Origin of the sequence: Chryseobacterium sp. 3008163, from assembly GCF_003669035.1 — a bacterium.
Lineage (GTDB): Bacteria > Bacteroidota > Bacteroidia > Flavobacteriales > Weeksellaceae > Chryseobacterium.
The window spans coordinates 3,229,605-3,690,977 of sequence record NZ_CP033070.1 but is presented as its reverse complement, the minus strand read 5'-3'; the positions used below and the strand labels follow the sequence as shown (position 1 = coordinate 3,690,977).

General features: G+C 34.4%; 410 protein-coding genes, 17 tRNA genes, 6 rRNA genes, 1 other RNA gene and 31 pseudogenes (2 of these 465 running past the window's edge). 216 read left to right on the top strand and 249 right to left on the bottom strand.

The annotated features are described in order from the left end of the window. The 3 genes and pseudogenes from EAG08_RS17060 to EAG08_RS17050 all read right to left on the bottom strand — a co-directional run. Positions 1-577 carry the start of a hypothetical protein gene (locus EAG08_RS17060; protein WP_129536479.1) on the bottom strand. It extends 989 nt beyond the left edge of the window, so only the first 577 of its 1,566 coding nucleotides appear in the window; its start codon is at positions 575-577; its stop codon lies off the left edge, out of view. Between the two features lie 137 nt (positions 578-714). Continuing rightward, positions 715-2,768 (bottom strand): annotated as a pseudogene (locus EAG08_RS17055) (M13 family metallopeptidase). Positions 2,769-2,856: 88 nt separating this feature from the next. Continuing rightward, entirely contained in the window at positions 2,857-4,107 is a 1,251-nt protein-coding gene (locus EAG08_RS17050) for a CinA family nicotinamide mononucleotide deamidase-related protein (protein ID WP_129536478.1), read from the bottom strand. Between the two features lie 113 nt (positions 4,108-4,220). Between EAG08_RS17050 and EAG08_RS17045 the strand changes: the two genes are divergently transcribed. Next, the gene (locus EAG08_RS17045) at positions 4,221-4,697 is read left to right on the top strand and encodes a hypothetical protein (protein ID WP_129536477.1); all 477 of its coding nucleotides are present in this window, start codon (positions 4,221-4,223) and stop codon (positions 4,695-4,697) included. Positions 4,698-4,937: 240 nt separating this feature from the next. On the opposite strand, the gene EAG08_RS17040 is transcribed toward EAG08_RS17045, so the two are convergent. The 4 genes from EAG08_RS17040 to EAG08_RS17025 form a co-directional block, all read right to left on the bottom strand. Next, a complete protein-coding gene (locus EAG08_RS17040; RefSeq protein ID WP_129536476.1) occupies positions 4,938-5,477 on the bottom strand; it encodes a lipocalin family protein in 540 nt (179 codons plus the stop codon). A gap of 145 nt (positions 5,478-5,622) precedes the next feature. Beyond that, complete coding sequence (locus EAG08_RS17035) at positions 5,623-6,357, bottom strand: LytR/AlgR family response regulator transcription factor (RefSeq protein ID WP_129536475.1); 735 nt, start codon at positions 6,355-6,357, stop codon at positions 5,623-5,625. A 15-nt stretch (positions 6,358-6,372) separates the two neighbouring features. After that, complete coding sequence (locus tag EAG08_RS17030; protein ID WP_129536474.1) at positions 6,373-7,098, bottom strand: hypothetical protein; 726 nt, start codon at positions 7,096-7,098, stop codon at positions 6,373-6,375. A gap of 10 nt (positions 7,099-7,108) precedes the next feature. Then, a complete protein-coding gene (locus EAG08_RS17025; RefSeq protein WP_129536473.1) occupies positions 7,109-8,881 on the bottom strand; it encodes a histidine kinase in 1,773 nt (590 codons plus the stop codon). Between the two features lie 232 nt (positions 8,882-9,113). Between EAG08_RS17025 and EAG08_RS21435 the strand changes: the two genes are divergently transcribed. The 5 genes from EAG08_RS21435 (at position 9,114) to EAG08_RS17005 (ending at position 14,569) form a co-directional block, all read left to right on the top strand. Further along, positions 9,114-9,254 carry a hypothetical protein gene (locus tag EAG08_RS21435; RefSeq protein WP_164998585.1) on the top strand — a complete coding sequence of 47 codons (141 nt, stop codon included), beginning with the start codon at positions 9,114-9,116 and terminating at the stop codon, positions 9,252-9,254. Positions 9,255-9,697: 443 nt separating this feature from the next. Next, positions 9,698-10,750, top strand: a complete 1,053-nt coding sequence (locus EAG08_RS17020; protein ID WP_129536472.1) for a hypothetical protein — start codon at positions 9,698-9,700, stop codon at positions 10,748-10,750. Positions 10,751-10,919: 169 nt separating this feature from the next. Continuing rightward, complete coding sequence (locus EAG08_RS17015; protein ID WP_129536471.1) at positions 10,920-11,594, top strand: SIMPL domain-containing protein; 675 nt, start codon at positions 10,920-10,922, stop codon at positions 11,592-11,594. Positions 11,595-11,734: 140 nt separating this feature from the next. After that, complete coding sequence (locus EAG08_RS17010; protein WP_129536470.1) at positions 11,735-13,330, top strand: DUF4139 domain-containing protein; 1,596 nt, start codon at positions 11,735-11,737, stop codon at positions 13,328-13,330. Between the two features lie 45 nt (positions 13,331-13,375). Further along, on the top strand, positions 13,376-14,569 hold the full coding sequence (locus tag EAG08_RS17005; protein WP_129536469.1) for a VWA domain-containing protein: 1,194 nt from the start codon (positions 13,376-13,378) through the stop codon (positions 14,567-14,569). A gap of 160 nt (positions 14,570-14,729) precedes the next feature. On the opposite strand, the gene EAG08_RS22315 is transcribed toward EAG08_RS17005, so the two are convergent. Continuing rightward, positions 14,730-14,891, bottom strand: a complete 162-nt coding sequence (locus EAG08_RS22315) for a hypothetical protein (protein ID WP_228446616.1) — start codon at positions 14,889-14,891, stop codon at positions 14,730-14,732. 74 nt (positions 14,892-14,965) lie between these two features. After that, entirely contained in the window at positions 14,966-15,934 is a 969-nt protein-coding gene (locus EAG08_RS17000; protein ID WP_228446615.1) for an NAD(P)/FAD-dependent oxidoreductase, read from the bottom strand. A gap of 113 nt (positions 15,935-16,047) precedes the next feature. Between EAG08_RS17000 and EAG08_RS16995 the strand changes: the two genes are divergently transcribed. Beyond that, on the top strand, positions 16,048-16,428 hold the full coding sequence (locus tag EAG08_RS16995; RefSeq protein WP_129536468.1) for an STAS/SEC14 domain-containing protein: 381 nt from the start codon (positions 16,048-16,050) through the stop codon (positions 16,426-16,428). A 33-nt stretch (positions 16,429-16,461) separates the two neighbouring features. Here EAG08_RS16995 and EAG08_RS16990 read toward each other — a convergent pair whose 3' ends face one another. Next, the gene (locus EAG08_RS16990; RefSeq protein ID WP_129536467.1) at positions 16,462-17,661 is read right to left on the bottom strand and encodes an MFS transporter; all 1,200 of its coding nucleotides are present in this window, start codon (positions 17,659-17,661) and stop codon (positions 16,462-16,464) included. A 130-nt stretch (positions 17,662-17,791) separates the two neighbouring features. Between EAG08_RS16990 and EAG08_RS22310 the strand changes: the two genes are divergently transcribed. Together EAG08_RS22310 and EAG08_RS22305 are read left to right on the top strand one after the other, a co-directional pair. After that, positions 17,792-18,229, top strand: coding sequence for a hypothetical protein (locus tag EAG08_RS22310; RefSeq protein WP_228446614.1), 438 nt, complete (start codon positions 17,792-17,794; stop codon positions 18,227-18,229). Beyond that, the gene (locus EAG08_RS22305; RefSeq protein ID WP_228446613.1) at positions 18,229-18,645 is read left to right on the top strand and encodes a helix-turn-helix domain-containing protein; all 417 of its coding nucleotides are present in this window, start codon (positions 18,229-18,231) and stop codon (positions 18,643-18,645) included. The genes EAG08_RS22310 and EAG08_RS22305 overlap by 1 nt, the downstream gene beginning before the upstream one ends. A gap of 171 nt (positions 18,646-18,816) precedes the next feature. Here EAG08_RS22305 and lipA read toward each other — a convergent pair whose 3' ends face one another. Continuing rightward, positions 18,817-19,683: a lipoyl synthase gene (gene lipA, locus EAG08_RS16980; protein ID WP_129536466.1), complete on the bottom strand. Its 867-nt coding sequence runs from the start codon at positions 19,681-19,683 to the stop codon at positions 18,817-18,819. A gap of 108 nt (positions 19,684-19,791) precedes the next feature. Between lipA and EAG08_RS16975 the strand changes: the two genes are divergently transcribed. Beyond that, entirely contained in the window at positions 19,792-20,343 is a 552-nt protein-coding gene (locus EAG08_RS16975; RefSeq protein ID WP_228446612.1) for a hypothetical protein, read from the top strand. A gap of 195 nt (positions 20,344-20,538) precedes the next feature. Here EAG08_RS16975 and EAG08_RS16970 read toward each other — a convergent pair whose 3' ends face one another. Continuing rightward, positions 20,539-21,099: an RNA polymerase sigma factor gene (locus EAG08_RS16970; protein WP_129536465.1), complete on the bottom strand. Its 561-nt coding sequence runs from the start codon at positions 21,097-21,099 to the stop codon at positions 20,539-20,541. A 153-nt stretch (positions 21,100-21,252) separates the two neighbouring features. On the opposite strand from EAG08_RS16970, the gene tyrS reads away from it, so the two are divergent. After that, the gene (tyrS, locus tag EAG08_RS16965) at positions 21,253-22,548 is read left to right on the top strand and encodes a tyrosine--tRNA ligase (RefSeq protein ID WP_129536464.1); all 1,296 of its coding nucleotides are present in this window, start codon (positions 21,253-21,255) and stop codon (positions 22,546-22,548) included. Between the two features lie 63 nt (positions 22,549-22,611). Here the strand turns inward: tyrS and EAG08_RS16960 are convergent, their stop codons facing one another. Next, complete coding sequence (locus tag EAG08_RS16960) at positions 22,612-23,046, bottom strand: hypothetical protein (RefSeq protein ID WP_129536463.1); 435 nt, start codon at positions 23,044-23,046, stop codon at positions 22,612-22,614. Positions 23,047-23,314: 268 nt separating this feature from the next. Here EAG08_RS16960 and EAG08_RS16955 point away from each other — a divergent pair, with 268 nt between their 5' ends. From EAG08_RS16955 to EAG08_RS16945, 3 genes are all read left to right on the top strand, one after another. Then, positions 23,315-23,953, top strand: a complete 639-nt coding sequence (locus EAG08_RS16955) for an alpha/beta hydrolase (protein ID WP_129536462.1) — start codon at positions 23,315-23,317, stop codon at positions 23,951-23,953. 88 nt (positions 23,954-24,041) lie between these two features. Beyond that, positions 24,042-25,367, top strand: coding sequence for a PDZ domain-containing protein (locus EAG08_RS16950; RefSeq protein ID WP_129536461.1), 1,326 nt, complete (start codon positions 24,042-24,044; stop codon positions 25,365-25,367). Position 25,368: 1 nt separating this feature from the next. Beyond that, a complete protein-coding gene (locus tag EAG08_RS16945) occupies positions 25,369-25,893 on the top strand; it encodes a hypothetical protein (RefSeq protein WP_129536460.1) in 525 nt (174 codons plus the stop codon). On the opposite strand, the gene EAG08_RS16940 is transcribed toward EAG08_RS16945, so the two are convergent. Beyond that, a complete protein-coding gene (locus tag EAG08_RS16940; RefSeq protein WP_228446611.1) occupies positions 25,890-26,903 on the bottom strand; it encodes a L,D-transpeptidase in 1,014 nt (337 codons plus the stop codon). The genes EAG08_RS16945 and EAG08_RS16940 overlap by 4 nt on opposite strands. Before the next feature lie 154 nt (positions 26,904-27,057). Continuing rightward, positions 27,058-27,815: pseudogene (locus tag EAG08_RS16935) on the bottom strand (response regulator transcription factor). Between the two features lie 151 nt (positions 27,816-27,966). Between EAG08_RS16935 and EAG08_RS16930 the strand changes: the two are divergent. After that, on the top strand, positions 27,967-28,344 hold the full coding sequence (locus EAG08_RS16930) for a hypothetical protein (RefSeq protein ID WP_129536458.1): 378 nt from the start codon (positions 27,967-27,969) through the stop codon (positions 28,342-28,344). 935 nt (positions 28,345-29,279) lie between these two features. Here EAG08_RS16930 and rrf (EAG08_RS16925) read toward each other — a convergent pair. From rrf (EAG08_RS16925) to EAG08_RS16900, 6 genes are all read right to left on the bottom strand, one after another. Continuing rightward, positions 29,280-29,387: ribosomal RNA gene (gene rrf, locus EAG08_RS16925) — 5S ribosomal RNA — on the bottom strand. A 143-nt stretch (positions 29,388-29,530) separates the two neighbouring features. Further along, positions 29,531-32,289, bottom strand: a 23S ribosomal RNA gene (locus tag EAG08_RS16920). A gap of 205 nt (positions 32,290-32,494) precedes the next feature. Continuing rightward, a tRNA-Ala gene (locus tag EAG08_RS16915) sits at positions 32,495-32,568 on the bottom strand. 85 nt (positions 32,569-32,653) lie between these two features. Then, a tRNA-Ile gene (locus tag EAG08_RS16910) sits at positions 32,654-32,727 on the bottom strand. A gap of 233 nt (positions 32,728-32,960) precedes the next feature. Beyond that, positions 32,961-34,477: ribosomal RNA gene (locus EAG08_RS16905) — 16S ribosomal RNA — on the bottom strand. Together the 16S, 23S and 5S rRNA genes with 2 tRNA genes alongside form the textbook arrangement of a ribosomal RNA operon. A gap of 1,182 nt (positions 34,478-35,659) precedes the next feature. Beyond that, entirely contained in the window at positions 35,660-36,238 is a 579-nt protein-coding gene (locus EAG08_RS16900) for a Pvc16 family protein (protein ID WP_129536457.1), read from the bottom strand. Between the two features lie 184 nt (positions 36,239-36,422). Here EAG08_RS16900 and EAG08_RS16890 point away from each other — a divergent pair. Then, positions 36,423-37,139: pseudogene (locus EAG08_RS16890) on the top strand (SDR family oxidoreductase). 1,184 nt (positions 37,140-38,323) lie between these two features. On the opposite strand, the gene EAG08_RS16880 reads toward EAG08_RS16890, so the two are convergent. From EAG08_RS16880 to EAG08_RS16875, 3 genes are all read right to left on the bottom strand, one after another. Next, complete coding sequence (locus EAG08_RS16880) at positions 38,324-38,956, bottom strand: hypothetical protein (protein WP_129536454.1); 633 nt, start codon at positions 38,954-38,956, stop codon at positions 38,324-38,326. Positions 38,957-39,241: 285 nt separating this feature from the next. Continuing rightward, positions 39,242-39,397, bottom strand: a complete 156-nt coding sequence (locus tag EAG08_RS23160; RefSeq protein WP_410493341.1) for a phage integrase SAM-like domain-containing protein — start codon at positions 39,395-39,397, stop codon at positions 39,242-39,244. A gap of 11 nt (positions 39,398-39,408) precedes the next feature. After that, positions 39,409-39,801: a hypothetical protein gene (locus EAG08_RS16875; RefSeq protein WP_317126332.1), complete on the bottom strand. Its 393-nt coding sequence runs from the start codon at positions 39,799-39,801 to the stop codon at positions 39,409-39,411. Positions 39,802-40,524: 723 nt separating this feature from the next. Here EAG08_RS16875 and EAG08_RS23155 point away from each other — a divergent pair. From EAG08_RS23155 to EAG08_RS16845, 7 genes and pseudogenes are all read left to right on the top strand, one after another. Next, positions 40,525-40,694 (top strand): annotated as a pseudogene (locus tag EAG08_RS23155) (recombinase family protein). A 65-nt stretch (positions 40,695-40,759) separates the two neighbouring features. After that, entirely contained in the window at positions 40,760-41,113 is a 354-nt protein-coding gene (locus EAG08_RS22295) for a hypothetical protein (RefSeq protein WP_228446610.1), read from the top strand. Between the two features lie 189 nt (positions 41,114-41,302). Further along, positions 41,303-42,007, top strand: coding sequence for a hypothetical protein (locus EAG08_RS16865; RefSeq protein ID WP_129536452.1), 705 nt, complete (start codon positions 41,303-41,305; stop codon positions 42,005-42,007). Between the two features lie 147 nt (positions 42,008-42,154). Then, the gene (locus tag EAG08_RS16860) at positions 42,155-42,514 is read left to right on the top strand and encodes a 4-fold beta flower protein (protein ID WP_129536451.1); all 360 of its coding nucleotides are present in this window, start codon (positions 42,155-42,157) and stop codon (positions 42,512-42,514) included. A 298-nt stretch (positions 42,515-42,812) separates the two neighbouring features. Beyond that, positions 42,813-43,357 (top strand): annotated as a pseudogene (locus EAG08_RS16855) (peptidoglycan-binding protein LysM). A 379-nt stretch (positions 43,358-43,736) separates the two neighbouring features. Continuing rightward, positions 43,737-45,722 carry an Ig-like domain-containing protein gene (locus tag EAG08_RS16850; protein ID WP_129536450.1) on the top strand — a complete coding sequence of 662 codons (1,986 nt, stop codon included), beginning with the start codon at positions 43,737-43,739 and terminating at the stop codon, positions 45,720-45,722. Between the two features lie 310 nt (positions 45,723-46,032). Further along, positions 46,033-46,338 (top strand): hypothetical protein, encoded by a 306-nt coding sequence (locus tag EAG08_RS16845; RefSeq protein WP_129536449.1) that lies wholly within the window; start codon positions 46,033-46,035, stop codon positions 46,336-46,338. A 433-nt stretch (positions 46,339-46,771) separates the two neighbouring features. On the opposite strand, the gene EAG08_RS16840 is transcribed toward EAG08_RS16845, so the two are convergent. The 23 genes and pseudogenes from EAG08_RS16840 to EAG08_RS16730 all read right to left on the bottom strand — a co-directional run bounded on the left by EAG08_RS16840 (position 46,772) and on the right by EAG08_RS16730 (position 67,170). Beyond that, a complete protein-coding gene (locus EAG08_RS16840) occupies positions 46,772-47,221 on the bottom strand; it encodes a hypothetical protein (RefSeq protein ID WP_129536448.1) in 450 nt (149 codons plus the stop codon). 5 nt (positions 47,222-47,226) lie between these two features. Then, a pseudogene (locus EAG08_RS16835) lies at positions 47,227-48,645 on the bottom strand (amidohydrolase). An 860-nt stretch (positions 48,646-49,505) separates the two neighbouring features. Next, positions 49,506-49,579, bottom strand: a tRNA-Asp gene (locus EAG08_RS16830). 33 nt (positions 49,580-49,612) lie between these two features. After that, positions 49,613-49,686, bottom strand: a tRNA-Asp gene (locus tag EAG08_RS16825). Between the two features lie 33 nt (positions 49,687-49,719). Continuing rightward, positions 49,720-49,793 (bottom strand) — tRNA-Asp (locus EAG08_RS16820). A 132-nt stretch (positions 49,794-49,925) separates the two neighbouring features. Next, on the bottom strand, positions 49,926-50,243 hold the full coding sequence (gene trxA / locus EAG08_RS16815) for a thioredoxin (RefSeq protein WP_050378296.1): 318 nt from the start codon (positions 50,241-50,243) through the stop codon (positions 49,926-49,928). Between the two features lie 70 nt (positions 50,244-50,313). Beyond that, entirely contained in the window at positions 50,314-51,489 is a 1,176-nt protein-coding gene (locus tag EAG08_RS16810; RefSeq protein WP_129536447.1) for a cysteine desulfurase family protein, read from the bottom strand. A 3-nt stretch (positions 51,490-51,492) separates the two neighbouring features. Beyond that, the gene (locus EAG08_RS16805; RefSeq protein WP_129536446.1) at positions 51,493-51,951 is read right to left on the bottom strand and encodes a hypothetical protein; all 459 of its coding nucleotides are present in this window, start codon (positions 51,949-51,951) and stop codon (positions 51,493-51,495) included. A 24-nt stretch (positions 51,952-51,975) separates the two neighbouring features. Then, on the bottom strand, positions 51,976-52,563 hold the full coding sequence (locus EAG08_RS16800) for an HAD family hydrolase (RefSeq protein WP_129536445.1): 588 nt from the start codon (positions 52,561-52,563) through the stop codon (positions 51,976-51,978). 6 nt (positions 52,564-52,569) lie between these two features. After that, a pseudogene (locus tag EAG08_RS16795) lies at positions 52,570-53,294 on the bottom strand (SDR family NAD(P)-dependent oxidoreductase). 1 nt (position 53,295) lies between these two features. Then, positions 53,296-54,612, bottom strand: a complete 1,317-nt coding sequence (locus tag EAG08_RS16790) for an FAD-binding oxidoreductase (RefSeq protein ID WP_129536444.1) — start codon at positions 54,610-54,612, stop codon at positions 53,296-53,298. A gap of 85 nt (positions 54,613-54,697) precedes the next feature. After that, entirely contained in the window at positions 54,698-55,582 is an 885-nt protein-coding gene (locus EAG08_RS16785; protein WP_129536443.1) for a decaprenyl-phosphate phosphoribosyltransferase, read from the bottom strand. Between the two features lie 113 nt (positions 55,583-55,695). After that, positions 55,696-56,385 (bottom strand): OmpA family protein, encoded by a 690-nt coding sequence (locus tag EAG08_RS16780; protein WP_129536442.1) that lies wholly within the window; start codon positions 56,383-56,385, stop codon positions 55,696-55,698. 23 nt (positions 56,386-56,408) lie between these two features. Beyond that, entirely contained in the window at positions 56,409-56,900 is a 492-nt protein-coding gene (locus EAG08_RS16775) for a lipocalin family protein (protein WP_129536441.1), read from the bottom strand. A gap of 161 nt (positions 56,901-57,061) precedes the next feature. Further along, positions 57,062-58,735 (bottom strand): S8 family serine peptidase, encoded by a 1,674-nt coding sequence (locus EAG08_RS16770; RefSeq protein ID WP_129536440.1) that lies wholly within the window; start codon positions 58,733-58,735, stop codon positions 57,062-57,064. 10 nt (positions 58,736-58,745) lie between these two features. Next, positions 58,746-59,354, bottom strand: a complete 609-nt coding sequence (locus tag EAG08_RS16765) for a WbqC family protein (RefSeq protein WP_129536439.1) — start codon at positions 59,352-59,354, stop codon at positions 58,746-58,748. A gap of 66 nt (positions 59,355-59,420) precedes the next feature. Next, positions 59,421-61,067 carry a signal peptidase I gene (gene lepB, locus EAG08_RS16760; protein ID WP_129536438.1) on the bottom strand — a complete coding sequence of 549 codons (1,647 nt, stop codon included), beginning with the start codon at positions 61,065-61,067 and terminating at the stop codon, positions 59,421-59,423. Between the two features lie 98 nt (positions 61,068-61,165). After that, positions 61,166-61,867: a 4-hydroxy-tetrahydrodipicolinate reductase gene (dapB, locus tag EAG08_RS16755; RefSeq protein ID WP_129536437.1), complete on the bottom strand. Its 702-nt coding sequence runs from the start codon at positions 61,865-61,867 to the stop codon at positions 61,166-61,168. 12 nt (positions 61,868-61,879) lie between these two features. After that, on the bottom strand, positions 61,880-62,515 hold the full coding sequence (locus EAG08_RS16750; RefSeq protein ID WP_129536436.1) for a DUF5683 domain-containing protein: 636 nt from the start codon (positions 62,513-62,515) through the stop codon (positions 61,880-61,882). Further along, the gene (locus tag EAG08_RS16745; RefSeq protein WP_129536435.1) at positions 62,516-63,406 is read right to left on the bottom strand and encodes a ParB/RepB/Spo0J family partition protein; all 891 of its coding nucleotides are present in this window, start codon (positions 63,404-63,406) and stop codon (positions 62,516-62,518) included. Between the two features lie 65 nt (positions 63,407-63,471). Then, positions 63,472-64,245 (bottom strand): ParA family protein, encoded by a 774-nt coding sequence (locus tag EAG08_RS16740; RefSeq protein WP_129536434.1) that lies wholly within the window; start codon positions 64,243-64,245, stop codon positions 63,472-63,474. 166 nt (positions 64,246-64,411) lie between these two features. Continuing rightward, positions 64,412-65,245: an energy transducer TonB gene (locus EAG08_RS16735; RefSeq protein ID WP_129536433.1), complete on the bottom strand. Its 834-nt coding sequence runs from the start codon at positions 65,243-65,245 to the stop codon at positions 64,412-64,414. 638 nt (positions 65,246-65,883) lie between these two features. Continuing rightward, positions 65,884-67,170, bottom strand: coding sequence for an adenylosuccinate synthase (locus EAG08_RS16730; protein WP_129536432.1), 1,287 nt, complete (start codon positions 67,168-67,170; stop codon positions 65,884-65,886). 144 nt (positions 67,171-67,314) lie between these two features. On the opposite strand from EAG08_RS16730, the gene EAG08_RS16725 reads away from it, so the two are divergent. Genes EAG08_RS16725 through EAG08_RS16715 form a run of 3 tightly spaced genes read left to right on the top strand, consistent with a single transcriptional unit; the run spans position 67,315 to position 68,326 of the window. Next, the gene (locus EAG08_RS16725; protein WP_129536431.1) at positions 67,315-67,614 is read left to right on the top strand and encodes a HEPN domain-containing protein; all 300 of its coding nucleotides are present in this window, start codon (positions 67,315-67,317) and stop codon (positions 67,612-67,614) included. Beyond that, complete coding sequence (locus tag EAG08_RS16720; protein ID WP_129536430.1) at positions 67,605-67,985, top strand: hypothetical protein; 381 nt, start codon at positions 67,605-67,607, stop codon at positions 67,983-67,985. The genes EAG08_RS16725 and EAG08_RS16720 overlap by 10 nt, the downstream gene beginning before the upstream one ends. Positions 67,986-67,993: 8 nt before the next feature. Further along, a complete protein-coding gene (locus EAG08_RS16715; protein ID WP_129536429.1) occupies positions 67,994-68,326 on the top strand; it encodes a DUF1508 domain-containing protein in 333 nt (110 codons plus the stop codon). A gap of 60 nt (positions 68,327-68,386) precedes the next feature. Here the strand turns inward: EAG08_RS16715 and EAG08_RS16710 are convergent, their stop codons facing one another. Beyond that, the gene (locus EAG08_RS16710; RefSeq protein WP_129536428.1) at positions 68,387-69,982 is read right to left on the bottom strand and encodes an ABC-F family ATP-binding cassette domain-containing protein; all 1,596 of its coding nucleotides are present in this window, start codon (positions 69,980-69,982) and stop codon (positions 68,387-68,389) included. Positions 69,983-70,463: 481 nt separating this feature from the next. Between EAG08_RS16710 and hpt the strand changes: the two genes are divergently transcribed. The 5 genes from hpt to EAG08_RS16685 all read left to right on the top strand — a co-directional run bounded on the left by hpt (position 70,464) and on the right by EAG08_RS16685 (position 74,818). Continuing rightward, positions 70,464-71,018, top strand: coding sequence for a hypoxanthine phosphoribosyltransferase (gene hpt, locus EAG08_RS16705; RefSeq protein ID WP_129536427.1), 555 nt, complete (start codon positions 70,464-70,466; stop codon positions 71,016-71,018). Between the two features lie 123 nt (positions 71,019-71,141). Further along, complete coding sequence (locus tag EAG08_RS16700; protein ID WP_129536426.1) at positions 71,142-71,720, top strand: adenylate kinase; 579 nt, start codon at positions 71,142-71,144, stop codon at positions 71,718-71,720. A 79-nt stretch (positions 71,721-71,799) separates the two neighbouring features. Continuing rightward, positions 71,800-72,783: a GTPase ObgE gene (gene obgE / locus EAG08_RS16695; RefSeq protein ID WP_129536425.1), complete on the top strand. Its 984-nt coding sequence runs from the start codon at positions 71,800-71,802 to the stop codon at positions 72,781-72,783. A 115-nt stretch (positions 72,784-72,898) separates the two neighbouring features. After that, positions 72,899-73,387, top strand: coding sequence for a DUF6438 domain-containing protein (locus EAG08_RS16690; protein WP_129536424.1), 489 nt, complete (start codon positions 72,899-72,901; stop codon positions 73,385-73,387). A gap of 162 nt (positions 73,388-73,549) precedes the next feature. Then, on the top strand, positions 73,550-74,818 hold the full coding sequence (locus EAG08_RS16685) for a DEAD/DEAH box helicase (RefSeq protein ID WP_129536423.1): 1,269 nt from the start codon (positions 73,550-73,552) through the stop codon (positions 74,816-74,818). Position 74,819: 1 nt separating this feature from the next. On the opposite strand, the gene EAG08_RS16680 is transcribed toward EAG08_RS16685, so the two are convergent. From EAG08_RS16680 to EAG08_RS16645, 8 genes and pseudogenes are all read right to left on the bottom strand, one after another. Next, positions 74,820-75,884, bottom strand: coding sequence for an acyltransferase family protein (locus EAG08_RS16680; protein WP_129536422.1), 1,065 nt, complete (start codon positions 75,882-75,884; stop codon positions 74,820-74,822). 9 nt (positions 75,885-75,893) lie between these two features. Continuing rightward, positions 75,894-76,658: a TatD family hydrolase gene (locus tag EAG08_RS16675; RefSeq protein ID WP_129536421.1), complete on the bottom strand. Its 765-nt coding sequence runs from the start codon at positions 76,656-76,658 to the stop codon at positions 75,894-75,896. A 5-nt stretch (positions 76,659-76,663) separates the two neighbouring features. After that, positions 76,664-77,191, bottom strand: a complete 528-nt coding sequence (locus tag EAG08_RS16670; RefSeq protein WP_129536420.1) for a DUF4269 domain-containing protein — start codon at positions 77,189-77,191, stop codon at positions 76,664-76,666. Positions 77,192-77,197: 6 nt separating this feature from the next. Continuing rightward, positions 77,198-78,147 (bottom strand): annotated as a pseudogene (locus tag EAG08_RS16665) (GSCFA domain-containing protein). 77 nt (positions 78,148-78,224) lie between these two features. After that, complete coding sequence (locus tag EAG08_RS16660; RefSeq protein WP_129536419.1) at positions 78,225-79,196, bottom strand: polyprenyl synthetase family protein; 972 nt, start codon at positions 79,194-79,196, stop codon at positions 78,225-78,227. A gap of 102 nt (positions 79,197-79,298) precedes the next feature. Further along, a complete protein-coding gene (locus EAG08_RS16655) occupies positions 79,299-80,441 on the bottom strand; it encodes an inorganic phosphate transporter (RefSeq protein WP_129536418.1) in 1,143 nt (380 codons plus the stop codon). A gap of 22 nt (positions 80,442-80,463) precedes the next feature. Next, complete coding sequence (locus tag EAG08_RS16650; RefSeq protein ID WP_129536417.1) at positions 80,464-81,102, bottom strand: DUF47 domain-containing protein; 639 nt, start codon at positions 81,100-81,102, stop codon at positions 80,464-80,466. 245 nt (positions 81,103-81,347) lie between these two features. Next, positions 81,348-83,072 (bottom strand): DEAD/DEAH box helicase, encoded by a 1,725-nt coding sequence (locus EAG08_RS16645; protein WP_129536416.1) that lies wholly within the window; start codon positions 83,070-83,072, stop codon positions 81,348-81,350. A 279-nt stretch (positions 83,073-83,351) separates the two neighbouring features. On the opposite strand from EAG08_RS16645, the gene EAG08_RS16640 reads away from it, so the two are divergent. The 3 genes from EAG08_RS16640 to EAG08_RS16630 all read left to right on the top strand — a co-directional run bounded on the left by EAG08_RS16640 (position 83,352) and on the right by EAG08_RS16630 (position 86,426). Further along, positions 83,352-84,029, top strand: coding sequence for a DUF2461 domain-containing protein (locus EAG08_RS16640; RefSeq protein WP_129536415.1), 678 nt, complete (start codon positions 83,352-83,354; stop codon positions 84,027-84,029). A 117-nt stretch (positions 84,030-84,146) separates the two neighbouring features. Continuing rightward, on the top strand, positions 84,147-84,941 hold the full coding sequence (locus tag EAG08_RS16635) for an FkbM family methyltransferase (RefSeq protein WP_129536414.1): 795 nt from the start codon (positions 84,147-84,149) through the stop codon (positions 84,939-84,941). Between the two features lie 9 nt (positions 84,942-84,950). After that, entirely contained in the window at positions 84,951-86,426 is a 1,476-nt protein-coding gene (locus tag EAG08_RS16630; RefSeq protein ID WP_129536413.1) for a lipopolysaccharide biosynthesis protein, read from the top strand. Here EAG08_RS16630 and EAG08_RS16625 read toward each other — a convergent pair. The 4 genes from EAG08_RS16625 to EAG08_RS16610 all read right to left on the bottom strand — a co-directional run bounded on the left by EAG08_RS16625 (position 86,419) and on the right by EAG08_RS16610 (position 90,977). Next, a complete protein-coding gene (locus EAG08_RS16625; RefSeq protein ID WP_129536412.1) occupies positions 86,419-87,465 on the bottom strand; it encodes a hypothetical protein in 1,047 nt (348 codons plus the stop codon). The two genes, EAG08_RS16630 and EAG08_RS16625, sit on opposite strands and share 8 nt — an antisense overlap. Positions 87,466-87,545: 80 nt before the next feature. Next, the gene (locus EAG08_RS16620; RefSeq protein WP_228446881.1) at positions 87,546-88,382 is read right to left on the bottom strand and encodes a glycosyltransferase; all 837 of its coding nucleotides are present in this window, start codon (positions 88,380-88,382) and stop codon (positions 87,546-87,548) included. Positions 88,383-88,478: 96 nt separating this feature from the next. Further along, a complete protein-coding gene (gene aspA, locus EAG08_RS16615; protein ID WP_129536410.1) occupies positions 88,479-89,879 on the bottom strand; it encodes an aspartate ammonia-lyase in 1,401 nt (466 codons plus the stop codon). Positions 89,880-89,951: 72 nt separating this feature from the next. Next, the gene (locus tag EAG08_RS16610) at positions 89,952-90,977 is read right to left on the bottom strand and encodes an N-acetylmuramoyl-L-alanine amidase (RefSeq protein ID WP_129536409.1); all 1,026 of its coding nucleotides are present in this window, start codon (positions 90,975-90,977) and stop codon (positions 89,952-89,954) included. 137 nt (positions 90,978-91,114) lie between these two features. Here EAG08_RS16610 and EAG08_RS16605 point away from each other — a divergent pair. From EAG08_RS16605 to EAG08_RS16585, 5 genes are all read left to right on the top strand, one after another. Then, a tRNA-Ser gene (locus EAG08_RS16605) sits at positions 91,115-91,201 on the top strand. A gap of 15 nt (positions 91,202-91,216) precedes the next feature. Next, positions 91,217-91,291: transfer RNA gene (locus EAG08_RS16600), tRNA-Pro, on the top strand. Positions 91,292-91,322: 31 nt separating this feature from the next. After that, positions 91,323-91,396 (top strand) — tRNA-Arg (locus tag EAG08_RS16595). Positions 91,397-91,696: 300 nt separating this feature from the next. Then, positions 91,697-91,900 carry a hypothetical protein gene (locus EAG08_RS16590; protein WP_129536408.1) on the top strand — a complete coding sequence of 68 codons (204 nt, stop codon included), beginning with the start codon at positions 91,697-91,699 and terminating at the stop codon, positions 91,898-91,900. Positions 91,901-92,038: 138 nt separating this feature from the next. Further along, a complete protein-coding gene (locus EAG08_RS16585) occupies positions 92,039-92,341 on the top strand; it encodes a hypothetical protein (protein WP_129536407.1) in 303 nt (100 codons plus the stop codon). Between the two features lie 19 nt (positions 92,342-92,360). Here the strand turns inward: EAG08_RS16585 and EAG08_RS16580 are convergent, their stop codons facing one another. Beyond that, the gene (locus EAG08_RS16580) at positions 92,361-93,644 is read right to left on the bottom strand and encodes a cryptochrome/photolyase family protein (protein WP_129536406.1); all 1,284 of its coding nucleotides are present in this window, start codon (positions 93,642-93,644) and stop codon (positions 92,361-92,363) included. A 336-nt stretch (positions 93,645-93,980) separates the two neighbouring features. Between EAG08_RS16580 and EAG08_RS16575 the strand changes: the two genes are divergently transcribed. After that, the gene (locus tag EAG08_RS16575; RefSeq protein ID WP_129537284.1) at positions 93,981-95,036 is read left to right on the top strand and encodes a 3-oxoacyl-ACP synthase III family protein; all 1,056 of its coding nucleotides are present in this window, start codon (positions 93,981-93,983) and stop codon (positions 95,034-95,036) included. A 61-nt stretch (positions 95,037-95,097) separates the two neighbouring features. Here the strand turns inward: EAG08_RS16575 and EAG08_RS16570 are convergent, their stop codons facing one another. Further along, entirely contained in the window at positions 95,098-95,790 is a 693-nt protein-coding gene (locus EAG08_RS16570) for a phosphatase PAP2 family protein (protein WP_129536405.1), read from the bottom strand. A 164-nt stretch (positions 95,791-95,954) separates the two neighbouring features. Between EAG08_RS16570 and EAG08_RS16565 the strand changes: the two genes are divergently transcribed. Together EAG08_RS16565 and EAG08_RS16560 are read left to right on the top strand one after the other, a co-directional pair. Next, positions 95,955-96,377, top strand: a complete 423-nt coding sequence (locus tag EAG08_RS16565; RefSeq protein WP_129536404.1) for a hypothetical protein — start codon at positions 95,955-95,957, stop codon at positions 96,375-96,377. 35 nt (positions 96,378-96,412) lie between these two features. Beyond that, a complete protein-coding gene (locus EAG08_RS16560; RefSeq protein WP_129536403.1) occupies positions 96,413-97,111 on the top strand; it encodes a DUF1826 domain-containing protein in 699 nt (232 codons plus the stop codon). Positions 97,112-97,296: 185 nt separating this feature from the next. Here EAG08_RS16560 and EAG08_RS16555 read toward each other — a convergent pair whose 3' ends face one another. Continuing rightward, entirely contained in the window at positions 97,297-98,646 is a 1,350-nt protein-coding gene (locus EAG08_RS16555) for a serine hydrolase domain-containing protein (RefSeq protein ID WP_129536402.1), read from the bottom strand. Positions 98,647-98,815: 169 nt separating this feature from the next. Continuing rightward, the gene (mnmE, locus tag EAG08_RS16550) at positions 98,816-100,201 is read right to left on the bottom strand and encodes a tRNA uridine-5-carboxymethylaminomethyl(34) synthesis GTPase MnmE (RefSeq protein WP_129536401.1); all 1,386 of its coding nucleotides are present in this window, start codon (positions 100,199-100,201) and stop codon (positions 98,816-98,818) included. A gap of 494 nt (positions 100,202-100,695) precedes the next feature. On the opposite strand from mnmE, the gene EAG08_RS16545 reads away from it, so the two are divergent. From EAG08_RS16545 to EAG08_RS16535, 5 genes are all read left to right on the top strand, one after another. Then, positions 100,696-101,184 carry a hypothetical protein gene (locus tag EAG08_RS16545; RefSeq protein WP_129536400.1) on the top strand — a complete coding sequence of 163 codons (489 nt, stop codon included), beginning with the start codon at positions 100,696-100,698 and terminating at the stop codon, positions 101,182-101,184. Between the two features lie 125 nt (positions 101,185-101,309). After that, positions 101,310-101,444, top strand: a complete 135-nt coding sequence (locus EAG08_RS22720; RefSeq protein ID WP_262696750.1) for a hypothetical protein — start codon at positions 101,310-101,312, stop codon at positions 101,442-101,444. Between the two features lie 40 nt (positions 101,445-101,484). Further along, positions 101,485-101,622, top strand: coding sequence for a hypothetical protein (locus EAG08_RS21425; RefSeq protein ID WP_164998583.1), 138 nt, complete (start codon positions 101,485-101,487; stop codon positions 101,620-101,622). Further along, positions 101,598-102,224 (top strand): hypothetical protein, encoded by a 627-nt coding sequence (locus EAG08_RS16540; protein ID WP_129536399.1) that lies wholly within the window; start codon positions 101,598-101,600, stop codon positions 102,222-102,224. Before EAG08_RS21425 ends, EAG08_RS16540 begins: the two co-directional genes overlap by 25 nt. Before the next feature lie 8 nt (positions 102,225-102,232). Next, entirely contained in the window at positions 102,233-102,646 is a 414-nt protein-coding gene (locus EAG08_RS16535; protein WP_129536398.1) for a hypothetical protein, read from the top strand. 76 nt (positions 102,647-102,722) lie between these two features. Here EAG08_RS16535 and EAG08_RS16530 read toward each other — a convergent pair whose 3' ends face one another. Next, positions 102,723-103,253: an NAD(P)H-dependent oxidoreductase gene (locus tag EAG08_RS16530; RefSeq protein WP_129536397.1), complete on the bottom strand. Its 531-nt coding sequence runs from the start codon at positions 103,251-103,253 to the stop codon at positions 102,723-102,725. Positions 103,254-103,343: 90 nt separating this feature from the next. Here EAG08_RS16530 and EAG08_RS16525 point away from each other — a divergent pair, with 90 nt between their 5' ends. Beyond that, positions 103,344-103,727 carry a winged helix-turn-helix transcriptional regulator gene (locus EAG08_RS16525; RefSeq protein ID WP_129536396.1) on the top strand — a complete coding sequence of 128 codons (384 nt, stop codon included), beginning with the start codon at positions 103,344-103,346 and terminating at the stop codon, positions 103,725-103,727. Positions 103,728-103,747: 20 nt separating this feature from the next. Here the strand turns inward: EAG08_RS16525 and EAG08_RS16520 are convergent, their stop codons facing one another. The 5 genes from EAG08_RS16520 to EAG08_RS16500 form a co-directional block, all read right to left on the bottom strand. Further along, entirely contained in the window at positions 103,748-105,325 is a 1,578-nt protein-coding gene (locus EAG08_RS16520) for a DHA2 family efflux MFS transporter permease subunit (RefSeq protein WP_129536395.1), read from the bottom strand. Positions 105,326-105,594: 269 nt separating this feature from the next. Further along, positions 105,595-106,698 carry an HlyD family secretion protein gene (locus tag EAG08_RS16515; protein WP_129536394.1) on the bottom strand — a complete coding sequence of 368 codons (1,104 nt, stop codon included), beginning with the start codon at positions 106,696-106,698 and terminating at the stop codon, positions 105,595-105,597. A 19-nt stretch (positions 106,699-106,717) separates the two neighbouring features. Beyond that, positions 106,718-108,031 carry a TolC family protein gene (locus tag EAG08_RS16510; protein WP_129536393.1) on the bottom strand — a complete coding sequence of 438 codons (1,314 nt, stop codon included), beginning with the start codon at positions 108,029-108,031 and terminating at the stop codon, positions 106,718-106,720. Continuing rightward, on the bottom strand, positions 108,015-108,641 hold the full coding sequence (locus EAG08_RS16505; RefSeq protein ID WP_129536392.1) for a TetR/AcrR family transcriptional regulator: 627 nt from the start codon (positions 108,639-108,641) through the stop codon (positions 108,015-108,017). The genes EAG08_RS16510 and EAG08_RS16505 overlap by 17 nt, the downstream gene beginning before the upstream one ends. A 229-nt stretch (positions 108,642-108,870) precedes the next feature. Then, positions 108,871-109,989 carry an ATP-binding protein gene (locus tag EAG08_RS16500; RefSeq protein ID WP_129536391.1) on the bottom strand — a complete coding sequence of 373 codons (1,119 nt, stop codon included), beginning with the start codon at positions 109,987-109,989 and terminating at the stop codon, positions 108,871-108,873. Positions 109,990-110,210: 221 nt separating this feature from the next. On the opposite strand from EAG08_RS16500, the gene EAG08_RS16495 reads away from it, so the two are divergent. Genes EAG08_RS16495 through EAG08_RS16485 form a run of 3 tightly spaced genes read left to right on the top strand, consistent with a single transcriptional unit; the run spans position 110,211 to position 113,142 of the window. Then, the gene (locus tag EAG08_RS16495) at positions 110,211-111,488 is read left to right on the top strand and encodes a hypothetical protein (protein WP_129536390.1); all 1,278 of its coding nucleotides are present in this window, start codon (positions 110,211-110,213) and stop codon (positions 111,486-111,488) included. 1 nt (position 111,489) lies between these two features. Next, positions 111,490-112,083 (top strand): LPS export ABC transporter periplasmic protein LptC, encoded by a 594-nt coding sequence (gene lptC, locus EAG08_RS16490; RefSeq protein ID WP_129536389.1) that lies wholly within the window; start codon positions 111,490-111,492, stop codon positions 112,081-112,083. A 12-nt stretch (positions 112,084-112,095) separates the two neighbouring features. Continuing rightward, positions 112,096-113,142 carry an anhydro-N-acetylmuramic acid kinase gene (locus EAG08_RS16485; protein WP_129536388.1) on the top strand — a complete coding sequence of 349 codons (1,047 nt, stop codon included), beginning with the start codon at positions 112,096-112,098 and terminating at the stop codon, positions 113,140-113,142. Between the two features lie 29 nt (positions 113,143-113,171). Here the strand turns inward: EAG08_RS16485 and EAG08_RS16480 are convergent, their stop codons facing one another. Further along, positions 113,172-113,561 carry an SRPBCC family protein gene (locus EAG08_RS16480; protein WP_129536387.1) on the bottom strand — a complete coding sequence of 130 codons (390 nt, stop codon included), beginning with the start codon at positions 113,559-113,561 and terminating at the stop codon, positions 113,172-113,174. A gap of 31 nt (positions 113,562-113,592) precedes the next feature. Between EAG08_RS16480 and EAG08_RS16475 the strand changes: the two genes are divergently transcribed. Further along, positions 113,593-114,204 carry an NUDIX hydrolase gene (locus EAG08_RS16475; protein WP_129536386.1) on the top strand — a complete coding sequence of 204 codons (612 nt, stop codon included), beginning with the start codon at positions 113,593-113,595 and terminating at the stop codon, positions 114,202-114,204. On the opposite strand, the gene EAG08_RS16470 is transcribed toward EAG08_RS16475, so the two are convergent. Together EAG08_RS16470 and gldJ are read right to left on the bottom strand one after the other, a co-directional pair. Next, positions 114,197-115,468: a UDP-N-acetylmuramoyl-tripeptide--D-alanyl-D-alanine ligase gene (locus EAG08_RS16470; protein ID WP_129536385.1), complete on the bottom strand. Its 1,272-nt coding sequence runs from the start codon at positions 115,466-115,468 to the stop codon at positions 114,197-114,199. The two genes, EAG08_RS16475 and EAG08_RS16470, sit on opposite strands and share 8 nt — an antisense overlap. A 137-nt stretch (positions 115,469-115,605) precedes the next feature. Continuing rightward, positions 115,606-117,207: a gliding motility lipoprotein GldJ gene (gene gldJ / locus EAG08_RS16465; protein WP_129536384.1), complete on the bottom strand. Its 1,602-nt coding sequence runs from the start codon at positions 117,205-117,207 to the stop codon at positions 115,606-115,608. A gap of 164 nt (positions 117,208-117,371) precedes the next feature. Here gldJ and porU point away from each other — a divergent pair, with 164 nt between their 5' ends. The 4 genes and pseudogenes from porU (at position 117,372) to EAG08_RS22980 (ending at position 124,943) form a co-directional block, all read left to right on the top strand. Beyond that, the gene (gene porU / locus EAG08_RS16460; RefSeq protein WP_129536383.1) at positions 117,372-121,268 is read left to right on the top strand and encodes a type IX secretion system sortase PorU; all 3,897 of its coding nucleotides are present in this window, start codon (positions 117,372-117,374) and stop codon (positions 121,266-121,268) included. A 56-nt stretch (positions 121,269-121,324) separates the two neighbouring features. Beyond that, on the top strand, positions 121,325-122,485 hold the full coding sequence (porV, locus tag EAG08_RS16455) for a type IX secretion system outer membrane channel protein PorV (RefSeq protein WP_129536382.1): 1,161 nt from the start codon (positions 121,325-121,327) through the stop codon (positions 122,483-122,485). A 422-nt stretch (positions 122,486-122,907) separates the two neighbouring features. Next, positions 122,908-123,653: pseudogene (locus tag EAG08_RS22985) on the top strand (FUSC family membrane protein); the annotation flags it as partial. Then, positions 123,648-124,943, top strand: coding sequence for an FUSC family protein (locus EAG08_RS22980; RefSeq protein WP_317126331.1), 1,296 nt, complete (start codon positions 123,648-123,650; stop codon positions 124,941-124,943). The pseudogene EAG08_RS22985 and the gene EAG08_RS22980, both read left to right, overlap by 6 nt. Here EAG08_RS22980 and EAG08_RS16445 read toward each other — a convergent pair. Both EAG08_RS16445 and EAG08_RS16440 read right to left on the bottom strand, forming a co-directional pair. Beyond that, the gene (locus tag EAG08_RS16445; RefSeq protein WP_129536381.1) at positions 124,924-125,538 is read right to left on the bottom strand and encodes a 4'-phosphopantetheinyl transferase family protein; all 615 of its coding nucleotides are present in this window, start codon (positions 125,536-125,538) and stop codon (positions 124,924-124,926) included. The genes EAG08_RS22980 and EAG08_RS16445 overlap by 20 nt on opposite strands. 235 nt (positions 125,539-125,773) lie before the next feature. Then, entirely contained in the window at positions 125,774-126,298 is a 525-nt protein-coding gene (locus EAG08_RS16440) for a HugZ family protein (protein ID WP_129536380.1), read from the bottom strand. A 164-nt stretch (positions 126,299-126,462) separates the two neighbouring features. On the opposite strand from EAG08_RS16440, the gene ahcY reads away from it, so the two are divergent. The 5 genes from ahcY to EAG08_RS16415 all read left to right on the top strand — a co-directional run bounded on the left by ahcY (position 126,463) and on the right by EAG08_RS16415 (position 132,711). Beyond that, entirely contained in the window at positions 126,463-127,779 is a 1,317-nt protein-coding gene (gene ahcY / locus EAG08_RS16435; RefSeq protein WP_129536379.1) for an adenosylhomocysteinase, read from the top strand. Between the two features lie 286 nt (positions 127,780-128,065). Next, positions 128,066-128,698 (top strand): hypothetical protein, encoded by a 633-nt coding sequence (locus EAG08_RS16430; protein WP_129536378.1) that lies wholly within the window; start codon positions 128,066-128,068, stop codon positions 128,696-128,698. Between the two features lie 211 nt (positions 128,699-128,909). Beyond that, positions 128,910-129,302 (top strand): inner membrane protein YiaA, encoded by a 393-nt coding sequence (yiaA, locus tag EAG08_RS16425; RefSeq protein ID WP_129536377.1) that lies wholly within the window; start codon positions 128,910-128,912, stop codon positions 129,300-129,302. 242 nt (positions 129,303-129,544) lie between these two features. Continuing rightward, positions 129,545-131,107, top strand: a complete 1,563-nt coding sequence (locus EAG08_RS16420; protein WP_129536376.1) for a BspA family leucine-rich repeat surface protein — start codon at positions 129,545-129,547, stop codon at positions 131,105-131,107. A gap of 47 nt (positions 131,108-131,154) precedes the next feature. Further along, positions 131,155-132,711, top strand: coding sequence for a BspA family leucine-rich repeat surface protein (locus EAG08_RS16415; protein ID WP_228446609.1), 1,557 nt, complete (start codon positions 131,155-131,157; stop codon positions 132,709-132,711). Positions 132,712-132,766: 55 nt separating this feature from the next. Here the strand turns inward: EAG08_RS16415 and purE are convergent, their stop codons facing one another. Beyond that, positions 132,767-133,270, bottom strand: coding sequence for a 5-(carboxyamino)imidazole ribonucleotide mutase (purE, locus tag EAG08_RS16410; RefSeq protein ID WP_129536374.1), 504 nt, complete (start codon positions 133,268-133,270; stop codon positions 132,767-132,769). A 142-nt stretch (positions 133,271-133,412) separates the two neighbouring features. On the opposite strand from purE, the gene EAG08_RS16405 reads away from it, so the two are divergent. From EAG08_RS16405 to EAG08_RS16390, 5 genes are all read left to right on the top strand, one after another. Continuing rightward, the gene (locus EAG08_RS16405; RefSeq protein WP_129536373.1) at positions 133,413-134,321 is read left to right on the top strand and encodes a DMT family transporter; all 909 of its coding nucleotides are present in this window, start codon (positions 133,413-133,415) and stop codon (positions 134,319-134,321) included. 109 nt (positions 134,322-134,430) lie between these two features. Then, positions 134,431-134,628 (top strand): hypothetical protein, encoded by a 198-nt coding sequence (locus EAG08_RS22290; protein ID WP_228446608.1) that lies wholly within the window; start codon positions 134,431-134,433, stop codon positions 134,626-134,628. A 152-nt stretch (positions 134,629-134,780) separates the two neighbouring features. Then, complete coding sequence (locus tag EAG08_RS22285) at positions 134,781-134,999, top strand: hypothetical protein (RefSeq protein WP_228446607.1); 219 nt, start codon at positions 134,781-134,783, stop codon at positions 134,997-134,999. A 6-nt stretch (positions 135,000-135,005) separates the two neighbouring features. Further along, entirely contained in the window at positions 135,006-137,126 is a 2,121-nt protein-coding gene (locus tag EAG08_RS16395) for a cation:proton antiporter (RefSeq protein ID WP_129536372.1), read from the top strand. 51 nt (positions 137,127-137,177) lie between these two features. Further along, positions 137,178-137,537: a hypothetical protein gene (locus EAG08_RS16390; protein ID WP_129536371.1), complete on the top strand. Its 360-nt coding sequence runs from the start codon at positions 137,178-137,180 to the stop codon at positions 137,535-137,537. Between the two features lie 46 nt (positions 137,538-137,583). Here the strand turns inward: EAG08_RS16390 and EAG08_RS16385 are convergent, their stop codons facing one another. Next, a complete protein-coding gene (locus EAG08_RS16385; protein WP_129536370.1) occupies positions 137,584-138,693 on the bottom strand; it encodes a 5-(carboxyamino)imidazole ribonucleotide synthase in 1,110 nt (369 codons plus the stop codon). A gap of 39 nt (positions 138,694-138,732) precedes the next feature. Next, positions 138,733-139,283 (bottom strand): annotated as a pseudogene (locus EAG08_RS16380) (DUF1543 domain-containing protein). A gap of 87 nt (positions 139,284-139,370) precedes the next feature. On the opposite strand from EAG08_RS16380, the gene EAG08_RS16375 reads away from it, so the two are divergent. Both EAG08_RS16375 and EAG08_RS16370 read left to right on the top strand, forming a co-directional pair. Continuing rightward, positions 139,371-140,201 carry a sulfite exporter TauE/SafE family protein gene (locus EAG08_RS16375; RefSeq protein WP_076450442.1) on the top strand — a complete coding sequence of 277 codons (831 nt, stop codon included), beginning with the start codon at positions 139,371-139,373 and terminating at the stop codon, positions 140,199-140,201. Further along, a complete protein-coding gene (locus tag EAG08_RS16370) occupies positions 140,198-140,581 on the top strand; it encodes a DUF1634 domain-containing protein (RefSeq protein WP_129536369.1) in 384 nt (127 codons plus the stop codon). Before EAG08_RS16375 ends, EAG08_RS16370 begins: the two co-directional genes overlap by 4 nt. A gap of 36 nt (positions 140,582-140,617) precedes the next feature. On the opposite strand, the gene EAG08_RS16365 is transcribed toward EAG08_RS16370, so the two are convergent. From EAG08_RS16365 to EAG08_RS16345, 5 genes are all read right to left on the bottom strand, one after another. Continuing rightward, on the bottom strand, positions 140,618-140,995 hold the full coding sequence (locus EAG08_RS16365) for a VOC family protein (RefSeq protein WP_129536368.1): 378 nt from the start codon (positions 140,993-140,995) through the stop codon (positions 140,618-140,620). An 8-nt stretch (positions 140,996-141,003) separates the two neighbouring features. Beyond that, positions 141,004-141,441, bottom strand: a complete 438-nt coding sequence (locus tag EAG08_RS16360; RefSeq protein ID WP_129536367.1) for a nuclear transport factor 2 family protein — start codon at positions 141,439-141,441, stop codon at positions 141,004-141,006. A 271-nt stretch (positions 141,442-141,712) separates the two neighbouring features. Further along, positions 141,713-142,291 carry an NAD(P)H-dependent oxidoreductase gene (locus EAG08_RS16355; protein WP_129536366.1) on the bottom strand — a complete coding sequence of 193 codons (579 nt, stop codon included), beginning with the start codon at positions 142,289-142,291 and terminating at the stop codon, positions 141,713-141,715. Beyond that, positions 142,288-143,316, bottom strand: coding sequence for a saccharopine dehydrogenase (locus tag EAG08_RS16350; protein WP_129536365.1), 1,029 nt, complete (start codon positions 143,314-143,316; stop codon positions 142,288-142,290). Before EAG08_RS16350 ends, EAG08_RS16355 begins: the two co-directional genes overlap by 4 nt. Before the next feature lie 58 nt (positions 143,317-143,374). Continuing rightward, on the bottom strand, positions 143,375-143,941 hold the full coding sequence (locus EAG08_RS16345; RefSeq protein ID WP_129536364.1) for a Crp/Fnr family transcriptional regulator: 567 nt from the start codon (positions 143,939-143,941) through the stop codon (positions 143,375-143,377). Positions 143,942-144,363: 422 nt separating this feature from the next. Here EAG08_RS16345 and EAG08_RS16340 point away from each other — a divergent pair, with 422 nt between their 5' ends. Then, complete coding sequence (locus EAG08_RS16340) at positions 144,364-145,446, top strand: endonuclease/exonuclease/phosphatase family protein (protein ID WP_129536363.1); 1,083 nt, start codon at positions 144,364-144,366, stop codon at positions 145,444-145,446. A gap of 151 nt (positions 145,447-145,597) precedes the next feature. Here the strand turns inward: EAG08_RS16340 and EAG08_RS16335 are convergent, their stop codons facing one another. The 8 genes and pseudogenes from EAG08_RS16335 to EAG08_RS16300 form a co-directional block, all read right to left on the bottom strand. After that, on the bottom strand, positions 145,598-146,653 hold the full coding sequence (locus EAG08_RS16335) for a diphosphomevalonate/mevalonate 3,5-bisphosphate decarboxylase family protein (RefSeq protein WP_129536362.1): 1,056 nt from the start codon (positions 146,651-146,653) through the stop codon (positions 145,598-145,600). Then, positions 146,653-147,363: a hypothetical protein gene (locus EAG08_RS16330; protein ID WP_129536361.1), complete on the bottom strand. Its 711-nt coding sequence runs from the start codon at positions 147,361-147,363 to the stop codon at positions 146,653-146,655. The genes EAG08_RS16335 and EAG08_RS16330 overlap by 1 nt, the downstream gene beginning before the upstream one ends. Before the next feature lie 35 nt (positions 147,364-147,398). Continuing rightward, positions 147,399-149,159: an AMP-dependent synthetase/ligase gene (locus EAG08_RS16325; protein ID WP_129536360.1), complete on the bottom strand. Its 1,761-nt coding sequence runs from the start codon at positions 149,157-149,159 to the stop codon at positions 147,399-147,401. Continuing rightward, positions 149,159-150,174 (bottom strand): annotated as a pseudogene (locus EAG08_RS16320) (NAD-dependent epimerase/dehydratase family protein). Before EAG08_RS16320 ends, EAG08_RS16325 begins: the two are co-directional and overlap by 1 nt. A gap of 237 nt (positions 150,175-150,411) precedes the next feature. After that, positions 150,412-151,200 carry an alpha/beta fold hydrolase gene (locus tag EAG08_RS16315; protein ID WP_129536359.1) on the bottom strand — a complete coding sequence of 263 codons (789 nt, stop codon included), beginning with the start codon at positions 151,198-151,200 and terminating at the stop codon, positions 150,412-150,414. Positions 151,201-151,291: 91 nt separating this feature from the next. After that, positions 151,292-152,011 (bottom strand): pyridoxine 5'-phosphate synthase, encoded by a 720-nt coding sequence (locus EAG08_RS16310; protein WP_129536358.1) that lies wholly within the window; start codon positions 152,009-152,011, stop codon positions 151,292-151,294. Next, positions 152,008-152,457, bottom strand: a complete 450-nt coding sequence (locus EAG08_RS16305; protein WP_129536357.1) for a hypothetical protein — start codon at positions 152,455-152,457, stop codon at positions 152,008-152,010. Before EAG08_RS16305 ends, EAG08_RS16310 begins: the two co-directional genes overlap by 4 nt. A gap of 545 nt (positions 152,458-153,002) precedes the next feature. Further along, the gene (locus EAG08_RS16300; protein ID WP_129536356.1) at positions 153,003-154,268 is read right to left on the bottom strand and encodes a mechanosensitive ion channel family protein; all 1,266 of its coding nucleotides are present in this window, start codon (positions 154,266-154,268) and stop codon (positions 153,003-153,005) included. A gap of 164 nt (positions 154,269-154,432) precedes the next feature. On the opposite strand from EAG08_RS16300, the gene EAG08_RS16295 reads away from it, so the two are divergent. From EAG08_RS16295 to EAG08_RS16285, 3 genes are all read left to right on the top strand, one after another. After that, complete coding sequence (locus EAG08_RS16295; protein ID WP_129536355.1) at positions 154,433-155,605, top strand: carboxypeptidase regulatory-like domain-containing protein; 1,173 nt, start codon at positions 154,433-154,435, stop codon at positions 155,603-155,605. 73 nt (positions 155,606-155,678) lie between these two features. Beyond that, positions 155,679-156,173, top strand: coding sequence for a DUF456 domain-containing protein (locus tag EAG08_RS16290; RefSeq protein ID WP_129536354.1), 495 nt, complete (start codon positions 155,679-155,681; stop codon positions 156,171-156,173). 6 nt (positions 156,174-156,179) lie between these two features. Beyond that, positions 156,180-156,671 (top strand): hypothetical protein, encoded by a 492-nt coding sequence (locus EAG08_RS16285; RefSeq protein WP_129536353.1) that lies wholly within the window; start codon positions 156,180-156,182, stop codon positions 156,669-156,671. Here EAG08_RS16285 and EAG08_RS16280 read toward each other — a convergent pair. Beyond that, on the bottom strand, positions 156,658-157,299 hold the full coding sequence (locus EAG08_RS16280) for a uracil-DNA glycosylase (protein WP_129536352.1): 642 nt from the start codon (positions 157,297-157,299) through the stop codon (positions 156,658-156,660). The two genes, EAG08_RS16285 and EAG08_RS16280, sit on opposite strands and share 14 nt — an antisense overlap. 54 nt (positions 157,300-157,353) lie before the next feature. Further along, entirely contained in the window at positions 157,354-157,866 is a 513-nt protein-coding gene (locus tag EAG08_RS16275; protein WP_129536351.1) for a GNAT family N-acetyltransferase, read from the bottom strand. A 229-nt stretch (positions 157,867-158,095) separates the two neighbouring features. Here EAG08_RS16275 and EAG08_RS16270 point away from each other — a divergent pair, with 229 nt between their 5' ends. From EAG08_RS16270 to EAG08_RS21420, 6 genes are all read left to right on the top strand, one after another. Beyond that, entirely contained in the window at positions 158,096-160,243 is a 2,148-nt protein-coding gene (locus tag EAG08_RS16270; RefSeq protein WP_129536350.1) for an endonuclease MutS2, read from the top strand. A 68-nt stretch (positions 160,244-160,311) separates the two neighbouring features. Continuing rightward, positions 160,312-160,737, top strand: coding sequence for a YcxB family protein (locus EAG08_RS16265; RefSeq protein ID WP_164998582.1), 426 nt, complete (start codon positions 160,312-160,314; stop codon positions 160,735-160,737). A 184-nt stretch (positions 160,738-160,921) separates the two neighbouring features. Further along, positions 160,922-160,996: transfer RNA gene (locus tag EAG08_RS16260), tRNA-Pro, on the top strand. 31 nt (positions 160,997-161,027) lie between these two features. Then, positions 161,028-161,101 (top strand) — tRNA-Arg (locus EAG08_RS16255). Positions 161,102-161,122: 21 nt separating this feature from the next. After that, a complete protein-coding gene (locus EAG08_RS16250) occupies positions 161,123-161,407 on the top strand; it encodes a GIY-YIG nuclease family protein (protein WP_228446606.1) in 285 nt (94 codons plus the stop codon). Continuing rightward, positions 161,390-161,461, top strand: a tRNA-Lys gene (locus EAG08_RS21420). Before EAG08_RS16250 ends, EAG08_RS21420 begins: the two co-directional genes overlap by 18 nt. A gap of 49 nt (positions 161,462-161,510) precedes the next feature. Here the strand turns inward: EAG08_RS21420 and EAG08_RS16245 are convergent. After that, positions 161,511-161,693: an RteC domain-containing protein gene (locus EAG08_RS16245; RefSeq protein WP_129536347.1), complete on the bottom strand. Its 183-nt coding sequence runs from the start codon at positions 161,691-161,693 to the stop codon at positions 161,511-161,513. A 270-nt stretch (positions 161,694-161,963) separates the two neighbouring features. Here EAG08_RS16245 and EAG08_RS16240 point away from each other — a divergent pair, with 270 nt between their 5' ends. Next, on the top strand, positions 161,964-162,980 hold the full coding sequence (locus EAG08_RS16240; protein WP_129536346.1) for a terpene synthase family protein: 1,017 nt from the start codon (positions 161,964-161,966) through the stop codon (positions 162,978-162,980). Positions 162,981-163,068: 88 nt separating this feature from the next. Beyond that, a complete protein-coding gene (locus tag EAG08_RS16235) occupies positions 163,069-164,067 on the top strand; it encodes a terpene synthase family protein (protein ID WP_129536345.1) in 999 nt (332 codons plus the stop codon). 220 nt (positions 164,068-164,287) lie between these two features. Here the strand turns inward: EAG08_RS16235 and EAG08_RS22280 are convergent, their stop codons facing one another. From EAG08_RS22280 to EAG08_RS16195, 10 genes are all read right to left on the bottom strand, one after another. Continuing rightward, positions 164,288-164,716, bottom strand: a complete 429-nt coding sequence (locus EAG08_RS22280) for a hypothetical protein (RefSeq protein ID WP_228446605.1) — start codon at positions 164,714-164,716, stop codon at positions 164,288-164,290. A gap of 178 nt (positions 164,717-164,894) precedes the next feature. Continuing rightward, positions 164,895-165,131, bottom strand: coding sequence for a hypothetical protein (locus EAG08_RS22275; protein WP_228446604.1), 237 nt, complete (start codon positions 165,129-165,131; stop codon positions 164,895-164,897). 16 nt (positions 165,132-165,147) lie between these two features. Beyond that, positions 165,148-165,975, bottom strand: a complete 828-nt coding sequence (prmA, locus tag EAG08_RS16225; protein WP_129536344.1) for a 50S ribosomal protein L11 methyltransferase — start codon at positions 165,973-165,975, stop codon at positions 165,148-165,150. Between the two features lie 251 nt (positions 165,976-166,226). After that, positions 166,227-166,940, bottom strand: coding sequence for a 3-ketoacyl-ACP reductase (locus EAG08_RS16220; RefSeq protein ID WP_129536343.1), 714 nt, complete (start codon positions 166,938-166,940; stop codon positions 166,227-166,229). 163 nt (positions 166,941-167,103) lie between these two features. After that, complete coding sequence (locus tag EAG08_RS16215; RefSeq protein ID WP_129536342.1) at positions 167,104-168,687, bottom strand: calcineurin-like phosphoesterase C-terminal domain-containing protein; 1,584 nt, start codon at positions 168,685-168,687, stop codon at positions 167,104-167,106. A 29-nt stretch (positions 168,688-168,716) separates the two neighbouring features. Continuing rightward, positions 168,717-170,168: a SusD/RagB family nutrient-binding outer membrane lipoprotein gene (locus EAG08_RS16210; protein ID WP_129536341.1), complete on the bottom strand. Its 1,452-nt coding sequence runs from the start codon at positions 170,166-170,168 to the stop codon at positions 168,717-168,719. Positions 170,169-170,178: 10 nt separating this feature from the next. Further along, positions 170,179-171,663 (bottom strand): TonB-dependent receptor, encoded by a 1,485-nt coding sequence (locus EAG08_RS22270; RefSeq protein ID WP_228446603.1) that lies wholly within the window; start codon positions 171,661-171,663, stop codon positions 170,179-170,181. Then, entirely contained in the window at positions 171,660-173,156 is a 1,497-nt protein-coding gene (locus EAG08_RS22265) for a TonB-dependent receptor plug domain-containing protein (RefSeq protein ID WP_228446602.1), read from the bottom strand. Before EAG08_RS22265 ends, EAG08_RS22270 begins: the two co-directional genes overlap by 4 nt. Positions 173,157-173,474: 318 nt before the next feature. After that, positions 173,475-174,221 carry a glycerophosphodiester phosphodiesterase family protein gene (locus EAG08_RS16200; protein WP_129536340.1) on the bottom strand — a complete coding sequence of 249 codons (747 nt, stop codon included), beginning with the start codon at positions 174,219-174,221 and terminating at the stop codon, positions 173,475-173,477. 120 nt (positions 174,222-174,341) lie between these two features. Continuing rightward, positions 174,342-177,422 (bottom strand): TonB-dependent receptor, encoded by a 3,081-nt coding sequence (locus tag EAG08_RS16195; RefSeq protein WP_129536339.1) that lies wholly within the window; start codon positions 177,420-177,422, stop codon positions 174,342-174,344. Positions 177,423-177,667: 245 nt separating this feature from the next. Between EAG08_RS16195 and ligA the strand changes: the two genes are divergently transcribed. Further along, positions 177,668-179,668 (top strand): NAD-dependent DNA ligase LigA, encoded by a 2,001-nt coding sequence (ligA, locus tag EAG08_RS16190; RefSeq protein ID WP_129536338.1) that lies wholly within the window; start codon positions 177,668-177,670, stop codon positions 179,666-179,668. Between the two features lie 189 nt (positions 179,669-179,857). Here ligA and EAG08_RS16185 read toward each other — a convergent pair whose 3' ends face one another. Beyond that, positions 179,858-180,508 carry a DUF1349 domain-containing protein gene (locus EAG08_RS16185; protein WP_129536337.1) on the bottom strand — a complete coding sequence of 217 codons (651 nt, stop codon included), beginning with the start codon at positions 180,506-180,508 and terminating at the stop codon, positions 179,858-179,860. A 98-nt stretch (positions 180,509-180,606) separates the two neighbouring features. Further along, the gene (locus tag EAG08_RS16180; protein ID WP_129536336.1) at positions 180,607-181,167 is read right to left on the bottom strand and encodes a sugar O-acetyltransferase; all 561 of its coding nucleotides are present in this window, start codon (positions 181,165-181,167) and stop codon (positions 180,607-180,609) included. A 178-nt stretch (positions 181,168-181,345) separates the two neighbouring features. On the opposite strand from EAG08_RS16180, the gene EAG08_RS16175 reads away from it, so the two are divergent. The 6 genes from EAG08_RS16175 (at position 181,346) to EAG08_RS16150 (ending at position 186,547) form a co-directional block, all read left to right on the top strand. Continuing rightward, positions 181,346-181,753 (top strand): hypothetical protein, encoded by a 408-nt coding sequence (locus tag EAG08_RS16175; protein WP_129536335.1) that lies wholly within the window; start codon positions 181,346-181,348, stop codon positions 181,751-181,753. Further along, entirely contained in the window at positions 181,714-181,917 is a 204-nt protein-coding gene (locus EAG08_RS16170) for a hypothetical protein (protein ID WP_129536334.1), read from the top strand. The genes EAG08_RS16175 and EAG08_RS16170 overlap by 40 nt, the downstream gene beginning before the upstream one ends. A gap of 69 nt (positions 181,918-181,986) precedes the next feature. Beyond that, complete coding sequence (locus EAG08_RS16165; RefSeq protein ID WP_129536333.1) at positions 181,987-182,748, top strand: response regulator transcription factor; 762 nt, start codon at positions 181,987-181,989, stop codon at positions 182,746-182,748. 103 nt (positions 182,749-182,851) lie between these two features. Next, positions 182,852-183,496: an MgtC/SapB family protein gene (locus tag EAG08_RS16160; RefSeq protein WP_129536332.1), complete on the top strand. Its 645-nt coding sequence runs from the start codon at positions 182,852-182,854 to the stop codon at positions 183,494-183,496. A 124-nt stretch (positions 183,497-183,620) separates the two neighbouring features. Then, positions 183,621-184,202, top strand: coding sequence for a Crp/Fnr family transcriptional regulator (locus EAG08_RS16155; RefSeq protein WP_129536331.1), 582 nt, complete (start codon positions 183,621-183,623; stop codon positions 184,200-184,202). 203 nt (positions 184,203-184,405) lie between these two features. Next, positions 184,406-186,547, top strand: coding sequence for a S46 family peptidase (locus tag EAG08_RS16150; protein WP_129536330.1), 2,142 nt, complete (start codon positions 184,406-184,408; stop codon positions 186,545-186,547). Positions 186,548-186,700: 153 nt separating this feature from the next. On the opposite strand, the gene EAG08_RS16145 is transcribed toward EAG08_RS16150, so the two are convergent. Further along, complete coding sequence (locus EAG08_RS16145; protein ID WP_410493268.1) at positions 186,701-189,580, bottom strand: M16 family metallopeptidase; 2,880 nt, start codon at positions 189,578-189,580, stop codon at positions 186,701-186,703. Between the two features lie 201 nt (positions 189,581-189,781). Here EAG08_RS16145 and EAG08_RS16140 point away from each other — a divergent pair, with 201 nt between their 5' ends. From EAG08_RS16140 to EAG08_RS16115, 6 genes are all read left to right on the top strand, one after another. Continuing rightward, on the top strand, positions 189,782-190,612 hold the full coding sequence (locus EAG08_RS16140; protein WP_129536329.1) for a GLPGLI family protein: 831 nt from the start codon (positions 189,782-189,784) through the stop codon (positions 190,610-190,612). Then, complete coding sequence (locus tag EAG08_RS16135) at positions 190,609-191,166, top strand: YdeI/OmpD-associated family protein (protein WP_129536328.1); 558 nt, start codon at positions 190,609-190,611, stop codon at positions 191,164-191,166. The genes EAG08_RS16140 and EAG08_RS16135 overlap by 4 nt, the downstream gene beginning before the upstream one ends. Before the next feature lie 35 nt (positions 191,167-191,201). Then, positions 191,202-192,131 carry a hypothetical protein gene (locus EAG08_RS16130; protein ID WP_129536327.1) on the top strand — a complete coding sequence of 310 codons (930 nt, stop codon included), beginning with the start codon at positions 191,202-191,204 and terminating at the stop codon, positions 192,129-192,131. Between the two features lie 95 nt (positions 192,132-192,226). Next, complete coding sequence (locus EAG08_RS16125) at positions 192,227-192,937, top strand: hypothetical protein (RefSeq protein ID WP_228446601.1); 711 nt, start codon at positions 192,227-192,229, stop codon at positions 192,935-192,937. Between the two features lie 25 nt (positions 192,938-192,962). Further along, positions 192,963-193,526, top strand: a complete 564-nt coding sequence (locus tag EAG08_RS16120) for a DUF4256 domain-containing protein (protein ID WP_129536325.1) — start codon at positions 192,963-192,965, stop codon at positions 193,524-193,526. 243 nt (positions 193,527-193,769) lie between these two features. Next, complete coding sequence (locus EAG08_RS16115) at positions 193,770-194,168, top strand: immunity 22 family protein (protein WP_129536324.1); 399 nt, start codon at positions 193,770-193,772, stop codon at positions 194,166-194,168. Positions 194,169-194,241: 73 nt separating this feature from the next. On the opposite strand, the gene EAG08_RS16110 is transcribed toward EAG08_RS16115, so the two are convergent. From EAG08_RS16110 to tssO (EAG08_RS15985), 24 genes and pseudogenes are all read right to left on the bottom strand, one after another. After that, on the bottom strand, positions 194,242-195,549 hold the full coding sequence (locus EAG08_RS16110) for an AbiH family protein (RefSeq protein WP_129536323.1): 1,308 nt from the start codon (positions 195,547-195,549) through the stop codon (positions 194,242-194,244). 1 nt (position 195,550) lies between these two features. Then, positions 195,551-198,400, bottom strand: coding sequence for a DNA polymerase I (polA, locus tag EAG08_RS16105; RefSeq protein WP_129536322.1), 2,850 nt, complete (start codon positions 198,398-198,400; stop codon positions 195,551-195,553). A 428-nt stretch (positions 198,401-198,828) separates the two neighbouring features. Next, the gene (locus EAG08_RS16100; RefSeq protein WP_129536321.1) at positions 198,829-199,377 is read right to left on the bottom strand and encodes an SMI1/KNR4 family protein; all 549 of its coding nucleotides are present in this window, start codon (positions 199,375-199,377) and stop codon (positions 198,829-198,831) included. Positions 199,378-199,387: 10 nt separating this feature from the next. Beyond that, on the bottom strand, positions 199,388-201,034 hold the full coding sequence (locus EAG08_RS16095) for a polymorphic toxin-type HINT domain-containing protein (RefSeq protein ID WP_129536320.1): 1,647 nt from the start codon (positions 201,032-201,034) through the stop codon (positions 199,388-199,390). A gap of 7 nt (positions 201,035-201,041) precedes the next feature. Then, positions 201,042-201,848, bottom strand: coding sequence for a hypothetical protein (locus tag EAG08_RS16090; RefSeq protein ID WP_129536319.1), 807 nt, complete (start codon positions 201,846-201,848; stop codon positions 201,042-201,044). Positions 201,849-201,858: 10 nt separating this feature from the next. Then, positions 201,859-204,033: a type VI secretion system Vgr family protein gene (locus EAG08_RS16085; RefSeq protein WP_129536318.1), complete on the bottom strand. Its 2,175-nt coding sequence runs from the start codon at positions 204,031-204,033 to the stop codon at positions 201,859-201,861. Positions 204,034-204,271: 238 nt separating this feature from the next. Continuing rightward, positions 204,272-204,676 carry a type VI secretion system tube protein TssD gene (gene tssD, locus EAG08_RS16080; RefSeq protein WP_129536317.1) on the bottom strand — a complete coding sequence of 135 codons (405 nt, stop codon included), beginning with the start codon at positions 204,674-204,676 and terminating at the stop codon, positions 204,272-204,274. A 338-nt stretch (positions 204,677-205,014) separates the two neighbouring features. Beyond that, the gene (locus EAG08_RS16075; protein ID WP_129536316.1) at positions 205,015-205,674 is read right to left on the bottom strand and encodes a hypothetical protein; all 660 of its coding nucleotides are present in this window, start codon (positions 205,672-205,674) and stop codon (positions 205,015-205,017) included. Between the two features lie 544 nt (positions 205,675-206,218). Further along, positions 206,219-206,650, bottom strand: coding sequence for a hypothetical protein (locus EAG08_RS16065; RefSeq protein WP_129536315.1), 432 nt, complete (start codon positions 206,648-206,650; stop codon positions 206,219-206,221). A 46-nt stretch (positions 206,651-206,696) separates the two neighbouring features. Further along, entirely contained in the window at positions 206,697-207,650 is a 954-nt protein-coding gene (locus EAG08_RS16060; protein WP_129536314.1) for a hypothetical protein, read from the bottom strand. 2 nt (positions 207,651-207,652) lie between these two features. Then, positions 207,653-209,608, bottom strand: coding sequence for a type VI secretion system Vgr family protein (locus tag EAG08_RS16055; RefSeq protein ID WP_129536313.1), 1,956 nt, complete (start codon positions 209,606-209,608; stop codon positions 207,653-207,655). Positions 209,609-209,968: 360 nt separating this feature from the next. Beyond that, positions 209,969-210,373, bottom strand: a complete 405-nt coding sequence (gene tssD, locus EAG08_RS16050) for a type VI secretion system tube protein TssD (protein WP_185145170.1) — start codon at positions 210,371-210,373, stop codon at positions 209,969-209,971. Positions 210,374-210,539: 166 nt separating this feature from the next. Then, a complete protein-coding gene (locus tag EAG08_RS16045) occupies positions 210,540-211,484 on the bottom strand; it encodes a hypothetical protein (protein ID WP_129536311.1) in 945 nt (314 codons plus the stop codon). Positions 211,485-211,544: 60 nt separating this feature from the next. Beyond that, entirely contained in the window at positions 211,545-212,330 is a 786-nt protein-coding gene (locus EAG08_RS16040; protein ID WP_129536310.1) for a hypothetical protein, read from the bottom strand. Between the two features lie 24 nt (positions 212,331-212,354). After that, entirely contained in the window at positions 212,355-213,023 is a 669-nt protein-coding gene (locus EAG08_RS16035; protein ID WP_129536309.1) for a hypothetical protein, read from the bottom strand. Positions 213,024-213,138: 115 nt separating this feature from the next. Then, complete coding sequence (locus EAG08_RS16030; protein WP_129536308.1) at positions 213,139-213,453, bottom strand: hypothetical protein; 315 nt, start codon at positions 213,451-213,453, stop codon at positions 213,139-213,141. 454 nt (positions 213,454-213,907) lie between these two features. Continuing rightward, on the bottom strand, positions 213,908-214,594 hold the full coding sequence (locus EAG08_RS16025; protein ID WP_129536307.1) for a hypothetical protein: 687 nt from the start codon (positions 214,592-214,594) through the stop codon (positions 213,908-213,910). 177 nt (positions 214,595-214,771) lie between these two features. Continuing rightward, positions 214,772-215,173: a hypothetical protein gene (locus EAG08_RS16020; RefSeq protein ID WP_129536306.1), complete on the bottom strand. Its 402-nt coding sequence runs from the start codon at positions 215,171-215,173 to the stop codon at positions 214,772-214,774. Beyond that, entirely contained in the window at positions 215,155-217,194 is a 2,040-nt protein-coding gene (locus tag EAG08_RS16015; protein ID WP_129536305.1) for a peptidoglycan-binding domain-containing protein, read from the bottom strand. Before EAG08_RS16015 ends, EAG08_RS16020 begins: the two co-directional genes overlap by 19 nt. Positions 217,195-217,210: 16 nt before the next feature. Next, a complete protein-coding gene (locus tag EAG08_RS16010) occupies positions 217,211-217,714 on the bottom strand; it encodes a DUF4280 domain-containing protein (RefSeq protein WP_129536304.1) in 504 nt (167 codons plus the stop codon). A gap of 95 nt (positions 217,715-217,809) precedes the next feature. Continuing rightward, complete coding sequence (tssR, locus tag EAG08_RS16005) at positions 217,810-220,209, bottom strand: type VI secretion system protein TssR domain-containing protein (protein ID WP_129536303.1); 2,400 nt, start codon at positions 220,207-220,209, stop codon at positions 217,810-217,812. Between the two features lie 54 nt (positions 220,210-220,263). Continuing rightward, positions 220,264-221,166: a PKD domain-containing protein gene (locus EAG08_RS16000; protein WP_129536302.1), complete on the bottom strand. Its 903-nt coding sequence runs from the start codon at positions 221,164-221,166 to the stop codon at positions 220,264-220,266. 36 nt (positions 221,167-221,202) lie between these two features. Further along, a pseudogene (tssO, locus tag EAG08_RS21415) lies at positions 221,203-221,642 on the bottom strand (type VI secretion system TssO). A 100-nt stretch (positions 221,643-221,742) separates the two neighbouring features. Further along, a complete protein-coding gene (gene tssO / locus EAG08_RS15985; protein WP_129536299.1) occupies positions 221,743-222,279 on the bottom strand; it encodes a type VI secretion system TssO in 537 nt (178 codons plus the stop codon). A 178-nt stretch (positions 222,280-222,457) separates the two neighbouring features. Between tssO (EAG08_RS15985) and EAG08_RS15980 the strand changes: the two genes are divergently transcribed. From EAG08_RS15980 to EAG08_RS15960, 5 genes and pseudogenes are all read left to right on the top strand, one after another. Next, complete coding sequence (locus EAG08_RS15980; RefSeq protein ID WP_129536298.1) at positions 222,458-223,129, top strand: response regulator transcription factor; 672 nt, start codon at positions 222,458-222,460, stop codon at positions 223,127-223,129. 138 nt (positions 223,130-223,267) lie between these two features. After that, entirely contained in the window at positions 223,268-223,558 is a 291-nt protein-coding gene (locus tag EAG08_RS15975) for an HU family DNA-binding protein (RefSeq protein ID WP_034674127.1), read from the top strand. A 352-nt stretch (positions 223,559-223,910) separates the two neighbouring features. Continuing rightward, positions 223,911-225,472, top strand: a pseudogene (locus EAG08_RS15970) (Rne/Rng family ribonuclease). Between the two features lie 73 nt (positions 225,473-225,545). Further along, positions 225,546-226,964, top strand: a complete 1,419-nt coding sequence (locus EAG08_RS15965) for a T9SS type A sorting domain-containing protein (RefSeq protein WP_129536297.1) — start codon at positions 225,546-225,548, stop codon at positions 226,962-226,964. Positions 226,965-227,406: 442 nt separating this feature from the next. Beyond that, complete coding sequence (locus tag EAG08_RS15960) at positions 227,407-228,054, top strand: response regulator transcription factor (protein WP_129536296.1); 648 nt, start codon at positions 227,407-227,409, stop codon at positions 228,052-228,054. 79 nt (positions 228,055-228,133) lie between these two features. Here EAG08_RS15960 and EAG08_RS15955 read toward each other — a convergent pair whose 3' ends face one another. The 6 genes from EAG08_RS15955 to EAG08_RS15930 all read right to left on the bottom strand — a co-directional run bounded on the left by EAG08_RS15955 (position 228,134) and on the right by EAG08_RS15930 (position 233,965). Continuing rightward, positions 228,134-229,639, bottom strand: a complete 1,506-nt coding sequence (locus EAG08_RS15955) for a carboxypeptidase-like regulatory domain-containing protein (protein ID WP_129536295.1) — start codon at positions 229,637-229,639, stop codon at positions 228,134-228,136. A gap of 11 nt (positions 229,640-229,650) precedes the next feature. After that, complete coding sequence (locus EAG08_RS15950) at positions 229,651-231,006, bottom strand: CsgG/HfaB family protein (protein ID WP_129536294.1); 1,356 nt, start codon at positions 231,004-231,006, stop codon at positions 229,651-229,653. A gap of 29 nt (positions 231,007-231,035) precedes the next feature. After that, positions 231,036-231,443, bottom strand: a complete 408-nt coding sequence (locus EAG08_RS15945) for a curli production assembly/transport component CsgF (RefSeq protein ID WP_129536293.1) — start codon at positions 231,441-231,443, stop codon at positions 231,036-231,038. A gap of 12 nt (positions 231,444-231,455) precedes the next feature. After that, a complete protein-coding gene (locus EAG08_RS15940) occupies positions 231,456-232,187 on the bottom strand; it encodes a CsgE family curli-type amyloid fiber assembly protein (RefSeq protein WP_129536292.1) in 732 nt (243 codons plus the stop codon). A gap of 9 nt (positions 232,188-232,196) precedes the next feature. Continuing rightward, a complete protein-coding gene (locus EAG08_RS15935) occupies positions 232,197-232,610 on the bottom strand; it encodes a hypothetical protein (RefSeq protein ID WP_228446600.1) in 414 nt (137 codons plus the stop codon). Positions 232,611-232,783: 173 nt separating this feature from the next. After that, on the bottom strand, positions 232,784-233,965 hold the full coding sequence (locus EAG08_RS15930; protein WP_129536291.1) for a hypothetical protein: 1,182 nt from the start codon (positions 233,963-233,965) through the stop codon (positions 232,784-232,786). Positions 233,966-234,216: 251 nt separating this feature from the next. Here EAG08_RS15930 and EAG08_RS15925 point away from each other — a divergent pair, with 251 nt between their 5' ends. The 4 genes and pseudogenes from EAG08_RS15925 to EAG08_RS15910 all read left to right on the top strand — a co-directional run bounded on the left by EAG08_RS15925 (position 234,217) and on the right by EAG08_RS15910 (position 237,470). Further along, on the top strand, positions 234,217-234,846 hold the full coding sequence (locus tag EAG08_RS15925) for an NUDIX hydrolase (protein WP_129536290.1): 630 nt from the start codon (positions 234,217-234,219) through the stop codon (positions 234,844-234,846). A 28-nt stretch (positions 234,847-234,874) separates the two neighbouring features. Continuing rightward, positions 234,875-235,674 (top strand): annotated as a pseudogene (locus EAG08_RS15920) (lysophospholipid acyltransferase family protein). 15 nt (positions 235,675-235,689) lie between these two features. Then, positions 235,690-236,130, top strand: a complete 441-nt coding sequence (locus EAG08_RS15915) for a hypothetical protein (protein WP_129536288.1) — start codon at positions 235,690-235,692, stop codon at positions 236,128-236,130. Positions 236,131-236,132: 2 nt separating this feature from the next. Continuing rightward, on the top strand, positions 236,133-237,470 hold the full coding sequence (locus EAG08_RS15910; RefSeq protein WP_129536287.1) for a UDP-N-acetylmuramate--L-alanine ligase: 1,338 nt from the start codon (positions 236,133-236,135) through the stop codon (positions 237,468-237,470). A gap of 73 nt (positions 237,471-237,543) precedes the next feature. On the opposite strand, the gene EAG08_RS15905 is transcribed toward EAG08_RS15910, so the two are convergent. Further along, the gene (locus EAG08_RS15905; RefSeq protein WP_129536286.1) at positions 237,544-238,419 is read right to left on the bottom strand and encodes an aldo/keto reductase; all 876 of its coding nucleotides are present in this window, start codon (positions 238,417-238,419) and stop codon (positions 237,544-237,546) included. Between the two features lie 241 nt (positions 238,420-238,660). On the opposite strand from EAG08_RS15905, the gene EAG08_RS15900 reads away from it, so the two are divergent. From EAG08_RS15900 to EAG08_RS15890, 3 genes are all read left to right on the top strand, one after another. Continuing rightward, positions 238,661-239,287 carry a hypothetical protein gene (locus tag EAG08_RS15900; RefSeq protein WP_129536285.1) on the top strand — a complete coding sequence of 209 codons (627 nt, stop codon included), beginning with the start codon at positions 238,661-238,663 and terminating at the stop codon, positions 239,285-239,287. Then, positions 239,272-240,258, top strand: coding sequence for a T9SS type A sorting domain-containing protein (locus tag EAG08_RS15895; protein WP_129536284.1), 987 nt, complete (start codon positions 239,272-239,274; stop codon positions 240,256-240,258). Before EAG08_RS15900 ends, EAG08_RS15895 begins: the two co-directional genes overlap by 16 nt. A 99-nt stretch (positions 240,259-240,357) precedes the next feature. Beyond that, the gene (locus EAG08_RS15890; protein WP_129536283.1) at positions 240,358-240,792 is read left to right on the top strand and encodes a GNAT family N-acetyltransferase; all 435 of its coding nucleotides are present in this window, start codon (positions 240,358-240,360) and stop codon (positions 240,790-240,792) included. A gap of 6 nt (positions 240,793-240,798) precedes the next feature. Here the strand turns inward: EAG08_RS15890 and EAG08_RS15885 are convergent. Beyond that, a pseudogene (locus EAG08_RS15885) lies at positions 240,799-241,706 on the bottom strand (LysR family transcriptional regulator). 332 nt (positions 241,707-242,038) lie between these two features. On the opposite strand from EAG08_RS15885, the gene EAG08_RS15880 reads away from it, so the two are divergent. The 5 genes from EAG08_RS15880 to EAG08_RS15860 all read left to right on the top strand — a co-directional run bounded on the left by EAG08_RS15880 (position 242,039) and on the right by EAG08_RS15860 (position 245,231). Continuing rightward, the gene (locus tag EAG08_RS15880) at positions 242,039-242,827 is read left to right on the top strand and encodes an alpha/beta hydrolase (RefSeq protein ID WP_129536282.1); all 789 of its coding nucleotides are present in this window, start codon (positions 242,039-242,041) and stop codon (positions 242,825-242,827) included. Between the two features lie 182 nt (positions 242,828-243,009). Then, a complete protein-coding gene (locus EAG08_RS15875) occupies positions 243,010-243,624 on the top strand; it encodes an NAD(P)H-dependent oxidoreductase (RefSeq protein WP_129536281.1) in 615 nt (204 codons plus the stop codon). After that, complete coding sequence (locus EAG08_RS15870) at positions 243,624-243,911, top strand: putative quinol monooxygenase (protein WP_129536280.1); 288 nt, start codon at positions 243,624-243,626, stop codon at positions 243,909-243,911. The genes EAG08_RS15875 and EAG08_RS15870 overlap by 1 nt, the downstream gene beginning before the upstream one ends. Positions 243,912-243,991: 80 nt before the next feature. Next, positions 243,992-244,666, top strand: coding sequence for a type 1 glutamine amidotransferase domain-containing protein (locus EAG08_RS15865; RefSeq protein ID WP_129536279.1), 675 nt, complete (start codon positions 243,992-243,994; stop codon positions 244,664-244,666). Positions 244,667-244,727: 61 nt separating this feature from the next. After that, positions 244,728-245,231 (top strand): PPC domain-containing DNA-binding protein, encoded by a 504-nt coding sequence (locus tag EAG08_RS15860; protein ID WP_228446599.1) that lies wholly within the window; start codon positions 244,728-244,730, stop codon positions 245,229-245,231. Between the two features lie 62 nt (positions 245,232-245,293). Here the strand turns inward: EAG08_RS15860 and EAG08_RS15855 are convergent, their stop codons facing one another. From EAG08_RS15855 to EAG08_RS15845, 4 genes and pseudogenes are all read right to left on the bottom strand, one after another. After that, complete coding sequence (locus tag EAG08_RS15855; protein ID WP_129536278.1) at positions 245,294-245,737, bottom strand: carboxymuconolactone decarboxylase family protein; 444 nt, start codon at positions 245,735-245,737, stop codon at positions 245,294-245,296. A 4-nt stretch (positions 245,738-245,741) separates the two neighbouring features. After that, positions 245,742-245,948, bottom strand: a complete 207-nt coding sequence (locus EAG08_RS22975) for a hypothetical protein (RefSeq protein WP_317126283.1) — start codon at positions 245,946-245,948, stop codon at positions 245,742-245,744. A gap of 14 nt (positions 245,949-245,962) precedes the next feature. Then, a complete protein-coding gene (locus EAG08_RS22970; protein WP_317126282.1) occupies positions 245,963-246,172 on the bottom strand; it encodes a hypothetical protein in 210 nt (69 codons plus the stop codon). 63 nt (positions 246,173-246,235) lie between these two features. After that, positions 246,236-246,807: pseudogene (locus tag EAG08_RS15845) on the bottom strand (Crp/Fnr family transcriptional regulator). 65 nt (positions 246,808-246,872) lie between these two features. Between EAG08_RS15845 and EAG08_RS15840 the strand changes: the two are divergent. Further along, entirely contained in the window at positions 246,873-247,247 is a 375-nt protein-coding gene (locus EAG08_RS15840; protein ID WP_129536277.1) for a DUF1304 domain-containing protein, read from the top strand. Between the two features lie 12 nt (positions 247,248-247,259). Beyond that, positions 247,260-248,183 (top strand): hypothetical protein, encoded by a 924-nt coding sequence (locus EAG08_RS15835; protein WP_129536276.1) that lies wholly within the window; start codon positions 247,260-247,262, stop codon positions 248,181-248,183. Here EAG08_RS15835 and EAG08_RS15830 read toward each other — a convergent pair. After that, positions 248,178-248,630 (bottom strand): thioredoxin fold domain-containing protein, encoded by a 453-nt coding sequence (locus EAG08_RS15830; protein ID WP_228446598.1) that lies wholly within the window; start codon positions 248,628-248,630, stop codon positions 248,178-248,180. The genes EAG08_RS15835 and EAG08_RS15830 overlap by 6 nt on opposite strands. Before the next feature lie 20 nt (positions 248,631-248,650). Then, a complete protein-coding gene (locus EAG08_RS15825; protein ID WP_129536274.1) occupies positions 248,651-250,723 on the bottom strand; it encodes a TonB-dependent receptor plug domain-containing protein in 2,073 nt (690 codons plus the stop codon). 303 nt (positions 250,724-251,026) lie between these two features. Here EAG08_RS15825 and EAG08_RS15820 point away from each other — a divergent pair, with 303 nt between their 5' ends. From EAG08_RS15820 to EAG08_RS15785, 8 genes and pseudogenes are all read left to right on the top strand, one after another. Beyond that, positions 251,027-252,214 carry a homogentisate 1,2-dioxygenase gene (locus EAG08_RS15820; protein WP_129536273.1) on the top strand — a complete coding sequence of 396 codons (1,188 nt, stop codon included), beginning with the start codon at positions 251,027-251,029 and terminating at the stop codon, positions 252,212-252,214. A 180-nt stretch (positions 252,215-252,394) separates the two neighbouring features. Continuing rightward, a pseudogene (locus EAG08_RS15815) lies at positions 252,395-253,668 on the top strand (acetyl-CoA hydrolase/transferase family protein). A gap of 114 nt (positions 253,669-253,782) precedes the next feature. Then, a complete protein-coding gene (locus EAG08_RS15810; RefSeq protein ID WP_129536272.1) occupies positions 253,783-254,565 on the top strand; it encodes a hypothetical protein in 783 nt (260 codons plus the stop codon). Positions 254,566-254,795: 230 nt separating this feature from the next. Further along, positions 254,796-255,926, top strand: coding sequence for a 4-hydroxyphenylpyruvate dioxygenase (gene hppD / locus EAG08_RS15805; protein WP_129536271.1), 1,131 nt, complete (start codon positions 254,796-254,798; stop codon positions 255,924-255,926). Positions 255,927-255,996: 70 nt separating this feature from the next. Continuing rightward, positions 255,997-256,461 (top strand): hypothetical protein, encoded by a 465-nt coding sequence (locus EAG08_RS15800; RefSeq protein ID WP_129536270.1) that lies wholly within the window; start codon positions 255,997-255,999, stop codon positions 256,459-256,461. 47 nt (positions 256,462-256,508) lie between these two features. Continuing rightward, a complete protein-coding gene (gene fahA / locus EAG08_RS15795; RefSeq protein ID WP_129536269.1) occupies positions 256,509-257,756 on the top strand; it encodes a fumarylacetoacetase in 1,248 nt (415 codons plus the stop codon). A 98-nt stretch (positions 257,757-257,854) separates the two neighbouring features. Beyond that, positions 257,855-258,141, top strand: a pseudogene (locus EAG08_RS15790) (GxxExxY protein); the annotation flags it as partial. A gap of 204 nt (positions 258,142-258,345) precedes the next feature. Next, a complete protein-coding gene (locus tag EAG08_RS15785) occupies positions 258,346-259,167 on the top strand; it encodes a flavin reductase family protein (protein ID WP_129536268.1) in 822 nt (273 codons plus the stop codon). Positions 259,168-259,279: 112 nt separating this feature from the next. Here EAG08_RS15785 and EAG08_RS15780 read toward each other — a convergent pair whose 3' ends face one another. Beyond that, positions 259,280-260,128 carry an alpha/beta hydrolase family protein gene (locus EAG08_RS15780; protein ID WP_129536267.1) on the bottom strand — a complete coding sequence of 283 codons (849 nt, stop codon included), beginning with the start codon at positions 260,126-260,128 and terminating at the stop codon, positions 259,280-259,282. A 200-nt stretch (positions 260,129-260,328) separates the two neighbouring features. Here EAG08_RS15780 and EAG08_RS15775 point away from each other — a divergent pair, with 200 nt between their 5' ends. From EAG08_RS15775 to EAG08_RS15760, 4 genes are all read left to right on the top strand, one after another. After that, a complete protein-coding gene (locus EAG08_RS15775) occupies positions 260,329-261,102 on the top strand; it encodes a HipA family kinase (RefSeq protein ID WP_129536266.1) in 774 nt (257 codons plus the stop codon). After that, entirely contained in the window at positions 261,089-261,472 is a 384-nt protein-coding gene (locus EAG08_RS15770) for a DUF3037 domain-containing protein (RefSeq protein ID WP_129536265.1), read from the top strand. Before EAG08_RS15775 ends, EAG08_RS15770 begins: the two co-directional genes overlap by 14 nt. A gap of 202 nt (positions 261,473-261,674) precedes the next feature. Then, a complete protein-coding gene (locus EAG08_RS15765) occupies positions 261,675-262,490 on the top strand; it encodes an alpha/beta hydrolase (RefSeq protein ID WP_129536264.1) in 816 nt (271 codons plus the stop codon). Positions 262,491-262,729: 239 nt separating this feature from the next. Continuing rightward, positions 262,730-264,571 (top strand): carbon starvation protein A, encoded by a 1,842-nt coding sequence (locus EAG08_RS15760; RefSeq protein WP_185145169.1) that lies wholly within the window; start codon positions 262,730-262,732, stop codon positions 264,569-264,571. Between the two features lie 88 nt (positions 264,572-264,659). On the opposite strand, the gene EAG08_RS15755 is transcribed toward EAG08_RS15760, so the two are convergent. From EAG08_RS15755 to EAG08_RS15740, 4 genes are all read right to left on the bottom strand, one after another. Then, positions 264,660-266,990 (bottom strand): ATP-dependent helicase, encoded by a 2,331-nt coding sequence (locus tag EAG08_RS15755; protein ID WP_129536263.1) that lies wholly within the window; start codon positions 266,988-266,990, stop codon positions 264,660-264,662. A gap of 166 nt (positions 266,991-267,156) precedes the next feature. Continuing rightward, positions 267,157-267,525 (bottom strand): PleD family two-component system response regulator, encoded by a 369-nt coding sequence (locus EAG08_RS15750; protein WP_129536262.1) that lies wholly within the window; start codon positions 267,523-267,525, stop codon positions 267,157-267,159. Then, positions 267,518-269,008, bottom strand: coding sequence for an ATP-binding protein (locus EAG08_RS15745; protein ID WP_129536261.1), 1,491 nt, complete (start codon positions 269,006-269,008; stop codon positions 267,518-267,520). The genes EAG08_RS15750 and EAG08_RS15745 overlap by 8 nt, the downstream gene beginning before the upstream one ends. A 101-nt stretch (positions 269,009-269,109) precedes the next feature. Continuing rightward, entirely contained in the window at positions 269,110-269,385 is a 276-nt protein-coding gene (locus EAG08_RS15740) for a PAS domain-containing protein (RefSeq protein ID WP_129536260.1), read from the bottom strand. 160 nt (positions 269,386-269,545) lie between these two features. On the opposite strand from EAG08_RS15740, the gene EAG08_RS15735 reads away from it, so the two are divergent. From EAG08_RS15735 to secG, 3 genes are all read left to right on the top strand, one after another. Next, complete coding sequence (locus EAG08_RS15735) at positions 269,546-270,859, top strand: M16 family metallopeptidase (protein WP_129536259.1); 1,314 nt, start codon at positions 269,546-269,548, stop codon at positions 270,857-270,859. Positions 270,860-270,911: 52 nt separating this feature from the next. Further along, positions 270,912-272,957 (top strand): M16 family metallopeptidase, encoded by a 2,046-nt coding sequence (locus tag EAG08_RS15730; protein WP_129536258.1) that lies wholly within the window; start codon positions 270,912-270,914, stop codon positions 272,955-272,957. A gap of 122 nt (positions 272,958-273,079) precedes the next feature. After that, the gene (gene secG / locus EAG08_RS15725) at positions 273,080-273,430 is read left to right on the top strand and encodes a preprotein translocase subunit SecG (protein ID WP_129536257.1); all 351 of its coding nucleotides are present in this window, start codon (positions 273,080-273,082) and stop codon (positions 273,428-273,430) included. A 51-nt stretch (positions 273,431-273,481) separates the two neighbouring features. Here the strand turns inward: secG and EAG08_RS15720 are convergent, their stop codons facing one another. The 4 genes from EAG08_RS15720 to EAG08_RS15705 all read right to left on the bottom strand — a co-directional run bounded on the left by EAG08_RS15720 (position 273,482) and on the right by EAG08_RS15705 (position 275,537). Next, entirely contained in the window at positions 273,482-274,321 is an 840-nt protein-coding gene (locus tag EAG08_RS15720; RefSeq protein ID WP_129536256.1) for a glycosyltransferase family 2 protein, read from the bottom strand. Between the two features lies 1 nt (position 274,322). Next, entirely contained in the window at positions 274,323-274,934 is a 612-nt protein-coding gene (recR, locus tag EAG08_RS15715) for a recombination mediator RecR (RefSeq protein ID WP_129536255.1), read from the bottom strand. Positions 274,935-275,025: 91 nt separating this feature from the next. Further along, positions 275,026-275,325 carry a type II toxin-antitoxin system RelE/ParE family toxin gene (locus EAG08_RS15710; RefSeq protein WP_129536254.1) on the bottom strand — a complete coding sequence of 100 codons (300 nt, stop codon included), beginning with the start codon at positions 275,323-275,325 and terminating at the stop codon, positions 275,026-275,028. Beyond that, on the bottom strand, positions 275,313-275,537 hold the full coding sequence (locus EAG08_RS15705; RefSeq protein WP_129536253.1) for a hypothetical protein: 225 nt from the start codon (positions 275,535-275,537) through the stop codon (positions 275,313-275,315). Before EAG08_RS15705 ends, EAG08_RS15710 begins: the two co-directional genes overlap by 13 nt. A 172-nt stretch (positions 275,538-275,709) precedes the next feature. On the opposite strand from EAG08_RS15705, the pseudogene EAG08_RS15700 reads away from it, so the two are divergent. The 8 genes and pseudogenes from EAG08_RS15700 (at position 275,710) to EAG08_RS22255 (ending at position 283,007) form a co-directional block, all read left to right on the top strand. Further along, a pseudogene (locus tag EAG08_RS15700) lies at positions 275,710-276,311 on the top strand (hypothetical protein). 38 nt (positions 276,312-276,349) lie between these two features. Continuing rightward, the gene (locus EAG08_RS15695) at positions 276,350-277,849 is read left to right on the top strand and encodes a S41 family peptidase (RefSeq protein WP_129536252.1); all 1,500 of its coding nucleotides are present in this window, start codon (positions 276,350-276,352) and stop codon (positions 277,847-277,849) included. Positions 277,850-277,914: 65 nt separating this feature from the next. Further along, the gene (locus EAG08_RS15690) at positions 277,915-278,406 is read left to right on the top strand and encodes a hypothetical protein (RefSeq protein WP_129536251.1); all 492 of its coding nucleotides are present in this window, start codon (positions 277,915-277,917) and stop codon (positions 278,404-278,406) included. Positions 278,407-278,597: 191 nt separating this feature from the next. Continuing rightward, positions 278,598-280,042 (top strand): annotated as a pseudogene (locus tag EAG08_RS15685) (aminoacyl-histidine dipeptidase). A 188-nt stretch (positions 280,043-280,230) separates the two neighbouring features. Then, positions 280,231-280,811: pseudogene (locus tag EAG08_RS15680) on the top strand (TIGR00730 family Rossman fold protein). Positions 280,812-280,856: 45 nt separating this feature from the next. Then, the gene (locus EAG08_RS22260) at positions 280,857-281,747 is read left to right on the top strand and encodes a hypothetical protein (protein ID WP_262696747.1); all 891 of its coding nucleotides are present in this window, start codon (positions 280,857-280,859) and stop codon (positions 281,745-281,747) included. Then, positions 281,645-282,031, top strand: coding sequence for a hypothetical protein (locus tag EAG08_RS22715; RefSeq protein WP_317126330.1), 387 nt, complete (start codon positions 281,645-281,647; stop codon positions 282,029-282,031). Before EAG08_RS22260 ends, EAG08_RS22715 begins: the two co-directional genes overlap by 103 nt. Before the next feature lie 160 nt (positions 282,032-282,191). After that, positions 282,192-283,007, top strand: coding sequence for a prolyl oligopeptidase family serine peptidase (locus tag EAG08_RS22255; protein WP_228446597.1), 816 nt, complete (start codon positions 282,192-282,194; stop codon positions 283,005-283,007). Positions 283,008-283,064: 57 nt separating this feature from the next. On the opposite strand, the gene EAG08_RS15670 is transcribed toward EAG08_RS22255, so the two are convergent. Both EAG08_RS15670 and EAG08_RS15665 read right to left on the bottom strand, forming a co-directional pair. Next, entirely contained in the window at positions 283,065-283,394 is a 330-nt protein-coding gene (locus EAG08_RS15670) for a 2Fe-2S iron-sulfur cluster-binding protein (RefSeq protein WP_129536250.1), read from the bottom strand. A gap of 89 nt (positions 283,395-283,483) precedes the next feature. After that, positions 283,484-284,538 (bottom strand): annotated as a pseudogene (locus tag EAG08_RS15665) (NAD(P)/FAD-dependent oxidoreductase). 153 nt (positions 284,539-284,691) lie between these two features. Between EAG08_RS15665 and EAG08_RS15660 the strand changes: the two are divergent. Further along, a pseudogene (locus tag EAG08_RS15660) lies at positions 284,692-285,461 on the top strand (DUF3108 domain-containing protein). 821 nt (positions 285,462-286,282) lie between these two features. Here EAG08_RS15660 and EAG08_RS15655 read toward each other — a convergent pair. From EAG08_RS15655 to EAG08_RS15640, 4 genes are all read right to left on the bottom strand, one after another. Continuing rightward, entirely contained in the window at positions 286,283-286,924 is a 642-nt protein-coding gene (locus EAG08_RS15655; RefSeq protein ID WP_129536249.1) for a response regulator transcription factor, read from the bottom strand. Further along, the gene (locus EAG08_RS15650) at positions 286,921-288,525 is read right to left on the bottom strand and encodes a sensor histidine kinase (protein ID WP_228446596.1); all 1,605 of its coding nucleotides are present in this window, start codon (positions 288,523-288,525) and stop codon (positions 286,921-286,923) included. Before EAG08_RS15650 ends, EAG08_RS15655 begins: the two co-directional genes overlap by 4 nt. A gap of 214 nt (positions 288,526-288,739) precedes the next feature. Next, the gene (pheS, locus tag EAG08_RS15645; RefSeq protein WP_410493267.1) at positions 288,740-289,567 is read right to left on the bottom strand and encodes a phenylalanine--tRNA ligase subunit alpha; all 828 of its coding nucleotides are present in this window, start codon (positions 289,565-289,567) and stop codon (positions 288,740-288,742) included. A gap of 309 nt (positions 289,568-289,876) precedes the next feature. Further along, positions 289,877-290,536, bottom strand: coding sequence for a YceI family protein (locus tag EAG08_RS15640; RefSeq protein WP_129536247.1), 660 nt, complete (start codon positions 290,534-290,536; stop codon positions 289,877-289,879). 73 nt (positions 290,537-290,609) lie between these two features. Between EAG08_RS15640 and EAG08_RS15635 the strand changes: the two are divergent. Continuing rightward, a pseudogene (locus tag EAG08_RS15635) lies at positions 290,610-291,544 on the top strand (sulfate/molybdate ABC transporter ATP-binding protein). Positions 291,545-291,806: 262 nt separating this feature from the next. Here EAG08_RS15635 and EAG08_RS15630 read toward each other — a convergent pair. Then, complete coding sequence (locus EAG08_RS15630; protein WP_129536246.1) at positions 291,807-292,151, bottom strand: zinc ribbon domain-containing protein YjdM; 345 nt, start codon at positions 292,149-292,151, stop codon at positions 291,807-291,809. Positions 292,152-292,357: 206 nt separating this feature from the next. On the opposite strand from EAG08_RS15630, the pseudogene EAG08_RS15625 reads away from it, so the two are divergent. The 17 genes and pseudogenes from EAG08_RS15625 (at position 292,358) to EAG08_RS15545 (ending at position 309,154) form a co-directional block, all read left to right on the top strand. Further along, positions 292,358-293,562: pseudogene (locus EAG08_RS15625) on the top strand (RsmB/NOP family class I SAM-dependent RNA methyltransferase). Positions 293,563-293,660: 98 nt separating this feature from the next. Next, the gene (locus tag EAG08_RS15620) at positions 293,661-295,328 is read left to right on the top strand and encodes a GLPGLI family protein (protein WP_129536245.1); all 1,668 of its coding nucleotides are present in this window, start codon (positions 293,661-293,663) and stop codon (positions 295,326-295,328) included. A 315-nt stretch (positions 295,329-295,643) separates the two neighbouring features. Next, the gene (gene asnB, locus EAG08_RS15615) at positions 295,644-297,311 is read left to right on the top strand and encodes an asparagine synthase B (protein ID WP_129536244.1); all 1,668 of its coding nucleotides are present in this window, start codon (positions 295,644-295,646) and stop codon (positions 297,309-297,311) included. Positions 297,312-297,453: 142 nt separating this feature from the next. Beyond that, positions 297,454-298,269 (top strand): hypothetical protein, encoded by an 816-nt coding sequence (locus EAG08_RS15610; RefSeq protein WP_129536243.1) that lies wholly within the window; start codon positions 297,454-297,456, stop codon positions 298,267-298,269. Positions 298,270-298,353: 84 nt separating this feature from the next. Further along, positions 298,354-299,757 (top strand): MFS transporter, encoded by a 1,404-nt coding sequence (locus EAG08_RS15605; RefSeq protein WP_129536242.1) that lies wholly within the window; start codon positions 298,354-298,356, stop codon positions 299,755-299,757. A 123-nt stretch (positions 299,758-299,880) separates the two neighbouring features. Further along, a complete protein-coding gene (locus tag EAG08_RS15600; protein WP_129536241.1) occupies positions 299,881-300,756 on the top strand; it encodes a pirin family protein in 876 nt (291 codons plus the stop codon). A gap of 137 nt (positions 300,757-300,893) precedes the next feature. Further along, positions 300,894-301,211, top strand: coding sequence for a GNAT family N-acetyltransferase (locus tag EAG08_RS15595; RefSeq protein ID WP_129536240.1), 318 nt, complete (start codon positions 300,894-300,896; stop codon positions 301,209-301,211). Positions 301,212-301,288: 77 nt separating this feature from the next. Continuing rightward, entirely contained in the window at positions 301,289-302,188 is a 900-nt protein-coding gene (locus EAG08_RS15590; RefSeq protein ID WP_129536239.1) for a pirin family protein, read from the top strand. A gap of 34 nt (positions 302,189-302,222) precedes the next feature. Beyond that, a complete protein-coding gene (gene bla, locus EAG08_RS15585; RefSeq protein ID WP_129536238.1) occupies positions 302,223-303,098 on the top strand; it encodes a subclass B3 metallo-beta-lactamase in 876 nt (291 codons plus the stop codon). A gap of 44 nt (positions 303,099-303,142) precedes the next feature. Then, positions 303,143-303,676, top strand: a complete 534-nt coding sequence (locus tag EAG08_RS15580) for an NADPH-dependent FMN reductase (protein ID WP_129536237.1) — start codon at positions 303,143-303,145, stop codon at positions 303,674-303,676. A gap of 3 nt (positions 303,677-303,679) precedes the next feature. Then, on the top strand, positions 303,680-303,898 hold the full coding sequence (locus EAG08_RS15575; RefSeq protein ID WP_129536236.1) for a (4Fe-4S)-binding protein: 219 nt from the start codon (positions 303,680-303,682) through the stop codon (positions 303,896-303,898). Then, complete coding sequence (locus EAG08_RS15570; RefSeq protein WP_129536235.1) at positions 303,898-304,296, top strand: OsmC family protein; 399 nt, start codon at positions 303,898-303,900, stop codon at positions 304,294-304,296. Before EAG08_RS15575 ends, EAG08_RS15570 begins: the two co-directional genes overlap by 1 nt. Before the next feature lies 1 nt (position 304,297). Continuing rightward, positions 304,298-304,579: a GNAT family N-acetyltransferase gene (locus EAG08_RS15565; protein ID WP_185145168.1), complete on the top strand. Its 282-nt coding sequence runs from the start codon at positions 304,298-304,300 to the stop codon at positions 304,577-304,579. A 112-nt stretch (positions 304,580-304,691) separates the two neighbouring features. Beyond that, positions 304,692-306,266: a sodium:solute symporter gene (locus EAG08_RS15560; protein WP_129536234.1), complete on the top strand. Its 1,575-nt coding sequence runs from the start codon at positions 304,692-304,694 to the stop codon at positions 306,264-306,266. A 140-nt stretch (positions 306,267-306,406) separates the two neighbouring features. Continuing rightward, complete coding sequence (locus EAG08_RS15555; RefSeq protein ID WP_129536233.1) at positions 306,407-307,258, top strand: transketolase; 852 nt, start codon at positions 306,407-306,409, stop codon at positions 307,256-307,258. Positions 307,259-307,492: 234 nt separating this feature from the next. Further along, positions 307,493-308,440: a transketolase family protein gene (locus EAG08_RS15550; protein ID WP_129536232.1), complete on the top strand. Its 948-nt coding sequence runs from the start codon at positions 307,493-307,495 to the stop codon at positions 308,438-308,440. Between the two features lie 159 nt (positions 308,441-308,599). Beyond that, complete coding sequence (locus tag EAG08_RS15545) at positions 308,600-309,154, top strand: hypothetical protein (RefSeq protein WP_129536231.1); 555 nt, start codon at positions 308,600-308,602, stop codon at positions 309,152-309,154. Between the two features lie 72 nt (positions 309,155-309,226). Here the strand turns inward: EAG08_RS15545 and EAG08_RS15540 are convergent, their stop codons facing one another. From EAG08_RS15540 to EAG08_RS15530, 3 genes are all read right to left on the bottom strand, one after another. Further along, a complete protein-coding gene (locus tag EAG08_RS15540) occupies positions 309,227-309,616 on the bottom strand; it encodes a hypothetical protein (RefSeq protein ID WP_129536230.1) in 390 nt (129 codons plus the stop codon). Between the two features lie 68 nt (positions 309,617-309,684). Next, positions 309,685-310,155, bottom strand: a complete 471-nt coding sequence (locus EAG08_RS15535) for an Lrp/AsnC family transcriptional regulator (RefSeq protein WP_047446659.1) — start codon at positions 310,153-310,155, stop codon at positions 309,685-309,687. A 134-nt stretch (positions 310,156-310,289) separates the two neighbouring features. Continuing rightward, positions 310,290-315,077 (bottom strand): translocation/assembly module TamB, encoded by a 4,788-nt coding sequence (locus EAG08_RS15530; protein ID WP_129536229.1) that lies wholly within the window; start codon positions 315,075-315,077, stop codon positions 310,290-310,292. A 4-nt stretch (positions 315,078-315,081) separates the two neighbouring features. Here EAG08_RS15530 and tsaD point away from each other — a divergent pair, with 4 nt between their 5' ends. The 3 genes from tsaD (at position 315,082) to EAG08_RS15515 (ending at position 317,308) form a co-directional block, all read left to right on the top strand. Further along, positions 315,082-316,098 carry a tRNA (adenosine(37)-N6)-threonylcarbamoyltransferase complex transferase subunit TsaD gene (gene tsaD / locus EAG08_RS15525; protein WP_129536228.1) on the top strand — a complete coding sequence of 339 codons (1,017 nt, stop codon included), beginning with the start codon at positions 315,082-315,084 and terminating at the stop codon, positions 316,096-316,098. A 70-nt stretch (positions 316,099-316,168) separates the two neighbouring features. Continuing rightward, on the top strand, positions 316,169-316,579 hold the full coding sequence (locus EAG08_RS15520; protein ID WP_129536227.1) for a hypothetical protein: 411 nt from the start codon (positions 316,169-316,171) through the stop codon (positions 316,577-316,579). Positions 316,580-316,609: 30 nt separating this feature from the next. Continuing rightward, the gene (locus EAG08_RS15515) at positions 316,610-317,308 is read left to right on the top strand and encodes an RsmE family RNA methyltransferase (RefSeq protein ID WP_129536226.1); all 699 of its coding nucleotides are present in this window, start codon (positions 316,610-316,612) and stop codon (positions 317,306-317,308) included. Between the two features lie 7 nt (positions 317,309-317,315). Here the strand turns inward: EAG08_RS15515 and EAG08_RS15510 are convergent, their stop codons facing one another. Then, the gene (locus EAG08_RS15510) at positions 317,316-317,987 is read right to left on the bottom strand and encodes a TrmH family RNA methyltransferase (RefSeq protein WP_129536225.1); all 672 of its coding nucleotides are present in this window, start codon (positions 317,985-317,987) and stop codon (positions 317,316-317,318) included. An 83-nt stretch (positions 317,988-318,070) separates the two neighbouring features. Here EAG08_RS15510 and EAG08_RS15505 point away from each other — a divergent pair, with 83 nt between their 5' ends. Next, positions 318,071-319,096 (top strand): asparaginase, encoded by a 1,026-nt coding sequence (locus EAG08_RS15505; RefSeq protein WP_129536224.1) that lies wholly within the window; start codon positions 318,071-318,073, stop codon positions 319,094-319,096. Between the two features lie 49 nt (positions 319,097-319,145). After that, positions 319,146-319,232: transfer RNA gene (locus EAG08_RS15500), tRNA-Ser, on the top strand. A gap of 141 nt (positions 319,233-319,373) precedes the next feature. On the opposite strand, the gene EAG08_RS15495 is transcribed toward EAG08_RS15500, so the two are convergent. Next, positions 319,374-320,165 carry a tyrosine-type recombinase/integrase gene (locus tag EAG08_RS15495; RefSeq protein WP_262696746.1) on the bottom strand — a complete coding sequence of 264 codons (792 nt, stop codon included), beginning with the start codon at positions 320,163-320,165 and terminating at the stop codon, positions 319,374-319,376. 209 nt (positions 320,166-320,374) lie between these two features. Here EAG08_RS15495 and EAG08_RS15490 point away from each other — a divergent pair, with 209 nt between their 5' ends. From EAG08_RS15490 to EAG08_RS15465, 6 genes are all read left to right on the top strand, one after another. After that, positions 320,375-321,010: a LysE family translocator gene (locus tag EAG08_RS15490; RefSeq protein ID WP_129536222.1), complete on the top strand. Its 636-nt coding sequence runs from the start codon at positions 320,375-320,377 to the stop codon at positions 321,008-321,010. Between the two features lie 173 nt (positions 321,011-321,183). Continuing rightward, the gene (locus EAG08_RS15485; RefSeq protein WP_129536221.1) at positions 321,184-321,582 is read left to right on the top strand and encodes a nuclear transport factor 2 family protein; all 399 of its coding nucleotides are present in this window, start codon (positions 321,184-321,186) and stop codon (positions 321,580-321,582) included. A gap of 166 nt (positions 321,583-321,748) precedes the next feature. Continuing rightward, positions 321,749-322,264 (top strand): hypothetical protein, encoded by a 516-nt coding sequence (locus tag EAG08_RS15480; RefSeq protein ID WP_129536220.1) that lies wholly within the window; start codon positions 321,749-321,751, stop codon positions 322,262-322,264. 150 nt (positions 322,265-322,414) lie between these two features. Then, positions 322,415-323,296, top strand: a complete 882-nt coding sequence (locus tag EAG08_RS15475) for a carboxymethylenebutenolidase (protein WP_129536219.1) — start codon at positions 322,415-322,417, stop codon at positions 323,294-323,296. Between the two features lie 290 nt (positions 323,297-323,586). Then, positions 323,587-324,411, top strand: coding sequence for a hypothetical protein (locus EAG08_RS15470; RefSeq protein WP_129536218.1), 825 nt, complete (start codon positions 323,587-323,589; stop codon positions 324,409-324,411). A 168-nt stretch (positions 324,412-324,579) separates the two neighbouring features. After that, a complete protein-coding gene (locus EAG08_RS15465) occupies positions 324,580-325,374 on the top strand; it encodes a GLPGLI family protein (RefSeq protein WP_129536217.1) in 795 nt (264 codons plus the stop codon). 370 nt (positions 325,375-325,744) lie between these two features. Here the strand turns inward: EAG08_RS15465 and EAG08_RS15460 are convergent, their stop codons facing one another. From EAG08_RS15460 to EAG08_RS15445, 4 genes are all read right to left on the bottom strand, one after another. Then, positions 325,745-326,443, bottom strand: a complete 699-nt coding sequence (locus EAG08_RS15460) for a hypothetical protein (RefSeq protein WP_129536216.1) — start codon at positions 326,441-326,443, stop codon at positions 325,745-325,747. A 154-nt stretch (positions 326,444-326,597) separates the two neighbouring features. Further along, positions 326,598-328,040, bottom strand: a complete 1,443-nt coding sequence (locus EAG08_RS15455; protein WP_164998581.1) for a TolC family protein — start codon at positions 328,038-328,040, stop codon at positions 326,598-326,600. Next, positions 328,027-331,221, bottom strand: coding sequence for an efflux RND transporter permease subunit (locus tag EAG08_RS15450; RefSeq protein WP_129536214.1), 3,195 nt, complete (start codon positions 331,219-331,221; stop codon positions 328,027-328,029). Before EAG08_RS15450 ends, EAG08_RS15455 begins: the two co-directional genes overlap by 14 nt. Before the next feature lie 7 nt (positions 331,222-331,228). Continuing rightward, on the bottom strand, positions 331,229-332,314 hold the full coding sequence (locus EAG08_RS15445) for an efflux RND transporter periplasmic adaptor subunit (protein ID WP_228446595.1): 1,086 nt from the start codon (positions 332,312-332,314) through the stop codon (positions 331,229-331,231). 780 nt (positions 332,315-333,094) lie between these two features. Between EAG08_RS15445 and EAG08_RS15435 the strand changes: the two genes are divergently transcribed. Then, the gene (locus EAG08_RS15435) at positions 333,095-333,472 is read left to right on the top strand and encodes a hypothetical protein (RefSeq protein ID WP_129536213.1); all 378 of its coding nucleotides are present in this window, start codon (positions 333,095-333,097) and stop codon (positions 333,470-333,472) included. 37 nt (positions 333,473-333,509) lie between these two features. On the opposite strand, the gene EAG08_RS15430 is transcribed toward EAG08_RS15435, so the two are convergent. From EAG08_RS15430 to EAG08_RS15395, 8 genes are all read right to left on the bottom strand, one after another. Then, a complete protein-coding gene (locus EAG08_RS15430; RefSeq protein ID WP_129536212.1) occupies positions 333,510-334,541 on the bottom strand; it encodes an NAD(P)/FAD-dependent oxidoreductase in 1,032 nt (343 codons plus the stop codon). A 54-nt stretch (positions 334,542-334,595) separates the two neighbouring features. Next, positions 334,596-335,534, bottom strand: a complete 939-nt coding sequence (gldN, locus tag EAG08_RS15425) for a gliding motility protein GldN (RefSeq protein ID WP_129536211.1) — start codon at positions 335,532-335,534, stop codon at positions 334,596-334,598. Between the two features lie 22 nt (positions 335,535-335,556). Continuing rightward, a complete protein-coding gene (locus EAG08_RS15420) occupies positions 335,557-337,149 on the bottom strand; it encodes a GldM family protein (protein ID WP_129536210.1) in 1,593 nt (530 codons plus the stop codon). Positions 337,150-337,189: 40 nt separating this feature from the next. Then, positions 337,190-337,882, bottom strand: coding sequence for a gliding motility protein GldL (gene gldL, locus EAG08_RS15415; protein WP_129536209.1), 693 nt, complete (start codon positions 337,880-337,882; stop codon positions 337,190-337,192). A gap of 63 nt (positions 337,883-337,945) precedes the next feature. Next, on the bottom strand, positions 337,946-339,358 hold the full coding sequence (gldK, locus tag EAG08_RS15410) for a gliding motility lipoprotein GldK (RefSeq protein ID WP_129536208.1): 1,413 nt from the start codon (positions 339,356-339,358) through the stop codon (positions 337,946-337,948). A gap of 106 nt (positions 339,359-339,464) precedes the next feature. Further along, positions 339,465-341,318: a glutamine--fructose-6-phosphate transaminase (isomerizing) gene (gene glmS, locus EAG08_RS15405; protein ID WP_129536207.1), complete on the bottom strand. Its 1,854-nt coding sequence runs from the start codon at positions 341,316-341,318 to the stop codon at positions 339,465-339,467. A gap of 25 nt (positions 341,319-341,343) precedes the next feature. Then, a complete protein-coding gene (locus tag EAG08_RS15400) occupies positions 341,344-342,903 on the bottom strand; it encodes a DUF4270 family protein (RefSeq protein WP_164998580.1) in 1,560 nt (519 codons plus the stop codon). Positions 342,904-342,927: 24 nt separating this feature from the next. Beyond that, the gene (locus tag EAG08_RS15395) at positions 342,928-343,698 is read right to left on the bottom strand and encodes a glycogen/starch synthase (RefSeq protein ID WP_129536205.1); all 771 of its coding nucleotides are present in this window, start codon (positions 343,696-343,698) and stop codon (positions 342,928-342,930) included. 169 nt (positions 343,699-343,867) lie between these two features. Here EAG08_RS15395 and panC point away from each other — a divergent pair, with 169 nt between their 5' ends. Then, on the top strand, positions 343,868-344,716 hold the full coding sequence (gene panC / locus EAG08_RS15390) for a pantoate--beta-alanine ligase (protein WP_129536204.1): 849 nt from the start codon (positions 343,868-343,870) through the stop codon (positions 344,714-344,716). A 98-nt stretch (positions 344,717-344,814) separates the two neighbouring features. Here the strand turns inward: panC and EAG08_RS15385 are convergent. The 3 genes from EAG08_RS15385 to EAG08_RS15375 all read right to left on the bottom strand — a co-directional run bounded on the left by EAG08_RS15385 (position 344,815) and on the right by EAG08_RS15375 (position 345,142). Next, positions 344,815-344,887 (bottom strand) — tRNA-Lys (locus EAG08_RS15385). Between the two features lie 64 nt (positions 344,888-344,951). Then, positions 344,952-345,034, bottom strand: a tRNA-Leu gene (locus EAG08_RS15380). A gap of 35 nt (positions 345,035-345,069) precedes the next feature. Further along, positions 345,070-345,142: transfer RNA gene (locus tag EAG08_RS15375), tRNA-Lys, on the bottom strand. 116 nt (positions 345,143-345,258) lie between these two features. On the opposite strand from EAG08_RS15375, the pseudogene EAG08_RS15370 reads away from it, so the two are divergent. Next, a pseudogene (locus EAG08_RS15370) lies at positions 345,259-345,773 on the top strand (shikimate kinase). On the opposite strand, the gene EAG08_RS15365 reads toward EAG08_RS15370, so the two are convergent. After that, complete coding sequence (locus tag EAG08_RS15365) at positions 345,768-346,211, bottom strand: RNA-binding S4 domain-containing protein (protein ID WP_129536203.1); 444 nt, start codon at positions 346,209-346,211, stop codon at positions 345,768-345,770. The pseudogene EAG08_RS15370 and the gene EAG08_RS15365 sit on opposite strands and share 6 nt — an antisense overlap. A 54-nt stretch (positions 346,212-346,265) precedes the next feature. Here EAG08_RS15365 and EAG08_RS15360 point away from each other — a divergent pair, with 54 nt between their 5' ends. Next, on the top strand, positions 346,266-346,991 hold the full coding sequence (locus EAG08_RS15360; protein ID WP_129536202.1) for a hypothetical protein: 726 nt from the start codon (positions 346,266-346,268) through the stop codon (positions 346,989-346,991). 69 nt (positions 346,992-347,060) lie between these two features. On the opposite strand, the gene EAG08_RS15355 is transcribed toward EAG08_RS15360, so the two are convergent. From EAG08_RS15355 to EAG08_RS15340, 4 genes and pseudogenes are all read right to left on the bottom strand, one after another. Further along, positions 347,061-348,563: an FMN-binding glutamate synthase family protein gene (locus EAG08_RS15355; protein WP_129536201.1), complete on the bottom strand. Its 1,503-nt coding sequence runs from the start codon at positions 348,561-348,563 to the stop codon at positions 347,061-347,063. Positions 348,564-348,620: 57 nt separating this feature from the next. Next, positions 348,621-349,965 (bottom strand): annotated as a pseudogene (gene mtaB / locus EAG08_RS15350) (tRNA (N(6)-L-threonylcarbamoyladenosine(37)-C(2))-methylthiotransferase MtaB). 137 nt (positions 349,966-350,102) lie between these two features. Next, positions 350,103-350,675: a hypothetical protein gene (locus EAG08_RS15345; RefSeq protein WP_129536200.1), complete on the bottom strand. Its 573-nt coding sequence runs from the start codon at positions 350,673-350,675 to the stop codon at positions 350,103-350,105. Between the two features lie 6 nt (positions 350,676-350,681). Next, positions 350,682-351,197 (bottom strand): DUF1572 family protein, encoded by a 516-nt coding sequence (locus tag EAG08_RS15340; protein ID WP_129536199.1) that lies wholly within the window; start codon positions 351,195-351,197, stop codon positions 350,682-350,684. Between the two features lie 71 nt (positions 351,198-351,268). Between EAG08_RS15340 and EAG08_RS15335 the strand changes: the two genes are divergently transcribed. Then, positions 351,269-351,628, top strand: a complete 360-nt coding sequence (locus EAG08_RS15335) for a nuclear transport factor 2 family protein (RefSeq protein ID WP_129536198.1) — start codon at positions 351,269-351,271, stop codon at positions 351,626-351,628. 49 nt (positions 351,629-351,677) lie between these two features. Here the strand turns inward: EAG08_RS15335 and EAG08_RS15330 are convergent, their stop codons facing one another. Then, entirely contained in the window at positions 351,678-353,780 is a 2,103-nt protein-coding gene (locus EAG08_RS15330; protein WP_129536197.1) for a T9SS type B sorting domain-containing protein, read from the bottom strand. A 135-nt stretch (positions 353,781-353,915) separates the two neighbouring features. Continuing rightward, the gene (locus EAG08_RS15325) at positions 353,916-354,713 is read right to left on the bottom strand and encodes a hypothetical protein (protein ID WP_129536196.1); all 798 of its coding nucleotides are present in this window, start codon (positions 354,711-354,713) and stop codon (positions 353,916-353,918) included. Between the two features lie 155 nt (positions 354,714-354,868). Here EAG08_RS15325 and glgP point away from each other — a divergent pair, with 155 nt between their 5' ends. Further along, entirely contained in the window at positions 354,869-356,533 is a 1,665-nt protein-coding gene (gene glgP / locus EAG08_RS15320; RefSeq protein ID WP_129536195.1) for an alpha-glucan family phosphorylase, read from the top strand. 75 nt (positions 356,534-356,608) lie between these two features. On the opposite strand, the gene EAG08_RS15315 is transcribed toward glgP, so the two are convergent. Then, complete coding sequence (locus tag EAG08_RS15315) at positions 356,609-357,082, bottom strand: hypothetical protein (protein ID WP_129536194.1); 474 nt, start codon at positions 357,080-357,082, stop codon at positions 356,609-356,611. 117 nt (positions 357,083-357,199) lie between these two features. Here EAG08_RS15315 and EAG08_RS15310 point away from each other — a divergent pair, with 117 nt between their 5' ends. Continuing rightward, positions 357,200-359,329 carry a S9 family peptidase gene (locus EAG08_RS15310; RefSeq protein ID WP_129536193.1) on the top strand — a complete coding sequence of 710 codons (2,130 nt, stop codon included), beginning with the start codon at positions 357,200-357,202 and terminating at the stop codon, positions 359,327-359,329. A gap of 58 nt (positions 359,330-359,387) precedes the next feature. Here EAG08_RS15310 and EAG08_RS15305 read toward each other — a convergent pair whose 3' ends face one another. Together EAG08_RS15305 and EAG08_RS15300 are read right to left on the bottom strand one after the other, a co-directional pair. After that, entirely contained in the window at positions 359,388-359,690 is a 303-nt protein-coding gene (locus tag EAG08_RS15305) for a type II toxin-antitoxin system RelE/ParE family toxin (RefSeq protein ID WP_129536192.1), read from the bottom strand. Next, the gene (locus tag EAG08_RS15300; RefSeq protein ID WP_129536191.1) at positions 359,680-359,925 is read right to left on the bottom strand and encodes a hypothetical protein; all 246 of its coding nucleotides are present in this window, start codon (positions 359,923-359,925) and stop codon (positions 359,680-359,682) included. Before EAG08_RS15300 ends, EAG08_RS15305 begins: the two co-directional genes overlap by 11 nt. 87 nt (positions 359,926-360,012) lie before the next feature. Between EAG08_RS15300 and EAG08_RS15295 the strand changes: the two are divergent. The 10 genes and pseudogenes from EAG08_RS15295 to EAG08_RS15255 all read left to right on the top strand — a co-directional run bounded on the left by EAG08_RS15295 (position 360,013) and on the right by EAG08_RS15255 (position 370,513). Next, positions 360,013-361,664: pseudogene (locus EAG08_RS15295) on the top strand (peptide MFS transporter). Between the two features lie 134 nt (positions 361,665-361,798). After that, positions 361,799-362,245, top strand: a complete 447-nt coding sequence (locus tag EAG08_RS22250; RefSeq protein ID WP_228446594.1) for a hypothetical protein — start codon at positions 361,799-361,801, stop codon at positions 362,243-362,245. Beyond that, positions 362,203-363,729 carry a peptide MFS transporter gene (locus tag EAG08_RS22245; RefSeq protein ID WP_262696743.1) on the top strand — a complete coding sequence of 509 codons (1,527 nt, stop codon included), beginning with the start codon at positions 362,203-362,205 and terminating at the stop codon, positions 363,727-363,729. Before EAG08_RS22250 ends, EAG08_RS22245 begins: the two co-directional genes overlap by 43 nt. Positions 363,730-363,843: 114 nt before the next feature. Continuing rightward, a complete protein-coding gene (locus tag EAG08_RS15285; RefSeq protein ID WP_129536190.1) occupies positions 363,844-365,322 on the top strand; it encodes a peptide MFS transporter in 1,479 nt (492 codons plus the stop codon). 31 nt (positions 365,323-365,353) lie between these two features. Then, on the top strand, positions 365,354-365,887 hold the full coding sequence (locus tag EAG08_RS15280; protein WP_129536189.1) for a thioredoxin family protein: 534 nt from the start codon (positions 365,354-365,356) through the stop codon (positions 365,885-365,887). Positions 365,888-366,039: 152 nt separating this feature from the next. Then, complete coding sequence (gene recG, locus EAG08_RS15275; protein WP_129536188.1) at positions 366,040-368,124, top strand: ATP-dependent DNA helicase RecG; 2,085 nt, start codon at positions 366,040-366,042, stop codon at positions 368,122-368,124. A 285-nt stretch (positions 368,125-368,409) separates the two neighbouring features. Beyond that, positions 368,410-368,778: a hypothetical protein gene (locus EAG08_RS15270; RefSeq protein WP_129536187.1), complete on the top strand. Its 369-nt coding sequence runs from the start codon at positions 368,410-368,412 to the stop codon at positions 368,776-368,778. Further along, a complete protein-coding gene (locus EAG08_RS15265; RefSeq protein WP_129536186.1) occupies positions 368,775-368,975 on the top strand; it encodes a helix-turn-helix transcriptional regulator in 201 nt (66 codons plus the stop codon). The genes EAG08_RS15270 and EAG08_RS15265 overlap by 4 nt, the downstream gene beginning before the upstream one ends. 36 nt (positions 368,976-369,011) lie before the next feature. Next, positions 369,012-369,581, top strand: coding sequence for a hypothetical protein (locus tag EAG08_RS15260; protein ID WP_129536185.1), 570 nt, complete (start codon positions 369,012-369,014; stop codon positions 369,579-369,581). Between the two features lie 41 nt (positions 369,582-369,622). Continuing rightward, positions 369,623-370,513 carry a DUF72 domain-containing protein gene (locus EAG08_RS15255; protein ID WP_129536184.1) on the top strand — a complete coding sequence of 297 codons (891 nt, stop codon included), beginning with the start codon at positions 369,623-369,625 and terminating at the stop codon, positions 370,511-370,513. A 113-nt stretch (positions 370,514-370,626) separates the two neighbouring features. Here EAG08_RS15255 and EAG08_RS15250 read toward each other — a convergent pair whose 3' ends face one another. After that, positions 370,627-371,232, bottom strand: a complete 606-nt coding sequence (locus tag EAG08_RS15250; RefSeq protein ID WP_129536183.1) for a hypothetical protein — start codon at positions 371,230-371,232, stop codon at positions 370,627-370,629. A gap of 49 nt (positions 371,233-371,281) precedes the next feature. On the opposite strand from EAG08_RS15250, the gene EAG08_RS15245 reads away from it, so the two are divergent. Then, entirely contained in the window at positions 371,282-372,526 is a 1,245-nt protein-coding gene (locus EAG08_RS15245; protein WP_129536182.1) for a hypothetical protein, read from the top strand. Here EAG08_RS15245 and EAG08_RS15240 read toward each other — a convergent pair. From EAG08_RS15240 to EAG08_RS15215, 6 genes are all read right to left on the bottom strand, one after another. Continuing rightward, entirely contained in the window at positions 372,523-373,167 is a 645-nt protein-coding gene (locus EAG08_RS15240) for an HD domain-containing protein (RefSeq protein WP_129536181.1), read from the bottom strand. The two genes, EAG08_RS15245 and EAG08_RS15240, sit on opposite strands and share 4 nt — an antisense overlap. Before the next feature lie 94 nt (positions 373,168-373,261). Next, entirely contained in the window at positions 373,262-374,104 is an 843-nt protein-coding gene (locus EAG08_RS15235) for a serine aminopeptidase domain-containing protein (protein WP_129536180.1), read from the bottom strand. Positions 374,105-374,194: 90 nt separating this feature from the next. After that, a complete protein-coding gene (locus EAG08_RS15230; protein WP_129536179.1) occupies positions 374,195-375,085 on the bottom strand; it encodes a ribokinase in 891 nt (296 codons plus the stop codon). Between the two features lie 138 nt (positions 375,086-375,223). Next, positions 375,224-375,865, bottom strand: coding sequence for a DUF4241 domain-containing protein (locus EAG08_RS15225; RefSeq protein ID WP_129536178.1), 642 nt, complete (start codon positions 375,863-375,865; stop codon positions 375,224-375,226). Between the two features lie 78 nt (positions 375,866-375,943). Further along, complete coding sequence (locus EAG08_RS15220; protein ID WP_129536177.1) at positions 375,944-376,558, bottom strand: DUF3239 domain-containing protein; 615 nt, start codon at positions 376,556-376,558, stop codon at positions 375,944-375,946. A gap of 26 nt (positions 376,559-376,584) precedes the next feature. After that, on the bottom strand, positions 376,585-379,200 hold the full coding sequence (locus tag EAG08_RS15215) for a valine--tRNA ligase (RefSeq protein ID WP_129536176.1): 2,616 nt from the start codon (positions 379,198-379,200) through the stop codon (positions 376,585-376,587). A gap of 216 nt (positions 379,201-379,416) precedes the next feature. Between EAG08_RS15215 and EAG08_RS15210 the strand changes: the two genes are divergently transcribed. Together EAG08_RS15210 and EAG08_RS15205 are read left to right on the top strand one after the other, a co-directional pair. Further along, the gene (locus tag EAG08_RS15210) at positions 379,417-379,884 is read left to right on the top strand and encodes a DUF1573 domain-containing protein (protein WP_129536175.1); all 468 of its coding nucleotides are present in this window, start codon (positions 379,417-379,419) and stop codon (positions 379,882-379,884) included. Positions 379,885-379,981: 97 nt separating this feature from the next. Then, on the top strand, positions 379,982-380,881 hold the full coding sequence (locus EAG08_RS15205) for a PPK2 family polyphosphate kinase (RefSeq protein WP_410493340.1): 900 nt from the start codon (positions 379,982-379,984) through the stop codon (positions 380,879-380,881). A gap of 84 nt (positions 380,882-380,965) precedes the next feature. On the opposite strand, the gene rnpB is transcribed toward EAG08_RS15205, so the two are convergent. After that, positions 380,966-381,293: RNase P RNA component class A (rnpB, locus tag EAG08_RS15200), an RNA gene on the bottom strand. Positions 381,294-381,439: 146 nt separating this feature from the next. Between rnpB and EAG08_RS15195 the strand changes: the two genes are divergently transcribed. Next, entirely contained in the window at positions 381,440-381,931 is a 492-nt protein-coding gene (locus EAG08_RS15195; RefSeq protein WP_047442405.1) for an RNA polymerase sigma factor, read from the top strand. Then, positions 381,924-382,598 (top strand): beta-carotene 15,15'-monooxygenase, encoded by a 675-nt coding sequence (locus tag EAG08_RS15190; RefSeq protein ID WP_129536173.1) that lies wholly within the window; start codon positions 381,924-381,926, stop codon positions 382,596-382,598. Before EAG08_RS15195 ends, EAG08_RS15190 begins: the two co-directional genes overlap by 8 nt. 60 nt (positions 382,599-382,658) lie before the next feature. On the opposite strand, the gene rpoN is transcribed toward EAG08_RS15190, so the two are convergent. From rpoN to EAG08_RS15145, 9 genes and pseudogenes are all read right to left on the bottom strand, one after another. Further along, entirely contained in the window at positions 382,659-384,122 is a 1,464-nt protein-coding gene (gene rpoN, locus EAG08_RS15185; RefSeq protein ID WP_129536172.1) for an RNA polymerase factor sigma-54, read from the bottom strand. An 898-nt stretch (positions 384,123-385,020) separates the two neighbouring features. Next, a 5S ribosomal RNA gene (rrf, locus tag EAG08_RS15180) occupies positions 385,021-385,128 on the bottom strand. Positions 385,129-385,271: 143 nt separating this feature from the next. Next, positions 385,272-388,031, bottom strand: a 23S ribosomal RNA gene (locus EAG08_RS15175). A gap of 205 nt (positions 388,032-388,236) precedes the next feature. Beyond that, positions 388,237-388,310: transfer RNA gene (locus tag EAG08_RS15170), tRNA-Ala, on the bottom strand. 85 nt (positions 388,311-388,395) lie between these two features. Continuing rightward, positions 388,396-388,469 (bottom strand) — tRNA-Ile (locus tag EAG08_RS15165). 233 nt (positions 388,470-388,702) lie between these two features. After that, positions 388,703-390,220 (bottom strand): 16S ribosomal RNA (locus EAG08_RS15160). Positions 390,221-391,422: 1,202 nt separating this feature from the next. Further along, positions 391,423-392,871 (bottom strand): asparagine--tRNA ligase, encoded by a 1,449-nt coding sequence (asnS, locus tag EAG08_RS15155; RefSeq protein ID WP_129536171.1) that lies wholly within the window; start codon positions 392,869-392,871, stop codon positions 391,423-391,425. A 121-nt stretch (positions 392,872-392,992) separates the two neighbouring features. Continuing rightward, a pseudogene (locus EAG08_RS15150) lies at positions 392,993-393,591 on the bottom strand (CDP-alcohol phosphatidyltransferase family protein). After that, positions 393,588-394,235 carry an LA_2272 family surface repeat-containing protein gene (locus EAG08_RS15145; protein ID WP_129536170.1) on the bottom strand — a complete coding sequence of 216 codons (648 nt, stop codon included), beginning with the start codon at positions 394,233-394,235 and terminating at the stop codon, positions 393,588-393,590. The pseudogene EAG08_RS15150 and the gene EAG08_RS15145 overlap by 4 nt, the downstream one beginning before the upstream one ends. 108 nt (positions 394,236-394,343) lie before the next feature. Between EAG08_RS15145 and EAG08_RS22240 the strand changes: the two genes are divergently transcribed. The 4 genes from EAG08_RS22240 (at position 394,344) to EAG08_RS15130 (ending at position 397,784) form a co-directional block, all read left to right on the top strand. After that, positions 394,344-394,619, top strand: coding sequence for a helix-turn-helix domain-containing protein (locus EAG08_RS22240; protein WP_228446592.1), 276 nt, complete (start codon positions 394,344-394,346; stop codon positions 394,617-394,619). A gap of 5 nt (positions 394,620-394,624) precedes the next feature. Then, positions 394,625-395,272 (top strand): hypothetical protein, encoded by a 648-nt coding sequence (locus EAG08_RS15140; RefSeq protein ID WP_228446591.1) that lies wholly within the window; start codon positions 394,625-394,627, stop codon positions 395,270-395,272. Further along, positions 395,269-396,075, top strand: a complete 807-nt coding sequence (locus EAG08_RS15135; RefSeq protein ID WP_129536169.1) for an AraC family transcriptional regulator — start codon at positions 395,269-395,271, stop codon at positions 396,073-396,075. The genes EAG08_RS15140 and EAG08_RS15135 overlap by 4 nt, the downstream gene beginning before the upstream one ends. A 65-nt stretch (positions 396,076-396,140) precedes the next feature. Then, positions 396,141-397,784 (top strand): serine hydrolase domain-containing protein, encoded by a 1,644-nt coding sequence (locus tag EAG08_RS15130; protein WP_129536168.1) that lies wholly within the window; start codon positions 396,141-396,143, stop codon positions 397,782-397,784. A gap of 63 nt (positions 397,785-397,847) precedes the next feature. Here the strand turns inward: EAG08_RS15130 and rimM are convergent, their stop codons facing one another. The 4 genes from rimM to EAG08_RS15110 all read right to left on the bottom strand — a co-directional run bounded on the left by rimM (position 397,848) and on the right by EAG08_RS15110 (position 400,455). Continuing rightward, on the bottom strand, positions 397,848-398,390 hold the full coding sequence (rimM, locus tag EAG08_RS15125; RefSeq protein WP_129536167.1) for a ribosome maturation factor RimM: 543 nt from the start codon (positions 398,388-398,390) through the stop codon (positions 397,848-397,850). A gap of 135 nt (positions 398,391-398,525) precedes the next feature. After that, entirely contained in the window at positions 398,526-399,092 is a 567-nt protein-coding gene (locus EAG08_RS15120) for a 30S ribosomal protein S16 (RefSeq protein WP_129536166.1), read from the bottom strand. 264 nt (positions 399,093-399,356) lie between these two features. Next, positions 399,357-399,869 (bottom strand): nitroreductase family protein, encoded by a 513-nt coding sequence (locus tag EAG08_RS15115; RefSeq protein WP_129536165.1) that lies wholly within the window; start codon positions 399,867-399,869, stop codon positions 399,357-399,359. A 136-nt stretch (positions 399,870-400,005) separates the two neighbouring features. Continuing rightward, the gene (locus EAG08_RS15110; RefSeq protein ID WP_129536164.1) at positions 400,006-400,455 is read right to left on the bottom strand and encodes a hypothetical protein; all 450 of its coding nucleotides are present in this window, start codon (positions 400,453-400,455) and stop codon (positions 400,006-400,008) included. Positions 400,456-400,529: 74 nt separating this feature from the next. Here EAG08_RS15110 and EAG08_RS15105 point away from each other — a divergent pair, with 74 nt between their 5' ends. Continuing rightward, positions 400,530-400,892 (top strand): DUF805 domain-containing protein, encoded by a 363-nt coding sequence (locus EAG08_RS15105; protein ID WP_129536163.1) that lies wholly within the window; start codon positions 400,530-400,532, stop codon positions 400,890-400,892. Between the two features lie 35 nt (positions 400,893-400,927). On the opposite strand, the gene EAG08_RS15100 is transcribed toward EAG08_RS15105, so the two are convergent. Continuing rightward, the gene (locus tag EAG08_RS15100) at positions 400,928-401,461 is read right to left on the bottom strand and encodes an SRPBCC family protein (RefSeq protein ID WP_129536162.1); all 534 of its coding nucleotides are present in this window, start codon (positions 401,459-401,461) and stop codon (positions 400,928-400,930) included. Between the two features lie 16 nt (positions 401,462-401,477). After that, complete coding sequence (locus tag EAG08_RS15095; protein ID WP_129536161.1) at positions 401,478-401,831, bottom strand: nuclear transport factor 2 family protein; 354 nt, start codon at positions 401,829-401,831, stop codon at positions 401,478-401,480. A gap of 295 nt (positions 401,832-402,126) precedes the next feature. On the opposite strand from EAG08_RS15095, the gene EAG08_RS15090 reads away from it, so the two are divergent. The 4 genes from EAG08_RS15090 (at position 402,127) to EAG08_RS15075 (ending at position 405,641) form a co-directional block, all read left to right on the top strand. Continuing rightward, positions 402,127-404,145 carry a M3 family metallopeptidase gene (locus EAG08_RS15090; RefSeq protein ID WP_129536160.1) on the top strand — a complete coding sequence of 673 codons (2,019 nt, stop codon included), beginning with the start codon at positions 402,127-402,129 and terminating at the stop codon, positions 404,143-404,145. A 239-nt stretch (positions 404,146-404,384) separates the two neighbouring features. Beyond that, a complete protein-coding gene (locus EAG08_RS15085; protein WP_129536159.1) occupies positions 404,385-404,591 on the top strand; it encodes a hypothetical protein in 207 nt (68 codons plus the stop codon). A 91-nt stretch (positions 404,592-404,682) separates the two neighbouring features. Then, positions 404,683-405,204 (top strand): 3'-5' exoribonuclease domain-containing protein, encoded by a 522-nt coding sequence (locus EAG08_RS15080; protein WP_129536158.1) that lies wholly within the window; start codon positions 404,683-404,685, stop codon positions 405,202-405,204. Positions 405,205-405,209: 5 nt separating this feature from the next. Then, on the top strand, positions 405,210-405,641 hold the full coding sequence (locus EAG08_RS15075) for a GNAT family N-acetyltransferase (protein ID WP_129536157.1): 432 nt from the start codon (positions 405,210-405,212) through the stop codon (positions 405,639-405,641). Between the two features lie 29 nt (positions 405,642-405,670). Here the strand turns inward: EAG08_RS15075 and EAG08_RS15070 are convergent, their stop codons facing one another. The 3 genes from EAG08_RS15070 to panD all read right to left on the bottom strand — a co-directional run bounded on the left by EAG08_RS15070 (position 405,671) and on the right by panD (position 407,755). Next, positions 405,671-406,246, bottom strand: coding sequence for a TerD family protein (locus EAG08_RS15070; RefSeq protein ID WP_129536156.1), 576 nt, complete (start codon positions 406,244-406,246; stop codon positions 405,671-405,673). Positions 406,247-406,369: 123 nt separating this feature from the next. Then, positions 406,370-407,404, bottom strand: a complete 1,035-nt coding sequence (locus EAG08_RS15065; protein ID WP_129536155.1) for a lysylphosphatidylglycerol synthase transmembrane domain-containing protein — start codon at positions 407,402-407,404, stop codon at positions 406,370-406,372. After that, on the bottom strand, positions 407,405-407,755 hold the full coding sequence (gene panD / locus EAG08_RS15060) for an aspartate 1-decarboxylase (RefSeq protein WP_129536154.1): 351 nt from the start codon (positions 407,753-407,755) through the stop codon (positions 407,405-407,407). It abuts the gene before it with no gap. Between the two features lie 398 nt (positions 407,756-408,153). Here panD and EAG08_RS15055 point away from each other — a divergent pair, with 398 nt between their 5' ends. Beyond that, positions 408,154-408,444, top strand: coding sequence for an HU family DNA-binding protein (locus tag EAG08_RS15055; protein WP_129536153.1), 291 nt, complete (start codon positions 408,154-408,156; stop codon positions 408,442-408,444). A gap of 105 nt (positions 408,445-408,549) precedes the next feature. On the opposite strand, the gene pdxH is transcribed toward EAG08_RS15055, so the two are convergent. Continuing rightward, positions 408,550-409,191, bottom strand: coding sequence for a pyridoxamine 5'-phosphate oxidase (pdxH, locus tag EAG08_RS15050; RefSeq protein ID WP_129536152.1), 642 nt, complete (start codon positions 409,189-409,191; stop codon positions 408,550-408,552). A gap of 24 nt (positions 409,192-409,215) precedes the next feature. On the opposite strand from pdxH, the gene EAG08_RS15045 reads away from it, so the two are divergent. Together EAG08_RS15045 and EAG08_RS15040 are read left to right on the top strand one after the other, a co-directional pair. Then, the gene (locus EAG08_RS15045; RefSeq protein ID WP_129536151.1) at positions 409,216-409,764 is read left to right on the top strand and encodes a YqgE/AlgH family protein; all 549 of its coding nucleotides are present in this window, start codon (positions 409,216-409,218) and stop codon (positions 409,762-409,764) included. A gap of 104 nt (positions 409,765-409,868) precedes the next feature. Next, positions 409,869-410,447 carry an N-acetylmuramoyl-L-alanine amidase gene (locus tag EAG08_RS15040; protein ID WP_129536150.1) on the top strand — a complete coding sequence of 193 codons (579 nt, stop codon included), beginning with the start codon at positions 409,869-409,871 and terminating at the stop codon, positions 410,445-410,447. 79 nt (positions 410,448-410,526) lie between these two features. Here the strand turns inward: EAG08_RS15040 and EAG08_RS15035 are convergent, their stop codons facing one another. The 11 genes and pseudogenes from EAG08_RS15035 to EAG08_RS14985 form a co-directional block, all read right to left on the bottom strand. After that, positions 410,527-411,342 carry an aminotransferase class IV gene (locus tag EAG08_RS15035; RefSeq protein ID WP_129536149.1) on the bottom strand — a complete coding sequence of 272 codons (816 nt, stop codon included), beginning with the start codon at positions 411,340-411,342 and terminating at the stop codon, positions 410,527-410,529. 77 nt (positions 411,343-411,419) lie between these two features. Continuing rightward, on the bottom strand, positions 411,420-411,806 hold the full coding sequence (locus EAG08_RS15030) for an START-like domain-containing protein (RefSeq protein WP_047444457.1): 387 nt from the start codon (positions 411,804-411,806) through the stop codon (positions 411,420-411,422). Positions 411,807-412,006: 200 nt separating this feature from the next. Continuing rightward, complete coding sequence (locus tag EAG08_RS15025; protein WP_129536148.1) at positions 412,007-413,182, bottom strand: aspartate aminotransferase family protein; 1,176 nt, start codon at positions 413,180-413,182, stop codon at positions 412,007-412,009. A gap of 216 nt (positions 413,183-413,398) precedes the next feature. Continuing rightward, positions 413,399-415,138, bottom strand: a complete 1,740-nt coding sequence (locus EAG08_RS15020; RefSeq protein ID WP_129536147.1) for an OstA-like protein — start codon at positions 415,136-415,138, stop codon at positions 413,399-413,401. 3 nt (positions 415,139-415,141) lie between these two features. Then, positions 415,142-415,614 (bottom strand): annotated as a pseudogene (locus EAG08_RS15015) (Fur family transcriptional regulator). Positions 415,615-415,703: 89 nt separating this feature from the next. Beyond that, positions 415,704-417,686, bottom strand: coding sequence for a KUP/HAK/KT family potassium transporter (locus EAG08_RS15010; protein WP_129536146.1), 1,983 nt, complete (start codon positions 417,684-417,686; stop codon positions 415,704-415,706). Between the two features lie 108 nt (positions 417,687-417,794). Continuing rightward, positions 417,795-418,778 (bottom strand): pyruvate dehydrogenase complex E1 component subunit beta, encoded by a 984-nt coding sequence (locus tag EAG08_RS15005; RefSeq protein WP_129536145.1) that lies wholly within the window; start codon positions 418,776-418,778, stop codon positions 417,795-417,797. A gap of 91 nt (positions 418,779-418,869) precedes the next feature. Then, positions 418,870-419,490 (bottom strand): hypothetical protein, encoded by a 621-nt coding sequence (locus EAG08_RS15000; RefSeq protein WP_129536144.1) that lies wholly within the window; start codon positions 419,488-419,490, stop codon positions 418,870-418,872. Further along, positions 419,480-419,977 carry an RNA polymerase sigma factor gene (locus EAG08_RS14995; protein WP_129536143.1) on the bottom strand — a complete coding sequence of 166 codons (498 nt, stop codon included), beginning with the start codon at positions 419,975-419,977 and terminating at the stop codon, positions 419,480-419,482. The genes EAG08_RS15000 and EAG08_RS14995 overlap by 11 nt, the downstream gene beginning before the upstream one ends. A 104-nt stretch (positions 419,978-420,081) precedes the next feature. Next, complete coding sequence (locus EAG08_RS14990) at positions 420,082-420,498, bottom strand: DUF2147 domain-containing protein (protein WP_129536142.1); 417 nt, start codon at positions 420,496-420,498, stop codon at positions 420,082-420,084. 149 nt (positions 420,499-420,647) lie between these two features. Continuing rightward, positions 420,648-422,574: pseudogene (locus EAG08_RS14985) on the bottom strand (LTA synthase family protein). A gap of 163 nt (positions 422,575-422,737) precedes the next feature. Between EAG08_RS14985 and EAG08_RS14980 the strand changes: the two are divergent. The 6 genes from EAG08_RS14980 (at position 422,738) to EAG08_RS14955 (ending at position 426,439) form a co-directional block, all read left to right on the top strand. Then, entirely contained in the window at positions 422,738-423,481 is a 744-nt protein-coding gene (locus EAG08_RS14980; protein WP_129536141.1) for a CDP-alcohol phosphatidyltransferase family protein, read from the top strand. Positions 423,482-423,574: 93 nt separating this feature from the next. Further along, entirely contained in the window at positions 423,575-424,339 is a 765-nt protein-coding gene (locus tag EAG08_RS14975; RefSeq protein WP_129536140.1) for a 3'-5' exonuclease, read from the top strand. A gap of 3 nt (positions 424,340-424,342) precedes the next feature. After that, a complete protein-coding gene (locus tag EAG08_RS14970; RefSeq protein ID WP_129536139.1) occupies positions 424,343-424,744 on the top strand; it encodes a putative signal transducing protein in 402 nt (133 codons plus the stop codon). Between the two features lie 17 nt (positions 424,745-424,761). Then, complete coding sequence (locus tag EAG08_RS14965) at positions 424,762-425,319, top strand: hypothetical protein (protein ID WP_129536138.1); 558 nt, start codon at positions 424,762-424,764, stop codon at positions 425,317-425,319. 12 nt (positions 425,320-425,331) lie between these two features. Further along, positions 425,332-425,937 carry a fumarylacetoacetate hydrolase family protein gene (locus EAG08_RS14960; RefSeq protein WP_129536137.1) on the top strand — a complete coding sequence of 202 codons (606 nt, stop codon included), beginning with the start codon at positions 425,332-425,334 and terminating at the stop codon, positions 425,935-425,937. A gap of 64 nt (positions 425,938-426,001) precedes the next feature. Further along, entirely contained in the window at positions 426,002-426,439 is a 438-nt protein-coding gene (locus EAG08_RS14955; protein ID WP_129536136.1) for a universal stress protein, read from the top strand. Between the two features lie 70 nt (positions 426,440-426,509). Here the strand turns inward: EAG08_RS14955 and EAG08_RS14950 are convergent, their stop codons facing one another. Further along, positions 426,510-426,743 carry a DUF6341 family protein gene (locus EAG08_RS14950; protein WP_129536135.1) on the bottom strand — a complete coding sequence of 78 codons (234 nt, stop codon included), beginning with the start codon at positions 426,741-426,743 and terminating at the stop codon, positions 426,510-426,512. Between the two features lie 42 nt (positions 426,744-426,785). On the opposite strand from EAG08_RS14950, the gene EAG08_RS14945 reads away from it, so the two are divergent. Both EAG08_RS14945 and EAG08_RS14940 read left to right on the top strand, forming a co-directional pair. Then, a complete protein-coding gene (locus EAG08_RS14945; RefSeq protein ID WP_129536134.1) occupies positions 426,786-427,691 on the top strand; it encodes a DUF6427 family protein in 906 nt (301 codons plus the stop codon). A 10-nt stretch (positions 427,692-427,701) separates the two neighbouring features. Continuing rightward, positions 427,702-428,286 (top strand): DUF3109 family protein, encoded by a 585-nt coding sequence (locus EAG08_RS14940; RefSeq protein WP_129536133.1) that lies wholly within the window; start codon positions 427,702-427,704, stop codon positions 428,284-428,286. 85 nt (positions 428,287-428,371) lie between these two features. Here the strand turns inward: EAG08_RS14940 and EAG08_RS14935 are convergent, their stop codons facing one another. The 9 genes from EAG08_RS14935 to EAG08_RS14895 all read right to left on the bottom strand — a co-directional run bounded on the left by EAG08_RS14935 (position 428,372) and on the right by EAG08_RS14895 (position 442,058). Then, positions 428,372-431,224, bottom strand: coding sequence for a M16 family metallopeptidase (locus EAG08_RS14935; protein ID WP_129536132.1), 2,853 nt, complete (start codon positions 431,222-431,224; stop codon positions 428,372-428,374). Positions 431,225-431,536: 312 nt separating this feature from the next. Continuing rightward, positions 431,537-432,223 carry a hypothetical protein gene (locus EAG08_RS14930; RefSeq protein ID WP_129536131.1) on the bottom strand — a complete coding sequence of 229 codons (687 nt, stop codon included), beginning with the start codon at positions 432,221-432,223 and terminating at the stop codon, positions 431,537-431,539. A 436-nt stretch (positions 432,224-432,659) separates the two neighbouring features. Beyond that, the gene (locus tag EAG08_RS14925; protein WP_129536130.1) at positions 432,660-433,823 is read right to left on the bottom strand and encodes a serine hydrolase domain-containing protein; all 1,164 of its coding nucleotides are present in this window, start codon (positions 433,821-433,823) and stop codon (positions 432,660-432,662) included. A gap of 180 nt (positions 433,824-434,003) precedes the next feature. Then, on the bottom strand, positions 434,004-435,338 hold the full coding sequence (locus EAG08_RS14920) for a trigger factor (protein ID WP_129536129.1): 1,335 nt from the start codon (positions 435,336-435,338) through the stop codon (positions 434,004-434,006). Positions 435,339-435,479: 141 nt separating this feature from the next. After that, complete coding sequence (locus tag EAG08_RS14915) at positions 435,480-436,040, bottom strand: hypothetical protein (RefSeq protein WP_129536128.1); 561 nt, start codon at positions 436,038-436,040, stop codon at positions 435,480-435,482. Positions 436,041-436,067: 27 nt separating this feature from the next. Further along, the gene (locus EAG08_RS14910; RefSeq protein WP_129536127.1) at positions 436,068-438,452 is read right to left on the bottom strand and encodes a TonB-dependent receptor; all 2,385 of its coding nucleotides are present in this window, start codon (positions 438,450-438,452) and stop codon (positions 436,068-436,070) included. A gap of 432 nt (positions 438,453-438,884) precedes the next feature. Then, complete coding sequence (locus EAG08_RS14905) at positions 438,885-439,241, bottom strand: hypothetical protein (protein WP_129536126.1); 357 nt, start codon at positions 439,239-439,241, stop codon at positions 438,885-438,887. 196 nt (positions 439,242-439,437) lie between these two features. After that, positions 439,438-441,360 (bottom strand): ABC-F family ATP-binding cassette domain-containing protein, encoded by a 1,923-nt coding sequence (locus EAG08_RS14900; RefSeq protein WP_129536125.1) that lies wholly within the window; start codon positions 441,358-441,360, stop codon positions 439,438-439,440. Between the two features lie 80 nt (positions 441,361-441,440). Beyond that, positions 441,441-442,058: a DUF5715 family protein gene (locus EAG08_RS14895; protein WP_129536124.1), complete on the bottom strand. Its 618-nt coding sequence runs from the start codon at positions 442,056-442,058 to the stop codon at positions 441,441-441,443. A gap of 237 nt (positions 442,059-442,295) precedes the next feature. Here EAG08_RS14895 and aqpZ point away from each other — a divergent pair, with 237 nt between their 5' ends. Next, complete coding sequence (gene aqpZ / locus EAG08_RS14890) at positions 442,296-443,012, top strand: aquaporin Z (RefSeq protein WP_129536123.1); 717 nt, start codon at positions 442,296-442,298, stop codon at positions 443,010-443,012. A gap of 47 nt (positions 443,013-443,059) precedes the next feature. On the opposite strand, the gene EAG08_RS14885 is transcribed toward aqpZ, so the two are convergent. The 6 genes from EAG08_RS14885 to aceB form a co-directional block, all read right to left on the bottom strand. Continuing rightward, positions 443,060-443,605 carry a hypothetical protein gene (locus EAG08_RS14885; protein ID WP_129536122.1) on the bottom strand — a complete coding sequence of 182 codons (546 nt, stop codon included), beginning with the start codon at positions 443,603-443,605 and terminating at the stop codon, positions 443,060-443,062. A 138-nt stretch (positions 443,606-443,743) separates the two neighbouring features. Continuing rightward, a complete protein-coding gene (locus tag EAG08_RS14880) occupies positions 443,744-444,739 on the bottom strand; it encodes an acyl transferase (protein ID WP_129536121.1) in 996 nt (331 codons plus the stop codon). 195 nt (positions 444,740-444,934) lie between these two features. After that, entirely contained in the window at positions 444,935-445,708 is a 774-nt protein-coding gene (locus EAG08_RS14875) for a UDP-2,3-diacylglucosamine diphosphatase (protein ID WP_129536120.1), read from the bottom strand. Positions 445,709-445,733: 25 nt separating this feature from the next. Continuing rightward, positions 445,734-446,180 carry a 6-pyruvoyl trahydropterin synthase family protein gene (locus EAG08_RS14870; RefSeq protein WP_129536119.1) on the bottom strand — a complete coding sequence of 149 codons (447 nt, stop codon included), beginning with the start codon at positions 446,178-446,180 and terminating at the stop codon, positions 445,734-445,736. A 114-nt stretch (positions 446,181-446,294) separates the two neighbouring features. Continuing rightward, positions 446,295-447,578, bottom strand: a complete 1,284-nt coding sequence (gene aceA / locus EAG08_RS14865; protein ID WP_410493339.1) for an isocitrate lyase — start codon at positions 447,576-447,578, stop codon at positions 446,295-446,297. 153 nt (positions 447,579-447,731) lie between these two features. Beyond that, the gene (gene aceB / locus EAG08_RS14860) at positions 447,732-449,306 is read right to left on the bottom strand and encodes a malate synthase A (protein ID WP_129536117.1); all 1,575 of its coding nucleotides are present in this window, start codon (positions 449,304-449,306) and stop codon (positions 447,732-447,734) included. Between the two features lie 127 nt (positions 449,307-449,433). On the opposite strand from aceB, the gene EAG08_RS14855 reads away from it, so the two are divergent. The 4 genes from EAG08_RS14855 to EAG08_RS14845 all read left to right on the top strand — a co-directional run bounded on the left by EAG08_RS14855 (position 449,434) and on the right by EAG08_RS14845 (position 452,382). Then, the gene (locus EAG08_RS14855; RefSeq protein ID WP_317126281.1) at positions 449,434-450,747 is read left to right on the top strand and encodes a helix-turn-helix transcriptional regulator; all 1,314 of its coding nucleotides are present in this window, start codon (positions 449,434-449,436) and stop codon (positions 450,745-450,747) included. 11 nt (positions 450,748-450,758) lie between these two features. Further along, the gene (locus tag EAG08_RS22965) at positions 450,759-450,908 is read left to right on the top strand and encodes a hypothetical protein (RefSeq protein ID WP_317126280.1); all 150 of its coding nucleotides are present in this window, start codon (positions 450,759-450,761) and stop codon (positions 450,906-450,908) included. An 87-nt stretch (positions 450,909-450,995) separates the two neighbouring features. Further along, positions 450,996-451,649, top strand: a complete 654-nt coding sequence (locus EAG08_RS14850) for a ComF family protein (RefSeq protein WP_129536116.1) — start codon at positions 450,996-450,998, stop codon at positions 451,647-451,649. A 43-nt stretch (positions 451,650-451,692) separates the two neighbouring features. Then, positions 451,693-452,382: an alpha/beta fold hydrolase gene (locus EAG08_RS14845; RefSeq protein WP_129536115.1), complete on the top strand. Its 690-nt coding sequence runs from the start codon at positions 451,693-451,695 to the stop codon at positions 452,380-452,382. Here the strand turns inward: EAG08_RS14845 and upp are convergent, their stop codons facing one another. Beyond that, positions 452,383-453,033, bottom strand: a complete 651-nt coding sequence (upp, locus tag EAG08_RS14840; protein WP_129536114.1) for a uracil phosphoribosyltransferase — start codon at positions 453,031-453,033, stop codon at positions 452,383-452,385. Positions 453,034-453,141: 108 nt separating this feature from the next. Then, positions 453,142-454,452 (bottom strand): ribosome biogenesis GTPase Der, encoded by a 1,311-nt coding sequence (gene der / locus EAG08_RS14835; protein WP_129536113.1) that lies wholly within the window; start codon positions 454,450-454,452, stop codon positions 453,142-453,144. A 250-nt stretch (positions 454,453-454,702) separates the two neighbouring features. Between der and EAG08_RS14830 the strand changes: the two genes are divergently transcribed. The 4 genes from EAG08_RS14830 to murA all read left to right on the top strand — a co-directional run bounded on the left by EAG08_RS14830 (position 454,703) and on the right by murA (position 457,655). Then, on the top strand, positions 454,703-455,137 hold the full coding sequence (locus EAG08_RS14830; RefSeq protein WP_129536112.1) for a heme-binding domain-containing protein: 435 nt from the start codon (positions 454,703-454,705) through the stop codon (positions 455,135-455,137). Between the two features lie 11 nt (positions 455,138-455,148). Further along, entirely contained in the window at positions 455,149-455,562 is a 414-nt protein-coding gene (locus EAG08_RS14825; RefSeq protein WP_129536111.1) for a thiol-disulfide oxidoreductase DCC family protein, read from the top strand. Between the two features lie 117 nt (positions 455,563-455,679). Further along, positions 455,680-456,348 carry a DUF4290 domain-containing protein gene (locus tag EAG08_RS14820; protein WP_129536110.1) on the top strand — a complete coding sequence of 223 codons (669 nt, stop codon included), beginning with the start codon at positions 455,680-455,682 and terminating at the stop codon, positions 456,346-456,348. Beyond that, a complete protein-coding gene (murA, locus tag EAG08_RS14815; protein WP_129536109.1) occupies positions 456,348-457,655 on the top strand; it encodes a UDP-N-acetylglucosamine 1-carboxyvinyltransferase in 1,308 nt (435 codons plus the stop codon). The genes EAG08_RS14820 and murA overlap by 1 nt, the downstream gene beginning before the upstream one ends. 131 nt (positions 457,656-457,786) lie before the next feature. Here the strand turns inward: murA and EAG08_RS14810 are convergent, their stop codons facing one another. Next, entirely contained in the window at positions 457,787-459,781 is a 1,995-nt protein-coding gene (locus EAG08_RS14810; RefSeq protein ID WP_129536108.1) for a DUF2207 domain-containing protein, read from the bottom strand. Between the two features lie 10 nt (positions 459,782-459,791). Beyond that, positions 459,792-461,373 carry the 3' portion of a DUF2207 domain-containing protein gene (locus EAG08_RS14805; RefSeq protein WP_129536107.1) on the bottom strand. The gene runs 356 nt beyond the window's last position, so only the last 1,582 of its 1,938 coding nucleotides appear in the window; the start codon falls outside the window, past its right edge; its stop codon occupies positions 459,792-459,794.

Sequence of the window (461,373 nt, the reverse complement as noted above, 5' to 3'; positions counted from 1 at the left end):
TATTAGAGATTTCACATCCTTGATGCCAATCTTTAATAACCAATGCAGGAGAAGTCACATTACTTAAACTTGTCTTTAGAGAAAAATTGCCAAATTTAATACCTACCGAATATCTATAGTCCAAATCCGTTCCTACAGCACTTACCAGATCTCCAACACTATTATAATATCCTGACTCAAAAACAGTTATATCTGTATGCAACAAGAATATAGACTCGTTAAAGTCATAGGTTTTCGAGAACATACCAAAGTCATGGTTTTGAGGAATATACGTTTTTTTGGAAACAACATAAGTACCTTTCCCTGTTGTTACAGATAATTTATATTTATCAGCCGAAATGAAAGCCTGTTGAATTGCATCCGAGCAATCTGTAATTCCATCCGGTAAAGCACCAAACCATCTGATATCAACTCTACTATCCTCCAATATTCTTCGATAAAAAATTGACCCTACTTTCTTAAAGAGAATATCATCACAATCAGCATCCGTAATAATTTCACCATTATAGGTTTTGGACGCTTCTAAAAATGTTGTCCATTCTCCAATATAAGGATCGCTAAGTTCAATTGTATTCATTTTTTAAAATTTAATGTTAATAAAAAGAAATAATAGACTTGCAAGATTTATTTCTAACCAAAGATATTCGTAGACTGCGACAAAACATGTCGTAATAAATAAAAAAACCGCTCATTTCTGAACGGTTTTGATTATGATTACCAGATTTTAATTCTGTCTTCCGGTTTTTTGTATAATTTGTCACCAGGTTTTACATCAAACGCTTTGTAGAAAGCATCTACGTTGGTCAACGGACCGAAACTTCTGAAATATCCAGGAGAGTGTGGATCTGTTTTTACTTGGTTTACCATATATTTTTCACTTGATAAAGTTCTCCAAACGGTTGCCCAGCTTAAGAAGAATCTTTGATCCTGAGTATAACCACTAATTACTCCAGGGTTTCCTTTATCTTTCAAATACATTTGCAATGCATCATAAGCGATATTTACACCACCTAAATCGGCAATGTTTTCACCATTTGTGAAAGTTCCGTTTACGAAAGTTCCTTTTACCGGCTCATACTTGTCATATTGAGCCGCTAAAGCTTTTGTTGCTTTTTCAAAGTTGGCTTTATCTTCTGGAGTCCACCAGTCAACTAAGTTACCTTCTGCGTCAAATTGGGCACCAGAATCATCAAATCCGTGGCTGATTTCGTGACCGATAACGGCACCGATTCCACCGAAATTAACAGCTGCATCAGCTTTAGGATTAAAGAAAGGCGGCTGAAGAATCGCAGCAGGGAAAACGATCTCGTTATATACCGGGTTGTAATATGCATTTACAGTTTGCGGAGTCATTCCCCACTCTGTTTTATCTACAGGTTTTCCGATTTTTGCTAAATCTTTATTGTACTGCCATTCAGAAATATTCTGAAGGTTTGAATATAAATTCCCACCTTTAGATTCTGGAGTGATATTTAATTTAGAATAATCTTTCCAAGTATCAGGATAAGCAACTTTTACTGTAAATTTATTCAGCTTAGTCATTGCTTTTTCCTTAGTTGTAGAAGACATCCATGTCAAACCGTTGATGTGAACTGCGAAACTTTTCTTTAAGTAATCAATCAATTCTACCATCTGAGCTTTAGCTTCAGCCGGGAAATATTTTTCAACATATAATTTACCGAAGGCTTCTCCCAAAGAACCATTGATTAATTCATATCCTCTTTTGTTTAAAGCTCTCTGCTCTTGCTGACCTCTTAAATATTTACCGTAAAAAGCAAATTTAGTATCACCTAATTTTTCGCTCAAATAAGAAGCTCCACCGTTGATCATGTGAAACTTCAAATAATCCTTAATAACAGGAAGATTTTTAGCGTTCACCAATTGATCAAAGTTTTTGTAGTAGCCTAGTTCACCGATAATTACTCTATCGGTGTTTACTCCCACTTTTTTAAGATAAGAAGCAAGGTCAATATTTTTCACCAAAGTCGAAAGCTCAGCAATCGTTTTTGGGTTGTACTGAAGCGTATTGTCACGACTTTGCTCGTTGGTTAGCAAATTTTTCGCGATGCTTTTTTCGTAGTCTACAACACCTTTTGCAGCTGCATCAGCATTTTTGTAGCCTAATTCTTTTAACATAGAAGCTACATACTTTTGGTATTCTGCAAGAGCTTCTGTGTTTTTAACATCCACTTTCTGGTAGTAATCTCTACCCATTCCTAATGAAGCGTCACCCAGGTAAACTGCATTCATATTAGAATCTTTCAAGTCAGAATACACGCCCCAACCGTAGAATGTGTTATCGCCATCTTTAGTAACGGAAGTTAAATAATTCTGTAAATCTGTAAGATTTTTGATGGCATCAATTTTATTGATATTCTCCTGAATAGGCTTGATTCCGTCTGCATTTCTCTTCTCCATATTCATATACGTCGCATACAAATCCTGGATTTTTTACCTTCGCTTCCGTCTGCAAATTTATCTTTCAGAAGAGAATTTAAAATCGTCATCGAATTGTTGTCTGTATCATCAGCCAATTTGTTGAAACTTCCCCAAGTTGGTTTATCAGAAGGAATTTTAGCAGTTTTCATCCACGTTCCACTCACGTAGTTGTAGAAATCATCTTGTGGACGAACAGATTTATCCATCAAACTGATGTCTAAACCTTTATCTGCTGCAGTTGCTGTTTTGGTAGATTTAGCCTGAGCGTTCAGCGTATTTTGTGAACAAATTCCTGCCAATAAAAACAAAGAAAGCGTTAATTTTTTCATTGTAATAATAATTTATACTATAAGTATATTGAATTTAATTTTTGTTACGGTAAAGTTAATTTATTTTAAGTTGCAAATGTTTGATTCTCTATTTTGAAATTAAAATCCCTACCAAATCCTGAATAATTTTCTGCGAGACAAAATAAATAAAATCCTGCCTGTCTAAATGCGGAAGATGAAGTTTGAAAGTTTCAGATTCGTTGTTGACATTTATCGTGTAATACACCAAGCCTACATCTTTACCATCCTCTCCTTTTCCCGGACCGGCAACTCCTGTTGTAGAAAGAGAAATATCAGATTTAAATAAAACCTGACAGCCATCCGCCATTTCACGGGAAACCTCTCTGCTTACCACCGTAAATCTTTCGATAGTACCTTCAGAAACATGAAGAATATCTGTCTTTTTTTGTGTTGCATATGCAACTAATCCACCAATAAAGTATTTAGAACTTCCGGGATTTGAAGTAAGCATTTGTGCCAAATGTCCGCCTGTACAACTTTCTGCTGTTGAAATTGTTAATTCTTTCTCGCTTAAAATCTCCCCTAAAATCTTTTCAATTTTATCTTCCGAAGTTGCAATAATATTGTCTCCAATAATCGGAAATAGCTTTTGAATTTCGTCTTCCAACTGAATTTGTAATGCATCTTCATCAGTTCCGGTTGCCGTCAGCCTTAGTTTTACTCTGGTTCCGACAGGAAGATAAGACAAGGCAAGGTTTTCCGGCAACGCCAATTCCCATTCTTCAATTTGGTCTGCTAAAATACTTTCCGGAATTCCTACGACAGAAACAATTCTTGTGGAAATATAATTCAGATTAAATTTATCTTTTAAATATGGAACAATTTGGTCTTTAATCAAAGGCTTTACTTCGTAAGGAACGCCCGGCAGACTGAAAGATAGTTTTCCGTCCTGTTCCATCATCACACAAGGTGCTGTACCGTAATGATTTTGAAAAACGGTTGATTTTGTAGGAACAAAAGCCTGTTCACGGTTTCTTTCAAGAATTTCGATACGACCGCGCCTTTCCATGTATCCTTTCAAATGTTCAAAAGTAACCTCATCCAAAGCAATTTCATCATCAAAAAATTCAGCTAAAGCTTTTTTGGTTTTATCATCTCTCGTTGGCCCCAAACCTCCGGTTGTAATCACTAAATCTCCCAATTCAAAAGCAGATTTCAGGGTATTTTTAATAATTTCTATCTCATCTGAAATGGTAAAAATCTGTACCACTTTGATTCCGATATTTTTGAGCTCGGTGGCGATAAAATTCGAATTGGTATCTACCGTATTTCCTGAAAGAATTTCGTCACCAATGGTGATAAGAACTGCGTTTTGCATGCGTTTAATTTTGAATAAATTCCCTACAAATGAAGTGAAAATCTCTGTAGTGAACAAAAGAAAATGATTTTTTATATCTTTGATTTGAACTGTCTACAACTATAACAAAGAATATGACTAAATATGATGATGCTTCATGGCATTATGGCGGAGATTTTCCTGAAGGACTTCCCGAAAAAAACGGCGCAACCCACACAGGAATTTTCCTCAATTGGTGCGTTGCCAATGATTTGGTTTCGGAAGAATTGAAAGAAGACTCAGAAGATGAAATCGAAAAATTAAAACGAAGAGAAATCACCGGTGCAGACTTTGTCATCGATGCTTTAGACGGAAAATTTTCTGAATATGATCTCAATGACCTTGGAAATGCTTTTGCAAAAGACTATTATGTTGATGAGACAGATTTCGGTGATAAATTCAGTTCATTTGCGACAGATTACATCAATATTTTTGATTCGGTAGCGGAAGAAAATGATTTTGAATATGAAACTTTTTATCATATTGAAGATACTTATGAAAACTATGATTTGATGAAGCAAGTTATTGATCATCGTTTTTTGGAATGGAAAGAGTATCGAAGTTTAAACTAATTCTCTTTTGTCTTGAAACAAAAGAGACAAAAATTCAAGACTTGGAAAATTCCACTAAAAATTTAAAATTAATCCTAAAATCCCCAAACTTGTGCGAATTCAAAATAAAATCTTCAGTTCAATAGATTTGTCGCACTTCGAACAATGGGGATTTTTTAACGGATTAATTCAAAATTTTCTTAACGCTCCATTTTCCTATGTCGATTTGAGATTGCTTCGTCGCTTCGCTCCTCGCAATGACTAGTTATGTTTTACCCAGATTAAATCATTCGTATTATAACCCAATTTTTGGGCTTTTGCTAAAAATCGTTCTCTGATACTGTTTGGAATTTCTTTATTTCTCGATAAAATCCAGATGTATTTTGTGCTGTTTCCTACGACTAAGGCATTTTGATAATCATCATCAATGTCAATCACATTATAACCTGCCCAAATCGGTTTGAAAAACGAAACCTTTAATCTCGCTTCAGACTTGTCATTAACAAATCTTGCCTCACCGATTGATTCTTTCCATTCTTTTTTGACGTAATCATAGCCTCGGTTTTGAACCTGAATTGTTCCGTCGGAATTGAGTGAATAATTAGCGGTAACATTATCCATATTTTTCTCGAATTTATAATCGAAACGTGCAATTTCGAACCATTTTCCAAGATATTTTTCTGAATTAAAATTTTTGACTGCTGTTGCGCCTTTTGGAATTCCGACCGAACAGGAATTAAAAATAATTAATCCTAAAATTCCTAAAGAAACGGGAATGGCTATTTTGTGTAAGGTTTTCATGTTGAAATATTTTATTGGTATAAAAATTCAAAAATGATGCCTTTCAATATAATTTCAACATCGAATTGCAGCAGCCCGACTTGAACGGAGCTCTTTTTGTGAAACAAAAAAGCGGGAGTGGAAGGCGGAATAGCTGCCCAAAAAATCATGAAAAAACCTTCAGAAACTGATCTTTAAAACTTCCGGAAACTTCAATTTCAGTATTGTCAGAGAGTGTTGCTGTTCCGCTTTTGTGGTATGATTTTACAAACCCAGTGTTGATAATGTGCGAACGGTGAACTCTTACAAAAGGATTCTCCAGCAAGTCATCGAAATGCTTTAAAAACCTGCAAACCATTTTCTTTGAACCGTCTGTAAGATAGACCTGCGTAAAATTTCCATCTGCCTGAAGTCGTACAATATCTTCTGTTTTTACCACGTCAAAACCTTGCAAAGTCGGAAGAATCAACTGTTGTTTTTCGGGTTTTAACTTTAGGTTTTCCAGGAGAATTTTGTTTCGGTTTAATTCGTCTTTCTTTTCTAAACTTTCAGCCACTATATTAACCGCCAAAATCAATTCCTGAATGTCGATTGGTTTTAAAATATAATAACTTGCAGATTTGTTTAAAGCCTGAAGCGAATATTGTGAAAAAGCTGTGATGAAAATCGTTTCGTAAGAAAATTCTTTAGTCGCTTCCAAAACATCAAAAGCATTTCCGAAAGGCATTTCAACATCCAGAAAAACGAGTTGAGGTTGCATTTCTGCTATCAAAGGAACGGCTTCTTTGATGTTTTCTGCCTCACCCAGAATCTCAATTTGCGGACAGTATTTTGTGAGATAATTTCTAAGAACTTCTCTTGCAATTTTTTCGTCGTCTACAATTACTGATTTTATTTTCATCTTTTTAGGTTGAGGTTATTTATACATTCCTTTAGAAAACTTTAAGGTTTTGTAAGAAATCTTTGAAGTTTTATTTTCACTGCATTCGCCATTAATTTCTTTACTGATCGTCTTTATACTTTCAGTTTTAATTTTAAGATTGGCAAAACCATTTGTTTTCACCTGATCTAAAATAATGACTGAATGATCTTCTTCAAATTCCCCAGAGCAATTCATATCCCATTCTCCGCCGTATCTTCTCAGGTTATAACCCTCAAGAACTTTCTTTAAGGTTTTACCTTCCGGATAGTACATTGAAATATCTGAAGAAGAATACGGATTAGGACCGCTGCTTCCTCTGTAGTTTGCAGAAATACCAAACGCACGAGTCGTTGAATTTAGATTATAAAGTCCTGTATCAATCGTAAAACTTTGTAACATAATTGCATCTGAGCCAAACTCTATCGGATCTACATACTTGTTTGTAATCTTTCCATCAGTGTTTGTAATCAAAATCGTGTTTTTAACAGAAAAACCGTCAGCTTCAAGTTTTCCTTGTAAAATAGGTACAACAATGATATACGAATCTTCAGCGTTCGGCATTTTCTTTTCCGTGTATAATTCGCTGTGAATTTGAGAAGAATTAAGCTTTAACTGATTCAAAACTTTTGCATATCTCACATCATCATATTCCTGTGCAGAAAACAGTGTTTTAAATAAGAGACAGAAAACGAATACTAATTTATATTGCAATAATTTCATAATAACTCATTTAGAAATTCATTATAATTTTTACAAAAACACCATTTTCAGAATCTTTCACAGAGCACGAAATATCTTTTTTATACAAATCATTCAACAGCGCAATTCTTTCTAAAGTATTTTTCATTCCGCGGCCTTTTCGGGTTTTCTGATGTTCGGTTTTTTGTTTTTTACTTTCTTCAATTCCGATTCCGTTGTCTTCGATGAAAATGTTTAGAGAATCGTTATTTTTTTCAAATTTTAAGCTCAAAAATCCTTTTTCTGTTCTGTATCTTAAGCCATGCCAGATTGCATTTTCAAGAAACGGCTGTATCAACATTCCGGGAACTTTCAAACTTTGGGTATTTAAACTTTCGTCAACCTCAATTTCGTAATCAAACTTATCTGCAAAACGAGTTTTTTCTAAAGCCAAATAATTCTGAAGCAAATCTAATTCCTGCTGAAACGGAATAAAATCTTCTGTAGAATTTTCCATCACGCCACGCATGAGTTTTGAAAACTTGGTTAAATATTGATTGGCTTCCAGTTCGTTATTTGTTGCGATAAAATGATTGACAGAATTTAAACTGTTAAAAATAAAATGCGGGTTCATCTCCCGACGAAGCGACTGCAAAGCAATTTTTTTGTTTTTGATCTGAACTTTTTTCAGCGTTCTGAAAATGAAAATCATTAAGCCTATTAATAGTATTAAAGCTCCAATTAAGCTGTAATTGAAGATGTTTTTCTTGCGAATCAGCTCGTCTTTTAGCTTCTTTTCCTGCTCAAGCTGTGAAATTCGTTGCTCTGTGTCTTCAAGAATTTTGTTGTCTACCAAACTTCTGTCTTTAGAAACCAAATCAGGTAATTTCCCTAGAAAATCACGGTATAATTGCACAGAAGCATCGGTGTTTTGAGAAATAGCATACAAACTGTCGAGTCTTTTGACGCTTTTTTGCGCTTCAAGCGTATGACCTTTATTTAAAGCAATATCGTAAGCATTTTTTAATAAAACTATGGCTTCCTTAGGATCATTTTTTTTAATGTAAATATCTGCAAGTTCCTGAATTTGCTCAACTTTTTTCTGAGAATTATCTTTTACAAAATCTTCTTTTAAAACCTCTTTTTTTGCTTTAATGGCTTTGTCAAAGTCTTTATTTTCAACATAAAAATCTGTCAGTTTCTGATTAATTGCCAAAGCCTGCTGCGGTGCATTATCTTTAGAAATTTTGTACGCATTTGTAAAATTTTCTTCCGCTTTGGGAATATTTTTCTGTTCAATATTCACTTCTGCCATTTGGCTGTAACTTGCAGCGAGGTCTGCATTTTCATTTTCCTTCCGGCTAATATCAATATTGTTTTGAATGGCTTCTGCCTTGCTTTCTACAACCGGCGACGACAATCTGGAAGCGTCATTGGCATTTAATACTCTTTTCGATTTAGAATATCCAATATTTGAGGCTTTTTCATAATTACTTACCGCTGATTTCAGTTTGTTTTGATTTTCCTGCGATTGAGCTAATTTCCTGGTTACTTTTTCGAGATTTTTTTTGTCATTCAGTTTTTCATAAATACCTTTTGATTTTATGAAATACTCCTCACTTTTTGGGAAATTTCCATTGTTAAAGTAAGTTTCACCAATATTATAATATGAATCGGCTTCTGCAGATTCGTCTTTCGTATCCAATGCTTTTTTGAGCTTTGAAGTTTCGGCTACAATTTCTTTCGTATCTCTGCTGCTTTGCGAATACAAATTATTCACAGAAAGCAGCAAAAAAATAAATGTAAAAAGCCTGATTAAATTCATAAAACAAAGATATACATATAATTGATGTTCAGAAAATGATTCACCAAGTGAAAAATGGGTTTCACCAAGTTGGTTTCAAACAGCTTTTAAAAGGCGATTAAGTTTGCAGTATAATTTAAACTTAATTGTCATGAAAAATTTATCCTATTTAGTTCATTTTGCGCTTGTCCTTTCAAGTTGCCACTTTTTTTCTCAGACCAAATTAATATCCTATAAAAGCCACAGCGGTGATATGAAATATTTTGAAAAAAGTATTGTAGAAGACCGTTACAACATCAATTATTCTAATCTTGGAGTTTTGCCAGAAAGGTATGTAACCAATTCAAAATTGGATAGTGTTATTATCATTGACGATAAAAAAGCATCATTGTAACTTCAACATATTGCAAAACCCGAAGAAGCGAAACCCCAGAAAAATGGAAACCAGGAAGAGATACCGTTTATAATCATGCAATATTTTCTAACGAAAATATTGATAACGTAAAAAAAATACTTAAAGAAAATTACAACTTTCAAAACGATATAGATAGTACCGTTTTTCTGAAATATGACAAGAAAACAAAAACTTATAAGCCAATTTTCACGAAAAAAACAATCAAAAAAGCTGAGGTAAATAATTTCAAATCAAAAGAGGAAATGATGTATTTATTTGTAATAAGTATTGCTGTATTTGCTTCAATATTTATCTATAGAAAAAATCGTTAAAATCTTACAATTGTGTATAGTAAATCAATTAATGTAGGAAAACTTACTATTTTTTTTAGCTGTTTTTTTCTACAATTCATCTTTTTCTTCCCGTTGAATTTTTTAAATGATTTGCAGTTAAAAATTACTCATTTCATATTTGGAGATTTTATTCGATTGGTTTTAGAACACTTCTTCAATAAAAAGACCATCAGAATAGATTACAGCTCAGATAGTTATTCGATGTTGGTTTTAATCATTATTTTACTTTTTACATCGGTGATTCTGAGTTTTCTAATAAAGAAAAAATGTGCAAAACGTTTTTTATTGACAACAGAATATATTTGTGTGATATACATTTCTATTATTTTAATAAAATATGGTATTGACAAAATTTTCAAAACCCAATTTCCGGAGCCTGAATCTAATATTCTGTTCACAAGATTTGGAAACTTAGATAAAGATATTTTATTCTGGAGTACAATAGGAACATCTAAAATTTACAACATGATTATCGGATGTATTGAATTTTTGTCAGGAATTCTATTGTTGTTCAGACGTTTTCAGTTTTTGGGATTGTTATTTGCAATTATATGTTTTACTCAAATATTGATCATCAATATTGGGTTTGATATTTCCGTAAAATTCTTTTCCTTCATTTTACTTTTAACGAGCATCTTTCTTGTAAGAAAAACCGGGTGGGAACTTTTTCTGAAAATTATTAAACTTCCGAAAGAAACTTTTCTTAGCCGAACTTCATTTCTTCCGTATAAAACTTTTTTAAAAATTGGGATTTTAGGAATTATATTTATCAAAATTGGGATGCCGTATTTGGATGAAAATTTTCACACAGATGATAAAATTAATTTCATACAATTAAAAGGAGCTTATCAGATCACTTCTTCCGAAAGTCCATATCAATACGTATTCTTTCATAAAGACCAATACTTGATTTTTATGGAAAAGTCTTCGGAAAAGATGACCGCATTTCATTATGATATTTCTTTTGACAACCAATTGATTCTTGAAGATAACCAACACAACATTTCAAAACATTTATTATTGATGAGTAAGGAAGATAGCGCTATTATTTTTTCATTTAATAATCAATTGATCAATGCCAAATCGGTTAACCATAAAAAGATGAATGTGTTACAAGAAAAATTTCATCTATTGATAGATTAACCGTTAATCGCAGCAAATATTCTTTCACCAAGTGAAAACCTCAGTTTACCAAGTTTCCAAAATTTCAGTTTCTATTCGTGGTAATTTTACTTTAGAAATTTAAAACAAGAAATTATGAAATCGAAGAAGCGATTGCATAATACCGATAAAAACAATAAATATTTACATTATGAAACTGAAACACCTTTTATTAGTAGGAATCTTTGCAGCAGGAAGTTTGGTGAATGCGCAGGAAATCAAAAAAAACGCAATTGAAGTAACGGGAGTTGCCGAAATGGAAGTGGAACCGGATGAAATTATTTTTAACATCGGAATAAAAGCCGACAACAAAAATCAATTAGCAGACAACGAAAAACTTTTATTTGAAACTCTGAAAACCAACGGAGTAAAAAATGAAGACATCAAATTCAAATCAATGTATCAGAATTTATATTCGAAAACAACAAAATTCACAAAGAGTTTTCAGTTTAAAGTAAATGCTAAAACCAATGTGAGTAAGCTTTTTGAAGATTTGAATCAAAAATGGGTAAGCAATCTGAATATTGCCGAAATTAAAAACACAAAAATTGCAGATTTCAGAAAAACGGTTAAAATCAATGCATTAAAAGCAGCCAAAGAAAAAGCAGATTATCTCTTGGAAAGCATTGGTAAAAAGACCGGAACGCCACTGGAAATCACTGAAATTGAAGACTACATGAGCGACTCTGTAATGCCGGTAGCCTACAGAAGCAAAATGGCCAACGTACAGCTGGAAGCAGCCGACCAAAGTGTTGATGTTGCTTTTGATAACATCGAAAACATTAAGCTGAAATTCAGCATCAAAACAAGATACGAAATTCTTTAATGGGCGAAAAGACAGTCAGAAATGGCTGTCTTTTTTTTGCCTAAAAACTTCCACCAAGTGAAAACCCAAGTTCACCAAGTCTTCAAATTTTCGGTTTCTAATCGAAGTAATTTTACTGTAGAACTTTAAAATAATAAACAATGCGACACTCTATTTTTATATTCATTTTTATGGTTTCGTTTTTTAAATCTCAGGAAATTAAAAAAGAAATCGATGTAAAACAGGCAACCGTATTTTTGCAAGGTGCAAAAGTTTTCGGAAGTACAAACGTTACTCTTCAAAAAGGAAGAAATGTGGTTAAAATCATCAATCTCCCAAATGATTTGGATGAAAACACGTACAAAATTAATCTTGAGAAAAATACAACCCTTTTGTCTATCACTCCACAAAGCAATTATCTTAAAAATGATGAAATGACCGATGGCGAAAAAAAACTGGACGATGAAAGAAAAAAATTTCAGAGACAAGTCAATTTATTAAATATTCAAATTAAAAATCTGACAGGCGAACAAAATATCATTAATGATAATCTTAAAGTTTCAACGAACGACAAATCGACTCCGCAGGAACAACTGATTAAACTGACAGAATTTTACAGAAAGAGAATGCTGGAAATCGATAACCAGGCTTTTCTTCTGAATGAACAAAAAACTACCCTTGATGAAAGCATTGCAAAAATCAACAAACAATTTGCCGAAGAACAGACTCATAAAAATACCAACACAAAAGAATTAATTCTTGAAATTCTTGCTGAAAACGAGATGAATCTCAATCTCGGTATAAGTTATATCGTTTCTAATGCAGGCTGGGTTCCGTCTTACGATTTGCGAGCTTTATCTACTAAAAAACCTTTAGAAATTGTCTACAAAGGGAAAATTTATCAAAAAACCGGACAAGACTGGAATAATGTGAAACTTTTCGTTTCCACTTATCGACCTTCTTACAATCAAAACAGACCTATTTTATCACCTCTTTATGTTGCCGAATATACAGCTTACAATAATGAAGATATAAAAATTGGATATGCTAAAAAAGCAGTTTCAACTGAATCAAATTCTTATCAAATGCGAGCTGAGGTTGCTGCACCAAACCAGATTCCTGTTGCAACGGTTTCTGATAATCAGATGAATATTTTGTATGAATTAAAATACAATCAAACCATCGTAAGTCAGGAAAAAGAGCAATATGTAATTCTGGATAAAAAAGAGGTAGATGCAACGTATAAATATCACACCGTTCCGAAGCTGAACAATCAGGTTTTTTTAATGGCATTTGTGAAAAACTGGCAGAATTTAAATCTTATTTCGGGAGAAGCTAATATTTATTTTGAAGATAATTATATCGGAAAAACCAATATCACAAGCAATTATGTAAAAGAAGAATTCCCGATTTCTTTGGGTGTTGATGAAAGAATTGTTGTTAAAAGAATCAAGCTTGAAGATAAAACTTCACAGAAAACGCTGAACTCAAATAAATGGGAAACCGAATCTCATCAAATAACCATAAGAAATAATACGAAAGAAAATATCGAACTAGAAATTCTTGACCAGCTTCCTCTAAGTGAAAATTCAAAAATCACGGTAAAATCTTTAGAAATCGGCAACGGAATTTATGATGACAAAACCGGAAGCATCCTTTGGAACAGAAAAATCAATAGCGGAACTTCAGATAAAATCAATTTCTCTTATGAAGTAAAATATCCTAAAGACATGCAGATTCAGTATTACAGCAGATAATTTTAGAATAAATCAAATCTTAATTAATCATTAAAAACATACAATATGAACACTTTAAAATTTTTAGCATTAACTACAAGTGCAGTTGCTTTTTTAAGCGCAGGAAAAGTTTCTGATCTTCGTTGCAGTAACAAAGCCAACGACAGAGAAGTGATGGAAAGTAATATTTCGTCAGAGCCACAAATAACGGTCTCAAAAGATAATAAAATTCAGGTCGCATTGCTTTTGGATACATCAAATAGTATGGATGGCTTAATCGATCAGGCAAAATCAAGACTTTGGAATATCGTGAATACTTTGACCACTTTAAAGTATAACGGACAAGCTCCACAAGTAGAAATTGCTCTTTATGAATACGGAAATGACGGTTTGAAAGATGAAAATTACATCAGACAAGTTACTCCGCTTACTCAGGATTTGGATTTGGTTTCAGAAAAACTTTTTGCCCTCAGAACCAATGGCGGAAGTGAATATTGTGGTGCCGTAATTCGTGATGCATCAACCAATCTGAAATGGGACGGTAACGAGAAAAGTATGAAGCTGATTTACATTGCCGGAAATGAAGCGTTTGACCAAGGGAAAGTCAATTATAAAGAAACAATTTCAGGTGCAAAGAAAAAAAACATTTACACCAACACCATTTTCTGCGGAAGTCGTGATGAGGGAATTCAAACTTTCTGGCAAAACGGAGCGAGTCTTGGAGACGGAAAATTTTTCAATATCGACAGCGACCGAAAGGTAATCTATATTGAAACACCTTATGATGTGAAAATTTCTCAATACAATTCTAAATTGAATGACACCTACATTTCCTACGGAAGCCGTGGTTCAGAAATGAAAAGCAAACAGACTACGCAAGATTCAAATGCAGAAATGCAGTCAGCTTCGAATGCTGTTGAAAGAGCAGTAAGTAAGTCTAAGAAAAATGCTTACAAAAACGACCATTGGGATTTGGTAGATAAAGTTGAGAAAGATAAAAGCTATATTTCGTCCATCCGAGAAGAGGAATTGCCTTCTGAACTGAAAGGAAAAAGCAAAGACGAAATCAATAAAATTGTAGCGCAAAAATCAGCCGACCGCGACAAAATCCAAAGAGAAATTGAAGTTTTGGCAAAGCAAAGACAGACTTTTATCGACTCTGAAATGAAAAAGCGAGGCAATGCTGAAGGCGATGATTTAGGAAAAGCAATTGAAAAATCTATTGTGGAACTGGCGAAAAAAAATGGATATAGTTTTTAGGTTGAAATTAGGGATTGTTAGATTTGCTAGATTCAAACTCTAAACTCAATCCTGACGTTAGGTAAAACTAAAACAATATTTTAGAAATGATGTGAATGTTAGTATTGTTTATCAGTTTCGGGGTTCGGCTTTGCCGAACCCCGAAACATTTATTTTAAAACTATCTTCCAAATTTAAAATACTCAGAAAGTTTATGCTTTTTTCCTTTCATAAAAGCTGAAGCCATTTCCATTCCGGTAACAGAGAAAGTAATTCCGTTTCCGCCAAAACCTAACACAAAATAAGAGTTTTTAAAATTGTCGTGAACTCCAATGTACGGCAATCCGTCTTTTGTTTCTCCGAAAGTTCCCGCCCAGACAAAATCAGTGTAAAAATGATAATCGGGCTTTATTCTTTTCAGATTTTGAGAATCTCTTTTTCTTTTTTATGTAATAAAGAATCACGTTTATCGGGGTCAGAAAAGTCTTCGTCACCGCCACCGATCAAAAGTCGTTCATCATCGGTTGTTCTCATATAGATGTAGGGATCATCGGTATTCCAGACGAGCGTATGTTCTATATTTTTAAATTTATCGTTGTCGATTTCAGAAACAACAGCGTAAGTACTTTTCAGATCAACGAAATGTTCTTTAATCATTGTTGAACTTTCGTAGCCTACACAATAAATGATTTTTTTAGCTTTAATATTAAACCCATCAGTTGTCAATGCTAAATTATGATCACGCAAATATTTCACCGATTTCATTTCAGTTTTATCAAAAACTTTTAAACCTTTATTCACATTAAATCTTAGTAGCTCGTGAGCAAATTTGAAGGCATCAATACTTGCGCCTTGCTTCGACAAAATTCCGCCATAAGTATTTTGGAAACCAAATTTTTCTTCAATATCTTCAATTCCGAGCCAGGTTACTTCAAATCCAGATTGCTTTCTTGCGTCATATTCTTTTTCAAGCCAAATTGCATCTTTCTTTTTCGAGGCAAAATATAGTGACTGTTTTCTTTTAAAACCCGAGCGAGCTTTTATTTCTTTTGTTAATTTTTCAAGGTCATCTATTGATTTTGAACAGGCTTTATAACTTTCTACCGCCCCTTTTTTGCCAATCATTTCAATCAATTCGTACAATGGAGTATCAATTTCGTATTGCAACATCGATGTTGTAGCAGAAGTACTTCCGTTGCAGATTTCACGTTTATCAATCAAAATAGTTTGGTATCCGTCTTTTATCATTTGATGGGCGATGAGACTTCCTGTGATTCCGCCGCCGATGACAAGAACATCACATTCTTCATCAGATTTTAGAGATGGATAAGAAGAAACAAGGCCGTTTTTCAAAAGCCAGAAAGGTTCGTTAGATTTCAAGTCCATAGAAATTATTTTTCAATTGATAATCAATAATTGAGCCTTTAATAGAGTAATTACATATTTATGGTTTAATTATTGATAAATTAAAGCTACCAAAACCATTTAAAATATAAATTATGATCACGATTATTAATGATGCACCGGAAAATGTAGCCGCATTCAACGCAACAGGCGATGTTACGAAAGAAGATTTTGAAAATCTTGTTATTCCTTATGTGAAAAATAAAGTGGAACAGTTCGATGAATTAAATTATCTTCTTTATTTGGATACAGATTTGAGTAATTTTACAATGGGAGCCTGGCTTCAGGATGCGCTTTTAGGAATAAAAAATCTTTCAAAATGGAATCGTGCAGCAATTGTAACCGACAAAGAAGGAGTACAAAATTTCACGGATATCTTCAGTGTTCTGATGCCGGGAGAATTTAAATCTTTTCCTAAAGAAAATCTCTATAACGCCTTATATTGGTGCCAAAACGGAAACGAAGTTGAAGATTAGAAAACAAAAAGAGAAGCAATTGCTTCTCTTTTTTTATTGATCACAGGTAACACATTCCGTAATAATTTCCTTTTCGGCAACATTTGATGAGCGATACATATAAAAATAAATGATACTGATCACTAAACCAATAATCGTCATCCCCACTCCCACAAGCGAAGGATAATTGTAAGGCAAGCCATGTTCTAAAGGAATTCCTCCGAAGAAAGCGCCCATCGCATTGGCAATATTAAATGCAGCCTGCATAAAAGCAGCAGCCATCATTTCACTTTTGGGTGCAGCTTTCATCATCATGATATTAATGGGTGCCGCAACCGACATCGATAGAGCTCCACAAATGAAAGTTAAAACCAAAGAAACACTTTGATATTCTGAAAGGAAAAACACTCCTGACAAAGAACACATCATCAAAAACAGCAATAACACACAGGTTTTTTCCGGTCCTAATTTATCTGAAAGAAAACCTCCCGCTAAATTCCCGACAACCATTCCGCCACCGGCAAGAATCATGACGTAAGCCATATGACTGCTTTCAATTTTTGAAACAACCGTCATTAAAGGGGTGATATAGCTAAACCACGTAAACAATCCACCAAAACCGATGGCCGTAATCATTAAAACTAACCAAGATTGTTTGCCTTTGAGGAATTTTAATTCCTCCAGGAAATGACTGTCTTCCTTTTTCTCCATTGCCGGTAGCCAAAGTTTTAAAGCTAATAAAGTAGCCAGACCAATCACTCCAACGATCGCAAAATACCAACGCCAGTGGAATGCATGCCCGATGTACGTCACCAAAGGAACCATCGCAAGATTCGCGACCGTTAATCCGGTAAACATCAATGAAATATATAATGCCTCCTTCCCTTTTCCTGCCATTCTTGATGCAACGACAGTTCCGACACCAAAAAATGCTCCATGTGGTAAACCAGACATAAATCTGATAATTAACATCGAATTATAATCCGGAGCGATTGCCGAAAGTGCATTAAAAATGGTAAAAATAACCATCAAAACAAGCAATACTTTTTTGGGCGGAAATTTCACAGAATAACCAATTAAAATGGGTGCTCCAATCACTACTCCCAGCGCATACGCGGCAATCAAATGACCCGCCTGCGGAATGGTAATCTGCAGTGTTTTTGCAATATCGGGAAGCAATCCCATTATCGTAAATTCTGTAGTTCCGATTGCCAAACCACCAATTGCCAAAGGCAAAATTCTTCTATCAAACATCTCTTCTTAATTTCAAAGTGCAAAATTCGGAAGAAATAATGGTTGTTATTTGTTCTGAAATGATTAATTATTGCTCTGTATTGACAATTTTAAATAAATTTGCATTAATTATTAATCAAAATAGAACCTTATGAAAATCCAGAAAGAAATCATTGAATTTGAAGAGGGTAAATCTTTCAAAATTTTCGAACCATCCATGAAGCATTGTTTTTTCTGGCACTATCATCCTGAAATTGAACTGGTTTATGTAGAAGCTCTCAACGGAATTCGTCATGTAGGAAAAGATATTTCCGGTTTTATGGAAAGTGACCTTCTTTTAGTAGGTTCGAATGTCCCGCATTTAAATTTTGATTACGGAATTAAAACTGAATACAAGCAGGTTGTATTGCAGCTTAAAGAAAATTTTTTGGATGAAATGATTCTTCCCATTCCTGAATTTGATGATATTAAAAAACTTTTAGACCGCTCCTATCTCGGATTATCCTTTTTCGGAGAAACGAAAAAAATCGTTGCAAAAAAGCTTCATCTCATCAAACAAAAAATCCTTTTGAATCACTCATCGCTTTGATGGAAGTTTTGCAAATCCTTTCTCAATCAGATGAGGTTAAAGAGTTAAATAAAGAAGATACACGGGTAAAATGGTTTTTAAATGATAAAATCAGAATGGGAACTATCTACGATTACATTAACGAAAACTACGATAAAAATCCAAACGTAAATGTGATTGCTGAAATGGTAAGTCTCAGTACACCTGCATTTTGCAGATATTTTAAAAAACAGACCAACATGACCTTTACAGATTTTGTGAATAATTACAGAATCAATCAGGCAAAAATGTTGCTGTTACAGAATTTATGTATTTCGGAAGTTTCTTTTCAGGTGGGTTTTGAAAGTCTTTCCTATTTCAATAAATTATTTAAAAATTATATTGGAGAAACCCCCACAGCTTTCAAGAAAAAGCATTTGAACAAAGTTGAGGTTTAATTTTCTAATTATAAAAATTCCCCTCCAGAGGAGGGGTGGATAAATTTTCAAGGAAAATTTAGACGGGGTGGTTTTTAGATTCCAAAGTTTTGATATTTGTCAGTAATATATCTTTGTTAATTTTCTTTTAATAACAAAAAAATCGCTCCAAATTTGAAGCGATTTATATTTTTAATGAATATGTTTCTCAGCGTGGTAAGAACTTCTCACCAAAGGCGAACTTTCAACATGTCTGAAACCCAAACTTCTTGCAAAATTTCCAAATTCATCAAATTCTTCAGGGGTAATGAATTTCCTCACAGGCAAATGTTTTTTCGTTGGCTGCAAATATTGTCCCATCGTAATCACATCTACATTGGCATTTCTGATGTCTTCAATCGTCTGAAAAACTTCATCCTTATTTTCTCCCAAACCAAGCATCAATCCTGTTTTTGTTCTGTTTTGTCCTGCTTCTTTTAAGTATCTTAAAACTTCAAGGCTTCTTTCATATTTAGCCTGAATTCTCACTTCTCTTGTCAGACGTTTTACGGTTTCCATATTGTGAGAAATCACTTCAGGAGCGACATCAACCATTCTATCTAAATGTTTTGTCAGTCCTTGAAAATCCGGAATTAATGTTTCCATCGTAGTTCCCGGAGAAATTCTTCTTACAGCATTTACAGTTTCACCCCAAAGAATTGATCCCATATCTTTCAAATCATCACGATCAACAGATGTTAAAACTGCATGTTTGATCTTCATTAATTTGATTGAACGAGCCACTTTTTCAGGTTCGTCCCAGTTCACATCCATTGGTTTTCCGGTTTTTACACCACAAAATCCACAGCTTCGGGTACAAATATTCCCCAAAATCATGAAAGTTGCTGTTCCTTCTCCCCAACATTCTCCCATATTCGGGCAGCTTCCGCTTTGGCAAATTGTATTTAATTTATATTTATCAACCAAGGTGCGGAGTTCTCTGTAATTCTTTCCGGTAGGAAGTTTTACACGAATCCATTTTGGTTTTTGAACGGTAGTATCCTGAACTAAATTCTCCATTTATTTCTAAAATTGACTTCAAAGTTAAGGAATTTTTTATCGAAACAATCAAAGACAAAGATTGATGAAACGTATAATTTCGTAATTTTAAATCTTATTTTTAAATTTATGAAAAATATATTTTGTTTTTTATCTCTTATTTCGACAGTATTCTGTTTTGCGCAAAAAGAATTTCAGCCAAAAAGCTCAACAATTAATGAAACTGTTGACGGTGATGTTGATGGAGATAAAATTCCTGAGAAGATAATTATTTATAATATTCCTACAGATAACGATTCGGGAGACATTCGTGAAATTCAGATTTTAAAGAAAATCAATAATAAATGGATAATTTTGGAAAAATCCAGAAAAGCAATTTACGGAAGCAAAGATGGCGGAATAATGGGCGATCCTTATCAAAGTACAACCATTGAGAATGGTCTTTTGAATATTACTCATTATGGAGGAAGCAGCTGGAAATGGGGAGGTACAGACAAGTACAGATTTCAAAACGGGCATTTTGAATTAATCGGAATTTCTTCAGAAAATGGAAAACCTGAAGAATATTGGACTACAGTTGATTTTAATCTTTCAACAGGGAAATTAGTTTTTGATAAAGAAGTTGTAAATACGAAAGAATATGGAAAATCTAAAAATGAAATTTTTATTAAAAAGGATTAAAAATAAATCTTCAAAACAGACATCAAGTAAAGCAAAGACAAATTGTGCTTCCTAAGACTAAAGAAAAAGTATATTTATAATTAAAAATTCACATTGCTTTTGTCATTTCGGAGGAATCTCAGCACAGTATTATCAATTAGAATATAGATTCCTCCAGAATGACAAACATTATAATAAAACTATAATAACTTCACTTTAATTATCCTCAAACTCATTATTTTTCAGCAACTCAGCTAGAACTTTTTTTGCACGCATCACTCTTACTTTCGTGTTGGCAACAGAAATTCCCAACTCTTCTGCAATTTCTTTGATGCTTTTTTCTTCAAAGAATCTCAATTTGATAATATCCTGATAGTTACCATCTAAAGACTCGATGGTTTTGATGATTTTCTTTTGCTCTTCATCAGAAATCATCAGCTCTTCAGGAGATTTCGCATAATGATTCTTTACTTCATCTAAATTTTCTGTAGGGTCTTGATTTTCTCTGCTTTTTCTCCGCCAAAAATCGATAATTGTATTTTGAGCAATCGTTAAAATCCATGTTTTAAATTGAAAATGAGGGTCGTACATATCCAATTTAGATAAAACTTTTGAGAAAACATTGACAGTGATTTCATCGGTATCATTTTCGTCATGTACTTTTTTCATCACAAAAGAAAAAACATCCACCCAGAAAACATTGATGAGCTTGGTTTGAGCTTTTTGGTCTTTTTCTTTTGCTTTTTGGATGAGCGAAAATAATTGTTCGTCTTTCATTGCTAACAAATTTATTAAAATTAAAAGATTAAATAATTAAAAAATTAAATGAATTAGGGATTTTAGAAATTTAGATAAAGTCGTAGAACAGTCTATTTATTTCACATTCTATATTTTACTTATCTTTGCACCTTAAATTTTAAACAAAAAATAATGAACTCTTTTATTGAAGAACTGAAATGGCGAGGTCTTTTTTCTGACATGATGCCCGGAACCGACGAACAACTGAATAAGGAGATGACCACTGCCTATATCGGGTTCGATCCTACCGCAGATTCTTTACATATCGGAAGTCTTATTCAGATTAAGATTTTGGCTCACTTTCAGCAACACGGTCACAAGCCGATTGCTTTGGTTGGTGGTGCTACAGGAATGATTGGAGATCCTTCAGGAAAATCCGCCGAAAGAAATCTTTTGGATGAAGAAACGCTTTTACATTATGTTGACTGTCTGCAAAACCAACTTTCAAGATTTTTGAATTTTGAAGGAAATGAAACCAACAGAGCAGAATTGGTGAACAATTACGATTGGATGAAGAAAATCTCATTCCTTGATTTTGCTAAAAATGTTGGGAAAAATATTACGGTCAACTACATGATGGCGAAAGATTCTGTGAAGAAAAGACTTTCAGGAGAAGCTGGTGTTGACGGAATGAGTTTTACTGAATTTACTTACCAATTGATTCAGGGATATGATTTCCTTCATTTATACCAAAATAATGGTGTAAAACTTCAGATGGGAGGTTCTGATCAGTGGGGAAATATTACTACAGGAACAGAATTAATACGTAGAAAAGCACAGGGAGAAGCTTTTGCCTTAACGGTTCCTTTGATTACGAAAGCTGACGGTTCGAAATTCGGAAAGTCTGAAAGCGGAGAAAATTACTGGTTAGATAAAAAGAAAACTTCACCTTATAAATTCTACCAATTTTGGTTGAATGCAACCGATAGTGATGCAGAAAGATTCATAAAATTCTATACGTTCCTAGGACAAGAAGAAATTGAAAGTTTAATTGCAGAACATCAAACAGATCCTGGCGATAGAAAATTACAAAAGAAACTAGCTGAAGAAGTTACAGTTTGGGTTCACGGTAGAGAGGAATATGAAAGAGCTTTGAAAGCTACTAAAATTCTTTTCGGAAAATCTACTGCTGAAGATTTAGCAAGTCTTGACGAAGAAATTTTCTTAGAAATTTTTGAAGGTGTACCTCAGAAAGATGTTACAAAAGCTGACGTTTTAGGAATCAATATTGTTGATTTACTTTCTGAAAAATCAGGGTTTTTAAAATCTAAAAGTGAAGCTACAAGAGAGTTGAAAGGAAATGCAATCTCTGTAAATAAAGAAAAAGTAAATGAAGTGTATACTGCCAATGAAAGCGATTTAATTGACGGTAAATTCTTATTACTTCAAAAAGGAAAGAAGAATTATTTTATTGTAAAAGCAATATAATATTTCAATCCATATCAAAAAAAACCGCCGATTGGCGGTTTTTTTATTTTATTTTTAAATTAATTACAACTCTAAAAAGCTGTAATCAATAGAGGCGTCTTTTGTTCCTACTCCCGTTGCGGTGTCAGATTTTGCAACCACTCCATCAACGTATAATGTAACGATTAATTGAGAATCTGCATTTGTAAGAAGTGCATTTGCATCTAAATTAAGTTGAGACTGGCTTGAGTTTACGAAAAATTCGTCGCTTGCCCAAACAAGACCTGGTGTATCAAAATTAGTATTTTGGCTTACTCCAACCTGAGTAACGATAGTTTTAAATACTGGTATTGCTGTTCCTGTACCTTTTACCAATTTTGCTTCAAACTGTACAAGGTGATCTTGAAACTCGTCTTCGTCATCATCTTTACAAGAATTCATAACAGATACAACAGAAAATAATGCGACTACCATTAATGAAAGTCTATGTAAACTTTTTGATTTGTAAATTTGCTTCATTTCTCCGAATAGATTTTTAATGTTTCAAATATAGGATTTTTATCAATATAAAAATAACTTTTATGTAAAATTTCCAATAAAAAAATACAATCAATAGCAATTCAACAAAAGACCTATAGGCAATTTCATTGTGTTTGTTCTCATTCTGACACTTACTATTTTTAATTTAAATAAATCATTATTAATTATCTTTGCTCTATCAATCGCTTAGATTTAAATTAATTTTTACAGCGATTCCATTTAACAATAAAAAATAGATTCTTAGTATATGAATTTAGATTACATCGTCAGAGAGCCGGAAAACATTACCTCAAAAACTCCTATTCTCTTTATGCTTCATGGTTACGGCAGCAATGAGCAAGATCTTTTTAGTTTTAGAGAAAGTCTTCCCACTGACTGGATTCTGGTAAGTTTCAGAGCTCCGAGAGAAACTCAATTTGAAGGATATTCATGGTTTGATATTGATTTTAATAATCCTGAGCAGTTTATAGACATCGATCAGGCAAAAGAAGCATTAGAGAGTGTTTTACAAAACATTATGGCCATCTCCAACAAATATGGGCTTACGGATAACAAAACACATCTTTGTGGATTCAGTCAGGGTGGAATTTTATGCTACAGTTTAGCTTTAAAATATCCTGATCTTTTTAATTATGTTGCGTGTTTGAGCAGTTATCCTGAAGAAAAATTGCTGACAGACATTGTAAAAGACAAAAAAAAGCTTGAGAAACTTCGGTTTTTCGTTTCCCACGGTACTGACGATGCCATTATTCCTATGGAATGGGGAAGAAAAGCTGCAGATTTGCTGTATGATTTGAGCTGTTATTTTACTTTCAGAGAATACATGAGCGGCCACGGTGTCAACCAAAAAAATTATATCGATTTAATGGAATTCTTTTCAAAATAAAAGATATTTCCTTAATCATTTTTAAACATTCTCAACAATTTGAGAATGTTTTTTATTTTTAAATCAAATATTTTAGTAATTTAATAAGATGAAATTAGTGTATTTTTTATTCATTTGTATGTTCAGCGTTTTTGCGAGTGCTCAAAATAGCTTTGAGATTAAAGATGCAAAAAAAATAGTCATTCCTTTCAAGCTGATTAATAATTTGATATTCATTCCGATTACGGTAAATGGTGCTGAACTTACCTTTATGTTAGACACAGGAGTTGCAGAAACCACCATTTTCAGTTTAGAAAACAAAGAATTAAAACTATCACCTTTAGAAAAAATGAAATTCTCTGGACTTGGAGGAAGTGAAAGTATTGAAGGCTTTAAATCTGATTACAATATTGGAAAAATAGGAGAACATTTTATCAATACTTCTTTTACTCTGTTTATTATTTTGGATCAGGATTTTAACATCTCATCCCACGTCGGAATTCCTGTCAATGGCATTATTGGCTATCATTTTTTTAAAAACTATCCTGTTGCAATAGATTACAGTTCGAAAAAAATCACTGTTTACAACAATGATGATTTATTCAAAAAAAGAATTAAAAAATTTGATGAATTGCCTATTTCCATCGAAAGGAATAAACCTTATATTTTTGCTGATGTAGAAATGACTAACGAGAAAAAAAATTCAAAGCTTTTGATTGATATGGGAAACAGTGATGCCATTTGGCTCTTCCCTATTTTGATTAAAAATTTCGTTTATAATCGACCGAATATTGATGATTATTTAGGAAGAGGATTTAATGGCGATATTTTTGGCAAAAGAAGCCGTATCCACAATTTTTATTTGGGAGATTTTAAATTTGAAAAACCTTTGACCGCAATGCCTGATGAATTTTCTATTCAACATGTTAACTTAGTTGTTGAAAGAAAAGGTTCTATTGGTGGAGATATTTTAAGGAGATTCACGACAGTTTTTGATTACAAAAATCAAAAATTATATTTGAGAAAAAACAAAAATTACAATGACCCGTTTCACTTCAACATGAGTGGTTTAGATTTTCAACAAGATGGATTGCAGTGGGAAAAAGATTTGGTTAATCTTGAAAGTAAAAACAGACAAAGCAATTCTGCAGAATCAACAGTTATAAGTAATACATTACAATACAAATTCGTGCTAAAACCTTTCTTTTCGATTGCCGGAGTGAGAAAAGACTCTCCTTCTGACAAAGCGGGATTAAAGAAAGGCGATCAACTTATCTCTATCAATGGAAGAAAAACAGCTGATATGACGTTGCAAAAAATCATGGAAATGATGAAATCTGATGAAGGAAAAACAATTAATATGGTTATTATGAGAAAAAATCAGGAACTTCGCCTTAGTTTTACATTAGAAGACCCAATACCTTATCAAGATTAATATGCAAACAGAAGAAACCACCTTAGACAAAATAAGAAATCGGCCGAGATTCAAAATGTACACCCATTTGAGTAAAGAAGCTTATGCCGAAAATCTCAAAAAATATTTGGCTGAACATAAAGGTGAGTTTTCAGGAAATATTAACAAAGAAATGGCTACCATCTGTGTAGAAACCATATACGAACAATATTGGCAACCTCAATTGTCTCTTCGTACAGAAATTGAAGATGACCAAACCGTTATAAGAGGAGTTTTTGGACCAAGTTCTTCGGTCTGGACATTCTTTATGTTTCTCTACTTTCTGTTTTCCATTCTCTGGATGACATTTTTCACCATGTATTACGTTGAAAAGCAAATCAAAAGTTTTGAATATCCTTGGGCTTTAAATGCTTCATTTGCCATGCTGTTGTGTATTGCCGCAACGTATGCTGCAGCAAGAATCGGACAAATAAAAGCTAAAGATGAGATGAAAAAACTCAGAAAGTTTGCTGAAGAATCGACCTTACATCATGAAAAGAAAATTTAGTTGGTAGCTTCCGGTTCTACAGCTGGATCTGTAACTTCCATCACTTTTGCTGCTTTGATAGAATCAGAAACTTTTTCTCTATTGGTTTGTTCTTTTACCATTTTTTCAACATGAGGTTTGATCAAATTGGTCATCTCTTCAACAGAAATGTTGTTGGCATTTGGATCATTTAAAAGATTTCTCCAAGGTTTTCTTTTTCCCCATGGGTAGTCTCCAAAAACAATCACTGGTGTTCCGTTGGCTTTTGTAGTTGCTCCACCCGGATTTAATATCCAGGTATCAGCATAACTGTACAACCAAATTGCATCTTTCATCAACAATCTCAAACAAGAATGTGAAGCAGGATAGCCAGGAAGGTCATACTGATGCCATCCAATCCCGTGAGTATTATGAATATTAAAATTATAAGGCAATTTCCACTCGCTTTTAACGGTAGATATGGCCAATTTCTTTTTCCAATTTGCAAACATTAAACCTCTTGTCGTTTGTGCAGTTTTTTTACCCATACTTGTCGGTCCCCATTTCACCAACGTTCCATTGGAATAAACTCCATAAGCCTGAATCGGGTAAGAGAAAACGACAAACTTTTTCACCTCACTCAACACATCAAGCTGCATCGGAAAGGGAGAATACGCCATCAAAGTAGTATCAATCTTTGCCGGAACAACTAAAGTATCAGAATTCCATTTACTTTTAGAATCTAATCTGTTGAGTGCTAAAATTGCATAACGTTCCCTTTCGGTATATTTTTTACTAAAAATTGAATATAAAGAATCTCTTAGCTTCTTATCTTTCGGAATAGCAAAAGCATTGTAAAAACCGTTTTCCTGCATTGCAGGTGGTACAGATTCTTTTATTTCAGCTTTTGTAGCTACTGAATCTGATTTCTTTTCGTCTGATAAAGTTCCTGAAGATGTACTTTGTGACTGGTTGTCTATTTTTTCGTTATCTTTCTTACATCCAGTAAGTAATAATGCAAAAAATAAAGTGTAGAATAATGATTGTTTCAAAAATAATTTTTTCATAAATAAATAGAGGTCATTGAGTTTGTACTAAAGATACAAATATTAGACCTAAAAACATTTAAATCAGAAAAAATATTTCCCTAAGTAATGTACTTAATTGAGATTGAAAAATTTAGAATGAGGATAAAAAGATTTTAGATTACAATAATTTATTGATTTTAGCATAATTCAAGGCTTCAGCAATGTTATCTACCTCAATTTTTTCAAAGAGTTTTTTACGATGAAATTTAACAGTATCTGCAGTAATAAAAAGTTTCTGAGCAATTTCATTGATCTTGAGCCCACCAGCATAAAGACTCAGTATTTCATATTCTCTCGGCGAAAGTTTTTTCTTTTCTTTCTTGATCCATTTAAGTTCACTTAGATCATATTCAAAAGTCTCATCCGAATTTTCTTTGCTAATAAAAATATTACCTGAAGACTGATTATTTGAAAGCGAAACCATGCACATCGCTTTCCATATTTTACCATCGTTTGTAAGAAACAGCGGGGTCAATTTATGGTTAATCAGAACAGAATTGCTTTTCTCATTGATGATGTGGAAGTCATAAGAAATTGTGTAGAGTTTTCTTTCTTCTAAAAGTATATTTTCGTAAAAATTAAATCCAATTTCGTTAATTTTTAGAAGCAACTCTAAATCATCAGGGATGACGTTTTTAAAATAAAATTCATAGCCCAACTTCAGGACTTCATCCGCTGACTTTCCACATAAAAATAAAGGGTTATCTGAAACATATTCAAACGTTTTCTTTCATAATCAATAATATAGAAACTCTGATAGGTTATCCTAGAAAATGCTTTAGCAATTTCAAGATAGTTATTAATCTGAGTGTAATCAATCTGCGAACTCTTATTGATTATATTTTTATCATTAAAGAATTTATTGATCTCTTCCATATTTTACCAAAAATCATACTACCCGAAAGTGTAGTTTTTATGATTATCAGGCAAATCTACACAAAAGTGTAGGGCTTTACAACAGTCACAGTAATACCTTTACAAAAAAATCATCAGACATAGAATTAATATCAACTTAAAAACTTTTACAATGAAAAGCTCTTACTACTATTCACTATCCATCATTTTTGTTTTGGTCTTTCTTTTATCTTCGTTCGAAAGAGGTAGACATACCTACAGAAATCTATGGACAATACCTGCACAAAAGAATTTAAAGATTAAAAATTCTCGTAAAGAAAATCTTGAAGTCGTTCTATACAATACATCTAAAACTGAAAGTCTAAAGTACATCAATAACATAAATGAAGTAAAAGATCTACCAAAAAATGATTCTGTTATAACAAAAATCAATTTTACTAATGAATTATATATCGTTAACAATTCTAATGAAGAAGGCTTTTTTAAAATAAAAATCCTAAAAAACAGCGGAAAAATAAAGGCACAAATTATAGATGATATAAAAAAGTAATTTGGCTAAAAAAACTAATAACCACAATTACCATCAGCAATGATGGTAATTTTTTATGTTATCAGCAATTATGCAATATTTAGATAATAACTGTACTTAATTATTTTTTCTCTTTTATTGGGAGCTTCATCCAGCTCTACACTATATCTTTTTTGTGCCTGTGCTTTTACCGGATAACAAAAAAGGATGCCGTTTCGATCTGGGCTATGGGTGACTGCATTCTTTGATTATATGTCAAAAAAATGACTTTTTCCATTTTCAAAACTATTACTTGATGGTTGATGGTTGATGGTTGATGGTTACGCAAAATTACATTTGTGTGGGTATTTTAAGATGAATAAAAATCATCTTGTATTCATCATTAAAATGAAGCTTATGAATCATCTTAAAACAATTACAATATATAACTTTCCAAGATGTGTAGTTGTTTCCAAAAGCCGCAGAGCGGCGGACTGTTAGTAGAATATGAACAAAAGCTCATGGAAGGAGAAACTCCTCCAGAGCGACCTGTAAATTCTGTGCAGCATTTACAAATGAGGAATAGATAGCGTTCCTACGGAACGCGCTTGTGACCGCTTCAGCTTTTTTCTACACAGATATTGCTCCTACGGAGCAACAGTATGGATTATTGGATTAAATTATCTTGATTTTCATTAACTTCTTTACCCTAAACTAGATCTCGAATCATGTAAACACTTAAGTTCTTTTATTTTTAACTTAATTTCTAAAATTTAGAACAAGAAAAGTCTCCTACAAATCCATGCCTGAGGCTTCTAAGGGTTAGTTAGTTAGTTAGTTAGTTAGTTAGTTAGTTAGTTAGTTAGTTAGGTTTAAACTTAGATTCTAAGGGTTAGTGAGTTAGATTTTAAGGTTTACTTAAGGTTTAGGACAAAAAAAAGTCTCATACAACTGAATGTATGAGACTTTTAAATAAAAACTGGCGGCGACCTACTCTCCCGCTTTCGCAGTACCATCGGCGCTGGTGGGCTTAACTTCTGTGTTCGGAATGGGAACAGGTGAGCCCCACCGCTAAAACCACCCTAAAGGTTGTATATTGTTGTCAGTTTTTGGTTGATTGTTGATGGTATAATACTATCAACTGTCAACTCTTTACTGTCAACTGTTTTATCGATAAAAATGTTCACAAAGAGAGAACCTTGATTGCGCAATTAAGCGTTGCCAATTAGGCTATAAATCTACGGGTAATTAGTACTACTCGGCTATGCTGTTACCAACTTTACACCTGTAGCCTATCAACGTCGTCATCTCCAACGACCCTTAAAAGATGTCTCATCTTGAGGCGAGTTTCGCACTTATATGCTTTCAGTGCTTATCTCTTCCAAACGTAGCTACTCAGCGGTGCTCCTGGCGGAACAACTGATACACCAGAGGTTTGTTCAATTCGGTCCTCTCGTACTAGAATCAAGCCCTCTCAAACATCTAACGCCCGCAATAGATAGAGACCGAACTGTCTCACGACGTTCTGAACCCAGCTCGCGTGCCACTTTAATGGGCGAACAGCCCAACCCTTGGGACCTTCTCCAGCCCCAGGATGTGACGAGCCGACATCGAGGTGCCGAACCTCCCCGTCGATGTGAGCTCTTGGGGGAGACTAGCCTGTTATCCCCGGAGTACCTTTTATCCTATGAGCGATGGCCCTTCCATACGGAACCACCGGATCACTATGTCCTGCTTTCGCACCTGATCGACTTGTAGGTCTCACAGTCAAGCACCCTTATGCCATTACACTCTACGCACGGTTACCAAGCGTGCTGAGGGTACCTTTGAAAGCCTCCGTTACTCTTTTGGAGGCGACCACCCCAGTCAAACTACCCACCACGCAGTGTCCTTCTAAAAGAAGTTAGGCTCCAAGTAAGTAAAGGGTGGTATTTCAACGTTGACTCCACAAACACTAGCGTGCCTGCTTCAAAGTCTCCCACCTATCCTACACATTACTTACTCAAAGTCAATACGAAGTTATAGTAAAGGTTCACAGGGTCTTTTCGTCCCATTGCGGGTAAACGGCATCTTCACCGTTACTACAATTTCACAGAGCTCATGGTTGAGACAGTGCCCAGATCGTTACACCATTCGTGCAGGTCGGAACTTACCCGACAAGGAATTTCGCTACCTTAGGACCGTTATAGTTACGGCCGCCGTTTACTGGGGCTTCAGTCAAACGCTTCGCATTGCTGCTAACGCCCTTCCTTAACCTTCCAGCACCGGGCAGGTGTCAGACCCTATACAGCATCTTTCGATTTAGCAGAGTCCTGTGTTTTGATAAACAGTCGCCTGGGCCTCTTCACTGCGGCCAGCATTGCTGCTGGCGTCTCTTCTTCCGAAGTTACGAGACTATTTTGCCTAGTTCCTTAACCATGATTCACTCTAGCACCTTAGGATTCTCTCCTCGACTACCTGTGTCGGTTTTGGTACGGGTTGCTTCACTTCGGCTTTTCTTGGAAGCACTTTCCTTACAGCAACTTCGCCCGAAGGCTAGGTCTTGACTATTCCGTCAGTCTCCAGTAAGTACGGCACTCCGTCCCCTTTTTAGTGTGAGCAAGTATGGGAATATTAACCCATTGTCCATCCACTACCCCTTTCGGGTTCGCGTTAGGTCCCGACTAACCCTCAGCTGATTAGCATGGCTGAGGAAACCTTAGTCTTTCGGTGAGCGGGTTTCTCGCCCGCTTTATCGTTACTTATGCCTACATTTTCTTTTCTGTCCGCTCCACCAAGCCTCACGACTCAGCTTCTGTGCAAACAGAATGCTCCCCTACCAGATACAACCCTAAGTTGTAAATCCATAGCTTCGGTACTCTATTTATGCCCGATTATTATCCATGCCGGACCGCTCGACTAGTGAGCTGTTACGCACTCTTTAAATGAATGGCTGCTTCCAAGCCAACATCCTAGCTGTCAATGCAGTCCAACCGCGTTGCTTCAACTTAATAGAGATTTGGGGACCTTAGCTGTTGGTCTGGGTTCTTTCCCTCTCGGACACGGACCTTAGCACCCGCGCCCTCACTGCCGTGGAACATTTATTAGCATTCGGAGTTTGTCAGGAATTGGTAGGATTTGACTCCCCCGCATCCAATCAGTAGCTCTACCTCTAATAAACTTATACACGACGCTGCACCTAAATGCATTTCGGGGAGTACGAGCTATCTCCCAGTTTGATTGGCCTTTCACCCCTACCCACAGGTCATCCGAAGACTTTTCAACGTCAACCGGTTCGGTCCTCCACTTTGTGTTACCAAAGCTTCAACCTGCCCATGGGTAGATCACAAGGTTTCGCGTCTAATACTACTAACTAAGCGCCCTATTCAGACTCGCTTTCGCTCCGGCTCCGTACCTGAAGTACTTAACCTCGCTAGTAACATTAACTCGTAGGCTCATTATGCAAAAGGCACGCCGTCACCCAACTTGTGGGCTCCGACCGCTTGTAGGCGTACGGTTTCAGGTTCTATTTCACCCTTCTATTCGAAGTGCTTTTCACCTTTCCTTCACAGTACTTGTTCACTATCGGTCTTTCAGGAGTATTTAGCCTTGGAGGATGGTCCCCCCATATTCAGACAGGATTTCACGTGTCCCGCCCTACTCATTTATCATCTAAATATACCTTTCATGTACGGGGCTATCACCCTCTATGGCTGTTCTTTCCAGAACATTCTATTAAATATATAAAGACTTTTGGGCTAATCCGCGTTCGCTCGCCACTACTTACGGAATCTCTTCGATTTCTTTTCCTCAGGGTACTTAGATGTTTCAGTTCTCCTGGTTTGCTCTCCTTGCGGAGTGACATGTCTTCAACATGCCGGGTTGCCCCATTCGGACATCTGCGGATCAATTCGTGTGTGCCGATCCCCGCAGCTTTTCGCAGCTTACCGCGTCCTTCTTCGCCTCTGAAAGCCTAGGCATCCGCCATACGCCCTTAACGATTTCTTTCCTAATTATTAATTAGTTCAGTATTTTTTGCTTAGTATTGCTACCAAGCTATTTTTGTAAACTCAAACGCTTAATTGCGCTCGGTTTTCTCTTTGTGATATTTTTACCGTTAATGTCAATGATCTTAATTCTTTCTGCTTGTCTGATAAATGGATATTTGTTTTGGCTCTATCCATCGTACTTTTAAATCAAACGCACAAAACTGTGGAGAATAAGGGAGTCGAACCCTTGACCTCCTGCGTGCAAGGCAGGCGCTCTAGCCAGCTGAGCTAATTCCCCCTCTAGTAGTTGTCAGTTGTCGGTTTTTAGTGGTCAGTTGAAAACTAACTTCTAATTACTAACTTCTAACCTCTAATTCAATTAGTAGTCTCGGGCAGGCTCGAACTGCCGACCTCTACATTATCAGTGTAGCGCTCTAACCAGCTGAGCTACGAGACTTCATGTTTTTAGTTGTCGGTTGTCGGTTTTTAGTTGTTAGCTTTAAAACTAACTTCTAATTATCTAACCTCTAACTTCTGTAACTAAAATCTCTCTTTCCCTGATACTAATTTCTAGTGGGTTTTGTATTTTTATAATATAAGCAACCGAGTAAAAAACTAAAACGTTTTCTTTTAAGTAAGTACATGATACATTTAAGTATCTTTATTTGTTTAACGTCTAATGACGCTCTAAAATGAGATGTTCCAGCCGCACCTTCCGGTACGGCTACCTTGTTACGACTTAGCCCTAGTTACCTGTTTTACCCTAGGCAGCTCCTGTTACGGTCACCGACTTCAGGTACCCCAGACTTCCATGGCTTGACGGGCGGTGTGTACAAGGCCCGGGAACGTATTCACCGCGCCATGGCTGATGCGCGATTACTAGCGATTCCAGCTTCATAGAGTCGAGTTGCAGACTCCAATCCGAACTGAGACCGGCTTTCGAGATTTGCATCACATCGCTGTGTAGCTGCCCTCTGTACCGGCCATTGTATTACGTGTGTGGCCCAAGGCGTAAGGGCCGTGATGATTTGACGTCATCCCCACCTTCCTCTCTACTTGCGTAGGCAGTCTCACTAGAGTCCTCAACTGAATGTTAGCAACTAGTGACAGGGGTTGCGCTCGTTGCAGGACTTAACCTAACACCTCACGGCACGAGCTGACGACAACCATGCAGCACCTTGAAAATTGCCCGAAGGAAGGTCTATTTCTAAACCGATCAATTCCCATTTAAGCCTTGGTAAGGTTCCTCGCGTATCATCGAATTAAACCACATAATCCACCGCTTGTGCGGGCCCCCGTCAATTCCTTTGAGTTTCAAACTTGCGTTCGTACTCCCCAGGTGGCTAACTTATCACTTTCGCTTAGTCTCTGAAGCTTAAAGCCCCAAAAACGAGTTAGCATCGTTTACGGCGTGGACTACCAGGGTATCTAATCCTGTTCGCTCCCCACGCTTTCGTCCATCAGCGTCAGTTAAGACATGGTAACCTGCCTTCGCAATTGGTGTTCTAAGTAATATCTATGCATTTCACCGCTACACTACTTATTCCAGCTACCTCTACCTTACTCAAGACCCGCAGTATCAATGGCAGTTTCATAGTTAAGCTATGAGATTTCACCACTGACTTACGAGTCCGCCTACGGACCCTTTAAACCCAATAAATCCGGATAACGCTTGCACCCTCCGTATTACCGCGGCTGCTGGCACGGAGTTAGCCGGTGCTTATTCGTATAGTACCTTCAGCTTTCCACACGTGGAAAGGTTTATCCCTATACAAAAGAAGTTTACAACCCATAGGGCCGTCGTCCTTCACGCGGGATGGCTGGATCAGGCTCTCACCCATTGTCCAATATTCCTCACTGCTGCCTCCCGTAGGAGTCTGGTCCGTGTCTCAGTACCAGTGTGGGGGATCACCCTCTCAGGCCCCCTAAAGATCATTGACTTGGTGAGCCGTTACCTCACCAACTATCTAATCTTGCGCGTGCCCATCTCTATCCACCGGAGTTTTCAATATTAAATGATGCCATTCAATATATTATGGGGTATTAATCTTCCTTTCGAAAGGCTATCCCCTGATAAAGGTAGGTTGCACACGTGTTCCGCACCCGTGCGCCGCTCTCAAGATTCCGAAGAATCTCTACCGCTCGGCTTGCATGTGTTAGGCCTCCCGCTAGCGTTCATCCTGAGCCAGGATCAAACTCTCCATTGTATGTTTTTCTGACTCACTCAAAGTTTTGACGCTTTAGTTTTTCCTTACTTGGTTGTTATATCTATTTTTCAATGATCTCTTCTCTTCCGCTTCCTCAGCTACCCTTTTCTGTCGTTGGGCGTTGCCGTATTTGCGTGTGCAAAAGTAATAACTTATTTCTAATTGACCAAATGTTTTTTGAAGAAATTTTAAAGTTTTTTAAGTAACCCTAAACCCTTTTCCTAAACATTCAATCTGCTACTCCCGCGCTTCCCGTATTGGGATTGCAAAGATACAAATCTTTTTTATTCTCACAACTTTTATTGCTAAAAATTTTCAGTGAATCTTTTTTTGATTTACATCCTATAAAGTAACTTAAATTATATGCCCGAAGGCCCTCCTGCGCTACTGATATACTCTCGTTTTCAGTGGGGCAAAAGTACCAACTTTACCCCCACACTTCCAAATCTATTTAACATAAAATTCAAATTAAATTCATATTTGACGGTAAAACCTTGAAAGCGTGGGAGAAAAATTTTCATTAGGTTAGAGGTTGGAGGATGGGGGTTAACGGGAATGTCCCGGAAACACCAATGTCATGCGGAGCTCATTCTCTTTATTGTAGATTAAACTAAAAACATAACGCTCCTACGGAGCTTATGATTTAATGTTTGAACGTGATGTTATAAACATAGAGGCCCTAATAGAGCTTATGAGTGATTCGGGATATTTTTTAATTTGTTTCTTTAAGAGTATACAATTTTTTAAATTTTGGAAGAATAAATCTTACAGGATACAAAAACATCCTTCATTTAGAAATGTAAGTTTTACTTTGACAAATTTTGATATATGACCACTACCCTAGCCCCGATAAGAGCGGCATCCTTTTTCTGAAATGGCTTTAAAAAAAGCGCCGGAGAAAAAGATACAGCGGTGAGCGGGATTAAGCTACTAATGAGAAAAACTTTTCCTTATATAATATAGTAAGATAATTGTACTATATATAATACTAATCAGCTTTTATCAATTTAAAAATATCTGTCTACTGAAGAATACAATATTATATATGATTAAATGGTTTCTCTTCTTTCAAATATTCAGTTTCTATGCCTTTTAATAGGAAAGCATTTTTGAGGACCGAATCTTTTTCTTCAATTGCCTGTAGGCAAGCATAAGTAATAACGGAAACAATTTGAGCTCCGGTTAAATCATAATTTGTAGCAATTTTACGTAAATATCAGAATCTTCTAAAGTTATATTTGACGGAATCATCTTTTGCCATAACAGAAATCTGTCGTCAGCATCAGGTTTACTATAAATGATTAAACAATTGAATCGTCTGAGAAATGCATCATCAATATTGTTTTTAAAATTCGTAGTAAGAATAATTAATCCATTAAAATTTTCGGGAGGTTGCCAATAAAAAACGCGGTTGTTTTGAAGGTATCTAATTACCACTTCTAGTTTTTCGATTCCTGTAACGTAATCGGATTGTTTTATATTATAAGATGTGAACAGAAGTGATAAAATTAAATTCTGAGTAGGATTTTTGTATTTTGCTATGGTATCGCTTGATGGAATATAATTTTTATATAAGGTCTGATTTTTAAGTATTTTATCTTCTTCTATATTTACAATGGATAAAATTATGGTAGATTTGGAAGACAGAAATTCATCTCCATCGTTCAAAGTAGCTATATTGGCTAATTCAACAATTGGCGCTCCTGCTATTTCTGCATTTACTGCAGTAACAAGTTTTGAAAGGAACTCTGTGATTTTCATGGCTTCAGTTTATACTACCAAAGTTGTATAATAATATTACATACCACAGGAAAAACACCGTTTATCTCATAGGAAAAACACTGAAAATTAAAATTTTCTAAATAAACATTTGAGAAATCTATGCAGATAATGCTTTAAGTTTAATTTGGCTAAGGATTGAATTCTTTATCATTCGGGAAGTTCGGTGAGTTATGTACAGCCTTATTCATTCATTAAAAAATCGAATATTGATGGTTTGCATAATATCATTGATCTTGCGGTGGCAGGAAAAATAAAATTTCTAATGCTGCTGTCTTCTATGGGCGTATTTAGTTGGGGAAGGCCCTTCACAAAAAAAACATGGATGTACGAAGATGATTCTATCGATTAAAATATGGCGGCAGTTTCCAGAGATCTGGGATACATAAAAAGCAAATAGGTAATGGAAAGTATCGCTGAAAAAGTACGACAAAAAGGACTTTCTATTACAAATTTCAGGTTAGGTTTTGCGGTTTGTCATAGTACTTCCGGAGCTACTGTGATGAATCAATGGTGGGGATCGCTTATCAGAAGCTGTGTTGAACTTAATTCATTTCCGCTTGTTATGGGATTAAAAGATGAATTGACGACGGTAGATTATATGTGCAAGGCGATTATGCACATTAGTAAAAAGAAAGAAGCAGTCGGGCTCAATTCCTACCTTTATCCTTTTTCTGAAAATGACGTTTCACTTACTGACTTCTGCGCCAAAATAAATGAATATTATGATGTCAATTTAAAAGGAATGCAATACCATCAATGGCTCAATCAATGGAAGTTTGATAGTAAATTTACCAATTTATCCTTTATTGAGCCTGTTCACAGAAGATGTGCACGAAGGAAAATCATTAGTAGAAGCTTACGAAAACACCTATTATTATGACAGAAGTAATACACAGCAACTCTTAGCAGATACCAATTTACGGCCTCCTGTTTTCGATAAAAAGCTGATGACTCCTTATCTTGAATCTATGGGAGTTCTTTAAAGATTAATTCTTTTTTCTATTATGTAATTTGACAGGACAACTATGGATGTTTATGTTTAAATTATATTTGGAATAATTGGGACAAATTTCGGTATCAGTAACTCTGGACATCTATTATGGTTCTCAATCATTTGCAATGTTTTTTATCTATAAAAATAAATGAGAGTATGTTTATTTTACTCTCTTTTTTTAAAACTAAATTTTAATGAATAATGATAATCTATTGAAATTTTTAAATTACCTATCACGGATCAATCCTTTTTCTTGAGACTGAAAGATTAAATCTTTTCTTTGTTTTAGGAGGAATCGGGTTTTAAGTCTTTCTCTGTACTTAAGAAAACCACTACAAATCATTATAACGACATTCTCAATTATTTTTAGCAAAGAAGTACAAATGCCTCAGCAGAATCTTTCAATGCTAAAATAAAAAACTTCAGATCACAACTTCGAAGCGTAAGAGATAAAGCATTTTTCTTGTTCACATTATCTAAACTTTTTGCTTAGTCCCCAAGTTTTTGCATTAATCCATGGAAACTTGCTGTAAGGAAAAACAAACCGAATCCGGTCTTGTAATTTCTGAAAATATTAAAGTTGTGAAAAACTTTTAAAATTTACTTATATTCGTAACTGCGAGTTACAAATGGCTCATGAACTGTATGGGTTTTGAGTTTCATTTATTTATTATTAAGTGTTTAAATAAGCTATAAAACTGATTTAAATATTATTCGGGGTTATAAATAAACGTTTCTAAATGTTGAATTTATGCCTTTTTTATGTTGTTTGAATTTTTCTTCACAGAAATAAAGGCAAAATTGAAAAGCCTATCAAATTTACTACCTAGTATTTGGGTTAAATTTGTAATAAAAGCTATTTGATTTTTTCATTATATTAGCATCATACATGCGTTAAAAAAAAGCAGATTATGCCAAAACAAATAACAGATATGAGTAAATAATAAACTACCCCAAGGCAAGCCTCGAGGTATTCTCTTCAAATAAAATTCTACAACAATGGGAATAGCAAGTTATTTATCCCTTTCCAGAAATACGGTTAAAAAATAAATTTACTTTCTCCATTACAATTAATAATCATTATAAATTGCAAATGCTTGAAATGAAGTGCCTGAAAAACTACCTCCCTGAATGCATTGAGAAGCCGTAGTAAAATCAAAACATGTTCCTAAAACCTCAATACTGTGTGTGCCCGCACCCAATAAGGTTGTATAACTGCCGGTGTTATAAAAAATTCCGGTTAAATTAGTTCCTGTAGCGGTACTATTAGTGTATGTATTAGAAGAACGGATAACGTTAGTTCCATTGACATTTAAGTGAGTTCTTAGTATTTTCATTCTTCCATCTGTAGCAGCAATAGATAATGTTACGGGAACTGAGTAACTAATCATTACAAATGCTGGTTTTGTTAAAGTTATAGACTGGTTACTAATACTTACAGGTATAGCAGCAGCTCCATTTCCTCCTGCATTTACAGAAGGCAGAACATTAAGATTAAATAACGAGACCATTTGCTGATTTAGTAAACTCTTTTTAACATAATCAACATTTCCATTTGCATCAGAAATTAAAACGTTATTATAAGAACTATTTGCTGATTCATCGGTTTGTGTTCTGACTCTTAAACTACCGTTAACGTCTAAAGTCCTAGAGGGGGTTGTTGTATTGACTCCCACTTGAGCATTCATAAATGAACTAAGCATTAAAATAAAGCAAAAATTTTTCATATCAGTATATTTTGATTGGTTATACGTTATAAAAGGTACACTTTTTTAATTCATCACTCATTGAATTTGTAATAAAACACCGAATGTTATGTTGATTCCTTTCTCAATGGTTACTTATGTTGTTGATTTAATATTTTTATCAATTCGGAATGTATTTAAATTTCACTATTTTTAGGATAGTCAGAAAATGTAGGCCCCAACTTTAAACAATTAAATAATTTCTCTAATTCCTGTTCATTTAAAAATACTCTAGTCACTTCATTAAACTTCGAATGATAGTTCATAAAAGGGGTCTCTTTCCATCCATCCATTTGCAAGACAGATTTGAATGATTTTTCCAAAGTTCTTAATATACTTTACTGCGGAATTATTGTTACAGGATCTTTCGGTTCTTAAAAAGAATTCAAAATCGTTCAGAAAAGCATAATCTATTTTATATCAATATCTGAAAGATTAAATTTCCATTTTAGAAATTCATTGGTGTGACGGAGACACGTTTTATATCTTCCCAATGTTCCAATTGCGAACTCCTTTCCTATCAGTTTCTCCATTCGGTCATTATGATTTTGAAAAATAGGAATAGGTGTTCTAGAAAGTTCATTTCTACCCAATAGCTTATTTTTAAGAGTTTCACAAGTTACTCTTTCTTTATCTTTCACCAAGCTATGATACGCATCATAAACTTTTTGCTCAAATGTTTTTAGATAAAAATTAAGTGATCTGCACTCTTCTGAAGAGCCACCAACCTTCTGCATTGCGGAACTCCATTTTAAAGGCTTTACGGTACGTTTTGTACTGATTTCGGTTATTTTGCCGTCAATAGTAATTCGTAAATAAATAGGAGACTTTCCTACAAAGTTGATTTTAGCTTTTTTTTACATAGAAAAGCAAATTGAATGTCTTGTTCACTTCGTGTAGCTTTGAGATTTAAAATTAACCTTAGCAAAACATTAACACAAGACCTTCTGTTGCTGAACCAGCTCTCGAACAAGGTTTTCTGAATTTTCAGTGATCTTTTTTCACCTTTTTCAAGTGGTCACTGAATAGGTCATTTTCAGATTGTGCTTTTTTAATTCTCTTTGAACAGACATAAAACGCAAAAAGCTTTAAAACAGATGTTTTAAAGCTTTTTGTAATACATTGATATTGTATTTGCGATCCGGACGGGACTTTGAGCAATTCCACCAAACCCCTAAAATATCGGTTTTCAGCAACTTAAACTCTATTTGGTCTCGAATTTACCCCTTAAAATTTATGTAATTTTATTACCTTTTGTAGATAGAACAAATCTATGAAATTTATCAAAAATAAACTAAAAAAATTAAAAAGTTTTGGTGAAATTAATGTTCTGTAAATCCTACTCTATCACAACAGATAATTGAAAATTTATAAATCATCACTTGAGATTTTAAAAAACTGTAATATTTTGAGATTTTCAAAGATGGAACTTCTGAATCTTATATTTTTAGTACGCTTTCTCAAAATCTCGTATCACTAAACAAAGTTTCATAAATTTGTGAAGTATGAGTTTAATGTAACAAATTATGAAAATGGGATATGCCCGAGTTTCAACCAAAGGTCAAAATTTGGATTTGCAAATTGAAGCTTTAGAAAAAGCGGTTGTGAGAAAATTTATCAGGAGAAAATTTCAGGCGCAACAAAGAATCGTCCAGAACTTGATAAAATGATAGAACAGTTCAGAGAAGGTGATTAACTTTATGTTTGGAGATTAGACCGGTTAGGAAGAAGTTAAAAAATATTATTGATCTTGTCTTAAGTTTGAGTAATAAAGGAATTATAATAAAAGGTCTTGTAGATGGTGTTGACACTTCAACAATTAATGGCAGACTATTTTTAAATTTAATGGCTTCTCTTGCTGAAAGAACCAATGCAGGATTGCAATCTGCAAGAGCAAGAGCAAGAGGAAGAACAGGAGGAAGGCCAAAAGATTATACCACGGAAACAATTTCAAAGCTACTACTTCTACGTTCAATTTATAAAGATCCAACACTACGTCCGGAAGATATTTACAAACCCTTAGGATTGACCAGGGCAACATTTTACAGGTATGCTAAAATTCTTGATCATCATACTGATGAAGAAATAAGGAATATGGTAGTAAAAAAGAAGTGAATCTAATTTGTTTTCTAAATACAAATTAGAATTAAATCACAATAAGTTTTAATTTTTTTTGTGATTTACGGTATCCCGCAATTTGTTATTGATTAGAATAATTACCTTTGATTCCTCTATATTTAATCCAGATAGATTTTAATTCATTGCAAGAAATATCAAATACGACAAATATTTTAAATAACCATTATGAAAACAACAATTACTTTTTTTACTATTCTTTTATCAATAATCACTATTCAAGCTCAAGAAAGTATTGACTTATTGACCTACGAAAATACTCAGGATATCAATTTCTTCACCTCTGTTAAAAATGGTGCTTTGATTAAGGAATATATCACAACCACTAAAAATAGTGTGAAGGTTGGTGATACTTTAATTTTAGGATCTCCAACCTCTCAAGAAATGAATACAAAAACATATTCAGGCAGTTATGGTAATAGAGCAAGAGGGGGTGTTTCACAATCTAGGAGCACTTCAAAAAAAACCTATGAATTTATACAGCTGGGAAGACCTGCTGGATTTGGAAGTGTTATGTCAGCAATGGGTGGTAATGCACAGAACATGGCAGATAACAGTTTAAAGAACACTAAAGTTATTGTAAATGAAATAAAAACATATCATAGAGGCAGTAAAAATAAACCCTTATATGTAGTTATGGTTTTGGGAGAGATAAATGGTAGAGCTTTTGGAATAAATAAATATTTGAGCGTGATGGATACGGAGTTGGGGATTGAGTCTGGTGAGATTCTTTTGAAAAACAGAAAAATGACCAGAGATGAAGCGATTGCAAAATTAAAAGAGGCGAAAGAGCTGGTAGAAATTGATATGATGAGTAAAGAGGAGTTTGACGAATTGAAAAAGGAACTCGCTCCAATTATCACAAATAACTAAGAATAATTCTTTTGATAAGCAGCAATATGCGCTATACTATAACGGGTATAAACAAGTTATACTATATTTTTCAAGTATCACGTCACAACATCTAGAACATGAACGAAATAAGTAATACTTTTTTGAAATTTGCTAAACGATAAAATTATGGAAACGTTATATAATAAAAATGGTGAACCTATAGCTTATGTAAGTGATGATAATGAACATATTTATCAGTTTAATGGTCAACCGGTAGCATATCTGAAAGACGAAAATATTTATAATTATTATGGTAGATATTTAGGATGGAAGTATGATGGATGGTATTTCGATAGGAATTGTCACCGAGCATTTTTTACAGAGAATGCTGTTGGAGGTCCTATAAAGCCAATGAAAAAAATAAAACCAATTAAAGCAATAAAAAATATTAGACCAATAAAATCTATTAAGGAAATTAGACCGATCAAACCGATTCGTTCTTTATCTTGGTCATCTTTCCAGCTGTATGAATATTTTTTTCAATAAGATTGAATGGTAAATAATCTAAAAAAACTATGTATAAATATTTTTTGTAAAAACCTAAAGAAAAATTATACGCAAACGGTAATTTATATTATGACAGCTTTATAATAGAAATAACAGCAATTTATATACGCCCTCAACACTTAGAAAGTGTTGAGGGCTTTTCTATTAACTAATACGTGTAGTTATTTTACTACATGAACTTCCATTTTCAACTACAAAGAAACTTTTATCGCCGCCGTAGATTTATAGTGTTCAAAAGAGAACAACTAAATAAGAATAAAAAATAAATAATACCATCATGACAAAACAATTCGCAATCGCAGCCTTAACTATCGGAGTCATTATATTAGGAACTAACAATGTTAAAGCTCAAAACACTACCGCTACCACAACCGTAAATATTCCCCTGAACGATGTCATCTCTATCGATGCGGGAAGTACTGCAATTGGTAATACAGTTGACTTTAACTATGCTACTGCAGCGGACTATAACTCTGATCAAACGATTACTAAAGCCAACTCTTTGAAAGTTACTTCAACGAAGAACTTTAATGTAAAAGTAAAAGCAGGGGTGTTAATTTCATGAATGGAACCAACTTAATCCCTGTAAATGTTTTGACGATCAAAGCAGCTGCAGCTGCCGGAACAATGGGCGGAACAAAAACCGCTGTAGTTTTATCTGCAACGGATCAAACCTTAGTATCAAATGCTCCGCTTGGAAGTGCCTTAACACTGAATTTGGACTACACCATTCCAGCGGCGAAATCATCATCTTCTGATATTTTGGGTAAACCGGCCGGAACTTATACGCAAACAGTAACTTATACTGCAACAGCTTTATAAGTAATTTTTTTTCATATTAATATTTTGTGATTTGGTGTTTCGAAGGCTTCCTACAGGAGGCCTTTGATTTTGTATGTATTGATAGCGATATAGAGAAAATTCAAAATCCGCGAATAAGTATCTATCAACTGTAAGGTAGAATCTATGTTTTTGGACATTTAAATTTAATTCATACATCACACCAAACATTCAGTAAATTTATTAAGCCGTTTTATATCTTTTTTAAAGTTATCAAATCTCAAAAAATGATTGACTCGATTGGAGTTACCAAACGAATACTTAATATCAGGACAGAAAATTTCCTTATTTAGTTTTTACTTTGAGTGATGTAAAATTCATAACTAGTGATATATTTGCAAACTTATTAAAAATTTATTCTATGATAAAAAAAGCTATACTCCTTTTTAGCATCATTATATCAATAATGGCTTACTCTCAATTAACCTATCTTCCGTCTTACAGTTGGGGTGGAAATATTGGAGGGACTGGATACGACATTGCCGATCATATTACAACAGATATTTATGGTGATGTTGTAGTATCAGGAAAATTTTCAGGCAATTCAGACTTTGATATTTCATCCTCTGCCAATAGTTATGTAAGCACTGGATCATCAGATGCCTTTGTGGCAAAATATTCCGGAAATGGTTCACTTAAATGGATGAAAGCTTTTGCATCCAATGCTACGTCAGATGGTACTCCTTATGTTAATTCAATGGCAACTGATTCATCTGGTAATATTTACTTAACTGGGCATTTTAACGGGAGTGTCGATTTTGACCCCAGCCCAACAGGAATAAAAATGCTTACTTCAAATGGAGATGCTGATATTTTTATAGCAAAATTGGACAGAAACGGAGTACTTGTTTGGGCGGGCAGTATAGGAGGTATAGAGTATGACAGAGGGTTTGGAATTACTGTAGACAGTCTGGATAAAGTGTATGTAACTGGTAGCTTTAGAAAAACAGCTGATTTTGATATTACTCCCGGTGTATTTAGTATGACAAGCGAATATATTGACACTTCCTTCATTTTGAAAATTGACAAAGATGCACAATTCATCTGGGCGAAGATGACGCAGGGAATGGGAAGTGATGTAGGAACTTCCATTGCTGTTGACTCTAATTTCAATGTCTTTGTTACAGGAAATAATAATGGGGTAACTGATTTTGACCCAAGCCCTACCGGTGTTTTTAATCTTAGTTCATCTACCGGACAAGCGTACCTTCTAAAGCTTGACAGTAACGGAAATTTTGTTAATGCAGGGGTAACTATAGCCTCCAATCAAAGTAATTTAGCAAGGTCACAAAGAGTGAAAATTGATAGTAATAACAATGTTTTAATAACTGGCAGTTTTGGTGGTACTGTGGATTTTAACTTTGCCAACGCACAAAATTCCCTTATATCTTTTGGATTATATGGAATGACTGATGCTTACGTATTAAAGGTTGATAATAACTTAAATTATTTATGGGCGAGGAGCCTTGGAGTACAATTTGCTGATGGAGCGGATGGACTTGCAATTGATCAAAACAATAATGTGCTGGTAACAGGATATTTTGAAGGTATCATTGTAAATGATTATAGTGGCAGATATGGAGAAGAAGTTTTCACATGGGCTCTTGATCCATCAGGCAATCAGATTGACCTCGAAGATTATATAGGACCAGGTAGTGGTGACCGTGGATATGATATTTCAGTAGACAAATCTGGAAATATTTATACAGTAGGGCAATTCTACACACACCTTAAAGACATGACGATTTTTAATTATCCATCTGCAGGTAACAGTGACGGTTTCCTGATAAAGCTAGGAAATGCAGTCTTTCAACAACCTGTTAGTATACCACCCACAGCTGTATCAGATGCCTTTACTCAAAGCGGTAGCGGTGCATACACTTTTAATATTCTTGCAAATGACCAAACTTTAGTTGGAACAACTTTGATTAAAATTGTATCGTATCCTCTCTACGGAACTTTGACTGTTAACAATAATGGAACAATAACTTATACACCTACAGGATCAGATTGGATGAACGATAGCTTCAGCTATACCGTTGAGAATGGCAATGGTTTAGTTTCAAACGTTGCTACAGCAAATCTCATTAATGGAAATTTAAATGTGAACGAAGTAAATCTTGATCAAAAAATAAAGCTTTTTCCCAACCCCGCCGAAACGAGCATTTCACTGACGTCCGCTTCAAAAATTCTTACAGCAGAAGTTTATGACTTATCGGGAAAGAAGATGTTTAGTATAAAAGGCTTTAAAAATATTGATGTTTCAACCCTAACCCCAGGAGTCTATATTTTAACAGCTGAGACCATAGATGGACAATTTTTCAAAAAGACTTTTATTAAAAAATAATGAATTGATCTCTCTGGTATTAAAAAAAAGCTGTTTTTTCAAACAGCTTTTTTTAATACGTTTTCGTACAAATAAGATAATATATTAATTTACATCTAAATGTGTTTACCGCGAGAAAGGATGTACATCTATAAGACTATTTAGTTGAAGCTGAAAATGGTACTAAAACAAGAATTTTCATTTCCTATTTGGAACACCGTTACATTTTTTCTCATTATTACAAGCAAAATCAACTTATAAATGATAATAGATATATTCGGATTGAAATACAAATTATATAAAATCAAAATTAATCTCAAAAAACGATAATATGACAGAAAATTATATTCAATTTGCAGGCGGTTATCAAAAAGACAATATTGAAGAAGAGGATATAGTAAAAGCTATATCAGACATTCAATTAATGGATGACGAACATGGAGCATTTTGGGTTTCGGTTATAACCGATGATGATAATGTTATTGAAGTAAATAAAGATTTATCGCTTTTTGTAATTTTCGATGGACAACAAACCAACTATCAGGCTAAAGATTGGAAAGAAGTCACAGAACTTTACAAGCTATTATTAGCTGAAAAATTCGATGAAGTAGCCGAAAGAGTAAATAGAAATAAGTAAATCTCAAAAAACGACAGGAAAATTTAAAACACCGCAATTACGAGATCTTAAACTTATACAGCCGTGGATGCACAATGGTTTATTTATTGATCTTGAAGGCATTGTCAATATAGTTTTGAGTATTTAGTTCAATTTCGAATTTTCATGTTTTATAGAAATACATCAAATCTTGAAGATTTCATATCTATACATTCCTAATTAAGGAAAAATAATATTTTACTTGCACTTTCCTAGTACAGCAAAGCAAAAACTCTCTAAATTTTTCAGAGAGTTTAATTTATTCCTTTGAAGATTTGTTCAAAATAAGCTTTGGACCAAAGCTTATATTTTTTTTATACTAAAAAACTCTTGTAACTCCTAAACCTATAGCCCAAGAGTTGTACGCGTTGATTTTTAAGTCGTTCGTAACATTGGCGTTCAATTCATATCTTTTTTAGATGTGATAACTGTACTCCGCACCGATCCTTATCAAGAAAAGATTGCCCGTATGGGCAAACTCTCCGCCTGCACCTAAAATAAAGCTAAAATATTTGCCAGGTTTGTAGGATGCCATTACTGCTGATGCTACCGGATAACTTCTTTCCAAAGTCTCTCCGCCGCTGTTTTTCAGATGTTCCTGTACAACAAAGTCTTCTACAATAATATCATTATGTAATCCGATTGCCCATTTTGGACTGAATTTATAATTATAATTGAGAGCCCAAGATGGCAATGATAACCATTTTTTATTTCCATTGGTCTGCACACCCTGGCTAACTTGGGTATGGCTAATCATAAACCCAAGCGTGTGGTGTGGTGAAAACGAATCGTGAGAATCTTCCTTGGCCGAGACTAAGTAAGGAACTGAAACACCAGCGATCATTAATAAAATTAGAAATCTCATAGATTTTACTTTTTATAAATCGATTTTCCTTCTTTGATAGTTTCTAAAACTTTGATATCCTTTATTTTCATAGCATCTATTTTGACAGGATTTTTATCAAGAATAACCAAATCTGCCAACAAACCTTTTTGCAGTTTGCCTTTGCTTTTTTCTTCAAAATATTGATAGGCAGCATTTGTTGTAATAGCTTGCAATGCTTGATAAGGAGAAACTCTTTCTTCTGCACCAATCGTTACTCCGTTTCTTGATATACGATTGACTGCAGACCATACTACAAACATCTGATCAATGGGAACGACATTGAAATCAGTATGGTTGGTCGGTTTTAATCCTACTGCTATTGCAGATTTCATTGGACTGATAGATGATGCCTGCTTAATTCCACGAAGTTTGATGTGCGTATCCGCAAAGAAATAAGTATGTTCTGTGTAAAATGACGGAATCAATTTTTCGTCTAAGAATTTATTTAACTAGTCTTTTCTTGCAAATTGCGCATGGATCACTGTGGTTCTTCTATCTTTCGTAAAATCTCCTCCGGATGCATATTCATGTGCTTTTATACACATATCGATTGCTGCATCGCCATTGGCATGAAACATAGATTGTAAACCGGAATCGTAAATTCTTTTTAATAATTTATTAGCTGTTTCCTGGTTAAAAGAAGGTTCTCCTTTCCAGTTTTTTTGACCACTTGGACCATCTGTCAAATAGGGCGTCGTGAAAAAGGCTGTTCTGCCTTGTGGCGAACCATCAACTGTAATTTTTATACCACCCAATTTCAAATGGTTATTGTATTTTCCAAATTCCTTTGGTTGATAAACTTTGAATAGCGTATCCATTTCCGTAAATAATGGATATGAAACAACATCTATAAACAGTTTGTTTTCTTTTGCACCACGCTTTAAGACATTGACTTCCGGCATATGTGTAGCACCTTCCTGCGCTGTCGTGACACCTGCTGATGCATAAAACATTTGCCCTTCTTTCAGTTGAGTAAGTTGTTGTTCAACAGATGGTTTTGGCATTGCTGCAAAAATCGGCAAATAATTCATTTCCATAATTAGACCGTAAGGTTCATTGGTTCCAGGTTTTCTGACAATCATGCCACCTTCCACGGTTTTAGTATTGGCATTAATGTTGAATTTTTCCATTGCTTTAGAATTCAAAACCACGCCGTGCATTGAAACGTGTATCACGATTACAGGATTATTTGGTAAAGCCTTATCCAGATCATCACGATTTAAGAGAATACCATTTGGCATCGCATTGTCATCATAACCATAACCAATGATAGTTTCTCCGTCCGGGATTTTTTTATCTGATTTCAATTTTACTAAAGCATCTACAATCCCCGCAACACTGTTTCCATTACCTGCAGGCGAAGGTTGGCAATTGGCTTGAGAGTTCATCGCTAAAGAACTCATAAAATGGCTGTGAGGATCTATAAATCCTGGTAACAGGGTTTTTCCTTCCAGATTATTCATCACTGTTTTGTCTCCATGGAATTTTTCAGCATCTGACATAGAACCAACAAACAAAATTTTCCCATCTTTTATTGCGATAGCTTCTGCATATTGAGGATAATCGCCTTCCATTGTTAAGATTTCACCACCATAATAGATACTGTCAGCAGGATTTGTAACTTCCTTTCGACATCCAATAATGGAGAATAATAAGACTGTAAGTAGTAGTTTTTTCATAGTTTGATTTTTATTATCAATGATTAGTTATCGCTTAAAAATAATAATTTATTCTTAATTATTATTCAAGACATAAAAAATAAGTTAATTATAATATTAACAAGAGATAAGTTGGAGAGAATGTTTTGAATTTATGTGCATATTAAAAAAATATTATAATTGAGAAAAATATTTTAAAATAATATAATCTGTAAATTAATAATATACCTAGTCTTAAGTGCAGTTGGGGGATTAGGATTTTAAGTCAATATTAATGTGGTATAATTTTCAAGTAAAATACAATCTTAAATATAACACTTTAGTTTAGATTGGAACAACTTGGGAACAATTATTTAAAGACAAAACTCTAATTAATAATCATTTAGAGTTTAATATTTTAAATACCCAGTACCAAAAAAGGATAGGAATACAATAATGCTTTATAAAATAGTTGATGGTGATTCTTTGAGATAATTTAATGAATGTTTAAAAATTGATCTACTTTCAGATTGTGCTTTTTTAATTCTCTTTGAACAGACATAAAACGCAAAAAGCTTTAAAACGTATGTTTTAAAGCTTTTTGTAATACATTGATATTGTATTTGCGATCCGGACGGGACTCGAACCCGCGACCTCCGCCGTGACAGGGCGGCATTCTAACCAGCTGAACTACCGGATCAATTTTTTTAAAGTAAATTGAGAAAACTTTCTGCGATCCGGACGGGACTCGAACCCGCGACCTCCGCCGTGACAGGGCGGCATTCTAACCAGCTGAACTACCGGATCAATTTTTTTAAAGTAAATTGAGAAAACTTTCTGCGATCCGGACGGGACTCGAACCCGCGACCTCCGCCGTGACAGGGCGGCATTCTAACCAGCTGAACTACCGGATCTCTTACAATAACTAAGCTTGTACCCTCTGTTATTGTGGTTGCAAAAATACAACATTTCTGGAAACCTGCAAGTATTTAGACAAAAAAAATGCTCTCCAATTCGGAAAGCATTCATTATCAAAGCGATTTTTTTTATAAGTGCGCGCTCAATTTCTCAGCGATGATCTCTTTTGGAGTTACACCAACCAATTTATCAACTACTTCACCATTCTTAAAAATAAGAACTGTAGGGATATTTCTGATTCCGTACTGCATAGAAATTTCCTGATTGTTGTCTACATCTACTTTTCCTACGACAGCCTTTCCTTCAAAATCTGCTGCCACTTCTTCGATGATTGGTCCCAAAGTTCTGCACGGTCCGCACCATACTGCCCAAAAGTCTACCAATACTGGTTTATCAGATTTTAAAACTGTGTCTTGGAACGAGCTGTCCGTAATTTCTAAAGCCATTTTTTTATTTTTAATTATTAATATTCTATTTAAATTCTGAAATCAAAATTACCACTTTTAAGCGAATAGCTTATCTATGCTCAACATTTGTATTTTCTATGATTAAATCTTTCGAAATTTCTGCTAAAGCATCCACAAAAGTATCAATATCCTCTTTTGTCGTCATGTGACTGAATGATACACGCAAAGGTGTACATTCATCCATTTCATCCTCAGAAAGCATCATCATCATCACCATTGAAGGTTTTGAAGCCCCAGAAGAGCAAGCGCTACCCTGAGAAACAGCAATTCCCTTCATATCCAACTGCAACCCGATTAAAGGATTTTTATAAGGCAACAACAGGCTTACAACGGTATACAAACTGTTTTCAGCTTCCGAACTTCTTCCGTTAAATTTAATTCCCGGAATCGCTTCAGAAACTCTATCAATAGTGTATTTTTTAATATCCTGCATGTGTTGTGTATACGCATCCATATTTTTAAGTGAAAGCTCTAAAGCTTTTCCTAAACCTGCAATACCACTCACATTTTCTGTACCTGCTCTCAAACTTCTCTCTTGAGGACCGCCAGTAATGATTCCTTTTAATCCGCTTGATTTTCTGATGAAAGCAAAACCAGTTCCTTTAGGACCGTGAAATTTATGGGCGCTGCAAGAAGCAAAATCAACAGGAATATCAGACAAATCTAAATTCATGTGAGCCATTGTCTGCACCGTATCAGAATGAAATAAGGCATTATTTGCTTTACACAATTCTGCAATCTTTTTAATATCTACAATGTTTCCGATTTCGTTATTGGCATGCATCAAACTTACCAAAGTCTTCTTATCAGAAGCTTTTAGCAATTCTTCCAATTTATTTAAATCGATATCTCCCTTTTCATTAGGACGGATATAAGCAACCTCAACACCCTTCCTGTTTTTCATATCTAAAATACTCTCAGAAACACATTTATGCTCCAAAGGCGAACTGATGATCCTTTCAACGCCCAAATGTGAAACACTTGACTTGATGATCATGTTGTTAGATTCGGTTCCGCAAGACGTAAAAATAATCTCTGCCGGACTCACGTGAAGATATTCTGCAACCTGCCTTCTTACATTTTCAATTAAAATCTTAGCATCCTGTCCGAAACTGTGTGTTGAAGACGGATTCCCAAAATTCATTTTCATGGTTTCTACCATGGCATCGATAACTTCTTCTGAAAGCGGCGTAGTGGCAGCGTTATCTAAATATATTTTATTCATTTTTTATTTTGAATATTTTAATTCTACTGAATTGAACTGATAATTTGAAGGAACAGAAAATATAAACCAAGGATTTGACATTACCTGAATTGCCATACCTCCTGATTGATATTCTGGAACTTCTACATATAAAATATTATTCTTTACAGAAATACTTTTAATCACTGAAACCTTGTGATCTCCAGAATTGAAAGTTCCCAAATTATACAAAACAACTTTCTTATCCTTAGGAAATGTTGGAATTTGCATTACCGGTTCCATACCTGAAACTGCGAAATTTTCTGTTATCTCTTTTTCGAGTTGCTGTTGATCTTTGATGATTGTAAAACCAGCCTGCTCTGCTCCACCTTGAGTTTCAGAAGCGAGAATTTCTCCTTTATTTTGCATATTGTTAGATTTCTGTGCGGTCGTGCTTGTACAACTCATGATGAATGCAAAACATACAATTAGCAACTTATTCATTTTATTTTTATTAATCTTTCAAAATTAGTGAAAAAATTGGTAATGTCCTTCATTCGCCCATTTCAGCATTGGCTTATCACCCGAGGTATCTCCAAAAGCTATGATTTTATCGTATTTATCGTCTGAAATTTCTTTTTTAATTCTTTCTAACTTTTCTTTTCCGTTGCAGTTTTTACCGATAAAACTACCTGTGAAAACACCATTTTTAAATTCTGCTTTTGTGGAAACAAGATTCATCTGCAATTTTTCAGCAAATGGTTTAGCCCATATATCTAGGGAAGCCGTCACCATAAGACTTTCTGTATTTTCTCTATCTATATTTTCAATGAAATCTAAGGCGTTTTCTCTTACTATTTTTGGATAATTTTCTTCAAAAAACTGTTTAGACTTTTCTTCGATTTTAGTCTGAAGCTGGCCTTTTAAAATAGAACCGATAAAGCTTTTCTTTACTTTTTCAGTCTCCGCCAATTTTAATTTTAATAAAATAAAAAGCGGAATATGTTTTACAAACTGTACCCGAAATTTCGATGGATTATAAAATTTAAGATACATAAACATCGTGTCTTTGTAAGTCAAAGTGCCGTCAAAATCAAAGCAATACAATTTTTTCATACTCAATTAAAGTTTTAATTTCTTAAAAATAAATTCAGGAATATTTCTAATGATTAACATAATAACGCCCCAAATCGGTAAAACGTATGCCACATTTTTTTGTTTTTTGAATGCTTTATAAATACACTCTGCCGCCTGCTTCGGTGTTGCCGTTAATTTCGGATTCAAAGGTAAGCCTTCTGTCATTTTTGTTGCCATAAATCCTGGCTTTACGGTCATTACATGTACCTTTTTTTCAAAAAGATAATTCCTCAAACCGCTTAAATAAGCTGTGAATGCTGCTTTTGCGCTTCCATAGATAAAATTACTCTGTCTTCCTCTATCACCGGCAACCGATGAAAGTCCGATGATAGTTCCTGATCTTCTGCTTTCGAATTTCTGAGCAAAATAATTCATTACCGGAACTAATTTTGAGTAATTGATATCTATAATTCTCTCTGTATTTTTATTGTCGTACAAGCCTTCTTCTGTACCTTCTCCCAAATAACCCGTTGCACAAAAAGCAGACTGGAGTTGATTTGGTCAAACTCAGAATAATTGATTGTTTTCGTTAAATCTAATTCGATAATTTCCGATTGTTGCAAAAATTTAACATCAATATGTCTTGCAAATCTCTCTGTGGTTTCTTTATTTGAGGTAAAAAGATAAATTCTTTCAAACTTTTCGCCTTCCTGCAAAGCCTTTTCTACAAATGCCTGCGCTACTTCCGATGTACTTCCCAGAACTATCATTCTACTTATTATTTAAAATTCTTTTGTGCTGTAAAGACACAAATTTTGAACTGTTGACATTTTTCAGATAATCTGTAAGCGAAGATCTGCTCATACTGTCTTTTGTTAAATAAATTCTTCCGCCAAACTCCTGAACGATCTGATCTAACTGATCAACCAGCTTTTTCAGTTTTGAATTCACTTTAAAATCCAGGGCCAAAGTATAACCTTCGGTCGGGAATGAATTGTATGCTTCAGGATTATTTTCCCCAAAAAGTTTTAAGACTGCCAAGAAAGAACCATTTCCGCTATTGGCGATGGTTTCAAGGATTTTTTTCATCCCTTCTTTTCCGGTTTCTTTCGGGATTACCATTTGATATTGGATAAATCCTGACTTTCCGTAGATTTTATTCCAATCGGTTACGGCATCCAAAGGGTAGAAAAATGTTTCGTAATCGATAAAATTCTTCACCTCTTTTTTAGATTGCTTTTTATAATAAAGAAAATTAAAAATCTTCACCGTCAAAGCATTTAAGACAAAATTCGGAAAATAAAAAGGTACTGTCGGAGAGAATTTCTTCTTTAAAACTAAAGGATTTTTAGCATCATTTCCTGTCAGTTCATGTCTAAAGGCGTGTTCGCCGCGCATCAGAATACTTCTTCCTATATTTTTCCCTTTCTGAAGACAATCGATCCAGGCAACTGTATATGTCCAGCTTTCACTTTCTTCAAAAAGTCTGAATATTTCATCTAAATTTTCTGCTTTGATGCTTTCCTGACGAATGTAAGCGGTCTCAATATTTTTAAGCTTAAATTTTGCTGAAAGAATAATTCCGGTGAGCCCCATTCCGCCGATGGTTGCCCAAAATCTATCTGAATTTTCTTCTCGTGAACAGATGATAATATCACCATTTTCGGTCATTAATTTAAATTCGGTAACATATTCTGAAAAACATCCTTCGGCATGATGATTTTTACCATGAACGTCTGACGCAATTGCGCCACCTACAGAAATAAATTTTGTTCCCGGAGTTACGTATAAAAAATAACCCTGCGGCACAGAAATTTCTAAAACCTCGGAAAGTAAAACTCCGGATTCGCATTCGATAATTCCGTTGAGACGGTCGAAGCTGATGAATTTATTTAATTTTTTTGAAGAGAAAATATTTTCGCCCAATGAAGCATCACCATAGCATCTGCCATTTCCTCTTGCAATAACTTCATTGTGATTAAGTACAAATTCTTTTATTTTTTTGAAGCTGTCTTCAGACCTCATTTCTTTTTCCACGATTGGAAAGTTGCCCCAATTTGTAACTTTTTGTGTGAAATTTGGTTTCATCTGTGATTAATTATTTTTGTTGTTTCAGATGCAATCACCATAAATTTTTCATTATTGTTTATACTATTTAGTCTGCGCAATTTCATTATTTAAAATAAATTAGAATTAAAAATGCGGCAACCCATAATAATAATGTAACCTGAATATATCTGTCTCTGTAAACAATTTTTGTAGGAGATTCGGTTCTGTTGTAAACCAAAGTTTGCTGTAAATATCTTAGAAAAGCGAAAACAACAAAAATTACTGTGTAAAATACGGCTTTATGTAGTTTAAGCTGAATTTCTGGAGATAATGTAAACATCAGATAACAAACAATCGCCAATGTTACCGAAATGGAAAGTGCAATATCTGCAAACTGTACATTGTAACCATCAAGCGCTTTTCTTGTTTTGCCTGAAACCTGAGCATTAATCAACTCGCCACGTCTTTTTCCGATGGCTAAAACCAATGCTAAAACGAAAGTCAGTAGTGTTGCCCATTGAGAAATAAAGATTCCTGTGATGTATCCGCCCGCCTGAACTCTTAGTACAAATCCTGTGGCAATGATAAAAATATCAATAATCGGAACATGCTTCAGTTTAAATGTATAGGCAAGATTCATTACAAAATAAATCCCGATAATGGCCGCAAACTTCCACAAACTTTCATGGAAATTAAATTGTGCAAAGAATATCAAAGCGATATCCAAAACAATCAAACCTGTAAGGATAGTCAGTGCTTTTCTTTTAGAGATCGCACCGCTTGCGAGAGGTCGTCTTCTTTTTTCCGGATGTTGTCGATCTGCTTCAATATCGTTGTAGTCATTCAGGATGTAAACAACACTCGCCGCCAGAGAGAAAATGACAAATGCAAAGATACTTTTTGTAAGCAGGTCTACATTCTGAATACTTCCCGAAAAAAACAAGGGCACAAAAACAAATAGATTTTTCACCCATTGCTCTACACGAAGCAGTTTTAAATATTTTTTCATTTATGTAATTTCGTTTGCAAAAATAGTGATTTTAAACCAAAAAAAAATGCCGTTTAAAAATACAAAAAAAACCGCCAAGGCGGTCTTTTATGATAATATTTATATGTTAACGATTATTGCCCTTGCTTAGCGTCATTAATCATTTTTTCGTTTGCCGTAATCGCAAACTCTACTCTTCTGTTTTTAGCTCTACCAGCGTCTGTATCATTTGATGCTACCGGCATTGCTTCACCTTCACCTAAAGCGAAAAGTCTGTTTGAAGAAATTCCTTTTGACATCAAATAAGATCTCACAGAATTGGCTCTTCTTTCAGAAAGCTTTTGATTGTAATCATCAGCACCTTTGCTGTCTGTGTGACCGTAAATATTGATGTTGGTGTCAGGATTATTTACTAAAACCTGAGTCAACTTATCTAAGTTTGTTTTTGCTAGTGATGTAAGATCAGAAGAATCAAACGCAAAAGTAACAATGCTTTCATTCATCGTGATTTTAATACCATCACCTACTCTTTCTACTTCAGCACCCGGTAAAGTTTCTTTAATATCTTTAGCCTGCTTATCCATTTTATTACCGATAACATTACCCGCAACACCACCTATAATACCTCCAAGAACAGCTCCTAATGCTGCGTTTTTACCTTTACCAACATTGTTCCCAAGAACACCACCGAGTACAGCTCCGGAAGCAACACCTACTGCGGTACCTCTTTGCTGGTGATTAGAATTCTGTACAGCCTCACAACTTGTAAGCAGTAATGCTGATGATAAGAAAAATGCTCCTATATATGTTTTATTAAATTTCATTATGTTTATTTTAAATAGTTAAATTATTTCATTCCAGCTCTTTCGAAGTTGTAAACAACTCTTATTGTGCTACCATCAAATGGTACATTTTGCTCTAATGAAAACTGATCTGTTGTCATATTGATTACATCAAGTGTGTACCCTACAGTATTTTGTTTAGCTTTTGTTCCGGCCTGAATTTTTTTGAATAAAAACGTGTTTCCGTCTTTTACTTCAAATTTAATCGGCTGAGTCAAGGCAGGGCAATTTCCACCTCCGTTTAATGTATATGCTCCTGTATAGTTATTTGGAATGAATCTCCAGTGACTTCCAACGAAACATTGTGCATCTGCGCCTTCATCAAAAGGCTTGATTTTATATTGCTTGTCGTACTCAATGCTTACAATTTGGAAATCTCCTTTCATTTTAAGAAATTCTGATTTGTTGCTTTGTGCATCTGCTCCTTTTTTAACGGTGGAACAAGACACTGCAAAAAGTGATGTTCCCAAAATCCCCGCAAGTAATAACTTTTTCATATGTTTTTTTTTACGTCAGATAAAATCGAAAAGCGACTTTACCTTTTTGTTTATTATTTATAAAGTTACTACAAAAAACCGTGCCAAAACAAATTTGTTAAAAAAATAAAAGCCCGAAAAAATCGGGCTCTCATTATTATTATCAAATAAGTATTTGATTATTATTTCCTTACAGCTTTCTTAGCTTTTGCAGGTTTTTTCACTGAAGAAGCTTTTCCGTTGTAGAAATTATTGAAAGCATATTCTGCTGCTTTTTTCACATCGATTACCCCACCAGCCTGAGATTTTTCTCCAAACTCATTTTCTGTACTTGCATTGCTTGTTTTAACTAAAGCCTCGATGATCTGTGCAGGTGTTAGGTTTGGCATATAAGCCAATAACACTGCCGCAGCACCTGCCACTACCGGTGAAGCCATTGAAGTTCCTTGTTGGTAACTGTACTCATTATTCGGAACTGTAGAATAAATTTCTTCACCTGGAGCAAATACATTGACCATATTTTTATTATAATTTGAGAAACCTGCTCTCAACTCATTGTTTCTATTCGTACTTGCACCGACAACCAAAACATTATCTACGAACGGAGCCGCATCAGTCACATTTTTAAAGTTGGTAGGATATGCTAAGTGCTCGGCAACATCTTCGTTTTCGTTACCTGCAGCTTTTACTAAAAGAACTCCTTTATCATCAGCATATTTGAATGCATCCCAAACCACATTTTTACCCGGAGAAACCGGTTTACCAAAGCTCATATTCAAAACTTTAGCACCATTATCTACAGCATATCTGATGGCGTTTGCAACATCTTTATCTCTTTCGTCGCCATTAGGAACCGTTCTTACGACCATGATTTTAGCCACTTTTGAAGCTACACCATATTGCACTTCCTTACCTTGTGGTAAACCAGCAATGATACCAGAAACGTGAGTTCCATGCTCTGCGTCCGGACCTTGATAATGGTTATTTCCATATTTTTTTTCAGAATAGTCATCGTAGTTGTCCCCTACAATTTCTGCTCTAGGATCAAATGCAAGATCATACTGTTGAGCCATTGGACCAAAATGATCTAGCGCACTTTTAATTTCTTTGTTTAAAAACGCCTCGACATCAGAAGGAGATTTACCAGCTAATTCAGGATTTTGAACCAAATTATTCAAAATTTGTAACCCCATAGACTCTTTCTGGTCTGCTGGTTTTGCCAATGCAAGATTTTCTTTAGTAAAAGGCTTCCCTCCAAGCAACTTCACCATAGAAGGAATTGCTTCATTAATCATGGTAAACTGCTTGAAACTCTGACTTGCGTCTACACTCTTTTTAGTAAAAAGCTCTTTAGACTTCATGTACATTGCAAATTCTTCAGGCATTTTTGCTTGATTTGCTTTGTTTTTTACAGAGTCATCGCCTTCGAAAACTGGCTTGTATTTAGCAACAACTCTTGTTACTTCCATATTATCTACGCCAATGTCTCCGTTTTTACCACCGATGAAATTCCATCCGTGAACATCGTCAATGTATCCGTTTCCGTCATCATCTTTTCCGTTGTTGGGAACTTCATTTGGGTTTGACCAAATATTTTTCACCAATCCCGGATGATCAACCTGGACACCGCTGTCTAAAACACCTACAACAACTGTTTTAGGTTTAAGACCTTTTGATTCAAGATATTTGTATGCATTTTCGGTATTGACACCATATACTTTAGAAGTGGCAAAATCTTTATGATACCACGTCATTAAATCTTTATCTTCTTTTGGATCAACAGCCGCTTTTGCGCCTTGAGCATAAGAATAACTAAAACCTGCTAAAAAGACAGCAGCTAATACTATTTTCTTCATTTTACTAGAATTATTTAATATTTTTAAGATAAGTCACAGATTCTGGCCCTTTGTTACATATAAGATCTAAAATTGATAGATCTTTCAAAAAACCATATTTATCTGTGAATGTTTGATAATATTCTTCCATCTCAAATTGTGTTTCAACTTTCGTAGAAAATTTTTCACGAAAATTAATCTCAGACGGATTTTTGATATATTCTTGATTCAAAGATTGTGCCTTTTCTGTCTTCAGTATTTTCTGAATGATGTCTATACTTTTTAAATTAAAATCTAACAAGAATTTTTCTTTCTTCTCATAAAGAACTTCAAATTTGTCTTCATAATATTCAAAATAAGCTGAACCCTGGTAAACATTTTTGATAGATTTCCAGTGAATCTTTAACCAATCTTCTCTGTAAGAAATTTCAGTATCCTTCATTTCTCTTTTTCCTGTATGATTGATAGGAATAACAAGGGATAGTTTTCCGTTTGCGCCATAGATATTGGTTCTGTTTCTATAGGTCTGTTTTGGAAAGCTTTCATATTGCTCAAAAGTCACTTCATTTTCAGGATCTAAAAACACTGAAAACCATGAGATAGGTGGTAGATAAAATACCGGTAATAATACGTTCTTCATTATCATTATATATAAAAATGAAGTACTTTTTCAAATACTTCATTTTATTTTAGTTTACAAATTTAGTTATAATTCGTCTTCTGTTTTTTTCTTTCCAAAAAGTTTAACAATATACTCCCAGCCAAAGAAAAGCACAAGAATCAGAGCAGCAATCCACCAATAAGAAGTTTTATTGGCTTCTCCCGTGTTTGTTGCTTTGAACATTCTGTCCCAACGAACTCTCATTCCGTCGGCTTGGTAAGAAGACTGTGAATCTTTGAAAGCTCCTTCCACACTCATCCAAGTAAACATTGGTTTCCCAACGATATTCTCTTCCGGAACAAAACCAAAGAACCTTGCATCTAATGACGCATCTCTGTTATCTCCAACCATCATATAGTAGTCTTGTTGAATAGTATATTGATTGGCTTCTTTTCCGTTGATAAAAATTTTACCATTTTTATTTTCAAGAGTATTGTGCTCGTAATTTTTAATAATCCACTGATATTCCGGTAAAGTTTTATCATTGATGGCTACAATATCACCTTTTTTAGGAATTTTAAGAGGACCATATTGATCCTGATTCCATCCGCTGTTGATTGGGAAGATTGAATTGGTGGTATCAATTTTCATTTTGGCCTCATCACGATATGAAATTGCAGATTCTCCTTTCGGCTGAATGTGCTCCTGCATATCAATCACCTGTGGAAGCTTTTTAATTTCGCCTGCCATCTTTTTAGTCAGACCCTGGAAATAATACACAAATCCACCTTGTTGATTTTGGCCTTCCTGAACCGGTAAAAATCCGAAAATTTTATACAATCCCGGAATATCGAGCTGACTTCCTGTATTGACAATATATCTGTGCTGAACCTCCTGATCGCCAAGAAATATCTCAGGCTTACCATTTATAAACATTTTACCGTCACGCATTTCGAAAGTATCACCTGCAACAGCCACACATCTTTTCACATAAGGATCAGCACGGTCAAGCGAAACGTGTACAGAATCTCGAGGATAATTGAAAACTACAATATCCGTTTTCTGAGGCTTGCTGAACTGGAAAATTCTTTCGTAAGGCAATTTCACAGCTTCCACATAAGATTTTGGATCGTCTTTCGGGTTACCTTTTTCGCCTGTATCAAGAATAGTTCCTTGTAAGAATGGGATTGCTAAAGGACGCATCGGCAGTCTGTAACCGTAGCTCCATTTATTTACAAATAGAAAATCTCCTACCAAAAGTGTACGCTCCATTGAACCCGTAGGAATACCAAAAGGCTGGGTGAAAAACACGTGAATAATGGTAGCAAATACTACTGCAAAAGTGATAGATCCTATAAATGTATCTTTTTTCTTAGATGCTTTTTCCTCATCCGTAAGGTATAAATCATTTTCGTCTTCCAGCTCTACATCTTTAGAATAATTGACAGTCGCCATGTAGATGAAAGGCAAAATAACCGTCAGAACCTGATGCTGAACAAGACTTTTCCCAAATTTTTTCATTAAATAAATATGGAAAACAGACATCATGATTGGTCCTACGATTGGCAAATAGGATAAAATCGCCCACCATTTCGGATGTTTTGTTTCTTTTAGTATAATGAAATAATTGTAGAAAGGTACAAATGCCAATAAAGGACTATACCCCATTTTCTTGAACAGCTTCCAAGTGCAAATCCCCATCAATACTGATAAAATGAGAACATAAACTGTGTACGTTAAAAAATAATTCATAAATTTTCAATATGAGTAATGAGCAATTTGCAATCAGTAATTGATGATGAATACAAATCTCTATAATTAGTTTACGAAAGTCTGGTTTTGTTACAAAATTAAAGTCCCAAAACGTCTTTCATTGTAAAATTTCCTTTTTTATCTTTAATCCATTCTGCAGCAACGACAGCGCCTAGCGCAAAACCGTTTCTGTTGAATGCGGTATGTTTTATTTCAATTTCATCCACTTCACTTCTGTAGAAAACGCTGTGCGTTCCCGGTACTTCATCTTCACGGATAGCGAAAATTCCCAATTGCTTATCCTGAGTTTCTTCAAGTTTCCAGGCATCATATTTCGGATTGTTCTTGAAAATTCCTTCAGCCAAAGAAATTGCAGTTCCGCTTGGTGCATCTAATTTGTGAATGTGATGAATTTCTTCCAATTGGCAAGAATATTCGTCGACGCTTTTCATTAAATCTGCCAACTTCTCGTTTAAAGCAAAAAATAAATTCACCCCTAAACTAAAATTAGAACCGTACAAAAATGCAGTTCCGTTTTCTATGGCTAAATTTTCTATCTCAGATTTTCTTTCTAACCAACCAGTTGTTCCGCAGATTACAGGAACTTTATTTTCAAGACAAGCTTTAATGTTATCAAAAGCTACTTCGGGTAAAGAAAATTCAATAACAACATCAGGATTATTTAAATTTTCAGCAGTTGGAGTTTCTTTCAATCGGGCGACAACTTCATGGCCTCTTTTTGTGGCAATTTCGTCAATGATTTTGCCCATTTTCCCATATCCAACTAATGCTATTTTCATATCTAAAAAGTTTTAAAACTTGAAATTTAAACTCAATCCCGTTTTTGGCGGATTGTTTCCGAACTCATCATAAATAATTGCTGGTGTGAACGTCAAATCAGGATCTTTACGACCTTCATACAAATGCGCATCAACAACAGCATCAACGATGTTTAAAATATAAATAAGTCCGGTAATCGCAATGGCGTAATCTCTCTGCCTTTTTGATCTGTCCTGAGCATTAGCCAAAGCAATTTTATCTAACCTTGGATTGCTGTCAACAAATTCATTGGGAGTTCCGTTGAGTTTTGCGATGTAATATTCTCTGTATTTTAAATACTGATTTTGATTCCAGATGGCGATTCCTGCTCCTACACCCACCGCTCCCCAAACGACTGGGATTTTCCAGTATTTTTTATTATAAAACTGTCCCAATCCCGGCAAAACTGCAGAATACAAACCTGCTTTTGTAGGATTGAGTTTTTTAACAATTATTTTCGCCGGAGCATTTGCTTTTTCTATGCTTTCAACAACCGATGTTTTGGGAGTTTCTTCCACAGAAACACTGTCCATTGGAACAGTTTCCAGACGGATGGTATCGTTGCGGGTAACCTGTGAAAAAGTAATCACAGATAAACATAAAAAAAGTGTGAAAAAGATTTTTTTCATCTATTTAATATGAGATAAAATATATTCCAGCTCATCTTCATTTTTAAAATCTAAAACAATTTTTCCTTTCTTACCGGTTCCGACTGTTTTGATTTCCACTTTCACCTCAAGAATATCTGCAATTGTTTTTTGTGCTCTCTTATAATTATTAGAAAGTTCAACCTTTGCTTTTTTTGCGGCTGGAGATTTTGGATTTTTAAATGCGATTGCTGCCTGCTCCGTTTGACGAACATTCAGTTTTTCTTTGATGATTAATTCAAACAAAGCCTGCTGATGCTCTTCATTTTCAAGACTGATGATGGCTCTACCGTGTCCTGCAGAGATTTCACCGCTTCTGATGGCATTTTGAATATCCGGATTTAGTCTTAATAATCTTATTGAGTTGGTAATAGTACTTCTGTCCTTCCCTACTCTTTGGCTTAAATTTTCCTGAGTCATCCCGATTTCTTCCATCAACCTTTGGTAAGTCAATGCTATTTCGATAGAATCAAGATCTTCACGCTGAATATTTTCAACAAGAGCCATTTCCAATAGCTCCTGATCATTCACCAAACGAATATAGGCCGGAACAGATGTTAAACCAGCAATTTTACTTGCTCTGAAACGTCTTTCTCCGGATATGATTTCAAACTTCTCACCGTCTTTTCTTAAAGTAATCGGCTGAATTACTCCAAGATTTTTAATCGACTGCGCAAGTTCATTTAATGCTTTTTCGTCAAAATAAGTTCTTGGCTGAGTGGGATTAGGATAAATATCTTCAATAGAAACTTCCATGATATTTCCTACAAAGTTTTCTGCTCCTTCATCCGTTGCAGAATTTACCGTAGCCTTTGATTCAGCGCTCAAAATAGCACCCAAACCACGTCCCATCGCTCTTTTCTTGTCTTTCATATTTTGCATATGGCTATTTGCTTTTGCACTTCGACCAGCTCAGTGTTACAGCTTTTAACTTTTATTTAATTCTTTACTAAATTTTCGTTTTTCAACAGAACTTCTTCTGCTAACTGAAGATACTGAATCGCTCCTTTGCTTTCTGCATCGTAGTTTAAGATACTTTCACCAAAACTTGGCGCTTCGCTCAATCTTACATTTCTGCTGATGATGGTTTCAAAAACCATTTCCGGGAAGTGAGCGTGTACTTCTTCCACTACTTGGTTTGACAATCTTAAACGGCTGTCATACATTGTCAACAACAAACCTTCGATATCTAAATCTTTATTATGAATTTTCTGAACGTTTTTGATAGTGTTCAAAAGCTTCCCTAAGCCTTCCAAAGCAAAATATTCACACTGAATCGGGATAATTACAGAATCTGCCGCTGTCAATGCATTTACAGTAATCAAACCTAAACTTGGTGCACAATCGATGATAATATAATCGTAGTCATCTCTTACCGTTGCCAAAGCTTTTTTCAGCATATACTCACGGTTATCTTTGTCTACCAATTCAATTTCTGCGGCAACCAAATCAATATGAGAAGGCACAATATCTAAATTCGGAGTTGTCGTTCTCTGGATACAGTTTCTCGTCTCAACACTATGTTCCAAAAGGTTATATGTAGAATACTGAACCTCTTCTACCCCAAGACCAGACGTCGCATTAGCCTGCGGATCTGCATCGATGATTAATATTTTCTTTTCTAATACCCCTAATGCTGCGGCTAAATTAACAGCGGTTGTAGTTTTTCCTACACCCCCTTTTTGATTAGCGATACCTATGATTTTTGCCATTGCTTGAACTTTAAGTTTCAAAAATACACTTTTTTCTCTGCTTTCAAGGAACGACTAAAACGAAAGTTGAGTTAAAATATTGTTAATAAGGATTTTAGACATAAAAAAAATTATCCACAAAAAATAGTATTTTGTGGATAAGTGAAAAGATTTGTTTTGAATAATCTTAATTATCGAACTTCATGGAAATGGGAAACTTAAAGTAGCTTCTTACCGCTTCCCCTTTTTTATTTTTACCCGGAATCCATTTTCCTTTTACAGCTTTGATGCTTCTTATTGCCTCTGCATTGAAAGATGCATCTTTTCCGTTGGTTTTGATATCTGAAATAGTCCCGTTGGTTTCTACAATAAATGTAACCACAGTGGCTACGCTGTTTTGCTCTTCAAATGCTGAAGTATCAAATTTATTTATTACTTTATTTCTAAAAGAATCTATACCACCTTCAAAATCCGCTGGTATAGCAGCAATTTCAATAATATTTTTATCTTTAACAACTTCAATTGTTGGAGGTTGTACATTATTAATAACTGGTCCTGTTCCAATTGTTGGTGGCGCAACATGAATATTTGGAGGTGCAACTATTCCATCAGGGTTGTTTTTAACTCCGGCAACCGCTCCCTCAATCTTTTCTATAACTTGCTCGTTAGTAGGATTTGCTGTCGGCTCAGGAATTCTGTCATCGAAAGTTTTCACTTGAGCAGGAGCAGTTTGCGGAGGGACTACTGTAACAGGTGGCTTAACCGTTGGATCATTTGGAATCATTATGGGAGGTGGTAACTCATAAATATCCTCATTAGGAATTACTTCCGCAGTTCTAAACGCCGAAATAATCATGGGCGTAATAGACATTGCCGCCAGAAGACTCACCCCTATAAAAAGTGATTTCGTTAGAATTCTGTCTGATTCATTTCTTAAAACATAAGCACCGTATTGTTTGTTACGGTTTTCAAATAGGATTTCATTCAGTCGAAATTCCTGGTTTTCTAGTAGGTGTTTCATCACGATAAAAATTAAAATTGTTAATATATTGCGATTATTAGTTTTCTATATTCTTTGAATTAATTATTGAAACAATATCAAAATATTTGCCAAAAAATTATCAAAACAGAATGATTTTGTTAAAATGTGTGACGAATTATAAAATTAACTATTTATTGAATAGGATTTTGAGGCTGCAAATATTTGGAACTTATTGATGATGAACTGTATAAGTCATGATTCATTGAATTTCTTGACATTAGGGTTATTTTAAAAGAAATTTTCTTTTCCCCAGCCCTAAAGGGAGGAAAATTTCTTGGAATTCTATCAAAATATGACTTTAATGAATAGATTTTAATTCTTTCTATTTATCTATTAACTTTTAAAATTGTAGATAAAAAAATTATTGATGGCGAAACATTGAATCTATGTCAAAAACCCTAGCCCCGATGGGAACGGCATCCTTTTTTGTTTTTTGGTGAGGGAAATTAGCCAAGGGAAAAACAAAAAAGATATAGTGGACAGCGGGAAAAAGCTACCAAAAATATAAATAATAAGTAATGAGCAATAGGTAATTGTGAGAGTTCTGATATTTGTAACAACAAAAAAAGAGACTATCGGTTGACAGTCTCTTTTGATTTTATATGAAAATTATTTTCTTAGAATAATTCTTTTCTGATAATGTTTTGGCTTCTTTCAGGACCTACAGAAACCAAATAAACATTGATTCCTAAATACTTTTCGATAAACTCGATGTATTTCTGAGCAGTATCCGGAAGTTCGTCGTAGCTTCTTACTTTCGTCAAATCTTCTTTCCAACCCGGTAAATCTTGGTAGATTGGCTCGTAATTGTATAATTTTTCTGTTGAAGAAGTGAAATAATCGATGATTTTTCCGTCTTCAGTTTTGTAATGCGTAACGATTTTCAGGTTTTCAATTCCTGTAAGAACGTCTAATTTAGTGATGACCAAATTATTGATTCCGTTAATCATACAAGCGTGCTTCAAAGAAACTAGATCTAACCAACCTGTTCTTCTCGGTCTTCCTGTAGTCGCTCCGAATTCACCACCGATTTGTCTGATGCTTTCTCCGAGCTCATTATCCAATTCAGAAGGGAAAGGTCCGTTTCCTACTCTTGTGCAATATGCTTTGGCAACACCAATCAGGTTTTTAAGTGAAGTTGGCGGAACACCAGCTCCTGTACAAACTCCCCCAGTTGACGGAGAAGATGAAGTAACGTAAGGATATGTTCCGAAGTCGATATCCAACATCAAAGCCTGAGCACCTTCGAACAACACGTTTTTACCATCTCTGATTGCTTCGTTTAACTCTAATTCAGTATCAACGATTCTTTCCTGAAGCTGTTTTCCGATTGCTAAATATTCGTTGTAGATTTCTTCAACGTCTAAAGTAGGTTTGTCGTAATATTTTTCGAAAAGAGAGTTTTTAACCTTTAGGTTTTTCTCAATTTTATCTCTTAAAATCTCAGGATTCAAAAGATCTACCATTCTGATCCCGATTCTTGCAATTTTATCTTCATAGCAAGGTCCGATCCCTTTTTTGGTGGTTCCGATCTGAGTTCCTCCGTGCTCTTCCTCACGGTAAGTATCCAAAAGAATGTGGTAAGGCATGATGACATGCGCTCTTCTGCTGATAAAAATATGGTCTGTTCTTAAGCCTTTGCTTTCAATCTGACCAACTTCTTTAATGAAAGATTTAGGATTTACCACTACACCATTGGCAATGATACATTTCCCTTTACACTGCAAAACTCCTGAAGGAAGAAGGTGCAAAACAAATTTCTCTTCACCCACATACACCGTGTGACCAGCGTTGTCCCCTCCTTGGAAACGTACAACGTAATCAGATTTTGCCGATAAAACATCAGTGATTTTTCCTTTACCTTCATCTCCATACTGAAGACCTACAACTACGTAAGTTGACATATTTTACTTTTATTTTAGATTCGTACAAAATTACTTTTAAAAAATTGGGTGGGCAAATTTGAGAGGAATTTTATTTTTGGGTGGGATGGAAATTGTGTGACTATTATATATTTTTGTATCTTGTTTGCTTATTATTAAAACTATATGCCATCAGATTCATACATAACATTTTTACAGATGAGAGTCGATGTTTTAAAATTAATTGAAACGCATTCGGATTATTCTAAAGCAAAAAGAGGAAGAAAAAACCTCGGACATTTAACGCGAAGCGCAGTAGTAATGTTGTGTGCTGCATGGGAAAGATATAATGAGGATTTGCTTTTAGAATCAATAAAATATATTTCTGATAATATTTCTAATGCAAGTCATTTAAATAATAGAATAAAAAAACAATTAGTTCAAAAGTCAAGAATGATCTTATTGAAATTAAACCAATGTTTTTAGCAGATAGCGGCTGGAAAACAGTTTGGTTAGAATACGCAAAATTAGATGTTGAAAAATTAAATACACCAAAATCTAATATATTAAAAACACTTTTCAAAAATCATCTTGGAATTGAAGACTATTGTATATTTTGGAAATCTACAAATCCACAAGAAATAAATGATTTTGTTTCAGACAGAGGAGAGATAGCACATAATGGCAGTAAAGCTAAATACATTATAATGACTAAGTTGAGAAAATATCAAGATTTGATTATTGATAATGTCATTGAAATAGATTCAAATATGGCTGATAAACTAAAAGATATGGCAAGTTCCACTACCTTACCTTGGGAAAAAAACTATTTTAAAGATTTAGAAAATTATAAATAACTTAAAAAATGAATAACAACTATAATATCGTAATTACTGAAACACCTTCTGGATATTACAATTTTATATTAAAAAATGATAAAAGTTCATTACTTTTTAGTGAAAACTATACAAGTAGAAGTGGATGCAATAATGGAGCAGAATCTTTAAAGATAAATGCAAAAAAAATCTCAAATTACACTTCACTAAAAAATCAGACAAAATATTTTTTTATTGTCAAAGCTGCAAATGGACAAATATTAGCGCAAAGTAAAAAATATGAAAGTGAAAGTAAACTTAGGAATGAAATAGAAAAAATAATATTAATATTTGAAAACAATATTTCTATAATAAACGAATAAAAAATTATAAATAAATGTGCTCTAAAGTAGATTTTCTACTTTAGAGCACATTTATTTATACTACCCTTTTATAAACAGCACTTCACCACTCACTCCAATCTCCTCCAAAAACACCCCATCATGCGAAATCACTACCAAAGTCCCATGATAATCTTTAATAGAATTCGTCAGAATTCCCACATTTTGAAGGTCTAAATTATTCGTTGGTTCATCGAGAATGATCATATCCGGAGCTTTATTGCTAATGGAAAGTCCACACAGTAGAAGTCGTAATCGCTCTCCTCCACTTAGAACATAACATTTTTTGTCCCAGCTTTCTTTTCCGAATAAAAATCTTGACAGTAACATTTTCACTTCAGATTCCTGCATTGCGTTGTCATTGAACTGTTGGGCAAAATCATAAACTGTTGCATTTCTGTCAATCAAAGAATATTCCTGATCAATATAAATCGTCTGAAAATCTGATTTAGAAATGTTTCCAACAGAAGGTTTCAAATCTCCCAACAACAGCTTGATCAAAGTCGTTTTTCCAGAACCATTCGAGCCTTTGATGGAAATTCTGTCACCACTTCTGATTTCAAAATTGAGGTTTTCTTTCCAAAGAGTTTCATCACAATATTTAAAATTAATCTCCTCTGCCGAAATCAAAATTTTCCCCGAATGCAGATTTGAATCATTAAAATTAACTTTCATCTGATCCGCATTTCTCACAAACGAACGTAAATCCCGCAAATCTCCAGAAATATCATTAATTTTCTCGGCATGAATTGATTTTAATTTTGAAGAATTTTTCTCGGCATTATTCCGCAGCGCATTCATCATAATTCTCGCCACACCCGATTTCTCCTGTTTTCCTTTTCCTCGTGCATCGAGTTTCTGTTTTCGTTCCAAAGTTTCTCTTTCCTTTTCTCTGGCTTTTTTCAGCGCCCGTTCTTTCGAATGAATATCGTTTTGCAAAGCTTCATTTTCGATTTCTTTTTGTTCGGTATACAAATCATAATTCCCACCATACATCGAAATTCCCTGATTACTCAATTCGAAAATCGTATCCACTAAATTCAGCAAAGCTCTGTCATGACTGACGATAACAACTGTTGAATTCGTCTTTTCGATAAAATCGTACAGCAAATTCCGTCCTTCCAGATCGAGATGATTCGTCGGTTCGTCCAATAAAATAATTTCAGGTTGGTTAATCTGAATTCCGGCAAGAAAAACTTTTGTTTTTTGTCCGCCACTCAGACTTTCTAAGGTTTGATTTAAATCTAAATTCTCAAGTTTCCAGTGTTGTAAAGCACTTTGACAACGTTCTTCAATATCCCAATCGTCATTTAAGATTTCAAAATAGATTTCATCCACTTCCCCACTCGTGATTTTTTGAAGGGCTTCTAATTTTTTATCGATTTTTAAACATTGTGCAATCGTCACATCATTAAAATTCCCAAACATCTGCGGAACATAGAAAATGTCTCCCTGAACATTGACGTTGCCTTCCAAAGGTTCAATTTCATGAGCCATGATTTTCAGTAGGGTTGATTTTCCTGTACCGTTGCTTCCGACCAAAGCCGATTTTGAGTGAGTAGGTATCGTTAAGTTGATGGAATTAAAAAGCAGATTCGCCGCTGGAAACCCAAAGGATATATTCTGTAGAAAAAGCATAATTTCTTTATTTAATGAAGGTTGAACTTCAATAATTTTTTAGGTTATTGTTGATTAAATCTGAAAGAAATTAAATTCTACATGCGGGTTGTTTTGGGTTTTGTGAGTTGCAAAGATAAGGAATTTAACAATTTAAATTTTCAACTCATTGATAGTCATTTCGCCAAAGGATAATTTTTTAGTATTGTTTGATTAGTTTTTAGAAGCTATTTCCAGCTATCCACTCGTACTCCTCGTTCCCGCTGCATGACCCAACGCTTACTGTGGGGTAACCGTTACTATCTGGGCTAGGAAGATCTTACTGTTGAAAACCACCCCGTCTCAATTTTCTCTGAAAATTGATCCACCCCTCCAAAGGAGGGGAATTTAAATTCGTAAATATTTTACTAATTACTGTTATAAAACAAGTTTTGTAAACCTGACAGACCTCACAAAAAACTTTCATCAAAAATCCGTAACTTTGCCGCCTACTAAAAATTTTATGGAAAGTATACAAGTTCACGACAAAACTTTTGTTCCTTATTTAGAGGACGCCGAAATTCAGGAAATCGTAAAAGCAACCGCTTTAAAAATTTATGAAGATTACAAGGATGAAGTTCCTGTTTTCATTGGTGTTTTGAACGGAGTAATCATGTTCTTCTCAGACCTTTTGAAGCATTATCCGGGGGAATGTGAAATTGCATTTATCCAGATGAGTTCTTATGCAGGAACAGAATCTACAGGAATCGTTTACCAGAAAATGGAACTGACGAAAGACGTAAAAGACCGTCACATCATCTTAGTAGAAGATATTGTTGACACAGGAAACACCGTTGAAAGTTTATTTAAATATTTCAACGAAACACAACGTCCGAAGTCTGTAAAAATAGCTTCATTCTTATTAAAGCCTGAAGTGTATAAGAAAGATTTCAAGTTGGACTACATCGGGAAAGAAATTCCAAACAAATTTGTTTTGGGTTATGGTCTTGACTACGATGAATTGGGAAGAAACCTTCCGAATTTGTATCAGTTGGAAGAAGGAACGATCAACCATTAATCAGCTTTTAGCTATTTGATGATGGCTTTAGCTTTAAAAATTAAAAAGAAATAAATTTAATAATAACTAAATATAGCTAAAGGTAAGAGGCTAAACACTAATTACCAAAAGCTCCTCAACGCTATGATAAACATTGTTCTGTTCGGCCCTCCAGGAAGTGGAAAAGGGACTCAAGCTCAAAATCTGATTGAGAAATTTAATTTAAAACAAATCTCAACAGGTGATCTTTTCAGATTCAACATGAAAAATGATACTGAACTTGGAAAACTAGCAAAATCTTACATCGATAAAGGAGAATTGGTTCCGGATCAGGTAACGATTGATATGCTGATAGACGAACTAAGAAAGCCGACTGATGCTGCAGGATTTATTTTTGACGGATATCCAAGAACTGCTGTACAGACAGAAGCTTTGGAAAAAATTGTAAAAGATGAACTGAATGACAACATTGATATTTGTCTTTCATTGATCGTCGAAGATAAAATTTTGGTTGAAAGATTGTTGAAAAGAGGTGAAACCAGCGGTAGAACTGATGACAGCAATGTAGAAATCATTGAAAACAGAATAAAAGAATATTACACAAAAACTGCAGAAGTTGCAGAATTATATAAGCAGCAAGGTAAGTACGTTGAGATCAACGGTGTAGGAGAAATCAATGAGATTTCTGAAAAGCTTTTTGCTGAAGTAGAAAAAATAAAATAGTTTAAAGTTGTGAGTGATGAGTTATAAGTTAATACAATTCATTCTCATAATTCATAACTCATAACTCAAATTGTAAGAAATGTCAAATTTTGTAGATTACGTAAAGATTCATTGTAAAAGCGGTCATGGTGGCGCAGGTTCTGCCCATCTTCGCCGTGAAAAATATATTCCCAAAGGTGGTCCTGATGGTGGAGACGGTGGCCGTGGTGGTCATGTGATCATGAAAGGGAATTCACAGGAATGGACTTTACTTCCACTTCGTTACACCCGTCACGTAAAAGCGGAACGTGGACAAAACGGAGCAAAAAACCAGTTAACCGGAGCATACGGAGAAGATACTTACATCGAAGTTCCTGTAGGAACGATTGCTAAAAATGAAGAAGGTGAAATTGTAGGTGAAATCTTAGAGCATGGGCAGGAAATCATCCTGATGGAAGGCGGAAAAGGTGGAAAAGGAAATGAGCATTTCAAATCATCAACACACCAAACTCCTCGTTATGCACAACCTGGAATGGACGGACAGGAAGGTTACATCGTTTTCGAACTTAAAATCTTAGCTGATGTTGGTTTGGTAGGCTTCCCTAATGCAGGAAAATCTACGCTTTTAGCTTCTGTTTCGGCAGCAAGACCTAAAATCGCTAATTATGCTTTTACAACTTTAACTCCCAATTTAGGAATTGTAGATTACAGAAATTATAAATCTTTTGTAATGGCTGATATCCCCGGAATTATCGAAGGAGCGGCTGAAGGAAAAGGTCTGGGACATAGATTCTTAAGACATATTGAAAGAAATTCAATTTTATTGTTTTTAATTCCTGCAGATTCTGAACATCATTTTCAAGAGTTTAAAATTCTGGAGAACGAATTGAAAGAATATAATCCTGAATTATTGGATAAAGATTTCGTTATTTCCGTTTCAAAAGCAGACCTTTTGGATGACGAATTGAAAAAAGAAATCTCAGCAGAATTTCCGGAGCACAGAAAACCATTATTCTTCTCAGGAGTTACTGGCGAAGGCTTGATGGAACTGAAAGATGCTATCTGGAAACAGCTGCACGGATAGAATTTAATTGAAAAAATATATAAAAGGATAAGCATTATTGTTTATCCTTTTTTGTTAATATAAACATTCACTCTTTGGAACACTTATTGAGAGACTCCACACAAATTTAAAAACAATGAAATACTTATTAGGCCTTTTTGCAATCGTAGTTTTATTCTCTTGCCAATCTCAGAAAGTAGAATCGAAATATTCAACGATTGAATATGAAGCCGGAGCGTGTTTCGGATTTTGTCCGATTTACAAAATGACGATTCAGGCAGACCGAACTGCAATTCTTGAAGCCGAACATTTTAATTTTTCTAAAGGAACTTCAAAAGACGAATTTTCAAAACCAAGAGAAGGAACTTTCACTACAACGATCAAAGAAGCCGACTACAATAAACTTGTAGCTTCGCTAAATGATCTGGACGTGAAAAGTCTTCAGGATAAATATGGAAGCCGTAATGTGAGCGATATGCCAACTTGTTATTTAAGAATTAAGCTAGCCGACGGAACTTCAAAAAACACAGAAGATTATGGTAAAAGAGGTTCTGAAAAACTGATGAAAGTCTACCAGATTTTTGAGGATTTAAAGCAAAGTCAGCAGTGGACGAAAGTAAAATAATTACTTTTCATTAATTTAGTCTATCTTTGCAGTATATTTCGCGGCATTCTCAGCCAGTAAAGTAATTTTTTACTCAAAATTCTGTTAAAAGTTTTTAGCAGATCTGCTAAAAATGATGAAGTATACTGCTTCACCCGCACTATTTTAATACACAATACAATTTTGTTATTTACAGACTTAAACATTATCAAGCCCATCTTAGATGCGCTTCAAAAGCAAGGTTATGAAAAACCTACCCCTATTCAGGAACAAGCAATTCCTTCAATTTTAGAACACAGAGATGTACTGGGAACTGCACAGACAGGAACCGGAAAAACAGCAGCATTTGCTATCCCCATCTTACAAAACCTTACCGAAAGAAAAGTTCCTAAGAATAATCATATAAAAGCATTAATTCTTACTCCAACGAGAGAATTAGCGATACAGATCGAAGAAAGCTTCGATGCATACGGAAAAAATTTACCGCTTAGAAAATTAGTGGTTTTCGGCGGTGTAAAGCAAGGAAGCCAGGAAACAGCTTTGAGAAGAGGTGTTGACATTTTGGTGGCAACTCCTGGAAGACTATTAGATTTTATCGCTCAGGGAATTATCAGTTTAAAAAATCTTGAAATCTTTGTACTAGATGAAGCCGACAGAATGTTGGATATGGGGTTTGTACACGATGTAAAAAGAATCATTAAACTTTTACCTCAAAAAAGACAAACGCTTTTCTTCTCGGCAACAATGCCTACAGAAATTCAGAAATTGGCAGATTCTATTTTGAATACTCCGATTAAAGTTTCAGTAACTCCAATTTCTTCGACTGCGGAAACAATCAAACAAGCGGTTTATTTTGTTGATAAAGACAATAAACTAGAATTGTTGACGCACATTTTGCAGAATGACATTTCTGGTGCAGTATTAGTTTTCTCGAGAACAAAACACGGTGCAGATAAGATTGCAAGAAGATTGCAGTCTGCAAACATCTCCGCAGAAGCGATCCACGGGAATAAATCTCAAAATGCAAGACAGAATGCTTTAAGTAATTTTAAAGGAGGAAGAACACGTGTTTTGGTAGCAACAGATATCGCCGCAAGAGGAATTGATATTGACGAACTGAAATATGTTGTAAACTACGAACTTTCAGACGTTGCAGAAACTTACGTTCACAGAATTGGTAGAACGGGTCGTGCAGGTTCAGAAGGGTCTTCAATCTCATTCGTAGATGGTTTAGATTTATTAAACCTAAAGGATACAGAAAAATTGATTGGAATGAAAATTCCGGTTGAAAAAAATCATCCTTTCCACACGGATAATCTGGTGGTTGAAAAAAGAGATTCAAACAATAAACCTTTTACACCAAGACCAAGACCTGCAGGTGGTGGTCAGCAACAAAAATCGGATCACAGTAAGAAGCCAAAAAACAAGAGTAATTTTTCTAGAAAGAAATAATTTATTTTAAAACTCTATAATCCCTCTTCATATTTAAAAACTTCTTTTCGTAGAAACGGTAAGAAAAATGAGATATCAAAAGGGTAATAATAATAACCAGTAAAAAGCTGGTTATTATTGTTGTTATACTATTCAAATTATACTTTGAAAAGAAATTTAAAAATAAAAATCCTACCAACTGCATTACAATCGAGTGATACATATAGATTCCGTAAGATATTTTACCTAAATAAACTAAACTTTTATTCTGAAAAAAACTAAATGTATTTTGCGTAAAACAATGTAAGAAAAAACCAAACAAAATCATACTAATCAAATTGTATTGAAATTGTGATAAATTTTCTATAAAAATATTAGTTGTGAAATATAAAGCTACAGATAGATAGATAATAAAGCTGAAAGCCTCAGAAAATTTATTTTTTTTAATTTTCAAAAAGGAACAAAACCCTGCAAAGGAAAAATAAAAAAACATCACTTTGTACTTCATCAGAAAAGAAAACAATGATGAATGGTACAGAAAGATAAAAATAAAGCTAAAGGCAAGTAAAAAAAACACAGTTCTTTTGGAGGGAATTAAGACGATTATTGGTGCAATTAGAAGATAAAATTGTTCCTCAATACCAATTGACCAGAGTATTTCTAATATACCGCCAGGGTTTGAAAGATGAAGCACATTCGGGAGAAATACCAATAAAAGGATAATTCCGTCTATTAAATTATAAGTTCGAGGCATTTCTATACCAATGTTTGGAAGAAAAAAATTGTAGTACAGAATCCCTGTCAATGCAATCAAGTAATATAACGGTAAAATCCTTAATGCTCTTCTGATATAGAATTTCTTTAAATCAATTTTGCTGTTAATTTCTTTTTCTAAAAAAAGCTGTTTGATTATCAGAAAACCACTTAGTGAAAAAAACATATAAACTGCCTCTATACCTTTATTAAATATAGGTAAATCATTAAAAGACGGTAGGCCTCGGTTATGAAAAAATTGTGGAATATGATAAATCATAACCAATAAAGCCAAGAAAAATCTTAATGAAGTTATATTGGGAAGTTTTTGCATTTCCCTAAATTATTTTTTAAATATTCTTTTAGCATTCTCACTTGTAATTCTATCAATCTCAGCAAAATCTTTATTGTAGATATCGACCAACTTCCCTGCAACCAAATCAAGATAAGAGCTTTCATTTCTTTTTCCTCTGAATGGAACTGGTGCCAAATAAGGTGAGTCAGTTTCCAAAACGATTTTATCTAAAGGAATTTCGTTTAAAAACTGATCGATCTTTCCGTTTTTAAAAGTTACTACTCCACCGATTCCTAAAATAAAATTTAAATCTATGGCGTGTTTTGCCTGTTCGAGATTTCCCGAAAAACAATGGAAAATCCCTCTTAATTTTGGGTGTCTTTTTCTTTCTAAAACTTCAAAGGTTTCGTCAAAACTTTCTCTGGTATGAATTACGATTGGTAAGTCTTTTTCAATTGCCCAATCAATTTGTTGCTCAAAAGCTTTTATCTGAATGTCCAAAGTGGATTTATCCCAATACAAATCAATCCCGATTTCTCCTATCGCAGGAAAACTTCTTTCATCCAAATATTTCTTTACAATTTCCAATTCAGTTTCCCAAGATTCCGGTTTTACGTAACACGGATGCAATCCCATCATTGAAAAAATCTGATTCGGATAATCACTTTCCAGTAGAAGCATTTTTTCATGAGATTCTGAATCGATCGCTGGGAGATAAAACTCTGTTATTCCTTTGTCTAAAGCTCTTTGAATCGCTTCTTTTCTGTCTTCATCAAACTCTTCCGAATATAAATGGGTATGCGTATCAATCATTATTTTTAAAATTTTAATAGATCTTCATAAGAATTTTCTAAATTCAGCAACATTCCGAAAGCTGGTTCAGTTTTGATTCCTTTTTTCTTTAACTCTATTATTTTTTGTTTAAAATCTTCTCCTTTTTCCTGTAGTATTTTGTGTTCTGCAATCATGTGCAGATATGCATTTTGCTGAGTTGTTGGTTTATTTTGAGCAAAAATTTCAATTGGAAACTCTTCCAAAATAAAGTTTATCACAATAGATGTTTCGCCATCTATAATTGGATATTCTACTTTGACATCCGCCTTAAAAGGAATCATTTTACTAAACGCAATATCGTCCAAAAAATCTTCCTCAAATTTAAAATCTAGTTCGCAGATAATATCCAAATCACTTCCTTCAATATCAATTTCTATTGGAATCGTTCCTGCTAAAATAGGAGAATAAAATTCTAATACTTTGAAGATTCTATATTTAGTAAGAACTTCAAAAGCTCTTTTCTGTCTTTCATTTCCGTCTTTCAGATAATCAATTTTGGTAAAGTCAATCATTCGAAATCAGAATATTTTGTGTTTAGTTTTTTTTCTCTGGTTTTCAATCCTTTGATTCAGCTTTTCCCGAAATTCTATATACTTCGGATCTTTTTCATCGTCAGATCTGTGTTCTAAAGCTTTATTAATTTTAAAATTTTCTTTAATAAAATCTTTAGTTTCCTCAGAAAAATAAGCGTTTCCAAATTTCTCAAAAACATAATTGACTGCCTGAGAATTGGGGTGAATCATATCATCTTTGTAGAAACGGTAATCTCGAAGATCATCCATCAAAATCTCGTAAACTGGCAGATAATGACAGTTTTCGATTTCTGAAATCACTTCATGAATGGCCGTAATTAGTTTTGATTTGCTCAACTGATTTTCGATCATTCCATCTTTTGTATGACGAACAGGCGAAACAGTAAACAAAACCTGAAGATCGTCTTTGCAAATGTCTTTTAAATTCAGAATGGTGTCGTAAATAGAATCTGTGAGTTCCTGATGAGTCAGCAATCTTTTTTCAAAAAACTTCTGCGGAATTTTATGACAGTTCGCAACCAGTTTTTTTTAGGTTCAAATTCATAAATGAATGAAGTTCCATACGTGATGATCACCCAATTAGAATCCTGCAGGAACTGATTTCCAACAACAATTTTTGAATTAATTTTCTCTAAAGTCTGATGGATAAACCTCGTATCAAAACTTGAATGATGATCGAGCGAAATAAATTCATCATTAAAAACAATTAATTCTTCTTCATTATAAAACTCAGAATCATGAAGTCTTTTGATAGAATTATTTATTGAATAAGGATTAAACAAGGTTCCAAACGGATTGTTTACTGTTTGTAATTGCCCTTGCTTAAATAATTCAGACATCTCAGAAGCAAAGCATGATCCTATTGAAAATATTTTATCCTCAGCTTCAATCTTGTTTTCAAATTCCTGAATATTAACTTCTGTCCTGAATTTCATTTATATTAGGTAAGAGATTGGAGATATTAGGTTGCAGGTAAACTGCTATCTACAACCTATTATCTTCAACCTGAAATTTAGCTTTCTCTTCTCAAAAGGTAGTTTGCCAACTCAGCAAACGGTTTTTTCTTGTCTTCTGCAATGTCGATTTTCGCAAGATAACTTTGACCGATTTCATTATGTTTTTCGATCAGACGTAATGCTTTCTCGTCAACTTTTGTTCTTCTGAAAATCTTTTCAACACCGTACACTTTATCAATATTATCGGTTTTTTTAGAGTACCAATAATCCAATTCTTTTTTCTCTTCTTCCGTACCGTGTTCTTTTGCTAAAAGGTAAAGAACGGTCTTTTTATTTTCGTAAATATCACCTGCATGTTTCTTCCCAAACTGAGCCTGATCTCCGAAAACATCCAAATAATCATCCATAATCTGGAAGGCAATTCCGATGTGTTTTCCGAAGTTGAAGATAGCCTTGGCATCTTTAAACTGAGCCTTTGCAATCAATGCACCGATCTCAAATGAAGATGCGCTTAAAACTCCGGTTTTATAAGTAATCATTCTGATGTAGTCATCAAAAGTCACATTTTCCTGAGTTTCAAAATTGATATCATATTGCTGACCTTCGCATAAAAGCAAGCCTGTATGGGTGAAAATTCTGATACACGCTTTGAAAATTTCAGGTTCAAGATCTTCGAAGAATTTATACGCTTTCAGCATCAATCCGTCTCCTGAAAGAATTCCGACGTTGATCCCGTGTAAAGTATGGATTGTAGGCTTGTTTCTTCTTAAAGGCGCTTCATCCATAATATCATCATGAATCAAGGTAAAATTATGGAAAAACTCAATCGCCAAAGCGGGCTTTATTGCCTGTTTCATATCACCACCGAACAAATCGCACGCCATCAACACCATAATCGGACGAAGGCGCTTACCACCGTGCGAGATGATATAATTCATCGGCTCATACAATTCTGCGGGTTTATCTTTGAACGTGTATTTATTAATGGCGTCAGCAACAATCTGTTGGTAGGTGTCTAAGAATTCCATAAAAGATTTTAATTTGAACAAAAATACGATTTTCTGAGGGGTTTCAAAACAAAAAACTTTGCCTGTTAAGACAAAGTTTAGTGATATGATTTATTTCTTTAATTAAGTCAAATACGTTACCGCAAGATAAGTAAGCGCAGCAACAATTGCTGAGATTGGAATGGTTAAAACCCAAGCCCAAAGCAAGCTTACTGTAATTCCCCAACGTACTGCAGAAACCCTTTTGGTTAATCCAACCCCGATGATCGAACCGGTAATCGTATGCGTTGTAGAAACCGGAATTCCAAAGTGATCAGTAATGAAAAGCGTGATTGCACCAGCAGTTTCAGCACTTACACCTTCTAATGGCGTTACTTTCGTAATTTTAGTACCCATTGTTTTAATGATCTTCCAACCTCCACTCATTGTACCCAAAGCGATCGCAACAAACGAAACTAAAGGAACCCACATGTAATGTTCTGCAAAATAATTAAAACGTTCAGCAGATTCAATATTTAAATAAATAGGATCCTGAAGCATATTTACGTGGTAGTAGATCAATGCTGCCCCGATGATTCCCATTACTTTCTGAGCATCATTAAGACCATGTCCTAAACTAAACAAAGCCGAAGAAACCAACTGTAATCTCTTGAAAGATTTATCAGCTTTATGGGGATTTGATTTTTTATAAAGATGTACAATAATTAAGGTAATGATAATTGAAATAATCATCCCGATGACCGGAGCAAGGAAAATAAACAGGAAAATTGGAATTACTTTACTGAATTTCACAACATCCTGACTTGCTACTTTAGTAATTGTCTGTTTTAAAGTATCAAATATTCCCAAATCTGGAGTGGCAGCTACAACTTCACGGTAATCCATCAAGAAAGCGTGCATCAATGCTGCTCCCAAGAAACCACCAATCAAAGTGTGAGATGATGAAGAAGGAATCCCAAACCACCAGGTCAAAAGATTCCATGCGATAGCAGCAATCAATCCTGAAAAGATAACTTCTAAAGTAATAAAGTTCTCATTGACGGTTTTTGCAATCGTGTTACCGATTTTAAACTCACCAATGATGTAAGCTGCGATAAAGAAAGCTGCAAAATTCCAAACTGCTGCCCAAAGTACCGCCTGAAACGGAGTTAAAACTTTTGTTGAAACAATTGTCGCAATAGAGTTGGCAGCGTCATGAAAACCATTAATATAATCGAAGATTAAAGCCAAAGCAATAATAACCGTAAGTAAAATAGGAAAATCCATTTTTTGTTATGTATTGTTTTTTTTAAGCGTATTTAATCATGATGTTCTCAATCGTATTGGCAACATCTTCTGCTTTGTCGGTTACGATCTCAAGATAATTAAGAACTGATGATATTTTGATGATATTGATGGCATCATTCGTCTCGAAAAGCTCTACCATAGAGTTTGAAAGAAGATCATCAGCAATGTTCTCGATAGAATTTACTTTGATACAAGCTTCTTTTACTTGCTCCATGTTCTTAAAACCTTTCAGGTTTTTCATCGCATTCTGAATTTCAAGACAAGCCTTGTGAATCAATAGTGAGAAGTCTGCATAAGCCTTCATCATCGGAGACTTGTACAAGAAAATATATTTTGTAGAAGCGTAGATATAATCTGCAATATCATCTAAACCTGTTGCCAAAGTGTGAATATCTTCACGGTCGAAAGGTGTGATGAAGTTTTTTCCCAATTCAATAAAGATCTCGTGAGTAAGTTCGTCATTTTTGTGCTCGTAGTCGCTCATCAGTTTCAACATTGCATCGTCATTAAGATCGAAATCCTTTACTCCGTTGTTGAAATCATTAGACATTGCAACTAAATTTTCTGTTACTTTTTCGAAAAGCACAAAGAAGATTTTGTCTTTTGGCTGAAATGCGTGGAAAATATTACCAATTGCCATTTGTAAATTGTATTTAATTTATTCGTGTGCAAATTTCCTAAAAAAGCACCTTAACAAAAAGCATCCAGCATTAATTTTTGTTAATATTGGGTTAATATTTGTTCACATCAAAAACCAACAAGAAAAACACTTGCATATCTCTATTATAATCAGTGATTTAGGTTTAAATACTGCAATATTTTTAATTAAAAAAAACAAAAAAAGCCGACAAAATTGCCGGCTCAAAATATATTTTAGGTTTAAGATCAGTTCGCCTCTTCAGCTCTCATGTCTTTACCTTTAAACTTCATAGATTGAAGATTTCCTATAAGCTCATTGCTAAAAGATTTTTCAACTTCAAAGAAAGAGAATTTCTCAAGAATTTCGATATTTCCAATCTCAGCTCTTTTGCTTCCTTTGCTTGATGTAGCTTTGTTGATGATTTCCAATACATCTAGTTTTTTCAACTGGTCTTTTTTACCAAGGTTGAAGAAAAATCTAGTCATATTTTCGTCTCTCTGTCTTGGCTTACCACCACGATCTCCTCTTCTTTCACCTCTGTCGCTACGTTCGTTGCGATCTCCTCTATCACGATCTCTTCCTCTGTCACGGTCTCTTCCACCTCTGCTGTCTCTGTCTCTTCCACCTCGGTCATCATCTCTGTTGTTGAACTTCTGATCCACAAGATCCTGCTTGTCCTTATAGTACAAAGCAAAGTCTTTCAACTGGAACTGTAGCAACTGAACAACCAATTCTTCTTTAGTGAAATTACTTAAATCAGGAACAAGACTTTGATCAAATTCAAAGATAGTTTCGTGCTCTGTCATTAGTTTTTCAAAAACTCCTTTTACCTGAGCCGAAATTACTTCGTCACCAGTAGGAATTTTCTTCTCAACGATATCAATTTTCGTCGTAGATTTTATCTGCTTCAGCTTTCTGCTTTCTTCAGGCTTGATCAATGACATAGAAATACCGTCTTTTCCTGCTCTACCTGTTCTTCCGCTTCTGTGTACAAAAACTTCAGGATCATCCGGTAAAGAGAAGTGAATAACGTGCGTCAATGAATCAACATCCAAACCTCTTGCTGCAACGTCAGTCGCCACCAAGATATCGATGTTTTTCAATCTGAATTTCTTCATTACCGTATCTCTCTGCGCTTGAGAAAGATCACCATGAAGAGCATCAGCTGCATAACCGTTTTGCATTAAAAAGTCTGCAACCTCCTGAGTTTCCATTCTTGTTCTACAGAAAATAATAGAATACTGGTTCGGGTTTGCATCAATTAGTCTTTTTAGAGCTTCTTTTTTGTTACGGTAACCTACCACATAGAATTCATGCTTGATGTTCTTTTTAACTTCGTTAATAGAACCCACAGAAATACGGTGCGGAGTTGTAAGGTAACTTTTAGAAATTCTTTCAACCTCTTTGCTCATCGTTGCCGAGAACAAGAAAGTTTGTTTTGTTTCAGGAGTTTCTCTCAAAATTGTTTCCAATTCGTCTTTGAAACCCATAGATAACATCTCATCTGCTTCATCCAAAACCAACCAGTGGATTTCAGAGAAGTCAAGAGCTTTTCTGTTGATCAAGTCGATCACCCTTCCCGGAGTACCCACAATCACTTGTGGCTTATCTCTCAAAGAACGCATTTGATCCGTAATACTGCTTCCACCATAAACTGCTGTAGTTTTGATGTTTTTCATGTACTTCGAATAGTTGTTAATGTCTTTTGAAATCTGTAGACATAGTTCTCGTGTCGGGCAAAGCACCAAAAATTGGATTTTGCGACTCGTATCGTCAATCATGTCCAAAATCGGAAGCGAAAACGCTGCTGTTTTGCCTGTCCCTGTCTGCGCAAGTGCGATTAGATCGCGAATATCTGATTGAATAAAAGGGATAGTCTGTTTTTGGATTTCTGTCGGGCTTTCGTAACCCAGTTCGCCAATGGCCTTAAGGATATCAGGACTTAAATTGGTCTCCGTAAATAAATTCATTAATTAATATAAAATTTTTGCAAAGATACAACTAATTATTGGATTATGCTTTATATAATATTAACGAATTGATAATTTTAATTTAGAAAACTCTAAGTATTTTCGAATTTATGCAAAAAAAGGACAAAAATTTTATTTTAAATTTAAAAAACCCTCAAATTCCTTTTATTTTATCGATTTATTTGAATTTTTCATTAATACTTATGAATTATTTAAATGAAAGATAAAAACTGCAAGTCTGATTAGATTTCTTTAATTTTGATTAAAATAATAAAGAAAATGACGGCTACACTTTCAAAAAAAATATTTGATTATCTGAAACAGCTCGATGAAAACAACAATCGAGAGTGGTTTAACGACAATAAAAATCTTTTCACTGAGGCTCAGGAAGAATTTGAAAATTTTGTAGAACAACTTATTCAGGAAGTCGGAAAATCTGATGAAAAAGTAGCGAAACTCAATGCTAAAAAATCATTGCTCAGAATTTATAGAGACATTCGTTTTTCTAAAGATAAAACGCCTTACAAAAATTATTTCGGTGCATCACTCGGAATGGGAAAAAGCAACGAAAAATCGGGTCACTACCTTCACATTCAACCCGGAAAATCATTTATTGCCAGCGGAATTTACCTGCCTGAAGCACCTGTTTTAAAAGAAATCAGAAAAGAAATATCAGTCTTTAAAGATGAATTTTTAAAAGCAATTGATCACAAAGATTTCAAAAAATACTATGGTGAATTAGACCGTGAGCATGAGTTGAAAAAAATTCCTCAAGGTTTTGAAAAAGAAGATCCAATGGCGGAATATCTTAGACTTAAAAGTTTTATCGGAGTTTATAACCTGACAAATAAAGATGCCATGGATAAAAACGCTGTACAAAAACTAACTGATATTATGAATTCTGCAAAACCTTTTAATGATTTTTTAAATGCGCCTTTTTCAAATGCTTCTGAGTAATCCACAGCTTCCAAACAACATAAATAACTCATAAACAAGGCTTTACATTTGTGATATTTTAACATCGTTTTAACATTTTTCACTATCTTTGTCGGTCGTCATAAAAAAAAGAAAGCAATGTCTTTATATCAGCAACTCGCAGAAAAACTACAGTACATCACTCCAGGTTTTTACAAACAGAGATATTTTAAAAGTTTACATCAATTAACTAAAGAAAATTTTTCGAAGCGTAATGTAGAACCCGAATTGGTCTGGATTAAAGAATTTCTGCCTAAAAGTGCAGTCATTTTAGATATTGGCGCCAACGTGGGAACGTTTCTTTATCAGTTAGAAAATACACTTTCGCATTCCAATATTTACGCCTTTGAACCAAACAAAAAGCTGAATTCGAGACTGAAAAGGTTATTTCCGGCGATGCATATTCTGCCTTTGGCACTTTCTGACGAAAATACGACCGCTGAATTTAAAGTTCCCATCATCAATGGAAAGATGGTCGCTTCAAGAGGAACTCTTAATACTTCTTACAAAGAAAAAGGCGAAGAAAAAAGCTATACCGAACAGGTAAAAGTAATTAAACTAGACGATTGGGCAGCGATTGAGAATTTCAACAAAATCGATTTCATCAAAATTGATGTTGAAGGAAACGAAATGAAAACACTGCACGGCGGAAAAAACATCATCAAAAAATTCAAACCCACTTTAATGGTTGAGATGGAACAAAGACACCACGACCAACCCATCTGGAACGAAATTTCAGAAGTGGAAAGCTGGGGTTTTGATGCCAATTATTTAAACAGAAAAAATTTCCAAATCGAAAGACTGACCGAAGAAATCCTAATTAAAAATACCACTGACGAAAAAAATAAGACCGACTACATCAACAATATAATTTTTATTCCAAAAAACTATTAAAAAAAAATTATGAGTGTAGTTGCTAGACAGGGCTTTAAGTATTCTGTGATTGGTTACATTGCGACGCTGATCGGGATGTTTTCCATTTTTATTTTTACGAATAATCTCTTTTTCTACGGAACATTAAGATACATCATGTCTGCAGCAGAAATGCTGGTTCCTTTTGTTGTTTTAGGCATATCCTATTCTAATGTGAAATTTTTTGGCAAAGCTCAAGAAGATGGTAAAAATCAAAACATGCTTTCTCTCTCTTTAGCATTAGTCTGTATCAACTTTTTACTTTTTCTGATTATTTTTCTCCTCATCCCTTTTTTATTTCCTGAATTTACAAAAATGAAAATCTGGGAAAGTAAGAAATACATTCTTCCACTTGTCTTAACTCTCTCACTTTGCGCAGTTTTTAACCGATATATTTCCAATTATAAAAGAATAGTAGTTTCGAATATTTTTGATAATCTTTTACCAAAATTAGCGAATCTGGGATCTTTCTGTCTCTTCTTTTATTTTCAGTTTTCAGAACAAATTGCGCTAGCTTTTTTCTTCGGAATGTTTACATTGATGCTCACCGGATATATTTACTACACTAATAAGCTTGAAAAAGTAAAGCTTGATTTCAGCAGAGATTATTTTAAAAAAGATCATTTTTACAAAGAGTTTGCTGCCTACAGTTTTTTTGGATTTTTAGGAACTTTCGGAAATCATATGGCAATCAATAACTACATGATCGGGGAGTTTATCGGGGAAGAAGAGATTGCTGTTTACAGTATTTTACTGGCACTTATTTCTTTGATATCCATTCCGCAATTAGGATTGTTTAATATTTCTGCGCCAATTATCAGAAAAAATTTGGCCGATGGAGATATGGAAGAGCTCGACAGATTTCACAAAAAAACTTCATTAACCATCTACTTTTTGGGAGCTGTTTTGTTTGGCTGCATTATGGTTGGATTTCCTTATCTGACGCATTTTATGCCTAGAAAAGGAGACTTACTGAGAATGTACGAACCCGTTATCTGGATTTGGGGATCGGCAGTTTTAATGGATTTAGCAACCGGTTTCAACGGTAATATTATCTCGCTTTCAAAATATTACAAATTCAATATTATCGTGATGCTTTTATTGGCGGGTTTAACGATAAGTTTAAACTGGTATTTCATCAACCATACCGACCTTTCTCTGATTGGAATTGCTTTGTCTACTGCAATTTCTGTTACCATTTACAATGTGATAAAAGTCGTATTCAATTATTTTATGTTTAAAGTCTCACCTTTCTCGATTGAGATGATTTTCGTATCGATTATCTGTACTCTGGCGATTACGGTAGCGATTGTATTGCCTGTTTTTGACAATAATTTCATCAATCTTGTTTATAAACCTGCGGTCGTTTTAATTCTGATTTTTATTGGAAATCATTTCACCAAAATCTTCCCAATCGAGGATTATCTGAATATGAAATTCATTAAAAGTGTCTTGAAATTTAAATAGAAATCAATTGATTCAGAAGCTCTTCCACATCTTTTTGAATTTTTTCACGGCTAAAAGCTTTCTGAAAATCAAATGTTGAATTTTTTAGTTTTTGAAATTGCTCAATCACATTTTCTTCTTCAGGAATGATAAACTCAAGTTTTGAAGAATAGTTAGCAGGAAAAACAGCGAACTTCCCATATTTGATGGCATCGCCTAAATTCCCGGTCATCTTTGTCTTTCCGTAAATCTCTTTATTGCTGAAAAATTCCGTTTCCTCCTGAATCGGACACCAGAGAACATCTGCTTTTTTCATCCATTGATCGAAGATTTCAGAAGAAACCCTTTGTGGAAAATATTTTATTTTAATATTTTCAGGAATAATCTTTGACAAGTTTTCTAATTTTCTCAACTCTTCACCTTGAGCTTTTCCCAAAAAAACAAAAGTTATATTTTCTTTAATCTCAGAATTTTGAATTATTTCAAAAACACGCTGATAATCTCTTCTTTTCTGAGAAACTCCACCCGGAATAACGATTGTTAGAATTTCACTTTTTATTTTTTCAAATGATTTGGTATAAAAAAGAGGCAGGAAATTAAGCTTATCAGAAGACAATTCCTGATCGAGAACCAAATGATGATGAGCTTTTCCGTAAGTTTTATTTGCGTAAAAAAGACCTTCTTTCCACCATAATTTTAGACGATAAATCAAATCATTTTTGAAAACGTTTTTAAGTAAATTAGCCTTTGAAATTTTTGAAAAATTGAGATTATGAACAATAACCGAAGTGTTATATTTCTGACTAATCGCTAAAAAAGTATTGAAATAACGGTGAACCGTTCCGATAATAACCAAATCATATTTTTTCGTCGACAACTGATCCAAAATCATCGAAGAATCTGACACATGAACACATTCGTCACTTTCTTTGATTTGATTTTGAATCTTCTCTGAAAAATAATAATCCACAGAAAGTGCTTTTGAATCATGCAGTAAATCCATAAAATCCTGAGCAATTTCTGCGTGGGTATCGATTTCTATGTAGGCTATTTTTTTCAATGAATTATTTTGTAAGTTTTGGCTAAAGCCGATCGCATGATTATTTTTTGTAAACGGGTTAAAGCCCATTCCTATTGAATTTAAAATTTAAACCATTTCTTTTTAAATAGATCCCAACGGTGTTCATTAATTATTTTCTGTTCATCTTTCGAAATCTTCAACTCTAAATTTTGAGATTTGCATTTTTCGTAAGCATTGATAATTTGGAACAGAAATGACGGCGACTTTATTTTTACGGCTTCTTTTGCAGCCGCAACATACGTTAGAAATCGGTTTAAACCTAAAAAATAAAAGTATCTTCCGTAATAATCTGCAGGTTTTATCGTGTAATCTGCACCTTTTACTTTGATTAATTTCACATGTAATTCAGGCAAAACAATTTCTTCCCAGCCTAGATTTTTAAGCAAAATAGAATCAATATTGTCCCATCCTAAAGTTTCCCTTAAACCTCCGATTGCTTCGAAACATTCTTTTCGGTAAGCTTTCATTGGACCGCGAACATGGTGTTTATTCGAGTTGCCTTCATACACCCAATCTCCATTTTTTTCAACATACAATAAACCACCAACTAAACCGTATTTTGAATGATTGACAAATGCGTTCTCCACTTCAAAGAGATAGTTATCATTTAAAATAATGTCCGCATCAAACTTACAGATGATGTCAAAATCATCGATATTTTGAGTTTTCAAACCATTTTTAAAAGCATTCACCACTTTTGAACCCGGCTGATGAGCAGACTTCGCCAAATCAATGGTCGCAAAACGAGAATCTGCAGCTGTGTATTTTCTGATGACTTCAGAAGTTTTATCCGTAGAACCATCGTTCACGATAACCACTTTAAAATCTTTAAAACTTTGCTGCTGTAAAGAATCTAAGGTGAACGGAAGATTTTCCTGTTCGTTGTGTGCGGGAATGATGATTAAAATTTCAAATCTATTTTTGAATTATTGAGTTATTAAATTGATTAAGAAATAATTAAAAATCATTCATTACCAATTATTTATTACCCATTATTTATTGTGCGGTTTCAACATATTTCTTGGATCAAGAATTTCGTCTAACTGTTCTTGAGAAAGTAGCTGTTTTTCCAATACCAAATTGTATACACTTTGTCCTGTTGCAAGAGCTTCTTTTGCAATCTGTGTAGACTGTTTGTAGCCAATATATGGATTAAGCGCAGTCACAATTCCGATGCTGTGTTTGACCATATTGAGACAAACTTCCTTGTTTGCAGTAATTCCCACCACACATTTTTCACGAAGCGTATCAAGTGCGTTACATAGAAAATGAATGTTTTCCATGATGGCATGCGAAAGAACGGGCTCCATTACATTTAACTGCAATTGTCCGGCTTCTGCTGCAAAAGTTACCGTTAAATCATTTCCAATCACTTTAAAACAAACCTGATTCACTACTTCGGGGATTACAGGATTTACCTTTCCAGGCATAATGGATGATCCGGGCTGCATCGGAGGTAAATTTATTTCAGATAAACCAGCTCTTGGTCCTGAAGACAATAATCGTAAATCATTACAGATTTTTGAAAGTTTTAAAGCCAAACGTTTCATCGCTGAAGAGTAAATAACATACGAACCTGTGTCCGGAGTTGCTTCAACCAAATCTGGTGCTGAAACAACGGGATAGCCTGTAATCTCTGCTAAATTTTTAGCACAAAGCGTTGCATACCCTATCGGAGCATTAATTCCCGTCCCAATTGCGGTTGCGCCCATGTTGACCTCAACAAATAAATTGGCATTACTGTCTAATTTAGAAATATCTTCTTCAAGAGTTGCTGCAAAAGCTTCAAACTCCTGCCCCATCGTCATCGGAACGGCGTCTTGAAGTTGGGTTCGACCCATTTTGATTACATCCTGAAATTCAACACCTTTTGCACGGAAAGCTTCAACAATTTTTTTCAGTTTTTCAACTAAAGTTTCATTCATCTGCAACAATCCCATTTTGATGGCTGTAGGATAAGCATCGTTTGTAGATTGTGAAAGATTGATATGATCGTTTGGTGAACAAAATTCGTATTCACCTTTATTTTTTCCTAATTTTTCTAAAACTCTGTTGGCTATTACTTCGTTAGCATTCATATTAATGGAAGTTCCCGCTCCTCCCTGAATCATGTCAACAGGAAACTCAGTATGGAATAATCCACCAATCAATTCGTCACAGGTTTCAGCGATTTTAAAATATAAATCCTGATCAAGTAAACCTAACTCATAATTGGTTTTTGCTGCCGCTTTTTTTACGAAGGCCAAACCTTTTATAAATTCATGATAAGATGAAAGAAGCTGACCAGATATTTTGAAATTATCAATCGCTCTCTGCGTCTGAACCCCGTAATATGCATTAACCGGAACATTTAGTTCACCTAACAAATCACTTTCTTGTCTGAAATTTTCCATTAAAATATTTTTTAACAGTTTAAATTATTTTAAATGATAAAAAACACACCGTTGAAGATGCGCTTTTTTAATTTATTTTGTTGGATATTTTTGATTCAAAGACTGTAAAATAGCCCATGTTTCAGCGTCTAAAACACCGCTATAATTTTGTGGTCTGAAGTGATATTGTAAAGCTTCTATGGTTTTTTTTGTAGCATCGTCCCATTTTCCGTTTGGCAACAGATCATAACCAAATTTTTGTAAAGCAGTCTGAACTAAAAAAATAAATGATGGCTCATTATACTTTGTTTCAATATCTGTTTGGGCTAACAATAATAGGTTTTGTTTTGCCATTTCATCATACCACATCCCAATCTGATATTCGTCGTACAGTTTTTTCCAAGGAAAAAGTGGTCCCGGATCCTGCTTTCTTGTCGGAGCAATATCTGAATGCGCCAAAACATTGGTTGCCGGAATATTGTATCTCGTCACAATATCTTTTGCCAAAGCAGCAACTTTTTTAATCTGATCATCACTGAATGGTTCAAAAGTTTTTGCTCCGGTTACATCCGCTTTATAACCCAAGTTCACGATTTCAATCCCAATTGAAGTATCATTAAGGTTTTTATCGGTGCGCCAAGCGCTTACACCAGCGTGATATGAACGTTTGTTCTCATCAACTAATTGGTAAATTTCGTTATCACCCAAATTATTCACTAAATAATGTGCGCTTACAGATTGCTTTGTAAGAACCTCGATCGATTTATCATCAGGTAAAACCGTGTAATGTAAAATCAAATATTTTTGTCTGAAATTCTGAGCAATTGCTGGAAAATGTGTTTTCACAACTTTATATCCTGCAGGTTTTGCAGAGACGATAGACCCGTAACTTGTAGTGTTATCATTTTTAGTGATATCTGCAATATTTGTTCTGAAAAATTCAACGCCATGTTCAGTTGCAACTTCAGGTTTATTTTTTTCTAAATTTTGAGAGTTAACCGCCGTTTTTGGTTGTGTCACAGTAGTTCTCGGCTTGTAAGTACTTTTCTTTACATTTTTTTGCGAAGTACAAGAAAAAACAAGAGTACTTAAGCCGATGATATATAATGTTTTACGCATTAGTTTAGATTTTTAACCGATTATTCCCTCAAAAATACACAATTTTTTTCTGAAAATTATTTGGTAAATAAAGAAATCTATTCTATATTTGCACTCGCAATAACGGAACAGCGATCATTCAAAATAACGTTATAACAGGAGAGTTGCCTGAGAGGCCGAAAGGACATGTTTGCTAAACATGCGTACTGGTAACGGTACCAAGGGTTCGAATCCCTTACTCTCCGCAGCAAAAATTAATTCGGGGCGTAGCGTAGTCCGGTCATCGCGCCTGGTTTGGGACCAGGAGGTCGCAGGTTCGAATCCTGCCGCCCCGACTGTTTTAGTAATTTTCTCAAAATTACAAATGGGTGCGTAGCTCAGCTGGATAGAGCATCTGCCTTCTAAGCAGACGGTCTCAGGTTCGAATCCTGACGCGCTCACTAAAAAAGAGAAATCAATATTTGATTTCTCTTTTTAGTTTCTATACAAATCCTCTTATCTAAAAATCTACTGGATAGAGCATCCCCATTTCTATCTAATGCATCCAAAGCTTTCTTAGCTTAAAAAATCCCTATTCTAAAAACAATCTTTAATTTACCTATTATAATCAAAATTTGTTTTTAAAAAAAATAAGCACCGAAAGACACTATTTTTATCACATTTTTGAAAAAAAGTAAGTTTTAATTAAAAATTTAAACTTGATTTATCTAAATTGTAAATTAAATTTCTACTTTTACAACATGGAAAAACAGGATTTACTTATACTTAAACATTTATCTAAGGGTGTGAAAATTGCTGAGATGGCTGAGCTTATGAAATCAAAACCAGAAACGGTAATGAGTACAAGTTCTATTGAAAAAAGACTGAATACTATCAGAAAACAGTACAAAGCGAAAACATTATTTCATTTAGCTGTTATTCTGAAAAACGAAAATATTATTTAATCATACAAATAAGAGTGAATCAAGCCATTTGATGAAGAAGTTTACAATGTATAGATTCTGAAGAATTTTCTGGTATTGGGCGTCATTATATTTAATTTTTATAAATTCGTGCCTTATTTACAAAGTCTTAGATCAAGAATGAAAATCAAACCAAATTTCACCGCATTGCTCACGTATTTACCCGCAAAAGATGGCGTAAAAACAACGCCAGTTTCCTCAGGATACAGATCGTCTATCAAATTTCCGTTTGATTTGGAATTGTATATTGGAGTGCAGACATTTGCAGAAACTGATTTGGTGTTTCCGGGAGATACAGTTACTGCAGAAATAGCTCTATTGAAGAGCGACTACGTTACCGGAAAAATTTATGAGGGATTAGATTTTGATTTTTTTGAAGGAGAAAATTTAATTGGGCATGGCGTTGTAACCAAAGTTATCTAATAATTTTAGAAGTTATATTTTACTCTAACCCTTTTTTATAGGTGGCTAAAGCTCTTTCTCGGGCAGATTTATGTTCTACCATTGGCTTAATGTCATAATTTTTCGGAAGCCATTGATTGATATATTTTGAATCTTTATCAAACTTTTGCGTTTGTGCATCAGGGCTGAATACTCTAAAATAAGGAGCTGCATCGCATCCGCAACCTGCTGCCCACTGCCAGTTTCCGTTGTTGGAAGACAATTCATAATCTAAAAGTTTTTCTGCAAAATAGGCCTCACCCCACCGCCAGTCGACCAATAAATGTTTGGTAAGAAAACCTGCGGTAATCATCCTTACTCTGTTGTGCATAAAGCCTGTTTCGTTGAGCTGCCTCATTCCCGCATCGACGATTGGGTAGCCGGTTTTTCCTTCACACCAAAGCGTAAATTCTTTTTCGTCATTTCGCCATTCAATATTTTCATACTTTTTTTTGAAGCAACCTTTTACAACATACGGAAAGTGAAACAAAATCTGCATAAAAAATTCTCTCCAGATCAATTCATTAAGCCATGTTTCGTTGTGTTTCACCGCAAACTCTACACATTTTCTCGTGGAAATTGTACCGAAGCGAAGCGCAATTCCCAAACGAGTCGTATGATCTAAAGCAGGAAAATCTCTGTGTTTATCATAAGAATCAATGATTTTTTTCTCTAAAGCAGGTTTTTTAAATTTAAAATCAGTTTTTTCAAAACCTATTTTTTTTAAACTGATGACATTTTCATGCTTTGCAGGAAGAAAGTTTTTAAAATTACCATCAAATTTCTCAATTTTAATGGCGTTAAAATTTTCTTTCCATTTTTTTGAATAGGGGGTGAAAACCGTGTAAGGTGTATTATCACTTTTAAGAACATCATTTTTCTCAAAAATAACCTGATCTTTAAAATCAGAGAACTCAATATTATTTTCATTTAAAAACCGAGCAACTTCATGATCTCTTTTTATAGCCTGAGGCTCATAATCTCTGTTGCAGAAAACCGTATCAATCTCAAGATCTTCAGCGAGTTGTTTAAAAACTTCTAAAGGGTTCCCGTAAAAAGTTTTTAGAGTGGTTTTATAATCTTTAAATTCATTATTAATTTCCGTCAATGCCTGATGAATATAATCTACCCTTCTGTCTGATTTATCGCTCAATTGATCGAGAATTTCTTTATCAAAAATAAAGATTGGCAAAACTTTCAAATCAGATTGTAAGGCATGAAATAATGCGGCATTATCTTCAAGTCTTAAATCTCTTCGGAACCAAAAAACATTAATTTTACTCATTTTACTATACAATCATTTAATTACAATTATTAAAGAATTCGCCGTTTCCAATCTTCTGAACTTTCAATTCTAAGCGCAAAAGTACAAATCTTAAACCATGAATTTTAACTTAAGATAAATGATCAACAATCGAAGCGGTGTGCTTAGAGGACAGCATTTTCGAGTAAAATTAAATGACTGAAAATCAATACATTTAAATTTTACTATGTGAAGAATTTAAAATATTTTTATAATAATCCTCTTAAATTAGGAATAAGACATGGATTTATCCTAATTTTGATTAATAATCCGTAAAATAAATATGTACAGCGGTATATTACTACAAAGATATTTATGATGAATATAAGAATTAAAGGTTCCGGCAGCTATACTCCTGAAAACGTGATGAAAAATGCCGATTTTACCAATCACGTATTTTTGAATGAAGATGGTTTGGCAATCAAATTTCCTGAGTCTATTATTGGAAAATTTAAAGATATTACCGGGATTGAAGAGCGCAGATATGCCGATTCTCAGCATGTAACATCAGATCTGGCTTATTTCGCAGCCGAAAAAGCAATCGAAGATGCAGGTATTGACAGAGAAACGATTGATTATATCATTGTAGCACACAATTACGGAGACATTGAGAAAGGGAAAATTCAGTCTGATACAGTTCCGAGTATTGCAACCCGTGTGAAAAATAAATTACGCATAAAAAACCCAAGCTGTGTTGCTTATGACTTGTTGTTTGGCTGTCCGGGTTGGAACGAAGCGATGATTCACGCAAGCTCATTTGTAAAGGCAGGTATTGCCAAGCGTTGTCTGGTAATTGGTGCAGAAACTTTATCCAGAGTTACCGATCCTTACGATCGTGATTCTATGATCTATGCTGACGGTGCAGGTGCAGTTATTGTAGAAGCTACAGATGAAAATAACGGAATCCTTTCTCATGAAAGTGCTACTTATTCTTATGACGAAGCCAATTTTTTGTTTTTCGGAACTTCTTATAAGCAGGATGACGAGTCTGACATCCGATATATAAAAATGAAAGGCAGAAAGATCTATGAATTTGCTTTAACTAAAGTTCCTTTAGCGATGAAATCTTGTCTTGAAAAGGCAGGAATTGACATAAAAGATTTAAAAAAGATCCTAATTCATCAGGCAAACGAAAAAATGGATGAAGCAATTATTGAAAGGTTCTACAGTCTGTATGATTTGGCAGTGCCTTCAGATATTATGCCGATGTCTATTCACAAATTTGGAAACAGTAGTGTGGCAACAATCCCGACATTGTATGATCTGATTATGAAAGGTGAAATGGATGAGCATTCTTTCACTGAAGGAGATATTATCCTTTTCGCATCTGTTGGTGCAGGGATGAACATTAATGCATTTACTTACAGAGTTTAATTTCAACTCTTTTAATTAAAATAAATTATTCATTATCAAAACTTTTGGTAATGAATTTTTTTTATGCCAAAACACTCCACTTCTTACTTCTGAGATAAAGGCTTCCAGTAACCATCACGAATAAAACTCCAACAATAAATCCACCAATCACATCTGTAAACCAATGTGCTCCCAAATATATCCTAGAAACCGCTCCCAAAACAATCATTGCCAGACAAACCAAGCTGATAATAATTTTTAAAGATAATTTCAAAATATTAGAGTATAAAGCAATCACAATCAGAGTTCCAAAAAAGGCTGTATAAAACAAAACATGGCCACTCGGAAAGCTCTGATGATGCGTTTCTTCTACAATTCTCACAAAATCGGTAGTCGGTCTCGGACGATCTATCAATATTTTTAAAACATAACTTACACCACCAGACAATAAACAAGAAAATGTAAAAAGGGCTTCTTTTTTATAGCTAAATAATAAAAATATCAACGAAAACGCAGGAACTATTGCAGCCGCTACATAAACTGTTCCGAGCCAGCTAAAGCCTTTCATCATAACATCCAAAATCTCACTCTGATCTTCCTGAAGTTCCTGAGAAACCAAAAGATCCCAAGATTTTGGAGAAGAATCGACAACATAAAAGCTTAAAAGGAGAAATACAATGATAAAAAATAGAGTAAAACACAAAAAGAGTTTCGTCTTTTTATCATTGAAAAATTTTGAGAAACTACTTTGAGCGCTATCACTGTTACTTTCCATGTTTTTGCTGAATTTTAATTGAAATAATGAGAATTTTGAATTGCAAATTTGATGCAAATCTTTACAAACTAATACATTTTGAGACTCAATATCAATTTAATGATAAGATTAGTGTTTTTTAGATTATTAAAAAGAGAAAATTAAAGTATATTTAAAATCTTAAAATGAAAAAGTCAATTGCTAAAATTATAGGTTCAGGTATTCTTGCGAGTTTTTTAGCAGGAACAATTTTCATGATTGGATTTTTGATCTTCATCGATATGCAAACTCCAAATCATTATGAAGACGGCACACCTAAAATGAATTGTTTTGGAGGATTGCAATATGGCATTGCGATAGGAATTCAAATTCTCATAATTTTTGCTCATTTACCAGCTTTTTTAAATCTATTTAAACCAGTCAGAGAAAATAAATACTTATCATTTCTTGCATTCTTCGGCATTCATTTTTTGTATCTGATTTTTATCATCGGAAGTCTTTCCGAATTTTCAGGCGAAGAGTTTTTAATTATTATTCCTTGGGTTAATTGGCTGGTTTGGGGATATTATTATTTTAAATTCAGAAAAATGATATCTATCAAATTTTAAGATTCTAAAGTTTTTTTACAGCTCTACATTTCTACATGGATAATACATTTTCTGACAACAATCAAATCGGAGTAGTTTCTACTTTTTCTGAGCTTGTAAATACTAATTTTCAGGAGACTGTGAATGCGATTTGTTGGGAAAGAAATTTAGTCGGGGATTTTAAAGAAATTGTTTCTAAGCTTCAACTAAAAGACAATATTACAGAAGTTTACCCTGAAGATCTTTTAGCATTACAATTGACAGAAAATGGTTGTATGGCAAGAGAAATTATTCTAAATGATTTACAATTACTAACGGATTTTGGAGCATTGCCTTCACTCAATTTATTGAAAAATTATGAGCGAGATGATGAGTTTGATTTCATTTCGACAGACGTTTATTCTTTTCATGTAGATCGTTCTCCTATTGGTACCAGCACTTTTTTATGCACTTATTATGGAGCTTCAAGTGATATTTTACCCAATGATCATGCTACACAAAAAATCCTGATTCCTGAAATTCGGGGAAAACTTAAAGAATTACACGATGGTTCGGATGCAGAATTTGAAGGCTTTTTGAAAGAAAACTATTTTGATTTGCATTATCAACCCAAACCTGGTGCTCAGCCAACAAATTTAGGTTTGGGTCATCTGTGGAGATTATCAGTTGATCATCCTGAGCAGCAAGTTTTACCATGTATTCATCGTGCACCTATGGAAAATAATGGTGAATATCGGTTGCTTTTGATTTGTTAAATGATTTTTTTCTAGCTTAAATTCAACTCAAACTTTAATTGATTTAAGCTTAATTAATGTGAAGTATTTCTCTTTAGATAAATTAAAAAAATCCTCAAAGATTCGTTTAAAATAAAATCATTGAGGATTGATAATTGAAAAATGTATACTATTGTTCGTGCCTTAAAATTCAATATTTCTTTACATTATATATTTTGAGTGTATACTTCTATCTTATTATCCTGAAATATTTGAAATTGATGTTTTTGTGGATCAAACACTACCTTAATACCTTGGTATTCAAATGTGTTTTTCGTTGTAAATTTAAGTGAAATATAATCCTGTCCTGATTCCGAACCCTGAAAGATTAAACTGTTACCGTTTGAAGAAATCGTTACCGATTCTTTTTTATCTTTTGTAAAGTATGTTCCTCTAATCGCAGCAAATTCTTTATCAGAAAGCTCTTCTATTTTATTAAAATCAGGTAACTCCGGTTCGTTATTGTAGGCAAACTCCGTAAGGGTAATCAAGATCTGTTCAAGATCAATATTTACTGCATTAGTAAGCACCACAATTCCTAAATTTTCTTTAGGGAAATACCAGTAATCTGAATAGTAATTTTCTACTCTGCCTCCATGTTCATAAACTTCATTTTTACCTAATGCAAGTTTCATGATACCCATTCCATATTCTTCTGTAGTCTTAGGAAGCATCATTTTCAGGCTTTCAGCAGAAATCAATTTATGGTTACATAAGGCAAAAAGAAATTTATTAACGTCACTCGGTGTAGAAGAAATTCCGCCACTAGCCGGATGGTTGGAGAAATTTACAGCTGCATTTCTCAAAAACTTATCCTGAATATTGTAAGAGAGCGCTTCATTCTGTTTGCTGTCGGTTTCAAACGAATAGTAGGTATTTTTTAGATGAAGCGGTTTGCAAATTTTTTCATCAAGAATCTCTGCAAAAGGTTTTTGATATAGTTTTTCAAGGATGAAACCAAGCAACGCATAGTTGGTATTGCTATATTCAAACTTAGAACCTGGCTCAAAATTACTTTTCTCATTAACAAAGAAATCAATAAAGTCTTTTTGAGAATGCAATGTTTTTTCCCAAGTATTTTCGCCTTCAATCTCTGTAAAATTGATTATTCCTGAACGTTGGTTAAGCAAGTGCTTTATTGTTATCTTATCAGCATTTTTAACCTCAGGATAATATGCAGAAAGCTTGTCGCCAAGCGTTAGTTTCTTTTCCTCCACAGCTTTTAATATGAGTGCACCGGTAAAGGTTTTTGTTAAAGAAGCAATACGAAATTTTGTATTGTTATTATTTAGCAATTTTGAGTCTGCATCCGCATACCCTATGGCTTTTGCATAAATAATACTGTCCTTATATGAAACTGCAACACTGCCCATCATCTTTTTCTGTATGAACAGATGGTCGAAATAAGTATCTATTTTTTTCTGTGCTGAGAGATTGCTACTGAAAGCTGCTACAGTAAAAACAGCAACCGCAGATGACTTTTTTAAAACTGAAAAAGTATTAGTAATGATATTCATAAGACTATATTAAAGGAAATAAATAAAATTAAGTCCACAAATATAATATTAATTCTCAATAATGTGATATTAAAATTAAAAGCTATTTTCTCTTCTTCCAAGAATATCATGATCTTTTGAAAAAAGATTAGAAAAAATAGGATGCGTTGTTTGAGATGATTTGTTATGATTATTTCCCGATACAAAACTTAGAAAAAATATTCCCCAACACTTCATCATTGGTCACTTCACCGGAAATTTCGCCAAGATGTTCCAAAGCATTTCTCAGTTCATAAGCCAAAAGCTCAGTAGAAATTTGAGTTGTGATTGCATCCTTTACTTTATCAACTGCTTCCAAAGATTTTCCTAAAGCCTCGTAGTGACGCTGATTGGTAATCACGACATTACCTTCTTCAGATTGTAATTGTTCAACGTAGGAAGATAATTCGTCTTTCAAATCTTGGATATTTTGATTTTCTACTGCTGAGATCATAATAAAATCAAAATCTTGTGAAATTTCAGCTCTGAAAATATTTTCTACAAATTCATATTGATGAGGTAGAACTTCATCAATTTTTGTGGCGCAGATAATCAATTTCAAATCATCTCTTTGCAAAGATTTAATCATCTCAATGTCTTCCGCAAAGTCTTCTGTCGCTGCATCTGCGAGGTACACCAGAATATTGGCATTGGCTACTTTTTCCTTTGCCTTCTTTACACCAATCGCTTCAATTTCGTCTACGGTTTCACGTAAACCCGCAGTATCAATCAATCGAAAAGCATGACCTTTAATATGAAGAATTTCTTCAATCGTATCTCTCGTTGTGCCCGCAATATTGCTTACAATAGCTCTTTCCTCTTTCAGCAAAGCGTTTAATAAAGTAGATTTCCCGGCGTTGGGTTTACCGATAATAGCAACTGCAGTTCCATTTTTGATAGCATTTCCGTATTGGAAACTTTCAATAAGAGAACTTAATTTAGCTTCAATTTTATCGAGTAATTGATTCAAAGCAGTTCGGTCTGCAAATTCAACATCTTCTTCGGCAAAATCTAATTCCAACTCAATTAATGAAACAAAATTTAATAAATCTGTCCTTAAGAATGAAATTTCATTGGTAATCCCACCTTTCAGTTGATTTAAAGCTACTTTTCTCGAAGCTTCATTTTCAGAAGCAATCAAATCAGCAATAGATTCTGCCTGACTTAGGTCAATTCTGCCATTCATGAAGGCACGCATTGTAAATTCACCAGCTTTTGCCATTCTTGCTCCGTTTTTAATCAAAACTTCAAGAATTTTCTTAGCAATATGGGGTGATCCGTGAAAGGAAATTTCCACAGAATCTTCTGCTGTAAATGTTTTCGGAGCTTTAAAAACAGAAACCATTACCTCATCTATTACCTCATCATCATCTTTGATAAAACCGTAATGAACAGTGTGCGACTGAGCTTTTTCAAGATTTTTACCTTCAAAAATTTTTGCTGAAACCGAAATAGCATCATCCCCGGAAATTCTGATAATTCCGATAGCTCCGATTCCGTTGGCAGTGGCAAGTGCGCAGATAGTGTCGTGATTCATTTTGCAAAATTACGGAAATTTAGCAGGTTAAAAAATGCAAAAACATTCAAAGTTCAAAGTCTCGAATTCAATATTGAAAAATTCAAATTTTCAACAACCCAGACACTCTTTAGCTTTTTTAGGAGCCAGGAACCTGCTGTCCGCTATATCTTTTTTGTCATTGCGGGCAAAGTGAAGCAATTTGTTCAACTTTTAGTCAGTCGCAATGACAAAAAAGGATGCCGCTTCCATCAGGGCTAAACTTCAATGGGTTATTAAAACGTTGGTTTCAGTAAAAATATTCAACATTTTTTGTAGCTTAATTATACAAAAAGATTTCTGAACTTTTCAAGATTCGACGAAATCATCAATATTTAATAAAAGTTGATTTTATATCTTATTAATTACAATTTAGACATCTGTATTAGTTTTTCTAACTTCTATGAATAATAATTTGTACTTTTTCATTTGTTTAATTAATTATAATATCTTAAACAATTTATTTAAATCATAATATGGGGATTACCGCTATACTTATAGTTCTATTGATTATTACGATATTTCTTGTATCTAAGATTCCAAAACTTACCCTTTTCAAGAAAGTGCTTATTGTACTTGCTGTTCTGTTGCTTTTTATAGGTGGTGTAACAGGTTTTGAAAGTGGAAGGCGGCCAAATCTTCAGGAAGTTGAAATAGCTCAGGAAATTCAGAATGAAAACAAAGGCAATTCTAAAAAGGGAAACAGCAACCAAAAAATAGTAGTAAAAGACTCTTTAAATGAAGTGATGTCGGAAAAAGATATATTGTTCAATGGGAAACTCCCGAGGTATTTTATGGTTAAAGAATTTGAAAAGACTTTCGGAAAGGTCGACAGCACTAAGTTATTGGCTGAAGAAGAACCTTGCACGTTTATCTTTGATACAGAACCCCAAACCGGCAGTATGAATGACAATAAATATTTTACAAAGACGGTTCGCGATTTGAAAATTTTAAAGAAAAAGTAGCTGTAGATGAATTTCGATTTTTAAAAAACAATTTCATCCTGTTCAAAGGAAAAAAATTAAGTGCTTTAACGACCGTTATTGAACTTCAGAAAATATTTCCAAACGCAGTCAAAAATATTGGAACAATGGATGTTTACGGTGAAGGTAATTTACAGGTCATTCAGTTGAGAGAAGATGAAAACAATGTTTCTGATGGTCACCTCAATATATTTCTTAAAAACGGAAAATTATATTTTATGCACTGGTGGTTTCCTTGTTAAAGAGACTAAAAGAACCTATATAAATTTTGAAAAAATATCAATGAAAAATACCATAATAATCGCCTTCCTCACATTATGCACAAGCTGTGAAGGAAAAAAACAGACCAACGAATCCATCCAAAATTCTTCGCCTGAAATCGAAAAATCATCATTGTGGGTAACAAAACCGATTCCATAAAAGCAAAAGAAATTTTTCAAATTCCCACTATTCGATATTCTAATGTGGAGAATGGCTACACATTTAATCTACCTTTTAATAACAGAATTACATATATTCCATCTCAAAACAGCCAAAATAGCTATTACAAATTTCAATGGAAAGTGACCGACGATTTCGCAATTGACAGCAATGATAAGGGTTTTAAACGTTTTTCTGTTTCCAATTTCATTCCTTATCTTTCATCTTCTTCGTCTGAGGAAGGCGATTTTTTAATCGTAAAAAGTAACAATAAAATTAAACTAACTACTGCAGATTTTCTAAAGGCTGCAGACGAAGTTTTCTATCAGGATGAAAACAGTGCCATCTTCAGTGATTATGGTAAATTGAAAGCGTTCTATTTTGAATATCTTCCCAAAACATCTGAGTATTTGGTTTATTTAAGCGACACACCTTTTCAAAATAAACGTCCGGAAGCAAAACCTGATGAAATAACTAATCAGTTGCTTCATCAGATTCGAATGGCAAAAAACATTTTTAAACCTATTACAAACCAGGATAAAAGCTGGAATTCCTACGAAAAACAGCTTTCAATTTTAGAAAGAGATTTTTCAAAAAACTAAATTCTGAGGTGAAAAAAGCATTTACTTCAGAGCAAAATTTAAAATCATTTTCGCCCGCTGATCAAGGCAATATTCGCTATTACACTGTATTTAGTATGAATCCGGATGTCGATGCAATCTGGAAAAAGTTATCTTCAGTAAAAAACAATGGTACAATTGCTATCACAGAAGCAGATAAAATTTTCAACTACTTAAGGGATGAAAATTTCAGATTCTTCTATAATGCAGAGTATCAACAAATTTTAAAAACAAACAATAGTTTGGTTTTTCAAAGAAAATCCCAAAATTCATTTTGTTTGATTACAAAAACGAAAAATAAGTTTATTGCAATGAAAGAATTCCCTGCTTTGGAGCAAATGACTGCAGATTATTATAAGAATGAGATTGAATTTTACAGAGAATTGTTTGAAAATTACAATTAGTTTTTTTAATTAATTACAACTTTATAATCTCTTTAATCCAACAAAAAACCTCTGATAATTTTCAGAGGTTAATAATTTACAGTTTTTCAAGAAAATCAAGATACAGCGGAACACTTCTTTCAATCCATTCTGGAGAGGTATTATGCTCCATTCCGTAATAAACAAAAGGTTTTTGATAATCTGCTTTTACATACTCAAAACTGAGCTCAAAAGGTCTTGTAAATTCAATGATGGTGTGTCTATATCTTCCATAAGCACTAAAGTCTTCATCATCTACCCCTGCTGATATTGCCAAAGCTATTTTTTTCCCGCCAACTTTAAAACCGCTTCTGCTACCATACGCCCAACCGTGCAAAAGAACTTCATCAAACCATTTTTTTAACAGAGACGGACTGCTAAACCAATAAAAAGGAAACTGAAAAACAATTTTATCGTAAGCTTCTATTAATTCCTGTTCTTTTTTTATATCTATTATTCCATCCGGATAAGTTTTGTACAGATCATGAACAAGATACTTTTCGGGAAATTTATTCAATTCTTCCACCCATCTTTTGTTAATTAAAGATTCTTCCATATTCGGATGAGTTACTACTATTAATGTTTTCATATTTTAAAATTTCTTTTACAAAAATAATAGGTGTAACTTACATTTACGATATTAGCCACCAATTGTATGGTACTATAAAAAATGTAAGTAATGACTAAAATAAAAGAAACCTCAACCAACTTTGCTAATAAAAAAGCACTCACAGACGAATGTCCGGAACTGTATGCTTCTAAATTGATCGGCGGACAATGGTCTCTCGCAATCTGCAGCTATTTAATTAATGGAAAACTGAGATTCGGAGAATTAAGAAAAAGTTTGGGAAATATTACAGAAAGAATGCTCACTCTTCAACTTCGAAGACTGGAAGAAGACAAAATTATCACAAGAACCGTCTTTGCTGAAGTTCCGCCAAGAGTAGAATATGAGCTGACTGAAATTGGGCATCAACTAAAACCAGTGATTCAAGAATTGGATAAATGGGGAACGATGCATAAAGCAAGTCTGGGAGATGTAGAGAAAACAAAAAACCTCTGAAATTTTCAGAGGTTTATATTTTAGTGCATTGCTTCACTTAAATCAATCTTTTCTTTGCTTTTCCGCTCCCTGATAAACAAGATAAACGGAATACAAACCAGAAACGCTATTCCCAAATAGAGAAACACATCCATATAAGAAAGCACGGTGGCTTGTTTGGTGACAGTCATATCTAAGACTTTATATGCTGCACTCATTGCGTTATCAGGCGTCATCCCTTTCGCTATGAAGTTGGCTTTTAAACCTGCTAATCTTTGCTGGACATCCAAACTGTCACTGTCGAGATGGGATATTAAATTAACCCGGTACTTCTGACTAGCATTGGCAATAAATGTCGTAATCGCTGCGATTCCAAAAGAACCACCCAACTGTCGCATCATTCCTGTAAACGCTGCTCCCTGCCCGATCTCTTGTCCTTTTAAAGTACTTAATGACAATGACGTAATTGGAATAAATAATAAACCTAAGCCCATTCCTCTTACAATCAGCATCCAGAAAAATGCTTCTTTACTCGTGTCAGGTGTCAGAATTTTATAACCCCAGAAGCTGTAAACAAAGAATATAAACAATCCCAAGGAAACCAAAATCTGCTGTTTCGCTCCTTTTGAAAGCAATCTTCCGATAATCGGCATCATAAACGCTGTTGTCAAAGCTGCAGGAATCATTAATGCTCCTGACTGAAGCGCCGTCCAACCTAAAATACTCTGAGTATACAATGGAACGATAAACGTCGATCCATACAAACCAAATCCTAATACGAAAGACATGACGGTTCCGATTCTTAGATTACCGTTCTTTAAAACCCGAAGTTCCACGATTGGATATTTAAATGTCAGTTCACGCCAAAGAAAACAGATAAAACCTAAAACAGCAGTTGTAGTAAAGGTAACAATCATTCCGCTTTCAAACCAGTCTTCTTCGTGACCTCTTTCCAGGATAAACTGTAAAGAACCTACTGTTAATGCCAACAACATAATTCCTAACCAGTCAACATCTGAAGCTTTACGTTTTTCAGAGAATTTCGGACTTTTTACAAACTGTAAAGTCATTAAAGTCGCCGCAATCCCGATTGGAATATTAATATAAAAAATATACGGCCAGCTGTAATTATCAACAATATAACCTCCCAATGGCGGGCCTAATGTCGGACCAATAATTACCCCTAAACCATAAATCGCCTGAGCCATACTTCGTTTTTCAACAGGATATGATTCGGTAATAATTGTTTGTGAGGTTACAAGCAATGCTCCCCCCCCAATTCCCTGACAGAGTCTGAAAAATACCAATTCCCAGATATTATCGGCATTTCCGCATAAAAATGAGAAAACGGTAAATATAATAATAGAGGCTGCAAAGTAGTTTCTTCTCCCGAACTGCTGAGAAAGCCAACTTGTCATTGGTACTACAATTACGTTACCGATTGCATATGCTGTAATCACCCATCCCACTTCAGAAAGTGTGGCTCCCATGTTCCCCTTCATCTCATTGAGGGCAACGTTCACAATCGTGGAATCCACAATTTCAAGCAAAGCACAAAGAATCGCCGTGATCGTAATAATCACTCTTCGGGCTCCATATTCTACTAATGAATCTTGCATTAATTTATTTGTGTATTTAAAGAAGGTTGAGGTTGAGATTTAGGGTAAGAAAAAATTCCTCTGAAACCCAAAATCATTGTTCCTCATCTTTAAGAATTATAAAAAGTGAATTGCCAATCATCAATCAACATCGTTGTCAATTTTTACTCCATCATTTCCAATCTGTCATCAATCTTTTCCAAAAATCCTCATCAATCTTCCTGCATCTAATTCCTCAGCATTTACAATTGACTTGCTTCAGCAAAATTGACAATTCACTTATTTCAATATTATTTCAAAGAAACTTCTGCTTTCACATTCATTCCTGTTCTCAATCTTTTGGCAATATTTGGATCCAATTTTACGAAATCGATTTTTATTGGAAGTCTCTGCACAACTTTCACAAAGTTTCCACTTGCGTTATCCGGAGGTAAAATTGAGAATGTAGAACCTGTTGCAGGAGAGAATGAACTTACCACGCCTTCAAAATCGGTATCAGGAAAAGCATCAATCTCGATTTTCACTTTCTGTCCTTCCACCATTTTAGCCACCTGAGTTTCTTTAAAGTTGGCAATTACCCATTTCTGGTCATTTTTAACCAAGCTGAATAGCTGAGAACCTGCCTGCAAAAACTGTCCTGCCTGAATAGGAACTTTCCCTACAAAACCATCTTCCGGTGCTGTGATTATGGTGTAAGAAAGATTTAATCTTGCACTTTCTACATCCACTTCTCTCTGTTTCGCTACCGAACCGGCAACTGAAATCTGCTGCGAACTTGCTTCAGTTTGTGAAGATGCAATTCCGGTTTGTTGTGCAATTTGATTTCTAGTATCTACCAAAACCTGCAACTGCTTATCTGCAGACTGTTTTGCCGCCAAAGCCTGCTCATATTGCTGTTCTGTAATCGAATGATCTTTTATCAAAACTGAATATCTTTTTAAATCCTGAGAAGTTTTCCAAACGTTTACTTTTGCGGCTTCAATTTGAGCGTTAGCCGTTGCAACAGCGGCTTGTGAACTGTTGATGTTTTTTGAAGTAGCGTTCGTAGAAGACTGAGCAGATGAAATATTACTTTTCGCTGTCGATAAAGCTGCCTGAGCCTGCTCCAAAGCCATTTTCTGATCTTTGTTATCTAAAATCACCAAAGTATCACCTTTCTTCACAAACTGATTGTCTTTCACTTTTACTTCGGCTACATATCCTGATATTTTAGAAATTACAGGATTCATGTTAGAAGCAATTTGAGCGTCATCGGTCTCTTCGTGGATCTGTCCGTAAGAATACGTTCTGTAACCGTAAATTCCGCCTACGACGATGATGACCGCTAAAATAATGGGAAAAACTAAACTTTTTTTCTTTTTAGGTTCAGTTGCTTGAGTATTGTTATTTTCCATTTTGGATATCGTTCTGTTTTTATTTGATTATTAAAGTTCCTGTAGTTTGTAATAGTTTTCTGTACGCCAAGGCTGCATCCGCTTTTGCATTGATCACTCCGACGTTGGCTGCAATTTGAGCCGCATCAGCATCTAAAAGTTCTGTCATCGTTGCCAAACCGTTGTCGTATTTATTTTTCGTGATTCTGTAGTTTTCATTGGCATGAGCCGCAGCTTTTTCGAAAACAGCAATTCTCTTTTTAGAATAATCTGAATTCTGATATTCTCTGTTGACTTCCAATTTAATATTGTCACTCATCAATTCATTGGTTGCCGATAACTGCATTTCTCTTGCTTTAGATTGCTTTAAAGCTGAATTTTCTTTCCAAAGATTTGATAAATTGTAAGAAACTCCTACTCCAACATTTACTGCATTATAAATCGTTAAAAATTTAGGAATATCTGCTGCTACATAACCGCTGGTGAAAGCAATAGAAGGTAGATTTTCTGCCTTTGCAGATTTAGTTCCCAGTGCTGCCGCTTTTCTTTGTTGATCTAAAGCTTGCAAATCCTTACGGTTTTCTCTTGCTTCATTTAAATAAAAATCAACAGGTTTCACATCATCAGATTCATCAATATAATTTTGGTCTACTTCAATTTCCGTATTATCAGGAAGACCAAGCAGTAAATCCATGTTGATGTTGGCAATGTTGTAATTGTTTTTTGCTTCTAATAATTGCAATTCGATGTTTGAGGTCTGAAGGTTTGCCTTTAAACGATCGTTTCTTGCAATGACTCCATTATTTTCAAGCTTAAGAAAAGTTTCATCTCTTTTTTGAGAAGCAGAAAGGTTTTCTTCTAAAACTTTGATTGACTGATTGGCTTTAAATAAATTATTATAAGCCTGAGCCACGTTGTAAGCAATCGCAACCTTATCACTTTCACTGCTTAATTTTGATGCTTCCACCAAATATTTTGCAGACTGAATTCCGTATTTAATTCTTCCACCACTGTAAATCGGGACACTTAAATTTGCTGAACCGTATGCGACCTGATGAACTTCCGGACCTGCTGCAGAGGAAACCCCAGGAATTTTCAAGTCAATAGTAGGTTTGATCGGAAGGTAAAGATAACTTGCCGAAACACTCAGCTCCGGAAGCTGTCTGTTCTTTGCAGCCAAAAGGTCGGCAGTAGCTTCTTCTATTTTGGCGGCATCTATTTTTAAACTTTTACTGTTCTGGGTTCCCAGCTGTACGGCTTCATCGAGGCTGAGTTGTTTTTTATCCTGAGCGTGTGTGTACATCATTCCTGCGAAAAGGGACAGTACAAGAACTGAGTTATTTATTCTCTTCATAACCTAAAAGGTCTTTTAAAATGTATTTTATATGTTTATTAAGTTCCGTGTAATATTTTTCCTCAAAAATCTCTTCATCTTCTGTATTATTCAAAAATTCTTTATACATCTCTTTTCCATTAGACGCATAAAATAAGGTACCGCTCACGGTAGAATGCAAAAGGTAAATCGGTGGATTTTTAGTAAAAATCCCTTTCTGAAGACCACTTTCCAGAATTTTTGAATACATGGAGATAAAACTAAGTTTTGTCTGCTTCAGAAATTCTACAATCTGGGGATTTTCTGTGTGAAGCTGCTCTCTTTGCATGATTCTGTAGAAACATTTATGATGCCTTATTCTACCTGAAAACTGATCTATAATCTTCTCTATTTTTTCCCATTCGTTGATGTCTGTTCTTTCTAAAATATCTTTTGAGAAGAACTGACTTTGATTCATTCTATACTCAACTAATTTCTCATACAACTTTTCTTTTGAGCCGAAATAATAAGAAATCATAGAAATATTTACATTTGCCGCTTTCGAGATTTCTCTTGTAGAAGTTCCCTGAAACCCATGCTCAGCAAAAAGCTTCTCAGCAGCAAACAATATATTTTCTTCTTTTGAAATCATAATGTGATGTTTTTCGGGTGCAAATATACATCGAATTTCAACAAAAATCAAACGTTTGATTGAATTTTAATTTAGATTTTAAATATCAGTTAAATAGATTCTGATTATCAAACAAATAATTTGTGAATTTGCAGAATAGTGCAATAGGCTCTAGCAGATTGAGCTGAGTTATTAAATTATCTAAAATCTGCAAGATTAAAAGAAAAAATTCAGACCGAAGTCTGAATTTCTATGAGTTTTTATGAATGTATCTTGAGAGTTTTATTCCTAAATCTGTCCAGACGATTTTAGGATTCCCATTTCGGGTTAAATGTAAATCTGCGGTGTTGATTTCATCTAAAATGTTAATGATGTTCGCGCCACTGATAAATTTAGAAAAACCTGCCCAGTTAAATCCGTTGGCATCTATTTTTTTGTAAACTAATTCTTCAGACTGATAATTTTGCAACAAAGCCAATCTGAAAATTTCGGAAGCATAATTGAGAAAGTTCTTTTGCTTTTCCCTATTCCATCCGGCAATTTCTCTTGCCCAAATGATTATATTTTTTAGAAATTCTGGTTTCTTTTTAACCATAAATGCATCACGAACCCATTGCACGAAAAGTTTTTCGAACTCAGGATTTTTAATTTCTGAATTTAAAAGCTTTATGGCTTCATTTAAATTCCCTTGTGCTTCGTGAGTAATAGCTTTAGCCTGATCTTCTGAAGAGTTCAGTTTATTTTTTAGATAACTTTTTAAATCTTCATCTGCAATTCTGGGAACTTCGACAATCTGTGTACGGGAAAGTATTGTTGGCAAAATATCATCGGCATTTTCAGCTGTCAATAGAATAATCGTTTTTGCTGGCGGTTCTTCCAGAAATTTAAGAAATTTATTGGAAGCTGCAATATTCATTTTATCAGCACGCCAAACGATGAGGATTTTAGTTCCGCCTTCGAAACTTTTTAAAGCAAACTTCTGGTTTTGGTCATCAATTTCGTCTGCAGAAATAAAAAGTTGCTTGTTTTCAGAATCTAAAAAAGCCGTCCAATCATCATAACTTGCATAAGGCGACTCAAGAATCATCTCTCTGAACTGATCAAATTTATTTTTACTTAAAGAATTTTTGTTGTCGGTAAATACAGGAAAACAGAAATGAAGATCTAAGTGATTTAGATGTTCCACTTTTGAAGCAGCATGTTCATTTTCACCTTTCAGGATTTCTCTTGCATATGCCAAAACCAGCGGCATCGTGCCATAACCTTCTTTTCCGATGAAAAGCTGGGCGTGGCTCACTCTGTTTTCGATGATGCTGTCCTGAAGAAGTTTTTTAAGATTTTCCTGTCCGGCGATGTTTTCCCAATTCATGTTTCAAAGATAAAAGATTTTTATGGAAAAGGAAATTGGTGAAATGTGAATTTTGCTGCACAAATGAATTGTGAATTTATTACTAATGATAAAAAATTAATAGCAAAGCCAATTCACGATTGACAATTCACCATAAAAACCCCTTAACAAACTTTAACCTCAGTAAATTTTTACAATTCATTAATATTTAAGATATTTGCGCATTATTTTAAAAATCTAGAATGAAAAAAATTTTTGTACTATCATTCATTTCGGTTGGGTATTTCCTTAACGCGCAGAGTTTGAGCAATTCACCTTATGCAACTTATGGAATTGGTGATGTAAAATATGATAATACGATTGAAACTACCTCAATGGGAGGTATTTCGACTGCTTTTATAAGTGACTTCAGCAGTAACTTCAACTTCGGAAACCCTGCTAACAACAGTAATTTCGACTTAACAAGCATTAAGCTTGAAGCTACCAACGAAAATAATTACTTCAAAACTGATTATAATAATACAAAGTCTACAAAACATTCTACGTATTTATCTAATATCTCATTGGCTTTTCCTATTTCTTCGAAAGTAAAAATGGGACTTTTGTATCAGCCATACAGTTCAAAAAGTTATGACATCGTTCACACAGAAACAATGGCAGACGGAACGGTTTACGGAAATCGTTTCACAGGTAGCGGAACTTTGAACACTGCACAGCTGGCGCTTTCATATAAAATAAATTCAGAATTTGCAGTGGGTGCCCGTGCCAACTTGTATTTTGGAAGTTTATATGACACCAATGAGTTCACAACTTCTACCGCTGAATTAATCAACGGCTACGAAACTAAAAACAAAATCAAAAACCTAAATTTCACTTTAGGAACAAGCTATCAAAAGCTAAATACAAGTACAGACCGTAAGTTGACTTTAGGTGCTACAGCTACTTTTGGTAATACTAGCGATATGTCTTCAGAATATCTGAACAGCACATATTACTATACTGACGGAAATGTAAAAGCAGGGCAAACTACAATCGAATCTAAAAGTACAAGTTCTAAAAACCTTTTACCTTTACAAGCATCTTTGGGTGCAGGTTACGGAAGCGAGAATCAATGGTTTGTTTCTGCGCAGTTAGATTATAAAAAAGGAGAAACAGTTAGTTACTTCGGAAATACTTTTGATTTTAATGATTCTTACAGAGTTTCTGCGGGTGGTTGGTATCTTCCAAACTACAATAACTTCAGAAGTTATTTCTCAAGAATAGTTTACCGTTACGGTGCTTTCTATGAAAAAGGAAATTTGGAAATTGCCGGAAACAACATCAATAAATTTGGGGTTTCTGCCGGAGTAATGCTTCCGTTTAAAACCAGCAGCATCACCAGAATGAGTGGTCTTGAAATTGGGGTTGAACTTGGAAAAAGAGGAACTGTAAAAGACAATCTGATCAATCAGAATTTTATTAACCTAAGAGTAGGATTCAATTTTGCTGATAGATGGTTTAGAAAAAATCTTTATAACTAAAATGAAATTGAATTTCAATAAATATAAAAATATAGCATACCTTTTTAGTTGTGCTATATTTTTTGTATTCACATCTTGCGAAGAGGACATGACAAAGCAAAACGAAAATCTCAGCAAGAATTTCCCTTCTCAGATTATTAATAATGCCAAAATCGTTCAGAGAGATTCAGGGTTTGTGACATTGAAAGCGACAGCTCCAATCATCGAGCAATATCAATTAATCGACAGTCCTTACACCATTGCAAGACGAGGAATGAAAATAGAGTTCTTTGATAAGAAAAATCCTAAAAAACCAGGAAATATCACTGCAAAGTATGCCAAAATCTACGAATACAAGCAGTTTTATGAAGCAAGAGGTGATGTAAAAATCCTAACGAGTGACGGACAGAGATTTGCCACACAAAGCGTTTTTTGGGACAAAAAAAAGAATAGAATCTACACGAAAGACACTGTTTACACAACCACTGCAGACGGTTCCGTTTTGGTAGGTGCCAATGGGATGACCGCAAAAGATGATTTCTCAGAATACACATTCTACAACAATTCCGGTGATCTTGATATCAGCAAGAGTAAAATCGCCGAGTCTAAAAAATAAACTTTTAAAAACATGATTTTTCAAGCAATAGGATTGATGTCCGGAACAAGCTTAGACGGTTTGGATATCTGTCTGGCAAAGTTTGAAAAACAAAATTCTGTTTGGGAATTTGAAATCCTACAAGCCGAAACCCTTCTCTACTCTGAAAAATGGGAAAATCAACTCAGAAATTCTATTCACTTATCAGCAGAAGAGCTTCTTGAACTTCATTCTGAATACGGATTTTACTTAGGAAAAGCTGTAAAAAGTTTTATCGAAAAATATAATCTTGAAAACATTGATGTCATTGCATCACATGGCCATACCGTATTTCATCAACCTCAGAAGAAATTCACTTTACAGATTGGTGACGGACGGGCAATTAAAATTGAGACAGGTTTACCCGTAGTTTACGATTTTCGCTCTCAGGATGTTTTAATGGGTGGAAATGGAGCTCCATTAGTTCCGATTGGTGATGAACTCCTATTTTCAGAATACGATGCGTGTCTTAACCTTGGAGGCTTCTCTAATATTTCATTAAAATTAAACGACAAAAGAATCGCTTTTGATATCGCTCCCGTTAATATTGTTTTAAATAAATTAGCCCAAAACTTCAATCAGAATTTCGATGTAAACGGATATTTAGCGAAGCAAGGAAAAATAGATACTGAATTACTCAACAAACTTCATTCATTAGATTTCTACACTCAATCTCATCCGAAATCATTGGGCATTGAATGGTGTAACGGAAATATATTTCCATTATTTGAAAGTTTAGATTCAAAAGATATTTTAGCAACATTTACAGAACATGCTGCAGAACAGATTTCTAAAATTTTTAATCAATATCAATTAAACAAAGTTCTATTTACCGGTGGCGGAACGTACAATTCCTATTTAATTGAAAAAATTAAAGAAAAAACCAATTCAGAAATCATTATCCCCGAAAAGGAGATTATCGATTTTAAAGAAGCTTTAATTTTTGCTTTTATGGGAGTTTTAAGAATGAGTGGGGAGATTAATGTTCTCTCTTCTGCAACTGGGAGCAGTTCTGATCATAGCTCAGGTGTTGTTGCATAAAAAAACCTTCATTTCTGAAGGTTTTAATCTTATTTATAAGCCTCAATCTTATCCGTTAAGGTATTGATGAAATTCTGAAGCGGTTTCTCAACCATCATTTTGATGAAAGGATTGAATTTTCCTTCAAAAAGCATCTGAACTTCCGTCTGATTTTCATTCAGCGCTTTTAAAGTTGCCAGCAATGTAAAATCTAAACTTGAACTTGCAGATTTTAAAACTGCCTTTTCTTCGGTCACTTCGTCAATCTTTAAAGCGATTTCGGGCATACCCTGAAGTCCGAATTTGAACCCATCTTCTCTGCTTTCAAACTTCTGAAGACCGTCTGGCATAAAATCTTTGTAATTTTCTGGTGTTTTTAGCAACTCAGATAACTCTTTAGATGATTTATTGACAACAATTTTTCGTCCTTCTAAATTCATTTTTTTTATTTTTGTATTTAAATTCCTACAAATGTATAAAGTTTTTGTGAACGAAAAAAAATTATTACTCTCTAAGCAGTCTGAAGCCTTAGAAAAAACTCTGAAATATGAAAGTTTCACAACTTTAGAGATTGCGCTTGATCTTCTTCAAAATACTTCGGTGAAAGAACTGAATGTTTACGGAGAACAGATAGACGAAATTTGGAAAGAATTTAAAAAACTTTTCAGAATCATTGAAGCTGCGGGCGGCATTGTCAACAGACCCAATGGAGATATTCTTTTCATCAAAAGATTAGGAAAATGGGATCTGCCAAAAGGTAAAATGGAAAAAGGTGAATCTCGTGAAGAATCTGCCGTGCGTGAAATTGAAGAAGAAACCAATTTACAAAATGTTGAACTTCTGGATTTCATCAATACCACTTACCATATTTATATCGAAAGAAATGGTGACAGAGTTCTAAAGTACACGCATTGGTTCGAAATGAACTTCGATGGTGAAGATACCTCAAAACCACAATTGGAAGAAGGTATCACAGAAGTTGCCTGGAAAAACACTTCACAGATTGAAGCGGAAGTCTTTCCAAGCACATTTAAAAATATTAAATTGATTATTAAAGAATTCTGGGAAACGAAAACTAAATAAAGTCAATCGCTTTTTCTAAAGAAATTCCTCGTGAAGCCTTTAACAAAACATTTTCTGACTGAATTTTGTTTGAACTGAGGTATTCAATCAACTCAGCAGTATTTTCAAAAGATTTTGATGAGTCATTGACTGCTTTAAAATATTTTCCCACGGTAATAATTTCGTTAAATCCTAAATCGTGGGCCGTTTTGAGAATATTTATATGCTCTACGACACTTTCTTCACCCAACTCCAACATATCACCGATAACAATCGTTTTTGTCCCTTCAAAAGTGATGAAATTATAAAGGGAAGCCGTCATCGAACTTGGATTGGCATTGTAAGTATCTAAAACTAAAGTTTTATCATTCTTTTTCACCACCTGAGAACGCATATTGGTTGGCGTATAAGCTTCTATCGCTTCTTTTATCTGATTGATTTCTATTCCGAAATGAAGTCCGAAACTCGCTGCAGCACAAAGATTAGTAAAATTGTAATCTCCGGTAAGTTGCGACAAAGCTTTCGTATCCTGATAATTTAACCCAACGAAGTGATCATTTGAAAATATTTCGAAAAAATAATCTGAAGTTCGTTTTCCAAAAGTTATTTTAGCTTGATAATCTGAAGTTTTTTCAACCTGAATCTGATCATTTTCATTAATTAAAATAGTCTGTTGATTATTTTTAAGGTATTCATAGAGTTCTGATTTCCCTTTAATGACTCCTTCAAAACCTCCAAAACCTTCTAAATGAGCTTTCCCAAAATTGGTAATATATCCGAAATTTGGTTGAGCTAAAGCACATAACAATTCAATCTCTTTCTGATGATTGGCTCCCATTTCTATAACAGCCATTTCATGCTCTGGCTTTATCGATAAAATGGTAAGCGGAACACCAATGTGATTGTTTAAATTTCCGAAAGTATATTGAACATTATATTTTTGAGAAAGCACGGCATGAATCAGCTCTTTCGTTGTCGTTTTACCGTTACTTCCCGTAAGCCCAATAATAGGAATTTGTAATTGATTTCTGTGATGTACAGCCAAGTTCTGAAGAAATTCCAAAGTTGATGGTACAAAGAATATATTCTTTTCTGCATTTTCAAAACTTTCATCTTCAACAATTGCTGCTAAAGCTCCATCATTGATTGCTTTTTCAGCTAAACTTGCGGCATTGAAATTATCTCCGGAGAAAGCGAAGAAAATATCATTTCTATTGATTTTTCGGCTGTCAATCGTTACTTTTTCAGCTTTTAAGTATAATGGATAAAACTGTTCTATATTCATTTTAAAATGTATCTCTTCAATAAAAGTCGTTTGGAATTTTAATTAATTTTTTAATATGAAATTATTTGAAATTCGATTCTTCAAAATAAAAAAACCTCCCGAAAATTCGAGAGGTTTTTTATAAGTATTTTGAAATATTATCTTCTTGTTCTAGCTTTATCGCTAACTCTAGCATCTTGAGCTACACGGAAACCAATCCAACCATAACCAGAATTCTGGGTTTTGTATCTTCTTTGTCCCGGATCCAACCAATATGCTGAATCTTGCCAAGAACCACCTTTTACTACTCTAATATCATTAGTCATAGCAGATGTTCTCTCTTTAGTATCTTTTTGTAATATTACTTTACCGTTTCCATCAACTACAAATCTTGATGTAGGAGCGTTGTACATGTTGAAAGAAGAAGCAGAATCACTAGCATTTCTATATTCTAATGAAGACATTCTGTCACCATCTCTATAGTTTCTGTAATCAGCGATTGTTTCTCTTTCAAACTGACCCGGAAGGTTTTTGTAAACCAATCTACCGTCAGCTAAAGTATCATATTTAATTGTACCTTCATCTACCATTTTGTAAGTTCCGTCTCCGTTTCTTACGATAGCCTGAGGCACATTTCCTCTATAATAATTGAAGTCGTTTGCATCTTCATCAATGATTGGTCTGTAAACATCAGCTGTCCATTCAGACACGTTTCCAACCATACCGTAGATACCGATATTATTTGAAGGGAATTGTCTTACATCAGAAGTTTGAGCAGCACCATCATTTTTCCAACCTGCAGGTCCAGAATAATCTCCTCTACCTTGCTTGAAGTTAGCCAAAATCATCCCTCTATCTTTACCCTTAGTACCTCTAAGCATATCGATTTCTGGTTTCTTTTCTGTATAGCTGTTGTATTCTCTATTTTTCTCCATTCCAAGAGCAGCGTACTCCCATTCTACTTCTGTAGGAAGTCTGAACTTGGTAACCATTGCTGAACTAGGAGATCTGTTAGCAGCCAATAATCTTTGGTTTGTAGTTTTCATACCAGATTTTTGTGCCAATCTCTGCTCGTTGATGTACCCTTGCATTTCAGGATCATTCGATTTGAATTTATCCATATTGAATGCAGTTCCACCTTGGTTATTAGATTCGTTGATGTACAAATCTTTTGCAATAATACCTGCTTGCATTAGAGCTTTCTCATTTGCTCTATCTGTCAACCATTCACAGTATCTGTTTGCTTGTGTCCAAGAAACACCTACTACCGGATAGTAATCATAGTTTTGATCTCTGAAATAAGTTTCATTAAGATCATTTCTAGATAATTTGTTATCCCATAATAAAGTATCAGGCAACGCACCGTTGTAGATTTCCTTAAAACTTGGATCACTAGGTGGGAATACATACTTCAACCATGTAAGGTATTCGCGGTATTCGTAGTTAGTAATTTCTGTTTCACCGATAAAGAAAGAGCTTACCTGCATTCTGCGAGGTGAGTTATTCCAATCGTGCATTACATCATCTTTCACTAATCCCATGGTAAAAGTTCCACCTTCAACATATACCATTCCTGGCCAACCCTTCTGCTTTTGTTGCTTTCCTGCAAAAAACCAACCTTGTTTTTCGTTTGGTTTCCAACCTGTCTTGCTGACAAATTTTTTAGTACCGCCTCCTTTGCTAGTACCGGACCCTCCACAGCTGGTTAATGCAAGTGTAGAACTTAATGCTATTAATGAAAACAACTTTAGTTTTTTCATAGTCGATATAAATATTATTCAAAGTACAAAGAAAAAATAAATTATTCAATAAATCAAGTAAAGATTTGATTTTTTTGAAAACGTTAACAAATTAATTTTATTGTATCACTGTTTAATTCTAAAATTTTCATTTATTTTGTAATTTAGAAATTTCAAAAACTAACATGAGACTAAAAACGACTCTATTCTTTCTATTCGCTTTTATATCAACGACTTGGGCTCAAAAAATCCCCATAGAATGGGATGGAGCAAAAATCGAAGATTTCGGCGATGCAAAAAAGAATCTTCCAAATTTTAAAAATGAAGGTTTTTCTTTCAGCCAAAATAATATTTTTATCCAAAACAAGCAAAAAATTGGTGAAAATCAACTGAAAGTTTCTAATCTCGTTTGGGAAGCAGTTTCAAATAGAGATTTATTCGATATCAACAAAGATCTTCTACCCGATTACGACATTGCTGATATCAATTACACCTATATCGAAGGGGAAAGATATGCTAATATCAACGTCGGATTATTTAAAAATGTAAAAGGAAGAGTACAAAGACTTTCATCTTTTGAACTCTTGCCTTCCGCAACACCGGTCAACTTTAGTGCTTTAAAAGTAGGAACCACTGTAAATCCTTTATCATCAGGCGGTTTTTATAAAATCAAAGTCGATAAATCAGGAATTTTTAAAATTACCGCTCAGTTTCTAAGAGACATAGGAATCAATCCCGCAAACGTAAATCCTAAGAATTTCAGAATTTATGGTAACGGTGGCATTATGCTTCCTGAATATAATCAGGATGTAAAATACAGCGCTCTTCAGGAAAACTCAATTCAGGTTGTAGGTGAAGATGATAGTGTTTGGAATGATGGTGACTATGCTTTATTTTATGCACAAGGGCCAAACGGTTATAATTTATATAATACCGCAAATGGTAATGGTATTAAAAGAAATGACACAAGAAATGACCGTAGCGAAAATGTAAAAAATATTTATGAAGATTTTTCTTATTATTATATTAACTATGATAAAGGCGCAGGAAAAAGAGTTCAGAATGTTGATTTAAACTTACCTGCAACACCGCTAATTACCAGGTATGATGATTATCAGGTTATCAATACAGATCAGAAAAACTTATTAAAAGTAGGAAGAATCTGGGTAGAAGATCAGCCTTTTTCTACTGAAAAAACAATTACATTTAATTTAAACTCACCCATTCAGGGAGGTGATATTATTCGCTACAGAACGCAAGTTATTGGTTACAAATCTCAGCAAAACAATGTGGGTTTCACTATCAATAATCAAAATCCTTCGACGATAAGTGTGCCACCCAATGGATCAAATTATGTTTATGATTTTTTCCCTCTGAGATATACCGGCACAATTTCTAATTTAAGCGGAAACCAAATCAGCTTTAAATACACTCCAAATATTGCCACGAATCCTAACGGAGCATTTTATTTAGATTATGTAGAAGTACAGTATAAAGAAGATTTAAAATTTAACGGAACTCAAATGAGCTTCCGTGATTATTCTTTATTGAGTGGTTCTAATACAAATTATGGTTTCAGCATCTCTACAGCAAATAATGTAGAACAAGTTTGGGATGTTACAGATATCACCAATGCAAACAGAAGAGTAAACAAAGCTGCAGGAACAGGAGCTTTTAACTTTGCATACAATAGTTCAAATACTTCTTTCAATAATGAGTTTGTTGCTTTCCGAGCTGATGCTGCTTTTTCGCCACAATTTGTTGAAAGAATAAATAATCAGAATCTTTCTGCTTTACAAAATGTAGACTATTTGATTATCACAACACCTGAGATGATGTCTCAGGCTCAGAGATTGGCAAATTATCATCAGACAAAAAACAATTATTCTGTACAAATTATAGATGCTGCTAAAATTTATAACGAATTTGGAAGCGGAAGCAGAGATCTTACAGCAATAAGAGATTTTGTAACAAAACTAAACACGCCACTCGGAAGTTTAAAGTATGTTTTCATTTTAGGTGATGGATCTTATGATTACAAAAATAGAGTTGCAAATAACTCTAATGTAGTTTCTAGTTATGAGAGTGAAGAATCAGCAGATTTCATCAGCTCATTTGTTACTGACGATTATATTGTAATGACCAAGCCACAAACATCGTCATCTCTATCAAATAATTTACCAGATCTTCCCGTTGGGAGAATTCCAGCAGCAAATCCTTCGGAAGCAGCTAATATGATGGATAAAACATTGGCGTATTATAATTCATTATCTGGCCAGTCAACTCCTTTTGGAGAATGGAGAATGAAACTAGACTTTGTTGTAGATGATGACAATGATGGTGGACCACCCTTCCATAACGTAATGAATAATACTTTGGCAAGTACATTTGAGTTACCGTTAAGTAATTTGCTTAAGGAATACAACGTTAGAAAATTATATTTAGATGCATTCCAAGCACAGAGTTCTGCTGGTGGGCAAAGATATCCGCAAGTAAACCAAGCAATTTCAAACGATTTAGGGAACAGTCTGTACCTTTTCTATTTCGGACATGGTGGTATCAATGGTTGGACTCAGGAAAGAGTTTTTACCTTAAATGAAATTCAAAATGCTAATAATTTCTCAAATGTATACAGCAGATTTCCATTTGTCTCTACAATTACTTGTGAATTTACCCTTTGGGATGAACCAGCAACAGCATCTGCAGGAGAACAGTTATTAAAATTAAAGCAAGGAGGTGCTGCTGCAATGATTACTTCTAGCCGTGCAGTAGGTGTAGGATATGGTGTAGATTTCACCAATCTTTATACGAAAGATATTTTCAAATTAGTGAATGATGATTTTATACCACTAGGTGATGCCCATTTAAATGCTAAAAAATTAAGAGGCTCTGATCCCAATCACTTAAAAGTAAATCTGTTGGGAGACCCTGCAATGAAATTAAGCAGACCTCAAAGATTATTGGTGATTGATAATATTGAAACGCCTGTTCCCGGATTAATCAGAGGATTAGATTTTGTAAAAATTAAAGGTCACATCAATAATTCAAATGGTTCTACAAACACTACGTTCAACGGAAGGGTGGTTATCAATATTTTTGATAAAAGATTAAATAAAACAACATTAAATAATGACGGAGGTTTAACTCCTGTTTTACAATATACAGAAGAAGGAAGTGCTATTGTAAAAGCTTCCGGAACTGCTGTAAACGGAGTATTCACTGTAGAATTTTATGTTCCGAAAGATATCAATTATGCAGTAGGTGAAGGAAGATTATTAGGATATGCTGATAATAAATCTATTGACGTATTTAATAATCAATCGGTTCAGGTAGGTGATATTAACCCTAACGGAATCAACGATAACGAACCGCCAAGAGTAAAGCTTTATATGAACAATACAAACTTTGCAAACGGAGGAATTACAGATCAAAACCCAATGCTTCTAGCTTGTGTAACAGACGATACAGGAATAAATTCTACCGGTTCTGGTATTGGTCACGATATTACTGTATATTTGGACGGTCAAATTATAAACACCATCATTTTAAATGATTTCTTTGCTTCTGGGGAAGGAAATGGATGTCTTAATCCTGGCCTAGCAGATTATCAAAAAGGGAATGTATCTTATCCTTTTAGAAATTTAGCGATAGGGCAGCATCAGCTTACATTTAAAGTTTGGGACATAAACAATAATTCGACGACTGAAACGTTAAACTTTGAAGTTAAAGATGAGGCAGATCAGCATTTGGTGATCAACAGACCATTGAACTGGCCAAATCCTTTTACAAACAAAACATACATTCACTTTGAGCATAATTGTGATGATATTTTAGATGTAAACGTTCAAATCTATACGATTACAGGAAAATTAGTAAGAACTTTGAGTCAGCCGGTAGTTGCAGAACCGTTCCTACAGGGCTTTAGAACACCTCGTCAGGCAATAGAATGGGACGGAAAAGATGATTTTGGTGATACCGTAGCAAAAGGTACGTATATTTTTAAGATATTTGCAAAAAGTCAAAATCAAGAAAAATGCAAAGGAAGTGCTACAGCTGTAGAAAAAATGGTACTTTTGAAGTAAAATAATAAATAATTAAGAATATCAATAAAAAACTGATAATATATAAAAGACAACATATGAATTTAACTACTAAATTGCTTTTGGGGATTGGTTTGAGTGCTGGGTTTATAGGCTATGCGCAAGATTTGAATCAGGTAAGACCTGTATTAACCGGAGCTCCATTCTTGAGAATTGCGCCAGATGCAAGATCAGGAGGTATGGGAGACCAAGGGGTCGTTACTTCCCCGGATGCTTTTTCTCAATTCTGGAATGCAGCAAAATATCCTTTTAGCAGAACGAGTTCTTCTGTGGGTATCAACTATACGCCTTACATGGGGAAACTTACAAATGATGTATTTTTACTATACGGAGCGTTCCATAAATTCTTAGGTCAGGAAGAAAGATCTACGATATCAGCAAGTATTTATTATTTCAATATGGGTGAGGTAGACCTTACTTCATTGGTAGGTAATGACGTAACTTCTAACGGTACCTCTAAGCCAAACGAATTCTCAATTGATGTTGCTTATGGTCTGAAGCTTTCTGATTCTTTCTCTGCGGCTGTTACTGGTAGATTTATTCGTTCAGATTTGGCCGGTGGATTCAACACAGATACTACACTGAAGCCAGCAAACAGTTTTGCTGTAGACGTTTCAGCATATTATACTTCTCCTAAATTTTCAAGCTTTGGAGGTTACGATGGTAAATTGAATGGTGGTTTTGCAATAACCAATGTGGGTCCAAAATTGGATTATACAGGAAACGAGGAATCAAGATCTTATCTTCCGACTATGGCAAGATTAGGTATTGGTTATGATATGTATCTAGATGATGTAAACAGAGTTGGATTGAGCGTTGAAGGTTCAAAAATCTTGGTACCTGGATCTGAATTTATTGGAAATGACCCAAGAGGAATTCCTCAGTATGCAGTGCCAAATGTAGGTCCTATAGCAGGAATTGGGAAATCTTTCAAAAATCCTGAATCAATCATGTACAGTGGTGCTTTAGAATATTCTTATGACAATGCATTTGCTGTAAGAGGTGGTTACTTCCACGAAAGTGAAGTGCAGGGAGCAAGACAATTTGCAACTGCCGGTATTGGTTTAAAATATCGTTCTTTCGGATTAGATATTTCTTACCTGATCAATATGTCTAAAATCAATACTGCTTTAGATAACACTCTACGTTTCGGTCTTACCTGGAACATCGGTGAAGAAACTTCTAATGTAGATAATTAAGAAACATATAATCAATAGTGAATTCACTATCGGTAAAACTTAAAAAGTCTCATGCTTCATGAGACTTTTTTTATGCAAAAAATTTAAATTTAATCATCAATCCATATTCCTTGACGAACTTTATTAATTTTAAATAAAATTCAAAATTCACTGACTAACTAAAACAATCAATTCACATTTAACTCTTATTTTTGCACAATGAACTATTCTTCGGAGCTAAAAAAATCGTCACCAGCCAGTATGTCTATTCTTCCATAAGAATTACATTGGCAACGGTTATTCCGTGTTTGATTCTCTCCTATTTTGGTTTGCTTAAAGAATATTTTCTTTTTCCTCTAGGTACAAGCTTCGTAGCACTCACCGATCAACCAGGACCTTTTATCAGAAGAAGAAATTCATTAACCTTTGCCATTTTCTGTTTTGTGATTGTTTCAGCGATTGCAAGTTTGGTGAAAGGCATTATTCCATTGGTCATTTTAGAAATTGTCGCTTTCGGAATGTTCTTTTCATTAATTGGCGTGTACGGACAAAGACTTGCTGCTGTAGGATCATTAGCCTTGGTTGTTCTCGCCATCTTTATTGACGGGCATTTAACGGGTGTCAATATCCTCAAAAGTCTTTTAATTTTCGCAGCGGGTTGTATTTGGTTTTTATTGATTTTCTTAATTGTAACAACCATTCAGCCTTATAAACTCGCTAGTCAGATGATTGGTGAAAACTATCTTCAACTTGCAGAATTTCTAAAATAAAAGCAAATTATTATCAGAAAAATCCTGATTTCGACAAGTTAAGTTTACAAATCATTGCTAAACAAATTGAGATTAAAAATCTACAGGAAGAAACACGAGAAACTGTTTTCAAAACAAGAACTATCGTCAACGAATCAACGACCATCAGCAGATTACTGATGCTTACGTTTTTGAATTCAATGGATTTACACGAGAAACTAATGACTTCGGAAAGTGATTACAAAAAGCTCCAGCAAAGTTTCGAAGACTCTACGATTTTGGTTAAAATTCATGATTATCTAAATATACTCTCTGAAGAAATAGCCAACATTGGAATTTCTTTGCAAAGCAGCACCCGTGCAAAACCTGTTTTTAATCTGGAAGCTCGTTCACAAGATTTGAATGTTCATTATTTTGAATTAAGAAATAAAGAAATGAATCCTGATACGCTTGAAAACTTTATGATTTTGAGACAAATCATGATGCGTATCAATGAGATTACAAAAGAAATTAACGAAATATATAAAGTATTTGCTCAAAACGTAAAACTAGCAAAAAGTCTTTCAACAGGTTTAGATTTGAAAAAATTTATGCCGAACGAAGAAAAGATAAATTTTAAAGTTTTAAGAAGTAATATTTCTTTAACCTCATCACATTTTCGTCATGCGATCAGAATTACCATCGCCTTATTGCTGGGATATTTGGTTTCTCAACTTCCGTTTTTAGTAATCGGGCATACCTATTGGATTTTAATCACGATTGTTGCCATTTTAAAACCCGCCTACTCGATTACCAAACAAAGAAACCTCCTGCGTTTTTACGGCACAGTTGCAGGTGCGGTAATCGCTTATGTCATTTTATACTACGTCCACATTAATGCCATACTTTTTGCGATTCTTTTGGTGAGCATGATTTTATGTTTCAGTTTTCTGAAAGGACGTTATTTTTGGGCAGTTCTTTTCATGACGATGTATGTTTTTATGAGTTTTAATTTTTTAAACCCAGGAAACGTCAATGTCATTTTTAAAGATAGAATTGTAGATACCATTATCGCGGGAATTATAGCTTTTTTAGTTTCCTATATCGTGCTTCCGGTATGGGAGCATACGCAGAATTTAGATTTAATGAAAAAATCTGCGGAATCTAATCTTACCTATTTTCACAGTGTAATGTCTAAATTTCTGAATGAAAATTTTGATATTGAAGATTATAAAGTGAAACGTAAAAATGCGATTATTTCACTCGCTAATCTGTCGGATAATTTTCAGCGAATGATTTCTGACCCAAAAAATCAGCAGAAAAAGCTGGAAGTGGTGCATCAGTTCGTTGCAACTTCACATTTGATTACGGCTTACACCGCTTCATTGTCACAATATGCAAAAGGTAATCAGGATTATCCTGAAATTGATTCTGAAAGCTGGAGCAAAAAAATAGAATCCGAAATGAATCAGGTGTCGGCCATTCTAAACGGCGATAAGATCACAGAAACTCTGAGAATGGACAGCCGCCTCGAACCTGAAGATTCTTCAATAGAAAATCTTCTTCTTAAGAGAAAAACTGAACTTTTGGAAAACGAACATTTCGATACAAGAGATCCGAATAAAATTTCTCATTTAACCGAATTGAAAAACATTCATGATGTCTTGGAACTGATCTATGATGTAGCCAAAGAACAGCGAAAAGTAATTGAAAAATACAGAAAAGAAGAAATTACTCCTCCACAATCGTAAAGCAATAATCGTCAAAGAATTTCACGCGGGCTTTCAATTCATCAGAAAGCTGATCGTCATGCACTCTGCAGCTGATATCATAAAGATATTTAAGTTCAAAAGGCTTCACTTCGTAATGCTTTTTCAGCGACCAGTGTTTTGAATGGTGAATTTTGTACATACTTTCTTTCACGCTCCAGATAATCGTATAAAAAGTCACTTCATTATCGAAAGGAATAAACCCTCTTTCATTTTCGTAGGTGAATTTATCGATAACCCTTAAAATTTTAGGATTAAATTTTTCAATATCAATTCCTATTTTATTTTTTGAAATGGCGATCGCCGCAAACGGAAACGAATGGGTAATTGAAATTTCAGCATCTTTTGGGGAAAGAAAAGGCTCTCTTTCTTTGTATAGGATTTTCGAATTTGGTTTTAAACTTTTCAAAAGTTTTCTCACCATCAAAACTTCTAACAGCTTTTTCGGATGATAATCTTTTACTTTTTCGGCATTCTCAGGCTCTAAAAGTTCGTCAATATTCAATTCTTCACCGTCCTCATATTTCCAGATAAGAATAGTTGCAGCGTCGTCGGAAAAATCTCGATAAAGAGGCATGGCTTGATTTATTGGGTAAAAGTAAGAATTTTTTTTGGGCTGGAAGTTAGGTGATGAATAGTAGAATTTTTTAGAGTTTATGATTTGAACATTCAGTTTTCATTGAAATTAAAATACAATTCTTTAAAACAAAAAAATTCACTTAAATTTAAAACTTAAGTGAATTTATATATTATTTAAAAGCTGAAATTAAAGACAAAGATTAAAAATATCTGAAATTCAGCTTCCAGCAAATTTATTTAGACTGATGATTCTGATCATTTCTGTGTTCCATGATTTCAAGATTTTCATCTACGAAATATGCACTTCCGAAACCATTTACATAAGCACCTTTCACAGGAGTTAAAGCAATTAAAATAAAATCTTTCATTTCAGAAATTACCTCTACTACTTTGCCATGAGTTTCTTTTAATTGACCAACCACTGTATTCCAAGTTTCAGAATCTCTTTCAATTTGAGAAGTTGAGGCTTCGATAGTTAATCTCTCACGAGCATAGATTTGCTTTGTAGCAGACTCATCTTCGATAAACATGATTGAAGTTTTTCTTCCTTCAGAAAGGTTTTTCGTGTGCTTCGCCATGAAAGATACTAATATATAAAAAGAGTTGTCAACTTGTACAAATGGTGCATAACTTGAGTTTGGAGTTCCTTCTGCATCTACAGTTGCCAAAATGATACTTTGGGTTCTTGCAATCAATTCTTTCACTTTTGGAGCAAGAGGTTTAGCCTGTCTTTGAGCTTCTTCCTGTGTATGATTCATAATATAGATTTATTTTATGCAAAAATACATTATTTAGAATTAAAACAAATAAAATTAAGGGTGTAAAATCTCATATTTGTGAAGTTAGGGGCTTGTTTTTTTATCTAAATTATATGTTGTAATTTTGCACTGTAATAATTTGAATTTAAAATCATTCATTATATATGAGTACTACAACACAATACGTTCCTTATAAAGTTAAGGATATCACCCTTGCAGAATGGGGAAGAAAAGAAATTACCCTTGCAGAAGCAGAAATGCCAGGCTTGATGTCAATCCGTGAAGAATTCGGACCATCTCAGCCATTGAAAGGAGCAAGAATCGCAGGATGTCTTCACATGACGATCCAGACTGCAGTTCTAATTGAAACATTAGTTGCTTTAGGAGCTGATGTTACTTGGTCTTCTTGTAATATTTTCTCTACTCAGGATCACGCTGCCGCTGCAATTGCTGCTGCAGGAATCCCAGTTTATGCTTGGAAAGGTTTGAACGAAGAAGAATTTGACTGGTGTATTGAGCAAACTTTATTCTTCGGTGAAGACAGAAAGCCATTAAACATGATTTTGGATGATGGTGGAGATTTGACGAACATGGTTTTCGACAGATACCCTGAATTTACAAAAGACATCAAAGGACTTTCTGAAGAAACAACTACAGGTGTTCACAGATTGTACGAAAGAATGAAAAACGGAACTTTGGTAATGCCTGCAATCAATGTAAATGATTCGGTTACTAAATCTAAGTTTGATAACAAATATGGTTGTAAAGAATCTGCTGTAGATGCAGTAAGAAGAGCTACAGACATTATGTTAGCTGGTAAAAGAGTGGTAGTTTGCGGTTACGGTGATGTTGGTAAAGGTACTGCTGCTTCTTTCAGAGGTGCAGGTTCTATCGTTACGGTTACTGAAATCGATCCTATCTGTGCTTTACAAGCTGCAATGGACGGTTTTGAAGTAAAAAGATTAGATACTGTAGTAGATAACGCAGATATCGTAATCACTACAACTGGTAACTTCAACATCGTAAGAAAAGAACATTTCTTAAAATTAAAAGATAAAGCTATCGTTTGTAATATCGGTCACTTCGACAACGAAATCGACATGGCTTGGTTAAACGAAAACTACGGTCACACAAAATCTGAGGTGAAGCCACAGGTTGATATCTATACTTTGGAAGAAGGTAAAGAAGTGATCATCCTTGCAGAAGGTAGATTGGTAAACCTTGGTTGTGCAACTGGTCACCCAAGTTTTGTAATGTCTAACTCTTTCTCTAACCAAACTTTGGCTCAAATCGAACTTTGGACTAATTCTGAGGCTTACGGAAACGAAGTTTATATGTTACCTAAACATTTAGATGAAAAAGTAGCAGCTCTTCACCTTAAAAAATTAAGCGTTGAGCTAGAAGTTCTTTCTACTGAGCAAGCTGAATATATTGGTGTAGATGTGAAAGGACCTTATAAGCCTGAGTATTACAGATATTAATCTGTTTTAAATATAAAGAAAATCCCATTATTCAAAATAGTGGGATTTTTTTGTTTATAATCCTTTTAAACCCTGCAAGGAATTCTTACTTTTGAAAAATTAAAATTTGAAAATGAGAAAGTATATTGTCCTGAGCTTAATGAGCTCTGTTTTATTCCTAAACAGTTGTGAAAGTGAGGATGAAATTGAATTAATTACAGATCCTGTGGAACAAAAGATATTATTGAGCAAAGTCACTACAGTGTATTACGATAATCCCGCAAATCCTGAGACTAGCATATAAACGTTGGATTATAATAGTCAGGGACAATTAATTAAAAGTGTATCTGCAGGGAGATCTTCAACTGTAGAATATAATACAGCAGGAAAACCTGTAAAAACGAATTATTATAACACTGACGGAACGATAGAATATTTCTCGCTATATAGCTACAACGGTGAAGAACTTACAAACGTCAAAGCAATCTACAGTAATGCTGATTTTAACAGAACTATCAATTACACATACAATAATGGTAAAGTTGCAACCTCAACTCTTTGCCAAACAGCAGATTGCAGCAATCCGATTACATCTTCCTATACTTACAACGGAGAAAATATTACTGTAGAAACTTCTGAAATTGGAAGCACTTTTTCTTCATCCAGCAAGCGTGAATATTTATACGACAATCAACTGAATCCGTTTACTTTTACCAACAAATATTTCAGAATAATGATGGGTGGAGCGTATGCTATAAGTAAAAATAATTATGCCTCAGAAAGAATTAGTTATAAAGACAGTTCAGGCAATTGGGTACAGAATCAGCAAGTCATTTATGAAATTCAGTATAACAGCGCACAATTACCAACTCAAGTTATTGGAAAAACCACAACTGGCGCTAATTATGTGAAATATAATTACGAGTACATTGTTCAATAATTGTTGTTTAAATTTTAATATTTCTCCCCCTTCTAAATAAGGGTAATTTCACATGCTTATTTAATTAATCAGTTAATTTCTTTCTAAATTTCTTCGGAAAGCAATTTTAACTCATAATTTTCCAAATAGAGTGACAAAGTTTATATTTAATTAACAGTCATTCATAAAAAAATAATATATTTGGCCGAACTAAACATTAAAAACATAAACAATGAAAAAACAGGGAGTTTCAAATGCGTTTGTCGCAGCTTCGTGGGTCGCTTTGGGAGCCGGAATGATAGGTTACATTGTAGGTCTCGTAAGAGCAGAGATGCAGCTTAATGAGAAAGGATATTATTTTGTAATTCTCCTATACGGATTATTTGCGGTAGTATCTTTACAAAAAGCTGTACGAGACAGAATGGAAAACATAAAAGTAACCGATATCTACTACGGAATCTGTTGGTTTGCTACTCTATCATCGATTGTTTTGTTAACTGTAGGTTTGTTTAATGCCACCATTCTGCCTAGTGAAAAAGGCTTTTATGCTTTTGCATTTTTATTGGCTCTTTTTGGAGCAATCGCTGTTCAGAAGAACACCAGAGACAATATGATGGAAGACTAAATCATATAAGATAAATCATATACTGCTCACTAAATTAGTGAGCATTTTTGTTTCAAAACATCTATTTCACAAGATATTGATATGTAGAAAAATTTATTATCTTTACAAACTAAGATATTATGAAAATTTCAAAACTAATCTATTATCATTAAGAATATTATAAATAGGCATTCTTTTAAAGGGTAAGACTTACGATAAAAGCTTATTAGCTTATTCTGTATACAAAACAACAAATATTATTTATGAGAAATTTATTACTGATTGCTATATGTTTTTTTTTCTTTCAGATTACAAAAGCTCAGAATGAGTTTATCACGATTTGGCAACCAGGCATTACTAGCAATCCTACTGTAAACGTAATTGCTCCATTTCAGGCAAATTCTAATCAAATATGGTTTCCTGGTACCGGGCAAAATTACACCATAAGTTGGGAAGAAATAGATTTTCCGCAGCATAATGGCACAATGACCAATGTGACTTCGAACGGACAGGTTTTGATTGATTTTGGAACCCCATCAAAAGAAGACGGATTAAATACAACGTATCGTGTAAAAGTATCCAATGGAAACGGAGTTTTTCAGCAAATAAAATTTGCATCACATCAGGTATTACCGCCTATTGATACTATTTTGCCAGTATTACAAATGCATGGAAGTGCAGACAAACTTCTTCTCATCGAACAATGGGGAAACATTGCATGGACTTCTATGGTTGGTGCTTTTGCGAACTGCCAAAGATTACAGCTAACCGCTACAGATTCTCCCAATCTTAGTAATGTCACCAATGCATCATTAATGTTTTACAGAACCAACAGTTTTTCGGGCGCCGACTCGATGCAGAACTGGGATACTTCAAATATTCAGAATTTCAGTTTTATGTTTGCACAGCAGCACATTGGGCAAACGTATTCTCCTGATTCTAATACATTCAACCCGCCCAATTTAAATAATTGGGATGTTTCATCAGCTACTGATTTAAGTTACATGTTTGCAGCGAGGGCAAGCCTTAATCAGAACTTAAACTCTTGGAATGTATCTAATGTAAAAAATACGGCTTGGATGTTTGGTTTATGCTATACTTTTAACCAACCCCTTAACAGTTGGAATACTTCAAGTCTTGAGGATATACATTTTATGTTTTTTGGCAATCCTGTTTTTAATCAGCCATTAAATAATTGGAACACCTCTAACATTACTAATATGAGCAATACTTTTGCCCAATGCTCTTCGTTTAACCAACCTCTAAGCTCTTGGAATGTAAGCAACGTAACAAAAATGAATTCTCTATTGGCAGGTGCCTCTAGCTTTAATCAATCTCTTGCTAGTTGGAATCTTGCTTCTTTAAGCCTAGCTCAGGGCTTCATTTCTAATACAGCGCTGGACTGCGAAAACTATAGTAAGACCATATCGTCATGGGCAGATAATCCCAATACTCCGAATAATATAAATTTAAACGTGGTAACACCAGCTCAATACGCTGCCAACATTACATCAAAAAGAGACATTTTGATTAATAAAGGTTGGAATATTATTGGGGATATCGTAGGAAATTGTGTACTATCAACATCAGAAATTAAAACTTCAGAAAATCCTTCCATTTATCCGAATCCTGCATCAGATTATATATACATTAAGAATTTTAAAAACCTAAAAAGTTACAAAATATCAGATGCAAGCGGAAGACTGATTATGAATGGAAATATTAAATCTGAAAAAATTGATGTCAGAAACCTATTAAAAGGAAATTACTTTTTGCAAATAGATGCAGATGGAAATACTTTAAGTTTTAAATTCATTAAAAATTAAATTTAAAAATCTATATTTTTCAAAACCAACCACATCGAAATATTACCATGAAAAAATTTACATTAATTTTTATCTTATTTCTTTTTTTCCAGCTCGGAAAAGCGCAAAACGAATTTATAACCATTTGGAAGCCCAATATCAATTCTATACCATTGGTTAGCCCAATTTTACCTGTTGCAGGAAATAATCAGATATGGTTTCCTGGTATTGGCAGCAATTACACAATTACTTGGGAAGAAGTAGGATTTCCTCAGCACAATGCTACTCTCATCAACATTTCTTCTACCGATCGTGTCTTGATTGATTTTGGAACTCCTTTAAACCCATCTTTCGCAGATGCTACCTACAGAGTAAAAGCTTCTAATGGAAACGGAACTTTCAGCCAAATTAAATTTGCAAAAACCAACATATTGGCAAACCCGATACTCGATTTCGTTTCAGTTCAAACTTCCGGAAGTGCCAACAAAATTGTTGAGATTGAGCAATGGGGAAATATTCAATGGGCATCTATGAACAGTGCATTTGCACAATGTATGGATCTAAAGCTTACTGCAACAGATGCACCAAACCTTTCTGTTGTAGAAGACGCTTCTCTAATGTTTTATAATGCTTTCAACTTTGCAGCAAACAATTCTATGTCTTCGTGGGACACATCAAATATTAAGAATTTTAAATATATGTTCGGCTATATAAGTGTTCCTCCAGGCTTTACCTTAAACGACACTTTCAATCCCCCTATTGGCAACTGGGACATATCTTCGGCTCAGGATCTCAGCTATATGTTTATGAAAAGAAAAACGTTTAATCAAAATATAAATAGCTGGAACACTGCTAATGTCACCAATATGGCATATACTTTTGCTGAATGTTTAGCTTTTAACCAGCCCCTTAATGCTTGGAATACTTCAAACGTTACCAATATGACTTTTATGTTTCATTTTATGCCAAATTTCAATCAACCTCTAGATCAATGGGACACTTCGAATGTAACAAATATGGGACATGTTTTTCATGGAAGTACTTCTTTTAATCAACCGATAAACTCTTGGGACACCAGTAATGTAACAGATACCAATACAATGTTTAATGAAGCTTCAAGCTTTAACCAAACTTTAGAAAATTGGAATCTTCCCTTACTCATTTCTGCCAATAATATGTTACTCAATTCAGGTATAGACTGCATTAATTATAGCAATACTTTAGGAGGATGGGCAGATAATCTACTCACGGCCAATAATATCAATCTGGGAAGTGTTTCTCCACTTTTATATGCAGGTAATGTAATTAATAAAAGAAATATTCTCATTAACAAAGGGTGGATTATGAATGGAGATTCTATGGGAGAATGCGAAAGATTAGGTTTACATGAAGTAAATTCTAAAAACGAAGCCAGCATTTATCCCAATCCTGTTGAGAATATTATTTTTCTAAAAAATATTCTTAATGTTAAAAATTATACTATTACAGAAGCCGGTGGAAGAATCATTAATAAGGATATTTTGAAAAGTGATTTCATTGATGTTCATTATCTCAGCCCTGGAAATTATATTTTACAAATCATAACTAAAGATAAAATTCGTTCTTTTAAATTCATCAAAAAATAAAACAAAAATGCCTCGCAAAATCACGAGGCATTTATTTTATTTTAAATCTGAATCTTTACAAATCATACAAATTAGGATGTTTAGCTTTGATGTCATCTACCGTTCCTAAAACCTTATCTTTCAAAGTATCCTGATAAATCTGAAGCTTTTCTGCAACCTTTTCATCACCCGTTCCTAATATTTTCGCAGCTAAAATTCCGGCATTTAAAGCACCATTCAAAGCTACAGTCGCTACGGGAATTCCGCCCGGCATTTGAAGAATTGATAAAACAGAATCCCAGCCATCAATAGAATTGCTTGATAAAATAGGAACTCCGATTACGGGTAAAGTCGTACAGCTAGCCACCATTCCTGGAAGATGGGCTGCTCCACCAGCTCCTGCAATGATAACTTTCAACCCTCTTTTCTTAGCGTGTTTAGCATAATCAAACATTCTTTCGGGAGTTCTGTGTGCCGAAACTACAGTCAGCTCGTAAGGAATGTCTAAACTTTTCAAAAAATTTGCTGCCAGTTCCATGATTGGCAAGTCGCTCTGACTTCCCATGATAATTCCTACCATTTCTTCAATTTTATTAGATGCTTCAAAGATAAGGATTTTAAAGAAGGTGAAAAGTGAATTTTGCTTCGCAAGTGAATAAGTGAAATTGGTCTATTTTTCATTCTAAAATAAATATCTTTGTCATTTGATTTCCCCCACTCCATTGAAAAATTACAAACTTACTTTTGCTATTCTAACTGTCGCTATCGTGTGGGGAACCACTTTTTTATCCATTCGTGTGGCAGTAGAAACTATTCCGGCTTGGTTTGTTGCGGGAATTCGTCAGCTTTTGGCAGGAATTATTATGTTGATGATCCTACTCTACCGAAAGGAATTCAAATGGATAGGCTGGAAAAACTTGAAATATCAATTAATATTTTCTACATTAATGCTCATCATCGCCAACGGAATGACCACTGTTGCGGAAGAATCTGTGACAAGTAGTTTGGCATCTTTAATGAGTGCCTGTTCGCCCATTGTGGTTTTTCTTGGAAGTGTTGCAATTGGTTTACAAAAATTCAGTTTTCGGGCTTTAATAGGGATTATTCTTTGTTTCAGCGGGATACTTTTTATTTTTTGGGACGGCTTGAACGATTTGGCAAATCCCGATTATCTGATGGGAATTATTTTCCTTTTTGTGGCAATTTTAGGATGGGCTTCAGGAACTATTTTCACTAAAAAATTAAATCTTCAAAGCAAAAATATCACCCTGAATCTTTTCTACCAATTTATGTTTGCAGGAATTATTCAGCTTATTTTCGCCTTTCTTTTCTCAGAAAATTACAATTTTGAAAATTGGAGTGCAGTTAGTATTTCTGCTACGCTATATTTGGCAGTTTTCGGTTCTGTCGCTGCATTTTTTGCTTTCCATTATGCGCTGACTAAAATTTCTCCGGTGCAGGTCTCCATTTTAGCCTACATCAACACCATTATTTCCATATTTCTAAGTTGGTTGATTTTAAATGAAACAATTTCGGCTAAATTTATCATTGCAGCCGTTTTAATTATTCTAGGAGTTTTCATTACCAATTATAATCCTGAACTCTTTAAAAGAAAGAGAGTTGAAGAATAATTTCACACAAAATATTCCTACAAAAGCATAAAAATTCTCTTCTAAAAAACGTTCATTCATTTTTCTTTGTCACAATTTTTGCCTATATTTTTAGAATAATTCGTGCATTATGACAAAAAAATCTCCCTTTATATTTCTCGTTCTATTTGCAATTTTCCAAAGCTGTGATGATAAAGAAAAAAATCAGCAACTTACTGACCGTGAAAATGTACTTTTAGAAAAAGAAAAACTATTCGCAAAAAAAGAATCTGAATACCAATCTCTTATCAAACTGAGAGACAGTATTTTCAGTAAAAAAATTCTGTAGAAACCGTACAAAAATGGCCTGTAGAAATTCTAGGAGAATGGACAGGTAAAGTTATCTGTACAGAATCTTCTTGTAGCGACTACGTCATTGGAGATCAACGAATTGACACCTGGGAATTTGACAGCGATTCTACTCAATTATTTTCTAAAATTGTGAACAACAATAAATTGGTCAGATTATATTCCGGAAAATTTGAAAATAATGAAGTTAAGCTGAATTACAAAACAGATTCTACCGCCGAGAAAAACGTAGAAATGAATGTTCTTTTAAATGAAATATCAGCAAACAAAATTCGGGGAACACGTACCGTAAGCGTTGATAACAAATGTACGGCAAAGTTTTCTGTGGAACTGACACGTCTTTCAAAATAAACACATATGATTTTAAGCATACACAACCTTAGCCTTCCCTTTGAAGACCCTGTTCTGAAATTTTTGCTGGTTTTGATTATAATTTTAGCGGCGCCACTTTTACTGAACAAAATTAAAGTTCCCCATCTTTTAGGGTTGATTATCGCCGGAGCCATCATTGGTCCCAACGGATTTAATGTTTTGGCAAGAGACAGCAGCATAGTTGTTACAGGAACTACGGGACTACTTTATATCATGTTTCTCGCCGGACTCGAAATCGACATGGGAGATTTCAAGAAAAACAAATGGAAAAGTCTCACATTCGGACTCTATACTTTTATTGTACCCTTTGTTTTAGGATTTTTGGGAGGTCATTATATTTTAAATTTCTCTGTACTGACTTCTGTACTTTTTGCAAGTTTATTTTCTTCACATACACTCATCGCTTATCCGTTAGTAAGCAAATTAGGAATTGCAAAAAACCTGTCTGTCAACATCACAGTCGGCGGAACGATGATTACGGATGTTCTAGCCCTTTTGGTTTTAGCTATTATTGTCGGAATGTCACAAGGTGATGTGGGAACAGCTTTTTGGGTAAAACTTTCGGTTTCATTTATTGTTTTCGGACTGATTGTTTTACTGGTTTTTCCGATAATTGGAAGATGGTTTTTCAAAAAAGTGGATGATAAAATTTCGCAGTATATTTTTGTATTGGTAATGATATATCTTGCTGCGTTATTGGCAGAATTGGCAGGTGTAGAAGCGATTATCGGAGCATTCTTTGCAGGTTTGGCATTAAACAGACTTATTCCTCATACTTCTTCACTGATGAACCGTGTTGAATTTGTCGGAAACGCCATCTTCATTCCTTTTTTCCTGATCAGCGTAGGAATGCTGATTGATTTTAAAGTATTTTTCAAAAGCTGGGAAACACTCGAAGTCGCAGCCGTGATGTTGGTGGCCTCGATTGTTGGGAAATATGTCTCGGCGGTGGCAACCCAAAAAACATTTAAACTAACAAGAGAAGAAGGGAAATTAATTTTTGGATTAAGTTCTGCCTCTGCAGCCGCAACTTTGGCAGCTGTAATGGTTGGTTACAACATTATTCTTTCTGAAAGTGAAACCGGTGAACCTGTGAGATTATTAAACGAACACGTTCTGAACGGAAGTATTTTATTGATTTTAATTTCATGTACCGTTTCTTCTTTCGTATCCATGTCGAGCGCACAGAAAATTGCTGAAAGCGACCAGGAAGACACCGTTTCAGGGAATAATCATGAGGAGGAAAACATTCTTTTAGCTTTAAATTATGAAAAAACGGTAGAAAGAATGGTTAATTTGGGAATTTTGATTAAAGCCCATTCCAATATTGAAGATTTTTTTGCTTTAAATGTCATTAATGAAGATAAAAATGAATCTTCCGTAAAAAATGCTGAAAAACTTCTGCATCAGGCAACTGATACTGCAGCTTCGGCTGACGTGAAACTGCAGGCTTTGAAAAGGTACGATAACGACGTAATCAACGGCGTAAACAATGTGATCAAAGAACAGAAAATTACAGATTTAATTATCGGATTGGAAGATGAAAAAGGCTTTTCCACTTCGTTTGCACATAATCTGTACAACGGATATCTGCAGAATGATGATGTGAATGTTTTCGTTTATCATGCTGCCCAACCACTTTCTACCATTAAAAAATACGCAGTAATGATTCCTGAAAACGCACATAAAGAAGCAGGATTTTTTCACGCGCTCGTTCGTGTTTGGAATATTGCAAGGAATTCGGGTGCCACGATTGTCTTTTATGCTCCAGAAAATATTCTCAATATTTTACAGAAAATCATTAAAAAAGCCAATATTGAAGCTGAATTTATCATTATGAATACATGGAAAGACGGCGAAGAAACAGCAGCTCAAATTAAAGAAGATGAAGGTCTGATTATTTTTATGGCGAAAAGAGGAATGCAATCTTATCTTCCAAGAATGAGAATGATTCCCGAGCTTTTGAACGGAAGACTTCATGATAACAATTATCTCTTGATTTTCCCTTATTCAGAATTTAAGCAGGAAAGTATTGAAAGACGTTCAGTAGGAAATCATGATGATTTTATGGAAATCGGGAATGTGATTATGAAGATTTTTAAGTAGTTTTAAAGAAAATTTCGCGCAAAGCCTTTTCAACCAAATAATAAAAACAGCATGAAAAAAGCACTCATCATCTCCATCTTAATAATCATTCTCTCTATCATATCAATAGCCGTTTATTGGAATCTTCCTATAGAAGTTACCAGAAAATCTGACATCAAATTTGGAACTGAATTGATTGAGAAAATTGATGATTACAAGAAAAGTAATGGGAAACTTCCTGAAGTAAATGATTGGCAGACATTAGAAAAATTAGGTTTACAAAAGGATAATGTAGAAAAACCAGTTTATACGAAAGACCAAAACGGAAATTATGAGTTAGTTTATATCGATGGCTTCGACGGGCCTTATTTACTATGGAATTCACAGGAAAGAAAATGGACCATTGATTTTCCTAAAATAGTATCAAAATAAGAAAAGACTGCTTTTGGGCAGTCTTTCTCAATATATTTTAAAAATCTTAAGCAATCACTCTCACCATCGCTTTCACTTCCACCAATTTCTCCATCAGCTCTTCTCTGGAATCTGCCAGAACATTGATGTGCCCCATTTTTCTTCCGGGTTTGGTTTCCGTCTTTCCGTAAAGGTGAATATATGTTTCAGGAAGCTTTAAAACCTCTTCCATTCCTTCATAAATTACTTTCCCGGAAAAGCCTTCTGCACCGACCAAATTCAGCATTCCACTATAAATAATGGCATCAGTATCGGCTAAAGGTAAGTTTTTCACTACGCGATACATTTGTTCGAACTGGGAATTGGCATTCCCTTCTTGACTTTGATGTCCAGAATTGTGCAATCTCGGAGCCGTTTCATTCACCCAGACTTTTCCTTCTTTGTCTAAAAACAATTCAATGGCAAACAATCCCGGAGAATTGACAGCATTCAAAAATTTCTCTGTAATTGAATCAATCTGATTTTCAATCTCTTCACTTAAAAAAACCGGACAGATATTAAAATCAAGCAAGTTTAATTTCGGATCGGCAACCATTTCTGTTACGGGGAAGGTTTTGGTTTCTCCGTTTTCATTGATGGCAACAATCACAGAAAGTTCTTTATCAATATCGACCAGATTTTCCAGAACTGAATCTTCCGTCCACAGATTTCTCAAATCTTCTGAAGAATGGATAATCTGTACACCTTTTCCGTCGTAACCGCCGGTATTGAGTTTCTGTACAAATGGGAAAGCGATCTTTATTTCGTCTGAACTTCCGTCCATAATTTCAAAATCCGGACTTGGAATATTATGTTCTTTATAGAATTCCTTCTGGAGAATTTTTTGCTGAATGGTTTTAATAATCTGAGCATTCGGAACCACTTTCACCCCTTGATTTTCAAGTTCTGCCAAAGCATCTGCATTGACGTGTTCGATTTCAATCGTAACAACATCTTTATCTTTCCCGAAATCTAAAACGGTTTCATAATCATTGAAACTTCCTTGTGTAAAATATGAAATATTGTGACAAGGCGCATCTGAAGCCGGATCTAAAGTGTAAAATTCATCATCATACTTCAGTGCTTCCTGAATCAACATTCTGCCGAGCTGTCCGCCTCCTAAAATTCCTATTTTCATTTTTTATTTTTTATTTTTTATTTTTTATTAGATTTAAATTTATTGAATCTTGTCAATTTTCAAATACCCCAATCCCATTAGATTTTTCTGATTTTCTTCCTCAGATTTAGCTAAAACAATCGAATACTTTTCTTTCATTTTTTCCGGAAGGATATCATTCACGTTAAAAATATCATCAATATCAACCCCATGCTTATCATCGATATGACTTACTGCACCTTCAAAACCCATCGTTTTATAAAACTCAGTTTGTTTGGCTTTTTTACAATCTCAGCCATTGAAGTTCCGACCATTAAATGCTGCTCGTGAAATTCTTCAAAATAACCTTTTTTATATCCGCCTAAATTGATAAAATACAATTGATTTTCTGAAAACGCCTGCCCCTTTTCGACAATTTTCACCTCAAAACCATCTGCAAACTTCACTTCCTGATAACAATCTATATGAATTTTCCCGTCGGCTTCTTTCCAGAAATCTTTTATATCGGGAACCAAATCTTTCAGGTTTTCTGCGATACCAAAAAACACATCGTGCTGCTCAATATTCCTGCCTTTGGGAGTTGCTCCCAGAATGACATAAAATAACTTCATTTTGAATTTTATTTTTGCAAAAATACGGCAAAAAATAATCTTGAGTTAATGTTTGCCTGAAAACCGCAATAGTTTTATATTTGTAGCATGTCGGAGATTATTATTCTTTTTCTTGGCGCTATCTCAGCAGGTCTTTTGGGTTCACTTACCGGTTTAGGAGGAGGTGTTATCATCATCCCTTTACTGACGCTGGGTTTTGGCGTGCCGATGCATTATGCAATCGGAGCTTCACTGATTTCGGTAATCGGAACTTCTTCCGGAGCTGCCGTAGCTTTTGTAAAAGAAGGCTTTACCAATATGAGAATCGGGATGTTTCTGGAGATTGCCACGACTGCCGGTGCCATTGTTGGTGCTTTGGTTTCCGGAATGCTGAATCCTAATACGATCGGAATTATCTTCGCAAGTATACTTTTGCTTACCGTTATCTTAAATCTTAAAGGAAAGCCTGATCATCAGGAACCCAGAATTAAAGGGTCTTTAGAAGATAAATTAAAACTCTATGGAACTTTTCCAGACAAAGGAATTCTAAAAAGTTATTCAGCAAGAAATACCGTTCCCGGTTTTTTTATGATGATGTTTGCGGGCGCAATGTCCGGACTTTTAGGAATTGGTTCCGGCGCTTTGAAAGTTTTGGCAATGGATAACATGATGAGGTTGCCGTTCAAGGTTTCTACCACGACAAGTAACTTTATGATTGGCGTAACTGCCGTTGCAAGTTCACTGATTTATTTCCAGAGAGGTGAAATTATTCCTGTAATTGTAGCTCCTGTTTTGGTAGGCGTTGTTGTTGGAAGTTTCATCGGATCTAAAACTTTAATGGTTTCAAAAACGAAGAAGCTAAAGACATTTTTTGCCATCGTGATTACGATTCTTTCAGTGTATATGATGTATAACGGAATTAGAAGCAACTTCTCATGAGAAAGCATTTCACTGACGTAGACTTGAACCGTTCTGTTGGAAATCTCCTTCGCCTGGGCGTTATTTTATCGGTTATTACTTCATTGATTGGTTTTGTTAAACTTTTCATGGAAGGCTTTAAAATGCCCCGAAAATACAAGCTTCTCGACATGGGAACATCTTCAGAAAAAGTCTGGAGTCATTTCTGGGAAACGCTTTGCAAAGGTGAAGGTATGGCCATTATACAATTGGGAATTCTGATGTTGATTTTCACGCCTTTGATGAGAATTATATTCGCTTTAATCGGTTATCTGAAAGAGAAAGATTACACTTATGTTATTATTTCTTCAATTGTTTTAATCATTATGGTGATCAGTTTTATTACCGGATATGCACACTGATTATCAATGATGATTGATCAAAGTCTTTTTTTAAATTTAATTTTCATAAAATTCTAATGGAAGCTGATCAGGATCCTGCGTAAAGAAAAACTCTTTTCCGGTAAATTCATCGATACGGATTTCTTCACAGCTTAATCCTTTCTGAATTAATTCTTCACGCTTTTCCTTCACATTCTCAACAGAGAAAGCCAAATGTCTCAAACCACAAGATTCCGGTCTTGAAGGTCGTTGTGGTGGATTGGGAAATGAAAATAATTCAATAATATAATGTTCTCCGATGGCCAAATCAAGTTTGTAAGATTGTCTTTCCTCACGATACACTTCACGGATAATATTTAAACCTAAAATTTCGGTATAAAACTTTTTTGAAACTTTGTAATCTGAGCAGATAATGGCAATATGATGAATTTTCATTTTTAAAATTATTTATTACAGTTTGTTCTTCGTGTATCGATTAAATATTGAATTTTCCAGACATCATTTTGTTTGACCAACTGAAAACTATTGGCTCCACAGTGGGAAAATTTTCCTTTGAAATAAAATTCATAAGGCGTAAAAACACTCGCCAGACTTCCATCAATGTGAATAGCTTCAAATTTAATCTTCTCGTCTGCATCATTCTTTGATAGCTTAGATATTGAATTTACAAAATCTTGAACTTTATCCGTTTTTACATTATTATTTTTTGTAATAGTTTGCAGAATTGCATCGTCTGCAAAAACAGATTTTATCATTATAGTATCAGCATTTTTCATTCCTATGAAAAGCTTTTCTATGGTTTGCTTAACTGCATCATCGTCAGTTTTTTGGGCGAAACAAAACGAACTTAAAAATAATAGAACGATAAAGATTTTTCTCATGATTTAGTTTTAAATTTTAGAGCCTTTTTTAAAATTAAATGGTAAAATTCGCAGAGAATATTTCCATTAAAGAAAATAAATATAGCAAATTGATTGTCAGCATTTTGTCTTATTATCTTTCATAACTTTTTGGTAATATTAATTAAGTTAAATGAAAAATTATTCTACAACATTTCTGACAATCAATGGCAATTTATAAAAAAGTCTTTACAAATCGACAGCAGAAAACAAAAATTTGGGAACAATACAGTAAATAAAACAGCAATTCAAATTATTTCAGTTTCATTCCTGATATTCTCACTTTATCCATCCACTTTCTGCGTTGTTTTTCGTCTGAAGTTTTAATAATTCCGACAATGGTCACTTTTACAGGCTTCACGCCGCAAAATTCCAATATTGATTTCTTGAGCTGGTTAATACTCGGACGACCAAAAAACATTCGGTAATACCATCCCGGTTGATCCATTGTTGTTATAATATGTGCTGTTTTCCCTGCAAGCAGTTTATCCCACCAAACAGAGTTCTCCCGGTATTTGAAAGCCAATCCGGGAAGAAAAAGTCTGTCTATAAATCCTTTCATTATAGCCGGAAAACCGCCCCACCAAACAGGATGCACCCATACGAGGTGGTCTGCCCAAAGAATTTTGTCCCAGGCTTCAAGTAGGTCAGGTTCAAGATCTGTTCTTTTCTGATAGCCATATTTTAAATTCGGATCAAACTGAAGATCTGCAATAATAATCTGTTGAACCATTGCGCCCGCTTTTTCTGCACCTTCTCTATAGGCATTCATAATGCCAAAATTGAAAGATTCACGGTTGGGGTGACCGTTGATGATCAGTATATTTTTCATATTCTTGTTTCAATAGTTATACCTTCATATTCAGCCAATGACTGATAAAGTTTTTTAGGATCATGAAGTTGATGGGCAAAATATATTTTGTTTTTAAAATCGCCATGAAGTAGCATTTCAGCATGCAAAACAGCCGCGAGCGCCGTAAGCTCAGCCTGTCCTTTTTTGCTTTGAAGACTTAGTTTTTTTTCTCCCTGATCATCTTTGATTACAATTTCAAATACAGACTGGTCTCCATTTCCACTCGAACCGAAAATGACCCGACGTGCCTTTAATGATAAAATACTGAAAATCCTTAATTTTTGGAATGTTCCTAAAAGCCAGGTGATGAATTTTGAATCATAAGTCATTTTAATGTTGATTGTAGGTATTTTTTCAATCTGATTTAAAATGTAAAGATCTGGAACATCAAAGTTATAAGCCTGTCGCTTTCCGATTCCGAAAGAAAACTTAAAATCTTCAGAATTCAGAAAATGTCTTACATGTATCTGCCTGTTATTCTGATACCTGATAAATGGTCTGGCCACATTCTCAGCCATAAAATGAGCAGAGCTTTCTCCTGCCAGATCCTTTACAGAATAGTATACATACAATTTTACTTCCCTGATATTTTCGGGATTATGAGATAGAATATTCATAAGTCCGCTGACGAGTCCTCCCATCCATCCTGAACTGAATACGATTCTGCTGTTGATATTCTGAGTAGTTTCTGCTATAGCTAGAGCTTTTACAAGATCAGGTGTCGGTTTTGTTATGTCAATGTAGTCAACACCGTTATGAATAGCAAACTTGAGAATATGATCGTCTTTATCATTGACGGCAAGAATGATAAGATCAATATTTCTGTCTACGATCGCCTTGAAAGTTTCAGGCTTATTGACATCAATCATTACATCATATTCCGTAGTCTCTTCTTTCCGGCTGCCGATATATATTTTATACTCTTGATTTCTGGAGCGCAGAATCCTGTGTATCGTTTTTCCAACTATTCCTTTTCCTCCGACAATTAAAATATTTGAACCCATCTTGTTTTATTTTTTCACAAAACTACAGGAACACACACTCCGGACACAGGACAAATGTCTAAAAAGAAATGTCTTTTCTGAGACGGCTTAAATGTCGTTGGGTAATTCCCAAATATGTAGCCAGATACTGAAGCGGAATCTGTTGAATGAAATTCGGCTGGTTCTTCAGAAGCTTCTCATATCTCTGCGAGGCATTATTTCTCTGAAGCTGAAAATACCGTTCTTCCAGTTCCATATATTCCTGCTCTGCTATTATTTTCAGAAAAAGAATCCATTTTGGGTTTTCGTGGAAAAGAGCTTCCACTTTATCTTTATTGAGTACAAAAATGTCTGCATCTGCAATTGCCTGTATAGTTTCTTTGCTGGGTTTTCCTGAAATAAACGAAGAATAGGAAGCCACAAACTCATTGGGAAACCTGAAACAGTAGGTTATATCTTTACCGTCCGCAGTTGTATAAAAAGTGCGGAATATTCCGTTCTGAACAAAGGCGATTTCTTTACAGCTGTCATTTTCCTGTACAAAATATTCATTTTTCAACAGTTTTCGGGTCTCAATCAGTTGGGCAAAATCTTCAATTTCTTTGTCTGAAAATATTTTAAAACTTTGAATGTAACTGAGAATCATAGTCCACTAAGTTTATTGGAATTATTAGTCAAATATAAAGCTTTGTCGGCTCCTTTAAGTTGAAAATGATCATGATATTACTCACCATTAATAGAATTTAATTCATATGAAAACTCGTGGCGCATTATAAAAAAGGTTATTCCCAATATGAAAAATAAATAATTAATTCATTACCAACACATTACATTTACAACATTCCGTTTCAAGCATACTTCAAAGCTTGATATTTCCACAGAAAGTATTCATAACATCAATTTATACAGGATACGAAGCATCAAATGAATAATATTAAAATATCTCTAATTCTATAATGCACTAAGGGTAATATATGATTCAACTCAGCTTTATTAACAAATTTTAAATACAGACTGGCACGAAATTACCTGAAAATATCTTACTTTTATTCGTTTATTTTAAGAAATATGTGGGAAACTTACCTTATTTTAAGTGCTTTATTACTGATTTTAACGGTATTACCAAAAATTCCAAGTCCGCATTGGATTTTTCGCTTTCCCGATTTTGGTAAAATTCAGATCACTTATTTTACCATTGTTACTTTTTCTTTGGGATTCATCATCGAAAAAACCGAATATTTCTGGTACGTTCAAGGTTTGTTACTGGCCATGATTATTTATCACGGCTTTACGTTGATTAAATACACTAAGTTTTACAAGGTAAAAAGGCATCAACAAACAAAAAACTCATCTAAAAAACACCATTTTATTTCTGCAAATGTTTACCAATTTAATAAAGATTATCACAAATTTATTGATCTTATAAAAAAACATCAACCTGATGTCTTTTTAACGATGGAAAGCAACGGAGATTGGGAGAATGCTTTAAAGGTTTTGGAAAAAGACTATCCTTACCACCATAAAGTAACGCTTGAGAATACCTACGGAATGCACTTTTATTCTAAGCTTAAAGTGGATGATGCAAAAACTCATTATTTTGTAGCTGATGATATCCCAAGCATTGAAGCACATTTGAAAACTGAAGACGGTTTTGAATTTGTCTTTTTTGGTGTACATCCGCCACCTCCAAGTCCGACCGAAGAAGAAACCTCAAAAGAAAGAGACGGTGATCTTTTGAGTGTTGCAAAACGTGTGAAAGACTTCACAAAGCCTGTGATAGTAGTTGGAGATTTTAATAATGTAGCGTGGTCAAAATCATCTATCCTTTTCAGAAAAACAAGTCACTTAATTGACCCGAGAGAGGGTCATGCTTTTGTATCTACATTTCATGCAAAATCTCGTTTATTAAGATTTCCGATTGATCTGATGTTCCACAGTGAAGATATTTTCATTAAAGATTTAAAAACATTGGAAAACTTTGGTTCAGATCATCTTCCTGTATATTGTGAATTTTTCATCGACCATCATAATGATGATCAGGAAGAGCGTGTAGAACAGGCAGATTCTGAAGAAATCGCCGAAGCTGAGGAAATTATTGAAGAAGGAAAAAAAGAAGACGGAGAACGTGATGCAGTGGTGACTGAGGATTGATTTGTTTTACCCTTTTTAATTACCCTCCTTTGGAGGGGTGGCGAAAATTCGATAGAATTTTTGACGAGGTGGTTTGATACGTTTAACTAAAGCCTAATGTTCACGACATAAAAAAGCGGACTAAAGTCCGCTCCTATTGATATTATTTCTATTAAAACTTCATCACATCTTTCACCACCCCATTTTTCTGAGTGTGCTGCAGCAATTCAGCTTTAATAAAAGTTTTTATTTTTTCTTCTGAGCCATCATTTGGAAATAAAAGATGAACATTCGCTCCAGCATCCAAAGTAAAGAATAATGGCAATTCTGTTTTTCTCCTGAAATCCCAGATTTTATTAATGACTTCTAAAGTTCCGGTTTTCATCAAAATAAAAGCAGGATTGCTTATCATCATCATTGCGTGAAGCGTTAAGGCTTCGTGCTCAACCAATTTAATGAAAGCATTCATGTCACCATTTTTCAGAATTTCTTTCATCGGAACAAAATTTTCTCTTGCTTCCTGAAATCTCCTTTCAGCGTAAGGATTAGTATTCATCAAACCGTGACCGACGGTCGAAGAAACACTTTTTACGCCTTCATGAATCAGTAAAACCCAGTCATTAAAATCTTTGAAAACTGGATGAATTTCATCATCAGAATATTTTACCGCAAACAAATCTGAACTACCATCAACCACATCAGTTTCACCCCAAACAACCAATCCGTTGTAAAGACTTCTGCAAGCACTTCCGCTTCCTAATCTGGCCAAAAATGATGCTTTTTGTAAAGAATCTTCTTCTGAATTTTTTCCTGAAAACGCTTCATCCAACTTCATCAGACATTTTGCTATCGCTCCAAAACCTGAAGCTGAACTCGCAATTCCCGAGCTGTGAGGAAATGTATTTTCTGTTTTGATGATATATTTTCCTTTTAAAATCCAAGGAAGATATTTCTCGATATTTTTAAAATATTTTTCGATTTTCTCAGCAAATTTCACTTCTTTGTTTCCAGACAAAAAAGTCTGAACCGAAAACGATTCATCAGCCAGAAATTCTATTGTGGTATTTGTTTTACAATGATTTAAAGTATAGCTGATGCTGGGATTTGCAGGAATCTGATCTTTATATTTCCCCCAATATTTAATTAAGGCAATATTTGACGGGCAGCTTTCTGAAACTATTGTAGATTGTATATTAAAATTTTCTTTTCCTAAAAAGTTTTCCATAATTATTTTTCGTGCTTTTTAATATATTGATTCAGTGAAAATTGAACATGCCATATTCCTATAAAAAATGTCCAAACAGAATTGATATCTATTCCTTTAAATTTTTCCATAATCTGTTTTCGGAGAGAAAAAATACAAACTAAGAAACATACGGAATAACCAACTTGCCCCACCCAATACAAAATCGTTAAAACAACCTTATTTGAGCTAGAAGAAGGGCTAAATACATCAATTAAACCTACATGAATACACGAAAGGAAAAATATTAACAAAATAATCCATACATTAAGTTTTGCATTAAATTTAATATCTTTTTTAATAAACCAATACGGAACAAAAAGTCCAAAACTTAAAGTAGAATATACAATTAGAAGAAAAATATTTTCTCTTTCTATTTCATTTTTAAGAATCTCAAATTTCAGCAAATAAACAATTATACTATAGAAAATAAGCTTATAACCAAAACCTCCAATCAAACTTATTAGAGAATACCATTTCATAATTTCTGATGAAGCATTATAATCCGCTGCTAAACGTTTATTTACATAATATTGTGATATATGGCTTAAAATAATAAAAACAAGTCCTACAAACAAATAAGAATTCATTTTATCTTTTGAAATTTTATCTGAAAAATAAAGATAAAAAATAATAACGATAAGACTTAGAACAGGAAAATAGGTTAATAAATCCGGAATAATTTTTTCCATCATAAAGTTTAATTTAAATGAAATTTAATATCAATAATCTAATACATTTTTTCAATAATCTCAGCATATTTTTTCAAAACTACTGCTCTTTTTACTTTCAACGTCGGGGTGATTTCTCCGCTGCTGATTTCAAATTCAGAAGGCATTAAAGTGAACTTTTTCACCTTTTCGTAGTCTGAAAGTTCATGCTGCAGTTCTTTTATTTTGTCTTTATATAAATCGATTATTTCTTTCTTTTGCACCAATTCTTCACGATTACTGAACGAAAAATTATTTTTCTTCGCATAGTCTTCCAAGAACTCAAAATTCGGGACAATCAATGCTGAAACAAACTGTCGTCCTTCAGCAACCAAAACAATCTGATTGATGTAATTATTATTCGTCAGAATATTTTCAATCTGCTGTGGCGCAATATATTTTCCGTTGGAAGTTTTCATTAAATCTTTGATACGGTCTGTGATGAAGAGATTTCCGTTTTCATCAAACTTTCCTGCATCACCGGTTTTAAACCAACCATCTTGTGTGAAAACTTTTTCCGTCTCTTCAGATTTTTGGTAATAGCCTTTCATTACACCATTTCCTTTTGCCTGAATTTCGTCATTTTCACCAATCCTAATTTCAACACCGGGTAAAGGTTTTCCGCAACTTCCATGCTCGAAATGAGTAAATGGAAACGCCGTCAAAGTCGCAGTAGTTTCGGTAAGACCATAACCAACAGTGACATGAAGTCCCATTGCTTCAAATAATTGTGTCACATCAGGCGAAACAGAAGCACCACCACAAGGCATAAACCAAAGTCTTCCACCCATTTTTTGTTTCACCTTATTGAAAACTAAAGCATTCGCCACTGAATGTTTTAGCATCAATCCAAAAGAAACTGGTTTCTCTACTCTCTTTAATTCTGCGGTTTGCTTTCCAATTTCCAGAGCCCAATCGAAGATTTTTAATTTAAATGATGACCCTTCTTTGGCTTTTTCTAAAACTCCGGCATACACTTTCTGGAAAAACCTTGGTACAGCGCACATCATCGTAGGTTTTACCTCGATCAATGCCTGGGCAATATCTTTTGGATCTTCAAGAAAATATACTCGTGCGCCCCCATAAAGACACAATAAACTCCAACATCTTTCGAAAACGTGAGTCAAAGGTAAAAATGCTAATGAAAGTTCTTCTTCAAAATTTTTAAACTTAAAAAACTCAAAATGTGCGTCAAAAGATTTAATGAAATTTCCGTGGGTCAGCATGACACCTTTTGGCGTTCCGGTAGTTCCTGATGTATAAATAATTGTTGCCAAATCATCAAACTCCTTTTTGATAATCTCTAGTTTTGAGGAAGATTTAGCAATAAAGTCTTCAAGATAAAAAGTGTTTTCTTTTTTTACCCAAACTGCTTTTTTTGAAACAATTATTGTCTGAAGGCTGTTTTCCTTTTGAACAATTTCAAAAGACGCATCGTACTGCGTCTGATTTCCGACCAAAATAATTTTTGCCTGAGAATCTTTGATGATATATTCTGCCTGTTCGGCGTTGTTGGTAGAATAAATGGGAACCGTAATCGCTCCGATTGACATTGCTGCCAAATCAAAAATCAACCATTCCGCAGAGTTGTCTGCATAGATGGCGACCTTGTCGTTTTCTTCTACTCCGTTGCTTTTTAATGCGTTTGCGGTTTTATAAATAATTTCGCTGAATTTTTTCCAGCTCAATTCTTTCCATCCTTCTTTCTTTTTAAAACCAACAGCTGATTTATACGGATGTTTTTCAGCATTTTTACTGATAATTGCCTCTGCAAGATTCATTATAATTTGTTCAGCTTTTTGTCATTAATATAATTATTGAGATGGAAATCTACACTTTCCTGTACCGGAATAAATTCAAAATTTAAAGCTTCTTTTACTTTTTGGTTTGAAATGATACTTGTAGAAGTTACCGATTCAATATTGGTTTTGGTTGCCATTTTCAGTTGCGGAATCAGCCATCCAAAAAAGACATTGAGCCATCTTCCGGTGTTAAGAATTCCTTTTGAAAGAATGCTCGCATCTTTCAAACCTAATTTTCGTCTGATCTGGTTTCCGATTTCTGCATATTTTTTACTTTCGGAAATGATAATAAATCGTTCTCCGAATTGATCTTTCTCCATCAAATCAACTGCAATTTTTGCGACATCACGCACATCAACGTACGCTGAGTTTCCTGAAAATGTAAAACTATTTTTTTCAAAAGTCGGGAAAATATCACCACTGCTTTTACCCCAATTTCCGGTTCCAATAATCATTCCTGGATTGATGATGATGGTATTCAAACTTTCCGCAGAAGCCCTCCAAACTTCCATTTCAGAAAGATGCTTTGTAATTGCATAAGCAGAATGTTCAATTTTAGGATTAAAATCTGATTCTTCATCCAACTCTCCTTTTTCATTAAAACCATCTAAAACGGCAATCGAACTTACATGAAGAAATTTCTGAACACTTGAATCTTCACAGGCAAACAAAAGGTTTTCTGTACCTTTTATGTTGGTATGATACATTTCTTTCTCATCTTTAGGATGAAAACTCACTTTTGCAGCACAATGATAAACTTCTGTAACACCGTTCAGAGCATTTTGTAATGAATGAATATCGTCAAAATCAACATTCACCCATTCAATTTTATTAAAAAATCTTCTGAATTTTCTGTGTAAAACTTGTAAGAATCTTTTACTTCGTCAATATCACTTGCAGGTCTTTTTGCAGCACGAACCGTTTTACCTCTTTTCAAAAGTTCCAAAACGATGATTCTGCCTAAAATTCCTGTTGCTCCTGTTACAAAAACCATGAATTTATTTCCTGCTTGATTATTGAATTACAAATTCCTGCAAATTTGCAAATTTTATGTGGTTATTTGATTGAATTTGTATGAGATGATTAATTAATTTTAACGCAAAGTTCGCAAAGATTTTTTAACTACTAACGTTTTTAAGATTTGCAAAGGCGTTTTGACTTCGTCGAATCCTTGATTTCACTTAGCAAAGATTTTGATTTTGCTGAAAGATTCCTTTTAGTTTTATCTAAATTAATTTAGACCTAAAAAATTTCTTACCACTTCACTGAATTCCACCGGATTATCTGCCTGCACCCAATGTGCTGCATTTTTCACGGATACAATCTGAGCTTTTGGAAATTGCTGTTTGATTGCGAATGCGTCCTGCGGTAAAATGTAATTTGACTTTTCACCTGCAATAAATAATGTTTCGCCTTCAAAAACGCCAAATTTAATCGCATTTGAAACAAACTGATTGTATTTTTCAGAAAGCGTTTTCAGGTTAAACCTCCAATTAAGCTTTTTGGTATCTCCTGATTCTTCCCAATACAAGTTTTTAGCTAAAAATTGAATTGTAGACTTCTCGGGAATATACTGAGTGAGAACTGCTTCCACCTCACTTCTTGATTTCACCGTTTCGAAATCAACTGTTTCAAGAGCTTTTATAATCCCCTGATGATGTGGTGGATAAGCTTTTGGCGCAATATCTACAACGATTAATTTTTCAACTTTTTCGGAATAATTTAATGCAAACTGCATCACAGCTTTTCCTCCTAAAGAATGCCCTAGAACATGAGCTTTTTCAATTCCGTAATGATTCATATAGTTGGCAATGTCATTTGCCAGATCATCATGAGACATTTCTTCAGAATGGAAGCTTCTTCCGTGATTTCGTAAATCAATTAAATGAACCGGCAAAAATTCACCCAATTCTTTTCCGAAACTCCCCCAATTATCAAGCATTCCAAATAAACCATGAAATACTAAAAGCGGTGTTGACGAAAGGTTTTCGCCGAATATTTTTGAGTGTAAAATTTCCATAATTATTCTGAGATTTTAGAAATTAGAAGTTAGAGATTAGTATTTCAAACTGTTTTACTAATTTCTAATATCTAACTTCTAGTTTCTATTGTTACCATTTTGCCAATCTTTTCAAATAAGCCTGAACCGTGTTTTCCATTCCCATGTACAAGGCTTCAGAAACTAAAGCATGACCGATGGAAACTTCCAATAAATTCGGGATATGGTCTGCGAAATATTTTAAATTTTCTAAGCTTAAATCATGTCCAGCATTGATCCCTAACCCGAATTCATTGGCAACAACAGCTGTATCGTAATAAGGTTTGATTGCCTGTTCTTTGTTTTTTAAATAATCTTTAGCATAAGCTTCGGTGTACAATTCAATTCTGTCTGCTCCGGTTTTTGCTGCATATTCTACCAACTCAGGTGTTGGGTCAAGGAAAACAGAAGTTCTGATTCCTGCACTTTTAAATTCTGCGATGATTTCCTTTAAAAAATCGAAATGTTTCTTTGTATCCCAACCTGCATTTGAAGTGATAGCGTCGTCAGCATCCGGAACTAAGGTCACTTGTTCAGGTTTTACTTCCAAAACCATATCAATAAAATCTCTATGCGGATTTCCTTCAATATTAAACTCTGTCGTCACCAAAGGTTTCAAATCATAGACATCTTTTCTTGTAATATGTCTTTCGTCTGGTCGTGGATGAATGGTAATTCCGTGGGCACCAAATTCCTGAATTTTTATTGCAGCTTCTGTTACGCTCGGTGTTTCTCCGCCTCTTGCGTTTCTGATGGTTGCAATTTTATTAATGTTTACGCTTAGTTTAGTCATTTACTAATAAGTTTTTGAAATATAGTTTTGATGGATAAAACATTGAGTGGAAATTCTGCGAGGACGTGTATCATACTTAGAATAAACAAAACCATCAATCCTGTTTGATAATTATAAAGGTACAAAGCTATAGATAAAATCCAGATTCCTAAAACAAGAATCATTTTTTTAAGCTCTAAAGTTTTTGCCCATCCTATTACTGAAGTTTTAGAAAACCAGTTTAAATAATGATAAGTATAAGCAAAGGCTATGAAAATCTGAGCTTTAAAGATTATTACTGTGTTAACTTCTTTATTGTCACCAAATATGAGTGCAAGCCAATCATTTATTATTTTAAAACCTGTTGAATTATATATTTTTTGTGAACTAAAATTAGATTTAATCAAATTTTCTAAAGGAAAAAAATAAATAAGTAAAGGGACTGAAATAAGCATTAAAATACCCATCAGTGAAAATCTGTTTGGAAATTTCAGATACCCTACAATCATGAAAAAAAAGTAAAAACATAGACATGTATAATTGTCGGTAAAAACAAACCTAACATGATGATTAGAATTGGCTTTACAAAATATAAAATTCCCAAAAGCAGAATAAATCCTACTATGAATATTCTGGCTCGATTTGAATTCACCAATAAAATAAAACTGAAGCAAAGGGCAAAAAATGACGACAAAATCACGCCCACCAAAATTTCTGTTTTCTGAATAAAAAAGATATAGTAATTTAAAAACAAAAGCACTGTAATCAAGGTAGAAAGAATGACAAACATCAAAGTTTTCGTTTTGGGAATGAAGAAATCTTTCTTATTAAGCCACTGCAATTCTGTAAGATAATGCAAAGGCCCAAGTACGGCATAAGAAAATAAAAAGGTCTCAAACGGCAAAAAGCAAGCCGCAATGATTGATAACACAAGCATTATACAGTTTACTATTTCGACTTTATTCTGAGTGACCATATTTATTTAAAACAACTTCAAATCTCAATTTAGAATTTATTTCGGTAGACCTATCTGCATAATCTGCAAATCAAATTCTTTGGAAGCAACCAAAAGATGGTCAAAAATATCTGCCTGAATCTGCTCAAATTTTTCCCATTTAGAATCGTTTGCAAAACAGTACACCTCCATAGGAAGTCCTTGCGTAGTAATTTCAAGCTGACGAACCATGATCGGGCTCTCTTTATCAATTTCAGGATCGTTTTCAAGATATTTCTGAGCATAATATCTAAAAACACCAATATTCGTCAACTGTCTTCCGTTGATAATTTTATCTCGGTGCTCTATTTTTTCTTTTTCTAGATTAATTTCCGAAGTTTTTTCATTCAAATAATCTTCAATCAGATTAATATCTTTTAATTTTTCAATCTCTTCATTATTCAAAAATTTAAATGAATTGATATTAAAAAATATAGATTTTTTAATTCTTCTCGTGTTAGATTCCGACATTACCTGAAGGTTTTTGATTTCCGTAGTCAGTAAATCGTAAGTAGGAATTGAGGAGATCGTTTTATCAAAATTCGTGATTTTCGTCGTCAGCAAATTGATTTCCAAAATATTTCCTTCGATGCTGTACTTTGGAATCCCGATCCAGTCTCCTACTTTCAAACTTCGCGAAGTTGCTACGTGAATCCCCGTGATAAATCCTAAAATAGTATCTCTGAAAACCAAGACCAAAACCGCAGTGATTGCTCCCAGACTCCCTACAATTGTAGTTCCTTTAATCCCGAAAACAACACATATACTAACAATCGAAAACACAAAAATACCCAGAATTTTCACTGTTTCGGAAATAGCATTGATTGCCATTACCTTGTAATAGTCCTGCTTTATCGTAAAATAGTATCTGAAACCCGTCAAAGACCTATATAACATACCCGCTAGGATAAGCACCAAACCTAAATTGACAGACCTGTGAATAAAAATGGTCGTTTGCTTCAATGCCCCAACGAAAATTGATTCATGTATAGATCCGATAATCGCTAATGCTACAAAATGGGCAACAGAATTGGTAATCCTTGACTGATAAATAGACTTTACTACCGGAAATTTCTCTTCATTATGAAAAAAGCGAAAAACATAATTGATGATGATTTTAAAAATTAAATCTAACACCATAAAAACACCAGCCAACAAAGCCATTTTTACAATGATATGAAAAATCCATTCAAACCCGGTAGGAGAAATTTTTGATATATAAATATAAAGCTGTTCGCTTAATTCCTGAAGAAAACTTTTGGTATCTTTTATTTCGTCTTTCATTACAGCAAATTTAATAAAATTAGAATCAGCAAAACCTTTACCATAACAGATTTTAATAATTATTTTGAAAAATGATTACAAATTCAATAAATTAAACTTAAAAATGAAACATATTTAACAATAAATTCATTAATTTAGTAGTCTAAACCATAAAACTAATTATTATGAGAAAACTTAACTTTTTTTTAATTTTTATCATTCTACTATCTCTGGGAGCATGCCGCTCCGAATCTGAAACTCCCGCTGAGATTACAGAAACTGTATTGAAAACCGGAAAACTATCCGGGAAGGTCATGTCCCAAAACGGAAGCAAACCTATTGGAGGTGCATCGGTTTTTACTTTTGACGATAAATATAAAATTTACTACACGACTTCTGACGCAGATGGAAATTTCACTTTAGAAGCTCCCGTGGGAGATCACACGATTCACATTCAAACCGGTGATGGTAGTAATTTTCGTACACAGATTTCTGCAACTGTGAAAAATAATGAAACCGTAAATCTGAATGCAAACCAGACCAAACTGAATCAGGTTGCAAAAATTGCTTACGTAAAAGGTTCTTATGATAAGATAGAAGATATTATTCAGACTTTAGGATACACCGCTACAGAAATTACCAATACTGATCTTGCCAACATCAATAGCATTGCTCAGTATGACATTATTTTCCTGAATTGCGGATCTAGAAACCACACCGTTAATCAATCTCTTTTTCCGGCAATTGATGCCAACTTAGCTACATTTGTTGCGAACGGTGGAAGCATCTACGCATCAGATTGGGATGTTGCATATTTAGTGGGAGGAACCAATAATACTACAAGTTGTGCACCAGCAGGAGGATTTGTTCCGGATGCAAAATTATGCTCTACAAACACTGGATCTTCAGGTATCGTTCCGGCAACAGTAAGCAATGCAGGATTAGCGACAGCTTTAGGATTTAACACTCTTAATATTGATTTTGATTTGGGAGCTTGGCAAAGAATCATCAATTATGACCCTGCCTATTGGGAAGTTTTGGTTAAGACTCCAGCAAACGAGGCCTTAATGATCAGAACAAATCATTTTGCTGCGACAGGAATTCCAACTACACCTATCGGAAATGCTCCAAATACAGCATTCACCACCGTATGTATTACTCTTCCCGGAAACATCCAGATCAGTCTTTCTGTTCCTACAGTTACAGTTCCTTTTTTAGTAGCTTTAGGAGCAACAGTGGGACCTTGTTCTGGCTCTGCAAACAGCGGATATATTTACTATACAAGTTTCCACAATCACGCTACAGGAAACATCGGAAACGCAGGGGTGATTTTACAATATGTAATTCTTAATCTATAAAAAATCGGCTTGAAAATTGATACAAAGAAAAAGTGACTTTAAGCAGTCACTTTTTTTATTAAAAACTACTTTTATGGATCATGCTTTAATCTCAATTATCAGTATTATTTTACTCGTTTTGGGAATACTTGGAACTTTCTTACCCGTTTTACCGGGACTTGTTTTAAGTCTTGCCGGATTATTAATTTATAAATACGGTACAGATTCTGACATGTCAATGATCTACATTTGGGCATTTGTGGTTCTTACGCTGGCTTCGGCAGTTTTAAATTATGTAATTCCTGCAAAAACAAATAGAAAATACGGAGGAACTCGCTGGGGAAGTATAGGCTCGATCATCGGAACAATTGTCGGAATTTTCATCCCGATACCTTTAGGATTTTTAGTAGGGATGTTTGCCGGAGTTTTTATCGGAGAATTATTACACGACAGCAAAGACATGAACAAAGCTTTGCAATCTACAAAAGGTGCTTTCATTGGTTTCATCTACGGAACAGGTTTTAGCATGGTGGTCGGGTTGGCAATGTTATTTGTTGTAGTTTTGGATATGACAACTGATTTAATTTAAAAAACTATGTTTTACAAAATTATACTATCAAGTTTTGCTTTCTTATTTTTAGCAAACTGCAATGCACAAAAAGACACAAAAAATCCTGAAAAATTGACGATGAAAGAATCTAAAAACCAGAAGATTGAAGGAAAAGTCATTTATTTCAATGAAGGAGAAAATAAATTTCTGAGCGAATACCAAATGAATGTTACCTTTAAAAATATTTCTGAAGACAGCCGCTGTCCGGAAGGTGTGACTTGTGTCTGGCAGGGAGCAGCCGTCGCAAATATAGAATTTATGGGAACCCATACAAGACCCGCAACGATTTCTTTAGCAACTACAGAAAACGCAGGACGAAACTATCATCAATCGACCATTTTTAACGGATACAAGATTTCATTGGTTGAAGTAAATCCTGCTCCAACAGCTGAAGCCGGAGCAAAAACTCTGGGTGGAAAATACAGAATCGGAATTATCATCAATAAAGAAGATGGAAAATCTTCTACCAACCGATAGGTTTCTTGCCTTTTGAAACTAAATATTCATTAATTTTTGAGAAAGGCTTGCTTCCGAAAAACCCTTTAAAAACCGAAAATGGTGACGGATGTGCAGACTTTAAAATAAAATGCTTGGCCGGATCAATGAGTTCGGCTTTTTTTTGTGCAAAAGCTCCCCACAAAACGAAAACCACATTTTCTTTCTTATCTGAAATTTCTTTGATGATATAATTGGTAAACGTTTCCCAGCCTAAATCTTTGTGAGAATTTGGCGAATGCGCACGAACCGTTAAAGTTGCATTAAGCATCAAAATACCTTGTTTTCCCCAATCGTCTAATTCTTTTGAAGTTCTTTCAACTCCCAAATCACTTTTCAGTTCGATAAAAATATTTTTAAGAGACGGCGGGGCAGTCACTTGTTCGGAAACCGAAAAGCACAAACCATTTGCCTGAAAGTCATTATGATAAGGATCTTGCCCTATAATGACAACTTCAATATCATCAAAAGGCGTAATTTCCAAAGCTCTGAAAATCTGATTTTTTGGCGGGAAAACTTTTGTGGTGGCATATTCTTGTTTTACTTTTTCCCAAAGATTGGTAAAGTAAGGTGTGCTTTTTATTGGGGCTAGAATTTCGGTCCAGGTCATAATGTCAATTTGAAAATTTGAGAATGAGTTAATTTGATAATTTAGAATTACAATTTAAATACCATTATGTTTTTTGCTAAAAACCAAATTATCCGGAAAACCCTCATCAGTTCTCCCCTCTTGCAAAACAAAATCATGTTTTACTAAAAGACCTTTTGAATTTTCATTAAACTTATTGGTAAAAGCTAAAATCTCCTGCAAATTTAATTCATTAAAACCATAATTTAAAACTGCAGTCAAAGCTTCCGACATGATTCCTTTTCTGTGATATTCTGGCAGCAATTCATAACCGACTTCTGCTTCTGTTCGATCATGTGAAAACTTCCAGAGGCAGATAGTTCCGATAAGATTTTGTTGATTTTTGTAAGAGATTCCCCAATTCAAAGATTCATTATTCTGAACTCTTTTTTTGATGGTTAAAATAAAATCAAGCGCATCATAATTTGTTTTTGGAGGAATTCTTTTGACAAACTGATTGACAACTTCATTACTTCGAATCTTTAAAATGTCTTCAACGTGACTTTCGTCAATGGGTTTTAAAATTAATCTTTCGGTTTCTAGTTTCATATTTCAAATGTAATAAAACCATTTCGAAATTAATTTAAATTGAAACATTAAGGTAATTTAAAATATAAGATTGATTAAGCAAAAATCAAATAGATTTTTTTAAGCAGGCAGCTTAAAGCGAAGCTCAGCTTAAAAATTCTTACTTCTTAACAAAGACTTAATGGTAAAAAATCAAATTCATTTTTAAATTTCCAAATTAACTCATTTTCAAATTAATTATCTTTGCACTGTGTATATAAATAAAGCAGATTTAAACGAATTAGAGTTTCCGCAATTGCTCGCGGAAATTGCACCTTTTGCCTATTCTCCGAAAACCAGAGAAAAAATCCTTGAGCTTCGTCCGATGAAAATTGACGAAGCCGAAATTTCATTAAAAAAAACTTCAGAATATCAATCGAGTTTTGAAAGCTCAAATGCAATTCCATTTGATGAATACGAAGATATTGAAAGCGAACTGAAACTTATGCTGATTGAGAATTACCGCCTTGAAAATGTCGCTTTCATCAAAATAAAAACTCTGACCGAACAAATAGGAAAACTCCAAAAGTTTTTCCCGACGATGCCAGATACTTTTCCAAATCTGATGCAGGATGCCTCTGCTTTGGAATTTAAAAAAGAAATCATCGATAAAGTTGACAAGGTTTTCAACCGTTTTGGTGAAGTAAAAAGTGAAGCTTCACCCATTCTGAAAACATTGAGAGCTGAAATTCAGGTGGCTAAAAAAGCCATTCAGGAAAATTTCAACAGAGTCTTATTTAATTATAGCCAAAGTGATTTCTTAGATGATATTCGTGAAAGTATTATTGAAGATCAAAGAGTTTTAGCAGTAAAATCAGCCTATAAAAAAAGAGTTCCGGGAAGAGTTTTAGGACTTTCAAAAACGGGTTCTATTACTTTTATTCAGCCGGATAGTGTGGTGAAGCATTATTTTAAACTTCGTGAAGATCAGGAAGAAGAAAAGAAAGAAATTGATAAAATCCTGAGACAGCTTACGGCAGAATTAGCAGTTTTCCAGCCGCAACTTTGGAGATATCAGGTGTATATTTTTGATTTAGATTTAACAAGAGCTAAAGCTAAATTTGGTGAAATGGTGAATGGTGTTTTACCTAAAATTAACCGTCACAAAACTTTAAAGCTAAGAGACGCCTTTCATCCATTGTTATGGTTGAGAAATAAGGCTGAAAATAAAACCATTTTCCCGCAAACATTAAGTTTAACGGAGCATAACAGAATCATCTGTATTTCCGGACCGAATGCGGGCGGAAAATCGATTACTCTGAAAACGGTCGGATTGCTTCAGTTGATGATTCAAAGTGGAATTTTGGTTCCCGTACATCCAAAATCAGAGATGTTTTTCTTTGAAAAAATCATGACCGATATTGGAGATAACCAATCGATCGAAAACCACCTTTCAACGTACTCTTCAAGATTAAAGAAAATGGGTGGCATCATCCGTGAATCGAATCCTGATACGCTTTTATTGATTGACGAGTTCGGAACCGGTTCTGACCCGGAATTAGGTGGTGCTTTGGCTGAAAGTTTCCTTGAGTTTTTCTATGACAAAAAGAGTTTTGCAATTATAACAACGCATTACACCAACATCAAACTGGTGATTGAAGGTCTTCCGAATGCGGAAAATGCGGCAATGCTTTTTGATGAAGAAACATTGGAACCGATGTACAAACTGGAGGTCGGACAAGCCGGAAGTTCATTCACCTTTGAAGTTGCCGAAAAGAATAAAATCCCAAGATTTATCATTCATTCTGCGAAGAAAAAAGTGGAACATGACATCGTTAATTTAGATAAAACCATCGTCAAGCTTCAGCAGGAAAAATTTGAGGTTGAAAAACTGAAAACCGACCTTGCTGAAAGAAAAGGTTCTGTAGAAGATAAGCGTGATAACCTTCAGAAACTGAACGAGCAGCTTCAACAGAAGCTCTTCAACTTCCAGAAATTGTATGAAGACGAGCACAGAAAACTGCAGTTTGGAAATAAAATTGAAGGTTTTATCGACAGTTACATTAAGGGGAAATCCCGAAAAGATGTTGTGAAAGATTTCGTGAAAATTCTGGAGCAGGAAAAATTTAGAAAAATCGGAGCTGACAAAGATGAAACCAAACGTATGCAGGTTGTTAAAAGAAAAATCACACAACAGCTGAAAAAAGAAGACGTCATCGAAAAAATAAGCGAAACCAACGATAAAATTGAGGAAAAACGTAAAACTGACCGTGCAGTCTGGATGAAAATCGGGCAGCGTGTAAGAATTACCGGAAGCACAAGCGTTGGGACGATAGAAACGATCTCTAAAAGTAAAGTGACGGTAAATTATGGAAGCTTTAAAACAGTAATCAGTGCTGAAGAGTTGGAAAGAATTTAGTCAAGATGATAACGATAAAAACTCTCATAACATTTAAGGATTTTTTGAATTTCAATCTTAAAAATTCATTGTCAAGAATTATTATTTTCTCTCTGATCATTTTTCTGTTTTTTGGTCTGAATTTTTATAATGCTGAAAATGATACAAAGGAAATTTTCAAATCTGCAGCGCTTTGGTTTGTTGCTATCATTGTTTTCATTATTGTGCGTTCCTACTTCCGTCTGAAAAATGCTTTTTATTCTAACAAGAAAATTCAGAAAGAAATCATTTATACTTTCACTGATGAAAAAGTTCAGACGAAGGGAGAAACTTTCGAAGGAGACTTCACCTGGAATACCGTTTTTAAAGTGAAAGAAACCACAGATTGGTTTTTAATATATCAAAGTAAACTTACGATGAATATGGTTCCGAAAAAAGACTTTTCCGACGGCCAGATTTCAGAGTTGAGAAACATGATTAAAAATGCGGGAGTGAAAGCAAAATTGCTCAGATAATTAACATCACCACAATAGATAATTCCTGCCTATTTTGTTTTTTTTAATCTTCAATTTAGATTCTAAATTATGTTCTTCAAAGATATTTTTCAAATTAATCTAATATTAATTTTGACTTATCAAAAAAATTCATATATTTGCACCCACAAAAAACAAGGTAAAACTTGTAAAGATGACCTTTAATCGGGGCGTAGCGTAGTCCGGTCATCGCGCCTGGTTTGGGACCAGGAGGTCGCAGGTTCGAATCCTGCCGCCCCGACTGTTTTAGTAGTTTTTTCAAAATTGCAAATGGGTGCGTAGCTCAGCTGGATAGAGCATCTGCCTTCTAAGCAGACGGTCTCAGGTTCGAATCCTGACGCGCTCACTAAAAAAGAGAAATCAATATTTGGTTTCTCTTTTTTATTTATATTTACTCATGTGTTTCTGCTATATACTTTACTCTAAATCGATTGATAAATATTATATCGGTCATTCTTGTGAAGATTTGCAGGAACGATTAAGAAAACATCTTGCACATCATAAAGGATTCACTTCAAAAGCAAAAGATTGGATAATTGTCTATTTTGAAACTTTCAAAAATAAATCAGTGGCTTATAAACGAGAAATCGAAATAAAAGCCTGGAAAAGCAAAGCAAAAATTAAAAAATTAATCGAAGGTCAATCCAGATAGAGCATCCCGATTTTTTAATCGGGACGGTCTCAGGTTCGAATCCTGACGCGCTCACTAAAAAAGAGAAATCAATATTTGGTTTCTCTTTTTTATTTATATTTACTCATATGTTTCTGTTACATCTGTATTCAGCATCCACTGACAAATGAATCTTACGGCAGATATTGCAGGGACAGAAAGATTCTATACAAACAACTTTATCATAGTAGATCAACTTTCCGAGTATTTCAGGTTTAACTGATTTAAAGAAGTGAATATCTTTCTGATGATTTTCAAAACCTTTCATCACTATGTCATATTTAAGAAAACTTACTTGTCGGCAATATTCTTTTTCTTGTGCTAAAATGGGATAATAAAAAAGTATGAAATTTGTCAATACAAAGGAAGAAATTCCGAATTTCTTCCAACATTTATTTTTTTCTCCATTCGAAATTCCCCATCAATATTACTGTTTCAAAACACATCATTGTTTTATTTCACGAAAAAATGAAATTAAACACAATTATAATGCATTATATCATATATTAGCGAAAAACTAAACCAAAACTCACACAATATGGATAATGAAAATTTCAGTACCCTTGAACTCCTTCGCCAGCAGTTCAGGTACCCATTCCCTACATTAAAAAATCCCAATGCCGAACACTTACAACAGATTACCGAAAACCAATGGATCGACGGGGAATACCTCTGGTTGTATGAGCAGAACCCAGACCTTCGGAAAAAGTATAAAAAAACCAAAACAGCACATATTGCGGCTCAATGGTTTCCAACAGCACCACCTGAACGGTTCAAACCCATCTGCAGATTAATGCTATGGACTCTGTACAATGATGATCTCTATGAAGAAAGTGAACCGGAAGATATCGGACATGTACACACCCAGTCTATTGCAATATTGAAAGGTGAAATAACAGCTAAGGATTCAGGAATACCTTTAGGACCTATGCTGGCTTCTTTAAGAGAAGAACTCCTTGAATTTATCCCAGAAGAATCAGTTGCCCGTTTTACGCAAATGATCAGTAGGTATTTTACAGGATTAGAAACAGAATTAAAATACAAGAAAAACAAAGCCTATCCCAGTGTAAATGAATGCATTGCATTGCGTGAAAATTCCATCTGTCTTTATCCCTTTCTACAGCTTACAGAGTTAGAAACGGGAATCGTTCTTCCACCGGAGATTCATGCACATCCTGTAATCATTCGCCTGCAAACACTTGCTTGCCATCTGGTTACTTTTTTTAATGAAGTACAATCTGTACTGAAGGATGAAGCAACTGACAGTATTTACTATAATATCGTAAAAGTGATTCAACACGAACGGCAGATGTCCCTCAAAGAAGCTTGTATTGAAGATTTACGTCTTCACAATGAAGATCTGAAAGAATTTTTAGAACTACAAGCCAATCTTCCTGATTTTGGGATTTGGCAGGACGCAGTGATCAACTGGGTACATTATATGAGCATGGTACTGAGCGGATGGAAAAATATATCTACAAAACTGGATCGTTATACCGCAGCAGAATTTCCTGGGGCAGCAGAACTAAAAGCAAAGCTGAATCAGGTTCAATAATACTTTTTACAAGAATATTTTTAATTTAAAATATCCTCTCATAATAACCAACTATCAAACATCAATTTATCACTTTAATTTTAAAAAAATGAAACCAGAAGATTACAACCCGTCGAATTACCTACCTCAAGGTTATTACCCTTGGCCAGATAAAATCAATCCGAATATGGAACAAATGGGTATTGATTACAGAAACTGGATTGACACTGATTATGTATATTTATCTGAAAATATCCGTGAACGATACAAGAGCATGAACCTGCACAAGTGCTCGGCAAGAATGTATCCTTATGCAAGTTATGAGCGCGTAACACCTATGCATCGGTATGTTGTTTTCCATACCATATTTGATGATCAACTAGAATATTCAACCGAAGAAGAGGTCAGTAGATATTGCGACCGACTCGTAGCAATATTCAGAGGAGACAGTCTTACTCCGGAAGATCCCGGTTATTTCATCCAAGCCGCCAAAATCAGAGATGAATTTGGTGCTTTTATGCCTGATGAATGGATGAAACGCTTGGCAGATACTTTTTACACCGTTACAAGATATGGTGCTCAGGAAGAGGCAACTTATAAGGCAACCCAAACAGTACCTTCACTTGCATTGTTTAAAGTACTCCGTGAATATTCAATTGTAATATTCCCTTATTTCTATCTGGTTGATGCAGAGTTTCATACCTTTTTAACAGAAGAAGTAGAGCGCCATCCTGTGATACAACGTGTTCGATCCGTATGGTCCAGAATTATTGCCTGGCAGAATGATATCCAGGGATTGAAAAAAGAACTCAGCAAGGATACTGAAGTTATGAATATCGTTATCGTCTTACAGAGAAACTATAACTTGTCATTAGAAGATGCCATGACTGAAGCCATGAAAATTCATGATGATGATCTTGCAGAACTTGTTGCTTTACAGGAAGACCTTCCCGATTTTGGTAAGTACCAGGAAGACGTAAAACAATTGTTCCTAGGCTGGGGCAGCCTGATACAAGGTCTGAATACTTTTTATTTGGTAGATACGAATCGCTACGATCCTGAATGCTTTGCATGGCCAGATAGGGAAACTGAAGATACATCACTTTAGATTATAACTGATTTCATCACAAAAATTATAGATAATGATATACAATTTTGTGGTAAAATACTCAAACAACAGTTCTACAACTAAAACAGCATCAATCTTGGTGCTGTTTTTATTTTTTGCTTGTTCTCAGTCATGGAAACTGAAAAAAATAACATCGAGAAAATATCTTAAATAAAAGCCACTGTATTTTACAGTGGCTTTCAGATTTTATAGTTAAAAATTATTTCAGTCGATAAGAATCACCATTCCAAAGATAAGTTTTAGATGCATTTTTCTTCTTTTCCCGCTCTTTCTCATCTTTTTCCATCTCTTCCATTTTAAAGATAAAAGCATTGGGAATTCCGCCTTTATCGTTAGGAAAAACAAATTGTTCACTGTGATAATAAACATCTGCATCACCAACATTCATCAACTGAGGAAGTGCAATCATTTTTTTATCTTTCACCAAAACATATTGATCATAGCTCGCAATTCCGCAGGCTTCACCAGAAACCATTGCTTTTAAAGTAAATTCTACATTTTTAAGCTTATGATTGCTCTCAATATTGAAAGTTCCGTAGCTCAAGCTTTCGCCTGAACCGGTATCGAAAGAAACCTCATCAATCAATGTGTTTCCTTCAACCATTTTGATGGAAGCAATATTTTGCATAATCATAATCTCAGGATGTTCCTTGTCTTTTTACTAATGGTTTTTGTTAATCCAAAAAGAAAATCATATCCATTTTTAGTTCTGTAGCCTACACAAAGATTTCCGCCCCAAACATAACCCTCGGAAGTTTCATCACCTTTCTGGTAAGATATTTTATACCAATTTGCTCTTCTTTCTCCTAATTTAAGGATGGTTTCATCTTTTTGAGAATTAAGATTTGTTGATTCGTTTGGAGAGAATCCAGAATTTGAGCATTGACATTTGGCGATTGTCTTATTCTCGTAAAATCGGTGAAAATTTTCTGTGCTTTATTTTCTTCAAACTGAAAAACTCCATTCGCATACTCGTAATCTTCTTCCTGCGCAGAAAAAAGCTGAATAATGCACAAAAATAAAATGGTGATGAATGTTTTCATATTAATATTTTACGATTTACTTTTCAAGCAATAAGCTTACCCATTCTTCACGCTGCAATTTCTTTTTCAGTTCTAAATTATTTTCTTTACAAACTTCCAAAATATCATCTACATCGAAGAAACACAATCCTGATAGCAATAATTTTCCACCATCATTTAAAACAGAAACGTATGTTGGGATATCTGAAATCAGAATATTTCGATTGATATTGGCTAAAATAATATCGTAATTTTCTTTTCCTAAATTGTCAGCTGTTCCCAGTTCGATATCCAATTCAACATTGTTTCTTACTGCATTTTCCTTTGAATTTTCTACTGACCATTCGTCGATGTCAATTGCTTTTGTATCTCCGGCTCCGATTTGTTTTGCATAAATCGCCAAAACTGAAGTTCCACAACCCATGTCTAAGACTTTTTTGGCTTTAAAATCAATATCCATCATTTGCTGAATCATCAAATGTGTTGTCGGATGATGACCTGTTCCGAAAGACATTTTTGGCTGAATGATGATTTCGTGCATTCCTTCTACAGATTCATGAAATTCTGCTCTGATTAAAACTTTATCATCAATATTAATAGGTTCAAAATTCTTCTCCCACTCTTCATTCCAATTGATATTGGGCATTTCTGTGAAAGTATATTCTATTTTCACTTCTTCGTTTTGAAAAAGCGGTAACGCTTTCAGTTCTTCTTCTTTGAAAAGATCTTTTTGAATATATCCTAAAATCCCATGAATTTCTTCCGTAAAACTGTCGAAACCTATTTCGATAAGCTCGGCCATTAGTATATCACTCCAAGGTTGAAGAGGTTGTATTTTAAAATCGAATTCTAAATAATTTTGCATGTGAGTAATTTGTTGCAAAAGTAAATATTTAAAAAATTATAAATTGAAAGATTAGAAAAATTAACCGTTAAGATTGATTGGAAACATTAAGAATAGTAAGTTTTGGCTAAAGCCGATGTATTGAGGCAAAGAAAAAGCGGACTAAAGTCCGCTCCTATTGATATTACATCTTGATATAAAGTTGCAATTATTTATAACTACCCCGTCTTTTTGTTTCACAAAAATCCACCCCTTCAGAGAAGGGAATTTCTTTATGGGTTTGTAGAAAAAATAGATCCGTTTGCAATCAACGCACGTCTGTTCATTTTCAAAATATCTCTTACCCATTCTGCAAAATCTTCAGGTTGAAGAACTTTATCAGGATTTCCGTCTGTTAATCCGCCCTCAATTGACATATCTGAAGCAATTGTACTAGGAGTTAAAGTGACAACTCTGATGTTTTGTTTTCTCCATTCCGCCATCATTGATTGAGACAAAGAAACCACTGCAGCCTTTGAAGCTGCGTAAGCTGACATATTAGGTCCGCCTTTCAAACCTGCTGTTGATGCAACATTGATAATATCACCCTCACCTCTTTCTTTAAGGAAAGGATAAACAGCTTTCGCAGCGTAATACACTCCGAAAAGATTGGTTTTGATCACCTGCTCCCAAACTTCAGAAGACATGTCTTCAATGCTACCAAAGTCGCCGATTCCTGCGTTGTTGATGAGAATATCTACACCGCCCAATTGTTCTACAATTGATTCTATTCCTGCTTTTACATGAATTTCATTATCTATGCTGAAAACTGCGTACGCTGCTTTTACACCCAATTTCTGGATTTCGTCGACAGTCATTTTAAGATTTTCTTCGTTTCTTCCGGTGATTCCTACATTCACTCCTTCGCTGGCAAGGATTAAAGCCACAGCCTTTCCGAGACCTCTACCACCACCGGTCACGATGGCGTTTTTTCCGTTTAGATTCATTATTTAAATTTTAATGGTGCAAATTTACGAAACCATTTTTTTAAACAAGCGTTTATGTTTTTGATTTAATAAAAATACGTCATTAGGAAATTCTATATCAAAACAAAACCAGCTCACTAATAAGCTGGTTTCTGAAAGTAATATATAAAAAGTAAAAATTAATCTAAGGAATAAGAACTGAGTTTTGAACCTCAAATTCTTCTGATGCAGAGAACTCGTTTCCGAACATGTCCTGAGCTTTTACCTCAACTTTATGTTTTCCAAGGGTTAATTTGTTTCCAAATCCGCCTGTCCATATGTGTTTTGACTGTTCAGGATTTGAGGGTCTTCTTCCCGGAAACAGATTGTCTGTAGAATCCCATTTGAAAACAGCTTGTGCAAAATTCGGGTCGATGGTTTCGCTGTATTCCATTTCTTCCCATTTTCCGCCATCAATTCTGTACTGTACTTTGTCTTTTTTGCTTCCCATAAAGAAATTCGCCAGAACTTTAGCCGAAGTTTTTGAAGGATAAGGAATCACTTTCGGAACATACAACTGAATTTGATAATCTTCAGGTTTTCCTGCCGTTTTGTACTTCACTTTATACTGGTTATCTTCAAAGCTGATAAAAGAATATCCTTTTGCCGTACCGTCTCTCATCGTAGAAGTCGGCAAACCGATTTCATCTGAAGTTCCTGACCACCAATCTCCACAAGTTGTACCAACGTTGTATTCATGAAGATCTTTTGTACCGTTCCAGCCCTGAGCTTTTCCGTAAAAAATCTGTTGCTGAATGTGCGTGTGAGCCGATAACATCAATGCATTCGGAAACGGAGCAAGCGCATCAAACAATTTCTGACGGTCTGAATTTCTGAAATTATCTTCGTTGTTATGTTCCAAAGGAATGTGGAAAGACATAACGATTAACTTGTTTTTATCAACCAGTTTTAGATCATTCTGAATAAACTGCATTTGGTCTTCTCTGAAACCTCCCCAATATCCTTTTCCATCTCTTGGATCCGGATACAAAATATCATCAAGCACGATGAAATGTACATTTCCATAATTGAAAGAATAGTTTGCAGGACCAAAAGTGGCTTCGAAAGTTTCGTCTGAAAGCTGATCTTCTTTCGCATCATAATTCATATCGTGATTTCCCATTACGTTGTACCAAGGCAAACCGATTTCCTTCATCACATCGGCATAAGGTTTCTGCAAACTCAAATCATCCCCTACCAAATCTCCCAGACTGATTCCGAAAACCGCATTTTTCTTGTTCCCTTTAACTTCATTCACGATGGCTCTTTTGAAATAATCCAATTGCTTTTCTGTGTAAGGCTGAGGATCTCCGAAAACCAAAATATCAAAATTTTTGCTCTCGTTTTGTTTATTCAACCCAAAATTTAATTCTTTCGGAAGTGTTCCCGTGGGTGCTGTTCCTTTGTACTTAAAATCTGAAGGCGAACCTTTCGGTTTGTACTGATAATAATATTGCGGTAAATTATTTTGATTTAAACCCATCATGTATCCTGAAGGTTTAATCACAAAAATCGTCTGTCCTTCTGAAATTGGCAAGCTGTATTTTCCGCTTTTATCGGTTAAAACCACCTGAGCTCCGTTGGATACGGCTACGTTTTCAATTCCTTTTTCACGATTTTCTTTCTTCTGATTTTTATTAAGATCTTCAAAGACATATCCTGAAACTGAAGTTTGGGAAAATGCCATCGCTGAAACCAGTAATGATGGCAATAAGAATTTTATATTCATTATAATTTTGATTATTGATTAATTGGGGATTATTGATTCCACCACATTTTTGTATTGATATTGTCACCACCCATATTTTGAGAAGCCGTTACATAATTGTCATAATTCTGAACTTTTGTAACTGTTGGATAAGGCATTCTCTGAGGCATTTTTGCATTATTCATCAAACCTCCGTTGTTTGGCAACACAGGAAATCCTGTTCTTCTCTGCTCATACCACTGTTGATGATCTACAAAGAATAATCCCACATATTTTTGAAGCATGATTCTTTCTAAAGTTCCGTTGTAAGCTACTTTCGGATTGGCAAAATAGTTTGCAGGCATGGTTGCTCCCCATTGTTCAAGAGTTGCCTTCACTCCACTTTCGTAGAATGTTTGCGCACTCCCCGGAATAATTCCTTTAAGAGCTAATTCAGAAAGAATAAACTGAAGCTCTGCATAAGGCATTACCAAAATTTTCAGCGGAGCTTTTGCTAAATTTTGATTCAGGTTTGAAGGCTGATAAGCGAATGTAGATCCCAATGCATATCCGGACGGAACACCTTTATAACCAATATTTGCATTTGCAGGCGGAAGACTTTTAGCCTGAGTAAAAAACATACTTAGTCTTGGGTCATTGTTGTCTACCAAAGTCTGAGTGAAAAATCCTCCTGAAGCTCTATATGCTGTAAAATCCTGAGGTCTTGCAATCGGTGGCATCAAAGGAGCAACCCCTGAAATATCTAAAGTAGCACCATCTGCATTACTTTGAAAGATCGGATAAACTGTAGGATTACTTACAATCTCATTGATTCTTGCATGTACATTTACTTCGCCATTCTTGTTTAAAACCCTTGTTAAAAGTCTTAACGAAAGAGAATTACAGAATTTTTTCCATTTTATAATTCCTGCTGTACTTGCATTTGCCTGAAAGAAAAGATCACCTTCACTCAATGTTTTTGTAGTATCAAAAAGAGTATTTGCTGCTTTCAGATCATCCAAAAGGAATAAATAGATGTCTTTCTGTTTATCATATTTTGGCTTCATAATATTCTCTTCAAGACGTAAAGCTTCCGTCATCGGAACATCGCCAAATGCATCGGTAAGATTTGCCATAATCCATGCATTCAGAACTTTAGAAATTGCGAGATAATTATTGTTTTGCTCTTTTTTTGCAGCTTCATTCAGTTCTCTTACCTGTTTCAGCCATTTGTAGCTTGTATTCCAATATCCGTTTCCGGTACTTTCCGTTAAATAATAACGGCTTACTGTGTTTCCTTCATTAGGAAAATCCAGAGCAACCTGCATGATATCGAACGTAAAATCATCAGCTCTGTTATATCCGTAAGATCCCATTTCGTACTGAATCGGAACCAGAAAACTTCCTACAGAAGGCTGTTTTATTTTGCTTGTATCTGTATTGATCTCTTCAAAGCTTCTTTCACAAGAATTTATACTAAAAACTGAAAGAGCAATTGCGGTAGATAAAAATATTTTTTTCATGAGGTTGATCTTAGAATTTTAAATTAACTTGAAAACCGACAGTTCTTGCCGTTGGAAGCTGACCAATTTCAGCACCTGGAGTAATTGTAGAGTCATTAAGAGCAGCAACTTCAGGATCAAACATTGGAAATTTCGTCCACATCCAAAGGTTTTTACCAAAAACTGCCAAAGTAAGCTCAGTAAGTTTTAGTGGTGCTATCACATCTTTTGAAAATGAATAGGCGATTCTTGCATCTCTCAATTTAATGAAAGAAGTATCAAAAGTATTGGTTTCAATATTGGCTCTTCTGTAGTAATCACCGTAATATGCTGCTAAACCAACTGCTTTTGTATTTGGGCTGTAAGTTCCGTCAGAATTTAAAACAACACCTTGTCCTACAATCGTTCCACTTGGATTATCTCTTCCCATTAAAGTATTCTCAAGTTTACCTTGCTCAGACATTTTGTGATGGGTTTGTGAATAAGCCATTCCACCATACTGACCATCAAATGAGAAACTAATCTGCCAGTTTTTAATTTTGAAATCATTTTGAAGACCGGCTCTCCATTTCGGGAATGCATTTCCTACTTTTTCTACTCGATCAGGTCTTGAAGGAAGTCCTGTTGTAGGATCATAAACGACTTGTCCATCAGCATTTCTTACTAATTTAAAACCATAAAGATCTCCCAAAGAACCGCCTACAACTGCGTTGTAATATAAAACTCCGGCTACTGTAGAGATTGTATAATAATTATCACCTGTGTATTCTTCAGGAAGTGACATTACTTTATTTCTATTCATAGACCAGTTTGCAGAAACATTCCAGCTAAAGTTTTTAGATTTTACCGGAATTGCATTTAAGCTCATTTCAACACCTCTGTTTCTTATTTCCCCTGCATTGATAATACGAGTTGTATACCCCGATTCTACAGGAGTGGAAACTCCAAGAATTTCGTCAACTGTGGTATTTTGATACAATGTGAAATTGTAGCTTAATCTATTTTTTAGAATGGAAAGATCCATTCCTGCTTCAATATTGCTATTTTCCTGAGGTCTTATGTTTGGGGTTACATATGTACTTGGAGTTAAAACAGATCCTACAAAATCACTTGGCGTATAATATTTATCGATTTGATAAGCTGACCCGCCAAGACCTACCTGAGCCCAAGAAGCTCTTAGTTTCCAATAATTAAAATTCGAGCTTGATAATTTAAATATATCTGAAAGAATAAAACTTGAACTTACTGAAGGATAAAAAAATGATCGATTATCTTTATTTAATGTACTGCTCCAGTCATTTCTTGCAGTAACATCTAAAAATATCAAATTATCATAATTAGCACTTACTAACCCATACACACTGTTCATTTGTTGATCATTAGGTTTAGGAACTTTTGTAATAAGCGCTATGGCATTATTAAGACTATAGTCACCTGCAACCTTTAAGCCTTCAGCACGGAAGTCTGTCATTACATATTGATTGTAACGAATACTTGCTCCTGCATTTGCGCTCACATTAAATTTGCCGTAATCTTTTTGAATGTAAATAACAAATCATTATTGAACTCATTATTTTTAATATATTGCTCTCTGTAGAAACCTTTCAGATAATTAGCTGAACTATAAGGTCTTTTTGTCGTTCTTTCTTCATCAAGCATTTCGATTCCTGATCTTAACATCAAGCTGAAATTTTTGTTGAAATCATAAGTTGCAGAAATATTTCCGGTGATTAATTTCTTTTCTACACCATTCAGCATTTTATAAGCAATCAAATAAGGGTTATCAATAAACGAACTGAATGGATGAATCTGATCTATTTCTTCCTGACCCGGTTTCCAGATTGGTTTATACCAAGCCAAATCAACATTCGGATTCTGGAAAATCATGAAATAAGAAATAGACTGGTTATTGTATCCCGTTGCAGGAAGATTATCACTTTGTGTATTGGCGTAGTTGAATTTGGTTGAAATTCTGAATTTATCTGTTACTTTATGATCTAATGAGATCGCCCCATTAAAACGGTTAAAACCAGTATTCGGCATCATCCATTTGTTATCCAGGTAAGTTAATGATGCTCTAAAGCTTGTTTTTTCTGTACTGCTTTCTACTGAAACATTATTAGAAGACGTCACGCCCGTTTCCCAAAAACCTTTTATATTATCTTCATATGGTCTCCATAATTGTCTTTCTGCACTTTGCCCAAGCAAATTAGGATCGTATTGGAAATAAGACTGTCCGTTAAACTTTGGCCCAAATGCGCTACTCGTTCCTCCTGTACTTACACCGTCTGCAGATGCTCCGTAAGAATAGAAAAACTCTCCTGCTGTGTTTTTCGCTAATGTCCCCTGCCCGTATTGATACTGATAATCAGGCCATTTTAAAACCGAGTCATAGCTTAATGTCGAATTAAAAGAAACAGTAAGTTTACTGTTTTTACCTTTTCCTGATTTTGTGGTAATCATCAAGGCTCCATTCGCAGCTCTCGATCCATACAATGCCGCTGCAGAAGCACCTTTTAGTACAGTTACCGACTCAATATCATCCGGATTAATACTGTTCAAACCATCACCCAAATCGACTGGCAAATCTCCCCCGGTTCCTGCACCATATGCTGCGGTTCCGGTACCTGTAGTTGAATTACTTAAAGGAACGCCGTCAACAACAATCAAGGCATAATTTCCAGCAAAACCAAAGGTTTTTTCTCCTCTAAGTGTTATTCTCGCAGAACCAAGAGGTCCCGCTCCAGCAGTTTGTACTTTAAGACCAGAAACTCTGCCTTCAAGACCTTGAGCCCAATTGTTATTCTGAATATTTTCAAAAACCTCCGAGTTTACTTTCTCAGCTACATAACCTAAGGATTTATCTTGTCTTTTGATACCCAGAGCGGTCACTACAACTTCATCGATATTCTTGATCGTATCTTTCTTTACCTGTTGCTGAGCTGCCATATTGACGCTCACCAATCCTAATACGGATAACAGAAGTAATTTTTGAGTCTCTTTACGCATACACTTTTTTGTTTGCGCAAAATTAGAAAGCTATGACGAGCATAACTTTAATAGGGTTTTAACATATTTTAAAGAATTCTTAAACGCCATATTAATTTATGATGAACATAAATACATAAACTTCTAACTGACAGCTGTTTAAAAGAATGAATTATTTTTAATACAAAAAATGAATTATTTTCGCATACCTTTATTGTCTTTTCTTGAGAAAATAATTTTTCACACTATATATCTTCAAATCAGAGTATTGTACAATAAAAAACCTGTCTCTTTTGAGACAGGTTGAATAATATATAAATCTAAGTAAAAAATGACAGCTTATTTATTCTTCAGCTGATCTGGAATATTGGTTGTAATAAAACCGATTCCCTGCTTTTTTAATTCGTCATAAACAACAACATCGTTTACCGTCCAGGCATTTGTGATCAATCCTAAAGCTTTAGCATCAGCAATCCATGTCGGATTTTTCTGGAAAATGCTGTAGTGATAATCAATTCCGTCTAAACCTTCGTCTTTGATTTGCTGCGGAGACAATTCGCCTTTCAAATACTGAACTTTGAATGTTGGCTCTAATTTTTTAATCTCTTTGCAGATATTTAAACTAAAAGAAATGAACTCACTTTGAGATTCAAGTTTTAACTCTTTTACCAACTTGATGGTTTTTGCCGTTAATTCATCTTCTTTTTCTTTTGTTTTGTCTGGCTTAATTTCAACAATCAGCTTTAAAGATTTATCTTTTTTTCCAGCCTTTAAGTAATCTTTTAACAGAGGAAAATTCTCACCATTTGATAATTTCAGTTTTTTCAATTCTTTGAAATCTGTTTCTGAAATTTCCATTTTATCGTGATGCTCGTCGTGGTTTACAACCAAAACACCGTCTTTGGTCATTCTCACGTCAAATTCGGCTCCGTAAATCTTTAAATCCTGTGCATTTTCTAATGCTTTAATTGAATTTTCTGTTGTAGGAGGATTGGTCTGCCAATATCCTCTGTGTGCGATAATCTGGGTTTGTGCGCTCATCATTGCTGTACTTAAAACTGCTAACCCTAAGATAAAATTTTTCATGATATAATGTATTAAATTAAAAGCTCTTTGACTATCTTTCTCTTAAAGACTTTTTAGATTTTCTTAATTACAGATCATCTCCGAGCTTTTAAATATATTGATATTTAATAATATTTTTGATTAAAAAGTATATTTTGCACCTAACTGAATCTGGTACGGATTACCTGATAAAGGCTCTAAACCACTTGTGTTTTTAGCATATTGAAATTGCTTTGTAACAGGATCAAACCCTGTAATTCTGTACAATGCTGTATTTCCGTAAGATTTATTTACGCCCCATTCTTTATTGAGCATATTGGCCACGTTGAAAATATCGACAGAAAGTTCAAAACCTCCTATTTTTTCAAATTTGATTTTTTTAGCAATACGTACATCCCAAATTCCAAAGAATCCATTTTTACCGCCATTTCTTTCTGCAACCTGATTGTTGTAATCTGTAATATAGTTTTTCAATGCTTTGCCTACTTCAGGATCATCAACTAAAGCTTGTGTAATCGATGGGAAAATATATGCCAAATCGTTGGTATCTACAAAATCTCCATTGATGTTTCCTCCTGAAGTTACCGAGAAACGTGTTCCTCCAATCCCTGAATATCTCAATCCCAAGGTAAATCCTGCGATTGTAGGTGAATTACCATACAATACTACTTTATTTCTGAATTGGTTATCAGAATAAGACATTCTTAAATCTCTGGGATCACTTTGGACTAAAGTTGAAAGCGTTGCAGAGTTGGCTACGTTTCCGTTGTAAGATGTGTTGTCTCTGATGTCAGACCACGTGTAACTTGCGGTAATTTCTCCATCTTTCCAATAACGGTAGCTTGTGTCAACTACAAATGAGAACTGGTTTACTTTTCCGTCACTTACCAATTCTAAAACTCTTCCAAAATTTTGATTGATTCTTCCGTTTTTCCAATTCATTGTTCCGTTTGCATTAATTGATGCCATTGGAACATAAACTCCTCTTCCACCTTCATTATTTAAAGTAAAGAAAGGATTTGCAGCCATATTTCTGTCATAATAGAAGTAGTTATTTCTTCCTAAAGCCATATATCCTGCAACACCTGCTCTGAATCTTTCGTTAAAGAAGTGTGTATAAGAGATGTTTGCTTTGTAAACAATAGGAACTTTCGCATCTTCACCGGTATAATTAATGGTTGGAAGCTGGTATTGAGATAGCGTAGGAACTGTACTGTAATCATTTCTATAGCTGTTAAAATCTGGCGTAAGACCAATAGCAGAAGGATCTACATCTACTGTTGCCAAATGATTTCCGTCAAAAACCAAATTATTAATCACCATATAATTGTTGATATCCGAAGAGAATACACCTGCTCCAAATTTCAGGAAATCTTTATTCCCTTCATTAATATTCCAATCAAACTGGAATCTTGGCTGAATAATAAAAGACTTGATATTATTATCTGTTCGGATTCCCATTTCATCAAATAATCTTTGATTAAACTGAGCTTTTGGATAGCCGCCATAATCAAATCTTATCCCCGCCATTAAATCCAGACCTGTAGCAATTTTGGTCTGCATCTGTCCGTAAACACCAACATTCCAGATTGATGATTTTACTGAAGGATCTTCTACTAAGGGTACCTCTCTGTAATATCTATACGATTTGAGATTATTAAAATTATCTATTCCCAAAAACTGAAATCTTCCGTTGACCTCGCTTCCGTACACTGATTTAGATTTAGTATACATTAAATCTGCACCGAAAGTATATTTAATCTTGTCTGTGTTGTAGTATAAATTGTCTACAATCTGAAAAACATTATTTTTAAAACCCTCCTGTGCAAAACGATGGCCACCCATCTGAATGTTGGTCGTCAGATTGGTTCCGTCAATAGAAGAAGCTACACGCTCTACAATTGCTCTGGGAACCGTTCTTCCCAATTCATCATTTTGGTAGCTATTTTGGAAAGTGTATAAATGTTGTACTTTTAATTCGTTTGTTAAGTTAGGCTTTAGATTTGACCTTAGTGTCAGTAACAAGCTGTTGTCAAGGTTTTTATCATTGGCGTACGACTCAAAGAAATTAATTGCCGTATTATCCTGCAGTCCGTTTTTATTAAAATCATAAGTGAAATTATTTCTAAGGGTCAGCAAGTTTTTTTCATTGATTTGCCAATCTAAACGCAAAAATCCAGCATCAGAGTTTCTTACTCTGTCAAAAGCCCCAAACTGTGGTGTATTTCCGACACCATATTTTGCTCTTCCGATATCTAAAACCTTATTTAAAGATTCGTTGGTTACTCCAAGCCTCAGTGCATCTGCATTGCTCTGCACATCTGCAATCAGTAATGGTTTCGATTCTATCTGATGATCCCAGGCAGCAAAAAAGTGCAGTTTATTTTTGATGATCGGACCACCCAAAGAGACCCCAAACTGAGATGTTGAGAAATCATTCACTCGTTCATTTCCTCTGATATCGTATTTACTCGATAGCCATCCTGTTCTTAAATATTCCCAGGCGCTTCCCGTAAATGTATTTGTCCCAGATTTTGTAACTGCGCTTACAGTTCCACCACCACTTCTTCCTAATGTGACATCATATTGGTTAGTCGTAATTTTAAACTCACGAACAGCTTCAATTGAAATTGAATAGGGAGCATTACTTCGGCTAGTAGTAGAACCCGCAGAAGTCGGGTTTTTCGCCGTCATCCCGTCTATTGTAAAGTTGGTTGAAGATCCTAACTGACCCGATAAGTTTCCACCTTTACCACTCAGAGGAGATAATTCGGTAAGATTATTGAAATTTCTTCCGTTCACAGGTAAGATTCCAATGTTTTTCGCAGTGATAGCCGTGGCAGCACCTAAGTTTCCAATTTTGTTTTTTAAATTCCCAACGATAACAACTTCTTCAATTGCTTTTTCACCGGAATTCCCTAAACTCATGTTAACCGTCACCTGATCACCGAAGTTGACATTGTAACCTTCCCTTTTTTCGTCATTGACTATTACGGTATAAGGCCCGCCCAAAGGAATTTCTTTAAAAATATATTCTCCTTTTGAGTTGGTCTCCGTTTCAGTTTTGAAACCCGTCGATTCATTGATAATGGTCACCTTCACTTTTTCCTGCACGCCGGTAGTGGTGATTTTCCCTACAATTGAGGCTTGCGTGGTTTGAGCATAAGCGATTGTTCCAAATCCTAAAAACAATAATCCTATAACGATTTTTACTTTTTTCATTTATTTCAAATTAACTGATTGCAAAGGTATATTGACTTTGCAAGCTCTCTGTTTACAGCACTTTTAACATTTTTTTAATTAAATTGAAACCAAATATTAACGTATCATAAACGAAGAATTTTATTGATTGAAATATCAGCTACTTACATGGTGTTAAGTGATTTTAATGATACCACATCATTTAATTATCTTATTTTTTTAAATTGAAATTACTTTGGTTATTTTTGCTCTAAATAATTTTCCCGATGTCCGAAAACATTCAACAAAAGATAGAACAGCTCCGTAAAGAACTCAATCAGCATAATGAAAACTATTATCTGACGGATGAGCCCAGCATTTCTGATCTTGAATTTGATTTACTATTAAAAGAGCTTCAGGATTTGGAAGTCAAACACCCGGAATTTCACGACGACAATTCTCCAACCGTGCGTGTTGGTGGCGGTGTAACTAAGATTTTCCCGACCATTCAGCATCAGTTCAGAATGTATTCTCTGGATAATTCTTACGATTTTGATGACCTGGCAGATTGGGAAAAACGAATCATTAAAACCATCGATGAACCTGTAGAATTTGTTGCAGAATTAAAATATGACGGTGCCTCGATTTCTATTTTATATGAAAACGGAAAATTAGTTCAGGCTGTCACTCGTGGCGACGGTTTTCAGGGCGATGAAATTACATCCAACGTAAAAACTATTTCAGATATTCCGGTAAAACTGACGGGAGATTTTCCTGAACGTTTTTTTATGCGTGGTGAAATTTATCTGACAAGAAAAAATTTTGATAAAATCAATAAACAGCGTGAGGAAGAAGGTCTTGATTTGTTTATGAATCCTAGAAATACGGCAAGCGGAAGTTTGAAGATGCAGGACAGCGGTGAAGTGAGAAAACGAAGATTATCTTCAGTTTTATATCAGTTTGTTGCTCAGGAAACTTCAGCAGAAAGCCATTGGGAATTGCTACACAAAACACACGATTGGGGCTTTACCATTTCTGAACAGGTTAAACTCTGCAAAAATTTAGAAGAAATAAAAGAATTTATCAACTTTTGGGATACGGAAAGACATAATCTCCCTTTCGAAATTGATGGAATTGTCTTAAAGGTAAATTCATTAAAACAACAAAGACAACTTGGTTATACGGCAAAGTCTCCCCGTTGGGCAATGGCATATAAATTTAAAGCCGAAAAAGTAGAAACCGAATTGCAAAGTGTTTCTTATCAGGTTGGGAGAACGGGAGCAATTACACCTGTTGCCAATTTAAAACCGGTTTTATTAGCCGGAACAACAGTAAAGCGTGCTTCACTTCACAATGAAGACATTATTAAAAAACTCGGTTTGCACGAGCACGATTATGTTTATGTAGAAAAAGGCGGGGAAATTATTCCTAAAATTGTCGGTATTAATACAGAAAAAAGAACTTCCGAAAGCAAAGAAGTTGAATACATCAAAAACTGTCCGGAATGCGGAACTGAATTGATAAAACTGGAAGATCAGGCGATTCATTTTTGCCCGAACGATTTGCATTGTCCGCCTCAGGTTATCGGTAGAATGATTCATTATGTTTCGAGAAAAGCTTTGAATATTGATAATTTGGGAAGTGAAACCATCGAACAGCTTTATAAAGAAAGACTGATTGAAAACCCTGCAGACTTTTATACGTTGACAAAAGAACAGATTCTTCCTTTAGAAAGAATGGCTGAAAAATCGGCTCAGAATATTATTGACGGAATCGAAAAATCGAAAGAAATTCCGTTTGAGAAAGTCTTATTCGGAATTGGCATCAAACACGTTGGAGAAACGGTTGCCAAGAAATTGGTTAAGAATTTCAACACGATTGACGATTTGAAAAAAGCAACCGCAGAAGAATTGTGTCAGGTAGAAGATATCGGGATGAAAATCGCTGTGAGCATCGTTGATTTCTTTAATAATCCTGAAAATATTCTGATGCTAGAAAGGCTGAAATCTTACGGCATTCAATTAGAGAAAGGTGAAAACACCAACGAAGTTTTATCAAACACTTTAGACGGAAAAACATTTTTGTTTACAGGAAAACTATCACTTTTCACCAGAGAATCTGCTGAAGAAATGGTAGAAAAACACGGTGGAAAAAATATTTCTGCAGTTTCTAAAAATCTAAATTATCTGGTCGTTGGCGAAAAAGCCGGAAGCAAGTTGAAGAAAGCGCAGGATATTGGGACGATCACGATTCTTGACGAGCAAGAGTTTTTAGATTTAATTGGTTAAAAAGATTGAGATTAAGACTAAAGTTGAGGTTATTCCCTAAGCTTTGTAAATAGTATAAAATATTAGCCCTGATCATAACGGCATCCTTTTGTGAAACGAAGTGGAGCAAAAGATACAGTGGAGAGCAGGTTCTCGGCTCCTGAAAAATAAAAACTCTCAGAATATAATAATCTGAGAGTTTTTTTATATCTATTGATTCTTGTTCAGCCATTCCAGACGGCGCTGGTCGGGAAGATGTTTGACAGAGAAGTTTTCGAAAGTTGCTTTGAAGCCTTTTCCATCAGGACTTGCTGCCATAAATCCTACTTGAACGGGAGTATTGTCTTGCAAATATGCATTACGCATCATCACATATTCTTTATCGTCGAATGAGTAGAAAATCTCAACAGCATCGAGCCTTCTCACTGCTTTTATCCAGACAAATGGAGGTGTTTTTTCGAGAACGATGACACTCCAATCACTGGTTTTATGCGTAACGACAGTGCTTAGATTGAATTTTCCGTCTACAAATTCTACTCCGGCCTTGATGTAGTTTTGTTCGTCAATTCTCAACATTAATCCCATTTGGTCGAAACGGGCTTTATAATCTCCGGTGATTTTCACTTTGGTTTCAAATTCTCCGCCGTAAGTTGAGTAATAAAATGGGGCATCATCCACTGTAAAACCGTAATGTGAAATTCGCCAGTAATCACTTTGCGGCGTGACGTTCATGATGAGTTTTTTGTCTTTGATTTCCCATTGCTGAGGTTCGTTGAACCAAGTCATTTTTTCTAAAGACTGCGCTTTTAAACCTTGAAATAAATTCAATGCTATGATTGATGATAGTATTATTTTTTTCATTTCTGAATGATTTTGTTCTCGCAGATTAAGCTGATGGCGCAGATTTTTTTATCTACTAAATCTGGGCAATCTGCGAGAATTTTAAAAATTTAAATATTCTAAATTTCTCTGATTACTTTACATGGATTTCCCACAGCCAAAACATTGGAAGGAATATCTTTTGTGACCACACTTCCCGCTCCGATAACGGTATTATCGCCAATCGTAACTCCGGGAAGAATGCTGCAGCCAGCGCCAATCCAGACATTATTTCCTACTGTAATTGGGTAAGCATATTCCAAAGCCTTATTGCGTTGCTCGACATCGAAAGGATGACCAGCCGTGTAAAATCCGCAGTTGGGAGCGATAAAAACGTTATCTCCGAAAGTCACTTTTGCACAATCTAGAATGACAACATTCACGTTGGTGTAAAAATTCTCGCCAATCTCAATATTATAACCGTAGTCGCAATAAAAAGGCTGTTCGATATGGAAATTTTCTGTCGTTTTTCCGAAGAGTTTTTTAATTAATGCTTTTCTTTCCTCAATTTTTGAAGGTTGAAGGTGATTGTACTCAAAACAGAGATCTTTGCAAAGATTTCTTTCTTGTATCAAAAGTTCATCGGTGGCATCATAAATTTCTCCGCCCAGCATTTTTTCTTTTTCGTTCAGATTATTCATTGTATTTTTACGTTGATAATAGGCAAATTTATGGTGTTTTGAAGGTTTAGTCAATACTGATTTATAACCAATTTATGATGAGAAATATTACTTTAATAATTACCATATTTTTTTGATTAGTTGTAATGACAAGTCTTTAAGCGAAATCAAAAAAGAAAATGACTATTATAAATTTAAAATGCAGATTTCTCCAAATGGCAAATATGAAATTTATAGTTTTTGTCAATCTGGAACTTTTGCTTTCAACAATGATATCTGCGGAACTATTGTTCTTGAAAAAGGAAAACCTTTCTCTGAGAACAAAGGATATAAAATAAATGGGGATATAAAATCTTGGAAAGATGACACTCTTCTAATAAACAGATTTGATCATTCACTTGATCAACCAAAAGATACTATTACACGAATTTCATTTGAAAAATTCAAAGATTTGAATCTAAAAATCTACAATTATGGCGCTATTAATTCAGGTGGAATGAAGGAGTATAGTTTTGAATATTTTAATCTTGATGAAAGAGAAATCTGTTTAAAAATATTGGGAGAATCATGGGAGAAGATATTGGCAAAAATAAATGTTATGCATTAGGAAGTTTTGAAATAATCAACACTAAAGATAGCCTTAAGGAAATTATTGTTGAAACAATAACTAAATCGATGAACTTTACATATACAAATCCGGATGGAACTTTTACTAAGAACTTACCTGAAATAAATGTTTTAAGCTTACATTTTAAACCAATAAAAAAATAAAACCTGTAAACACAAAAAATTTAAAAGGTATTTTTAATAATATCAATTAAGCATTAAATTTTCCAAAAAATGAAACCCATCCAATCCGATCTCAACGAAAAACTTCTGCAACAAGAATTCGCTTCCACTTTCGAAAGCGAAAACCTACAGCTTAAAAAATCTAAGGAAATTGCCCAAAATTTTGTGGATTTAGAAAATGGAATTGCAGTTTTGAGTGACCTTCAAAACAATAAAAGTTATGTTTACTCAGGAAAATTGGCAGATGAATTGAATATTTTTCAAGAGCAAAATACTCAGGAAATTGAAAGTATTTGGGAAGAAGAACTTTTCGCAAAATTAAATTCTGAAGATGTTTTACAGAAGCATTTGCTTGAACTTCAGTTTTTTCAGTTCATTAAAACGATTCCTTTTGAACAGCACAAAGATTATTGTGTGGTGAGCAGATTAAGAATTGCTGATAACCAAAAGCAGAAAGCAATTTTGCACAAAATGTTCTACTTCACAAATGCCAATAATAAAAATGTAGAACTGGCACTTTGCCTCTATCATTTTGATTTTCTAAACTCTTCTCTTCATCACGGGATGATTATCAATACGGCAAATAGTTCAGTCATTCATCAGACAGAGGCAGGAAATTCATCGTTTTTATCAGTTCGTGAAAAGGAAATTTTGAAAATGATTCAGGATGGAAAAAGAAGCAAGGAAATTGCTGAATTACTTTTCATCAGCATCAATACCGTAAACCGTCACCGACAGAATGTTTTGGAGAAACTTCGTGTTGGAAATATGACTGAAGCCTGTATGATGGCGGTAAAGTTGAGATGGATTTAATTTTTATATTCAATTCAAACTAATATTGTTTCTAACAAAGATTATTATTTTAAATTTATCTAATCAATAATTATCGTAATTTTATTTTAAACAAAATCAAAAAATGGATTTTCTAAAAGATCATTCGATTCAGAACGAGCTGGTATTGATTTTTATTTCGGTGATTCTTGGGCTTTTTATCGGGGCCGAAAGAGAATACCGGAATAAATCTGCAGGTCTGCGAACCTTCATTCTCGTGTGTTTCGGGTCTTGTCTTTTCACTATTCTTTCTATAAAAATCGGAGTGAATGATCCTGATCGTCTGGCGGCAAATATTATTACAGGAATTGGTTTTTTGGGTGCGGGAGTTATTTTTAAAGGAGATAATAAAATCGACGGAATCACTACTGCAACCACCATTTGGGCAACGGCATCGATTGGAATGGCTGTGGGCTCAGGATACGTTTATCTTTCTTTGATGGGAACTGTTTTAGTGCTTTTGATTTTGAGTTCGCTTACTTATTTGCAGAATTTCATAGACAACAATCATAAAATTCGAGAATATAGAATAGTTGTGAAAAATTTTGAAGATGTTGCTTATTTTGAAAATATATTTAAAAATTATCACTTAAAATTTTTCGTTGTCAGACAAAAATTCAATCAGGAAAATATTACGACAACATGGATGTTGACAGGGAAACATACCAATCATAATCTATTTATTCAGCAACTTCGACATGACGAAAAAGTAAATGCGTATGAATTTTGAGAAATTAAAGAAGTTTTTTTACAATTTTACGGGAATCATCATCTAATTCAAAGATTTTAGATTTAAAAACACCGAAAAAAGGCTGGAAATCAGTCATAATTCACTAATTTCGCATCCATATTTTATGGAAAATTTATTGCATTTTTACGTTAACCGATTAGGAATTTCTTTGGAAGAGGCGAAGCGTCAGACAGTCAAATTTGAGAAGATCGAAATTCCTAAAAAAACAATCATATTAAACTCAGGAGAGACAGAAAATTACCTTTATTTTATTGTTGAAGGGATTGTGCGTTTTTTCATGCACAAAACCCATCCTACAGAGCCACCTAAAGAGATTACTTTTTCGTTTATTGCTAAAAATATGTTTTACAGTGCATATGATTCTTTCATTACTAGAAATCCCTGCGAATACAATGTTCAGGCATTACAAAACACTGTTGTTTACAGAATTCACCACCTGGATGTGCACGATTTGTACGAAAACACCAAAATTGGTAATTATATAGGAAGAATTTCCGCAGAACAGCTTTATTTAAAAAAAGCACAGCGGGAGATTTCATTGGTATCGCATAATGCAGAAGAAAGATATCTGAATTTGCTTAAGTCCTACCCGGAATATATCCTTCAGATTCCGTTGAAATATATTGCCTCATATCTGGGAATTACCCCGCAGGCGCTAAGCCGTATCAGAAGGTACATTTCTTAACATAGATTCATTTCATTAGACTTATTAAATACTTAATTTTGCTGCTACTTAAGAGACACAAATGATGAGACTTTATTTGTCGAATTAAGTTAGATTTTTCAATCTAGAAGATATAAATTCCCAAACCCTTCAGAATAAAAATTCGGAAGGGTTTTCTTTTTTCTAAGAAAATTAAATCCGTATTTTAGACAAAATTTTTTGTAATGATAAAACGTACTATTTTGATTGCTTCGGCGTTCTTCAGTTTTTCTTGGGTAATGGCCCAGCAATACGGCGGAATGTGGATTCCCACTGAGTTGAATGAAAAGGAGATGAAAGATTTGGGAATGAAAATCTCTGCCAAAGATATCTTCAACACTCAAAAACCAAGTATAAAAGACGCCGTGGTACAATTTAACGGAGGTTGTACGGCTGAAATTATTTCGCCAAAAGGTTTACTTCTTACCAATCACCACTGTGGATACGGACAAATTCAGGCACATTCAACGGTTGACAATGACCTTTTGTCTAACGGATTTTGGGCTAAAAATATGGGAACTGAATTACCTAATCCCGGAGTTACCGTTGATTTTATCTTAGATATCAAAGAAGTTACGACTCAGATTTTAGAAGACACAGACAATCTTCAGGAGCCTGAACTTTCAAAAAAAATCGCCACAAATATTGAGATTTATAAAAATTCTCAAAAAACAGAACCCTATCAGTCGATTTCTGTAAAATCGATGTATTATGGAAATAAATTTTACGCTTATGTGATTGAAACCTACAAAGACGTTCGTTTGGTAGGAGCACCGCCACAAAGCATCGGTAAATTCGGAAGTGATACTGACAACTGGGTTTGGCCAAGACATACCGGAGATTTCTCCATGTTCAGAATTTATGCTGACAAAAACAATAAACCTGCTGAGTATTCTAAAGATAACGTTCCTTACGTTCCGAAACATTATTTACCTGTTTCTATAAAAGATAAAGCTGAAAATGATTTCACATTTGTATTTGGTTTCCCAGGCAGAACAACAGAATATCTTCCTGCGATTGCTGTTGAGAAAATCATGACTGAGATTGACCCTGCGAGAATTGCTGTACGTGACGTTGCTTTGAAAACTTTAGACGAAAAAATGCGTGCTGATGATGCTACACGTATTAAATATGCTTCAAAATTTGCTTCCGTTGCCAACTATTGGAAAAAATGGATCGGTGAAGTAGAAGGTTTGAAAAAATCAAATGCCGTTCAGAAAAAAGTAATGTACGAAGGTTCTCTGGTTTCTAAAAACCCGCAAATAAAAACCACCCTAGACGAGCTTAATAATTCATATAAAGATCAAGCGCCTTACGCTTTAAACAATGCATATTATACTGAAGTTATAAGAAACGCTGAAACATTAAAGCTTGCAAGCGACTACTACAGCTACATTAATTCTGTTGAAGCAGGAAGAATGGATGAGAAAGAGCTTAGCAAACTAAAGAGCAAATTAACTTCATTCTACAAAGACTACAGCGCAGAACTGGATGCAAAAGTTACCGCAAAACTTTTGGCTTTATATGCCAACAAAACTGCATCACAATTTTTACCGGCTGGTTTTGACAAGTATAAAAATGAAACTCAAAATATCACCAATATTGAAGAAATATCAAAAAACTCCATCATTACAGGAAGAGCTGCAGTCAACGGAGCTTCTTTGAATGTTGATATTGATAAAGCTTTTTCTAATCCGGATAAATTGATTAAAACTTTAAAGAAAGATCCTATTTATCAACTTTTCTTAAGCATCAGAGATACTTATATGAAAACTGCTGACCCACAATTCACTTCTTTGCAGGCAAAAATTGATGGATTGCAGAAGAAATATATGGCACAGCAAATGTCGACAGATAAAGACAGAAAATTCTTCCCGGATGCCAACTCTACCCTTCGTGTAACGTATGGAAAAGTAAAAGGATCGACACCGAAAGATGCCGTAACTTACGATTACCAGACGCATTTGGCAGGTGTCATGGAAAAATATGTTCCCGGAGATTACGAATTTGATGTTCCGAAAAAACTGATTGATCTATACGACAAAAAAGATTTTGGAAACTACAAAGATAAAACAGGAGATGTTCCTGTAGGATTTACGGCAACCAACCATACAACAGGTGGGAACTCTGGAAGTCCGGCATTAGATGCGCAGGGAAATCTTGTAGGACTGAACTTCGACAGACAATGGGAAGGTACAATGAGCGACATCAACTACGACCCACGTTTCAGCAGAAACATCATGGTTGACACAAAATACATTCTTTTCATCGTTGATAAATTTGCCGATTCTAAATGGCTGATTGACGAGATGAAAATTGTGAAGTAAAGTTCAATTTTATATATAAAATGGGCGGGCGAAATCTAAGATTTCGCCTGCCCATTTTTTTTAAAGCCAAAGTTTAAAAACTAATGATTTAAAATATTCTTTTGACTCAATTTTAAATTAATCTGATTAATTTTTAAAATCTGCGAGAAAAAATTAATACCCAAAAATCTCTTCCAAATTAACTTCGTTAAAACTTCCCATTTGTTCCACAGCTTCCAAATTCAGGTTTTCTTTTTTCCCTATAATGGCTGTATTAAACTGTACAGGCTTGATAGCGGTCTGATAAAACTGCTTAATTTCGTCAAAATTCAAGCTTTCAATCTGACTGTAAATATCTTTTCTGAAATCGTGAGTAATCCCTAGTTTCTGTAGTTTTAATGTATTGAAAAATATATTGGTTCTTGTAATTCTTGTTGAGGCGATCTGCTTCAATGCGGCATTTTTTGCATTTTCAAACTGAGTGGTTACTTCCGGAAGTTCATCCATCAGTTCGGTCATTGTATCGACGGCAATCTGCAGTTTGTCTGGCTGTGTTCCGACATACGTTGTAATGTAATCGGAATGACCAATTTCTGCATTCGGAGAATAGGAAACATACGCTGAATACGCCAAACTCTTACTCTCACGAATCTCTTGAAAAACGATTGATGACAAACCACGCCCAAAATATTCATTAAAAACATTGATTTTACCAAAATTTTCCGTGTTCACATGATGTCCCTTCCCTATTTTACTCATCTCCATCTGCACCATATCGTAATTGGTGAAATAGACATTTCCTACCGTTTCCGGCTCAGGATACTTCTTTGGATCAGGGATGCTTCGGCTCTGGATTTCAATAAAACCTTCTATTTCCTGCTTAAATTTCTCAAAATCCTTCCCATAAAAAAAGATTTGATACTGGAATTTAAATAAACTTTTAATACGCTCTGTAAAATCCTCTACTCTTGTATTTTCAAGTTCATCTTTCGAAAGAAAATCTAAAAATCTTGAACCTTTACCCAGCTTTGTGTAGTTCGTCAAAGCCGTCATGATGCGGTTTTTATCTTTCTTTCCTGCTTCACGGTTTTCCAGAATCGTTTCTACAAACTGATTATAAATTTCCTGATCAGGCTGTACATTTTTCATCCAGTGTTGAAGCAATTCAATTCCTTCCTTCATGTTTTCCTCTAATCCGCTGAGCGAAATATGAAGCTGGTCTGAAGTGGTTTTAAAATCATTGGTGATTCCTATTTTAAAGAATTCTTTTTTCAAATCTTCGGGCGAGAATTTTTCTGTTCCAAGATATTGTAAAATTTGGGTAGAAATTCCCAGTTCACGGTCATTATCACTTCCAAATGGGAAAATAAAATGTACCTGAGCAATTTCGTTGTATTTATTTTTAACGAAACTTATTTTTTTATCTTTAACAACATCCGTCGTTATTTCTTTCTGATAATCAATAAATTCAGGCTGAATATCTTCAGTTTTTTCATTAATGATTTTCTTTAAAAATTCAGATTGAGCGTCACGGTTGATTTTAATGGCAGTAATTCCGGGATTGTCAACTCTCAACAGTTTGTCATTTACTCCTTTCTCTTTGTTCACGACCACATAATTATCTTTAAAGAAATCATTCGCAAAAGAAATCACTTCTCCTCTGGAGATTTCAGCATATTCATCCATCTCATTCAACTCCTGTTCCCAGGTTCTGCCTTTAATGTAGGTGTCGTAAAGATTATTGGCTAAACCTCCGGCAGTTTCGAGAGCTTTCATTCTCTGAAGTTTAAAATCGTTGATGATAGCAGGAAGCATCCAATCTGGGAAGTCTCCTTTTTTCACCAGCTCGATCTGCTCGAGAACCATTTCCCTTGCTTCCAGTAAGGTCTGATTTTCTTTCGGAACGGCAACTATCGAAAAGAAACCGTAATTTTTCAAACCTAAAGAATACGCCTGTGCCCAAAGCATTTTTTGAGTCTGATTGATATGTAAATCCAGCAAACCGGCTTCTCCTCTATTGCTCAGAATGTTAGCAACAACATCAGCCAGCATTGCTTCTTTTGAACCATAGCTATCGGTTCTCCACGCCAACTGTACTCTTGGCGTTGTCGGACTGTAGACTGTTCTTTCAACAATTTCAGTTATTAGTTGTTCAGTAATAGCTTCTTTTTTTGGCAATTCTTTATAAGGAATTGAGCCAAAATATTTATCGACAAGCTTCACGGTTTCCTCAAAATCTAAATCACCCACTAAAACCATTGCATAATTATTGGGAACATAATATTCATCAAAATATTTATGAATTGCCTTCATGGAGGGATTTTTCAGATGTTCAGGTTTCCCTAAAGTCGTTTGCTGACCGTTCGGATGTGTTGGGAAAAGAGCTTCCATCAAAGAATCATTCACCAAACGAGAATCGTTATCCTGCGCTCGGTTGAATTCTTCATAAACAGATTCTAACTCAGTATGAAAAAGTCTGAGGACCAATTCTGAAAATCGTTCTTTTTCAACTTTCAACCATTTTTCAAGTTCATTATTGGGAATATTGTTTTTGTAGACTGTTTCATCAAACCATGTGTGGGCATTCGTTCCGCTCGCTCCGAGAGATGAAATGATTTTATCATATTCATTGGCGATTGCAAACTGACTTGCTTCCTGAGAAACTTCGTCTATTTTTTTATAAATCTCTTTCTTCTTTTCAGGATTTTGCTCGGCTTTATGTTGTTCGTATAAATCTGAAATCTGATCGAGCAAAACTTTTTCTTTCTCCCAGTTTTGCGTTCCGATTTTTGATGTTCCTTTGAACATCATATGTTCTAGATAATGCGCCAAACCTGTATTATCAGAAGGATCATTATTACTCCCTGTTCTCACAGGAATGTAGGTCTGAATCCTTGGGGCATCAAAATTTTGAGCCAAAAAAACTTTCAATCCGTTTTTTAGGGTGTAAATTCTGACTTTATTTTCGTCGTGGTTGACGGTGATGTATTCGTAATTATTGTTGTCGGTATGAATCGTTTCCTTATATCTTCTGTCAATCATATCTAAATTCATTTTCACTCTTTTTTAAAATCAGAATGCCTTACAAATGTAAGGATTCAAAAAATAAGAGTGATCACAATTGTTTATATTAAATCTATGGTGATAATTTAATTTAAATGTTGCTTTTTAAGTTCAACGTTTCTTTTTGATTTACTAAATTTTAAATCATTTTAAGGGGATTTTATTATCTTAGTTGCTTATTAATTCAAATAAATGAAACTCACCTATTTCCTGCTATTTTTAATGATTGGTTTTACCAACGCACAAACTCACCGTTTCTTTTATGAACTAAAATTCAAACAAGACTCCACGCAAGCCGAACAGCTTAAAAGTTTTATGGTTTTAGACATAAATCCTGATGGCAGCAAATATTATGACAATGTTTTTCTAGAAAAAGATTCAATCAACAAAGCAAACAATGATAAAAATACAAATTGGACAAAACATATTCCTGTAACAAGAAAGAAAAACTCTAATGAAAATCTCAACTTCAGTGCAATTGATTTTCAAATCTACAGCTATATTACCGAAGATTTAATTAAATGGAATTTATCTAACGAAACTAAACAACTTGCGGGATTTTCCGTACAAAAAGCAACAACCAATTTTGGCGGCAGAAAATGGACAGCATGGTTTACCAAAGAAATTCCTTTTTCAGAAGGCCCTTATAAATTTAAAGGATTACCTGGTTTAATTGTTTCAATCGAAGACAGTCAGAAACAATACAGCTTCAATTTGATTAAAAGCAAAAAATTAGCTGAAACTTACGATACATCAAATTTTTTGGAAGTAAGATACGGACGAAAACCAATTCTTATAACAGAAAAAATATTTCTTAAAAAAGCAATGGAGTTCTACAATGATCCTATGCATGAGGACAGAGAAAATTTGCGAAACGGCTCTTCAGAAAGTATCGATATTGATGGTAAAAGATATACAAAAGCCAGCGAACTTGTACCGTTGATCAAAGATGAGCAAAATTATATCAGAAAATACAACAATCCGATTGAAAGAAATAAAGCAATAAAATATCCTGTGAAATGACAGCAAGCTTTTTCCCCTCCCAACAAGACTTCCGCAAATGGCTGGAAGAAAATCACAAGACAAAAACAGAGCTATTAGTGGGTTTTTATAAAGTCGGAACGAAAAAACTTTCTATGACATGGTCTGAGTCTGTAGATCAGGCTTTATGCTTTGGCTGGATTGATGGTGTGAGGAAATCAATTGATGAAGAAAGCTACAGCATTCGGTTTACCCCAAGAAAACCGACGAGCATCTGGAGTACCATCAATATTAAAAAAATGGAAGAATTGACCAAAGCAGGTCTTATGAAACCAGCAGGCGTTGATGCATTTAAGCTTAGAAAAGAAAATAAATCCGGGATCTATTCTCACGAAAATGAAAATGTGAAATTTTCTAAAGAATATGAAAACCTATTTAAAACCAATCAAAAAGCCTGGGAATTTTTCGAAAAGCAAGCACCATCTTATAAAAAGGTCATGACGCATTGGATTATGAGTGCTAAACAACAAAAAACACAACTTTCACGTTTAGAAAAAACAATTTTGGAGAGTGAAATGGGAAAAAGAGTTTCTTAGCTGAACAAATTAAACATAAAACACAAATTAAAATAATGAAAAATCAAATAGCCATGGTGCTTCTACTGATTTTAGGAGTTATCACTTTAAATGGCCAAGGTATTAAAGCTTACAATGACATCGTAAATCAATCAGAGAACGCAATTATTACAAAAGATTTTGAAAAAGCTTTGCTTTCTTATAATGAGCTAAAAAAACAAGATTACCTCTACAGTCGTGATATTTACAATGCCCTAATCTGCGCAAATAAAACTAAAAACTGGCAGGAAGTCAATGATTGGGCAAGACGATTCATGATGAAAGGTGCCGAGAAACGTTTCTTTGAACAATCTCAGTTTAAAGAATACAGATTAACCCCATTTTGGAAAGAATTAACTCAGCAAAAAATCAAAAATTCGATTAATGCTGAACTTGTAAAAAGTTTAGATTCTCTCCATTCTACTGATCAGGAAAGATTTGTAAAATTAAAAAGCGATCCCAATACAAAAGTTTATGATTTGACTGAAGAAATAGACAAAAAACTTTTTGCTTTAGAAAAAAAGTACGGTAAAATAAACGAAGAGTCTACAGGTATTAATATTGAAAATGACACCATCTATCGTTTCTTATCAAAGCACATGGTTTTATACAGACATAGCTATCAATCTCACAAATCTAACAGTTATTTTAATGAAAAATTGAAGAAGAATGAGTTAGATACAATTCTATATTACGTTAGTATTGTTCATAGTTTAGATCCTATAGTTGAATATCAGAATAAATTGTATTACGTAAAACAAGACGTTCCTTCAAGTGATCTTCGGGAGAATTTTTTAAACTTACAGAAAATAACAAGAGTAGCTTATAAAAACAAAGACTTTGCAGATTTTTCGCTCTACTTCCCAATTTCTAGGATTGCAAATTTTGCAGATCAAAAAAGTGAGGAAAATTTTAAAGCTTTATTAAATGATTTATACACCCTATAGCATTATTTGGAAGTTTGAAAATACACATTGAGTGATAAAATTTTCATAATTTTCATTTCATTAAATTTATTATTTTTATGTTCCAAACCAAAAATATGAAAGAAGTTTTTGCGATATTTATCCTTGCTCTTTGTTGTTCTTGCACTCAACCTGAGTCAAAGAATCAGCCGCAGGAAAAAACCAAAACAGATAAAATTCCCAAGATTGAAGCAAAAAAAAATTCAATAAAAAGAGATACGATTGAATTTATTTCTTACAATGACAACTTTGATTATACTCAACTTAACGGTAGAAAAGGAAAAGAAGAAATCGATTTTGTTAATGATAATAACAACGACCGCAGTTTTCTTCGGGGTGATCTCATCGCCATTGAATGGAAAAATGACACGATTTACATTGCAGGTGACGGAGAGACTCCGCAAATTGCACAGTGGATTGTTTCTGCTAAAAAAATCAAAGACGGAAATATTTCAAAGCTCAGAAAGGAATATCGCAAACCTATCAAATATCATTACTCAAAAGAAGATGAAATTTCAGATTCTTATTTAGACCATTTACAGAATCTCGCAGAATATTATATTGCCAATTCCAAGAATGATTTGGTTAAATTATCCCTAAAAGACAAGATCGATCTCGCCTACTCCGTTGAAAAACAGACCAGAGAAAACAAAGAATATTACGTTTTGGGAATTTATACAGAATCTGAACACAAAATCAATACCTTCCAATGGCTCTACATCGACTCTGAAACCGACAAAATCTATGAGTATGATTTGCCCAATGACAAACTGATTTATTTTCCTTAAATTTTTAAAACTAAAAAACACCATCATGGCATCAAAAAAGCAATTATCAGAAAGAGAAACCATTGAACTACTGGATATTCTGCAACAGCGTTTTGAGAAAAATACCAACCGTCATCCAAAAATGGATTGGTCAAAAATTGAAACAAAACTTAAAGCAAATCCGCAAAAAATTTGGTCGCTCAACGAAATGGAAATTTCCGGCGGCGAACCTGATGTGGTAAATTATGATAAAAAATCTGATGAATACACATTTTTTGATTGTTCACCAGAAAGCCCGAAAAACAGAAGAAGTTTTTGCTACGACCGTGAAGCATTAGATTCGAGAAAAGAAAACAAACCACAAAATGATGCATTGACTGTCGCTTCGGAAATGGGTGTAGAAATTTTGGATGAAACCCAATATCGATTTTTACAAACCTTAGGAGAATTTGACTTGAAAACTTCAAGTTGGATTAAAACCCCAAAAGATATCCGAGCTTTGGGCGGCGCATTATTTTGTGACCGACGCTACAACACTGTTTTTCTGTATCACAATGGCGCAAATTCTTATTATGCTGCAAGAGCTTTTCGTGGATTTTTGAAGGTTTAACCGAATAGAAAACACTTCGTCAGTTCGAGTGTTTTTCGGAATGAAATGGAGAAAAATGTATCGAGAACTTGTCAACTTCTGGCCAAATACTTACAAGCATTCAAAAAAATCGAAAAGCTCTCGATACGATTTTTTCAAAATCTACTCGAACTGACGGTTTACATACGTTGTTATCTTGTAAAATCATAGAAAACTTTTTATATAAAACTATTAATCTTACCTTTGACGCTTCAAAAAATTAGCATGAATACACAGACTTTAGATTTTTGGGTAGGGAATTTTAACTCAGAAGAAGATTTTCTGCAGTTTGTAGAAGAAGATGATAACTACTATCTGAATGAAGAAGATGACGACAATTACATCTCAAAATTTTCTGAATCTCAAGATACAATTTGGTTTGATGGTGATTTGGCAGAATATGGTTTCGAAAATTTAAGCAAAAATATTTATGAAAACTTTTCAGATTACTCATTTGCCGAGCAATGGCTTCCTGAATTGGTTCACAAAATCAACCTTTCAGAATTGAAATTTGACATCAACTCTTTAATATTTGTAAGCCAAGGACAAATTCCAAAGCCTGTTTCTGTTGAAAATGATGAATTTTCTTTGGTATATATGGGTGGGATTGAGTTTGAATATTAGATTTTTACTATCATTTGATACTATGATGATTTTTTAATAAATAAAAACTTCCGCATTTTAGCGGAAGTTTTAGTTATAATTCTTTGAATAAATTTTCTGATGTAGATTCTATAAATTCTATAGTTTTATCTTTCATAAATTTCTCAATCTTTTCTTTCTCAATAATTCCTAAAAGATTCTTTAGTTGATCACCTTTTGCTGAAATAGAATGATAAAAAATTTTGATTTTACATCCATTTATTGTACTCACTAAATCAAATATCTCTTTAATGTATTGACGATCTGAATAATCTAAAGAATGTCCCCAAAAGTAGAAAGTTATTCTTCTTCCATCATATTTTCGAATTTTTTCTTTATAACTGTCTAAGAAAAGATAATCAGTACGCTTATGTAATTTTTGAAAGTATTTTGTAAATTGGAAAAGCTTATGTTTCTTCAAAGAATTATTAATATCATCAACACCCAAAACAATTGTCAAATTTTCTAAGTTACTCCCCCAATCATTTTTTGCTAAACCATGTATAGGTTGATACTGACTTCCAATTATTCCTTCCAATTGTCTTGCTTTTACCTTTGAACTGTAAAAATTAACTAAAGTTGAAGTGTAATTAAAACTAAAAACTTGATTTGTTTTTTCAAAAATAAAATGGTCATCTTTCACTGTAAAATTTTCCATTTTTTCTCTTCTTAGATTTTTGTAAAACACATTTATGACACTGATTATATAATCATTAAATATTCCTACAAAATTTTCTAAGGATATATAAATAAAATTAAGAAAATCTCTTTCTTTATAATATTGAATTTCATTTCCAATATTTAAAATAAACTTTTCAAATACATTTAAATTATGACCATCTTCATGAAACAAACCAAAAAATTTCAGCAAAGATATTTGTAACTTATTTTTAAAAAATTCTTTTTCCAATGCTATGGGTACAAAAAAAACAGGATTTCCATTTAGCCCAGCATACCTTGGTTTTTTAAATTCACTTTTATTAAAACTTTCAAAATATTCTAAAACTGAAAGTAATATCCTCTCTATTTCAGTTTCAAAATCAATCCAAGTTTCAATCTTATTTTCATCAACAGATTTAAAATATTGAAACCACGAATTCTCACCTAATCTATTTTGAATTGATTTAATTTCTTCAAGATCGAAAATGAAATTTTCAGTTTGATAGTATTCATTTATTTGATTATAAAACCATTCATTCTTTTCTTTAAAAACACCATCGAATAAATCTGAGAACGAAATAGATTTTTTGGCTTCAGGCAACTTTTCAATCTCGCATAAAATTGAAATCAAATGATTATATGAAGTTGGTAGAAAATGTCTTAAATCAAAACCATTTCCGAGAATAACTATCTTTTCTTCCATGTTAATGCGCTTCCAGCCAATTCTTCCCTACTCCAACCTCAACCAACAACGGAACCTGCGTTTCAATGGCATTTTCCATTTCTGTTTTAATGATATTTGTAGCTACTTCTACTTCATCAATCGGAGATTCGAAAACCAATTCGTCATGTACCTGAAGAAGCATTTTTGTCTGCAATTTTTCTTTCTCTAGTTCTTTTTGAATTTTAATCATCGCCATTTTTACAACATCAGCCGCACTTCCCTGAATGGGAGCATTTACGGCATTTCTTTCGGCATGAGCTCGCACCACAAAATTTCCGGAGTTGATGTCTTTCAAGTGACGTTTTCTTCCTAAAATCGTTTCTACATAACCGATATCACGAGCTCTTTTCACTTGCTCCGCCATGTATTCTTTCAATTTCGGGTAAGTTTCGTAATACGCCTCTATCATCTGCTTGGCTTCTGATCTCGATAATCCGGTTTGTTCTGCCAAAGCAAAAGCTCCCTGACCGTATAAAATTCCAAAATTGACGGTTTTTGCCTGTCCACGTTGCGTTTTTGAAACTTCTTCCAAAGGAATATTAAATAATTTTGCAGCCGTAGAAGCGTGAATATCTTCACCATCCTGAAAGGCTTTAATCATATTATCTTCACCAGAGATTTCGGCAATCAGACGCAATTCGATCTGAGAATAATCGGCAGAAATAATTTTCTTTCCTTCGGCGGAAACAAACGCTCCACGGATTTGCTGACCTCTCAAAGTACGAATCGGAATATTCTGTAAATTTGGATTTACACTTGCCAAACGACCTGTTGCAGCCGTCGTTTGCGAGAAATTGGTATGAACACGATTATCATCTTTATCAATCTGTGACGGCAAAGCATCAACATAAGTTGATTTGAGCTTCTGATACGTTCTATACTCTAAAATATGCTGAATAATCTCGTGTTTTGAAGCTAATTTTTGAAGCACATCTTCGGAAGTTGCGTACTGTCCGGTTTTTGTTTTTTTGGCTTTCGGATCAAGCTGCATTTTATCAAACAAGACATCACCCAACTGCCGTGGCGAATTCATATTAAATTCTTCACCGGAAATTTCAAATATTTTGGATTCTAATTGTCTTAAATCATTTTCAAGGTCGATGCTTTCCTGAGCGAGCCATTTTTTGTCCAAAGAAATTCCCTCCAATTCCATTTTAGCCAAAACTTCCATCAATGGCATTTCTATGTTGTAGAAAAGATCTTCAAGATTTTCTTTTTTCAATTGAGGCGCAAACAATTCATATAACTGGAAAGTTACGTCAGCATCTTCAGCTGCATAATCAGTCTGCGTTCTTAAGTCTACATCTCTAAAACTTCCCTGATTTTTTCCTTTTTTACCGATAAGGGTTTCGATGGAAACAGGTTTATAATTTAGATAAACTTCTGAAAGATAATCCATTCCGTGTCGTCCGTCCGGATTTAAAAGGTAATGGGCAATCATGGTATCGAACATTGCACCTTTCACGGTCATATTGTATTGCTTCAGAACTTTGTAATCGTACTTTAAGTTATGAGCAATTTTCAGTAAATCTTCTTTTTCAAAAAACGGTCTGAAAATTTCCAAAGTCTGTAAAACTTCACCCTGATCTTCCGAAAGCGGAATATAATATGCCAAACCTTTTTTATATGAAAAGCTCATCCCGACCAATTCGGCTTCCAGTTCATTCAAAGAAGTGGTTTCGGTATCAAAACAAACAGCTTTTTGTTTTAATAGATTTTGAACTAATATTTTCTGAGCTTTAGGATTATCTACAAATTGATACAAGTGATCATTTTCAGTTATCGTTTCTTTGGTAGAAGTTGCCTGATCGAGTTCTTCAAAATTGGCAAAAAGATCGAGTTGACCTACATTTTTCGCAACTTTTTGCTGTGGAGTTTCTTTTGCTTCAATTCCACTATTTTTCCCCTCAACATCGCTTGTTACCAAACCTGTTTGAGCAGGCGCAAATGCACGGTAAAGATTTTCATACAGTCTTGTGAACTCAATTTCGTCAAAAATCTCCTTTACTTTTATAAAATCCGGAGTTTCAAGATCATATTGCTCCTGATGGAATTCTACGGGCGCATCACAAATAATCGTCGCTAATTTTTTAGATAAAATTCCACGCTCGGCTGAGGCTTCTATTTTTTCTTTTAATTTTCCTTTTAATGTATGGGTATTGGCTAAAAGATTTTCGATAGTGCCAAATTCCTGTAAGTATTTCATTGCCGTTTTTTCGCCGACGCCATCTAAGCCCGGAATATTATCAACGGCATCACCCATCATCGCAAGAAAATCAATGACCTGTTTTGGATCTTCGATTCCGTATTTTGCTTTTACTTCTTCAACACCCAGAATTTCGATTTCACCACCTTTTAATCCAGGCTTGTACATTTTAATTTTATCGGTTACTAATTGCGCAAAATCTTTATCGGGAGTTACCATAAACGTGGTATAGCCCTCTTTTTCAGCCTTGCATGCAAGTGTTCCTATCAAATCATCTGCTTCATACCCTTCCACACCCAAATGCGGAATATGCATGGCATCTAAAATCCTGTGTAAATAAGGAATCGCAATTCTGATGGCTTCAGGAGTTTCGCTACGGTTGGCTTTGTATTCTGCAAAATCATTGGTTCTGATACTTGCTTGCCCAACATCAAAAACCACTGCCAAATGAGTAGGTCTTTCACGTCTGATTAATTCGATCAAAGAGTTTGTAAAACCGAAAATTGCAGAGGTATCAACTCCCCCACTCGTAATCCTAGGGCTTCTGATCAATGCATAATATCCTCTGAAAATCATTGCATAAGCATCGATAAGAAAAAGCCTTTTGTCCTGTGTTGCGTCCATATTTTGAATAAAGAACAAATATAAGAAAATGGGATTGTTTGGGATAGATTTATATCAGGAGATTCTTTATCACTTCAATAATTGAAATTTTTTGTAATAAGGAAAGGACTTAATATTTTTAATATTTTGACAGTTAAATCATATTTAAAACAAAGAACGCATCAAATTGATGCGTTCTTTGTTTGATTTATTCTGAAGCTTATTATGATCTAATATTAGTTGTTTTCAGAAGCAAATTCCTGAGTAAAAAACTATTATAAATTATATAATAATTCTCATTGCCTTCAATATTAAATTACAAAATTTTAATAAAAAAAGCTACCCTAATGAACCACTTTAACAATAATTACTATTTTTTAATCAGACAATAGTCATTTATATTATATTTTTAAACTTATCAATTGGAGGCAAGCCTACCTTCTTTCTTTTTATATTAATTTGCTCAAGTTCATCATCCGAAAGAGGTTTTTCAACAACATCATTTTCATATTTAATAAAAAAGTATCAATAAAATCCTGTAATGTGTCAGCAATAAATATATTTCCCTCATCAATATCGCTCTCGTGATGCCAATAATAGATTTTGCCAAAAGAATTTTCTTCTAAAGAATAATAAATAATATCACCCGGATAACCTTCAAATAAAGGAAAAAATTTTAAATTTATTTGATCTGTCGAATAATATTGATCTATTATCGACTCTATACTTTTACTTGATTGCCCCCATCCGAATATCGTTCCAATTTCTATTTCTCCTGATTGTAAAAATTCTGATTTATTACTATTTTTCGCAAAAACATCTTTAGTAAACCTGCTGTTACCAAATTTGGAGATAAATTCAGCAATTTCACTATCAGGGATATTTCCCATAGTTTTTTTCACAAAAGACAAACCTTCATCTTGCAATGATTCTGAATTTTGATCTTTTAAATATTTAACACCTCCTAAATCTTCAATCTTATTAAATATATTACTCATGATTTTTTTTTTAAATTCCGTTTAATTCTCTCATATCAGATGCACTTCCTTTATGAGGAACATTCCCATGTAAATCTGTAGGGATTAACTGTACAGTTTTGTCATCTAAATGGTGAGGAGTAAGACCTTGCTGGCTTAACCATTCTTTTGCCTCTTTCTGCGTTTTAAATCCATATTCTTGTTTCATTTTTTCATATATTTTAGGGAAATCACTATCAGCACCTGTCATTCCGTCAACTTTTAAATCATCTCCAACTTTCCATTTGCTAAAATCCGGTCTTCCATTTGTAAATGGAATAGGTTCGTTATTAGTTATTGCATTTACCTCTGGTTTGTCAGATTTCCACAGTCCATTGCCTGGAGTTCCCTCAACCCATTCTCCATTAGTTTTCGGTAATCTTCCTCTTTGATATCCATTATGCACCAAGATCCCGTCTTCGGTCACATAATAATTCTCATTGCCTTCAATATCAAAATTATAAACTTTTTCGTAATGAGGCAAGGTTTCTATGCTGATAACGGTAGTATAATCTCCGCCTTTTAAATGTAAAAGATCTCCGGCTTTAAGGTTTTCTGCTTCTATCCATTCATCATTGCAAAAAAATCTGTGCTCAGGAGTGACACGAATAAATTCTCCTGTTGGCAACTCCAAAGAGAGCATTTGCTGAGTAAACCTTTCGTGTTTTGTAAGAATAGGTTTGTATTCCTGCTGTTTAGTTTCTTCATTAAAGGTGAGTACGAAATCTCCTTCATACAAATCTTCAATATTAGCCAATCCATTTTGAATATGTACTTTTGTTCCTGCAGGAAAACATACTAATGTAGCCCCTTTAGCTGCAAAAATTCCTAATATAAGACTTACGCCGCTTTCCTGTAATTTTTCAATAGCACTTTTATCACTGCTCCAAATATTGTACTGTTCATAATAAGCTCCGCCAATTCCCAGTCCACGCATGGTTTTACAAAATAAGGATGCATTTTTAAAGCCTTTAAAAGTAAACTGTTCGATTAATTCTTTTCTTGCAGTATTGGCAAATTGTCGTCCAAATTCACGCCCAAATGTAACTGCAGTCTGACGTGCTCCAGTAACTCCCGCAGCTGTGGTTGCTCCTGCTGCACCTCCTACCATTCCTACCGCACCGCGACCGGCAAGAAACCCGAAAGCAAAATTGGCAACGTGACCAAGATTTGTAAGTGCCGCACTACCCCACGCTTCCCAAGCTGTTTCTTTCGGAGTAATTGTTCCGCCTTCTGATACACAAATCATCACAGAAGATAATGTGAGTGCATTATTGCCTTCTATCTCAAATTTTTCTGCTGTATTTTCCCATTTTCTACTTGGTGCTGCCGCTTTACATTTTAGTGCTCCAATTGCAACTGCGGCTAAAATAGCTGCTGCAATAATTGCTGCTACAAGCCATCCCGGTCCGGGAATCATTGCGCAAATTCCCACAGCAATTCCGGCAACGGCTCCTGCGATGAATGCGGTTTTGCCAAGACAGATAAAGTTATTGCCTTTTAAAGTATCAAGCTCAGTGGCAGCTTTATCTCCGCTGAAGGTTACAAAATCCTGGCTTGTAACTTTCATCTTTTTAGGCGCCATCCCTTTATCACAAACAACGTAGTGTTTTTCGGTAAGATATTGTTCGTCTGCCATAATACTGTTAGAATTCTAAGTGAGTATCCATATAACAATGATAATAGAAAAACTCGCCAAGCTGCTCTGTGATTGTAAAATCAGACTTTAGCAAGATTCTGTCATCATATAAGTACTTTCCTTTTACTTTGTAATCGGGATGCATATAATTGTCTTTTGCAAATTCCCGTAACCTTCGAATCATTTTATCATCTCGGATCATCATTCCATCAACATTCCATTCGCTTAATTCCTGCTCGTTTAGTTTTTCAGTAACTGAAATATTGACAGGAATCACTACACCAGCTCCAAATCGATCCATATCTTCTCTTTTCTGATAACTTTTGCTACCTTCAGCAAGAGGTTCTTTTCCAAAAATATAGAAGAACTGATACAAAAAATGAATATATCTGATGCTTTTGATTTCCATTTCTTCGTTAGTGAGCTCGTATTCTTTTGCCCTGATAATTTCATAAGCTTCGATGGGATGCGCATTTGTTAACCAATCTTTTACTTCTTTCCATTTATCACGAATCATTTCACCATTATAAATTTTAGCGATTTCACCTTTTTTATTAACGCCAACTTCAAGCGTACTGTAAATACTGCATACTTTGTTGGTCATTTCAGTAATCTGTAGAATTAAAGGATCTTCATACATTTCTAAATTATATTCCGTTTCTGTAATTTCAAAAATGTGAAAATCTTCGTCCGGATCTTTTCCTTTATAAGTGACTGATGTTTTAATGTTTATTTTATAATTACTGTCTAAACTATGAACTTTAGTTTTTCCAATAATATCGGTATTGTATAAATATTCTTTACCTACTTCCATCAGGATTTGCTTATTTATTAATATTTACTTTTTTACCATTAATCTGCACTTCTGTACTTCCCGTTACATTTACATTTTTCCCTCCTACTGTCGTATCATCTGTCGCAGAAAGATTAATCGATTTTGTAGCATCAACCACGATTTCTTTTCCATTGATTGTAATTTTACCTTCTTTATCAATAACAATGGTACTCGCTCCTACAATAATTTTAAATTCAGTTGTCGCTGTAAGTGAAACTTTACCAGATTTATCCATCTGAAGAATTGAGGCTTCACCCACATTAATCATGCTTGTATTTCCGGCTTTTACTGTGTTATCATTGGCTACATTTACCGAATTGTTATTTCCAACCGTTACTGTTTTATCCTTATTGGTATTGGTTGTTGCATTTCCCGCACCGTCAAATTTCATATTAGCACCACCTTGATCGGTAAGAAATACAGAACCTGCACCATCATCAAGCTCCAATTTATTTCCGCTTCTGCTGCTTAAACTTTTTACATTATTTCCTGCGCCGCCGCCACCGCCGACTTGCCCGTGGAACATACCACCCATTACAAAAGGTCTGTCGGGATGCTGGTGCGCAAAATTGACAACAACTTGATCTCCCACTTCGGGAATTGCCATAAAACCTCGATTTTTACTTACTTTATCGCTTCCTCCGGCATCGGGTGTCATAACTCTGATAAATTCTGAAGTATCCTGACCGCTCTGCCAGTCAAACTGTATCTGAACTCTTCCTTGGTTCAAAGGATCTGTATTAGAGATAACTTTTGCAAACTGTGCATCTGCTCTCGGGCTTTCAAACTCAGGTCGTGGAATATATCCGCAGTCTGCTGCAATAGCTTCAAAGTTTCCGGTGTAATACCCTCTAGCATCTACTTCATGCGAGACTTCTATCATCAGAAGTTTCGTAAAATATGAGGTCTGATTGGTATCAGATTGTCGCATCTCGATATCAGCAGCACAACCCGGATACAAAAACGGAACTGTAGTTGTTCCTGAAGTTACAAAAACACCGGAAGCTTTACTTCCCGCCGTTCCTTTTTGTGAAGCATCCACATCCATGAAAGAAGATGCTTTAATCGGAGCAACTCTTAGTGATGGTGTAGTGAATGTTTTTTCAGAAATTTCGTATGCCCTTTTAGCAATATCTGAAGAATGATTTATTTTTGAACTTCCTGTTGTCAGCTTTTCATTTTTACTGCTGTTATAGCCATAAAATGTAGGATTTACATGCTGAGCTTTCATTTTAATTTTAACATCATTGACGCTGCTTCCGTAAGTTAGCTTTACAGGTTGTTCCGAAGGTGGAAGTTTTCCAAAATGCAATACTTCGCCGTCATAAAAAAACTGTTCGCCATAGGCTTCAGCAATTCTAGCTAAATAATTATAATGCGTCTCTTCGTATTGTGAGCTATAGGAAACATTTCCATGTTGAGCGTCTACCCTAAAGTCAAATTTGCTTCCTCCAAGACCTTCTTTTATTACGCGGTCTGCAATACTGTTCAGGCTTATTTCTTGTGCACCGCCAAAACTTTGAATGTGTGGGGCAGCATCTAAAAGCACAGTCGGGCTGAAACCTGTGAGAACAATATTTCCCAGACTTCCTTTATCTTGGCTGAAACCGACTTCTGTAATAACGCCGACAAAATTTCTTTCGGGACCATCGATGACATCTTTATATTTAAAAATAACCGTCAGTCTTTTTCCTAAAAAATTTTGGGCTTCTTCTAAATTGTGATTTTCTGAACTTCCCAAAGTATCATGGGCTAAAGTCAAACTAAAACTGTGATGCTTTACGGCACTCTGATTCAGTTTAAAATGTTTAAAATGCTGAATCTGTTTTCCTTCAATAATCACATCAAGCTTTACTACTCTGTTGATGCCTAAAATCTGGCTGGTAGGAATTGCCATTGCATTATGAATCTTTGAAGTTGGCTGCCTTGCCCAAACTTTCCCTTCAGTGGTCAGAGCATTGTTTGACTGCATATTTTGATTCATAAACATCGTTGAAGAATTCTGTACAGTTCCGGAGAGCGATTGTGCCTGAGAAACTTTCTCACCAGCTTCTTTCACTTTGCCCCCGGCCTTTTGAGCTTTTTCATTGGCTTTGTTCACCACCTGCGAGGTAGCGGAATCTTTCGAGGCTTGCAGCTTTTCTGAGTTATTATTCTGAAACATAGCAATATTTTTTCGATTTATGAATTGTGATTCTATTCAGTTATTTGACAACATATATTGCACCAAAATCTCCTTTAATTAGAAAAAAATGCAATTTTCAGAAGTCAGTCAGGGCGATTTTTAATAATTTAAATATTTAATAAAAAACTAAAAATACCTTAGAAACAACAAAACAGAACAGCTTGCTTTTTGACGAGCACGCTATTCTGTAATAATTTGATTTTAGATAATTCGGGTTTTATTTTCCTGGCCAAATACCTTCATAAGCTGCATTTCCGTAGTTGATTTTTTCTGCGCTTACGATGAAGCTGATCAACATAGAATTTTGGTCTACAGCGTCAAAATCAACTTCATGCTGAATAACGTAACCGTTTTCCCAGTTTAAAGTGATTAGAGTACCTTCTTCGTGAGATTTGTTGAATGTGATTTCACCAGAAGTTGGTTTGTATTTTCCATTAAGCAAACTTTCAAGAATTTCAGATTTCTCTGTAGCTTCTATAGTAAGTTTGATAATTGCATTGGAAGGATCTGAAGCTACACGCCCGGAAACGTCTGTAGATCTTGATACGCTGTAATTAAGCTTTAATAATTTTTGTCCTTCGCTTCCGTTGAATTTTAAGATTCCTCTTGAATTGTCTGCCATGATTTTGTAAATTTTAAACTGTTGATATTGTGTGATTTGATGTTTTAACTATAGCGAAGATAGAGCCAAAGATTGGTTACAAAAACATTTTTAGTAGTTATTTGACATTTTGTAGTAGAACTACGATTTTATGTAGTAGAACTACGACTTTTATTAAACAAAACAATAAAACCCTTTACCAGAAAGGGTTTACAAATATTCATTTTGTGAAAAATCACTTAAAAATTAAAAAATTAAGATTTAATTAATAAAATTTTGGAATATTTAACAAATTCAAATTTTTCTTATTTGAGAATCCTTTTACTTTATATAATATGATTCTCTCAGTCTAAAGCAGATCACTGCTTTTCTGTTACATCTCCAGTTTCACCATCAATTATATAGTAAACAGGAATAAAAGCTGGCGGCTCACCAATTCCAAACTCCGGATTTGTATTTGCTTTACCTTTTTCTAGTGTCACAGTGTACTCATTTTTATTTTCATCAAAAGTAATGGTAAAAGCGGAATTTCCGTTTTCGTCAAATCTTCCTTCTCCTGTAGATAAATTAATAATTTTCTTCTTATCTAAAATCTTTAGAACATCTGCAGGTTTTATTTTCCCGAACTTTTCATCTTCATTTTTGGTCTCCAATTTTCCTTTCTCATCATAATATTCTGAGATTCCTACTCTGGTGTACTGACCTAAAAGCGTTTCTTTCTTTTTGAGAAAACCATCAGGATAAAACTCTTTGTAAATGGTATAAAATGATGGTTTTGGTAGTAATTCTTCTTGCATTCCGGTTTCATTAAGAGCAGGAGCAGCCATCGATAGGATTGTTTTTCCGTTTTGTAATTTAAGAAACTCGCCATTTTCTTGATATTTCTTAAACAACTGAAAGTCAAATTTTTCAACCGTAGTATTTATTTTATGATTGTTTTTATTGCTATCGTCTTTTTTAGACTGACAATTACACATTAAAAATAATAAGATGAGTAGATGAATTAGTATTTTCTTCATAACAGAATAATTTTCTATATAGAAAAACAGTAGAATAAAAGTTCGCTAAATTGATACTTAATAGATGATACTTCCGCATTACTCATGAACAAATTGAATAAGTAAAACAATATTCCAATTATAAAACCTAGAAGCACAACTATCTAATATATCTTATTTTTTTATAATTTAAAATATTCAATAAAGCTTGACGTGAAGGTGATTAATTATGATACTATCTTTTGTTTAATAACCTGATTAAAAATAGAATTATGAATAAAGCTCCGGTGCCCATTATTCCGTAAATAAAAAAGATAAAATAATCTATATTTCGTAGAAGTTCTTGCGACTCGTGGTCTATTGAAGAAACCTCCGAATTGCTAACGATCATATTACAATATTCCTAGTAAAAAGCCAGAAAATAGTATGAAGTAACTTATTTTGTTTCTCATAGCATTCTTTGGCAGGAATAAGCCTTGGATTCACACCTATATTTTAACAACACCTGCATTTCTTTAACATCATCCGGAATTTAATCGAAAACGTCTTTTAAGAACCACCTAATTCAATTACATTTAGTAAATAACGAATCAATTTGATTTAAATCATTATGCGATATAGCGTTTATCTCATAATACTTTTCTTTATTGATTAATGCTTTTCGAAATACATCATCTTTTTCTATATCTGATTTTCTACCAATAAATTTCACATAGATTATGTTATCTTTCTCTTCAATATATAAGTTATTAACCTGATCTGAGGCATTTCGAAAAATATTTTCGGTAGTTAGTAATTCAACATAACTATCCTTGTAAGAAAAATAGAACTTATATATTGCAGCAGATTCATTTTCAGTTTTAATTTGATTTAATTTTCCATTACACAGAATATTATTAACACTTTCATTACCTGCCTCATCTATTTTCACAAGATTTATTTTACACTTTTCCAGCAACTCTTTATTGCCAAATACCTGAAAGTACTCATTATCCATATTTTTACAACTTATATTTAAACATATTAAAAAGATACCACAATATTTAGCGATGGTCATTAAAAACACCTTGATGTGTTGATTTGATAAGTAATCCATTTTTGTATACATTTAACGGGTTAGCTTTAGGAAACTCTGATTTTCGCAAATCTTCTTTACTTATATTATTTTTATCACTACTAAAACTCATTGCTTTCCATCCTTCTCCTGGATTACCTGCCACTTGATATGTATTTCCGCGGATATCCCATCCAAAACCATTATCCCCAGTACTTCTTGCTGCACTTGTAACACGATAATCGGGATAAAATGATGGAAAAGAAGATGTTGATTGTCCCCACACCTCAACGTTTTTAAAATTTGATAAGCTTGATATATTTTTAGCAAAATTATTCCAATTCTTATTCGTATTTCCTGTATTGCATCCATAAAATACAAACTTTGCCTGCGTTGTCCACTCAACATTTATTTGTTCCCAGCCACACATCAGCATTTGAGATTTATATTGTGGTTCAGGGCAAATTTTAACTTGCTTATTATAAGAAATTGGTCCATCACCACCTGCATGAGAAAATATCCCTATTTCAGCAATCATTACTCTTTTTTTATCACCCTCAGAATGCTTTTTAATAATTTGGGGAATTTGGTCTAATATTTCATCTACACTTTGTATAGGTATACTAAAAGCTTTATGTTTTTTATCATCATACCAACTTTGTTTCTTAATATTTTTCAATCTTGTTTGGCTTCCCTCTGAAATCATCAGTTTACCTTTATGATCTTCATCAATGAAAAAGATTAAATATAAAAACACATCTTCTTTTATACCCTCAATTATCGGAGCATCCTCATTAACACCGTATTTAACTCCAGAATCAAGTCCATTTTGTGTAAATTGATTTGCAAGAGATGAATTCTCAATACTTCCTCCTGCAAAATTTTTTGCTGAGCCTCCCGTTGTTTCTATATAATCTCCTCCTATGTAAGATTCCTTACCCATAATTAGTGATTTTTTGAAATTTCAGCAGAATTGTTTTTTATTTCTTTCTGAGAATGTTGTTCAAATACTCCCTGACTTTGATTGGTAATTTTTCCGTTGGCAACTCTCAATCGATCTTTATCAGTATGAGATTCTTTATTACCTTGGATATATTCTGTCATTTTGCCGGTAACATTGGTAATAAAATCTGTTCCTACAGAAAGCATATTGAGCATAGCTACACTTGATGTTCTATTCATCCCCGCACTTTCGGAGATATTCATTCCAACAGTATTACTTTGATTCATTCCTACATTTGTGGTCATACTTTCTATAACATTAATATTCATGTTCTTACAATTCAGCGTCATCGTTTCAGGTGCTGTGATATTGATATTACTTCCTGTCGTATCCAGATGAATTTCATTGCCGGATTTATCTGTAATAATAATACTTTCATCCTCTGTGAAGACTATCTTATGGCCACTCCTTGTCATGATAGATTTTACCCGGTTGTCTACAAATCCTCCTAGTGCAGTTCCTCCATGAAACATTCCGCCCATGACGAAAGGTCTATCGGGGTGATTGTGTACGAAATTCACCATTACCTGATCTCCAACTTCTGGAATCGCTACATAACCCCTATTTTGAGTGATCTGGTCCGTTCCTCCCGCATCAGGACTCATCATTCGGATAAAATGAGTCGTGTCATTCGTCTGCCAGTCAAATCTTACCTGAACTCTCCCCTGTCCTTCAGGATCGGTGTTAGAAATTACTGTGGCAATCTGTGGTTCTGCTTTTGGTGTCGTGAACTCAGGTTTTGGCAAAAATCCTGTGTCTGATGCGATGCCGTTAAAACTTCCGGTGTAGTGACCGATGGTATCAATTTCATGAGTCGTTTCAGTCACCATGATTCTTGTGAAATACGAAGTTTCATTCGTATCTGGTTTTCTCATTTCAACATCTACGGCGCAACTGGGATGTAAAAAAGGTACCGTCGTTGATCCTGAAACATTGAAAACATTCACCGCCTCACTTCCCGAAGTACTTTTTTGTGAATATTCTACATCCAAATGGGTCGTTGCTTTGATGGGAGCGACTCTTAAAGATGGAGTTTTATAAATATTGTCGTTATGTTGATAAGCAGTTTTTGCTAAATCTCCAACATGTTGAATCGGGGTTGCTCCTGATTTTAAAACTTCATTTTTATTGCTGTTGTAGCCATAAAACTGAGGTTTTGTGTGAACCGCTTTCAGTTCAACTTTTATGTCATTAGCACTGCTTCCATACGTCAGTTTGATGGGTTGATTTTGTGGCGGAAGTTTTCCGAAGTGAAGCACTTCACCGTCGTAATAAAACTGTTCACCATACGCTTCTGCCATTCTCGCCAAATAGTTGTAATGCGTTTCGTCATACTGACTGCTGTAAATGATTTGAGAATAATCGTTTGTATCGATTCTGATATCAAAACGGCTTTTATCTAAACCTTGCTTGATGACTTCTTCAGCAATAATTCCCATATTCACGGCCTGGCTTCCACCAAAACTTTGGATATGAGGAGCACCATCCAATAAAATGGTTGGACTGTAACCGGATAAAACAATGTTTCCCAAACTCATTCTCTCCTGGCTGAAACCTACCCCCGTAATGACGCCCACAAATGTACGTTCAGGACTTTTGTCGATGTCTTTGTAGGAAATAACTGCAGTCACACGTTTGCCTAAAAATTTGTTGGCTTCTTCTAAAGTATGGGTTTGGCGGTCACCTAAAGTATCGTGAGCTAAAGTCAAGGTAAACTCGTGGTGCTTCTGTGCACTTTGAGTAAGCTTGAAATGCTTGTAATATTTGATCACTTTACCTTCAATAACCAAAGATAATTTGACCAGGCGATTGATGCCGGTATGGTGACTGTCTGAGATTCCTTCTGCGTTTTGTGACGGACGGAAAGAAGAACCTCCGGTTTTTTCTGAGGTATTCATATTGTTGTGATTGTGTGGTGGTTTAAAGTTATTAAATTTTATTTATTCCTGCAGATTTTATGTATTAAATTTTCGATTTTAACTTTTCTTAAATATTTGGAAATCTGTGTATTCTGTGAAATAAGTTCTTTTTCGGATCAATTTTTCTAAAACTTACCAGATTGCAGCCCGGCTTGAACGGACTCTTCGACAAGCTCAGAGTGACAGAGCGGGGGTGGAAGACATAAATGAGAAAAAGCGTAGGCTTTTTCGAAGTTTACGAACGAAGTTCACTGCTGCCCAAATAAAATATTGCAGACGAAAAAGACCGTCTTGCGGACAGTCTTTTGTATACCATAATACTAAATAAATTGACGAATCTTAGCTTGTTGGCCAAAGACCTTCGAAAGCTGCAGTTCCGTAATTTATTTTTTCTGCGCTTACTACAAAGCTGATCAACATTGAGTTTTCGTCTACTGCGTCGAAGTCTACTTCGTGCTGAATAACGTAACCGTTTTCCCAATTCAAAGTAATCAAAGTACCTTCTTCGTGAGATTTGTTGAAAGTGATTTCTCCTGAAGTCGGCTTGTATTTTCCGTTTAACAATGACTCTAGGATGTCAGATTTTTCTGTTGCCTCGATTGTTAATTTGATTAACGCATTCGAAGGGTCTGATGCTACTCTACCTGAAACGTCTGTTGATCTTGAAACACTGTAATTCAGTTTTAATAATTTCTGACCTTCACTGCCATTGAATTTTAAGATTCCTCTTGAATTTGCTGCCATAATAAATAAATTTTAATCGTTAATTTTCGTGAAATGTTTTTTTCTTTATTCAAAGATAAATACACCAAAAATATTTTTAAAACTTTTAAAGAACTTTTTGAAAATTTGTAGTAATTCTACGATTTGATGTAGTAAAACTACGATTGGTTTTTATTTAAAATCACAATCACCCCAATTTATCTATCTTAAAATCAGAATAATACACAACACCGAAGTCTATATATGAATGATTGATTTCTAAAGACTTTATCAAACCATCCGCTTTCAAAAGAATATATTTCCCTTTAAAATCAGGTTTTGCAGAATCTTGACTGAGTATGATTTCATCATTATTTTCCGAAATCTCTACAGTCTGATTAATATCTAACAATTCATTTTCTAGGATGATCTGAAAATGAGATTTTCCGTTTTTGAAATCGTTTCTGATTGGTGTAAAATAGGTTTTTATCAACCAATCTTGTTTCATTTTTTTCTGAAATAATTCCTGATTGAGAACGGCGTATTCAAATTCTTCGATGTAAATTTTTGCATATTGATCAGGAAATCGATCGAGCAAATTTGCTTTTATTTCAGGTAAATTTTCAATTGTTTTCTTTAAAAGGTTAATTGAAATAATTTCACCTTTTGGATCGGTTTGAATTTCGATTGGATTGATAGATTGAAAGCAGGCAATCGACATATCGCCAATTTTCGTCTGATTTTGAATTGAAAAATTGTTTTTAGAAAGATGAAAAATATGATGATTGAGTTCGTTTTTTATCCATTTTAAAGAAAATTGATATGAAAATGAATTTTCAGTTTTTTTATGATCAACAAAAGATGATTCGGTGATGCTGACTTTATATTGAATATTTAAATTTTCCGGATGGAAATTGATCTTAGGATTTCTTTCAGGGCTTTTAAAGGGTGCATCATTTCTTGAATTGTATTTTTGAATTGTCAAATAATCCGGCAGAAACAGTTTTCTTCCTGCCATTAAATTCTCTACAATATAATCTTCTCTCGCACAATGCTGGTTGTGAAATTCTTTGATGTATAAAGGATTTTCGAGATTGATTTGCTCTGCAATGCTTTGGAGAGTGTCGCCCTGACGGATAAAATGAAGCGTCATAGATTATATCATCTTATTTTTCAGATTAAAATTTTAAAGTTATACAAGTCAAAATTTACACTACAAATTCTTCTTTAGCTTGTAGGTTGCAATTTCCCCAATGGTTTTATTAAGTAAGTCACTGGTAAGTATAAGGTCATTATTTTTTCTTGTAATGGTAAATTTTGAGTTGACGTTATCTTTTTCACGTAAAATGATTCTACTTGGGTTACTATCCAGAATAAGCAATTTTTTATCTAAAATCTCTTTATAGCTATCCAATTTAAAAGTGGCAGTATTGCTTTCAATAGTAATATTAATCATTGCATATGCACGTGGATCGGCAGATTCTTCTTTAATTCGAAGAAAATTGCATTCATATTCGCCATTCCAACTTTTACTTATTGCACTATTATTTAGTTCGAAGTTCCATTTTTTTAAAACTTTATCTTTATCTAAAAACAAAACTGAATATCCATCTTTCTGATCTTTTATTTCGATTTTATTATTTGCGGAATTATAATCATTAAACTTGAATACATCTACTATTTTGTATAATTCCTGGTCTTCATTTGACACCAACTTTTCTATACTGAACAAATAACTTTCTTTATCATTTTTTTTATAAATAGAATAAGTCAAACTATCATTTTCATGTATTTTATCTGACTTGAGAAAAGTATAAGTATTGAGTTCATCGCCCGAATAAAATTCTTTTCCAATATAAATTTCATCTTTACTTTCTACTTTAGTGCTTGCATTATCGGAGGTAATTTTCGCAGGAGATATTTCTTTTATATTTTGCTTTTTACAATTAATTAGGATTAATATTAAAAAAATCCACTTTAGTTTCATTGTTATTTTCATGGTTGGTTTTCTTGATTAGGAGTTTTATTTACTCCTTACAATTTTTTCACAGTCCTTCTTGGTATCGCCTATCATGTTAAAAAGTTCTTTTGTCGTTTTTTTTAAATCAAAATTAAAATTTTGTTCACAATTTTCAGTATAACCATCTTGCCACGAATCAGATTCACTTTTAATTTTCTTTAAAATAAATTTATTGTTGATACCCGATACAAAGTAACTATTCTGAACATATCCCCTATCTGGAAATTGTGTGATAATTTCGTATCCATCGTTTGACTCTTTAATGCCAGTTATTTGGTTACCTCCATCTTCAGAAAAATTAGTAGACTTTAGAGTGAAAATGTAATTATTATTTTTATCACCTAAAAAAATCAATAAATCATCACCTGAATAACGATTATGGCTCACAATTTTATCTTTAATTCCATCTTTGTTGACATCGAATGTTTTAATAAAATAATTTGCGTTATTGCTGTATTGATTAAAATTTACTGTACTGACTTTATCATTTTTTTCATTATAATCTGAACTTTTCTTTACATCAAAAACTTCTTTGTATGCAGAATTTTCATTTTTATTAATTGTTGCAGAAGATGCATAAGTTTTGTCTTCTGCAGGCTTGTCTATAGTCGTTTTTTTACAAGAAAAGAAAACTACTAAAAAAAATGCTGTATATAAAAATATTTTTTTCATTGATTTAATCTAAAATAAATTGTTAGTTACTAAATTCTAGTTTAAAATTGTCGAAAAGATTTATTAAATAAGATTGTGTTGTTTTTTTGTGGCAATGATTGTGATATTTATTTTTTTAACATTTTTCTAATAAAATTGGATTCTTAACTTCATTTTCTCTAATTAATGAAAAGTTTTTGTCTGCAAAATCTATTTTTTGTTTTTTCATATTATATAAACCTACCCAATGGAGCTCTACTTTGCCATCGTTTTTTATGAAAAAATTTTCTATTATTTTATCTTTTGATATTTCATATTCTGTTATTTGTAATGAATTATCTATCCAATCTTTTTGGTCAGCTATTTGTTTAAATTTTAAAATATATTCATCGTTAGATCGTTTTTCGACTTGTACTTTTATAGATATAGAATTCCCGTACAACGATATCAAACCTTCATCTTTATTGATATTAAAAGTCGTAAGACCATTGCCGCAACTTACTGCCCATTCTCCTTCTAATTTTTTTCTTCATTGACAACATTATTCTTTATACTATCATCTTTTAGAATTGATTTTTTTTGACAATTAAAAAATACGAAAGAAAATAATATTATGAGAATTTTAATTTTATTCATAGCCTTTCTCATATTTTATGTAAGGTTTTCAAACTTTTTATTCCATCAGCTGTAAATGAAATTTAAACTTTTAGTCTATTAATTTAGCTACTAATCTTCTGGCTGTAATCTATCTTTTCCAAAGAGAGTCACTAAATGTGCTCCGTTAATACACGCTTCAATGTGAACACGCCAATTCTCTTTATTAATTCCTCAACCTGAAACACCGTTAGGCAAACCATTCTTACAAATAAATCCTTTTTATTAAAATATATTGATATTATATGTTTTTATTTCTTTATTAGTTTACCATCATCTGAAATTTTATAAATATCCGATTTAAAAGAATCCAAAAATTTTGTCTCTACTCTAATATTATAATTTTTATCAATTGAAAATGATGATGTCTCTGTATTTTCTTCATCATCTGGTTCATGCCATTCTCCTTCTACATATAAATTTCCAACAACGTTCTTATTTTTTATGGTCAACAAATAAAAACGATATGGAAAATCTCCACAATCCTGAGGAACAAGAATTACTTCAATGTCATCTTTTTGCGGAAGAGCTAAATATCTGGGGTTATTTGAATCACAAATAAATTTTGTGACACCTTTAAAATATCTAGGGTCCAAAGCATTATATTTTATTGTTTTTACATTAATTGTCTTATTATAAGGTAATTTTTCGTTATTATTAGTACTTTTGACATCTTGAACAGTGTTTATTTTAGTATTGTTAACTAAGTTACCAGCGAAATTTCTGAAAGATTCAACAGCATCTGGTAATAAGTTTTCTAAGATATTTTCCTTTTGCCCTTTATGCTGTATTTTTTCAATTTGATTGGATTGATTGTAGTAGAAAAGATAGGTTTCATTATTGTTTTCCGTAAGTACATTATCAATATAAGTCTCTATTTCAAATTCCACTTCTTTTATATTCTCTAAATCTGTTATATTTTTAACATTATAGGTCATTGCACAACCAGAACCACAACTAATTACAAAAGAATTATTTTCTTTTTAGAATTGTCACTTATTTTAGTAGAGTTTTGGCTCCTTACAGAGTCTTTGGGGTCTGTATTTGTTATTTCTGAAGCATTGTTTTTCTTACATCCAATTATAAAAAATAATAAAAATGAAATGATGATTTTTTTACTTGTTCGCATCTTTAGAATTTGTTAAAGCATTTTTAATTTGTTCTGGTGTTATATGAGCCTTATTGAGTCCATCTCCTGCATAATATGATTCACCACCTTTTGCATATCGTTTGATTCTTGAGATAACTTTACCCTTCTTATTTTTCACCACTTTATCGCTGATTGGCTTTCCTTTTTCAACACCAATACTTGCCCATTCTTGTGCAGCAGAATACATAGCATCTTCGACACTTCCACTGCCCTCAAGATATGCAATTATTTTAGGCCTTTTAACTTTAATAAGATATTCATCAAAAATTTTATCTTGCATCACTTCGTCTAATTTTTGGTTTATATCAAGTCCTAAACTTGTAACAGCACTATTTAATGTATTTGGGATTAATTGATATCTACCCACAGCAAAAACATCTCTATCCTTTTGTTTTTTTGAATTTCTTTTATTGTGAACTCAGTAACTTTCACATTATATATTACTTTTAGCCCTCCTTTAGTTTGATTACATATATTGTAATTATCATTTGATTCTTTCATAGCAATTAAATTTCCAAACTCACTATGTGACCATTTATATTTATTGTCTTTTTTTGTTGTATCCTTCTCTTTAGCTTTAGCAGTTCCTCCTCCCATACAACTACAGGTATTGGTAAATCCTAATTCTAAAGCTAAAGCAACCATACTTTTCCCATTTAGAGATGTAATATCTTTAACAAAAAATTTCTCCTCTAAGTAAACAGAATCAAATTCTCTTACATCATAGTGCACCCATGTGGTTGCTCCAACTCGGGTAGATTCTAAATTAAAAATACTTCTTTCTTTCCAATCCCATTTTGCTCCAAGATATTTATTAAAAATATCTTTTCTTATAGTTTCCATATCAGAAACCTCTCTTGTCCTGCCATTTTTATCATTGAAATGCAAGTCTAATGCTTTCCCCATATGATTAGTGGTTGGCTTCTTCAAATATTCAGCATGAAATCTACATCTGTATCCTGAACTTATTTTATTAAAACTATATCTTCCGTCTTTTGAAAGATAAAATTTCACACTTCTAAGAGATGATAATAGGGATCTGTGAATTCCAGGATATTCATATTTATGATAGGCTTCTATATTTCCTTTTAGATATTTTCCTTTATTACTTCCATCTCCAAAACCAGTACATTTTCCGCATTTGCATTTTGCTTCAGTGAAATCAATAGTAAATTTGTTCTGAAATTCATCAATAGCTCTCAAAACATTTCCACATACTTTACCATTTTCAGGTACTTTCATATAATCTTTTTGGAATTGTTTGATCATATTCTCAGTTCTCTCTGTAAATTCGTCGGTAGGAACATTCCCGCCAAATCCTGCTAAGCGTATATTAATTTCTCTGATCAATTCACTTTTATCACCTTTTTTTATACAATATTTTTCCCCACAGTTTTGTATTTTAACCGAACTTCCTTCAACCACACTCACAGCCCTTCCACCAGCAGGCTGCTGTGTTGGAGGTTGTGTTGGTTTGATGGTTCCGGAGGACTCTCCCCAATCCCAAAGTTCAAGGTTATTCCACCAATCAGTTACGGTATCGACAATTCCTTTTTCTTCTTTTTGAGACTGAGGTTTTTCAGCTGCAGGTGAACCCTGGGCTCTCGGTGGCACATTACTATTGGGCGAAGGTTGAGATGGCTGAGCCGGCTGGCTGTTGTTGGATGGTTGTTGTGGTCTTGGCTGAGGTTTTGTTGGCGGAACGGACAACGGATTGTTGACATTCACATTATCTGTAGCATGCTTCCTATTTGAAAAGTATTCTACAGTAACATAAAATTCGAGTTTCTGAGGGTCTGTTTCTCCCTGCATTGCTTTTTGCATTAAAGCTCGGGTTAACAAAAATTCTGCGACAGCAACTCCGCTGGAATTAACGGTTGCTTCTTTAGTTTCAATTAAAAGATTATTGGCATTATGTCCATCACCTGCCGCATCATCTTCCCAAAGAGAAAATTTTAGCTTTTGACCAGCCAAATTAACACATTGTGCTCTGGCACGCATCTTTTCAGTGTAACTGAAAACTGTTCCTGGCGAATCATCAACATATTGAAGCTCAACTTTATTGATTCTGGGAATAGCAACAGGTTGAGGATTAATCTCAATACAAGTAGGTCCCGATCCTTCTGGCTCATAAAGATATGCTTCCAGACGATACGTATTTCGCTGAGCAACCTCACCAAAGGTAAATGTTCCTGAACCGGTTTTCTTGATATTCGTTGTTGTAAAACTTCCGTTGGTGCGTTTTTTAAATAATTCCCAAGTTACACCTGATGCATTTCGCTGTGCTGAAGGTGTAGCAGGATACCATTCTGTAATGCTATATGTGGTAGCTTCTCCTACTTTTGGAGAAGAATTACCCGATATTTTTGAAACTCCTCTTTTTGACATCGCAGAAATTTTTAGATTAATAAGCGTCTATTTCACTTTCAAAAACAGTTTCTTTGAAGTCATTTACATCCACAAGAGGATTCATGTGTCGTACAGTTTTGGCATTGGCATTTTTCACATTTTGCTTGCTGATCTCACCCCTTTGACCATGATCTTTGATGGTGATTTTTCCACCTATGGTACATTGAAGCTCTGAAACTTCTGTCACCGCTTTTTTACCCATAATCATGACTTTGTCATAGGTTTTCTGCCATTTTCCGGCTGGAGCATAAGAGCAGGGAAGATATCCGCTTGAGCTTGGTTTTAGCTTGCATTTTCCGAAACTTGGTCCTGGAGGGTTGAATTGAAGATCATCTTCTGTAACGGCTAGATAATCTGCGCTGCCCGCAGCATCATTCCAATAATGTTTTTGATGTGCGGTAACTTTATGCTGTGGGAACTGATCACCTTGATTACACTGGCATTTCCCTTTCTGTACGACAAAATGTTTGCCGTCATGAGATGATGATTGCTCTGACATATTTTGTGATGTTTGGTAATCAAAGATAACAAAAAGTTATTTAAAATAGAAGAAAGCGGAAATTAAATTTTCCGCTTTCTTTATGTGATAAGTAATTAATGTTGAGTATTTTCCGGTTCTTCTACTGGTAAATTGGTTGGCATAAAATACTCATTTAACCAATAGAATTCCTGCCCGTTCTGTTCTATTTTTACTGCCTTATTTTTTCTGTGGGTAAGCATTCTTTCTGCTAACACTCTGTAATATTTAAAATAAGATCTTGCCTCTTCATTGGTGATAATTTTTGATTCTTTCCATCCTTTCAACTTAAATTTCGACATTTTTTCTGAATCAGAATTATCAAAACCAGTACTGACTCCGACTGCGTAAGACATTGGTTCCTCATACAATTCACCTTTATCTAAAAACTTCAAGGTCGGATTGTATTTTTTCAGGAGTTTCACATATTCTCTCAAAGCTCTTGCCTGCTTAAAATCTGTTCTGGCTGCTCCTGTTTTCTCGTAAACTTCAGTATAAAAAGCTTTAAGCTGATCAAATTCTGCCTCAGAAATCAAGATTCCTTTTTCCATTCCTGATTTTAAATCTTTTAAATCTTTAGGAATGTAGCCTTTCACCAAGAATGGGTTTCCGTAATTGATTAACTGTGCTGCAATACCAAAAGGAACAAGATTTGTCAATCCAGGATACATATATTTATATTTGAAATCGACGCCAGTTCTACCAGCTCCTACCGATGAATGGAATTTCTCGTTGAGTGAATTATCAATCATTATATTGTCAGCAGTTACCTGAACAATCAGACTGTCTACGGCTTTTTTCAGAAATCCAGGAGTTCCAATATCTCCTTTTTTAGGAAAAATCACAAATCCTGGAGCCATACTTTGTTTTGGGAAGTCTAATGAATAGAATCCCGCATCACCTTCAATTAGATTAAAATTATTCTTGATTAAAACATCACTTTGATTGATGATTTTTTGTTTTTTGAGTTCAGCAACGTTTTTAGCAGTATTGGTCACAATGTTTTCTGCCATCAAAACAAAATCATTGTATGTGTCTGAAGACCTCGCACTCGTCTGGAACATAATCAGTTTTGCCTGCGCCTGAGTCAACGAATTGATTACACCATACATATTTCCACTTCCATTGGCAGAAGTGCCTATAGTGATCACAATATTGGTCTCGTCCGGAACTTCAGACAGCAAGTTTCCAGCTGCAATCAGACCTTCATTAACTGGTTGGTTTCCTCCTGTGCTCTGGCAGTTCATTTCGTTAATCTTGTCATTAATAAATGCCGTTATTTTGCTATAATCTTTACTTAATGGCGACGGTACCACATTTTCTCCACACGGATTATTTTTGTAAAGTACCACACCATATTTAATTGAATTAAAATAAGATGGCTTTTCAAATCTCAACTGAAGATCCTGCAGCAATGACTTTACTATAGGCGTATAAGGAGCATTTGCGGCACTCACGTCCAAAACAAAAACAATATTTGCTTTTTTGTTTTTTTCAATAATTTCTCTGTATCGATCAAAGTAAATCTCGTCACCTAAAACATTGGAAACATAATTTTTGCTGTAATCTAAAACATTTGTAAAATATTTCGTTTTGGTATCCCCTGCAATGGTATCATTTATGGATAAATTGACCGGAAAAATATTCTCCAATGGTGTTCTTTTATCAACGTCAGTAAGGAAAATTGCTGTTCTTTTATCTGCATCAGTACCTCCTGGCGATCCTTCATGAATTCCCAATGCAGTTTCTTTGATACCGGTTGGATTTTTCATTTTTACCGCCGAACGTTCACCCCAAGGAGAAATTACATCAGAGCTCACCCAGCCATAAATACCAGTGCTAATACTATCCATATCAACAGATGGTTTTTTACCTACCAAAAATCTTTTATTATTTTCTGCCATTTTATAGACGTACACCATCTGTCCGTTTGGAATTTTCACCTTGGCATTTTCTATTAAGCTAGGAGAATTAAAAACCATGATTGAATCATTTTTATAATACCTCTCAGCACTTTTAATAACTTCAGGATGATTAGGCACCACCGCTACTCTTACCGGATACCCGGTTTTTTCGCTTTTCAGAGAATTGCTCCAGAGAAGAAGGTCAGATTCTGGAATCCAGCCGTACGTTTTCACAGATTTTGAAGATACTTTTTTCATTAAAGCATCCGGAATATATTCTGCTACCTTTACCATTCCGTCTCTGTTTTTCAGCACCATCAAAGGCTCTAAAAATTTAACTTCTTTGTATGATTTTTCATCACTTTTATCGAGATAAGCAGTATTTCTTGATCTGTCTGAGATAGCAATCCACGGAACAGATTTTTTAGAAAAACCGTCGATAACAGGAGCGTTGTCTATCTGACCATATTGTTTGGGTTCAGGTGTTTTTTTGGACGGCAATTTTACCTGACAGCTTGTAAGCAGTACTGATAACCCAATATAGTAAGCCGCTAGAGGAAATTTATTTTTCATCTTAATTTTCTTTATAATTGGTGTGGTGTCCGGAAAAAAATCCGGATTAATGATTTATTTGCTTTGGTTGATATCTACTTTGGTGACGCAGTTTTTTTCATCATAATTGAGTTTCACAGTCTGAATCACATTGTTTTTATCAAACTGGAGTCCTGCGCAATACAGATAAAAGTTATTGACTTTGCTGTCACTTACCTGCACAATAGAATTTTCGTTATTACATAAATATTTGTTTAATAAATAATTGTAATGCGTATTGAAGCTATTTCCATTAGCAATTTGCTGAAGATGATATTTAAAGTCGTTATCTCTTTCTTCATAAGAATTATCTATCGCTGCAGCTTCTTCTACATCGTTGTACTCCGCAAGGATTGTAATTCTGTGGATGATGGGCTCTTTATCGGCATCGGTATACAGCGTTACGACGTAATTTCCCGGTTTTTTGTATGAGTATGTTGCAAGCTTCTCTTTTGAATCGATTCCTGTATTTTCACCAAATTTCCAGGTGAACTGGGTGGCATCTGATACTGCCTTAAACTGGACGGTCTCAAACTGCATCGCTTGTGATTGTGCATCAATGATCGTAGGTACTCTCACACTATCTCTCTGTACTTCACGTCTCCCGGAAACAACAATAGGGTATGTTTTTGTGTACTGATCATCAATAATAAGTGCCACGTTATAAAACCCAGGTCTTTTGTAGATGTGAACACCTTTGTTCTTATCTGATGTAGATCCGTCTCCGAAATTCCATTTTCTGGTTTTTGCAAATGGTGTTTTATCTTCAAAGAAAAGGCTGTCGCCTACCAAAACCGGTGAAGGGTAAACTGTTGCCAAGATATCGTCTGCTGAGTGAATTACTTTTTTCTGAAGCCACAATGCGACGAGGGCAGCAAGCAACAATGTTGCGATAACACCGATGATGATGTTTTTTTTGTTTTTTTCAAAATAGTTCATGATAATTTGGTGTGATGTGTTGTAATATTTGTGTTTTTATCTAGCTTTCATGGCATTATCCCTATCAAAGAGGCGTTGCTCTTTACTTTTATACCCTACAATGCATTCCTGAGTTCTCTTTTCAAAATTTTTGGTATCAAACGAAATAGTCGTTACCCTTTTTTTATCGTTGTAGTACATTTCAAAGAGCTTTGCAATCTGGGGATAAGCGTCTATTCTGTTATCGTCTGTACTGAATCTTTTTTTGGTCCCACGTATATAATCGGTGTTTCTTTCAATGTCGTGATCTACCATAACATCCGGAATTTCTTCTTTTATGCGAGAAATCTGAGTAAAGGTACTGTCAACTATTTTTGAATTTTCTTCTGTTCGTTATCAAACTTCGCTTTTTCTTCCAATCGGTCTAATGCGACAATATCTGATGAAGTAAAAGGAGATTCAAAACGGTTCAGAAAAATAATTCCCAGCAGAATCATAGCGGCCAGCAACATCAAGATGAGATATAAAAACTGAAAACGTTTTTCTTTTTTGGATAGTGTAATTTGCCCTTGCATAATTTGGTGTTTTAAAATAGTTTTATCTTCTCCTTCTTCCTCCTGAATAATTTCTTGTAGGATCTTTCATGAGTTCTCTGTTAACAGTAGCAACTTTACCTGTACAACGTATCAGCTCATTACGTGCAAATTCTTTCTTGTTCGACGCATCGATAATTTTTGTTTTAAGATTCAGCATCGGATTGATGTGATTAAGCAAAGAAGAATAATGTTTGAGGTTATCGGCACTATCGGCACCTATGACTCTCCTAACTTCATCAATCTCGTCAGCAATCTGACGGCGTAGCGGAATATCATTATCCACCGCAGCAATATCTAATGAGGCTATATGATATTGAAGACTATCTACCATGATTTTCATGGCCTTAGAACGAGCCATCAATTTTTCATAATCTTCTACTTCCTTCTCCATTCCCACACGCTGCGTGTGGTAACTTTTAAAAAAGAAAAATACGGTACAGAAAGAAATTAAGGATAAGATAACAAACGATAAAATAAATTTCCAGATGCCTACCCTGACATCGGATGTATTCAATTTTTTATCTCTAGTTGTAGACATAGTTGTGATTTGATTTGGAATGTGAAAATAGAAAAAAAATACTTACGCACAAAATTAAATATGGACTTTGCAACATATTTACAATTATTTAATGTTAAGTTTAATTTTGCAATCCGAAAGATTTTCATACTTTAGTGATCAAAATTTTATTTTACCACTACCAAATCACAAAAATAAAATGAGCAAAATATTAACCAATACGGTTCGGTTTTCCATTGCCGACAGCGATTTTTATTTTAAAAAAATAATGATCAAAACGCTTTTGGAAAATCCTTTTAATATGCTTCTCAACGACTGCAACAATGGTCATGAGCTCATCCACAGGATCTACAGAAAACAGGAAGATGTTTTTATTGTAGAACTCTTCATGCCGGTGCTGAGCGGCCTCGAAGCGATAAAATTTATCCGGAAAAATAATGAAGAGACTCCTATCATCACTTATTCCGGGACTTATCAGGAAGATATGGCCGATATTTTAGAAAAAATTCCAAACATTTATTATTGTCAGAAAAACAGCAATGTTATTAAAGATTTAATCAAAGGGCAAATTACTTCACAAGATTTTGATTACCAAGCGTACTCAGAAAGCTGGAAGCAGCAACCTTTGGCCGTTCAGGAATACATGAATAGACAGAAAAAGAGCCAGGAAGAGCTCTCTTCTACCGAGATTCAGCTGATGAAATTTTGCTATGAAGGCTTCAGTAACAAAGAGATAGGTGAACAACTGAACCTGAGCACAAGAACAATTGACACCTATATTAACAGACTTACAGAAAAGCTTGGTTTAAAAACAAAACTTCACCTCATTCGCTTCTGTGTAGAAAACGGATACTATAATTCGAGTATGTAAAAGGTGTTTTTGTGGAGTAATATCGTACTAAATATAAAATTCTCAGCGTCTTAACCGAAATATTTTCGTTACTAATTTGTTACTATTCAATTTTTTTAACTAAATTTGCACACCTAAAATTTAAAATTAAAAAAGGAAATGACAAAGGCAGAATTGGTAAACACCATCTCAAATAAATTGGGAACAGAAAAGAATGAAACACAGAAAGTTGTAGAAGCTTTTATGCAGGAGATCAGGACTTCTATGTATAATGGAGACAATGTTTACTTAAGAGGTTTTGGATCTTTCATCGTTAAAACTAGAGCAGCAAAAACGGGAAGAAACATTTCTAAGAACACTGCAATAGAGATTCCTGCACATAATATTCCTGCTTTCAAGCCATCAAAATCTTTTGTGGAGAAAGTGAAAACTAAAGTTGCAGTAAAATAAGAATAACAATTGAATATTAACTAGTTACACAAAAAAATTTAACATTATGCCAAGCGGAAAGAAAAGAAAAAGACACAAGGTTGCAACACACAAAAGAAAGAAAAGAAGAAGAGCGAACAGACATAAGAAAAAATAATCTCAACTAGAGATTTTGTAATATAATAATATAGTTGGTGTTTATATTTTTTGAATATTCACCAACTATATTTTTTGTTTGTTACCACAAGATTTCAGAAAAATTCAGGCTAAAATTAATATCAGAATTTCGAAAATTTAGCATTAAATTTAAAAAAGAAAAATACTAATCAATATCTGAATCAACTTTAATCTAAAAAAAATATCTTATATCAAAATGAAGAAAGAACTTATAATTTCGCACGAAGATGAGCTTACAAAAATTGCTTTATTGGAAGACGGAAGATTATGTGAACTTCATGAGGAAGAAGACAAAAATGACTTCGTAGTCGGAGATTTATTTATAGGAAAAGTAAAAAAACTGGCTCCAAACCTTAATGCAGCATTTGTAAATATCGGGTACGATAAAGACGCTTTTTTGCATTATCAGGATCTTGGACCACAGTATCTTACCTACAAAAAATTTCTAAAAGACACGGTTTCTAAAAAACAAAACACTTCAAGTTTAAAAAATTTCGAAATACAACCCGAAATTGATAAAAACGGAAATGTAGATAAAGTAATCGCAAAAGATGACGTTGTCATTTTACAAATTACAAAAGAACCCATCTCTACGAAAGGCCCGAGAATATCTACTCAGATTTCTCTCACGGGTCGTTTTTTGGTCTTAATACCATTTGATAATAAAGTTTCTATCTCAAAAAAATCGGTAGTTCTGAAGAGAAAATAAGACTCAGAACTTTGATTGACAGTATAAAGCCGGAAGGTTTTGGGGTCATCATCAGAACCGTTGCCGAAGGCAAGAAAGTCGCTGATCTTCACAATGATATGAATCAACTGATTCAGAAATGGGAAAATACTTTTAAGAATATTCAGAAAAATAAAGTCCCTTCTAAAGTATTAAGTGAAGACGATAAGGCGTCGTCTATTTTAAGAGATAATTTCAACCAGGATTTTGTAAACGTCTTCTGTGACGACGAACAAATGGTTGAAGAAATGAAAAATTATCTGGAAGTCATTGCTCCTGAACGAAAAAATATTGTTCAGTTTTATGATTCCCACATTCCTCTCCTCGAATATTATAACGTTGAAAAACAGCTTAAACAAAGCTTTGGTAAACACGTAAATATTCCAAGTTCAAAAGGTGCTTACCTTGTGATAGAACACACTGAAGCATTGCACGTAATCGACGTCAACTCCGGAAATAATATTACAACCGGAAACATTGCCACCAAAGAACACGGTCTCAACGTGAACAAAATGGCAGCTACAGAAATAGCAAGACAGCTACGTCTACGTGATATGGGTGGTATTATCGTTATCGATTTTATCGACATGATCAACCCAGATCACAGAAGAGATTTGTTTGAACATCTGAAAACAGAAATGAGCCGCGACAAAGCGCGCCACAAGATTCTGCCTCCAAGTAAATTTGGATTGATACAAATCACCAGACAGAGAAACCGTCCGGAAAAACAAATCGACATCAAAGAAGAGAACCCCAACAAAGACGGAGAAATTGTAGCTCCAATTGTCATTGTTGAGAAAATGGAAGACACCATTAGAACCATTATGCAAAAAGGTGATAAAGGAAAACTTTACCTGCATGTACACCCTTTCGTTGAAGCTTTCCTTACCAAAGGACTTAAAAGCATACAAATGAAATGGTTTTTGAAGTACAAAAAATGGGTGACTATTATCCCCAGGGATTCTTTCAAATATTTAGAATACAAAATCTACAATTCGAAAAAAGAAGAATTAAGCGGATATTCTAATTAGAAAAACACAAAAGGCCTTCAGAATTTTCTGAAGGTTTTTTTTTATTATATTTGTGACATTAATACACAACCCGATGAAAAAAAAATTATTACTTGCTCTGCTTCTTGCAGTACAGATTACTTTTGCACAAATTATTTCTAAAGACCTTTCTTTTGCATCAAATGGAGTATCTAACGTTGCCAATTTTACGTATTCCTGGACTATGGCTCAAGATTCTAATGGCAGTATTTATTCATCCTACTCTATCCCAAATGGTACAGAAACATTTGTATATAAACTTACAGCTAATGGGGTTCTAGATTCAGCTTTTGGAAACAATGGAAAAATTGAGTTACCTTATTATACCTATCAATGTCAATTAAAAATGCAACCTGACGGAAAATTGGTAATTTTTGGTTATGGCAATACTAGTGGTGGAGTTTCCGGTTCTATTGATGTAGGGCTAATATATAGAATACTTCCAAACGGCCAGTTAGATGCCACTTTTGGAACTAATGGTATTTCGATAATGTCTAATGGTATTGGTAGTGACATAAATGGTCGTTCTTTAGGACTAATTTTGCAAAATGGAAAAATAATCGTTTATAATTCTAATACTATATATAGATTTAATATTAACGGAAGTATTGATACTTCTTTCGGAAACAATGGCTCTGTAAACACACAGGGAAACTTTCACTATGGTGCTTTTGTACTAATAGATAATCAATTTAATATTATTTGTATTACTAAGATCAACTCACCCTATGGTAATGGTATTATTGAAAAATTCAGTCCGGATGGACAGCCGATAACGAGCTTTGGAAATAATGGCATTTTACAATCGAATTTGGTTTTTTCACCTTTTGCTACTGCAATTATAGACAGCAATAATAAAATTGTTATTTCAAAATCAAATTCTACAAGTAATGAAATTTTTAGACTAAACCAGGACGGAACTCCTGATAGTACATTTAATTGCGCCTTATCTATAATATATCCCAACGCTTTGGCTAAGAGTATTACTGAAAAGGATGGATATTATTACATTGGAGGAAATCAATCATCCCATCCCTATATTCCTTATGGTTCAGACGAATCTCCTGTCTTTTTTACAAAGCTCACTCAAAGTGGCTCGATAGCTCCTGATTTTGGTTATTATCCGGACAATTCATTTGCTAGTGTTGAAGAAATGATTGTTAATAACAATAATATTATTTCAAATGTAGGCGGAGCAATCGTAAAATATTTACTTAATACTATAACATTATCAACCGTTGACGTTACAAAAACGAGTATTGATATATCTTTTGAAAATCCTGTTAAGCAAAATTTAGTTTATAAATCGAAAGAAAAAATCAACAAAATAGAAATTTATTCTCTTGAGGGAAAAATTGTAAAAACCTTAAAAGACAACGATACAAACGTTTCAGAATTATTAAAAGGGACTTATTTCGCAAAAGTAAAATTTGAAAACGAAAAAATAATGACTAAAAAATTAATAAAAAACTAGATTGATAATACCCAAAAACAACTTTCAAAAATTCTTTTAGGACAAAAAATTTACAATTAAAATTAATTATATATACTAGTCAGACCTTTAGAAAATCTAGAGGTCTTTCCTTTGCTTGTTTTGAAAATACTTTTTTTAAAATTTCATATACTAAAATTCTAGAAAATGTAAATGACTAATGATTTCTTAAATATAAAAATAAATCCCTACCTGAATAAAAAAAACAGCTAAATTACACCGTTAAGCATTATGAATAAAGGGATTAGCTATTTTATTCCAAGACACAAATTGAAATAATTCACAAATAATAGATTTTATAATTTTAAAATTGCGAAAAAAATAAAATAACATCACTTATATTGCATTATTCAGTAAAAATTTACGTTTAAACACGAAAAATACTTAGTTTTTTCGTATATTTATATACTGAAAACTAAGACCGATGAAACCTAATTTAACCATTTTTGATGAGCCGCTTTTGTACACGGAAGGCTTATCTAAACTCCTTGTACAAAACAAAATTTTTAGTTCCATAGAAATTTTTAATACTTCCGAGGGTTTATACAATCATGTTAAAGACAATCCACCGGAATATCTCATGATTAGTTCAAATATTTTGATGTTAAGTGATCTCTATAATTGTATTGATAAAGTGATATCGCAAAACAATAATATTAAAATCATGGTGATAGGAAATTCTTACGATGTCATCGTGATCAGAAAACTTTTTAACAAAGGCATCAAAAGTTATCTTGATAAGAACAGCAGCTATGACGAGTTTATAAAATCTGTGAATGCTCTGAGCTCAAACGAAATTTACGTTTGTGAATATGCAAAGAAAATGATGATTAACTTCATCAGCAACGAACAGGAAAAGCAAAGCTCAAGCATAAAAGAACCGCTAACAAGACGTGAACTTGAAATTCTTAAGCTAATTTGTGATGGTCACAGCAGTAAAGATATTGGCGGGCAACTTTTTATCAGCATCAATACTGTGGAAACTCATCGAAAAAGAATCTTAATGAAATTGAACGTAAAAAACTCTGTAGGTGTCGTAAAATATGCACTTGAAAATAATATCTTCAGCTAATTCAAAATATTTAGACGAAAAAAAATCAAAACCCATTAAGGTTTTGATTTTTTTTGTTTCATCAAGTATCTATAAGCCTCTATTCATAATCCGGCATCTCACCGTTTGTAAATAATATCGCACGGGTAAAATCAATCATTAAATTATTTAAATCAATTACTACAATATTTTTCTGAGAAATATTGTCATTTGAAGTATTCATTAATATTATTTGAGAATTATTGGGTGAGAATCTAGGATCTAAATCATTTGTCCCAAGAGGCCTGTCACTCTCTACCGTAACATCTACAACCGAACTGTTTGCCAAATTATAAATAAAAACATGAGAATCTAACTGTCTGTAATTGGCATCCTGATATCCTGAAACATCATGCGTGTAGAGTAATTTTTGTCCGTCTACAGAAAAATTAAGTCCGCCGGTTGCGCCCGTGGGAGCTGAAAAAACATTTTGCAAAACATTCCCAAGCATATCGATAATAAAAATTTTGGTATTGTAACCGCTAAAGTTATTGGTCTTTATTGCAATTTTACTGTTGTCATAACTCCAATCAACCTCTGAAATCAAGCTTCCATCAGGAGTTGTGTAAATAAGCTGCTGCCCGGTACCATCTTTATTAATTCTATATAATTTATCAAAATTTGAATAAATAAATGCGCTGCCACTTGTATTCCAAGAAAAATCTAATTCATCCTGATTAAAACCTACAACCGGAATTTGGGTCACTTTAAAAAGATTGCTACCATCAGGATTGACGGTGAAAATATGACTTCCGCCTGCATCGTTTCTTAAAAATGCAACAAGCCCGGCATTATTGTTTTTTCTAGGTCTCCAGCTGTTGCTTGCTGAGTTTGTCAGTTGAAAATTATTTCCTTGACTATCGCTGGACAGGATGACAAAGTTCCCATTTTGCTTACGCACATAATGATAACGGTTTGCAGGAGTTGTATTGGTAGTAAATTTGAAAACAGGACTTAACACATCCGGATGAATATCGTCTGAAACAGAAACCTGCCAAAAATAACTTACCCCAAATTGCAAATTAGACAAAGTATAAGTCTTTACCTTCAGATCATTCACCTCAATAACATTGGTATTGATATTATTTTTAACCGTAAGTTTATACGTAAGACTGTCTGTTTTATCAGGATCAGTAGCGTTCCAACTAAGTTGTACCGTCAATGGTTGATTTTCAGCATTATCAATCGGGCTTAATAATACCGGTGCTGTAGGCGGAGAATTGAGAGATTCATCATCATCCATTTCAAAAACAACAGTAACAATCTGGTTCTCACTCTGAATATTTACAGCTTGAAAATTAGTGACATACCCTGTGAGTTCAGCTTTTATAGAATAATTACCTTTCGGAATATCTTTAATTTCAAACATCCCATCTTTATCACTAAATACAGTTTGCGTACTTGGTGTGGTGAAAATTTTCGCATTTGCAATAGCTACATTTGTTCCTTTCTTTACTACTTTGCCTTTAAGCACACCTTTTTGGCTCTGCTCTACCAAGTCTTCACTGCATGAAGCCAACGTGAAAAGCAAAATCAGTATTGAGAATATTTTGATATAAGTTTTCATAGTTTACGTTTTTATTTTTTTCCGATATAAAAATTAATTCCTAAAGCAAATCTCAAATTTTGATCTTTTCTTTGACCATTCACAAAGCCGTCCCAATCGTCAGTAAATCCCAAATCATATTGAGAAGAAAGTCTTAAACCCAAATTTTTCTGAACAAGATATTCTAGACCGCCACCAAACTGACCTTTATATCTTGTTTTGTCGGTAGAAAACATTGAACCTAAACCTGCATACACATAAGGTGAAAGCTTGAATTTCGGAATAATAAGATACTCAAGATTAAGCTCTGCCCCTACATATGTTTTTGAGATTATATTTTCATTTTCGAGTGTAAAAACATTGGCGTTGGCTTCAAGATTAAAATTATCTGCAAAAAAATATTTAATTCCTAGCTTACCTCCAATTGTAGTTTTAGGATTTACATAATCGCCTCTTACTTTATTGGCTTCAATTTGCCCGAAAATAGAAACGTTCTGTCTGTCATTTGTAGGATATTTATTTCCAACCAATCTATTATTGCTAATTTTCTGCTCTGCATTATACTCATCAACTATTTGCTGATATTTTGCAGGTACATCAACAGCTTTCCCCCAGATTTTATCTCTGATGCCTTCAACGATTAACGATTTCACTGCTTTTTCGATTGCATCGGTAACCGCCATTTGGATAGGCTCATTTTGGGTCACCCCAACCTCAGCTTCCAACAGCCTTTCTGTATCAACATATTTAAAAAAACTTCCGTTGATGCTTGTAGAGAGAATTGTTTTTGAAACATAGACAGTTTTTAGAATTTCACCATTTAAAGTAGAAACCGCTCTTAGATAAATTGTGATTCTGTCTTGTCTGTATTGTGTCGAGGCACCGATACCGAAATATCTTGCGCCAATTCCACCAGTCATAATATTACTGTCGTAAGAGATCACACCACCCTCTAAAAGAGTTCCTGCGTACAATAACGGTGGTAAAGCCTGGCCTACATCTTTAAGATACTCTTGACGTGTAGATCTGATGATCTGTCTTTCGTTAAGAAGATTGGCAATATTTTCTCTTTCAATAGGCGTAAACCATCTGCTGTCTTCTAATGCTTTGATGAGGATGGTTGTAGTACCCTGCGGAACTGCCGTACTCCAGTTATTTCCGTTTTCTGACGGCTTGTATTGACCAGTCTGATCACGGAATTTATAAACGCCTATAACGATTTTTTCTTTTGGCAAAGGTAAATTTCGAAGTTCTGTGGTGTAAGGGGTAATCTCTCCCATCATCGATTTTTCTTTCTCTGCGGGAAGTCCAAGAATGGAAGTGCAGCCTTGCATAACATACAAAAGCACAATGCCAAATACGATTCTGAATTTCGTATAGATTCTCATGGTAAGGTTTTTAGTTTTAGTTTTTTAAATTATTTCGGAACCACAATCTCAGATTGCTCACCGGTATTGGTGTCCAAAATACTGATCATCATGCCTTGAGCTGTATTCGTAATCTGAAGATACAATGACCCAAACATATAATTTCCTGCCTGCACGCCTCCGGAGCCAAACTGATCCTGAAATAATTTCCTTGATAACTCACTCAAAACCTGTCGGTTTAAGCTGTCTGTGAAATTACTCAGAGAGCCTGAGTTTCCGGTAGGGCTGTTGCTTAATTTATCATCAAACTGATTCTGAGCACTCGCTGAGCTCAATAACCATTGATAATTGAATGTATCGCCACCAAAGGCAGGATTAATCGGTTTGTATACCAGCTGTTGAGATTTTGCCAGAAAAAATCCTGATAAAAAAATCATTGCTGTAAAAAGAGTTTTCATGGTAGTTAGTTTTTAGTAGATGAATTCGTTTTTAATGAGATTCTTCCGGGCGTTATAGTCTTTTATATACCTCAAAGTATAATCTAACTGTTCCCTCAGATAGTCTTCACTGGGATTGGTCATAAAACTATAGACGAGTTTATCATCAACCTGTATATTGATCTGTCCGCTTGTTCCTCTGGCTGGCAGTTCGGTAATTGTAATCGCAGAATTGCTCTTGTCAGGAATTTGACTGTACTGAATATAAAATAAATCGTAAAAGTCTCTTCCTACTTTGCTTTTTGTCTCGTCAATCGTCAATCCGCTCAATTCAAAAGCTTCTTCTTTTTCAATAACACTTACTGATTTCTTAAAAAAATCCTGATTGATTTCCAGGCTGTCTTTTGCCAATAGTTTTTGTGTCTGCTCGTCGCGAATGTATAGGAAAGCTTTTATGGCATCTCGCTGATCGAGATTTACACTCATTTCAGATAAGGCTTTGCTCTCATTAGGATTGATAGAAAATTTCCCGCTCTGTTTATTGTTTGAAAGATTTCCGCTGGCTCCTTTTTTAATTGAAATCAAAAGGTAATTCAATTCCTGATAGGTAGAAGTATTATTGGTAACTAATGCTTTAATTTTCAGCTGCTTTTCTACGACATCTTTCTCTATTTTTGCGACAATCTTTTTGTCATCCTGCCCAAAAGTGAAAATCGACAAGAACACAAAAAGAAAGCTGTACGATATAAAGATGAAATTTTTCATAACAGAAGTTTAATAATTTCGCATAAAAACCGTCAAATTCTCGCCTTTTACATTCAGATGCATGCCTTCAGAGACACTGTTACTTCCTGCAATATCAACAATATTGTTATTACCTTGGGTTGTGATTGCTGTTTTTGCTTCTTTTGAATAAAATGCATTATTAAAATAAATACTGTTTTGATCACCAAATTGCTGCACAACAATATTAGTTTTGGCATTTATATTTAAATCTGCAGTATTTGAATTCCCAACTTGTGCAACTTGTGAAATGGAAGAGGCAGATAAAAATTGGTCTGCATTCTGTAAATTAATCATATCAACTGCAGTCTGGCTGTTGATACGATTCCAGTCTATTTGCTGCGACTTCGCCAACATTGTTGAGAGAAGCGCCAGGGTAATAAATATTTTCTCAAAGGTTTTCATTTTTATTTTTTTAAAGGTACTTGAATACAGTGCTTTACAAAACACGTGAAACGGTTACTTATAGAAAATCACGGTTTATGGTTACCCGCTTCCGTATTTATACGCTAAACTATTGTAGCCAAAAAAAAAGGAGAAACCTAAGTCTCTCCTTTACAGTATTAATATGAATGAAATTAATTTCCGCTTTGAGTTACAGTAATATTGTTGTTGAATCCTACTTGTGATCCTACATGTACGTTACCCATTCCCGTTTGAGAAACTGTAGAAGTATTATTCCAACCATATTGTACATCTGTACTTTTGTTGTTATCACCATTTTGAGTGTGACTAATTTCGTTATCCCAAGATAATCCGAAAATCCCATCCTGATTAGTGTTAGAGATGTTACCGTCTCCTGTTTGTGATACTATTACACTGTTATTTGAGATACCTCTCTGGTAAGAATACGCTTCGTTTTCATTTCCGGTTTGGTTAATTGTAGCTGAATTATCAAAACCTCTTTGTTCAGAATCTGCTATGTTAAAATCTCCAACTTGGCGAACTTCAAGGTTGTTATCAGAACCATTTTGATAACCATAGCTTTCATTATTGTTTCCATTAGATAACTGATAAGAAATGTTATTTGAACCTACCTGCTCAACCATTGCATAGTTATCGTCACCATCTTGAATTTGCTCAGCTGAATTTCCTCTACCTCCGTTGAAAGACCCATTACCTTGTGTAGCCATCGCTATGTTTCTGTCACCTAACTGATCTTGCATAATGCTAGAGTTTGCACTCACCAGTTGAGTCGCAGTAGCCTCGTTATCATCACCTTCTTGTTTTTGATTGATATCATTTAAACGTCCTACTACAGCTGCACTAAGATTATTACCTTCCTGCGTAGCCGTCGCAACGTTATCATTACCGTCCTGATATTGTATAATTCCAGAAAGAGAAGTATTGTCACGCTGACTTGCAGAAGCCCAGTTGTTATCTCCTCCCACTTGTGTCTGCATGATATCAGAATCTGCAGTTTTCAATTGAGAAGCAGTTGCTGTATGGTCATCACCAGTTTGGATCTGCTCTACTGAGTTACGAAGACCGAATTGAGCTGCACTTGTCCCCTGTGTAGTAGTAGCCGTATTATCACTTCCCGATTGAGTTGTTTTATTTTCGTTAAATCTACCGTATTGTGTTACAGTACCTTCGTTAGACACACCTGTTTGACTGTAGACGTTTTTATTTTCCTGTAATCTTTGGGTTACAGTCAAATTGTTACCGCTACCTGCTTGTGTAGCATTGTTGGTATTTTCTTGGGCAAAAGTAAGTCCCATTGCTGTAAGAGCGAAAGCTCCTGTTACTAATTTTTTCATGGTAAGAAATTTTATTGGTTAGTGATACAAATTTAGAGCTATCACAACCTGAAAAATACCACCGTAAAAGGGTAAATTTATAATATCATTGGATACAGTTTGAATCGTAACTGTTTTCAGTTTGAGCTAGTCATTAGTAATAGGTAGTTGAGAACTACGTAAAAATACGGTAGAGAAATTGAAAGAAAAATTATGGTTAATTAACATCAACAAGTATTCCTTTTTATAAGATATATTAGTAATTTTGAGATATGGAAAGTTTTGGAAAAGATTTACTGCAAAAAATCAAAAAAGCTCAGCTCGGCGGCGCCAATGCACATGGAGTTTTCTCGCCGCCATACCGTGAAGTTCTTACCCATGATCAGATTATAGAAAACAATCCAAAATTTGCTGCCGTAAATATTGTTCTTTATCTAAGGGATAACGAATGGTTTTTCCCACTCATCCAAAGAACAGAAAATGAGCGCGACAGACACAGCGGACAAATATCTTTACCTGGAGGAAAACGTGAAGAATATGACAGAGATTTTGCTGAAACTGCCATTCGTGAGACATCAGAAGAAATCGGTTTAGAGAAACCTTATGTAAGAATCATCCGTGAGATGTCTCCTATTTACATTCCGCCAAGTAATTTTTATGTTTATCCTTACATCTCTTATTCAAAAAGAAATCCTGAGTTTATTCTTCAGGAAAGTGAGGCAGTAGAAGTTATTGAATTTCCAATCACCTCATTTTTAAATCTACCGGATTCACCGGAAATAATGTCATTGCCAGGTGCAGGAGGAAAAGAAGTTCCTGTAATTAATTTCAACGGATATATCATTTGGGGAGCAACTGCAATGATACTCAGCGAGTTCAGTCAGTTGATTAAAAAAATGTAACTTTGCAGATATTATGTTTAATTGAAAAATGGCGAAGAAGAACATATTCACCGATTCGTTCGGCACTCCTTATTTTTAAAAAGGTTTATTATTTTTATTCTGGGAATTATTTCTTACAGAAGATTTAACGGTTTTAATAAGCTGAAAATCACCGGAACAGAACATTTAGTAGACCTTCCGGATTCTAATGTCCTTTTCGTTTCCAATCATCAGACTTATTTTGCTGACGTTGCTGCAATGTATCATGCATTTTGTGCAGTAAACAATGGCTATCTAAATACCATAAAAAATCCTATCTATCTTCTCAACCCAAGAGTTGACTTTTATTACGTTGCAGCCGAAGAAACCATGAATAAAGGGATCCTTCCGAAAATTTTTAAAATCGCAGGCGCAGTAACAGTTAAAAGAACATGGAGAGCCGAAGGTAAAAATGTCAACAGAATGGTTGATTTGAGCGAAATTGATAACATCATGAAAGCCTTAGACAACGGTTGGGTGGCCACTTTCCCGCAGGGAACCACTGCAGCATTTGCACAGGGAAGAAAAGGAACGGCAAAATTGATTAAAAATCAAAGACCAATTGTTATTCCAATTAAAATAAATGGATTCAGAAGAGCGTTTGATAAAAAAGGACTTCGTGTAAAAGTAACCGGAGTAAAACCAACAATGGAATTTAAAAAACCATTAGATATCAACTACGACGAAGAAAATGCACAACAAATTCTTCTGAAAATCATGACCGCTATTGAGCAGACTGAAGATTTCAACGTACTTCATACGTATGATGAAGAAATTAAAGCAAAGAAGTCTGAACAACCCAATCCATAAAAATTTAAAGTCATTATGAAAAAATTAATAGCGATATTATTCTTAATCATGATCACGGTTTCTTGTAACAGCCAAAAAGTTTATTCAGATTTTGATATCAGTTATTCAAAAAGCGGTGGTTACGCACCGATCTATGAAAACCTTTTGATCAAAGGGAATGATGCACATTATTCTTTCGAAGGTCAGGGAAAAAAAATCAAAACGAGCTTTAAACTTACCAATGAAGAAATTCAGAATCTTAATCAGGTTTTGGCTCAGAATAACTTCAGACATATCGCCGAAGATCATAAAAAAATATACGACCGTGTTGCCATTTCCATCAATGTAAAAAATGGTGAAAACAGTGCCAATAAAACCGATGCCAGCATGATTATGCCTCAGTCTCAGAAAAATTGGGATCAGATCGTGAATACTTTCCAAAACACCATCAGTAAAAACGTAAAAAACACTCCATAAATTTGAAAACCCATTTCATTGCCATCGGCGGAAGCGCCATGCACAACCTTGCGATTGCGTTAAAAGATAAAGGATATGAAGTTTCAGGCTCAGATGATGCCATTTTTGAACCTTCAAAATCAAGACTTGAGAAAAAAGGAATTCTTCCCGAAGAATTGGGCTGGTTTCCTGAGAAAATAACTTCAGATATTGATGCTATCATTCTTGGAATGCACGCTCATCAGGACAATCCTGAACTGGCAAAAGCAAAGGAATTAGGTTTAAAAATATATTCTTATCCTGAATTTTTATACGAACAGTCAAAAACCAAAACGAGAGTTGTCATCGCAGGCTCTCATGGGAAAACGACGATTACATCAATGATTCTTCATGTTCTGAATTTCCATCAGAAAGATGTCGATTACATGGTTGGAGCACAGCTTGAAGGTTTCGACTGCATGGTAAAACTAACGAAAGATAATGATTTTATGGTTTTGGAAGGTGACGAATATCTTTCCTCACCAATCGATCTTCGCTCAAAATTTTTACTGTATCAACCCAATATCGCTTTATTGAGCGGAATTGCATGGGATCACATCAATGTTTTTAAAACATTTGATGATTACATCGAGCAATTTAGAAAATTCGTTGCAAGCATTACTCCGGGAGGAGTTTTGGTGTACAATGAAGAAGATCAGGAAGTAGTAAAAGTGGTTGAAAATGCCGAAAATTATTTCAGAAAAATCCCTTACAAAACTCCCGAATATGAAATCGTAAGTGGAAAAGTTCATTTAAAAACCGAAATGGGAGATATTCCGCTTTCTGTTTTTGGAGCGCACAATCTATTAAATCTTGAAGGAGCAAGGCATATCTGTCATACTTTAGGTATCATGGATGAAGATTTCTATGATGCCATCATGAGTTTCAAAGGTGCTTCTAAACGTCTTGAAAAAGTGGAAAGAGAAGACAATGGAATTCTTTATAAAGACTTCGCACATGCACCAAGCAAAGTAAAAGCTGTTGTAAAAGCATTCTGTGAGCAATTTAAAAATGAAAAAAAATACGGTTTTCTAGAGCTGCACACCTACTCTAGTCTGAATCCCGTATTTTTAGAACAATACGACCACGCAATGGATGGCCTGGATGAAGCCATTGTTTTCTATTCTGAAGATGCTTTAAAAATCAAAAGAATGGAGCCTATCTCTCCCGATTTAATCAAGGAAAAATTTAAGAATGAGAATCTTAAAGTCTTTACCAATGCTGAAGAACTTCATGCTTACTGGGATTTATTAGATAAAACTAAAGGAGTTTATATGATGATGAGTTCGGGTAATTTTGGGGGATTAGATTTGACGAAATAAAATTATTATAATACATAGAAAAAGCTGTACTCATTATGAATACAGCTTTTTTTTAACTTAAAACATTTCAGTTTTAAATATCCGCCACAGCATTCAACATTTTTTCTTCCCAAGACGGATCTTTCGGATCAAAAAACAACCTTTTTCCGGTGTCCAATGAACGGACAACATTCATTTCTTCTTCTGATAATTCAAAATCAAAAACATTGAAATTCTCTTCAATTCTTGAAGGCGTCACAGACTTAGGAATCACACAGAAACCTTCCTGCAAATGCCACCTCAGAATAACCTGAGCAACTGTTTTGTTGTATTTTTCGGCAATATTTTTTAAATCCTGATTTTCTAAAAGTTCTGCATTTCCATTTCCCAGCGGGCTCCAAGGTTGAGTTACAATGTTATTTTCTTTATTGTAAACCTGAAGTTCTTTTTGTTGGAAAATCGGGTGTAATTCAATTTGGTTAATCACAGGAAGAACTGTAGAATTTGCTTTTAATTCCTCTAATTTTTCAACTGTGAAATTACAAACACCAATCGCTTTGATTTTCCCTTCATGATACAACTCTTCCATTGCCTTCCAGGCTCCCACAAAATCAGAGTAAGGCCAATGAATAAGATACATATCTAAATAATCCAATTGCAATCTGTCGAGAGTTCTCTGAAAAGCAGCTTTCGCTTTGTCATAGGTTGTATCCTGAACCCATAATTTGGAAGTTACAAACAAGTCTTCTCTATCTACTCCACTATTTTTTATAGCATTTCCAACAGCAGTTTCATTTTGGTAAATAGCAGCCGTATCAATCATTCTGTAGCCCACTTCAATGGCTTTTACAACAGCGTTCTCGCATTCCTGCATATCTTCCATTTGCCAGACTCCAAAGCCTAAAGCGGGAATATCAATTCCGTTATTCAATGTAATTACAGGTTGTCCTATGTATGTTTTTTGTTGCATAATATTTATTTTAATTTTTATATAGAATTAAACAAATTTCCGATAAATTTTGAAATTTTGGGTTACTAATTTTACTTTAGATTTTAATTTTCACTTAAATATTTTACCCGTTATAATTTTAAAACTATTATTTTACAATTTAAATTAAATGTAACAACAATTATTAAAAATTTATAAAATATGAGTATTTATTACTTTACAAATTATATTTTTGCACTCTTAAATGATATAAAACATAACCATGAAAATCAATTACAAAAAAACGATCCCTGTATGTATAGCTATTCTTCTCTCTGGCCTAAATTATGCACAAGCTCCGGCCATAGAATGGCAAAAATCTTTAGGAGGAACAGGTGATGAATATGCAAGTTCTATCATTCAAACTGCTGATGGTGGATATGTGATTGCAGCAAGTTCTAATTCAAATAACGGCAATGTAACCGGAAATCACGGAAATTATGATTACTGGCTTTCAAAATTAAATTCAACAGGAAATCTCCAATGGCAAAAATCTTTAGGTGGAACAGCAGGTGACTATGCAAGTTCTATTATTCAAACTGCTGATGGTGGATATGTGGTTGCCGGAAGTACTAATTCCAACAACGGAGATGTAATGGGAAATCACGGATATTCAGACGGTTGGATTTTAAAAACAAATTCTGATGCCGGAGTTATTTTCTGGAAAAAAACTTTGGGAGGAACAGATTATGATGTTATCAGTAAAATAATCCCAACGACAGATGGTGGTTATATATTTGCTGGAAATTCTTCTTCAAATAATGGTGATGTACCGGGAAATAACGGCTATGTGGATTATTGGATTGTAAAAATAAATTCTGATGGAAATGTTCAATGGAAAAAAATTTAGGAGGAACAGGAGACGACAGAGCATCTTCTATCGTTCAAACTAGTGATGGAGGATATGTAGTCGCCGGATATGCTGAAAACAACAATGGAGATGTAACAGGAAACCATGGTGGAAAAGATTATTGGATCCTAAAATTAAATACTGATGGAGGCGTTATTTTTTGGAAAAAATCTTTAGGAGGGTCACATCAGGATTTAGCATATTCTATTAAACAAACTTCAGATGGTGGTTATATTGTTGCTGGTAGCGCTTTTTCTAATGATGGAGATGTAACAGGAAATCATGGCGGAACAGATGCTTGGATCGTAAAATTAAATTCTGATGGAAACATTCAATGGCAGAAAGCTTTAGGAGGAACTAAGGTAGATGAAGCTTCTTCTATCATTCAAACCGCTGATGGAGGGTATTTGGCTGTAGGTAACACCACTTCAAATGACGGTCAGGTAATAGGATATCATTCCCCTTCAAATACAGGTCCTGGAGAAGCGCCTCTTTCTTATGATTATTGGGCTGTAAAGTTAAGCGCTACAGGAAGTATTCTATGGCAAAAGTGCTTAGGAGGATCAGGAAGTGATGAGGCTAGCTCTGTTATTCAAACTACAGATGGTGGTTATGTCATTGCTGGAAGTTCAAATTCAAACAATGGCGATGTAAGTGGAAATCATGGAGATTATGATATTTGGGTCGTAAAACTTGCTCAAGATAATCTAGCAACTAACGATGTTGTGAAAGATGATATAAAAATGAATATCTTCCCGAATCCGGCAAAAGATTTTATCACTATAAAGCTTGATTATTTTACACCATCTATGGATGTTACACTTATTGACATGCTTGGAAGAACCATTCATACTCAAAAATTGGACGGATTAACAACTAAAATAAATACAAGTGGTCTTGAAAAAGGAACTTATATTTTAGACGTTACAGGTGGTACAAAAAAAATAACTAAAAAGTTTATTAAGGAATAATTTATATTCCATTGATATCTAAAAACCTGCCTTGTGCAGGTTTTTTTGTGCTAATTATTAATACAACTAATTTTCTATTTTTGTGGAAAATTAAAAATTATGTTACACCAAATCAGAGTCGCAACATCAGAACACTATCCCAAAATCATGGAAATCTGGGAATCTGCCGTAAAAGCCACTCACGATTTTTTATCAGAAGAAGATTTTAATTACTTTAAAGAAATTATCCCAAGAGATTATTTACCAAATCTTGAGGTTTATTTAATTCTTGAAAATCTAAAACCACAAGGTTTTGCTTCTGTTGCTGATGGGAATTTAGAAATGCTTTTCATTCATAATGATGTACGTGGAAAAGGTTTAGACAAAAAACTTTACGAATTTATGAAAGCAAAAACGAGACTGATAAAAGTAGATGTTAACGAACAAAATCCGCAAGCAATCGGGTTTTACGAAAAATTGGGTTTCAAACAAACCAGAAGATCCGAAAAAGATGGTTCAGGCAAAAACTATCCGATTATTCATATGAGCTTATAGTTAAAATTAAAAATCTTTTTTACCCATCATTTCTCTGAACAAACCTTTGATATGATCAATTTCATTCTGATACATCGTTTGTTTTCTACAACCAAAGTACAAGGTATTTTCTAATTTCTTTTCGCCTTCCCAAATCAGTTTCACATCACCATTCTCTATTTCATTTTGCATAAAAAATCAGGAACCACAGCCAATCCAATCCCGCCTTTCAGACAACGGATAATAGAATTCAAGTTTGGAACAATATAATTGGGTCTGAAATTAGGTTTATGCCCAAAATTCAATAACCAAAACTGAAAAAGATGCTCCATATCTCCGGTTGTTCCGTACCATTTTTCTTGTTTCAGCCAACTTTCGATTTCCTTAAAATCTTCGGTTTTTAAAACTTCTTTAAAACTGTCTGTATCAACATTTTTTCCGCCCACTAAAATAATTTGTTCAGAAGAAAATGCTTCGTGCAGAATGTTGGGAGATGTTCCTTTTTTCGGAGTAATGATTAAATCTAAAATTCCTTTATCGAGCTGATCGAGCATTTCAGGATATTCGCCAAAGCTGATAATTAAATTAAAATCTAACGTTGAAACATATTGTTCCAGAGTTGTTTGAAAAGTTTCAAAGCACATTCCAACACTGATTGTCGGGGTGGTTTTTTCAGTAGATTTTTGGAAATTCTTTTCTACATCTTCCAATTTAGATAAAGCTTCGGAAACTGCGTTGAACAAAACTTTCCCTCTCTCAGTCGGAATCATTTTCCGTCCTGTCCTGTCAAATAACTTATATCCAACATACGCTTCCAAAGAACCTAAATGCAGACTCACTCCGGGTTGCGAAATAAACAGAGAATCCGCCGCACCGGTTAAAGTCCCAGTTTTATAAATCGCTTTGAAAGTTCGGTACCATTCTAAATTAACCATATTTCAATATCAATATTCTGATACAAAGTTACATAATAATTATTTTAGTGATATTAATTTTTTAAGACATGTGTTTTAAAAAATTATTTAGTCAACACAAAAAAGATAAAAGTAGTATAACAGCATTTGACAAAAAGATTATAAAAGGAAAAAAGTACAACAAATATCTACTTTTAACTATTTTTTAAACCCGTCATCTCCTATACCTTTGTCATGTAAATAATTCTAAAAATTGCAAACATCACAGAAGAAAAACAATCCACAATTCTGATATGTGAAAAAAAGAAGTTTACAAATCTTAAAATCATTATTCATCTTAAATTATTAAAACAATGAAAAAAACATCAACTTTCAAATCGTTAGGATCACTTTTCCTTTTCGCAATTTCATTCATGTTACTAAGCGGATTTTCAAAATTTTCTGCTCAAGGCACAAAAATGATTAAAAATATAGTTTTAGTACATGGTGCTTTTGTAGACGGATCAGGCTACCGCGGAGTTTACGACATTTTAAGCAAAAAAGGGTACAATGTGACCGTAGTACAAAACCCATTAAGCTCATTGCAAGATGACGTAGATGCAACCAAAGCAGCTCTAGACAGACAAGACGGTCCGGCAATTCTGGTAGGACATTCTTATGGCGGAAGCGTTATTACAGAAGCCGGCGACCATCCTAAAGTTGCAGCGTTAGTATATCTCGCAGCATTTCAGTTAGATGCAGGCGAATCCGCACTCGATTGGGCGATGACAGAACCTGGATCTCCTAAAAACGGGATTCTACCCGCTGACGAAAAAGGAATATTATATTATGACAAGAAAAAATTTCATGAAGGATTTGCTGCAGATATTCCGAAAGCACAGGCAGATTTCATGTATGCTTCACAAGGGCGTTTTGCAGCAGCAGCATTAGCAGCAAAAGTTACCAAAGCACCATGGAAAACAAAACCTTCATACGGAATCGTCGCTACGCAAGACGAGGCAATTCTTCCGAGTATTCAACGTAAAATGTATAAAAAAGGAAATGCTAAAATCACAGAAATTAAAGGAAGTCACGCTGTATTTATTTCTCATCCTCAGGAAGTTGCCGATGTCATCATCAAAGCTTCAAAAGAGGTAAAATAGATTTTAAAATTTAGACAAGATAATATAAAGCTGCTTCGCATATTGTGAAGCAGCTTTTATTTATATAGAAATTATCATTAGAACAATATCATTATTATGATATTAATGTATAATTTATATTATTTTTATAATATATAATTCGAACATAACTTTGCATCATAAAATTTAAAAATTTACTAAAAATGAAAAAAGTATTAGTTATTAACGGCGGACAAAATTTCGGACATTCCGGAGGAAAATATAATCAGACGATTGCAGATAACACGTTAGAAGCCTTAAAAGAATTTGAAAATGTAGAAATAAAAATTTCGAATATCAACGAAGGGTATGAGGAAAATGAGGAAGTAGAAAAATTTGTTTGGGCTGATTTTATTATCTATCACACCCCAATCTGGTGGTTTCAATTGCCGAATGGTTTCAAAAAATATATTGATGAAGTTTTCACAGCCGGCCATGCAAAAGGAATTTACATGAGCGACGGAAGATCTTCTGATAACCCAAAAATCAACTACGGAACGGGCGGAATGTTGGGCGGAAGAAAATATATGCTTACCACAAGCTGGAATGCACCTGAAACAGCCTTCACACTTCCCGGAGAATTTTTCAGTGAAACAAGTGTTGATAACGGGCCTCTATTCGGTTTTCACAGAATGAATGCTTTCGTTTCTTTAGAAAAAATGGATAGTTTTCATTTTCATGATGTAGAAAAAAATGCAAACATTGAACGTGACATGAAATTATACAGAGAACACGTTAAAACCGTTTTCGAGAAAGAATTAAAACCACAATTAGTCTAATGAAAATCTATCTAACTGCAATAATCAAAGCAAAAGAAGAACACAGAACCGAAGTTTTGGAAGTTCTTCAGAAGATGGTAACAGAAACCCTAAAAGAAGAAGCCAACGAATTATACGCACTTCATCAGGGAATTGAAGATAAAAATCATTTCATTTTCTATGAAATCTGGAAAAGCGAAGAAGGTTTGAAACAACATAACGAGCAATCATATATAAAAGCTTTCGGAGATTTGGTTGATGAAAAACTGCAGGAAAAACCACAGATTTATTTAACAGAAATTATTTAAACATGAAAAAATTAGCATTATTAATTCTTTCCGTTTTTACAATAGGATTTGTTAATTCTCAAACCAAAAAATCAAAGAATATGAAAAAGAAAATTCTTTTCGTGGTAACAAGTCACGACAAAAAAGGTGAAACAGGAGAAGATACAGGATACTATCTCGGTGAAGTTTCGCATCCATGGGAAGTCCTTCACAAAGCCGGTTATGAAATTGATTTTGTAAGTCCAAAAGGTGGAACTCCGCCTGTCGATGGATTTGATTTGAAAGATCCTGTCAACAAAGAATTTTGGGAAAACAAAGAATACAAAACTAAAATAGATCATTCCTTGAAACCATCAGAAGTAAAACCTGAAGATTATTCAACAATTTTTTACGCAGGCGGTCACGGTGCGATGTGGGATTTCGCAGACAATACAGAATTGGCAAAAATTGCTTCTATCATCTATGAAAACGGAGGAATTGTCGCAGGAGTTTGTCATGGACCTGCTGGTCTGGTGAATATCAAACTGAATAATGGAAAATATTTGGTTGATGGAAAGAAGATCAATGCGTTTACGAATGAAGAAGAATCTGAAGTGAAATTGACGAATGTAGTTCCTTTTCTTTTAGAAGACAAATTGAAAGAAAGAGGTGCGAAATTTGAGAAATCTGGACTTTGGCAAAATCATGTTGTGACAGACCAAAGAGTGATCACAGGACAAAATCCGCAATCTGCAAAAAGTGTAGGTGAGGCGATTTTGAGTGAGTTGAAAAAATAACTTCATACTTTTAAATTCAAATTGGTGTAAATATTTCATTACATCAATTAAATACCAAAGCATGAAACTATTTCCAACTTTACTATTCACAATATTTCTGATGTGTAATTTTTCAGCACAGAAGAAAGAAATTTGCAGATACACAAAAACTCCCACAGGTTTTCTGATGGTGCTTCGTGAAAATGATGATGTCCTGGCTCAGATTGAGAATCTTGCAAAGACTGAGAATATTCCTTCAGCAAGCTTTACGGGAATTGGTTTTGCGAGAGAAGTAACTTTTGGATTTTACGATTTTCAAGCTAAAAAATTTAATCCCAAGACGTTTAAAAAAGTTGAGATGGGAAGTCTGACGGGTTCAATTGCATGGAATGAAAAAGGTCCGTCAATCCACGTTCATGGAGTCGCAACTGATGAGAAATTTGATGCGTACGGCGGTCATCTTCTTTCTCTGCACGTCGGAACGGGCTCGATGGAAATCTATGTAACCGTTAATGATAAAAAATTAGAAAGAAAAATAGAACAACCTTTGAATGCTAACGTTCTTCAACTGAATTGTCAACAATAATTATTTAAACAAAAAATAGCTTCTCAAATCCTGAGAAGCTATTTTTTAATGAACTTACACAATTACTTTGCTATCGGTATATGGGTACTGATTGCAATTCTGTTCCACATATTAATCGAAACGGCAGCCATGATAATATCGGCAATCTGCGTTTCATTAAAAAGTACTTTCGCCTTCTCGTACGTTTCTTCAGAAAGTCCTTTTTGGCTAATCAATGTAATTTCTTCTGCAACCATCAAAATCACCTGTTCTTCTTCTGTGAACAATTCTTTTGCATCTCTCCATGCATTCAAAAGAAAAATTCTCTGCGGAGTTTCACCGTATTTCAAGGCATCTTTCGTGTGCATATCCAGACAGAAGGCACATGCATTAATCTGAGAAGCTCTGATTTTAATTAATTCTTTCTGAATCGGAGTTAAAAAACTGTTTTGAAGGGCAGCCTCCATTCCTATTCCTGCTTTGTAAGCGGCAGCGTGCGTCGTTGCCATGTTGAATCTTGCGCTCATACTATTATGATTTTTTAGTTAATGTATCTATTGAAAAAAAATATTCTTTCTGTGTTGCCAATAAAAAAGCTGCCGCACTTCCCGCCCAAACCGAATAATCCAGAGGAGCTTTTACTCCCAATGCAATCGTCATGGATAAGGCAAAAATGAGCAATAAAAATACTGTTCCGTATGCTGCAATCTTGGTTTTGAAACCGAAAATCAACATCAATGGAAAAATGATTTCTAAAAAGTAGCAGTGTAAGCTGAAAATGTGCTTAGAATTTCAGGAAGGAAAAAAGTTAACTGTTTTGTGTATTTTTCAAAATTCCCCCAGTTTCCCCAGACAGAATTTTCTCCCCAAAATCCAAACCGGTCTGCAACGGCAGAAAGCATCGTCACTGCAATTGCGAATCTTAAAAATAATTGTGGAAATAAAACCTTTTGGTCTGTCATGCTATTGGCTTTTTATTGCATGACAAAGTTGCGACATAGAAACCGCAAAAATCTTAAACTGGTTTAAGAACGTAATTTTGCTCTGATTTCACTTAAATATTCCGGAGTAAAACCTAAAAATGAGGCCAGTAAATATTGTGGAATTCTCTGGATAAACCAAGGATAAAGCGTACTGAAATGAATGTAATATTCTTCTTTATTCATTTCATAAATATAACGGATCCGTTTTTCGGCAGCAGAATAAGCACGTTGGTAAATCATCCTGAAATAACGTTCCATAATCGGATGTTTTTCAAGTAAAAGTTCCTGAGACTGAAAATCAATCATCATAACCGTCGCTTTTTCAACTGCCTGAATATTAAACTTAGATTTTTCTCGCTGTTCGAATGCAAAATTGTCTGCTAACCACCAGTTTTCAATAGCAAATTCGGTAGTTTGCTCAACTCCTTTTTCATTGATGAAGAACTTTCTCAGACAACCTTTTAAAACAAAATATTTGAATTTACATAAATCACCTTCTGACATCAAATTCTCTTTTTCTTCACTTCCAAAACCTTAAAGAAAGAAGATATCGAAGCAAATTCTTCTTCACTTACAGTAATAAATTTATCTAAATGAGCTTTAAAAGTTTCCATTTTTAAAATTGAATACTCAAACTTAACTTTATTTTTTTAGTTTTACAATGATAAAAAATCGAATCATGGAAATTGTTGCTAAAATTCTTATTGCAGTTGTGGCTTTAGAGCATTTATATATTCTTTGGATGGAAATGTTCGCATGGGAAACCAAAGGAAAAGAAGTTTTCAAAGCAGCTTTGCCACCTGAAATGTTCAAACCGACAAAAGGTTTGGCAGCCAATCAAGGATTGTATAATGGTTTTCTTGCCGTCGGATTGATTTGGTCTTTTTTTATTGAAGATGAAAAATGGCAAACGAATATTGTTTTATTTTTTCTGAGTTGTGTTGCGATTGCCGGAATTTACGGTGCAATTTCAGCTACGAAAAAAATATTTTTTGTTCAGGCTCTGCCAGCGATTTTGGCGATTGTTGCGGTGCTTTTGAAGGAACTAAATTAAAAAAACACATAAATGATTTATATTCGTTTGGTAATTTTTCTTTTTATTGGAATATCAAATCTTTTCTTTACTCAAACTAAACAGGAAATAATTTCAAAAATAATTGAAGTTAATTCTTTAGATGCTTGGGATGGAATTTTGAATCCTAATCTAGACAAAAATGGATTAAGCGATGATAGCAATTATTATAATTTTGAAAAATTAAAAAAAATAATTTCACATGATGAACTTTTAGAACTGAGCCATCACAAAAATCAAGTTGTAAGATTATATGCAATCGGTGAATTGATTCGTAAAAATAATACGCAACTGAATGTAAAAAAAGAGATTTTAGAGGCTATTTCTAAAAAGAAAATAGTTCAAACACATTCTGGTTGTATAGTCGACAGAGAATTAACCTACTCAATTATTTATCACAATTATTGGAGCTATGTTCGAGGTAGTGCATCTAAGCCACCTTATGAAACAGATGAAAAAAAACTGAAGTTACTAAATATCAAAGCAGTTAATGAAGATTATCTTTTAAGAGACATAAATTCTGAAATTTTGAACATAGATAAAGATTTATATTGGCTTATTTATGACCGAGCATTTGAAATAGAAAAATATGATGATAATTTGAAGAAAAATATCATTCGTCTTCTTTATAAACACAACAACAGTTACGCATTTGAATATTTAAACAAAAATTATCCTGAAGAATTTAAAAAATCGATTTACAATACTTATTTTGAAAAATATTTTTCAAAAGCAAAATTTAATGAAGTGAACCAGACATTTTATCTTTTTAATTTAGCAGAATATGCTTTTGAGAATAATAATGTAGATATGCAGAATAAAATTTTACAAAAACTAAAAACTACTAAAGGTTGGGAAAAAGAATTAGGTGGGAGTTTTAACGCACAAATATTTGAGAAATACAATATCAAATTATAGTTTTTTGTACTTAATAATTTCCGATATTTTCTCCTTCATTTTTTCAGCCTTAAACTCTCCTTCATGATAATAAACCAGCTCCTGATTTTTATCTAAAATAATCCACAACGGATAAACGGGCTGATTTTTATTTTTTGATAACGCCAAAGCTAATTCGTGAATTCCTGAATTTCCGTTAGGTAAATAATTAAATTCTTTACCCTGAAAATTGATTTTTCCTTTTGTCTTTTCAGCTTCAAAGTTGATAAAATGAAAATTTTCATTCATCATTTTAACCAACTCCTTATCCTTATTTAATTTGAAAGATTCAATTTTACAAACAGAGCACCAATCGGTATACAAATGAATAATAGTTGGTTTTTTATTTTCTTTCTGTATTTTTTCAAAATCTGAAAAAGTGTCCGTTTTTATCTGCGATAGATAAAAACAAGGCACTAAAAGTAACATTAAAAAAAACTTTATTATTTTCATTTCAAATTATATTTTACACCCAAAAAACCTCTTATTCTCTGCATCGGAGCATAACCATACGTTGTATCAAAAGTATAATGATTTGGATTATTAATTGGGTCATTTACATTATTATCAAACGGATCAAACGGTCGCATCAACGGATCTTTCGGCGTGAAATTGAACAAATTTTTCACCCCGCAATACACTTCAAATCCGGAGTTGAAACTTTTAGAAACCTGAATATTGGCAAGATTGTAAAACGGAGAATATTCAGGTCGGTAATCATTCGGCAAAACCGGTAATCGCATCGGTCCGTAAAACTGTCCGGTAAAATCGATGGCAAGATTATTCTTAAATTTATAGGTTAAACTGTAAGTTCCACTCCATTTCGGGGCATGAAGCTGTCGGGATTTCCCGGTTTCTCCATCAAATTTTTGATAAACATCCAGATACGTAACTCCCAAATTTACACTCAACGGAAAACTGAAACTGAAATCAACATTCATCGAAGCACCTCTTGAAATTCCGTAACCGTTTAAATTATCATAAATAATTTTTTGAGGATCAGCATCAAAGTCTCCGACAATTTTGTTGCTGAAATAGGTGTAAAAAGCAGAAGCATCCAAATTAATCAATCGACCTCCGGCAGGGATTTTCCAGACATAATTTAAATTTCCGTTGATAGATCTTTCAGGTTTTAAATTGTCTTTAATCACAACTTCCCGTGAACCCGTTAAAGCTGCATGATCTTCGGTAAATAAATTCACCACCCTGAAACCCGTCCCGAAATTAAATCTCAAAGTATGATAAGGATTCGGAGAAAACTTCCATGCAAAACGCGGCGAATGCACAGAATGATGAATTTTATCATAATCAAATCGGTAACCCAACAACAAGGTGTTTTTTTCATTAACCTCCCATTGATCCTGAATAAATGCTCCAAAAATGGGTGATTTCATTGGCTCATTCTGCAAACCGTCTGAAGACATCGTCCCAGGCGTATTGTCATCATAAAAAGTTTTTTTGAAAGTGGCTCCCAAAACCAAATCATGATTTCCGAGTTTTTTATCCCAATAGGTTTGGGTAAAAGCTACTTTCTGAGTCGCCAAAAAAGGATTGTTTCCATAGAAAGAATCCTGATCGTGAAAATTGTAGGAAAACTGAGTAACAATATTTTCTTTCATTGGCCACTGATAAACGCCAAAAGCCTCTACTCTATTGGTGTAGATACTTTCTCCGTAAACCTGATCGCTTCCCCTGTAAGACCTATTCCACTGCATCTCTCCACCAAAACGGTCTTCATACAAATACCTCAAAGCGAAACTTGCCAGCCTATTTTCTTTTCGCACAAAATTCCATTTATTAAAAACTGAAATTCTGCTCTGCAGAGCGGCATCGGTGAAATTGTCTTTATTTTCGTCAAATCTTTTAGTGGAATTAAAATAATTTAAGCTTAATAATGAGGCCACATTTTTACCGAAATTAAACTTTGTTGACAAGTCAACATTATTCTCTGCCCAACTGGTAGTCATTAAGTCAACACTTAATCTCGGAGCGGTCAACGCATTTTTGGTGATAATATTAATCACACCGCCCATCGCCTCTGAACCGTAAATGGATGAAGCCGGACCTTTTACCACTTCTATTCTGTCAACCAAACTGTTTGGGATTCCGCTCAAGCCATAAACGGTAGAAAGCGAACTTACAATAGGCATTCCGTCGATCAGAATCATTGTATAAGGACCTTCAAGACCATTGATGTGAATATCTCCTGTATTACAAACAGAACAGTTCAATTGAGGCTTCACTCCGTTCACCATAGAAATTGCTTCAAAGATACTTGGCGTTGGGTTTTTCTGGAAAAACTTCTGCGTATAAATTTCAACATTTACCGGACTTTTAGATTTGCTGATTGGCTTGAGCGTCCCGGTAATCACGACATCATCAATATCTCTGGTTTTAATTTCTTTTTTGCTTAAAACTTTAGCAGAATCAATCTTTTTAGATTGATTTAAATGCAAACTATCAGACTCCTGAGAGAAGCAGTAAGATGATAAAAAGACTACAGAAAATAATATTTGTCGCATGAAATAAAAATTGTTAGACAAAACTAACATTTATTTTTAGAACAGCAAAACTAATTTTAATTTAACCACAAAAGTCATAAAAGATTTTCTGTGTATTTAAGTTTAATCACATTGAAAACAAAAGCTCAATAAGCCTGATGCGAATATTCTTTAACGCTTATCTGAACTTACCTGCAACATTCATTAGAACTTAATTTAAGCATCGACTTTTGTGACTTTTGTGGTTTAAAAAATTGCTGTAAAAAATGTTTCTAAACAATTCATTAAAAAATATTAAATTTGAGAGTCAACATATAAAGTACAATGAGATATCATCAATCGGGAAATATCCCACCAAAAAGGCATACGATTTTTAAATCACCAGAAGACAAGTTCTATTATGAGCAACTATTTGGTACAGAAGGCTTTCACGGCATTTCTTCTTTGCTATACCATGTTCACCGACCGACGCAGATCAAATCAATAGGCGAAGCAAAAGACGTGACTCCAAAGATCGCGGTTGACAAAAACGTGACACCGAGAATGTTTAAAGGGATGAATGTGACTCCTGAAGATGACTTTTTGGACAGCAGGAAGTTTCTTTTGGTAAACAATGACCTGAAAATGGGATTGGCAAAACCAAGAAAATCGATGGATTATTTCTACAAAAATGCCGAATGTGACGAACTTCTTTTTGTACACGAAGGAAGTGGGATTTTAAAAACATTTGTCGGCAATCTTGAATTTTCTGTTGGCGATTACCTGATTATTCCGAGAGGAACGATTTATCAGGTAGAATTACAATCTGATGATACTGTATTTTTTGTGGTGGAAAGCCATTCTCCGATTTACACACCAAAGAGATACAGAAACGAATTCGGGCAGCTTTTGGAACATTCTCCGTTTTGTGAAAGAGATATTATTGCACCCACTTTTGTAGAACCAAAAGACGAAAAAGGAGAATTTTTAATTAAAGTAAAAAAAGAAAATCAGATTACCGATTTCATCTACGCAACGCATCCATTTGATGTTGTGGGCTGGGACGGTTATTTTTATCCATATAAATTTAATATTAAAAACTTCGAACCGATTACCGGGAGAATTCACCAACCGCCACCAATTCACCAGACTTTTGAGGCACATAATTTTGTGGTTTGCTCGTTCTGCGCAAGAATGTATGATTATCATCCGTTGGCAATTCCTGCTCCGTACAATCACTCAAATATTGATTCTGATGAAGTTTTATTCTATACAGAAGGTGATTTTATGAGTAGAAATCATATCGACTTAATGGATTTCACGCTTCACCCAGGAGGAATCGTTCACGGACCTCATCCGGGAGCGATGGAAAGAAGTATCGGGAAAAAATTCACTGAAGAATATGCGGTAATGGTCGACCCATTCCGTCCTTTAAAAATCACTGAAGAAGCGATGAAAGTGGAAGATCCGTCTTATAAAACTTCTTGGCTAGAAAGCGAGGATCATAGTTTGGAAGATCGTTCGCAGGAATGATAATTCGAAAATAATCAAGAAATTAAATATAAAAGGATTGAATGTAAATATTCAATCCTTTATTTTTTCATTAATCAAAACATGACAAATATCTCCATCAAACAAACCAAAGATGTAGACTAAATATAAAGAATATGAGTTATCTTTAAGATATTAAAGTAAACGATAAAAAATTTCAATATGTATAATTACATCAGTGCAGAAGAGGCTATTTACACCATTAAAAGCGGAAACCGTGTGTTTTTTCATGGAAGCGCATGTACTCCGAATCATCTGATTGATGAATTGGCAAGACAGTCTCACCGCTTAGAAAACGTTGAGATGGTTTCCATTACACAACAGGGAAATGTGGAAATCGCAAAGCCTGAATACAAGGACAAATTTTTCGTTAATTCGCTTTTTGTTTCAACACCGGTGCGTGATGCTGTCAATTCTGACCGTGGAGATTTTGTTCCTGTTTTTTTAAGTGAAATTCCGATTTTATTCAGAAAAAATATTTTACCGCTGGATGTCGCTTTAATTACGGTTTCACCTCCGGACAAACACGGTTTTTGTACATTGGGAACTTCGGTCGATGTTGCGAGAGCTGCCGTAGATACCGCAAAAATAATTGTAGCCGTCGTGAATCCCCTAATGCCGAGAACTCATGGCGACGGAATGCTTCACATCAGCAAAATTCATAAATTAGTCTGGAATGAAGAAGAACTTCCAACTGTAGATTACGGCGCAAAAGTAGGTCCGGATGAAATGCTTGTCGGGAAAAATGTAGCTGAATTGATTGACGACAGATCAACCTTACAAATGGGTATCGGAACAATCCCTGATGCGGTTTTAAAATGTTTAGGAAATCATAAAGACTTAGGCGTTCACACCGAAATGTTGAGTGACGGAGTGATTGATTTAATTCAAAATGATGTCATTAACAATAAATACAAAGGCTACAACGATAATAAAACCATCACGAGCTTCTGCTTTGGAACAAGAAAATTATACGATTATGTAGATGATAATACGGTTTTCTCTTTTGATGATGTGAGCAATGTCAACTTTCCGATTAACATTATGAGAAACAAAAAATGGTTGCCATCAATTCAGCCATTGAAATTGATTTAACCGGACAAGTTTGTGCAGACTCCATCGGAACTATGCAATACAGTGGTATCGGCGGACAAATGGATTTTATGCGAGGAGCCGCCTTAAGTGAAGACGGAAAACCCATTATCGCTATTACTTCAAGAACAAAAAGAGGAGTTTCAAGAATTGTTCCTTTCCTGAAACAAGGTGCAGGTGTTGTGACAACAAGAGGTCATATTCATTGGGTGGTAACGGAATACGGAACGGCTTATCTATACGGGAAAAATCTTCGTCAGAGAGCTCAGGAATTGATCAGTATTGCGCATCCTGATGACAGAGAAATGCTAGAGAGAGCGGCTTATGAAAGATTTAAGCATTAAAAAAGATCTAAAATCTCATATTTATCTAAAAAATACGTACATTTAATTAAAATAGACAAAAAAGTTTTTGGCAATCTTTTTGCTAAAAACTTTTGTTATATAAACATTACACATTTGAAGACGATTTATAATTCTATAAAAGATGAAGTTGTAAAACATCCAAAAGTTCAGGATTCTGTTTTAGGAAAGGTGAACGAATGGAAGAGAAGTCATTATATAATTCTTTCAGAAATTATCAAAGAAGAGCTGGCTTTATCAGAAGAGCTTAAAGACGATAAAAGATTTGAATTAGGAAATACGATTTCACACATTACCCTGCAGCGATTTTTTGAAAATGATTATCAGGATAAAACCCACAATGATCTGCGTTTTTTGAAGACGCTTGATAAAATCTGCATATTTTTAGGCTTTAAAGATCTCAACGCATACATTTATCATTTAAAAGAAAGTGATATAAATGGTAAAGAACAAAATGATGAAGTCTTTTCCACTGATATTGTTTACCAATACTGTGCGACCGTTTTTGATTTATATAAAAATTTCCCAATCTTGAAATTAGACCTGTTTAAGGATCTTGTATTTGACAATTCTCCGTTTCTGGAAAGAGCATCAGAATTCAGTCGTGAGCTTTGCGAGAGACAGTTTGAACTCGTAACTAAAAACAATCGTTCTAATTTTGAAATATTCGATGTCAATATCGTTACAGACGAGCATGATAAAAAAATCCTAGAAACTCAGGAATTCTGGAATCTTTTATTCAAGGTAGGAGAAACCGGAGAAGAACATTTTGTAAATCAACTCAACACACAAATTTATTTCATTCGTAAAATTGATAACATATGGAAAATTTGGGATAATTACAATCCTGATGCCGGAAGATTAAATAATAAAAAATAAAAGCCGTAATTAATTACGGCTTTCGTTGTTTTGAAATAACTTCTTTTCGACATCTATTTTCTAATACAAATATAGAATAAATAATAAAACAAAAGTAAACTTAAATATACTTAAGTGAACTTTAATATATATTAAAAATAACGCAACCGATTACACAACAATAATGTTTTTAATTATATACAAGAATTTTGTAATTTGCAATCCATTAAATAAAAGTAAAAATAGAAAATATGTCAACACTTACATTTGCCGAAAAAATTGCTCAGGCTGAGAATTTTTTACCAATAAATGGTACAGATTACATTGAGTTTTATGTAGGAAACGCTAAACAGGCCGCTCATTATTATAAGACAGCATTTGGTTTTCAGTCAGTTGCTTACGCAGGTCCTGAAACCGGAGTAAGAGATCGTGCATCTTATGTTCTACAACAAGGGAAAATCAGATTAATCCTTACAACAGGTCTAAAATCTGATTCGCCAGTTAGTGAACATGTAAAAAAACACGGCGATGGAGTGAAAATCTTGGCACTTTGGGTAGACGATGCTTATTCTGCATTTGAAGAAACTACAAAAAGAGGTGGAAAACCTTATTTAGAGCCAGTAACTTTGACAGATGAGCATGGTGAAGTAAAAATGTCCGGAATTTACACGTACGGAGAAACTGTTCACATGTTTATTGAAAGAAAAAACTATACAGGACCTTTCATGCCTGGTTATCAAAAATGGGAAAGCGATTACAAACCTGAAGAAGCAGGATTATTATATGTTGACCATTGCGTAGGAAACGTAGATTGGGACAGAATGATCCCAACTGTTGAATGGTACGAAAAAGTAATGGGATTTGTGAACATTCTTTCGTTTGACGACAAACAAATCAACACAGAATATTCTGCATTGATGTCTAAGGTAATGTCAAACGGAAACGGTTTTGCAAAATTCCCAATCAACGAGCCGGCAGAAGGAAAGAAAAAATCTCAAGTTGAAGAATATCTTGATTTCTATGAAGGAGAAGGTGTGCAGCACATTGCAGTTGCAACAAAAGATATTATTCACACGGTTACCGAACTTAAAAAGAGAGGCGTAGAATTCCTTTCTGCTCCACCGGAAGCGTATTACAACATGGTTCCTGAGAGAGTTGGCCATATTGACGAAGACTTGAAAAAACTTCAGGATTTAGGTATTTTAATTGACCATGATGAGGAAGGTTATTTATTACAAATCTTCACAAAACCTGTAGAAGACCGCCCTACCCTTTTCTTCGAAATCATTGAAAGACATGGTGCACAAAGCTTTGGTGCAGGTAATTTCAAAGCACTTTTCGAAGCTTTAGAAAGAGAGCAGGAAAAAAGAGGTAATCTTTAATTTTAAAATAAAATATAGAGTTTTGTCAGGATGCAGATCTTGACAAAATTTTTTTTACAAACACAAACTCATGAAAAAATTATTCATCTGTACATTATTTTTTATCAGTCTTTTATCTAAGGCTCAAAATTATGCAGCACTAGATAAAATTCTAACTGTTTTGGAGGAAAGAAGAGGTATCAATCAACATCTTGAAAACGTAAGTGTAGAGAATAAAAAATTTGTTCTCATCAAAGATTTCCCAGACCATACAGAAAGAAGTTTCATCATTATCAAAGGGAAAGATGCGACGTACGTTGAAATGTTTGACGATAAAGCGACCGGACAAAGTACATCAAATGTTTTTTCTGGAGATATCATCAGAAAAAAGAATATCATTTCTTTAAGAGCTGATAAACTTGAGAACAAAAAAATTCCGATTCCCGTTTCAAAAACACTTCTTTTAACCAAGCAGAAAGAAATTATCTATCTGATAGACATCAATTCGAGAGACCGATGGATTGATGAAGAATCTTATACTAAAAAATCAAAATAATAACTTTCAAAAAGATTACTTTAAAATCTAAATCAAACTATCACATTATGAAATCATTTGTAGAATATAATTCAAATTCAGACTTTTCGATACACAATATTCCTTTCGGAGTTGCTGTATTTAACAAAGAATTTATCGCCTGTTGTACAAGAATCGGCGACCAGGTTGTTGATCTTGCCCTTTTATACGACCTTTCTTATTTTGAAGAAATCGCAGGTTTAGACGACAATGTTTTCGAAGCATATACTTTAAATGAATTAATTGAATTAGGAAAACCTGTAACCAACGCTGTTCGTTTAAGAATTCAGGAATTATTACAAGAAGGTTCGATTTTATCTAAAGATGAAAAAACCATTGAAGATGCATTCTACGATTTGGATCAGGTAAAAATGATCATGCCGATTCATATTCCAAACTACACAGATTTTTACAGCAGCATCGAACACGCAACAAATGTTGGAAAAATGTTCCGTGACCCAGCAAACGCATTGCTACCAAACTGGAAGCATTTACCGGTAGGTTATCACGGAAGAGCTTCATCGATCGTCGTTTCAGGAACTGAGATTAACCGTCCAAAAGGCCAGATGAAACCTGCCGACGCAGACAAACCTGTTTTCGGACCTTGCAAACAGTTAGATTTTGAATTGGAAATGGCTTTCATCATCAACCAAAATACTGAAATGGGAGAAAGCGTATCTACAAAAGATGCTGAAAATGCCATCTTCGGAATGGTGATTTTCAACGACTGGTCAGCTAGAGATATCCAGTCTTGGGAATATGTTCCGCTAGGACCGTTTTTGGCTAAAAATTTCGGCTCATCAATTTCTCCATGGGTCGTAACTTTGGAAGCCTTGGAACCATTCAGAACTACTTCTCCAACTCAGGAACCTGAAGTTTTGGATTATTTAAAATTTGAAGGGGATAAAAATTATGATATAAATCTTGAAGTGTATATCCAACCTGAAAACGGTGAAGAAAACCTGATTTCAGAAAGCAACTATAAATACATGTACTGGAATATGACGCAGCAATTGGCTCATCATACGGTAAACGGCTGTAATTTGGAAGTTGGAGATATCTACGCAAGTGGAACCATCTCAGGAAACGACCCAAAATCATACGGCTCTATGCTTGAATTGACTTGGAGAGGACAAAACCCAATCACATTAAGCAACGGACAAGAAAGAAAATTCATTGAAAATAACGATACTGTGACCATGAAAGCTTGGGCAGAAAAAGATGGTATGAGAGTAGGTTTTGGCGAGGTTTCTGGTAAAATTATTCCAACTAAATAGATTTAATTTTAAACACTTAAGTATTTTTAAGTTAAAAGGCAATGAATATTTTAAGTTCACTTTAGTTTTTTGAAAATCTCTGATTTTCTTTTTTAAACATGATTACACAAAAACTCATCAATGACATTTCATATAAAGTTGTTGGAGCTTGTATTGAAGTTCATAAATTGGCCGGTCCCGGTTTGTATGAAGAAGTATATCATCAATGTTTAGAAAAAAAATTTAATTTAGTAGGTTTAAAATACAAAAGTGAACTTGAAATACCATTTTCATACAAGGGTGAGAAAGTAAATTGAAATGTGATTTTTTAATTAAAGATTTAATTGTTTTAGAATTAAAATCGGTTTCAGAGATTCATCCAATTCATAAAGCACAGACAATGAATTACATGAATTTACTTAAAGTACCAAGATCAATTTTAGTAAACTTCAATGTAATAAATCTTTATCATGAAGGTTATGAATCTTTTGCTTCAAAACTATTTAAAGAACTTCCGAAAGGATGAAAATCGCAGATTTTCAAAACTTAAGTGCACTTAATATACGCAATTATAATACTTAAAATAACTTAAGTGTTAAGATATAAAAAAATGAAAACACTCATCCCATCAGAAATATCGTCAGTTCAACTACAAACCATCATGCAGACCGCCGTTTCACCGCGACCGATTGCATTAGCTTCTACAGTTGACAAAGATGGAAACAGTAATTTATCGCCGTTCAGTTTTTTTAATATGTTCAGTACGGTGCCACCGATTTTGATTTTTTCACCATCGAGAAGAGTTCGGGATAATACCACAAAACATACTTTAGAAAACGTTCTAGAAGTTCCTGAAGTAGTAATTGGAACCGTAAATTTTCCTATTGTACAGCAAATTTCTTTAGCATCAACAGAATATGGAGATGATGTCAATGAGTTCATCAAATCTGGTTTGACAATGAAAGGCGCTGATTTGGTGAAGCCTAAATTGATCGAAGAATGTCCTGTAAATTTTGAATGTAAGGTTTTAGAAATAAAATCTTTAGGAGATCAAGGGGGCGCAGGAAATTTGGTCATCTGTGAAGTTAAAAAAATTCACATCAGAGAAGAATATCTGAACGAAGAAGGAAATCTTGATCAAGCAAAATTAGACATGGTTGCTCGTTTGGGCGGAAATTGGTATTCAAGAAATAATGAAAACAATCTTTTTGAAGTTCCAAAACCTTTGGTTACAAAAGGAATTGGTTTTGATCTTCTTCCCGATGCTATAAAATACAGCAAAGTCTTTACAGGCAATGATTTGGGAATGTTAGCCAATGTGGAAGTTCTACCTTCAGAAAATTATCATGATGATGAAAATGTTCATCTGGAAGCTCAGAAACTTTTGCTTGACAGTAAAATTGAGGAAGCTTGGATGATTTTAGTAAAATAAGATTTTTGAACCATTAAGATTTTTATTAGGAAATTAAATCGAGCTTCGCTTAAAGCAGTAATACTTATCAAAAAAATTCAACATAAAATGAGTGAAAATTTTCACTCATTTTTTATTCATTCACAATTTTATCGTTGATAAATTCAATACATTTTTCGATCACTTTATTTAAATCTTTAGGTAGAGTTTCTTCCTTCCAAGGTTCTTTTGCACCGAAAACGTGATTGGCATTTTCAATTAAATATAATTCCGAATTAGGATTTAAAACATGCAAATGTTCTGCATTTTTCACATTTACGCCTTCGTCTAAAGTACCATGAATAATCAAAACATGAGCTTTTGCCATTTCCATGGAACGTTCTACGTCGAAGCGATGCGGATCATTAGCAAAATCTTCGTAGAATTGATAAAAGTGAGGCATTTGTTGTTTTGTTCTTCCGTTTTCAACATAATAAACTCCTTCTTTTTTCCAATTCTCAAAAGCTTCATCTTTCGGGAAACGTTCGAGATTATCTACACTTGCTAACGTAATTAATCCATTGATTCTAATATCTTCGCAAGTTTTAATAATAGAAATTCCTCCTCCTCGACTATGCCCGATCAAAACTATTTTTTGATCATCCACTTTTGGATCTTTAGTAAAATGATTTAAAACTACATCCAAATCCGAAAGCTCTTTCGAATAATTATTATTTCCAAAAGCTTCTAAATCATCAAAACCATTAGGATTTTCAATTGTAGTTCCGTTATGGGAAAAATTAAATTTAACAAAGAAAAAACCTGCCTCTGCAAATTTCTCAGCCATCAAATTCCATGCGCCCCAATCTTTATAGCCTTTATAGCCATGTACGAAAATCACTAAGGGAAGTTCATTTTCGATTTCAGGATAATAAGCGTCGGCAAGAAAATCTTTGGTTTCTGGATTTGAGAGTTGTATGTTGAGGTTTTTTGTGATCTTCATATTTTTTTGTATCTGATATTTTTTTGTCAGCCCATAAGATGCATATTCTGTTTTAAATTACCACTGCATAGATTCCTACGGAAGAACAAACTGTGTTTGCATTTTAAAAAAATCTGACTTTATAATTACTTTAAATTGATTTTTACTTAAAAATAGTACAATTAGAATTAAACACAAAGTAAAAATCTTATTTTTGCGTTATGTTGGATTTAAGAACGGTTACCGTACAGCGCTATATTCTTCCGCTCCGGGAGGGTGGTTCGCTTCCTGCTTTGGCGGAGGCTGATGATGATTTTAAATATGTTTTAAAATTCCGTGGTGCAGGTCATGGCGTGAAAATGTTGATTTCAGAACTTTTGGGCGGAAAAATCACAGAAGCTTTAGGTTTAAAAATTCCGGAACTCGTTTTTGCGAATCTCCATGTCGATTTCGGAAGAACGGAAGCCGATGAAGAAATTCAGGATTTACTAAAGAACTCTGAAGGCTTAAATTTAGGTTTACATTATCTTTCAGAATCGATAGCCTTTGATTCAAGCATTAAAGTAGATCCGCTTTTAGCCTCAAAAATAGTCTGGCTGGATGCTTTTATTACCAATATCGACCGTACTTTTAAGAATACCAATCTTTTGATGTGGCATAAAGAATTGTGGGTAATTGACAACGGCGCTTCATTTTACTTCCATCATTCGTGGCAGAATTTTGACACGGCGGCGAAAACTCCGTTTAAATATGTAAAAGATCACGTTCTTCTTCCTCAAGCAACAAAATTAGATGAAGCCGAAAAATTTGCACATGAAGTTTTAAATGATGAGATTTTCAGAGAGATTGTTAATTTAATTCCGCAAGATTGGCTACATTGGGACGACGCTGAAGAAAATCCGGATGAAATACGTGAAGTATATTTCAATTTCCTGAAAACACGCCTAGAAAATTCTCAAATCTTTGTAAACGAAGCCAAAAATGCAAGAGGATAAAATATACGAATACGCCGTTATACGCCTGGTGCCAAAGGTTGAGAGAGAAGAGTTTTTCAACATCGGGCTGATTATGTTTTCGAAAAGGGAAAAATTTATTCGCGTAGAGTTTTACTTGTGTCCTGATAAATTTAAACTGATCAAAAGTAAACTTGATTACGATGACATCATCAAAAATCTGGAAAGTTTTAAAAATATTGCAGAAGGAAAAAAGGATGGCGGCCCAATTGCAACTCTTGATATTCCCGACAGATTCCGTTGGTTGACCGCTGTGAGAAGTGCTGTGGTACAAACGTCAAGGCCTCATCCGGGAAAATCTAAAGATCTGGAAATTACTTTTGGTAAACTTTTTGAGGAGTTAGTGAAATAACATACCTCAACAATTTATTTATGAATTCAGCGACAAACAATACAAATATCAGCAGGTTTTTCTAAACCTGTTTTTTATTTTCTTTTTTTCAGCATCCCTATTTTCACAGACAACAAAAAGTACTTTACTTCAGGAGAAGACTGCCGTTTCTGAAAATATTACCTACAAAAAAGACGACAAAGGCAAGGATTTACAATTAGATATGTACAGACCGAAAAATTCAGGTCAGGAAAAATTACCGGTTGTTATTTTTCTGCATGGTGGCGCTTGGGCTCTTGGAGATAAGGTCATAGCTCCGGATAATTATATTGAGCAGACCATTCTAAAGCTTACAGAAAAAAACTATGCAGTTTTAAGTGTCAATTATCGTTTGGTAAGTGATTATGTTCATTTTCCAGGTCCAATTGAAGATTCTAAAGATGCAGTAAAATGGGTGAGAAAAAATGCCGATCAATATGGTTTTGATGTTGAAAATATTGGTTATTGGGGTGTTTCTGCCGGAGCTCACCTTTCTTTACTTTCTGCTTACACTCCTGATAACGAATTTGTGGGAGATCAGGAGCTTTCGAAATACTCAGGAAAAGTAAATTATGTAGTTGACAATTTCGGACCGACTGATATGAACCGACTTCTTCACACCAGAGCACCGAAGCCTTTACTATTTATCGTTGGTTTAATCTCGAAAAAGATTATCGACATCAGAACCAAAATTGCAAAAGGAATGACTGGCTACGACGTTAATACTGAAAGAAAAAAAGTCATTAAAGCCTGCAAGACCATTTCACCACTTTACTACACGGAAAATACAGTTCCTACATTGATATTGCACGGTAACAAAGATAAAATTGCACCCATCAGACATTCAAAAAGGCTAAATAAGATGCTGGATAAAACTAAAACTACACACGAACTTATTATTGTCAAAAAAGGAAATCATGGTTTTAAAGACACAGACAAAGCCTATCAGGACGAGCTTAATAATGCGATGGTTAATTTTATTGTGTCTCAAATCAAGTAGAATTTCAAATATAATTAAAATTATAAACAATGTCTTTTTTCAAAAAGAAGCAATAATTTAAATATTTGTAAATCATTTATTTAAATTAAATAATATTAAATTAAATCGATAAATTTGCTAAATTGATATATATATCCATTCATTTTATATTGAAAATAAGTACCTTGGCCAAACGCTTACATTATTAATAATAAATAAGCAAAAACCCTAATTATTTACTCATATAAAATCGAAATGACATGGAATTTCTAAATGGAATTAATGCACTGACCTTGGTGTTCACATCACTGCTCATCTTTGCAATTGCTTACCGTTTTTACGGAATTTATTTAGCGAACAAAGTTCTTCGTTTAAATGACAAAAACACAACCCCAGCAGTCGAGTTTGCAGATGGAAAAGATTACGTCGCAACCAATAAAAATGTACTTTTCGGACATCACTTCGCAGCAATTGCTGCGGCTGGACCATTGGTTGGGCCGGTATTGGCAGCACAATTTGGTTATCTTCCGGGCGCTATCTGGATTTTGATTGGCTGTGTTTTGGGAGGTGGAGTTCATGATATGGTTGTACTTTTTGCATCAGTAAGACATAAAGGACAAAGTTTAGCGACCATCGCATCCAAAGAAATTGGCAAAACTACCGGAACTGTTGCCGGTTTTGCGATTTTATTTATCTTAATTTTAACGCTTGCAGGATTATCATTAGCTTGTATCAATGCAATGCATGAGGCTTCTTGGTCATTGTTTACAGTTGTTATTACCATGCCGATTGCGATTATCATGGGATTGATCATGCGTTACAGAAAAAACTCAGTGACTTTCGCAAGTATTCTTGGTGGTGTTCTATTGATTGCAGGAATTATTGGCGGACACAGTTTAATGCAGAATGAAACCATGAACAATATGTTTACTTGGGACATTACAACCATTTCTATTGCGATTCCTTTATATGGATTTTTGGCTTCCGTACTTCCGGTTTGGCTGCTTTTGGTACCGAGAGATTACCTTTCCACTTATTTAAAAATCGGAACGATTATCATGTTAGCTATCGGTGTAATTGTGATTCATCCGACGATTCAAATGCCAGCTTTAACTGAATTTATCAACGGTGGTGGCCCCGTAATTGGTGGTCCGGTATTACCTTTTATCTTTATTGTGATTGCATGTGGAGCGATTTCTGGATTTCACGCTGTAATTGCGACGGGTACGACTCCAAAAATGCTGAACAGAGAAAAAGAAATTCTGTTTGTAGGTTACGGAGCGATGCTTGTAGAAGGTTTCGTAGCCTTAATGGCTTTAATTGCCGCTTGTACTTTGATGCCTGGAGATTATTTTGCCATCAACACCCCAAAAGATACCTATGATGCTTTTCTAGCAACACATCCAAGTTTACACGGCGTTGATATTGATTATTTCTCAGAAAGAATCGGGATTGATTTGCATGGAAGAACCGGAGGTGCCGTTTCTCTGGCTGTCGGGATGGCGCATATTTTCAATAAAATCCCATATATGGATCAGCTGATGGCGTATTGGTACAACTTTGCGATTATGTTTGAAGCGGTGTTTATTTTAACAGCCATTGATGCAGGAACTCGTGTCGGAAGATTCTTTCTACAGGAAATGTTGGGTTCTGTGATTCCTAAATTTAATGATAAAAACTGGACGCCTGGAATTATCATCAGCAGTTTGCTCTTTACATTTGCTTGGGGGTACCTGGTTTTCACCGGAAACGTAAGCAGTATCTGGCCACTCTTCGGAATCAGTAATCAGTTGCTCGCCGCTTGTGGATTAATTGTCTGTACAACAATGCTTATTCGTCTCAATCGAGGAAAATATGCGCTCTGCTCGGCAATTCCGGGAGTTTTTATGGCGATTATTACATTTTGGGCAGGCTACATTCAGGTGATGGATATTTACATTCCAAAACAGCAGTATTTATTGGCGACTTTAGCGGTTGTGGCAATGGTGTTGATGCTCATTGTTTTCGTTGGTGCTTTTAGAAAATGGTACCAGCTGCTTCAAGTTAAAACTTCACACACTGATTTCTATGGAGAGACGGTGAAAGAATTAGTAGAAAGATAATTATGTCTTAAAACAATAGAACCAAAAATTTAAAGGCGCAATGAGTATTGCGCCTTTATTATTTCAATATGATAAATAGTATTCTTAATTATATCTTTGTCAGCTTAGCATATTTCAAAATCAAGTTCTTCTCACCTTCGTGTAAGAAAACCACTTTTGCTTTGATATTCTGCGGATCAGTTCCATCCAAGAATTTCACTTCACCAATTCCGAAGCGGTCATGTCTCACTTTGTCACCAACCTCAATATCCTGCGAAGAAGCACCGCTTGGATTAATGATTTTTGCTGTGGCTACAGGTTTTAGTTTTCTTGGTTCAGCAATAGGTTTATCATTTTCGCTTTTAGAGATGGTCTTCTTTTCTACTTTTTTAAAGCTTCTCATTTCTGAAGGATGTTCATCAAAAATATTGGACGTAATCCCTGCATTGTTTATAAATCTCTTTTCGATCGCCGGATTTAAAAATTCAATGTACTCTTCATCCACTTCACTCAAAAACCTTGAAGGTTCGGCATCGGTAATTTTCCCCCATTGAAAACGAGAAACTGCATACGAGAAAAATGCCTGTTTTTCAGCTCTTGTCAACGCAACATAGAACAAACGTCTTTCTTCTTCTAAATCTTCGCGGGTTGCCGAACTCATAAAACTTGGGAACAGATTTTCCTCTAATCCAACCAAATGAACAACTGGAAATTCCAGACCTTTTGAAAGGTGAATGGTCATCAGAGAAACCATGTCTTCATTATCATCTTTCCTTTGAGTATCGGCAGAAAGTGCAATATTTTCAAGGAAATTCGGCAAACTCGGATCTCCATCTTCTATTTGTTGCTGTTCTTCGATAAAACCCTGCATCGAGTTCATTAATTCCTGCACGTTTTCTACACGGGAAATTCCTTCGGGAGTCTGATCATCCTTTAAAAATTTAATCAAACCGCTTCGCTTAGCCACTTCCATTGCAACGCTGTATGCCGTCTCAGTTTTAAGCAAAACCTGAAATGCTTTGATCATCGACCAAAAATCACTCAGCTTAGTTAAAACTCCATTATTAAATTTTAATTGTGGTGCATATATTCCGAGATTATCTAAAACTTTAGACACCGGTAGATTTTGCGAATCTGCAAAAACAATTAATTTATTCTGAGTAGTCTCACCAATTCCTCTTGTTGGATAATTGATGATTCTCATTAAGGCTTCAGAATCATTTTCATTCACCAAAAGACGTAGATAACCGATCAAATCTTTTACCTCTTTCCTTTGGTAGAAAGACAAACCTCCATACACTTTATAAGGAATATTTTTTCTTCTCAAAGAGTCTTCAAAAGCTCTTGTCTGAGAGTTGGTACGGTATAAAATCGCAAAATCACTGAATTTTTTCTGTTCTCTGTTACTCAGTTCCCAAATATTTCCAGCTACGAAATTGGCTTCATCAGCATCAGAAAGCGAACGGTACACCTTGATTTTTTCACCTTCTTCATTTTCACTGAAAACATTTTTCTTAAACTGTTGCAAGTTTTTAGCAATCACTGCATTCGCAGCATTTACAATATTTTGTGTCGAACGGTAATTTTGCTCCAACGAAACCGTTACTGCGTCCGGATAATCTTTTTTAAAGTTTAAAATATTGTAAATATTCGCACCTCGGAAAGAGTAAATCGACTGTGCATCGTCTCCCACCACACAAATATTTTCAAATTTTGAGGCTAAAGCTTTCACAATCAAATATTGAGAGTGATTCGTATCTTGGTACTCATCGACCAAAATATATCTGAATCTGTCCTGATATTTTGCTAAAACTTCCGGAAATCTTGTTAAAAGCTCATTGGTTTTCAACAATAAATCATCAAAATCCATTGAACCGTTTTTATAACAAGCTTCTACATATTTCTCATAAATCTTTCCAATGAATTTCATGTTGGCTTTTTCGTCAGCTTCCATTAATTCTGGATTGTTGTAATATGCTTTTACAGTAATCAGGTTATTTTTATAATTTGAAATCCTGGACTGAACTTTTTTAGGCTTGTATAGATCGGCATCAATATTCATGTCTTTCAATACTTTTCTGATGACGTTCAAAGCATCTTGTTGATCGTAAATTGTAAAGTTCGAAGGATAACCCAAATAATGCGCTTCACTTCTCAGAATTCTTGCAAAAACCGAGTGAAAAGTTCCCATCCAAAGACTTCTCGCATTGCTTTGTCCCACCACTTTTGCAATACGTTCTTTCATTTCTTTTGCCGCCTTATTGGTAAAGGTCAATGCCAGAATATTGAAAGGATCTACACCATTGGTAATCAAATGAGCAATACGCATTGTCAATACACGCGTTTTTCCGGAACCAGCACCTGCAAGCACCATCAGAGGTCCTTGTAAAGTGGTAACGGCTTCATATTGTGATTCGTTGAGTCCTTTCAGATAATCCATACAGCAAAAAAAATTTGGGAACACAAAATTAGTGTATTATAAGGAGAATTCAAATTATGAATTTAAATGTTCAGTTTTAGAATTTGAGAATAATTTCTTTAAAAAATTAAACAAAAAAAATCAGCAAAATAAAATTCCGCTGATTTATATATATTTTAGCATTCAATTATTTAGCGTAAGTTTTCAGTCTGTCTACCATATCACCTAAGTCAAAAGGTTTTGCAATAAAAGCATCAGCTCCGGCATCTAAGGCAGACTGCTCCAATCCACGACTCGCTGACATAATAAGTACAGGAATATCTCTTAAATTTTCATCTGCTTTGATTTCTTTGCAGATATCTCTTCCATCTTCTCCGGAAAGCCACATATCCATTAAAATCACATTGGGTTTAGAATCTGCATTCAATGTCTTCAGCATATCTGAGCCTTTATAAAATTTTTCAATCTCAAATCCTTCAAAATCAAGCATCATTTCTATTGAATCTACGATTGCAGGACTGTCATCTACCACTAAAACTTTTGTTGCGTTAGGCATTTTGTTGTACGTTTTTACTTTTGGGGATTTCGAAGCAAAAATCAGACCCTTTTCCTTCTGTTGATGCTAAGAAAATGCGACCACCAGACCTTTTAATAATCTCAGAAGAAATATAAAGTCCCAGCCCGAGTCCCGGAAAAGTATGCTCTTTTGAACCGCTCACTCTATAATATTGCTCAAAAACTTTCTTGTGTTTATCTGATGGAATACCAATTCCGAAATCTTTCACACTGTAAGTGACTTTATTATCTTTTAATTTTGTGGAAACGATTACCTGATCTGCATCAGGAGAATATTTTATAGCATTGCTGATCAGATTACTCATCACCTGAGAAATGCGGTGACGGTCTGCGTAAACAGCTCCTATCTGAGATGGATGGAGGATTATTTTGTGTCTTGAGGTCATCTGCTGCTCGGCAACAATTTCTTCAGTGAGTAGATCAAAATCAAACTCAGATTCATTCAGCTGTATTTTACCGTTTTGTATTTTGGTGACATCAAGTAAATCGCTGATTAAAACCGTCAACAGATCGATTTGACCATCCATTTTTCTGGCAACTTCAGCGTTCTTCAAATCATCTTTTTTAACGAGATTCTTCTCGATAAATTGAGTGTAAATTTTTAAACTCGTCAAAGGAGTTTTCAGCTCGTGGCTGGCTATTCCAAGGAAATTATCTTTTTGGGTCTGCAGTTGTTTGAAATCATCGATATCGGTAAATGTACCGATCCATTGTTTGATATCACCATTTTCATCAAAAGCGGGAGCTGCTCTTCCTAAAAACCATCTATAAACTTCAGGATTATCAGGATCTAAAAACTGATATTCCATTTCAAAAGAATTTCCGGTTTTCAAGCTTTCTGCCCAGACTACCTCTACCTGCTCATAAACCTCGGCTTTAATAACCCTTTTTACTCCCTCTGCAGGATCTTCATTTTTATCAAAACCTGTGTATCTGTACCAATTTTCGTTCATGTAGGTCATTTTACCATCTTTATCGCAAGTCCAGACAAATTGGGGCATCGAATCTGCCAAGTCTCTGAATCTCTCTTCTCTTTTCTGAATTTCTTCACGGGCAATCACCAAATCTGTAACATCAACCGCCATATTATGAATAGCGTACACTTCACCATCAGCATTTTTTAGTGGTTTGTAAGAAAAATTAAAATAATACGTCTGAAGTTTTCCGTCTACAACTAAATCTACCCGATCTTCAGTTGCTGTGTAGGCAATTCCTGTTTTAAAAATATCTTTGAGGATACCAATAAATGGCTGACCTTCCAGTTCGGGCAAAGCGTCTTCTAATTTAAGTCCTATGACTGAAGCATCTTTACCCCAGGTTTTCAGCATTAAATCATTCGCTAATTCTATGTATAATTCGTCTGAACGATAAATTGCCGTGGAATAATCTGAATTTTTAATTAAATCTTCAAATCTGTACTCACTTTCTTTTAATTTTCTTTCGGAGATTACATGTTCGGTCATTTCTGTTGCTACAACACTTACTCCGATTACCTTTTTTTCGTCGTTGAAAACTGGAGAATAGATAAAATTGAAAAAATGTTCTTCTAAAATCCCTGATTTTTCTAAAAAACAGGAAGCCTATCGCCTTTGAAAACTTCACCTCCTCTGTAGACATTATCAAAAATTTCTACAAAGCCCTGAGATTTTACTTCTGGCAAAGCTTCAAACAAAGACATGCCAATAACTGATGAATCTCGTCCCCACAATTCTAAAATCTGCGGATTGGCATTTTGTATAATCAAATCATCACCAACCAGCAAACACATTGCAACCGGAGCCTGGCTAAAGAGTGTAATCAATGATTCCGGTGAAACATTTTGTTCTAGAAAATTTTTCATGGAGGATAGCCTTAATAAGCTTCAAATTTAATTTTTATATGATGAAATTTATATGATTTGAGTCAAATCTATATTCTAACTTTTAAAACTACAAAATTTTATTAAAAATTTGTAACAATTCATGTATTTTTGGCACTCATTGACAAAACAATTTCTATTTATGAAAAAACGACTTCTTAGTGTTGCAGCTGCTGCTTTTTTTGGAGTAATGCTGAATGCACAACAAATCAAATTCGAAGAGTATGATTTACCAAACGGTATGCACGTAATCCTTCATCAAGATAATACTGCTCCCGTAGTTACTACAGCGGTAATGTATCACGTTGGTGGTAAAGACGAAATAAAAGGAAGAACTGGTTTTGCACACTTTTTTGAGCACCTTTTATTTGAAGGAACTCCAAACATCAAAAGAGGAGAATGGTTTAAAATCGTATCTTCAAACGGAGGACAAAACAATGCTAACACAAGCATGGACAGAACGTATTATTACGAAACTTTCCCTTCAAACAATGAACAATTGGGTCTTTGGATGGAAGCTGAAAGATTGCGTCATGCAGAAATTAACCAAATTGGTGTAGATACCCAGAGAGAGGTTGTAAAAGAAGAGAAAAGATTAAGAATGGATAATTCCCCTTATGGAAATCTTTTCAACACCATTCAGCAGAATCTTTTCACCAATCACCCGTACCACGGATCTGTAATTGGTTCTATTGAAGATTTGAACGGTGCTAAACTGGACGAGTTCAAGGCTTTCTATAAAAAATATTATGTTCCAAACAACGCTACCTTAGTCGTTGCCGGAGACATCAAGCCTGAACAGACTAAAAAATGGATTCTTGAATATTACGGAAGCATCCCTAAAGGTGAAGTAACCCCTAAAAACTTCCCTAAAGATGAGCCTATCACAAAGGAAAAAGAAGTAACTGCGACTGATGCAAATATCCAGCTTCCTGCATATATTTTTGCTTACAGAACGCCAAGTAATAAAGAAAGAGATGCTTATGTTTTAGATATGCTTTCTTCTTATTTAAGTAATGGTAAATCTTCAGTTTTATATAAAAAATTGGTAGATCAGGATAAAAAAGCACTTCAGGTAGCGGCTTTCAACCAAGGTATGGAAGATTACAGTGTATTTGCATTTTTTGCAATCCCGATGGGAGCTACAACGAAGCAGGTTTTACAGAATGACATCGATGCTGAAATTAAAAAAGTACAGACTACTTTAATTTCTGACGAAGATTATCAAAAACTTCAAAACCAATATGAGAATCAGTTTGTGAATACCAATTCTAGTATTCAAGGGATTGCTTCTTCATTGGCGACGAGCCACGTTTTGATGGGAGATACCAATTTAATCAACAAAGAAATAGACATCTACAAATCTATTACGAAGCAAGATTTGCAAAATGCTGCTAAAAAGTATCTTAATTCTAACCAAAGAGTAATCATCAATTACGTACCTGAAAAAAAATAATCTCTTTTAGACCTTACGTTTTAAAAGAATGATTACAATTAAATTTTTACAAATGAAAAAGCAATTAACCTATATAGCAGTAGCATTTTTATTCACAGGAATGCTTTCTGCACAAAAAATTGATCTTAATGCAATGCCAAAAGCAGGTCCTACACCTGCAATCAACATTGCTCAGCCAAAAACTTTCCAATTAAAGAACGGTTTAACAGTAATGGTAGTTGAAAACAACAAACTGCCAAGAGTAAACATGAGTCTTTCTATGGACAGACAACCTTACTTCGAAGGGAACATCGCAGGAGTAAGCGAAATCATGGCAAGCCAGCTTGATAACGGAACAACCACATTGAGCAAAGACGAATTTAACAAGAAAATAGATTACCTGGGAGCAAGCTTAAACTTCTCTTCTGCAGGAGCTTCTGCCAATTCTCTTTCAAAATATTTCCCACAGGTATTGACTTTGATGTCTGATGCCATCATTAATCCTAAATTCTCTGCAGACGAAATTGAAACTGCAAAACAAAGAACCATCGAAGGATTAAAATCTGAAGAGAAAAATGCTTCTTCTATTGCTTCAAGAGTTTCTAATGCATTGGCTTACGGAAAAAACACTTCCAGAGGTGAATTTGAGACAGAAGAATCTATCAAAAAAATCACATTGGCAGACGTACAAAACGTTTACAAAAAATACTACGCTCCAGATAATGCTTATTTGGTAATCGTTGGTGATGTGAAACTAGATCAGATCAAACCTTTGGTTGAAAAAACATTCAATAACTGGAAAAAAGCAGATACTAAATTTGCAGCTCTTGAACCAGCTACGAATGTTGCTAAAACTGAAATCAACGTGGTAGATGTACCTTCTGCTGTGCAGTCTGTAGTTTCTGTAGGAAACCTTACTTCATTGAAGATGAGCGATCCTAATTACTTTCCTGCAACAATTGCCAACTATATTCTTGGTGGTGGTGGTGAAGCCAGACTTTTCATGAATCTTCGTGAGAAAAACGGTTTTACGTATGGTGCATACTCAAGCATGACGGCAAGCAAATATTCTCCTGATTTTTCAGCTGAAGCAAGCGTAAGAAATGAAGTTACAGATAAGGCCGTTAAAGAATTCATGAATGAACTCAATGGAATTTCTATGGTAAAACCTGAAGAATTGGCTAACGCTAAAGCTAAATTGAAAGGAAGTTTCATCATGGCTCTTGAGCAACCTGCAACAATCGCAAGATTTGCTGTAAACCAAAAGGTAAACAATCTTCCTGCAGATTTCTATACCAACTATCTGAAGTCAATCGATAAAGTAACTGCTGCTGATGTTTCAAATGCTGTAAAAGCGAATATTTTACCAAACCAAAGCAGAATTTTCATCGCTGGTAAAGCGTCTGATATTTCTGAAGGATTGGAGAAATTAGGATATCCCGTAAAATATTTTGATGCAAATGCTAACCCTGTTGCAAAACCAGTTGCTCAAAAAGTTGACGCCAACGTAACAGTAGCTTCTGTTGTAGACAAATACATCACTGCTATCGGCGGAAAAGCTAATTTAGCTAAAGTTGCATCTTATACAATGAACGCGGTAATGTCTGTACAAGGACAAAATATTGATTTCAAAACAGTCAAAGCACAAGGTGGAAAAGAATTGACTGTATTATCAATGATGGGACAAACTGTTCAAAAGCAGGTTTTTGATGGTAAAACAGGTTATTCTGAACAAGGTGGTCAAAAAGTAGTAATGACTAAAGAAGAAATTGCTGACAACCTAAAAAACACTGAACTTTTCGAAGAATTAGCTTTTGCTAAATCTGCAGATTACAAATTGGCAGGAATTGAGAAAATCAACGGTGAAGATTCTTACGCAATCAAAACTGCTGACAAAGCTTATTTTTACAGTGTAAAAACAGGTCTTAAAACCGGAGAAACTGAAACTGTAAAAGCTCAAGGACAAGATATGACAGTACCAACCACATTTGCTGATTATAAAGATGTATCTGGTGTGAAAATGCCTTACACAATCAATATCAACCAAATGGGTATGGACATGACCATGAAAGTAAAATCTTACGAAGTAAACCAGGCAAAAGACACTGATTTCAAATAAGATCATAGATATTATTAAAAAAGCGGCGACAATTGTTGCCGCTTTTTGTTTTAGTGAAATCTTTATTTTGCGGTTCTGTAAAAAAACATTAAATTTGCCCATTCAAAAAGATATTAGAATTAATGGATACTATATTTACACTATTGATGGTTCTTATTATGATTGCCAGCATTTTATTGGTAATCGTTGTTATGGCTCAAAACCCTAAAGGGGGCGGTCTTTCAAGTACATTCGGAGGTGCATCTTCTGCACAGTTCGGAGTACAAAGAACTAACGACTTTATGGAGAAGTCAACTTGGACTTTAGGAGCGGTGATTATCGTTCTTATTTTAATCAGCGTTGTTGTTACAGGGAAACCAAAACAAGCAGCACCGGTAATTCCAGCAGCTCCTACTAAAACTGAAGTACCGGCTAATAAAACAGCTCCAGCTTCTAAAACTACAGCTTCGGTAAGTACTCCGGCAACTAAATAAGAAATATTTTATTTAAGATAAAACAAAAGCAACTCAAATTGAGTTGCTTTTTTATTTGAGTTTAATGAGCTCTATTTTGTGTCTTAATTTTAATCCCGCTTTCAGAAATGAATATTGCAAAGGTTTGCTCTCTCTGTAATATTTATCAATGAAAATCTGCATAGCGCCGTAAAACCTTTCAAGATAAACCTCATCTTTTATTGTACTTTCACCTTTGTGATGAAGGATAGAAGCTTTTCCATAGTAATAGTTTTTAAATCCGTTTTTCAATAAAGTGTAACACAAATCAATGTCTTCGCCATACATGAAATACTTTTCATCAAGCCCTCCCACTCTTTCGTAAATTTCTTTTTTAACCAAAAAAAACGCTCCTGTGATCACTTCTACTTCAGCAATTTCAAATTCGTCAATATCATTTCGATAATATGATTTTGAACTTTTCTTTTTAAAACTGGTAAAAAGTTTTTCGAAAGAATTAAACATATCAGGAACCGAACGTTTGCTTTCCGGAAGAAAATTTCCATTTGCATCATGCATTCTCACACCCAAACATCCGAAATCAGTTTTAGAATCAGCGAAATTTAAAATTTCATTTAAATAAAAACCTTCCAGCTCAGTATCCGGATTTAAAATTAAAAGATATTCTCCTTCAGCAGTTTTGATTGCTTTATTATTCGCAACTGCAAAACCTTTATTTTTTTCAGAAGCAATAAATTTCACCTTTGGAAATTCGGGAATGAGGTCGCCCCACGAACTGTCGGTAGATTTGTTATCGATCACAATAACTTCATAATCGACATCTTTCGCATATTTTTCAATAGAAAGAAGACAGTTTCTCAGAAGCTGAGTCACATTATAATTAACGATAATGATTGAAAGTTTGTGAGTCATTTTAATCCTTTTCGTTATATGGAAGTCGGTTGATGATTGATCGTCCCAAAGAAATTTCGTCTGCATATTCCAATTCATCTCCTACGGAAATTCCTCTGGCAATACTAGAAAACTGAATGCCTGAATTTTTGAATTTTTTATAAATATAATAAGCGGTCGTATCACCTTCCATCGTAGCACTCAAAGCAAAAATAAATTCTTTAGCCTGACCTTGCTGCAATTTCTTTTCAATACTCGGAATATTCAGCTGATGAGGTCCTACGCCTTCCATTGGAGAGATTTTTCCTCCCAAAATGAGATATTTCCCTCTGTATTTTCCTGTATTTTCGATAGCTATAACATCGCGTACATCTTCTACTATGCAGATCAGTTCGTCACTGCGTTTTTCATTGCTGCAGATTTCGCAGATATCAAAATCTGAAAAGTTGTGACATTCTTTACAGTATTTAATTTCATTCACCAAATTGATGATTGAAGTTCCTAAACTTGTCGCTCTGGAATTAGGTTGTTTAAGTAAATGAAGCGCAAGACGCAAGGCGGTTTTCTTCCCAATACCCGGAAGTCCGGAAATTTCCTCAACCGCTTTTGCCAATACTTTACTTGGATAATCCATAAGACAAAAATAAGCAAAAAGATCATGAATAAAAAGCTGAAAAAGAGGAATGAATAATGAATTTTAATAAAGAAAGATTTTAAAATTCGATCTATAATTTTAGATCATCCGGATTCATTTTATTACCCCAAAAAGAAATAATTTCTAAAGTATCATAAGTAATTCTATAATAGAGAGAAAAATTATGGAGTATTAAAACACGCCTAACTTTATCATTTGTATTTTCAACGATCAACCCAATGAACGGATTAATTATTAAAAGAGATTCTGTATTTATTATTTCTTCAATAATTTTTTCAGAATATGAAGTTGACTGATTATGATCAATCCAAAATTCTAAAGTTTTGAAATATTGTTCCTGTGCTTCGGAAGTCCATTTTACTTTGAGCATAAATTCTTTGCTTTCTTATGCACATCTTCACTTGACAACAAATCACCTTTGTTTGATTGATCTAAACCAATCTTAATAGAATCCATTTCAGCTTTAGATACACTTACTCTTTGGTCTGCATCTGTACTTTCAAAAGGAACTTTCATTTTTTTCAATAGACTTTCAAGGAAAGATTGTTCCTCAAAAGAGCTGGTGTGAATTAATATTGCCATGATCTTTAATTAAATTATAATGTAAAGATAAAAAATATACCAATTACAAAAAAATTTTCATCTATTACCAAATAATTTAAATAAAACTTCAAATCTTTGAAATTTAAACTAAAAAATTCTTGTCAAACCATTATCTTTGATCATCAAAATATTAAACAGAAAAATAAACTAAATGGTACTTAACAACCTCAACTATCCGCTCGATTTTAAATTTAAAATCACAACTCTTGCCAGCGATTTCAACATCACAGATAAAAACGGAAGCTCTGTCGCTTACGTACGTCAAAAAATGTTTAAACTGAAAGAAGACGTTATCGTTTTCAATGACGAAAGCAAAACCAAAGAGCTTTTCAGAATTCAGGCTAATCAGTGGATTGATTTTAATGCGTCATATTCGATCAAAGATACCATTGGGAAAAACTTCGGAAGATTGGCCAGAAAAGGAATGCGTTCTATCTGGAAGTCTTCTTACAATGTTTTAGACGAAGCGGATCAGCAAAAATTTACCATTACAGAAGATAATGCTTGGGTTAAATTCTTCGATGGGATGGTTGGAGAAATCCCTATCATTGGAATGTTTACCGGATATTTCCTTAATCCATCTTATACCGTAAAAGGCATGGACGGAAAAGAATATTTTAAGCTAAAAAAATGCCGTCGATGTTCGGAAGAAGATTTCAGCTTGATAGAGTGGTTGATATTGATGACGAAGACGAAAGTTTAGTGGTTTTATCATTATTGATGATGGTACTACTTGAAAGAGCAAGGGGATAGATAGCTGAGGATAATGAATTTTCTCAATAAAGATTTTAATGAAAAAGAAATTATTTTTCTCAATACTTTTAAGCTTATTAACAATAATCTCAAAGGCTCAAGGTAAAAATTTATCAAAACTACAGATTCGTCAGGACTTAGAATTTCTTGGGAAAATATTGAATGACAAATCTTCTTATGTTTATTTAAATGGTTATAACATCAATGAGAATTTTGAAAATTACCAACAAAACTTAAAAGACATAACAAGACTTGAAGATTTTGGATTATTTTTAGCTCAAGCAGTCGGAAAAATCGGTGACAGGCACGCTTCTGTAAGAGATTATGACATTAAAGATTCGCTTTTCTTACCATTTATATATGCTCCAGAAGGCAATAATGTTCTGGTGTTAAACAGAAATAACGATAAGAAATTAGAATTATTAAATTCGAAATTTCCTTATCTAAAAAAGATTGATGAAGTATCAGTCGATAATTTCCTTCAAAAAATACTTCCTGAAGAATTTACAGCTCCGAGGAAAACATATTTCACAAGAGCAGTTCGAAAACTCCGAGATATCCAAAAAGTATACAATGTTCTGAACAAGCCATTACCTGCAGAAATCAAATTAACGCTTTCAGATAGACTACTTAAAAACGATACGGTTTTAGTCGTTTCTCCGGTTAACAATGCAAAAAGGTCGATTTATTGGGATGATGAATTTGAAAGAAAGTATACATTAGTTAAGGATGAAGATTATAATAAAGAAGAAATTGTAAGCCAACTTTTTGATATAAAAGACCAGATTGGATACATTCACATTCCTTCAATGGTTAGTAAAGATGATGCACCAGCTCTATTTGAAAAAATCAATTCTTTTATGAAATCTATACAAAACAATAGCAAAGCTTTGATTATAGATGTAAGAAGCAACGGTGGTGGAACTCGTGATGTAACTTATGAATTGGCAAAATATTTTGTTCATCCCGATTCTATTTATGTCATTAATGCAACCAAACAAAGAGCTCAAATTCCGATATCAAAAGAATACAGTGAAAGTTTACACAGCAGAAGTCTATTTTCCTTCTCCGAATTAGATAAAAACGAACAGAAAAGTGTTAAACATTTTTTGAAAACATTTAAACCGATGTATGAGTTAGATAACAAAAAATACAGCGAATATTATTTTGGTTTATTAAATGGCAAGAAAATAGCTAATCAATCATTTTATTACAACAGACCTGTTTATATTTTAGCAAACGAAAAAAGTTTTAGTGCTGCATCTGTGTTTGTTGCGGTTTTTAAAAACATTCCGAATATAAAAATCGTAGGAACAACAACAGATGGATCAAGTGGGAATAGCGAAAGATTTGAATTACCAAACTCACAAATACGTATAAAAATAAGTACAATGGTTTCGTTCCAAAAAGATGGTAAAATTTTAGATGGTTTCGGTACAGAACCTGACATCGCAATTGAAAGAAACCTCAATCAGATTCTTTGGAAATCAGACACACAGCTTGAAAAATTACGAAATTTGATATTGAGCAAAAATTAAGTAATCCAGAGTGGCAATTTAGAAAAATGTAAAAAATAAAACCTTTATAATTAAAAATTTAACCGATGAAATATCTTATCATGTTCTTTTCAGCATTTTTATTAGTTGCCTGTAAAAAGGAAAAAGAAACCGTTTCAAATTCGACACCTAAAGATTCTTTGAACATTGTTCAGGATTCTGCGAAAACAGATGCTAAACCTGCCAATATTTTGGTGGATATATTTCCTTTTCCTAAAGAAATCAAAGAATGTTCTTGCTACTTTGCAAGAAATAAAGCAGATTTTGAAAACGAAAAATACATTTACGCTGACGATGCAGGAAAAACCGCTTACATGAAACTCGATGGAAAAAGAATCGCTATGAATTTGATTTCCTCAAGCGATATGGAAGCAGATGAAGAACTAACCAAAGAAATTGAAAATGAGAACTATAAAATCTCTGTGAAAGGTAAAAAGATAAAACACGAAGAGGTTTTACTGTTTGAAGGTACTTTAACGATTGAAAAACCTGACGGAAGCATTACAACAATGCCAATCTATGGCGAATGCGGATGCTAAAGCAATAAGCAATAAGCAATAAGCAATAAGCAATAAGCAATAAGCAAAAATACTGCTCCTGAATTTCGGGAGCATTTTTTATTTCATATGTATTTTTATTTTTTTATTTGTCATATGCAATCGCCGAGTTTTAGTTGGTATTTTCGTTTCTAAATCATAGCGATTTCGTAATTTTGATAAAAATAAATTTTATGGAACTATCAAACATAGAACCGCAGATTATCTGGAAGAATTTTTCCAAATTGAATGCTGTTCCGAGACCGTCAAAAAAGAAGAAAAAGTAATCGCTTTCATTAAAGAATTTGGTGAAAATTTAGGTTTAGAAACTACGGTCGATGAAGTAGGAAACGTCATTATTAAAAAACCTGCTACTCCTGGAATGGAAAACCGTAAATCAATCGTGATGCAGTCGCATCTGGATATGGTTTGCCAAAAAAACAACGATGTAAATTTCGATTTTGAAACTCAAGGAATCCAAATGGAAGTTGACGGAGACTGGGTAAAAGCGAAAGGAACAACTTTAGGTGCTGATAATGGCTTGGGCGTAGCAACCATCATGTCGGTTCTTGAAAGTTCAGACATTCCGCATCCTGATTTGGAAGCGCTTTTCACAATCGATGAAGAAACGGGAATGACCGGAGCTTTAGGTTTAAAACCCGGACAATTGACGGGCCAAATCCTTTTAAATCTAGACACAGAAGAAGATGACGAAATCGACATCGGATGCGCAGGTGGAATTGATGTAACGGTAAGTCAAAGCTATCCTATAAATGCTTCTAACGGGCAAATTGTAAGAATCGAAGTGAAAGGCTTGCAAGGTGGACACTCAGGAATGGATATCCACAAAGGTTTCGGAAATGCCAATATCATTTTGGGGAGAATCCTTTATAAAGCTTTGGAAAATCAAAACGTTCAGTTGGTTTCTATCGACGGCGGAAGTTTGAGAAATGCAATCCCTAGAGAGGCTGTTGCTTTGATTTCCGTGAGAAATTCAGGAGAATTTATTGAGAACGTGGCCAACGGAATTAAAAAAGAAATTCTAGAAGAATTTGCTTCCATCGAGGCAGGTCTTCAAATTAATATTGAAAATTCTACAAGTTCTGATAAAGCGCTTTCTCAGGAAGATTCAAAGAAAATTATTTTGGTTTTAAAGTCGCTTCACAACGGCGTTTACAGAATGAGTCCGGATGTGCAGGATTTGGTGGAATCATCAAACAATGTAGCTAGAGTTGAATTGAAGGAAGGTGGTTTGAAAATTTTGAATCTTTCAAGATCATCTGTTGATTCATCTAAAGATTCTGTTGCTGAACAATTAAAATCAGTTTCAGAATTAGCAGGAATGAAGGTAGAATTCAGCGGATCTTATCCCGGATGGAAACCAAAACCGGGCTCTGAAATCGTTCAGATGATGGAAAAAATCTACACTGAAAAATTTGCAGAAAAACCTCACGTTGTCGCTTGTCATGCAGGTTTAGAATGTGGAATCATCGGTGCTAATTACCCAGAAATGGAAATGGTAAGTTACGGACCAACCATTAGAGGAGCCCATTCTCCTGATGAAAAGGCAAATATTTCTTCAACACAGAAATTTTGGAGTTTTACGAAGGATATTTTAGCGAATATTCCTTTGAAATAAAGATAATTTAATCAAATTGAAATATCCAAAGTCTTTTGATTTTGGATATTTTTTATTTAAACCACTAAGGCGATTTAAGAAGTTAAGATATATTAAGTTTGCTTCGATTTAAATTGAAAAATTAAAAATCAAATGATTATTCTTAACTTCAATTTAAATTTTTTAAAATTTTATTAGCGAAAAAAATTATGAAAAGTATCACCGTATTCTGCGGATCGAGTTTCGGTTCGGATGAAAAATATAAAGAGCAGGCAACTTTGCTCGGAAAGACTTTAGCGAACCAAAACATCCAACTTATTTATGGCGGTGCCAATGTGGGATTGATGGGAGCAGTCGCTGACGGAGTGTTACAGGAAGGCGGAAAAGTAATCGGCGTTCTTCCTCATTTTTTACAGTCAAAAGAAATTGCGCACACCCATCTTACCGAATTAATTTTGGTAGAAAGCATGCACGAAAGAAAAACCAAAATGAATGACCTTTGCGATGGCGTCATTGCACTTCCCGGCGGATTTGGAACTCTGGAAGAATTATTTGAAATGATTACTTGGGCACAGCTTGGACTTCACAAAAAACCAATTGCCATTTTGAATATTGATGGATTTTATGATGATTTAATCAAATTAGTTCAGACGATGGTTGATAAAGGATTTTAAAACAGATAAATCAGGAAATGCTTTTGGTGAGCAACAGTATTGATGAACTTTTAGAAAAAATGAAAAATTATCAAGCCCCAACAGTTGGAAAATGGATTTCGAAGGAGGAAGTTTAGTACATTTGCTAATATCATTGTCACACACCAACAAGAAATATAACTATGAAAAACATTATTCTGTCGGCAAGTTTATTTGCAAGTCATTTGTTTTTGGCACAATATAATTATCCAAAAACTCCTGAAAATTCTGTTGTTGACGATTATTTCGGGACTAAAATCACAGATAATTATAGATGGCTGGAAGATATCAAAAATCCAGAGGTAGAAAAATGGTTCAAATCTCAATCAGATTTTAGCCATAGCGTGATTAATAAAATTCCGCATAGTGAAGATCTTTATAAACGCATGAAGGAGGTACAGGAAATGAATGGCGATTCTTTTGATGCGATATTAGAGAGACAAAACACTTATTTTTATACCAAAACCAAAAAGGGTGAAAATCTCTCGAAACTCTATTCAAGAGATTTTTCTACAGGAAAAGAAACATTGATTTTTGATCCCGAAACTCTTGGTAAAAACACACAAATCACCAATTTCATAGTTGATTCTAAAGCTAAGAAAATTGCTTTTTTATTATCAAAATCAGGGGGCGAAATTTGTGATTTAAGAATTTTAGATCTCCCGACGAAAAAATTTCTGAATGATAAAATTGGCCCTATCTGGAGCGAATTTGCATTTGAATTTACACCAGATGACAAAGCTATCATTTATACCAAAATGAGCACGGCAGATCCGAACAGCAATATGCTTTTAAAAGATATGAAAGCAATGTTACATATTATTGGAACCGACACAAAAACGGATAAAATATTAGCATCAAGAGAAAATTATCCCGAATTGAATGCTTTAACGGAACAATTTACAAGCATTTCTTTTACTGATGATTATAAATATCTTGTTTTAAGATTAAGCTCTGTAAAATCAGAAAGCCCAATTTTCGTTGCATCTTATTCGGAATTAAAAATAAAAAAATCAAGTGGAGACAGATTGTAAAGCCTTCAGATGACATTACTGATGTATTTATTTCAGGTGACAAACTGTTTCTTCTTACTCATAAAGATGCTCCTAATTACAAAATTACTCTAACAAGCTTATCAAATCCTGATTTTAACAATGCAAAAGTGGTTGTTCCTGAGAGTAAAGATGGCGTAATTATCAGTATCCATAATTCTAAAAATTATCTTTATTATTCATTAGGAAACGGTATCATCAGAGATAAATATCAGGTAAACATCAATACACTTACCGGAAAAAAGTTGATTTCCCGACTGGAGTAAATAGTTCGTTATCACTTAACCAACGTGAAAATGATAACATTTTTTGTAATAACGTTAATTGGCTGACTCCATTAACGACCTATGAATACAATCCTGAAAAGGAAATCCGGTAAAAAGTAAGTTTCTGAATTCTGAAACCAATTATCCTGATTATAATACATTGTATACCGTAAAAGAAGTTGAAATAAAAAGCCACGATGGCGTAATGGTTCCGCTTTCTATTATTTATCCTAAAAACATAAAAATGGATGGTAGTAATCCAGCTTATATAACAGGTTATGGTGGTTATGGATTTTCTTATGAACCCCGTTTTTCGACAAGACTTTCCGTTTTATTAGAACAAGGAGTTATTCTTGCCATTGCTCACGTAAGAGGTGGTGGCGAAAAGGGTGAAAAATGGCACGAATCAGGAATGAAAGCTACAAAACCCAATACCTGGAAAGACTTTATTGCTTGTTCGGAATATCTGGTTAATCAAAAATATACTTCTCCTTCAAAATTAATCGGAAATGGTGTAAGTGCAGGTGGAATTCTTATTGGAAGAGCAATTACTGAAAGACCTGATCTTTTTGCAGTGGCAATTGCCGAAGTAGGCATGACCAATACATTACGATCTGAAACTACAGCAAACGGACCTAATCAAATTCCGGAAATTGGATCTATTAAAAATGAAGAAGACACAAAACATTTAATTGAAATGGACGCTCAAAGTAAGGTGAAAAAAGGTGGAAAATATCCTGCTGTAATTATACGTGTAGGTATGAACGATTCCAGAGTTGTTCCTTGGATGCCGGGTAAATTTGCAGGAATTTTACAAAATAATTCAGCTTCAGGAAAACCTACATTATTGTATGCAAACTATGATAATGGGCATTTTACAAGTGATTTTGATGTTGTTTTTAAAGAATATGCAGATATTTATTCATTTGCATTATGGCAAGTGGGACATCCGAATTTTCAACCTTCTAAAGATTAAAAAATTGATATAAACAAAAACTCCTGAAGAAAATCTTCAGGAGTTTTTTATTTTAATCTAAGGATAAGGAGCAATCTGTACTTCAAGACCCTCCATTTCCATCGCCATGTGCAGCTGGCAACCCAATCTGCTGTTGGGCTCTACATGGAATGCTTCGCCAAGCATGGCATCTTCTTCATCACCCATCGGCTCAAGTCCTGGATCCTTGATTACATACACCTGACATGAGGCACACATTGCCATTCCTCCGCAAACTCCGATGGTTCCTTCTTCTGCCAATTCGTAAGAACGGATGATCTCCATCAAATTCATCGACATATCAGTAGGAGCCACGATATCGTGAGTCAATCCTTCCCTGTCAGTGATTCTTATATTTATATCGTTCATTTTAATTAATGTTGTTAGTTGATGGTTAATAGTTGATGGTTTCCAGAAATGTGTAATTAGCAACCGAAAACTAAAACCTAAAAACCAAATTAATCTATTTTCTTAACAACCGCTTTCTCAGCTTCTTTACGGCTACCATCAAACCCATCTACTCCACTTACCGTTGTATATTTCAAGACGAATTTTTACCCGGATTTAATCTGTTGTAAACACTCTGACACATTAAAGTTGCCTCGTGGAAACCACAAAGAATCAACTTCAATTTCCCGGGATACGTGTTGATATCACCAATTGCGTAGATTCCTTCTATATTGGTTTGGTAATCTAAGGCATTGTTGACTACGATGGCATTTTTCTCGATATTCAGTCCCCACTGAGCAATTTCTCCCAACTTTGGAGTCAGCCCGAATAATGGAATGAAATAATCTGTTTCAATATCTACCGGTTCTTCTCCGTCTCTTACAACAGTGATCGCTTCTACTTTCCCGTCACCTTTAATGGCCGTAACTTCTGCTGGAGTAATTAATTTAATTTTACCCTGATTCTTTAAGTCCTGAACTTTTTCTACCGAATCTAAAGCTCCACGGAATTCGTTTCTTCTGTGAATCAACGTTACTTCACTTGCTACATTGGATAAGAAAACGCTCCAGTCTAAGGCAGAATCTCCACCTCCTGCAATTACTACTTTTTTATTTCTGAAATGTTCAGGTTCTTTTACGAAATATTCCAGACCTTTTTCTTCGTAGTCTGCCACATTATCCATTGTAGGTTTTCTTGGTTCGAAAGTTCCTAAACCTCCTGCAATTGCGATAGCTTTACATCTGTGAACAGTTCCTTTGTTGGTTACTACTTCAAACCATTCATCGTCTACTTTAGTATAAGAAATTGCTGTTTCTCCCAAAGTGAATCCAGGCTGGAATTGTTTGATCTGCTCCATTAAATTATCTACCAACTCACCAGCATTTACAGACGGATAACCCGGAATATCAAAAATCGGTTTCTTAGGATACAACTCTGCCAATTGCCCTCCCGGCTGAGGAAGTGCATCGATGATGTGGCATTTCATTTTAAGCAAACCTGCTTCAAATACAGCAAAAAGTCCGGTTGGTCCCGCTCCGATAATTAATATATCTGTAGTAATCATAATATGATGATAATTTAATTGTAAGTAACTGCAAATTTACTAATTTTAATGCGAAGCATATTTAATCGAACTTAAATAAAAAACTGAGATTTATCAAATCTCGTACTTAAGAAACTGAAATTTATTTGGCAGTATTTTTGTAAAATTTATAACATGAAGAATTTTTTTAATATTATAGCAATATTTGCTTTCTTTTTCAGCTATTCTCAAATCACTAATATTTCGAATGGCGAATCGATTACATTGCGAATTCATTATGGGTTTTTAAATGCAGGAAGTGCTAATTTATCCGCACGCACCACCAATTTCCAGGGAGCACAACATCTTTATGTAAGAGGAACAGGACAAACCACAGGTGCTGTAAAAGCTTTCTTTAAAGTGGAAGATATCTATGAAAGTTATATCAACATGGCAACAGAACTGCCCACTTATTATGTAAGAAATGTGAAGGAAGGAAGTTACTCTCAGCATTTGCAGACTGTTTTCAATCATGATAATCAAACGTTGCTCTTAACAGATAAGAAAAATCCGGCTAATGGAGTGAAAACAATAAAATCGGTAAAAGGTGTGCAAGATATGCTTTCATGTTTTTATTTTTGAGAAGTAAAACTCCTGCAGAACTCAAAACCGGAACTATTTTTAATATGAATGTTTGGATTGATGACGAGATGTTTCCTTTTCAGTTAAAGGTTGTAGGAACAGAAAATTTAAAGACAAAATTCGGAACAATCAATGCGCTGAAAATTATTCCGTCTGTAAAAAGCGGAAGAGTTTTTAAAGAAAAAGAAGGTGTGACGATGTGGGTTTCTAACGATAACAATCACATTCCTTTACTCTTGAAAGCGGAATTAGCTGTGGGATCATTGAAAGCAAGTATTGATGATTACAAGAACGTGAAATATCCTCTGAAGTTTTCTAAGTAACAATTTAAAAAAATAAACCAAAGCAAAAATATTGCTTTGGCATTTTCCTGTATCGGTAACAAAACTTTGTAGCTTGTAATTATACTAAGGATTCATCATTTGTGTTTAGAAACTTTTTCTCAATTTGTGTTTTATTTTTTTAGTATCTCATACAGAGCCTTTCGACCCTGCATGGTGATACTTTATTCTTCATCATTTGTGTTACTTGATATAAAATTATCATTTGCGGCTTCTAAGCCATCATGAATTTGTGTTTCATTTTTTAGTATCTCACACAGAGCCTTTCGACCCTGCATGGTGATACTTTATTTTTCATCATTTGTGTTACTTGATATAAAATCATCATTTGCGGCTTCTAAGCCATCATAAATTTGTGTTTCATTTTTTAGTATCTCACACAGAGCCTTTCGACCCTGCATGGTGATACTTTATTCTTCATCATTTGTGTTACTTGATATAAGATCATCATTTGCGGCTTCTAAGCCATCATGAATTTGTGTTTCATTTTTTAGTATCTCATACAGAGCCTTTTCGGCTCTGCACTTTGATACTTTTTTTCATCACTTGTGTTTCGATCTGAAGTTTGAAATCATCATTTGTGTTTTTGAACCAAACCTCACATTATTTTTCGGATATGATTATATAATCGATTATCTTGATACAAAAGTACCAACATATTGAAATACAATTAGCATAAATAGCTTAGATATACATCGATGAGCTTGTAGATATTTATCTACAAAAAACAGAATCTGTGATGATTCTGTTGATAATTTATCGTAAAAATGAGTGGCAAGTAGTAAGTGAAATCTTAAAAATTATCATTTATTTTTGATCAATTCAATAAGCTCAACAATATTTTCAATTTCCAGCTTTTCAAAAATTCTCTTTTTGATGGTGCTGATGGTATTTTGTTTTACATCTAATTTATTAGCAATTTCAAGATTGCCAAAACCTTCGGCATACAATTCTGCAATCTGAAATTCTCTTTCCGTTAAGCGTGACAATGGGTTTGCTCCTTTTGGATTGCGCAAAGAATTCAACAATAAACTTTGCGTTACCGGAGAAATATATTCCCCGTACTGCAACATTTTTTGCAACGCATTTTCTATCTCATCCTCTTCACTCATTTTGCCAAGAAACCCATTAGCACCTGCGTTGATGTATTTTAATGACTGCGTGCTTTCGTCAATTCCTGTAAAAATCAGAATCTTAATTTCTGGTCTTATCTTTTTTATCTCTGGTAAAATAGTAAGACTGTTTCCATCAGGAAAATGAGCATCGATGATTGCGATATCAATTTCATTATTTTTTACCGATTCCAAAGCCTGCTGAAGATTAGATGCCTGAAAAATCTTGCTGTCTGGTGAAATATCTTCTATCACAAACAAAAGCCCCTGCCTAATCAGGCTATGATCGTCTGCAAGCAAAAAAGTGATTGGCTCTCGATCTGGTTGACTCATTGATTCAGTTTTAAATTAATAACAAAAGACACCGTCGTTCCTTCATTTTGCTCGCTGGTTACAGAAATATTTCCATCATACAATTCTACAATTTCTTTACATAAACTCAGTCCCAAACCTGCTCCGAGGTTTTCTACCTCATTAGACAATACACCTTGATAATAAGGTTCAAATATTTTTTCTAAATCAGATTTTGAAATTCCTGCGCCAGTGTCGCTTATCTTTGTGGTTAAAGTAACTGTTTTTTCATCTGTTTTTTCTGCGGAAGTATCAACACTGATTTGCCCGTTCTCTGTAAACTTATTGGCATTCCCCAGAATATTCATAAAAACCTGATTGATTTTAGTATTATCAGAAAAAACGACAATATTCGGATCAATATTTTCCTGAACAATAAACTTATTATTTCTGGTTTCTATATAAGGTTCAATCGAAGTTAAGATTGATGTAATTTCATTTTTAAGATTAAAAACAACAGGAATCAGTTTATTTTCAACGTGCTGATTTTTGGTATATTCTAAAATCTGATTGGCCTGCATCAGTAAAGTGTTATTGGTAAAGCTTATTGACTTTAAATATTCTTTAATGCTTTCGTCAGTTGTTTTTTTATTGATTCTGTTGATGAAAATTCCAATAATTTTCAAAGGAGATCTCAATTCATGACTGAGCATCCCTAAAATCCTGTTTTTAAAATTCAGGTTTTCACTGATTTGTTTATTGGCAGCATTCAATTTTCTTTCATATATAAAAGCAATTCTTGTAAAATACATGATTAAGATGGAGACGATGAACATCAAAACCATTAATCCCAATACCAGATATTTTCTGATTTTGTTGCTTTCAGAATTTTGGTGGGCATATTCTTTTTCTAAATCTGCTTTAGAATCTTTCACAGCAAACTCATAAATATTCATCAACTCATTGCTGTAGACCAATAGAGAGTTGAACGTAGAAAAGAATTTATTGCTTTCAATTTTGCTCTTATCTTTATTTTTGCCCATCTTCACACGAATCATCTGCACCTCTTTTGTATAATGATTATTGATGGAATTTACAATACTATCAAACTCATTTTTCACTGTGGGAACATCTAAAATTTTTCCACCTTTCACTGTCACCACCACACTGTCTTTTCGTACATTTTCTTTTCCGGCAATGGCATCTCCCAAACGACCAAAGAGCCCCTTCTTTTTTACAGTATCTGAGTACGTTTTTGTTTGCACCTCAAATTTATCAAAATTGTAATCAAATTTATATTTCGTAAGTTTTGGTAACTCATCAGGGATTCTAGTATTAGAACTAGTAGAAAATTTGTAAGTAGAATCTACAAGCTTTTTCAAATTTTTTGTTTTGCCAGCCTCTTTTTGATGTGATGCTAAAATGTTTTTTAATCGTGGATTCTGATATTTGAAATGATTGATGCTGTCTAAATTTTTGGTAAGCTTGTTGACAGAGTTGAAGTAAGATTCCAAAAACTGCTTATCCTCACTCATCACATATTTCTGGAAAAAATCCTGAGCATTGATCAATTCTTTTCTGGAGTCGTCGGTCAAATTCTCCAATACGTGAACTTCCTTTAACTGATTTTCAATAAAAGTCAAGTTTTTTCTATTGATAAATTCGTTATAAAAAAATCCAGCTATGATACACTGTATTAGCAAAATGCAAAAAATAAGAGAATATTGCACAACTTTTCTCAATCTGAAACTCATTGATTTTCTAATCATTCTCGTGTGTAATTATCGTATAAATTTAATAAAAAATCCTGTAAAAACTTAATTTACAGGATTTGAATTTATTTTAATTATAAATTGATTATAATGACTTAAATTGTTCTAGTGTTCTAATGTCGTTTTCGAAGAACATCCTGATGTCGCTCATTTGGTAAAGAAGCATTGTAATTCTTTCAATACCCATTCCGAAAGCATAACCGGAATATTTTTCAGAATCGATATTTACGTTTTTCAAAACTGCAGGATCTACCATTCCGCAACCCATAATTTCTAACCACCCCGTTCCTTTTGTGATTCTGTAATCTGTTTCAGAGTTTAATCCCCAATACACATCAATCTCTGCACTTGGCTCTGTAAAAGGAAAATACGAAGGTCTCATTCTGATTTTTGACTTACCGAAAAGTTCTGTAGTAAAAAACTGAATCGTTTGTTTTAAATCTGCAAAACTCACTTTCTCATCAATATATAAACCTTCAATTTGATGGAAAATACAATGCGAACGTGAAGAAACTGCCTCATTTCTAAACACTCTTCCCGGAGATAATATTCTGATCGGCGGCTGATTTTCTTCCATGTAACGAATCTGAACCGATGATGTATGCGTTCTCAACAAAATATCAGGATTCTGCTCGATGAAAAAAGTATCCTGCATATCTCTCGCCGGATGATATTCTGGTAAGTTTAATGCCGTGAAGTTGTGCCAGTCGTCTTCAATTTCAGGTCCGTCTGCTACAGCAAAACCGATCGATTTAAAAATATCGATAATTCTGTTCTTAACGATATTAATCGGATGTCTTGAACCCAATTCTAAAGGAAAAGCAGGTCTTGTAAGGTCTTCTTTTTCGAGAATTATAGAAGACTCAGAAGATGCTTTAAAATCTTCCAACTTGGCAGCCACAGCTTGCTTCAAAGAATTGATTTTTTGTCCAAAATCTTTTTTCTGGTCATTCGGAATTGTTTTTAATGATTCATAAAAATCATTTAAAACTCCTTTTTACCATTATACTTGATTCTGAAGTTCTCAATCTCATCTTTGGATGTTGCGCTGAAGCCGTTTACTTCGATTAGTAATTCTTCTATCTTTTCTGTCATTGTTTTAACCCTTTCAAAAATGTATCTGCAAAAATAAGGTTTTCCAATTAAAAAAGTTTTGAATTTATCATAAAAAAACTGTCTTTTTACAGAGACAGTTTTATTTGGTTTATTTAGTATTAAATAATTATTTCTTTTCTAAGGCTTTCACATTAATCTGAAGGCTTACCTCATCTTTAATCACGCCATTCTCAGCAGGACTTTGAAATTTCACCCCAAATTCTTCCCTCATAATATCCTTCGGCTCTGTCGCAATGCTTACAACACCTTCGTTTATCGAAACATTTGCTTTAAACTGAACAGGTTTAGAAATACCTTTTATCGTTAAATTACCATCTAAAAGCGTATTGTAATCACCTTCTGCAGACGGAGTTACTTTAGTTATTTCGTAAGAAGATGTTGGGAATTTTTCTGTTTCGAAAAAATCTCCGCTCTTCAAATGACTATTTAATTTATTTAATTGTTCTGCATCATCTTTTAAATCAACAGAAGTCAGAGAATTCATATCTGCTACGAATTTTCCGCTTTCAAGTTTTCCATCTTTTACCGTAACGTCACCACTTTCAAAAGTAATCGTCCCGAAATGACTGGTATTTTCAGATTTAAAAACCTTATAACCCTTCCACTCTACCCTACTATTCAAAGTATCTAGCACATATTGATTACCATCTTTTGTTGTCGTAACTTCAGTCCCTTCACTTGTCACAGGTTTTTCCTTCTGACATGAAACAAAAACGGCTGATGCAAAAATCGCGGGAACTGCCAAGGAGAATAATTTTCTATGCATGATTATAAATTTTAAGTCACTGCAAAATTACTAAAAATATGCTAGTGTTTTCTAAAAACCGTATTTTTGCCTAATGCTATTAGTGATAAACAATTTATATTTTTCGCATACTTCAGAAAAGCCTCTGTTCCAAAACTTTAACCTAAAATTAGGGGAAGGAAAAATAATTGCGTTGGCAGGCGAAAGCGGTTGCGGAAAATCTACATTATTAAGTCTTATTTATGGACTTCTCAATTGGGAGCAAGGAGAAATTATATTTGAAGGCACAAAATTGATGGGTCCAAAAGGAAATCTCGTTCCCGGAGAAGCTGAAATGAAGTTTGTAGCGCAGAATTTTGACTTGATGCCCTATGCGACCGTGGCTGATAATGTGGGGAAGTTTCTTTCTAATATCAATTTAGCAAAAAAAAAGAAACGGTCTATGAACTTTTAGAGGTTGTAGGATTGGTAGAATATGCCAATGTGTTACCTAAAAATTTAAGTGGCGGACAACAACAAAGGGTTGCCATCGCAAGAGCACTTTCAGTTTTACCTAAATTACTTTTACTAGACGAACCATTCAGTCATCTCGATTATGCAAGAAAAATTGAACTTCGCGAAAAGCTTTTCAGATATGTAAAAGAAAAAAATATTTCGCTAATTATTTCTACTCACGAATTGCAGGACATTATTCCGTGGCTTGACCAGATTGTTATTTTGGAAAATGGTCGACTCATACAGAGTGACCATCCGGAAGAAACCTACAAAAACCCTTATAACACTTACGTTGCGAAACTTTTCGGAGAAGTCAACATTTTTACAGAATTTGAAATGAACGATTTTGGAATTTCAAATTTTGCGTATTATCCTCAACAGATACAAATTTCAGAAAATGGTTTTGATACAGAAGTTATAGAAAGCAGATTCGCCGGAAATCATTACTGGAATAAAATTATTTCAAAAAATAAAGAACTCATTATCCAGACCAACGAAAAAATCAACGGTTCTCTGAAAATTTCATTTAAATAATTAACACTTTTTTAGCACCCTTAATGTTAGTTTGTGGATAAATTAAACAAATTTATCTATCTGATTTTCAATATTATTAATACATTTGAATCAGCAACAACATAAGGAAACTTTTGGTTCAATTTTCTTCCGCCAAATAGACTGAAATTAGCTTTCTCCTGCAATGAAGTCTTGGAAGTTTACACTGTCCAATCTTCTCCTTTTTTTATGCAAAAAAATGCGTCCAAATCAGAACGCATTATATATTATAAAAGAAATATTCTTAAGCCTTTTTCACAAATTCAGATTTCAAAGCCATCGAACCAAAACCATCAATCTTACAATCAATATTATGGTCGCTGTCTGGTCTTAAACGGATATTCTTCACTTTAGTTCCTGCTTTTACTGGTTTCGGAGCACCTTTTACCGGCAAATCTTTTACAACTACCACAGAATCTCCGTCTTGCAACTCATTGCCATTAGCGTCTAAAATTTTTCCTGAATTGTCATTTTCTACAGCCGTTTCTTTAGGATTCCATTCGTAAAAACACTGAGAGCAAACCATCAAATCATCCTGCTCATAAGTAAACTCCGAACTACATTTCGGGCAAATAACTACGTCACTCATATTTTTAAATTTTTGCAAAGGTAATTTTTTTGAATTACAAGTTTCAAATTGAAATTTAAGTAAAAAGAATTTCATTTTATAAAAGATGAATTGAATGAATCCTGAAATTAAATTCAAAAATCCACACTAATATAACTCATATCTATAAACTCCTAACTCTCAACTTAAATTCGTATTTTTGCAAGTTCAAACAGCATACTGCAATAATGGAATTAATACACAGAAACTTGGCCATCGGAATTCACGATGCTTTACAAGAAACTTTTTTGAGAAAAATAAATACGCCGATAAAGTAATCGAAAGACTTTTAAAGGCTCACAGAAAGTGGGGAAGCCAAGACAGAGCAGTTGTTTCTGAGATTTTCTACAACATCATCCGTTGGAAAAGACGCCTTGAATATTACATGGGTGAAAGTGTAAAACCTAACAATGTTTATAAATTAATTGTTGCTTACTGTCTTTATAGTAAAACCAATTACAAAAGATTTGAAGAATTTGAAGGTATCAAAATCGCTGACATCACAACCAAACTAAAAAAAGGTACCGTTCCTACAAAGTCTATCGAATATTCAATTCCTGAATGGTTGGCTGAAACTTTGGAAAAAGAATTAGGTCCAATTTGGGAAAAAGAGATGAAAGCTTTGAACGAACAAGCACCTACCGTTTTAAGAGCAAATTCATTGAAAACTTCAGCAAAAGAATTGATTTCAGATCTTGCAGTTGAAAATGTAGTGGCTTACACGGTAAAAAACTATCCCGATGCAGTACAATTAGAAGAAAAAAAGAACGTTTTTCTTACCACTGCTTTCAAAGACGGATTGTTTGAAGTTCAGGATGCAACGTCTCAAAAAATCGGATATTTTCTTGATGTAAAAGAAGGTCAGAGAGTGGTTGACGTTTGCGCCGGAGCAGGCGGAAAAACCCTTCACTTAGCCGCATTGATGGGCAATAAAGGACAGATCATCGCTCTAGATATTTACGAATGGAAATTAGCTGAATTGAAGCGTCGTGCAAAAAGAGCCGGAGCTCACAACATCGAAACCCGTATGATTTCTGACAACAAAGTGATCAAACGTCTTCACGAAACTGCCGACAGATTGTTGATTGATGCACCTTGTTCTGGTTTGGGAGTTTTAAAAAGAAACCCGGACAGCAAGTGGAAAATTGATCAGGCTTTCATTGACAGAATTAAGAAAGAACAGCAGCAAATCATTCAGGATTATTCTAAAATCCTTAAAAAAGGCGGAAAAATGGTGTATGCTACATGCTCTATTCTTCCTTCAGAAAACAACGAACAAGTTGCTGAATTTTTGAAAAACAATCCTGATTACAAATTAATCAAGGACGAAAAAATAATGCCTAGCCAAGGCTACGACGGATTCTATATGGCTTTGATCGAAAGATTGGCGTAAAATTATTTAAAATACAATATATAAACTACTCTATTTTTTGGAGTAGTTTTTTTATTATCTAAATCAAATATTATCTTTGTAAAAACCATCAAGACATCATGATCAGACCAATATTACTCAGTTTTCTCACATTCTTCCTATCTGTTTTAAATTTCGCCCAGACTTACGAAATTCAATATGAAAGTTCTTACAACGGAAAAGTTCAGCCTAACCAAAATCCTACAATCGTTTGGGTCAGCGAAAATGAAAATTATATTTTAAACTCTAAAACTAAGGAACAGAAAAACGACTATCCTTTTGAAATTAACAAAATTGAAAAACCTTCTAATACGATTGTATCTTACGGATTTTTAAAGCCTGGAGATATAATTTCTACTTCTGATTCACAGTCAATTGCCAAGCAAAGTTTTGAATTCACAGATAAAACCAAGAAAATTTTAGGCTATAACTGTAAACAGGCAGTTATCAAAATCAATTCAAATACGATTGAAGTTTGGTACACGAATGATCTGAAACTAAAAGGAGGACCTTCAAGTCTTGGACAAAATTTAGGTTTAGTTTTAGAAATCGAACGAAACGGAAACTCTGCAACGACTGCAACTTCTCTGAAAAAAATCAAAAAATCAGGAATTGAAAATATAATCAATAAACCTATTACTACGACAGACCTTTTAAGCTACAAAGATTTACTCTGGAAAAGCAGATTTACCACATTGAAGGTTTTTGAAAATGAAATTATCAATTTCTCAGATCAGTCAAAATCAGATGAAAACATTAAAAGATTTGCTAATGGAACGATTATTTTAAAGAAAATCAAACTTCCAAAAATTTCTCAGGGTGAAAATATTTTTGCAGAATTAAAACAGCAATCCAACGGTGATGCTTACGACAGAACAGGAACCGTATTTTTTATTCCGGAAGATAAATCGCAATCTTTTTTTGACGGATTGGAAAAAGGAGTAAAAACACTTCCTGTATATGAAAACGGAAACGGGAAACAGTATTTTGGGATCATTTCAAACGAAAATTATCAGCCAACTGTCGAACTGATGAGATTTTTTACCGCTTTCGGAATCAATAAGTTTAATAATTTAGAATTAAAAGATAAAACGTGGCAAACGATTAGTCCGTTTCGACAGGACATTACTGAACTGAAACCTGCTCTTTCTGAAAAAGAAATCTGGGTAGGAACTTTCATCGGAAATTACGATAAAGGCGGTCACAAAGTAAGTTTAGACATTACCATTCACAAAAGTGATCAGATGGTCAACAAAAACAACAAAGTAATTCCGCTTTTTAACACGACCAATATTATGGAAATGGCGGGACAGAATTATGCGACGATGTTTAATAATGACAAAGGTTTATTTGTAGAATTTACTTTGGAAAAAGATTTAAAAGATGCGCAATTAAGATACATCACAACAGGTCACGGCGGCTGGGAAAATGGCGACGAATTTATTCCTAAAACCAATTCTATTTATTTAGATGGAAAAATGACTTTCTCATTTTTCCCATGGAGAACAGATTGTGGATCTTATCGTTTGTACAATCCTGCTTCGGGAAATTTTCCTGACGGACTTTCTTCTTCAGACCTCAGCCGATCAAATTGGTGTCCGGGAACGATTACCAATCCTAACTACATTCAGCTTGGAAATTTAAAAGCTGGAAAACACACTATTCAGGTGAAAATTTCTCAGGGAGAACCCGAAGGAACAAGTTTCAGCGCATGGAATATTTCGGGTGCTTTATTAGGAGTTGAGTAAAAACAAAACCTCCTTGCAATATTATTACAAGGAGGTAAAAACACAAATGATGAAAAAAAATTATTTCGAGCCACAAAGTAATGGAAAATAATTGAATAATTAATTATCATACATCAAGATTTTATAACTTTTTTTGACTTAAAAATAATTCTTCATTATCTCACAGAAAAAAATCAAGTTCAGACAGACAAATCCAGTCTTAAAAATTAATTTTTAAAATAAAATCATTTAATTAATTAAAAATATTAACTTTATGTAAACTTTTGTTTTAAAATTTATATACTATTCTTAATTTCGCTTCTAAATAAAAATAACATGTGTGGAATTGTATGCTTGTTTGACGCCAAACAGCCAACTGAAATATTAAGGCCTCAGGTCTTGGAAATGTCTAAAAAAATTCGTCATCGAGGTCCAGACTGGAGCGGTGTTTTTCAAAATGAGAAAGTTTTATTTTCTCATGAAAGATTAGCTATTGTTGACCCAACTTCAGGAAAGCAGCCTTTGTTTTCTAAAGACGGCAAACTGGTTTTAGCTGTAAATGGTGAAATTTACAATCATAGAGAACTTAAACAAGAATTTCCAGACTACGAGTTTCAAACTCAATCTGACTGCGAAGTAATTCTGGCATTGTATGAAAAATACGGAAAAGATTTTATCGAAAAACTTAACGGAATTTTTGCTTTTGCATTGTACGATATTGAAAAAAACATCTATCTGATTGCCCGTGACCACATGGGAATCTGCCCGCTCTATCAAGGTTGGGACAAAAACGGAAACTATTACATCGCTTCTGAACTGAAAGCTTTGGAAGGCGTTTGTAAAAAAATCGATACCTTTCTTCCGGGACATTATGTGTACAGCGTTGAAGGAAGCGAATCTCAGCAATGGTACAAGAGAGATTGGGAAGATTTTGATGCTGTAAAAGATAACGTTACAGATATTCAGGCAATCAGAAAAGGATTGGAAGATGCAGTTCACAGACAGTTGATGAGCGATGTACCTTATGGAGTTTTACTTTCTGGAGGTTTAGATTCATCCATCATTTCTGCAGTTACTGCAAAATACGCAAGACAGAGAGTTGAAAGTGGGGACACTCAAGAAGCGTGGTACCCGAGATTACACAGTTTTGCAGTCGGATTGGTCGGTTCTCCGGATTTAGCAGCGGCGAAAAAAGCTGCTGAACATATCGGATCTGTTCACCATGAAGTTAATTTTACCGTTCAGGAAGGTTTAGATGCCATTCGGGATGTGATTTATCATTTGGAAACTTATGATGTGACAACCATCAGAGCTTCAACGCCGATGTATCTTTTGGCAAGAGTGATTAAATCGATGGGAATTAAAATGGTTCTTTCCGGTGAAGGTGCAGATGAATTGTTTGGTGGATATCTGTATTTCCACAAAGCTCCGAATGCTAAAGAATTCCATGATGAAACGGTAAGAAAATTAGGGAAACTTCACCTGTATGATTGTTTGAGAGCCAATAAAGCCCTGATGAGCTGGGGAATTGAAGGCAGAGTTCCGTTTTTGGATAAAGAATTTATGGACATTGCGATGAACGTAAATCCTCAGGATAAGATGATTAACAAAGAAGAAGGAAAAATCGAAAAATGGGTTTTGAGAAAAGCTTTTGAAGATCTTTTGCCTGAATCTATTGCGTGGAGACAAAAAGAACAATTCTCAGACGGCGTAGGATATTCATGGATTGACACCTTGAAAGAGATTGCAGAAAAACATGTAACTGATGAAATGATGGCGAATGCAAAATTCAGATTTCCATTAAATACTCCTCAAAATAAAGAAGAATACCGCTACCGAACAATTTTCGAAGAGCATTTTCCAAGCGAAACGGCAGCGGCGACTGTTCCGTCAGTACCATCAGTAGCTTGTTCAACTCCGATTGCTTTAGAATGGGATGAAGCATTTAAAAAAATGAACGACCCAAGCGGAAGAGCAGTGAAAGTACACGAAACCTCTTATTAAAATCAATAAATTTATCAATCCTGTATTCGTACAGGATTTTTTCTTGAATAAAATCAATAATATTTGCATAATTTAACTAAGTATTAAACTTATTATCTAATAAATAATTATATTTGAAAAATCAAAAAATCTTTGCTGTAAAATGAAAAGAAACATTACTATTTTATTTGCTTTACTATCTGTAAGCTTCGCTTTTGGACAAGGTAAATATGGAAAATATCTTAATTCTAAAAAACTGGCTCTTACCTATAAAAGTGTAAAACCTGTTGATAAAGATGATTACTATCAGCAATATTACTGGTTGGTAAAAGCTGAACAGCTGAAAACCTTCCCTCACCTTGCGGATATCAAGCCTGTAGTTCTTTATAACTTTGTGAAAAAGGTAAATCCTCAAAACCCAACAAAGAAATTGGATGACAGAGGCAAGGAGCTAAGAAAAACAGCAGAATTATCATTAGATCAGTATTTCAAAAACAAAAACTTCCAAAACAATCAAGTTTTATTGCTCAATTTGGAGACGTATGTTGACCCTTCTCAAGGTGAATATTTCACTAAAGTGGATGCGGAAAAAATCAAAGAATTGGTACCAAAAGAATTTTTCGGTTTTGCTTCATTAAACAAAAAGACGATGGAAGAAACCATCTATTATCTTTGGGTTGACAAGAAAAAAGACGAATTTAAAATTGTAGACATTGTTCCTAATGAAAAAGAAGACAAAAAGTTCTATGCTTCTTTGAAACAGTATTTACCAAAGTACAAATTCAACAGAAAATATATGCCGACTGTAAAAAAAGGAAGCAAAGCTGATAAAACAGACAAAGATTTCTTCTACATCATGCCATTTGAGCAAAACGTAGACAACATCGAATACAAAACAGATGATTTTGAAACTTTCACACTAAGCCAAGTTAAAAGAGAAGGTGAAGCGTGGATAGGAGTAGAAAAGCCTAAAAAATAAACCCAAAAGTCCTGTGATTTCTCGCAGGACTTTTTTAATGTTACAAAATGGTTTTAAAATTGCTTTTAAAATCATTTCTTGCTTATGCCGACAACTACATCTCCACGCCAGACCGTAAAAAAAGTTCTTCCACTAATCTTAGCGACTGCCATTTTCATGCAGATGCTCGATTCTACCATTTTAAACACTTCCCTGCCTTCAATTGCAAGAGATTTAAACGAGTCTCCTTTGAATATGCAGAATGCGATCATCAGTTATGTTTTGACATTAGCTGTTTTCATGCCGGCTAGCGGATTTCTGGCAGACCGTTTCGGAACGAGAAGGGTTTTTATTTTTGCATTGGTACTTTTCAGTTTAGGTTCGGTATTTTGTGCTCTTTCGCAGAATCTTACGCATTTGGTTATCTCAAGAGTTATTCAGGGAGTGGGTGGCAGTTTGATGACTCCTGTGGGAAAATTAGCTTTAATTAAAACTTTCAACAGAAACGAATTGCTGAAAGCCATGAATTTCGCAATTGTTCCCGCATTAATTGGTCCTGTTTTAGGACCTTTGGTCGGAGGCTATATAGTAGATTACCTTTCATGGCATTGGATTTTCCTCATTAATATTCCGATTGGTGTTTTAGGAATTGTTTTAGGTTTAAAATATATGCCGAATTACAATTCAAGAGAAACCGATTTTGATTTAAAAGGTTTTATGATTTTCGCAGCAGCCTCTCTTCTACTTTCGATTTCACTTGAATTATTTGGGGATATGCAGAATATAACGCCGGTTTTATTGGTTTTCATCTTAGGATTTTTATTTCTTTTCTATTATTATCGACATGCTAAAAGAGGCAACAATCCTATTTTTCCTTTAAATTTATTTCAAGTTCGTACTTTCCGTGTAGGAATTATCGGAAATCTTGCCACAAGATTAGGCATCAGCTCCGTTCCGCTATTGCTTCCTTTGATGATTCAGATTGCTTACGGTCAATCTGCTGTTATGTCAGGATGGATTATTGCTCCGATGGCTTTAACCGCAATGTTTGGAAAATCTTCTGTCATCAGAATTTTAAATAAATACGGGTATAAAAGAACTTTAATGGTCAATACTTTCGTGATTGGAACTTTAATCTGTTGTTTAGCGATTCCAAATATTCACGATTCCATTTTTTGGTTTGTGCCGGTGATTGCCATTTTAGGATTTTTCAATTCGATACAGTTTACATCGATGAATACGATTTCAATCGCAGATTTACGAAACTTCCAAACCAGCAGCGGAAATTCTCTGATTTCAGTTAATCAGCAATTAGCTATCGGTTTCGGGATTGCATTTGGTTTGATTGTTTTAAAAATTTACGAAAACAGCCCTGAACTTATTCAGCACGAAACCCACAACGCATTTCGTTATACCTTTTTAACGGTGGGAATTTTAACGATTTTATCAAGCTTAGTTTTCAGGAGACTTCACGTATCAGACGGAAGAAATATGAAATCTGCAGAATAAATACCCAAACATAAAAACTCTCATCCCCTCAAGCATTCCGACCCAAAAATCACTACTTACCACACATCAATGTAATTCTCTTCTTACTGTCCTAAATTTGTTTAAAATTAAAACAAACATATTATGACAACTAAAAAAGTAGAAATCGTAATTCCACCAAAGGCTGCACATTTCGTAGGTGATGGTTTTAGGGTGCATAATTTTATTCCGAGCGCTCAAAAGCTGGATATGAAAAGAATGGATCCGTTCATCATGCTCGACTATAATTCTAAATTTCATTTTAATCCTTCCGAAACTCCAAAAGGTGTCGGCGTTCACCCACACAGAGGTTTTGAAACTGTAACAATTGCTTATCAGGGAAAAGTAGAACATCACGATAGTGCAGGTGGTGGCGGAATCATTGGCGAAGGCGACGTACAGTGGATGACTGCAGCAAGCGGCGTTCTTCATAAAGAGTATCACGAAAAAGAATGGTCAAAGCAAGGTGGAATTTTCCAGATGGTTCAGCTTTGGGTAAATCTTCCTGCAAAAGATAAAATGAGCAAACCAAAATATCAGGCTATTTCAAATTCAGAAATGAAAAAAGTAGATCTAGACGACAATGGTTTTATAGAAATAATTGCAGGAGAATACAATGAAAATAAAGGTCCTGCATTTACCTTCACGCCCATCAATTTGATGAATGCTAAATTAAAATCAGGCGGAAAGGCAGAATTTAATTTTCCAGCCAATTTCAACACGGCGGCTTTAGTTATTGAAGGAAATATCATTGTAAATGGTGAAGAAAAAGCACCCACCAATAATTTTGTTTTGTTCAAAAATGAAGGCGAAAGCTTTACCATCGAAGCAACCGAAGATTCAATTATATTAATCATTAGCGGAGAACCCATTAATGAACCTATTTTTCCACACGGTCCTTTTGTAATGAATTCAAGAGAAGAAATTTTACAGGCTTTTGAAGATTTCAATACAGGAAAATTTGGATATTTGGAAGATTAATTTTCAATTATTAATTACATTATTTGTCATTCTGACGAAGGAAGAATCTCTTTAAAATAAGATTCTTCACTACGCTTTGCTTCGTTCAGAATGACAAAAATTAAAAATAAACTCACAACTTAAAAAATATAAGCATCATGAAACCAGAATTTGAAAACATTCCATTAGTAAAAAACGAAGAAAAAAAGAGATTTGAAATTGAATTAAATGGTCATTTTGCGTTTATTGATTACAAAGAAACCAGTCATCAGATTGCTTTAATCCACACTGAAGCAGCACCCGAATTAGCAGGAACCGGAGCCGCTGCAGCCGTAGTTGAAAAAACGTTGATTTACATTGAAGAGAGCGGTAAAAAACTACTTCCCTTCTGTCCGTACGTTTTCGCCTTTATCAGAAAACATCCGGAGTGGAAACGTATTGTTGACGAAAGATTTGAAAGCTACGATAAACTTTAATTTTACTTAAAGTACTGTAAATAGTAGAAATTTTTAATTAAATTAGCTTTACACAAAAAACTAAAATCACAATCATTATGTCAAATATCGGACTTATCATAGAAGAAAAATCAGCAGATATAGGAAATTTTTTAGTCGGAAGATTATTGCCTTTCCGCGAAAAAAGAGCAGTGGGACCTTTCGTTTTTATCGATCACATGGGACCTGCCGAACTGAAAGATTATCAGAATCTTGATGTTGCTGCACATCCGCATATCGGACTTTCTACATTAACTTATCTGCTTGAAGGATCAATTTTTCACAGAGACAGCATAGGAAGCGCACTTGAAATAAAACCGGGTGCCGTAAACTGGATGACCGCTGGAAAAGGCGTTGTACACTCAGAAAGAACTCCCGAATATCTAAGAACTACAGATAAAAAACTTCACGGATTTCAGATTTGGGTAGGTCTTCCGAAACATTTGGAACAAAGTGAACCTACTTTTCATCACATCGAAGCCCATGAACTTCCGGTTTGGGAAGAAGATGAAGTTCAGTATAAATTAATTGCAGGTGAAGCTTTCGGAAAAACATCTCCGGTTCCTGTTCACAGTAAATTATTCTTTATTGAAATTAAAACCAAGACTGCACAGAAAATCAGTATCGGACAAGATCTTTACGGAGAAGCTGCAATGTATGTTTTAGACGGAACAGTCAATATTGAAGATAATTCTTACGGTTCAAAACAATTATTGATTGCCAAAAACACCAAACTTTGCGAGTTTGAAATGAGCGAAAATGCTACGGTTTATCTTTTTGGAGGCGAACCTTTTGATGAAGAACGTTTCATTTTCTGGAATTTTGTCAATTCAGACAAAGAAGTCATAGACAAAGCAAAAGTAGACTGGAATGACCAGAATCATGAAGCTTTCCCTTTAGTTCCGGGAGATGACAAAGAATATGTTCCGTTGCCAAAAGCAATTTTGAACAGAAAATAAACCTAATTTTAATATTTAGACCAATCTTTTATAAATGAAAAACCTTGTAGTTTTATTCTTATTTTGCGCATCTTTTTTAGGGATTGCACAAACAACTGTAACTGAGCCTAAAAACAATCCGGCAGAATGGTCAAAAGACTATGAACCTTTCAAAATTGCAGGTAATTTGTATTATGTAGGAACTTCCGATCTTGCCTCTTACTTTATTGTGACCAATAAAGGCAGTATTCTTATCAACACAGGTTTGGCAGATTCTTATACTACTATTAAAAGAAATATCGAAAAGCTCGGTTTTAAATATAAAGATATTAAAATCCTGACCTTAACACAGGCTCATTTTGATCATATGGGTGCAATGGCTCAGATAAAAAAAGAAACCGGCGCAAAACTTTATGTGGACGAAAAAGATGCAACAGAGCTCAAAAGTGGCGGGAAATCTGACCATGAAATGGGAAAATACGGGGTCACTTTCGAACCTGTAAATCCTGATTTTCTTTTAAAGAATAAGGCTAAAATAAAATTAGGAAATACAGTGTTAACATTGCTTCACCATCCGGGTCACACAAAAGGATCATGCAGTTTTTTGCTTGAAACCAAAGATGGAAACAAAATTTACAAAGTTTTGATTGCCAATTTCCCTTCGATTATTATTGACCATAAATTTTCGGATGTAAAGAACTACCCTACCATTCAAAAAGATTATGCACAGACTTTTGAAGACATGAAAAAAATAGATTTTAATCTATGGGTAGCCTCACACGCAAGCCAGTTTGACCTTCATAAGAAACGAAAAGAAGGAGATCCTTACAATCCAAAATTGTTTATGGATAAAGAAAATTATTTTAAAAGGCTCAAAAATCTAGAAAACGATTATTTGGAAAAGGTAAAAGAAGATTCAGTGAAAAAATAATCAATTCAGGATTATACTTTTTGATAATTTAACAATAAATAAACATGAAAATATTAGCATTTGCAGGAAGCACATCTTCCACATCCATCAACAGAGAACTGGTAAAATTTGTTCTGAAAAGCTTTGAAGAAAACGAAATTAATCTAATAGACCTTAATAATTTTGATATGCCCGTTTTTTCCGTTGACCGCGAAAAGAAAGGTTTTCCTGCTGAAGCACATAACTTTTTGAAGCAGATTGAAGATTGCGATGTGATTATCTGTTCTTTGGCAGAACACAACCGCTCTTATTCGGCAGCTTTTAAGAATGTTTTCGATTGGGCATCAAGAATTAATGTGAAAGTTTTCCAGAATAAACCGATGCTTTTAATGAGCACTTCACCCGGTGGTTACGGTGGCGGAAACGTAATGAATACAGCAAAAACTTTCTTCCCGCAATTTGCGGCAGATGTGAAAGAAACTTTCTCATTACCTAAATTTTATGAAAATTTTGATTTGGAAAGCGGTATCATCAATCCTGAAATGCTGAAAGATCTTAATGATAAAATTGAAAACTTTAAAAATCAAACTAAATCGTAAGTCATGGAAACACATAAATATTCTAATGGTAACATTAATGTAATCTGGCAACCTAAGAAGTGTATTCACGCAGGAGTTTGTGTAAAAATGCTTCCAAAAGTTTATAATCCTAAAGATCGACCTTGGATAAAAGCAGAAAATGCAACTTCTGATGAACTACAAAATCAAATCAATCAATGTCCTTCGGGTGCATTGACCTACGAATTAAATACTGAAAAATAATGGCTGTAACCGTAAAAGCAAGTTTAGGCAAAACAAAATATTACACAGAAGTTATCGCAGGTGAAAACACTCTGATTACCGACGAACCCGTTGATAAAGGCGGACAAAACAAAGGTTTTAATCCTTTTGAAATTCTCGCAACGTCTTTGGCAAGTTGTACTGCAGCGACTTTAAGAATGTACATCGACAGAAAAGAATGGGACGTTGAAAAAATCGACGTAGAAGTAGAACTGGAAAATTTTCCGCTGACAAAATTGGCTGTTTTTAAAAGAAATGTTAGTTTTGAAGGAAGCAATCTGAGCGATGAGCAACTGAAAAGGCTTCATACCATCGCAGACGCTTGCCCTGTACACAAAATATTACTTAACGAAATAGAAATTCAAACCAAATTTTCATAATATGATAGAAGTAAAACAAAACAACGACGAAAAACACGGAAGCTTTGAAGCTGTAATTGATGGAAACAGAGCAGGATTAATGACCTATACCTGGGCTGGTGAAGACAGATTCATCATCAATCACACCGAAGTAAACGATGCTTACAACGGAAAAGGTGTTGGAAAAGAAATGCTGATCAAAGCAGTAGAATTTGCTAGAGAAAACAGCAAAAAAATCATTCCGCTTTGTCCTTTTGCGAAAGCTACTTTTCAAAAAAATGAAGATTTGAGGGACGTTTTATAGTATTACGATCAGAATTAAAATCTTAAAAACCTTTCACGAAATCTCGCTGAAAGGTTTTTCTTTTTCAACAGAAACAAAAAAAACTATATTTGCTAAAATTTAAAACCTTAGCATGAATCCAGGAACTGTTCTTTTGCTGTTTGTATTTGTTTATTTCGTAGGCCTTTTAGTGATCTCGTATTTTACAAGCCGAAATTCTGACAATCAATCATTTTTCATCGGCAACAAAAAAAGTAAATGGTGGCTTGTAGCCTTCGGAATGATCGGAACCAGCTTAAGTGGTGTAACATTTATTTCCGTTCCGGGAACCGTCGGGAAAATGACCGGCAGCGAATATATTTTCGGGGGGTTTGAATATTACATGATGGTGATTGGGTTTTTCATCGGGTATTTTATTGTGGCGGCGGTACTTCTTCCACTCTATTACAAGATGAATCTGACCTCGATTTACACGTACTTAGGCAGAAGATTCAATGTTGAAGCTCATAAAATCGGTTCGGTATTCTTCATTGTTTCACGAGCGATCGGTGCAACAGCTAGATTATATTTAGTTGTCAATGTTTTACAGATATTTTTATTGGAAGGTTTAGGCGTTCCGTTTTGGGTAACGGCTCTAGTACTTCTTTTAATGGTTCTTTTATATACTTTCGAAGGTGGCGTGAAAACTATTGTAATCACAGATACTTTGCAGACTTCGTTTATGATCATCAGCTTAATTGCTTGTATCGTCTATATTTTATCTAATTTAAATCTATCTTTTGGCGAAGCATACACGATATTAGAACATAAAAACTACACTCATTTTATCAATTTTGATCCGAATTCCAAGACATTTTTCTTAAAAACCATTTTGGGAGGAATCTTTATTACCATCGCAATGACCGGATTGGATCAGGAAATGATGCAGAAAAATATCTCTGTCGATAATCTGAAAAACTCCAAAAAAAACATGCTGACTTTCGCAGGAACATTACTTTTTGTGAATTTGGCTTTCCTGTTTTTAGGTGGTTTGCTTTATCTTTTTGCTTTGCAAAATGGCGCAGGATATTCTGAAGTAACAAGCATTGTAGAAGGAAAAGAAGTTGTTTCTAATGTTTTCGGATTTAAAGATGCTGCAGGAAATGTGAAAAACATTATGGGAGACGATTTATTCCCGGCTTTATCATTGAATGGGTATTTCCCGATGACCATTTCTGTCATTTTCATCATCGGATTGATTTCAGCTCTATTCCCTTCCGCAGATGGCGCTTTGACAGCAGTGACGAGTTCTTACTGTGTAGATTTATTAAATTTAAATGAAGATAAAACCAGAACAGAAAAGCAAAAGAAACATCTTCGTATGAAAATCCATTTGACGTTTACGGTCGTTTTCTTTATTTTAATTATGGTTTTCAAAGCGATGAATGACAAGTCGATTGTTTACCTCATCATGGAAATTGCAGGCTACACGTACGGACCGCTTCTAGGACTTTTTGCATTCGGAATTTTTACCAAATTTAAAATTTCAAAAAAATATTCAATTCTTGCGGTGACGCTTTTAGCACCGGTTCTTACCTATTTGATTAATTATTCTGTAACCACTTTCACCGATTACAGAATTGGTGTAGAACTTATTATTTTAAATGGTTTGTTGACGTTTATTGGGTTGTGGTTAGCGAAAAATAAGAATTATTTGAAGTTGGTTTAATTTTTCAGGGCAGCTATTTCCTCTTTAAAGAATTAAAAAATATCAAAATCCGGAACTCAAACTCCGGATTTTTCCATTTCCGTAAGCCGACAAAAAATCGTAAATTCGCATGTATCAATTCTAATAATAAATCCTAATATATGAGTAAAAGTATTGAAGAGCTGAAATCTCTTACAACACAAATCAGAAGAGACATTTTGAGAATGGTTCATGCTGTAAATTCAGGGCATCCTGGTGGAAGTTTAGGCTGTACAGAGTACTTCACCGCACTTTATGGTAAAGTTTTAAACTACAAGTTACCATTCACCATGGAAGGTAAGAACGAAGATCATTTTTACCTTTCAAACGGACATATTTCACCGGTTTTCTATTCTACTTTGGCAAGATTTGGTTTCTTTCCGGTAGATGAATTGAAGACTTTCAGAAAATTAAATTCACGACTACAAGGTCACCCAACCACTCATGAAGGTTTGGAAGGAATTAGAATTGCTTCAGGATCCTTAGGTCAGGGACTTTCTGTAGCGCTTGGTGTTGCTCAGGGTAAAAAATTAGACGGTGACAATTCTTTGGTGTATACCCTTCACGGTGACGGAGAATTGCAGGAAGGTCAGGTTTGGGAAGCTTTGATGTATGCTGCAGCTAAAAAAGTAGATAATGTGATCTCTACAATCGATTATAACGGACAACAGATTGACGGAAGTACAGAAAATGTACTTTCATTGGGAAATCTTCATGCAAAACTAGAAGCTTTCGGATGGATTGTTTTGGAAGAGAAAAACGGCAACGACCTTGAGGCCGTAATTGCTATTCTTGAAAGAGCAAAAACGGAAACAGGAAACGGAAAACCAGTGGCAATCATCCTTCACACCATTATGGGTAACGGTGTTGATTATATGATGGGAACTCACGCTTGGCATGGTAAAGCTCCAAACGACGAGCAGTTAGATACAGCTTTCAAACAATTGTACTTAGAAGCTCCAGCAGATTACTAATTATAGGTAATGAGTAATTGGTAATAATTAATATTTAAACATTAAGAAATTTTAGTTTTGAAGGTTTTTTAAGAATCAGTTAAATCTGAATTTAACATAACGCTTAAAAATATCTTTAGATATTACCTTAATCTTTTCTTAACAAATTAATTCATCTTAATGGTTTAAAATTAAAATTTATTTGCTTATCAATTATCAAACATCATTAATCAATTTATAAACTTAGAAATTCACATGAAATATACATATACAGAAAAAAAAGATACACGTTCAGGATTTGGGGCAGGATTAGCTGAATTGGCTGACAAAAACCCTAATGTTGTAGCACTTTGTGCAGACCTTATCGGTTCTTTAAAAATGGAAAAATTCATCGAAAAAGCTCCTGAAAGATTTTACCAAGTTGGTATTGCAGAAGCAAATATGATGGGATTGGCTGCAGGTTTGAGCATTACAGGAAAAATTCCTTTTACAGGAACTTTTGCTAACTTCTCTACTTCAAGAGTTTATGACCAGATTCGCCAATCGATTGCATACTCAAATAAAAACGTAAAAATCTGTGCTTCTCACGCAGGTCTTACTTTGGGTGAAGACGGTGCAACACACCAGGTTTTGGAAGATATTGGAATGATGAAAATGCTTCCGGGAATGACCGTCATCAACACTTGTGACTACAACCAAACGAAAGCAGCTACTCTAGCGATTGCTGACTTTGAAGGTCCTGTTTACTTAAGATTCGGAAGACCGGTAGTTCCAGTTTTTATTCCTGAAGATATGCCTTTCGAAATCGGAAAAGGTATTCTTTTACAAGAAGGAACAGATGTAACGATTGTTGCAACAGGTCACTTGGTTTGGGAATCTTTGGTTGCGGCAGAAGAGCTTGAAAAAGAAGGTATCTCTTGTGAAGTAATCAACATCCACACAATTAAACCTCTTGACGAGGAAATTATCTTAAAATCTGTTGAAAAAACAGGTAAAATTGTTACCGCAGAAGAGCACAACTATTTAGGTGGTTTAGGAGAATCAGTAGCAGGAATGTTGGCTAGAAAAAGACCTACAAGACAAGAATTTGTTGCAGTAAACGATACTTTCGGAGAATCTGCAACTCCTGCCGAATTAATGAAAAAATATAAAATCGATTCTGCAGCTGTAATTGAAGCTGTGAAAAGAATTTTAGATAAATAAATTTCTTTTTGAAATCATATTTAAAACACGCTTTCGGGCGTGTTTTTTGTTTTGCATATACTGGAAGCCACAGATTGTAATTATGTCGAAATACTTGGTTTGGTAATTGCTGTTCTATTTTTAGTGAATAAAAATTTTAAATATAAAACCTAAAAAAACATGAAACAATTATTAACCCTACTACTTGGAATCATCTTTATTTTAACAGGAATTGATTCTGCAAAAGCTTGTTCACCGGTTCATACCCCATTTAATCAACTTTTAGATAATTTTGATCCAACATTAAATACTGCAGTAGAAGGTTATTTTATTTCTCCAAATACGTTTAAAGTGACCAAATCATACAATCCGGCGATAAAAGTCGGGAGCGAAAATAAAGTTTTCGAATATGGACCGTTTGGAAGCCAATGCGAAATGTACGAAATGGAAAGCGGCATCGACACAAGATTTATTGGAGCAAAAAACAGCAGAATATTATTTTTAAATAAAGACCGAAGCAAAAATGGAAAATTAGTAACCCCAATCTTTCATGGAGAAGGGGTATCTATTAGCGGCTCAAAAACCGTTACGTTTAATCATTATGTTTCCTCAGATAAAGCACCCTATTCTCAGGAATATCGCTTTTCTGCAACTTTAGATGAAGTAAGAAAACGTTTTCTTCAACAAAAAACAACTGTTCCGTTAAAATGGAATAAGAATGTTGTTAAAAGATAAAAAGTTTACTGTAAATAATTAATCCACCGAATATTCAGTGGATTTTTTTTGTAATAAATATTTTAAAATTAATTATCTAAAAAACTTCCACTTCGGAATAATAGCCAGCATTCCAAAGCCTGTAAAAAGGAAAAGATTGGTGACGTCTGAATATAAGAACGTAGACAAGTAATAATTGTGCATAAAGAAGTGCAAAACGAGCATCCCAGGAAAAAGAATGATGCCTATTTTTCTGTAAAAAAACATGAGCACAATTCCTGCAATCATTAAAATATCGATTGAGAAAATAAAATAAAAATATCCTGAAGGAATATTCAGGGTTTCGTGTTGCAGATACTCGTCAAAATCAAGCCCGATTCCCATGAAAGTAAATAAAAGCAGAGATGCCAATGCTAAAATAAACCCCCATCCTTTTTTAGGATCTTCATCAAAATAACTGTATTCTTTATATTCCTTTTCCATAGTGCAAAAATAAAGAACTTATGAATAAATTCATAAGTTCTTCGGTATTTATATCGTCTAAAATTTGATTAAATCGAGATTGCGTTGATCAATCTGTTTTTATCACTCAAAAACTCTTCCATTGAGATCATACTCTCAGTTCTCATCACATCTTGGATGTCGTCGATCTGATAAATAATCTTCTTAGCGTCTTCAGTATTTTTAGCTTTTACCTTACAGAAAATGTTGTATTTTCCAGAAATTACGCTTGCTTCTACTACGTTTGGAATTGTTCCTAACTCCTTCAAAACCTCTTGAGTGCGGTTTGATTTTGTTAAAAGGATTCCGATAAAAGCTGTAAAGTGGTAATCTAGCTTACCATAATCTAAATTAAGAGATGATCCTAAAATAATACCTGCATCTTCCATTTTCTTCACTCTTACATGAATTGTTCCTGCAGATACGTCCATCTGTTTTGCAATTTCTGTAAAAGGCATTCTTGTGTTTTCTACTAAGAAATCAAGAATTTTCTTGTCTATTTCGTCCAGTTGATAGTTCATATTAGTGAAATTATATTTTTCCTAAAAAATCAATAAATTTTTTACAAAATTAAGAAAAATAAATTAACTAAAAAAAATATATCAAACATTAACAATAATTAACACGGATGATAAAAATCATTCAAGGATTCAGATTATTTAACCGTTGATTTTACGGAATCTGTTTTTATTTCCTTATTAGCAGGAGGCTGTTTTTTATCTTTTCTCTTCTTTTTAAAGAAAGAATTGAAGCTTTTACTCCATACGATACCGCCACCATACGCCTGATTTGCAGAACCGTTGGTACCAACCGTCCCAACACCCATTCCGATATTGGTGGGTTTAGAGTACCCTCTTAGAAGTAAAGTCCCGTCATTCTTTTTAGAAATATCGTATTCTATACTTCCTTCCCCGGAGAGATAGTTGGTTTCGGTGGCGTCTGTTTTATTTAAAGGAATACCTAATCCTGTTTTCACAGTAACTCTTGGTGAAAGATCAAAACTCACTCCTGCATTAGCACGGTCACCCAAATTTGAATTCTGGTCAGCTTTTACATAATTTAAATCAATCTGAAATTCATTACTCATTGTATTAAGCACTGACCCTAATTGTTTAAGCAACATATTGTAACCTGATGACTCTGCTACACCAGCCGCATCAAAATTTAAATTCCCCGTATTAGAAACATTAAAACTGTTTAATAATAAAATGGAACCAAACTGCAAAACATTCTCCCCTTCCGTCTGATTTATCCTTGCCGCTAAAGTTTCTTTTACCTGACTCGACACATCAAGCGCTGTAACGTTTAGTGCTATTTTAGGGTCACTTAAGGTATTGGTGATATTTGCCTGCAGAAGTATACTGATGGGTTGTAATTGACCCATGTTCAGATATTCCCCTGCATTAGAAACCATTCTTACATAATTTGCTGTTATATCAAGCATAGGCTTCATCGCATCACCATCCCAACGTATGCTGCTGTTTTTCTGAATCTGGAAAGTCCTGTTTAAGATTGCTTTGGACACAAACGTTCCACTATCCACCATATAAGATCCGTTCATTGCAATAGCTCCCTGCCTTCCCATCTGGAATCTCAAATCATCAGCAATCCCTTTTACCATAATATTTCCGACATCATCACCCACCAGAACATTTACCGTAGTTCCTTTATCAACGTCAAGACTGAAATCGATATTCATGTTGGCTCCGGATTTTTTCTTGTCTTCTAAAGTGACCAGACCATCTTTTCCTTCTTTCAGGAACCTCAGCATTTTAAATTCTTCCACGTTTGAAGTTGAGCTTGAATTGAAAGTAAATGTACTTCCGTTCAACGCTTTCATATTCGGAGTTGATAAATTTAACGCAGAAACCGGACCGTCGACGTACAAATCTCCCTGTCCGTAAACTCTTCCCCAGAAAAGATCATATTCTTTCTGAGTGGTGTTCAGCATTAATAAATTATCGGCTCTCATTACCAAGTTGACCCCCATCGATGATAAGGTTTCAAACTGTATTGCCCCGGAAATTGTTCCTTGAGAATTGGTTCTTCCGTCATGTACTCCAATATTGTTCAAAATCGCCAAACCTTTAGAAAGCGGAATCACTGTATCGTCAAAAGAATAATCAACTCCCGTGAACAATAGTTTTAAACCAAATTCCTTTAAAGCAATATCGCCACTATAATCAAGATTTTTAAGCGTTCCGTTTATTTTTAAATCTCCGGTTGCTTTTCCTCTTAAATTCCCAAAAATAGTCTGCACAAACTGTTGCGTAAATGCCAAATCGAAATCTCTCAATTCTGTAACCAAATCGATTGTTGGAGATGGTGTATTGTTATTAACCGTACCCGTTAGGTGAAGGTTATTATTTCCAATCACACCTGCGGATGTTACTTTTACGTCGACATCATATACATTTAAAGAAAATCCGTTGACTGCAGAAATGGTAAGGTCACCCATATCATTTCCGTTCATCATGATGTCGTCAACCGTTAAATCAACCAATGGCTGCAACGTGCTTTTATCCATTTTGATTTTTACGCTACCATTGGCTAAACCTTTAATATCCATAGGATTTCCGCCGGCCTGCATTTCCAATAGTTTCTCTATTGCAAAATCCTGAACTTCCGCATCTACATAGAAATCTTTCGCAGATTTAAATATCGATTCATTAATTAAGAGTGAACTTTTATCTGAATAAATCTTAAGATTTCTAACTTCAAAATCTTGTGTTTTCTTACGATAACTAATGTAATGGTCGAGCTCAGGGCTTGTATCAATAGACCATTTTACATTATTAAAATTAACTTCTGTAGGCTCAAATTTGAAAATATAATCTCCCGCCGGATTTGTAGACTGATTAAAATTAATTGCGTAATTCTTCAGATTATCATCAAGCTCATCTTGCGGACTTCCATGTTTAAAGCTGGTTGCGATTCTTAGGGTTGAGTTGTTTTCGTTTTTACCTGTAAGAAGAATGTCTTTCAGAATATTTTTATTGTATTCTACCCTTTTAATTTTTGCATATAACTGTTGGTCAAGATTTGCGGTATTAATTCTCACCATAACGCTATCGACCAAAGCACTGTCTCTGGTAATAACTTCTCTCGGATTTACCGTATATGCGGGGTTTGCATTGGCCAAAGCCATGTCAGCATCTGTGATTTCCTCTTTTTTGGTCATCACATACTTCAGAGAAGCGGCATCGAGATTTAAGATTAAATTGTTTGAATTCCCATCATACTCGCCTTCCACTGTTGCCCCTTGAGGAAGTTTTAAATCCGGCATAAAATAACTCACCAAACCTTGCTGAACATCGAAATTCATCGTAAAATTCTGTCCGCGGTATAACTTTCTTGGTGGCGGACCGACTAAAATTTTACCCAAACCGTTTTCCACCATTCCTGCCAAATCAGCAAGATTATATCGTCCTGAAATTTTACCATCTACTGCGCCCGGAGCATTGACATCAATCACACGATTTCCGCCTTCAATAAAAGTTTTTACTTTAGCATTCGGAATCTGATAGCGTTGTACAGCCGTTGCAAAACTGATATTATTGGCTTCAACATCAAGATTTAAATCATTAAGATTCGTCATCGACATTTTTCCGTTCACCTGACCGCTTACAATCTGGCTTCCTGGTTTATCGGTGAAATAGTTCATATTCAGATGCGTAACATTCGCATCAACATTTGCAGAAATTCTTTTAGTGCTGAAATCAATCAAACCTTTTACGGTAGCTTTTGCCTGTTCGTCATTTACGGTAATTAAACCGTTGTATTTTCTATGATCAAGCAAACCGTCCAAATTTAGATTATTGATTTCTTTATTCATGATCTCAATGCTTGAAATCTGAGATTTTGTAGTGATGCGCATCGTGTTTACATCAAAACTTTGTCCGTCAATATTGAATTTCCCTGAAATAAGACCCACCGTTTTACTTTTGGTAATCACCGAAGTATTCAGATCTCTCACTTCCGCATACCCTTTGTATTTAGGCATCGTCGTGCTGAAATCTGTCAGTGAAAAATTGGTGATTTTTGCCTGTCCGATTCCTGTCATCAGGTTTCCTGAAGAAACATAAACTTGTTTTGGAGTAACTTTTACGTCTCCATTGTATTTTAATTTTCCGAAATCATCTGCGAAGTTTTTCATTTTGGTTGAAATGAAATTCGGCATCATCGCTTTCAGATCTTTGTAGGTAAAATCTGCGGAAAGATTATTGGTTTCAATTAAGAAATTACCTTTCAACAGATTGGTAATGTTCATTTTTTGCGTGGCAATATTTACCGAAGGATTTCTGATCAGGAAATTATCTAACCTAAATTTATTCAACGGACCGGTCATTTTTCCGCTGATATTAAAAGGAATAAAGTTATCCCAATTGGTGACAAAATAAGAGATATCATAACCGCTCAACTGACTTCCCAGCTTAAGATTCATATCCCATTTTACTTTATTGGTAAAATCTGCCCAAGAACCTTTATTTAAATTAAATTTAATATCCCCCTGAAGAAGTGAATGATCGGTATTTAGAGTTAAATCTTTCAGAAAAAGATAATCCTCGGTCATGGAGAAATCGGTAGAAAAAGTATCTACAAAATGAGCTTTCCCCCATCGTTTTGTAGTAAAAGTAAAATTATTAATGGTTGCATTAATGTTGACTCCATTTACTTTCAATCTTGGGGCAATAAGATTGACATTGGTTGCTGTCAGCCATTTTCCGGGTTCACCGGGAGAGTTTTGGTTGACAATAGAAACTTTAGAATCTAAAATCTCCAATCTTGAATTTAGCTGAAACGGCGGTTTTGTCAGATCTTTTTTCTTACCGCTGTCAAAAAGCTGCGTAAAACGGATGAAGTTTGAAATACTGTCACCTTTATACGTAATCACTTTTATATCCGCATCGATAAGGCGTAAGCCGTTAAAACTTAATGAATTGTTTTTGCCAACATTCGTAGCCAAAGAAAACCAATCTGAATTGGCTTTAAATTCTCTTGCTTTGATGAAGTCTAAATTTTTATAATCCTTAATTCTTAGTCCTTTAATCGTAACATCCCCAAAGAAATCTACTTCTACACTTTCGGTAGACATTTTTGCTTTGAAATCTCTGTTGACAATCTGCAAAGCCTGATCTGCTGCCCATCTTTTAGTTACCGGAAGATTAATCGCAATAAAAACAAAAGCTACAATACCAAGAACTGTCCAAAAAAGAATCAGTAAAAGTTTAGCCCACCAAGAATAGCTGGTTACGTCTTTTGCAGCCTGCTTACCAAATTCCTGAGCGGTATCTATCGGGTGATGAATGGCATCAGAAGCAAGCTCAGAAGCCTCTTTCACCGTCTCCTGAACGTTATCAACCGTCTTTTGTACCTGATCTCCTAAGTTTTCAGCTACTGATTTTTTATGCTCATTTTCGTTATTATTCTCTAACTTTGCCATTACTATGAGTGACTCTATAATTTTAGGTATCGAATCGTCTTGTGACGATACTTCAGCAGCCATTATCAAAGGAAATTCTATTCTTTCAAATATTGCCGCAAACCAAGAAATCCATAAAGAATATGGAGGCGTGGTTCCTGAGCTTGCGTCACGAGCTCATCAGCAGAATATTATTCCCGTAGTAGAAAAATCCTTTACCAAAGCAAATATACAACAAAATGCAATCTCTGCCATAGGCTTTACCCGTGGCCCGGGACTTTTGGGTTCTCTCCTCGTAGGAACTTCATTTGCTAAGTCTCTGGCTATGAGCCTAGACGTTCCTTTGATCGAAGTTAATCACCTTCAGGCGCATATTTTGGCGCACTTCATCGACGATGCAAATCCTGTGCCGCCAAAATTCCCATTTTTGTGTCTTACGGTAAGCGGCGGTCATACGATGATCGTTTTGGTGAAAGATTATTTTGACATGGAAATTATCGGTAAAACGATTGATGATGCGGCAGGTGAAGCATTTGATAAAATCGGGAAAATTTTCGATCTCGATTATCCTGCAGGACCGATTATCGACCGATTGGCAAAAGAAGGAAATCCTGATACCTTTAAATTCAATAAACCAAGATTAGAAAATTACGACTACTCGTTCAGCGGGATTAAAACTTCGGTTTTATATTTTATACAAAAAGAAGTAAAGAAAAATCCTGATTTCATTAAAGAAAATATGAATGATCTTTGTGCATCTGTACAAAAATGTATTATTGAAATTTTAATGAATAAACTGGAGAAAGCTGCGAAAGATTTAGATATAAAAGAAGTTGCAATTGCAGGTGGAGTTTCTGCCAATTCTGCATTAAGACAAATCATGCAGGACAATCACGAAAAATTAGGCTGGAATATTTACATCCCAAAATTTGAATATACAACAGACAATGCCGCAATGATTGCAATGGTTGCACAGCTGAAATTCGAAAGAGGAGAATTTACAGATTTGAGAACTACAGCAACCTCAAAATACGATTTATAAAAGATTTTTTTTCCAACTCTAAAGGGTTGAAAATTTCTTAAAAATAACGACTTAAAATTAATATCTACAGATGAAATTATTATTAGAAGAAAAAGTACTGGGAACGCAATCTAAAAAGAACTCAAAATATTATTGGGTTTTAGAAACGATTACCGGAAAAAATGAAGTTACAGAAAAATCTGAAGACGAAGATTATTTAATGATAAGTTCAGAAATAGGATATGTTCAAAATGTAAAGGAAGAGATTATCGAGAAAATCAATTCAGAAAATGTATTTAGTTTTGCTTACGAACCTAAAGAAGGAGATTATTTATCCATCAAAAATAATTTAAGAAAAAACGAATATCTGAATTTGATTTTTATGAATAATAGATGGGTTGAAGAGATTTACGCTTGTTCATACAGAGATTGTGAGGGCGATATTTACACCACGATAAAAACGGGAGTGGCATTTTTAAGCGATAATGAGATTACATTTTAAAAAATAAAATAACTGTCTGAATATCAATATATGAAACTTTTTTTTGGAGAAATCAATAACGGAACAGCAATCATCAACGACGAAGAACAGCAGCACATCGTGAAAGTTCTTCGCATGAAAGATGGCGAGGAAATTCACGTAACCGATGGAAAAGGAAATTTAGCTTCCGGAACATTGATTATTGAAGGCAAAAAAGCAGGAATTGAAGTTGCCGAAATCAAAACTGAAACTCCAGATTTCAATCCAAAGCTTCATATTGCGATTGCTCCGACAAAAAATATTGACAGAATTGAATTTTTTGTTGAAAAAGCAGTAGAAATGGGAATTTCTGAGATTACGATTCTTCAGACTGAAAAAACTGAGCGTAAAAATCTGAATATTGATAAAATCAGAAAACAGGCGATCGCAGCATCAAAGCAAAGCTTGAGATTTCATTTTCCGATTGTTAATGATTTGATTAAATTACCTGACTTTCTAAAAAATGTAGATTCTGAGACTACTTTTGTGGCTCACTGCAACGAAAATCTAGAAAGAATTAATTTAAATGAAATTCCAACATTAGAAAACTACACTTTTCTGATTGGTCCTGAAGGTGATTTTTCGGATAAAGAAATTTTGTTTTTAGCTGAAAAAGGAATTAAAGCTGTTTCTCTCGGAAATCAACGTTTGAGAACTGAGACTGCAGGTGTTTTTGTGGCTGCTTGGAATTATAATAAGATGATTTTTTAAGACAAATTTAAAATTGAATCTTATTATCTTTTAGATATTTAGCCAAAATCTGCTTACCACTTTTCACAGAATTCACCGCCCAACGAATCTTCATTCTCAGCAATTTTTCTTCATTGAGTTTATACTCAATATCAGATTTCATCAGCTTTTGCTTCAATTCATACATACAAAGCGAAGCTGCGACAGAGACATTAAAACTTCTTGTAAAACCATACATCGGGATCGCCAAAGTTTCATCGGCAAAATCTAGAATTTCCCGAGAAACTCCCTCCATCTCTGTTCCGAAAACGAGAGCGATTGGCTCGGTGATTTCATATTCCGGAAGCATTTTCGCATTATTTTCTAACGAAACGACAACGATTTTATAGCCTTTATCTTTGATTTTTTGAAAAGATTCCATATTTCGGGGAAGTTTTTCTACTTCAACCCAGGTGTCTGCACCTTTTGTGACTTTTAGATTGGGTTCGAAATTATTTTCTTCCTGCAAAGCAACCACTTTGTGAAAACCACAAGCTTCCACCGATCTTACAATTGCTGCTGCATTTCTGAACTGATAGACATCTTCTAAAACAGGAAGTACAAAATCTGAACTTTCAGGAGCGAAATGTTCAATTTTTCTTAATCTTTCTTCGGTTAAAAACTGTTTTAAATACTCGTAAGTTTTTGCTAAATCTTCCATCCATTTTCAAATCTTTGCAAATTAACGTAATTTTGAAATTCTGAACCTGAAAAGAAACTCAAAATCTTTAATTTAAATTTAAAATGAAGCGAAAAGTCCTTCTGATTTATACCGGTGGAACCATTGGTATGGAAAAAGATTACGAAACCGGAAGTCTCCGTGCCTTTGATTTCGGAAATATTTTTGAGAAAATGCCCGAAATGAAACTCATGGAATGTGAAGTTTTTGTACATCCTTTTGCAAAACCTTTGGACTCTTCTGATATGGGACCTGAAGAATGGAGAATTATCGCTAATTACATCTTTGATAATTATAAAAAATATGACGGATTTCTGATTCTTCACGGAACAGACACCATGTCATACACGGCTTCTGCATTGAGTTTTATGCTAAAAGGTTTAACGAAACCCGTGATTCTAACCGGTTCACAACTTCCGATTGGAGATTTAAGAACGGATGCGAAAGAGAATCTTTTAACTAGTTTATATTACGCAAGTTTATATGAACAAAACGAAGCAGTGATTCAGGAAGTGGCAATTTACTTTGAATATAAATTATTGAGAGGAAACCGTACTTTGAAATACTCTGCTGAATATTTTGACGCATATTCAAGTCCAAACTACCCTATTCTTGGGCAATCCGGAGTTCATTTGAAAATTGACAAAGACAATTTGTTCCGATGTGAAGGTCGAACTGAATTTCATGTAGACGGACATATTTCTGAAGATGTTTTGTTCTGGAGAATTTTTCCGGGAATGAAACTGAATCATTTTAAAGAAATTCCGAAAATGAAAGTTTTGATTTTGCAAGTTTTTGGTTCTGGAACAATTTTCAGCAGTGAAAAAACTTTGGAAACTTTGCAGCAAATCAGAAGCAACGGAACGGAAATCGTAGTGGTAAGTCAGTGTATTTCAGGCGGAATCTCCTTTGGCAAGTATGAAAACAGCAATATTTTTGTTAAAATCGGGGCGATAAGCGGAAAAGATATGACCGCTGAATGTGCCATCACAAAAGCAATGCATTTAATTGATAACCCAAATTACAAAGGAAGTTTTGCTGATAATTTCTCGAAAAATATTTGTGGCGAAATCAGTGAATTAGCAGATTAAGAATTTGTTAATTCGATAAAATAGCCTATTTTTGCAGTCTTCAAAACATAGAGAGGTGTCCGAGTGGTTGAAGGAGCTACCCTGGAAAGGTAGTATGCGGGTAACTGTATCGAGGGTTCGAATCCCTTCCTCTCTGCAAAAGCGTTGATTTTCAACGCTTTTTTAGTTTCTAACTATCGAAAATTTTAAAATAAATTTTCATTCTTTTTCTTATAAAATTATTGCAAAATTGAGCTTTCAATTAATCATAAAAATTCTAACAATTTTTTAGTACTTATTATAAATAATCCAATGGGCTTTTCGCATTACTCTTGCTGATATCTGTAATATGCGTGTAGATTTCAGTTGTTTTAATATTACTATGACCCAATAAATCTTTGATGATTCTAATATCAATTCCATTTTCCAACAAGTGTGTAGCATAAGAATGCCTCAAAGTATGTACTGAAGCCGGAGTGATAATTCCTGCTTTCCTCAAAGAATTTTTTAGAATTTGCTGTACACTTCGTTCAGAATATTTTTCTGAGCTTTTACCTTCAAACAGATAGTTTTTTGGTTGGTAAATTTTATAATAATCTCTTAAAGCATTTAATAATTGGGCAGATACAACCATCAAGCGGTCTTTATTTCCTTTTGACTGACGGATTAGCAGCAACTTTTCTTTTACTTTAATATCAGATATTTGCAGTTCCAAAAGCTCACTCAATCTCAAACCGCAGGAATAAATGGTCATAAGAATTGCTTTATGTTTAATATTTTCTGTGGCATCTAATATTTTTTTAACTTCGTCTCGTGTGAGAAATTTTGGCAGTTTATATTCCCTTCTTTTAGGATAGAGGTGCTTTAGGCAAATATGGCGTTGGAATATCTCTTTATAAAACTTGGTAATTGTAGAAATCATCGCTTTCTGATATGATTGCCCTACTTTTCTTTTTTCTACCAACCAGACAACAAAATTTTCTATTTGTTGATCGGTAATATCTTCCGACTTGTGTTTAGCAGAATGTCTGAGAAAATAAGTAAGATGTGATGCATAAGTCTTTACACTTCTATCAGCATAACGTTGCATACGGAGTATTGTTACAAATTGATCTATGAGATTTTGATTCATCTTTTATTGCGTTTATCCAAAGATATAGAAAATTAATCAACTAATTTATAGATAATTAACTAAAATAGTAAAGAGGATAAGCGCAACAATACATATCTTGTATTTGCGCAATGCGTAAATTTGGATGTTGACAGTAATGTTATAACCACACTAAACAAACAAATTTTATGACAGGAATAATTCATTTTGAGACATTTTTATTGACAGGAATTTTATTAAACCTGACACCAGGTAATGACACAATTTTTATCTTGACTAAAAGTATTGGGCAAGGGAAAAAAGCAGGAATTGTTTCAGCTTTAGGTATTGGGACAGGAAGTCTTGTTCACACAATTTTAGCCGCATTCGGACTTTCCATAATTATTGCAAAGTCAATATTACTCTTCAACATTATCAAATTTGCAGGAGCTGCTTACCTACTTTACATTGGTTTCAAAATGCTTACTGATAAGTCGCAACTTAAAACAGACAATATTATTTCAAGTAGTTCTGCGGACTATTGGAAAATATACCGAGACGGAATTTTTACAAATATTTTGAATCCCAAAGTTGCTTTATTTTTTATCGCATTTCTACCTCAATTTATAGACCCTACTTTAAAGAATACTATTTTGCCATTTCTTACATTAGGGACAACTTTTATTGCGACAGGAACAATTTGGTGTTTGATATTGGCAACTTTTGCATCTGCAATTTTTAGCAAATTGAAGACTAACAAAAAGGTATCAACTTGGATAAATAAAATTTGTGGATTAACAATGATTGGACTTGGAATTAAAGTAGCATTGACTGACCGTAAATAGAAAACACTACTGCCAACAAGGGTTTTGCGTCAGGCGGGCTGAAGTGCAAAATTCAACAGTAGTTTTTCAATTAAACTTTAGTAATAATACAGGCTTTTGTGCTTCGATTTCCCGTCCGAACGCAAAGCCCCGAACCGTTAGCGGTAATTTCTAACAAAAGTATAATACAACTTATGAATGAAAATGAAAAAATTGTAACAGAATTTCTTAAGATGATGTCAGAAAGAAAATCCGAAGATAACTTCGAGAAATTCTATCATCAAGATGCTGAACAAATAGAATACCCAAACTTAGTAACGAAAAATGTTGCAAAAAGAAGTCTGGAAGATTTAAAGATTGGATCTGAACGCGGTCGCAAAATAATGTCGAAAGAAGTATATGAAATCAAAAAACTATATAGTTTCGAGAATATTGTAATTCTTGAAGCTGTGTGGAAAGGCACAATATCAATTCCTATTGGAAAGCTTCAAATTGGAGAAGAAATGGTAGCGTATTTTGCTCAATTTTTTGAAATAAAAGATGGGAAAATATTCCGTCAAAGAAATTATGATTGCTTCGAACCTTTGGATTAATTAAGGAAACTACCGCTAACAGCCGTTTGGCGCAATAGCTGGTTTGTCTTTCTTGGAAAATACTCTCAACTTCAGCATTTCTTATTACATTTTTCTTTAACTTGCCGCTACTACGCCAAGCCGCGGAACGTTAGCGGTAAGTTTTCAGAATATCTAATAGAAATTTATGTTGAACGAAGAATTAAAAGACCAAATTTTACAGACGAAACTAGTTTATCTTAACGGCTATCTTGCTTCTTTAGCTGCTATTAATTCTTTTTCAGTAATTGGAATGAATTACAAACTATTTGCTTATAATTTTTCGGATGGAAATATAGAAGGCGCTATACAGAATAATTCATATGAACTCTTCGGAGTATATCCAAATGATTGGGATGTAGAATTAACAGAAGTTAAAGATTGGAAAGAAAGATTAGAAATTGAATTAGTAAAACCTGTAATGCAGCAACCATCTATTTTAAGTGATAAAGAGAATGAAACAATAAGGGATTTGAAAAGTAGAATCAAAAATTCAATTAACGACTTTATAACTTTACTTGAGAAAGAATTCGCCGAAATATCAACAAACATTTACGAATCAACTGTTACTAAAGGTGGTTTTTACAGAATAATGGGAATAGATTTGGTTTTTGAGATTGAAGAAACAAAAATTATTTTTCTTCAAATACTCGGTAATGATTAAAAAACCTACCGCTAACAGCCGTTTCTCGCAATTGCGAATTTTGTAGTAAGTTCACGTTTACGTTTCGCAAGAATTTTTATCTTTAACAGAAAATAAAAGGTTCCGAACTTCGCAACTGACGAGAAGCGGCGGAACGTTAGCACAAATTGTATGAAAATAGCACTCACCTTAATCTTTATAATCATTACAAATTTGTGTTTTTCACAATCTGTATCTGAATACAAAAGATTTAAACATTTTACAATATTAAAAGATAATGATACAATAAATTATCACATCTACTCACAAAATGAAATTACAGATAAAACAAATATTATATTATTTATTCAAGGTTCGGCAGCAGTTCCAATGTTTGATATAAAAAAAGAAAAAGAATCCGTCTCTGTGGTCTCTACAATTCCTTTTGATTTGAACAAAATACCGACTAATTACGCCTTTATAATTGTATCAAAGAAATGCGTTCCTTTTGCAACAATAAATGAAACTTTTAATCCGCCGAAATGCTATTATGAAAATGAATCTTTGGACTATAGAGTTTGGCAGTACAATAATGTTATTAATCACATTAGAAAAAAAATAATCAAAAATTCTGAAAAAATTGTTGCTTTAGGACATTCAGAAGGAAGTGATGTTGTTGCAAAGCTGGGCACTGTAAATAAAAAAATTACACATATTGGATTTTGGTCAGGCAGTGGAAATACTCAATACAATGATTTTGCATTATCCATAAGACAAGAAGCATCTAAAGGTAAAATTGATGAAGCTACTTCTATAAAAAAACTGGATAGTTTATATTCACAAATTGAGGATATCGAAAAAAATCCAACCTCAATAGATAAATTCTGGTTAGACAATACATACAAACGTTGGCACGAATTTTCAGAGCCGCCAATCGAGAATTTACTCAAAATCAACATCCCAATATTTATTGCAATTGGAACCAAGGATCAAGCAGTTCCTATTGAATCGTCTTTAATTATAAAAACAGAATTTATACGACATCATAAGGACAATCTTACCTTTAAATCTTGATCACGGATTTGAAACTCTTCCAAGCAATGATAATGAAGAATCGAAAGATATGTGGATGGATATTTTCGCAGAATTTATGGAATGGACAAATAAAAAATAACAACTTCTGCTAACCGCCGCTAACCAAAATTGCCGAGTTTTCGGTAGCCGGAAGTTGTGAGTTCACGAACAAACATTATCTTGGCAGAGAAAACTCAGTCCGCTTTGATCGGCAACTTCGGTTAGCGGCCAAACGTTACCTTCCATTTTATCCAAAACTAAAACGACAATAATATTAAAAACGAATTTTTATGTACAGATTATTAATTATCACATTTTGTTTAAACTCATTACTTTTCAATGCTCAAATAAATAATAAAAAACAGAAAACAGAATTGACAATTATTGGAACTGTACATTTCCCTACAAAAAACATAAATAAGGATACAATTTATTCAATTTTAGAAAATCTAAAACCTGATATAATTCTTATGGAATCAGATATGACAAATTTCAATTCAGATTTTACATTTAAAAATACTTATGATGAAAATGAATGGAATGCAATTATTAAATATAGAACCAATTTTAAGAATACATTATTTAGACCAATTGAATTTGAAGGAAGAAATAATTATAGAAAACAAAATGGAATTCAAAATCCTGATGTTGTATTGAATGAAATTAACGTTCTCGATTCATTAAATATTTTATCTGAAAAACATAAAAAAATCTGGAGTAGATTTATTGAATTATCGGGCTCTCTAAACGAATTAGACAATAATTCGTTAAAAGCAATAAATTCGACTTCTACAGAAAATTTAGTTAAGGAAAGGCAATTTTACCAATATCAAAAACTAAAAGAAATTGTAGATGAAAATGACGAATTCGCTAAATTGAAATTTGAAACTGCAACTAAAGACTCAATTTCATTTAGAGAATTATATAAAAGATATTGTTACTTTGAGGAGTTAAGAAATAGAACCATAATTGACAATGTTTTAAAATGGAAAGATAAATATCCTAACAAAAAAATTGTTGTATTAATTGGTTTCTATCATAAATATTTTTTAGTAAACGAGTTGAAGTGGAAACAAAAAGAAAACAATTTTGAGCTGAAAGAATACAATAAATAAAAAACGACAGGTAACACGCGTTTGGCAAGATTGGGGTTTTGGGCTGAATTTAAAGGTGGTTTTGTACTTGCAAAGTTCAGTCTTGAACCGAGAATTTAGTTTTCCTTAATCCCCAACCTCGCCAAGCGCTGGGACGTAGCAGAAATTTCAAACAAACACTCGTCACAAATGAAATTTATTATATTTTTTCTTGGAATTTCTACATTTTGCTGCTCGCAAAAAATTAGTTTTATTTACGAAACAAAATACAAACTGGATTCAGAAAAACCAGATGATGTTAATTCCGACAATATGATTTTGGATCTAAAAAACAATATTTCAATTTTTAGAGATTCACTAGACAAAAAATCAGATTCAATAAGGTTGAATAATGGAAATGGAAGGTTTAAAATGGGTGTTGAAAACCAATTCTATGTCAAAAAGAATTTAACTCAAAAAAGAATTGAAAAAGTAATCACTTATTTGGGAACAGATTTTCTTCTTCCAGTTGAGGAAATATTAAATTGGAAAATAACTTCCGAACAAAAAACAATTGGAAAATATAAATCTCAAAAAGCAGAAACAAATTATGGAGGAAGAAACTGGATTGCCTGGTTTACTACAGAATTACCTTTCAGTGATGGTCCATATATTTTCAATGGTTTACCTGGATTGATTGTTTCTATTCAAGATTCAAACAATGACTATTCATTTAATTTGATAGAAGTCAAAAAAGGCGGGAATATTTTTGACGCACGCACAAAAACTATAAAAATTGATTGGAAAAAATATGAAGCACTTGCAAAATCATATTTTAATGATCCTTATGATATAAATACAAAAGTGGCAATGGGAAAAACAGTTACATTTACCGGCCCGAATGGTATTGCAATGGATATTTCAGTAAAGACTAAAGAAATGCAAAAAAATATTTTGCAAGAAAATAATCCTATTGAGCTAAATCATAAAATAAACTACAAATAAAAACTTCTGCTAACATGGTATTTCCAAAATGCGGGGTTAAAAATTTCAGTTAAATCCAGCCCGCACTTCGCCAATTTATTTTCGTTAGATAGAATAACGAGCTTAGTCCAAGTAAAAACACCATCGTTAATAATTTCATTTTTATAAATTAGTCAAAAACAAAATCCAGATCAATGAATCTGGATTTTTGCTTGAAATACACTCTGATAAAATGCATTTCGACAATATAATGATGTATGAATGTTTGGTGTTTTAATGAAAGACTTCTCATCTAGCCCGGATTGCAACGACATCCTTTTTTTGAATTGGCTTTGCAAAAAAGCGTGGGCGAAAAAGATACAGTGGAAAGCCGGATTAAGCTCCTAAAAAATCAGTTGCAAACCGTAAGGAAAGTCTGGTTTCTCATGTGAATTTTAATCATCGCTTCCGATCGCAGTTCGCTGTACATACTTTTTTCAAAAGCCTCAACGGCTTTCAGTTTGAAATCGATAAAATCTGCAATTCTCACGACCGAAAAATAGAAATTTCTGTACAAAGCCATATCGACTGTACTTCCAAAATGAGGCAGAAAAGCCTTTAAAAAAGGAAGTTTTTTCTGATGCAAATTATAGTCCAGGCAATATCCTGTTTTCTCTTTTGCTGTGATGATTTCGTAATGATTGATATAGTTTAAAATTGTCTCATTTTCTTTCATCGAAATTTTATTTTTCTGAAAGTAATGATGAATTCTGTCCAGAATATGTTGGGCATATTCCATCATGCTGATGGTTTTCAATTCGGAAACGTTGTTGATTCCGGTTTTGAAACTTTTTGCATTAGCGTGATTCATATTGAATGAAATTCCAAAATTTTCATGATATGGAAAGAAGCAGTTTTTTACGTCAATCACAGCATCTGCCTGCAATCTGTCTTCAGAAAAGTTGTAACACAAATACGGTTTGTACATCTCTTTTATATGAAGCAGAAAATCTGTCTCATTGGTGTTTTGATCGTTTTCAAACCACTTTTCAAGATTGTTATAATATTGATTTTCGAATTCTCTGAAACTTAAATAAAACGGGATTTCCATAGCTCTTAATATTTTATACTGCAAAGCTATAGGTGTAATGCGACAAAACTTGACGTGTTTTATTTGGGATTTAAATTTTAACAAAAAAAGCCCGGCCCTGAAAACAGAACCGGACTCCACGATTGAAATAATGATATATGAATAAAAAACTAACTTATTTCCAGCCGCCGCCTAAACTTTTGTAAATGTCGACAACGGTGCTTAACTGTTTCTCTTTGGCTTCAATCAACTCCATTTTTGCATCTAAAGCGTCTCTTTGATTTAACAAAACTTCAAGATAATCTGCTCTTGAGTTTTTGAAAAGTTGATTTGCAATATCGATGGATTGGTCTAAAGCTTGAGTTTCCTGAGATTTTAACTGATAATACTGGTCGATGTTTTTCACTTTAGACATCAGATTTGAAATATCCAGATACGCATTCAAAATGGTTTTGTCATATTCGTACAAGGCCTGAATCTGTTTTGCATCTGCCGTCTGAAAGTTGGCTTTTATCGCACTTTTGTTGATCAGCGGTCCTGCCAATTCGCCAACTAAACTTGTAGCGATCGACTCGGGTAATTTAACCAAATAAGAAGGTTTAAAAGCTTCCAATCCTAAAGTTGCTGAAATTTCTAAAGAAGGATAAAACTCTTTTCTTGCTGCTTCAACATCTAATTTTGCCGCTTTTAATTCTAATTCAGCCTGTTTAATATCAGGACGGTTTGCCAATAACTGAGACGGAATTCCCGTATATACTGTTTGCGGAATGATCGACATAAAACTTTCTTTCGTTCTCACAATCGGCTGCGGATAACGTCCACAAAGTGCATTGATCTGATTTTCTTTTTCTGTGATTTCCTGACGAATCGTGTATTCCGTAGCTTTTGATTTTGCCAATTCAGCTTCAAACTTTTTCACCGCCAATTCAGTTGCTGCTGCGGCCTGTTTCTGAATTTTTGCAATTTCTAATGCTCTCGTCTGCAATTTGATGTACTGCTGAATAATATCAAGCTGATTATCCAACGCCAATAATTCGTAATAGTTATCAGCTACTTCTTCGATCAGATTTGAAAGGACAAAATTCTTCCCCTCAACAGTTGAAAGATAATGTGCTACAGCAGCATCTTTTTCGGTTCTGAGTTTTTTCCAGATGTCGATTTCCCAATTGGCCATCAAACCACCTTCGAAATTCCCAAGCGGGTCTGGCATTTCTTTTCCCGGTTCTATTTCGGTACTTGCATCTCCGGCTCCTTCACTCGTGTAACGACCGGCTTTACTTACTCCGGCTCCTAATCCTGCTCTTACAGACGGACTTAATCTTCCTTTTTTGGCAACGATTCCGCTTTTGGCAATTTCGATTTCCTGAAGCGTGATCATTAATTCCTGATTATTTTTCAGAGAAGTTTCAATTAAACTAACCAAATTTGGATCTGTAAAAAACTGTCTCCAAGGGGTGGTTCCGCTGTTGTTATTAACGTCCTGTTGTTCATTTTGACTAAAATTCTCAGGAATTGTATTTTTTACTTCATCCTGAATAACGGTCGCCATTGGCGCCTTACAACTTGCTAAAACAAGCGATAAGGCGATGGCTGCTATATATTTATTATAAATCTTCATGTTTATCATCGTGTTGATAAGGTTCTGTTTGTTCGGTTAAAGGATTTTCCTCTTCATATTTTGACAATCGGGATTTATCGGCAATAGTTCCGAAAATGTAGTATAGTCCCGGAATAATCAGCAGTCCGAAAACGGTTCCGATGAGCATTCCTCCTGCTGCAGCGGTACCAATAGTTCTGTTTCCTACAGCTCCCGGTCCGGTTGCCATGACCAAAGGAATTAATCCGGCAATAAATGCAAATGAAGTCATCAAAATCGGTCTGAAACGGATGGCCGCTCCTTCGATGGCCGCCTGTGCCACAGGAATTCCTTCTTCTGCTTTTTTCTGAACGGCAAATTCAATAATTAACACGGCATTTTTACCTAAAAGTCCGATCAGCATAACCATGGCAACCTGTGCGTAGATGTTGTTTTCCAATCCTAACAATTTCAAACATAAAAACGCTCCGAAAATCCCTGTAGGTAATGAAAGAATGACCGGTAAAGGAAGAATGAAACTTTCATACTGCGCTGAAAGAATTAAATAAACAAATCCTAAACAGATCAGGAATATGTAAACTGCTTCGTTCCCACGACCAACTTCATCTTTTGAAATTCCGGCCCAATCGATTCCAAAACCTCTTGGTAATGTTTTATCGGCAACTTCCTGAATGGCTTTAATCGCTTGTCCAGAACTGTACCCCGGAGCAGGGGTTCCGCTCACCTCAGAAGAGTTGTACATATTATGTCTCGTGATTTCAGAAAGACCATACACTTTTTCCAAATGCATAAAATCTGAATACGGAACCATCTGATCTTTGTCGTTTTTCACATAAAGTTTCAACAAATCACTTGGCAAAGCACGATATTGCGGACCAGCCTGAACAATCACTTTATAAGGTCTGTCGAAACGGATGAAACTGGTTTCGTAGTTTGAACCGATTAAAGTTGAAAGATTATCCATTGCTTTCTCGATACTCACACCTTTTTGTTCGGCCAAATCATTATCGATTTTAAGCATATATTGAGGGAAACTTGCGGAATAGAATGTGAATGCAGAACCCAGTTCCGGACGTTTTTTCAATTCTTTCACAAAATCGGTACTCACCTGCTCCATTTTTTGGTAATCACCACTTCCGGCTTTATCCAAAAGTCTTAATTCAAATCCACCTGCAGCTCCATAACCCGGAATAGAAGGCGGTTGGAAAAATTCAATATTGGCCCCCGGAATATTTTTAGCTTTTTCTTCGAGCTTCTCAATGATCTCGGCAGCAGATTCTGAACGGTCTTCCCAACTTTTAAGGTTGATCAAACACGTTCCTGAGTTTGAACCGGTTCCTTCTGTCAGAATTTCGTAACCAGCCAATGAAGAAACAGACTGTACTCCGTCGATATCTTCAGATTCTCTCAATAATTCTTTAGCAATCTGATTCGTTCTTTCTAATGTAGAACCAGGCGGCGTCTGAATAATTGCATAAATCATCCCCTGATCTTCTCCCGGAATAAATCCTGAAGGAAGTGAGTTGCTTAAAAAGTAGGTACAAGCGCAGAAAAGCAATAGCAAAGGAAGCGTGATAAACTTTTTAGTTACTGTTTTATTCAGCAACTTCTCATATTTTCCTGCTCCTTTTGTAAATACATTGTTGAATTTATCTAAAAGAATCGTAATCGGACCTCTCTTTTTAGCTTTTCCATGATTGTTTTTTAGAATTAAAGCACATAAAGCCGGAGTCAACGTCAACGCTACAACTCCCGAAAGAATAATAGATGATGCCATCGTGATGGAAAACTGACGGTAGAAAACCCCAACCGGACCCGACATAAATGCTACCGGAATAAATACAGCTGCCATTACCAAAGTGATTGCGATAATCGCTCCGCTGATTTCGTGCATTGCTTCTTCAGTCGCCTTTAATGCAGAAAGTCCTTTTTCCTCCATCTTGGCGTGAACGGCTTCAATTACTACAATCGCATCATCGACGACGACCCCGATTGCCATGACTAACGCAAAAAGCGAAATCATATTTAAAGTAATTCCAAATGCGGACATCACAGCAAAAGTTCCCACCAAAGAAACCGGAACTGCAATCGCTGGAATCAACGTTGAACGCCAATCCCCAAGGAATAAAAACACCACAATCGCAACCAAAATAAAGGCTTCAAACAAAGTATGCACTACCTTTTCAATCGAGGCATCCAAGAATCTTGAAACGTCATAACTAATGTCATAATGCATTCCTTTCGGGAAATTGGTTTTTTCAAGATCCGCCATTAAGGTTTTTACATTTTTGATAACGTCACTTGCGTTTGAACCGTAAGATTGTTTTACCGTGATTGCGGCAGATGGTTTTCCATTTAATGTAGAATAAATATCGTACATCGAAGAACCAAATTCGATATCGGCAACATCTTTTAATCTAACAAATTCTCCGGCAGATTTAGCTTTAAGAATGATATTTCCGTAATCTTTTTCATTATTAAAACGTCCGGGATATTTTAAAATATATTCAAATGATTGAGAACGTTTACCAGAACTTTCGCCGGTTTTTCCGGGTGATGCTTCTAAACTTTGCTCGTTCAGAGCTTCCATCACTTCATCAGCCGAAATATTGTAAGCCGTCAAACGATCAGGTTTCAGCCAAATACGCATTGCATACTCTCTTGTTCCTAAAATATCGGCAAAACCAACTCCACTTACCCTTCTCAATTCAGACATCACATTGATATCTGCATAGTTGAAAAGGAATTTCTGGTCAGCTTTAGGATCGTCACTGTACAGGTTAATATACATCAACATATTCGGTTCTTCACGGGTAATTTTCACCCCTTCACGCACTACCAACGGCGGAAGTTTATTTACTACTGAAGAAACACGATTCTGTACATTAACTGCGGCAACATTGGGGTCAGTTCCCAAATCAAATACTACCTGAATAGAAGTCTCACCGTCATTTCCTGCGTCGGAAGTCATGTATTTCATTCCAGGAACACCATTTAATCCTCTTTCCAATGGAATAACCACGGATTTGATTAACAACTCGTTATTGGCTCCGGGATATGTAGCCGTGATATTTACTTTGGGCGGCGAAATCGCAGGAAACTGTGTGATCGGAAGTTTCATTAAAGATAAAACTCCCATAAAAACAATGATCAGCGAGATCACAATTGACAGAACAGGTCTGCGAATGAATTTTTTAAACATAATTCTTCTATTCTGCTTTTAATTTTAAATTCTGAAGAACTTTCTTCGGATCTTGGAATTTCACTTTTACTTTCTGATCGTCTTTAACTTTCTGAACACCTTCCAACAGGATTTTTTCATCCGGAGAAATACCTGAAGAAACTATATAGATATCAGGAAGTTCATAAGAGACTTTGATGTTTTTAGATTTTGCAACTCCATTCTTATCAATCACAAAAACATATTTCTGATCCTGAATTTCGTAAGTTGCTTTCTGTGGAATGATTAATGCATTTTTAAGCGGTAAAGTCATACGAATTTTTCCTGTCTCACCATTTCTCAACAGTTTTTCAGGATTTGGAAATTTGGCTCTGAAAGCAATATTCCCTGTTTCGTTGTCAAACTGACCTTCAATGGTCTGAATTTCACCTTGCTGATTAAACATTTCGCCGTTTGCCATCATTAAGCTTACATTTTGGCTGCCGCGATCAGCAACGTGAGTCTGGTAATTCAAATATTCAGGTTCAGAAACATTGAAATAACTGTAAATATTGGTATTATCTGAAAGCGTTGTCAACAAATCACCTTCATCAACTAAACTTCCTAATTTCAATGGAATTCTATCGATAATCCCAGAAAACGGAGCCTTAATATCTGTAAATGAAAGATGGATTTGCGCTAATTTCATTTCTGCATTGGCCGCATCCAATTTAGCTTTTGCCATTAATCTTTCGTTTTTTGAAACAATGTTGTTGCTGGCAAGAGTGCTTGCATTTTTCAGTTCGATAGAAGCCTGCTCAACTTCAGCTCGTGCTTTAAGTAATTCTGCCTGATAGATTTGTGGCATAATTCTGAACAAAGTTTGTCCGGCTCTTACATATTGACCTTCGTCTACGTAAATCTTCTCAAGGAAACCTTTTTCCTGAGCACGAACCTCGATGTTCTTCACCGACTGGATCTGAGCGACAAAATCTTTGTTAATAATCGTATCCATTTTTACAGGTGAAGTCACCGGATACACTGAATCTTCCTGTTTTTCTTCCTTTTTATCATTGCAGCTTGCAAGTAAAAGGACAGCGCTTAAGACAACGCTTGGGAGAACTCTTTTCATCATAATCTAGAGTATTATTAAAATCGTTAAATGTTAGTTTGAATAAATAATTCTGGGGAGTATTTACATTATGAAATCAGAATAGACCACAATGCAAAGCTTTTTCGCTCCGGTTCGGGAACAAAAAAGGTGATCGGAAAATGAAATTTTAGATTCTGATAGAACGAATCAGAATGAATGTTTTTACAGAATGAACATGCTGTAAAAATTCAGAAATAGAAGGTTTAAATCTTTTCTTAAATAATAGTCCAAATGAATAAATCAATCCAAAAACACTCGCAAAAAGATAATTGCCTGTACGGTATCGGATAGCTGAAAATCATCCTCCGTCAATTCTAAAGTAAAATTATCAGCACTGTCGCTTATCTGCTGGACAGTAAATTTCGAACTCGATTGATTAGAATGATCAACTTTATTTGGGTAATTGTGAGAAATATGACCAGAAAAGTCGCTTCGCAAAGTTTTGACATTAAGCTTGCTTTCCACTACAAAAAGCAGAAAAAGGCTGGTCAAAAAGTATACGATATAGTTTCTCATTTGAAGAGGCAAAGGTAAGTTTAGATTTTAATACTCAATTCACTATTAACAAAATTTAACTCTTCTTGAATTTCGCTGAAAAGTGAATGAGAGAAACAATAAATTACATATACCCTTAAAAAAAATACATAAACAGACTCCAAATTCTTTAAATTATTAAAATTTAACATATTTTAAAGAAAAATAATTGTAATTTTACACAACCAAATCAATATTAATTGAAACTCATAAAAATCACAACTACAAATGAAAAAATCTCTTCTTGGATTCTTTGTAATCCTCACACTAGCAGCATGTAAGCACTCTGCAAAAGACCCAGACTTAGCCGTAGTAAATACTGAAGCGGCGTCTCAAGACGACATTACAAAAGAAACTATTTCTGATCGTCATGGCGATGAAATGGAGGTAATCACCAACAATACGAAAGATATTATCACAGTACACCTTAACGGAAAGACGTATGAATTGAAGAAAAATCATTCTACTCCCGGATTTTCTACTGAGGATAATAAATATTTGTACACTGAAACAAAAAATGAAGTCACCTTCCTGAAAAAGGAAATGGATATGGTTTTATTCCATGGAAAAAGAAATCAGGCCGAAACAAAAATGGCTTCACAATAAAAATACAAAAGACGTTCAATTTGAACGTCTTTTTTGTTTAAAACCTATCTAAAGAAATTTCTTGAGGCAATTCAATTTTATTTTCAATAAAATCATAAAGATTTTTGGAGAAATAACAGCCATTCAAAATCCCTCTAGCGCCCAAACCGTTGAAGACAAAAAAATTCTGATGTTCAGCATGTCTTCCAACAATTGGTCTTCGGTCTTTTACAGTGGGTCTAAAACCAAAGTGGACTTCTTCTATATCGAAATCAGACGGATAAAATTCAGATAGTCCTTTTTGTAGCTGCTCTACTGCAGACTGATCAATATGCTCATGTAACTGTTCCCTGTCGTAGGTTCCACCATAGAAATGCAAACCATTATTTAACGGAAATAAAAAATGTTTCTTTTTGATGGTAATATCTTTCTGAAGCGGCTGAGAAAGTTTAACTCTGATGTGATGTCCTTTATTTGGAATCACGGGAATATCTGAAAAGTAGGGATTGTTTTTAACACCCATTCCTTCGCAGAAAATAATATTTTTAAACTGAAAATTCTGATACGTCGAATTTTCAGCATTAACTTCATTATAATTAAATTTTTCTTTAATTAATTGAGCATTACTTTCATGAAATTCAAGTAAATCATTGAAAAATCCATGAACGTCTAATCTGGCAGACTGATTGACCATTCCTGAACTAAAATCGTTTTTAACGCCCTCCAAATCCTTAAAATTCTCGTCTAAAAATTCGGAAAGTTCTTCTGATTGCGATTTTTTAAGCCATAGTTTCTGTTCGTTCTCATCATGAAAAATTCTGTGAATGGAAGCATCAATTAAATAATTTGTTCCGGTATATTTCTCTATTTCATTGAGTGAGGTTTTGAGAAAATCTAATTGTTCCTGGGCGAGCCAAAAAGTCGTAAATTTTTTAAGAACAACAGGATTGATGATTCCTGCAGATATTTGAGATGCACTTTTCTTTCTTTCGGAAAAAATAACGAATGACTTATTGTGTTTTGTCAATTGATGGGCAAAAAATAATGCGGCATAACCGTCACCAACAATAATATAATCTACATTTTGCATAATAAAAAAACCTGAGTAAAAGTACTCAGGTTTTTTATAAATATCAAGTGAAATTTAGTAATTCCACATATCATTCTCCATTTGAAGAATTTGTCCTTTGATTTTGTCGCTTTCTTCTAATTGCTCCTCGGCATTTCTAGGAATGTAGTCTTTAATAACACCATCACCTAAACCAATTGAAGATTTATAAATAATAGAAGAAAATCTTCTTGCGTTGATTATATCATCAAAAGATAAGTCTGCAGATGAATTATTTCTGTTGAAAACATAGTTGTTTGCTAAGATCTCTCTAGCTTTTGGATAGTAAATCCAAAATAAATCAACTAATTCATTAGCTCCTGCCATTGGTTTCCCTTCAGCATCAAGCCTTCCAATTGATGTAGGATCCGGCCCCATTGCAGCTATACCAAGAGGTCTGTATTTCATCTGACCATCTCTCTTATCAACAAACCACATTCCCATAATTTTAAGAACTTTAACTTTTTCAGTTGTAGTTACAATATGGTCAATCAGTCTTTTCTTTTCTTCTTCTGTAAGCTGACGTCCTGAATTTAGAATCTCAATAGCTTCTTCATCCATTCTTACGCTCTCCAACTTTTTCTCAATACCTTCCTTATTAAGTCTGGTAGTAAAATTTTCGTCATCATATACTTCTTCCAATTGCCCATTCATTGCAGCATCAAGAAGAATTTGATATAATGATCTTGTAGTTTTTGAAAGTAAACCGTCTGGATTATCATAATAGAATGGCTGATTAATTTTATCATTCATGTCTATTATCTCCCATACCATCATACTTTTTGCTATGTCTTTATCATCTACAAAACCGTACTCTAGTGGCTTTACTTTATTACTAATAACAGTATCTCCCACTTTTCTCATATTTTCAGCTCTCATCTGTCTGAACTCTTCCGGAGAAGAAGCATTTAGAATAGTCTGGGAAAATGCAAACCCAGATGCTAAAACTAAAAGACTGCTAATATATTTTTTCATAATATGAATTTACAAATTAATCTTATTGAACGTTAATTGTTATCGGCGATATCTCTTTCAATATTTGTTTACCTAATCCAGTCGCCGTAGCTTGGATATCATAAATCTGAACAACATCACCCGATCTAAGATTTTTCAACAATCCTTCAGCCGCAGATAAAGAATTACCTTGAATCATTGTACCTGCTCTACCTGGAAGTTTCAAAATAAAGCTATTAACTGTAAATGAAACAGGAAAGTCGAAATCAGGAAGCGTTGCTGCAACAATCTGATTAGGAATAGAACTAGCCGGCATAAAGTTAACCGCTTTACCTCTAATTTGTCCTTGTGGTCTTGGAATACCTTTAATTCTGTATTCAAATACCTGAGAAACAGATTTACCCGTAGGATCAGTTCCAGAAAGTGTTAATTTAACAGTATTTCCAGCATTAGGAATAACATCCCACTTACCTTTACCTGTATTTTTAACAACAGCTCCCGGAGCAGATAGAGATAATTTAGCATTGTCTGCACCAAGGATAGATCCTGTTACAGGATTTTCTAAACCTCTATACATTACATTCATCTTATCAGCAGAAAGTAATAAACCTTGTTCAAGCTTAACTTGCTGAGGACCTGCAATTACATTATACGTATGTGTAAATGGATATTGTGTTGCTTTTCCTGTAGCGTCTGTTAAAGTAATTACACCTCCAATTTTCTTCTCACCAAGACCTCCAGTGTTTAAAGGAAGATATCCTTTACCGTTTTCTTGTCTGCTTACACCACTGATGCTGATTTTATTGCTGTTAGAATAAGTTCCTAACATAATCACTGCTTCAGCTTTCTTTCCAGACTGGATATCAGCAGGAGCAGAAACAATCGCTTCATATTGGTTAAACTTGATGCTTGCATCTACTTTCTCCTGAAGCATTAAAGCTAATGCATCAGACTGTACGTTTCTAGCATCATTCTGAATAATTTCTAAGTTAGAAATCGCAGCAATAAGTGGTTGGTGATAGAATTTATTCTGAAACCAAGTTTTACCGTTTGGAGATTTTCCATTGGCATACTCTGCAGATAATGAAGTATTTGCTCTATCAACTAACTTCTTAAGTTGTTCGTTACCTCCGAATTTGGCGTTGATGTAATTTTTCACATCATCCATCTTCTTCTTTAACTCTAAAGCGCCTGCTGATGGGCTATTCTCCTCACCTTCTTTAAAGAAATATTCTGTAGTTGCTTCGTTATTATTCAATGCCGAGAAGTTCTCACTCACATCCATATCCTTACCGGTTTTAGGATCTTTATCAAGAAACTCAGATTGTTTTTTAAGCTTTATTTTAATTTCTTCAGTAGAAGATACCAAAAGATCAATTTTAGTTTTAAGGCCTTTATAATCTTCCCAAGGCTGAGCATAAGTATCTGGTACCTGCTGAGCTTTAGCTTCTAAAGTTTTCTCAAAAATATCTTCGTTTTTCTGCTCTGTCAAGAACCTAGTTTCTTTAAGAGCTCTTGTAGAATCATAATATGATCTAATGATCTCAACATCAATGTTTAGGGCCATCATTGCGATGAAAACCAGATACATTAGGTTGATCATCTTCTGACGTGGAGTCTGTTTTCCTTTTGCCATTCTCTTTTCTTTAGTTTTTTATTAAATTAATGGTTCGGGATTATGACTTCATTGCAGTTAACATACCACCGTAAACTCTGTTTAAGCTGTTTAAGTTTGTTGTTAAACCTTGTAATTCTTGATTAAACTTCTCAGAATGTTCAGCTGATTTCTGCATATCTTCAACATATTTTTTAGCAAAATCAGATTGTCTCTGACCACTTTCTAATTGCATTGCATATAGAGCGTTCATGCTTTCCATGTGTTGAGCAGCTTTGTTTAACTGATCGTTATACTTGTGAGTAGAAGCAGATACATCAACAGTTTGGTTGATTTGATCTACTGAACTTGAGAATTTATCGATTCCTGTTCTTAATCTGTCAAATAACTGTACATCTAATTTTGCATCCTGAAGCATCTTATCTAATTTACCAGATAGAGAGTTTTCTAATTCAGCAAAATGATCAATCGTATTTTTAGAAGAAACATTTGAATGTAATGGGTTTGGGTTTGCATGCTTATCTAATAATTCAGGATAAACATTTTCCCAATGGTAAGACTCTTCAGCTGCCGGAGGGTCAAAAGCGAAAATAATAAAGATAATTGCCTCTGTAACAAGCCCTACTGTAAGTGCGATGTTACCATTGATTGGGCCAAATGAAATGTGAGTAATTTTAAGCCAAGCTCCAAGAATTACAATTGCAGCACCGAATGAATAGAAGAAATTCATCCAAGCATCTTTAGTCTTAAACATATAAGTTAGTTTTTTTTAATGTTAAATAAAATAGTTTCTGAAAATAATTTAATTGAAGCGATCTTATCTGGTAACTCTTTTTACCTTCACAGCTGCTTCAGGAATATCCTGTACTGTTCTGAATCCGATGTAACTTCTTGCAGAATCTTTGCTTTCATAATCTCTAGATCCGTTCATCAACATATATCCAACATCTTTCCAAGAACCTCCTCTTACAGATCTCTTAGCATCTTCTTTATCTTTAGTAGAAGGATTTAGCGTAGAAGAGAAACCGTATGATGAGTTATTGTATGCAGACACTGTCCACTCAGAAACGTTTCCAGCCATATCAAATAATCCGAATCCGTTTTTCTTAAATTTCTTTACAGGAGCTGTATACATGTAAGTACCTTTTTTAGCATCTTCCATATAATCACCTCTTTTTGGCTTGAAATTTGCAAGATAACAGCCTCTATCATCCATCAAGTAAGGACCACCCCAAGGGTAGGTAGCATTTTGCTTGCCCCCTCTTGCAGCGTATTCCCACTCCATTTCAGTTGGAAGACGGAACTCCAAAGGTCTTTGCTTCTTTCTTTTCATGCTTTCATTGTAATCAGACTTTAATTTTGATCTGAAGTTACAGTATGCTCTCGCCTGATCCCAAGTTACCCCAACAACAGGATAGTCTTTGTAAGCTTTGTGCCAGAAATATTGTTCGAATAATGGTTCGTTATAAGTAAAGTGGAAATCTTTAACCCAAACAGTTGTATCAGGATAGATTGCAATACTTTCGCTTCTCAAGAAGTTAACACCTCTTTCGTTTTCAGCGAGAGCAGCATTCATATCTCCCCATCTATAATTATATTTTAATTTACTAACATCAAGAAGTCTTTCGCTACCAACTCTAGAAGAAGCCGGTAAATACATAGATTCTAAAACTTCAGCATATTCTACATCTGGATATTTAGAAGTATTCCAATGCAATGGAATTTTCCAGTCTAATTTTTTAGTATCATCAAAACCGTTTCTACCACCTGCACCTTCAAGATATTCTTGATATGCAGTTAGGTTTTCTTCTTTTTTTGCAAGGTATGCATAATCTCCGATCCCTGTACCTTTACCACCACCTTCACCACCTTCTCCGGCAGCTTCAGCAAGCATGGTTCTTGCAATAGAGTCTCTTACATAATTAATAAATACCCTGTACTCTGCATTAGTAGTTTCAGCTTCATCAATAAAGAATGAAGATACAGTAACTGTTTTCAGTGCAGCTTTCTCAGGGCTTCCCGTAGGATCCCAATCAGCTAAACCTGCAACAAAAGATCCACCAGGAATGGCAACCATACCAAATGGTCTTTCTGCAACAAATGATTTTGTTTTTTCTCTAGGTATCAATTCCCCTTTTGTTCCTGGCTTCCCAACAGAAGAAGATCCACCACCTGAACAAGATACCGATGCTACCGACGCAGACAATAATAAAAGAAATATCCTTTTCATGTTAATTTTTATAATTAAGCCGTAAATATATAATTTTTTAAGAAACTTTTAAGATTTTTTTTAGAATAACGAAAAAAATCTAAATTTATTTTATTTGCAAGTATTTTTACTCAACAGTTACAGATTTTGCAAGGTTTCTCGGCTGATCAACGTTTGCACCTCTATAAACTGCTATGTAATAAGCGAGTAGCTGTAAAGGAACAGAAGCAACAATTGGTGAAAAACACTCAGAAGTTTCAGGAATCTCAATAACGTAATCTGCCATAGCACTTACCTGAGTATCTCCTTTATTGACAACTGCAATAACTTTCCCTTTTCTAGCCTTAATTTCCTGTACATTGCTTACAATTTTATCATAATGACCTTTTTTAGGAGCAATGATTACGATCGGCATATTTTCATCAATCAATGCAATAGGCCCATGCTTCATCTCTGCTGCCGGATAACCTTCTGCATGGATGTAAGAAATTTCTTTCAATTTCAATGCACCTTCTAATGCTGCAGGATAATTGTAACCTCTTCCTAAATAAAGGAAATTGGTTGCATTAATAAAATCTTTAGCAATGCTTTGTGTTAATTCGTGAGTAGCTTCTAAAACTTCCTCAATCTTTTTAGGAATAGCATTCAATTCAGCCGCTAAGCTCATGAATTCCGCATTTCCTAAGTTTCCGTTATGCTTTCCTAACTTCAATGCAATAAGCGAGAGAATCGTAAGCTGAGCCGTAAATGCTTTTGTAGAAGCAACACCAATCTCAGGACCTGCATGAGTGTAAGACCCTGCATCTGTAATTCTTGCAATTGAAGAATCAACTACATTACAAATACCATATATAAATGCACCTCTTTCTTTCGCCAACTTTAATGCTGCCATTGTATCTGCAGTTTCTCCTGACTGTGAGATAGCAATCACAACGTCTTTATCCGTAATAATTGGGTTTCTGTATCTGAATTCAGAAGCATATTCAACTTCAACAGGAATTCTTGCAAATTCTTCAATTAAATATTCACCAATAAGACCTGCGTGCCATGATGTACCGCAAGCGATAATGGTAATTTTGTTCGCATTTTTGAATTTCTCAAGGTGATCCCAAATTCCGGCCATTTTGATAATTCCTTCTTCCACAAGGAGTCTTCCTCTCATAGTATCGTGAATTGATTTTGGCTGTTCAAAGATTTCTTTCAGCATAAAATGCTCGTATCCACCTTTTTCGATTTGCTCTAAATTTAATTTAAGCTCCTGAATTTCAGGAACGATTTTAGAGTTATCGTTAATTGTTCTGATATCTACACCCTTTTCTAAAGAAAGAATAGCCATGTGACCTTCTTCTAAATAGATAGCCTCTTTTGTAAACTCTACGAAAGGAGAAGCATCTGAAGCAATAAAATATTCCTGCTCTCCAATTCCGATTGCTAACGGAGAACCTAATCTTCCCACAACCAAAACTCCAGGATAATCTTCGTGCATTACCGTAATTGCGTAAGCACCATATACTTCATTTAAAGCATATCTTACAGCAGTAGGAAAATCTGTTTCAGTATTTAATTCTGTAAAGTACTGAATCAAATTAACCAAAACTTCAGTATCTGTTTCAGATTTGAAAGTATATCCTTTATCCGTAAGCATTGTCTTTATGGTATCGTAATTTTCTATAATACCATTGTGAACGATTGCTATTTTTCCGTTATTAGAGACGTGAGGATGAGAGTTTCTGTCGCTAGGAACACCATGTGTTGCCCAACGTGTGTGACCCATACCTACTTTTGCAATTCCTTTTAATTGACCAGAGATATTAACAAGGTCATCAACTTTACCTTTAGTTTTTTCTACGTTAAAACTATTGTTTTCACCTTCTAAAACAATTCCGGCACTGTCATATCCTCTATACTCTAATCTTCTAAGACCATTAATGACAATTTCATAGGCATCTTGAAAACCTGTATAACCAACTATTCCGCACATAACTTAATCAAGTGTTTTTGTTTTTTTATTTTGTACCGTAAGTAACTCTTAACTGAATCTTTTTAGTATTTGAAGGATCAGCAGATCCTATAAACACTGCCCTATCTGTAGAGAAGGGTCGAGATGTAAATTGATATCCTGCTAAAGTATTTCCTGTAGAAGACTGCAAGAAGTTACCCATATCAATTTTGAAATATTTATTACTATAATCTTTCTTTTCCACATCTTCAACAATTTCTTTCAAGGATTGGGTTACTGTAAAATCATAATATGCAGGATTTTTATCCAGATTATAAGCTCTCATGTAAGCAAAGTTGGGTGTTGCTGACAATAACAGAAGATCATTTGTGAATTTTGTGGTTTCTTTACCATCAGTATCCTTATCTTTCTGTACAATAGTCAATAAGGTTGGTTTCTTATACTTATTATTCCAAGCAACATCATCTGTGTACATTCTGATCTTTGCAGAGACGATGCCTGCTTTATTATCATTATAGAGTTTTCTCAACTTTTCTATTTCCGTAGGAGAAAATTTAATTCCTATAGAATTACCTCCCATTCCCTGAGCGAAAAGTTTAGCGTCACCTGTTGTTGTATTTGGAGGCAGTGCTGTTCCTGCTGCAGATCCTGCTCTATTGTACTGATAATTTCCAATATGAGCATTTCCGTTTCCTATAGAGAAAGCATATTTTGTCTGTGGTCTTGTAGTAGTACCATTTTCTACTTTGTCAGATTTGTAGTACATAATCAATTCAACCGATGAAGGTGAAAACTGCACTAGATATCCGTCATTTTCTTCAACTGAAATTTTCAAACCTCTGAAATATCTGATGAAACTTGCTACATCTTTCAATTCAGGCTGACCTTTTTTATTAATGATTTTTGTTTGAAAGAACTCTGGTTTCAACGGTATTCTAAAACCAGCTTCTGAAGAAAATAATGAACTATTATCTGAATCTTTTGTTATAGCAATAGAATTTACAGAACCATTAAAGGTTTTAGAACCTAATTGCTCACTTGCATTTAAATTTACTGCGTAATCTTTATTAGAATAGGCAATATCACTATAGCCATTTAAAAAATCAGTAACCTCTTGTACTTTAACCGTTAGATTTCCACCATTAGCCTTAGCTCTTCCATATTTGGTTGCACGATAAGTGTTAACTACTTTTTTAGCAGCTATTGCTCCATCAGGATAAACATAACTTTCATCAGTCGTTGTCGTCAAAGAATCTGATGCATAAGTCGGTTTTATTACCAATACTACAGAGTCTACCACTGCATTTGTTCCGAAATCAGGATCGTAAGCTGCCAATCTCAACTGTGTGTAATAAGATGCTTTCTGCATCCCAAACTGATCTTCATTAAAAGCTCCTAAAGTAGCAAGCCCCAATTTTGCAGCATCACTTCTTATACTGTCATTATTATTAATATTATAAGCGATAACGTCATAAGCAACTTCATTACCTGCTGCAGCGCCATCTAAAAATAATTGTTCACCTAGAGAATCCGGATCAGGTTCGCAATTGTAAACCAACATCCCTCCAAAAATCACCATTGAAAGTATAGTGAAGGCTTTTTTCATATTATAAATCATCAAAATGTTCTTTTAATATAGTTTATTGATAGAATCTATGTCTAAATATTCTGACTTTGCAGTAGACGTTTCGTTAAAAGCTTTATCTAAATCTCCTTCTAAGAATTCATCACCTTTTACAACCTCATCTACATACTTCATACTTTCAATCACAAAACTTTGAAAGCTTGGTGTATTTAACGCTTCTAATCCTGAAATATTATCAAACTGTAATTTTTCCACGATACTTTTATCCAAAGGAGCATCCTTTTCATTATATAATGAAAGAACAATTTTCGCATCTTTGAAATAAGTGTCAGACTGATAGAATGTTTTTAAATAAACAGGAATGAAAGAAGCCATCCAACCATTAAGGTGAATAACATCCGGTACCCAATTTAATTTTTTAATCGTTTCGATAACGCCTCTTGCAAAGAAAATTGCACGCTCGTCATTATCTGGGAAACCTATGCCCTCGTCATCAAAATAATATTGTTTTCTTTTGAAGTATTCTTCATTATCGATAAAATAAACCTGAAGTCTTTCTCCCGGAAGAGAAGCTACTTTTATAATAAGAGGCTGATCAAGATCGTTGATGATAATATTCATCCCAGAAAGACGGATTACCTCATGAAGCTGAAATTTTCTTTCACTTATTTGTCCAAATCGTGGCATAAAAACTCTTACATCATTGCCTTCTTGGTGCATTTTAAGTGCCATTTTGTTTACCACTGTTCCTAAGTTTGTATCTTCCTGATAAGGGTACATCTCTGTGGTAATGTACAGTATTTTCTGATTGGGCATATAATTTTTATATAATTTTAAATAATGCTATAAGTTGCAAAATTACAAAAAAACATCCAACATTATTGTAATTAACATTTTTTTACGATAATCACTACGGTTGAACTACTAATTCCTGAAAATTAATACAAGATATTTTAGTATTTTTGAATTACTATTAAAATAAATTATGGAAGTTCTAAAAAACAAAAAAACACTTCAGGATTTTATTGAAAGACAGAGAGAAATGGGCAAGAAAATAGGTTTCGCTCCCACAATGGGTGCGCTACATAATGGTCACCTCTCTTTATATGAAGCTGCCAGAGCAGAAAATGACTTGGTTATTTCTTCGATATTTGTAAATCCTACACAGTTTAACAATGCTGAAGATTTAAAAAAATATCCTAGAGACACCAACAGAGACATCAAAATCCTTGAAACATCAGGTTTGGTGGACGCTGTGTACATTCCGGAGGTACAAGATATCTATCCTGAAAAAGCAGAAAGCCAGCATTATGATTTTGACGGTTTGGAAAATGAAATGGAAGGAAAATCACGGCCGGGACATTTCGATGGTGTGGGAACCGTGGTTGAAGAACTTTTCAGACAGGTAAAACCAGACAATGCTTATTTCGGTGAAAAAGATTTTCAGCAATTGGCGATTATTAAAAAAATGACCGAAAAGAAACAACTTCACATCAACATTCATGGAGTTGATATTTACAGAGCAGAAAACGGATTAGCATTGAGCTCAAGAAATCAAAGACTCACTGAAAACAGAAGAGAAGATTCTAAAGTGATTTATGAAACGCTTGTAAAAGTGAATGATTGGTTCAGAACGGTGTCGATTCCTGAGATTAAAGATAGAGTTAAAGATATTTTTGACGATCAAGTAGGAATGCAGATGGAATATTTCATGATTGCAGATGAAAACACTCTGAAAGAAACCGATTTTTTTTATAAAGATAAATCTTACAGAGCTTTTATCGTAGTGATGGTAGATGGCGTGAGATTGATTGACAACATACATTTAGATTGATCAACTTCCCTAAAAAATCAAAGGCTTCCGGAAGGAAGCCTTTGAACACCAAATCACAAAATATTAATATGAAAAAAATTTACTTTTCAGTAAACTTGTGACCCGGCTGGGATTCGAACCCAGGACCCATACATTAAAAGTGTATTGCTCTACCAGCTGAGCTACCGAGTCGGTCTTGTTTTTAGATTTGATAAATTTAAAATAAATTTTAGAATTACCAAACTTTTTTTTGCAGTGCCTGCGACTGGACTCGAACCAGCACATCCTTAGGAAACCACCCCCTCAAGATGGCGTGTCTACCAATTTCACCACGCAGGCAAAAAAATTATAAAAAAATATAACATTTTTGCTAGTGACCCGGCTGGGATTCGAACCCAGGACCCATACATTAAAAGTGTATTGCTCTACCAGCTGAGCTACCGAGTCGGTCACTTTATTATCAAGTTTCAGTGTTAAGTAATGTCCCTTGTTTTTAGTGGTGCAAAGATAGGACTTTTTTCATTATCTCAAAACTTTTTCGCAAATTTGTTTAAAATAAATTCATGATAATTTCACTAGTCGGATACATGGGAAGTGGCAAATCTCACATTTCCAAAATTTTAAGCGAAAAAATAGATTTTAAATTAATTGATCTCGACAGAGAAATTTCTAAGCGAAATAAATTAACGATCCCTGAAATCTTCGAAAAAAGGGAGAAATCTACTTTCGTAAGCAGGAAAGAGAAATTTTAGAAGAGCTTTTAGCTACAGAAGAAAATATTATTCTGAGCTTAGGAGGAGGCACGCCTGTTTATTACAATAATATGGAAATCATCAACCATAATTCTAAAAGTATCTTTCTCAGAACGTCTATCAATACTTTAATAGAAAGAATTTCAAAACAAAAAGAAAAACGACCTTTGATTGCTAATATTTCAGATGAAAACCTCCCCGAGTTTATTGCCAAACATTTATTTGAAAGAAATGAATTTTACAGCAAAGCTCAGTTCATCATTAGCACCGATTCTAAAGAACCGGAAGAAATCATGAACGAGATTATAGAGAAACTTTATTTATGATTCTTTCTCTTCTTCTTTTTCTGAATCGCTCTCTCCAAAAAAGTCATCCCAATCTGTAAAATCTGAATCTACATCATTTTCTGTATAGCCGTCAATCTCTCTCCTATCCTTTTTGGTCGGCCTTCCTTCACCTCGGTCTCGGTAATAGCTCTGAGACATTTTTCTCAGTTTAAGCAGCTCATACTGCTCTTTATCTGTGACATCTTTGATATGAAGCGAAACTAATTTAGCCCCAATTCTACTTTTGGGGATTTGGATGACTTTTATTTTATAGTCAATTTGATTTTTACGGATTTTAATGACATCTCCCTCTTTTACCTCTTTAGACGACTTTACAACCGATGCTCCTATCGCTACTCTGTTCTTTTTGATCTCGTCGGTAGCAATACTTCTGGTCTTGTAAAAACGAATACTCCATAAAAATTTATCTATTCTCATAATTTTTTATACTTTTGCCGTTATATTATTTGTAAAGTAATTAAAGTTTTTGAAATGAAAAAAATATTTTTGTATATCCTTGCTGGATCTTTGTGTTTTTCAGCTTGTAAGAAAGATGATGAAGTGGAAACATTTGTAGAGCCAGAAAACATTGAGGTAAGAAACTCACTTGATGAGCAGGCTATCCAAAAATTTATGGATAACAACTACTTAGACACTCAAGGAAACATCAAAGCATTTACTGCTGATGCTGCTGATGATAATTTTAAAAAATTATCTGAGCTTAGTCCTCAAAAGCTTCCATCGGGAGTTATTTATATTAAAAGAGACGGTGCGCAACCTACTCCGGGAAAAGCAATAGGAGATAACAGCCTTATCAAAACAATGATGAGAGGAAGTTATTACCGCGCTACTGATATCGACGGAAACGTTGCACTAACTTCTGGCGGAACGTTGATCAATACTATTGATTTGGAAGCTTCTCCGGTAACTGATCCAACATTTTACTATGTTAAAAAATCAGTTCTAACTGCAGCAACCACTGACGCGGCAAAACAAAGAAGTTATTATGAAATCGAAGGACTTAAAGAAGCGTTAAAATACTTTAACGGATTTGAAAATCTTCCCAACGAGACATTACCTAATTTACAGGGAGTAATTATTATCCCTTCAAAAGCTGCTTTTGCAAGAGATGCTAATTATTACAATCTTCAAAATGCAACTTTTGTATTTAATTTTCAAATTTATCACACAGAAACAAGACCTGCCAGTCAGGAATAAATAGAACAAAATAAAAAAATCCGCTTCAAAAATTTTGAAGCGGATTTTTTTTGCCTTTTTAAATTTGAACTATCTCACATTCCCTAAAATATCCGGAAAATATTTATCTGAAAGATGTTCAAATTCGTCACCTCGCATAAACATTGACGCATCAACTTCTTCGTAAGAACTTCTTCCTGCAGCAGCAATCAGTTCATTGCAAGTATGCAGTGTATTTTTATGGAAATGATAAACCCTCTCCGCTTTATCTGTCACATCAAGACCTTTAATCAACATTTTATCTTGGGTAGCAACTCCGGTCGGGCAATTATTATTGTTACATCTCAACGCCTGAATACAGCCTAATGAGAACATGAATCCTCTCGCATTATTACACATATCAGCTCCCATTGCAACTGCTCGTAAAATATCTAAACTTGTCAGAACTTTTCCGCTTGCTATTACTCGTAGTTTATTTCTGACATTATAATTTCTAAGTGTTTTATTGACAAAAATCAAAGCAGGTTCTAACGGCATTCCTACTCCGTCAGAAAATTCGGGCGGTGCAGCTCCTGTTCCCCCTTCTGCTCCGTCAACCGTTATAAAATCAGGATAAATTTTTAAGACATTCATCTGAACGCAAATATCTTCAAACTCTTTGGTATCGCCGATACACAATTTAAAACCAACTGGTTTTCCGCCTGAAAGTTCTCTTAAATACTGAACAAATTTCAATAAACCAGCAGCATCAGAAAATGATGAATGTGATGGCGGAGAAACAATCGTTAAACCAGGTTGTACGTGACGAATTTTTGCAATCTCAGGTGTATTCTTCACACCCGGTAAAACTCCACCATGACCGGGTTTTGCGCCTTGAGACAATTTAATCTCAATCATTTTCACATTCGGAAGTGTTGAATATTTTGTAAATAATTCCGGGTTAAATTTCCCTTCATCATCTCTGCATCCGAAATATCCCGTACCAATTTGCCAGCATAGATCTCCTCCTTCCATGTGATGCGGAGAAATTCCACCTTCACCGGTATTATGATAAAAATTTCCTTTTTTTGCACCACGGTTTAAAGAAATCTGAGCTCTGTCACTCAATGCACCAAAACTCATTGCCGAAATATTAAATAATGATGCATTATAAGGCTGTGTACATTGTTCGCCACCCACTAAAACTCTTGGAAGCTCTTCTTTAGGAGATTTAGCATAAATAGAATGTTTAATTCCCTCATACTTTCTGTGATTGACTTCTAACTGAGTTCCGAAAGGCACAGTATCACTTAGATTTTTTGAGCGTCTATAGACTGCTGAACGCTGATTTCTTGGAAAAGGCTTCCCATCAGTTTCTCTTTCAATAAAATACTGCTGCATTTCGGGAGAAATGTCTTCAAAAAAATACCTGAAATAACCCAAAACAGGAAAATTTCTAAGAATTGCATGTTTCGTTTGATAGGTATTGTAAACTCCCAATGCATAAACTGCTGTTAAAAGTATTGGAATCCAATAATGTGCTTTGATGAGTAATGCTACGACCCATGTCGCAACGACCAACACCAATCCCCAAGATAAAAACTTATCTCTCATAAGAATGTAGATTTAAAATCGTTAAAGAATAAATTTAGTTGAAATAAAGCAAACAGACTAAGCTTTTGCTAAAAAACTTTCGAAAGACGATTGCACAGAAACCGTGCCATCTGACAGGATTTTTTCTAAATTCAGAAATTCAATCTGATTGACAGACGCCGAATCATAATCTTTTTGTACCCTCACATAATTTTCTGTGAAGCCGTACATTTTTCCGTCTTTATTTTCGTGCTCCCAAAGTACTGGAAGGGTTTGCCCAAGCTGAGTTTGGTAGAATGACATTTTCTTTTTTCAGAAAGAATTCTGAGCATTTTATTGCGTCTTTTTCTTTCAGGAATCGGAACTGCGCCATCCATTTCGGCCGCCTCAGTATTTTCTCTTTCAGAATAAGTAAAAACGTGCAGATAACTGATGGGTAGCTCATTCAGGAAATTATAAGTTTCCATAAACAATTCTTCAGTTTCACCCGGAAAACCAACGATCACATCAACACCAATCGCTGCATGAGGCATTACTTCACGAATTTTATTGACTCTATTGTTGTATAATTTGGTAAGATAACGACGTTTCATTTTTTTCAATAATTCATCGCTTCCCGATTGCAAAGGAATGTGAAAATGCGGAACAAAGCTTTTACTTTTAGAAACCAATTCGATACTTTCATCTTTCAAAAGATTCGGCTCAATCGATGAAATACGGATTCTTTCAATACCGTCAACTTGATCTAATTCTTTAATTAAATCTAAAAAGTATGCTCGTGTTTTTTGTTTCCAAATTCACCTTTACCGTAATCACCAATGTTGACACCGGTTAAAACAATCTCTTTAATGTCTCTCGATGCAATTTCTTTCGCATTTTTAAGAACATTATCTATGGTGTCTGATCGGGAAATCCCTCTTGCTAAAGGAATGGTACAGTACGTACATTTATAATCACAACCATCCTGAACCTTCAGAAAAGCTCTTGTCCTGTCCCCGATAGAATAACTGCCGATGAAAAAATCTGTTTCTTCAATTTCACAAGAATGCACAACACCTTCACTTTCAGATTTCTCTAAATCATCAAGATAACTCAAAATGTTGAATTTTTCCTTGGCCCCGAGAACCAAATCTACTCCTGTAATTTGCGAAATTTCTTCAGGTTTTAGCTGAGCATAGCAGCCAACAATTACTACCAAGCCTTCGGGATTGGCTTTCATTGCACGCTTTACGTGAAGTTTACATTCACGGTCTGCATTTTCTGTAACCGAACAAGTGTTAATTACATAAACATCTGCTTTCTCATCAAAACTTACCTTATCATACCCAGCATCTGTCAATTGACGGGCAATGGTAGATGTTTCCGCAAAATTTAATTTGCAGCCAAGGGTGTGGAATGCGGCAGTTCTGTGAAAGTGAGACATTTATTGTTCCTGAATTTTATGGCTGCAAAGATAATGATTTAAATATGAATACTAAATTGATTAAATCTATACTTTGTAATCGTCTCGCACTTCGAGACTATTCGCAAAGCAGACAGAAGAAGAATTCTGAATTTCAATCACTTCATCATTTTTTGAAGATCTTTTATGCATTGCTCACGAATGTTCCAGATTTCATCTAAATTATATGGAATATTCTCGTCAAGAATCCATTTTTTAAGAAAATCTTTGTGAAATGATATTTTCTCTTCGACAATTTCATTGAATTCTATTTCTTTTTCAATCAGCAATTTAGATTTAAAGTCAGCATAATTTGAATTGGGTTTTGTAAAATCAAAATATTCATCATCGATTTTCAGATAATTGTGGGCTTCTGGAATATAATTTAAATTAAATTTTTCTAGTGTGCTTTTAATTTTCTGAGTGTATGCTGCATCCATCTTAAAAATACCGAGAATTAATTTTACATCTTGCTGATCATTTTCAAGAGCCAATTTTCTTAAAATGGCATGTTTTGTACTGCAGGTTCCGCCTAAATCATTAAAAACGCATTGAATATTATTTTTATCTGAATTTCTTTTGTACGGCAATTCTGAAACATATTTGCAGGCAGAACGAAAATCTGTGATATTTCTGTTTAAAAATTCATTAGAAATAATGCCTTTGTCTTTATGAATTTCAAAATTTTTCATGATCTTCTATTTGAAATTATTCTTCATTTCATTATTAAAATCCTCAGATTTATTTCTTGCAATAGAAAGTGTTTTCCAATCTTCATTTTTAAGCATTTTCGCAATAAAAACTATTTGACCGATATGATAAGGATAATGTGCCAATTGTCTGAAAACCGCATCAATTACCGAATGTGCTTCATTCCTGATGTAAATGGTAGCATTTAGATTCTCCTCATTAATTTGATTTAAAGCTTCAAAAAGACATTTCCAACCTTTCTCCCAATAGTCTAATACCTCATCTTTTGTTTTAAAAGTGTTGATAAATTCTTCATCACGCACTCTCCAGGGTTTCTCGCCATCTTCTGTTAAAAAATTCGTCCATCGGGAAATCATATTTCCAGCAACATGCTTGATAATGATAGCGATAGAATTACTTTCTTCATTAAACTGCCAAAAAATCTGTTCGTCTGAAAGCTGCTCAAATGATTTGTCACCAAGCATTTTATAATATTTAAACCTTTTGATGAATAAATCTGTCATGGGTAAATGTTTACTATTTATTTAAAAACCAATTTAGTGTTTTTCACGTATATAAATGTAAATTGCAGCCTATGAATTGTAAGATCAGCCATTTTATGCAGGATTTAAATTCCTTAAATATTGAAAAGCTTGAAAAATGGTTTACTGATGAAACTGTAATTTGGATTCCGCCAGCGAAAGAAATTTCAGGAAAAAGTAGAATCTTAGCTTTATTCAGAGCCATTTTCAGAAGATATGAAAAAATTGAATGGAGCGTTTCTGAAATTTTTCATTTAGGAAATAACAAATATTTTTATCAGACGAATTCTTTAGGTAACATGTCAGGTAAAGGCAGTTATACAAATGAAATCTGTACTATCATTCAGTTTTCTGAATGCGGAAAAATCCTTTATCTCTCAGATTATTTTAAAGATACTAAAGTTTTTAATTAACAAAAGCCATCTTTCTCAAGATGGCTTTCATTATATTCAATCATAAATTTTATTCTCGATTTTTCACCAGTACCCAGCCTGTATATTTGAATAAGGTGTTATTTTTATCATTCTCATTCCATGTAACAGAATACCAATAGTTTCCGGTTGGCACTTTTTTATTTGCTGCAGTTCCGTCCCATTTGTAATTGTTCTTTTTATCTGCCTGGAAAATTTTATTTCCGTATCGATCAAAAATATTGAAGACCAAGTTCTGCTTGTGGCCTAATGCAGAATAGTCGATGATATCATTAATTCCGTCGCTATTCGGTGTAATCACATTCACCAAATTAGGAACAACAATAGCAACACTTATCGATTCGCAATCATAGATATCCTTTATGTAAACCACATGGTCACCCCTTTTAATATTCGTAAATACATTAGAATCTTGCCAATTGACATTATCCATCGAATATTTATACGGTGCCTTACCACCATTTGCATTCACTGTGACAGTAGTATTAGAGATTTCTACACTTGAAATAACTGGTTGCTCAGAAGGATAAACTTTCACTGTCTGATACGAGATACATGATCCCGTTTTTAATTTAACCCAATAATTTCCTACTCCAACATTCGTAATCGTTTGTGTAGTTGCACCGGTACTCCATTCATAACCATCAAATCCTGCGCCCGCATCTAGCGTCGTTCTATCTTCCATACAGATAGTTTTATCTTTTAGAATGGTAGAATAAACAGGAGGAATCACCTCTAAAGTGATTTTAGCAATACCATAACAACCATTTCCATCTGTTACTTTCACATAAACCACTCCGTTTGGAGATACATAAGCTGCGGCCATGGTAGCAGATATTTCATTCGTTCCACTGATGGCATCCTGTAATGATTTATAATATTTTTTAGTCGTACCTGTTTGTGATGTTACGTTTGCAGTTGTAAGGTTAAAAACCGCCGTAACAACATTTTCCTGTAATGCACAAAAACGCAAAACCGCATCATTTACAACAACTTCAGGATAAAAACCCAATGTTATAGCCGCTGTATCAGAACACCCTTCTGTTGTTTTCACAAAAGCATAAACTACTCCGCCTGCCGACACATATTGGGTAGGGTTTGTAATTTCAGCAGTTCCGGCATTGAGATTTGCCATTGTAGGATAATATTTTATCGTTACATTGTTACCTGTGAAGACACCTGCCGTTGTTAAATTGAATGTGCCTGTGCCCGCTTTATTATTGTTACAAGCCAGCAATGTTTTGTCATCAGCGGTGATATTTCCCAATTTAAATTTAAACGGACTGATCTGTCGGCAAAAATTCAAAGGATTATTAGGATTAGCAGCATCCTGATAATGAATACTGTAATAATAAATTGTTGTTGTATTTACCGTAATTGGCGCAGTAATAGGGCTCGTTCCCGCCAAAGCATCATTTTGTGTAGTATGATAAGAAATTACAAAATTCGGATTTCCATTTAAAATTCCTGTAGATAATGTAGAAAAATCGAAAACTGCCGGACTTACGCATATCAGGATCTCTCTCGGATCTAAAGGATTTGCAGCTGGCAATCCTGGCGGAACAAACGGCTGTGGTTGTAATGCGGGATCTGTAAATGGTGAAGCCAACGTTGCAGTTCCTCCCCACGTTAATGAGAACGGAGCCACTGTACTACCTCCTGCTCCCACCCAGTTATCTATATATAAATAATAGGTTTGCCCAGGCAAAACATCCATATATTGACAATAAGGCGTAGGTGAGCCACCTGCTGCATTGGTAATTGTACTGGTCATATTCAAACCGGTTGCAGCACCTACTCCAATTACTGTTGCAGCATTACATCGAAGGGGCGTACCTAAAGCACCACAAGTAACATTAGGACCATATACCGCCCAATCATAATCTGCATCGGGATCAGTTGGAACCAAATCAAAAGTCAACGTTCCCCCAGTAGCAATCGTCAGTTTGTACCAGATAGAATTATGTTCACCCGTAATCAAACAACCTCCCAAAGACTCATTGACTAAGCCAATTCCTGTGGGGCTGTATGTAATATTTGAATTTCCACAAACCGACAATGCAGTCGCACAATCTGCCTGAGAATAAAACATCTGCGAAATGCAGAAAAGAACAAAAAGTAGAGTTTTTTTCATATTGAGTTGGTTATTAGGATTTAAACTTCATCAAATATAATAAATTTAAATTATAATCACCAAATAATGATAAAAATGAACTATTTAACAATAAAAATATTATTTATTTAAATTTTAAACACAAAAATTAACAAACTACTTAATACTCGTCATATTCCCACAAAGGTTTTCAAGATGGAAAATTTTATGAAACGGGCTTTCTACTTCATTCAAATGTTCTTTGTCCTGAATAAAAGTATACCTCGACGCCAGAGAATTCATATCAGAAACGATGACCAGCCAACATTCATCAACCGATCTGTCATAATATGGAAATTTCTCGTTTTTCTTATCTATTATTTCTAAAATTTTCTCAGAACACAGCTCGTCAAAGAGATTCATATTGTATTCGTGGGTGATAAAAACATTTCTTCGGTGAGTAGATTTCCGAATGCTTTTCACACATCCAATGGCTTTATTTTTTTTAATGCTTTTGTAAATATTAAGAATGATTTCCTGTTGCTGCTCTATACTTTCAAATTTTAAATGAGCGTGAAAAGACAAAAAATAAACACCACGATATTTCGTAGTGTCTTCCTGTTCTAATAATATTTCTGCCTGACGGAATATTTTATTTAAATTGCTCTCAACCTTCTTCATTTCAAGATGATTGATGACTTCGGTCAATTCTATTCCAATCTTTTTGTTGTTAAATTTTGCGATAAAGTCTGGACTTTCGCAGGTAAGATTTTCAAAGGTAACCTCAGGGAAATGATGCATAAAAGAATTGAGCAGCAAAATTTCTGCTTTCTTCTTATATTTTTCCCTGTCATGAAGCGGAGATTCGTCTATGGTGCGATGATATTTTTCCATCGGCTTCTTTTTCAGATGACGATTCAGGTAATATAAGCTCAGATTCTTGATTAAATCTTCATCAGAAAAAACCTTTTTCATATTTGGAAGTTTTTGATTATCAAAAATTTATACTTAAAGGTAACTAAAAAAACTATTCAACAGATATATTTAAAAATATTTATTATATAATTAATGTAAAGTTTATTTTCTTAATCAATATCTTTGATTCTTTAAACACAAAAATTGAATTTTTTATGGATTTTAAAAATTTTAAAATACCTTACAGCATTAACGAAAAGTATTCTAAAAAAGTTGCCTATTTTTCAATGGAATTTGCCCTTGAGCAGGTTTTAAAAATATATTCTGGCGGACTTGGCTTTTTGGCCGGCTCGCACATGAGAAGCGCTTACAATCTGAAGCAGGATTTAGTAGGAATCGGGATTCTCTGGAAATTCGGATATTATGATCAGGCAAGAAACCACGATCAAACGTTACAGCCGACCTGGACCAAGAAAATGTACAGCTTTCTTGAAGACACCGGAATAAAATTTCAAATAGAAATTCACAGTGCACCGGTTTGGGTAAAGGTTTGGTATCTTGATCCTGAAACTTTTCACACCGCACCTATGTTTTTCCTTTCTACCGATGTTCCGGAAAACGATCATATTTCAAAAACAATCTGTCACAAGCTTTACGATGCCAACGAATCTACAAAGCTAGCTCAATATATTTTGCTCGGAAAAGGTGGTGCAAAATTGCTGGATGAACTCAATCTGGAAAGAGAAGTATATCATCTGAATGAAGCTCATGGGCTTCCGGCAGCTTTTTATTTATTAAAAAAATACAACGGAAATCTTCAGAAGGTTAAAGAAAAATTAGTTTTTACAACCCACACTCCTGAGGAAGCCGGAAACGAAAAACACAATCTGAAATTATGCTACGATATGTCATATTTTTCAGGTTTAAGCATGGAAGAAACCAAACAATTGGAAGGTTCTGATGGTGAATTGTTCAATCATTCTCTATGTGCCTTGAAAATGGCAAGAATTGCAAATGGAGTATCTCAGCTTCACGGTGTAGTTTCCAGAGCGATGTGGAGCAAGTATCCTGGAATTTGTGAGATTAAATCAATCACAAATGCTCAGGAATTTAAATATTGGGGTGATAAAAATCTTTATATCGCAAAAGATGAAAATAACGATACCATTTTTGATTATCGCAAAAAGCTTTTGAAGAAAAGATTATTTAAAATAGTTGCTGATCAGACCGGAAATTTATTTGATCCGAATGTTTTCACTATTGTTTGGGCAAGAAGATTTGCAGGTTACAAAAGAGCAGATTTACTTTTGCATGATAAAGACAGATTTAGAAAACTATTAAACAATCCAAAATATCCGGTACAGATTATTTGGGCAGGAAAACCTTATCCGATGGATTATTCTTCGATTTCAACCTTTAATACTTTGGTTGAAGAAAGTAATAATCATAAAAACATGGCAGTTTTAACGGGTTATGAGCTTTCTTTAAGCAAATCTTTGAAACAAGGTTCTGATGTTTGGTTAAACAATCCTAGAGTTCCGAGAGAAGCTTCGGGAACATCGGGAATGTCTGCTGCAATGAACGGATCTGTCAATTTATCAACTGACGACGGCTGGATTCCTGAATTTGCTAAACACGGAGAAAACTCTTTCGTCGTACCAAAATGTGATTACGAAAACATGAGCATTTATGAGCAGGATAATTATGATTTAAATAAATTATACGAAATTCTTGAAAACGAAATTCTCCCAACCTATTACGACGACCAGAAAAAATGGAGAAACATTCAGCAAAATGCCATGAACGACGTAAAAGATCAGTTCAACAGCGACCGAATGGCTGATGAGTATTATCAGATTTTGTACAATCAAAATAAATAAAATTAAAATCGTCCGTGAAAACATTTTCACGGACGATTTTTTTTGAAAGTAATAATTATATTTTAATCTGAAAATTTAAGATTTAGCCGTAGAAACTCCGATCTCATAAACACTAGCATGTTTAAGGTACTTTGAGCGCTCTCTTGAAGTAACAGATTCCAAATGGTCATTTTTAATAACAATAATCGGGTCTTCTGTATTTTCAATTTCAAAACTCGCTAAATATCTTTCTTCAGGACCTGTTTTATCCTGATTGGCTTTGATTTTTTGTAATTCGTCAGCATACTGCTTAAAACCTGAGTCTGAAGAGTGAATAAATTTATATTCTGCACCTGCATCTACATAATAGTGTAATTTCTTTTCTATCAAACCAGCTTCTGAAGTTATTTGCGGATTATCATTTCCATCTTTGAAAGCTACTTCTACCAAAGTTCCGCTATGCTCTTGGGTGTATCTTTCAGCATCAGTGAAATTTGAAAAACCAGTATAAACAATTTGATCTTCAAGTTCATATTTGTTTAGTTTCTTATCATGTGTATTCGTTTCCATAATTATTTAATTTAAAGTTAAAGAATACATTCAATTTTACTGCCAAATTACATTCACAAAAAGCTTTTTACTACAATTTGATAAAATTGTTATCTTTGGATTTCTTTAAATTAAGCAATGAAAAAATTCTTACTTACCCTTAGCGTTGTCGCAGCATTTTATAATGTAACAGCTCAGGAAATCACTTTAGATAAAATATACTCGGGATATTACCGTGGAAAAGGCATTGCCGGTATCACATCTATGAAAAACGGTGAAAATTATCTGGTCATCGAACAGGGCGGAATTGCAAAATATTCTTACAAAACTTCTCAGAAGGAAGGAAATTTAGTCGACGGAAATTTTGAAAGCTATGAATTTTCTGATGATGAGTCTAAAATTCTTCTTTTAAAAGAAAGTCAGCCAATTTACAGACATTCTTTTTTAGGTAAATATGATATTAAAGATTTAAAAACCGGAAAAACGACAAGTCTGAATGAAGGAAAACCTATTCAGGAACCAAGATTTTCTCCGGATGCAACGAAAATTTCTTTCATTGTTGATAATAATTTGTTTTATCAGGATTTAAATTCAGGGAAAATTACGCAAATCACGGAGCATGGCGTAAAAAATAAAGTATTGAATGGTTTGGCAGACTGGGTATATGAAGAAGAGTTTGGTCATGCAAGATTGTATGAATGGACAAAAAATTCTGCTGATATTTTATTCGTGAAATTAGTTGAAACTGACGTTCCTGAAATTTACATTCCAATTTACGGAAAATCGCTTTACCCAAGTGAAATGCGTTATAAGTATCCAAAAGCGGGAGAAAAAAATTCTGTTGCATCGGCACATATTTATCATTTGGCAGACGGAAAAAAGACAAAGGTCAATTTAGATCAATTCAAAAATTATTACATTCCGAACGTTATTCAAACGTCAAATGCGGATGAAATTGTTTTGATTACTTCACAAAGAACACAAAACGCTTCTGATGTTTTGAAAGTCAATACAAAAACCGGAGAGACAACAAAACTGTTCACAGAAACGGATGATAAATGGATTGATACAGACAATGTAACTCTTGAATTTTTAGAAGACAACAGCTTTCTTTGGGGGTCTGAAAGAGACGGAAACCGCCATCTGTACTGGTATGACAAAGACGGAAAGCTAAAAAAACAAGTTACCAAAGGAAATTGGGAAGTGACAGATTATTATGGTTACAATCCTAAATCTAAAGAAATTTTCGTTCAGACAACAGAAAAAGGAAGCATCAATAAAGTTGTTTCCAAAATCAATATTGAAAATGGAAAAGCTCAGTTGATTTCTAATGCTGAAGGAAATAACTCAGCAAATTTCAGTAAAAATTACAATTATTTTATTGAAACCTCTTCCACAGCTTCTAAACCTTACACTTTTATTTTAAAAGATGGCACAGGAAAACAATTGAAAGAACTTCAAAACAACGATGATCAGCTTAAAAAGTTGCAGGCAGATAATTTTGCAGTGAAAGAATTTATAACAATTCCAAACGAAGCAGGAGATCAAATGAATGCGTGGATTATTAAGCCTAAAAACTTTGATCCAAATAAGAAGTATCCATTATTTATGTTCCAATATTCAGGGCCGGGATCACAGCAGGTCGCTAATTCTTGGGATAACGGAAACGCACTTTGGTTTGAAATGCTGGCTCAAAAAGGTTATATCATTGCGTGTGTTGACGGACGTGGAACTGGTTTTAAAGGAGCTAAATTTAAAAAAGTAACGTATAAAAACTTAGGAAAATACGAGATTGAAGATCAAATTACAGCAGCAAAATGGTTGGGAACTCAAAAATACATCGACAAAACAAGAATAGGAATTTTCGGATGGAGCTTTGGCGGTTACATGGCGAGTCTGGCAATGACTAAAGGCGCTGATGTGTTTAAAACAGGAATTGCTGTTGCACCGGTGACCAACTGGAGATATTACGATTCTGTTTATACCGAAAGATTTTTGTTGACTCCACAGGAAAATCCGGCTGGCTATGATGACAATTCACCGACGACTTATGCTAATTTATTGAAAGGTAAATTTTTGCTAATCCACGGAACGGCTGATGACAACGTACATTTTCAAAATTCTATGGAATTTTCTGAAGCTTTGATTCAAAACAAAAAACAGTTTGAATTTATGGCTTATCCCGATAAAAACCACGGAATTTATGGTGGACAGACAAGGCCACAACTGTATCAGAAAATGACGGATTTTATTTTGGAGAATCTTTAATTTTAATCTTAAAATTAAACTATAAAAAATCCGAGTCTCTGATATGAGATTCGGATTTTTATTTTCTTTCTTTCCATTGCTCAGAATTTCTGGAAGTATGGAAAACAGAATATATCTCAATTAAATTTTTCTCTTTATTGTAGAAATAGTGAATTTCGAAAGGAAATTTCTTCAGAAAAACGATTCTGTTTTCATCATATTTAAGTTCAAAAGACAAAGGGTTTTCTTTTATAAAATTGATTTTTGAACGAAACTCTTTAATAAATTGAGTCCAAAGTTTCTTATCTATCTTATTATACCAATTATTAATTTCTTTCAAATCCCATTTTACTAAGTGACCGTAAATCAATTTAGTCGCCACTTTCTAAATCATTTAAATAATCATCCATTTCAGACTCAGAAACAAAACTTTGAGGGTTATTTCGAGAATAACTCATCCTTCTTTTAGTCTCTTCTTTTTGCCATTCAGGAACTTCATATTGTTTTTCTTTAAGATATTTATATTTCAGAAAATCAATAAAATTATTTACATCATGTAAAAATTCTTTGGGCAAAGTTTCTAAGTTAGTCTCGATGTCTTTTATAGTTGTTTCCATTTTTCATCTTTTATTTTACTCAAAGTTAATAAAATTCAAATATTGTTTTTAAAATTTTATATTTGTGAAATTGTAAAAATCTTATACATGAAAACCAAACATCCTAAAGGGCTTCCCTATCTATTTTTCACAGAAATGTGGGAGCGTTTCGGCTATTACCTTATCCTCGGAATTTTTGTACTGTACATGATCGACAGCGAAAAAGGCGGATTAGCATTTGATGATAAAAATGCCGATGATATTTTCGGAACTTTTATCGCCTTAACCTATCTAACTCCTTTCTTGGGTGGATTTTTAGCCGACAGAGTTTTAGGTTATATCAAAGCCATTTACATCGGAGGTTTTCTGATGGGATTGGGTTATCTCGGAGTTGGTTTCTTTAAAGAACTTCCTCTTTTTTACGCTTCGTTAGCTTTAATTATCATCGGAAATGGTTTTTTCAAGCCAAGTATTTCTACTCTTTTAGGAAATTTATACAACGAAGAACCTTACAAAGCCAATAAAGATGCTGGTTACAATATTTTCTACATGGGAATCAATATCGGAGCTTTTGTCTGTAATATTATTGCTGCATTTATGCGTAATAAATACGGATGGGGACCTGCTTTCATGACTGCTGGAGTCGGAATGTTTGTTGGACTTTTGGTTTTCACCATCGGAAGACAGCATATCCTTCAGGCAAATATTTTAAAACCTGCACAGGAAGGTGATACAAAAATCTCTGATGTTTTGGTAAAAGTATTTTACCGGCAATTATTTTCGGACTGATTGGATGGTTTATTCCAAGTAATATTTTTGGAAGTGACAGTACAGATGCCTTTATTTTTGCATGTGTACCAGTCATTTATTTCTACGTAATGCTTTATGTAAAAGCCAATGCGGAGGATAAAAAACCAATCGGCGCACTGTTGGCAATTTTTGCAGTAAGCTTAATGTTCTGGGCAGTTTTCAAACAAAACGGAACAGCATTAACACGTTGGGCAAATTATTATACCGACAGAACAGTTCCTGCGCCTTTAGAAAAGCCTTTGGAAGCTATTTACTTAGTTGATAAAAAAGATTTTCAGGATAAGGAAGTTTCTGTTTATGACGACCAGTATCAGGTAAAAAAAGATGACGAAGGAAAACCTATAAAAGAACAAGGTAAAGATGTTTACTTCAGAAATATTTCTCAATCTGATCGCACAAAGCTTGAAGCAAATCCTAGAGAGAAAGTAAATCTTTATAATACAGAATTATTCCAATCCATCAATCCTGGTTGGGTAATTTTACTGACGCCTGTAGTTGTAGCGTTTTTTATGATGCTTCGAAGAAAAGGAAAAGAGCCAAGTACTCCTTCGAAAATCGTTTTAGGATTATTTATTTCAGCATTATCATGTTTGGTGATGGTGGGAGCAGTATATGCCGGGCAAAACGGTTTGGTAAAAGTATCTGCTTTGTGGCTGGTTGCAGCGTATGGAGTCATTACCGTTGGTGAACTTTGTCTTTCTCCGATGGGATTATCATTAGTTTCAAAGCTTTCTCCACCAAGATTAACTGCATTAATGATGGGTGGTTTTTTCCTTTCCACATCAATCGGAAACAAACTTTCAGGAGTTTTAGCAAGTTTCTGGTATGATTATGACAATAAAGCCAATTTCTTTATCGTGAATTTTGGTTTGCTACTTTTAGCAACACTCTTAGGATTATCGATTTTAAAAAGATTAAATAAAATAATGAAAGAAAAAGGAGTTAATTAATTCTTTTATCATTCAACATAGCCAAAGCTGTAGATTCTTCTGCAGCTTTTTTGTTTAAATTAAAATTAAAACCTTGTCAAAAACCCAAAAAAAACTATATTTGTGGGTCTTAACAAAAAATTAACAATTAATATATGGATACAGCAGTTCAGTCGAAGACTAAACACCCTAAAGGATTATGGGTTCTATTCGGAACAGAGATGTGGGAGCGTTTCAACTTTTACGGAATGAGAGCATTGCTTACTTTATTTATGGTAAACTCTCTATTAATGAAAGAAGGAGATGTTACGATAATATATGGTGGCTTTTTGGCTCTATGTTATCTAACACCAATGTTGGGAGGTTTTATCGCTGACCGATTTTTAGGAAATAGATACTGTATCATTGTAGGAGGAGCATTAATGGCACTTGGACAATTCCTAATGTTTATGAGTGCATCAACATTTGGTTCCAATTTAGGATCAGCACAAACATTAATGTGGATTGCTTTAGGCGTAATCATTTTGGGAATGGGTTTTTCAAACCAAATATTTCTTCGATGGTGGGAAGCCTTTATCCAAAGCAGGAAAAATCTAAATTAGATTCTGCATTTACAATTTTCTATATGGGGATTAACTTGGGAGCATTTTTAGGTCAATTTATCTGTCCATTTTTAGGAGATGTAAAAGATTCTAATGGTTTAAGAGACATTCACGCTTTTAAATGGGGATTCTTAGCAGCTTCTATCGCAATGACGATTGGAACATTAACGTTCATTTTACTTAAAAACAAATATGTTGTAACGCCAGAAGGAAGACCAATTGGTGGTTTACCTAGTGAAAGCACAGCAGAAGATTTTGAAGAAGGTGAATCACAAACTGCCAAATTTTCCGGAAAATCTATTGGTATTGCAGTTGTTGTTTTTCTATTAACTTTCTTCGGATTTCAATATTTATTTGTTGACAAAGTTGGGTTTGGTTCTGTTGGAATGGGAGAATTTGTGAAAGCAGTAATCTATCCATTCATTTATTCTATGGGACTTGCTTTGGCTTATTTAATTATGTCTGCAACTGAAAACAAAATAGAAAGAGATAGAATCTGGGTAATTTATATCGTATCTTTTTTCATCATATTCTTTTGGGCAGCTTTTGAACAAGCAGGATCATCATTGACATTTATTGCAGATAATCAAACAGACAGACATATTCTTGGCTGGAATATGCCACCTTCAATGGTTCAGATATTTAATGGTCTGTTTATTGTGGTTTTGGCGGTTCCATTCAGTATGCTTTGGGACAAACTAAGAGCCAACAAAAAAGAACCTGTTTCACCTTTAAAACAAGCGATTGGCCTTGGATTAATTGCTTTAAGTTATTTAATAATTGCTTACAATGTTAAAGATTTAGGAAATACCGGACTACTTGCCGTTAAATGGTTGATTTTACTTTATTTAATCCAAACAATGGGTGAACTATGTTTATCTCCAATTGGTTTGTCTTTAGTTGGAAAATTAGCACCTAAAAGATTTGCATCACTTTTATTTGGTGTATTCTTTATTGCAAATGCAGCAGGTTATGCTTTATCAGGAACTTTAGGATCTATTCTACCTGCAACAGGTGATAAATTTGTTTTAGCAAAAGAACAAAATATAGATTTACAAAAAGTTTTAGATAAAACGTATCAACCTTCCGCTAAAGAATTATTTTTGCTTGCTCAATCTAATTTGGCCGATGTTAATTTTGGTAAAGATGAAACTTTAAAAAAAGAGGTAAATACTTTATTTGCTGAAAACAACAAGATTATTTCTGCACAAAGAGCTGAATTTGAAGCAAAATTTAAGGATGATAAAGTTGCAAAACCAGAATTTAAAATGGATCTTGCTCAGATTAGATATCCATCTGAAGCACAGCTAGCAAAAATTAAAAACGAAAATATAATCAACGCCGAATACAAAAAGTTCTCTGGATTTGAAATTCGCAATTTATTTGAATTTTTCATGGTGTTTGTAATTCTTTGTGGAATTGCAGGAGCTATCTTAGCACTTATCTCTCCTATTTTGAAGAAAATGATGCATGGTGTAAACTAAAAATCATTTTAAAAATAATATTCAAACCTCTGATTTTTTCAGAGGTTTTTTTTTACATTAGTAGATTGTAAAAAACAATACTGAAATCCTTACTTCAAATAACATAATCTATCTATGAGCCTAACATTAGAGGAAATACAAAATTTCAAAGGAAAATACCCCAAACAATTATGGACACTTTTTACGGTAGAAATGTGGGAACGTTTCTGTTTTTATGGGATGAGAGGGGTTCTTACATTTTTCATGGTCGATCAGCTTCTGTTGAAAGATGATGTTGCCAATCTTCAATATGGTGCTATTCAGGCATTTGTTTATGCTTTTACATTTATAGGCGGTATTTTTGCTGATAAAATTTTGGGGTTCAAGAAATCATTATTCTTTGGAGGAATTGTCATGATTCTTGGAAATTTATTGATTGCTTTAGCCCCTCAAGAAATGTTTTACTACGGAATTGCTTTTTCCATAATTGGTACAGGATTTTTCAAACCAAACGTTTCATCAATGGTCGGAGAATTGTATGATGAAAAAGATCCGAGAAGAGATGCCGGCTATGGTATGTTCTATGCGGGAATTAATATTGGCGGACTGTTAGGAGGAGCTTTATGTATCTATTTAGGAAAATATCATTCGTGGACATTATGTTTTCTTGCCGCAGCAGTTGTAATGATTATAGGTTTATTTACCTTTCTTTTTACAAAGAAAAATTTAGGACCAATCGGGAACTCTCCTCTGTTAAATATGGATGTCGGAAAAAGAAGAATCAGAGAAATTGCGGTTTATGCTCTTTCAATTTTAAGCATCCCATTAATTTTTATAATGGTTAAAAATACTGACTACACAGATTATTTCATGTATACCATCGGAATACTTGCTGTCGGATATTTCATTTTTGAATTATTAAAATTAGAACAGGTTAGTTATCAGAAAAAACTGATTGCTGCATTTGCATTTATATTTTTCTACTTCTTATTCAATGCGATTTATGAGCAAAGTGGAGGTTCATTATCATTATTTGCAAAAGACAATTTAGATCACAGTTTATTAGGATTTAATATGGATCCGAATGTTGTGAATAACAGCTCCAATACACTTTTTGTCATCATTTTAAGCCCAATTATAGGTTTACTTTGGCTTTGGTTGGCAAAGAAAAAATTAGAACCAAATACTTTAATAAAGTTCGGAATCGGATTTTTATTCCTTTCTGCATCATTTTATATCTTTTATTACACTAAATTTTTTGCAAACGTTAAAGGAATAACATCGTTAAATGTTTTTGCTTTTGCATACTTTATCACTACAATTGGTGAGCTTTGTCTTGGACCTATAGGAATGTCGATTATTACTAAATTATCCCCCAAAAGATTATTCGGAATGATGATGGGACTTTGGTTTTTAGCAAGTGCATTCGGTCAGCTTGCTGCTGGAAAATTGGGTGCTGAAATTTCAAAATCGAACACAGGAAATGACTTAGTTTCTAAATTACAATCCTATACAGACGGTTACTACCAACTTGCTATTTACGCTCTAATTGCCGGAGTGGTACTGATTTTGATATCACCATTAGTTAAAAAGCTCATGCAGGAGGTTAAATAGAATCTCTGTAACTTGTACAAAATATCAAATCATGAAAAAAATATCCACCATACTTTTCCTTTTTTTTATCAGTTTAAATTTTGCACAGGTAAAATGGATGACGATTGAAGAAGCATTAAATGCTCAAAAAACTCAACCTAAAAAAATTCTGATTGACTTCTACGCAGATTGGTGCGGGCCATGCAAAATCATGGATAAAAAAACGTATGGACATACAGTGATTGCAGAATTTTTAAATCAAAATTATTATCCGGTAAAATTTGATGCAGAGGATAAAAGAACCATAGAAATATTTGGAAGAAGTTTTTCTAATGAGAATAAAGCACATAAAAAAGGAAGAAATTCCCTTCATGAATTTACACAGTTTATGAATGTAGGAGCAGTTCCGAGCACCGTATTTTTAGATGAAAACGGTGCACCAATTACAATTTTGCAGGGAGAACTTTCAGCAAAAGAATTAGAACCTTATCTTTCATTAATTTCAAACGACCTATACAAAAAAATAAAAAACCGTGAAGAATGGGAAGATTATCAGAAAAAATTTAAATCAAATATAAAAGATTAGAAAGTTTCGTAGCGAATTGTTTTTGACATTTAATCTAAAAAAAAATGCTCAATCTGCAAAATGAGAGAGAGCAAAAAAACAAAGTCTAAGCTTTCAAATCTGAAAGCTTTTTTATTTCTAAATTTTCCCGAAATTCGTGCCTTTCATAAACATTGACTTTAGAAACCTCCATAGAATTTGTAAAAGGAATAGGTCCTGAACGAGCCAAACTCATCAAAAATGTGTTGGGTATTTCTACTGTGGAAGATCTTTTACACTTCTATCCTATTCGTTACATCGATAAAAATAAATTGTACAAAATAGGAAATCTGCAGGAAAGCAATATTGAAATCCAGCTAAAAGGAAAAATTTCCAACGTTCAGGAAATTCACAACGGTAAAATAAAAAGGCTGACCGCAAAATTCAATGACGATACAGGAAGCATGGATTTGGTGTGGTTTCAGTATTCAAAATGGCTGAAAGAGCAGCTTCCGATGAATCGTGAGGTTTTTATATTTGGAAAGATTAATGCATTCAATAATCAGTTCTCGATGCCACATCCGGAAATTGAACTGGATGAAAACAAAGAAAAAGACAACAGATTAAGACCCATTTACCCAAGCTCTGAGAAACTTACAAAAAGAGGTTTGAATCAGAAATTTTTTCAGGTGATTTTAAGAAATATCTGCAAAGAAATTCCAAATTTAATTCAGGAAAATCTACCGGAATATCTTATTAAATCGATGAAGTTTTTATCGAGACAGCAAACTTATCTGAACATCCATTTCCCGGAAAATTTAGAATATTGTGATAAAGCCAATTTTAGACTAAAATTTGAAGAATCTTTCTTTTTTCAATTGGGTTTTGGTTTAAAAAAAGCACATCACAAAACAAAATCACAAGGAAATCCGTTCCCGATTGTTGGCGACTATTTTACCGATTTTTATGAAAATCATCTTCCTTTTGAACTCACGAATGCACAGAAAAGAGTTTTAAAGGAAATCAGGTTGGATATGAAAAAGCCCATCCAGATGAATCGACTTTTACAAGGTGATGTAGGCTCAGGAAAAACAATGGTTGCTTTATTAACCATGCTGATTGCGCTTGATAACGGCTTTCAGAGTTGTCTGATGGCTCCGACAGAAATTCTTGCTCAGCAACATTATAACGGAATCAAAGATTTACTGAAAGACACAGAAATCAAAGTCAATATTCTCACAGGTTCTGTAAAAGCTTCCGCCCGAAAAATCATTCATGAAGAATTGGAAAACGGTGAACTTTCAATTTTGATAGGAACTCACGCTGTTTTGGAAGATAAAGTTAAATTTAAAAATCTTGGTCTTGCCATCATCGATGAGCAGCACCGATTTGGTGTGGCACAAAGAGCAAAACTTTGGGCAAAAAATAAAATCCCGCCTCATATTCTTGTAATGACTGCAACGCCAATCCCAAGGACTTTGGCGATGAGTTTTTATTCTGATCTGGATGTTTCTGTGATAGACGAAATGCCTGTCGGAAGAAAACCAATTATCACCGCTCATCGTAGAGAAAAAGATCGTGCTTACGTTTACAATTTCTGTCATGAAGAAATTCGCAAGGGAAGACAAATCTATTTCGTTTATCCGTTAATCGAAGAATCTGAAACGTTGGATTATAAAAATCTGATGGAAGGTTTAGAGCATGTAATGGAAAACTTTTCAAATTACAACGTAACCATGCTTCATGGAAAAATGAAACCTGACGAAAAAGACGAAGCAATGAATTATTTCGCATCAGGAAATTCTCAGATTATGGTTGCTACGACAGTGATTGAAGTCGGGGTCAACGTTCCGAATGCTTCTGTGATGGTCATAGAAAGTGCTGAGAGATTTGGTTTATCACAGCTTCATCAGTTGCGAGGTCGTGTTGGAAGAGGTGCCGAACAGAGCTATTGTATTCTGATGACTTCGGATAAACTGTCGACGGAAAGCCGAACGAGAATCAAAACCATGACAGAAACCAATGACGGTTTTAAAATTTCTGAAGTTGATATGCAATTGCGCGGTCCCGGTGATATTTTGGGAACTCAGCAGAGCGGTGTCGTTGATTTTAAAAAATTGGATTTGGTAAATGATGCTGCCATCATTAAAAACACTAAAAATATGGTGGAAAAAATTCTGGAAGCCGATCCTTTATTGACAAGAACTGAGCATCAGATTATTAAGAACTATTATCTTCAGTATTATAAAGGAAAAAATAAGTGGAGTAAAATTTCGTAATAAAGATTCTCATTTATACTTTATAATGTATCCTCATTTGAATAGACATTTCGTGAAAACGTGTACAAAGCTGTTTAAATACTAATTTTTCAACGACATAAACAACATCCATAATCAAATAATTTCTTTTTGAAAAAAAGTAAAATAAACTTTACATATTGTAAAATATTTTTACATTTGAATAATTAAAAATAACAATATGAATACATTACAACTTTTCCCAAACCATTTCAAAAAATAGGCTGGATCATTTTCATTCCATCATTAATTTTAGGAATATTATCATTGACTGATATTCTTACTTTGCCTGAAGTTTCTGTACCTGTATTTTACAATTCAGGATTTCCCCTGAGTAGTGAAGAAAACGGATTACTTAAAAAAACAGAAATTGCAATTTTCCCAAATCTGTTTGGAATTTTAATTATAATCGGTGGAATTCTGGTAGGCTGTTCAAAAGAAAAAATAGAAGATGAGTACATTTCAAGTTTAAGATTAAAGTCTGTATTTTGGAGTTTAATTGTTACCTACTCTATCATTCTGCTTTTATTTCTAACCATTTTTGGAAGCCTTTTTTTCACAGCAATGATTTTAATTATGTTTTTACCTTTGGTTCTGTATGTTTTCAGATTTAACTATTTATTATTAAAAAAATGAAAAACACGATTAAAATAGAAAGAGCAGTAAAAAATATCACACAGGAAGATTTAGCAAAAAAAATCGGAGTATCACGTCAGACCATCAACGCCATGGAAGCAGGAAAATACGTTCCATCAACGGTTTTAGCTTTGAAGATTGCAAAATATTTTGATAAAAAAGTGGAGGATATTTTTGAGTTGGAGGATGGGGATTAATTGTAAATTGTAACTATTCATTTTAAATTAAAGCCAATGAAAAAACTAATTACAATGTTCCTGATTTTGGTTATAAATATTTTTTATTCCCAATTTAAAATTTATGCATTTGTAGGTAAGAAAATTTCGGTCGAAAGAGTAAAGCCTGATGACAGTTTTTATTTGAAATATAAAAATGTTTATAAAGTGGAGCAAACCTTTGATGACGAGATTAAGACAGACACACTTGTTTTTAATTCCTATACCCATATGAATCAAATTAGATATTCGGTTTATGATTATGCGATTATCTATCTTGTGAAAAATAAAGCTGGTGATTTCGTTCATAGAAGAACCTATTACACACCAATAATTTTAAAGAAAAATGGAAAATGGTATGGTTTTGACAGTACAGATGAGAAAACTGATGAATATGAAAACATTAATAACGAATGTCTAAATATCAGGAAAAATCTAGCGATTGGAAAGACTACTTTTATAGAGAAAATAAAGAACAGATGGCTTATTAACATTTTTTATACAGAAAAATTCTTTACTCCAATCAATAAAAACAAAGTCCAAATTAAATATCTCAAAATGGCAGAAAAACTATTAAAATATAATTAGATTTATTATTTTTAATATTCCAAAAAACTTAATCAACAGTTATGAAATTCGGACAAGTAGAAGACCCATCAAAGATAGATTTTACATTACCAAAAGATCATTCGAGAACCAAAGAAATTTTGAAGCAAAATAAAAAAGGGCTTGAAAATATCTCAATTGGCTGTGCAAAATGGAATAAAACAGATTTGAAAGGCTTTTATCCAAAAGGAACAAAAGACGAGCTGACTTATTACGCCACACAATTCAATTCAATCGAACTGAATGCAACATTCTACGGAATGCCAACCTCCGAACAGGTTTTGACATGGAAAGAAAAAACGCCGGCAGATTTTAAGTTTTTCCCGAAAATCACCAATACGGTTTCGCATTTCAGAAGACTTTTGAATATTGATGATGTTGTGACCCAGTTTGCGACGGCAGTTTTAAATTTTGATGAAAAATTAGGAATGGTTTTCTTACAGCTTCATGACAATTTTAAACCTAAAGATTACGAAAGACTTGAGCAATTTGTCAATAAATGGCCCAAAGAAGTTCCTTTAGCCATCGAACTCCGAAATACAGAATGGTTTACTGATGAAGAAATTTTCGATAAAACCTGCCAGCTTTTTGAAGATAATAATATCACAAACATTATTGTAGATACTGCCGGAAGAAGAGATATGCTTCACATGCGACTAACGACTCCGAATGCGTTTATCAGATATGTTGGAGCCAACGCCGAAAGTGATTACGAAAGATTAGGTGACTGGTTGAAGCATTTAACGAAATGGAAAAAAGAAGGTTTGCAGAATTTATATTTCTTTGTACACCAAAATCTTGAAAAAGCTTCGCCTTTGCTTTCTTCTTATTTCATTGAAAACATGAATAAAGAATGGAAAACTGAGATTATTATACCAAAAATGGGTCAGGAAAATATGCCAAATTTATTTTAATCTGAATTCTAAAATACTTTGACTTTAATAAAGATAGCACTCCTACGGAGTGCTTTACTTTTGTGGATTAACCATACCACACAGAGAATGTTCCTTTGGAGTAATTATAAACATTATTTTATTTGCTTTGACTTGGTTCTCACCATCAAAGAAATATTCAGAAAAATCAGAAGAAAGCAAAGCGTCACCCAAATTCCTAACTGGATATTTTCAAAATTATAATTTTCAACATGCTTTTTTGCCTGTTCGGAAAGCTTTTCACTTTGAATAATGTAGTTTTGAACTTCAACAATCTGATCCATGTTTTTATTGGGTACAGCGTGCTGCGAAAAGTAAACCATATTTTTCTTTCCAAGATAACCGACAATCCAGTACTGATCAGATTTGGTTAGTTTAAGATACTCAATTCTGTAATATTCAGGACGAACTTTTCCGATGTGTTTTGTCTCAAAAGTTCCGCTTTTATCTAAATTATTTACAGTAATTACATAAAAATCTAGCGGCTGTGGAAGTTTATTTATAACCTGCAGAGAAACAGAATTGCTCACAATCCCAATCGAACTTTTTTTGATAAACCAATACGTAAACAGCGAAATGGAAAAAACCAAAGTAAAAATCCGAAAGATTTTCGCCAATTTGGCAAACTCTCCAGACTTCACTTTATACAGAAAAAGTGAAAGAATCAGTGAAAAAAAGATGATAGAAATGATAAACCCCATGGTACAAAGATACTTATTTATGTATATTTGGCATTAAAATTAAATAACTATGAAAAGAATTATTTCAATACTATTATTGCTTCTGACAGTATGGTCAAACGCTCAAGTAAAGTTCGAGGAAGGTTATATCATCACCTCAGATAACACAAAAAAGCAAGTATTGATAAAAAATATTGATTGGCTAAACAGCCCTAGTGAATTTATCTACAAAATTGATAATCAATCCAATGAAATTAAAGGAAATCCTGCGACCATTAAAGAATATAGAGTAAATGGCTTTCCAAAATATGTATCATACATAGGCATTATTGATACTTCTCCATCTCATTTATCAAGCTTATCAAACAAGTATGAGCCAGAAACACAAGAAGTCAGTACATTTTTAAAGGAAGTAACCTCTGGTGATAAAAATCTTTATTCATATCATGGTTCAAAAAACTCTGGCATATATTTTTATTCCGACTCTGACGATTCAGAAATTAAAGCTTTGACTTATAAAAAATATCATCCTGAAGGCAATGATTCTAAAGTCGCTACAAATGACACGTATCTTCAGCAATTAAAAAATATTTTTAATAATGATTCTAAAACATCATCAATGATTTCTAAAACAAAATATACAGAAGGCAGCATGATGAAAATTTTCAAAGCACACAATTCCCAAATCTCAGGAAATGTAGAAGAAAAAAGTTCTGTGGTGAAAAATAAATCATTAAATTTTAATTTAAATCTTAGACCAGGAGTTAATTTTTATTCACCGCTTAAAACAACATACTTTATTGGAAATAATGAATTCCCATCACAAACTAATTACAGGATCGGAATTGAAGCAGAACTAATTTTACCTTTTAACAAATATAAATGGGCAGTTTTATTCGAACCAACATACTCATCTTATAATAGTAAAAAAATGATTGCACCCACAGGAAGTGACCTTTATAATATGAGTATGGAGAATTATTCTTTTATAAATTTACCAATTGGAGTAAGACATTACATGTATCTGAATGATAAATCTAAATTTTTTGTAAACACACAGGTAAATGTCCTAACATTAAAATCTGGTAAGAGTAAAACGATCGATGTTGATTATGAAGGATATATTTTTGACCAAACAGAAATGTCTCAAAATCAAGCATTCAAGAGTTTTTCATTTGGGGCAGGTTATAATTATAATAGCAAATTCAGTATCGAGCTAAGATATAATACCAATTACAATATACTTAAAAAACAAGAATTACAAACTGCAGAACTTAGTTACACTTCTGTAATATTAGGATACAACCTGTTTTAATCAACATTCCATTCTTTATAAAACTGGTCGAGGAAATTCAGCATAAATTGATGTCTTTCTTCGGCTATTTTTTTGCCTTCTTCAGTATTCATCAAATCTTTTAACAGCAGCAGTTTTTCATAAAAATGATTAATGGTTGTACCATTTGATTTTTTGTAATCGTCTTTTGACATATTGAGTTTGGGCTCGATATCCGGATGATACATCAGGTTATTTTTAAAACCTCCGAAGTTGAATGTTCTCGCAACACCAATAGCTCCGATGGCATCAATACGATCAGCATCCTGTACAATTTTCAGTTCAATAGGTAAATCTTTTGGTGCTTCTCCTCTATTTTTGAACGAAATATTCTGAATGATAAACAAAACCTGCTGAATAATCTTATCCTCTACATTTTGGCTTTCAAGAAACTCTCTTGAGATTTTTAAGGCTAAAGTTTCGTCACCGTTATGAAATTTTGGATCTGCAATATCGTGTAATAACGCAGAAAGTTCAACGACATTTTGGTTACAATTTTCAGTTTGTGCAATCTTTTTTGAAAGTTTCCATACTCTTTCAATGTGAAACCAATCGTGACCAGCTTCGGCACCTTCTAGTTTTTCTTTTACGAATTGTACTGTGTTTTGTATGATGTTGTTCATTTTTTGATTTTTATTAAAAGTTATCTTGAACCCACCCCGTCAAAATTTTTCAAATTTTGCCACCCCCCCAGAGGAGGGAATTTTTTGAGTCGCTTTATTGTTGAATTTCGTTTAAAATAATTTCCCAAAGATTTTTATTATAGCTTCTAAAAAAATTGATGTGTCCTATTTCACCTTTTTCAGATTCTGAAGTTTTAATCAGTCTGTACGTTGGCTTCAGATTCGGATACGTATCATTTAATAATGATTTCACCCCTTTTTCCGTTAACCAAGCGTCATCTTCAGCCTGAATTACAAAAACTTTTTTATTTAAATCTTTTGAAAAGTCATCCGTTTTAAGCAATAATTTATTGGTAGATTTCTTGTTCAAAATTAAGATTCTCCAGTCATAAGCGCAATTTTTTGGCAGACTTTCTCCCAACCCGAACCAATGCGCTGGAAAATAACCGAATAGTTCAGTGAATACTGGCTGAACAATTCCGAATCCTAAAACAGCTTCAATTTTCGTCCGCCATTTTAGATTCCCGACGAATGCATTTTGAGTTCCAACAAAGAAAAATTCGTCAAATATTTCAGAATCTTTGTTCATCCCGAGAATCAAAGCACCAACTGAATGTCCTAGACAAAATTTCTTGTAATCTGTAAAATTATTCAGGATAAATTGTGTCAGTGTTTTGTAATCTTTACTTCCCCAAATTCTCATGGAGGCTTTAAAGTTTCTCATGTTTTGAGGCTTTGAAAGACCAATCCCTCTATAATCGTAAGTGATAACGGTAAAACCTTTTGAAGCAAAAAACTGTGCAAATGAGAAATAAATCTGCTGCTTCACACCGGTCGCCGAATTAATCAATAAAAGTTGATGATTGCTTTTTTCAGGTTTAAAAAGATGGGCGGCAAGTTGAATTCCGTCATCGGTTTGGAGAAGCAGTTTTTCCATAGGATTACAATAAAATATCCACTGTCAAAAGTGGATATTTTTATGCTTAAATTTGATTGATTTTCGAGATTTCGATATGCGGTAAATAATTTACTTCAATATTTCTGAAAGCTTTGGAAGTGCTGTCTGGGCTCCTCTCCCCAATGAAACTTTTGATGAAACCTCATTTCCGAATTTTACACATTCTTCAATTGAATTTCCGTGGCATAATGCGATGGAAAAACCTGATGTAAATGCATCGCCCATTCCCATTTTGTAGACCATACTTTTATCTTCGTTTCTGAAATATTTCATTTCTGTACCATCAAAATATATGGTTGAATTGGTTTCGTCACGAATGAAAACTTTATTAAAATACTTTTTGAGGACTTTCTCTTTTTGATCTTCACCGAAAATGATTTCAAGCTCGTTGCTTTTAGCTACAATAAAATCAACATTTTCAATCACTTCACTGCTTAAAGGTCTTCCAGGAGAGGCATACAAACCTACTAACTTACCGTAGTTTTTTGCTTTTTTAATGGTAAATTCTACAACATCCATCGGGATTTCCAATTGCAAAAGAACCATGTCTGAGGCGTAGATATATTTATCTGCTTCTTCAACATTTTGAGTCGTCAGATACTTATTTGCTGCCGGAACGACTACAATCGCAGCATCTCCGTCAGAGCTTGTGACGTAGGCTGTGCCTGTAGAATCTTGGTCTGTTTCTGTTACAAAACCAACATTCACATTTTCACTAACGAGATTTCTCATGATTTGCTGCCCAAGCGGGTCAAGACCCACACAACCAATAAAATAAACACTGGCACCCAATCTCGCAGTACCAACCGCCTGATTAGCACCTTTTCCGCCAAAATAATTATCGCAGTGACTTGCCATCACCGTTTCATTAGAAGACGGAATCTTTTCGGTATATAAAACCAAATCTAGTGAGCAACTTCCAACCACAATGATTTTGTGTTGTGTTGAAGAAAAATTCATATTCTGTACATTTAGCTATCAGTAAATTTAAACAACTTACTGTTACAAAAAATAAAAATTTTAAATCTTGATTAAATTAAATCAAATTTAACTTTCAATCGTATGAATTAATTTATTCAGATCGAGCTTTAGAGCCATTTAATTTACTAAAATTTCAATAAATTCAGTTACAATTTTCACAGGTGCATTTGCTTGATCATAACCGATATAACTTGCGTAAAAACCTTCGCCATAACCGGTTTCAAAACCAAAAATAGTTCCCGGAAGCTCTTCTGAAGGTTTCAAAAAAGCATATTGGTCAATTGCCCCGTTTTCATCAAAAAAATGCTCATGGAAAAACTCTTCGTAAATCCCCATGAAATCGTCTCCTTTTCTTCGAAAAAGTTTCTGTTCTAAATCACTAAGGCTGGTCTGCGTTTCTACATCCATAAAACATCCCATTCCACTTTCTACGGGATAACCAAAAACTTCACCTTCGGCTAAATCTTTAATGTTTTGACTTTCGGTTGTTGCTAATTTCCAAGATGTAATTTCGGCATCAGTAAAAACAATTTCGGCATAAGCAACGCAGTTACTTTCTCTTTCTTTATGGAGTAAAACGGAAAAATCACCTTTAGGGAAAACATTGGTGAAAGCCTGCATATCATTTGTGATCAAAGGGTCGCATGCAACCAGTTTTCCGGTTGGAAGATATATTTTTCCCACATCAAAACTTTCGAGAAGCGGACTTTCTACGAAGTTTTTTGAGAATAGTTTTTGTATGTTTTCTAGGTGTGTCATTTTAATTTTTTAGGTTAAGGTTGAGGCTAAGATTACAACAGCCTAAGTCTCTACCTTATTTTATTAACTTTTCAGTAATTACCAATTGCTATCGTCAGAATAAATTATAAATAAGCCTTCCCTGTATGGTTTATTTATTTGTTGAATTCTATTTTGTAGAATTTCCCAACTTTCATTGGAATAAGATTGCAAAACATCTTTCAGCTCTATCTGATTATTATTTACATATTCTACCGGAACGGGAAAAAAATCATCCCAATGAGTAGTAGTATTATCGGAGCCTTGATATAAGGCAACAGTACTTATTCTATCATTTAATTTTCCTTTCCCTTTGTAAGATATAATTTTCACAACAGGATACTTTCCTCCGAATCCTATGGAAAGATCTGTGGTAACTGCAATGAGTTTTGGTTTATCTGAAATAATAATTCCGCCGTTTGAATCTCCGTGTGCAAAATGTTCTTTTTTTCTTCTCCAATAAAAAATATTTATTGCTAAAAAAATAAGAAAAGCAAATCCACCCCAAATTAATGAGACATCAAGAGCAAATGCAATCGAAGTCAATAGAGCAATTAATAATAAAATAGGTGTATGAAAATGTTTCATCAAAACCAAAGGCATAACTTTTACTCTACCTGGATTTGAAGCAACAGTATTGCTATTTAATGTAAAAATTTCTCTATCGTCTTCCATATTATAAAAGTTTGTTTAAAAGACTTTTATAAACTTTTCAGCTTTTCTTCTAAAATCGCAATCTTATCCTGCGCATCTTTTTGTTTTTTGCGTTCAACTTCTACCACTTCTGGTTTTGCGTTGGCAACAAATTTTTCGTTAGAAAGCTTTTTATCAACAGAGATTAAAAATCCTTTCAGATATTTTACTTCTTCTTCTGTCTTCTTTTTTTCTTCTTCTAAATCTAATTTTTCGCTTAAAGGAATTGAAATTTCAGTAGATCTTACCAAGAAAGTAAAGCTTGGTTTATCCGTTTTTTCACCAAAGTGAATTTCAGAAATGCTTGCTAATTTTCTAACTACCGCTTCATTTTCAAAATTCAAAGCATTTGTGTAAACTTCAACAGCTTCTCTTGGTGAAATTCCTTTTGTCTGACGGTAATTTCTTACTCCTGAAATGATTTCTTCTGCAGTTTCAAAGTTTTTAATGATATCTTCATTAAATTCTTCTGCTTTCTTCTGCTGAGCAATCACCAAAGCTTCTTCAGGTTTTCTTTCTGAAATCAACTGCCACAATTCTTCTGACAAGAATGGCATAAACGGATGCAGAAGTTTCATTAATTCTTCGAAGAAAACAATCGTCTGATCGTACACTTCTTTCGAAATTCCTTCTCCGTAATTTGGTTTAATGGCTTCAAGATACCAACCACAGAAATCGTCTTTCACCAATTTTTGAATCAAATGCAAGGCATCAGAAATTCTGAATTTGTCAAATTGATCATTGATTTCAGCAATCGATTTATTCAACTGATTTTCAAACCATTCAATCGCCTGAATATCTGAAGCAATTAGTGGCTTATCTTCTTTATTCCAGTTTTGCGTTAAACGGAAAGCATTCCATATTTTCGTCATGAAATTTCTTCCTTGTACCATCAAATCTTCGTCAAACAGCAAATCATTTCCGGCAGCCGAACTCAATAAACTTCCAACACGTACTCCATCTGCACCATACTGAGAAATTAAATCTAAAGGATCAGGCGAATTCCCCAATTGCTTGGACATCTTTCTTCTCTGTTTATCTCTTACAATCCCTGTAAAATAAACATTTTTAAAAGGAACTTCACCTTTAAATTCCAATCCGGCCATAATCATTCTGGCAACCCAGAAAAAGATAATATCTGGACCGGTTACCAAGTCTGAAGTCGGATAATAATAATTGATGTCTTTGTTATCAGGGTCAAGCAAACCATCGAAAACCGACATTGGCCACAACCATGATGAGAACCAAGTATCAAGAGCGTCTTCGTCTTGTTTTAGGTTAGCAGTTGTTAGTTGATCGTTGCTGGTTTTTTGTTTTGCTAATACTAAGGCATCTTCAATGTTTTCTGCAACTACGAAATCATTTTCGCCATCACCATAGTAGAACGCAGGAATCTGCTGTCCCCACCAAAGCTGACGGGAAATATTCCAGTCACGGATGTTGTCCATCCAGTGTTTGTAGGTATTTTTAAACTTTTCAGGATAGAATTTTACTTCATCATCCATCACAACGTCTAATGCAGGTTTTGCGATATCAGACATTTTCAAGAACCACTGAACAGAAACCTTAGGTTCAATAACTGCACCTGTTCTTTCAGAAGTTCCTACTTTATTGACGTAATCTTCTGCTTTTAGTAAAAGATCATTTTCTTCTAATTCTTTTGCGATTTGCTTTCTAACGTCAAATCTGTTTTTCCCGGCGTAATGTAAACCGTGGTCATTCAGATTTCCGTCATCATCCAAAGAATCAATCATCTGAAGATTGTGCTTTTGTCCGATTTCGTAATCGTTAATATCGTGAGCAGGAGTAATTTTCAAAGCTCCAGTTCCGAATTCAATATCAACATATTCATCTTCAATAATCGGAATAACTCTGTTAACTATAGGAACGATAACATTTTTACCTTTCAGATGAGCATATCTTTCGTCATTTGGATTGATACAAACAGCAGTATCACCGAAAATAGTTTCAGGACGCGTAGTAGCAACAGAAAGAAATTCCTCTGTACCTTCTATCTTATATTTCAGGAAATATAATTTTCCGTTTTGTTCTTTAAAGATTACTTCTTCGTCAGAAATATTGGTTTTTGCCTCCGGATCCCAATTTACCATTCTGTATCCTCTGTAGATAAGACCTTTGTTGTATAAGTCAACAAAAGATTTTATAACCTGCTGAGACATTTTATCTTCCAACGTAAAACGGGTTCTATCCCAATCACAAGAACAACCTAGTTTTTTTAATTGTTCTAAAATCGTTCCTCCATATTTATCAGTCCAGTCCCATGCGTGTTTCAAAAATTCTTCACGAGTAATATCAGATTTATTGATTCCCTCAGACTTCAGTTTAGCAACAACTTTCGCTTCAGTAGCAATTGAAGCATGGTCTGTTCCCGGAACCCAACAGGCATTGAAGCCCTGCATTCTTGCACGACGTACCAAAACATCTTGAATGGTGTTATTCAACATATGCCCCATGTGAAGAATTCCTGTGACGTTTGGCGGCGGAATTACGACCGTATACGGCGGCTTCTCGTTAGGTTCTGAGTGGAAATATTTGTTTTCCAGCCAGTAGTTGTACCATTTCTGTTCTGTTTCCTGTGGATTATACTTTTCTGAAATCTGCATAAATTCTGGTTTCTTTATCTTATAATCTGCAAAAATAGTTTAAAGTAAAAAAATGTAAGCATTAATTAAAATAATTTTTAACTTTGTTTCTCAAAATTTATCTAACAAACATATTAACATTCAGGAATATGAAATCGCCAAGGTCGACTTGTGAAATAAGCACTAGTCAAAATAGGCGATAACATAAGACCTTAAAAATTTAATAAATATCTACTTATGAAAACATTATTTGCAGGAATTGCATTATTTGGAACCATTGCTTTAGCATCTGCACAAACAATTACATTCGACAAAACGACTTACGAATATGGTGCAATTAAACCAAATTCTGACGGTACAAGATTTTTTACTGTAACTAACACAGGTGATAAGCCTTTGATTATTTCAAACGTAAAACCTGCTTGCGGATGTACAACTCCTGAATTTAGCCAAGACCCAATCTTACCAGGAAAATCTGCTAAAATCAAAGTAGGATATGCTACAGCTAATGCAGGTCCTTTCAACAAAATGATTGAAGTATTTTCTAATGACCCTGTAAACAGCAGAAGTATTATCTACATCAAAGGTGATGTAAACGCAAACGCTCCTGAACCTAAAGTTTTGACACCTGCCGAACAAAAAGCAGCTGCAAAAGCTGAAAAGAAAGCTGCTAAAGCCGCTAAGAAAGTAGCTGCAAGAAACTAATATTATTTTAAAATATTATTGAACCGTCTCACATGAGGCGGTTTTTTTGTTATATTTATATAAGGTTAAATTATTAAATAACATCTTCAATATTTGAATTCTAAAACTTTCACTTAAATTATTACAATATGGCAGACAATTTTTCAGACGACTTTATAATAAAGGACAAATTTTCAATAAAAAAACTGATACAGAATATAAAGGGAAACTTACTAAAGAGGAAGGTGTTCAGATCTTAATCCAAGAAAAAGAAAAACTTCGTGAGTTGCAGGAAAAACTGTATGCCGATGGAAGTAAATCTCTTTTGGTTGTACTTCAGGCAATGGATGCTGCAGGAAAAGACAGCTTGATTGAGCATGTTTTTGGCGGAGTAAATCCTCAAGGCTGTAATGTGATGAGTTTTAAAACACCGAGCTCAAAAGAATATGCTCATGACTTTTTGTGGAGACATTATTTAGCTTTACCACAAAAAGGAATGATCGGAATTTTCAACCGTTCTCATTATGAAAGTGTTTTGGTTTGTAAAGTACATCCTGAATATAATTTAAGCGAAAAAACCTGGGATTCTGTAAAGGATTTTGATAAAGAATTCTGGGATAATCGTTACGAAAGTATTAGAAATTTTGAAAAACATTTGGCTCAAAACGGAACTACTATTATTAAAATTTTCCTTCATGTTTCGAAAGATGAACAAAAGAAAAGATTATTAGATAGAATCAACGAACAGGAAAAAAACTGGAAATTCTCTGCGGCAGATTTACCCGAAAGAGCTTTGTTTGATGAATACATGAACTGCTACGAAACTGCAATTAACGAAACCTCAAAAGATGAAGCGCCTTGGTATGTGATTCCGGCAGATAATAAATGGTTTGCCAGATTATCTGCAATACAAATTATTATTGATACATTAGAAAAAATGGATTTACAATTTCCTCAACTTTCAAAAGAAGATAAAGCTGGCTTAGATGAGGCCAAAAAACAGTTGGAAAGCGAGTAATCTATTGAATAAAATGCCATGAATGCACTAATAAGAATTGATATTTCTAAAAAATATTCGTGCATTTGTGGCATTCTAATAAAAATCACGAGAAAATCTATAAGCCGGATTTTGTATCCCGAAAAATCGGGACGCCTGTTATTTATCTACGTTTTACATTGCTGCAAAACTTGAGCTGATTACCCCTCGGCTTTCAGGACGAGCCGCCCCTATTTTCATTGCTGAAAAGAACCGATATACTTATCATTGCACCACAAAGAGTTTACCTGGTTTCACTACAGCCGAACTGTACCTGCTTTCTGTTGCACTTGTCCTATCCTCACGGATGACGGATGTTATCCGCTTTGCTGCTCTATGGTGTCCGGACTTTCCTACCCTTACCGAAGTAAGAATCAACAAGCCGACTTTCTCGTGGGTGCAAAGATAATTAAATCTAACAATGTATCGGTGTAACAATTTACCAATTATAGGAATTCCAAATATATTTTAATTTGTTACACTTATACATTGTTAAATTGTTACATTATATTATTATCTTCGTGGCAATTATATATCGTTTTGATTTCTAAAGAGAAAGAATTTGCCCAGCTTATAAAAGATAATCAAGGTTTGATTATAAAAGTGTCACGGCTATATACCAATTCTCTCGAAGATGAGGAAGATCTTTTTCAGGAAATTGTACTGCAATTGTGGAGAAGTTACGATTCATTTAAAGGAAACTCAAAAATATCTACATGGATGTATCGTGTAGCGCTTAATACTGCGATTACACTTTTCAGAAAGAAAAGCAAAAGCTTACCAACCAATGAACTGGATATCAATCACCGAGATTTTATTGAAGATGATGACGATAAGCAACAACAAATATCGTTATTGTACACTGTGATTAAAACCCTTCCAAACGTAGAAAGAGCGATTGTGATGATGTATTTGGATGATCTTCCGTATAAAGACATTGCAGAAAACCTCGGGATTACTGAAGTGAATGCGCGTGTGAAGATGAATAGATTAAAGAAAGTCCTTAAAGAAAAAATGGAAAAAAATGCCTGAATTTGATTTAGATAGCTTTAAGAAAACCTGGCAAGAACAACCTGTTCAGCCAAAATATGACAACGATGAAATTCTTCAGATGTTGAATAAAAAATCACGTAATTACGTGAAATATATATTATGGATTAGCATCATCGAGTTTTTATTATTTTCTGCTTTCGGATTATTTTATATTATACAAAACAAAGAATCAAATACTTTTCTTGCCTCTTTACAAAAATTAGGTGTTGAAAAAAATGAACAACTGCAAGATATTTTTGATAACATTTATTTAATTATAAAAGTCCTGACACTATTTGTCACTGGTTATTTTGTTGTGAAGTTTTATGAGAATTACCGTAAAATAAAAATTGAAGAAGATTTAAAAGAATTTATTTCCCGAATCATCAGATTCAAAAAAACGGTTAATGCATTTATTTTAATAAATATTTTAATTGTCGTAATATTTACCTCTGCTCTCACAATTTTCGGGATGTATGCTATACATAATCAAAACACTGCTCTTGCCGATTCGTCAATGATTGCTTTTACAGTAAGCTTTATTATCAGTACAGTTCTTTGTGTTCTGCTAATTTGGGTATACTATAGGCTTGTTTATGGAATTCTTATTAAAAGGCTCGATAAAAATCTGAATCAATTAAAAGAAATAGATTCTCAGGAAGATTAAATATTTCTAAAAAATATCAACATTAAAAAAGCATTTCAAATTCTGAAATGCTTTTTTGTTTTATAATTCTTTCCTCAATCTTGCGACCGGAATGTTTAACTGTTCTCGATACTTTGCAATCGTTCGTCGTGCAATATTATAACCTTGTTCTTTCAATATCACAACCAAAGCATCATCCGTAAGCGGTTTTCTCTTATTTTCTTTGCTGATGACCTCCTGCAGGTGCATTTTGATTTCTTTGGTAGAAACTTCCTCACCGTCATCATTTGTTAAACTATCAGAAAATAAATCTTTTAAATAAAGAATTCCGTTTGGCGTATCTGCATATTTACTTTTTACAACTCTTGAAATCGTGGAAATATCAAACCCTGTAATATCAGCAATATCTTTAAGAATCATAGGTCTGAGAGATTTCTCATCACCAGTAATAAAATAATTATACTGGAATTTTACAATCGCATTAATTGTTTGCAGCAATGTATTCTGACGCTGGTTAATCGCATCTATGTACCATTTTGCAGCATCTAATTTTTGTTTAATAAATAATGCAGCTTGCTTATGTTCAGATGACTTTTTATCATGAGAGTAAGTCGTTAAAATATCTTTATACTCTTCAGAAACCCTTAGTGTCGGCGCATTTTTACTATTCAACATCGGAATTACTACTCCTTCTTTCACAGATATTACAAAATCCGGAATAATCTCCTGATTGATAGTAATCGTTTGTGTATCAAAATTCCCACCTACTTTTGGAGATAATTTAGAGATTTCTTCTAAAGCATCCTTCAAATCTTCCTCTTCAATATCATATTTCTGAATGATTTTATTATAATGCTTATTCGTCAAAGCATCAAACTGGAATCTCAAAATATTGGCAGCCAAAGAAATTGCTTTATCCGAACTCACTTTCTTCTCAATCTGTAACAAAAGACACTCTTGCAAGCCTCTCGCACCAACTCCAGAAGGATCTAACTTTTGAATATAATTTTCTAAAATATCTTCAACCTTATCAACAGACGTATATATCCCTTGAGAAAAAGCCAAATCATCTACAATAGACTTTACTTCACGTCTCAAATAACCATCAGTATCTAAATTACCAATAATATATTCTGCAATTTTCAAATCATCTTGGTTGATATTGATCAAGTTGATTTGCTCCATTAAATAGTCATATAAAGATTGTCCTTCAGTCAAAAGACTTTCATTATCAAAATCTTCATCATCCGCAGAATAATTGCTGGAAGCAGTTTTGTAATTAGGTTCGTCATCATAGATGTAATCATTCACATCAAAATCTGTTTCAATGCTTTCCGTACCTTCAGTTTCGTAAGACTCATCCAAAGAAGAATACTCCTCTTCTTTAGACTCTTCCTTTACCACTTCTAATGCAGGATTTTCTTCCAATTCCCTTTCCAATTCTTCTTCAAACTCTAAGGTATGAAGCTGAATAAGCTTCATCAGTTGGATTTGCTGAGGAGCAAGTTTCTGTCCTAATTTAAGTTGTAAATGTTGTTTTAGCATATCTACTGTGATTTAACATAACGTATTCTACGAATTTAGTAAATATTTTTTGATAAAAATAACTTTTAGCACGATTTTTGTAGTACTTAATTCATATAAATATTATTCCTAAATATCTCATGCAAAATGCATGAGATATTTTTTTGAAATCTATTCTTTATATACATTTATAAGTATATGACTCATTGGAACTTTATTTAGCCATTGATTATTAGAAGCTTCATCCAGCTCTTCACTATATCTTTTTTGTGCCCGTGCTTTTACCGGATAACAAAAAAGGATGCCGTTTCGATCTGGGCTAGGGGTGACTGCATTCTTTGATTATCTGTCAAAAAAATGACTTTTTCCATTTTCAAGACTATTACTTGATGGTTGATGGTTGATGGTTGATGGTTGATGGTTACGCAAAATTACATATTGTAACACTATTTTAGGGCTAGTGGAGATTAAATTATTTCTCATCAAAATTTGGAACGAATTGTAAAAAACAATCAATAATTTTCCAATAATAATATTCACTTTCAAAAAAGCCGCAAAGCGGCGGACTGTCAATAGAAGAATATGAACAAAAGCTCACGAGAAGTTGAAGCTCCTACGGAGCGACTATAAAATTGCAGCATTTACAAATGAGGAATAGATAGTATTCCTACGGAGCGCATTTCTTATCTTATTAGCTTTTTCTACAAAGATATTGCTCCTACCGGAGCAACTAGATTATTGATTGTTAAACTAAGCTTCAATCACTATACTCGAAATATTTTAAATTTTAGTCTCGAAACATTGAACATCGAGCTTTGAATATTTGCATCTCGTACCTTGATCACAATTATCGTTAAGTTGTTTCGTTTAGACCAAAAAAAAGTCTCATACAACTGAATGTATGAGACTTTTAAATAAAAACTGGCGGCGACCTACTCTCCCGCTTTCGCAGTACCATCGGCGCTGGTGGGCTTAACTTCTGTGTTCGGAATGGGAACAGGTGAGCCCCACCGCTAAAACCACCCTAAAGGTTGTATATTGTTGTCAGTTTTTGGTTGATTGTTGATGGTATAATACTATCAACTGTCAACTCTTTACTGTCAACTGTTTTATCGATAAAAATGTTCACAAAGAGAGAACCTTGATTGCGCAATTAAGCGTTGCCAATTAGGCTATAAATCTACGGGTAATTAGTACTACTCGGCTATGCTGTTACCAACTTTACACCTGTAGCCTATCAACGTCGTCATCTCCAACGACCCTTAAAAGATGTCTCATCTTGAGGCGAGTTTCGCACTTATATGCTTTCAGTGCTTATCTCTTCCAAACGTAGCTACTCAGCGGTGCTCCTGGCGGAACAACTGATACACCAGAGGTTTGTTCAATTCGGTCCTCTCGTACTAGAATCAAGCCCTCTCAAACATCTAACGCCCGCAATAGATAGAGACCGAACTGTCTCACGACGTTCTGAACCCAGCTCGCGTGCCACTTTAATGGGCGAACAGCCCAACCCTTGGGACCTTCTCCAGCCCCAGGATGTGACGAGCCGACATCGAGGTGCCGAACCTCCCCGTCGATGTGAGCTCTTGGGGGAGACTAGCCTGTTATCCCCGGAGTACCTTTTATCCTATGAGCGATGGCCCTTCCATACGGAACCACCGGATCACTATGTCCTGCTTTCGCACCTGATCGACTTGTAGGTCTCACAGTCAAGCACCCTTATGCCATTACACTCTACGCACGGTTACCAAGCGTGCTGAGGGTACCTTTGAAAGCCTCCGTTACTCTTTTGGAGGCGACCACCCCAGTCAAACTACCCACCACGCAGTGTCCTTCTAAAAGAAGTTAGGCTCCAAGTAAGTAAAGGGTGGTATTTCAACGTTGACTCCACAAACACTAGCGTGCCTGCTTCAAAGTCTCCCACCTATCCTACACATTACTTACTCAAAGTCAATACGAAGTTATAGTAAAGGTTCACAGGGTCTTTTCGTCCCATTGCGGGTAAACGGCATCTTCACCGTTACTACAATTTCACAGAGCTCATGGTTGAGACAGTGCCCAGATCGTTACACCATTCGTGCAGGTCGGAACTTACCCGACAAGGAATTTCGCTACCTTAGGACCGTTATAGTTACGGCCGCCGTTTACTGGGGCTTCAGTCAAACGCTTCGCATTGCTGCTAACGCCCTTCCTTAACCTTCCAGCACCGGGCAGGTGTCAGACCCTATACAGCATCTTTCGATTTAGCAGAGTCCTGTGTTTTTGATAAACAGTCGCCTGGGCCTCTTCACTGCGGCCAGCATTGCTGCTGGCGTCTCTTCTTCCGAAGTTACGAGACTATTTTGCCTAGTTCCTTAACCATGATTCACTCTAGCACCTTAGGATTCTCTCCTCGACTACCTGTGTCGGTTTTGGTACGGGTTGCTTCACTTCGGCTTTTCTTGGAAGCACTTTCCTTACAGCAACTTCGCCCGAAGGCTAGGTCTTGACTATTCCGTCAGTCTCCAGTAAGTACGGCACTCCGTCCCCTTTTTAGTGTGAGCAAGTATGGGAATATTAACCCATTGTCCATCCACTACCCCTTTCGGGTTCGCGTTAGGTCCCGACTAACCCTCAGCTGATTAGCATGGCTGAGGAAACCTTAGTCTTTCGGTGAGCGGGTTTCTCGCCCGCTTTATCGTTACTTATGCCTACATTTTCTTTTCTGTCCGCTCCACCAAGCCTCACGACTCAGCTTCTGTGCAAACAGAATGCTCCCCTACCAGATACAACCCTAAGTTGTAAATCCATAGCTTCGGTACTCTATTTATGCCCGATTATTATCCATGCCGGACCGCTCGACTAGTGAGCTGTTACGCACTCTTTAAATGAATGGCTGCTTCCAAGCCAACATCCTAGCTGTCAATGCAGTCCAACCGCGTTGCTTCAACTTAATAGAGATTTGGGGACCTTAGCTGTTGGTCTGGGTTCTTTCCCTCTCGGACACGGACCTTAGCACCCGCGCCCTCACTGCCGTGGAACATTTATTAGCATTCGGAGTTTGTCAGGAATTGGTAGGATTTGACTCCCCCGCATCCAATCAGTAGCTCTACCTCTAATAAACTTATACACGACGCTGCACCTAAATGCATTTCGGGGAGTACGAGCTATCTCCCAGTTTGATTGGCCTTTCACCCCTACCCACAGGTCATCCGAAGACTTTTCAACGTCAACCGGTTCGGTCCTCCACTTTGTGTTACCAAAGCTTCAACCTGCCCATGGGTAGATCACAAGGTTTCGCGTCTAATACTACTAACTAAGCGCCCTATTCAGACTCGCTTTCGCTCCGGCTCCGGACCTGAAGTCCTTAACCTCGCTAGTAACATTAACTCGTAGGCTCATTATGCAAAAGGCACGCCGTCACCCAACTTGTGGGCTCCGACCGCTTGTAGGCGTACGGTTTCAGGTTCTATTTCACCCTTCTATTCGAAGTGCTTTTCACCTTTCCTTCACAGTACTTGTTCACTATCGGTCTTTCAGGAGTATTTAGCCTTGGAGGATGGTCCCCCCATATTCAGACAGGATTTCACGTGTCCCGCCCTACTCATTTATCATCTAAATATACCTTTCATGTACGGGGCTATCACCCTCTATGGCTGTTCTTTCCAGAACATTCTATTAAATATATAAAGACTTTTGGGCTAATCCGCGTTCGCTCGCCACTACTTACGGAATCTCTTCGATTTCTTTTCCTCAGGGTACTTAGATGTTTCAGTTCTCCTGGTTTGCTCCTCTTACGAGGTGACATGTCTTCAACATGCCGGGTTGCCCCATTCGGACATCTGCGGATCAATTCGTGTGTGCCGATCCCCGCAGCTTTTCGCAGCTTACCGCGTCCTTCTTCGCCTCTGAAAGCCTAGGCATCCGCCATACGCCCTTAACGATTTCTTTCCTAATTATTAATTAGTTCAGTATTTTTTGCTTAGTATTGCTACCAAGCTATTTTTGTAAACTCAAACGCTTAATTGCGCTCGGTTTTCTCTTTGTGATATTTTTACCGTTAATGTCAATGATCTTAATTCTTTCTGCTTGTCTGATAAATGGATATTTGTTTTGGCTCTATCCATCGTACTTTTAAATCAAACGCACAAAACTGTGGAGAATAAGGGAGTCGAACCCTTGACCTCCTGCGTGCAAGGCAGGCGCTCTAGCCAGCTGAGCTAATTCCCCCTCTAGTAGTTGTCAGTTGTCGGTTTTTAGTGGTCAGTTGAAAACTAACTTCTAATTACTAACTTCTAACCTCTAATTCAATTAGTAGTCTCGGGCAGGCTCGAACTGCCGACCTCTACATTATCAGTGTAGCGCTCTAACCAGCTGAGCTACGAGACTTCATGTTTTTAGTTGTCGGTTGTCGGTTTTTAGTTGTTAGCTTTAAAACTAACTTCTAATTATCTAACCTCTAACTTCTGTAACTAAAATCTCTCTTTCCCTGATACTAATTTCTAGTGGGTTTTGTATTTTTATAATATAAGCAACCGAGTAAAAAACTAAAACGTTTTCTTTTAAGTAAGTACATGATACATTTAAGTATCTTTATTTGTTTAACGTCTAATGACGCTCTAAAATGAGATGTTCCAGCCGCACCTTCCGGTACGGCTACCTTGTTACGACTTAGCCCTAGTTACCTGTTTTACCCTAGGCAGCTCCTGTTACGGTCACCGACTTCAGGTACCCCAGACTTCCATGGCTTGACGGGCGGTGTGTACAAGGCCCGGGAACGTATTCACCGCGCCATGGCTGATGCGCGATTACTAGCGATTCCAGCTTCATAGAGTCGAGTTGCAGACTCCAATCCGAACTGAGACCGGCTTTCGAGATTTGCATCACATCGCTGTGTAGCTGCCCTCTGTACCGGCCATTGTATTACGTGTGTGGCCCAAGGCGTAAGGGCCGTGATGATTTGACGTCATCCCCACCTTCCTCTCTACTTGCGTAGGCAGTCTCACTAGAGTCCTCAACTAAATGTTAGCAACTAGTGACAGGGGTTGCGCTCGTTGCAGGACTTAACCTAACACCTCACGGCACGAGCTGACGACAACCATGCAGCACCTTGAAAATTGCCCGAAGGAAGGTCTATTTCTAAACCGATCAATTCCCATTTAAGCCTTGGTAAGGTTCCTCGCGTATCATCGAATTAAACCACATAATCCACCGCTTGTGCGGGCCCCCGTCAATTCCTTTGAGTTTCAAACTTGCGTTCGTACTCCCCAGGTGGCTAACTTATCACTTTCGCTTAGTCTCTGAAGCTTAAAGCCCCAAAAACGAGTTAGCATCGTTTACGGCGTGGACTACCAGGGTATCTAATCCTGTTCGCTCCCCACGCTTTCGTCCATCAGCGTCAGTTAAGACATGGTAACCTGCCTTCGCAATTGGTGTTCTAAGTAATATCTATGCATTTCACCGCTACACTACTTATTCCAGCTACCTCTACCTTACTCAAGACCCGCAGTATCAATGGCAGTTTCATAGTTAAGCTATGAGATTTCACCACTGACTTACGAGTCCGCCTACGGACCCTTTAAACCCAATAAATCCGGATAACGCTTGCACCCTCCGTATTACCGCGGCTGCTGGCACGGAGTTAGCCGGTGCTTATTCGTATAGTACCTTCAGCTTTCCACACGTGGAAAGGTTTATCCCTATACAAAAGAAGTTTACAACCCATAGGGCCGTCGTCCTTCACGCGGGATGGCTGGATCAGGCTCTCACCCATTGTCCAATATTCCTCACTGCTGCCTCCCGTAGGAGTCTGGTCCGTGTCTCAGTACCAGTGTGGGGGATCACCCTCTCAGGCCCCCTAAAGATCATTGACTTGGTGAGCCGTTACCTCACCAACTATCTAATCTTGCGCGTGCCCATCTCTATCCACCGGAGTTTTCAATATTAAATGATGCCATTCAATATATTATGGGGTATTAATCTTCCTTTCGAAAGGCTATCCCCCTGATAAAGGTAGGTTGCACACGTGTTCCGCACCCGTGCGCCGCTCTCAAGATTCCGAAGAATCTCTACCGCTCGGCTTGCATGTGTTAGGCCTCCCGCTAGCGTTCATCCTGAGCCAGGATCAAACTCTCCATTGTATGTTTGTCTGACTCACTCAAAGTTTTGACGCTTTAGTTTTTCCTTACTTGGTTGTTATATCTATTTTTCAATGATCTCTTCTCTTCCGCTTCCTCAGCTACCCTTTTCTGTCGTTGGGCGTTGCCGTATTTGCGTGTGCAAAAGTAATAACTTATTTCTAATTGACCAAATGTTTTTTGAAGAAATTTTAAAGTTTTTTAAGTAACCCTAAACCCTTTTCCTAAACATTCAATCTGCTACTCCCGCGCTTCCCGTATTGGGATTGCAAAGATACAAATCTTTTTTATTCTCACAACTTTTATTGCTAAAAATTTTCAGTGAATCTTTTTTTGATTTACATCCTATAAAGTAACTTAAATTATATGCCCGAAGGCCCTCCTGCGCTACTGATATACTCTCGTTTTCAGTGGGGCAAAGATAGGGCAAGTACCTACACGAAACAAATAATTAATAATCAATTATTTTGATTGTGGAAAAGTATTAAAGTAAAACGTTGGTTTAATAGGCGTTGAATATCATCATGGAGTTATCCACAATGTTCATATTATTTTGATGCTAGGCAAACAAGTAGTTTTATTCAGGTATCATTGTGAAATTCAGTAAACAAAATACCAAATTTTATATCTCGAAAATACTGTTAACATCATGTTCATGGGTAAAAACAGCAACAACGATTATATTGTTTACAAAGATCAAGCCAACAAATTATTTATATTTATCTATTAATGAAAGGTGTCGCTCCTACGGAGCTCTGCTGTGTGTAACAAAACTTTACTACAAACATATTGCTCCTCTGGAGCTCTACTTTCTTTAATAATATACTGGTTCTCTGGAGCAAAAGAGAAGAATAAGATCTTCAAATGAGCAATATGGTAATAATGGAAAGGTTGGGTTGTAAAAAAATATATTTAGACTGAAGCTAAACAATTGAAAAAATATTTCTTTTTTGGCAAATAATAATCTACCGACTGCTCTCCTAGCCCAGATTGAACGGCCTGTCTGAGCTCTTTTTGCAAGAAAGGGAGAGCTAAGGCGCAAAAAAGCGATTAGTGAAAGCTGGAATGAGCTCCTTATTTGAGTGAAAGAATTTGAGTACGAGATTATGTTTGAGGGTTTGAGTAGAATGACCTTCACAAACTATTATGTTTCAAAAAAAATACCTCTGAAAATTTCAGAGGTATTATATATAATATGATGCAGATTAAAATTCTGCGTTCTTTGGAGTTCTTGGGAAAGGGATGACGTCGCGAATGTTGGTCATACCTGTTACGAAGAGAACCAATCTCTCTAAACCAAGCCCGAAACCTGCATGAGGAACGGATCCGAATCTTCTGGTATCCATATACCACCAAAGCTCGTGCTCATCTACGTGCATTTCTGCCATTTTAGTTTTCAGAACATCTAATCTTGCTTCTCTTTCTGAACCACCGATGATCTCGCCAATTCCTGGGAAGAGTACATCCATTGCAGCAACAGTTTTGTTATCGTCGTTCAGCTTCATGTAGAATGCTTTGATCTCTTTTGGATAATCGAAAAGAACAACTGGGCACTCGAAATGCTTTTCTACCAAGAATCTTTCGTGCTCAGACTGAAGATCAGTTCCCCAGCTTTCAACAGGAAATTGGAATTTTCCTTTTTTATTTTCTTTCGAGTTCATTAAGATCTCAATCGCTTCTGTATAGCTTACACGTTTGAAACGTTTAGCAATAACATTCTGAAGCTTTTCGATCAAACCTTCTTTTGCTCTGTCTTTTTCCGCTTTTCCGTTTTGCTCTTCTTCGAAACGTTTGTCTAAGAATTCAAGATCATCTTTGCAGTTGTCTAAGACATACTGAATTACATATTTCAAGAAATCTTCCGCCAAGTCGATGTTATCTTCAAGATTGTTGAAGGCAACTTCAGGCTCAATCATCCAGAATTCTGCAAGGTGACGGGTTGTGTTTGAGTTTTCAGCACGGAAAGTCGGGCCGAAAGTATAAATTCTTCCCAATCCCATTGCTGCAGTTTCCCCTTCAAGCTGTCCTGAAACCGTCAGGTTGGTTTTCTTACCAAAGAAATCCTGTGCGAAGTCAATATCACCTTTTTCGTCTCTCGGAATATTATTTAAATCAAAGTTGGTCACCCCAAACATTTCGCCTGCTCCTTCTGCATCAGCTCCCGTTACGATTGGAGTGTTAATGTAAAAGAACTGGTTTTGGTTAAAAAACGAGTGAATCGCAAAACTCACTGCATGACGTACTCTGAAAACTGCCCCAAATAAATTGGTTCTGAATCTTAAATGCGCCTGATCTCTTAACGTTTCCAAGGCATGTTTTTTAGGCTGAAGGATTGTTTTTTCTCTTTCTTCAGTAAAGTTATCGCCTAAAATGATAATTTTTTTAGCGATGATTTCTACAGCTTGTCCTGCACCTTGACTTTCTACCACTTCACCTACAACTTTTAGAGATGATGCTGTGCTTATTTTACTGATAATTTCTTCGTCGAAATTTTCGAAATCAACAACAATTTGCAAATTATTAATTGTAGAACCATCATTAAGCGCAATGAAGCGGTTTGCACGGAAGGTTCTTACCCAACCGTAAACTGTAATGTCATGATGTAATACTTTTTTGTAGTCTTGTAGGACTTCTTTAATCGTCTGCTTTTTCATTTGTTGATTGATAAATTTTTGTATAAAAATTAATGTTTGCAAATTTACAAAAAACGAGGGAACTTTTGCTTGTTAAGATTTAGGATTTAAATTAAGATGAGTTTTCCGTGAAATAACAGACTTAATTAAATAAAGTGCTCTTTTTTCTCAGCTTCCCTTTTCTGATATTCCAGGCATGGTAACAACTAGGAACGTCGTATTGCCATTTTGGAAGAATTAAAATAATCAGAATAACATCAATATGAGAAATAATCCCTAAAATGATCGTTAAATGAAATGCCCAGCCAGCATGTTGAAATCCTATTAAATAAGTAAAAGCAATCAATAAACTTATCCCCATAATTTTGAAAGCCATGCGTGTGTGCAGGTTTCCTTTTTAAATTTAATGATACTTATGATATAGCATAAAGCTTCCATGATAAAAATAAGCGCAATACTTTGCCAATGGTTTTTTATCACTTCAGGATTGATGAAATATGTTGCGAATCCCAACGAGAGCCAAAACACCAAATCGACCTGGCTGTCGAGTCTCCTTAGTTTTTCTGATGAAACTCCTACTTTTCGGGCAATGATTCCGTCGAAAATATCTGTCAATAATCCAACGAACATTAAAGATAAAATTACAAATCGGGATTTTTCTCCATTAAAATAAGCTAAAGCAAAAATAATTAGAGCAAAAAGAAATCGTGTTGCTATTAATATATAAGGTATGGTTTTCATGATTTTACTTTTTTAGATTTAAAATTCCAATTGATAAATGGGAACTTTCTTTTCTGATTTTCATTCCAAAATCCGATCTGGATGCCTTTTGCATCTTTACAAGAATTATAAAGTGCTATTTGCACTCCTCTACATTTTTGACTGATATTAGCAATAGGTGAAATCACAAAGCCGTTCGAAGTATGATGAATATTATAAAGAGGAGAAATTGAGACACCATTGATAACTGCCGGAGCACCAATATTGCTGGAAAAACTAAACTCTAAACCATTGGTAACCGTAGGTTCCATATTGATAATGGATAATTGAAGTCCATTGATTTTGTTCATTTTATCTGGTACAGTTTCCGGAGAATGAACCGGAAAATCCCAATTATTTATGCTTCCTATATTCACAAGCATTAGAAACGGAATAAATATTCCCAAACCATTGAAACCTAAACCTATCCCATTAACTTTTTTAGGAACAATCTCGTTATCTATTTCATCATAATATTTTAAAAGAATTCCATTTACATTTTTAGTTTTCTTTGATGGTGAAAATCCAACTACTTTTGCTTGATCAGATCTGTTAGCCAAACTATCTTGACTAAAAAGCAAGCAACTCATTAGGAGCGCTAGAATTGATAATAAGTTCGTTTTCATATTTTCTATGTATTAAATTATTACTCAAAGCTAATTTTGAAAACCACTTTTATGAATGCGAAAAAAAATTAAAATAAATCTCTACATTTGTGAAAATCGCAAATCAGTATGAATCAGGAAATTTTACTCAAACAAATCAGGAAGAAAATCGGAGATAAATCTTTGAATGATGAAATTGCAAATATTCTCAACATCAGTTACGATGCTGCACACAGAAGAACTTCGATGAAAGCAAAATTCAGTTTTGAAGAAGCTGTAGAATTGGCAAAATATTATCAGATTTCGATAGACCAATTTTTGGGAACAGAAAACCAACTGGTCGTGAAAAGAACAAAACCTGTGAAAACTCAGGAAGATTTATTATATTTTTTGAAAGTTCACTGAAGATTTTGAATGTTTTTCAGAGCATCAATCAGTCGAAGGTGTATTATTCTGCGAAGGATATTCCGTTTTTTTATACAATTTCCAATACAATCCTTTCACGCTTCAAATTTTATGTCTGGATGAATTTGCTGAACGAAGATAAATTTCTAGGTCCATTCGAAGATTTTGATCTTCCTTATCATTCTCCAAAAAATGAAATGCTGAAAAATTTGTACGAAAACCAGAATGTAACCGAAGTTTGGAATGATACCACGATTATGAGTATTCTGATGCAGGTTTCTTTTTACTCAGAAATGGGACTTTTGAAATATAAAGACATCGTACTTATTTTGGAGGAAGTGAGAAGTGTTCTACAAAATATAGAATATAAAATTCAGCATAATCCTGATTTCAATTTTTATGTGAATGATTTAGTAATTTTAAGCAATAATATTTTGTTTAAAAATGAATATCAATCGTCGTTTTTTATTCCATTTAATATGTTTGGCTATATGATGACGAACGATGAGAACACTTGCAACGACACTTTGATTTATTTTGAACACGAAATTAAAAATTCAAAATCACTGAATAGTTCAGGTAACAGAGAACGAAAAATGTTTTTTAATAAAATGTATGATCAAATTGAAAACTTACAACAAAAATTAAAATGAACACACTTTATAAGGGTGAATTTTTTGGTCAAACCAACAAAACGCTGCACTTCGATGGCCTGATTATCACAGATACAGAATACACTCATTCTTATGTTGACTGGCACTACCACGAGAATGCTTATTTCACTTTTCTCATTCAGGGAAATGTGGTTGAAGGAAATAAAAAAGAAATTTATGAATGTTCTGCAGGAACTTTACTTTATCATCAATGGGAAGATCCGCATTATAATATAAAACCAGATGGTTTTACACGAGGTTTCCACATTGAAATACCTCGAAAATGGTTTGAAAATCTGAATATTTCAAAAAAACAACTCGAAGGAAGCTTTAATATAAAGAATCCCGAAGTAAAACTTTTAATGTATAAAATCTTTAAAGAAAGTAAAATAGATGACATCTCTTCTGAAATCTCTACGCATCAGCTTTTGCTCAATATTTTCAGTCAATTATCAACTCAAAAATCTAAGGTGGAAAAGAAACCAGTTTGGGTTAAGCAAATTGATGAATTGTTGCACGAAAGTTATACGGAAAAATTTAGCTTAACAGATATTTCTCAAACATTAGATATTCACCCAATCCATCTGAGTAGGGATTTTCATAAATATTTCAATTGCAATCTGGGAGATTATATTAGAAAACTAAAGATTAATCATTCTCTATCTTTTCTTACAGCCAACGAGAAATCTTTAACCGAAATTGCATTAGACTGTGGTTTTGCAGATCAAAGTCATTTCATCCGCAGTTTTAAAGAAAATATCGGAATGACACCTTTGAAATATCGAAAAATTTTGGAAAAATAGTTATGTTAATTCTATTCTATTTTTTTTAAACTAAACTGTCTATTTTTGTTCCTATAAAATTTAAAATGAAATCAAGCACAATATTTATTCTGTTTTTACTATCTAATTTTTCATTTGTAAAATCTCAAAACATCATCAATCCGGAAAAAATTGAAAATTCTGTTCAAAAAAATCATTTGAATACAATTGTTTTTATGGACAAAGCAGTTTCTGAGGGAAATTTAAAAGAATCAGATTTCCTTTCAACGATGATTTTTCAAGAAGATAAAGATCTTGCGATCCGTATTTTTCAAGATAATTCTTTGATTAATTATTTACATCAGCTTGATCCTTCTTTAACAGCTGATGAGTTATTAAAAAAAGGGAATTATCAGTTTTCTTTTTATGTTGACGGAAAATTAGTTTATGTAGAAAATCTTAACTCAGGAGCAGGAACAAAAGAAAGTAAAACTTTAAAAACAACTTTCGGAATTCCTTTTATCAGTTCAAAAAATGAAGATTCCTGGGGAAGATTTTTGTGGATGCGATTTTATTTATCGAATGGCGGAATCGATGCTTTAGAAACCGGAAGCCATAATTTAAGTATTGAGATAAAACCTTACTTAAAAACTTCAACCTTAAAAACGGGAAAAGTAATTGCAAAGGGCAATATAAATTTGGTTATTCCTAAAAAGAATATTCCTGAAAATCAAATTGCCGTTCAAAAAATAAAACCCAATAGCGGCTGGAAAGTTTCGAAAGATAAATTTAATATCGAAAAAATAAAAGGTTTAAATCAAAAAATTGCAGAAAACAGATTCAAAGATATTACGGGTATCGTTGTAATCAAAAACGACAAGCTTATTTTGGAAGAATATTTTAATAATTATGAAAGAGACAGCCTTAATGACACCCGTTCTGTAGGAAAATCTTTCGCTTCTGCTTTAATGGGAATTGCTTTGAAAGATGGATATTTAAAAAATGAAAATCAAAAAATCAACGAATTTTATGATCTAAAAACATTCAAAAATTATTCTCCTGAAAAAGATAATATCACAATAAAAAGTTTGCTGACAATGAGTTCAGGTTTTGATGGAAATGATGAAGATGAAGATTCTCCTGGAAATGAAGAAAATATGTACCCAACTGATAATTGGATAAAATTTGCACTAGATTTACCTTTGACAGACAATAAAATTGGAGAAAAGTGGTCTTACTTTACTACCGGAGTCGTTTTAACCGGAGATATTTTAGATAAATCTATTAAAAATGGATTGGAAAAGTATGCAGATCAAAAATTGTTTCAACCACTTGGAATAAAAAACCACAAATGGCAATATACACCTCAACACAAAATCTCGCTAGCCGGAGGATTAAGAATGAGAGCTCTGGATTTTGCAAAATTCGGACAGTTATATAAAAATAACGGCGTTTGGAATGGCAAAACTATTTTAGACAAAGAATGGATTAAAAAATCTTTTACCAATTATTTTTCTGACAATAAAGATTTTGAAGGGTACGGATACTTGTTTTGGAGAAAAGTATATAAAATAGGCGCTAAAAGTTTTGAATCTTATCAATCTAGCGGAAATGGCGGGAACAAAATTATCATTTTCACAGAGCTACCTGTCGTTATGGTCATCACTGCAAAAGCTTACAACAAGCCTTATTCGCACTCACAAGTCGATAAAATGGTACAAGACTATTTATTACCAGCGGTTTATAAATAATAGATAAATGAAAATTTGTGAAAGAACAGATATCCTATTATAGTTTTTTGCTAACTATTTGTATTACTCATCTTTTTTCGAAGGAACCAAGTAAACATCAACCAAACCTTCAGGAACCTGCATTTTGATAAATCTTTCCTCACGGTTAACTTCAATAATCCAATCTTTGATTAACGGAATTACTACTTCTTTACCATCCAAATTGGTCACAAAATAGTTTTGTGCCGTTTGGTCGTTCACAGATCTGATGACACCACAATTTGTATCATTCTGATCAAAAATTTCGTAGCCGATAACTTCGTGATAATAAAACTGATTTCCTTTCAATTTTGGCAAACTCGTCAACGGAAGATAAACGTCTTTATTCAAAGATTGATCTACCAAGGCTTCGGAAGAGTTTTTAAAAGCAATATTCACAGCATCGAGTTTACTCCAAGATGTTTTTTCAATAAAAAAAGGAACCAGCAAACCATTGATTTCTACAAAAATAGAATCCAGGTTTCTATAAAGTTCGGGCTGGTCTGTATCTAATTTAAGGATTACATTTCCGGCAAGGCCGTGTCTGCGGGTGATTTTTCCTAATAAATAGCAGTCTTCTTTTTTCATAATGATGTAGAATCTTAAAAATTGGTTTTCTCTCTTAATCTTATTAAGGTTAATAACACTAACAAGATTTCTTATTTCAGTTTAAACAACAAAGACACGAAAAATCGTGCCTTTGCTTTGTATTTTTTAGAAGAACTAAGCCTGAGTTTCTTCAGTACCTTCTGCTTCAGCAGTTGGCTCTTCTGTAGCTTCAGTAACAACTTCTTCAGCAGGTGCGTTAGCAGCCTCTTCAGCAGCTTTAGCATCAGCTTCTACTTGAGCAGCCGCAGCAACTCTAGCTTCGTTTACTTTAGTTTCAGCATCAAAAGCAGCTTTCTTAGCATCAGCCTGAGCCTTTGTTAAACCTTCTACTTTACCTTGTACTTTTTGTTCTTTAGATTCTACCCAAGCAGTAAATCTTTTTTCAGCTTCAGCCTCGTCAAAAGCACCTTTAGCAACACCACCTTGTAAGTGTTTTTTGTAAAGTACACCTTTATAAGAAAGAATAGCTCTTGCAGTATCAGTTGGTTGAGCACCGTTGTTTAACCACTTTACAGCAGAGTCAACGTTCAAATCGATAGTCGCAGGGTTAGTAATTGGGTTGTAAGTACCTAGTTTTTCGATGAATCTACCATCTCTTCTAGCTCTAGCATCTGCAACCACGATATGGAAAAAAGGTCTCCCTTTTGATCCGTGTCTTTGTAATCTGATTTTTACTGACATAATGTATGAATTTTAAGGGAACTCGTCCCGATTAAATATTTAAGTGTGCAAAGATAGTAAAAAAGTTTAAAGTATAAGTTCAATGTCTAAACTTTTTTGCCACATTACGCCAAATTAAATTTCTCAATTTTTAGGAGCCGGGAACCTGCTTTCCGCTATATCTTTTTCGCCAACGCTTTTTTCAAGCCATAACAGAAAAAGGATGTCGCTGCAATCAGGGCTAAATCAAAGCTTCGTCATCAATTTTGATTAAAGATTATTACATTAATCAACATTTCCCATGTAGAAAAGCCCCAGACATTTCTGGTTTTCTTCGATAGTCAAAGACTCTTTCAAATGGTCAACTATTTTAGGAGAACTCCAATAACAACCTACTCCATTCGCTGTACAGGTAAGATACATATTCTGAACCGCCATAGAAACGGCAGCAATTTCTTCCCACTCAGGAACCATTCCGCTGAAATTGACGACGATAGAAACTACTGCATCAGCTTTATTGATTTTAAAACCAATATCCTGATATTTTTTCTCTAAAAAAACTTGGGGAGCTTGCGTAGACTTATAAATTTCCTGCATTTCGAAAGCTAATTTTACTTTTTCTTCGCCTTTGAAAATTTTAAAACGCCACGGTTTTGTTCTCTTATGATTGGGAGCTAATGTCGCTGAATGCAGGATTTCTTCGATGATTTCCTGTGAGATTTCCGTTTCAGCATAATCTTTGGGAAAAATACTTCTTCTTTGCTCTATGATTTCTTTTAAAACTTCTGCTTTCTTCATGAAGACAAAAATACGGAAAAAGTTGATGGGGAAATGGGGATGAATGATAGTTTTTTGTTACTAAAAATGTAGATTTTCCTATCATAAATGACAGACTGAAAATCTCATCATTCAGAACTCACAACTAATAACTCTTTTAAAGAACCTCAATAATCTCCTGATGAATGTTATTCAAAGTAAACGAGCTTCCGGATTGCATTCCCATCATTTTCTTAGCCATCGGACTTTCTGCCGAGATGGCATAGAAACGGTCGCCTTTAAAAAAGAATTCGCCCAACGAAACTGAAATATAAAATCTCGCTTTATTGGTAATTACTAATGATCCCAGCTGTACCTTTTCTGTGGAGGCCGGTAAAACTCTTGCCATATTTGTTCTTAAATCATGCAACGCTGCAAGCTGTCTTTGCATTTGATAGATTTCCTCCTGCATTTCCTCGCGCATGCTGTCGTATTTCGGAGTTTTCTTAATATCTCGGCTTGCTTCTAAAGTAAATTCTATAAAGTTTTTTAGTTTTTCTATTTTTTCTGAAATCACGGTTTTCACATAATTTCTTATGTTATTTTTCTCAAATACTATCTTCTCCATCTATCGTAATCTTTAGATAAAGATAATATTTTTTAAATAAATTCCATATTTTTGAAAACATAAAAAAATACAAGATGTTTAAAAATCCCTTTTCATTTGACGGAAGAATCAGAAGAACTGAGTATGGACTTTCGTATCTTATCTACATTATAGTCGGATTACCTTTTGATTTGTATTATGACAATACATACGATCCCTCGCTTACCGTTTCAATCATTTTTTTAATCATCCTCATTCCACTTTTATGGTTTATTATTGCCCAAGGAGCTAAAAGATGTCACGACCGTGGAAACAGTGGCTGGTTTCAAATAATTCCGTTTTATATTTTCTGGATGATTTTTGCTGACAGCGACAACGGTGAAAACGAATACGGCTCAAATCCAAAAGGAATAGGAAACCACGGTTTTATTGATGAGATTGGAAGAAAAGATTACTAAAAAAATAAGCCTTACAAAATTGCAAGGCTTACACTTTATTTTTCTACCAACGTCTTTAGATTATTGAGACCTTCTTCGTAAGATTTTCCCATTTGGTAATCCATCATCGGTCGCATAATTTTCATCCATGTTTCCTGTTTTGTATCCATACTCCATGTTACTTTTGTAGAATTTCCTTCGGAAGTTAAAACAATATCAGAAATTGCCTGCCCTTCAAAAGGTCTTTTAAAAATCATTTCTGTTTTCTGCTTTTCGCCAGGAATCAACTCTTTAATTTCCTGACAACCTGCACCTGCATCATCATTTTTACTGTCCCAACAATACTTATCTCCTACTTCCCCAGAATTTCCGGTGTAAGCGATTTTCATGTTTTTGTCTAATTTCATCCAGGGATTCCATTCATTAAATGCCTTCATTGTACTGATTTGCTGCCAAACTTTCTCTTTTGGAGCATTCATTACGACAGATTTTTCGTAGTGATAATTATCTCCGAAAGCCAACATAGCAACGATTGCATACACAATAAGCAAAAGGATAACTCCCCCGATAATTTTTAAAATTGTTTTCATAATTTATATATTTTTTTTAGTTTGTTTTTTGCATTAAATAAGACACCAATTTCTTAACCAATCCATTTTCCAATTCGAAGACATCACAGAAATCTGCATTGAGAACATCTCCGTTCTTGAAACTTCCAATCACATTTCCTTCTGCAATGACAACATTATTTTCTTCTGTCATTCTGAAAATTGTAATTTTTGGTTTTCCTGTAAAATTTTCGTTTTCTATTTCTTTGTCAAATTCTTCTTTCCCATGATGCAGGTAAACTCCCGGCATTTCCCAAATAACATCTTCGGTAAGACAGCTTAGGATTTTTTCGTGATCACTTTCCTGAAAAGAATCCATGTATTTTTGAATTGTTTCTTTGTTTTTAGACATCGTTATGTTTTTTCTATTGTATATTATTTTAAACGCAAAGTCCCCAAATATTTTTGAACTACTAACCGCTTTTAAGTTCGTCCCGAAATTTCGGGATTCTATTCAGGAAAGAACTCAAAGTAAAATTAGTAACACCCAAAATTAGCAATTCGCTATGAAGCAAATCTTTTCCTATGACAAGAAAATTCTTGAATGATGCATTTTTGTCATACAATTTGTGGTGGGCATTGTTTTTGAGAATTCAAAGATCATTACATTCAAATTAATTAAATTTACATCAATTAAAAATAATTCAATGAGTATTTTAACAGAAAAATTCAATACACTATATTATTCAGCTCCATTCGACAAGATAAAAAATGAAGATTATCTTCCGGCTTTTAAAGAATTAATTCAAAAATCTGAAAAAGAAATCAACGAAATAGTTAATAATTCTGACGAAGCTACTTTTGAAAATACGATTGAAGCTTTAGCATTTTCCGGAGAGCAATTAGACAGAGCTTCTAATATTTTCTTTAATTTAAATTCAGCCGAGACGAGTGATGAATTGCAACAAATTGCACAAGAAGTTTCACCTATTTTAACTGAATATTCTTCAAAAATTTCTCAAAACGAAGCCTTATTTAATAAAATTAAAAAAGTGTATGACGAAAAGGAAAAATACAATTTGAATGAAGAACAGCAAATGCTTTTAAATGAAACCTATAAAGGTTTTGTAAGAAGCGGTGCACTTTTGAATGAAGAAGACAAAGAAAAATTAAAGAAAATCAGCATGGATTTATCTTTAAAATCTCTTCAGTTCGGGCAAAACGTTTTGGCTTCAACCAATAATTATTTCAAACATATCACCAATAAAGAAAATCTAGCCGGAATCCCCGAAGCGATTATTGAACAATATGCAGAAGAAGCGAAAGAAAGAAATCTGGAAGGCTGGGTTGTCACATTGCAGTACCCAAGCTATATTCCGTTTTTGACATATGCTGAAAACCGCGAACTGAGAAAAGAACTGGCTTTGGCAAACGGCAAAAAGTCTTTTGACGGTGGCGAATTTGATAATCAGAATTTAATTAAAGAGCTTTTAAATTTAAAACAACAAAAAGCTGAACTTTTAGGCTATGCAAACTATGCAGATTTTGTTCTTGAGGAAAGAATGGCAAAATCTCCAACGAAAGTTTTAGACTTTTTAAATGAACTTTTAACGAAAGCGAAACCTTATGCAGAAAAGGAAATTGAAGAATTAAAGTCTTTGGCAAAAGTCGATGGGATTGACGAAATGCAAGGTTATGACCACGCTTTTTATGCAGAAAAACTTCGTAAAGCAAAATACGATTTGAATGACGAGGAATTGAAACCTTATTTCCCTTTAGAACAGGTTCAGGAAGCTGTTTTCGGTTTATCTAAACAACTTTTCGGATTGACTTTTGAAGAAAGAAATGATATTCCTAAATACCATGAAGACGTAAAAGTGTATGAAGTAAAGGAAAATGATGAATACAAATCTTTACTGTACGTCGATTATTTCCCAAGAAAAGGCAAAAGAGCCGGAGCCTGGATGACGAGCTACAAAAATCAGTACAAAAAAGATGGTGAAAATTCTCGTCCGCATATTTCTATCGTGTGTAATTTCAGCAAACCGACAAAAGATACACCAAGTTTACTAACGTTTCAGGAGGTGACTACTTTATTTCACGAGTTTGGTCATGCGCTTCACGGAATGATGGCAAACACTCAATATCCTAATCTTTCTGGAACTTCTGTGAAATGGGATTTTGTGGAATTGCCTTCTCAGTTTCTAGAAAATTTCTGCTACGAACCTGAATTCTTAAAAACTTTTGCCAAACATCACAAAACTGGTGAAGTTCTTCCCGATGAGAAAATAGAGAAAATCGAACAATCGAAAAACTTTATGGAAGGTTATCAGACAATGAGACAGCTTGGCTTTGGAATTTTAGATATGAACTATCATACGAAGGTTGCTGAGTTGGAGAATTTGAGCGTAAAGGAGTTTGAAGATAATTACACCACAGCAACCCAACTTTATCCTTCGAATCCTGAAACAGCGATGAGCCCGAGCTTTTCACACATTTTTCAGGGTGGATATTCTGCCGGATATTATTCTTACAAATGGGCGGAAGTTTTGGATGCCGATGCTTTCCAATATTTTAAGGAAACCGGAATCTTCAATCCCGAAACTGCAGCAAAATTTAAAGTTCTCCTTTCTTCTGGCGGAACAAAAGATCCGATGGAATTGTATAAGAATTTCAGAGGAAGTGAGCCGAAAGTGGAAAGTTTGCTGAAGAGAGCGTTTGGTTAGAATTTAAAATAATATTTTAAGACTCCAAAAGGTGAAAGTTTTTTGGAGTATTTTTTTTAATAGGCACCTCATTTCTTTCAGGACTTTAAAAATACCATTGAGACAATCACTTTATTGACAAATAGCGTTTAAGTTAATTAAGAATAAGACAAATTTTTGAATCACAAATAAATTTTCTACATTAAAATATTTTTTATAATTTCACGCCAGTTTGACATAACACAAAAAAACAGTTTACCATGAAAATGAAACTTACCAACCTTTTAATTTTTTCACTGATCCTTACAACAATCGGATTCTTGATGGATGGAGATATCAAAGAGCCAAGTATGGTTTTGCGATTTACCGAATACTTTGCAATGACTGCATTAATTTTCACAGCAACTTCAATCCTTTATTTTTCTGCAAACTTCACAATGAAAAAATTCCAAAAGATTCGCAGCTAATTTTTTTAAGATAAATTTTAAGAGCAGCAGTGATTTTGTTGCTTTTTTCTTTTTAAAAATTCATTTATTCGTTTATAAAACAAGTGAAATTATGAGCTACATCATGGTAGATATTGAATCTGACGGCCCCATCCCGGGTGACTTTTCTATGATCTGCTTTGGAGCGGTGCTTGTTGATGAAAATCTTGACAAGACTTTCTACGGAAAATTAAAACCTATCTCTCAACATTTTAATCCGGAGGCTCTTGCCGTGTCGGGATTTAGTAGAGAGGAAACCGAAGACTTTGATGACCCAAAAGAAGTCATGCTAAAATTCGAAGATTGGGTGAAAACAAATTCTAAAGGAAGACCAATTTTCATTAGTGATAATAATGGTTTTGACTGGATGTTTATCTGCTGGTATTTTCATCATTTTATTCAGACAAATCCATTTGGTTACTCATCAAGACGACTATCAGATTTATACTGTGGATTAGAAAAAGACACGTTTGCCCAATGGAAACACCTTCGAAAAACCGAACACACTCATCATCCGGTTGATGATGCCAAAGGCAACGCTGAAGTTTTGCTATATCTAAAAAATGAATTGGGTTTGAAGATTAGTTTAAAATGAAAAATATGAATCTTCAATACAGAAAAGCTACAGAAAACGACATAAGTTTTTTGTTTGACTTAAGAACGAAAACAATGACCGAGCATTACATCAGTTCTCATCTGCCGACCGATAAAGAATCAACTTTGCAAAGAATACTATATCATTTTGAAAAAGCAAATATCATTACTTTAAACAATGAGCCGATCGGATTACTAAAAATAAACAAGGCCGAAAATCATATTGAAGTATTCCAAATTCAAATTGATCCCAAACTTCAGGGAAAAGGAATTGGTAAAAGTATTTTGAAAGAGATTATTGAGGAAGCTTCAGCTACGAAAAAACCTGTCCGACTTAGCGTTTTAAAAACCAATAAAGCACAGACTTTATATGTGGTTTTAGGATTTAAAATTATAGCTGAAGATCAGCATTCTTATATGATGGAGTTAGTAAACTAAAAAAGTACACCTCTCAGCATACTTTTTTGTTATTTAATAATCTGTCCGTTATAATATTTCTCTAAAAAGAAACCCAGATCTGCACGATAACCAATTCCTGAAGCTTCAAATTTCCAACTTCCGTTTTTTTTGTACAATCTTCCGAATTCAATTCCTGTTTCTATAGAAAAATCTTCGTCTAATTCATACTTTGCAATCTCCTGATTATTACTTTGGTCAACAATTCGGATGTAAGAATTTCTTACCTGACCAAAATTTTGCTTTCTTCTTTCAAAATCTTCAATCGTTACCACAAAAAGAATCTCTTCAACTCTGGAATCTATTTTTTCAAGATCAATCATGATGGCTTCATCATCGTCTCCGTCACTGTTTTTACCACTTGGATCATCACCAGTATGGATCAAAGCACCATCGGGAGAATTCAGGTTGTTATAAAAGACAAAGTAATCTTCACTGACCAACTTTCTTTGAGAATCAATCATAATCGCAGAAGCATCAAGATCAAAATCATAACCCGTTCCATCGTTAGGATCCCAACCAAGCCCGATGGTCATTTTTGTGAGTCCTATATCAATTCTTTGTCCTTTCTGTAGGTTAATTGCCATAATTCTGTACTTTATGTCTAAGATAGTTTTGATTTGTCATTTTTCCAAATATTCAGATTAAAAAAACATTAAAAAAGCCCAATCCATAAGATCAGGCTAAATATTTATATTAAATTTTAAAACTTATTTGTTGTTAATTTCAGTTTCGGCTGCTAGTTTATTTCTCGCTTTAGCCAAAATAGGAATAGATAATAAACCCGTCGTCAACATGATTACAATTTGCAAGGGAAGAGAGATAAATGAATAGGTCAATCCCATTTCACCGCCAAATTCTGCACTTTTTCCCATGGAGATAAACAGTGCCATAAAGCCGTACTTCATCGCTAAATTAAAAGCACCAATACCTCCACTCGCAGGAACAATCATTCCCAAAGTTCCCACCACAATGATGAAAAAGCCGTCTGCGATGGTAAAGTCTGAAGTTTCCGGTAAAGCAAAACAAACAAGATAAGCGGCCATGAAATAGCAAATCCATATTCCGATGGTATATAAAATGAATTTTACTTTTTGTTTCAGTTTAAATATGGAAGTTAAACCTTGGAGTATCCCATCAATGAAACCAATAATTTTCCCTAAAATCGGAACTGTCGCCAATTTCCTTTTAAACACAAAAAACAAAATCGCTCCTAAAACTAATATGGAGAGTATTAAAATTACCTTATTCGGATTAAATTTAATCCCTGAATTTTCGTAAAATGAAAGGATTGCTTCATATTTAAATATGAAAGTTAGTCCCAAAAACACCATCATACAAATCAAATCTACTACCCTTTCCAGAATAATTGTTCCGAAAGATTTGTCAACAGGCACTTTTTCTACCCCATACAGAGCTGTTGCTCTGGCTACTTCACCACTTCTAGGAATGGTTAAATTCATTAAATAACCAAAGGAAATCGTCCAGAATGCATTAGAACTCGAGATATTATATCCCATGGGTTCCAGTAAAAGATTCCAGCGGACTGCTCTTAGCCAGTACGCCAAAACACCAAACACCCCTGCAATGGCTACCCAAAGATAATTGGCTCTTGCCAAAGATTTCTGCACCTTTTCAAACTCAAAACCCTTGAGAGCAAGCCACAGAAAAAAACCTGCAAACGCAAGTGAAATGACAATCGTAAGGATTGATTTTAAAGGATTAGCTGATTTTTTTTCCATCAATTAGGTAAGAAGGTTAGTTTTCTCATCTGGGAAAACGATTTTTGGCTGAAACTCTCTTGCTTCTTCAGGCGTCATTTGTGCATAGGCAATAATGATAATGATATCATCACGCTGTACTTTTCTAGCCGCCGGCCCATTCAGACAAACTTCTCCAGACTTTCTCTTACCTTTGATAACGTATGTATCAAAACGTTCTCCGTTGTTTACATTAACGATATAAACTCTCTCTCCCACTACCAATCCTGCTGCATCAATAAGATCTTCGTCTATGGTAATACTTCCGATATAATTAAGGTCTGAAGCCGTAACTCTCACCCTGTGAATCTTCGATTTGAATACTTCTATTAACATGGTGCAAATTTATTAATAATATTTAATAAAATGATTTTAAAATTGATTTAAGAAGGCGCATCATAACGACGTTTGAATTTCGTAGAAATTAATATAATTCATTACTGATTATCAACTTAATAAGCATATCAAGAAAAAAATCAAAAGTAATCATTAAATTTAGGATTTAATAAATACAAAACCCAATATTAAATTTTCAACAAAGCTAATAAACATAAGTAGTTGGCACGATTTTAGCATCTCGAAACGTAGATTTTTCGTAAAAATTTGAATTATGATATATTGATTAATTTAAGAGTAAATTAAAAAATATCCACAAGTTTTTAGAAAAAATTTGCACAATTTGAAAATTGTTTTATATTTGCTACAATTACTAACTAACTTTTAATATAAAAATTATGAACAAGTCTGAATTAATCGACGCAATCGCAAAAGACGCAGGTATTACTAAAGTTGCAGCTAAAGCTGCTTTAGAGTCTTTTATCTCTAACGTTACAACTACTCTAAAGGCAAAAGACGGAAAAGTCTCTTTAGTAGGATTTGGTACTTTCTCAGTATCTGAGAGAGCTGCAAGACAAGGTATCAACCCTGCAACTAAAAAACCAATCAAAATCGCTGCTAAAACAGTAGCTAAATTTAAGGCTGGTGCTGACTTGGCAACCGCGGTTTCAGGAGTGAAAAAGAAATAATCAATCAGATTATAAAAATGCAAACCTCATCTTCTGATGAGGTTTTTTGTTTGTAGATACATTTTGATACCTAAAGTTATTATGCTTTGACTACGTTCTTTTTGTTTATGGTGCAAGTCGTGAAATTTCCCAGTCTAAATCTTTTAGTGAATAGATGATTCTGTCATGAAGCCTGTTTGGTCTTCCCTGCCAAAATTCAATCTCGTAAGGTTTTGCAATATATCCGCCCCAATTTCCAGGTCTTGGAACTTCAGAATCTTCAAATTTCTCTTCTAGTTCTTTTAATTTAACTTCCAAAAACTCTCTGTTTGGTATCACTTCACTTTGTGGCGAAACTGCTGCGCCAAGCTGGCTTCCTTTTGGCCTGGAATGAAAATATCCATCACTCAGATTTTCAGCAATTTTTTCTAAATCAGCTTTAATGATAATTTGTCGTTCTAAACTCGGCCAGAAAAAATGAAGACATGCTTTGTGCGTTTTTGCAATTGCTTTTCCTTTTCGGCTATCGTAATTGGTGTAAAAAATAAAACCTTCGTACGTATATTCTTTAAGCAAAACCATTCTCGTTCTGGGGCAACCATCATCCTCTAAAGTAGAAACCGCCATTGCATTTGCTTCAGAAACTGTAGGATTAACCGATGCATCCAAAAACCAATCTCTGAATTGCTCAATAGGATTCTCTTTAATCTCACTTTCAATAAGTTGAGATTTTTCGTAGATTTTTCTCTTGTCATGAAGGTTTTCCATAAATAATTTTTATTAAATTTGAGTATGAATTACTCATACAAAGGTAAAATATTAATTTCCACGCCTGATATTTCCGGAGATATTTTTTCCAGATCAGTAGTGCTTATCATTGAACATAATGAAAGTTCAGCTTTTGGTTTGATTTTGAATAAGAAAAATTCAAAAATGAGTAACAAATTCAAAAATTTCTTCGACTTTAAAATTGAAGTTTATGATGGCGGACCGGTAGAAAATGAAAAAGTTTTTTTTATCATAAAAGGAAAGAAAGTCAGCGAAACTTATACGGAAATTAATAATGAATTTTATGTAACAGAAGACATAGAAACTGTTATTAGTGCGGTTCTCAGCAATGAATTATCAATTGATGATGTTAAAATATTTTCAGGCTATTCTGGTTGGGGAGCTTTACAGTTGGATAGTGAAATCAAACGTAAACTCTGGACGGTTGTAGATGTTTACAACCTTGATTACACCCTTCCAAATGATCAGACTCTTTGGAAATCTATTATGCAAAACCTTGGTGGTGAATATCTTCTTTGGGCAAACTCTCCGGAAGATATTTCATTGAATTAACCATTACTTCACAAAGAAGCGATTTAAACTTTAACAAACTTTAAGTTATTCTTACATAATTTTTAACATACTTTTCACGTTCTTTGACAAACTAAACCTAGGATATGAAAACATTTAAATTACTGGTTTTATCTCTTGCATCTACTGCAATTTTATCATTCTCTCCCACTAATAAAAAAATTATCGTCATTGATGCCGGACATGGCGGAAATGACATGGGCGCAACTTATAACGGGGTTTCTGAAAAGCAAATCGTTTTGGGAGTGGCTTCACAAATCAAAAAACTAAACAAATCTGAGGATTACGAAATCATCTTAACCAGAGATTCTGATCAATATGCCGGTTTGAGCGACAGAACGGCAATGATTAACAAGCTAAATCCCGAAATGGTTATCTCACTTCACATCAACAGAACACCGGGAAGCGAGACTGACAAAAAAGGTCATGAGATTTTTACACAGAATTCTGATGCTTCAAAAGCATTGGCCGAAAAAATTTCAAAAAAATTAGGCTCTTGTAAGATTGAAGAAAAGAATCTTCATATTTTAAGAGAATCAAAATCCCCTGCTGTATTAGTAGAGTTAGGATTCATCAACAATAAAGAAGACAGAGATTATCTAAGCAGTGAGGCCGGGCAAAAAGAACTTGCTCAGAAATTCATCGAGATCATCAACGAAAAATAAAGTGGAAAAAACACTTTTCTGATTGTATCAGAATAAAACCCGGTAAAGGACGTCATTGTTGTTTACCGGGTTTGTCAATTTAATTTGAAAAACTATTCTTCCAGCCTTCTACCAATGCGGTGAAACGGGAGTTCTCAAATGTTTTATTTCTAATTTTCCTAACTGAGAAAATTCCTTTCTCGTCAGAGATCATTAATATTTCTTCAGCTTTCTGAGATTCAAAAGCAATGATTTCATGCTCCTGAATATCTGCTAAATTATTTTTATGTAAATAAGTCACGAAGTTCTCAAGCAGAGGCGAAATGTATGCTCCCTCTGAATGTTTTGGAACTTTAATAATATTTCCTTCCAGAAAAAGTAAATTTCCTGAAGTAGAACGGGCAATTCTCTTATTTGGATTTAAAAGAATAACGTCATCTAAGTCATTTTCCTGCGCATAAATTCCAGCATAGATATTCTCCGGGCAATGTACTCTGATGTTGCTCAAAAGATTATTATTGACATTGATTTCTTTAATTAAATCTAATTCTAAAGGTCGCTGATGCACATTCAGAATATCATCCATCTCATCAACTTCAAAGAAGTAGGAAATGGTAGATTTTGATAAAGTAATTCCATCAGAATTTCTGTATACCAGAAAATTGATGATTCCGTTTTTTACAGCTTTTTCCTGAATTATTTTTTCATTAAAAAGATTCTGAAAAAACTCCAAAGTATAGGTTAGAGGAATATTCATCCTCATTTTTCGCATAGAAGCCATCAGGAAGAAGTAGCACTCTTCATCCATAATGAGTTTGGAATTTCTTATAAAAAATGAAACTTTCACAGCATCTCCCAAAAGAAACGCTCTGTTTTTCAGCTCGAGCTCTTCTGAAGTAAAATATGTATTTTGCAAAATATGATTGTTTATAAAAAAATAATGAACGATAAATCGTTCATCAGTTTTACCATTAAGTCAGTACCGCTTATCAATTAAGCTGCACCTAATTTTATTCTAAGGTTTTCGATTAGATTCTCCCAGTACAAAGCATTTTCTTCTTCGTCACCTTCTTCACAGAAATCTGTAATATTAAGAGCTAAATCTTCTGTAATATCGTCAATCGTGATGGTCATTTCAAAGAAGTTTTTGGTACCTTCATCTTCTTCCCATCTGAAACGTACGAAACCTTCAGGTTTATATCTGATCAAAGTTGCTTTTTCTTCAGAACCTCCACCCCAACTAAAATAGAAATCGTCACCTTTCTCTATCACATCATCTGCAAACCACTCGGATAATCCCTCAGCACTAGCCAAATATTCGTACAAAATCTCTGAAAGACAGTGCATTGGGAATTCGTAATGGACTTTATGTTTCGCCATATAACTTATTTTTAACGTCACGCAATATATAAATTAATTTTTTTATTACACAAAAAACTAAACAGATTTTTATGCAATATGAATGATATTTATCAGAAAAATTAATAAAAGTTCTTATGATTTATAATTTATTTTTCATTTTGAAGCAATAAAAAACCAAAACTATTCATTATGAGAGAATTAGCTTATATTTTCATTAATCAATCTTCGTTTAATACATCAAGAATAATCTTACAACCTTCACTAATTTCTTCTTTTGAAATCGTCAATGGTGGTGAAATTCTCAGATATTCGTTTCTGTAGAGCTGCCAAAATACAATTAGGCCTTTATCCATACATCTTTTGGCTACATCTAATGTGTAATCAGGGGTACCGAGATTGACTGCCAACATTAAACCTTTTCCGTTGATATTTTTGATTTTCGGGTGTATCAGAAGTTTTCTGAACAGTTCTTCTTTTTCTGCCACCTCATTCATCAGTCCGCTTTCTAAAACTTCTTTTAAAGTTGCGTGAGAAGCTGCTGCAATCAATGGATTCCCTCCAAATGTGGTAATATGTCCCAATTTTGGTGAATGAGATAATGTTGCCATTATTTTTTTTGAACTCATGAAGGCACCCACGGGAACTCCACCGCCCATTCCTTTTCCCATAACCAATATATCAGGAACGATGCCGAAATGTTCAAATGAAAATAGTTTACCCGTTCTTCCGAAGCCAGGTTGTATTTCATCTAAAATTAAAAGTGCGCCGACTTCTTCACATCTTTTTTTTAGTTTAATTAAATAATCATCGTTCGGCACTAAAAAACCGGCTGCTCCCTGAATAGTTTCGAGGATAACGCAAGCTGTTTTTTCTGTGATTTTATCGAAGTCATTTTCATTATTGAATTCAATGAAAGAAATCATTGGTAATAAGGGGCGGAATTCTCTTTTGTGAAACTCATTTCCTGAGACGCTTAATGCTCCGTGTGTATTTCCGTGGTAAGAATTTTTGAAGGATACGATTTCTTCTCTTCCGGTGTATCTTTTTGCTAATTTTAAACTTCCGTCGATGGCTTCTGCTCCGCTGTTGACTAAATAAGTAATTTCTAATGGATCTGGTGTAGATTCTGCCAATAATCTGCATAATTCAACTGGTTTCTCCTGAGCATATTCTCCATACACCATGACGTGAAGATATTTGTCTGCCTGCTCTTTGATGGCATTGACGATCTTTGGATGAGAATGCCCCAATGTATTTGCGGAAACTCCTGCCACAAAGTCGAGGTACTTTCTGCCGTCTTTCCCGAAGATATAAGTTCCTTCTGCTTTTTCTACTTCAAAACCTGCTGCAAACTGCGTGGTCTGTGCCTGATATTTAAAAAAATCTTTTTGCATTTTTATGGATGAAAAATTTACGGCAAAGCTAAAAAGATAAGTCAAATGGTGAAATTTAGATGAGGATTTTTAATACACCAAAGATTGTGTTAAATATAGAATGAGCATTTCTAAAAAAGCAGGCAAGCATTTGTGTTAAAGCTAAAGACGTTTTATCGAAAGACTTACAAATCACTTACAAAAAAAGACCAGCTTCACAACTGGGTCTTTCTGTTTTTATTTTCTAACCCTTTTAGGTTTTTTCGCTTCTTCTGCGGCTTTTGCTTTATCAATTACTTCCTGAGCCTGATTAAAGAGTTCATCATCTGACTCGTATTTTATCTCTTCATAATTAGGAGAATCTACGAGGATATCCTGCCATTTTCTGATGCGGTCTTTGGTATTCCAATTGAAGTCGGGGAACTTCTTTCTGTCAGGACCAATTTTACTCATCGGATATAGGGTAGATTGAACGCCTACACTGCAAGAGAGAATCTGCATTACCTGATCTTCAAAATTTGCATGGATGATTCCGCAAGACGAAAGCCTGATTCCTATTCTTTCTTTCTCTTTGGTTTTCTCATTGACATCATCTGCATATGCGATGTATTGTGCGTTTCCGATCACTTTCACCTCCTTAATATCTTTTCCTTGGTAATAAACGGTCATTAACTTACCTTTCACCTGATTAAACTCATCTTTCATATTCAGAGAGTCAACTTTGCTAATTGCATAGCCGTTTCCGATTACTTTCAAAGAGTCTATGTTTTCGGTTTCAGTATTAAAATAAGCTTCAACTTTATCTCCGGTCACCTGTTTTTCTCCACTCCATAAGATTGGGTTGGTGTACATGTGCAACACACCATCGGTTTCGTTGAATGCGATAGAATCTGCTCTTCCCTGAGCATTAGATTTGTAAATTCTTGCTTTTTTAAAAGCTCGTAAATAGCTTTTTTTAACGTTAGCTGAATCTAATTTTTGGTATGAAAGTATTTTCTCCGAAGCGAAATAGATAGAATCTTTCTCAAGAATCTTAACTGCATAAGGCCCTTTGGTCATCATGGCAGAATCTTTCTTTTCGAAAATTTCGCCATAACCGCCTTTAAGGTATCTTTTTTCTAAAGGATCATCTAAGGTTACATTTCCTGTAGCTGTACCAAAACCACTGAGCTGGTTGTAATACATTGCATCTCCGGTAAGAATTTTATCGTTGTAATAAATCCTTGAGTTTTTATTCAGGAAAGATTCTTTGGTATTCAGGTTATGTGTTCCTTTTTCGGTAAAGATTCTGTTTTTAGGATTTTTTCTGTTGGTAATCGTGGTAGGCCCGTTGATGTCAACAATGTTGGTGTTTTGATTTTGGACAACATTAATACCATCTAAAATATAATCTTTATCCTCAATTCTTACATTGTCTGTCAAATTAATCGTTCGGTTGGTCAGATTATATGTAGCAGACTTCGAATAAGTAGTACTCTTGCCATCATTGATGGTTCCTCCGGTGTTGTAATAAGCAAGGTTTGAGACTCTGTCATAATACATCGTTTCGGTTTTAATTACTGTACCTTTTGGATCATTAAGAACCACATTTTTTCTGGCTATACCTTTTTGAGAATTCCCATCATACTCCATTTCTGACGCAGTGATTACTGAGCCGTCCGGATTTTGAAGTTTGGTGTTTCCAATTGCTTTAACGAAGTTTTCTGCTTCATACACAATTACTTCGTCCGCATATAATATGGAACCCTGATGTTCCAACACCACGTTTCCTTTAAAAAATTGGTTACCATCATACTTCAGAGGATTTTTTGAAATCTCATCAGCATGCTTGATGTTGATTTTATTATTTGTATTCGATTTCTGAGGCTGATTTTTTACTGGATTCTGTAAAAACGGATCTCTCTGCACAAGCTTAGGTTTGTCTTGCGCAAAAGTAAAAGTAGAAAATAAGAGGAATAGAAAGAAGAATATTCTCATCGACTAGTCATTCTTTTTACCATAAAAATACAGCGAATGAGAATCTATTCTTACGCCAAAAGCTTCTTCAATTGCTTCTTTAATCCCCTGAATTCTAGGGTCGCAAAACTCAATAATCTCTTCAATTTCCTTATCTGAACCTTTTTGTAAATCACCAAATGGTCATGCTGCTTATCGAAATATGATTTCTCATAAGACGAAGAAGTCAATGTTTTTTCACCAAACTGATGCTTACGGATCAATCCTGCATCCAGAAAGATCTCTATGGTGTTGTAGATTGTTGCTTTAGAAACATGATATTTCTTCTGCATCATCAAAAGATACAGGTCATCTACATTGAAGTGATGATCCATACTATAGATTTCCTCTAAAATAGTGTATCGTTCAGGTGTGTTACGAAAGCCTTTCTCTAAAAGGTAATTTCTTAAAACATCTTTTATTAAAGTAATATTTTTTTCTTTTTGTAAAGTATCCATCAAAAAATTTATACTACAAATTTATCGATTTTTATTTAAATACAATATACCACTTCAGAGAGTATACCGCTGATATTCTAAAAATTATATCACTTAAAATTAGACTGCTGAATCCTGTTCGCAGAAATGGTCTCTTCCGTCAAAGGTGCCGATTCTACTTCTACGTTGTGCATGGTAACTCCCCAGGCTTTAAAATCATCACTACCGATATACTTCACAAAGTTATATAAACTCAGGGTAATTTTCTGTTTTACCGTTAAAAGAATATCGTTGATATAGGTATTGTCTATGACAACATATTTTAAATCCGGTGGAATATTGTGCGCTCTCAGCGATGGATGGCTGCTTCGTGAAGGAATTGTACCTTCTGCCATTAAATCTTTTAAAACCATACTGAAATAATCATTAATTCTTCTATCAACTTTAAATCCTAAAAGAAAATTCACTTTATAAATTGTTCCCGGCAAAATTTCCTCGACTGTATATTTGAAAGTGTATGGGTCTTCTTGGTTGATTATGCTCAATATAAAATAATGGTCTGCTCTTTTGGGCTGCTTTTTAATTATAGAATAAATAATCTTTGATTCTATCTCATCATTGTACTTTGCTCTGCTCAGATAAGCGAGGTTGGTACAGTATTTTGGTATCGTCTCATCTAATTTCATGTCTTTGATGATAGAAACATATTTACTGATTTTAACAAAATTAATGAATTTAGCTTTTATCTGTCTTCCATTATACCATGAGTACATACATACTCCTATAAAGCCAGCTAGCACCACTGTAATCCAACCTCCATCAAAGAACTTAATGATGTTGGCGCTAAAAAACCCAATCTCAATCGCTCCATACATTAATAAGAAACTCAGAATAAGAAGTTTATTCACTCTTTTCTTAAGCAACCAGAATGTGAGCAAAATAGTTGTCATAAACATTGTTACCGTAATGGAAAGACCGTATGCAGCTTCCATTTTGTGAGATTCTTTAAAATGTAAAACGACAATGATACAGAATAACAATAAGCCCCAATTTATTCTTGGGATATACATTTGACCTTTTATACCGGAAGGATAATCAATTTTTTGATTTGGCCATAAATTAAGTGACATTGCTTCTGAAAAGATGGTAAAAGAACCTGTGATTAATGCCTGAGAAGCAATAATTGCAGCTGCTGTTGCTAGTACAACTCCTGGCAAAATCATCCATTCCGGCATAATTCCAAAGAAAGGATTTACACCGTTCCCTTGTACCACTTGATAATTCTTTAATAACCATGCACCCTGACCGAGATAATTTAATATAAGCATTGCTTTCACAAAGATCCAGCTTACTCTAATATTTTTAGCTCCACAATGCCCCAAATCTGAGTATAAAGCTTCAGCTCCTGTAGTACATAAAAACACAGCTCCTAAAATAATGATTGCGCTTGGAGAATCTACAATTAGTTTATATGCATAATATGGATTAAAAGATTTAAGTATAGAAAAATCCTGAAACAAATGTAAAGAACCTAAACCACCTAAGACTAGGAACCAAACAACCATCACCGGTCCAAAAAACTTGCCTATGAAAGAAGTGCCAAATTGCTGAACTACAAAAATAACAACCAAAATACCACAAGTAATCAACACAACAGGAGTATGAGGATTATATATTTCTAAACCTTCAATGGCAGACATTACGGTAAGCGAAGGTGTAATAACACCATCAGCTACCAAAGCAGATGCGCCTACGATAGCGATTAAATACAGCCAGCGTTTTTTAAGATTTTTAATTAATGAAAAAAGAGCTAAAATACCACCTTCACCTTTATTATCTGCACGAAGCGCAATAATTACATATTTTAGTGTGGTTTGAAGTGTTAAAGTCCAGATAATGCAGGATAAAGCACCTTCTATATATTGGTCAAAAGGCATCGTTGCCCCTGCTTCTCTCGCACTCACAATCGCTTTCATTACGTAAAGCGGTGAGGTACCAATATCACCGAAAACAATTCCGAGTGAAACAAGAACTCCCACAAATGAAAGCTTTTTAAGGTCTATATGATGACCTCCTTCTGTAACTTCTGCCATGTCAGCTAATTATTTTTTGAAAGCGCAAATGTATACTAAATTTATGACCCTCAGCTCAAATAGTGATACATTGTATAAATGAAAAAACTTCCTTTCGGAAGTTTTTTTCTATGACTTAACGTACATTGCTTTTTTGATTTCTTCTTTCACTTTTTCAAGTTTCGGGAACCAATCTGCAAATAATGCTGCTGAATAAGGTGCAGGAGCATCCGGAGTAGTAATTCTCTTAATAGGAGCATCTAAATAATCAAATGCTTTTTGCTGTACCATATAAGTAATCTCTGAAGATACAGAACCAAATGGCCAAGCTTCTTCTAAAATTACCAATCTGTTTGTTTTCTTCACTGAAGCTAAAACCGTATCGAAATCTAAAGGACGAACTGTTCTTAGGTCGATTACTTCAACAGAAATACCCTCTTTAGCCATATCTTCAGCTGCCTGAATGGCTAATTTCATGATTTTCCCGAAAGAAACCAAAGTTACATCTGTACCTTCTCTTTTGATTTCAGCTTTTCCTATTGGTAAATAATATTCTTCTTCAGGAATTTCCATTTTGTCCCCGTACATCTGCTCAGATTCCATGAAAATTACCGGATCATTATCCTGAATTGCAGTTTTTAATAATCCTTTCGCATCGTAAGGGTTTGAAGGAACTACTACTTTAAGACCAGGAATATTTGCATACCAGTTTTCAAATGCCTGAGAGTGCGTAGCTCCCAACTGACCTGCAGAAGCTGTAGGACCACGGAAAACAATCGGGCAGTTCCACTGACCACCACTCATTTGACGAATTTTTGCAGCGTTGTTGATGATCTGATCAATCCCAACAAGTGCAAAGTTGAACGTCATATATTCTACAATTGGTCTGTTACCATTCATTGCAGCACCCACGGCGATACCTGTAAAACCAAGTTCTGCAATAGGTGTATCGATTACACGTTTAGCACCAAACTCGTCCAACATTCCTTTAGAAGCTTTGTACGCACCATTATATTCTGCTACTTCTTCTCCCATTAGAAAAATGGATTCGTCTTTACGCATTTCCTCGCTCATTGCCTGCGCAATCACTTCACGAAAAGTATATTCTGCCATATTTATTTGAAAAATTTAGAGTACAAAAATAGTAATTATTTATTATCTACATAACAAAAACGGTAATTGAATGAATGAATTATTATTTTGTTCAAATTGCTTTTTCTTCAATCTCGCTTAATTCTTTATAATTTTTTCGAAGATGAAATAAAATTCTGCCGTAGGTACTTTTATAAATCAGGTACAGAAAATATATAAAAACCAATAGTAAGATCGCAAAGATTACATAAGTTACAAGTTGCGGATTCATGAGTTGCGGATTGGTCGTATGAGGATTATTTTGATTATACCCATCATTAAGACCAGCCATGAAATCTTTAGTGTAGTGATTGAAGTTATAAATATTATCTATTATTATCAACAGAAAAGAAATGCCAGCATATCCTAAGATTACTCTTTTAATATTTAAGATACTTTTCATTAATGAAATTGAGTTTTTCTCAATTTTTATTTTAAAGTAAAAACAAAGAATTAAGACAAAGAACACTGTAAATAAAGCAATCCGTAAAACAGGAAACTGCCCGTCAATATATCCATAAATTGCCCATAGAAAAATTTCTATAATTCCAATCACACATAAAACTCTAGTGACCGAAACAGATTTTCGCTTTATCATTGTGTAGATTTCTTTTTCTGAATATTCTTTAAACTCATCAGATTCTTTATTCCAATCTGTTTTTAAAAATTCTAATTCGTCCATCTTATTTTGCATTTATTTTTGATTTTAAATTATTCTTAGCTCTATTCATTTTCACTCTTGCGTTTCCTTCTGTAATTCCCAAAATATCACCTATTTCTTTATAAGGTTTATTGTCAAGATACATCATGATCAATGCTTTTTCAATATCAGTCAGAGTATAGATATGTTGATACATTTCTTTAAGCTTATATTCATCATCTTCATAAGTTTCTTCTTTTACTTTCAGAGACGAAACATTAATATCAAATTGTTGGAATTGATACCTCTTAGTTTTCTTAAATAATGTCATTGCCGTATTTAAAGCAACCTGATACATCCAGGTAGAAAATTTAGATTCGCCCTTAAAACCCGGATAAGACTTCCACAATTGTATCGTGATTTCCTGAAAAAGATCTTCATGATCTTCAGAATTATTTGTATAAATTCTACATATTTTATGTACAATTCTTTGATTTTCTTTAAAAACATCAATAAATTTTTTCTCCAAATCTGAACTCATACTTTATATGTATATAATTTTATTTTTCGTTACAGATAATTACATAAAAAAAGACAACTCATTGCTGAGTTGTCTTTTTTTATGTAATTATTCTTTTAAACTGATTAATCGACTTTATGCCAAGTTTGAGTTTTCATTGCAATTCCCATGATAAGAGCTTTTACCTTAAGCGTATTATTTTCTCTCACAATCTCTGTCTTATAACTTTTACCGTCTTTTGGGTTAGTAATTGTTCCGCCTCCAAACTCGTTACCGTCTTTTGATAATCCTCTGATGATTTCCAAACCAATTAAAGGTTTATTTTTACGGTCGTCTTTACATTTTACACAGTTGTTATTTTCTGGCTTTATCAAAAGCTGTACAATTTTACCATAGTATTTACCGTCGCTTTTTTTAAATACTTCAACAATAGATTTCGGTTTTCCTGTTTCGTCATCAATTGTTTTCCATTTTCCTTCGATTTGCGCAAACGACATGACACTGAATAAAGAAAGTGCAAATGTTGCTAATAATTTTTTCATATTATATAAGTTTAATTTTATTTATAGATAATCAATTTGTTAATTAGTTAAAAATAGAAATAAATTTTAAATAGGCAACAATTTTTATTATCCTTTGCATACATTACAATAGAGAGGCCGTTTTTTCAAAATTAAACAGTCTTAAAAAATCAATTCAGCTTTCTATTCATTACTCTGTTCATATAATCCTGATACCACGCTTTTGCGATGAGTTTTCCTTTTTCGACCTCCGGAGTTTTTAATTTGTCGTTTAAATTATTTTCTAACCCTAAATCCCTTTTATCATAAATTCCGGTGATTTCTTTTCCGTCAAAACGATAAATGTAATTTCCGATGATAAACTGCTCCGAAGAACCGTCTGAATTCACAATCAGGGCAGGATATTTTTTCTCACTTAACAAACTTCTTCCCCAGCTTCTTATTTTTTATTATATCCGATTAAATCTGCTAAAGTCGGATAAATATCAATCTGTTGTGCAACTTCATTATTCACACCTTTTAAATTAAATTTCGGGTTGGGTGAGTAAAAAATCAATGGAACAGCAAAACGATTCATTGCTTTTTCATATTCCGGATAAAAAATTTGATTGGGATGATCTCCTGTGAAAACGAATATCGTATTATTGAACCAAGGTTCTTTTTTAGCTGTTTCAAAATATTTTTTAATTGAATAATCGGTGTACTGCATCGGCTCATGCATTTCTACATTTCCTTTTTTGAATTTCCCGTTATATTTCTCAGGAATTTTGAAAGGATGGTGCGACGAAGCAGTAAAAACAGTTGCCATAAAAGGTTTTGTCTTTCCTACATTTTTAGCAAAATATTGCAAGAACGGTTCGTCCCAGATAGCCCACATTCCGTCAAAATCTTCATTGTGATTGTATTCATCTTTCCCGAAATAATGTTTAAAACCAAGAATATTTCCAAAGCCTAAAAATCCCATCGAACCATTTGGTGCTCCGTGATAAAACGAGGTGTCGTAACCCATTTCATTACAAACCGAAACAATCGACTGAATTTTCTGATTAGAATATGGCGAGCTTGTAAAAGCATCCGTAAGACTAGGAATTCCCGCCAAAATACTGCTCATCCCATGAATCGATTGCCTTCCGTTCGCAAAAGTGTTTGGAAAAATTAAACTTTCATTCGCCAGGCTGTCGATAAAGGGCGTGTAAGAAACGTAATCTTTGATATTCTTATCTTTATTAAATGCTCCTGAATATTCTCTTCCAAAAGATTCAACAATAAAAATAACGATGTTGGGCTTATCCTGAACCTGTCTTTCGTAGATTTTGTAAGGCTGAATATTTTCATCAATAAATTTCTCATCAACAAAATGTACTTCTTTAAAATTATTAGTTCCTAAGGTTCTGAAAAACGAGAATGTACTGTTCAGAACCACGTTTCCCTGAAGTGGAGTTTTCACAAATTTGTTGGCATCAACCAGATTGATTGGTCTTGTACTATGTTTGAAATCTCCACGAATTCCACCAACAATCAAAACTGCGGAAAGGCAAATTGTAACCACAGAAAGAATGAAATAAGGAATCAGCTTTACAGGTTTTCTCTCTTGGATTTTAAATCTTTTATAAAGAAAAACCCACAAAGCCATCAACGCAATGAACCAAAAAACCACAAAAGGATGTTCTTTGGTAGAAACTGTGAAAACTTTTAAAATATTCGTTTCATGTTTTGCCACCTGAAAAGCAGCGGAAGTCAATCTTGTCTGAGAAAATTTATAGTAAATAAAATCACCGAAATTCATCGAATACGCAATTCCGTTGGTGATAAAATACAGCCAGAAAAGAACTTTCTGATAGACCCTTTTTGTATTGATGATAATCGGAATCAAACTCAATAAAATAAAAAGCGAGTTGACATACAAGATTGCGGTCGTATCAAATGCGATCCCATGGAAAGCAAGACTGAGGTAATCTGCAACACCATCTATTTTTATTAAATCTTTATTGAAAAACCAAAACAGAAATCTGGCAAACTGATAAAAAACAAAAGCCAAAAAATTCTGTAACATAAAATCAGGACTTCTTGCTTTCTAAATTCTTTAAAAAATTTCATTTATACTATCATGTTTTAAAAGTCAAAATGTAATCGTAGGCTATGAAACATAATTTTTTCATGCCTATTTTCAAGATGCAAATTTAAGTTAAATTCACAGTATTGTAATTTTTAGTTCATATTAATTAAGGTTAAAATTTTTAAAAAATGTAATTTTGCTCTCATGAATTTCATTAAGAACAATCTCGCAAATGCCATCACGTTGGGAAACCTTTTTTCGGGTTGCGTTGGTGCTGTACATTTGATTTTAGGCGACTATCAAACGACTGCAATTTGTATTATCCTTTCCTTGATTTTAGATTTTTTCGACGGATTTGTTGCGAGAGCTTTGAAAGCGAATTCCAATTTGGGAACTCAGCTGGATTCTTTGGCAGATATGGTGAGTTTCGGATTAATTCCCGGCTTGGCAATGTTTAAAATGCTTGAACCTTTCGGAAATGAACTCTTTGGAATGCCGCTTCCATTCGAAATAAAATATTTAGGATTTTTTATCACGCTTTTTTCTTGTTTAAGATTAGCGATTTTTAATTTAGATGAAGACCAGAAATATTATTTTAAAGGTTTGAATACGCCCAGTAATACAATCTTGATTTTTGGGATTTATTATATATCACAATCGGGACCTCATCAAGTGCCACAATTTTTCAATATCTCTAACTTTAATATTCTTCAAATTGGATTGTTACCATTAATAATTTTAACAATTATTTCTTCTTGGATTCTTATCAGTCCGATTAAAATGATTGCAATGAAATTCAAATCGATGAAGTTGCAGGATAATTATCCAAAATTAGCTTTATTGATTGGTGCAATTCTTATTTTAATTATATTTAAAACTGTAGGAATTCCGTTGGTGATTTTATATTATATCTTAATTTCATTAATCTTTCAGAAACAGTTAAAATAAAGATTCAACGTTAGTACACTCAACCTTGTCAAGGTTTTGAACCTTGACAAGGTGAAATTTAAACAAAAACAACTTTATACTTTCAAATAAAAAATGAATTTAAAACTACATAAACCGCTTTGCGTATTCGATCTAGAAACCACAGGAATCAACGTCGGAAAAGACAGAATCGTTGAAATCTGCATTTTAAAAGTAAATCCGGATTCTTCAAGAGAAAGCAAAACATGGCGTGTAAATCCCGAAATGCCAATTCCTCTACAGTCGAGTGAAGTTCACGGCATTTATGATGAAGATGTGAAAGATGCACCGACGTTCAAAGAAATCGCCTCTAAAGTGGTAGAAATGATTTCTGGCGCAGATTTGGGTGGGTTTAATTCTAACCGATTTGATGTTCCGTTATTGGCTGAAGAATTGCTTCGTGCAGATTTCGATTTTGATTTAAGTAAATTTAAATTAGTTGATGCACAAACGATCTATCATAAAATGGAACCTAGAAATCTGGGTGCAGCTTACCAATTTTACTGCGGGAAAACTTTAGAAAATGCTCACTCGGCGGAAGCGGATGTTTTGGCAACTTTCGAAGTTCTGGATGCTCAGGTTGGAAAATATGATGATGTTCCGAAAGATATCAATGCACTGAGTGAATTTAGTTTCCACAATAAAAATGCTGATTTGGCAGGTTTTATCGGATTTAATGATAAAAATATCGAGGTTTTCAACTTCGGAAAATATAAAGGACAAGGCGTGAAAGATGTTTTCAAAAAAGACCTTGGGTATTACGGATGGTTGCAGAATGCTGATTTCCCGTTGTACACGAAGAAAGTTTTTACAAAAATTCAGTTATCAAGTAAATTTTAAAAAATGAATGATTTAGTTAAGTTCAAATTTTACGAAACAGCTCTCGAAGCGAACAGAGATAAACAGATCTTAGCTGAAAATGACATTCAGAGCTTCATTGCCAATGAGCAGACGATACAGTCTGATTGGTTGTTGTCACAAGCTTTAGGCGGAATTCAACTGCAGGTTTTTGAAAATGATTTTGAGAATGCTGAGAAGATTCTTACAGATTATCACGAAAACAACAAGTTCTCTTTGGAAGTTGAGCACACCGTTGAAAATCCAAAGTTTGATTTTGTATGCCCGAAATGTGGTTCAAATCATATTTATAAGGATGACAGCTCGACGAGTTTCTTTGGAATTTCGCTACTTTCAAGTGATAAATATGTGTGTTATTATTGTGAGAATGAGTTTACACATGAGTAATTTGTATGATTGGTAAAATGAAGAGAATCGGAAAACTCTTACTTATTGCTGTAATTATTGGAATCGTTTTTATCCTAGGAAAGTATTTTTTCTTTTGGAAGAAAGTTGAGATTGACAGTCATATGAGTAATAAGACACTATTCAAAGATTTTAATTATCAAAAACAGCAATACATTGACGGTGGAGACAGTGAAGAAATTAAAACCAATAACTTCCGAACAAAAATTGACAGTCTTTCAACCGAGTCTTATAGTTCTAATATTAGTAATAATGGCTTTTCTCTGGAAATAAAACTATCGACAGGAGATGGATTCAGCGGCGGAGGTTACAGTATAAATATTGTAAATAACCGATACAAAATCTCGCCTTACCACTATACCGATAATCATAGACCTTTTGATTTTATGAATGAAGAATATTATAAAATCATTGACAGTAAAGTGATTCTTGATAAAGATTCTTATAAAAAAGGAGACAGCATTTTTGGATATACAAAACTAAAAGTTCAGAAAAGATACGGTCCGGAAAAATATTTCGAAGAAGGAGAAGGATATTTTAAAGGAATTGTAAATTAAATAAAAAGAATAATGAAAATAATCTGCATAGGAAGAAATTACAGTGAACACGCAAAAGAATTGGGAAATGCAATCCCAGACAAACCTGTGATTTTTATGAAACCCGACACTGCGGTTTTGAAAGGAAATGACTTTTATATTCCGGAATTTTCTGACGATGTTCACTACGAACTGGAAATTGTGGTAAAAATCTCAAAAGGCGGAAAGTATATTCAGAAAGAAACGGCAAACAAACATTATGAAGAGATTGGCTTGGGAATCGATTTTACAGCGAGAGATTTGCAAAGCGATTTAAAATCTAAAGGTCTTCCATGGGAACTGGCTAAAGGGTTTGATGGTTCTGCGGTGGTAGGAAGCTTTTTCAAAAAAGAAAATTACGACCTTGAAAATCTACAGTTTTCGTTATTGAAAAATAAAGAACAAGTACAGCATGGAAATTCAAAAGACATGATGTTTAAAATTGATGATATCATCGCTTTTGTTTCGCAGTATTTCACTTTGAGAGTTGGGGATTTAATCTTTACGGGAACTCCTGAAGGCGTGGGGAAAGTTTCTGAGAATGATATTTTAGAGGCCTATTTGGAGGAAGAAAAAGCTTTAGATATCAGAATATTATAAGTATTTAACAAGCCGTTTTTATAAATTTTTCATATCTTTAAGAGACAAATTAAAATATGAAAATATGATAAACATTGTATTGCCAGTAGATTTTGGCGAAAAAACAGATCAGCTTGTAGATGGCGCAATAGAATTTGCGAAGAAGGTAAACGGAAAGCTCAATTTGATACACGTAGCGCCCACAGACATTGGTTTTGCAATCGGAGATATGGGCTATCAGTATTTTCCGGAGATTGAAGAAAACGAAATAAGAGAAGAACTGGTTCTTTTAAATAAAATTAATCAAAAAATTCTTTCACACAACATCGATTGCGAGCATTTATTAAAACAAGGCATTGCAAAAGATATTATTTTGGAATACGCTGACACCAAAAATGCCGACTTCATTGTCATGGGATCCCACGGTAGAAGCGGAATTTACGATGTATTTGTAGGAAGCTTAACCAAAGGGATTACCAAAAGCTCTAAAATACCTGTTTTGGTATTGCCGATACATGATTAAATTTAGTCAATAACATAAAAAAGACCGATCAAAAAAAATTGACCGGTCTTTTTACTATATAACCAATTAATTAACCTTCTTTTTTGTAGATCGTAGGATCGTAGTAAGGGTTTTTACCCTCAGTCGGAGAATAATATTCTTTGTCTTTGTCCCCCCCAAGTGTTACCACCAAGACATAGCACCAATATGTAAATAGTACGCAACAAACGATGAATAAAATCCAGTTGAGTACGTTTCCAAAGGTTGTGAAAAAACCAAAAGACCATTTGAAAACATCACTTAAGAATAGAAAGAAAGACGTCATTATTTTCCTTTTTTAAATTAACTTTGCACAAATTTATAAAAAATGTTTAGATTACTTTCAAAAGAAAGCAATATTTTTTCAATTCCTGTTTATATTGGTTTTCTTCTTTTAGTAGTTATTGTAATTAACACCCTCAATTTCAACACGTATGAAGCAATAATCGCCATCATTACGTTTCTTGGAATTTCGCTTGGTTATTTCTGTTTTAATGCGATTGCACTGAATTATCAGACGCATTTGCCATTATTGCTCTATACATTTTTTGTTTTCGGACTGTATCCCGGGAAATTAGACATCGGAATTGCTGTAGCATTGCTTACCAATTCATTTCTTTTGCTTCTTCTCACGAGTACAGATGAAGACCTCAGAAAAAAATCTTACGTTTTGGTAGGTTCTATTTTAGCTTTAAATTTTATTTTTCTGCCGACGACGTGGCCAATGATTTTCTTTGTACTGATTCACCTCATCGTTACGTCTGAAAGAATCGGTTTAAATATCTTCAGATTCATTCTGGGAATGTCGTTGATTGCATTGAGTTATTTCTCATTGATGTTCTTCTTTAGATTTAATCAGTGGAATATGGATTATTTACCATTCGGGAAGATCAAATTTGTAACAGATTATACCGAACTTTTACCACTCATCCCTATAGTATTAATGTTGGTTTACGCAATATATGATCACTTTAAACATTATAATAAGAAAAGCCCTATCAGCCGTTACAAATATACTTTCTTGCTGGTGTTCTCATTTGCACAGTTGGTAAGTATTATTTTATATATGAACAACCGTTATGAATACCTTTTGCTGCTGGCTTTTCCGGCAACGATTATTATGAGCAGGATGCTGAGATTTTTGCCAAAATACTGGATGCAGGAAGTGAGCTTATGGGTTATCATTATAAGCTTGATCGGTTTTAATGCAGGCACTCATTTCGATTTATTTTAAAAAAAAGATTATGATTCAAATAGACGATAAATTAATTTCTGAAGATATATTTTCTGAAGAATTTGTATGCAATCTCACCAAATGTAAAGGCGCATGTTGTGTGGAAGGTGATGTGGGAGCTCCTTTGGATAAGGATGAGTTGGTGATTTTAGATAATATTTTCGACAAAATAAAACCCTACCTTACCCAGGACGGAATTAAAGCTTTGGAAGAACAGGGAACATGGACAACCGACCCAATGGACGGAATGTATGTTACCCCAATGATTGAAGATGCAGAATGCGCCTACGTGACTTTTGACGAGCGTGGAATCACTAAGTGCGGTATCGAAAAAGCATACGAAGACGGCGCTATTGATTGGCAAAAACCAATCTCATGTCATTTATATCCAATCCGTGTAACAGAGTATTCTTCTTTCAGCGCATTAAACTACCATGAGTGGTCCATTTGCAATGATGCCTGCACTCTGGGTAAAGAACTTCAGGTTCCGGTATATAAGTTCTTAAAAACACCGTTAACACGTAAATACGGAGAAGATTTCTACACAACCCTGAGCGAAGTTGCCGAGGAGTGGAAGAAGGAGTATGGGAAATAGTTGATTAGTTGTAGCTATACATTTTATAAAAACAAACAACCGCAGAAAAATTTCTGCGGTTGTTTTCATATATAATCGACTAAGATTATTTTACTGCGGTCGCTTTTACTGTTGCAGCAGCTTCTTTTTTAGGAGCACTTTCCCACCCGTCTTCAGGCATTAAAGTTGCAACTACTCTGTTTTTAGTCAGATATTTCTTAGCAACATCCTGTAGATCTTTTACCGTCAGTGCTTTTACTTTCTCCTGATAATTTAGGATTTCATACTTATCACTTCCGTCCAATTGGTTTTTAGATAAAGCATTCAACCAGTAATTGTTGTCTTTGATGTCTGTTTTATAGTCATTCATCTCGCCTTCTTTGTACTTATCAAGATCTTTTTGTTCAGGACCTTTATCAATCAGTTTCTGAAGTTCTGCGATAGCACTCTTCGTCAGTTTATCTGCATTTTCGGGTCCACAAGGGAAACTTAGACTGAAATTATAATTTCCGTAAGGAACTTTATACATTCCGCCTCTAGCTCCACCACCATAGATTCCGCTTTCGTCTTCTCTCAATTTCTCAATCACCTTGATGGTTGCCACTTCACCTAAAGCTGCAAGTGCCAAAGCCTCTTTCTCGTTGTAAGGAGTTTCTCCCGAGTAAACGATCTGAACCATACTCTTCGGATCTTTTCCTTTTTTGTAGACTTTGGTATGATCTCCGGTGATTCCTCTGTACCCGGTGTCTTTGAAGTTGGTCGTTTTTCCTGTTGTAGGTAAGCTTGCGATGTACTGTAAAACTTCATTCTTAAATTTGGCTTCATCAATATTTCCTACAAAATAGAAATGGAAGTTTCCTGCATTGGCAAATTTCTCTTTGTAAACATCGTACGCTTTTTTATAGTTCGTTGCCGCCCAGTCTTTCTCCATTGGAATAAGTCCGATAAATCTTGGGTTTTTCTGATTCGTAAACTTAGCGTGCTCACTTGCAAAATATGTCTGTGGATTAGACAAAAGGTTATCCAACATCGCAGACTGCTTCATTTTATAAGCATTGAATGCTTCAGGATTGTAATTTAGATTAGTGAAATAAGCATACAACAACTCCATTGCTGTACCTAGGTCTTTTTGGCTAGATCTCCCAAAAACACCTTCCAAAGTACTGCTGATGTACGGATTTACATTCACCTGCTTTCCTGCCAAGTAATTAGTCAATTCTGCCTTAGATGCTCCTGCTACACCCGCTTCGCTTAAAGCCTGATAAGCAAATTGAGTATTGTTATAATCTGAATCATTTAACAATGAATTTCCTCCCAAACTTCTTGCAGAGAAAACAATCTCATCATCTTTAAAGTCGGTCTTTTTGAAAGTTACTTTCGCACCGTTGCTTAACGTCCAGGTCGTCGTTCCCAATTTGGCATCGGTTTCTGTTTTAGCAATTTTACCATCAGATTTGAATGGTTTTACTAAATTCTTGATGGTCGCTTTTTCTTCGTAAGGTTTAAGATTGGCTACTTTTACATCATCGAAAGTTTTAAGAACCAAAGCCTCAGTAGGCATCGTCACATTATCTTTTTTAGGACCAGTAATGACAATCACTCTACTATCTTCTTTCACCATTTTTTTGATGATCTCATTTGTCTGAGCCAGTGTTACCGTAGGCAAAAACGTCTTTGTATCTTCATATTCCCAGGCTATTCCCGGCATTGGCTCCTGCTCCAGGAAGTTTCTCACGTACTCGTCTACCAACATATCGCTTTCCGTTTTGTCGCGGTTGTTGTAAGATCTTTCTATATTAGACATAATCTGAGACTTCGCTCTGTCTAATTCGCTTTGTGTGAAGCCAAATCTTTTTGCTCTTTCAGTTTCTTCTAAAAGCACTTTCAAAGCACTGATTTGATTTCCTTCTTTTACCATTGCAAAACCTTGGAAAGCTTCCTTGGTTCTTCCAACTACTCCACCATGATATACAGATCCGAAAGTAAACGGTGGATTATTCGAGTTGATCAATTCTCTCAAACGGTTATTCAACATTGTAGTCGCTACATTTTCTACCATGCTTTGATTATACTGCTGTACAGTTACATCTGGTTGGTAAGACTCCGTGTCTTTCATCATGAATTGTACCATAGAGTTGGTAGCGTCAGGATCGGTTTCTATTGCCACTAAAGTCTCTTGGTGATTCGGTAAATCATAAACCTTTCTTTCTCTTGGTTTTGAAGGATTTTTATATTTGCTGAAATTATCTTTAATTTTCTTTTCAACCTCATCCACATTGATGTCTCCTACCACAACTAATGCCATCAAATCTGGTCTGTACCAGTCTTTGTGGAATTGTCTGATAACATCCGGCTTAAAGTTTTGAAGAACTTCTTTTGTACCGATAGGTAGCCTGTCTGCATAATGCGATTTGTAAAGCATTTTAGGGAAATATTTATCCCTCATTCTTTTATCTGCCCCCAAACCTAATCTTAGTTCTTCCAATACAACCCCTCTTTCTTTGTTGATCTGCTCGTCAGTCAACGTTGCGTTAAAAGCCCAGTCTTCCATTACTTTAAGACCCGAATCAAGATTTCCCGGCTTGTCTAGAGGAACGGGAAGCATGTACACAGTTTCGTCGAAGCTTGTGTAGGCATTAAGGTGTTGTCCGAATTTCACACCGATTGACTGTAGAAAGTCTACCAATTTGTTATCTGGGAAATTTTTGGTTCCGTTGAAGTTCATGTGCTCCATAAAGTGAGCAAGACCTTTTTGGTTTTCGTCTTCAAGAATAGATCCGGCGTTGATCGCTAAACGGAAATCTACCTTCTTTTCTGGTAATGTGTTTTTTTTGATATAATACTTCATTCCGTTTGGAAGAGTACCAGTTTTGACAGAAGGATCCAATGGGATATTCTGTGCGAATGCATTAGCTGAAGCCATGAAGACTATTCCTAATGACAATAGAACTTTTTTCATACAGTTGTTTATTAAATTTTGCGTGATAAAAGTATAAATTAATCACAATTACAAAAAATTTTATCCCTAGAATTTTAGTTAAAGTTGAGTTAAAGTTTATTTCACAAACAGTTGTTTAATAATTTAAGCCTTCATTTTACTGTATCTCGATGATTATAAGTCTATTTAATTTCGTAGATTTTGCTAATTACCCAAATCTATTTTGCAGTAATTTGTTTTATTTAAGAAGCATTATAACTCTATTCCCTCATCAAATACAAACAAAAAAGACCGGAAAAATTCCGGTCTTATATTGATTTAAAGATTTATTCTTTAATTGAAATCAGCTTCAGTCACTCCAGAGTTCAAAGTAACCTTTGTGGTTCTGATGCTCACTTTTTGTCCGCCTCCTTCAGCTTCGATCAATTCAGGGAATTTAATTCCGTCAACTGTCATATAGCTTTTCATGATGGCATCACCCTGACCGCTTCCTGCTTTGTAAAGTAATCCTGTAGCTGCATCAAAGTAGAACTTACCTTTGTTTGAAGACAATACATTATAATCTTTACCATCTAATTTCTCAACCGCTACGGTCTGAAAGCTTGACGGATCATAGGCCAACGCATCAATCGTCTGGCTTTTTTTCAATTCAGGAATTTTATCTGCTGGGAAATCTGTTTTTGCACCCATCTGGTTAGAATATCCTTTCTCACCGTCAAAAACCTGAGTCATCTCCTGCCCCATTACAGATTGCACAGATTTGAACTTATTCCCCATTTTTTTTGTGGTAGAATTGATTTCCATTCCCTGAGCACTGATTACGTTTTCGATGATGGTAGATTTCACCGCTTCCAGTTTTGCTTTTCCTCCAAGAGCGGTAAGATAGTTATCGATTACTTGTTTTGGAGTGATCTGCGAAGTTGAAGCAGTTGATTTTACGGTAGCCGTAGATGTTTTTTGTGCGACTGCTGATGTAGAAAAAAGTACAGCACAGAAAAACGGAACGATTATCTTTTTCATAATAATATTAAATTTTAATGATGTAAATATAAGAATTTTGAACGGTACAAGGCTATCAAGTTCTGTTCCGAAAAAAAACACCCCAATAAATATTGCTTATTATAATAATGGGAATTCAAGAATTTAAAATAAATAGCTACATTTTGATGATGCGCTCATCTTAAACCACCCTGCTTTCTTTCTCCGAAAGAATCACCTTCCAAACGAGGAGGATTTTCTATAGTTTAGAAGTATTGAGTAGATATTGAATTAGAATATTTTTAAACCAACATTCATTTTAACAAACAAATAACTTTTATTAATGATTTGTTAACATTTCTAGGTACAGTTATTGCTTCCAATAGAATCGATTCTCATGTTTAATTGAGTTTTCATGGTTATTAGTTTTTACCCAGCTTCGGCTGGGTTTTTCTTTTTCATAAAATAATAACTCAAATTAATTTTTCGATTTTATTGTTTTTACCCAATTTTGATAGATTGGAAACCAAACACGATCTCCGAGTGATCCGTTACAAAGTACGATGATACCGCTCTTAGTTGGTAAATCCAAAAGCAAAGCTGTACTCCAACCGGCATTTTCTCCGGTATGCCCTATTGTTTCAAATCCGTCAAAATTCAGAAATCTATATCCCAAGCCGCTTTTTCCTTCATTAGAAAAAGGAAGCACAGGCGTTTCCATTAATAGAATTGTTTCTTTTGTTAAAACATTATTCAATTGATTTTTATCAGGTGTAATCGAAAGTTCTGCAAAATGAGCCAAATCTTCTATAGTTGTTTGCAATCCTGCGGCAGCTTTTTCGGTAAAAATTCTGTTTTTTATGGGTTTACCCAATTCGTCATACGCAGTTGCTGAGTTTCCCATCATATCTTCGGTCCATTCATAGCTGGTATTTTTCATTCTAAGTGGTAGAAAGACATTCTCTTTCATATATTCCGAAAAACCTTTTTTAGTTGTCTCTTCCAACAACAGTTGCGCGACTGTGTAACCACCTCCTGAATATTGCCATTTCGTTCCAGGCTCATTAATAAGATGTACCGTTTCGCCATTTCTTTTAGTTTTTCCATTGAGCGATTCTTCAAGACTAAGAAGTCGTATTCCCTGATCTGAACCTCCATACCCATGGACAGAAAGTCCCGCAGTGTGACTCAGTAATCTTTTCAAGGTAACTTTTGATTGATTAAATTCTGACTCGGAGAAATGCCATCTGGTAAGATATTTATCAACCGGTTCATCTAATTTTACAAGTCCTTTTTCTGAAAGCTGCATAAAACCCCATGCAGAAACTAACTTAGAAATAGAGCCTATATTAAAAATAGTTTTAGATGTTACGGGTTTCTTGCTTGCCAAATCTGCATAACCAACCGTTTGAATCCACGCTACTTTTCCATTTTTGATTACGGCTACAGCGATTCCGGGAACATTGTTTTTAACGGTAAGCTCCTTACCTAGCCTATCAATTTCAATATACAAAGGGTCTACCTTTTCAGAAATGACTTCAGTTCTTTTTGATTTTGTAACGGAACATGAAAAATTTATCCCTAAAAATAAAATTAATAAAACATGAAATAGATTATTTTTTATCTGACTTATATCCTTCATAATATTTTGCTTTCTGAGAACTTTAGTGGATTAAGAAGTTGGAATTAAATCAGATAGCATCCAAATGTACAATTATATAAAATAATTTAATTAAAAAAACGAAAATCAAAATATACGCATTACCTAAAAGCAAAAAACCTCCAATTGCTTGGAGGTTTTCAAATATTATTTAAGAATAAATTACTTCTTCAATTCTTCTAAAAATTCGTCGTGCGAAATTGCAGTTTCCTTTTTAGTCGCTTTTTCAAGAATTACATCTTTTAGTTTAGCCATAGCAACCTCAGAAGAGATTTGTCTTACCTGCTCCTGGTCTTTCAACATTTCAGCAGCATATTTCTGAACTTCTTCGTCTCCTAAGTGGTGAATTCCGTAGATTGCCAATTGGTTTCTTACCAACTGCTCAGCCTGAGCTAATACGTCTGCGTAATCTAATTTGATATCATTATCAGACATTAATTTACCTTCGATGATCTGATATTTCAATTGAGTTTTCTCAGCTTCAAGAATTTCTTTAGCCTGCTCTTCAGACTGGATATTCTGGTTTGAGAATACCAACCACTTCGTCAAGAATGACTCAGGAAGTTTTACTTCTTCTTTTTCAGAAACCTGCTCCAATACTTTGTTTACAAAGTGTACGTCTGCATTCTGCTGGAAGTATTCATCTAGCTCAGTTTTTACTTTGTCTTTAAGTTCTTCCTCAGTTTTGATGTTTCCTTCACCGTAAACTTTATCGAATAATTCTTCGTTAAGTTCTGCTAAGTTTAGGCTGTAGAAATCTTTTACTTTAACCTCAACTTCAGCGTGGTGCAAATGCTCAGCTTCTTCTTTAGTGAATCCTAATTCTTTAGCTAAGTTTTCGTCAGCAGCCAAAGTTTCTTTAGAAACTTTCACAGACTCATCCATTTTAAGACCTTTTACCAATTTGAAAGCATCTTTGTTTTCAGCAGTAATGGTTGCATTTTTTGGATGGTGGTGGTGCTCACCTTCAGCATCTTCTTCTACAACCTGAGAAATCTCTAAGTTGATGTAAGAATCTTTAGTGATTTTGTCTTGAGGAACCTGCTCTGCAAAACGCTTTTGCATGTTCTCGATGCTTTTGCTGATTTCTTTATCAGAAGCTTCTACTTTGTAGTGTGGAGCTTCATATTTAGCCAAATCTATAGTAAATTCTGGTTCGTAACCTACTTCGAAAGCAACTTCCAATTTCTCAGCATTGTGGTTGAAATCATTCACCGGCTGAGGTACTGGCTGACCTACTAGTCTTAGTTTGTTTTCGTTGATATAGTTATTCAAAGCATCAGAAACTTGTTTGTTGATTTCTTCGAATGCAATCCCTGCTTCATATTGCTTTCTAACCATACTCAAAGGCACTTTTCCTTTTCTGAAACCAGGAACTTGTGCGTTTTTAGCATAATTAATCAATTGCTTTTCTACTTTTTCTTTGTAGTCAGATTTCTCCAATGTTACTGTAAGCAATGCACTTACATCATCATGGTTTTTTGCGGTAACCTTCATTATTGATTAAAATTTTAGGTTGCAAAAATATGAATTTTTTATTAAAACAAGCCATTCCTTTTGTTATAATACGTTAAAATAAAAAAGACACTACAGAATAGTGTCTTTAAGTAATATTAAAAATTTTGTCTTTTAAAAATTCTAATGTGTGTCAACCGTAATATCAACATCGCTTTCTCCTCCTACAGTCTGTCCTAACTGGTTGGATGCTGACGGATAATTCTGGTTAACTGAGGTAGGAGCATGAATTAATTTAATATTCATTTTACCAGTTGCCTGTGTAGAATTGATTTTCCATTCTGTTCTTAAACCTAACTTTTGACCGTCAGTTCTTACGATATCATTTGCAGCTCTGATCAAAGTGATGTCTGCATCTGCAGGATTAAATACAATAAAGTGATGATCTTTTTCTTCCTCAATCTCATCAGAAGAATGGTAATGGTCATCATGCTTGATCTGGAAATCGAGTACAGCAATGTAAGTATCGCCCTGATGCAAGTGAAGATGTGCGTCTGCAACTCCGCCAATTACATTTACGGTTTGAATATCTGCTGCATCAGCTTTATTAGTCAATGTTAAAACCACCTTACCAATTTCGTCATGCTCGTGGATATCTTCCGGGATATCATCATCTCCATTTCTACATGATAAGATAAAAACTGTCGCTAAAAGTAATAAGGTTATATTGAATAATTTTTTCATTTTAAATTTAATTTTAAGTATTAATAATTAGAAATTGTATTTGAGAGTAACGATAAAGTTTCTACCGGATTCCGGCATAAAATATCTCAGTCTGTTAAGATATTCACGATACTCTGTATTAAAAATGTTATTGATTCTGAAATTAAGATTCAGATTTTTAAATAAGTCTGCACCTACAGATGCATTGAATAATGTGTATGCTGAAGGAGGCGTGCTTAGGTCAAGTTCTTCATTGAATGTAGTGCCATTTTCAATAAAATCAAGATTCTGATTTCTGATGGGGAAACGTTTTTGTCTGAAGACATTTTCGTTTTCCACACGTACGTAGAAGTTTTTGGGTGTATTCAATTTAAACTCAACCGCATTTCTCAGATTAGCTGGCATCATTAAGATCAAAGGTTCATCATGGGTGAGATCATCGCCTTTTAAGGCACTGAAACTCGTATTCCATTTTAGATTATCAAGAATATTAAGTTCCGCATCGGCATCAATCCCAAAAATCCTGGCTTTAATCTGCTGATAACTCCAAACCGGGAAAACACCTCTGTTTGAAGACTCTATACCCGTCGGCACCTGATTGATAAAACTATCTGAAATCATATAATAAGGATTAACCTCAATATGTAGTCCCTTTAAAACATTGAATTTCCCAATCATCGAAAGATTTGCATTATAAACTGTTTCTTTCTGAATAGATAAATCTCCTTCCTCAATAATGGCAGCAGAATGATGAAGCCCATCAGAGAAAAGTTCAGCAGGATTCGGGGTTCTGTCTGCTCTTGCAAAGTTTAATTTAAATTCAAAAGCAGCATTCGGCTTATAATTGAATCCCAGATTGGCAGAAAAATTATGATAATCTAAGATAGGACGCGTCAAAATTCTGCTCTCAGCTTCTCTTACAAAAAACTGAGGATAGAGACTTGCAAATTTTTCATTCCAATCTTTTGCATCATAATATTTGTAAGCATCATATCTGCTGAAGTCATATCTCGCTCCGGCTTCTGCATTCAGCTTTGAACTGAATTTATATTTAAATACAGAAAAAGCGCCTGCATCATATCTGTAATAATCAGGGATTAAACGTCTTGCTTTCGTAGAAGGGTTCGGATAGTTATCCTGAAAACCTGCCGAAAGACCGCTTTCTAAGCTCCAGTTTCCTCTTTCTAAAAGATGAGTAAGGCTGGCAGAATGCGTAATCAATCTCAAATCCATCGATGGAAGTTCATTGAGCTCTCCTCTTCTGATATCAAATTCCTTACGGCGATTTATTTGAAAACTATATTGAAAGCTGAGTTTCCCAAAGTTTTCAAAACGCTTGTAAGCAGCCAGCTTTGCAATATGATGCTCAACTTCCTGCTTGGGGTTCACAATATCATAGCTAAAATTATCGAGGTAATAAGGCTGTCCAAATTTGATAGCATTTCTAAAATCTAAATTATTTCCTAAATGCGCACCTTTAAAAATTCCAAATTCCTGATTGATGCCGCTGTATGAAACATCAAAACCTTGCATAAAACCATGATTTCCAAAAGAGAAATTAAAAGAATTCACCTCCGCTCCGGTATTCTGCAGCGTATGATGAGGAATATACAAATCTCCCAGCTTCTTGTAACTTCCGCCTGTTTTTACAAACCATTGGTTTTTCCATGTTTTAGCAACATTTGCTGCGATTTCACCACCCCTACCATTGGAAATACCGGAAAGTTTAATACTTCCCATTATCGTATCTCTTTTAGGCAAAACAGCAGGTTCTAAAACAACTGCCCCACCGACAGCATCGCTTCCATACTTCAATGCAGAAGCACCTTTCACGACATCGATGTGCTCAAAATCATTCACATCCACATTGGGAGCATGCTCTACACCCCACTCCTGTTCCGCCATCTTCACGCCGTTGTTCACGATTGCAATTCGACTTCCATATAAACCGTGAATCACAGGTTTTGAGATATTGTTTCCTGTTTTAAGTGCCGTAACTCCCGATATTTTTGATAAAAGGTTCCCCAGATTTTCAGTTGAATTTCTCTCAATATCTGAGTGACTCAACGTCTGCATAATCACCGAACCTTTCGTTTTATGACTTCCGTGAACGGTAACGGCTTCTATTTCACCAATGTGGTGTTCTAAAGTAATGGCTAGGTGAACATCCTGCGTAACTCCTACATTTTCAGTATAATCATTACAATCAGGATGCTTTGCAATGAGTGTGTAATTTCCCGAACGAATTTTATTGAAAGAAAACTTTCCGCTTTTATCTGTTTTGGCAGTGAAATCTCCCAATTTTACCACGGCATTTTCGAGCATGGTTTTATCGTGAAAATCCTGTACTGTACCCTGAACAGTGAAAGTTTTTTGTGCGTTTGTAAATACCAATCCACATAGGATCAGCAGTACACTATAAATCAGTTTCATTGTAAATAGCTTGATTGTATACTTTTTTGCCATTGGCTACTTGCTTCTCGCTCATAGCTTTACATCAACATAATTGATGATTTGCAACAACAGAAAGTATTGTTCGTTAAAAATTTGATTGGATTTTCTTTAATATTAAAGTTCAAAGTATTCAATTTTGAATGCTCTGATTTTCAGAAAGTAATGAATTATTAGTTTTAATTTAAACCATTAAGATTTTTTATTAAGAAGTTTAGAAAAGTTAAGTTGAGCTTCGCTTTTTGAAGCCTACTTGGAAAAATCTATCTGATTTTTATTTTCATAACCTTAACTCCTTAATCTCCTAAATGGTTTAAAAACATCATGTTATTTTAATTAAAATACATCATGCATTTGAAAATCATTCAAATTCTAAAAAATTTAAACTTAAAAATCCGGTAAGTAAATCTGTAATTAAGAAATGGTGGGTGGACCCCGAAGTTGAAAAGTGAATTTTGTCTGAGACCAAATTCTTTCCTGAACTGCAATAATTTGTTCTACTTCATGCGTGTAGTTTTCGAAAGTAAAACTAAATTCTTCAGGAACCAAAGTATTTCCGGTGGCCAAGAAGTGACAAGCCAAACAGTCACCTGCTTTTTCTTTGGCTTCAGATTTTGAAATACTATTCTCTGATTTTTTAAGATTAAAACCTATAAAAACATCAGAAGACTCATGACTGTGAAAGCTTGAAGAAAACAACGCAAAAAAGTAAATCCCAAACATCAGTTTTGAGATAAAGCTTTTTAATTGTCTGCTTTCCTTGAAAATCATTTGACAAAAATAGGAATAATATTTTAAAGGATTTTAATTAAAGATTAAATTATGGTTATTTAATGATAATTTGTTGTGAATGATATCGCTCCTACGGAGCTCACAAGCTTCAGAAACACAAAGTTCATATACAGGCTAAACATTCACAAAAAAGGATGAGCTCAAAACCCATCCTTCATTTATATTTCGTTAAAGATTAATCTAACTGCGTTCCCAAATGCTCCCATTCCTGCAGTGCAAGATCGAGCTCTTCTTTGGTTTTATTGTACTTTTCTAAAGTTTCCTCAGAAGGATTATCTTTTGTAAAAGATGCTTCGAAATTTTCGATTGCAGTTTCCAGTTCAGAAATTTTCTCTTCTACTTTCTTCAGTTTATTCTGAATACTTTTTTGTTCTTTTGTTACGATGGTTGTTTGATTGACAACAGGTTTTTCTTCAACTTTCTTCGCCTCAACTTTTGGTTCATCGGTGTGAAGTTTTGCTTTCTCTGCAGAAATTTCTCTGATGCTTTCTTTCTGTCTGAAAACAAGATATTCGTTGATATCACCTAAAAATTCTTTCATATGTCCGTCACGGAATTCGTAAATTTTATCACAAAGTCCTTGTAAAAATTCTCTATCGTGAGAAATCACGATTAACGTACCTTCAAATTTCTGTAAAGCCAATTTGATAATCTCCTTAGACTGAATATCCAGGTGATTGGTAGGCTCATCCATAATCAACGTGTTGAACGGACGAAGAAGTAATTTACACAATGCCAAACGGTTTCTTTCACCTCCGGAAAGTACTTTTGTTTTTTTATTTACGGCCTCACCCTGGAAAAGGAAAGAACCTAACAAATCTCTTACTCTAGGTCTTGTTTCTTCGGTTGCGGCATCTTCAGCTTCTTCCTGAACCGTTTTATTTGGAGTTAAAACTTCTTCCTGATTTTGAGCAAAATATCCAATATTGACGTTGTGACCTAAGTTCCAGCTTCCTGAATAATCTTTGATATCTCCTGAAAGAATTTTCGCTAAAGTTGTTTTCCCTTGTCCGTTTTGTCCAAGAAGTGCAATTCTGTCACCTCGCTGAACGATAAAGTCTACATCATCAAAGATTTGTTTCTGACCGTAAGCTTTCCCAAGATTTTCAGCTTCGAAAATAACTTTCCCGGGAACCTGCGACTGTACGAAACGGATGTTGAATTTAGAAACGTCTTCGTTGTCTACTTCAATACGCTCTATTTTATCTAATTTTTTAATCAAAGACTGCGCAAAAGAAGCTTTGGTCGCACTCGCACGGAATTTATTGATGTTATCTTCCATCTGCTTGATTTCCGAGTCCTGATTCTTTTTAGCCTGAATCAGTTTTTCACGTCGGTCTTCACGCATCACTAAATATTTAGAATAATTGGCTTTATAATCATCTACTTTTCTGTTATTGACATCGAAAGTTCTGTTACAAACAGCTGTCATAAACTGTTTATCGTGACTTACCAGAAGAATTCCTCCCGGATAATCTTTCAAAAAGTTCTCCAACCAAATGATCGATTCCATATCCAGGTGATTGGTAGGCTCATCGAGAAGCATCAAATCATTCTTCTGAAGAAGCAACTTTGCCAATTCGATTCTCATTCTCCAACCTCCGGAAAATTCGTCAGTGATTTTTTGGAAATCATCTGCTTTAAATCCTAAACCGAATAAAACTTTTTCAATATCACCTTCCAGATTATAAGCATCATGGTGCATCAAAAGGTCATTCAGATCAGTCATTCTGTTGATCAAATCTGTATAAGCATTGCTTTCGTAATCGGTTCTTACGGTTAGTTGATGATTGATTTCCTCAAGTTCTTCTTTCCAAGCATTGATTTGCTCAAAAGCCTGCATGGTTTCGTTCCAAACGGTTCTGCCTTTCACAAAATCAAGATCCTGTTTCAGGAATCCTATGGTAATATTTCCTTCAGGAACGATGTTACCTTCATAGAAAGTAATTTCGCCGGAAAGCATTTTCAGAAGCGTAGATTTCCCTGCTCCATTTTTACCAACCAAACCAATTTTATCATCCTTTTTAATGGTGAAATTCACGTTTTGAAACAAGTAGTTTCCCGAATGATGTAAGCCTAAACCTTGAACCGAAAGCATCTTTATGAGTAATTAATGATGAATAATGTGTACTGAATATTTTTCGGGTGCAAAAATACGCAAAATAAAGGACTTTAAATTTAATAATTCCTAACCGTGATATGAAAACAGCTTTGCTGGCGTTCTTTGATGTAATAAATCCGTCCGGCATTGGCATAATGTTTTAAAACTTTTTCTAACGCAACCTCTAGTTTAGGGTTTGTTTTAAGCTTATTATTAAATCTCACGTAAGAAATATCGAAAGAATTACCATAATTATGCGAACTTATTCCCAACGATGCGTTTGCATTAACTTTTCTTAATCTGCACTGATCTTCCAATGTTCTGGTAATCGATGAAATGGTAAACGTATGCCCTTTGGTTTCTTTACTGAATCTTGAACCTATTTTTTCTAAAGTAGTTTTTGCTTTTGAAACTAAATATGCTCTGCTGTAATCTAACTTTTGAACCTTATACCCTTTTCCTGATTTTTTAACCGTGTGAAATTTTCCCTTATTGATATACTTCTGAACTTGCGAGGTATTTTTAAGAATATTGACATTAAAGCTTCGTGAAGCATCTAAATGTGGTTTGTACAAAGGAGTCGGTTCCACTTTTAAAACCTCGGTAAAATCATAGCACGGAACCGTTTTTTTTGATGCCTGACTATAAACAAGCTGATGAAATGCCAATGGAATGATGTACAGAAATTTCCTCATACAGACTATTTTGAAGATTTAAACGCAAAAATTACAGATTTTGTAGTTGCCAAAGATATTAATTTAATGAAAAGACATAATATTTTATGAATATAAAAACCATCATAATTAAAGTTAATTAGATATATTAAACATAAACAATATTAAAAATTTATAACATAATATTTATTTTATTTCCATTAATTTTGAATAATTAATTTTTGTACATTCGCTCTACAATTTAAAATACATAAAAAGATGATTTCAAAAACTTCAAAATTCGTTGCCGAGATGCTTGGCACAATGGTACTTGTTCTCATGGGCTGCGGAAGCGCAGTGATTGCAGGCGCAGACGGCACTACAGGTGTAGGACTTCTGGGAATTTCTTTCGCATTTGGTTTGAGTGTTGTTGCTATGGCCTACGCAATCGGTCACATTTCGGGCTGCCACATCAACCCTGCCATTTCTATAGCGATGGTTGCGGCGGGAAGAATGAAAATGGACGAAGCGATACGATACATTATTGCCCAGATCATTGGTGCAATTATCGGCGCCGGAATTCTTTACGTGATTTTCATCAATCATCCGGGCGCAGAAATGAAAGAATGGGCTTTAGGCTCGAACGGTTGGGGAACGGGATATCTTGATGCTTACAATACAACGGCAGCTTTTGTAGCTGAATTTGTATTTACATTTATTTTCCTGATGGTAATTTTAGGTTCAACTTCAACTAAAAACATCAACGGTGGTTTTGCAGGTTTGGCGATTGGTTTCTCATTGGTTCTGATTCACATTGTTGGAATCAAAATAACCGGAGTTTCCGTAAACCCAGCAAGAAGTATTGGTCCGGCAATTTTCGCAGGTGGTGCAGCACTTTCGCAACTTTGGTTATTTGTTGTTGCTCCGGTTTTAGGAGGCATTGCAGCAGCTTTTACTTACAATTTATTGATGGAAAGACCTGAACAAGCGAAATAATTTAAATTATATATCAAAATGAAATCCTGTCTTTCGGCAGGATTTTTCTATTTTAATTTCTTTATTTCAAAAGGATTTTTAAAGATCAATTCTTCATATTTTCCTTTGATTTCTAATTTTCGTTGAAGTAAATTTAAAGCCATTTTTCGGATGAAAAGATCTTTATCGTTTAGCTTCCAGTAAGAATCTTCGTGTACTTTTTTGGGTTTTCGGATGAGATAGAATTCCGTATTCCAATTATCTGCGTTGTGGTAGAATTCAATAATTCCGCAGTGTTCGGGAATTTGAGAATGCTCAATCATTCCCATCGGAAGTAAAAAGCTAAACGAATTACAAACGTAATCTCCACAACAGATTTTATCGTGCTTCAGAAATTTTTCGCCTGTTTTAGTATTAATGTATGATTTTTTAAAATCATTTTTGAAATCACTTTTCGAAAATTTAATTTCAATCTCATGACTGAAACCTTCAGAATCGATAATCAGCATATCTGCTTCCCAATCTGAATGAAAGTGATTGCTCAGTACGATTTCCTTTTCAAAATCGCAATTTGCATGAATGTAGGCATGAACAAGCTCTTCTATCTTTAACACTGTTTTGATACTTTTATTTTTAACGCAAAGTTCGCTAAGTTTTTTTTAAAATTATTGAGTCTATTTTTCGTTCGCAAAGGCGTTTCACTTAGCAAAGATTGCAAATGCTTGTAACTAACTAACTAACTAACTAACTAACTAACTAACTAACAAGCTACAGCCCCGAATATCCGAATGATCAATTCTTCCCAACACCTGAAATTTCTTTTCATCTTCTGTCAACAATTTGCCTAAATCCTGTGTTGCTATGAACGAACAAGAATGAATATTTGCCAAGTCGATGATGTTGATAGCTCCTGTTTTTCCCGCAGTTTCATAACTGAAAGGATCTTCTACATTTCTGACCAAAACACGCATCCAATTTGGACATTCGTAGATGTTTTCACCTAAAGAATACGCCTGTGAAAGCAATTCGGTCATTGAATATTCTGAATAAATTTTCTCGGTTTTAAAACCATTCTGAAGAATTTTCAACAGCTCGTCTTTTGTCATTTCTTCTTTACGCCCTTTCATTCCTCCCGTTTCTATTACTACTAAATTCTTTAAAGAATTTAGAGATTCTTCACTTCGTTCAGAATGACAATAATCTAGAAAATCCAAAAGCGCAAAAGAAACTCCGAAAAGAATTACTTTTTTATCCTTTAATTCATTTAAAAGCTTGGATAAATCCTCATGATTGTAAAGAAAATATCCGTTTTCAGGCTTGTCTGATTTTTTCATCAAATAATCGACCATGTAAATCAGTGATGAATTTTGTTTTTCCAGATAACTTGGTAGCAATCCTAAAAATATAAAATCTTCAGGCTTTCCAATAAACTGTTCGAAACTTTTGTAAATACTTTCCTGATAAATATTTTCGTTAGCAATGAAATGTTTAGACAAATTCATCTGCGTCGTTCCCGAACTTTGAAAATACAAATCAGTAGAAATATTTTTGTCTAAGATCTGATGATTTTTAAACATTTCAATCGGCAGAAAAGGAATCTTTTCGATAGACTTAACTGTTTCTACGTCGATGTTGAGATAATCAACAAATTTTCTGTAGACCTCAATATTTCTGTACTGATACCGAAAAGTAGTCAGTGCCACATCCAGAAATTCTTGTTCGGTCTTTATGTCAAATATACTTTTCAATTTAATTTTAAATGATTTTTAAGCCTTATTGATTCGTTTTGAATTATTTAGGAAATTTGACTTTAATTTTAAGTATAATTAATATTAAAAAATAAAATTTGGTCAGGTTATTGCAATTCAATCTGCGGAATATGGATTAGATATAACAGCCGTAGAAACTGTTATTCAAGAATTACCTCTTCGGAGGTAATTTTTTTATTTCTGCTCAAAAGTTTTCAGTTCAAAATCATGTTGAAAAACTCCGTAGGTGAAATAAGAAATCCAGTCTCCAAGATTGATGTATTTTGAATTTTGATTTAAATCTAAAACCATCGGCAAATGACGGTGGCCATAAATAAAGTAATCAATCTTTTCAGTTTTCAATTTCTCTTTCGAGTAAATAATCAAAAACTCTTTATCTTCTCCCAAAAAAGCTTTGTCTTCATCTCCGGAAATCATTTTGTTTTTTTGAGACATGTACAATGCAATCTTCATCGCAATATCGGGATGTAACCATTTGAAAAACCACTGTGCTACGGGATTTGTAAAGACTTTTTTCATTCTTTTGTATCCTTTATCACCTGGTCCCAAACCATCTCCGTGAGCCAGTAGAAACTGTTTTCCTGCGATTTCAAAATATTGCTTTTTATAAAAAACAGTGCATCCTATCTCTTCTTCCAGATAATCTTTCATCCAGAGATCGTGATTACCTACAAAAAAATAAACCTGAACACCGCTGTCTTTCAACTCAGCTATTTTCCCTAGGACACGCACATAACCTTTCGGGATTACATGTTTCCATTCGTGCCAAAAATCAAACAAATCACCCATTAAAAACAAAACCTGAGCATCTTCTTTGATCTCATTCATCCAACGGATAAATTTTTCTTCCCGAATTTTGCTCTGTTTCGGATCTGGAGCACCAAAATGCTGATCTGATGCAAAATACACCTTCTTTCCCGGCTCTAAATTGATGGTTGTCTTTAGCACTTTTCTATATTAAATTCAGAAAAAATTATTGATTATCTTCCGCAAACCATTCTCCGTAAGAATTTTCTGTCTCGTGGAGCTTCAAGTAAGCCAAAGAAACATCAGCAGGAAGTTTTGCTTTTATTTTTGCAGCGATGGCGTACAACATATTTTCACAGGTTGGCTGAAAGTTGCAGTAAATAACTTTCTGACCTTTATTTTCTAATTCTTCGCCCATCTCTCTATGCGGAGAAACCCCGTTGATCAACACCGAATGATCCCAAACATCAACAATTTCAGCTTTTACAATAGCTTTAATATCTCCGAAATCTACAACCATTCCGTTTTTAGGATTTTCCAGATCATTGATTGGTTTTCCCTTTACGGTAACGAAGAGTTTGTAAGAATGTCCGTGCATATTTTTACATTTCCCATCATAATTGTACAACACATGAGCAGTCTCGAATGTAAAAATTTTTGTAATACGTATCATGATGCAAAGATAACGATTTTCTGCTCTTTTACTTTGAAGTAGTGACCAGAATTCTTTCATAAAAAAAACCTTCCCAAAAGCTGAGAAGGTCTAACAATATATTTAACAAAAAAATTAATGGAACTGCGCCGTTTCCGTAGAATCTTTCATCGCAACCGTTGCAGAAGAACCGCTGGTCACAACATTCTGAATCTCATCAAAATAACCCGTTCCTACAAAAGACTGATGTTTCACCGCTCTGAAACCCTTATTCTGTAAAGCAAATTCTCGTTCCTGCAATTCAGAATACCCTGCCATTCCTCTTTCTTTATACGCCAAAGCCAATTCAAACATCGCCGTATTCAACGCATGGAAACCTGCTAAAGTAATAAATTGGAATTTGTATCCCATTTTCGCCAATTCTTCTCTGAAATTCAGCATTTCATCAACCGAAAGCTTTGCTGCCCAATTGAAAGATGGTGAACAATTGTAAGCCAACGTTTTACCAGGAAATTTAGCATGAATTCCTTCTGCAAATTTTCTTGCGTAATCTAAATCAGGATTAGACGTTTCCATCCAAATTAAATCCGCATACGGAGCATAAGATAAACCTCTATCAATTCCCTGTTCTACTCCATTTTTCACTACATAAAATCCTTCTGAAGTTCTTTCTCCTGTTACAAATTTCCTGTCTCTTTCGTCAATATCCGAAGTCAAAAGATCTGCTGCATCCGCGTCTGTTCTTGCAACAATCACACTCGGAACACCTGCAACATCAGAAGCCAAACGTGCTGCAATCAACTTATTGATCGCTTCCTGAGTCGGAACCAAAACTTTCCCGCCTAAATGACCACATTTTTTCGCAGAAGACAACTGATCTTCAAAATGTACTGCTGCGGCTCCGGCTTCAATCATTTGCTTCATCAATTCATATGCGTTGAGATTTCCACCAAAACCAGCTTCAGCATCAGCAATAATCGGAACTAAATATTTTTTTTCTCCGCCTCCATTTACTGACTGAATTTGATCTGCTCTTAACAAAGCATTATTTATTTTTTTCACCACAGAAGGCACTGAGTTCGCAGGATATAACGATTGGTCTGGATACATTTCACCAGATAAATTCGCATCTGCTGCAACCTGCCATCCTGAAAGATAGATAGCTTCCAAACCTGCATCAACTTCCTGAACTGCTTGATTTCCCGTCAAAGCTCCTAATCCGGCAACAAAATCCTGATTATTTAATTGTTCCCAGAATTTCTTTGACATTTCTGTTGCGATTGTATAATCTAATTTATAAGAACCTCGTAGCTTCAATACATCTTCTGCTGTGTAAGGTCTTTTTATTCCGTTCCAGCGAGGATTGGTCAACCAGTCCTTCTCTAAATTCTGGATTTGTTCTTGTCTTGTTTTCATAATATTTGGATTTTAAATTATTAGATTGAGTTTTGACATTCGTCAGTTTGAGTGAAATTCTGAAAGAATTTTGTATCGAAAACTTGTAGAACTTTAATAACTTCTCGATATGATTTTTTCAAAATCTACGCGAACTGACGAACCTATATTTTTAAATTAAATAAATGGATAAGCTTTCAATGTTAGAAATTCTTCGAATTCTTCACAGAAAATCAATTCATTAAAAAGTTCTTTAGCTAAATTGAATTTCCCGTTTCTAAAACGCTCTTGACCAACATATTTTTCAATACGCTCCAATTCTTCAAATTCCCACTGAAGAATCATCTCTCTTGTCAACACTCGATCATCATTTAAAACAGCATCATTTTTCAGCCATTGCCAGATTTGAGTTCTTGAAATTTCTGCAGTTGCAGCATCTTCCATCAAATTATAAATTGCTGCAGCTCCGGTTCCCATTAACCAACTTTCGATATATAAAATTCCGACATTGATATTTTTCCGAACTCCATTTTCTGTAATTTCACCTTTTGGAATTTCCAACAAGTCATTTTCCGTAATTTGATAATCAAATTTTTTATCAATCTGATTTTTCGAGGGCATGTATTGATCGAAAATATCCTTTGCTACAGAAACTAATGCAGGGTGAGCTACCCAAGTTCCGTCGTGACCATTTTTCACTTCCCGTTCTTTGTCATTTCTCACTTTTCCGAAAGCCTGACTATTCGCTTCATAATCATTTTTAATTGGAATTTGCGCCGCCATTCCGCCAATCGCATGAACATTTCTTTTGTGGCAAATCTCAATCACTCTTTTTGAATAAGCACTCATAAAAGGGGAAGCCATGGTTACCTGATCCCTGTCGGGCACAATAAAATGAGGAAGATTTCTGAATTTTTTAATGAAAGAAAAAATATAATCCCATCGTCCGCAATTCAAACCAGAGCTGTGTTCTTTTAATTCAAATAATATTTCATCAATCTGAAAAGAAGCGGTGATTGTCTCCACCAAAACCGTTGCTTTGATCGTACTTTTTGGAATTTCCAAATAATTTTGGGCAAAAACAAAAACTTCATTCCACCAACGTGCTTCTTTATAATGCTCTAATTTCGGAAGATAAAAATATGGTGCACTTCCATTTTCCAATAATTGCTTTGCATTTCTGAAAAAATAAATTCCAAAATCAACTAATGAAGCTGAAGCTTGCTCGTCATTAATTTCAATATGTTTTTCATTTAAATGCAAACCTCTCGGACGAACAAGAAGAACGGCTGTTTTTTCATTTAACTCATATGATTTTCCTTGCTCATTTGTGAAGTCAATTTTTCGATTGATTGCGTCAGAAAGATTGATTTGCCCTTCCATACAATTATTCCAAGTGGGAGAATTACTGTCTTCAAAATCTGCCATAAAAGTAGACGCGCCTGAGTTCAAAGCATTAATAATCATTTTTCTGTCAACCGGACCAGTAATTTCAACTCTACGATCCAGTAAATCTGCCGGAAGCGGAGAACATACCCAATCTCCATTTCTTATTTCTTCAGTTTCAGATAAAAACTTAGGAAGAATTCCTTTATCAAATTCCTGTTGAGTTTTTTTTCTTTCCTCTAAAAGCTGTAATCGTTTAGGATTAAAATTTTGATGAAGCTCTACCAAGAAATCAACTAATTCTGAGGTGAAAAGCTTTTCAAACTGATTTTCTACATTTATTTTTAATTGAGTCTTAGTTTCCATAACCTATTGATTTTATGATTCGACATTACAAACATAAATAAAAATATTCAATATTTAGCGAACGTTCGCTAAATATTTTAAAAAATTATTATGCGAATAATCGCTTTCATTTATTTATATTTGATCTATGAATTCGGATAGTGACTTTATCAAAACAGTTTTTGGGCTAAAACTGAAACAGCAACGACAAAAGAAAAATTGGTCTTTACAAGATCTTGCCGTGAAAACAGGTTTGTCTAAATCTTATCTTAACGAAATCGAAAACGGAAAAAAATATCCCAAACACGACAAAATCATTCAGCTTTCTGAAGCTCTCAACTGTACTTTTGACGATTTGGTTTCAACAAAATTGGATAAAAGCTTAGCTCCTTTCAATGAAATTTTACAATCCGATTTTTTTAAAGAAGTCCCCTTAGATCTTTTCGGAATTAATAAAAATAATCTAATCAGCATTATCAGCGATGCGCCCAAAAAAGTAACCGCTTTTATTAATACATTGATAGAAATTTCGCAGAATTATAATTTAGGAAAAGAAAGATTTTACTTTGCTGTTCTACGGTCTTTTCAGGAATTATATGACAATTATTTTCCTGACATTGAAGAAAAAGTGATTCAGTTTGCTAATGAAAATCAATTAGAGATTAGCAAAAATTTAAAGTCTGAAATTTTGGAAACGATTTTAATTGAAAAGTTTAATTATGCAATTCAAACAGAAAATTTTGAAACATATGGAACTTTAGATCATCTCCGTTCGTTATTTATTCCAGAGAAAAAATTATTGTTACTTAATAATAAACTTGAGAAAGATCAGAAAACTTTCATTCTCGCGAAGGAGATTGGGTTTAATGTTTTGGAGCTCAAAAACCGCCCCAATACTTATTCATGGATTGATTTCGGAAGTTTTGAAGAAATACTGAATAACTTCTACGCTTCTTATTTTGCAGGAGCATTATTGATTTCAAAAGGACAAATCATTGAAAACACTTCTAATTTTTTTTCACAAAACAATTGGGAATCAACAAGTTTTGAAAACCTCATCGAAAATTTCACAAATTCTCCCGAAACTTTCTATTATCGACTGACCAATATTCTCTCATCCGAATTGGGAATCAGAGATTTGTTTTATTTATGTTTAGTTAAAAAGAAAAATTCAGATAAAATTCAGATTTTAAAAGAGTTACACCTCAACCACCAACAAGCTCCGCACGCAAATGCTACCAATGAACATTATTGCCGAAGATGGATTGCCGTGAAAAATCTCGATCATTTAAAGGAAAATGAAACTTTAACCGATGCGCAAATTTCGCACTATAAAGATCAAGGAATAAGTTATCTGGTCATTTCTACCTCCCAGAAAAACCCTTTTTCAGATGGAAGCAACCGAAGTTATTGTTTGGGAATTTTACTGAATACGCAAACGATCAAAAAATCAATTTTATAAAATCTCCGACTTTGAAAACCATCAATGTTGGTGTAACCTGCGAATCGTGCAGTATTGCAGACTGTGAGGTGAGACAAGCTCCGCCAATTCGTCTTGAGAAGGAGTATTTTAATTTAAGCATGAAAAATTCGGTTGAGAAAATCAGAAAGAGTATTTTGTGACAATACTTAATTTTTTTAAAAAAAAACCAATCTATAAGCATCGAACTTCTTTAGAAATTAATTATTTTAGTTTCAGAAAACACACAAATGATTTTAGATTTATTTTTCCCAAACCGCTGCATTCATTGCAATAGAATTATTGATGGCAACTTACTTGTTTGCAGTATTTGTTTTGAACAGATTCACTTTACTCATTTTGATTATTTATCTGAAAACAGCTTAAAAGAAAAATGCAAATTGTTATTTCCGATTGAGAATGCATACGCTTTGATGCAGTTTGAACAGGAAAACTTAAGCCGGAAAATCATTCACCAATTAAAGTACAGAAGTCGAGAAAAAACCGGAAAAACTGTTGCAGATTGGGTGACAGAAAGATTAGATTTTAAAAGCGAAAAGCCGGATGTACTAGTCAGCGTTCCTCTTCATCCGAAGAAAGAAAAGGAAAGAGGTTATAATCAATTGCATCTGTTCACAAAAACGCTTTCTGATTCTTATGGAATTCCATTTGAGCATCATTTACTGAAGAGAAATCATTACTCAAAAGCTCAAGCGTTGAAAGATAAACAACACCGTCTTGAAACTCAAAATACTTTCTCATTAACAAAAAAGATTTCTAATCAACACATCTTATTGATTGATGATGTTTTTACAACCGGAAATACTTTGGCAACAATTGCATGGGAAATTCTGAAAGAAGGAAATAATAAAGTGAGCATTTTGGTAATGGCAATGGATGAATAGCCGAGATTAAAATATTTTTGCTAATTTTCCATAAACTAATTATATGAGGAACCTTATTTTATTACATGGTGCATTGGGTCACAGTGATCTATTTAATCCTTATCTGAATGCGCTTTCAGAATCTTTCAATGTTTATACCCCATTGTTTTCGGGACACGGAAACACAGAACTGCCGACGAACGGAATTACGATTGAAAAATACATCCAGGAATTAAGTGAATTTATTGAAAAGAAAAATCTGGAAGATGTTTGTATTTTCGGGCACAGTATGGGTGGCTACGTTGCGCTTTGTTATACTTTAGAAAATCCTGAAAAAGTAAATTCAGTCATGACATTAGGAACCAAGTTTGACTGGACAGAAGAACAAGCATTGAAAGAAAGTAAAATGCTGAATCCTGATATTATTATAGAAAAAATTCCAAAATATGCCGAATTATTAGAATCTCAGCATGGTTCAAAATGGAAAAAATTACTTCCTGAAATTGCTGAAATGATGATTTCTTTGGGTAAAAATCCACCGTTACATGATGAAGTTTTAAAGAATATCGAAATTCCGGTTCAGATTATGGTCGGAGATCAGGACAATATGGTTACAATTGAGGAAAGCACAGCAGTTTGCAGAAAACTTACAAAAGGAAAATTGGCCGTACTTCCCAACACAAAACATCCGCTAGAAAAAGTACGAGCAGATCTACTTCTCAATTTGATGCAAGATTTGTGGAGTCTGCCTTAATTATCTCTGCAATTTTTCGCCATAACTCAAATCTCCCGCATCTCCTAAACCTGGAGTTATATAACCTTTCGTCGTTAAATTTTCATCAATAGCACCGACCCATATTTTTGCCTGTGGATAAGCCTTTTCAATCTTTTCAACACCTTGTTTTGATGCAATAGCTGCAACGATGTGTAGTTGAGAAGGCGTTCCGTTGGTTAGTAAATCTTTGATAGCTTCAATTAAAGATGCGCCAGTTGCCAACATAGGATCTGCGACAATTAATGGTCTTCCGTCGATATTCGGGCAGGTTAAATAATCTTGCTTTATGGAGAAATAATCATTTGCGTCATGCTTTCTGTAAGCTGCTACAAAACCACAGTCAGCTCTGTCGAAATAATTTAAAATCCCTTCAAACAAAGGAACTCCAGCCCTTAAAATGGTTGTAATCACTGGCTGAACGGCAATTTCATGAACTTTTATTTTATCTAAAGGGGTCTGAATTTCAATTTCTTTTGTTTCTAAATCTTTAGAGATTTCAAAAGCGGCAATTTCTCCGATGCGCTCCATATTTCTGCGGAATCTCATTCGGTCATGCTGAATTTCTACGTTTCGAAGCTCGTTAATCCATGAATTAACTAAAGAAAAAGTTTTAGAAAGTTCTACCGTCATAATTTTGATTATTCTGACAACAAAACTATGAAATATAAAATAAATCCCTCTCAGAAAATTACTGAAAGGGATTTTATTTTTATGATTTTAAATTGTAATTGGTAACGACTATTTTTGTCTGAAATACACTTCAATCGGAACTCCGGTGAAACCAAATTCTTTTCTCAGTTGGTTTTCTGTAAATCGTTTGTATGCTTCTTTCACATACTGCGGTAAATTACAGAAGAAAACAAATTGTGGCGACGGTGTCGGCAACTGTACACAATATTTGATTTTAATATATTTTCCTTTGTTTGCTGGCGGCGGAGTACGTTCGAAAATAGGAAGCATTACCTCATTTAATTTTGAAGTTTTGATTTTCTTCTTACGGTCTTCATAAACAACCATTGCCATTTCAACAGCTTTCAGGATTCTCTGTTTCGTTAAAGCTGAAACAAAAAGAATTGGAATATCGCTGAACTGACCGATTTTATCTCTGATAGATTGTTCGAAATCTCTTACGGTATTGGTTGTTTTGTCTTCAATCAAATCCCATTTGTTAACTACGATTACAATACCTTTTCTGTTTTTCTGAGCCAAACCAAAGATATTCATATCCTGAGATTCCCACCCCAAAGTTGCATCAACCATGATGATAACAACATCAGAAAATTCAATAGAACGAATAGATCTCATTACAGAATAAAATTCTAAATCTTCATTTACTTTAGACTTACGACGCATTCCGGCAGTATCTACCAACACAAACTCGTGTCCGAATTTATTATAAAGGGTCTGAATACTGTCTCTTGTAGTTCCTGCAACATCCGTTACAATGTTTCTTTCAGCATCAAGCAAAGCATTCGTTAAAGTAGATTTCCCTACGTTTGGACGACCTGCAATGGTAATTTTTGGAAGACCTTCGAATGGATCTTTGTAATCAGTTGTCGGGAAATCATTAATCACAGCATCAAGAATCTCTCCTGTTCCGGAACCTGTAGCTGAAGATAAAGTGTAATATTTTTCAATTCCTAACTGATAAAATTCTGTAGCTGCCAATTCTTCTTTTGAAGAGTCAACTTTATTAATCACATGATAAACCGGCTTTTTTGATCTTCTCAACATCTCATGAATCTCATAGTCGGTATCTGTAAGACCTTCTTCTACGTTCATCATAAAAATAATTGACGTCGCTTCATCAATTGCCAGCTGAACCTGTTTTGAAATTTCTTCCTGGAAAACGTCTTCGCTGTTTACTTCATAACCACCTGTATCGATTACAGTAAAGTCTACACCACTCCAGTCAGATTTTCCGTAATGACGGTCTCTGGTAACTCCGGAAGTAGAATCTACGATAGCTTCTCTTCTTTCTAGCAAACGATTAAAAAGTGTGGATTTTCCTACGTTGGGACGTCCAACGATTGCAACAATATTTGACATAAAAAATGTTTAATAACCCTTGAGATGTACTCAGGATCAGATTATCAATGGGTTACTCCAACTATTGGAGCCCAATTTTTTTGCAAAGATAGGGTTTTAAAATTTAACCTTAATCATTGATTTATTCTAAACAGCTAGTCCACAAATAAATAGTCGATATTTTTTTCTAAATTTAAACTTTAGGCACGAGATGTGATTTAATTAACCGTCTTTTAAAATTTCGCTTTATGAAGAAAATACTTATTATTTTTTGGTTGCTTTTGTTATCATTCAGTTTTTTCCGATTGATAAAACAAATCCGCCCGTAAATGAAGGAATGGATTTTTTAAGAATTAAAAATACTCCGGAAAACATAGCAAACACGATAAAAACTTCATGCTATGATTGTCATTCAAACGAAACAAAATACCCATGGTATTCTAGTATTGCCCCATCGTCCTGGTTTCTGAAAAACCATATCAATGAAGGGAGAAAACATTTAAACTTCTCTATTTTTGCAACCTACGAACCCAAAAGGCAGATTCATAAAATGGAAGAATGTATTGAGATGATTGAAAAAAAGGAAATGCCTTTAGAATCTTATTACGTCGGTCATCAAGATGCTAAGCTGACTGATCAACAAAGAAAAGAACTCGTTATCTATTTAAAAAAACAAATAGAAGACACGCAGATAAAAATGCAATAAAACAAAAAATCATGGAGGAAAAATGGAAGGATAAACATATTGTGTTTTTTGACGGCGAGTGCGGCGTCTGTAATTTTTGGGTACAATGGATTTTAGAAAGAGACAAAAATGACCAATTTATGTTTGCTTCACTGCAGTCTGAATTCGGACAAAAATTTCTTTCAGAAAGAGGTCTTGAAACCAAACAATTCAACACCATGTATTTGTGGAAACCCAATTCTTATTATTTAATTAAATCTCACGCAGTTTTAAAAATAGCAAATTTATTAGGCGGAATTTACAAACTGTCTGTGATGGGAAAAATCTTCCCTTCATTCTTAAGAGACAAGATTTATGATAAAATTTCTGAGAACAGGATGAAAATTGCGAATCAGAAATGTTATCTACCAACTCCTCATCAAAGAAAGAAATTTATCGAAATTTGATTGATTTAAATTTTGGTATCTGATAAAATAGCGGAAAACTTTAATTTTTCATTAAATTATAACAAACATTTAAGTTTTTCTAACTGATTTTTTTATTAATCCATATATTTGCATATTATGGAATATAACACCCAAAGAACTCAGCTTAATATGCCGGAATACGGCAGAATCATACAACAGTTGGTTGAGCGTTGCAAAGAGCTTTCTACAAAAGAAGAAAGAAACGAAATGGCAATGGCAATCATTGATTTTATGGGTCAAAGAAACCCACAACTACGAGACGAAGACAATTACAAACATAAACTTTGGGATCATCTGTATATTTTGGCTAAACATGATCTTGACATCGATCCTGTATATCCTTTCCCAACCAAAGAAGAACTTGAGGAGAAACCAAAAAGAATGGAATATCCCAAGCTTCAGGGTGACTTCAAATTTTACGGAAAAAGTATTCTTCAATTAATAGAAAAAGCAATCGAACTTGAACCCGGAGACGAAAAAGAAGCTCTGATTGAAGTGATTGCCAACAATATGAAGAAGTCTTACAATGTTTATAATAAAGAACATGTAACTGATGATGTGATCTTCCGTCACCTGAAAGAATTATCATCTAACAGACTTGATTTAACGAATATTGAATCTCTTGAAAAAAGCAAAATTTATTACGCCACCGCCAACCGTAATAATCTGAACAAGAATAACAATAACCGAAATCAAAGCAATACTAACAACAATATTAACAAAAGAAGATTCACAAATAACAACAATAATAAGAATAGAAGATAATGAGTGGGACATTTCAAATAAGAGGAGGAAAAAGACTGCAAGGTGAAATTACTCCACAAGGGGCAAAAAATGAAGCTCTCCAAATCTTATGTGCGGTTTTGTTAACGGATGAGGAGGTAAGAATTAAAAACATTCCCGATATTCATGATGTCAACAGATTGATTGAGATTTTAGGAGATTTCGGAGTAAAAGTGACCAAAAATGGTCATGGCGATTTTACTTTCAAGGCAGACAGCGTCAATTTTGATTACATTAAATCTGACGAATTCAAAAAAGACGGCGCAAAACTAAGAGGTTCAATTATGTTGATGGGTCCAATGCTAGCTCGTTACGGTGAAGCTTATATGCCAACTCCGGGTGGTGACAAAATCGGAAGAAGAAGATTAGATACGCACTTCCAAGGATTGGTAGAATTGGGTGCTGAATTTCATTATGATGAGAACGAATTTTTCTATTCATTAAAAGCTAAAGAACTTAACGGAAAATTTATCCTTCTTGAAGAAGCTTCTGTAACAGGAACTGCTAATATCGTAATGGCAGCAGCTTTGGCAAAAGGAAAAACAAGAATCTACAACGCAGCATGCGAACCTTATCTGCAGCAACTTTGCAAAATGCTGAACAGAATGGGTGCCAATATTTCAGGTATCGGTTCAAATTTATTAACGATTGAAGGCGTTACAAGTTTGAACGGAACAGAACACACTATGCTTCCGGACATGGTAGAAATCGGTTCATGGATTGGTCTTGCAGCCATGACAAAATCTGAAATCACCATCAAAAATGTCAACTGGAACCAGCTTGGCGTTATTCCAAATACATTCAGAAAACTGGGAATCGAGCTTGAGCAAAGTGGTGATGACATTTACATCCCATCTCAGGAACATTATAAAATTCAGAAATTCATCGACGGATCAATCCTTACGATTTCTGATGCGCCTTGGCCAGGATTTACTCCAGATTTACTTTCCATCATTTTGGTAGTGGCAACACAGGCAAAAGGAAGTATTTTGGTACATCAGAAAATGTTTGAATCAAGATTATTTTTCGTTGATAAACTGATTGACATGGGAGCACAAATTATCTTGTGCGATCCACACAGAGCAACAGTAATCGGTTTGAATCAAGAATCACCACTTCGTGGAACAACGATGGTTTCTCCCGACATCAGAGCCGGAAATGCACTTTTGATTGCTGCCCTTTCTGCTGAAGGAAAATCAATCATTCACAATATCGAGCAAATTGACCGTGGGTATGAAAATATCGACGGAAGATTGAAAGCAATTGGAGCAGATATTGAGAGGATATAAAATTAAGGTTGAGACTAAGGAAGCTTAATTTAATTATAGATAAAAAAGCGTTCGGAATTAATTTTCTGAACGCTTTTTTTTGTTAAATAAATTTAAGCCGTTGATGTTTTTGATAATTTCTATGAAACAAATTACCAGCCGCCGCCTCCGCCGCCACCTCCACCGCCGCCCGAAGATCCTCCACCAGACGAACCGCTAGAACTGGAACCTCCAGAATAAGACGAACTGCTTGAAGATCGTGATGAGGAAGACGATGATGAAGAAGAAAAGCTGCTTACAGGAGCAACAGTTGTTCCTTTCAATGTTGTGGTAAATGAATTGGCAAAACCATAACTGAAATGATTTTGAATTTCGCTGTAAGGTTTGGCTGCGTCGATTGTTTCTTGCATTTTATCTCTGAATCTTTTACCCCAAATTCCTTCAACCCCGAAAACAATGGCGTAAGGAAGAAATTTCTCAAACACATCGGAAGTCATTTCAGGAGGATTATGAAACTTCAATTGGTTTTCTTCAGCTGCACTGAGGTACATTTTAAAACCTTCAATTTCAGATTCCAACTGCACTTTTTCTTCACTTGGTTTATTAATTAAATACTGAAAGATTAAAATTGAAATGATTCCGAATATGAGAAATTTGAAACAGTTTGATTCAAACATAGTAATATCGCCAAACCCTCCAAATGCCATCAAAATAATAGGTAACATAACTATTGATGAAAACAACAAAACAACTAAAAATATGATTCTATTTCCATCCTTCCAAATGAATACCAAGACAGTAGCAAAAAGGCTGGCGAAAATAGTGACAACCAAAGCGATTAATAATATTTTGAAACTCCAAGTAATCAGAGAATCTGCAATCAATGCAAGAAAAAAAGTCAGAAGAATAATTTTCAATGCTTGATAGACAATTTTTGTATTGGAAACTTTTTCAACAACATTTCTATTTGCTTTGACAATATATTTTTCAAAATCTTCAACTGCATTTTTAATTTTAGAACTGTATATTCCGTTTACAGAAATTTTCTTTTCTTTTCCAAACATCTTTTTCAAAAGCAGTTTTTGATCACCTTGCAAATTGTAATCGCTTGCTTCTACTTTTTTTAATGTAAATATTTTAGACAGATAAGTTTCCTTAATATCTTTCACCTCATCAATATCAACAAAACCTTTTACAGAAAGATCGACGAGATTTGCGGTAACCAAATTAGTATCAAATTTACCTTTATCAATATAACCCAAAGATGCAGGTGAAAGATTATTTGGCGCATTGAATTGCGGAATCACAACTGGTTTTTCAGGATCTTTTCCGTATTTTCTCCAATTGTTATAGTAGAAAAATAAGAGATAAATTCCGATAAAAAACAGAGGCAAACTTTGCCAGTTTCTGTCAATCCATTTAAAGAAACCAGATGGCTCTTTTAAAACTCCGGCTTTAAAACCTACGGCAACGGTAAGGTTTTCATGTTCATTTAAATCATTAGCCTTAAAAACAATCTGTGTTGAAGATAATTTTCCGCTGGTGCAGTTTTTATCCGTGCTTCCATTAACGCCTGTATAACAAGAATTTTGGAGAATATCTGCATTCTTTGGCAGATGAATCGTGGCACTAATTTGTTCCACCGGAAAAGACCAATCTGTACCGTTCACATTCCAGTAAAACTCATCATACCCTTTGAAATGACCAATCTGATCCTGCGTTCTATAAACAATTTTGTAGGTGTAAAAACCCTCACTCAGCTGGTAATCTTTGTCACCGATATAGATATTAAAAACACCATTTTGCCTTTCGATATGATAAGGCTCTTTTATACCATCTTTTTCTACAGAAATTATTTTGTAAGTAATCTTTTCCTTTCCTCCATTGATATTTCTAATAGTTGGTAATGCACGGAAAATCCCCCGCCTGATTTCATAACCATGAGCATACACTTTGATGGTTTCTGTAACGGTAATATCAGCGTTTTCTGCAATCTTGATGTCAGAATGAAAAGAAACAATTCTTTCTCTCTGGACATTAGTTTCCTCGGCATATTCTAATGCGTCAATTGGCAATTCAACGATGTTTTCCTGCGCAAAAGCAAGAAAACAAAAGAAGAAAATAATTATCTGAATAAATTTTTTCATATATAAAATTTTACCAGCCGCCTCCTCCGCCACCTCCGCCACCGCCACCGGAAAATCCGCCACCGCCCGATCCTGAACCAGAGCTGCTTCCCGAACTTGATGGTTGTGTAGCTGATGACTGTATTGATTGTGTCAAGCTGGAATTAAGAACACCTGCCATAGCAAAATGATTCATCGATGAGCCAACGTACCAGTTGCTTTGATATTCTGTAGACATTTTCGTCAGCAGCGCATCAAATTTCTTCCCCCAAATTTCATCAACTCCCAAGACCATTGCAAAAGGCAACAATTTTTCAAAAGATTCTGGGGTCATTGTGGGTGGATTGTGAAATTTCAATTGCTCATTTTCTGCAGCTCCCATGTACATTTTAAAACCATCGATCAGAGATTTCTTTTTCAGTTTTTCTTCGGAAGGTCTTCTGATCAGAAATTGGTAAATAATCAGTGATGTAAATCCTAAAACAATGAAAATATAACAGATATTGAAATTATTATCAATGGTAAATTCGTTGTGATTGAACATCAACGCTCCCAAAATAATCAAAATAACGGTTGGAATAATCAGGAAAATTTTAAATAAAACCGGGAAAATTTTGAAAAGATATCCTGTGATTAAAAAACAGACCAATAGAATAACATATAAAAATCCACCAACAATTACCTTTTCAAATTCAGGAAACATTTTAAAACTTAAAAGCAGTCCTAAACCATAAACTACAGTCATTAAAATCAGTGGCAGGTATAATTTGTTAGTATTATTTCCATCATTCAATAATTTATTATACTGATAGGTAAGCGAAGACTGAAAACTTTTAACAGTTTGTTCTATTTTAGAATTGTATTCTCCGTCAAATTTCACAGTGTCTACCGTTGTGAAGAGATTGTTCATCAAATTAATTTCCTCTACAGGTAATTTTTGATCTGCATTTTTCAGTTTTTTTACTGTAAACTTTTTTGATTTAAATAAACCTAAAACACCCGGATCTTCAGTTTCTATAATTTGAATATAACCTTTTACAGCTAAATTGACCAAAGCCGCCGTAAGATATTTATTCTTAAAAGTTTCGCTGTTGATGTAACCTAAAGAAGCAGGCGAAAGATCGTCTGGCGAATTGAATTGTGGATAAACAATTGGCTTTTCGGGATCTACACCATATTTTCTCCATGTTGAAATATAATAAATAACCATTCCTAAAAACACAATCATTCCGGCAATCAAAATCCCGAATCTTTCCAGAAAAGTGGGTGGTGGCGGAGGAATCATCACCCCTTTTTTGAAACCCACGGCAATCGTAAGACCTTCTTCTGAACCCAAATTTCCGGCATTCCATTCGATCGAATGTTCTGAAAGTACTTTTACCGTACAATTTTGATCTGTACTTCCCTGGCTGCCTGTGTAACAAGAATTTTGTAAAATCCCTGCACCTTGCGGAAGATTGACTGTCGCAGAAATCTGATCAACGGGAAAATCCCAGAAGTTTCCGTTGACGTTCCAATAAAACTCATCATATTTTTCAAAAAAACCGATTTGCTTTTCTGTAGTATATTTTATTTCGTAATCATAGTCGCCTGGCTCGAGAATAATATCTTTG

Coding starts and splice junctions, on each gene's coding strand:
- EAG08_RS15765 (WP_129536264.1), top strand. CDS start 261,675: ATGTACAGACCGAAAAATTCAGGTCAGGAAAAATTACCGGTTGTTATT.
- EAG08_RS15005 (WP_129536145.1), bottom strand. CDS start 418,778: ATGGCAGAATATACTTTTCGTGAAGTGATTGCGCAGGCAATGAGCGAG.
- EAG08_RS16545 (WP_129536400.1), top strand. CDS start 100,696: ATGGGGATTACCGCTATACTTATAGTTCTATTGATTATTACGATATTT.
- EAG08_RS22245 (WP_262696743.1), top strand. CDS start 362,203: ATGGTGGGAAGCCTTTATCCAAAGCAGGAAAAATCTAAATTAGATTCT.
- EAG08_RS16765 (WP_129536439.1), bottom strand. CDS start 59,354: ATGAAGAACGTATTATTACCGGTATTTTATCTACCACCTATCTCATGG.
- EAG08_RS16800 (WP_129536445.1), bottom strand. CDS start 52,563: ATGAAAAAATTGTATTGCTTTGATTTTGACGGCACTTTGACTTACAAA.
- EAG08_RS16635 (WP_129536414.1), top strand. CDS start 84,147: ATGTCTTTATATCAGCAACTCGCAGAAAAACTACAGTACATCACTCCA.
- EAG08_RS16130 (WP_129536327.1), top strand. CDS start 191,202: ATGAAAAATCAAATAGCCATGGTGCTTCTACTGATTTTAGGAGTTATC.
- EAG08_RS16725 (WP_129536431.1), top strand. CDS start 67,315: ATGCCATCAGATTCATACATAACATTTTTACAGATGAGAGTCGATGTT.
- EAG08_RS14920 (WP_129536129.1), bottom strand. CDS start 435,338: ATGAAGGTTACCGCAAAAAACCATGATGATGTAAGTGCATTGCTTACA.
- EAG08_RS15825 (WP_129536274.1), bottom strand. CDS start 250,723: ATGCGACAAATATTATTTTCTGTAGTCTTTTTATCATCTTACTGCTTC.
- EAG08_RS15770 (WP_129536265.1), top strand. CDS start 261,089: ATGCAAGAGGATAAAATATACGAATACGCCGTTATACGCCTGGTGCCA.
- EAG08_RS15255 (WP_129536184.1), top strand. CDS start 369,623: ATGAAATTCGGACAAGTAGAAGACCCATCAAAGATAGATTTTACATTA.
- EAG08_RS15515 (WP_129536226.1), top strand. CDS start 316,610: ATGAAACTTTTTTTTGGAGAAATCAATAACGGAACAGCAATCATCAAC.
- EAG08_RS16740 (WP_129536434.1), bottom strand. CDS start 64,245: ATGGCAAAAATCATAGGTATCGCTAATCAAAAAGGGGGTGTAGGAAAA.
- EAG08_RS16090 (WP_129536319.1), bottom strand. CDS start 201,848: ATGGAAGTAGGTAAAGAATATTTATACAATACCGATATTATTGGAAAA.
- EAG08_RS16065 (WP_129536315.1), bottom strand. CDS start 206,650: ATGGATAATGAGTACTTTCAGGTATTTGGCAATAAAGAGTTGCTGGAA.
- EAG08_RS15315 (WP_129536194.1), bottom strand. CDS start 357,082: ATGGAAACGAATACACATGATAAGAAACTAAACAAATATGAACTTGAA.
- EAG08_RS16370 (WP_129536369.1), top strand. CDS start 140,198: ATGAGAAAGCATTTCACTGACGTAGACTTGAACCGTTCTGTTGGAAAT.
- EAG08_RS15575 (WP_129536236.1), top strand. CDS start 303,680: ATGGAAACACATAAATATTCTAATGGTAACATTAATGTAATCTGGCAA.
- EAG08_RS22275 (WP_228446604.1), bottom strand. CDS start 165,131: ATGAAAACATTCATCACCATTTTATTTTTGTGCATTATTCAGCTTTTT.
- EAG08_RS15450 (WP_129536214.1), bottom strand. CDS start 331,221: ATGTTTAAAAAATTCATTCGCAGACCTGTTCTGTCAATTGTGATCTCG.
- EAG08_RS15960 (WP_129536296.1), top strand. CDS start 227,407: ATGAAACCTAATTTAACCATTTTTGATGAGCCGCTTTTGTACACGGAA.
- EAG08_RS15870 (WP_129536280.1), top strand. CDS start 243,624: ATGAAAATCTATCTAACTGCAATAATCAAAGCAAAAGAAGAACACAGA.
- EAG08_RS16945 (WP_129536460.1), top strand. CDS start 25,369: ATGCAAACAGAAGAAACCACCTTAGACAAAATAAGAAATCGGCCGAGA.
- EAG08_RS15340 (WP_129536199.1), bottom strand. CDS start 351,197: ATGACAGATTTATTCATCAAAAGGTTTAAATATTATAAAATGCTTGGT.
- EAG08_RS15105 (WP_129536163.1), top strand. CDS start 400,530: ATGTTTAAAAATCCCTTTTCATTTGACGGAAGAATCAGAAGAACTGAG.
- EAG08_RS15520 (WP_129536227.1), top strand. CDS start 316,169: ATGAAATTATTATTAGAAGAAAAAGTACTGGGAACGCAATCTAAAAAG.
- tssR (WP_129536303.1), bottom strand. CDS start 220,209: ATGAAAAATAAATTTCCTCTAGCGGCTTACTATATTGGGTTATCAGTA.
- EAG08_RS16610 (WP_129536409.1), bottom strand. CDS start 90,977: ATGCGTAAAACATTATATATCATCGGCTTAAGTACTCTTGTTTTTTCT.
- EAG08_RS14825 (WP_129536111.1), top strand. CDS start 455,149: ATGGAGGAAAAATGGAAGGATAAACATATTGTGTTTTTTGACGGCGAG.
- EAG08_RS16140 (WP_129536329.1), top strand. CDS start 189,782: ATGAAACTCACCTATTTCCTGCTATTTTTAATGATTGGTTTTACCAAC.
- tssD (WP_129536317.1), bottom strand. CDS start 204,676: ATGGCAGACAATTCAAGAGGAATCTTAAAATTCAACGGAAGCGAAGGA.
- EAG08_RS16810 (WP_129536447.1), bottom strand. CDS start 51,489: ATGAATAAAATATATTTAGATAACGCTGCCACTACGCCGCTTTCAGAA.
- EAG08_RS15420 (WP_129536210.1), bottom strand. CDS start 337,149: ATGGCAAAAGGAAAACAGACTCCACGTCAGAAGATGATCAACCTAATG.
- EAG08_RS16520 (WP_129536395.1), bottom strand. CDS start 105,325: ATGCAAGATTCATTAGTAGAATATGGAGCCCGAAGAGTGATTATTACG.
- EAG08_RS15530 (WP_129536229.1), bottom strand. CDS start 315,077: ATGGCAAAGTTAGAGAATAATAACGAAAATGAGCATAAAAAATCAGTA.
- EAG08_RS15345 (WP_129536200.1), bottom strand. CDS start 350,675: ATGAAAAATTTTGAAATTCATAAAGACAAAGGCATTATTTCTAATGAA.
- EAG08_RS16655 (WP_129536418.1), bottom strand. CDS start 80,441: ATGGATTTTCCTATTTTACTTACGGTTATTATTGCTTTGGCTTTAATC.
- prmA (WP_129536344.1), bottom strand. CDS start 165,975: ATGCAAAATTATTTAGAATTCGATTTTAAAATACAACCTCTTCAACCT.
- EAG08_RS16235 (WP_129536345.1), top strand. CDS start 163,069: ATGAAACCAGAAGATTACAACCCGTCGAATTACCTACCTCAAGGTTAT.
- glgP (WP_129536195.1), top strand. CDS start 354,869: ATGGATTTTAAAAATTTTAAAATACCTTACAGCATTAACGAAAAGTAT.
- EAG08_RS16210 (WP_129536341.1), bottom strand. CDS start 170,168: ATGAAAAAAATATTTTTATCTACCGCAATTGCTCTTTCAGTTTTTAGT.
- EAG08_RS14970 (WP_129536139.1), top strand. CDS start 424,343: ATGAATGATTTAGTTAAGTTCAAATTTTACGAAACAGCTCTCGAAGCG.
- EAG08_RS16975 (WP_228446612.1), top strand. CDS start 19,792: ATGAAAAATATATTTTGTTTTTTATCTCTTATTTCGACAGTATTCTGT.
- EAG08_RS15280 (WP_129536189.1), top strand. CDS start 365,354: ATGAAAAAAATATCCACCATACTTTTCCTTTTTTTTATCAGTTTAAAT.
- EAG08_RS16000 (WP_129536302.1), bottom strand. CDS start 221,166: ATGAACTATTTTGAAAAAAACAAAAAAAACATCATCATCGGTGTTATC.
- gldK (WP_129536208.1), bottom strand. CDS start 339,358: ATGAAAAGGATATTTCTTTTATTATTGTCTGCGTCGGTAGCATCGGTA.
- EAG08_RS16215 (WP_129536342.1), bottom strand. CDS start 168,687: ATGAATATAAAATTCTTATTGCCATCATTACTGGTTTCAGCGATGGCA.
- EAG08_RS15040 (WP_129536150.1), top strand. CDS start 409,869: ATGAAAACATTTAAATTACTGGTTTTATCTCTTGCATCTACTGCAATT.
- tssD (WP_185145170.1), bottom strand. CDS start 210,373: ATGGCAGCAAATTCAAGAGGAATCTTAAAATTCAATGGCAGTGAAGGT.
- EAG08_RS21425 (WP_164998583.1), top strand. CDS start 101,485: ATGAAAAATACCATAATAATCGCCTTCCTCACATTATGCACAAGCTGT.
- EAG08_RS14820 (WP_129536110.1), top strand. CDS start 455,680: ATGGAATATAACACCCAAAGAACTCAGCTTAATATGCCGGAATACGGC.
- EAG08_RS14810 (WP_129536108.1), bottom strand. CDS start 459,781: ATGAAAAAATTTATTCAGATAATTATTTTCTTCTTTTGTTTTCTTGCT.
- EAG08_RS15000 (WP_129536144.1), bottom strand. CDS start 419,490: ATGCAAAATAAGATGGACGAATTAGAATTTTTAAAAACAGATTGGAAT.
- EAG08_RS15020 (WP_129536147.1), bottom strand. CDS start 415,138: ATGAGAATATTCTTCTTTCTATTCCTCTTATTTTCTACTTTTACTTTT.
- EAG08_RS15720 (WP_129536256.1), bottom strand. CDS start 274,321: ATGACTCACAAACTTTCAATCATTATCGTTAATTATAATGTGACTCAG.
- EAG08_RS14870 (WP_129536119.1), bottom strand. CDS start 446,180: ATGATACGTATTACAAAAATTTTTACATTCGAGACTGCTCATGTGTTG.
- EAG08_RS15120 (WP_129536166.1), bottom strand. CDS start 399,092: ATGTCAGTAAAAATCAGATTACAAAGACACGGATCAAAAGGGAGACCT.
- EAG08_RS16990 (WP_129536467.1), bottom strand. CDS start 17,661: ATGTTTGATAGAAGAATTTTGCCTTTGGCAATTGGTGGTTTGGCAATC.
- EAG08_RS16475 (WP_129536386.1), top strand. CDS start 113,593: ATGTATAAAGTTTTTGTGAACGAAAAAAAATTATTACTCTCTAAGCAG.
- EAG08_RS15085 (WP_129536159.1), top strand. CDS start 404,385: ATGAAAATGAAACTTACCAACCTTTTAATTTTTTCACTGATCCTTACA.
- secG (WP_129536257.1), top strand. CDS start 273,080: ATGGATACTATATTTACACTATTGATGGTTCTTATTATGATTGCCAGC.
- EAG08_RS15485 (WP_129536221.1), top strand. CDS start 321,184: ATGAATGAAAATGAAAAAATTGTAACAGAATTTCTTAAGATGATGTCA.
- EAG08_RS15225 (WP_129536178.1), bottom strand. CDS start 375,865: ATGACACACCTAGAAAACATACAAAAACTATTCTCAAAAAACTTCGTA.
- EAG08_RS16735 (WP_129536433.1), bottom strand. CDS start 65,245: ATGAAACACCTACTAGAAAACCAGGAATTTCGACTGAATGAAATCCTA.
- tssO (WP_129536299.1), bottom strand. CDS start 222,279: ATGTCTACAACTAGAGATAAAAAATTGAATACATCCGATGTCAGGGTA.
- EAG08_RS16570 (WP_129536405.1), bottom strand. CDS start 95,790: ATGGAAAGTAACAGTGATAGCGCTCAAAGTAGTTTCTCAAAATTTTTC.
- EAG08_RS14905 (WP_129536126.1), bottom strand. CDS start 439,241: ATGATTTTCAAGGAAAGCAGACAATTAAAAAGCTTTATCTCAAAACTG.
- EAG08_RS16880 (WP_129536454.1), bottom strand. CDS start 38,956: ATGCTTAGTTCATTTATGAATGCTCAAGTGGGAGTCAATACAACAACC.
- EAG08_RS15740 (WP_129536260.1), bottom strand. CDS start 269,385: ATGAAAAATTTTCTAGAACAAAATGTTTCACCGGAATCATTGATTACA.
- EAG08_RS16650 (WP_129536417.1), bottom strand. CDS start 81,102: ATGGCAATTGGTAATATTTTCCACGCATTTCAGCCAAAAGACAAAATC.
- EAG08_RS15560 (WP_129536234.1), top strand. CDS start 304,692: ATGAATCCAGGAACTGTTCTTTTGCTGTTTGTATTTGTTTATTTCGTA.
- EAG08_RS15830 (WP_228446598.1), bottom strand. CDS start 248,630: ATGTTACTTTTAGTGCCTTGTTTTTATCTATCGCAGATAAAAACGGAC.
- EAG08_RS15325 (WP_129536196.1), bottom strand. CDS start 354,713: ATGAAAAAGGTTTTTTCTGATGAAGATTTAATCAAGAATCTGAGCTTA.
- EAG08_RS15545 (WP_129536231.1), top strand. CDS start 308,600: ATGAAACAATTATTAACCCTACTACTTGGAATCATCTTTATTTTAACA.
- EAG08_RS14855 (WP_317126281.1), top strand. CDS start 449,434: ATGAATTCGGATAGTGACTTTATCAAAACAGTTTTTGGGCTAAAACTG.
- EAG08_RS15620 (WP_129536245.1), top strand. CDS start 293,661: ATGATCAGACCAATATTACTCAGTTTTCTCACATTCTTCCTATCTGTT.
- lepB (WP_129536438.1), bottom strand. CDS start 61,067: ATGAATTATTTTTTAACGTACACAGTTTATGTTCTCATTTTATCAGTA.
- EAG08_RS15965 (WP_129536297.1), top strand. CDS start 225,546: ATGAAAAAAAAATTATTACTTGCTCTGCTTCTTGCAGTACAGATTACT.
- EAG08_RS15930 (WP_129536291.1), bottom strand. CDS start 233,965: ATGAAAAAATTAGTAACAGGAGCTTTCGCTCTTACAGCAATGGGACTT.
- EAG08_RS15080 (WP_129536158.1), top strand. CDS start 404,683: ATGAGCTACATCATGGTAGATATTGAATCTGACGGCCCCATCCCGGGT.
- EAG08_RS15090 (WP_129536160.1), top strand. CDS start 402,127: ATGAGTATTTTAACAGAAAAATTCAATACACTATATTATTCAGCTCCA.
- EAG08_RS16390 (WP_129536371.1), top strand. CDS start 137,178: ATGAAAAAAGCACTCATCATCTCCATCTTAATAATCATTCTCTCTATC.
- glmS (WP_129536207.1), bottom strand. CDS start 341,318: ATGTGCGGAATAGTTGGTTATACAGGTTTTCAAGATGCCTATGAAATT.
- EAG08_RS16670 (WP_129536420.1), bottom strand. CDS start 77,191: ATGATTGACTTTACCAAAATTGATTATCTGAAAGACGGAAATGAAAGA.
- EAG08_RS17035 (WP_129536475.1), bottom strand. CDS start 6,357: ATGAAAATAAAATCAGTAATTGTAGACGACGAAAAAATTGCAAGAGAA.
- EAG08_RS15890 (WP_129536283.1), top strand. CDS start 240,358: ATGTTACACCAAATCAGAGTCGCAACATCAGAACACTATCCCAAAATC.
- EAG08_RS16775 (WP_129536441.1), bottom strand. CDS start 56,900: ATGAAAAAGTTATTACTTGCGGGGATTTTGGGAACATCACTTTTTGCA.
- EAG08_RS16045 (WP_129536311.1), bottom strand. CDS start 211,484: ATGACGCTTCATTTTATCCGTCAGGGCGACACTCTCCAAAGCATTGCA.
- EAG08_RS16170 (WP_129536334.1), top strand. CDS start 181,714: ATGGGAGAAGATATTGGCAAAAATAAATGTTATGCATTAGGAAGTTTT.
- EAG08_RS15045 (WP_129536151.1), top strand. CDS start 409,216: ATGAATTACTCATACAAAGGTAAAATATTAATTTCCACGCCTGATATT.
- EAG08_RS14940 (WP_129536133.1), top strand. CDS start 427,702: ATGATTCAAATAGACGATAAATTAATTTCTGAAGATATATTTTCTGAA.
- porV (WP_129536382.1), top strand. CDS start 121,325: ATGAATTTAACTACTAAATTGCTTTTGGGGATTGGTTTGAGTGCTGGG.
- EAG08_RS16630 (WP_129536413.1), top strand. CDS start 84,951: ATGAGTGTAGTTGCTAGACAGGGCTTTAAGTATTCTGTGATTGGTTAC.
- EAG08_RS22240 (WP_228446592.1), top strand. CDS start 394,344: ATGAATCAGGAAATTTTACTCAAACAAATCAGGAAGAAAATCGGAGAT.
- EAG08_RS16415 (WP_228446609.1), top strand. CDS start 131,155: ATGAAAAAATTTACATTAATTTTTATCTTATTTCTTTTTTTCCAGCTC.
- asnB (WP_129536244.1), top strand. CDS start 295,644: ATGTGTGGAATTGTATGCTTGTTTGACGCCAAACAGCCAACTGAAATA.
- EAG08_RS16325 (WP_129536360.1), bottom strand. CDS start 149,159: ATGAATCTTGCAGAGGCAATTATCAGTAAAAATGCTGAAAAACATCCG.
- EAG08_RS16095 (WP_129536320.1), bottom strand. CDS start 201,034: ATGGCAGACGAACAATATCTTACCGAAAAACACTACGTTGTTTGTGAT.
- EAG08_RS16060 (WP_129536314.1), bottom strand. CDS start 207,650: ATGGGTAAGGAATCTTACATAGGAGGAGATTATATAGAAACAACGGGA.
- EAG08_RS17000 (WP_228446615.1), bottom strand. CDS start 15,934: ATGGACTTGAAATCTAACGAACCTTTCTGGCTTTTGAAAAACGGCCTT.
- EAG08_RS15950 (WP_129536294.1), bottom strand. CDS start 231,006: ATGAGAATCTATACGAAATTCAGAATCGTATTTGGCATTGTGCTTTTG.
- EAG08_RS15430 (WP_129536212.1), bottom strand. CDS start 334,541: ATGCAAAATGTAGATTATATTATTGTTGGTGACGGTTATGCCGCATTA.
- EAG08_RS16025 (WP_129536307.1), bottom strand. CDS start 214,594: ATGACCTATAATGTTAAAAATATAACAGATTTAGAGAATATAAAAGAA.
- EAG08_RS14935 (WP_129536132.1), bottom strand. CDS start 431,224: ATGAAAAAAGTTCTATTGTCATTAGGAATAGTCTTCATGGCTTCAGCT.
- EAG08_RS15785 (WP_129536268.1), top strand. CDS start 258,346: ATGAAAACACTCATCCCATCAGAAATATCGTCAGTTCAACTACAAACC.
- EAG08_RS16845 (WP_129536449.1), top strand. CDS start 46,033: ATGACAGAAAATTATATTCAATTTGCAGGCGGTTATCAAAAAGACAAT.
- EAG08_RS15925 (WP_129536290.1), top strand. CDS start 234,217: ATGGAAAGTTTTGGAAAAGATTTACTGCAAAAAATCAAAAAAGCTCAG.
- EAG08_RS16180 (WP_129536336.1), bottom strand. CDS start 181,167: ATGAATAATCTGAACGAAAAAGAAAAAATGCTGGGCGGAGAAATTTAT.
- EAG08_RS16135 (WP_129536328.1), top strand. CDS start 190,609: ATGACAGCAAGCTTTTTCCCCTCCCAACAAGACTTCCGCAAATGGCTG.
- EAG08_RS15335 (WP_129536198.1), top strand. CDS start 351,269: ATGAATTGTAAGATCAGCCATTTTATGCAGGATTTAAATTCCTTAAAT.
- ahcY (WP_129536379.1), top strand. CDS start 126,463: ATGAGTACTACAACACAATACGTTCCTTATAAAGTTAAGGATATCACC.
- EAG08_RS15630 (WP_129536246.1), bottom strand. CDS start 292,151: ATGAGTGACGTAGTTATTTGCCCGAAATGTAGTTCGGAGTTTACTTAT.
- EAG08_RS15435 (WP_129536213.1), top strand. CDS start 333,095: ATGAAAAAATCTCTTCTTGGATTCTTTGTAATCCTCACACTAGCAGCA.
- dapB (WP_129536437.1), bottom strand. CDS start 61,867: ATGAAAATAGCATTAGTTGGATATGGGAAAATGGGCAAAATCATTGAC.
- EAG08_RS16360 (WP_129536367.1), bottom strand. CDS start 141,441: ATGAGAAAAATCTTTATCGTTCTATTATTTTTAAGTTCGTTTTGTTTC.
- EAG08_RS22980 (WP_317126331.1), top strand. CDS start 123,648: ATGAATCCTGATACGCTTGAAAACTTTATGATTTTGAGACAAATCATG.
- aceB (WP_129536117.1), bottom strand. CDS start 449,306: ATGGAAACTAAGACTCAATTAAAAATAAATGTAGAAAATCAGTTTGAA.
- EAG08_RS16485 (WP_129536388.1), top strand. CDS start 112,096: ATGATTTTTCAAGCAATAGGATTGATGTCCGGAACAAGCTTAGACGGT.
- EAG08_RS15975 (WP_034674127.1), top strand. CDS start 223,268: ATGACAAAGGCAGAATTGGTAAACACCATCTCAAATAAATTGGGAACA.
- EAG08_RS16200 (WP_129536340.1), bottom strand. CDS start 174,221: ATGAAAAATTTTATCTTAGGGTTAGCAGTTTTAAGTACAGCAATGATG.
- mnmE (WP_129536401.1), bottom strand. CDS start 100,201: ATGAATCACGACACTATCTGCGCACTTGCCACTGCCAACGGAATCGGA.
- EAG08_RS16480 (WP_129536387.1), bottom strand. CDS start 113,561: ATGAATTTAGAAGGACGAAAAATTGTTGTCAATAAATCATCTAAAGAG.
- EAG08_RS15555 (WP_129536233.1), top strand. CDS start 306,407: ATGAGTAAAAGTATTGAAGAGCTGAAATCTCTTACAACACAAATCAGA.
- EAG08_RS15490 (WP_129536222.1), top strand. CDS start 320,375: ATGACAGGAATAATTCATTTTGAGACATTTTTATTGACAGGAATTTTA.
- EAG08_RS15855 (WP_129536278.1), bottom strand. CDS start 245,737: ATGAGCGCAAGATTCAACATGGCAACGACGCACGCTGCCGCTTACAAA.
- EAG08_RS15100 (WP_129536162.1), bottom strand. CDS start 401,461: ATGAAAACAATTTTAAAAATTATCGGGGGAGTTATCCTTTTGCTTATT.
- EAG08_RS16275 (WP_129536351.1), bottom strand. CDS start 157,866: ATGAAACTAGAAACCGAAAGATTAATTTTAAAACCCATTGACGAAAGT.
- EAG08_RS16125 (WP_228446601.1), top strand. CDS start 192,227: ATGAAAGAAGTTTTTGCGATATTTATCCTTGCTCTTTGTTGTTCTTGC.
- EAG08_RS15580 (WP_129536237.1), top strand. CDS start 303,143: ATGAAAATATTAGCATTTGCAGGAAGCACATCTTCCACATCCATCAAC.
- EAG08_RS17030 (WP_129536474.1), bottom strand. CDS start 7,098: ATGAAATTATTGCAATATAAATTAGTATTCGTTTTCTGTCTCTTATTT.
- EAG08_RS15550 (WP_129536232.1), top strand. CDS start 307,493: ATGAAATATACATATACAGAAAAAAAAGATACACGTTCAGGATTTGGG.
- EAG08_RS15190 (WP_129536173.1), top strand. CDS start 381,924: ATGCCTGAATTTGATTTAGATAGCTTTAAGAAAACCTGGCAAGAACAA.
- EAG08_RS16860 (WP_129536451.1), top strand. CDS start 42,155: ATGGAAACGTTATATAATAAAAATGGTGAACCTATAGCTTATGTAAGT.
- trxA (WP_050378296.1), bottom strand. CDS start 50,243: ATGGCTTTAGAAATTACGGACAGCTCGTTCCAAGACACAGTTTTAAAA.
- EAG08_RS16115 (WP_129536324.1), top strand. CDS start 193,770: ATGAATACACAGACTTTAGATTTTTGGGTAGGGAATTTTAACTCAGAA.
- EAG08_RS16305 (WP_129536357.1), bottom strand. CDS start 152,457: ATGGGTATTTTAATGCTTATTTCAGTCCCTTTACTTATTTATTTTTTT.
- EAG08_RS16585 (WP_129536407.1), top strand. CDS start 92,039: ATGAAAATCAAACCAAATTTCACCGCATTGCTCACGTATTTACCCGCA.
- EAG08_RS16220 (WP_129536343.1), bottom strand. CDS start 166,940: ATGAATCTAAACGGAAAAAACGCCATCGTGACCGGTGGTGGTAGAGGT.
- EAG08_RS15285 (WP_129536190.1), top strand. CDS start 363,844: ATGAGCCTAACATTAGAGGAAATACAAAATTTCAAAGGAAAATACCCC.
- EAG08_RS16160 (WP_129536332.1), top strand. CDS start 182,852: ATGGATTTTCTAAAAGATCATTCGATTCAGAACGAGCTGGTATTGATT.
- EAG08_RS16175 (WP_129536335.1), top strand. CDS start 181,346: ATGCAGATTTCTCCAAATGGCAAATATGAAATTTATAGTTTTTGTCAA.
- EAG08_RS16730 (WP_129536432.1), bottom strand. CDS start 67,170: ATGTCAACTTACGTAGTTGTAGGTCTTCAGTATGGAGATGAAGGTAAA.
- EAG08_RS16280 (WP_129536352.1), bottom strand. CDS start 157,299: ATGACCTGGACCGAAATTCTAGCCCCAATAAAAAGCACACCTTACTTT.
- EAG08_RS16440 (WP_129536380.1), bottom strand. CDS start 126,298: ATGAATCATACACAGGAAGAAGCTCAAAGACAGGCTAAACCTCTTGCT.
- EAG08_RS15360 (WP_129536202.1), top strand. CDS start 346,266: ATGAAAAAAATATTTTTGTATATCCTTGCTGGATCTTTGTGTTTTTCA.
- EAG08_RS16100 (WP_129536321.1), bottom strand. CDS start 199,377: ATGAGTAATATATTTAATAAGATTGAAGATTTAGGAGGTGTTAAATAT.
- EAG08_RS16345 (WP_129536364.1), bottom strand. CDS start 143,941: ATGATTCTCAGTTACATTCAAAGTTTTAAAATATTTTCAGACAAAGAA.
- bla (WP_129536238.1), top strand. CDS start 302,223: ATGAAAAACCTTGTAGTTTTATTCTTATTTTGCGCATCTTTTTTAGGG.
- EAG08_RS16970 (WP_129536465.1), bottom strand. CDS start 21,099: ATGAAAGACGAACAATTATTTTCGCTCATCCAAAAAGCAAAAGAAAAA.
- rimM (WP_129536167.1), bottom strand. CDS start 398,390: ATGAAAAAAGAAGACTGCTATTTATTAGGAAAAATCACCCGCAGACAC.
- EAG08_RS15875 (WP_129536281.1), top strand. CDS start 243,010: ATGAAAAAAGTATTAGTTATTAACGGCGGACAAAATTTCGGACATTCC.
- EAG08_RS15840 (WP_129536277.1), top strand. CDS start 246,873: ATGGAAATTGTTGCTAAAATTCTTATTGCAGTTGTGGCTTTAGAGCAT.
- EAG08_RS17050 (WP_129536478.1), bottom strand. CDS start 4,107: ATGCAAAACGCAGTTCTTATCACCATTGGTGACGAAATTCTTTCAGGA.
- EAG08_RS16565 (WP_129536404.1), top strand. CDS start 95,955: ATGAAAAAGTCAATTGCTAAAATTATAGGTTCAGGTATTCTTGCGAGT.
- EAG08_RS15465 (WP_129536217.1), top strand. CDS start 324,580: ATGAAATTTATTATATTTTTTCTTGGAATTTCTACATTTTGCTGCTCG.
- EAG08_RS15075 (WP_129536157.1), top strand. CDS start 405,210: ATGAATCTTCAATACAGAAAAGCTACAGAAAACGACATAAGTTTTTTG.
- EAG08_RS15605 (WP_129536242.1), top strand. CDS start 298,354: ATGCCGACAACTACATCTCCACGCCAGACCGTAAAAAAAGTTCTTCCA.
- EAG08_RS15210 (WP_129536175.1), top strand. CDS start 379,417: ATGAAAACATTATTTGCAGGAATTGCATTATTTGGAACCATTGCTTTA.
- EAG08_RS16720 (WP_129536430.1), top strand. CDS start 67,605: ATGTTTTTAGCAGATAGCGGCTGGAAAACAGTTTGGTTAGAATACGCA.
- EAG08_RS16035 (WP_129536309.1), bottom strand. CDS start 213,023: ATGAAAAAAATATTTTTATATACAGCATTTTTTTTAGTAGTTTTCTTT.
- obgE (WP_129536425.1), top strand. CDS start 71,800: ATGTCAAATTTTGTAGATTACGTAAAGATTCATTGTAAAAGCGGTCAT.
- EAG08_RS22250 (WP_228446594.1), top strand. CDS start 361,799: ATGGATACAGCAGTTCAGTCGAAGACTAAACACCCTAAAGGATTATGG.
- EAG08_RS16530 (WP_129536397.1), bottom strand. CDS start 103,253: ATGAAAACATTAATAGTAGTAACTCATCCGAATATGGAAGAATCTTTA.
- EAG08_RS15480 (WP_129536220.1), top strand. CDS start 321,749: ATGTTGAACGAAGAATTAAAAGACCAAATTTTACAGACGAAACTAGTT.
- EAG08_RS16315 (WP_129536359.1), bottom strand. CDS start 151,200: ATGGAAATTTTACACTCAAAAATATTCGGCGAAAACCTTTCGTCAACA.
- EAG08_RS17025 (WP_129536473.1), bottom strand. CDS start 8,881: ATGAATTTAATCAGGCTTTTTACATTTATTTTTTTGCTGCTTTCTGTG.
- EAG08_RS15455 (WP_164998581.1), bottom strand. CDS start 328,040: ATGAAGATTTATAATAAATATATAGCAGCCATCGCCTTATCGCTTGTT.
- EAG08_RS15705 (WP_129536253.1), bottom strand. CDS start 275,537: ATGGCAATATTAATTCACACCAGCTCTTTTGAGGAACAATCTTTCCTT.
- EAG08_RS16395 (WP_129536372.1), top strand. CDS start 135,006: ATGATTTTAAGCATACACAACCTTAGCCTTCCCTTTGAAGACCCTGTT.
- EAG08_RS16900 (WP_129536457.1), bottom strand. CDS start 36,238: ATGAAAATCACAGAGTTCCTTTCAAAACTTGTTACTGCAGTAAATGCA.
- EAG08_RS16675 (WP_129536421.1), bottom strand. CDS start 76,658: ATGATTGATACGCATACCCATTTATATTCGGAAGAGTTTGATGAAGAC.
- EAG08_RS15145 (WP_129536170.1), bottom strand. CDS start 394,235: ATGAAAACGAACTTATTATCAATTCTAGCGCTCCTAATGAGTTGCTTG.
- EAG08_RS15355 (WP_129536201.1), bottom strand. CDS start 348,563: ATGAGAGATAAGTTTTTATCTTGGGGATTGGTGTTGGTCGTTGCGACA.
- porU (WP_129536383.1), top strand. CDS start 117,372: ATGAGACTAAAAACGACTCTATTCTTTCTATTCGCTTTTATATCAACG.
- EAG08_RS15945 (WP_129536293.1), bottom strand. CDS start 231,443: ATGAAAACTCTTTTTACAGCAATGATTTTTTTATCAGGATTTTTTCTG.
- EAG08_RS21435 (WP_164998585.1), top strand. CDS start 9,114: ATGAAATATTTTGAAAAAAGTATTGTAGAAGACCGTTACAACATCAAT.
- lipA (WP_129536466.1), bottom strand. CDS start 19,683: ATGGAGAATTTAGTTCAGGATACTACCGTTCAAAAACCAAAATGGATT.
- EAG08_RS15245 (WP_129536182.1), top strand. CDS start 371,282: ATGAAAAGAATTATTTCAATACTATTATTGCTTCTGACAGTATGGTCA.
- gldJ (WP_129536384.1), bottom strand. CDS start 117,207: ATGAAAAAACTAAAGTTGTTTTCATTAATAGCATTAAGTTCTACACTT.
- EAG08_RS15880 (WP_129536282.1), top strand. CDS start 242,039: ATGAAAAAAACATCAACTTTCAAATCGTTAGGATCACTTTTCCTTTTC.
- EAG08_RS16470 (WP_129536385.1), bottom strand. CDS start 115,468: ATGAATATAGAACAGTTTTATCCATTATACTTAAAAGCTGAAAAAGTA.
- EAG08_RS15905 (WP_129536286.1), bottom strand. CDS start 238,419: ATGCAACAAAAAACATACATAGGACAACCTGTAATTACATTGAATAAC.
- EAG08_RS15260 (WP_129536185.1), top strand. CDS start 369,012: ATGAAAAAACTAATTACAATGTTCCTGATTTTGGTTATAAATATTTTT.
- EAG08_RS16375 (WP_076450442.1), top strand. CDS start 139,371: ATGTCGGAGATTATTATTCTTTTTCTTGGCGCTATCTCAGCAGGTCTT.
- recR (WP_129536255.1), bottom strand. CDS start 274,934: ATGGATTATCCAAGTAAAGTATTGGCAAAAGCGGTTGAGGAAATTTCC.
- EAG08_RS16790 (WP_129536444.1), bottom strand. CDS start 54,612: ATGAAACCAAATTTCACACAAAAAGTTACAAATTGGGGCAACTTTCCA.
- EAG08_RS15610 (WP_129536243.1), top strand. CDS start 297,454: ATGAAAAGAAACATTACTATTTTATTTGCTTTACTATCTGTAAGCTTC.
- EAG08_RS15495 (WP_262696746.1), bottom strand. CDS start 320,165: ATGCAACGTTATGCTGATAGAAGTGTAAAGACTTATGCATCACATCTT.
- EAG08_RS15820 (WP_129536273.1), top strand. CDS start 251,027: ATGAGATATCATCAATCGGGAAATATCCCACCAAAAAGGCATACGATT.
- EAG08_RS14930 (WP_129536131.1), bottom strand. CDS start 432,223: ATGAAAAAGATAATCGTTCCGTTTTTCTGTGCTGTACTTTTTTCTACA.
- EAG08_RS16575 (WP_129537284.1), top strand. CDS start 93,981: ATGAATATAAGAATTAAAGGTTCCGGCAGCTATACTCCTGAAAACGTG.
- EAG08_RS16240 (WP_129536346.1), top strand. CDS start 161,964: ATGGATAATGAAAATTTCAGTACCCTTGAACTCCTTCGCCAGCAGTTC.
- EAG08_RS14845 (WP_129536115.1), top strand. CDS start 451,693: ATGAGGAACCTTATTTTATTACATGGTGCATTGGGTCACAGTGATCTA.
- EAG08_RS16745 (WP_129536435.1), bottom strand. CDS start 63,406: ATGAAAGACAAGAAAAGAGCGATGGGACGTGGTTTGGGTGCTATTTTG.
- EAG08_RS15460 (WP_129536216.1), bottom strand. CDS start 326,443: ATGGAAATCCCGTTTTATTTAAGTTTCAGAGAATTCGAAAATCAATAT.
- EAG08_RS16355 (WP_129536366.1), bottom strand. CDS start 142,291: ATGAAAAATATACTGATCATCAACGGTCACCCCAACCGTGAATCTTTC.
- EAG08_RS15860 (WP_228446599.1), top strand. CDS start 244,728: ATGAAACTATTTCCAACTTTACTATTCACAATATTTCTGATGTGTAAT.
- EAG08_RS16700 (WP_129536426.1), top strand. CDS start 71,142: ATGATAAACATTGTTCTGTTCGGCCCTCCAGGAAGTGGAAAAGGGACT.
- EAG08_RS22305 (WP_228446613.1), top strand. CDS start 18,229: ATGGAAGTTTTGCAAATCCTTTCTCAATCAGATGAGGTTAAAGAGTTA.
- yiaA (WP_129536377.1), top strand. CDS start 128,910: ATGAAAAAACAGGGAGTTTCAAATGCGTTTGTCGCAGCTTCGTGGGTC.
- EAG08_RS15055 (WP_129536153.1), top strand. CDS start 408,154: ATGAACAAGTCTGAATTAATCGACGCAATCGCAAAAGACGCAGGTATT.
- EAG08_RS15735 (WP_129536259.1), top strand. CDS start 269,546: ATGAAAAAACGACTTCTTAGTGTTGCAGCTGCTGCTTTTTTTGGAGTA.
- EAG08_RS15730 (WP_129536258.1), top strand. CDS start 270,912: ATGAAAAAGCAATTAACCTATATAGCAGTAGCATTTTTATTCACAGGA.
- EAG08_RS16420 (WP_129536376.1), top strand. CDS start 129,545: ATGAGAAATTTATTACTGATTGCTATATGTTTTTTTTTCTTTCAGATT.
- EAG08_RS15640 (WP_129536247.1), bottom strand. CDS start 290,536: ATGCATAGAAAATTATTCTCCTTGGCAGTTCCCGCGATTTTTGCATCA.
- EAG08_RS14895 (WP_129536124.1), bottom strand. CDS start 442,058: ATGAGGAAATTTCTGTACATCATTCCATTGGCATTTCATCAGCTTGTT.
- EAG08_RS16495 (WP_129536390.1), top strand. CDS start 110,211: ATGAAAAAAATTTTTGTACTATCATTCATTTCGGTTGGGTATTTCCTT.
- EAG08_RS22280 (WP_228446605.1), bottom strand. CDS start 164,716: ATGCAAAATATTGCTTCCATCAAAATGGTTGAAGGAAACACATTGATT.
- asnS (WP_129536171.1), bottom strand. CDS start 392,871: ATGAAAAAGCAGACGATTAAAGAAGTCCTACAAGACTACAAAAAAGTA.
- EAG08_RS16930 (WP_129536458.1), top strand. CDS start 27,967: ATGAAAAGCTCTTACTACTATTCACTATCCATCATTTTTGTTTTGGTC.
- EAG08_RS16660 (WP_129536419.1), bottom strand. CDS start 79,196: ATGGAATTCTTAGACACCTACCAACAGATTGTTGCTGACGCCATTAAT.
- aspA (WP_129536410.1), bottom strand. CDS start 89,879: ATGGAAAATTTCAGACAAGAAAGTGATTTGTTAGGTGAACTAAATGTT.
- EAG08_RS15220 (WP_129536177.1), bottom strand. CDS start 376,558: ATGGAAGACGATAGAGAAATTTTTACATTAAATAGCAATACTGTTGCT.
- gldN (WP_129536211.1), bottom strand. CDS start 335,534: ATGAAAAAATATATTAGCAGTCTTTTAGTTTTAGCATCTGGGTTTGCA.
- EAG08_RS15230 (WP_129536179.1), bottom strand. CDS start 375,085: ATGAATTTTTCTTCAACACAACACAAAATCATTGTGGTTGGAAGTTGC.
- EAG08_RS16865 (WP_129536452.1), top strand. CDS start 41,303: ATGAAAACAACAATTACTTTTTTTACTATTCTTTTATCAATAATCACT.
- EAG08_RS15980 (WP_129536298.1), top strand. CDS start 222,458: ATGAGCAAAATATTAACCAATACGGTTCGGTTTTCCATTGCCGACAGC.
- EAG08_RS17005 (WP_129536469.1), top strand. CDS start 13,376: ATGAACACTTTAAAATTTTTAGCATTAACTACAAGTGCAGTTGCTTTT.
- EAG08_RS15670 (WP_129536250.1), bottom strand. CDS start 283,394: ATGAACGATATAAATATAAGAATCACTGACAGGGAAGGATTGACTCAC.
- EAG08_RS16290 (WP_129536354.1), top strand. CDS start 155,679: ATGGATCATGCTTTAATCTCAATTATCAGTATTATTTTACTCGTTTTG.
- EAG08_RS16555 (WP_129536402.1), bottom strand. CDS start 98,646: ATGAATATCATTACTAATACTTTTTCAGTTTTAAAAAAGTCATCTGCG.
- EAG08_RS16505 (WP_129536392.1), bottom strand. CDS start 108,641: ATGATTTCAAAAGAAGAAAATATATTGTTTGCTGCTGAGAAGCTTTTT.
- EAG08_RS15445 (WP_228446595.1), bottom strand. CDS start 332,314: ATGATGAAAAGAGTTCTCCCAAGCGTTGTCTTAAGCGCTGTCCTTTTA.
- EAG08_RS14915 (WP_129536128.1), bottom strand. CDS start 436,040: ATGAAAAAATTATTCAATATAACCTTATTACTTTTAGCGACAGTTTTT.
- panC (WP_129536204.1), top strand. CDS start 343,868: ATGGAAGTTCTAAAAAACAAAAAAACACTTCAGGATTTTATTGAAAGA.
- EAG08_RS16120 (WP_129536325.1), top strand. CDS start 192,963: ATGGCATCAAAAAAGCAATTATCAGAAAGAGAAACCATTGAACTACTG.
- EAG08_RS15940 (WP_129536292.1), bottom strand. CDS start 232,187: ATGAAAAATTTCATCTTTATATCGTACAGCTTTCTTTTTGTGTTCTTG.
- EAG08_RS15570 (WP_129536235.1), top strand. CDS start 303,898: ATGGCTGTAACCGTAAAAGCAAGTTTAGGCAAAACAAAATATTACACA.
- EAG08_RS16185 (WP_129536337.1), bottom strand. CDS start 180,508: ATGAAAAAAATAATACTATCATCAATCATAGCATTGAATTTATTTCAA.
- EAG08_RS15240 (WP_129536181.1), bottom strand. CDS start 373,167: ATGAACAACATCATACAAAACACAGTACAATTCGTAAAAGAAAAACTA.
- EAG08_RS16690 (WP_129536424.1), top strand. CDS start 72,899: ATGAAATACTTATTAGGCCTTTTTGCAATCGTAGTTTTATTCTCTTGC.
- EAG08_RS16110 (WP_129536323.1), bottom strand. CDS start 195,549: ATGGAAGAAAAGATAGTTATTCTCGGAAATGGTTTTGATTTAAGACAT.
- EAG08_RS15935 (WP_228446600.1), bottom strand. CDS start 232,610: ATGAAAACCTTTGAGAAAATATTTATTACCCTGGCGCTTCTCTCAACA.
- EAG08_RS16995 (WP_129536468.1), top strand. CDS start 16,048: ATGATCACGATTATTAATGATGCACCGGAAAATGTAGCCGCATTCAAC.
- EAG08_RS15565 (WP_185145168.1), top strand. CDS start 304,298: ATGATAGAAGTAAAACAAAACAACGACGAAAAACACGGAAGCTTTGAA.
- EAG08_RS15600 (WP_129536241.1), top strand. CDS start 299,881: ATGACAACTAAAAAAGTAGAAATCGTAATTCCACCAAAGGCTGCACAT.
- EAG08_RS16310 (WP_129536358.1), bottom strand. CDS start 152,011: ATGACTAAACTAAGCGTAAACATTAATAAAATTGCAACCATCAGAAAC.
- EAG08_RS15775 (WP_129536266.1), top strand. CDS start 260,329: ATGTTGGATTTAAGAACGGTTACCGTACAGCGCTATATTCTTCCGCTC.
- EAG08_RS15395 (WP_129536205.1), bottom strand. CDS start 343,698: ATGCCCAATCAGAAAATACTGTACATTACCACAGAGATGTACCCTTAT.
- EAG08_RS15115 (WP_129536165.1), bottom strand. CDS start 399,869: ATGAAGAAAGCAGAAGTTTTAAAAGAAATCATAGAGCAAAGAAGAAGT.
- EAG08_RS16805 (WP_129536446.1), bottom strand. CDS start 51,951: ATGAATAAGTTGCTAATTGTATGTTTTGCATTCATCATGAGTTGTACA.
- EAG08_RS22970 (WP_317126282.1), bottom strand. CDS start 246,172: ATGACAGACCAAAAGGTTTTATTTCCACAATTATTTTTAAGATTCGCA.
- EAG08_RS14995 (WP_129536143.1), bottom strand. CDS start 419,977: ATGAGTTCAGATTTGGAGAAAAAATTTATTGATGTTTTTAAAGAAAAT.
- EAG08_RS14850 (WP_129536116.1), top strand. CDS start 450,996: ATGATTTTAGATTTATTTTTCCCAAACCGCTGCATTCATTGCAATAGA.
- EAG08_RS15895 (WP_129536284.1), top strand. CDS start 239,272: ATGGAAAAAAATTTAGGAGGAACAGGAGACGACAGAGCATCTTCTATC.
- EAG08_RS16525 (WP_129536396.1), top strand. CDS start 103,344: ATGACTAAAATAAAAGAAACCTCAACCAACTTTGCTAATAAAAAAGCA.
- EAG08_RS16010 (WP_129536304.1), bottom strand. CDS start 217,714: ATGTCAGAGCAATCATCATCTCATGACGGCAAACATTTTGTCGTACAG.
- EAG08_RS22265 (WP_228446602.1), bottom strand. CDS start 173,156: ATGCGTAAAGAGACTCAAAAATTACTTCTGTTATCCGTATTAGGATTG.
- hpt (WP_129536427.1), top strand. CDS start 70,464: ATGGAAAGTATACAAGTTCACGACAAAACTTTTGTTCCTTATTTAGAG.
- EAG08_RS16780 (WP_129536442.1), bottom strand. CDS start 56,385: ATGAAATTTAATAAAACATATATAGGAGCATTTTTCTTATCATCAGCA.
- EAG08_RS16445 (WP_129536381.1), bottom strand. CDS start 125,538: ATGCCTCTTTATCGAGATTTTTCCGACGACGCTGCAACTATTCTTATC.
- EAG08_RS16295 (WP_129536355.1), top strand. CDS start 154,433: ATGAGAAAACTTAACTTTTTTTTAATTTTTATCATTCTACTATCTCTG.
- EAG08_RS15835 (WP_129536276.1), top strand. CDS start 247,260: ATGATTTATATTCGTTTGGTAATTTTTCTTTTTATTGGAATATCAAAT.
- EAG08_RS16015 (WP_129536305.1), bottom strand. CDS start 217,194: ATGTCAAAAAGAGGAGTTTCAAAAATATCGGGTAATTCTTCTCCAAAA.
- EAG08_RS16510 (WP_129536393.1), bottom strand. CDS start 108,031: ATGAAGAGAATAAATAACTCAGTTCTTGTACTGTCCCTTTTCGCAGGA.
- EAG08_RS15070 (WP_129536156.1), bottom strand. CDS start 406,246: ATGGCAATTAACCTACAGAAAGGACAAAGAATTGATATAGGACTCACA.
- EAG08_RS15110 (WP_129536164.1), bottom strand. CDS start 400,455: ATGGAGAAGATAGTATTTGAGAAAAATAACATAAGAAATTATGTGAAA.
- EAG08_RS16150 (WP_129536330.1), top strand. CDS start 184,406: ATGATAAAACGTACTATTTTGATTGCTTCGGCGTTCTTCAGTTTTTCT.
- EAG08_RS22290 (WP_228446608.1), top strand. CDS start 134,431: ATGACAAAAAAATCTCCCTTTATATTTCTCGTTCTATTTGCAATTTTC.
- EAG08_RS14950 (WP_129536135.1), bottom strand. CDS start 426,743: ATGACGTCTTTCTTTCTATTCTTAAGTGATGTTTTCAAATGGTCTTTT.
- EAG08_RS16055 (WP_129536313.1), bottom strand. CDS start 209,608: ATGAATACCTCAGAAAAAACCGGAGGTTCTTCTTTCCGTCCGTCACAA.
- EAG08_RS15900 (WP_129536285.1), top strand. CDS start 238,661: ATGAAAATCAATTACAAAAAAACGATCCCTGTATGTATAGCTATTCTT.
- EAG08_RS15710 (WP_129536254.1), bottom strand. CDS start 275,325: ATGCTCAAAGTAAAATGGACTTCCGAAGCACAGGAACAATATTTCAAA.
- EAG08_RS16330 (WP_129536361.1), bottom strand. CDS start 147,363: ATGATGGAAAAAATTATTCCGGATTTATTAACCTATTTTCCTGTTCTA.
- EAG08_RS14945 (WP_129536134.1), top strand. CDS start 426,786: ATGTTTAGATTACTTTCAAAAGAAAGCAATATTTTTTCAATTCCTGTT.
- fahA (WP_129536269.1), top strand. CDS start 256,509: ATGAAATCATTTGTAGAATATAATTCAAATTCAGACTTTTCGATACAC.
- EAG08_RS14990 (WP_129536142.1), bottom strand. CDS start 420,498: ATGAAAAAATTATTAGCAACATTTGCACTTTCTTTATTCAGTGTCATG.
- EAG08_RS16040 (WP_129536310.1), bottom strand. CDS start 212,330: ATGAAAATAACAATGAAACTAAAGTGGATTTTTTTAATATTAATCCTA.
- EAG08_RS15800 (WP_129536270.1), top strand. CDS start 255,997: ATGAAAAAATTATTCATCTGTACATTATTTTTTATCAGTCTTTTATCT.
- EAG08_RS15750 (WP_129536262.1), bottom strand. CDS start 267,525: ATGCCTAACGCAACAAAAGTTTTAGTGGTAGATGACAGTCCTGCAATC.
- EAG08_RS14965 (WP_129536138.1), top strand. CDS start 424,762: ATGAAGAGAATCGGAAAACTCTTACTTATTGCTGTAATTATTGGAATC.
- EAG08_RS15135 (WP_129536169.1), top strand. CDS start 395,269: ATGAACACACTTTATAAGGGTGAATTTTTTGGTCAAACCAACAAAACG.
- EAG08_RS15955 (WP_129536295.1), bottom strand. CDS start 229,639: ATGAAAACTTATATCAAAATATTCTCAATACTGATTTTGCTTTTCACG.
- EAG08_RS16680 (WP_129536422.1), bottom strand. CDS start 75,884: ATGCAAAAACTTCCCAATATAACTTCATTAAGATTTTTCTTGGCTTTA.
- hppD (WP_129536271.1), top strand. CDS start 254,796: ATGTCAACACTTACATTTGCCGAAAAAATTGCTCAGGCTGAGAATTTT.
- EAG08_RS14980 (WP_129536141.1), top strand. CDS start 422,738: ATGAATTTCATTAAGAACAATCTCGCAAATGCCATCACGTTGGGAAAC.
- aqpZ (WP_129536123.1), top strand. CDS start 442,296: ATGATTTCAAAAACTTCAAAATTCGTTGCCGAGATGCTTGGCACAATG.
- EAG08_RS14925 (WP_129536130.1), bottom strand. CDS start 433,823: ATGAAGGATATAAGTCAGATAAAAAATAATCTATTTCATGTTTTATTA.
- EAG08_RS16085 (WP_129536318.1), bottom strand. CDS start 204,033: ATGTTTCAGAATAATAACTCAGAAAAGCTGCAAGCCTCGAAAGATTCC.
- EAG08_RS15655 (WP_129536249.1), bottom strand. CDS start 286,924: ATGAGTCAACCAGATCGAGAGCCAATCACTTTTTTGCTTGCAGACGAT.
- EAG08_RS15235 (WP_129536180.1), bottom strand. CDS start 374,104: ATGGAAAAACTGCTTCTCCAAACCGATGACGGAATTCAACTTGCCGCC.
- EAG08_RS16640 (WP_129536415.1), top strand. CDS start 83,352: ATGACGGCTACACTTTCAAAAAAAATATTTGATTATCTGAAACAGCTC.
- EAG08_RS15540 (WP_129536230.1), bottom strand. CDS start 309,616: ATGGAAAAGGAATATAAAGAATACAGTTATTTTGATGAAGATCCTAAA.
- EAG08_RS14960 (WP_129536137.1), top strand. CDS start 425,332: ATGAAAATAATCTGCATAGGAAGAAATTACAGTGAACACGCAAAAGAA.
- lptC (WP_129536389.1), top strand. CDS start 111,490: ATGAAATTGAATTTCAATAAATATAAAAATATAGCATACCTTTTTAGT.
- EAG08_RS15250 (WP_129536183.1), bottom strand. CDS start 371,232: ATGGGGTTTATCATTTCTATCATCTTTTTTTCACTGATTCTTTCACTT.
- EAG08_RS16300 (WP_129536356.1), bottom strand. CDS start 154,268: ATGAAAGACGAAATAAAAGATACCAAAAGTTTTCTTCAGGAATTAAGC.
- EAG08_RS16365 (WP_129536368.1), bottom strand. CDS start 140,995: ATGAAAATTCATCATATTGCCATTATCTGCTCAGATTACAAAGTTTCA.
- EAG08_RS16960 (WP_129536463.1), bottom strand. CDS start 23,046: ATGAAGCAAATTTACAAATCAAAAAGTTTACATAGACTTTCATTAATG.
- upp (WP_129536114.1), bottom strand. CDS start 453,033: ATGACGGTAGAACTTTCTAAAACTTTTTCTTTAGTTAATTCATGGATT.
- EAG08_RS16955 (WP_129536462.1), top strand. CDS start 23,315: ATGAATTTAGATTACATCGTCAGAGAGCCGGAAAACATTACCTCAAAA.
- EAG08_RS15300 (WP_129536191.1), bottom strand. CDS start 359,925: ATGGAAACAACTATAAAAGACATCGAGACTAACTTAGAAACTTTGCCC.
- EAG08_RS22260 (WP_262696747.1), top strand. CDS start 280,857: ATGAAAAACATTATTCTGTCGGCAAGTTTATTTGCAAGTCATTTGTTT.
- EAG08_RS17010 (WP_129536470.1), top strand. CDS start 11,735: ATGCGACACTCTATTTTTATATTCATTTTTATGGTTTCGTTTTTTAAA.
- EAG08_RS15690 (WP_129536251.1), top strand. CDS start 277,915: ATGAAATATCTTATCATGTTCTTTTCAGCATTTTTATTAGTTGCCTGT.
- EAG08_RS16075 (WP_129536316.1), bottom strand. CDS start 205,674: ATGAAGAAAATACTAATTCATCTACTCATCTTATTATTTTTAATGTGT.
- EAG08_RS16350 (WP_129536365.1), bottom strand. CDS start 143,316: ATGGGTTCAAATATTTTAATTGTCGGAGGAAAAGGAATAGTTGGAAAA.
- tyrS (WP_129536464.1), top strand. CDS start 21,253: ATGAACTCTTTTATTGAAGAACTGAAATGGCGAGGTCTTTTTTCTGAC.
- EAG08_RS16195 (WP_129536339.1), bottom strand. CDS start 177,422: ATGAAAAAAGTAAAAATCGTTATAGGATTATTGTTTTTAGGATTTGGA.
- EAG08_RS15535 (WP_047446659.1), bottom strand. CDS start 310,155: ATGAACTATCAACTGGACGAAATAGACAAGAAAATTCTTGATTTCTTA.
- EAG08_RS14910 (WP_129536127.1), bottom strand. CDS start 438,452: ATGAAACTGATTTATAGTGTACTGCTGATCCTATGTGGATTGGTATTT.
- EAG08_RS16645 (WP_129536416.1), bottom strand. CDS start 83,072: ATGAATTTATTTACGGAGACCAATTTAAGTCCTGATATCCTTAAGGCC.
- EAG08_RS16145 (WP_410493268.1), bottom strand. CDS start 189,580: ATGAATTTAGATATGATTGACAGAAGATATAAGGAAACGATTCATACC.
- EAG08_RS16500 (WP_129536391.1), bottom strand. CDS start 109,989: ATGAATTGGGAAAACATCGCCGGACAGGAAAATCTTAAAAAACTTCTT.
- EAG08_RS16840 (WP_129536448.1), bottom strand. CDS start 47,221: ATGAGATTTCTAATTTTATTAATGATCGCTGGTGTTTCAGTTCCTTAC.
- EAG08_RS16710 (WP_129536428.1), bottom strand. CDS start 69,982: ATGCTTTTTCTACAGAATATATCCTTTGGGTTTCCAGCGGCGAATCTG.
- EAG08_RS15310 (WP_129536193.1), top strand. CDS start 357,200: ATGAAAAAATTCTTACTTACCCTTAGCGTTGTCGCAGCATTTTATAAT.
- EAG08_RS15095 (WP_129536161.1), bottom strand. CDS start 401,831: ATGTCTAAAAACAAAGAAACAATTCAAAAATACATGGATTCTTTTCAG.
- EAG08_RS16515 (WP_129536394.1), bottom strand. CDS start 106,698: ATGGAAAATAACAATACTCAAGCAACTGAACCTAAAAAGAAAAAAAGT.
- EAG08_RS16750 (WP_129536436.1), bottom strand. CDS start 62,515: ATGAAAAAAATCTTTTTCACACTTTTTTTATGTTTATCTGTGATTACT.
- pdxH (WP_129536152.1), bottom strand. CDS start 409,191: ATGGAAAACCTTCATGACAAGAGAAAAATCTACGAAAAATCTCAACTT.
- EAG08_RS14900 (WP_129536125.1), bottom strand. CDS start 441,360: ATGCTTTCGGTTCAAGGTTTAGGCTTACATCATTCGGGAAACTACTTG.
- EAG08_RS16285 (WP_129536353.1), top strand. CDS start 156,180: ATGTTTTACAAAATTATACTATCAAGTTTTGCTTTCTTATTTTTAGCA.
- EAG08_RS16950 (WP_129536461.1), top strand. CDS start 24,042: ATGAAATTAGTGTATTTTTTATTCATTTGTATGTTCAGCGTTTTTGCG.
- EAG08_RS15365 (WP_129536203.1), bottom strand. CDS start 346,211: ATGAGAATAGATAAATTTTTATGGAGTATTCGTTTTTACAAGACCAGA.
- EAG08_RS16715 (WP_129536429.1), top strand. CDS start 67,994: ATGAATAACAACTATAATATCGTAATTACTGAAACACCTTCTGGATAT.
- EAG08_RS15215 (WP_129536176.1), bottom strand. CDS start 379,200: ATGCAGATTTCAGAAAAGTATAATCCACAGGAAACAGAACAGAAATGG.
- EAG08_RS14975 (WP_129536140.1), top strand. CDS start 423,575: ATGAATTTAAAACTACATAAACCGCTTTGCGTATTCGATCTAGAAACC.
- EAG08_RS17045 (WP_129536477.1), top strand. CDS start 4,221: ATGACTAAATATGATGATGCTTCATGGCATTATGGCGGAGATTTTCCT.
- EAG08_RS16340 (WP_129536363.1), top strand. CDS start 144,364: ATGTGGGAAACTTACCTTATTTTAAGTGCTTTATTACTGATTTTAACG.
- EAG08_RS15330 (WP_129536197.1), bottom strand. CDS start 353,780: ATGAAAAAAACTCTACTTTTTGTTCTTTTCTGCATTTCGCAGATGTTT.
- EAG08_RS15755 (WP_129536263.1), bottom strand. CDS start 266,990: ATGGATTATCTGAAAGGACTCAACGAATCACAATATGAAGCCGTTACC.
- EAG08_RS15915 (WP_129536288.1), top strand. CDS start 235,690: ATGAAAAAATTAATAGCGATATTATTCTTAATCATGATCACGGTTTCT.
- EAG08_RS16785 (WP_129536443.1), bottom strand. CDS start 55,582: ATGAAAAAATATTTAAAACTGCTTCGTGTAGAGCAATGGGTGAAAAAT.
- EAG08_RS15130 (WP_129536168.1), top strand. CDS start 396,141: ATGAAATCAAGCACAATATTTATTCTGTTTTTACTATCTAATTTTTCA.
- EAG08_RS15470 (WP_129536218.1), top strand. CDS start 323,587: ATGTACAGATTATTAATTATCACATTTTGTTTAAACTCATTACTTTTC.
- EAG08_RS15025 (WP_129536148.1), bottom strand. CDS start 413,182: ATGCAAAAAGATTTTTTTAAATATCAGGCACAGACCACGCAGTTTGCA.
- murA (WP_129536109.1), top strand. CDS start 456,348: ATGAGTGGGACATTTCAAATAAGAGGAGGAAAAAGACTGCAAGGTGAA.
- EAG08_RS22720 (WP_262696750.1), top strand. CDS start 101,310: ATGGATGTTTACGGTGAAGGTAATTTACAGGTCATTCAGTTGAGAGAA.
- EAG08_RS16385 (WP_129536370.1), bottom strand. CDS start 138,693: ATGAAAATAGGAATTTTAGGAGGCGGACAGCTCGGCAGAATGTTGATT.
- der (WP_129536113.1), bottom strand. CDS start 454,452: ATGTCAAATATTGTTGCAATCGTTGGACGTCCCAACGTAGGAAAATCC.
- ligA (WP_129536338.1), top strand. CDS start 177,668: ATGTCCGAAAACATTCAACAAAAGATAGAACAGCTCCGTAAAGAACTC.
- EAG08_RS16590 (WP_129536408.1), top strand. CDS start 91,697: ATGGAAAAACAGGATTTACTTATACTTAAACATTTATCTAAGGGTGTG.
- EAG08_RS15010 (WP_129536146.1), bottom strand. CDS start 417,686: ATGGCAGAAGTTACAGAAGGAGGTCATCATATAGACCTTAAAAAGCTT.
- EAG08_RS15760 (WP_185145169.1), top strand. CDS start 262,730: ATGGAATTTCTAAATGGAATTAATGCACTGACCTTGGTGTTCACATCA.
- EAG08_RS15695 (WP_129536252.1), top strand. CDS start 276,350: ATGAAAAAGAAATTATTTTTCTCAATACTTTTAAGCTTATTAACAATA.
- rpoN (WP_129536172.1), bottom strand. CDS start 384,122: ATGCTAAAACAACATTTACAACTTAAATTAGGACAGAAACTTGCTCCT.
- EAG08_RS16155 (WP_129536331.1), top strand. CDS start 183,621: ATGGAAAATTTATTGCATTTTTACGTTAACCGATTAGGAATTTCTTTG.
- EAG08_RS15595 (WP_129536240.1), top strand. CDS start 300,894: ATGAAACCAGAATTTGAAAACATTCCATTAGTAAAAAACGAAGAAAAA.
- gldL (WP_129536209.1), bottom strand. CDS start 337,882: ATGTTTAAGACTAAAGATGCTTGGATGAATTTCTTCTATTCATTCGGT.
- EAG08_RS15505 (WP_129536224.1), top strand. CDS start 318,071: ATGAAGCGAAAAGTCCTTCTGATTTATACCGGTGGAACCATTGGTATG.
- EAG08_RS16770 (WP_129536440.1), bottom strand. CDS start 58,735: ATGAAGAAAATAGTATTAGCTGCTGTCTTTTTAGCAGGTTTTAGTTAT.
- tsaD (WP_129536228.1), top strand. CDS start 315,082: ATGAGTGACTCTATAATTTTAGGTATCGAATCGTCTTGTGACGATACT.
- purE (WP_129536374.1), bottom strand. CDS start 133,270: ATGGTAGGAATTATCATGGGAAGTCAGAGCGACTTGCCAATCATGGAA.
- EAG08_RS15510 (WP_129536225.1), bottom strand. CDS start 317,987: ATGGAAGATTTAGCAAAAACTTACGAGTATTTAAAACAGTTTTTAACC.
- EAG08_RS17015 (WP_129536471.1), top strand. CDS start 10,920: ATGAAACTGAAACACCTTTTATTAGTAGGAATCTTTGCAGCAGGAAGT.
- EAG08_RS15865 (WP_129536279.1), top strand. CDS start 243,992: ATGAAAAAGAAAATTCTTTTCGTGGTAACAAGTCACGACAAAAAAGGT.
- EAG08_RS15030 (WP_047444457.1), bottom strand. CDS start 411,806: ATGGCGAAACATAAAGTCCATTACGAATTCCCAATGCACTGTCTTTCA.
- EAG08_RS16245 (WP_129536347.1), bottom strand. CDS start 161,693: ATGAAAGGTTTTGAAAATCATCAGAAAGATATTCACTTCTTTAAATCA.
- EAG08_RS22310 (WP_228446614.1), top strand. CDS start 17,792: ATGAAAATCCAGAAAGAAATCATTGAATTTGAAGAGGGTAAATCTTTC.
- EAG08_RS15780 (WP_129536267.1), bottom strand. CDS start 260,128: ATGAAGATCACAAAAAACCTCAACATACAACTCTCAAATCCAGAAACC.
- EAG08_RS15400 (WP_164998580.1), bottom strand. CDS start 342,903: ATGAAAAAAGCCTTCACTATACTTTCAATGGTGATTTTTGGAGGGATG.
- EAG08_RS15590 (WP_129536239.1), top strand. CDS start 301,289: ATGTCAAATATCGGACTTATCATAGAAGAAAAATCAGCAGATATAGGA.
- EAG08_RS17040 (WP_129536476.1), bottom strand. CDS start 5,477: ATGAAAACCTTACACAAAATAGCCATTCCCGTTTCTTTAGGAATTTTA.
- EAG08_RS16850 (WP_129536450.1), top strand. CDS start 43,737: ATGATAAAAAAAGCTATACTCCTTTTTAGCATCATTATATCAATAATG.
- EAG08_RS15745 (WP_129536261.1), bottom strand. CDS start 269,008: ATGACCGAACATGTAATCTCCGAAAGAAAATTAAAAGAAAGTGAGTAC.
- EAG08_RS16165 (WP_129536333.1), top strand. CDS start 181,987: ATGAAACCCATCCAATCCGATCTCAACGAAAAACTTCTGCAACAAGAA.
- EAG08_RS16560 (WP_129536403.1), top strand. CDS start 96,413: ATGGATAATACATTTTCTGACAACAATCAAATCGGAGTAGTTTCTACT.
- EAG08_RS15475 (WP_129536219.1), top strand. CDS start 322,415: ATGAAAATAGCACTCACCTTAATCTTTATAATCATTACAAATTTGTGT.
- EAG08_RS14955 (WP_129536136.1), top strand. CDS start 426,002: ATGATAAACATTGTATTGCCAGTAGATTTTGGCGAAAAAACAGATCAG.
- panD (WP_129536154.1), bottom strand. CDS start 407,755: ATGTTAATAGAAGTATTCAAATCGAAGATTCACAGGGTGAGAGTTACG.
- EAG08_RS15265 (WP_129536186.1), top strand. CDS start 368,775: ATGAAAAACACGATTAAAATAGAAAGAGCAGTAAAAAATATCACACAG.
- polA (WP_129536322.1), bottom strand. CDS start 198,400: ATGGACGCAACACAGGACAAAAGGCTTTTTCTTATCGATGCTTATGCA.
- EAG08_RS16580 (WP_129536406.1), bottom strand. CDS start 93,644: ATGAGTAAAATTAATGTTTTTTGGTTCCGAAGAGATTTAAGACTTGAA.